The sequence below is a fragment of the Variovorax sp. UC74_104 genome (assembly GCF_044055375.1).
GTDB lineage: Bacteria > Pseudomonadota > Gammaproteobacteria > Burkholderiales > Burkholderiaceae_C > Variovorax.
The window spans coordinates 3535041-3980102 of the sequence record NZ_CP171978.1; the positions used below are offsets into that span (position 1 = coordinate 3535041).

The following is a 445062-nucleotide window of genomic DNA, read 5'->3' on the forward strand; positions in this document are numbered from 1 at the left end:
CGCGCATCGCGCACCTGCTGATCGACGAGTTCCAGGACACGAATCCGCTGCAGTGGCAGGCGCTCTACGGCTGGCTCAGCGCCTACACCGGTGCGCAGGGCCGGGCGCCGCGCGTGTTCATCGTGGGCGACCCGAAGCAGAGCATCTACCGGTTCCGCCGCGCCGAGCCGCAGGTGTTCATCGCCGCGAAGAAGTTCGTGCGCGAAGGGCTCGACGGCGAGTTGCTGAACTGCGACCACACGCATCGCAACGCACGCTCGGTGGTCGGGCTGGTCAACTCGGCCATGCTGGCCGCGCAGGAGGCCGGCGAGTTCGACGGCTATCGCGCGCACACCACCGAGCGCGGCGACGAGGGCGAGCTGCTCAGGCTGCCCGCCATCGACCGCGATGCGCTCGGCGACACGGCCGAAGCGGCGCCGGCCGACGACGGCATGCTGCACTGGCGCGACAGCCTCGTCACGCCGCGGGTGCTGCCCGAGGAACAGCTGCTGCAGAAGGAGTGCGAACAGGCCGCGCGATGGGTCGCGCAGCGCATCGCCGACGGCACGCAGCCCAGCCGCATCATGGTGCTGGCGCGCAGGCGCAGCCGGCTTTCGGCCATGCAGGACGCGCTGCGCCTGCGCCACATTCCCGTGCAGCAGCCGGAGAAGAACGACCTTTACGATGCGCCCGAGGTGCAGGACGTGGTCGCGCTGATCGACGCGCTGGTGTCCCCGGCGCACGACCTGTCGCTGGCGCGGGCGCTGAAGTCGCCGGTGTTCGGCGTCGACGACGAGGCGCTGGTGCAGCTCGCGCTGCGGCAGCGCGAGCGTGGCCCGGTGAGCTGGTTCTCGCTGATCCAGAAGGACGAGAGCCTGCCGCAGGTGCTGGTGGAGGCAGGTCCGCGGCTGAAGAAGTGGCAGCGCTGGCTTATGACGCTGCCGCCGCACGACGCGCTCGACGCGATCTTCCATGACGGCGACCTGCTCGCGAAATTCGGCGCTGCCGTGCCCGCCGCAATGCGCCAGGGCGCTCTGGCCAATCTGCGCGGCGTGCTTTCCGCTTCGCTGGACATCGACGGCGCGCGCTTCGCCACGCCGTACGCGCTGGTGCGTGCCCTGCGCGCGGGAGGCGTGCGTGCTCCGACAGTGGTCGCTCCCGACGCGGTGCAGTTGCTGACCGTGCACGGCGCCAAGGGGCTGGAAGCCGACACCGTGCTGATGCTCGACTGCGACGCCGCGCCGCCGCGAGCCCAGACCATGGGCGTGCTGGTCGAATGGAAGGGCAGCGACAGCGCGCCGACGCGCTTCATCTTTCTTGCGAGCGAGAAGACGCCCCCGGCCTGCGCGGCGGCCCTGCTCGAGGAAGAGCAGCGCGCGCGCCATCGCGAGGAACTCAACGGGCTCTACGTGGCGGTCACGCGGGCGCGCGAGCGGCTGGTGCTGTCCTCGGTGCGGCCCGCGCGTGCCAACGAGGGCAGTTGGTGGGCGCGCCTGGAAGCCCTGTGCGAGCCCATCGAGGCGGACGAGCCGCTGGTGGCGCTGTCGAGCCCGGGCGGCGCAGCCAGCTTCGCCATGCAGCGCATGCCGGAGGCACCCGAGCCCGTCGAGCAGCAGCCGGCCGTTGCAAAGAAGGCCGCCGGCACCACGCTCGACGCCCGCGCAGCCGCCTTCGGCCAGGCCATGCACCGGCTGCTCGAATGGGCGGTGCCGGGCGAGCCGCTGCCGGCCGCCCATGTGCGCGCCGCGGCCCGCGAATTCCTGCTCGATGCGCAACAGGCGCGCGGCGCCGCCGCGCTGGCCCAGCGCATCCGCTCGGGCGAGGGGGCCTGGGTGTGGGACGATCGCAGGGTCGACTGGCATGGCAACGAAGTCACGCTGGTGCACGAGGGCGAAACCCTGCGCATCGACCGGCTGGTGCGGGAACGCGACAGCGGCGCCTGGTGGATCCTCGACTACAAATCCGCGGCGCGCCCCGAACGGGACGCCGCGCTGATCGCACAGATGCAGCGCTATCGCGCCGCGGTGCAACATGCCTATCCCGGTGCCACGGTGCGCGTCGCGTTCCTCACCGGGCAGGGCGAACTGGTAAATCTCGAATGAATGTTTCTCCCACCGTTGCCGTCATCGGCGGCGGCCCTGCCGGCCTGATGGCGGCTGAAATCCCTGAGCGCCTCGGGCGCGCAAGTGCACGTCTACGACGCGATGCCCTCGGTGGGCCGCAAGTTCCTGCTGGCCGGGCGCGGCGGGCTGAATCTCACGCACTCCGAGCCATTCGATGCGTTCATGGGCCGCTTCGGCGAGCGCCGGCCGCAGCTGGAGCCGATGCTCGCGCAGTTCGGGCCGCAGCAGGTGCGCGACTGGGCGAGCGGGCTCGGCATAGAGACCTTCGTCGGCACCTCGGGGCGCGTGTTTCCGACCGACATGAAGGCCGCGCCGCTGCTGCGCGCGTGGCTGCATCGGCTGCGCGCGGCGGGCGTGCAGTTCCACATGCGGCATCGCTGGGTGGGCGAGGGGCCGTTCGACATGGCATCGCTGCGCTTTTCGACACCCACCGGCGAAGTCACCGCGAAGGCCGATGCCGTCGTGCTGGCGCTGGGCGGCGCAAGCTGGGCCCGCCTTGGCTCCGATGGCGCGTGGGCGCCGTGGCTGCAGGCACAAGGTGTGGACGTTGCACCGCTGCTGCCGGCCAACTGCGGTTTCGACGGTGCGGGCTGGAGCGAGCATTTCTCCAGCCGATTCGCGGGGCAGCCTTTCAAGTCAGTGGCGATCTCCTTCACGGACAGCCACGGGCGGCATTTCGCGCGCAAGGGCGAATTCGTCGCGACCGCGACCGGCATCGAGGGCAGCCTGATCTACGCGGCATCGGCCCTGCTGCGCGACGAGATCGCCGAGAAAGGAAGCGCGACGCTGCTGCTCGACCTGCTGCCCGATCGCAGCGCCGAGCAGGTGCTGGCCGCGGTGAAGCATCCGCGCGGGGCGCGTTCGCTCAGCAGCCATCTCAAGAGCCGGCTGGGCCTGGAAGGCATCAAGGCCGGCGTGCTGTACGAGGCCTTGAGTCGGGAGGCGATGCACGACCCGCAGCAGCTTGCCGCAACCATCAAGGCAGTGCCGCTGAAGCTCGTCGCTACGCGGCCGGTCGACGAGGCCATCAGCACCGCAGGCGGCGTGCGCTTCGACGCGCTGGACGCGCAGCTCATGTCGACGGCTCTTCCAGGCGTGTTCGCGGCTGGGGAGATGCTGGACTGGGAGGCGCCGACGGGCGGCTACCTGCTGACCGCATCGATGGCGAGCGGCGCCGCAGCGGCGCGCGGCGCGATCCGGCGGCTGGGTCTTTGAAGGACCCGAGCCGGAGATTTTTTCGCTGGAATCTGTTTTTTGCGGGCCCCGTTTCATTTCGCGTGGAATGAAACGAAACCGCTGAAGAGGTTGACGAGCCTTACCCCTGGCACTGACTACGCAGTTAGGGCTGCTTGGTTCCCCACCTGACCCGGTTGGCCACTTCACCATGCAGGGAGGCCCGTCAGCGCGTATTGTAACCCCCCAGGCTGCGCGCACTTCGTGTCGCTTCGCCAACCCCCCTGCTGGGGGCGACACCGGAGGACCGGCAAAGCCGGATCCTCGGTGTCCCACGAAAGCCCCGCCCCAGTATCGGGATGGGTGCTCTGCGCCTTTTAGAATGCCCGCAATGTCTTATCTCGTGCTCGCCCGCAAGTTCCGCCCGAAAACCTTCGGTGAGATGGTCGGCCAGGGGCATGTGGTGCAGGCGCTGGAGAACGCGCTCACCACGCAGCGCCTGCATCACGCCTATCTCTTCACCGGCACCCGGGGTGTCGGCAAGACCACGGTCTCGCGCATTCTTGCGAAGTCGCTCAACTGCCAGGGGCCGGACGGGCAGGGCGGCATCACCGCCACGCCCTGCGGCGTGTGCCAGGCCTGCCGCGACATCGATGCCGGCCGCTTCGTCGACTACACCGAGCTCGACGCAGCCTCCAACCGCGGCGTGGACGAGGTCCAGTCGCTGCTCGAGCAGGCGGTCTACAAGCCGGTGCAGGGGCGCTTCAAGGTCTTCATGATCGACGAAGTGCACATGCTCACGAACACCGCGTTCAACGCGATGCTCAAGACGCTGGAGGAACCGCCCGAGTACCTGAAGTTCGTGCTGGCCACGACCGATCCGCAGAAGGTGCCGGTGACCGTGCTGTCGCGCTGCCTGCAGTTCAACCTGCGGCCGATGGCGCCCGAGACGGTGCTCGAGCACCTCACCGCCGTGCTGCAGACCGAGAACGTGCCGGCCGAGCCTCAGGCGCTGCGCCTGCTGGCGCGCGCGGCGCGCGGCTCGATGCGTGACGCGCTCTCGCTCACCGACCAGGCGATCGCATTCGGCAACGGCGAGCTCGTCGAAGCCGGCGTGCGCCAGATGCTCGGCAGCGTCGATCGCGGCCATGTGTTCCGCCTGATCGAGGCGCTGGCGCAAGGCGACGGCAAGACGGTGGTCGAAACCTCCGAGGCGCTGCGCGTCGACGGCATGTCCGCCGCCTCCACGCTGGAGGAAATGACGGCCGTGCTGCAGGCCATGGCGGTGCTCCAGGCCGTGCCCTCGCGCGCGGAAGCGGCGGATGCCGCCACCGACCCCGACGCGGCCGATACCGCGCGCCTCGCGGCGCTGATGCCGGCCGACGAAACGCAGCTGCTCTACAGCCTGTGCCTGCACGGGCGCGGCGAACTGGGGCTGGCTCCCGACGAATACGCCGCGCTGACCATGGTGCTGCTGCGGCTGCTGGCCTTCAAGCCTTCGAGCGCGGCCGCTTCGACGGCCTCCCCGGAAAAAAAAACTCTGAATGAAGCCGCGGCCGCCGCGCCGCAAGCTCCGGTGCGTGCGGTTCCGCCTGCTCCGGCTCCCGCGCCGGTGGCTCGCCCGCCGGTCGAAGCGCCGGTGCGGGCTGCTGCTCCGGCGGCTGTTGCGCAAGCCGCCGCGCCGGTTCCAGCCGGCCATCGCCTCGCCGTGGTCGACGAACCTCGGCAGGCCGAGCCTCGTCCCGATGCCGCCGAGGCGCCTGCCAAGGTCGTCGGCGTGCCCATCCGCGTCCAGCCCCCGCCGAGTGCCCGCGACACACCGCGCCCGGACGAGCCGCGCAGCACCTTCACGCCCATCCCGACCAGCGAGGACGGCGACTTCTGGTACGCCACGGTCACGCAGCTGGTCGCGGCCGAGGCCATCAGCGCCCTGACGCGCGAGCTCGCGCTGCAGTCGCAGCTTGTGGGCCGCGACACCGACCAGTGGCTGCTGCGCATCGAGCGCGAGACGCTGAGCCAGCCGTCCAGCCGCGAAAAGCTCACCGCCGCGCTGCACGGCCTGGGCCACGACATCAAGCTCGCCATCGAGGTCGGCGCCGTGGTCGACAGCCCCGCGCGCCGCAACAAGCAGGCGGCCGACGAGCGCCAGCGCGTGGCCGAGGAGGCCATCATGAGCGACCCCGAAGTACAGGCGCTGATGCGCGACTTCGACGCGAAGATCGTCCCCGGCACGCTCAAGCCGGCCTGAGCTCGCGTCTCCCGTATCCTTCACCCACTTTTCAACCCGACAGATCAGGACCAACGATGTTCAACAAAGGACAACTGGCCGGCCTCATGAAGCAGGCTCAGGCAATGCAGGACAACCTCAAGAAGGCCCAGGAAGAGCTGGCCACGATCGAGGTCGAAGGCGAATCCGGCGCCGGCCTCGTCAAGGTCGTCATGACCTGCAAGCACGACGTCAAGCGCATCACCATCGACCCCAGCCTGCTGGCGGACGACAAGGACATGCTCGAAGACCTGGTGGCCGCCGCCTTCAACGCCGCCGTGCGCAAGGCCGAGGAAACCAGCGAGCAGAAGATGGGCAAGCTCACTGCCGGCATGCCCGGCCTGCCGCCCGGCATGAAGCTGCCGTTCTGAATGACTCTCCCCCAGGCTTGCCCACTTCGCGTGGCCGCCGCCCCCCTCGCCGGGGGCAACACCAGCGGCCCGGCAAAGCCGGTTCCGCGGTTTTCCCGCGAAGGAGCTGCTTGACATGGCAGACGCCGGTTCGTTGGACGCCCTGGTCGATGCGCTGCGCCGCCTGCCCGGTGTCGGTGTCAAGTCGGCCTCGCGCATGGCGTTCCACCTGCTGCAGCACGACCGCGAGGGCGCGCAGCTGCTTGCGCGCGCTCTGCAGCAGGCGGCCGGCCAGGTGCGGCATTGCGAGCGCTGCAACACCTTCACCGAAGCGCCGATCTGCCACGTCTGCCTCGACACGCGGCGCGACCCGACCAAGCTCTGCGTGGTCGAGACACCGGCCGACCAGGCCGCGCTCGAGCGCACCGGCGCATTCCGCGGCTACTACTTCGTGCTGATGGGCAAGCTCAGTCCGCTCGACGGCATCGGACCGAAGGACATCGGCCTGCAGAAGCTCTTCGACCGCGCGCGCGACGGCACGGTGAGCGAGGTGATCCTTGCGACCAACTTCACGGCCGAAGGCGAGGCCACGGCGCACGTGATCGGCGAAGCGCTGAAGCAGCACGGTCTCACGGTGACGCGGCTCGCGCGCGGCGTGCCGGCGGGCAGCGAACTCGAGTACGTCGATCTCGGCACCATCGCGCACGCCCTCGTGGACCGCAGATAGAACAGCGCATGACTCTCTCGCTGCTCACGGTCGCCTACTGGTGCGTGCTCGTCGCCTGCGTGCTGCCGTATTTGGCCGCATGGATCGCCAAGGCGGGCAGCTTCGGTCCGCGCGACAACCAGCATCCGCGCGAATGGGCGGCCAGGCAGAGCGGCTGGCGCGCACGCGCCAACAGTGCGCAGGCCAACAGCTTCGAGGGGCTGCCGTTCTTCATCGGCGCGGTGATCATCGCGCACCAGCTCGGCGCGGCGCAGGCGCGCCTCGACATGCTCGCAGTGGCCTACGTGGTGCTGCGCGCGATCTATCTCGGGCTCTACATCAGGGGTGTCGGCAGTGCTCGCAGCGCGGTCTGGGCACTCGCGTTCCTGGTCAATATCGCGATACTTTTCCTGGCTCGCTGAAGCCTTGGCGAAGGCTTCTCGGCGAGGCCTTCATGCTTACGTGAAAACCCGCACGGGAACACCCCGATGCAGTCGCGTGTTGCGGCCCCTAAGCTCGATTCAGTCTTACGAATCACAGAGCCAACGGGCAAGGTTTCATGCTTCATCGCCGCACATTCGTTTCAGCTTCAGCCGCCATTGCCGCAGCAACCATTGCGTTGCCGCGCGTCTTTGCGCAGCAGGCGAAGCTGGAGAAGACCAAGGTCTCCATCGCGGTCGGCGGCAAGGCGGCGTTCTACTACCTCCCGCTCACCATCTCGGAGCAGCTCGGCTACTTCAAGGCCGAAGGGCTCGACGTGGAGATTTCCGATTTCGCCGGTGGCGCGCGCGCGCTGCAGGCGGTGGTCGGTGGCTCGGCCGACGTGTGCTCGGGTGCCTACGAACACACCATCAACCTGCAGGCCAAGAACCAGTTCTTCCAGGCCTTCGTGCTGCAGGGCCGCGCGCCGCAGATCGCGGTGGGCGTGTCGACCAAGAACATGGCCGGCTACACCGGCATCCAGGATCTCAAGGGGAAGAAGATCGGCGTCTCGGCACCGGGCTCGTCGACCAACATGGTGGCCAACCTCGTGCTGTCGCGCGGCGGGCTCAAGGCCAGCGACGTGAGCTTCATCGGCGTGGGCGTGGCCGCGGGTGCGCTCACCGCGCTACGCTCGGGCCAGATCGACGCCATCAGCAACACCGACCCGGTGATGACGATGCTGGAGCAGAAGGGCGACGTGAAGATCATCAGCGACACGCGCACGCTCAAGGGCACGCAGCAGGTGTTCGGCGGCACGATGCCGGCGGCCTGCCTCTATGCGTCGTCCGACTTCGTCCAGAAGAATCCCAACACCTGCCAGGCGCTGGCGAACGCCATCGTGCACGGCCTCAAGTGGCTGCAGACGGCGGGGCCGGGCGACATCATCAAGACGGTGCCCGAGACCTACCTGCTCGGCGACCGCGCGCTGTACCTCGCTTCCTTCGACAAGGTGCGCGAGTCGATCGCCACCGACGGTCTCGTGCCCACCGACGGCCCCAAGACGGCGCTCACCGCCATCTCGAGCTTCGACACCTCCGTGAAGGCCGACAAGATCGACCTCGCGAAAACCTACACCAACGATTTTGCAAGGCGCGCGAAAGACAGGTTCAAAGCCTGACTCCGAACGTCCCGCGACCCGGCCAAGGCCGGGTTTTTTCTGCCATGTCCGAACACGCACTCGAACTCCTCTCCATCAGCTGCACCTTTCTCTCGAAGGACGACCCCGGCCAGCGCTACACGGCGGTGGCCGACACCACGCTGCGGGTGAGGGCGGGTGAATTCGTCTCGGTGGTCGGGCCCACCGGCTGCGGCAAGTCGACGCTGCTGAACGTGGGCGCGGGGCTGCTGCAGCCTTCCTCGGGCACGGTGAAGGTCTTCGGCCAGACGCTCTCGGGCATCAACTCGCGCGCGGGCTACATGTTCCAGACCGAGGCGCTGATGCCGTGGCGCAGCGCCATCGATAACGTGATGGTGGGCCTGCAGTACCGCGGCGTGCCCGAGGCGCAGGCGCGCGAGCAGGCCGAAGCGTGGCTCTCGCGCGTGGGCCTCTCTGGCTTCGGCGACCGCTATCCGCACCAGCTCTCCGGCGGCATGCGCAAGCGCGTGGCGCTGGCGCAGACGCTGGTGCTCGACCCCGACATCATCCTCATGGACGAGCCCTTCAGCGCGCTCGACATCCAGACGCGCCAGCTGATGGAGAACGAAGTGCTCGAGCTCTGGAGCGCGAAGAAGAAGGCGGTGCTCTTCATCACGCACGACCTCGACGAGGCGATCGCGATGAGCGACCGCGTGGTGGTGCTGTCGGCCGGGCCGGCCACGCATCCGATCGGCGAGTTCACCATCGACCTTCCGCGTCCGCGCGACGTGGCCGAGGTGCGCACGCAGCCGCGCTTCGTCGAGCTGCACACCCAGATCTGGGAGGTGCTGCGCGACGAGGTGCTCAAGGGCTATGCGCAGCAACTGAGAAAGGCCGCGTGATGGCACGGCTCGGCTTGAACGAACGCAACGCGCGCTTCTGGCAGCTGGCGCTGCTGGCGGTGATCCTGGTGGCGTGGCATGTCGCCTCGCGCAACCAGCAGATCGCCTTTTTCCTGGGAGAGCCGATCCAGGTGGCGGGGCGCATCTGGAGCTGGTTCCTTCCGTTCGAGATTCCGGCCAACGCGCTCTTCCCCGAAGGGCTGAAGGGCAACGCCGACATCTACCAGCACCTGGGCACCACGCTGCTGGAGACGGTGCTGGCCTTCGGCATCGGCACCGTGCTCGGGTTGGCCTGCGGGCTGTGGCTGGCGCTCGCGCCCACGGCGAGCCTGATCCTCGACCCGTACATCAAGGCGGCCAACTCTATGCCGCGCGTGATCCTCGCGCCCATCTTCGCGCTGTGGTTCGGCCTGGGCATCTGGAGCAAGGTGGCGCTGGCGGTCACGCTGGTGTTTTTCATCGTGTTCTTCAACGTCTACCAGGGCGTGCGCGAGGTGAGCCCGGTGGTGCTGGCCAACGCGAAGATGCTGGGCGCCAACCAGCGGCAACTGCTGCGCACGGTGTACCTGCCGAGCGCGACCAGCTGGGTGTTCTCCAGCCTGCACACCTCGGTAGGGCTGGCCTTCGTGGGTGCGGTGGTGGGCGAGTATTTGGGCTCGGCGCGCGGCGTGGGCTACCTGATCCTGCAGGCCGAGGGCACCTTCGACGTCAACACCGTGTTCGCCGGCATCGTGGTGCTCACGGCCTTCGCGCTGGCGCTGGACGGGATAGTCGGGGTGATCGAAAGGCGCCTGATGAAGTGGCAGCCCAAGAGCGGCGAGACCGAGAAGCTCTAGGAAAGGGCCAGTTCGTCCCCGTGCGATGATCGCGCGCGGCGCCGCAGGGCGCCGCAACGATTTCATGGGGGTCAACGAACAATGAGCCATGACAACAACCACAAGCGGGCCACGACCCTGCGCTCGCGCAGCGAGGCGGCACGGGTCTCCAACGAAGAACTCTTCTTCGACCTGGTCTACGCCTTCTCCGTCACGCAGCTTTCCCACTACCTGCTGGACCACCTCACGCTACTGGGTGCGCTGCAGACGCTGGTCATGTGGTTCGCCGTGTGGCTGGGCTGGCAGTACACCGCCTGGACCACCAACTGGTTCAACCCCGGCACGCTGCGCATCCGCGGCGTGCTGTTCGCGATCATGCTGCTGGCGATGGTGATGGCCTCGGCGCTGCCCGGCGCCTTCGCCGAGCGCGGGCTGGTGTTCGCGCTGTGCTTCGTGGGCATCCAGGCGGGGCGCACCTTCTGCATGCTGATCGCCATCGGCCCGAACGATCCGCTCACGCCCAACTTCCGCCGCCTGCTGGCGTGGAACTGCGTCGCTGGCGTGTTCTGGATCGCTGGCGGCCTCGCCGAAGGGCAGGCGCGCCTCGCGCTGTGGTTCGGCGGCGTGCTGTGCGAGTACATCGCGCCCATGATCGGCCTGCGCTTCCCGGGCCTGGGCCGCTCGCTGACCAGCGACTGGACCATCGACGGCGGCCACCTGGCCGAGCGCTGCCAGCTGTTCGTGATCGTCGCGCTGGGCGAGTCGGTGCTGGCCACCGGCATCGCCTTCGGCCATCACGTCGAATGGCACGGCGTCGACCTCTTCGCGCTGCTGGTGGGCTTCGCGGGCAGCCTGGCGATGTGGTGGATGTACTTCGACACCAGCGCCAGGGAGGCCACGCACGTCATCGAGCATGCGAAGGACCCGGGCGCCATCGGCGCGAAGTTCCACTACACGCACGTGATCCTGGTGGCGGGCATCATCGTCTGCGCCGTGGCGGACGAACTCACGATCGGCGAGGGCTCGCACCATGCCGAGCTCAAGTACCTGGGCGCGCTCATCGGCGGTCCGGCGATCTACCTGTTCGGCAATGCGCTCTTCAAGCGCGTGGTGCGCGGCTTCCTGCCGCAGTCGCATCTCTTCGGGCTGGGACTGCTGGCGTTGCTCGCGGTCTTCGCCGCGCACATGACGGTGCTGGTGGTGGGGACGCTCACCACCGTCGTCATGATCGGCGTCGCCGCGATGGAGGCGGTGGTGCGCAGAAGGGCGCAGCAGGCCTCGAAGGCTCATTGAGCCTTCGGTTCGCAGTTTCAGCGCTTCTTCTTGGACGGCGTGCCGCCGCGCTTCTCGCGCACCACCTGCTGCTTGCTGCTGGCAGGCACCTTGACGACGCTGCCGGCGCCGCGCGGAGCGGCAGCCTTCGAAGGCGCGCCGCCACGGCGATTGGAAGCCGGTGCCGCGGCATGCGAGGTGGCGCGGATGCCGGTGCCTGCGCGGGCAGCCACCGTCGCGCGCACGGGCAGGTACACCACCACGCTGTAGCCGCGCTTGAACGAATGGTTCGGCGCCACGTCGTTCCATTCGGCCACGTTGGCAGGCTTGAGGTTGTAGCGGCGCGCGATGCTCGCGACGCTGTCGGCGCGGCCGGCCTTCACGGTCGTGCGGCGCGTGACGATCTCGGGCTGGAAGCTCAGGTGGCCGCCATCGGCCACCACGGCGGCCACGTCTTCCTTCACGCGGGCGCCGCGCGGCACGATCAGCGTCGAGCCCGCCTTGATGAGCATGCGCGGCGGGATGTTGTTGATGGAGCGCAGGTCGTTCTCGCTCATGCCCGATCGCTGGGCGGCGTCGGCCACCGTCATGGTGTTGGGCACGACCCAGGCGGTCCAGCTGGCGTACTGGCCCTGCGAGTAGGCGTCGAAGTTGCGCTGGAACACGGCCGCGTTGTCCCACGGCAGCAGGATCTGCGGCGTGCCGGCGGCGATCAGCACCGGCTTGTGCGCGGCCGGGTTCAGCGCGCGGAAGTCCTCGAGGCGCACGTCGGCCAGCTTGGCTGCCAACTCCACGTCGAGGTCGCGCGTGAGCGTGACGGTCTGGAAGTAGGGGTGGTTGGCGATCAGCGGCAGCTCGGTGTTGAAGGCCTGCGGATTCGCCACGATGTTCTTCACCGCCTGCAGCTTGGGCACGTACATGCGCGTCTCGGCGGGCATGGTGAGGTCGCTGTAGGTGGTGGGCAGGCCCAGGCGCTGGTTCTTGGCGATGGCGCGGCTCACGCTGCCTTCACCCCAGTTGTAGGCGGCAAGGGCGAGCTGCCAGTCGCCGAACATGCCGTAGAGCTTCTGCAGGTAGTCGAGCGCGGCGCGGGTGGAGGCCACCACGTCGCGGCGGTCGTCGCGGAAGATGTTCTGCTTCAGGTCGAAGTCGTTGCCGGTGGCCGGCATGAACTGCCACATGCCCGCGGCGCGCGCGCTGGAGATGGCCTGCGGGTTGAACGCGCTCTCGATGTAGGGAAGCAGCGCCAGCTCGGTCGGCATGTTGCGCCGCTCGAGTTCCTCGACGATGTGGAAGATGTACTTGTTCGAGCGCTCCGTCATGCGCTGGATGTAGTCCGGCCTGCTGGCATACCACTGCTCGCGGTCGCGCACCAGGTCGTTGTCGAGGTCCGGCATCTTGAAGCCGCGGCGGATGCGATCCCACATGTCGACCGGCGGCGCGAGCGTGACGACGCTCTGCGAACGGGCCTGGCCGCTGGTGAGCGGGGAGAGTGCGTCGCGCGGATAGACGGGGGCCGCGCTGCCGGCGACCTTGGAGCCGGTGCCGCCGGCCTGCGACGACGAGGAGGGGGAAGAAGAGGAGGAGGGCGAGGAGCTGTTGTTCGTGCCCGCGCAGCCCGCGAGCACCAGTGAACCTGCAATGCAGGTGGCAGCGATCAGTTTCATCGGAAGTCGTTTTTCCATTGGCGCAATGCGGCGAACACGTCGGCCTCGGCTGCATCGGCAGCAAGCTCGGCGTGGGCACGCACCGCTCGAAGGACAGTGGCTTCGCGGCTGCGAAGAAAGGGGTTGACCTGGCGTTCGATCGCCAGTTGGGACGGCAGCGTGGGCTGCCCCTGCGCGCGCAGGCTTTCGCAGCGCGCGTTGTAGTGAGTCAGCTCGGCGTTGGCCGGTTCCACCGCCTGCGCGAAACGCAGGTTAGAAAGTGTGTACTCGTGCGCGCAGCACACGCGCGTGTCGCCGGGCAATGCGGCCAGCGTGTCGAGCGAGGCCAGCATCTGCGCGGGCGTGCCTTCGAAGAGGCGCCCGCAGCCGCCGGAGAAGAGCGTGTCGCCGCAGAAGAGCAGCGGTGCGTCGCCGGGCGCGGTTTGCGCGGCGGGCAGGTAGTACGCGATGTGCCCCGCCGTATGGCCCGGCACGTCGATGACCTCGAAGCGCAGGCCGAGCGCTTCGGCAACGTCGCCCTGGGCAAGCGGCGTGAAGGGCTCGGGAATTCGCTCGCGGGCAGGGCCCCACACCTGCGCGCCGGTGGCTGCATGCAGCACGGCCACGCCGCCCGTGTGATCGGGGTGATGGTGCGTGACTAGAATCGCGGCCAGTTGCAGCTTGTGGCGCGCCAGCGCGTCGAACACCGGTTGGGCATCGCCCGGATCCACCACGATGGCGTGGAGCCCGTCGTGCAGCATCCAGATGTAGTTGTCAGCGAAGGCAGGCAGCGGAACAAGGGTCATGAGCGGTCAAATTATAGGTTTGCAGGATTGGTTCGCGACCCCCCCGGGGCGGTACCTGCTGGCTTGGGAGCAGGCCCAGTTCGATCAGGCGGTGGCCGATGTATTCGGCTATCACGCGCTGCAGCTGGGGGCCGCGGAGGTCGACGCCCTGCGCGCCAACCGCATGCCGCACCGCTGGCTGGCGCTGGACGACCCGGCCCGCGGCGGCAAGGCGACGCTGCTGACCGACTTCGCGGCGCTGCCGTTCGCGGCCAACAGCCTCGACCTGGTGGTGCTGCCGCACGCGCTCGAACTGAGCCCCGACCCGCACGCCACCCTGCGCGAAGTCGAGCGCGTGCTGGTGCCCGAGGGCCGCGTGGTGATCTGCGGGCTCAACCCGGCGAGCCTCTGGGGCATGCGGCAGCGCCGCGCGCACATCTATCGCCGGCTCGGCATCGGCGATCTCTACCTGCCCGAGGGCGGGGAGTTCATCGGCTACTGGCGCATGCGCGACTGGCTGCGCCTGCTGAGCTTCGAGGTCGAGTCGGGCCGCTTCGGCATCTACCGGCCGGCGGTGCGCAGCGAGGCCTGGCTGGAGCGATCGCGCTGGATGGACGCCGCCGGCGAGCGCTGGTGGCCCATCTTCGGCGCGGCCTACTTCCTGGTCGCGGTGAAGCGGGTGCGCGGCATGCGCCTGCTGAGCGCCGACTGGCGCCGTGCGGGAGCACGAGCCACGGCGCCCGTGCCGATTGCCGGCAAGGTGCACCGCAGCGGCGAGCCCAACAAGAATTCACGTTGAAATCGATATCTACAGAGATGAAGAAGAAGGAAAAGCTGGTTTGAACGAAGTCGTGATCTACACCGATGGCGCCTGCAAGGGCAATCCCGGCCCCGGCGGCTGGGGCGCGTGGCTCAAGTCGGGTGCAAGCGAGAAGGAACTGTTCGGCGGTGAACTCAACACCACCAACAACCGCATGGAACTCACCGCGGTCATCGAGGGCCTCGCCGCCCTCAAGCGGCCCTGCAAGGTGCTGCTGTATCTCGACAGCCAGTACGTGCGCAAGGGCATCACCGAGTGGATCCGCGGCTGGAAGGCCAAGGGCTGGATCACCGCCAGCAAGGAGCCGGTGAAGAACGCCGAGCTCTGGAAGCGGCTCGACAAGCTGGTGAACGAGGGCGGCCACCAGATCGAATGGCGCTGGGTCAAGGGCCACTCGGGCGACCCGGGCAACGAGCGCGCCGACATGCTGGCCAACAAGGGCGTGGACAAGGCCCTCGGCCGAATCTGATCGAGCCGGGGCCCGATGCGCCCCATACCAGGGACACCGAGGAACCGGCTCAGCCGGTCCTCCGGTGTCGCCCCCGGCGAGGGGGTTGGCGAAGCGACACGAAGTGCGCGAAGCCTGGGGGAGTGCTAGATGTTCCCGTCGAACATCATTACGTCCACTTCTTCGCCCGCGGCCACGCTCCCCTGGTCATGGCGCAGCACCACGAGCCCGTTGGCCTCGAGCATCGAGCTCAGCACGCCCGAGCCCTGATTGGCCGCCACGCACACCTCCGGCAGCGCGCCGGGCACGGTCTTCACGAAACCGCGTTGATATTCGGTGCGGCCCGGCTTCTTTCGGATCGGGCCCTTGGTGCGTGCACGCAGCAACGGCGGCGGCGCGGCTGCCGCTTCATGGCAGCCCATCATGCGCAGCAGCGCCGGCCGCACGAAGGCGAGGAAGGCGACCATCACGGCCACCGGATTGCCCGGCAGGCCGAAGAGCACGGCAGGCTGCGGCGAGTTCTCGCGCGGGATCAGCCCGACCGCCAGCGGGCGTCCCGGCCGCATCGCCACGCGCCAGAAAGCCATGTCGCCCAGCTTCTGCATCACCTCGCGGGTGTGGTCGGCCGCGCCGGCGCTCACGCCGCCGCTGGTGATGATGGCGTCGGCCTCGCGCGCGGCGCGCTGAAGCGTGGCGGCCAGCGCGACGGGGTCGTCGCGCACCAGGCCTAGATCGACGACCTCGCAGCCCAGCCGGGCGAGAAGGCCGAACACGGTGTAGCGATTGCTGTCGTAGACCGCGCCTTCGCGCGGCGCTTCGCCCAGGCTCAGGATCTCGTCGCCGGTGGAGAAGCAGGCCACCCGCAGCCGCCGCAGCGCTGGCACGCCCGGCAGGCCCAGGCTCGCGACCATGCCGAGCGCGGCGGGCGAGAGGCGCTCGCCCTTGCGCAGCGCGGGTTGGCCCTTCGTGAGGTCTTCGCCGGCGAAACGGCGGTTGTCGCCGCGGCGCAGCACCCTGGCCGGGAAGCACACGCGGTCGCCGTCGACCTTGCAGAACTCCTGTGGAATGACGGTGTCGAGGCCCGCCGGCATCATCGCGCCGGTCATGATGCGCACCGCGTCGCCCGGCCCGAGCGCGCCGCGCCATGCCGAGCCCGCCAGCGCCGTGCCTGCCACACGCAGCGTGACGGAAGCGTCGATGGGAGCGTTGTCCGGCAGCACGGCGCCGTCGAAGGCGTAGCCGTCCATGGCGGAGTTGTCGTGCGGCGGCACGCTGACGGGCGAGACGATGTCCTCGGCCAGCACGCGGCCCAGGGCATCGAACAGCGAGATGCTCTCGCTCTGGCTGACGACGGCGGTGGCCGTCAACTGGGCGAGAAAGGCGTGGACCGCCTCGACGCTCAGGTCGGCGGCGGCATCGTGGCCCGCGAGGGCTGAAGAGGCGATGTCGGCAATGCGGCTCATCGGTTTTCGAGGGCGTGCAGTTCGGCCAGGGTATTGGCGTTGGAGAAGGCGTCGGGCGCGTCGCCGGGACGGTCGAAGGGCACGTGCACCGCGCGGTGCTGCGAGATCCATGCATGGACCTTGCGGCCGCCGGCGGCGGTGTAGCGAAGCAGGCTGTCGCGCAGTTCGGCGCGCAGCAGACAGAAGACGGGTTGGGGCCGCAGTGCGAAGCCATCTTCGGTGGCCTCCGGGGCGGCGGCCACGGCGATGTCGGCCTGGCCGGCTATGGCGGCTTCGGCGAGCCGGGCGGCGAGGTCGGGCGGGAACAGCGGGGTGTCGCAGGGTACGGTCAGCAGCCAGGGCGTGGTGCAGTGCTCCAGCCCGGCCAGGAAGCCCGCCAGCGGGCCCTGGTAATCCGCGAGGCTGTCGGGCCATACCGTCACGCCGAGGGCCTCGTATTCGGCGAGGTTGCGATTGGCATTGAGCATGAGCGCGCCGACCTGCGGCGCCAGCCGCCGCATCGCATGCAGCGCCAGCGGCTCCCCGTTGAAGGGCTGCAGCCCCTTGTCGATGCCGCCCATGCGCGAGCCGCGTCCGCCGGCCAGCAGCAGCCCCGTGATGTCGGCAGGCGCGATGACGGCGTGCGCGGGCATGGCGACCGCCCGCCTCATCCGCCGATGTAGCTCATCTCGACGCGGCGCGGTGCCTTGTCGTGGGCGCCGCCGTCGCTTTCCGGACCGTGCAGGGCGCGCAATTCGGAATAGCGGTCGGCGCGGCCCTGCCAGATGTGGCCGATGGCCGAGGCGATGTCCTCGTCGCTCGCGCTGCCGCGCAGCAGCGGGCGAAGGTCGTGGCCGGCGCTGGCGAAGAGGCACAGGTACAGCTTGCCCTCGGTCGAGAGCCGCGCGCGGCTGCAGTCGTGGCAGAAGGCCTGGGTGACGCTGCTGATGACGCCGATCTCGCCCTTGCCGTCGGCATAGGCCCAGCGCTTGGCGGTCTCGCCGGGCGTGGTGGCGCCCAGCGGCACGAGCGGGAATTCGGAATGGATGCGCGTGATGACGTCGGCCGAGGGCAGTACCTCGTCCATGCGCCAGCCGTTGGTGGCGCCCACGTCCATGTATTCGATGAAGCGCAGCACCACCTTGCCTGCATGGTGGGTGCGGAAGTAGCGCGCCATCGGCAGGATTTCCTGCTCGTTGGTGCCGCGCTTGACCACCATGTTGACCTTGACCGGTCCCAGGCCCGCGGCCAGCGCCGCGTCGATGCCCGCGAGCACGTCGGCCACCGGGAAATCGACGTCGTTCATCTGCCGGAACACGGCGTCGTCGAGGCTGTCCAGGCTCACCGTCACGCGCTGCAGGCCGGCGGCGCGCAGCTGGGCGGCCTTGCGTGCGAGCAGGGAGCCGTTGGTTGTGAGCGTCAGCGCCAGCGGCTCGCCGGATGGCGTGCGGATTTCGGCGAGCTGCTCGACCAGGCCTTCGATGTTCTTGCGCAGCAGCGGCTCGCCGCCGGTCAGCCGGATCTTGCGCGTGCCGTGCGCGGCAAAGAGGCGGGCCAGCCGGGTGATTTCCTCGAAGCTAAGCAGGGCGCTGTGCGGCAGGTACTTGTAGTCCTTGTCGAACACGTCCTTGGGCATGCAGTAGCTGCAGCGGAAGTTGCAGCGGTCGGTCACGCTGATGCGCAGGTCGGTCAGGGGCCGGCCCAGCCGGTCGAGCAGCATGCCGGTGGCGGGCACGGCGACTTCCGGCACGGCCACCGCGGGGCGTGCGCGGCCGATGCTGGAGATCGGAATGACGGTGCTGTTGCTGCTGTTCTTCATGGGTTCACGAGGCGGGGCCTGATTTTGCGCCAGGCTCCAAGGGCCTGCGCAGCACAGGCTACTTGATCATCGCCGCATAAATCATGTCCCGGGTCAATGTTCTGTAATGTGTCCTGAATTTCGGCGACTGCAGCATCAGCACCACGAACATCTCGTTCTTCGGGTCGACCCACATGTAGGTGCCGCCCGCGCCGCCCCAGTTGTATTCGCCGCCCGCCGAGGGGTAGGGCGCCTCGCCGTCGTTGCGGCGCACCGCAAAGCCCAGGCCGAAGCCGTAGCCGGGGCCCGGCAGGTACAGCGGGCCGGGCACGATGCCGGCGCCCGCGTTGGAGTGGTCGGCGGTCATCAGGGCGATGGTGCGCGGGCCGAGGTAGCGCTTGCCGTCGAGCGAGCCGCCGTTGATCAGCATCTGCAGGAAGCGGGCGTAGTCGTTGGCGGTCGACACCAGCCCGCCGCCGCCAGATTCGTACTTGCGCACGATGCGCGGGTCGTTGAAGTCGGCGCCGACGCCGAAGCTGCGGTCGCTGGGCAGCGGCTCGGCAATGCGCGCCTGGCGTGCCGGCTCGGGCACGTAGTAGGTGGTGTCCTTCATGCCCAGCGGGTCGAAGAGCCGGGCCTTCTCGAACTGGTAGAGCGGCTGGCCCGAGACCACCTCGATCACGCGCCCGAGCACGTCGGTCGACTGGCTGTAGTCCCAGGTCGTGCCGGGCTGGTAGGCCAGCGGCAGCTTCGCCAGGCGCTGTGAGAACTCGGCCAGCGTGGGGTCGCCCGCGCCCAGATTGGCGGTGTTGTAGGCCTGCTTGACGAGGCCGGGGCCGAAGAAGCCGTAGGTCAGGCCCGAGGTGTGGCGCATCAGGTCCTGCACGGTGATGGGGCGGCGCGCGGGCACGGTTTCGAGCACCGGCTTGCCGTCGGCGCCCGGCTTTTCGACGCCCACGGTCATGGTGGCGAATTCGGGCAGGTAGGCCGAGATGGGGTCGTCGAGCTTCAGGCGGCCGTCTTCCACCAGCATCATCGCGGCCACTGTGGTGATGGGCTTGCTCATCGAATAGATGCGGAAGATGCCGTCGCGCGGCATCGGCGTGCCGGCGGCGCTGTCGAGCTTGCCGACGGGCTCGAACCACGCCACCTTGCCCTGGCGCGCCACCAGCAGCACCGCGCCCGGGATCTTGCTGGCGGCCACGTCGGCCTTGAGGACGTTGCCGAGCATCTGCAGGCGCTCGCTCGAGAGGCCGACCTGCTCGGGTGTGGCCGTGGGCAATTGCTGCGCCGCCGCGAGCAGCGGAAGGGCCAGGCCCAGGCCGAGCACGGCCGCGCGCAGATTGCGCTTCAAGAGTCTCATGGTGTCGTCTCCGTCTTTTCGTGGTGGATGAAAAACCGAAACCGTCCGGCGGTCTTGCTTGCCGCCTTTGTCGAACTCCCGGGGATCTATCCGCGGCAGAGCTTGAGGTTCGTGCGCGTGGCGCGGACCACCGGCAGGAATATTTCGGCGTCGGCCGGCGGGTAGTTTTCCTTGATGCCGTCGTCGGTGCGGGCGGCATCCTCGGCCAGCGGCTGCAGCGTCCTGAGGCAGGCGGCGCGATCGTTCAGCTTGTACTGCGTGAGCGCGAGGTCGTTGCGCAGCCAGGCCTTGGTGATCCAGTCGAGGGTCCTGTCGCAGTCCGACAGCACGGGGGCGAGGGTGGTCTGGGCAGCGGCGTAGTCCTTGGCGTCGTACTGGCGCTTGAAAGCCTTGCGCGAGCCGGCCACGGCCTTCTCGGTGCACGAGGGAATCGGGCGGATGTAGGTGCCCTCGAAGGCGGCGCGCATGCCGCAGTAGCCGCGGCACTGGTCCGAGCCGTTGGTCGTGACCTCCACCTTGTCGGCGTTCACCGCGAAGCTCACCACGCATCCGGAGTCGTCGAGCTTGGACCTGCCGCGTGCAATGGTGCCGTCGAGCGCGCAGGTGTGGGCGTTGGCGCCGATGGTGGTGATGTCGAAGTGCCCGCTGGCCTGGACGCGCAGCGAGCCGCTGCCGCCTTCGTAGATGTAGTCGCCGGCCTGCGGCGTGGCGGTCTCCGCGGCGGCGAGGCCGGTGCAAAGAAGCAGTGCGAGGGAAAGGATGCGAGCGAGCTTCATCGTTTGAGATCTCCCGGAAACGTGCTGCAGGGCAGTGTATCGATCGTTGCAGGAAGCTTCCGAGGCTGTCTGGGATGGCTGATTCTCACGATCTGCTCTTCATATGTCTTGACATGGACAATGAGAATTCCTATCATTTGGACGCCTGAGTACGCAGCACGTCCACGACGCAAAGGGCTCTTCGATCAAGGAGCTTCCTGACCGTGCCGTACACCCTTCCAGCCTTGCCCTACGTCTTCGATGCGCTCGAACCCCACATCGACGCGCAGACCATGGAAATCCACCACGGCAAGCATCACCAGACCTACTACTACCTCAAGTACCAGAACCGCCGCCTCGAATACATCGCGGCCTTCTTCAACGTCGTGACCTGGGCTGAAGTGGCCCGGCGCCACGCTGCCGCGACCGGTGGCTGAGGAGCAATCCATGAACGAGCCCCAGCAGGTGACTGTGGCCGGCCGGCAGCCGAAACCGGCCCGCCCGACGCGCGAACGGATCGGCTTCGCCATCATCGCCGTCGGCGTGTTGGTGGGTGGCCTGCAGTTCTGGCAGTTCGTGCGATCCGATCTGTTGGTATGGAACGCCTTGCTCGGCGGCTCGGTCGCCGCGCTGGCGACGGCGCTCGGCACGCTGCCGGTGCTGTTCTCGCAGAAGCTGCCGCAGCGGCTGCAGGACACGCTGTTCGGCTTCGGCGCCGGCGTGATGCTCGCGGCCAGCGCCTTCTCGCTGATCATCCCGGGCCTCGAGGCCGCGAAGAACGCGGGCACCTTCGGCGGCGGAAGCTGGGCCGCGGGCGGGGTGATCGGCTCCGCCATCCTGCTCGGCGGCATCGCCCTGATGCTGCTGGACCGCGTGCTGCCGCACGAGCACTTCATCAAGGGCCGCGAGGGCAACGCCGCGAAGCAACTGCGCCGCACCTGGCTCTTCGTGTTCGCGATCGCGCTGCACAACGTGCCGGAGGGGCTGGCCATCGGCGTGGGCTACGCGGCCAACAACGGACTGCGCGCCGACGCGCTGGCCACCGGCATCGCGATCCAGGACGTGCCCGAGGGGCTGGTGGTCGCGGTGGCGCTATTGGCCGCCGGCTACAGCCGAGGTTTCGCCGTGCTGATCGGCATGCTCTCGGGGCTGGTCGAGCCGCTGGGCGCCGTGCTGGGCGCGGCCGTGGTCGGCCATTCGGCGATGCTGCTGCCCTGGGGGCTGGGCTTCGCGGCGGGCGCCATGCTGTTCGTGATCAGCCACGAGATCATTCCCGAATCGCACCGCAAGGGGCACGAAGCCTTTGCCACCAGCGGACTGATGATCGGCTTCGTGCTGATGATGCTGCTCGATACCGCCCTGGGTTGACGCGCCTGCCCAAGCGGCGCGCCAAGGCGCTCAACCGTGCTTGACGGCGACGGTTTTGAGCGTCGTAAAGCCGTACAGAGCCTCGAAGCCCTTCTCACGGCCATAGCCGGACGACTTCACGCCGCCGAAGGGCAACTCGACGCCGCCGCCGGCACCGTAGTTGTTGATGAACACCTGGCCGCTCTTCACGCGCTTGGCCATGCGGAACTGGCGCGAGCCGTCGGCCGTCCACACGCCGGCGACCAGGCCGAAGTGGGTGGCGTTGGCGAGCGCCACGGCCTCGTCTTCATCGGCGAACTGCATCGCGGCGAGCACGGGGCCGAAGACTTCTTCCTGGGCCAGGCGGTGGTCGACCGGCACGTCGCGCAGCAGGGTGGGGGCTTGATAGAAGCCGGTCTCGGGCGCTTCCTCGACCACGATGCCCTGCGCCACCATCGGGATGCCGGCATGCTGCGCGTCGCTCAGGAAGTCCCACACGCGCTGCTGCTGCGTCTGGCGGATCAGCGGGCCCACGTCGAGGTCCATGGCCGCCGGGCCCACGCGCAGCGCCTCGAAGGCGTGGCCCAGGCGTTCCAGCAGCGGCTCGTAGATGTCGCGCTGGATCAGAACGCGCGAGCCCGCCGAGCAGGTCTGGCCGGCGTTCTGCACGATGGCGTTGATCACCACCGGAATGGCCGCGTCCAGGTCGGCGTCCGCGAAGATGATCTGCGGGCTCTTGCCGCCCAGCTCCAGCGTGACCGGGCAGTGCCGCTCGGCCGCTACCTGCTGGATCAGCGTGCCGATCTTCGGGCTGCCGGTGAAGCTGATGTGGTCGATGCCGGCATGCCGTGCGAGCGCGTCGCCCACTTCATGGCCGTAGCCCGTCACGATGTTCAGCGCGCCGGCCGGAAAACCGACCTCGGCCGCCAGCTGCGCCACGCGGATCAGCGAGAGGCAGGCGTCTTCCGCCGGCTTGACCACGCACACGTTGCCCGCCGCCAGGGCGCCGCCCACGCTGCGCCCGAAGATCTGCATCGGGTAGTTCCAGGGAATGATGTGGCCGGTCACGCCGTGCGGCTCACGCCAGGTGAAGACGCTGTAGCCGTCCTGGTAGGGGATGGTCTCGCCGTGCAGCTTGTCGCAGGCGCCGGCATAGAACTCGAAGTAGCGAACCAGCGCCACCGCGTCGGCGCGGGCCTGCTTGACGGGCTTGCCGCAGTCGCGCTGCTCGATCAGCGCGAGCTCGTCGACGTGCTCGGCGATCTTCTGCGAGAGCTTGAAGAGCAGGCGACCGCGGTCGGCGGCGCTGACCTTGTGCCACACGCCCTCGAAGCAGTCGCGCGCGGCGCGCACGGCGGAATCGATGTCGGCGGCGTTGCTGCGCTGGATTTCGTCGAAGGGCTGGCCGTCGGAGGGATCGATGACCGGCAGGGTGCGGCCGGAGGAGGACGGAACGTCCGCGTTGGCGATGTAGTTGAGCTGCATGGGGCTGGATTTTGCGCGATGCAGACGGAGACCGCCGGTGCCCCGCGGCGCAACCCTTCGGCCCGCAGAAACTACTTGGCCGCGGTCCTTTTCGGCAGCGCCTTCACCGCATTCAGCATGCGCTCCACATGCTTGTCCGGATTGAGGTTCTGGTAGTAATAGGCCACCTTGCCATCCGGCGCGATCACGTATGACAGGCGGTTGGCGAAGTCGGGCCGGGTCTGCATCAGCGCGTCGAAGCCTTGAATTACGGTCTTGCCTTCGTCGGAGGCGACCGGGAAGCGGCTCTGGCACGACTTGACCGAGAACTTCGACAGGGTACCTATGTCGTCCGCCGAGACGCCGATCACGCTGGCGCCCAGCGCGGCGAACTGGTCGATGGCTTCGGCGAAGGCGTGGGCCTCGATGGAGCAGTCGCTGGAATCGGCCGCCGGGAAGAAATACACCACCACCGGGCCCTTGGCGAGCGCGTCGGCCAGCGAATAGCGGAAGGTCTTGCCGCCGAGCGCGGCGTTGGCGGTGAACTTGGGGGACCGGGTCGCCGATGTCTAGGGCGGCCCAGGCGGTAGTCGTAAGAGCCGCAAAAAAGGCAAGGCAGGCGATGCGGTGGGGGAGCGAACGAGCCATGATGTAACTCCGCAGCGGTGTGGATCGAATTCTAGGCCGGAGCCTTCCCGAAAAGGGACCTGAAAAGGGGCGGAAAGCGCCTTGAAACCGGCGCGGACCGGCAGGCGTACTGCATGAAGACAAGGGTAGAAAACCACAAGAAAACGACCTCATGGAAGCATCATCATGAACGCCTGGCTCCGATCATTTCTGCGCGCCGCGCTCGCAGGCGTGCTGATTGCCGTGCTCGGCGCCTGCGGCTCGCTGCCACCGGCGCGGGAGCGCCCCGGCGGAGTTCGCCGCCTCCGCCGACCCCTCGACCATGCTGGCGAAGATCGCCGCCGCATCGACGCCGCCCGAGGAGCATTCGGGCTTCCGGCTGATGCCGCTGGGCGTGTATTCGCTCGACGCGCGCATCCAGCTCGCCCAGCGGGCCCAGCGTTCGCTGGTGGTGCAGTACTACCAGCTCGAAGAACGACCCGGTCGGCCGCCTGCTGCTGCGCACGCTGCGCGAGGCGGCGATGCGCGGCGTGAAGGTGCGGGTGCTGGTGGACGACCTCTACACGGTGAAGAGCCAGCAGTTGCTGCTGGCGCTGTCGGAGACGCCCAATGTCGACGTGCGCCTGTTCAACCCGTTCTGCTGCGGGCGCAACGGCTTCCTGTCGCGCTTCGCAGCCTCTCCCTGGGAGATTTCGCGGCTCAACCACCGCATGCACAACAAACTCTTCATCGCCGACGGCGTGATGGCGGTGGTGGGCGGGCGCAACATTTCCGAGGAGTATTTCGTGCTCAACGAGGCGCAGAACTTCATCGACATGGACGCGCTGGTGGTCGGCAAGGTGGTGCCGCAGCTCGAGTCGATCTTCGATGCCTACTGGAACAGCGAGCAGGTCTGGCCCATCGCCGACATCGTGACGGGCGAGGGCGGCCGCAAGCCCACCGGTGCCGACTTCGACAGCTGGGTGGGCATGGCCGCGCCGCCGCCGAAGGTGGTGCTGCCGCCCTCCGACATCCTCGGCTACGGCCCCATTTCCGAGGAACTCGACGCCGGGCGCATGGGGCTGCTGTGGGGTGAGGCGCGCGCGGTCGCTGATCCGCCCACCAAGCCGAAGACGATGACCGCCGAGGAGGCCATCTCCACCAGCGTCACGATGCAGGTCTGGGGGCTGCTGATGGATGCCCGGACGGAGGTCGACCTGACCTCGCCCTACCTCGTGCCGGGCGAGCGCGGCATGGAGGCGTTCCAGGACCTGGCCCGGCGCAAGGTCAAGCTCACGCTGCTGACCAACTCGCTGGCCGCCAACGACGAGCCGCTGGTGCACACCGGCTACGCGCGCTACCGCGAGAAGCTGTTGAAAAGCGGCGCCGACCTGTACGAGCTGAGCCCGCAGCGCACCACGGCGGGCGAGCGCTTCGGCATGTTCGGCAAGTCGCTCGGGCGGCTGCATGCAAAGACCGCCGCCATCGACAAGAGACGCATCTTCATCGGCTCGATGAACCTCGATCCGCGCTCGGCCAGCCAGAACACCGAGATGGGGGTGGTAGTCGACAGCCCGCAGTTGGCGCGCGAGATGCTGCGTGTCATCAACATCAGCAAGCTGCAGAACTCCTACCGGCTGCGGCTGGCCAAGGACACCGGCACCCTGGAGTGGCTCACCAACGACGGCGAGAAGGAAATGATCCTGACCACGGAGCCGGAGTCCGGCTTCTTCAAGCGCTTCTACAACATGCTCATCGCGCCGATCGTTCCCGAGATGCTGTTGTAGCCTCGGGGGATGGCGCAGACCTTCACCTCGTTGTCCGCCCCGCAGGTCATGCTGTGGGGCCTGCTTTTCTTCGGCGGGATCTATCTCTGTTTCGGCGCGGCCACTTGGCTGCTCACCAAGCGCGTTCTGCCGGCGCTGGGCGTCGGGCGGGTGCTCGATCCGCGGCCGCTGCAGCCGGGGCAGCTGCGGCGAGAGCTGACGCAGTCGGGCGTGTCGGTGCTGATCTTCGGGCTGGGCATGGTGTTTCCGTGGGGGCTGCTGCAGCTGGGCTGGGCGAGGCTCGATCCCGACGCGGACTGGCGGCAGATCGTGGCGGAAATCTTCGTGCTCGCGATCTGGAACGACGTGCATTTCTGGATCAACCACCGGCTGCTGCACACGCGCTGGCTGCGGCGCTTCCATGGGCCGCACCACCGCTCGTTCGTGACCACGCCGTGGTCGACCTACAGCTTCCACCCGGTCGAGGCGCTGATGCTGGGCAACGTGATCCTGCTGCCGATGGTGGTGCACGACTTCAGCTTCTGGTCGCTGGCGGCGGTGCCGGTGTTCAGCCTGTTCTTCAACTGCGTCGGGCATTCGAACTACGACTTCTTCACGGGCGTCTCGTACAGCCACTGGTTCGCGGCGAGCCGCCGGCATCACCTGCATCACGCGGTGCACAACGGCAACTACGGCTTCCAGTTCACCTTCATGGACCGGCTGTTCGGCACGCGCGTGGCGGCCGACGCGGCCGAACCGGTTCTGCAGGCTTTCCGCAAGAAGCATGGCGCGACCACGGCCTGAAGCGGGGGCCGAGGTGAGCCGCCGCCTGCCGAGGTTGCGACACTGGCGCGACTGGCAGAGCCTTGCCTATCTCGCTGCCTTGCCCGCGCTGGCGGCGTGGCAGTGGTTCCACGGCTTCAGTGCGGTGCTGTACGGGCTGATGCTCTTCCTGACGCTGGGCGTCGGCGTGATCCACCACAACCACGTGCACCTGCGCATGTGGCGCAGCCGGCGCCTGAACAGGCTCACCGACTTCTGGATCACGCTGCTGCAGGGCCACCCGACCTTCGTGTTCTGGCCCGCGCACGTCGCGAACCATCACCGCCATCGCCATGGTCCGAAGGACGTGGCTCGCACCTACCGCTTCGGCGGCGATACCAATCACCTCTGGGGTTACCTGCTGCACCCGTTCCAGGCCGTGTGGGTGCTGATGCCGCTTTTCTTCGCATGGCTCGCCCGGCTGCGGCGGCACCGGCGCGGCGCCTGGCGCTACTGCATGGCGCAGTACGCGCTGTGGCTGGCGAGCTGGGCGGTGCTGCTGGCGATCGACTGGCGCAAGGCGCTGCTGTTCGTCATCGTGCCGCAGCTGCACGGCCTGCACTGGCTGCTGGCGACCAACTACCTGCAGCACGCGCACGCCGATGGCCGCAAACCCGTGCGGGATCAGGCGCCGGGGGCATCGCGCGATACCGCGGGTAGCCGGTTGAACTACGCGCGCAATTTCGAAGGGCTGGTGAACCCCTTGCTGTTCAACATCGGCCTGCACACCGCACACCACGAGAACCCGCATGCCCACTGGTCCGAGCTCACCCGCCTGCATCGCACGCGCTACCGCGCGCAGGTGGACCCCGTGCTCAACGAGGGCGGGCTGGTGCCCTACATGGTGCGCATCTTCGTGCTGGGGGCCGTGTGGCCGCGTTTCCGCAGCCGCCCGCTGATGCCCCGCGATCCATCAACTCTCTGAACCATGCCTGTTTCATTCCAACGCGTGTACCTCGAAGGCGCCGGCTACTTCATGCCGGGCGAGCCCATCCCCAACGACCGCATGGACGCGTACATCGCGCCGCTCAACCGCATGTCGGAGCGCATCAAGCGGCGCATCCTGGCGGAGAACGGCATCCTCACGCGGCACTACGCGATCGATGCCGAAGGCGTGACGCGGCACACCAATGCGCAACTGGCGGCCGGCGCGATCCGCGACTGCCTGCAGCGCGGCGGGGCCGAGCTCTCGCGGGTGTCGCTGCTGGCGAGCGGCTCCTCGGGCGGCGACACGCTGATGCCGGGCTTTGCCAACATGATCCAGGGCGAGCTGGCGGCGCAGCCCATGGAGACGCACTCGGTGCACGGCATCTGCGCCGCGGGCGTGTCGGCGATCCAGACCGCCGCGCAGGGCATCGAGCTGGGCGCGCACCGCTCGGCGATGGCGGTGGCCAGCGAGATGCCGTCGCGCCTCTTCAAGCGTTCGCGCTTCGCGGCGCGCGGCTACGAGACCGACTTCGACTCGCACTTCCTGCGCTGGATGCTGTCCGATGGGGCAGGGGCCCTGCTGCTGTCCGATGGCGCCTCGGCCCTGGCCGGCTCGCCGGGCCTGCGGCTGAAGCTGAAATGGGTGCACCAGCGCGCCTTCTCGGGCGATTACCCGGTCTGCATGCAGCTGGGCCTGACGGAAGACCGCGCGCGCGGCCATCTCGACTTCGGCTCCTGGGCCGAGGCCGAGGCGGCGGGTGCGCTGTCGCTGCGCCAGGACATCCGGTTGCTGCCGCACCTGTTCGACATCGGCATCCACGAATACGCGGGGCTGGTGCGCGACGGCTGGGTCGACCCGAAGCGGGTCGACCACTTCCTGTGCCATTACTCTTCGGAAAAATTCATCCCGGTGGTCGAGGACCTGATGGCCAAGGCCGACCTGTCGATCCCGCGCGAGCGCTGGTGGAGCAACCTCGCTTGGCGCGGCAACACGGGCGCGGCGTCGATCCTCGTGATGCTGGCGGAGTTCCTGCACACCAAGGCGCTGAAGCCGGGCGAGCAGATCTTCTGCTACGTGCCGGAGTCGGGGCGCTTCATGGCGGCGTACATGCTGTGGGAGGTGGAGGCCGTCGATGCGGCGCCCGTCGCGGTGGTGCCACGCGCCGCGGCCGTGCCGGACGACGACCTCGTGATCGCGCCTCCGCACGACCCTGCCGCCGCGCCGGAGGGGCTGGGCGCGCTGCTGACCGAGTTGGCCGCCATCTGGCACGACTACCGCTCGCGTGTCTGGCGCACGCCGCTCGTCCGCCAGATCCGCGAGCGCCGCTTCGCCGTGCCCGACTACCTGAACTGGATGGAGCAATGGGTGCCCCAGGTGCGCGAGGGCAGCAAGTGGATGCGCGAGGGCGCAGCCTCGCTGAGCGAGCCCTACCAGATGCTGGCCTCGCTGATCGGCGTGCACGCCGGCGAGGAGCAGAACGACTTCAACATCCTCTTCAGCGACTACCGCAAGGCCGGCGGCACGGTGGAGAACATCGAGGAGCTGCGCCGCAACCCTGGCGGCGAGGCGCTCAACGCTTATCTGCACGGCCTGGCCGCCACGCGCGACCCGATCGGCCTGCTGGGCGCGATCTACATCATCGAGGGCACGGGCCAGCGCATCGTGCCGGCGCTGTTGCCGCTGCTCAAGGCCAGCCTGAAGCTGCCGCCGGATGCCTTCCGCTTCCTGGAATACCACGGCCACAACGACGAAAACCACCTCAGCCGCTGGCTCACGGCGGTGGAGATGGTGATGGCGGTGGAAGGGCAGTCGCGCGCCGCCAGCCAGATCGTCGAGACGGCGCGCCACACGGCCGCGCTGTACCTCATGCAGTTCCAACACATCACGCAACGCATGCCCCATGGATCGAACGCCTGAATTCCTGAAGCAAGCCCACGACGAGCGCGACCCCAGCCCCTGGCTGGCGCTGTACCTCGACCAGAGCACGCCGCTGCCCGACGACGTCAAGTCCGCCTGGCTGGCCGATTCGAGCTCGGGCTCGAGGCAGTACCTGCTGCCGTTCCTGAGGCCGATCGCGCGGCTGACGATCATCCTGATCCAGATCGCGAAGGTGTTCGTGCCGCGCAACTGGTCGCATTCGATCCTGCTGCACCGGCTGCTGGCCTGGGGGCTGAAGCGCTTCGTGTCGCCGGAGGCCAACTGGCTGATCCTGCGGCACTTCCACCTGGGCTCGCAGATCCTGGCCTTCATCGGGCGCAATTCGCCGGCGCCGGTGGCCACCAATCCGCTGGAGCCGGCCGACATCGACGCGCTGAAGGACGAGATGTTCCTGAAGCACGACCTGAACCTCTTCAACTTCGTGATCAGGCTGAACACCGCGCTGCGCGACAAGGGGCTGGCGCTGTGCAAGGCGGAAAAGGTCGATTTCTCGATGATCAAGGAGCCGGGGCTGCGCCTGGAGGACATGCCCCAGGGCAGGCTGAACTTCCTGGACCTGCAAAGCGCCATCGAGCTGTTCACGCCGCTCTACCAGCTGATGCTCACGGACAACGATTTCTGGCGGGCCGCCAACTCCCTGCAGCTGGACGAGACCATCGGCATCTACGCGGCGACGATCCTGAACGCCCCGGAGCACCTGATCCTGGTCAACAACAAGCACCCGCTGGTGCCGCTGTCGACCCTGCGGGCGGGGCACCGGCTGGTGATCCACGGGCTGTCGACCGAAATGCTCCACAGCCTGCTGCAGCGGATGCGCTCGGCGCAGCAAAAGACCGGCCAGCCGGAGACAACCCTGTACGACCAGCCACTTGCATAGGCGTATGCTGCCCCCAGATGGTGACCATGAACACGACCGATAATCCGTCTTCCAGGACCGATCTGGCAGTGACCCATGTGTTGGCGCAACTGCTGGAAAAGCTTGAGCACAGCGCCGTACCCGTTGGGGCGGAGCAGTACCGTTCCGTGGTCGAACACCTCGTGCATGAGTTCGAGGACATCGAGCAGGGCGCCGAACTAGGTCGCCTGCTCGATGCGTATCCGGCCGCGGCCGAGGTGTACGAAAACCTCAATTACAAGCACGCCGGGCTTTGCCGCTCGGCGTTGGACGCTTCCCTGGCGGCCGAAATCGGCGCCCGGGAAGCCATTGCACGCGCAATGCGCCGTGCCGAACCGAACAGCAAGGACAAGATGCATGGCGAAGGGTGAAGTGAAGACGGCAGTGGTGGCGGACGGCCTGCGCTACAAGTCGAAGGCGCCGGGTTCGCCGTTCCGCGCCTCGGCGTCGTTCAGCGGGGCGACCATGTCGTGCTTCATGTGCGGCAAGCACCGCGTGCGCTCCCAGCTGCGCACCCGCCAGGTGCTGGGCAAGTCGCAGACCGTCTGCGCGCCCTCGTGCAAGGCGCTGGACGAAGCCCTCGAATAAGGGCTGCTCGCCGCTCGATGGGGTGCTCAGATACCACATCGCGGAGGCATTTTGGCGACATTTCCTCGTGCATAAGTCACGGAATGGCCTTCCCCATTCCTGGGATTCGCTATACAGTTGGACACAAATGATGCATGTAATTGCATGTAATCAAGAATCCTTCTAGTAGCCGATTTCCAATGAATTGCTGCCACGTCGTCCATACCCCCTGCGGGCTACGGAATTCAACCTTTGCCAAGGGGTCTTGCCATGGGTAAGTCGCGCCATGTGGTCATGCAGGTGGTCAGGCGCTCCTCCGGCAGCGCGACGCACCACGTCGAATTCCTGATGGACGACAACTTCGCCGAGCGCCTGCGCCAGCTGCGTTCGCTAGTGCCGCCGCTGAGCAGCCTCAACAAGCAGCGCGACCTGGTCATCGACAAGGTGCGCGTGCGCCTGCCGAACGCGATCTGGCGCTCCGGCAACGAGATCGACATGGACGGTGGCGTGGATGGCTCCTGCATCGTCATCGCTGCCGAAGGCTCGTTCAACTGCGGCGGCAAGGACCGCAAGACGCGCGAAAAGCTCGTGACCTACAACTTCTCGATCGCGCGCCTGATCGAGCTGCATGCCGAGCGCCCCGAGGGCGAAACCCTCTACATCCGCGACGGCGTGTTCGCCAACGACGAGCCGGCCGAATCGCCGGCCGGCCGCTGGGTTGCGTCGATGCACGAGCTGGAAGTGGTGATGCGGGTGCCGGATGCTCCTTCGGACTTCGACACCCTGCACGACCTGCAAATGCGCCCCGAGCACCAGCAGGCGGGCGGCAACACGACGACCCGCGCCACCTTCTTCTGAGCGATCGAGTGCGCCCCGGCGCCGTCAGCGCGCGGCCGCCGCCTCGGGTGCTCCGCCCACCGGCGTGTATTGCGCCCGGTTGTCCTCAAGCCAACGTTCCGACAGGCTGCTGTCCTGCTGCATCGGATGGAAGTCCGCGCGCAGGTAGCTGCGCCAGCCAGCGAGGTTGCCGCGCAGCAGGCCGTTGCGGCTCAGCAGGATGCGCGCGGCGCTCTTCCAGGTCGACCACTTCCACAGCTGCTTTTCGTGGCGCAGGTTGTCGATGGTCTGGCGCATCAGGTCGCCCAGGAACATCATCGTGACGCGCCGGAACCAGCGTGTGCGCCATTCGTCGGAGCCACCCGCGGCCTTGTAGATGTCGAAGGCCACGCTCTTGTGTTCGAGCTCTTCGGCGCTGTGCCACAGCCACATGGTGCGCAGCCGGGGCTCGGCCCCGTCGAGGACCTCGGGGTGGGCCAGCAGCCATTCCGCGAACATGGCCGTGAAGTGCTCGGTGGCTGCCGTCACCGCCAGCGCATGGCGTGGATCGGCGCCTTCCATCAGTTCCATGCGCTTGCTGGCGCGGGCCGTCCAGCGGTCGATCAGGCCCTGGTTCTCGAGATGGTTGTTGAAGAGCGAATGAATGCGCCGGTGCGTGGCTTCCTGCCCGATGAAGCCGCGTACATCGGCCTTGTGCTGCTCCTGGACCTCAGGCGGCAGCGTAGCTACGGCGTCGCGCACCGCGTCGATGAAGAACTGCTCGCCGAAGGGGAAGCTCATCGACAGCGCGTTGAAGAAAGCGGTCGAGAATGCGTCGCCGCCGCACCAGTCGCGGGCGAAGGGCGGTTGCAGGTCGATCAACAGGCGGCGGACAACGAGATCGGTCATGAGAACAAGCCTCGGAAAAAGCACTGAATGCGTGGAGCGGGATTGCTGGTACAACTTCGTACCGCTTGCTGCCATGTTGCAATTGTGAATTGGTACTGTCAAGTACCCGTGCGTAGGAAAATGTGTCGTCCATGAGCGAAACCATCGAAAAAGCAGCTCCGCCCAGGCCCGCCGAGGGCGCCGGGAGCGAGCACTACGCACGCCTGCTGCAGGGCATGGCGCATGCCGTGGCGGCCAAGGGCTATGCCGAGACCACCATTGCGGACATCGTGCGCGAGGCCGCCGTGTCGCGCCGTACCTTCTACGAGCACTTCAGCACCAAGACCGAGTGCCTGATCGCGCTCTACGAAACCGCCAGCCGCCTCGCGCTGCAGACGGTGAGCGAGGCCTTCGACCCGGCGCAGCCGTGGCACGCGCAGGTCGAGCAGGCGATGACGGCCTATTTCGACTACCTCGCACAAGACCCGGTGCTGCTGCGCACGCTGTTCGTGGAGATCCTCGGCCTCGGAATGCCGGGGCTCGTGGTGCGGCGACGGGTGAACGACGAGATCGCCAATTTCATCCAGGTCGCCATCAACACCAGCAGCAACGGCAGCGCGGAAGAGCCCGCCGCGCATCTCACGAGCGAGATGGCGATGACGGTGGTGGGCGGCATCAACGAACTGGTGCTGCAGGCCATCGAGCAGAACCGCGCGGGCGATCTGCGCGAACTGGTGGCGCCCGCCACGCGGCTGGTGCGCGCCGTGGCCGCCGAGAGCCGGCGCTAAGACTGCTTCGGCGTTGTTGCGGCGAGCCGCAGCGTCAAAAGGCCCGCCAGGGTCAGCGACAGCAGCACGCCCAGATGGGGCAGCACGTCATGCAGCGGCGCGCCCATCTGGTTGAGCCGCAGCGAGGCCTGGATGCCTGCAGTGCTCGGAAAGAGCCAGCGCAGCGCCTGCAGCGGCTCCGGCAGGGCCTCCACGGGCCATGAGAAACCCGACAGAAAAGCCATTGGCAGCGCGGTGAACAGCAGCACCTGCAAGGCCCGTTCGCGGTCGCGGAACCAGCAGCCCAGCAGCAGGCCCAGCGTGCAGATCGCCGGCACATAGAACGCGAGCAGCACCAGCGCTCCCCACGGATTGCCTCCGCGAGGGTAGTCCTGCAGGAAGAACACCCAGCCGAAGTAGAAGATGCCGCTCAGGAAGCCGAAGCCCGAGAGCGCTCCCAGCCGCCCCAGCCAGGCGCCCATGGAGGCCCGCAGCCGCCTGGCCTCGGCCCAGGTGCCGGCGAGCATCGCCACGCCCATCAGCAGCGTCTGCTGCAGGATCAACAGGGCCACCGCCGGCACCACGTAGCTGCCGTAGCCCTCGGTCGGGTTGAACAGCGCGACGAGCTGCGTGTTGAGCGGACTGCGGCTGCGCGCCGCCTGGATCGCGCTCTGGCCGCCGGCCTGCAGCTTGCGGATCTCGACGCCCGCCGACACCGTGCCGACGGCCTCCGAGAAGCCGTACAGCACCGCCTTGTTGAGCAGCGCATAGGCGCCGTTGCCCTCGATGGTGACGACGGCAGAGGTGCCGCGCAGCACGCTGCGCTTCAGGTCGGCCGGCAGCAGCGCGTAGCCCTCGATCTCGCCGCGCCACAGCGCCTGCTGCGCCTCGCCCACGTCGCCGGTCACCATGCGCACGTCCAGCCGCGGGTTGGCCATCGCGAAGCGCGCGATCTGCCTCGACAGGCCGGTGTGGTCCTGGTCGACCACCGCCACCGGCACGCGCGTCACGGCCTGCGTGCCGTAGGGCCAGGGATAGAAGAAGCCGTAGATGATGGGCGCGAGCAGCATGATCAGCAGGACGCCCTTGTCGCGCAGCACCGCCAGCGCGGTTTCGCGCCATGCAGAGCTGAAGCGAAGCCGTTCTTCAGCCATCAGCGTCCACCCCAGCTCTCGGGCGCCTTGGCGGCCTTTACCAGCGCCGCAGCGCACGCGGCAAGCAGCGCGCCCGTGGCCAGCACCATCCACAGCGGCGTCGCCACCGAGTACGACACCGGCGCGCCCATCTGCAGCTGCTCCATCTGCACGCGGATGTAGTGCGTGTAGGGCAGCAGGTTGGCCCAGACCTGCGCCAGCACGGGCATCGCGACCAGCGGAAAGCCCACGCCGCCGAACGCGAAAGCCGGCGCCGTGATGAAGCCCGTGGCCGACAGGGCCGTGCGCAGCGAACGCGTGAGCGCCGCCACGAAGGCCCCCAGCGCGATCGACAGCGCCAGGAAAACGACCAACGCGAAGAGCGTCCATCCGAGCGAGCCGACCGGATGCCAGCCCCGTCCCGCGGTGATCCACAGCATCGCCGCCAGCGCCACCACCGAGAGGCTCGCGAACGGCAGCGCCAGCTTGCCCGCCAGCGCGGCCAGCACCTCGTGCCAGCGCGGCGCGGCGCCAAGCCATTCGCCGATGCTGCGGTCGCGCAGCTCGCGGCCCACGGCCCAGGCACCGGCGGTCATCGCCAGGATGTGCAGCAGCGCCGGAATGAGCGCGGCACCCAGGAACTGCTCGTAGTCGGTCGACGTGTTGAATAGCGCCACCATGCTCGCCTTGATCGGGTCCATGCTCACGCGCGCGGCCTTCATCGACTCGCCGCGCTTGTTGCGCACCGTGAGCTCGACCCCGCCCGAGACGGTGCCCACAGCGGTGCGCACGTCGCGCTGGATCAGGCTCGAATGCGTGCCGAGTTGCGCGTTGTGCAGCAGCACGATCTGGCCGACGCGGCCCTGCTTCACGTCGCGGCTCAGTTCACGCGGCAGCTGCACCGCCGCGTCGACCGCGCCGCTGGTCAGCGCGCGCGCCATCTCGCCTTCGTCGCTGTAGCGCTGTGTCACGCGCAGGCCGGGCGTGGCGTCGAGGAAGCGCACCACCTGCCGCGAGAGCGAGGAGTGGTCCTGGTCGAGCACGCCGATCGGCAGGCGCTCGGGCAGTCCGGCCGAGAAGATCCACCAGATCAGGAACACCGCGAGCAGCGGCACCCAGGAGATCATGGCCAGGTCCCACGGGCGCGTGCGCAGCAGCGCGAATTCGCGCCGTGCGCTGGCGGTGGAGAAGCCGCGGAGGCTCATCGAAGGAATCCGTGCCGCCGCGATCAGTCCACGAGCACGCTCATGCCCGGCCGCGCGCCTTCGATGGGCTTGAGCGGCCGCGCGCGGACCTCGAAGGTGCGCACGTCGAAGCCGGTGCCGCCGCGGGTGGCGCGCCATGTCGCGAAGTCGGGCAGCACGGCGCTGTAGTAGACCTTGAAGCGTGCGGTGCGCCTGCCTTCGGGCAGCGCGGGAAGGTGGGCGTCGAACTCGTTGCCCAGCGCGAAGCGGGAGAGCCGGTCTTCGCGCACGTTCAGCACCACCCACTGGTCGTTCAGGTCGACCACCGTGACCACCGCCACGCCCTGCGGCGACAGTTCGCCGACCTTGGCCAGCACCTTGGCCACTTCGCCGGCCACGGGGCTGCGCAGCTCTGTCTCGGCCTTGGCGGCTTCGGCTTCTGCCACCACACCGGCGACCTGGCGGGCCTGCGCGCTCGCTGCGGCCTTGTCCTCGGGCCGGGCACCGGTGCGCGCCATGTCGTACTGCGCCTTCGCCGCGATGGCGGCGTCGCGCGAAGCCTTCCAGTTGGCCTCGGCTTCGTCGCGCTTCTGGTCGGCCACCAGCCCCTCGCGCGCGAGGCCGTCGACGCGGCGGAAAGAGGTCTGCGCAAGCTGCGCCGCGGTCTCGGCGCGCTGCCACTGCATGCGCGCCATTTCCACTTCCTGCGGACGGGCGCCGTTCTGTGCCTTCTCGGCGACGGCCTGCGCGGCCTGCTCGGCGGCGGTGGCCTGCGCGAGCTTGGCGCGCACCTCGGGGCTGTCCATGCGCACCAGCACCGTGCCGGCCTGGATGCGGTCGCCTTCCTTCACCGGCACTTCGGCGACGCGCGCGGTCACCTTGCCCGCGACGTCGGTCTCGCGCGCTTCCATCTGGCCCTGGAACACCTCGGGCGCCGGGCGCGAGGCGCGCCAGAAACCCCAGACGAGCAGCGCCAGCACGAGCAGGGCGGCGAATATCGCGATCAGTTTTCGGGTCTTGGCACTCATCATCAATTCACCTTCACGTCGGCACGTGCGATGTAGTCGGAAAACTTCTCGGAAAGCCCCGCGCTCTCCAGCAGCTGCGCGAGCGCCTGCACGTAGTCGTTGGCGGCCTGCGCGCGTTCGGTCAGCACCTTGGCCTGGTTGGTCTCTGCGTCGATCAGGTCGAGCGTGGTGCTCGTGCCTTCGCGCAGGCCGGCGGTGCGCAGCTTCACGACCTCCTGCGCGAGCTCGACCGAGGCCTTCATCTCCAGGTACTGGCGCCGCGCGTTCTCTAGCGCGCGCCAGTTGCGCTCGACCAGCAGCGAAATGTCGCTGCGCGCCTGCGCATCGGTGCGTTCGGCCTGCTCGACCTGCTTGAGCGAGGCGGCCGACAGCGCGTCGCGGTCGACCGAGTCGTACAGCGTCCAGCGCACGCCGACGCCCGCCACCCAGTCGGCGTTGCCGCTCTTGAGCTCGCGCGTGCCGAAGGCGATCACCTGCGGGCGGCGCAGCGCCTCTTCGCCCTCATGCAGCTGCTCGGCCTGCGACTTCTTGGCCGCGACCTTGTCCAGGCCCGGGTGCCGCGTGAGCGCCGAATCGATGAAGTAGTTCAGCGGTTCGATCGGCGTGCTGATGAGAAAGAGCGGCGTCTGCGGCGCCACGCTGCCATCGGCGCGCACGGTGCGGGCCAGCGCGACGGAAGCCAGCGCCGCGTCGTTCTCGGCCTTGCGCGCGTTGCGGCGGGCTTCTTCGTACGCGGCACTGGCCTGCAGCCGCTCGACGCGCGAGATCACGCCGGCGGCAAGCATCTTCTGCGCTGCCGAGTCGTGCTGCGCGATGGTGCGCTCGGCCTGCAGGCGCAGGGCAGCAGCGCGGCGGGCGAGCTGCGCGCCGAAGTAGCGCTGCACGAGCAGGGTGTCGACCTCGTGGCCGGCCTGCTCGGCATCGGCCTGCGCCTCGCGCGTCTGGGCCGAGACGAAGCCGCGCACCGCGTCGGTCGCGCCGCCCACGTAGAGCGGCCACACGGCAGAGATCGACGCGTTGGTGCCGGTGTCGTGGCGGTTGAGCGTGTAGCTGTTGGGCAGCTGCGGGATCGGCACGCGCGCGATCACGCTCTGGATGGAAGACGGCAGCGCCGAGCCGAGCTGGCCGAACTTCTGGTTGAGCGGATCGAGGTCGAGGTTCAGGTTCGCGTTGTAGGCATAGGCCAGCGCGGAGACGCTGACCGAGGGGCCGCCCAGCCGCTTGAGGCCCTGGCTCTGCAGCTCCTTCGCGTCGACGGCGGCGCGCGCGGCGGCCAGCTTGTCCGAGCGGTCGATCATGCGGGCGCGCGCCGCATCGAAGCTCAGGGAGAGGGTGTCGTCGTTCGCAGCCTGGGCTTGCGCGGCGGCCGCGCCGCTCAGGACGAGCAAGGCCGGCAGCAGGCGCAGCGAACAGGTGCGCAAGACGTGGTGGAGTGGTGTCATCGTTTCGGGTGGCGTGCAGTGTTGCATTCGTCGAGGGCTGCTGGTCGGCAATCAGACCTGGATCGTCGGCTTGTAGTCCGCCGGCAGCACTTCGTTCCATTTGCCGAAGAGCGCCATCAGCCCCACCGCCACCGCGCCCGACAGCAGCACCGCCCCGCAGGCATGCGCCCAGCCATTGTCGAAGGCGCCGAACATCACGGCGCGGAAAGCCTGCACCACCCAGCTGAAGGGCAGCCAGCCGTGCACGTCGCGGAAGAAGCCCGCCGAAAGCTCCACCGGCAGCACGCCGCCGCCGGCCGACAGCTGCAGCGTCAGCAGCAGCACGGTGAGGATGCGGCCGAAGTCGCCGAACACGTGCAGGATCGCGAACAGCACCACCAGGAACACCAGCGAGGCCAGCGCCATCGTGAGCGCCAGGGCTGGCACGTCCGGGGCCTGCACCTGCAGCACGCCCACCAGCGTGGCCAGCACCAGCGCCACCTGAAGCAGCACGATCAGCGCCGGCATGGTGATCTTGCCCAGCGTCTTCGCGAGCTTCGGGTAGTGGCTGTGGTCCGACAGCACGATGCGGATGTTGAACAGGTAGCCGGCCATCACCGCGCCGATCCACAGCGCCACCGACACCATGTTGGGCACGAAGGCGCTGCCGTTGTTGGCGACCGGCGCCACCACCTCCACCTTGGGCTCGACCGAGTCGGCCAGCCCCGAGGCGCTGCCCTGGATGCGGGTGATGGAAGCGGGCAGGGCGGCCTCGATGGTGCGCACCCCGGTCGAAAGCCGCTCCGCGCCCTGGGCGAGCTGCGCGCCGCCCTGCACGAACTCGTCGAGCTTGCGGTCGGGCGGCAGCTTGCCGGACATGGCGTGGATGCCGGCGGCGAGCGCCGTCATGCCGTCGGTGAGCTTGCCCACGCCGCCGTCGAGGGCCGTCGCGCCGGTCGCGAGCTTGTGGTTGCCGTCCTGTGCCTTCGCCATGGCGGCCTGCGCCTGGTCGATGCCGCCGCGCAGCTTGTCCGCACCGGCGGCGAGCTCTCCCGCGCCCTTGGAGATGCGGTCGCCCACGAAGGGGATGTCGGCCGTGTCCTTCTGCATCCTGCGGGCGCCGTCGCCGAGCTGGGCAGCGCCGCCTTCGAGTTGAACGAGCCCGTCGCCGATCTGCGCAAGCCCGCTGCCGAGTTCGCGCTGGCCCGCCGCGAACTGCTGCGAGCCGGCCTTGAGCGCGCGAAGGTCCGCGTCGGCAGGCAGTTTCGATTCGATGGTGCGGATGCCGCCGTTGACCTGCTTGAATCCGCTGCCCACCTGCTGGGCAGCCGCACTGTACTGGGCGGCGCCTGTGGCCAGCGTCTGGCTGCCGTCGCGCAGTTCCAGCAGGGCCTGCTTGAGCTTGTCGAGCCGCGCCTGCGAGCCCGAGGCCGCGTTCAGCACCAGGCCCCAGCGCTGCTCGTTGAGCATCTCGTTGACCTGGTGGCCCAGTTCGCCCGCGAAGCGCCGCGCCAGGCCGGCCGAGCTGTAGTTGTTGCCTTCGGAGGTGTAGACCACGATCTGCCCCGCACCACGCTGCGTGCCGGGCACCGCGTTGGCGCTGAAGTCGGGCGGGATCAGCAGGGCGAAGGCCAGCGCGCCGCGCCGGACCTCGGCGCGCGCGGCTTCGGCGTCGTCCATCGCGCGGAAGCCGAAGGCGCGCTTGTCGAGCAGCGTGCGCGTGAGTTCGTCGCCCACGTTGACCGTGCGCGACATGTAGGTCACGCCCCGGTCCTGGTTGACGATGGCGGCGGGCAGGTCGGCCGTGTGGCCCGCCGGGTCCCACACGCTGGAGAGGTAGATCAGCGCATAGATCGCAGGCACCACGCCCACCGCCACCACGGCCAGCAGGATGCGAGGAAAGCGCCGGACGATCGCCAGCTCGGCCCGGGCGATGGCCCAGGTGCCGGCGAACAGTGCATGGAGGTATCGCATGGGGCCAGGGGTCTTCAGAAGCGCCATGACGGTGGAAGCGCGCGCAGAGCCGTCGATCAGCCCGGTTTTCGCTGCGCGGGGTCGTAGAAGAACTGTTCTTCCGCGATGCGGTCGCCCTCCCAGCGCTGCCAGGCGATCTCCTCCATGCGCATCCTGCTGCCGCCCTTGAACGTGAACTCGAAGATCCAGTGGATCGCCACGTGGTTGCCGTTCACAAGTACCGGCCGCACGCAGGTGGAAACCACCGACTCGGTGCGCTCCAGCACGGCGGTTTCCTGCGCCACCAGCGTGCCACGGCCGCGCCGCGGCTCGGCCTGGTTCTCGCGCATGGTGGCATCTTCGGTGTAGTAGTCCTCGATGGCCTTGGCATGCGCGCCGCCTTCGACGGCGGCGATGAATGATTCGAGTCGTTCGGGTGTGGGCATTCTCAGGACTTTACTTTGACTTCGACGCGGCGCGCTTCGGCGGGCGGTCCGTCGGCCTGCGACTGCTCGGGCTTGGCCAGCTCGATCTTCTCTGCGGGCGCCCCGGCTGCCTTGAGCGCATCGCTCACCGCCATCGCGCGCTGCTTGGCGAGCTCGGCGTTCTTCGCCGGGTCGCCGCTGGCGTCGTGGTAGCCGCTCACGAGCACGGTGCTGCCGCTCTGCACGGCCTTGATGACGTCGGCCAGCGCTTCCTTGGCGTTGGGCGCCACTTCGGAGCTTGCGCTGGCGAAGTAGAACTTCACGACGCCGTTCTCCACCTTCACGGCGGCGGCTTCGGCGGCAGATACGGCGCCCGATGCGACCACCGCCGCCGGCGACGACGGCGTTGACGGCGCCATGGCCGCCGGAGCCGTGACCGCAGGCGGCGCAGGCACCTTCACCGGTGCGGCGGCCCCCGCATCGCCCGCATGGAACTTCACCACCAGCGGCACGATGAGCAGAGCCACGATGTTGATGATCTTGATCAGCGGGTTCACCGCCGGGCCGGCGGTGTCCTTGTAGGGGTCGCCCACGGTGTCGCCGGTGACGGCGGCCTTGTGCGTCTCGCTGCCCTTGCCGCCGAAGTGGCCGTCCTCGATGTACTTCTTGGCGTTGTCCCAGGCGCCGCCGCCCGTGCACATGCTGATGGCGACGAACAGGCCCGTAACGATGGTGCCCATCAGCAGCCCGCCCAGCGCCTTCGGCCCGAGCACCAGTCCGACGATGATCGGCACCAGCACCGGCAGCAGCGACGGGATCATCATTTCCTTGATGGCCGCGCCGGTCAGCATGCCCACGGCCTTGCCGTACTCGGGCTTGCCGGTGCCCTCCATGATGCCGGGGATGTCGCGGAACTGGCGGCGCACTTCTTCCACCACCGCACCCGCCGCGCGGCCCACGGCCTCCATGGCCATCGCGCCGAAGAGGTAGGGGATCAGGCCGCCGATGAAGAGGCCGACGATCACCATCGGGTCGCTCAGGTTGAAGCTGATCGCCTGGCCGAAGCTCTCCAGCTTGTGCGTGTAGTCGGCGAAGAGCACCAGCGAGGCCAGGCCGGCCGAGCCGATGGCGTACCCCTTGGTCACGGCCTTGGTGGTGTTGCCGACCGCGTCCAGCGGGTCGGTCACGGCGCGCACGCTGTCGGGCAGCTCGCTCATTTCGGCGATGCCGCCGGCGTTGTCGGTGATGGGGCCGTAGGCGTCGAGCGCCACCACGATGCCGGCCATGCTCAGCATCGACGTGGCGGCCACCGCGATGCCGTAGAGGCCCGCCAGCGAATAGGAAGCCAGGATGGCGATGCACACGAAGATCACCGGCCAGGCCGTCGAGCGCATCGACACGCCCAGGCCCGCGATGATGTTGGTGCCATGGCCGGTGGTCGATGCTTGCGCGATGTGCTGCACGGGCTTGTATTGCGTGCCTGTGTAGAACTCGGTGATCCACACCAGCGCGGCCGTCAGCGCCAGGCCGACGAAGCATGCACCGAACAGCTTGAGCTGGCTGCCGCTCGCGGCAATGGCGTTGTCGGGGATCAGCCAGCTGGTGACGAACCAAAACGCGATCAGCGACAGGATGCCCGACACCGCCAGCCCCTTGTAGAGCGCCGGCATCACGTTGACCATGCCCGGCGAGGCCTTCACGAAGAAGCAGCCGATGATCGACGCGATGATCGACACGCCGCCCAGCGCCAGCGGGTAGAGCACCGCGTTGGTGGGCGCGGCCGCGACCATCAGTGCGCCCAGCACCATGGTGGCGATGAGCGTCACGGCGTAGGTCTCGAACAGGTCGGCTGCCATGCCGGCGCAGTCGCCGACGTTGTCGCCCACGTTGTCGGCGATCACGGCCGGGTTGCGCGGGTCGTCCTCGGGGATGCCGGCTTCCACCTTGCCCACCAGGTCGGCGCCGACGTCAGCGCCCTTGGTGAAGATGCCGCCGCCCAGCCGCGCGAAGATGGAAATCAGCGAGGAGCCGAAGGCGAAGCCGATCAGCGGATTGAGCACCGCCGACAGGCTGTGCCCCGCGGCCGGCGTGCCGCTGCCGATCAGCACCCAGTAGAAGGCCGATACGCCCAGCAGGCCCAGGCCCACCACCAGCATGCCGGTGATGGCGCCGCCGCGGAAGGCAACGTCGAGCGCCGGGCCGATGCCGTGCGTGGCCGCCTGCGCGGTGCGCACGTTGGCCCGCACCGAGACGTTCATGCCGATGAAGCCGCAGGCGCCGGAGAGCACCGCGCCCACGATGAAGCCGACGGCGGTGGTGAGGTCGAGGAACACGGCGATCAGGATCGCGAGCACCACGCCGACGACGGCGATGGTGCTGTACTGCTTGGCGAGGTAGGCGGAGGCACCGGCCTGGATGGCGGCCGCGATCTCCTGCATGCGGGCGTTGCCGGCGTCCTTCGCGAGAATCCAACTTCGGGCCCAGAAACCGTAGGCCACGGCCACGAGACCGCAGACGATGGCCAGTATCAGGGGGGTGTTGCCGATCATGCTTTGCTTCTCCATTCGTTCGTTGTGACTAGTGGAGACGGACAGCACGGGCCCTTGCGTGCAACGCGTACGGGACCGTGATTTCCGCCGCGTTGCTTCCTCGAAGCTCACTGCACCGGGGGTGCGGAGCCGATTGGCCAACGGTTGCAATTTACAGGCAAAAACAGATGCGCGTGCGACCGGCCGGTGACACGGAAAGTAAACTCAGGGTTTGTCCCCGTCCCTCTCATACTTTTCAACTACTCGAAAAACGTCATGTCCTTCGACAAAGTTTCCCCCGGCAAGAACCTGCCCGATGCCTTCAACGTCGTGATCGAAATCCCGATGAACGCCGACCCGATCAAGTACGAGGTGGACAAGGAATCGGGCGCCATCTTCGTCGACCGCTTCATGACGACGGCCATGTACTACCCCGCCAACTACGGCTACGTGCCGCAGACCCTCTCGGGCGACGGCGACCCGGTCGACGTGCTGGTGATCGCTCCATACCCGCTGCTGCCGGGCGTGGTGGTGCCGTGCCGCCCCTTGGGCATCCTGATGATGGAAGACGAAGCCGGCGTCGACGGCAAGGTGCTGGCCGTGCCCACCGACAAGGTGCTGCCCATCTACAGCCACTGGAAGTCGGTGGACGACGTGAACCCGATGCGCCTGAAGGCCATCAGCCACTTCTTCGAGCACTACAAGGACCTGGAAGCAGGCAAGTGGGTCAAGGTGCTGGGCTGGGAAGGCTTGGAGTCGGCCAAGAAGGAAATCCTGGACGGCGTCGCCAATTACAAGAAGTAAGAAGCTGAAAGTAAAAAGCTCGCCTATTCGTTCAGGAAGGGCGAGCGCCGCGGGTCGCGCATGAAGCTGCCGGCCAGCGAAGGTGCGCAGCCCGGCCCGTCCGAGACGGCGACGCGGTCGGTGTCGAACTGCAGCGTGCGGGCGCAGCCCCCGGCCTCGCGCACCACTAGGCGCCGCTGCCCGTCGAGCACGTTCTTGCCCTGCAGCAGCATGTTCCCGCGCGAATCGGGGCAGACGTAGAGATCGATGCTCAGCGTGCCGCCCACCTCGGGCGTCACGTCGAGGAAGCGGCCGTCCTTCGGGCAGCGGCCCTCCACGTAGCGCCCCATCCACTGCAGAAGAGGGTGGCCGAGGTAGCTGATGCGCCGCTCGTAGTCCTGCTTCAGGCACTCGGTATTGCCCTTGCATTCGCGGTTGCGCACCACGATCCAGTCGCGCTGGTCGCGCTTCAGGAGGGTCGGCCATTGGCCCGTGCCGGGCATCTCGGCCTGCCGCTTGTAGAGCGCGGCCATCGCTTCGTCCTGCCGGGAGAGGCCGGTGTCGGCGCAGATCGCCTTCTCGGTGGCGTTTCCGGCTTTGGCGCAGTCGAAGCTGGCGGCCATGGCCCATGGGCCGGCAGCGACGAAACAGAGTGCCGTAACGGCCCGGCGTATGAATGTCTGCATGCTGGTTCTCTCCTCGAGGCCGATGCTAGGAGAGGGCCGGCACGCCGTCGATGTGCCAAACGGACAAGGGCGCTATGCCCTTGGGCAGAGGCGACTCAGCCGCGGACGGCGTCGCCGGCCAGCCGCATCCATTCGCGATTGACCGAGCGGGCGTGCGAGTTCCAGTGGCGAGCGGCCTGCTGGAGCTCGTCCCACTGGCGCTGCGCGCCGGCGGTGTCGCCTTGCTGGGCGAGCCACGCGACGTAGCGGGCGCGGGCCTCGACGGTGTTGTAGCGGCCCAGCGCGTCCTCGAAGGCCTGGCGCGCTTGCGCCTGCTGGCCGTCGGCGGCGAGGGCGCGCGCGGTGAGCACTGCCACTTCGTCCTTGCGGTAGTCGTCGCGGGTGGAACGCAGCGTCTGCAGGGCCTGCAGGGCGTCGCGCCCGGCCGTGGCGCCGCCTGCGGCGAGCAGGGCGCTGGCCAGGCCGAACTGCAGTTCGGGGTCGGATGCCAGCGGGCCCTTGAGTGCATCGCGGTAGTGGCCGACGGCGTCGGCGGCCTGGCCCCTGTCGAGCGCGGCCTTGGCGAGGCGCAGCTTGTTCTGCGCAGTGGGCGCAAGGTCGTAGGCCTCGGCGGCGGCGCGGTATTCGCGCTCGGGGTCGATGAAGTCGATGGCCGCGTTCGCCACCTTGCCGGCGGTGCGCTGCATGCGCGAGGCGGGCAGGTACTCGACCACGAAGTACACGATGCTGCCCAGCAGCGGAAAGCTGAAGAGGATCAGCAGCCAGTACATCTGCTTGCCGTGGCGCATGGCATGCACGGCAAAGAACAGCGCGATGAGGACGTGCAGGCCCAGTCCCAGGAATGGCATCGATTTCTCTCTGAGTTGTTGTGGATGGCGGGCGCTTTTATAGCAGCGCGCCATGGCACTCAGGCTGACTTGAAGGGACTGCGCTCGCCCAGGTGATCCAGGTAGTTCTCGATGCCCGCACCCTCGCGTTCGAGAAAGCGCTCGACCGCATCGGCGAACGACGGATGCGCCAGCCAGTGGGCGCTGGTGGTCTTCACCGGCATCAGCGCGCGCGCCATCTTGTGCTCGCCCTGCGCGCCGCCCTCGAAGCGCTGCGCGCCGTGCTCGATGCACCAGGCCAGCGGCTGGTAGTAGCAGGCCTCGAAGTGCAGGCAGTCGACGCGTTCCAGCGCGCCCCAGTAGCGGCCGTAGGCGACCAGAGGTCCCTCGGGCTCCGTGGAAAGCGCGATCAGGCTGCTCGCCATCGGCTTGCCGTCGCGCTCGGCGATGAAGAGCAGCCAGGCCTCGGGCATCGTGTCGGCCATGCGCCGGAAGAAATCGCGCGTGAGGTAGGGCGGGTTGCCGTGCTCGCGGTAGGTGCGTTCGTAGCAGCGGTAGAAGAAGTCCCAGTCGGCCTTGCCGATGTCCGCGCCGCGCGACCAGCGGAAGCTCACGCCGGCCTCGGCCACCTTGCGGCGCTCCTGGCGGATCTTCTTTCGCTTGTCGTGGGAGAGGCTGGCGAGGAAGGCGTCGAAGTCGGCGTATTGCGCGTTCGTCCAGTGGAACTGCACCGTGTTGCGCAGCATGAGGCCCGCTTCGGTGCAGGCGGCGACGTCCGCCTCAGCGCCGAACAGCAGGTGCAGCGACGACAGTTCGAGCTGCTTGCACAGCGCGATCAGCCCCTGCACCAGCAAAGTGCGGCTCTCGGCATCGCGCGCCAGCAGCCTTGCGCCCGGTACCGGCGTGAAAGGCACTGCCACCACCGCTTTCGGGTAGTAGGCCAGCCCGTGCTGCTCGTAAGCGTTGGCCCAGGCCCAGTCGAAGACGTATTCGCCGTAGGAATGGTCCTTGACGTAGAGCGGGCACGCGGCCTGCAACTGCTCGCCCTGCCAGAGCGTGACGAACTGCGGCAGCCAGCCGCTGTCCGGCGTCGCGCTTCGGCTGTCGTTCAAGGCCGTGAGGTATTCGTGGCGCATGAAAGGCGAAGGCTCGGCCTCGGCGGCCAGCAGCGCGTTCCATGCTTCCGGGCTCACGTCCGACGGAGACGGCAGAACCCGAATGACATAATCGTTCAAGCCTTTTTCTTCCTTCTGTATGACGCTCAAGCTCGCCATCGCGCAACTCAATTTTGTGGTGGGCGATCTCGCCGGCAACGCAAAGAAGATCGTCGATGCCGCGCGCGAAGCCCACGCCCAGGGTGCGCGCCTCCTGCTGACGCCCGAACTCTCGATTGCCGGCTATGCGGCGGAAGACCTGTTCCTCCGTCCCGCGTTCACCGAAGCCTGTGATGATGCCGTGAAAGGCATCGCCGCCGCTCTGGCCGACCTCAAAGACATGGTTGTGGTGGTGGGGCATCCGACTGGCGGCAGCCTGCGCAGCCGCTCGGTGGCCGTGCAGATGCGCCACAACGCGGCCAGCGTCATCAAGGAAGGCCGCATCCTCGAAACCTACGCCAAGCGCGAGCTCCCCAACTACCAGGTGTTCGACGAGCGCCGCTACTTCACGCCGGGGCAGGGCACCTGCGTGTTCGAAGTGGAGGGCGTCTCGGTCGGCCTGCTGATCTGCGAGGACGCCTGGTTCGACCAGCCGGCCGAACTGGCGCGCGATGGCGGCGCCGAGGTGCTGGCGGTGATCAACGCCTCGCCCTATCACGTCGGCAAGGAGGGCGAGCGCGTCGCGCGCATGGCCGACCGGGCCCGCGCGGTGGGGCTGCCGCTGGTCTACGCGCACTTGGTCGGTGGGCAGGACGAGGTGGTTTTCGATGGCGCCTCGTTCGCGCTGCAGGCAGATGGCACCACGGCCGTGCAGGCCGAGAGCTTCCGGGAGAAGCTGGTTTTCGCCGAACTGGAGCGCAAGCCGCAGGGCGGCGTGGGCTTCGTGGCGAAGCCGGGCGCCATCGCTCCCCCGCGCGATGCCGAGGCCCAGCTCTGGGACGCCCTGGTGCTCGGCGTGCGCGACTACATCGGCAAGAACGGTTTTCCGGGCGCCATCCTGGGGCTTTCGGGCGGCATCGACTCCGCCCTGGTGCTCGCGATCGCGGTCGATGCACTGGGCAAGGACAAGGTTCGCGCGGTGATGATGCCTTCGCCTTACACCGCCGACATCAGCTGGATCGACGCACGCGACATGGCGGCCCGCCTGGGCGTGCGCTACGACGAGATTTCCATCAAGCACACCTTCGAGTCCTTCAAGGGCGCGCTGGCGGAGGAATTCAAGGGCCGGCCCGAGGACACGGCCGAGGAGAACATCCAGGCCCGCATCCGCGGCACGCTGTTGATGGGTCTGTCGAACAAGTTCGGCTCCATCGTGCTGACCACCGGCAACAAGAGCGAGATGGCCACCGGCTACTGCACGCTGTACGGCGACATGGCAGGGGGCTTCGCGGTCATCAAGGACCTGCTCAAGACCACGGTTTTCGCCCTGGCGCGCTGGCGCAATGCCCACGACCCGTACGGCACCGGCGCCGAGCCAATCCCCGAGCGGATCATCACGCGCCCACCCAGCGCCGAGCTGCGGCCCGACCAGACCGACCAGGACAGCCTCCCGCCCTACGACATCCTCGACGGAATCCTGGCACGCTACATGCAGGACGACGAGGGCATCGACGAGATCATTTCGGCCGGCTACGAGCGCGCGGTGGTCGAGCGGGTCGCGCGGCTGATCAAGATCAACGAGTACAAGCGGCGCCAGGCGCCGGTAGGAATCCGGGTCACCCACCGAAGCTTCGGCAAGGATTGGCGTTACCCTATCACCAGCAAATTCAACGAAACCGCCGGAGCGCAAAAACCATGAAGCAGATCACCGCCATCGTCAAACCCTTCAAGCTCGAGGACGTGCGCGAGGCCTTGGCCGAAGTGGGCGTCACCGGCCTGACAGTGACCGAAGTCAAGGGCTTCGGCCGCCAGAAGGGGCACACCGAGCTGTACCGAGGCGCCGAGTACGTGGTCGACTTCCTGCCGAAGATGAAGGTCGAAGTGGTCGTGAACGAAGCCGACGTGGAGCGCTGCATCGAGGCCATCGTCAATTCGGCGCGCACCGGCAAGATCGGCGACGGGAAGATCTTCGTGACAGCCGTGGAGCGCATCGTGCGCATCCGGACGGGCGAAGAGAACGAGAACGCCGTGTGATTGGTTCACCCCCAGGCTGCGCGCACTTCGTGTCGCTGCGCCAACCCCCTTCCGGGGGCAACACCTGAGGACCGGCGGAGCCGGTTCCTCGGTGTTCTTGGAATGGCTTTCGGGGCTACCCGAAGGTCAGAGGTTTTCCGAAAGGCGGTCTTCCCGCGGATGTAGTGGCACCTCGGCGCGCAGCGCCGTGAGCAGTTCGGTCACGTCGGTGCCGGTGCGGATCAGCTCCATCTGCCAGTCGCCCATGAAGCCCTCGCGCACGCTGTGCGCCAGGAAGGCGAGCAGGCCGTCGTAGTAGCCGGCGGTGTTGAGGATGCCGGTGGGCTTGTCGTGATAGCCGAGCTGGCGCCAGGTCCAGATCTCGAACAGTTCCTCGAAGGTGCCGATGCCGCCCGGAAGGGCGACGAAGGCGTCGGCGCGCTCGCCCATCATGGCCTTGCGCTCGTGCATGGTGTCGACCACGTGCAGCTCGTCGCACAGGGGGTTGGCCAGTTCCTTGTCGACCAGCGCCTTGGGGATGATGCCGACGACGCGGCCGCCGGCTTCTCGGGTGGCCTCGGCCACGGTGCCCATCAGGCCGGTGCGGCCGCCGCCGTAGACCAGCTGGCCGCGATGCTGGCCGATCCATCGGCCGACCGCCTGCGCGGCTTGGGTGAATTCAGGGCGCTCGCCAGGGCGCGAGCCGCAGTACACACAGATCGAAAATTCAGGAGTCATCCCGCCATCATGCCGCAGCCGATGGGCGCGCTCATGACATGAAGCGCTGCCACAGCGCCGCCGCCCAGATGCCTGTGCACAGCGTGAGCGACAGCAGCACTGCGGCGCTGCCCATGTCCTTGGCGCGCTTGGAGAGGTCGTGCCACTCGGGCCCGATGCGGTCGATGGCGGCTTCCACCGCGGTGTTGAGCAGCTCGACGATCATCACGAGGACGGCGCTGCCCGCGAGAAGCGCCACCTCGACCCAGCTGCGACCGAGCCAGAAGGAGGCCGGGATCATCACGATCGACAGGATGGCCTCCTGCCGGAACGCGGGTTCGCTCCAGCCGGCGCGCAGGCCGTGCAGCGAGATCAGCGTGGCATGCCAGACGCGATCGAGCCCCTTGCGGGCCTTCTGCGGGTTGACGGCGGGATCAGGAAGCTTCGGCACGGCACTCATCGGCGGCTCATCGGTTTGGAGGTGATGAGCCGTGTACCGGCCCAGGCGTCGTGCCAGAACTGGCGGTCGGGGTGAAAGCGTGCCAGCAGGGCCCAGATGGCGACCCAGCCGAAGATCAGCACGGTCGATTCGCCACCTGAAAGCTTGAACGGCGCAATGGCGGCCAGCGGCGGCAGGAACCAGACCCAGCTCAGCAGGTAGCGCGCGAGCGCACGGCGCTGGCTCACGGGCTGGCCGTGCGCGTCGACGATGCGGATGTTCCAGGTTTTCATGGCGAGGGTCTGGCCCTTGGTCCAGAACCAGACGAAGTACACGCCGAAAACCACGAAAAGAAAAGCCTGCAGCAGATGGCGCCGCGAATCCATGGCATCGCGCATCTGGCCCAGCGTGCTGAAGAGCCAGCCCGAGACGAACACCACTGCGAACAGCAGCATGCCCTCGTACAGCCAGCAGGCCATGCGGCGCCAGAGGCCAGGCACTATCGAAACGGGAGCGCTGGTGACCGGATTGGCCGGCGAGCCAAGCTGATCGGGGCCCGAAGCCTCGGGTGAACTGGAAGCCATCGAAGCCCGGCGATCAGGGGGAGGGGGACGCGGACGTCGATTCGGCCGCCGGCGACGGCGCAGGCACCTGGGCTTCGGCGGGAACCGGCGGGGCCGCGACGCTGGCAGAGGCGGCGGGGGCTGACGGAACCACGGAGACAGCCGGCGTCGCAGCAGCGGCCGCAGGAGCGCGTTCCGGTGGCGAGGCCACCATGATCGTCGCAGCCGGCGTGGCGGCCGGAGCAGGAGGCGGAGCCAGCAGGATCCGGGGCGTGTGCTGACCGCCCGGCGTGACGGCGGGCACCGGCACCAGCTTCTGCGACGAAACTGGTCGAACGGGAATGGCGGCGCCACGCGGCTTGGGAGGAGCGCGTTCGGCGAGCTTGCGCTTTTCTTCCTCGCTCAGCGCCTGATATTGCTCCCACTTGACCTTGCGCTCGTCGGCGGGAATGCGCTTGACCTCGGCGAAATTCAGGCGCGCCTGCGCGCGTTGCTGGTTGCTCAGGGCGGCCCACTCGATCATGCGGCTGTGCAAGGTGGATTGCTCCTCCGCCGACATGCTCCCGAAATTGCGGGACAGCGCGAGCCATTTCTTCTTTTGCCCGATGTTCAGGGTGTTCCAGTGCGCGCCCAGGGGCTTCAGGGCCTGTTGCTGTTCGGCGGTGAGTTCGCTCCAGAGCGGCTTGGTCGTCGATATCGCCTTCGGACTCGTGGCCGGTGCGGAGCTCGTTGCGGCAGCTGGGCTTGCCGCTGCCTTGGATGTGGCCTCGCCGTGAGGTTGAGCGCAGGCGAGCGTCAGGCTGAAGGCCGCGACAGCAAACGCCCCGGCCCAAACGACAGCGCCCGCCGGAAGCGGGCGCAACGGGCGGGGGCTGTTCGCGCTGGAGGTGGAGCGGCGTCGCATTCGATCGGGGAAGGTTCAGTCGGAGGCGTTGTCGGCCTTGAGAAATTGGGCAAAACCGGGGTCGGTATAGGCGGCAGGCGGCAGATCGCCTGTCAGCAGCGCGGAATCCACCTCGGCCAGTTCGCTGGCGCGGTCGTCATCCTGCATCACGCTGATGGTGATCAGGCCGGCGACGAGCGCGATCAGCGGCACCACCGAGCCGATGCGGGTCCACCAGCTCCAGCCCCCGCCCATCGTGAGCGTATGGCCCGACTCCGCCGTCGCGGACGCAGTCCGCAACTGCGGCGGCTGCTTGCGCGCCGCCACGGCCTGCGCGCGCGCCACGCGCAGCCGCTCGCCGATGTCGTGCGGAAGCTCCCGGTTGCCGGCCGAAAGGCGGGCAGCCAGACGCTGGCCGAACTGATCTTCGGCAACTGAGTTGATCGAGGTTGGAACCTTAGTGTTCATAGCGATATTCCCTTGGCCTTGAGCGCCTTGCTCAGAGCGTGGACGGCTCGCGAGCAATGGGTTTTGACGCTGCCCTCGGAGCAGCCCATCGCGGCGGCCGTCTCTGCGACGTCCATTTCCTCCCAGTAACGCATCAGGAAAGCCTCGCGTTGACGGCCCGGCAATGCTGCGATCTGCTCTTCGATCTCCTGGAAGATCTGGGCGCGGCGGGTCGTGTCTTCGGCGCTCTCCGCCTCCCTAGAGTCGGTCGGCGAGACGAAGTTCTCCAGCAGGTCGAAATCTCCGTCCTCGTCGACGGATTCGAAATCGCTGAGGTTCGAGAACAGGGCGCGCCGGGTTTTCTGGCGGCGGAACCAGTCGAGCGTGCAATTCGACAGGATGCGCTGGAACAGCATCGGCAACTCGGCCGCGGGCTTGTCGCCATAGTGCTGGGCCAGCTTCATCATGCTGTCCTGCACGATATCGAGGGCCGCTTCTTCATCCCGCACGTGATAGACCGAGCGCTTGAAAGCGCGCCGTTCGACGCTTTTCAGGAAGTCGGAGAGTTCTTGTTCAGTGGCCAAGCGAGAGTGGGGCGCGCAGGGTGCGCCGCGTGGGAATGGGGTCTAGCGATCGCTACGTTTATCGCCGCGGATTATGCCTTTGTAGCTTTACAAGGCGGCTGAAGCGAATCTGAACGGCCGGAAATGTCATAATCCGCACTGCAAGTCAAAAGGCAAACGGGTCACGGTCCGGCGGAACATCAGTCCGCCCATGGCTTTGGCCTCAAGTCCTGGCGCGACCTCACAAGGGTTGGCAAGGGGCACCCAAGGTATTTCGTTCCCGAAATAAACAAAGGTTGATCATGGAAATCTCCAAGGCGGAAATCGTCTCCGCAGCCGCCGCGTCCGCTGGCGCAGGCAATTCGACTCAAGAACTCATGGGCGCCGAAGTGCTGGTGAAGGCACTGCAGGCAGAAGGCGTCCAATACGTCTGGGGCTACCCGGGCGGCGCGGTTCTCTACATATACGACGCGTTCTACAAGCAGGACACTATCCAGCACGTGCTGGTGCGCCACGAACAGGCCGCAGTGCACGCGGCCGACGGCTATGCCCGTGCCACCGGCGAAGTCGGCGTGGCGCTGGTCACTTCCGGTCCCGGCCTGACCAATGCGGTCACCGGCATCGCGACGGCGTACATGGACTCCATCCCGATGGTGATCATCTCGGGCCAGGTGCCGACTGCCGCCATCGGCCTCGACGCCTTCCAGGAATGCGACACGGTCGGCATCACCCGTCCCATCGTCAAGCACAACTTCCTCGTCAAGGATCCCAAAGATCTGGCCATGACGATGAAGAAGGCCTTCCACATCGCACGCAGCGGCCGTCCGGGCCCGGTGGTGGTGGACGTGCCCAAGGACGTCTCGTTCAAGAAGATTCCGTACGCGGGCTATCCCGACAAGGTCGAGATGCGCTCGTACAACCCGGTGCGCAAGGGCCACGGCGGGCAGATCCGCAAGGCGCTGCAGCTCCTGCTGGCCGCCAAGCGCCCCTATATCTACACCGGGGGCGGCGTGCTGCTGGGCAACGCCTGCAACGAACTGCGCACGCTGGTCGACATGCTGGGCTACCCGGTCACCAACACGCTGATGGGCCTGGGCGCCTATCCGGCGAGCGACCGCAAGTTCCTGGGCATGCTGGGCATGCACGGCACCATCGAAGCCAACAACGCAATGCAGAACTGCGACGTGCTGCTGGCCGTGGGCGCGCGCTTCGACGACCGCGTGATCGGCAATCCCAAGCACTTCGCGCAGAACGAACGCAAGATCATCCACGTCGACATCGACCCGTCGAGCATCTCCAAGCGCGTGAAGGTCGACATCCCGATCGTCGGCGACGTGAAGGACGTGCTCACCGAGCTGATCTCGATGATCCGCGAGAGCACCGCCAAGCCCGACGCCGGGGCGCTGGCCGACTGGTGGAAGACCATCGAGTCGTGGCGTTCGCGCGATTGCCTGAAGTACGACCGCGGCAACAAGGACGTGATCAAGCCGCAGTACGTGGTCGAGACCCTCTGGAACATGACCAAGGACGCCGACACGTACATCACGTCGGACGTCGGCCAGCACCAGATGTGGGCTGCCCAGTATTACCGCTTCGACGAGCCGCGCCGCTGGATCAACTCCGGCGGCCTGGGCACTATGGGCGTCGGCATTCCCTACGCCATGGGCATCAAGCTCGCCAAGCCCGATTCGGAAGTGTTCACCATCACCGGCGAAGGCTCGGTGCAGATGTGCATCCAGGAACTCTCCACCTGCCTGCAGTACAACACGCCGATCAAGATCTGCTCGCTCAACAACCGCTACCTGGGCATGGTGCGCCAGTGGCAGGAGATCGAATACTCCGGCCGCTACAGCCACAGCTACATGGATGCGCTGCCCAACTTCGTGAAGCTCGCCGAGGCCTACGGCCATGTGGGCATGCTGATCGAGCGTCCACAAGACGTGGAGCCGGCGCTGCGCGAGGCGCGCAAGCTCAAGGACCGCACGGTGTTCATGGACTTCCGCACCGACCCGACCGAAAACGTGTTCCCGATGGTGAAGGCCGGCATGGGCATCACCGAGATGCTGCTGGGTTCCGAAGATCTCTGACCGATCGACGGAACGGACATTCGCTCAACTCTTTACTACTGACGAATCTATTGCCCGCCGAGCCCGCGCATTACCGTGCACGGGGGAGGGCGGCGAAAAGAGGAGTCACGCAAACATGAAACACATCATTGCAGTGCTGCTGGAAAACGAGCCGGGTGCTCTTTCCCGCGTGGTGGGCCTGTTCTCGGCCCGCGGCTACAACATCGAATCGCTCACGGTGGCGCCCACGGAGGACGCGAGCCTCTCGCGCATGACCATCGTCACCACCGGTTCGGACGACGTGATCGAGCAGATCACCAAGCACCTGAACCGGCTGATCGAGGTGGTGAAGGTCGTCGACCTCACCGAAGGCGCCTACACCGAGCGCGAGCTCATGATGGTGAAGGTGCGCGCGGTCGGCAAGGAGCGCGAGGAGATGATGCGCATGGCGGAGATCTTCCGCGGCCGCATCATCGACGTGACCGACAAGAGCTACACCATCGAACTCACCGGCGACCACGGCAAGAACGACGCTTTCCTTGAAGCGATCGAGCGTAGCGCTATCCTCGAGACTGTCCGCACCGGTGCCAGCGGCATCGGCCGCGGCGAGCGCATCCTGCGCGTGTAGGAGGGTGAAGGCGCCCTCAGTTCATACGTTCATCCACACATGAGGCAAGAGTGATGCGAGGACTGCTCGGTTTCGACAGGATGGTGACCCCGGCGATCGTCCGGGTGCTCTACCTCCTGGGCCTGCTGGGCGTGATCGCCATGGCGGGAGCGGCCCTGTACCAGGGGCAGTACCTGCCAGCGTTCGTGGCCCTGGTCTTCGGCGCCGTCGCCGTTCGCATCTTCAGCGAACTGTTCATCGTGCTGTTCCGCATCCACGACAGCCTTGTGTCCATCAACCAGCAGATGAAGGACCGGAATTCCTCCGGCCTTTGAGTGAAATGCATCCGTACGGATGCTCGAGATTTTTTAGGAGAGATTCAAATGAAGGTTTACTACGACAAGGACGCTGACCTGAGCCTCATCAAGGGCAAGACGGTTGCAATCATCGGCTACGGCTCGCAGGGCCATGCGCACGCGCAGAACCTGAACGACAGCGGTGTGAAGGTCGTGGTCGGCCTGCGCAAGGGTGGCGCTTCGTGGCCCAAGGTCGAGAAGGCCGGCCTGAAGGTCGCCGAAGTCGCCGACGCCGTGAAGGCCGCCGACGTGGTCATGATCCTGCTGCCCGACGAGCAGATCGCCAACGTCTACAAGAACGACGTGGCTCCCAACATCAAGGAAGGCGCTTCGCTGGTCTTCGCGCACGGCTTCAACGTGCACTACGGCTTCGTTCAGCCGCGCGCCGACCTCGACGTGTGGATGGTCGCTCCCAAGGCTCCGGGCCACACCGTGCGCAGCACGTACACCCAGGGCGGCGGCGTGCCCCACCTCGTGGCCGTGCACCAGGACAAGACCGGCAAGGCGCGTGACCTCGCGCTGAGCTACGCCACCGCCAACGGCGGCGGCAAGGCCGGCATCATCGAGACCAACTTCCGCGAAGAAACCGAGACCGACCTGTTCGGCGAACAAGCGGTTCTGTGCGGCGGCACGGTCGAGCTGATCAAGGCCGGCTTCGAGACGCTGGTGGAAGCCGGCTACGCGCCCGAAATGGCGTACTTCGAGTGCCTGCACGAGCTGAAGCTGATCGTCGACCTGATCTACGAAGGCGGCATCGCCAACATGAACTACTCGATCTCGAACAACGCCGAGTACGGCGAGTACGTCACCGGCCCGCGCGTCGTGACCGAAGAGACCAAGAAGGTCATGAAGCAGGTGCTGAAGGACATCCAGACCGGCGAATACGCCAAGAGCTTCGTGCTCGAAAACGCCGCCGGCGCTCCCACGCTGATCAGCCGCCGCCGCCTGAATGCAGAGCACCAGATCGAAGTCGTCGGCGAAAAGCTGCGCGCGATGATGCCCTGGATCAAGAAGAACAAGCTGGTCGACCAGACCCGCAACTGATCTGCGAGCCAGGAGGGCGCTTCGGCGCCCGTTTCCCCGAGGGCCACCCGTTGCGGTGGCCCTTTTGTTTGAGAGAGGCCGACGCGGGCCCCTGAACTACACTGCGAACCATGCGATTCACAGATCAATATGCTATCGAATGGATAGCTACCCACGCAGCACGCACGAGGGATGGAGGCAAATTCGATGCATGACGACACGCTTCCCGACGATGTGCCGCCGCGCAAGCGCCGCAAGGGCATCTACATCCTGCCGAACCTGTTCACGCTGGCGGCGCTGTTCGGCGGCTTCTATTCGGTCGTGATGGCCATGAACGCGCGCTTCGACCTCGCGGCGCTCGGCGTCTTCGCCGCGATGATCCTCGACAGCCTCGACGGCCGCGTCGCGCGCATGACCAACACGCAGAGCGCGTTCGGCGAGCAGATGGATTCGCTGTCCGACATGGTGTCGTTCGGCGCGGCGCCGGCGCTCATCGCCTACGAATGGTCGCTCAAGGGGCTGGGCCGCTGGGGCTGGATCGCGGCTTTCGTTTATTGCGCCTGCGCGGCGCTGCGGCTCGCGCGCTTCAACGTCAACACCGGCGTGGTCGACAAGCGCTGGTTCCAGGGTTTGCCGTCGCCCGCGGCCGCGGCGCTCGTGGCGGGCTTCATCTGGCTCGTGAACGAATGGGGCAAGCGCGGCGGCGAGGTGCTGTATCTCTCGTGGACGCAGATCACCTGGGTCACCTTCGCATTCACGCTGTACGCGGGCCTCACCATGGTCACCAACGCGCCGTTCTACAGCTTCAAGGACATCCAGATGAAGAAGAGCGTGCCTTTCGCTGTGATCGTGCTGATCGCGCTGGGCATCGCCGTCATCAACATCCACCCGCCGACAGTGCTGTTCGGCCTGTTCGTCGTCTACGGCCTGAGCGGCTACGTGGTCTATGCGTGGCGCAAGGCCAAGGGCCAGCCGGTCAGCGTGATCAGCACCTCGACCGAGGAGCCCGACGAGCGGGGCTTGCATAACTGAGTGTGGCTTGTGCTACATTCGTCAGCCTCATGACCAAGATTTCGCTGCTGGCCCTACTAGCCCTCCCTCACGGGCGGAGACGGTAGCGCACGCGCAAATCCCTCACCACGGCCCGTTCGCACCAGCAACGGGCCGTTTGTCTTTTGGGGTTGCTGGTCGATTACCAACCATCACAGAGAAATCGACATGCTCAAGCAACCTCAAAGCAAATACCGCGCATTCGCCCCGATCGGCCTCAAGGACCGTACCTGGCCCGATGCCGTGCTGACCAAGGCGCCGATCTGGCTGTCGACCGACCTGCGCGATGGCAACCAGGCCCTGGTCGAGCCCATGGACATCGCACGCAAGATGCGCATGTTCGAAACCCTCGTGGCCATCGGCTTCAAGGAAATCGAAGTCGGCTTCCCTTCGGCCTCGCAGATCGAATTCGACTTCGTGCGCAAGCTCATCGAGGAAGACCGCATTCCCGACGACGTGACGATCCAGGTGCTGACGCAGGCGCGCGACCACCTCATCGCTCGCACCTTCGAATCGCTGCAGGGCGCCCCGCGCGCGATCGTGCATCTCTACAACGCCGTCGCGCCCATCATGCGCCGCGTGGTGCTCGGCATGGACGAGGACCAGATCGTCGAACTCGCCAGCAGCCATGCCCGCATGTTCAACGAGTTCGCTGCCAAGCAGCCGAACACGAAGTGGACCTTCCAGTACTCGCCCGAGATGTTCTCGGGCACCGACGTCCACTTCTCCAAGCGCGTGGTCGATGCGGTGACCGAAGTCTGGGCGCCGACGCCCGAGCGCAAGTGCATCGTCAACCTGCCCACCACGGTCGAGCACTCCACGCCGAACATCTTCGCCGACATGATCGAGTGGATGCACCGCAACCTCGCTCGCCGCGACTCCATCGTGCTGTGCGTGCATCCGCACAATGACCGCGGCACCGGCACGGCGGCCGGCGAACTGGCCTTGATGGCCGGCGCCGAGCGCATCGAAGGCTGCCTCTTCGGCAATGGCGAACGCACCGGCAACCTCGACCTGGTGAACGTCGCGCTCAACCTCTACACGCAGGGCGTCTCGCCGGAACTCGACTTCTCGAACATCGACGAGATCCGCGCCACGGTCGAGCACTGCAACCAGATCCCGGTGCACCCGCGCCATCCGTACGTGGGCGACCTGGTCTACACCTCGTTCTCGGGCTCGCACCAGGACGCGATCAAGAAGGCCTTCGCGGCGCGCAAGGACGGCGACATCTGGGAGATTCCGTACCTCCCCATCGATCCTAAGGACGTGGGCCGCAGCTACGAGGCCGTGATCCGCGTGAACAGCCAGTCCGGCAAGGGCGGCATGGCCTACCTGCTCGAGAGCGAATACGGCATCGAGATGCCGCGCCGCCTGCAGATGGAATTCATGCAGTCGGTGCAGCGCGTGATGGACGTGGCCGGCAAGGAGCTCACCGCCGCCGACCTCTGGCAGCTGTTCGTGCGCGAGTACGGCATCGAGACCGTGCAATCCCTGCAGCAGCGCGTGATCAAGGAGGAGGGCGAGGGCGCCGACGCCTCCGTGGTTCTGCGCGGAGACTTGGCCTGGGACGGTGAAGTCCGTGCCATCGAAGGCCGCGGCAATGGTCCCATCGACGCCTTCACCCAGGCGCTGAGCAAGGCCACCGGGCACACCGTGCGCGTGATGGACTACCACCAGCACGCCATCGGCGCCGGCGCCGACGCGAAGGCGGTGGCCTACCTGGAGCTGCGCGTGGACGAGAGCCAGACGCTTTTCGGCGTGGGCATGGACGCGAACGTGGTCACGGCTTCGCTGAAGGCGATCGTCTCGGGCGTGCAACGTGCGCGTACCCGGGGCGCGCACAGCGCACAATCGGTGGTTGAAGTCGCCTGACGCTGAAGCGCTGGTCCGGTCCGGACGCGCAGGAAGGGCGCGTACGAAGGAGAACCACGATGACCGACCAGCTGATCATTTTCGACACCACCTTGCGCGACGGCGAGCAATCGCCGGGCGCCTCGATGACGCGCGACGAGAAGATGCGCATTGCCAAGCTGCTGGAGCGGCTGAAGGTCGACGTCATCGAGGCGGGTTTTCCCGCCAGCTCGAACGGCGATTTCGAGGCGGTGAAGGCGATCGCCAACACTATCAAGGATTCGACGGTGTGCGGCCTCTCGCGCGCCAACGACCGCGACATCGGCCGCGCGGCCGAGGCCCTCAAGGGCGCGGCCCGCGGGCGGATCCACACCTTCATCGCAACTTCGCCGCTTCACATGGAAAAGAAGCTGCGCATGTCGCCCGACGAAGTCCATGAGCAGGCCAGGCTGGCCGTGCGCTTTGCGCGCAACCAGATCGGCGACGTCGAATTCAGCCCTGAGGACGGCTACCGCAGCGATCCAGACTTTCTGTGCCGCGTGCTCGAAACCGTGATCAACGAGGGCGCGACCACCATCAACGTGCCCGACACCGTGGGCTACGCCATTCCCGAGCTCTACGGCAACTTCATCAAGATGCTGCGCGAGCGCATTCCCAACAGCGACAAGGCGATCTGGTCGGTGCACTGCCACAACGACCTGGGCATGGCGGTGGCCAACTCGCTGGCCGGCGTGAAGATCGGCGGCGCACGCCAGGTGGAGTGCACCATCAACGGCCTGGGCGAGCGCGCGGGCAACTGCTCGCTCGAGGAGGTCGTCATGGCGGTGAAAACTCGCAAGGACTATTTCGGGCTCGACCTGCGCATCGACACCCAGCATATCGTGGCCGCCAGCCGCATGGTCAGCCAGACCACCGGCTTCGTGGTGCAGCCCAACAAGGCCGTGGTGGGCGCCAATGCCTTCGCGCACGCATCGGGCATCCACCAGGACGGCGTGCTCAAGGCGCGCGACACCTACGAGATCATGCGCGCGGAAGACGTGGGCTGGACCGCCAACAAGATCGTGCTGGGCAAGCTCAGCGGCAGCAACGCCTTCAAGCAGCGCCTGCAGGAACTGGGCGTGGCCATGGACAGCGAGGGCGAGATCAACGCCGCCTTCCTGCGCTTCAAGGAGCTGGCCGATCGGAAGTCGGAGATTTTCGACGAGGACATCCTCGCGCTCGTCAGCGCCGAAGAGGTGTCGAACGTTGGTGAGCAGTTTGCTTTCGTCTCTCTCTCCCAGCACAGTGAAACCGGCGAGCGCCCCCAGGCGAAAATCGTCTTCACCGTCCAGGGCAAGGAAGTCACCGGCGAATCCGACGGGAATGGCCCGGTTGATGCTTCCCTGAAGGCCATCGAGTCGCATGTCAAGAGCGGCGCCGAAATGGTTCTTTACTCTGTAAATGCCATCAGTGGCTCGACGGAAAGCCAGGGAGAAGTTACAGTCCGGTTACAAAACGCAGGGCGGGTAGTCAACGGTGTGGGAGCGGATCCCGACATCGTTGTCGCTTCGGCCAAGGCTTATTTGAGTGCGCTCAATAAGTTACAGAGCCAAGCTGAGAGAGTTGCGGCACAAGGTTAGGTTTTCGGGCGATCCTTGATATTCGAATGAAGAAGAGGATGCAAGTAACTGATATTGCGTGTCTTTTTTGATTTCGATACACTGCGGTCCTCGTTTGTCGCCGCTGGAGATTTTTTAATGCCTGAAGCCCGCCTAAGCCGAGTTTCCAGCCAGCGGTTCCTGCCCGCTTTCAAAGCCATCGCCGTCGCGCTCTGCGCCACGGCGTTTTTGCTGCCTGGCGCCCAGGCTGCCAAGAAGGAAAAGCCCGTCGCCGCCAAGGCCGCCGTCGCCAAGAAGGCGAAGGGCCCGGTGCCGGTCGAAGTCAAGCGCAACGCCGCTTCCTCGAAGACCGCCGCCGTCGCCAAGCGCGGCGGCCGTGCCGAAAAGGCCGAACGTGCCGAGAAGGTGGTTCGCGGCGGCCGCAACGTGGTCGCCACCATCCACAAGAAGAATGGCAAGACCGTGGTGGCCGTGCAGCGCCGCTCGGTGGTTCGCGTCGTCGAGGCACCCCCGCGCCAATCCTTCGGCCAGATGGCCGGCCTGCATGGAACCGAAGATGCGCTCGACCTGAAGTCGAGCGTCGCGCTGGTCATCGACCAGGACACCCACGAAGTGCTGTTCAGCAAGAACGACCACGCCGTGCTGCCGATCGCGTCGCTCACCAAGCTCATGACCGGCCTGCTGATCAGCGAGGCCCATCTGCCGAACGACGAACTCATCACCATCACCCAGGACGATGTCGATACCGAAAAGCGCAGCAGCTCGCGCCTGACCGTCGGCACCACGCTCTCGCGCGGCGAACTGCTGCACCTGGCGCTGATGTCGAGCGAGAACCGCGCCGCGCACGCGCTGGGCCGCACCTATCCGGGTGGCCTGACGACCTTCGTGAGCATCATGAACGCCAAGGCCAAGATGCTCGGCATGAAGGACACGCGCTACGTGGAGCCCACCGGCCTGTCGAGCCGCAACCAGTCGAGCGCGCAGGACCTGGCGCTGCTGGTCAATGCCGCCTACGCCGATGCCACGGTTCGTTCGCTGTCCACCTCGCCTGAATACCAGGTCGAGGTCGGCAACCGCGTGCTGCAGTTCAACACCACCAACCGCCTCGTGAAGAGCCCCGATTGGGAAATCGGCGTGCAGAAGACCGGCTACATCTCCGAAGCCGGCCAATGCCTTGTGATGCAGGCCCGGGTGGCCGGCCGCAAGCTGATCATGGTGTTCCTGGATTCGGCCGGCAAGTTCAGCCGTATCGCCGACGCAGAGCGCGTTCGCCGCTGGGTGGAAGCCACCCATTCGGTCGGCTCGCCGGCAGCTTCGTCGCGCAACGCTGCTTACCAGGTGGCAGGCTGATCGACGGATCCGGTCTCCAGCTTCCCAACGAAAACAGGCCCTCGCAGGGCCTGTTTTGTTTTCGGAGGCTGCTCCGGCTCAGATGCCAGCCGAAGGCGCTGAGCCGCCTGAAGGCGATGGCGGCATGGCCGACGTGCCTTCCTTGAACCCCAGCGCGCCCGAGATTTCATTGGCCGTGGCCTGCAGCTTGGGCAGCCAGCCCTCGTCCAGCCGGTCGGCCGGCGCGGAGATCGAAAGCCCCGCCACCAGCTTGCCCTGGTCGTCGTAGATGCCGGCGGCCATGCAGCGCACCCCCAGTTCCAGTTCTTCGTTGTCGCGGGCGATGCCGTACTGGCGCGCCTTCGACAGCTCCCGCTCGAGCGCGGGCAGCTGCGTGATGCTGTTGCGCGTGTGGCCCGCCAGGCCCGTGCGCGTGGCGTAGCTGCGCACGCGTTGCGGGTCGTCCGCCGCCAGGAACAGCTTGCCGGTCGAGGTGAGGTGAAGGGCGGCGCGGCCGCCGATGGCGCGCACAACCTGCATGCCGGAGCGTTCGCTGTAGGAGCGCTCGATGTACACGATCTCGTCGCCCTGGCGCATGCTGAGGTTGACGGGTTGCTGCGTCAGCTTGTGCAGCTCTCGCATGGGGCCCAGGGCCGCATCGCGCACGTTGAGTCGGCCCTTGACCAGGTTGCCCAGCTCCAGCAGGCGCATGCCCAGCCGGTAGCTGCCGGCCTCGGGACGGTCGACGAAGCGGCCGACGGCCAGGTCATTGAGGATGCGGTGCGTGGTCGACGGGTGGAGCCCTGTCTTTTCGCTGATCTCCTTCAGCGAAATGGCGTCCTCGCGCGATGCCAGGACGTCGATCAGCGCGAACATGCGCTCGATCACCTGGATCACGGGAACGGCGGGAATGTCGGATCGGTTTTTTCTCATGGCGCTTGGCGGTGATGACCGGGCGCCATTTTACCTTGTGAAATCGCCCGGTGCCTGCCAGCGGCCATCCAACAACACTTCATGAGGGGAAAAGCGCGCCTTGTAGTTCATCTTCGGACTGTGCTCGATCCAGTAGCCGAGATAGACGTGCGGCAGGCCGAGTTTGCGGGCCTGCTCGATCTGCCAGAGCACGCTGTAGGTGCCGTAGCCCGCGCTCGAATCGGGCTCGTAGAAGGTGTAGACGGCCGAGATGCCGTCGTTCAGCACGTCGAGGATCGACACCATCCGCAGCGCACCCGCGCTGCCGTCGGGCAGCGTTTCGCGAAACTCCACCAGGCGCGAATTGACCCGGCTCTGCAGCAGGAACTGGGTGTACTGGTCGATGCTGTCGTGGTCCATGCCGCCGCCGGCATGTCGGCCGTTCTGGTAGCGCAGGTAGAGCTGGTAGTGCTCCGGCATGAAGCACAGCTTGAGTACGCGCGCCTGGAGGTCGGCATGCTGCTTCAGCGCCCGGCGCTGGCTGCGGTTGGGCCGGAACTCGTTGGCCAGCACGCGCAGCGGAATGCACGCGCGGCAACCGTCGCAGTACGGCCGGTAGGTGAACATCCCGCTGCGCCGGAAGCCGCTGAGCACCAGGTCGGAGTACGCGTCGTTGTGGATCAGGTGGCTGGGCGTCGCCACTTGCGAGCGGGCCTGCCGGTCCGGCAGGTAGCTGCAGGGATAGGGCGCAGTCGCGTAGAACTGCAGTGTGTGAAGCGGGAGATCCTTGAGGTGCGTCACGTCGGGGAAGGAGATCGCGCGGAAAGGAGTTCGGACCAGTATACGGGGTCGAATCGCCACCGTGGGCCCTCTTGTCGGCGTGCCCCTGCGACGTGGGAGACGAATCGCTTGCGGGCCATTTCGCGCGCGCCCAGGCTGGCGAGGTGGGCCGTGTTCTGCTGGCAGTCGATCATCTGCACCCCGAAGTGGCGGCAGAGCGACACCAGCGCGGCCAGCGCGATCTTCGATGCGTCCGGCCGGCGGGTGAACATCGACTCGCCGAAGACCGCGCGGCCCAGCGCAACGCAGTAGAGGCCGCCGGCCAGTTCGCCGTCGATCCACGTTTCCACGCTGTGGGCGTGCCCGGCGCGGTGCAAATCCGTATAGGCGTTCACCATGTCCGGAACGATCCAGGTGCCCGACTGGCCCACCCGCGGCGAGCTCGAGCAGGCCTTGATGACCGCCGCGAAGTCATGGTCGATGCGCACCTCGCAACCGGGCGTTTCGATGAAGCGTACGAGGGTCTTGCGCAGGGAGCGGTGCAGCTTGAAATCGGCCGTCCGCAGCACCATGCGCGGATCGGGGCTCCACCAGAGGATGGGCTGGTCTTCGCTGAACCAGGGGAAGACGCAGTTGCCATAAGCCTGCATCAAAGTATCGACGTCGAGCGCGCCGCCCGCGGCCAGCAGGCCGGGCACCGGGTCGGCCACGCCCCAGGCGGAGGCGGGGTCGGGCAGGGCATCTCCGGGTTCGAGCCATGGCAGTTGTCGCATGGGCATAGGTATACACGGCTTCGCAAATTCCGATCCAGTCGGCGAAAATCGCGTGTTGCCGATATCGCCAAAAGCGTTCGGCCGTATTCCACGGCGCCACAAAACCAGCCGGAAACCCTATAGTGCACAGCTTGTTTTCGCGCACCACGACAGATCAGGCAGGCCCGCGCACACGCCGGGGATCAGCATAAGAGGACCAAGTTGACAACTGAACTCAATCCCACCCGCTTCGGCAGCGGCCAGGCGGTGCGCCGCCTCGAGGACGAAAGCCTCCTGTCCGGCACCGGACGCTACACCGACGACGTCACGCTCCCCGAACAGGCTCATCTCGTCTTCCTCCGGTCCTCGTATCCGCACGCGCGAATCCTCTCCATCGACACCAGCGCCGCCGCCGCCATGCCCGGCGTGCTGCGCGTGATCACCGGCGCGGAAATGGTCGAAGCCGGCGTCAAGCCCTTGCCCGGCGCGGCCGGCTTCAAGCGCGCGGATGGCAGCGACAGCGCCAGCCCGCCACGCTATGCCATCGCCCATGAGCGCACGCGTTTCGTCGGCGAGGTGGTGGCTGCGGTCGTGGCCGACACGGTTCAACAGGCGCGCGATGCCGCCGAAGCCATCATGGTCGACTACGAAGACCTGCCCATGGTGGTCGACCTCGCGAGCGCCACCGCCGACGGGGCGCCGCTGCTGTGCGAGGAAGCCACCGGCAACGTTGCCGCCGAGATGCGCCACGGCAGCAGCGAGGCCGCCACGGCCGCCTTCGCCAAGGCCAGCCACGTGGTCGCGCTCGACGTGAACAATCAGCGCGTGGTCGCCCTGACCATCGAGCCGCGTTCCGTGCTCGCGGCGCGCGACGCCCAGACCGGCCGCCTCACGATCCGCATGAGCACGCAGATGCCCTCCGGCGTGCGAGATGCCGTCTGCGCCGCCATCGGCCTGCCCAAGGAAAAGGTGCGCGTGGTGGTGGGCGACGTTGGCGGCGGCTTCGGCATGAAGACCGGCGCCTACCCCGAGGACATCGCCGTCGCCTTCGCGGCGCTGCAGGTGAACCGGCCCGTGAAGTGGGTGGCCGACCGCAGCGAAGAGTTTCTCTCCAGCGCGCACGGCCGCGACATCGAGGCGCGCGCCGAGATGGCGCTGGACGCAGACGGCAGGATCCTCGCGCTGCGTATCAAGACCCTGGCCAACGTCGGCGCCTACGCCACCGGCACCGGCGTCGCGATCCAGCTGCTGATCGGCCCCTGGGTGCAGACGAGCGTCTACGACATCCAGACCATCGACTTCCACTTCAAGGCGGTGCTCACCAATACGGCGCCCACTGGTGCCTACCGTGGCGCCGGCCGGCCCGAAGCCATCTTCACCATCGAGCGGCTCATGGACGAGGCCGCGCGGCAGACCGGCATCGACCGCATCGTGCTGCGCCGGCGCAACTTCATTCGCCCCGAGCAGATGCCGTACAAGAACCCGATGGCGCAGACCTACGACACCGGCAACTTCGAGTCGGTGATGGACCAGGCGCTCACGCTCGCCGACTGGCAGGGCTTCGAGACCCGCGCGGCGGAGTCGGCCGGCCGGGGCAAGCACCGGGGGCTGGGCATCGCCACCTTCCTGGAGTGGACGGGCGGCAACGTCTTCGAGGAGCGCGTCACCGTCTCGGTGCAGGCCGATGGCGTGATCGAGGTTTTCTCGGCCGTCAACGCCATGGGGCAGGGCATCGCCACCTCGCTGGCACAGCTTGCCGTGGATGCCTTCGGCGTGCCCATCGAGAAGGTACGCGTGGTGCTCGGCGACACCGACCGCGGCGACGGCTTCGGCAGCGCCGGATCGCGTTCTCTCTTCACCGGCGGCTCGGCCGTGCGAATCGGCGCCGAGCGCACCATCGACAAGGCGCGCGAACTGGCCGCGCAGGAGTTCGAGGCCTCGCTCGACGACATCGTCTACAGCCGCGGCGTCTTCAACGTGGCCGGCACCGACCTCGAGCTCGACCTCTTCACCCTGGCGGCCAAGCAGCCGGGGCGCGAGATCTTCGTCGACTCCACCAGCACCGTGGCGGGCCCCACCTGGCCCAACGGTTGCCACATCTGCGAGATCGAGATCGATCCGCCCACCGGCGAGATCAGCGTGGTGGCCTACAGCTCGGTCAACGACGTGGGCCGCGTCATCAACCCGATGATCGTGCGCGGCCAGCTCGAAGGCGGCGCGGTGCAGGGCATCGGGCAGGCGCTGTACGAGCAAGTGGTGTACGACCACGAGACCGGCCAGCCCGTCACCGGCAGCCTGATGGACTACGCCGCCCCGCGCGCGGACATCGTCGACACCATGTTCAACATGGAGATGGACGAGTCGACGCCCTGCAAGAACAACCCGCTGGGCGTGAAGGGCGTGGGCGAGCTGGGCACCATCGGCGCCACGCCGGCCATCGTGAATGCGGTGGCGGACGCCTTCGCGCGCAACGGCCTGGCCACGCGCGCACCGCGCCTGCACATGCCGCTGAGCCCTGCGCGTGTCTGGCAGGCGATGCAAACGGTCGATTGAGCAATCGTTTTCGTGGGGCAGAAAGGCGTCGGCCATGCTTGTCACCAACGAAGTACAGACCGACGCGATCCGCATCGCCAGCTACCGCTGCGACGCGGGTCCCGACGCACAGCCCTTCACCGAGCTGCACGAAGGCTATTCGGTCTCGTACGTGCGCAAGGGCAGCTTCGGCTATCGCACGCGCGGCAATGCCTATGAACTGGTCGCCGGCTCGGTGCTGGTCGGCTGCCCGGGCGACGAGTACGTCTGCACGCACGACCACCATGTCTGCGGCGACGAGTGCCTTGCCTTCCACCTCTCGCCCGGCTTCGTAGACCTGATCGGCGGCGACGCCAGGACCTGGCGCACCGGCGGCGTGCCGCCGCTCGCGGAGCTGGTAGTCATCGGCGAACTGGCGCAGGCCGCGGCCGATGGCCAGAGCGATGTCGGGCTGGACGAACTGGGCATGTGGTTCGCGAGCCGCTTCGTCGAAGTCGTTTCCGGCAAGGCGAAGCCCAAAGTGCCTTCGTCGGCCATCTCACGCGACCGCCGCCGCGCGGTCGATGCGGCGATGTGGATCGACGCCAATTCGCAGCACGACATCGGCCTCGACGGCGCCGCGGCCGAAGCCGGCCTGAGCTCCTTCCACTTCCTGCGGCTGTTCTCGCAGGTGCTGGGCGTTACGCCGCACCAGTACCTCGTGCGCTCGCGGTTGCGCCATGCCGCGCGCCTGCTGGCCGACGACGACAGCCGGCCAGTGACCGATGTGGCTATGGACGTGGGCTTTGCCGACCTCAGCAACTTCGTGCGCACCTTCCATCGCGCAGCGGGCGTGTCGCCGGGCGGCTTTCGCAAGGCGGCCAAGGGCGACCGCAAGATTCTCCAAGAGCGCATCGCGGCGCTCTTCGATGATGGACTCCTGATCAACACATCGAGCAGGAAGCCATCATGTACGACCACATCGGACTGAAAGTCAAAGACCTCGCCGCGAGCCGCCGCTTCTACGAGGCCGCGCTTGCGCCGCTCGGCCACGTGCCGGGCCCGTATGACGACAGCTACGCCGGCATCGGCCCGGCCAACGAGCCGGCGCTGTGGCTCTACGCCGCCAAGGGCGCGAAAGGGCCGGGCACGCACATCGCATTCCGCGCGCCGAACCACGAGGCCGTGGCTGCCTTCCACAAGGCCGGCCTGAAGGCGGGCGGCACCGACAACGGCGGCGCCGGCCCGAGGCCGGACTACAGCCCGACCTACTACGCGGCTTTCCTGATCGACCCCGACGGCAACAACGTCGAGGCGGTCTGTCCCTGAAGCGAGGTTCGACGCCATGGCCACGGTCTACAAGGAATTCATCGTCGAGGCGAGCGCGGCGCAAGTCTGGGACGCGCTGCGCGACTTCAACGCGGTGCACACGCGGCTCGCGCCGGGCTTTCTGACAGCCTGCACGATCGACGGGGAGGGCGCGCGCATCCTGACTTTCGCCAACGGCCTCGTCGCGCGCGAGGTGCTGGTGGGCGTCGACGATGCCCATCGCCGGCTGGCCTACACAGTCACCGGCGGGCAGGCGAAGCATCATCACGCGACGGCGCAGGTGTTCGAAGAGGGCGAAGGCTGCTCGCGCTTCGTCTGGATCACCGACGTGCTGCCCGATGCAATGGCGGCGTACATCGGGCCGATGATGGAGCAGGGCGGGGCGGCCATGAAGGCCGCGCTGGAAGGTCGCCCCGCCCCGGTTGCGGCAGCCTAGAAGTCCTCGAGCGGCAGCCCGACGTAGTTCTCCGCCAGCGCGGTGGAGGCTGCGTTCGAATGCACGAGATAGTCGAGCTCGGCTTCCTGGATCTTCTGCCCGAAGGCGCCTGTCTCCGGAAAGCGGTGCATCAGCGAGGTGAACCACCACGAGAAACGCTCGGCCTTCCAGACGCGGCGCAGGCACAGGTCGGAGTAGCGGTCGAGCGCCGAGGCCGACTTCTCGCCGTAGAAGATCTCGAAAGCGCGCGAGAGATACCCCACGTCGGCGGTCGCGAGGTTCAGGCCCTTGGCGCCCGTCGGCGGCACGATGTGCGCCGCGTCGCCCGCCAGGAAGAGCGAGCCGAAGCGCATCGGCTCGGCGACGAAGCTGCGAAGCGGCGCGATGCTCTTTTCCAGCGAAGGGCCGGTCACCAGGCGCTCGCGCGCCTCGGGGTCAAGACGCTCGCGCAGCTCGTTCCAGAAGGCCTCGTCGCTCCAGTTCTCCACGCGCTCCTCGGTGGGCACCTGCACGTAGTAGCGGCTGCGCGTGGCGCTGCGCATGCTGCACAGCGCGAAGCCGCGCTCGGTGTTGGCGTAGATGAGTTCGTGCGACACCGGCGGCACGTCGGCCAGCACGCCTAGCCAGCCGAAGGGGTATATCTTCTCGTAGGTCTGGATCGCATCGGCCGGCACGCTGGCGCGGCTCACGCCGTGGTAGCCGTCGCAGCCGGCGATGAAGTCGCATTCGATCTCGTGCGTCTGGCCGTCTTTCTCGTAGCGCACGCGCGGCTTGCCCGACTGGAAGTCGTGCAGGCTCACGTTGGCTGCGCTGTAGATGGTGGTGAGCCCTTCGGCCGCGCGCGCTTCCATCAGGTCGCGCGTCACTTCGGTCTGGCCGTACACCGTTACCTGTTTGCCGCCCGTGAGGCCGTGCATGTCGATGCGGTGGCGCGCGCCCTTGAAGAGCAGCTCGATGCCCTCGTGCGGCAGCCCTTCGGCCTTCGCACGGGCGTCGACGCCAGCACGCGCCAGCAGGTCCATCGTGACCTGCTCCAGCACGCCGGCGCGGATGCGGCCGAGCACGTAGTCGCCGCTCTGGCGTTCGACGATGACGTTGTCGATGCCTGCCTTGTACAGAAGCTGCCCGAGCAGCAGGCCGGCGGGACCGGCTCCGATGATGGCGACCTGGGTGCGCATGTTTCGTGTCTCCGAGAGGGTTTCGTGGAGCGTAGGCCGCCCCGGTCGTGCTGTGGAGGTCGCTTGCGCGGCTGTGTGCGATCATGCGAATGCGTGCGCGATCATCGCGCAACACTTCCACAGACGACGAACCACCTCTTCCATCCATCGAAGAATGAGCATCGCCAAGGCCGATTTCATCGAGGGCATCGCCAAGGGAATGGCGGTGCTCGAAAGCTTCGACACCGAGCGCCAGCGCCTGAACGCCACGCTGGCCGCCGAGCGCGCCGGCCTCACGCGCGCCGCCGCCCGCCGCCACCTGCTGACGCTGGCCCACCTGGGCTACCTGGAAACCGACGGCAGCTATTTCTGGATGGCGCCGAAGGTGCTGCGCTTCTCGGGCAGCTATCTCGCCTCGTCGCGCCTGCCGCGCGCGCTGCAGCCCACGTTGAACCGGCTCGCGGCGCAGACCGGCGAATCGTTCTCGGCCGTGGTGCTCGACGGGGAGGAGGTCGTCATCGTCGCGCGCAGCGGCACCTACGGCACGCCGACCCGCGTGCTCGCGTACGGCCTGCACCTGGGCGCTCGGTTGCCCGCGCATGCCACTTCCACCGGGCGCGTGCTGCTGGCGGCGATGGCGCCGACGCAATTCACGCAATGGCTCAAGGGCCGGCACCTGGCGCGGCTCACACCCCGCACCGTGACCCAGGCGCGAGGCCTGCGGCAGCTGATCGCCCGTGCGCGCAAGGACGACTACTGCTTCGCCAGCGAAGAACACGAACTGGGCGTGCAGGCGCTGGCCGTGCCGCTGCGCGACATGCAGGGCCGCACGGTGGCGGCGCTCAACGTGGTTCTCTCGGGCACGCGCTACCAGGAGGAGGCGCTGCAGCGCGAGATGCTGCCGTTGCTTTTCGAAGCCGCGCGCGAAGTGCGGTCTCTGCTGTGAGCTCCGAGCCGATCTGAACTTTGGCTGCGGCCCGCGCCTCGAATCCCCGAAACGGACACAACCATGCGACTCCTCCTCCTCGAAGACGACGTGATGATCGGCGAAGCGGTGCTCGACCTGCTGCGCGCCGAACAGTACGCGGTGGACTGGGTGAAAGACGGCGAGGCCGCCGAATCGGCCCTGCGCACCCAGCAATACGACCTCGTGATGCTCGACCTGGGCGTGCCCAGACGCGACGGGCTGGAGGTGCTGCGCAACCTGCGCGCGCGCAAGCAGCGCATGCCGGTGCTGATCGCCACCGCGCGCGACTCGGTGCAGCAGCGCATCGAAGGCCTCGATGCAGGCGCCGATGATTACGTTCTCAAGCCTTACGACCTCGACGAGCTGCTGGCCCGCATCCGCGCCTTGCTGCGCCGCGCGGCGGGGCGCGCCGAGCCGGTGTACGAGCACATGGGCGTGAGCATCAACCCGGCCACGCGCGAGGTCACGGTGGCCGGCCAGCCGGTGGTGCTGTCGGCGCGCGAATGGGCCGTGCTGGAGCCGCTGCTGGCGCGGCCCGGCATGGTGCTGTCGCGCGCTCAGCTCGAGGAGAAGCTCTACAGCTGGAAGGACGAGATCAGCAGCAACGCGGTCGAGGTGTACGTGCACGGGCTGCGCAAGAAGCTCGGCGCGGAGTTCATCCGCAACGTGCGAGGCGTCGGCTACATGGTGCCGAAGCTATGACTCGCCCCCAGGCTTCGCGCACTTCGTGTCGCTTCGCCAACCCCCTTCCGGGGGCGACGTCTACGGACCGGCGAAGCCGGTTCCGTGACGTCTCGCGAAGGGGGCTTGAATGAGGAGGTTGTTTGGTTCGCTGACCGGTTCCTTGCGCGCCCGGCTGCTGTGGTTCCTGCTCGCGGCGATCGTGCTGGCTGCGGGCGCGCAGGCGCTGGTGGCCTACCGCACGGTGCTCGCGGAAGCCGACGACATCTTCGACTACCACATGCAGCAGATGGCGCTGTCGCTGCGCGCGGGCCTGCCGCCGAGCGCCGCGGTGGGTGGGCTGGGCGCCGCCGAGCAGAACTTCGATTTCGTCGTGCAGGTATGGACGGCCGACGGCGTGCGCATCTTCGAATCCGCGGAGCAGGCCGCATTGCCGCAACTGGCGGTGCTGGGCTTCGCCGACGTGAACGCGCGCGGCACCACCTACCGCGTGTTCTCGATGCAGACGCGCGGGCTGGTGATCCAGGTGGCGCAGGACATGGCGGCGCGGCGCCACATGGCCGGCACGCTGGCGCTGCGCACCATCGCGCCGGTGGCGCTGATGGCGCCGCTGCTGATGCTGGTCGTGTGGTGGGTGGTGAGCCGGTCGCTCGCGCCGGTGGCGCGCGTGCGAAGGCAGGTGGCCTCGCGGCAGGCGGACGATCTTTCCCCGGTGAGCGAGGAGAACCTGCCCGACGAGGTGCGCCCGCTGGTGCAGGAGCTGAACCTGCTGTTCGACCGCGTGCGCCATGCCTTCGATGCGCAGAAGCACTTCGTCGCCGATGCAGCGCACGAGCTGCGTTCGCCCCTGGCCGCGCTCAAGCTGCAGGTGCAGGGCCTGCAGCGCGCGCCCGACGATGCCTCGCGCGAGCTCGCCGTGAGCCGGCTGGTGGCGGGCATCGACCGCGCGACGCGGCTTGTCGAGCAGATGCTCGCGCTGGCACGGCATGAGGCCAGCATGGCGGCCGGAGCCAAGCCCGAGCCGGTGGATCTGGCCGAGGTCGCGCGGCTCGCGGTGTCCGACGCGGTGGCGGCTGCGCAGGCGCGCGGCATCGACATCGGCATCGCGCATGCAGACGAGGCGGCGGTGGTGCACGGCCAGTCGGAAGCCCTGCGCATGCTGCTGCGCAACCTGCTGGAGAACGCCATCAAGTACACGCCGGTCGAGGGCCGGGTCGACATCGGCATCGCGCGCCAGGGCGACGCCGTCGAGCTCACCGTGGACGACAGCGGACCGGGCCTGCCGCCCGAGGAGCGCGAGCGGGTGCTCGACCGGTTCTACCGCTCGGGTGAATCGCAGGCGCCGGGCAGCGGCCTGGGGCTGTCCATCGTCAAGTCGATCGCCGATCTGCATGGGGCGACGGTGGCGCTCGACCAGTCGCCCAGCCTTGGCGGGCTGCGCGTGCTGGTGCGCTTTCCGGCGCGCGCCTGAGCCCCTTGCGGCGGCGCCGCGCCGTTTAAGCGGCGCTTAAGTCAGACCCGCGACATTCCTTTCATCGTTTTGCGTCCATACGCCTTGAAAGGAACCGACAAATGAACTCACGTCTGACTTCTCCCCGTGCCCTGGCCATCGCGCTGGCAAGCGCCGGCGTGATCGGTGCCGTCGGCGCCGGCGCCTACACCAGCGCCCGCGCCGTGGGCGCGCCGACCACGAATGCCGTCGCCACCGCGCCGGCCGCCATGGTCACGCTGCCCGACTTCTCGACGATCACTTCGCGCGACGGCCCGGCCGTGGTCAACATCAGCGTGACCGGCACCATGAAGGCCTCCGACGACGAGGCCGCCGCGGAGATCCAGGGCATCGATCCGGACGATCCGATGTTCCAGTTCTTCCGCCGCTTCCAAGGCCAGATGAACCCGCGCGGCCAGCAGCAGCAGCGCGAGGTGCCGGTGCGCGCGCAGGGCTCGGGCTTCATCGTCGACCCCAGCGGCATCATCATCACCAACGCCCACGTCGTGAAGGACGCGAAGGAAGTCACCGTCAAGCTCACCGACCGCCGCGAATACCGCGCGAAGGTGCTGGGCGCCGATGCCAAGACCGACATCGCGGTGCTCAAGATCGACGCGAAGAACCTGCCGGTGCTCGCGCTGGGCAAAACCAAGGACCTGAAGGTCGGCGAATGGGTGCTGGCGATCGGCTCGCCCTTCGGCTTCGAGAACACCGTGACGGCCGGCGTGGTGAGCGCCAAGGGCCGCTCGCTGCCCGACGACAGCTACGTGCCCTTCATCCAGACAGACGTGGCCGTGAACCCCGGCAACTCCGGCGGTCCGCTGCTCAACACGCGCGGCGAGGTGGTCGGCATCAACTCGCAGATCTACAGCCGCAGCGGCGGCTACCAGGGCGTGTCGTTCGCGATCCCGATCGACGTGGCGATCCAGGTGAAGGACCAGATCGTCGCCACCGGCAAGGCGCAGCATGCGCGTCTGGGCATCGCGGTGCAGGAGGTGAACCAGGCCTTCGCCGATTCGTTCAAGCTCGACAGGCCCGAAGGCGCGCTGGTCTCCAACATCGAGAAGGGCGGCCCCGGCGACAAGGCCGGCCTGAAGGCGGGCGACGTGATCCGCAAGGTCGACGGCCAGCCCATCGTGTCCTCGGGCGACCTGCCCGCGGTGATCGGCCAGCAGGCGCCGGGCAAGAAGGTCACGCTCGAAGTGTGGCGCCAGGGCGAACGCCAGGAGCTGCAGGCCAAGCTCGGCGATGCGAGCGACAAGCCCGCCAAGGTCGCGAAGGCCGATGCCGACGTGGGCCAGGGCAAGCTGGGCCTGGCGCTGCGCCCGCTGCAGCCGCAGGAAAAGCGAGAAGCCTCCGTCGACAACGGCCTGCTGATCGAGGATGCCGCCGGCCCCTCGGCTCAGGCCGGCGTACAGGCGGGCGACGTGCTGCTGGCCATCAACGGCACACCCGCGCAGAGCGTGGAGCAGGTGCGCGAGGTGGTGGCGAAGGCCAGCAACAAATCGGTGGCGCTGTTGATCCAGCGCGGTGAAGACAAGATCTTCGTGCCGGTCCGGATCGGCTGATCCCGCTTTCAGGTATGACGTCGCGAGCCCAGAGCCTCTCGGCGCACATCCTGCCCACGTCGGCCACCATGATCGGCGTGTGCATGACCGTGATGTCCATCGGGCACCTCGGGCCGCGCGACGACATGCGGCTGCTGATCGACCGCCTTCTCGCGGTGGACGCGCTGGTCTTCCTGGCCAGCGCGTTGCTGTCTTTCATCTCGATGCGCTCGCGCAGCTCCGGCGCGAAGCTGGAGGCGTGGGGCGAAATGGTCTTCATCGCCGGCCTCGGGCTGCTGGCGCTCGGCGCGGTGACGCTGGCCTTTGCCCTGCGCTGACCGCGCGGCGCCTCAGGCGGGCGAGCAGGGCCAGTCGAGCTGCATGCGCGTGCCGCCGGCGGCCGGGTCCGCCGTCTCGATCTGCAGCCGCGCGCCGATGGACTGCGCGCGCGCCCGCATGTTGGCGATGCCGTGGCCCGTTCTCCCGCTGTTGGCCTGCACCGAAGGCAGGCCGCGTCCGTTGTCGGTGAGCATGATGCGCACCAGCGAAGGCGTCTCTTCCCCGTGCCAGCTCGCGTGCATCACGATGCGCGTGGCGCCCGCGTGCTTGAGCACGTTGGTGAAGGCCTCCAGCAGGATGCGCTGCAGCTGCAGGGCCGCCTGCGCGGCGAAGGGCTCCAACTGCGGGATCACTTCCACGTCCCACACCAGCTCGATGGCGGCTGCATCGAGCCGCGGCTGCAGGCGGTAGCGCAGCGTCGCCAGCACGGTGGCCAGGTCGTCGTGCGTGGGCTGCAGCGAATCGACGGCCATGCGCATCTCGTCGAGCGCGAGCTTCACGTGTTCCTCGATCACCGTGCGGTCTGGCCGGGCCTGCGTCACCACGTTGAGCAGCCCGACCAGCTGCGAGCCGACGCCGTCGTGGATCTCCCGCATGATGCGCTGCCGCTCCAGCAGCACGGCCTGTTCCTGCTGCTGCTGGCGCATGGTGTCGAAGGCACTGCGCAACTGGTCCTCGCGCTCGGCCACGCGGGCCGCGAGGTTGGCGTTGAGCGCGCGGTAGTCGGCCACGGTGCGGCTGTAGCGCTCCACCACCAGGCCGGCCAGGATCATCACGAAGAAGAACATCGCGTGCGCCGTGAGCGTGTAGTAGGCGCCGCCGAAGAGGCCCATGCGCACCAGCAGCAGGTCGTGCGCGCCGGCCAGGATGGCCAGCGTGCCCGCGGCCATCAGCACGCCCGCGATGCGGCGCCGGTCTACCAGCGCGCCGTACACCACGTAGGGCAGGCAGATGATGCTGATGCATTGCAGGATGACGAGGCCGCCGGTCCACAGCAGCGGCTGCGCGAAGGCGAAGGAGGCACAGGCCAGCGTGACCGACAGCGCCAGCGCGGTGTAGATGGAGCGCACCAGCCACGGCGGGTTGCGCTCCAGCACCAGCAGCACGAAGCGCGCGATCAGCCCGATGTGGCAGGCATAGCAGACCGCCACGATGGCGCCCCACAGCGGCCAGGGAATGGCCATGTCGGGCCACACGCGGTCGAGATTGCGCGCCACGCCCGACAGCGCCGCCAGCGCGAAGCAGCCGTAGAGCGCGTCGCGCTGGCGCAGCCACAGCCCGCCGGCGATGCCGCCCATCAGCAGCAGGCTCACCGCGTAGACGATGGCCGAGGTGTTGCGCCAGTTCTGCCGCGCACGGTAGACCGCCGCCAGCGAGGCCTCCGGGCCGTAGTGGATGCTGGCCAGCCCCGCGCCGCGCTGACGCTGGATGGTGGTGCGCACCACCAGCGACTGCGGCTGGCCGTCCTGCTGCAGCACGGCCGGCACCGGCACCAGCAGGTTGCTCTTGGAGGCGTCGTAGTTCGGTATGCCCAGCGTGCCGTAGCTGGCCACCAGCGCGTCGTTGAACGAGATCGCCACCTGGTTGCCCGCGCCCGAGAGCAGCACGGCCGCGGACTTGCCGGCCGGCACGGCGGCGGCGGGCAGCTCGATGCGGTAGGTCGCCTTGCCGCCGCGGCCGGGGAACTCGTGGTCCCAGCGAAAAGGCAGCTGCACCCGGCGCTGCTGCACGGGCTGGCCATCGGGTTCGAGCTCGGCCTCGGCCCAGACGACGTCGAAGGCATCGGGCGCTTCCGCCGCGTCGGCTCGGGTCCCCGCCGACGCCAGCACGAGCCACAGGCACAGGGCGGCGAGCAGCAGGCGGCAGAGGCCGCCGGCGGTCACGCTAGGGAAGCCAGCCGAGGTTGCGGGCCTCGAACACAGCTTCCGATTTGTTGTGCACATCCAGCTTGCCGTAGATATTGCGGATATGGGTTTGGACAGTCGAGGCCGAGACTCCCATCTGCACCCCGACTTCGACATAGGTGAAACCACGAGAGACCAGGTCGAGCACCTCGAACTCGCGCGGCGACAGGCGCTCCGGGGCGACCGTCGCGGTGCCAGCAGTCTTGGCCGCCGCCTGCTCCCTGGGTGCGGCGCCCGAATGGGCCTGCCAGCGGCGCAGCAGCTTGCGCGCGATCACCGGCGACATCGGCGAGCCGCCGGCGCGCAGGTGGCGGATGTGGGTGGCGAGATCGGCCTCGGTGCCGTCCTTCAGCAGGTAGCCGCTGGCGCCGGCCTCGAATGCCTGGACCATGTTGGCCTCGTCGCCGAAGATCGAAAGCACCATCACCGCGCAGGCGGGCTGCATGTTGCGGCACTGGCTGATCACCTGCAGCCCGGGCCGGTCGGGCAGGCCGAGGTCCACCAAAAGCACGTCGATCGGGTTGTCGACCAGCCAGCGCAGGATGTCGCTGGCGTTGGAGGCGCTGTAGGCCAGGCTCAGGGACGGGTCCGCGTCCACCACGCGCGAGATGCGTTCGCGCATGCCGGTGTCGTCTTCGACGAGGGCGACCTGTGTTTCCGCGGTCATGCCTGGTACACCGGGTTGTGGAGGCTGGATGCGCTCATGCATGACGTGACGATGAGGCGCATGGGAAAGAAGGCCTTGGATTTCTGCTGGATGGCACAAAGGGTAGGGGGCGGCTTGCGGGCTGCCCATCCTATATACGGGGGAGGCGGCCTACGGTTTTCGGTGGCTGCTCGGTGGACTGCCCGCCGCCTTGCCCGCCGACCTTGCGAGCCGCGAAGCAACCAGGGCGAGGTGTTCGACCAGTTCACGAGGCGATTCGACCTCGAAATCGTACGGTAGGCAACCGAGCCAGACCGACAGCGCGTCGAGCGAATTGGCGCCGGTGGCGATGCGGGTGGCGCCTTCGCCGGTGTCCTGCGGCGTGCCGCTGACCCAGCCGAGGTAGGGCTCGAGCGCGCCGGCGGGCGCGTGCACCACCACCTGCGCGTGATGCAGGTAGGGGGAGACCTTCAGCGCATGCTCCATGTAGCTCGCGACGTCGCCATGGGGCAGCCGGCGCGGCGTGAAGCGCTCGCCGGTGGGCTCGGGATCGACGATGCGGTCGAGGCGGAAGGTGCGCCAGTCCTCGCGCGCGGTGTCCCATGCCAGCAGGTACCAGCGCCGTCCCGTCTGCACCACGCGATGCGGCTGCGCGGTTCGCTCGGTGAGGGCGTCGTGGTGGTCGCGGTAGCCGAAGCGCAGTTCGAGCCGCTCGGTGCACGCTTCGGCCAGGAAGGACACGGCCTTCAGGCGCACGGGCGACTTGTCGTGCATCACCGGCACCACCGATGCGCGCACGCTGTCGAGCCGGCGGCGCAGGCGCGGCGGCATCAGCTGCTCGAGCTTGGCCAGCGCGCGCATCGAGGCGTTCCCGATGTCGCCAGTGGCGCCGGCCGGGTTGCCCAGGCCGAGCGCGACTGCGATGGCTTCCTCGTCCTCCAGCAGCAGCGGCGGCATCGCTGTGCCCGCGCCCAGCCGGTAGCCGCCGGCCACGCCGGAGGTGGAATCGACTGTGTAGCCCAGGCTGCGCAGGCGCTCGACGTCGCGGCGCAGCGTGCGCTCGGTGATCTCGAGCCGGGCGGCGAGGTCGGCGCCCGTCCAGGAGCGCTGCGCCTGGAACAGCGAAAGAAGCCGGATCAGGCGTGCGGTGGCGGACAGCATGCGCGCATCATGCCTGTAATCGAGGACAGGATCTGTCCGCAATGGGTCGTAACCTTGCTTCCACTTTCAACCCCCGCACCGCGGAGCACAGGACACCGACCCATGAAGAAGACATACAACGGCAGCTGCCATTGCGGCAAGGTTCGCTTCCAGGCCCTGATCGATCTCGCAGAAGGCACCGGCAAGTGCAATTGCTCGATCTGCACCAAGACCCGCGCATGGGGCGCGATCGTGAAGCCGGATGCCTTCACGCTGCTGGCGGGGGAGGAGGAGCTGTCGCTGTACCAGTTCAACTCGCACAGCACAGAGTGGCTGTTCTGCAGGAACTGCGGCGTGCGCTCTTTCGGACGTGGCAACGTGCCCGAAATCGGCGGCGCCTACGTGAGCGTGGCGGTGAACTGCCTGGACGGCGTGACGCTGGAGGAACTGTCGACGGTGCCCGTCCGGTACATGGACGGGCGCAACAACAACTGGTTCGAGGCGCCGGCCGAGACGCGCTACCTCTGAGCGAGGCGGGTGCGGCCGGCGGGCTGCTGCCTTACTTGCGGCGGCGGGTTGCCGGCGCGGCGCCGGGCGCCGAGGTCTGCGAGGGAGCCGCTCCGCCGTCCACGCCCAGACGGCCGCCGCCGCCCAGGCCCTGGCCGCGCACCGTCTGCGCCTTGTAGTTGCGCAGCGAGCGGACCATCTGGTTGAAGGCGTCCATGAAGGCCGCCGCGATCACCTTGCCCTGCGGCGTGCGGGTGTAGCCGCCGATGCCACCGGCGGCGGAGAGGCCGCCCAGGCCGGCGAAGCCCGCGAAGTCGGTCTTGGAAGCACTGCCTTCGGCGGCAGCGACCTGCACGCCCGAGCGGTTGTCGATCAGCGTCAGCAGCGCGCTGGCTTCCTTGGTCTGCAGGCTCGCGCCGAGGCTGGCGATGGCGCGGCCGCGGCCGCCGCCCACCAGGCCGCCGAGCGCGCCGCCCAGGCCACCGGCATCGCTGTTGCTGAACACGATCTCGGGCGACAGGCCGTAGTCGGACGCCACCATCTGGCCGCGGCCGAAATTGCTGCCGCCGCGCATTTCGCCCGACTGCATCAGCGCGCGTTCGCGCGTCATCGCGTTCATGCCGGCTGCGCTGCGCTCGACCACCACGAAGCAGTTCGACTGCTGCACCAGCAGGCGCAGCAGGTTGGCCGTGGGAGGCAGCTTGTATTCGCCGGTGAGGATGGTGTACCAGCCCGCGTTCACGTTCTCGATCAGCGAGACCGTGCCCAGCGGCGAATCGCAGCGCTCGAGCTGGCTGCTTTCGCCGGAGGTTGCGGCGCCGGCGGCGCTGCCGGTGGCCACGGTCTTGGCCGACTGGCTGCCCATTTGCATGTCCATGGTCTGGCAGCCCGAAAGGGCCAGCAGGCCGGCGAGTGCGCTTGCGAGAGAGAGTTTAGAAAAAGCCATGTCCCGATCTGGTCAAGTGAAAAGAATGCGGCGCCCGTTGCGGACGTCACTTGTCAAGATCGAAGATGGATCTGCCTTGGCCTGTATGACCTCCCGATTCGACGCGCCGCCGGCGACCGCGCGACGATACGGTCCGAGAATCCGGCACACCAGTGCCGAAAGTCATGTGCATGTTCGCGCGGCCTGGTCGCTTGCCGTCCACCGCGTGGGTGGCGCCTCGACCAGAGTCCGAAACCGGGGACGCGTGGGCAACGGCAACCCATGTCCTCGATCGCTCCTGTCGCTGCCGTCGTGCAGGCGCGATGCGCCGGGGACGGGCGGGAGGAGCGGGGCGATTCTATTACTTTGGAAACGTTTGGAAGCGCGGTGAAACAACGGCCGTGCCTGCGCCGCCGGCCCGTCGAGGAGGAGCGCCGCGAAGCAGCGGCCCCGAAAGTTACAGTCGGACCCTCACTTCCAGGAGTTTTCAGATGGCGACCAAGAAGAACATCGTTGGAGAAGCAGCCTTGGAACTGACCCGCCAGCAGGTGCAGCAGGCGCTGGTCATCGCAGGATCCTCGAAATTCGGCGGCGCGGCCGATCCGGCTTTCGTCGGCTCCATCCTGGTGGCCCTGGCGGTCAACACGAGCTCCGTGAGCGCGACCATCGACAGCGCCAAGGACCGCACCAGCGCCGTGATCAAGCACTGAGCGAACGACCGGCCTCAGCGCGTGTAGTCGCCGCTGGCCTCCGGCTGGAAGAGCACCGCCGACACGCGCGCTGAGCGCTCCACGCCGTTGGGCATGCGCCAGCAGGCGAGCGCGCCGGCCTTCACGCCCAGCAAGCCGATGCCGACCGGCGACAGCACCGAGACGAAGCCCGCGCCGGGCTGCGAATCGCCCGGATAGCACAGCGTGATCTGCTGGCGCTGGCCAGTGGCCGGGTCTTCGATCTCCACCTGGGAATTCATCGTCACGAGGTCTGCCGGGACTTCGCGCGAGGGCAGCACGTCCGCTGCGTCGAGCAGTTCGGCGAGCGCCGGCGGAAGCTGGTGATCCGCCAGTTTGCCCAGGCGGACGAAGTCGAGTTCGGTGAGCGTGCGCTCTCCGTGAATGGTTGCAAGCATGAAGCACTCCAATCGAGTGCGGCGCCGTCAGTGAGTGATGAAATGAACGGCGTCGCGGCCGCGCGGCGGGTGCCCGGCGGTCAATGGTTCGCGCATCAGAAGGAAGGGTAGCGGACCGCCGGGCTCAGGAAAGTGCGCAAGTGCGTCGGTAGGCGGCCATGGTCGCCGCGGTCGCGACATCGCCGGCGCGCGCTGCATCGAGTGCAGCGTGCTTGCGGGAGTCGAACGAAAGACGGGCCATTCGCGCGAGTGTAGGGACGTGACCTGGGCCCATCAAGCAATGGCCTCACGTGACGCGGGATGTGCGGGGCATCGCGTTCCAGCCGCGCTGGCCTTACTCACGCCGCCCTCGTGCGGCGGATGGGAATGAGCAGATCGGTGCGCAGTTCCGCCTGCGAGACCTGTCGCGGCGAATTCAGGTAGTGCTCCAGCGTGGGCCGGTCGTCGGGCTCGTAGCCGCTGGCGGGCAGCCAGCGGATGTAGAGGGCGCGCACGGCGGCGTTGATCTGCGTGTACGGGCCGGCAAGGCGATGCACCGCGTAGCAGCCGCCGGGAATGTCGAGCATCTCTATCTCGGGGGCGTCCGGCCAGGGGTCGGGGGAGTCCAACGCGGCGTAGTAGCTGTAGCCGGCGCCGCTCTCGGAATCGCCGAAGGAGGCGCCCCAGCGATCCGAGATGCGCGCGGAGCCTGCATGCTGGCGCAGCCGCCGATGGGTGTGCGGAATCGTGGAGAACGGCCCCTGGTGCCGCAGCGCGTGAAGCCGCCGCGTCGGGTGCTCGACGATCCGTACGGCCGGTGCGGCGATTCGTTCATCGGGTTGCGGCAACACGTCGACGTCGAGGATCGCCCGCACCACCTTCTGCTGGAACGAGCGCGGCGACTGTCCCGTGAACTGGCCGAACGCGCGCGTGAAGGCCTGCGGGCTTTCGTAACCCACGGCCAGCGCGACCTGCGTGATGCTCTGGTCGCCGTTTTCCAGCAGCCGGGTGGCGAGCGCCAGTCGCACGCGGCGGACCGTGGCGGCCACGGTTTCACCGGCCACGCTCGCGTAGACGCGGTGGAAGTGGAAGGGCGAGAAGTGCGCGAGCCGCGCGAGGTCCTCGAGCCGATGCTCGGCCATTGGATCGGCAACGATGGTCGCGACGGCGCGCGCCACGCGGGCGCGGTAGTCCTGCTCGATGCGACGGCTGCCTTCCATGCGCGCGAGTGTGCGCCTTTCGCGAGAAGAGCACTTAGCCGACTTTGCTCATGCAGGCCATCTGGTCGCGGCAAAGAAAAAGCCCGCTGTCCGATAAAGACAGCGGGCTCTTCATAGGCCTTGCGGCTTGATGGTGGCTCCTCGACCTGGGCTCGAACCAGGGACCTACGGATTAACAGTCCGGCGCTCTACCGACTGAGCTATCGAGGAACAAGCCTTAAATTATATGCAATGGATTTGCCGTTCCCGGCCGCTCGACTGCATTTTTTGCATCGATGCGACGATTGATCGCAACAAACGCCGAACACCACCGCAAATGAAAAGCCCCGCTACCTTGTGAGTAGCAGGGCTTCCAGTGGCCTTGCGGCTTGATGGTGGCTCCTCGACCTGGGCTCGAACCAGGGACCTACGGATTAACAGTCCGGCGCTCTACCGACTGAGCTATCGAGGAACAAGCCTTAGATTATAGCGTTCTTTTTTGCGGCTTTTCAACTTCGCATTCAAAGAGCAACGCTCAGCCCCAGGCGCAGCGTGCGCGGCGCACCGGGGAACAGGTACACGTGGCTGAACTGGTAGGGCGATTCCTTCCAGTAGCGGCGATCGAAGAGGTTGTCGACCGACAAGGTCCAGCTCGCGTTCGCGCCGCGCAGCTTGGTGTCGTAGCGCAGCACCGCATCCACGCGCGTCCACGAAGGCAGCGTGACCGAGCCATCGGGCAGCACGTTGCGGCGGCCTTCGTACGAGAGCTGTCCCGCCACCTCGAGGCCCGGCACCGATGCGAAGCGGTAGGCGGTCTGCGCGCGCAGCACCTGCTTGGGCACGTTCGTGGGCGACTCGCCGTTGAGCGCTGGATTGGCCGTGCTGCCGCGCCGCTTGGCATCGATCAGCGTCAGGCTGCCGCCGATGCGCCACGGCCCCTGGTTCCACTGCGCGCCCGCTTCGAGGCCGCGATGCACCGCCTTGCCGTCGTTGCGCACTTCGCACAAGCCGCTGCACAGGTCGGTGTTGGTCAGCGGCCGCGAGATGTCGAACCATGCGAGCTGCCAGTTGAAGGCATCGCTGCCGCCCTTGATGCCCAGTTCCCACTGGCGCGAGCGCAGCGCGGGCAGGGCCTGCCCGGCGTTGCTGTACTGCGAGATCTTGTTCGGAACCACCTGCGACTCGACACCGCGCCCCCAGCTCGCATAGGCCATGAGTCCCGGCTGGATGGCGTAGCTTGCGGCGATCCACGGCGTGGTCACGTCCTGCTTGTAGCCGGTCGGGTTCGAGCCGTCGTTGCCGATGCTGCGGCGGTCGAGCCGCGTGTGGCGCGTGCCGAGCCAGGTGGTGAAGCGGTCGTTCCAGCGGATCGCGTCCTGCACCGAGAACTCGGTCGATCGTTCGTCGCGGTTGGTCTGCGGCGTGGTGGCGTCCGGCGCGGGCGGCACGATGGCCGTGCCCCAGATGTTGCCGGTGCCCGCGTAGTTGTAGGCCTGGTTGTCGAAGCGGTTGCGCACGCGGCTTTGCATCAGCCCGAAGCCGAGTTCGTGCCGCACGCTGCCCGTCGTCACGTTGCCCTTCAGGTTGATGCTGCCGGCTGTCAGCGTGCGGCGCTCGTTGTCGCTGCGGAAGTCGTAGAAGTCGAAGGTGCCGTCGGAGCAGTAGCGGTCGTAGTTGCCTTCGGCGCCGCAGCCGAAGGCATAGGCCAGGCGGTCGTCGCTCTTCAGGCGCTGCTGGCCGATCTGCGCGCTCCAGCGCCAGTCGGCGTTCAGCGCCTGGCTGAAGCGCACCGTGCCCGTCAGCGCCTTGAACACCGAGGGCTGCGACCACGGCTGGTTGTTGAGGTTGATGCGCGGATCGACCGGCGCCGGCAGCACGCTGCCCAGCAGGCTGTAGCCGTTCTGGCTGGGCTGCGTCTTGCGGCTTTGCTCGATCTCGAACTCCAGCACCGAGTCGCGCGTGATGCGCCAGTCGGCCGCGAGCGAGAACAGGTTGCGGTTGCCGTCCAGGTTGTGCGTCAGCGGCTTGAGGTTCTCGCTCGCCACGTTGATGCGGTAGCCGAACTGCCTGTTCTCGCCGAAGCGCCCGCCGAGGTCGATGGCGCCCAGCAGGCTGCCGCGGCTTGAGATCTCGATGCGCACTGTGCGCAGGTCCTGTTCGGTGGGCCGCTTCACGACGTAGTTGACCAGCCCGCCCGGCGCGCTGGTGCCGGCCTGTATGCCGCTGGTGCCGCGCAGGATCTCGACGCGCTCCTTGTTGTCGAGCGGGATCGATGTCTCGGCGCTGATCGGCAAGCCCTCGCGCCGGTAGTTGAAGCGGTTGTCGAGCACGAAGCCGCGTACCGTGAGGTAGTCCCAGTAGCCGGCGGCGTTGTAGGCGTCGGTGACCGAGGCGTCGAATTGCGTGAGGTCGGCGAGCCGGCGCGCGCCGCTGGCCTGCAGTTGTTTGCTGTCGATCACCGTGGCCGAGATCGGCAGCTCGCGCAGCGGCACGTCGCCGAAGCCGCTGACGTCGGCCTGCGGCGCGGTCGTGCCTTCGCTGACGGTGATCTCGGGCAGCGCGGATTGCTGCTGCGCATGCGCTGAGCACGCCGCGGCGAAGAGCATGGCTGCCAGCGCGCGCGAGACGGGAGACAGCCGGTGCCGGCTGGAAGAATCGAAGGGAAGCTCGGTCTTTTTCATTCTGTTCATTTGCCCGCGGCGGCATCGATGGCCGCCATCCATTGCGCGGCGGTGGCCTCGGGGTCTTCGGCCGCGACCAGCGCGCGCACCACCGCGACGGAGCCGACTCCGGTCGCCAGCACCTCCGGCAGCCGCACCGCATCGATGCCGCCGATGCCGACCTGCGGATAGCCGCGCAGCAGCCGTGCATAGGCGCCCAGCCGCGCCACGCCCTGCGGCGCAGTCGCCATCTTCTTTAGTGTGGTCGGGTACACCGCGCCCATGGCGATGTAGCTCGGACTCACCTTGTCGGCGCGCACCATGTCCGCATAGCCATGCGTGCTGACGCCCAGCCGCAGGCCCGATGCGCGCAGCCGGCCGAGGTCTTCGGGCGAGAGCGCGTCGAGATCCTCCTGGCCCAGATGGATGCCGTAGGCGCCGGCCGCGATGGCCGTCTGCCAGTGGTCGTTGATGAAGAGCAGAGCGCCCGTGCCTTGCACCGCCTCGACGGCCGCCTGCACCTCGCGCTCGATGGCGGCGCCGTCGTCCGACTTGAAGCGCAGCTGCACCGTCGGCACGCCCGCGCGCGCCATGCGGCCGACACATTGGGCATCGGGCAGCACGGCATAGAGGCCGAGCCGCTCAGGGCAGGGCGGAAACGCGTCGTCGCGAGCGGTGGGCGGAAAGGGGCGCATGCCGAAGTCTTCCGGCGCATCGGGCCACAGCGCGGCGTCGAAGCTGCTCAGGCGCTGCGTCTGCGCGCGCCAGGCGTGGGCCAGGCATTCGGCGTCGATCTCGATGAAGCCCAGCGCGGAGCACGCGCGCTTGGCGCCGCGATACACCGGATCGTCGGAAGAGAAGCTCGGCGCGCTCACCGGCGCCGACGTGATTGCGCCGAGGCGCAAGCCGTGCGCCGCGACGATGGCCTGCGCGATGGCGCCGGAGTCGAAGGTGGTGCTCATGATTCGTGGTGCCAGAAAGGGGTGCCGAGCACGGGCGTGCTGGGTTGCGCGGCCTCCTGCGCGGCCATGGCGTCGGCGCGATGCGCGCTGCGGCCGGCCTGCACCGCGTCGGCGAAGGCGCCGGCCATCGCGACCGGGTCCTGCGCCAGCGCGACGGCGGTGTTCAGCAGCACGCCGTCGTATCCCCACTCCATCACCTGGCAAGCGTGCGAAGGCAGACCCAGGCCCGCGTCCACCAGCATCGGCACCTTGAGGCGGTCGCGCAACACCTGCAGCGCGTAGGGATTGACCGGCCCGCGGCCGGTGCCGATGGGCGCGGCCCACGGCATCACCGCCTGGCAGCCGACGTCAACCAGCCGCTGGCACAGCACCAGGTCCTCGGTGCAGTAGGGCAGCACCTTGAAGCCCTCGCGGATCAGCTGCGAGGCTGCGTCGACCAGGTTCAGCGTATCGGGCTGCAGCGTGTAGTCGTCGCCGATCAGCTCCAGCTTGATCCATGGCGTGTCGAAGAGCTCGCGCGCCATCTGCGCGGTGGCGACCACCTCCTCCACGCTGTGGCAGCCGGCGGTGTTCGGCAGCACCGGCACCGCGAGCTTGCGCAGCAGCTCCCAGAAGCCGTTGCCCAGTTCGCTGTTGCCCGAGCCCTGGCTGGCCGTCTGCCGGCGCAGCGAGGCTGTCAGCATCGCGGGCTTCGCGCGCTTCACCGCGGCTTCGAGCAGGTCGGGCGAGGGATAGCGCGCGGTGCCCAGCAGCAGGCGGCTCTGGAAGGTCTCGCCATAGAGCACCAGGGGATCGTTCGTGGTCGTCATTTCTGTTGTCTCCATCAATCAGCCGCCCGTCACGGGGCGGATCACTTCGACGCGGTCTTCGGGCTGCAGCGTGCGCGTGGCGTAGGCCGAGCGCGGAACGAATTCGCGGTTCACAGCCACGGCGAAGGGCGGCGTGGCCTCCAGCGCGGCCAGCGCGTCGGTCAGCTTCGCTTCGTCGGGCAGGGTGAAGGGCTTGTCGTTGATCAGGATGTTCATCGTCATGTGTCTTGGGTCTCCATGCCGAAGCTCTTCGCGAGGGGCGAGTGGCCCTGCGTCAGCACCTCCATCGCGGCATCGAGCATCGCGGGCGCGATCATGAAACCGTGGCGGTACAGGCCGTTGATCTGCAGCACGCGCGGCTGTGGCAGGCGCAGGGCAGGGAGGTTGTCGGGCAGCGTGGGCCGGCACTGCGTGGCGATCTCGACGATGCGCGCCTCGGCGAAGCCGCTGTGCACCGCGTAGGCGGCGCTCAGGAGTTCGAGCGTGGAGCGCACGCTGGCGGGCGACATGTCGTCCGACTCGATCTCCGTCGCGCCGATCACGAACAGGTTGCCGGGCTTGGGCGCGATGTAGAGCGGGTAACGCGGGTGCACCAGGCGTGTGGGCCGCTGCAGGCTCACCTCGGGCGCATGCACGCGGATCACCTCGCCGCGCACGCCGCGCAGTGCGTTCCATTGCGGGCGGGCACCGAGGCCGCGGCAGTCGATCACCCAGCCGGGCTGGCCGGCAGCACCGGGTGCGAAGTCCGAAGGCGCACGTGGCGATTGCCAGTGCAGCGTGACACGAGGATCGCTCTCGAGCGTGGCAAGCAGCGACGCCAGCAGCGCGCGGTTGTCGAGCTGACCTTCGCCTGGAAGGAACAGGCCCTGCGCGAATCGCTGGCCCAGCGAGGGCTCCAGAGTGGCGATCGCGCGGGCATCGACGGATTGCATCGGCGCCAGCTCGGGCACCTGCGCACCGGTGTTCGCGAGCACGCGGGCGAGGCGCGTGGCCTCCGCGGCATCCTGCCGGTGCCAGAGCACCAAAGTACCTTCGCGCTGGAAGAACACAGGCTCCGCCAGCGGCGCGAGCAGCTCGGGCCAGCGCGACAAGGCGTGCTGCCCCATGCGTACCACCGACACCGGCGCCACGGCCGATTCGGCCAGCGGCGCGAGCATGGCGGCGGCCACACGCGCCGCAGCACCTTCGGCCTCGGGGCTGCCGGCCTCGAACACGTCGACCTTGCAGCCGGCCCGCGCGAGCGTCACCGCCATCAGCCGGCCCATGAGGCCCGCACCGAGGATGGCGACGGAGTCGAAAGGAAGGCTCATGCCGGGGCTCCTTCGCGTCGCCGATAATTTTCGGCATGACCCAAGGCACCACCCAAGAGCCCACACAGCGCTACGCACGCGTGCTTTCCATCGCCGGTTCCGACAGCGGCGGCGGCGCCGGCATCCAGGCCGATCTCAAGACCTTCGCCGCGCTGGGCTGCTATGGCATGACGGCCATCACCGCGCTCACCGCGCAGAACACGCTCGGCGTCTCGGGCATCCACGGCGTGCCGCCCGACTTCCTCAAGGCGCAGATCCAGGCCGTGGTGGAAGACATCGGCGTCGATGCCGTCAAGCTCGGCATGCTGCACGCGCCCGAGGTGGTCGAAGGGGTGGCCTGGGCCATCGACCGCTATCAGCTGAAGAACGTGGTGCTCGACCCGGTGATGGTCGCCACCAGCGGCGATCGCCTGATCGCAGCCGAGACAGTGCAGGTGCTGGTGCGCGAGCTGTTTCCGCGCGCGGTCGTCGTCACGCCCAATCTCGACGAAGCGGCCTTGCTGATCGGCCATGCCATCGACGGCGTGGATGCGCTCGACGATGCCGCCGACGAACTGCTCGCACTGGGTGCGAAGGCCGTGCTGCTCAAGGGTGGTCATCTGCCGGGCAACGAGGTGGTCGACGTACTGCTGCAGGCCGGCGGCGAGCGCACGCGGCTGGCCTCCGGCCGCATCGAAAGCCGAAACTTGCACGGCACCGGCTGCACGCTGTCGTCCGCCATTGCCGCGCACCTTGCACTGGGCGCGGCGCTGCCCGATGCGGTGGAACGGGCGCGCGCCTACATCCTCGGCGCGATGGCCGCGGGGGCGGGCGTGAAGATCGGCGCGGGTCATGGTCCCCTCAACCACGGCTTTGCGCCAGTGCCGACGCACCGCCTTGCGCTGAAGGTCGGCTGAGCCAGGCCAGCGCGAAGGTCGCCGCCAGCGTCGGCAACGCGGAGCCGAACTGCGGCGCCCACTTGGCGAGCGCGTGATATGCGGCGATGCCCGCGATCCAGATCAGCGCTGCGCCGAGATCAACCTTGCGCCGCGTGCCTTGTGGCGACACCGCCTCGCCGCTGCCGAGCCGGCCGATGATCACGCCATACAGCGGCACGAACACCGAACTCAGCATCAGCAGGAAGGGTTCCAGCGTGTGCATCGGCAGCACCAGCGCCAGCGCGATGCATAGCGCAGCCAGCAGCAGGCCCCAGCGCTTCACGCTCCAGCGCGGCAGCAGGCTGTGCGTGGAGACCGAGCCCGAGTAGACGTCGCCGTACGCGTTGTCGAGCTCGTCGATGAGGATGAGGCCCAGCGCCACGAGGCCACCCTGCGCCAGCAGCAGCGCGGTGACGAGGCCCGTGCCCGGCTCGGCCACGCTCACCACCATCACGCCCAGCGCGTAGCACCAGACGTTCGCGAGCGCGTAGCCGATCCAAGTGCCGCCGAACGCGCCGCCCAGGCCGCCTGAGCTGCGCTTGCCGTGCCGCGCGTAGTCGGCCACCAGCGGCAGCCACGACACCGGCATCGCGATCACCAGGTCGAGCGCGCCGAACATGCCCATCGTGCCGTCGCCGGGGCGCGCCCAGAAGGCATCCAGCCCCTTGGCCTGCAACTGCGTCGCGAACTGCCAGCTGAGCCACAACAGCGACAGCACCACCAGCGGCAGCCCGAAGCGGCTCACGAAGCGGCGCACCAGCTTCACCATCGAGCCCGCGAGCAGCGCCAGCAGCACCGCGCCCCACAGCAGCGTGGTCAGCACGCCGCCCCAGAGGCTGCCCAGTGCCGGTCCGACGATCGTCTGGCCGATGGCCTGCGTGCCTTCGCGCATCACGACCAGTTCGAAAGTGGTCCAGCCCACCAGTTGCACGATGTTGAGTAGCACCGGCAGCCGCGCGAAGGCGCTGCCGTAGGTCGCGTGCATCAGGCCCGCGCTCGCCAGGCCGCTCTGGCAGCCCAGCCGGGCGGTCCAGGCCAGCAGGCCCGCGCCGATGCAGGAGCCGAGCACGATCGCGACCGCCGCGTCGCGCGTGCCCACGGCCGGCACCAGGTAGGCACCGATCTGCATCACCAGCAGACCCACGCCGAGGCTGAACCACAGCGACGCATGGTCGTGCCAGCCGAACACGCGCTGCGAGGCGGGCAGGGGTGTCAGCGCTTCGTTGTTGTCTTGTGCCATCCGTTTGCTCCAGTGCAAAAGGTTTGGCAGGTGGGCGAGGTCCCAGTGGCGCGGCATTCACGCGAGAAGGCGTGAGAGGCCACCGGACCAGCTTCCCTGCGCGAGGATTACCTCAATCAGGTTCAAAGGGACTTTCTCAGCCGGTCGGCAAGCCGCCCAGCACCCCTAGCAAGTGCGCCCCGGGAACCCGCGGCGCGGGCCGAAGTTTATCCGCTGCCGGGAAGCCGGGACGACAGGCGTGCCTTTGAGGGCAGGGAAAACCCTTGGAATGCAGGCGGGACGCGCGAGAATCGCCGCCGGCAGAAAAAGCATCTGCGGAACAAAAGAAACGGGAACACGCGCCGATAAGCGTGAAGCAAGAGAAAAAAGGGAGAGGAACTTGCATGGCAGATGACGATTTCAGTGGCCCCCGCCTGCGGCGTTTCAGGGTCGACGTAGGCACCATCATCTGTGCCGTCGCGCTGGTGCAGTCGTTGCTGCTCGTGGCCTTCGGCTACTGGGCGGCTGAGAAGCTGGTGTCGAAGGTGGGCACCGCGGCGCACAAGATCAACCACGACAGGGTCGAGGACAACGTGCTCGCCTTCCTCGCCAAGACGGAAGGCGTCATCCGCTCCATCGCGGATTCGCCCAGTGTCCATGTCTGCGGCGAAGACGGCGAGCAGACCGCCGAGATGCTCTGGACCATGCTGGAGCAGACCCCCGAGATCGACAGCATCAACGTGGCTACCGACCATGGCCACGTGCTGATGGCGGTGCGCTACCCGGTGCCGGCCATCCGCCAGGTGCTGCGCGGCCCGGAGTTCAGCACCGAGACCTGGCAGTACAAGAGCTCGCCCGATCTCGACGGCGGCGACGCGAAGCAGCGTTTCGCGACGACGGCCATCTCCGCCTATCGCAGCGATTTCGATCCCGAGAAACGCACCTGGTACCTGGAAGCCATGAAGGCAAAGGGGCCGGTGTGGACCCAGCCCTTCCTGATGAGCGACGCGCAGGAGCTCGCCGTCGGCCATGCGCGGCCTTCCGCGCGCGTCGACGACGAGGGCCACAGACGCGGGCTCGTGGTCGACGGCAACGTGTCGCTCGGGCATCTGTCGAAGCTGGTGCGCGTCTCCGGTGCGACGGGCAGCGGGGAGAGCGCCTTGCTGAGTTCGGACCATCACGTGATCGCGCGCAGCGACCATCCCGACCCGGTGCGCGAGCTGGAGTCGCCCGACACCGGCGTGCTCGGCGCCATCCACTCGCACATGCTGGCCGCCGGCACCGCGGGCGGCGCCGATGACCTGGCCTTCTCCATCGAGCACGAGGGGCGCCGCTATCTCGTGCAGACCTCGCACCTTCCGCACACCCGCTGGCAACTCGTCAGCTGGGAGCCTGAAGAACAACTGCTCGGCGGCCTGCAGCGCTCGGTGCTGTGGTCGCTGCTGCTGACGGTGAGCTTTCTCGGGCTGGCGCTGTTCATTTCGCTGCGCTTGTCGAAGCTGGTGACCGGGCCCATCGAGAACCTCTCGCGCGTCGCGCGCCGCATCGGGCGGCTGGAGCTGGACAACCTGCCGATCGAGCCCAGCCGGGTGCTGGAGATCCAGCACCTCAACCAGGCGCTGGACGAGTCGGCGCGCAGCCTCAAGGCCTTCAGCAAGTTCGTGCCGGTGGACATCATCCGGCAGCTCGTTGCCGAAGGGCATGCGCTGGGGCCCAGCGGATCGCCGCGCCGCATCACCGCGATGTTCACCGACGTCGAGGGCTTCACCAGCATCTCGGAGTCGATGCCGGCCGACGTGCTCGTGAGGCAGCTGACCGAGTACTTCAGCCTCGCCGCGGGCATCTTCGCGCGGCATGGCGGAGTGATCGACAAGTTCATGGGCGACGGCATCATGGTGCTGTGGGGGGCGCCCACCGATCTGGAGGAACCGGAGTACCGGGCCTGCCAGGCGGCGCTCGAACTGCACGCGCAGATGAATGCGCTGAACGACAAATGGCGCGGCGAAGGCCTGCCCGAGTTCCGCACGCGCGTCGGTATCCACACCGGCCATGTGATCGCGGGCGTGCTCGGGTCGAGCGACCGTCTCTCCTACACGGCCATCGGCGACGCGATCAACGCCGCGAGCCGCATCGAAAGCGTCAACAAGGAACTGGGCACGCGCACGCTGATCTCGCAAGCCACCTTCGAGGGGCTGGGCGGACGGCTCGCCACGCGCCGCATCGAGGAACTTGCCGAGCTGCGCGGCCGGCAGACGCGCATGGTGCTGTACGAGCTGCTGGGGCCTACGCCGACCTGAGCCTGCGCGCGAAGGCCTCCAGCCCGTCGACGGTGATCTGGATGTGCCGCTCGAAACTGCTGTCCAGCGGCACCGTCGTGCCGTTGTCCCAGCGCAGGATGAAGGCCTTGTTGGCCAGTTGCGCGAGGTTGCGCGTGAGCACCGGGTGGTCGAGCGGTCGGATCGTGTGCACGCGCTCGCGCAGCTCCTCGGCCCAGGCCTGGGTGTTGTCGGCGGGCAGGGGCGAGAACTCCATCGTCAGGAAGCCCAGCATCGCGGCTACCACGCAGTTGTAGGCCTCCAGCAGCGGCTCGCCCTCGAATCCGGCCTCGGTCAGCGCGGCCAGGATGCCTTCGACCAGCTCCATCGGCAGGCTGCCGTTCGACACCAGCTGCGCGCCCAGCAGTTGCGCCACGTTGGGGTGCCGCCGCACGGCGGCCCGGCAGCGGCGGAACAGCTCGGCGATCCAGTCCTGCCATGCGAGCTTGCCGGGTGGCGGCAACACTTCGGCCATGACGAGGGCCGCAACTTCCGCCAGCAGTGCCTCGCGCGTGCTCACGTGCCAGTGCACCGTGGCCGGATACACGCCGAGCCGTGCCGCCACCTCGCGCATGCTGAACGCACCGAGGCCGAATTCATCGATCTGCGCCAGGGCTTCCTCGGCGATGCGCTGCTTTGTCAGGCCGCCGCCGCCGGCGGGGCGGCCGGCCGTGCGGGGTTTCTGGGCCTTGGGGGGCGATTTCTTCGTCATGGTCGGGGCCATTGTGCTGCAGTCGGGTTGACTGTATAAACAAATTAAATTGAGCATCGATCAATAAATCGCGCTGCGAGCGACGGGCGCGCAACCTTCGAAGGACATCGCCATGGCCCATGCCGACATCGACCAAGCCCTTGCAGCCGCGCACCGCCGCTTCACCGAAGCCAACCCCGCCAGCCTGCGCCAGTTCGAGGAACAGGCGCGCTACATGCCCGGCGCCAACAGCCGCTCCGTGCTGTTCTACGCACCGTTCCCGCTGACCATCGCCAGGGGCGAGGGCGCCGCGCTCTGGGACGCCGACGGCCATCGCTATGCCGACTTCATCGCCGAGTACACGGCCGGCGTCTATGGCCACTCGGCGCCCGAGATCCGCGAGGCCGTTGCCGAAGCGATGAAGGGCGGCATCAACCTCACCGGCCACAACCTGCTCGAAGGCCGGCTCGCCAGGCTCATCTGCGAGCGCTTTCCGCAGATCGAGCAGCTGCGCTTCACCAACTCGGGCACCGAGGCGAACCTGATGGCGATCACCGCGGCACTGCACTTCACGGGCCGCCGCAAGATCGTCGTGTTCTCCGGCGGTTACCACGGCGGCGTGCTGGGCTTCGGCGCCAAGCCGCTGCCGACGACCGTGCCCTTCGACTTCCTGGTGCTGCCTTACAACGACGAGCAGACCGCGCGCGAGCAGATCGACAGGCACGGCCCCGAGATCGCCGCCGTCCTGCTGGAGCCGATGCAGGGCGCGAGCGGCTGCATTCCGGGCCGCCTGGAGTTTCTGCAGGCGCTGCGCGAATCGGCCACGCGCGTGGGCGCGCTGCTGATCTTCGACGAGGTGATGACTTCGCGCCTGGCGCCGCACGGGCTGGCGAACAAGCTGGGCATCCGCTCGGACCTGACTACGCTGGGCAAGTACATCGGCGGCGGCATGTCCTTCGGCGCCTTCGGCGGCCGCGCCGACGTGATGGCGCTGTTCGATCCGCGCACCGGACCGCTGGCCCACTCGGGCACCTTCAACAACAACGTGCTGACGATGGCGGCCGGCCACGCGGGGCTCACGAAGCTGTTTACACCGGAAGCCGCAGGCGCGCTGGCAGCGCGTGGCGATGCGATGCGGCAGCGGCTGAATGCACTGTGCGCCGGAGAGAGTGTCGCGATGCAGTTCACCGGCATCGGCTCGCTGATGAACGCGCATTTCGTCGGTGGCGAGGTGCGCAGTACCGACGACCTTGCGCCCGTCGATGCCCGGCTGCGCCAACTGCTTTTCTTCCACCTGCTGAGCGAGGGCATCTACACCTCGCCGCGCGGCTTCGTCGTGCTGTCGCTGCCGTTGACCGATGCGGACGTCGACCGCTACGTGGCAGCCATCGGCAGCTTCATCGGCGAATACCGGGCGCTGCTGCCCGGTGCCGCGAACTAGCTAGCGGGAGCCGGCCACGCCCAGGAGCTCGTGCAGGCGGGTACTTGTGGTCGTGTACTGCAGCGGCACGGCCTTGCCCGGGAACACGATGGCCGTGGCGCCCCAGGCCGCCAGCGTAGCCTCGTGGAAGCCGCAGACGATGAGCTTCTTCTTGCCCGGATAGGTGTTGATGTCGCCCACCGCGAACACGCCGCGCTCGCGGGTTTCGTACTTCTCGGTGTCGACCGGCACCTGCTTGCGTTTCAGCTCCAGGCCCCAGTCGGCGATGGGGCCGAGGCGCGGCGAGATGCCGAGGCAGGCGACCAGTGCATCGAGCGGCAGGTCGACGGTGGTCGCGTCTGGCGTGGTGATCTGCAACTGCTTGCCGTCGAAGGCGCTGGGCTGGCCGACCTTGAAGGCCAGCTTGCCGGCGCCCACGAGGGCGCGCATGGCCGAGACGGTGGCTTCTTCGGCCTGGAAACCGTCGCGCCGGTGCACCAGCGTGACCTGCTTCGCAATCGCCGTGAGCGCGATGGCGGTCTCGAGCGCGATGTCGTCGCCGCCGTTGACCACCACCGTCTGCCCGGCGAAGCGATCCAGCGAATCGGGGTGATAGAAGAGCGAGGAGCCCTCGAACTGCGCAATGCCCTCGACGGCGATGCGCTTGGGCACGAAGGCGCCGACACCGGCCGCGATGAACACCGTCTTTGCAAGGAACGCCTTGCCCGCCGAGGTTGTCAGCAGCAGCCGCCCATCGGCCTCGCGCGCCAGGGTGGAAACCTGCTCGCCGAAATGGAATTGCGGCTTGAACGGCGCCACCTGCTGCAGCAGCGACTGCGCCAGGTCGCGCCCGCTGGTCACGGGCGTACCGGGAATGTCGTAGATGGGCTTGTCGCCATACAGCGCCACGCACTGGCCGCCGGCGGCGGGCAGTGCATCGACGATGTGGCAGGAGATTTCGAGCAGGCCCAGCTGGAAGGCCTGGAACAGCCCCACGGGGCCGGCGCCGACGATCAGAGCGTCGGTCTCGATGGGAAGAGCGGCAGGAACGGCGGGCTGGTTCAGCGCACCAGCTCCCCGACCTTGTCCGTCTTGTCCTTCCACTCATCGGCGTCGGGCAGGGCGGGCTTGCGCTTGGTGATGCTCTTCCAGCCGTCGGCCTGGGCCAGCTCGGCGTTGATCTTGATGAAGGCGATCTGGTTGGCCGGCAGGTCTTCCTCGGCGTAGATCGCGTTGACCGGGCACTCGGGGATGCAGACTGCGCAGTCGATGCATTCGTCCGGGTCGATCACCAGCATGTTGGGACCTTCGCGGAAGCAGTCGACGGGGCAGACGTCCACGCAGTCGGTGTATTTGCAACGGATGCAGGCTTCGGAGACGACGTGGGTCATTTGTTTTCTGGCGTCAGTGGTGAGGTCGGGGAAAACCCGGGATTTTAGGCCTTTGCGGCGGAGGGCTGCACGAGAACGGCAGCGGCGGTCCTGTGGGAGGCCGTATCGACCAGCACCAGCGAGCCCAGTGCACGCGATTGCGTGAAGGGCAGCACCGCCAGCGGCTGCTGCAGCGCCAGCACCACGTCGCCGATGGCGTTGGCCTCGATCTGCGTCGCGGCTTCCGATTCGAGCGTCGTGATGTTCACGCGATCGACGATGCGCGCCACCTTGGCCTTCACCCAGCGGTGGCCCTGCAGCGCCCAGTAGACGCGGCCCGCGACCAGCGGCTCGTCGTCGAGCCAGGCCACGGTGGCGGTGATCTCTCGCACCGGCTCGAAGGCGCCGGGCGCCAGCAGCCAGTCGCCGCGCGACACGTCGACCTCGCGGTCGAGCACGATGCCGGCGCTGTGGCCTGCATGCACCGCCTTCGGCTGGCGCGTGTGGCTCAGCACCTGGGCGACGGTGGCGGTCTGGTTGCTCGGCAGCACGGTCACGCGCTGGCCCGGCTCCACGTGGCCCGAGGCGACGCGGCCCCAGAACACGCGGCGGCCCTGCGAGGTGTCGGCCGACGACGAGAACTTCTCGACCCACTGCACCGGGAAGGCGAAGGGCACGGCCTCGTCCTGTGCCGTCACGGGCAGGTCTTCCAGCAGCTCGAGCAGGCTGGGGCCTTCGTAGCCGACCCAGTCGGCATGACGCGTGGCCACGTTCCAGCCCTTAAGCGCGGAGATCGGCACGATGGCCGCCACGTTCACGCCGGCCGCTTCGGCAAAGGCGTTCAGTGCGGTCGAGATGCGCTCGAAGGCCAGGCCCGCGTCGGCGATGGCATCGAGCTTGTTCACGGCGAACACGATCGACTGCACGCGCAGCAGGTGGCACAGCAGCGTGTGGCGGCGCGTCTGCGGCAGCAGCTCGCGTTTGACCACGGTGCCGTCCTCCACTTCGGCGGCCCAGGCCAGCTTGGTCGCGTCGACCAGCACCACGGCGGCGTCGGCGGCGGAGGCGGCGGTGACCATATTGCGCGTGTACTGCTCATGGCCCGGCGCGTCGCCGATGATGAACTTGCGCTTGGCCGTCGAGAAGTAGCGGTAGGCCACGTCGATGGTGATGCCCTGTTCGCGCTCGGCCGAGAGACCGTCGGTCAGCAGGGCCAGGTCGGTCTCGCCGCCGCGCTGTACGCCGGCGAGCTGGTCCTGCAGCACGGTCTTGCTGTCGACCAGCAGGCGGCCGATCAGCGTGCTCTTGCCGTCGTCGACCGAGCCGCAGGTGATGAAGCGCAGGGCGGTGCCGGTGTCGCCATGAGTCTCGGCGGGCGTGGCGTTGGAAATGACAGCAGCGTTCATTGAGTGGTTCTCCAATTCGTGGAACACCGCCGGAACCGGCTTTGCCGGGCCGCTGGTGTTGCCCCCTCAGAGGGGGTGGGCGTAGCGACACGAAGTGCGCGAAGCCTGGGGGTGGGTCAGAAATACCCGTCTTTCTTTCGCTTTTCCATGGATGCCTCGGACGTCATGTCGTCCATGCGCGTGGCACCGCGCTCGCTAACGTCGACCGACAGCGTCTCGAGCACCACGTCGCTCGCGTCGGCCGCCAGGCTTTCCACCGGGCAGGTGGTGGTGATGTCGCCCACGGTGCGGAAGCGCACGTCGCGCACCTGCACCGTCTCGCCGTCGCGCGCCGGGGTGAGTTCGGTCACGGGCACCAGCAGGCCGCGGCGCTCGACCACTTCGCGCTTGTGCGTGTAGTAGATCGCGGGCAGGCCGACTTCCTCGCGGGCGATGTACTGCCACACGTCGAGCTCGGTCCAGTTCGAGATGGGGAACACGCGGAAGTGCTCGCCCGGGGCGAGGCGGGTGTTGAACAGCGTCCACAGCTCGGGACGCTGGTCCTTGGGCTGCCACTGGCCGAAGCTGTCGCGGTGCGAAAAGATGCGCTCCTTGGCGCGCGCCTTCTCCTCGTCGCGGCGGGCGCCGCCGATCAGCGCGTCGAAGCGGAATTCTTCGATGGCTTCCAGCAGCGTCACCGACTGGTGCGCATTGCGCGACTCGCCAGGGTGCGCCAGGCGCACGGTGCCGCGCTTCATCGAGTCTTCGACGCTGCGCACGATCAGCTCTGCACCCAGTTCCTTCGCGCGACGGTCGCGGTACTCCGTGACCTCGGGGAAGTTGTGGCCGGTGTCGATCATCAAGAGCGGGTAGGGAATGCGGCCGACGCCGAAAGCCTTCTCCGCGCACTTCAGCAGCACCAGCGAATCCTTGCCGCCCGAAAACAGCAGGGTGGGGCGCTCGAAGGCGGCCGCCACTTCGCGCAGGATGAAGATGGTTTCTTCCTCCAGCGCATCGAGGTGCGTGTTGGACAGGTGTGCCGCCGGCAGCAGCAGCAGTTCGGTTTCGGTTCGGGCGTTCATCGGAGGATGGGGTGCTGGATGCGGTAGGTCGATGCGGTGCAGGCGCGCTCAGTTCAGTGCGCGAGGTGCAGCCCGCACTCGCGGTTGTCTTCGCCCTTGGTCGGGTCGACGTAGTCGAAGTTGTTGGGCAGGCCGTGCTTCACGCAGTACTCGTGCAGGTCCTTGGACGACCAGTGCAGCAGCGGCGCGACCTTGATCAGGCCGTCGGGGTTGATGCTGACCGGGTCCATCTGCGCACGCACGGCCGTGTCGGTGGCGCGCAGCGCGGTGAACCACACCTTCGGCGCCGTCTCGCGCAGCGCACGGGCGAAGGGCTCCAGCTTCACCTCTTCGGTGAAGGCGGCATGGCGCGGATCGTCGAGCGCCGGCGTCGGGCCTTCCACCGCCTCGCGGTGCGCGCGCGAACGGCGCGGCAGGTAGATGTGCAGGTCCAGGCCCAGCTGCTTCGTCACTTCGTCGGCGAAGCGGTAGGTGGCCTCGGTGTTGTAGCCGTTGTCCATCCACACCACCGGCACGTCGCGCTTCACGCGTGTGACCATGTGCAGGATCACCGCCTCGAAGGGCCGGAAGTTGGTGGTGACGATGGCCGGCTGGCCCAGGCCGAGGGCCCAGTCCACCAGGCCTTCCGAGTTGCGGCCCAGCTCGGCGTTGATGCGGTCGATGTCGATGCTCATGCCGGTGCCTTCACGCGCTCTCGGTCGCCGCCGCGAAGTGCGGAACGGTCTGCACCGCATCGCCCTGGTAGAAGGCGGCGAAGCGGTCGAACTGGCGCTGCGCGTCGGACGCGTCCACGCCTTCCTTGAGCACCGCGCTGGAAAAGCCGGTGCGCTCCATCTGCACGAGCTGGTCGATCAGCACGTCGCCCGTGGCGCGGATGTCGCCTGTGAAGCCCAGGCGGCGGCGCAGCAGGAAGGCCTGGCTGTAGGCGCGGCCGTCGGTGAACTTCGGAAAGTGCAGGTCGATGCGTTCGATGTCGGCCAGGCACACCTCGATGGCGAGCGGGTCGGCGTCGTTGGGCAGCTGCAGCACTTTCGGGTCGCCGTCGTCGACGTGTTCTTCCGCCGAAAGGATGTTCAGGGTCTTCTTCATGCTGCTTCCTCCACCTTGAAACGCGCACCGTTGGCGGCGGCCTTGAACGGGTCATGGCCGACGCGGCGCAGCGTGTCGATGAAGTTCTCGCCGTTCTCACGGGTGTCGCGGTAGGTGTTGAGCACGGCCTCGATCACGCCGGGCACTTCTGCCGCCGAGAACGAGGGGCCGACCACCTTGCCGGCCTGCGGCGTGCCGCTGAGCGCGGAGCCGTCGGAGCCGCCGAGGGTGACCTGGTACCACTCCTTGCCGTCCTTGTCGACACCCAGGATGCCGATGTGGCCGCTGTGATGGTGGCCGCACGAATTGATGCAGCCGCTGATGTGCAGGTCGATCTCGCCCAGATCGTCGAGCTCGTCGAGATCCTGGTAGCGCTCGGTGATGGCTTCTGCCACCGGAATGGAGCGTGCATTGGCCAGCGCGCAGAAGTCGCCGCCGGGGCAGGCGATCATGTCCGTCAGCAGGTGCACGTTGGCGCTGGCGAAGCCGGCAGCGCGGGCGGCGAGCCACAGCGCGTGCAGGTCTTCGGCATGCACCCAGGGCAGCACCACGTTCTGGTCGTGCGTCACGCGGGCTTCGCCGGCCGAGAAGCGGTCGGCCAGTTCGGCGATGGTGTCGAGCTGGTCGGCCGATGCGTCGCCGGGCGCCTGCTTCAGGCGCTTGAACGACAGCGTCACGGCGCGCAGGGCCGGGTTCTTGTGCGGCGCCACGTTGCGCGCCAGCCAGCGGGCGAACTGCACGTCGTCGGCGGCGTGATGGCGCAGCTCGGCGTCGGTCTTCTCGGCGCTCTGCAGCACGCGGGTGGCGAGCGCGGGCGGCACGAAGGATGCGGCCACGCGGTCGTACTCTTCCTGCGTGATGGTGTGCGGCGCGCCGTCGTGCTCGAGGATCTGCTTGTATTCGGCCTCGACGTCGTCGATGTAGCGCTGGCCCTCGGCCTTCACCAGGATCTTGATGCGCGCCTTGTAGATGTTGTCGCGCCGGCCGTAGCGGTTGTAGACGCGGATCACGGCCTCGAGGTAGTTCATGATCTGCTGCCACGGCAGGAACTCGCGCAGCACCGTGCCCACGATGGGCGTGCGGCCCATGCCGCCGCCCACCTGCACGCGGAAGCCGATCTCTCCGGCTTCGTTCTTCACCACGTGCAGGCCCACGTCGTGCCAGCCGGTGGCGGCGCGGTCTTCGGAGGCGCCGGTGATGGCGATCTTGAACTTGCGCGGCAGGAACGCGAACTCGGGGTGCAGCGTGCTCCACTGGCGCATGATTTCCGCGAAGGGGCGCGGATCGGCGACCTCGTCGACGGCGATGCCGGCGCGCTCGTCGCTCGTGATGTTGCGGATGCAGTTGCCGCTGGTCTGGATGCCGTGCATGTCGACCGAGGCCAGCAGGTCCATCACGTCGGCCGACTTGGCCAGCGGAATCCAGTTGTACTGGACGTTCTGGCGGGTCGTGAAGTGGGCGTAGTGGGTGGGCAGCTTCTGGCTGCCGAGCAGGCCCTGCGTCTCGATGGCCTTCTTGTAGACCTCCGCCTCGGGCTCGTCGTACTCGCGGGCGATGCGGGCCAGCACGCGCAGCTGGCGGCTCGACAGTTCGCCGTACGGCACGGCCACGCGCAGCATTGGCGCGTAGCGCTGCACATACCAGCCGTTTTGCAGGCGCAGGGGGCGGAACTCGTCTTCGGCGAGCTTGCCCTTCTGCCAGCGTTCGAGCTGGTCGCGGAACTGGGCAGCTCGCTGATGGACGAACTGGCGGTCGAATTCTGTGTATTGGTACATCGTGCGTTTGTCTTGAAGGAAGTGCGGTGCCGCGCGCGTAGCGGGGTACCCCAGCAAGAAGGCGAGATTGTCCGAGCGCTCCTTATGGAACCAAACTATTTTTTGGTTCGCGCTTTATGCGGATAAGCTTATTCGCCAGCATCCATGCGGGTTTCCGGGCGGTTTGATGCTTATTCCGGATAAGGCCGGGCAGGGTGCCGGCGCGGTGCCCCGGGGTACGCTGGCACAGGGGGCGGCGGGATTTCTGGAGAGGGAGCCGGCCAGCCGGCCGCGCCCCTCAGCGCAGCATCGAGGACATCGCCGAGCAGCAGTTCAGCATGCGCACAGCCGCTTCCACCGTCGGCGCGGTGAAGCGCAGGGTGACGCCGTCGACGCGCTCGAAGCTCGGCCACTGGCAGAACAGGTCGGCCAGCGCGGAGGTCTGGGCGCGCAGCGTCACGGTCTGCGGGCCTTCGAAGACGAGCGGCCTGGCGTTGGCGCGCGCCGCCAATGCTTCTTCCACGCCGGCGCGGATCGCCCGGCGCGACTGCTCGGGCGAGAGCGACACGCCGCTGGTGCAGCCGGTGGCCTTCTTGGTCTCGACGAAGGTCGCGTGCGGGAAGAGCGGGCGGTTCTCGGCGATGAAGACGTCGTCGCCGCTGGCCATCACCACCGGCACGCCGTATTCGCCGGCCAGCGCGCCATAGAGGCCGGCCTCGCCCAGTTCCTCGCCGCCGAGCGAGATGCCCGCGAACGCGAAGCTGTTGATGGTGTGCGCGAGGATGCCGCGCCCCTGCGCGCGCGAGTGGTAGCCGACCATGCAGACGGCGTCCACGCCTTCCTCCACGCCCGCCACCATGCTCAGGTAGCGCGGCTTGCCCTGGATCACGCGGGCGCGTGCGTCGAGCACGTCGGCGGGCATGTTGCGGAAGCCGCCGTGCGAGTCGTTCACCAGCACCTCGGTGGCGCCCGCGTCGAAGGCACCGGCGATGGCCGCGTTGGCCTCATGCGTCATCAGCAGCCGCGCGCGCTCGTACTCCGGGTTGCCCGCGCGCACCTGCTCGGATTGATAGACGCCGGCGACGCCTTCGATGTCGGTAGAGATCAGGACTTTCATTGGGCGGCTCGTGGTCAGGCGTGGGTTGAAAAGAGGGCGGAGGCGGGCAGCACGTCGGACAGCGCCGCGCGGTGGTTGCCGTCTCGCCCGGTCACGGGTGTTGCGCGCCACAGCGCATGGATGATCGCCTGCTCCGTGCTGTCGGCCGCGGCCTGGAAGAGGCCGTCGAGCAGCCCGTCGTGCAGCATCGCTACCGCGGGCATCGGCTGGTCGACGCTGCCGGGCACGGTGTAGGCGGTGGAAAAGGCCAGCACGATGTCGCCGCTGCCGTGCCCGAAGACCGAGCCCGTGCGGGCCAGCCCGGCACCGGCGCGCAGCGCGAAGCGGCGCAGCTGGCGTGCGTCGAGCGGCGCGTCGGTGGCCACCACGATGATGATCGAGCCCTTCTCGGCCTCGTTCACCGCCGGCAGGCTGCGCTCGGCCTGCTGCGCTACGAGCCGTTCGCCCACCGCGTGACCGGCCAGCAGCAGCTGCGGCTGGCGCCCGTAGTTCGCCAGCACCAGTGCGCCCACTGTGTGCAGGCCGCCGGTGCCGGCGTTCTTTTCGCCGCCCAGGCCGCCGCTGGTGCCGTCGTTGCGCGCCGACACCCGCCGCGAGGCGCTGCCGATGCCGCCCTTGAGCTGGAAGCTGGACATGCCGCGCCCCGCGCCGACCGAGCCCTGCTCGAAGTCGACGCCGGTGTCGGCCAGCGCATGCAGGTAGTCGGCCTCGCTCACCGCCATGCGCTGGATGTCGTTGAGAAAGCCGTCGTTGCACTCGAACACCAGCGGATTGACTGTGGGCAGCGTGCGTCCGCACTCGGGGTTGTCGGCTACGCAGCGCCGGATCTGTGCGGCGGCCACCGTGCCGACGGAGAAGGTGTTCGTCAGCGCGATGGGCGTCTCCAGCACGCCGAGCTCCTCTACCTGCAGCAGCCCGACGCTCTTGCCGAAGCCGTTGAGCACCGCCACGGCGGCGGGCACCTTGTCGCGGAAGAGGTCGCCCGCATGCGGACGGACGACGGTCACGCCCGTCTGCACGGGCCCGTCGGCCAGCGTGCGGTGGCCGACGGTGACGCCCGCGACGTCGGTGATGGCGTTGCGTTCGCCCTGGAGCAGATTGCCGATGAAGGGGAGGGAGGTCTGCTGCTTGCTGGAAGACATTGCGAAGAAAAAGAGACTTACTGGCGGTCGATCTTCGGATCGAGCGCGTCGCGCAGTGCATCGCCCAGCAGGTTGAAGGCGAGCACGGTGAAGAAGATGGCCAGGCTGGGGAACAGCGCCACGTGCGGCGAGGTCACCATGTCGGCGCGGGCCTCGCTGAGCATCGCGCCCCATTCGGGCGTCGGCGGCTGAGCGCCCATGCCCAGGAACGAAAGGCTGGCGGCCGTGATGATCGACGTGCCCACGCGCATCGAGAAATACACCACGATCGACGAGATGGTGCCCGGCAGGATGTGCCGCACGATGATGGTCCAGTCCGAAGCGCCGATGCTGCGCTCGGCCTCGATGTAGGTCTGCTGCTTGAGCACCAGCGTGTTGCCGCGCACCAGGCGCGCGAAGGCCGGCACGCTGAACACCGACACCGCCACCACCACGTTGGTCATGCTGCTGCCCAGGATGGCCACCACGCCCAGCGCCAGCAGGATGCCGGGGAAGGCGAAGAGCACGTCCGAGACGCGCATCACGATGCGGTCCCACCAGCCTTCGTAGTAGCCCGCCAGCAGGCCGAAGGCGGTGCCGATGATGCCGCCCAGCACCACCGACAGGAAGCCCGCCATCAGCGAGATGCGCGCACCCGCCAGAATGCGGCTGAAGATGTCGCGGCCCAGCGGATCGACGCCGAACCAGTGCGCGGCCGAGGGGCCGGTGTTTAGCATGTCGTAGTCGAAGAAGTTCTCCGGATCGAAAGGCACGATCCACGGCGCGAACACCGCGACGAACACCAGCAGCAGCACGAAGAGCGCGGCGACGATGCCGACCGGCTGCTTCTTGAAGCGGCGCCAGCATTCGCCCCAGGGCGTGCGGACCTTGCCGGCGGTTTGAACGGCCGCCATGGCCGGCGCCGGAGATGGAATGGTTTCGGCAGGCACGCCGGAAGCTTGTTGCGTCATGGCTGCTTGCTCACTTGTATCGGATGGTCGGGTTGATGTAGCCATAGAGCACATCCACCACCAGGTTGATCAGGATGAATTCGAGCGAGAACAGCAGCACCAGCGTCTGAATGACGGGGTAGTCGCGCATCTGCACGGCATCGACCAGCAGGCGGCCGAGGCCGGGCCAGTTGAACACCGCCTCCACAAGAATCGAGCCGCCCAGCAAAAAGCCGAACTGCAGGCCCATCATGGTGACCACCGGAATGAGCGCGTTGCGCAGCGTGTGCTTGAACACCACGCTCGACTCGCGCACGCCCTTGGCGCGCGCGGTGCGCACGAAGTCTTCCTGGATCACTTCAACGAAGGAGGCTCGCGTGAAGCGTGCCATCACGGCCGCCACGGCCGCGCCGAGGGTGATCGAGGGCAGGATGTAGTGCTTCCAGCTGCTGGCGCCCACCGTGGGCAGCCATCCGAGCTGGACCGAGAAGATCTGCATCAGCAGCATGCCGAGTGCAAATGCGGGAAACGAGATGCCCGACACCGCGAGCGTCATGCCCAGCCGGTCGGGCCATTTGTTCCGATACACGGCCGAGACGATGCCGATGGCCATGCCGAAGATCACCGCCCACACCATGCTGGTGATGGTCAGCATCACCGTCGGGAAGAAGCGCTCGCCGATCTCGGTCGCCACCGGCCGCCGCGTGCGGATGGAGGTGCCGAAGTCGCCCTGCAGCATGTGGGAGAAGAAGCTCACGAACTGCTGCGGCAGCGGCTTGTCCAGCCCGAGCTCCGCGCGGACCATGGCCACGGTCTGCTCGTCGGCGTCCTGGCCGGCGGCGAGACGCGCCGGATCGCCGGGCAGCATGTGGACGAACAGGAACACCAGCACCGCCACGATGAGCAGCGTGGGGATCAGGCCCAGCAGTCGTTTGAGAAAGTAATTCAGCATGGCATCAGAAAACAGTCACCCTCATCAGGGGGACACCGCGGGAACCGGCTTGGCCGGGCCGCTGGTGTCGCCCCCGGCGAGGGGGTGGCGTAGCGACACGAGGTGCGCGCAGCCTGGGGGTGTACTCAGTTCGACGTCGAGATCGCGTCGATGTTGATGTTGCCGTCAGGCATCACGAACACGCCCGACAGACGCTTGGCATGCGCCGACAGGTTCTGCTCGGTGATCATCGGCACGCGCGGCAGGTCCTTGCGGATCTCTTCCTGCGCGGTCTTGTACAGCGCTGCGCGTTCCTTCTCGTCCGTGGTCACCAGCGCCTTGGCCAGCGCGTTGTCGACGGTTTCGCTCTTGTAGAACGACATGTTGTTCAGCTTCGGAGCCCAGGCTTCCGAGGCGAACAGCGGGCGCAGGCCCCAGTCGGCTTCGCCGGTCGACGACGACCAGCCGGTGTAGTACATGCGGACCTTCGCCGTCTTCGGATCGGGCCATGCATCCACCTGCTCGGTGCGCTGGCCCACTTCGAGCGCCTGCACCTGCAGCTTGATGCCGATCTGCGCGAGCTGCTGCTGCACGAACTGGATCGTCTTCTGCGAGGTCGTGTTGTTGTAGGCGCTCCACAGCACCGACTCGAAGCCGTCGGGGTAGCCGGCTTCCTTCATCAGCTCCTTGGCCTTCTTCAGGTCGTAGGGAATGGGCGCCATTTTCTCGGCGTACTTCACGCCCTGGGGCAGCACGCCCTGCGCGGGGAAGGCGTAGCCGCCGAAGGCGACCTTGGCCAGTGCTTCCTTGTTGATGGCGTAGCCGATGGCCTCGCGCACCTTCGGGTTGTCGTAGGGCTTCTGCAGCATATTGAATGCCAGGAAGCGCGTGATGATCGACGGCGTCGCCACCACTTCGAGCTTGTCGCTCTTCTTCAGCAGCTCGGCCTGCTCGTAGGGAATGGGGTAGGCGAAATCGGCTTCTCCGGTCTGCAGCATCGCCGCGCGCGTGTTGTTCTCGAGCACCGGTTTCCACGAGACGTTGTCGACCTTCGGGTAGCCCTTCTTCCAGTAGCCGTCGAACTTCTTGGCCTTGACGGCTTCGGTCTGCTTCCACTCGACGAACTCGAACGGGCCCGTGCCCACGGGGTGGAAAGCGATGTCCTTGTTGCCCCACTTCTTCAGGGCGGTGGGCGAGATCATGGCGGCCGATGCGTGGGCCAGCGAGTTGATGAAGGGGCCGAACGGCTCCTTCAGCGTGATGCGCACGGTCGTCGGGTTCACTGCCTCGACCTTGCTCACGCGGTTGAACTGGTTGTAGCGCAGCAGCTTGTTGTCCTGGTTCAGCACGCGGTCGAGCGTGAACTTCACGGCGTCGGCGTTGAAGTCGGTGCCGTCGTGGAACTTCACGCCGGTGCGCAGCTTGATGGTGTAGACCAGGCCGTCCTTCGACACTTCGTAGCCCTCGGCCAGCACGTTCTGCACCTTCAGGTCCTTGTCGAACTGGAACAGGCCTTCATAGAAGGTCTTGGTCACGGCCGTGGTGATGGTCGTGTTGGTGTTGTACGGGTCCAGCGTTTCCGGCTGGTAGCCGATGGACAGCACCACGTCTTTCGCGGCCAGTGCAGTGCCCGAGGCGGCCAGCGCGGCCAGGCCCAGCAGTGCGGATGCCCATCGCAGGGAGGAAGAAGCTTGTTGCGTCATGGAAGAACTCCAGTCGGTTCGAGGAAAAAGCAGGAGGGCCTGCGGGTTGAGAAAAATGAATGAACGAAGAAACGGAAGCGGGGTCAGAACGCGCCGCCGATGGCGTGCCGCGCAACGAAATGCCCGGGCGCGACCTGCACCAGCGGCGGCACCTCGGGCTCGTCGCCCACGGCGCGGATCGGGCTGGGAATCTCGCCCTCCAGCAGCGCGCGCGGCTTGTGGCGGCGCGACGGATCCGCCACCGGCACCGCCGACATCAGCTTGCGCGTGTAGGGGTGCTGCGGCGCCTCGAACACCGCGCGGCGCGGGCCGATCTCGACGATCTGTCCCAGGTACATCACGGCCACGCGATGGCTGATGCGCTCCACCACCGCCATGTCGTGCGAGATGAAGAGAAAAGCCACGCCCAGCTCGCGCTGCAGGTCGAGCATCAGGTTGACGATCTGCGCCTGGATGGACACGTCCAGCGCCGACACCGATTCGTCGGCCACCACCACCTTGGGGTTGAGCGCGAGCGCCCGCGCAATGGCGATTCGCTGGCGCTGGCCGCCGGAGAACTCGTGCGGATAGCGCTGCGCCGCCTCGGGCGGCAGGCCGACCTTCTGCAGCAGCCAGTCGACGCGCTGCTGCGCCTCGGCACCCTTGGCGATGTTGTGGATGAGCAGCGGCTCCATGATCGAGAAGCCCACCGTCACGCGCGGATCGAGCGAGGCGAACGGGTCCTGGAAGATGAACTGGATGTTGCGGCGCAGCGCCTGCAGCTCGCGCGTGGGCAGTTCGCGGATGTTCTTGCCGCCGAACTCGATCGCGCCGCTCTGGCTCTCGACCAGGCGCAGCAGCGAGCGGCCGGTGGTCGACTTGCCGCAGCCCGATTCGCCGACCAGCGCCAGCGTCTCGCCCGGGTACAGGTCGAAGCTGATCTTCTCCACCGCATGCACGCGGCGCTTCACGCGGCCGAAGAGGCCGCTGCGCACGTCGAAGCGGGTCACGAGGTCGCGCACGCGCAGGATCGGGCCGGCGTCGGCGCGCACGGTGTCCTGTGGCGTGGGCTGGTCGGACGACGCGGTGTCGGCGCTGGCCTCGGTGCGCAGCAGCTCGAACTTGGCCGGCAGGTCGGTGCCCTGCATCGCGCCCAGCTTCGGCACGGCCGACAGCAGCGCGCGGGTGTAGGGGTGCTGCGGCGCCGCGAACACGTCGTCGGAGACGCCTTCTTCCACCTTGTCGCCGCGGAACATCACCAGCACCCGGTCGGCGATCTCGGCCACCACGCCCATGTCGTGCGTGATGAAGAGCACGCCCATGTGCATCTCCTTCTGCAGCTCGCGGATGAGCTGGAGGATCTGCGCCTGGATGGTCACGTCCAGTGCGGTGGTCGGTTCGTCGGCGATCAGCAGCTGCGGCTTGCACGACAGCGCCATCGCGATCATCACGCGCTGGCGCATGCCGCCCGAGAGCTGGTGCGGGAAGCGGTCGAGCACGTTGCGCGCCTCGGGAATGCGCACCAGCTCCAGCATGCGCAGGGCTTCGGCACGGGCGGCTGCGTCGCTCTTGCCCTGGTGGATGCGGATGGCCTCGGCGATCTGGTCGCCGGCGGTGAACACCGGGTTCAGCGACGTCATCGGCTCCTGGAAGATCATCGCGATGTCCGCGCCGCGGATGTTGCGCATGGCACTGTCGCGCGCCTGCGCGAGGTCGAGCACCTCGCCGTTGCGGCGGCGGAACATCATGCTGCCGTTCAGGATGCGGCCACCGCCGTGCTCCACCAAGCGCATCAGCGCCAGCGAAGTCACCGACTTGCCCGAACCCGATTCGCCCACCACCGCGAGCGTTTCGCCGTGGTCGACGTGGAATGACAGCTTCTTCACGGCATCGACCGTGCGCTCGGAAGTCGAGAAGCGAACGGTGAGGTCGTCGACGGCGAGAACGCGGCCGTCCGGCAGGGCGAGGGCAGGGGTGGACATGGGAATGCGAGGAAAAAAGGGGCTGCTGCGTCAGGCGAAGATGGCCGTGAGCGGCGCTTCGTTGCCGCGCGCGTGGCCGCGGTACATGCCTTCGCTGTTGAAGGCCAGGCTCAGGTTGCCGTGGCGGTCGACGGCGATCAGCCCGCCGGAGCCGCCGATGGCCGGCAGCGACTGCTGCACCACGGCGTGCGTGGCGGCTTCGAGCGTCGCGCCGCCGTAGGCCATGCGCGCGCAGACGTCATAGGCGGCGGCGACGCGAATGAACATCTCGCCGCTGCCGGTGCACGACACGGCGGCCGTGCGGTCGTCGGCATAGGTGCCGGCGCCGATGAGCGGCGAATCGCCGATGCGGCCGACGCGCTTGTTGGTCATGCCGCCGGTGGAGGTGGCCGCGGCCAGGTGACCGTGCATGTCGAGCGCGACCGCGCCGACGGTGCCGAACTTCTTGTCCTCGTCGAGCGGCGAGGCCGCGGCCATCGAGGCACCTTCGTGGTCCGTCACCACGCGGCCCGTGCCGCGCACGCGGTACAGCTGCTGGCGCCGCGCCTCGGTGGAGAAGAACGCGGGCTCGACCATCTCCAGCCCGCGTTCGCGCGCGAACGCCTCGGCGCCGGCACCGGCCAGCAGTACGTGGGCGCCGTCTTCCAGCACGGCGCGCGCGGCGCGCACCGGGCGGCGGATGTGGCACACGCCCGCGATCGCGCCGGCGGCGAGCGTTGCGCCGTCCATCACGGCGGCGTCGAGCTCATGGGTTTCGTCGTGCGTGAACACCGCGCCGTGGCCTGCGTTGAAGAGCGGGCACTCCTCGAGCAGCTCCACCGCGAGGCAGGTGGCGTCGAGCGCCGATGCGCCCTTGAGCAGCATCGCCTGCGCGGCGGCCACGATGCTCTTCAATGCGTCGTGATAGGCCTGCGCCTGTTCCGCGCTCGTCGTCGCGGCGCTGATGGTGCCGGCGCCGCCGTGGATGGCGATCACGGGCACGTGGGTCTGGGTCATCGGGAAGCTTTCTTCTTTCTCTTGCCGGCGCCGGTCGCGGCGGAGGCATCTGTCGTTGTCTTGTCGTGTCCGGCGGCGCTGGAGTCGAGGCCGTTGATGCGGGGCAGGCCGTTGGCGCCATGCAGCCACGGGCGCACCGCGTGCAGGATGCGGCCGGCCGACTGCACCGGATCGGGCGCGCGCAGCGACACCGCGCTGGTCAGCGCTTCGATCAGCGCGAGCACGCTGGTCTCGCAGTTGGGGCGGTAGCTGGTCTCGGTCTGGCAGAAGAGCGCCACGTCGGCCAGCGGCGCCAGCGGCGAGCTGGGCCGGTCGGTGAGGGCGAGCACGGCACAGCCCTGGCTGCGCGCGATCTGCGCGAGCGAAATGGTGTCCGTCAGGTAGCGCGGAAAGGTCAGGCCTATGAACACGTCCTGAGGCCCCGCGTGCATCAGCGTGCGCGCCGCATGCGTGACGCCGCTCACGCTGGAGAGCATGCGCACATCGCTGCAGCTGCCGTCCAGCCCGTGCTGCAGCAGCCCCGCGAGCCACGCGCTTGCGCCGAAGCCGCCGATGTACACCGAGCGCGCCTTGCCGATGCGCTCCACCGCCGCTTCGCAGGCGGCGTAGTCCAGCGTCTGGCGCGTCGCGTCGATGTTGCGGCGGCTCTCGTCGAGCGCGGTGGCGAACACCTCGGCCACCGTGGTCGGCCGCTCCAGGTTGCCGCGCAGCCGCTCCACCGGCGCCACCAGCGGCTCGAAGCCGCGCACGAGCTCGGCCCGGAAGGTGGCGTAGCCGTCGAAATCGAGCGCCCGCGCGAAGCGGTTGGCCGTGGCCACCGACACACCCACCACCGCAGCCAATTCGTCGATAGGCAGCGTGGCGACCTGCAGCGGGTGCTCCAGCACGTAGTCGGCCACCTGCCTATGCGATCGCGACAGCCGCGGCAGTGCCTGCGCGATGCGTTGGGCCACGGTGGTGCCTGGGGAGTCGAAAGTGGTGCTCATGGAGGGTGCAATGCGCCCGAAAGTGTGCGTTTTTTGAAAACCGGTTTACAAATATAAGTCAGAGAAGAAAATTTTCTGTCATTTTTGATCACGATCGCAAGTAGCGGGCCAGGGGCGAAGGGGATTGAGAGGGCTCTTGCGAGAGTTCTTTCCCTCTGAAGTCGGCTTGGGCAGGCGTTTGCGGCACCTGATTAGGGGTTTCCCTAGGGTCTGTATGTTTGAGCGCAGATGCGATCTGGGAGCCGTCTGCTGGAAGCCGGCGATAAGCTGCAAGCCATGATCGACTTCAGCTTTATCGATGTGACCAGCGTGGATTACTGGTACGACGAAGGCTACGTTCAGTCCCAGCGAGCGCTAAGGCGCCTTACAGGATCCGAATGGGAGGGGCTTGCGAGAGGGTGGAGGTCGCAGTCGCTCGAATGGCAGGACCGTCTCGCATACATCCTTGGAGACGGCCTGGAGCTCAGGGAGTCGGAACTGCTTGTCGATATGTATGCAGCGGGCCCTCCGGATGTGGCGATGACCGCTGCAGAGGGCTTGCGCAGCATGCCTCTTGAGCATCTTCGGACGGCTGTTGCCAGGCGGCTGTTGTCGGGCGGTGCCACATGCCGAGATTGGGAACACTGCGCATCTGCGAACGCGTTGCTCAAGCTTGTTGCACCGACTCGATAGCTTCATTTTCCAAGGCGCCACGCCGCGGTTGGCTCTCGGCTCAAGCGATACACTGCCCGCCGCACGTCAAAAAAAGACGTGCTTGGGATTGGCGTCCCAAAGCACCTCTGCGATGTAAGCCGCAGATTTCTGAACTGACCCCAAGAAGTTGGACAGTTAGAAGCTAATGGCACAAGGCCTGAGTTCGGTACTGTACTGGGCTCAGGCCTTTGAGTTTGAGCTTGATGCGGTGGTGGTTGTAGTAGTGAATGTAGCGGTGCAGGCCGCGCTGGAGCTCTTCGACACTGGCGAACTCGTTGAGGTAGAAGAACTCGGCTTTCAGCGTGGCGAAGAAGCTCTCCATCGCAGCGTTGTCCAGGCAGTTGCCCCTGCGTGACATGCTTTGGGTCAAGCCCCAGGTGCTGAGTTGGCGCCGATAGGCGGGCATCTGGTAATGCCAGCCCTGGTCGGAGTGCAGCAGCGGGGCTGCTGCCTGGCCTGCCAGCTTGGACAGCGCCTTCTTGAGCATGTTGCCAACCAGCGGGAAGACAGGGCGCCTTTGCATCTCGTAGGCCACGATCTCCCCGTTGTACAGGTCCATGACGGGCGACAGGTACAGCTTGCTGCCATCGACATTGAACTCAGTCACGTCAGTCACCCATTTCTCGTTCGGCCGCTCGGCCTGGAACTGGCGATCAAGAAGATTCGGCGCCGGCGCGTAAGCGACTGCTCCTCGATAGGCGCGGTACTTCTTGGGACGAACCAGCGATTTCAGGCCCAGGCCCTGCATCAGACGCTGCACCGTCTTGTGATTGACCGCCCGGCCTGCCCGGCAAAGCTCGGCGGTGATGCGTCGATAGCCGTAGCAGCCCTTGTGGCGCTCGTAGATGGCCCGGATGTGTGACTTCAGGCTGGCGTACTTGTCGCCTGCCTCCAAGACCTTCGCCTGGTAGTAGAACGTGCTGCGCGACAGCCCCGCCGTCTTCAGCAGCATTGGCAACGGGTAATGCGGCCTCAGCTCGATGACGGCTTGCGCTTTGTCCGCGCAGCTTGCCGCCTGGCCCGAACCAAGGCCTCCAATTTTTTTAGATACGCCACCTCCGCGCGCAGGTATTCGTTCTCCTTGCGCAGCGTCTCCAGGTCGTGCGCATCGTCGGCCTGCGGCGGCTGTAGCTGGGGTGGCTTGGGCTTGGGAGTCTTCATCTCTCGGGTTTTCGGCTTCAATGCATCGAGACCGCCTTCATGGTAGCGCCGCTGCCATGCGCTGATGACCCCTGTTCCGCCGCGGATGTCGAACAGCACAACCGCCTGGCGAGCTGACAACTCTTCGTGCCGCATGCGCTGCAACACCATCAGCTTGAACTGTGCGTTGTAGCGGACGCGCTTCTTGCACAGCAGCCCCTGCGATCCATGCTGCCGGTAGCTCTCCACCCACTTCCTGACCGTCCCGTGATCCAGGTCGTGGCGCTGCGCCACCGCCACGTAGCTTTGGTTGCCTGCCTCGTAGTCTTGCACTACCGCCAGCTTGAACTTCTCGTCGTACTTCGCCATGAAAAACACCCCAAGGATTGGATCGGTGTCCAACTTTTGGGGTGCAGTTCATTCTCCGCAGAGACTCTGCGGCTTTGTCGTTCGTGCCTCCTTTTTGGCGGCTCGGGCGGGGAGCCGCGAGGCTCGCCGGTTCTCGCAAGAGGTGCCCGGTACGCCAACCCGTTCGAGTCGCCGCCTCCAATTGGCGTTGGGTGCGGCGGTTTTTGCAAGCTGCACCTCTTGGAGGCCATACATGGCTACATCTGCTCACGCGCCCGCGCAATCTCCCGCTCGCTCCACGGCCAAAGGGCCGCCGATTGGCTCGGAACTCGACATCACCGACTCTCTATCGCTTCAAGCCTGCGACGACACCGACAGTCTTCGCGAAGTGCTCCGCGCCTATACATGCCTTGAAAAGCTCATCGCGCCGCTGGAGGTAGGCGATACAGAACAACTCGGTCCCACGCGCACCGAGCTCGGCTCTTTGGTGCGTCTGGTCAATGAGGAAATGAGCCGTCGCATCGAAGCTGCCGACAGCGCGACCCGCGCAATGCGTGCGGCGTTGGCAAGGCCGGAGGCAGGCTGAGCGCAAGGGCACTCCGGAGGGAGTCTCTGTAGACTCCGGCTCCCCTCAACCGTCAAGAGCACTCCATGGAGAAACGCGAACTGCATCGGGGCCGCCTGATCGACCACGTCGGGCTGGTCGTTCGTGATCTGGCTGCGAGCAAGGCCTTCTATTCGGCCGTCTTCGAGGCGCTGGAGATTCCCATGGGCGGCTCGGACGAGCGCAACTTCTGGGCGGACGAGCTGTTCGTCTCGACGCGCGACAGCGAGGAAGTGCAGGGCGAACTCACCGGACGCCATCACTTGGCGTTCCAGGCGAAGGACCGGGCCATGGTGGATGCCTTCCACAAGGCCGCGCTCGCGCATGGCGGGCGGGACAACGGCGCGCCGGGCGAGCGCTCATACCACCCTGGCTACTACGCGGCGTTCGTGCTGGACCCGGACGGCAACAACATCGAAGCCGTGTTTCACGGCGAGGCCGAGCGCAGCGCGGCTTCGGTGCGGATCAGGCGCTGACCGGATTCATCGGCGAGGAAGGCGGCAGCGGCCTCTCAGCCCGCGACTTCCTTTTGCATGAACACGCTCAGCGGATCGTCCGGGTACGTTCCGAACGGTCCGCGCCGCGCATAGCCCGCGCGCGCATAGAACGACAGCGCTTCCGGCTGGCTCACGCCCGTTTCAAGCCTGAACATCGCGCAGCCGCGCGCCTTCGCTTCGCCTTCGAGGAAACCCAGCACTCTCGCCGCGACGCCTTGCCCCCGGTTCTCGGGCCGCACGTACATGCGCTTGAGCTCGCCGAACTCCGGCTCCATCACGATCGCGCCGCAACCAACTGCCGCGCCTTCGCCGTCGCGTGCCACCGCGAACAGCACGTTCGGCGCCGACAGGGCCGCAATGTCGATGCCGTAGTGGCACTCGGGCGGATACAGCGGCTTCTGGTAGGCGTCGAGGTCGTCGATGAGCTGGATGACGTCGGGCTGGGCGGGGCTTTCGAGGGAGATTCGCATCGGGTGATGGTATCGAGCCGACAGGGCGGTGGATCGAGAGGCAGGTCGAAAGAAAACCCGCCGCAGCGGGTTGGGTGAACGCGGTCAGCGGCTGGCGCGCAGTGCTTTCAGCCGGTGCTCGGCTTCGCCGGGAGGAATCTTTCCCGCTGCCTCGAGCTTCCTGAGCCGTCGCTCGTCTGCTCGATCCAGTGCGTCTTTCAGAAGCGCCATCTTGCGGTCCTTGCAGGGCTGGCACTCATAGTAGGTTTCCGGGCCAGCAGCGGGCTTGAGCCTCGCGTCGAGTTCGAAGGTGTTGATGCGCCCCGTCGGCTCGATGCCGATGGCAATCACTTTGCCGTTCTTGAGGGTGACGCGCGCACCGCCAAGGCATCCTGTTCGCTCGGCTTGCTCGTTGAAATAGGATTTCTCCGAGACTTTGCGCATGTGCCGCAGCGCATGGCGAACGTCTTCCTCGGTCAGGACAACGTCGTCGCAGTCGAGGAAGTCCTTGTTTTCCCACGCGGACCGTATCGAGGGCTCGGTGATTTCGATCTTCACCACATCGGCAAGCGGATATCGCCTGTCGGCGGCATGAACCGGAAATGCCGTTGCTGCCGTCACAAATGCCGCGACGCCAAGAACAAGAATGCTGGCTTTGCTCATGGTGTTGGCGCCTTCAGATTCCAATTCGCACCTTGCGCCTCTGTCGGATTCTTCCAGCTGACGTCGGAATGTGGAAAGACTTCGCCCGGTGCAATCTGCATTGAACTCTCCAGCACGCTGACGAGCCACGCGAGCGATTGATTCTGCGCTGCGGACGGCGCGGGAAAGATGCCGAATTCTGCGCGCAGCTTTTCGGGAGACCGCTTGGCGCGGACATCAGGGTCCTTGAAGCCCGGTGGCAACCTTGCCCTGCCGACCATCTCGATTCCGATGGCTTCCATATTGCCTGGATAGCGCTCATGGGGCGCCTTGCGCATTTCAATGCGATGAATAGCCGTTGCTCCAGCTCTTGCGGGAAAGTCGCGCGGAGAGCACTTGCCTGTTATCAGACACCGCGCCTTCAAGGGCCCCACATGATTCGTCCTCCGATAAATCGCAGCCGTCTGATAGATCGTCCCATCCTTGTCGATAAGAAAGTGCGCTCCATTCGCCTTGGGGTTCCTGTAGCTGTTCAGTGATGAATCCAGCGTATCGGCGTCGGTCTGGTGCACGACGATGCCTGTGATGGCGCCGACGCGTTTGCCTCGTTCGATCTGCGGACTGCGCGCACGCCGGACGCGCGCGTGACTGACCATTCCGTGGTTGTCGATTTCGACAAGCATGGGTTTTCCTCCCTGAAGAATTTGTTGGTTATCGACTCTCTAGCGAGGCCGGGTCTCGCGCATCGAATGAGCACGCGGCCTCGACCTCGCGGCGCATGCTAAATGCTTAAAAAGTGAACTGGGTGATGGCTTTGTCAACCACTTGTGGCCAGCCGTCCGGAGCGGCCGAATCGCCCGTGCCGCCAGCGCGACTACGCGGGCCTATCCCTATTGGCACCAGCAGGGCTTTCTCGAGCGAAATCCCAATCCGGTCTAGCAGGGAAGGGGCAAGACGGACCGGCTGATTCGTTCCCTCGCCGGTCCTTCATCCGTTCAAGCCCGGCTTGAGGCCACGGGCTCGGGCGCGCTGGCCTTCGACGGGGCAGTCGCCGCAGGCATCGTGCCGTCGGCGGAGCCGGCTTCCAGCGAGCACCAGGCTGCCGCGGGCTTGCCTGCCTCCAGCGAGCACCATGCAGCCGCGGGCTTGGCCGCTTCCAGCGAGCACCATGCGGCGGAAGGCTTGCCTGCCTCCAGCGAACACCATGCCGCCGCAGGCTTGGCTGCTTCCAGCGAGCACCATGCGGCGGAAGGCTTGGCTGCTTCCAGGGAGCACCAAGCTGCCGTGGGTTTGACCGCTTCCGCCGAGCACCATGCGGCCGACGGCTTGCCGGCCTCGAGCGAGCACCAGGCGGCCGCAGGCTTGGCTGCCTCCAGCGAGCACCACGCGGCTGCATCGCCGGTCGCTTCGCGGCGGGGCGCGGATGCCGGCTCGCCGAATTCCTCTGCTGACAGGCGCTGCATTTCCTCGAACGCCGCCTGCAGCGCCTTGGCGTCGTCCTCGCCGCGCAGGCCGAGATACGGGAAGTGGTGCAGGAAGTAGCCGAAGGTGGCTTCGCAATCCGCCGCGTACTTGCGGGTGTCGAGGATGTGCATGTGCCAGAAGCGGTCTACGTCCTGTTCGGGGGCGAGCGTCAGCTCGGGGTGCCTGGCGTGCAGCATCAGGTAGCGCTTGTAGGCCACCTCCATCTGGTTCGCGTAGCCGGGCGACCAGCCGTAGCCGTCTTCCTTGCGGCAGGCCTTGAACTTGATCATCGTGAGGTCGAGCGCCTCGATGGCGGCGATCGTCTGTTCCAGTGTCTTGCGCTGGGTGGGGTGAGTCATGAAAGCTCCTGTGAGGTGGTGGGTAGGTCCGGGCGAGCGTGCCCGGTGACGATTGCGCCGACGGTCGGGCCGTCAGGCCACCACCGATGGAGCAAACTGGTTGCGCAGGTGACGCGCCATGAAATCGCGAGCCTCGTCCGCCGGCACGGGCTTGCACAGCCAGTAGCCCTGGGCCTCGTCGCATCCGTGGCTGCGCAGGTACTCGAGCTGGGCGGCGGTCTCGATGCCCTCGGCCACGACCTTCATCCGCAGGCCGTGGGAGAGGGTGATGATCCCGTCGATGAGCGCGCGTGCGTCTGCGTCCTGCGAAAGGTCGTTGATGAACGAGCGGTCGATCTTGACCGTGGAGAGCGGAAAGTGCTTTAGGTAGGAGAGCGAGGAATAGCCCGTGCCGAAATCGTCGATGGCAAGGCCCACGCCCATGTCGCGGATCGTGCGCAGCAGCTCCGCCGCATGCTCGGGGTTCGCCATCACCGCGCCTTCCGTGATCTCCAGCTCCAGCAGCGACGGGTCGAGGCCCGACGACTCCAGCACGGCCTTGATGTCGGCGATGAGCGTGCGGCTCTCGAACTGGCGCGGCGACAGGTTCACGCTGGTCACCACCGCCGGCAGGCCGAACTTCTGCCACGCGAGCGCATCGGCGCAGGCCTGTTCCAGCGCCCACTTGCCCATGGAAAGGATCAGGCCCAGCTCCTCGGCGATGGGGATGAACTGGACCGGCGGGATCATGCCCAGGCCCGGATGGTGCCAGCGCATCAGCGCCTCGACGCCGACGATGCGCTGGGTGTGCAGGTTCAGCTTCGGCTGGTAGTGCATTTCCAGCTCGCCGCGCTCCAGCGCATGGCGCAGCGCGCTCTCCAGCATCAGCTGCTCGGTGCTCTGCGCGTTCATCTTGGCCGCGTAGAAGCGGTATGTGTTGCGGCCCTTCTTCTTGGCCTGGTACATGGCGGTGTCGGCGTTCTTCAGCAGCGTCTCGGCATCGCCTCCGTTCTCCGGATAGATGCTCACGCCCACGCTGGCGCTGACGTGCAGTTCGCGCGTGTTGATGAGGAACGGCTCGGCGCAGGTGGCCAGCACCTTCTCGGCCAACTCCGCCGCGTCGTTGGCGCTGCACAGGTTCTCCAGCAGCAGCACGAACTCGTCGCCGCCGAAACGCGCCACGACTTCGGAATCGCGCAGCAGGGCCGCGAGGCGCTCGCCGCAGATCCTGATCATCTCGTCGCCGGCACCGTGGCCCAGCGTGTCGTTGATGTGCTTGAAGCGATCCAGGTCGACGAACAGCACCGCGAACTGCTTCTGGCTGCGGTTGCTGCGCTTGATGGCGCGGTCGAGCTCGCTTTGCAGCGCGGAGCGGTTGAGCAGCCCGGTCAGCTCGTCGTGGCTGGCCATGAAGCGAAGGCTGCGCTCGGCCTGCTTGCGCTGCCGGTACTGGGCGATCTGCAGCGCGATCACGCGCAGCGACTCCAGCGTCTCGGCGTCGGCGGCGTAGGGGCTGGAGCCGAAAAGCTCCAGCGCCGTGGTCGCGTCGGTGGCGACCATCGGCACGATCAGGCCCACGCCCAGGCCGGCTTCGCGGGCCATGGTGTCGCGGGCGAAATGGCTGGGCGCGGTCTGCGTGTCGATCCGCACGACGCTGCCGATTCCCCAGGCGCGGCCCAGCGAGCCTTCGCCGGGCCGGTAGGCGAGCGACTGGCTGGCTTCGACGAACTGCCGCACCGCCGGATCGTTGTCGGCATGCCAGGCGACGGTGCAGCGGGCCAGGCCGTCGTCGCCTACGCTCCACAGCGCGCCGCAGTCCCAGCGCAGGTCGGTGCATATCGCCTCCAGCGCCAGCCCCATCACCGTCTCGGCCCTGCCGTCGCCGGCCAGCAGCCGGGCGATTTTGTATTCGAGCTTCTGGCGCAGCGCGTCCTTGCGCGGCCGCGTGGCGTCGCGCACGGTGCCGCGCACCACCATCCTGCCGTCTTCCTCGACCGATTGCGCGATGACGTGAAGCCAGCGCTCCGTGCCGTCGTGCAGGCACAGGCGGTGCTCGAACTCGTTGCGCTCCGAGGACTGCGAGGCCAGCGTGATCTGCCGGTGCACCGTGGCGCGCTCGGGCGCCGGAACACGCGAGAGCAGGGCGGCCAGGTCCGGCTGGACGGGGTCGGTGTCGAAGCCCAGGATGCGCCGGGCTTCCTCCGAGCATTCGAGGGCGCCGGTCTCGGGGTCGAGGGTCCAGCTGCCCAGGCTGGCCATCTGCTGGGCGTCCTTCCACTGGCGTTCGCTGGCGCGCAGGTGGCTGGTCATTTCCAGTGCCAGCACCTGGGCCCGGCTGCGCGAGGTGGTCAGCGAGAAGACGATGCCGGCCAGCAGCATGCTGGCGGCGAATCCGCCGAAGACGATGAACCACGGGATGGCCTTGTCGAGCGGGCCGAAGACCTGGCTCTCGTCCTGGCTGACCTCCACGAGCCAGGAGTGGCCGCCCAGCTCGAAGCCCAGCATGCGCTGGAGGCTGTGCGCGGGCGCGGCCAGGGGCTTCGCGATGCCGGCGGTGTCGAACAACAGCTGCTGCTCGCTGTACGCGGTGGGCGCGACGAACCGGGTTTCGATGCGCGTGCCGATCGCCCCCTTGCCCGGCCCTGCATCGACCAGGCGGAGGCGCAGCGTCTTCGCGGCGTCGGGGCTGACCATGTCGCGCAGCATTCCCGCGATGCTGAAGCCCGCGCCGACCGAACCCATGTAGGCACTGCGCCGCTGCTCGAGCGTGTCGAGCGGCTGGCCCGGCTGGTAGACCGGCAGCCGCATCGCCAGCCCGATGTCGGACTCGCGGCCCGGAATGCGGACCTTGCGGCCGGAGGTGACCAGCCCGCCGGTGTCGCGTCCCTGCTCGAGCGCGTCGCCCCGGTCGGGCATCGCGCCCAGGTCATTGCCGAGCAGCCTCTCGTTGCCGGCCTGCGGCTCGATGTAGATGAGCGGGTAGTAGATGTCCCGCTTGCCGGGCGGCTTGATGGCGAAGCCCGAGGCCACGCCGGCATCGCCGCGCACCTTTTCCTCGAAGGCCGCCCTGTCCTTGGCCGCGATGCTGGGCGCGTAGTTGACGGCCTGGAAGCCGGGGTAGGCGGTTTCCAGGTTCAGGCCCGCGACGTAGTCCCTGAAGTCGTTGCGCGTCACGCCCCCGGGAGTGTTGAAGCGCGCGCGCAGGCCGGTCAGCACGGCGATGTAGTCGTCGAAGCGGGCTTCCACCTTGCGCGCCAAGTCGAAGGCGGTGGCGTCGAAGCGGGCCTGGGCGCTGCGCCCGATCTCCTGGTGGGCGGACACGGCAAGGGCGATCGACAGCCCCGCGCCGGCCATGAGAATGGCCAGCGGCAAGCGAATCCTGACCCAAACAGACAATGACATTGGATTTGATCCCGCCGCGGGCAAGGGCCGGTAGCTCCTGGTGCTGCGGTGCGGCACGGCAGAGAACGCAGCAGTTGCTTCGTTGGCGCAATATATATGGCTGGCGCGAGGCCGTCACGCAAATTGTTACAAGGATGACAGAGATTGACGGCGGGAATCGGCTTCTATTTCGAATAGTTAAGCATCAAGCCGCACGCGGGGTACCCTGCGTCCAGAGGACGAATGCCCCGGAAAGGGGCATCGCGTGGCCGGCCCTCCGACCCCGGGGCATGTCCGGTATAGACAGGTTCGGGGCGGGGCGCTACTCCGGCGTCAGCCCCAGCACCCAGCGCTTGAAATCCTCCAGCGCTCCCGAGGCCGGCCGGCCTTCGGGGTAGGCGAAGTAGTAGCCCTGGCGCACGTCCAGATGCCGGTCGACCGGGATCACCAGTTCGCCGGTGCGCAGTTCGTGCTCGATCAGGATGCGCGGGGCCAGCCCCACGCCCATGCCGGCGGCCGTGGCCGCCACCACCATCGTGAACAGTTCGTAACGCGGCCCGCGCGAGGCGTGCACCGTGTATTCCCAGCCCTGCTGGGCGTACCAGTCGCGCCACGCATGGGCGCGCGTGCTCAGGTGCACGTGGCGGCAGCGCTCGAAGCCCGCTTCGTCCCAGGGGCCGTGCGCGTCGCGGAAGGCCGGGCTGCAGATGGGCACCATCTCGCCCTCGGAAAAGATCAGTCCGCCGCGCGTGTTCGGCCAGAACTGGTCGCCGAAGTAGATGGCCGCGTCGTAGGCGTTCTCCTGGAATGAAAAAGGCTGCGAGCGCGCCGAAAGGTTCACGGTGATGTTCGGGTGCAGCCGGCTGAATTCCGGCAGCCGCGGTATGAGCCACTGCGTGGCGAAGGTCGGCACCACGGCAAGCTCCAGCACGAAGCCCATCTCATGGCCGGCACTGATCTCCAGCGTGTCGCGGCGGATCTGGTCGAGGTGGCGGCGGATTCGCGCCGCATATTCGCGGCCAACGTCGGTGAGCGTGAGCCGGCGCCGCACCCTTGAGAACAGCGGCACGCCCAGCCGCTGCTCGAGCATCGCCACCTGCCGGCCGACGGCGCTTTGCGTGAGCGCCAGTTCGCTCGCCGCACGGGTGAAACTGCCCAGCCGCGCCGAGGCCTCGAAGGCCTGCAGCGCGCCCAGGTTGGGAATGTCTTTTCTCATCGGCGCTATTCTGCGTGCGTGCGGTCGAGCAAAAAAGAAAGGCAAGTCATGCGCCGTGTGGTGATCGTCGGCGGCGGGGCCATCGGCTCCGCCATCGCCTACTTCCTGACCCGCGATCCGGAAGGCGAGCGCTTCGAGGTCACGGTGATCGAGCGCGACTTTTCGTACAGACAGGCCTCGTCGGCGCTGTCGGCGAGTTCGATCCGCCAGCAGTTCTCCACCGCCATCAACATCCGGATGTCGCTCTACGGCATCGACTTCTTCCGCAATCTCGGCCAGACCCTGCGCGTGGGCGACGAGGTGCCCGACATCGGCCTCGTCGAGCCGGGCTACCTGTACCTGGCCTCGCAGGCCGGCGTGGACGTGCTGCGCGAGAACCACGCGATGCAGAAAGCGCACGCGGTGGACGTGGCGCTGCTGGCGCCCGACGAGCTGACGGCGCGCTTTCCGTGGATATCGACGGAAGGCGTCGAGCTGGCTTCGCTGGGCCTTTCGGGCGAAGGCTGGTACGACGGTTACAGCCTGCTGCAGGCCTTCCGCAGGAAAGCGGTGTCCCAAGGCGTGCGCTACGTGCAGGCGCATGCGACGGGGCTGCGCCGCCACGGACGCACCGTGACCGGCGTGGAGCTCGACGGTGGCGAGACGCTGGAGGCCGACGTCGTCGTCAACGCCGCGGGCGCCTGGGCCGCGACGGTGGCGCGGTGGGCCGGCATCGAACTGCCGGTGCGTGGCCGGCGCCGCAGCGTGTTCAGCTTCTCATGCCCCGAGACGTTGCCCGGATGCCCGCTGGTGATCGACACCTCCGGCATCTGGCTGCGCCCGGAAGGCCGCCAGTTCATCTGCGGCTTCGCACCGCCCGAAGACCAGGATGCCGACGACGCGCCGCTCGAAGTCGAGTACGAAGCCTTCGACAGCTTCATCTGGCCCGCGCTGGCCGAGCGCGTGCCTGCCTTCGAAGCCATCCGCATGACGGGCGCCTGGGCCGGCTACTACGAGATGAACCTGTTCGACCACAACGCGATCCTCGGCCTGCATCCCGACTGCGACAACCTCTACTTCGCCAACGGCTTCTCGGGCCATGGCCTGCAGCAGTGCCCGGCGGCGGGGCGGGGCATCGCGGAGCTGATCCGCTTCGGCGAGTACCGCAGCCTCGACCTGTCGCCGGTGTCCTTCGCGCGGATTCTCGAGAACAGGCCGCTGCTCGAGAAGAACGTGATCTAGGTCGCGACTTTCTTCAGGGCGTTGCGAGCGCAGTGAACGGCCCTTGCTGTCCCAGCGCGGATTGGCCTTCATTGAGCACCGCGACAAGCCGGCCGTAGAAGAAGGGAAGCCCGAAGTCGATCGCAGTGCTGCCGGAGCTCGCGGCGGCGATGTTGTCGACCGCCACCACGCCAGGGTTGCCGGTGAAGAGCGATTGCGCGCTCGCGACCGCGAAGCTCTGGCTCAGCGCCGGGCCCGTTGCAGCGGTGAAGCTGGCGCTGAGAGCCAGCGTGCTCGCAGGGCAGTAGAAGCCCCTGAACGTGCCGTTGCTCGCGCACTGGGCGATCGTGGAATCGTTGAGGAAGAAGAAGTTCGACCCGCTGTCCAGGAAGCTGTCGGGAAAGCTGGCGTTTTTGTAATTGACGGAGAGGCTCAGCGTGCGCGGGTCGGTCTTCAGCACCGTCGCTCCGGTCATGGCATTGTTGCCTTGCGTCGCCACGCCGAAATAGAGCGTGCCGACGGTCACGCCCTGGCCCGCCGATGAAATCGCCGGCAGGCCGAGCACGACGCCGTTGTTGTCCTGCGAGAAATTGGCGACCACGTTCTGGGCCTGCATCGCGAGCGGGACCGTCGTGCCCTGGCAGGACGCGCCGGCGGCGCAGGTGTAGTAGGTGGCCGGGATGGCCTGCTGCGCGCATGCCGAGCCGCAGTCATGAAGAACCGCGGCGACGCCGATGATGCCGTTCGTTCCGAGTTTGTCTGGCGTGTTCTCGGGCTGCAGCGTGTTGTTGTCCGAGCATGCGGCGGGCACGTTGCCGGAGTTCGGATCTCCCACGATCTGCAGCGGCTGCGCGCCGGCAGACTTCGGCCCGAGCGTGACGTCCGCGACGCGCATCGTTCCCCACGTGTAGCCGTCGAGGAACTGGGCGCAGGCGTTCAGCGGCGCTCCGTTCACGGTTTCCTGGGGCAGGGCGGCTTTCATGGCCGAGCTGAGCGCATCGGCGGCGATGCGGATGCCGGTGGAGCCGGTGTCGACCAGCACGTTGTCGATGGTCTGGCAGGTGCCGGTTCCCGGTGCGCAAAGCTTGATGCTCACCTGCGGCAGGTTGACGCCGCTCGAATCGGTGCCGCTGGATACGGTGAGCGGCATCGAGTTCTGCGAGCTCGCCGTGGAGGACGCGGGCGTCGTGCTGGGTGCCGGCGCCGGGGCGGCGCTGCCTGCGGCCGGGGTCAAGGTGGGCAACAGCCCGATCGGCAGTGCGGCACCGCCACCTCCGCCGCCGCCACCACCGCATGCGGCGAGGCCAAGCAGGCTTGCGGCACAAGCCACGGCGCGAAGGAGGTTCATGGCACCGGCCGTGCGCCGGTTGCCTGCTTGTCGTGAGTCCATGGGCACGAAGGGCGAAGATGAGTTGAAACGGTCAGGAGCCTTGAGCAATGGCCAGCGAGTCGGGGTCGACTCCCGCAGGCAGCATCCGCGGCAGCCAGGCGACGCCTGCCGACAGCCGCTGGTGCGACGAGGCATGGACTGCGAAGTCCTCGTCCACTTGCGAAGTCGTGGCGTGGGAGCCTCTGCCCAGCTGGCGCTGCGCCCGGGCGTTGTCGGACATCTGCCTGGCGTAGCGCGTGCCCAACAGCACCGAGAGCTCCGGCCGGCGCGGGCCGCGCCATGCCACGGCGAACACCGTGCCGTCGGCCGTCAGGTACTCGCGCTGGACCAGGCCATCGTCGGACGTGGTTTCCCGCGTGCTCCAGCCCGCGGTGGGCTCCGTCTTGGCTGCGGCGCCGGTCGCCTCGGCAGCGGCCGCCTTGCGTGAAACGGCATCGATCCGCTGGCCCGGCGCCAGCGTGGGGGCGCCGCCCAGTTCGGCGAACGCGAAGGGCGTTGCGAACACGGACGCAGCCAGTGCCAGGGCCGCCCGTATCGATGGCCTTCCGGCGCCGCGCGCTTGGCGCTCTCGTAACCCACGTTCCATTCAGTTTCCTTTCCGTCCCGACCGCGAGGAGGTTACTGCCCGCATGCTGCAGCTCGATAAAGACCCAGCCGGCCGCACAGGCTGTGCCGCCAAGTCGGCCAGCGATCAGGTTCGCGGTGTTAACGAGTGAGCGGCACGGGCGTACCATGCCCGCCAGAGAGGTGCCCCGCATGACCGAACGAACACTGATCGACACCGCCCGCGCGCTCGTCGCGGACGACAAGGGCCTGCTCGCGATGGACGAGAGCAATGCCACCTGCAACAAGCGCTTCGCCGCGCTCGGCATACCGCAGACCGAAGCGGCGAGGCGCGACTGGCGCGAGCTGATCGTCACGGCGCCGGGGCTGGCCGACAGCATCTCGGGCGCGATCCTGTTCGACGAGACGATCCGGCAGAAGACCAACGCAGGCCAGCCCTTCGCGAAGGCGCTGGCCGATGCCGGCATCATTCCCGGCATCAAGGTCGACACGGGCGCCAAGCCGCTGGCCGGCCATCCCGGCGAGACCGTCACCGAAGGGCTCGACGGCCTGCGCGAGCGCCTTGCCGAATACGCCACGATGGGCGCGCGCTTCGCCAAGTGGCGCGGCGTGATCGCCATCGGCGACGGCCTGCCGAGCCGCGCCTGCATCCGCGTCAACGCACATGCGCTGGCGCGCTATGCCGCGCTGTGCCAGGAGGCCGGGCTGGTGCCCATCGTCGAACCCGAGGTGCTGATGGACGGCGATCATTCACTCGCCCGGTGTGCCGAGGTCACGGAGGAAGTGCTTCACCGCACCTTCGTCGAGCTGCGCGCGCAGGGCGTTCTGCTCGAAGGCATGCTGCTAAAGCCCAACATGGTGCTGCCGGGGCTGAAGGCCGCCGTGCAGGATTCCGTGGAGGCGGTGGCCGAGGCGACCGTGCAGTGCCTGCTGCGTACCGTGCCGGCCGTGGTGCCCGGCGTGGCCTTTCTCTCGGGCGGCCAGCCGGCGCAGCTGGCGTCGGCGCGGCTCAATGAAATGAACCGCCGCTACAGGTCGCGCCTGCCATGGGCGCTGACCTTCTCGTTCTCCCGCGCGGTGCAGCAGCCCGCGCTCGATGCGTGGAAGGGCGACGCGGCCAACGTGGCGGCTGCCCAGCAGGCGCTGGTGGAGCGCACCAGCGCCAACCGGGCCGCGCGACGCGGCGAATACAAGGAATAGCCCGGCGCCCGCTCAGCCCGACTTGGCCGCCTTCACCAGCGAAGGCGTGGCCTTGTAGCTTTCGGGGAAGAGCTTCTTCAGGTCGTCGATCTTCGGCATGTCGTTGATCGCGATGTAGGGCTGGCTCGGGTGCAGCGTCAGGTAGTCCTGGTGGTAGTCCTCGGCCGCGTAGAAGGGCTTCGACAGTTCGACCGTGGTGGCCAGCGGCTTGCCGAAGGTCTTCGCCTGGTTGAGCTGCGCGATGTAGGCAGTGGCGATTCGCGCCTGCTCGGCGTTCTCGGCGAACACGGTGGAGCGGTATTGCGTGCCCGTGTCAGGGCCCTGGCGGTTGAGCTCGGTGGGGTCGTGCGCCACCGAGAAGTAGATCTGCAGCAGCTTGCCGTAGCTGACCTGCTGCGGGTCGTAGGTGATGCGCACCGATTCGGCATGGCCGGTGCGGCCCGAGCCGACGTCGTCGTAGCGCGCCGTCTTCGCCTCGCCGCCGGCATAGCCCGAGACGGCGTTGCTCACGCCCTTGACGCGCTGGAACACGCCCTGCACGCCCCAGAAGCAGCCGCCGGCGAACACGGCGGTTTCGGTCTTCGCGCCCGGTTGCACCGCCAGGTCGGCGGTGGGGGCGGGCACGCGGCGTGCGGTTTCGGCGAATGACGGCACCGCGTGCCAGACCAGGGCGGCGGCAGCCAGCGTGCCTGCGGTGAGTGCGAGGGATTTCATTGGGAATTCCTTGGGGAGCGGGAGTTGCTGTGACCAGCGGATCGGCCGACGCGACATTGACGCCGAATCCTTCGGACGTCAATGGCGCCTGCGAGGTGCCTTGGGGGCTTACTTCTTCATCTCGTCCTTGCCCATGGCGTCCTTCTTCATCGCGTCCTTGGACATGGAGTCCTTCGCCATCGAATCCTTCTTCATGCCGTCCTTCGACATGGAATCCTTGGCCATCGAGTCCTTCTTCATTGCGTCCTTGGACATCGAGTCCTTGGCCATGCCGTCCTTCGCCATTTCGTCGGCGGCAAAGGCCGAGGCGCCGGCGAAGGCCATGCAGGTGGCGAGCAGGGTTGCGGTGAGCTTGTTCATCTGGAGTCTTCCTGAGTGAGTTGAGGTTTGGGTTTTCAATGTCGGCTCGGTCCCGTGGGAACTCCGCCTTTCGCTTTCTTCGGCAGTCGAGCGGCTGGCGGCCCCTCAGCTCCCTCCGAACCAGTTGTAGCCCTGGTCTTCCCAGTAGCCACCGGAATAGGTGTTGGTGACGAACATCGCCTTGATGTGCTTCGGGTTCTTGTAGCCAAGCTTGGTCGGCATGCGCAGCTTCATCGGAAAGCCGTACTTGGGCGGCAGCGGCTGGCCGTCGTAGCTCAGCGCCAGGAGCGTCTGCGGGTGCAGCGCGGTGGGCATGTCGATGCTGGTGTAGTAGTCGTCCGCGCACTTGAAGCCGACGTACTTCGCCGTCAGGTCGGCGCCGATGTGGCGCAGGAAGTCGGCAAAGCGCACGCCGCCCCACCTGCCGATGGCGCTCCAGCCCTCCACGCAGATGTGCCGCGTGATCTGCTCCTGCTGCGGCATCGCGCGCAGCTCGGCGAGCGTCCAGGCGTGCCTGTCGGCGACCATGCCGGTCACTTCCAGCTTGTAGCTGGCCTCATCGACCTCCCGCACCTCGTCTTCGCCGTAGTAGGCGTTGAAGGGGAAGGGGCGAGTGATCTCGGCCTCGGTGTACGTGGGGGCGAGCTGCGTGGGGCTGAAGATCAGGCCCTGCACCTTGTCGTTGAGGCGCGAGATCTTCGTGAGCGCGGCTTCCACTTGCGCGTTGTCGCTGATGCTGCAGCCGGTGAGCAGCGAGAGGCCGCCGAGGGTCAGCGAACGCCGCAGGAACGCGCGGCGCGAGGGCTCGTCGAGCTTCTTCGAGATCAGCGTGCGGGCTTCGCGCAGCACGGCGTCGCCGTCGATGCCGCTCAGGGTGGGGGCTTTGAAGATTTTCATCGGGCTTCCGGCTTGCCGCCGCGGATCATGGTGAGGAGCGTGCGGGGCACCAGGGCCACCATCACGAGGTGCACGACGACGAAGCCGACGATCGCGGCCATGCCGAAGAAGTGGACGCGCCGCGCCGACTCGTAGCCGCCCATCAGCTCCCGCAGCACCGGGAACTGCACCGACTTCCACAGCACCAGGCCCGAAAGCACGATCACGATCAGGTCGAGCATCACGAACAGGTAGGCCAGCTTCTGCACGCTGTTGTAGTGGCGCGGGTCGGCATGCGAGAGCTTGCCCTTGAGCGCGGCCAGCGCGTCCTGCAGCACGCCTCGCGGCGTGAGCGGAAAAAACTTCGTGGCCAGCCTGCCGGTGGCGATGTTCATGAACAGGTAGAACAGCCCGTTGGCCACCAGCAGCCACATCGCCGCGAAGTGCCACTGCAGCGCGCCGCCGAGCCAGCCTCCGAGCGTGACCACGGTCGGGATGGTGAAAGGGAAGAAGGGCGCCGCGTCGTAGATGCGCCAGCCGCTGGTCACCAGGAGCACCACGGCCAGCGCATTGAGCCAGTGCGAGATGCGCATCCACAGCGGATGCACCGGACCGGCCTTGGCCGGTGCGGCGGGAGGGGCGATGGCTGTCGTGCTGTTCATGGGACGGATTGTTCGGCGCACCCCATGGCCGATTCATCACGCAAAGTTCAATTAATCGTGATAACTCCGCCGCCCGGATGGCGGGACAATGGCGCCACCATGGACACTGCCAAGCGCGTGCTGATCGTCGAGGACGACGCCCACATTGCCGAACTTCTGCGCATGCACCTGCGCGACGAGGGCTACGCCATCGAGCATGCCGCCGACGGCCATGCCGGCCTGCGCGAGCTGGAGCGCGGCAACTGGGACGCGCTGGTGCTCGACCTGATGCTGCCCGGCATCGACGGCCTCGAAATCTGCCGCCGCGCCCGCGCGATGGCTCGCTACACGCCGATCATCATCATCAGCGCCCGTTCCAGCGAGGTGCACCGCATCCTCGGGCTGGAGCTGGGCGCCGACGACTACCTGGCCAAGCCCTTCTCGGTGCTGGAGCTCGTGGCGCGCGTGAAGGCACTGTTGCGGCGCACCGACGCGATGGCGCGCAACGCACGCATGGACTCGGGCAGCCTCACGCTGGGCAACCTCGACATCGAACCGCTGGCGCGCGAGGTGCGCGTGGACGGCAAGCCGGTCGAGCTCACGCCGCGCGAGTTCGATCTGCTGTACTTCTTCGCGCGCAACCCCGGCAAGGTGTTCTCCCGGCTCGACCTGCTCAACCAGGTCTGGGGCTACCAGCACGACGGCTACGAGCACACCGTCAACACGCACATCAACCGGCTGCGCACCAAGGTGGAGGCCGATCCGGCGGAGCCGAAGCGCATCCTCACGGTGTGGGGGCGCGGCTACAAGCTGTCGGCCGGCGGCAGCGGGGAGGACATGGCGTGATGGCCTGGGCCACGCTGTCGCGGCGGCTCTCCGCCGTGTTCGCGGTGCTGCTGCTGGTGTGCAGCGGCGCCTCGGTGTGGCTGCAGATGCGTTCCAGCGGCGTCCACGAGCAGGAGGTCATCCAGCGGCTGTCGCTCGGGCTCGCGGCGCACATCGCGGAGAACTCCGAGCTCATGAAGTCCGGCGGGCTCAACCAGGCGGGGGTGAAGGACCTGTTCGACAAGCTCATGGCCGTCAACCCGAGCGTGGAGGTCTACCTGCTGGGGCTGGACGGCAGCATCAAGGCGCAGGCCGCGCCACCCGGGCAGCTGAGGCGCAACCGGGTCGGGCTGGAGCCGGTGCGCAAGCTGCTCTCGGGCGCGCCGCTGCCCATTGCGGGCGACGATCCACGCAGCCTCACCGCGTCCAAGGTGTTCAGCGCCGCGCCGCTGCGCATGGACGGGCGAGAGGTTGGCTACGTCTACGTGGTGCTGCAGGGCCAGGACCATGACGCGCTGGTCGCCAGCGGGGCGACCGACACCGTGTTGCGCGCCACGCTGTGGTCGATGGGGCTGGTGGCGCTGCTCGGGCTGCTGGCGGGCCTTGCGGCGTTCCGCCTCATCACCCGGCCGCTGCGCGAACTGACCGCGGCGGTGAAAAGATTCGAGACCGAGGGCATCGATTCGCTCGAGGGCGAGGCGCCCACGCTGGAGCGGCTTTCGCGCGGCAACGACGAGATCGCCCAGCTGGGCCAAGCCTTCGCGCAGATGACGCGGCGCATCGCCGAGCAGTGGCGCGAACTCACGCTTCAGGACCAGCAGCGCCGCGAACTCTTCGCCAACATCTCGCACGACCTGCGCACGCCGCTCACCTCGCTGCACGGCTACCTGGAAACGCTGCTGCTGAAGGCCGGCACGCTCAGCGACGAGGAGCGGCGGCGCTACCTCGAGATCGCCCTGGGCCAGAGCCGCAAGGTGGGCCGGCTCGCGCAGGAGGTGTTCGAGCTGGCGCGGCTCGAATACGGCGTGGTCAAGCCCGAGAAAGAGAACTTCGCGCTCGCCGACCTCGTTCAGGACGTGTTCCAGAAGTTCGAGCTGGCCGCGGAGGCGAGGCGCCAGCGCCTGAAGCCCGACATCGCGCCGGGCCTGCCGGTGGTGTTGGCCGACCTCGGCATGATCGAGCGCGTGCTGACCAACCTGCTGGACAACGCGATCCGCCACACGCCGGAGGGCGGCGAGATCGTGGTGCAGCTGCGCGCCGAGAACGGCGGCGTGGCGGTGCAGGTGAGCGACACCGGACCCGGCATTCCCGGCGAACTGCAGAAGGCGCTGTTCATGCGCCCGGTGTTCATGAGCGGCTCGCGCACCGACAGCGCGAGCAGCGGCGGGCTGGGGCTCGTGATCGTCAAGCGCATCCTGCAGCTGCACGACAGCGACATCAGGCTGGTGCAGCAGGCGGACAGGGGCGCGGTGTTCCGCTTCCAGCTGGGCGGGGCGGCGGCGGGCTGAAGGCTCTTCCCGGGGCTGGGCGCCCAAGGCGGTCGATGCTAAAAAAGCGGCGCGACCGACCCTCAGTACAAGGAGACAGCCCGCCATGCCAGCCTTCGACACCGTGCTTATCGACAAGGACCCGCAGCACCCGCGCATCGCGCGCCTGGTGCTCAACCGGCCCGACAAGCTCAACGCCATCGGCGAGACCACGCCCGCCGAGATACGCCGCGCGGTCGAATGGGCCGAGGCCGACGACGAGGTGCACGTGATCGTTGTCGAAGGCGCGGGCCGTGCCTTCTGCGCCGGCTACGACCTCGGCGACTACGCCGAAGGCCATGGCCGCCAGGGCGACGAAGAGCAGGGCGACCATCCCTGCCGCCAGGAGAAGACCCCCTGGGACCCGATGCTCGACTACGCCGCCATGAAGCGCAACACCGACGACTTCATGGCCCTGTGGCGCAGCCGCAAGCCGACCATCGCCAAGGTGCACGGCTACGCGGTGGCCGGCGGCAGCGACATCGCGCTGTGCTGCGACCTGCTGACCATGGCCGACGATGCCCGCATCGGCTACATGCCCACGCGCGTGTGGGGCTGCCCGACCACCGCGATGTGGACTTACCGCCTCGGCGCCATGCGCGCCAAGCAGCTCATGTTCACCGGCGACACCATTCCCGGCACGCAGGCAGCCGAATGGGGCCTTGCGAATTTCTCGGTGCCGGCCGACCAGCTCGACGAGGCCACGACGAAGCTCGCGCTGCGCATCGCCGGCGTGCCGAGCTCGCATCTCATGATGCACAAGCTGGTCGTCAACCAGGTCTGGCATTCGATGGGGCTGGAGCAGAGCCAGATGTTCGCCACCGTGTTCGACGGCATCACGCGCCACAACCCTGAAGGCATGTGGTTCAGGCGGCAGGCCGAGGCCGAGGGTTTCAAGAGCGCGGTGCAGTGGCGCGACAGCGGCCGGCCGATTCCGGAGGGTGACGAGGCGAGGGCGCGCATCGCCGAGCTTGAAGCGAAGCTGGCTGCGCGCGGTTGAGCACCGCGGCTGCGGCGCTCAGCCCTCGCGGCGCGTGACGAGCACCGTGGCTTCCAGGCCCTCGTAGGCCTCGGGGTCGCCGAACCAGCTGCCCGAAATGGGCGCTGCCAGCGAAGGGTCGCGCGCCACGCCCACGCGGATCAGCTGGCCGCTGCCCATCAGGTTGTTGGTGGGGTCGAAGGCGAGCCAGCCCACGCCCGGCAGGTAGGCCTGCAGCCAGGCGTGCGTGGTGCCGGCGCCGGTCATCGAACCCGGCTCGCCCTGGGCCTGCGCGGCGGCGTCGAGCGCCGCGTCATAGAGATAGCCCGAGACGAAGCGCGTCGCGATGCCCAGGCGGCGCGTGGCTTCCATCATCAGCAGCGCGTAGTCGCGGCAGCTGCCGCTGCCCAGCGCAAGCGTTTCGAGCGGCGTCTGCGTGCCTTCCTCGTCGCGGGCCTTGTACTCGAAGCTCTGACCGATGTGCGCGTTCATGCGGGTGAGCACCTCGCGCGTGCTGTTGGGCTTGTCGGTCTGCAGGAACTGGTGGGCCCAGCGGATCAGCGTGCCCTGCTCGTCGTCGTTGTGGTGCGGGCGCAGGTAGTGTTCCAGGTCGAGGCGTTCCTGCACCGAGTAGGCGAAGGGCAGGAACTCGGCGGACGGGTCGAGCGTGAACAAATCACGCTGCGAGGGCGGCACGTGCTCGATGGTGAAGGAGCACACGATGCGCAGCTCGGTGGCTTCGCCCAGCGGCTGCACCAGCGCGACGGAGTTGGAATAAGGATCCTGGATCAGCCGCGTGTTCGCCTCCGGGCTCACCTGCAGGTCGGTGGCGAGCACGCGCAGGTCGTGGCTGTCGCGCGGGCGGAACATGACCCGGTGCAGCCCGAAGCTGACCGGCTGGTTGTAGCGGTAGACGGTGGTGTGCCTGATGTCGTACTGGATGGCCATGCGCCGCATTCTCGTGCCTTCGCGCGGCAAAAAGAAAGGCGGAGAAAAGGTAGGGCGGCGCGTGCGCATGCCGCAGAATCGGCGCCCGCCCGGACCCTTCGTCATCAGGAGATCCTCACCCGCCATGTACTCAGCGACCTTCATCTTCGCCCCCGGGCAGTTCGACGACGAGTTCCACCGCCTCGACCAGACCATCGCCGCCGCCGCGAAATCGCTGCCCGGCTACCTGGGCGAGGAAACATGGGAAAACCCCGGCAACGGCCTGGTGTCGAACGTCTACTACTGGGACTCGCTCGACAGCCTGCAGGCGCTGATCCGGCACCCCGTGCACCAGCAGGCCAAGGCAGCGCAGTCGAACTGGCTCGACGGCTACAGGGTGGTGATATCCGAAGTGCTGCGCACCTACGGCGACAGCCGCATCGACCACATGCTTGCGCCTTCCGGGCAGGACGCCGGCTAGGCAACCGATGCCCGAAGCCTTCAGCCTCGTCCAGGTGCTCGGCGGGCTGGCTATCGGCGTCTTCTCGGGCGCCGTGGGCGGCCTGCTCGGCGTGAGCCCCGGCGGCGCACTGGTGCCCGCGCTGGCGCTGATGCCCGGGCTGGGGCAGCATGAGGCGCAGGCCGTCTCGCTCGCGGCGCAACTGGTGCCGACCGGTTTCGCGGGCTTTCTGCGCTACCGGGTGTCGGGACATGGTGCGTCGTGGCGCACGGTGGCCTGGATCTCGTTCGGCTTCCTGGCCGGAGCCTGGCTCGGCGCCCGAGGCGCCAGCCACGTGGCCGACGCGATGCTGCGCTGGATGTTCGTCGGTTATCTGCTGTTGCTGGCGACGCTTGTCGTGCTGAAGTCGCCCGCGAGGGCCGATGACGGAGCAGAGCTGGCGCAGGAGCCCCGCGGTACGGCCGCGGCGCTGGCGTTTGTGGGTGTGGTGGCCGGGGCATCGTCGGGCCTGCTCGGTATCGGCGGCGGGCTGGCCATCACCGCGCTGCTGACGGTGGCGCTTCGCTACCCGCAGCATCGCGCGCAGGCCGCGAGTCTCGCGGTGAATGCCTTGCCGCTCGCGCTGCCGGCGGTGTTCGTCTATGCGAGCGTGATGAACGGGCTGCCCTGGGTGTTGCTGGGGTGCGTGGTGCTGGGGCTGTGGATCGGCACCGCCGCGGGCGCGCGGCTCGCGACGCGGCTGGACGAGCGGGCGCTGCGCAAATACTTCTTCGTGCTGGTGATCTGCATGGCGCTGCTGATGGCCTGCCGCGCCTTGGGCGCCGCAGGCTGATCAGAGCCGCTGCGTGCCGAGTGCCTTGGCCAGCGTGGCCGGCAGGGGCAGCGGCTCGGCGTGCCATTGCGCGGCCAGCAACTCGGCGCACAGGGCCGCGAAGCTCAGGCCGCGCGAGCCCAGCGCGGTGCAGGCCCAGAGGCCGGGCGCCTCGGCGCCGACAGGGCCGACCAGCGGGCGCCGGTCACCGGATGCGCATCGGATGCCGACCCAGGTGTGGCTATCTCCGTGCTCGAACACACCGGCCAGCGCCCTGGCGGCGTCTGGATGCAGGCGCGCGAGGCGCTCGCGGTTCTCGGCGCTGTCCGCCTCGGTGGGGGCCAGGTCGATGCTGTCGCGGTCGAAGGTGGCGCCGGCCAGCCACATCGGGGCTTCGCCGCGGTCGCCGGACACGTGGGCGACCAGATGGCCGTCGCCGTTGATGGGCGTGACGGGCAGGGGGGCGTTCTCGGGCATCGGGCCCCAGGCGACTTGTCCGCGCACGGGCTGCAAAGGGAGCGCGGGCGCGAAGTGGCCCGATTCGAAGCCGGCGCAGACGACGACGCGATCTGCCTCGACAAGCAGTTCGCCGGCCGAATCGCGCAACTGCCAACTGCCTTCGTCGCGCCGCTCCAGCCGCTCCAGTCGCGCCACCCGGCAACCGCCACGGAATTCGATACCCGGCCGGCGCAGCCATGCGGCGACCAGCCGCTGCGGCTTCACCCAGGCCGCGCGCGAATGCCAGATTGCGGGGGTGTCGGCTGGCAGGCCGGCTGCCGCCAGCTGATCGGCACCGGCGGGCCAAGATTCGTTGGGGCCTTGGTCGCTCCAGCCGGCGGGCACGCGGACATTGCCATCGGGCCGGCGCTCGAGGACGCCGGTGGCGCGCCAGTCGCGTCCTTCTTCCAGCAGCCGCGCGAGTTCGGCGCAGGTGGCACGGATGCCGGCGCGCGTGAGCCGGGAGAGCAGGGCGTCGTCGGGCGACACGTGCGGTGCCAGCATGCCCACCGGAAGCCCCGAGGCGCCGGAGGCGGGCCAGTCGGCCGCATCGAGCACCGTCACCTGCCAGCCGCGCCGGGCGAGGCTGGCGGCCACGGCGGCGCCCGCGAGGCCCGCGCCAACGATCGCGCAGCGGCCGGGTGTTTCGATGCGTTCGGGCGCTGGTTCGCGGCGGCGCACGGTCCAGGCGGGGGCAAAAGTGCCACGCAGGCAGTCGCGCTTCGGCGGCAGGCCCGGGCGCTTCTCGACGACGAAGCCCTGTTGGGCCAGCGCGTCGCGGATCGCCCGCGCGATGGTCCATGTGGCGATGCGCGTGCCCTGGCGCGCAAAGCGCGACGCGGCCTTGAGCGTGTCGGCCGACCACATGGCCGGGTTCTGCTGCGGGCTGAAGCCGTCGAGGAAGATGCTGTCGGCCTCGAAGCGCTGGGCGCGCAGCATGGGTTGCACGTCGCCCACGCACAGCGTGAGCAGCACCCGGCCCTCGTCGAAGGCCAGCCGGTGGAAGCCCGGAAGAAGGCCGTGCCACTGGGCGGCCAGTTCACGGGCAAGCGAAATCAGCTCGGGATAGGCCTCGGCGCCACGCAGCACGTCGCTGGCGGAGACAGGGTGCGCCTCGATCGAGACGAAATGCAGCATGCGCGGCCGCGCCGGGTCGGCGCGCCACGCCTGCCAGGTTGTCAGGAAATTGAGGCCAAGGCCGAATCCGGTTTCGAGAATCCGCCATTGCGGCTGTCCGGCCCAGCCTTCTGGCAGGCCACAGCCGCCCAGGAACACATGGCGAGATTGCGCCAGCGCTCCGGTTTCGGTGTGATAGATGTCGTCGAAGCGCTCGCTCCGGGGAACGCCGTCGGCGCGCCAAGTCACAGGCTCACCCCCAGGCTTCGCGCACTTCGTGTCGCTTCGCCCACCCCCTTCGAGGGGGCAACACCTGCAGCCCGGCAAAGCCGGTTCTGCGGTGTTCCCCGAAGAAGAGTCTGGAGGCAATCGCGCCAGCTAGGGTCAGGGAGCCGAAGGAGGAACGTAGCCCTGCGCCACGTCGGCGCCTTCGCCGAAGAAGTGCTTTTCCATCTGCCGCGCCAGGTACTGGCGGGCGCGCAGATCGGCCAGGTTCAGCCGGTTTTCGTTGACGAGCATGGTCTGCTGCTTGAGCCAGGCGGCCCAGGCTTCCTTGCTGACGTTTTCCCACAGGCGCTTGCCCAGATCGCCGGGATAGGGCGGGAAGTCGAGACCTTCGGCCTCTTTGCCGAGCTTGATGCACTGGACCATGCGTGCCATTTCGATTGCCTTTTTTGTACGGAAAAGTGGGGAGACGGGGAAAAGCGGGGGATGGCGCTTAGTTGATTTGGCTATTTAGAACTGAAAACTTGGTCGTTCCAGTTTCTATATGTCGTATTGAGAATACGCAGCTTCATCGATATGCCTTTTCAGAGCAAGACACCATGAGCCTTCGCCGCGACTTTATCAAGCTTTCCCTGGGTGCCGGCGTGGCCGGTGCCATGGCCCTTTCGGCATTGCCGGCGTTGGCCCAGGGTCCCGTGACGCTGCTGAACGTCTCCTACGACCCGACGCGCGAGCTCTACGTCGACTACAACCAGGCCTTCGCCAAGTACTGGAAGGCCAAGACCGGGCAGGACGTGACGATCAAGCAGTCGCACGGCGGCTCGGGCAAGCAGGCCCGCTCGATCATCGACGGCATCGACGCCGACGTGGCCACCCTGGCGCTGGGCGGCGACGTCGACGCGCTCGTCTCGCACGGCGGCCTGGTCAAGGCCGACTGGCAGAAGCGCCTGCCGCACAACTCCGCGCCCTACACCTCGACCATCGTGTTCCTGGTGAAGAAGGGCAACCCCAAGGGCCTGAAGGACTGGGACGACCTGGTCAAGCCCGGCGTGCAGGTGATCACGCCCAACCCCAAGACCTCGGGCGGCGCCCGCTGGAACTACCTGGCCGCGTGGGAATTCGCCAAGCGCAAGTACGGCGGCGACGCGAAGGTCAAGGAATACATCGGCAACCTGTTCAAGAACGTGCCTGTGCTCGACACCGGTGCGCGCGGCGCGACCATCACCTTCGTGCAGCGCGGCGTGGGCGACGTGCTGCTGGCCTGGGAGAACGAAGCCTTCCTGGCGCTGAAGGAATTCGGCCCCGAGAAGTTCGAGATCGTGGTGCCTTCCATCTCCATCCTGGCCGAGCCCAGCGTGGCGGTGGTCGACAAGGTCGTTGACAAGAAGGGCACGCGCGCCGTGGCCGAGGAGTACCTGAAGTACCTGTACTCCGACGAAGGCCAGGACATCGCCGGCCGCAACTTCTACCGCCCGACCTCCGAGAAGGCCAAGGCCAAGTACGACAAGCAGTTCCCCAAGCTCACGCTGGTGACCATCGACCAGGCCTTCGGCGGCTGGGCGAAGGCCGACAAGGAGCACTTTGCCGACGGCGGCTCCTTCGACCAGATCTACGCTCCTAAACAGAAGTAACCCCCCAGGCTGCGCGCACTTCGTGTCGCTTCGCCCGCCCCCCTGCTGGGGGCGGGCCGGCCGCTTCGGGCGGCCGTGCGCGGCGGTCCCTGCGAATTCGCGCTCTTTTTCATCGAACTGAGGTTTTCCGTGTCCGTTCTCCTGATTGCCGGCAGCCCCACGGCCCCGTCCCGCTCCACCGCCTTGCTCGACGCGGTGGGCGAGCGGCTGGCCCAGCGCCACGCGCGGATCGAGCGGCTCGCCGTTCGCGAACTGCCGGCGCAGGCGCTGCTTCTGGCCGAGTGGAACCACCCGGCCATCGAACGGGCGATCGCGCAGGTGGCGGCTGCCCGCGTGATCGTGGTGGCCACGCCGGTCTACAAGGCGGCCTACAGCGGCCTGCTCAAGGTCTTCCTCGATCTGCTCTCGCAGAACGCGCTCAAGGGCAAGACGGTGCTGCCGCTGGCCACCGGCGGCAGCCCGCACCACATGCTCGCGCTCGACTATGCGCTGCGGCCCGTGCTGCAGTCGCTGTCGGCGCGCCACATCCTGCCGGGCGTGTACGCCAGCGAATCGCAGATCGCGCTGACGCCCGAGAACGCCTACCAGGTGCACGCCGACCTGGCCGAGCGACTCAACGAGGCCGTCGAAGTGCTGGCCACCGAAGGCCTGAAGCTGCCTGCCACGCACGGCTTCGAGCCGGTGCCATTTTCCCGCGTGCGATGTAGCGTCTGACGAGCGGGCTCGCCTTCGAGCCCGGCTCCCCGCCAGACCCGTCACCGTCCCTTTTTCTGAAGCTGCATGTTTGCGGCGAGGGGACAGCTTTGCCTGAAGTTTTTGCAGACCAAGGAATCCACGCATGAACCCCGTCGCAACCGAAGACCCCGTGCTCGAAGTGCCGCCGCGCTCCTTCTGGCGCGGCCTGCGCGATCTGCTGATCAGCGCCATCGTGGTCAGCGCCATCGCGCTGATCGTCAGCTTCATCTCCGCCGCCTCGGCGCATGCACAGGGGAGCCCGGGTAAGGGCGAGCTGCGCATCGGCTATCAGAAGTCGGCCAGCCTGTTCGTGTTGCAGAAGGCGCAGGGCACGCTGGAGAAGAAGCTCGCGCCGCTGGGCTTCGGCGTGAAGTGGGTCGAGTTTCCGGCCGGTCCGCAGCTGCTCGAAGGGCTGAACGTGGGCGCGGTCGACGTCGGCTATGTCGGCGAGGCGCCGCCCATCTTCGCGCAGGCCGCGGGCGCCAAGTTCGTCTACTTCGGCTACGACCCGGCCGCGCCGCGCGCCGAGGCCATCCTGGTCGCGAAGGATTCGCCCATCAAGTCCGTCGCGGACCTGAAGGGCAAGAAGGTCGTGCTCAACAAGGGCAGCAACGTGCATTACCTGCTGGTGAAGCAGCTCGAGAAGAACGGCCTGAAGCTTTCCGACATCCAGCCCGTGTACCTCGCGCCCGCCGACGGCCGCGCCGCCTTCGAAAGCAGGAACGTCGATGCCTGGGTGATCTGGGACCCGTTCCAGGCCGCGGCAGAGAAAGCCACCGGCGCGCGCGTGCTGGCCGACGGCACGCCCGAGGTGGTCAACAACTACCAGTACTACCTGGGCGAGCGCGGCTTCGTGAAGAACAACCCGAAGGTCATCGACGCGCTGTTCGCCGACTCGGTGGAGCAGGGCATCTGGCTCAAGAAGAACCTGCGCCAGGCGGCCGAGCTGATCGCTCCGCTGCAGGGCCTGCCGGTCGACGTGGTCGAACTGGCGCTGCGCCGCTACGAGTTCAACGTGAAGCCGATCACCCCGGCCGTCGCGGCCGACCAGCAAAAGATCGCCGACACCTTCTACGCGCTGAAGCTCATTCCCAAGCCCATCAAGGTCAGCGACGCCGTGGTCACGGCGCAGCCCTGAGGCTTCCAACGAATCGGATCGTTCCGGACAACCATGACACGCATCTCCATTCCCCGCCGACGCCTGATCCAGGGCGCGGCCGCCGCCATCGCGCTGCCTTCGTTCGGCGCATTGGCGCAGGCGCCCGCGCGCCAGTTCCGCATCGGCAACCAGAAGGGCTACCTCACGCTGCTCAAGGGCCGCGGCACGCTGGAGAAACGCCTGGCGCCCCTGGGCGTGAGCGTGAAGTGGACCGAGTTCACCGCCGGCCCCGTGCAGCTCGAGGCGCTGAACGTCGGCTCCATCGACTTCGGCGACGTGGGCGAGGCGCCGCCCATCTTCGCGCAGGCTGCCGGCGCGCCGCTGGCCTACGTGGGCGCGACCGTGCCGCGTCCGCAGTCGGAGGCGGTGCTGGTGCCCAAGGGCTCCGCGATCAAGACCGTGGCCGATCTCAAGGGCAAGAAGATCGCGCTCAACAAGGGCTCGAACGTCCACTACTTCATCGTCAAGCTGTTCGAGAAGCACGGCCTCGCGTTCGCCGACCTGAACCTGGTCTACCTGCCGCCCGCCGATGCGCGCGCCGCCTTCGAGAAGGGCTCGGTCGATGCGTGGGTGATCTGGGACCCGTTCCTGGCCGCGGCCGAGAAGTCGCTCGATGCACGCGTGCTGGCCGACGCCACCGGCGTGGTCGGCAACCGCGCCTACTACTTCTCCTCGCTCGACTATGTGGCGAAGAACGCCGACGTGCTCGCCATCGCGATCGAGGAACTCAACAAGATCGACGTCTGGGGCGCCGCCAACAAGGGCGAACTGGGCGGCGAGCTGGCCACGCTCTGGGGCCTTCCGAAGCCGGTGGCGGAACTGGTGGTAAACCGCTGGGCCTACGGCACCGCGCCGATCACCAAGGCCATCCTGGGCGAGCAGCAGAAGATCGCCGACACCTTCTTCGAGCTGAAGCTGATCCCGAAGAAGATCAACGTGCTCGAAGCAGCCGGCGCGGGAGTCGCGTGATGCAGATCTTCTGGTTCCTCCCCACGCACGGCGACAGCCGCTATCTCGGCACGAGCGAGGGCGCGCGCCCCATCGACCTGGCCTACCTGCAGCAGATCGCTGGCGCGGCCGACAACCTCGGCTACGAGGGCGTTCTGATCCCGACGGGCCGCTCCTGCGAAGACCCGTGGGTCATCGCTTCCAGCCTGATCGGCGCGACCAAGAATCTCAAGTTCCTGGTGGCGGTGCGCCCCGGGCTGCACCAGCCTAGCCTGGCCGCGCGCATGGCCGCGACATTCGACCGGCTCTCGGGCGGGCGGCTGCTGGTGAACCTGGTGACGGGCGGCGACCAGGCCGAGCTCGAAGGCGACGGCGTGTATCTGGACCACGCATCGCGCTACGAGCAGTCGGCCGAGTTCATCCGCATCTGGCGCGAGATCATCGCGCGCAGCCATGACGGGCAGTCTTTCGACTACGACGGCAAGCACCTGAGCGTGAAGGGCGCGAAGCTGCTCTACCCGCCGGTGCAGAAGCCGTATCCGCCGGTGTGGTTCGGCGGCTCCTCGGCCGCTGCGCACGACCTCGCCGCCGAGCAGGTCGACGCGTACCTCACCTGGGGCGAGCCGCCCGCCGAAGTTGCAAAGAAGATCGCCGACGTCCGGGCGCGTGCCGAGCGCAATGGCCGCAAGGTCGAGTTCGGCATCCGCCTGCACGTGATCGTGCGCGAGACTGAAGACGCCGCCTGGAAGGCCGCCGAGGAACTCATCAGCCGCGTGGATGACGAGACCGTGATCCGCGCGCAGGCCGCCTTCGCGCGCATGGATTCGGAAGGGCAGCGCCGAATGGCCGCGCTGCATGCGGGCGGTGCCAAGCGCTCGCGCGCCGATCTGGAGATCGCGCCGAACCTCTGGGCCGGCGTGGGCCTGGTGCGTGGTGGTGCCGGCACGGCCTTGGTGGGCGATGCGAAGACGGTCGCGGCCCGCATCGAGGAGTACGCGGCGCTTGGCCTCGACAAGTTCATCCTGTCGGGCTACCCGCATCTCGAAGAGGCCTACCGCTTCGCCGAGTTGGTGTTCCCGCTGCTGTCGCGAAAGGCGAAGACGCAACTGGCCGGCGGCTCGCTGAGCGGGCCCTTCGGCGAGGTCGTCGCCAACCTCGACGCGCCTTCGCGCCTCGTTTCCCAAAGCTGAAGGATCGCCATGACTGAACAGGTCCAGGAACTGCCGGCGGTCGTGCCGGCCGAGGAGGTGGGCAGCAGCGCGTTCAAGGCCTTCGCGGTCAACGTCGCGAAACGGCTGGTGCCATGGCTGGTGCCGGTGGGGCTCATCGTCTTCTGGCAGATCGCCTCGTCGCTGGGCTGGCTCAGCACGCGCGTGCTGCCGGCGCCCATCGACGTGGTGAAGGCTGCGTGGAACCTCACGGTTTCCGGCGAGCTGTGGACGCACGTGAAGGTCAGCGCGGGCCGTGCGCTCGCGGGGCTGGCCATCGGCGGCGGGGCGGGGCTGGTGCTGGGGCTGCTGACGGGCTCGGTGAAGTTTGCCGAGACGCTGCTGGACTCCACCATCCAGATGGTGCGCAACATTCCGGCGCTGGCGCTGATTCCGCTGGTGATCCTGTGGTTCGGCATCGACGAGTCGGCCAAGCTGTTTTTGATCTCGGTGTCGGTGTTCTTCCCGATCTACCTGAACACCTTCCACGGCATCCGCAACGTCGATCCGCAGCTCATCGAGATGGGCCGCACCTATGGCCTCTCGCGCTGGCAGCTGTACCGCGAGGTGATCCTGCCGGGCGCGCTGTCGTCGATCCTGGTGGGGCTGCGTTTCTCGCTGGGCCTGATGTGGGTGATCCTGATCGTGGCCGAGACCATCTCGGCGCAGGCCGGCATCGGCTACCTCACGATGAACGCCCGCGAGTTCCTGCAGACCGACATCGTGCTGGTGGGCATCCTGCTGTACGCGCTGCTGGGAAAGCTGGCCGACCTGTTCGCGCGCGGCCTGGAGCAATGGTGGCTGCGCTGGCACCCCGGCTACCAGAAGAAGGCGAAGTGAGGGCAGGGCAATGACGCATTCATCGATCTCCCGCCGCGCAGCCATCGCGACGCTTGCAGCGCTCGGCTCCGGCGCAGTATTCGCGCAGGGCGTGGCCAGCCGGCCCGCCACGGTGCGTGTCGGCTATCAGAAGTCTTCGACGCTCATCGCCGTGCTGAAGGCGCAGGGCGTGTTAGAGAAGCAGCTCGCGCCGCTGAACGTCACGCTCAGCTGGCACGAGTTCACCAGCGGCCTGCCGCTGCTGGAGGCGCTGAACCTCGACAACCTCGACATCAGCGCCGACGTGGCCGACACCGTACCGGTGTTCGCCCAGGCTGCCGGCGCCGATCTGACCTTCCTGGCGCAGGAGGCGCCGTCGCCCTCGGCGCAGGCCATCGTGGTGCGCGAGGACTCGCCGATCAAGACCGTGGCCGACCTCAAGGGTAAGAAGGTCGGCTTCGCGAAGGCGGCCGGCGCGCACTACCTGCTGATCGCCGCGCTCGACAAGGCCGGCCTCTCGTTCAAGGACGTCGAGCCCGCCTACCTCACGCCCGCCGACGGCCGCGCCGCTTTCGAGAAGGGCGCGATCGACGCCTGGGTGGTGTGGGACCCGTTCCTCGCCGCGGCACAGCGCCAGTCGAAGGTGCGCGTGCTGGCCGACGGCGCGGGCATCGCGTCGTACCAGCGCTACTACCTCGCGAGCAGCAAGTTCGCGAAGGCGCGGCCCGACGTGCTGCGCGTGGTCTATGCAGAGCTGGAGAAGACCGGCAAGTGGGTCAAGCAGAACCCGAGGGAGGCGGCCACGCTGCTCGCGCCCGTGTGGGGCCTGGACGCCGCGACCATCGAGCAGGCCAACGCCCGCCGCAGCTACGCGGTGCGGCCGGTGGTGCCCGAGGCGCTGGGCGAGCAGCAGCGCATCGCCGATGCGTTCCTCGCCGAGAAGCTGCTTCCCCGAAAGATCGATGCGCTCAACGTGGCGCTGTTCAAGCCAGGAGCCTGAAGACATCATGAGTGCCGTCCTCAAAGACATCCAGACCCGGCCCCAGCCGCAAGCCATTGCCGGCGGCGTGCGCCTGGAGGCGCGCAACCTGCACAAGCGCTACGGCGCGCGCGAGGTGCTGCGCAACACCCGACTGACCATCGAGCCGGGCCAGTTCATCGCCATCGTCGGGCGCAGCGGCTGCGGCAAGAGCACGCTGCTGAGGCTCATCGCGGGCCTGGAGGAGCCGAGCTCCGGCGGCCTCTACACCGACGGCAAGGCCGTGCACGGCCTGCACGACGACACGCGCATCATGTTCCAGGAGGCGCGCCTTCTGCCGTGGCGGCGCGTGCTCGACAACGTGACGCTGGGCCTGCCCAACGACGCCAAGGCGCGCGGCAAGGAAGTGCTGGCGCAGGTCGGCCTGGCCGATCGCGAGAACGAATGGCCGGCGCGCCTCTCGGGCGGCCAGCGCCAGCGCGTGGCCCTGGCGCGCGCGCTGGTGCACCACCCGCGCCTGCTGCTGCTCGACGAGCCGCTGGGCGCGCTCGACGCGCTCACGCGCATCGAGATGCACCGCCTCATCGAGAACCTGTGGCAGCGCCATCGCTTCACCGCGCTGCTGGTCACGCACGACGTGCAGGAAGCCGTCGCGCTGGCCGACCGCGTGATCCTGATCGAAGACGGCCGCATCGCGCTCGACGAGAACATCGCGCTGGCACGGCCGCGCTCGCAGGGCGACCCGGCCTTCGCCGCGATCGAAAAACGAATCCTCGACAGGGTGCTGCAGAAGTCCGAAGAGACCGATGCCGAGAGCACCGACGCCAGCTGGCTCGCCACCCCTGCGCATGCATTGCGCTGGGCGATCTGACGAGCCTCTTCATCCATCAGCCCATTTGAAAGGCAGTCGCATGTCGCAGAACTGGAAATTCGAAACCCTGTCGGTCCACGCCGGCTACTCGCCCGACCCGACCACCCGCGCCGTGGCGCCGCCCATCTACCAGACGGTGGCCTACGCCTTCGACAGCGCCCAGCACGGCGCCGACCTGTTCGACCTGAAGGTGCCGGGCAACATCTACACCCGCATCAACAACCCGACGCAGGACGTGCTGGAGCAGCGCGTGGCGGCGCTCGAAGGCGGCATTGCCGCGCTCGCGCTGGCATCGGGGCAGGCGGCGGTGACCTACGCGATCCAGACCATCGCCGAGGCCGGGGACAACATCATCAGCAGCACGGCACTCTACGGCGGCACCTACAACCTGTTCGCCCACACGCTGCCGCAGTTCGGCATCACCACGCGCTTCGCGGACCATCGCGATCCTTCGAGCTTCGAGAAGCTCTTCGACGAGCGGACCAAGGCCGTCTTCGTCGAATCGCTGGGCAACCCGGCGGGCAACGTGACGGACATCGCGGCCATCGCCGAGATCGCGCACCGCAACGGCGTGCCGCTGATCGTCGACAACACCGTGCCTTCGCCGTACCTGAGCCGGCCCATCGAGCACGGTGCCGACATCGTGGTGCACTCGCTCACCAAGTACCTCGGCGGCCACGGCACCAGCATCGGCGGCGCGATTGTCGACTCGGGCAAGTTCCCGTGGGCCGAACACAAGCAGCGCTTCAAACGCCTGAACGAGCCCGACGTGAGCTACCACGGCGTGGTCTACACCGAGGCGCTGGGCCCGGCCGCCTACATCGGCCGTGCACGCGTGGTGCCGCTGCGCAACACGGGCGCGGCCATCTCGCCGTTCAACGCCTTCCAGATCCTGCAGGGCATCGAGACGCTCGCGCTGCGCGTCGACCGCATCAGCGACAACGCACTGCGCGTCGCGCAGCACCTGAAGACGCACAAGGCCGTGAAGTGGGTCAACTACGCAGCACTCGAAGACCACCCCGACCACGCGCTCGCGAAGAAGTACCTCGGCGGCAAGGCCAGCGGCGTGCTGACCTTCGGCATCGGCTCGGGGCGCGAGGGCGGCGCGAAGTTCCTCGACGCGCTGAAGCTCTTCACGCGCCTCGTGAACATCGGCGACGTGCGCTCGCTGGCCACGCATCCGGCATCGACCACGCACAGGCAGCTGTCGCCCGAGGAGCTGGCCCGCGCCGGCGTTACCGAAGACACGGTGCGCCTGTCGGTCGGCATCGAGCACATCGACGACCTGATCGCCGACCTCGACCAGGCGCTGGCGGCGGCATCGAACTGAATCAAAGCTCTCTCCTGAAGCCATGACCACACTGCAATCCATTCCCGAAGCCGCGCTGGACCAACTGTTCCGCAAGGCCCGCACCGTGCACGCGTTCAAGCCCGTGCCCGTGACCGACGAGCTCGTCCACAAGCTCTACGACCTCCTCAAGTGGGGCCCGACCGCCTTCAATGCCCAGCCGGCACGCTACGTGTTCGTGCGCAGCGAGGAGGCCAAGGCGAAGCTGAAGCCGGCCGTGTCGGCGGGCAACACCGCGCAGACGCTGGCGGCAGGCGTCACGGTGATCGTTGCGCACGACACGCGCTTCTACGAGCACCTGCCCAGCCAGTTCCCGGCCTACGACGCCAAGCCGCTCTTCGAGAAGAGCGCCGAGGCCGCGCAGGCCACGGCGTTTCGCAACAGCAGCCTGCAGGGCGCCTACCTGATCCTGGCCGCACGTGCGCTCGGGCTCGACGCGGGACCCCAGTCGGGCTTCAATGCCGACCTGGTCGATAAGGCTTTCTTCCCGGACGGCCGCTACCGCGCGAATTTCCTCGTCAACCTCGGCGTAGCCGACCACGCAGGCACCTTCGAGCGCGGGCCCCGGCTGGCGTTCGACGACGTGGCCGAGATCGTCTGAGCGCTGTTCGCCGTGCTTTTCCTCAACGAATTCCCCAATCAACCTGAAAGAGAACCCATCATGTCCATCCAAGCCATCAACGTCCGCAACCAGTTCAAGGGCAAGGTCCGCGAGATCATCCGCGGCGACGTCGTCTCCGAAGTCGACGTCGAAACCGCCTGGGGCATCGTCACCTCCGTCATCACCACGCGCTCGGTCGACGAACTGCAGCTGAAGGTGGGCTCCGACGTGGTCGCCCTCGTGAAGTCGACCGAGGTTTCGATCGCGAAGCTCTGACGGACCCTCGGGCATCTGCGACGACCCGGCGCTGTAATGGCGCCGGGTTTTTTCGTTTGCGGGGTGTGAGTTTTCAGCGGTTTACAGGCTGCGAGTTCATCGACTGTGCTGAATTCCGGAAATCGTTCGAATCTTTCAAAGACCTGAATGTTCCTTGAAGTCGTCGCCATAGCATGCGCCGCGAAGTCGTGATCCGCACATCGATGCAGAGATCACGACTTCGTCATTGCATTCAAACAGACACTTCAGGGAGGAACCGCATGCTCGTTGAGATTGACGAACATGGAATGATCAGCCACGCACGAGTGAGGCATGCCCGCAGTCCGCAGATCGAACGAGGGAGGAGGGCTGCAGCAATCACCGGCATCGTGGTGCACCAGACGGACGCGGATACTTCGGCGTCTTCTCTGAATAGCTACAAGCGGCCGAAGGCGAACGGGGCGCACTTTCTCATCGACAAGGACGGGACGATCTATCAGACGGCGGCGATTTATCAGAGGACGAATCATGTGGGGCCGTTGAAAGCGCGGTGCTTGGCAACGGGAAAATGCGAACCAGGCGATTTTGCGAAGGTGGGAGTAGAGGGAATGCACCAGATCGAGATGCGAAAACCGCCAGGTGAGCGTTATCCGGGCAATATGGAAGCAATCGGGATCGAGATTGTCGGCAGGGCCCGATTGCCTGTGGGCTTCAAAGCTGTCGGGAAAGAAGCAGAGCTGACGCTCGATGAGTTGCGCGGCAGGCGTGGAATCTATGACGAGCCAACTGCGGCGCAGAATCAGTCGCTCTCGTGGCTTGTCCGTGTGCTTCAGGAGTCGATCCGCATAGGCAATGAGGAGGTTCTTCGCCATCCTCAGGTCAGCCGCAAGAACCCGACAGAGGCCCAGGGGGCGAACTGGAAAATGCAGGTGCCAATGCCATGAAAAGAAGCATCGCTCTCTTGATTCCAGCAGGATTGCTGGTTGCAGCTGCGGTGCTTCCGGTACAAGCGTCGGACAGGCGGTACCCCGTCAGCTATGTACGGAAGGTGGAAATCACAGAGCCTTCGGGTAGAACGGTATGGGAGAACAAGGACTTTCTGGATTGCGACGACGTCGTCTTGACGCAGGAGGATGTTCTTTTTGCCCTGCGGCACATGCGCCGGGTTTCGCGTAGTGCCTATGACCCTGAAAAAACCGACACCACAGGGTGTGAGGGAAGTGCCACTGTTACGTTCAAGAACGGGAACAACCTCGCCATGGGGATTGAACCCAACGGACGGATTCTTGCTCTTGAGTACGACGCAAAGACGAAGGTCGCGGGAAGTCCGACGAGCTTCTACGAGTGCAGCCCCTGCCGAGCCCGCAAGATGGCCCTCCTGAAAGATGCGCTGTACCGCGCAGGCGAGCGAAGGCTGAAGAAGCTGGTCGCCGAAGGTCAGCTGTCTGCGAGCGAAGCGCAGACCCGGCTGAAGAGGGCGCGCGACTCGCGCGACAAGCCCTGAGTGAGGCATCGACCTGGTCCGAAAACCCGCCACGGCGGGTTTTCTTTTGCCAGCTTTCCGCCAGCGACCCTCTTAGATGCCCCATGCATTAGAAACTGCAAACACCTTCCTTCCACCGCCACCAGGCGCCTCGCAGAATCTTCCGGATCCCCCGAAAAAGGACCTCCGATGAGCGCCACTCTTTCTTCAGCGATCCCTGCACAAGCCTCACAGGGCCACGAGCTCGACATCGTCCGCCAGGCCGGCCACATCGGCGCCGAGGTGCGCGGCGTGCGCCTTTCGGGCTCGCTGCAGCCCGAAGTGTTCGGCGCCATCAAGGCAGCGCTGCTGAAGCACAAGGTGCTCTTCTTCCGCGGCCAGCAGCACCTCGACGACGCCCAGCAGGAGGCTTTCGGGCGGCTGTGGGGCGAGTTGGTGCCGCACCCCACCGTGCCTTCGAAGGACGGCACGCGGCTGCTGGAGCTCGACTCCCGCCATGGCGGCCGCGCCAATTCGTGGCATACCGACGTGACCTTCGAGGTTGCCTATCCGCAAGTGTCGATCCTGCGCGCGGTGGTGATCCCGGCGTATGGCGGTGACACGGTCTGGGCCAACACGGTGGCGGCCTACGAGAGCCTGCCCGACGACCTGAAGGCGCTGGCCGACCGGCTGCGAGCCATCCACGGCAACGACTACGACTATGCCGCCGCTCGCTTGCCGGCCGATCTGGACGAGGAGGGCACGAAGCGCTACCGCGACGTCTTCACCCGCCGCCTGCTCGAAGCCGAGCATCCGGTGGTGCGCGTGCACCCCGAAACGGGCGAACGCAGCCTCGTGCTGGGCCATTTCGTGAAGCGGCTGGCCGGCCATTCGTCGCAGGACTCCGGCCATCTGCTGAGCGTCCTGCAAAGCCACGTGCACCGGCTCGAGAACACGGTGCGCTGGCGCTGGGCCCAGGGCGACGTCGCCATCTGGGACAACCGTGCCACGCAGCACTACGCGATCAACGACTACGGCGACCAGCACCGCGTGGTGCGCCGCGTGACCATCGCCGGCGACGTGCCGTACGGTGTGGACGGCACCAGGAGCGTGGACCTCACGGCACCGGCGGTGCGCGCCGCGGAGGCTGCCTGAGCCGTTCTTCTATAGATCGGATGGTTGTTAGGAATCGACTTTTCAGTTGTTTGAGCTTCGGCGCCCGGCTCCTACAGTGATGGTTATCGCCATCAAAGGCGTATCCAACGCACAACAGGAGCCTCACAGCATGTCAGTGGAAGTTGAAGAAGAAGTCATCGCCTTGCCCGAAGCCCTGGAACAGGCGCGCGCCTCGGCCGCCGAGAACAATCTGCCCTATGCCGGTGGCGTCAGGCCGCCGGTGGCCTGGGAACTGGTACAGAAGGGCCAGGCCGTGCTGGTCGACGTACGTTCCGGCGAAGAGCGCAAGTTCGTCGGCCACGTGTCCGGCAGCCAGCACGTGGCCTGGGCAACGGGTACGGCGCTCACGCGCAATCCGCGCTTCGTGCGCGAACTCGAGGCAAAGCTGGCGAAGGACGGCGGCAAGGAAGCCGTCGTGCTGCTGCTGTGCCGCAGCGGCAAGCGCTCCGCGCTGGCGGCCGAGGCGGCTGCCAAGGCCGGCTTCACGAACGTCTTCAATGTCCTCGAAGGTTTCGAGGGCGAGATCGACGAGCACCAGCACCGCGGCGGCTCGGACGGCTGGCGCTTCCACAGGCTGCCCTGGGTGCAGGACTGACGCCACCCCAAAAGACGTTCCCGGGAGAAAACATACATGGCCCATTTCGAGGTAAGCGACATCGTGCGCGCGCTGCACGGCGTGCGCGACGAATGGCGGGACTCGCAGCGCCGCTCGAGAGAGCCCGGCGCGCGAGAGTTTCCGTCGCGCGACGCGCTCGCGCAGATCGTCGAGTCGCTCAAGGGCGCGCTCTTTCCGATGCGGCTCGGTCCGCCGGACCTGCGCCACGAGAGCGAGGACTTCTATGTCGGCCATACGCTCGACGCCGCCCTGCAGGCGCTGCTCGTGCAGGCTCGGCTGGAGCTGAACTTCAACGCGCGCCACGAGCCGCGCCCCGCGAGCGAGATCGACGACACCGCTGCCGATGCCGTGCGGCGCTTCGCCAATGCGCTGCCGGGCCTGCGCCGCCTGCTCGACAGCGACGTGCTCGCCGCCTACCAGGGCGACCCGGCAGCACGCAGCGTCGACGAGGTGCTGCTGTGCTACCCCGGCGTGCTCGCGATGATCCACCACCGCCTCGCGCACGAGCTCTACAAGCTCGGGCTGCCGCTGCTGGCGCGCATCGTGGCCGAGCTGGCGCATGCGCAGACCGGCATCGACATCCACCCGGGCGCGCAGATCGACGCGGGCTTCTTCATCGACCACGGCACGGGCGTCGTGATTGGGGAGACGGCGGTCATCGGCAAGCGGGTGCGGCTGTACCAGGCCGTCACGCTGGGCGCCAAGCGCTTCCCGACCGACACCGACGGCAACCTGCAGAAGGGCCTGCCGCGCCATCCGGTGGTGGAAGACGACGTGGTCATTTATGCCGGCGCGACCATCCTCGGGCGGGTGACGCTCGGCAAGGGCGCGGTCATCGGCGGCAACGTGTGGATCACCGACGACGTGCCTCCGGGCGCGAGCGTCACCCAGGCAAGTTTGCAGAACGCACCGAAGACGGGAGGATCGGCATGAAGGCGTTTGTGGAAGACTTCGGCGTCACCATCCGGCAGCTGCGAGAGGACAGGGGCTGGTCGCAGGAAGAACTGGCAGAGCGGTCCGACCTGAACCGCTCCTACGTGGGCGAGGTGGAGCGCGGCCGCGTCATTCCATCGATCGTCACCGCGCAGAAGCTCGCGACCGCGCTGGGCATCAACATGGTCGGGCTGCTCATGCGCTGCGAGCAGCTGGAGCAGTCGCGTCTCGCGCGAAGGATCAACTTGGCGGCTATAGCCTGTTGAGGGAAAACCCGTGGCCGCCAGACACTGGCGGCCACTTTTTTCTCAACCACGAAAGCCCCGATCCATGAGCGCAACAGTTGGTGGTACCACCGCCCTTGGCGACAACGCCGCAAGACAGCTGGCCAATGCCACCAAGACAGTCCCCCAACTCGAGACCATCAGCCCGCGCTGGCTGACGCACCTGCTGCAGTGGGTGCCCGTGGAAGCAGGCATCTACCGCGTCAACAAGGTCAAGAACCCGGAAGCGATCAAGGTCACCTGCACCTCGCGCGAAGAAGAAAACCAGCTGCCGCGTACCTTCGTCGACTACGAAGAGAACCCGCGCGAGCACTACCTGAACGCCGTGAGCACCGTGCTCGACGTGCACACCCGCATCTCCGACCTCTACAGCAGCCCGCACGACCAGATCAAGGAGCAGCTGCGCCTGACGATCGAGACGATCAAGGAGAACCAGGAGAGCGAGCTCATCAACAACCCCGACTACGGCCTGCTGGCCCAAGTGTCGGAAGAGCAGCGCATCTTCCCGCTGACCGGCGCGCCCACGCCCGACGACCTCGACGAACTGCTGACCAAGGTCTGGAAGGAGCCCGCCTTCTTCCTCACGCACCCGCTGGCCATTGCCGCCTTCGGCCGCGAGGCCACGCGCCGCGGCACGCCGCCGCCGACGGTGAGCCTCTTCGGTTCGCAGTTCATCACCTGGCGCGGCATCCCGTTGATCCCGTCGAACAAGGTGCCGGTGGCCGATGGCAAGAGCAAGATCCTGCTCCTGCGCGTGGGCGACAAGCGCCAGGGCGTGGTGGGGCTGTTCCAGCCGGGGCTTTCGGGCGAGCAGGGCCCGGGCCTGTCGGTGCGCTTCATGGGCATCAACAACCATGCGATCGCGTCCTACCTGATCTCGCTGTACTGCTCGCTCGCGGTGCTGACCACCGACGCGCTGGCGGTGCTCGACGATGTCGAGATCGGCAAGTACCACGACTACGCCGATACCTACAAGTAAGCCGCTGTGAGCAGCACTCCTTCGATCCCGGGCGAGGCGCCGTTCGACCCGGCCATCCTCGCGCGCATGGCCAGCGCCATGTTCTCCGCATTGCCGGGCACGCCGCCCGACTCGGTGCCCGGCGTGGCGAGCGGGCTGGTGCCGGGCGCGCAGTTCCCTGCCAACGTCGCACCCGCGGGCTCTCCGTTGGCGAGCCCTGCCGGCTTCGGGCCCAGCGTGCCGGGCACGCCTTTCCCGCAAGGGCAGGTTCCGGGTGCCAACCTAGTACCCGCATCGCCCACGCAGCTGCCCTCGCTTGCGAACCGCGCACCGGCCCTGGTGCCGCATGCGGTGGCAGGCAACGGCGTGCCCGACAGCGTGCTCTCGGTGGCGCCGGCCTTCGAGCCGCGCTCGGGCGGCGTGGTGCAGGGCGTGCCGCAGCAGGCGAATGCGCCTTCCGCACCGCAGGCGGCCGCCTCACCGTTCTACTTCCTGAGCAACAGCTTCGGGCACCCCTCGGCCGGCGCGGCCTCCGCCGTGTCTGCGCCCGCGCAGGTCTTGCCTGCTCTCCCGCTTGCGGGAGAGGGCCGGGGCGAGGGCCAGCGGACGACGCAAGGTGCGGGGGGGCCCCTCACCCCAACCCACTCACCAGAGGTGAGAGCGAGCGAGCCCCAGTTCTACTTCGTCGACGCGGTGCGCCTGCCCAGCGGCTTCGTCACGCCGTTGAAGCCCGATCCGCGAGGCCCCAATGCCGTGCCGCTGGCCGGCAGCGGCCAGCATCCGCCCTTCGACATCCACGCCGTGCGGCGCGACTTCCCGATCCTGCAGGAGCGCGTGAACGGCAAGCAGCTCGTGTGGTTCGACAACGCGGCCACCACGCACAAGCCGCAGTCGGTCATCGACCGCATCTCGTACTTCTACGAGCACGAGAACTCCAACATCCACCGCGCGGCGCACGAATTGGCTGCGCGCGCCACCGACGCCTACGAAGGCGCGCGGGAGCGCGTGCGCAAATTCATCAATGCGCCCGAGGTGGAGGAAGTGATCTTCGTGCGCGGCACCACCGAGGCCATCAACCTGGTTGCCAAGAGCTGGGGCGGGCAGCACGTGGGCGAGGGCGACGAGATCGTCGTGTCGAACCTGGAGCACCACGCCAACATCGTGCCGTGGCAGCAGCTCGCGGCCGCCAAGGGCGCGAAGCTGCGCGTGATTCCGGTGGACGACTCGGGGCAGGTGCTGCTCGACGAGTACCGCAAGCTGCTGAACGACCGCACGAAGATCGTCGCCGTCACGCAGGTCTCGAACGCGCTGGGCACGGTGGTGCCGGTGAAGGAGATCGTCGAGCTGGCGCACCGCGCGGGCGCCAAGGCGCTGGTGGACGGCGCGCAGTCGGTCTCGCACATGCGCGTGGACGTGCAGGACATCGGCGCCGACTTCTTCGTCTTCTCCGGCCACAAGGTGTTCGGCCCGACGGGCATCGGCGTGGTGTGGGGCAAGCGCGAGGTGCTCGAAGACATGCCCCCGTGGCAGGGCGGCGGCAACATGATTGCCGACGTGACCTTCGAGAAGACGGTGTTCCAGCCGATCCCGAACAAGTTCGAGGCCGGCACCGGCAACATCGCCGACGCCGTGGGGCTGGGCGCCGCCATCGACTACGTCAACAAGATCGGCATCGAGAACATCGCGCGCTACGAGCACGACCTGCTCGTGTACGGCATGGCGCAACTCGGTGCGATTCCGGGGGTGCGGCTGATCGGCACGGCGGCCGACAAGGCCAGCGTGATGTCCTTCGTGCTCGACGGCTACACCACCGAGGAGGTGGGGCAGGCGCTGAACGAGGAGGGCATCGCGGTGCGCACGGGCCACCATTGCGCGCAGCCCATCCTGCGCCGCTTCGGCGTGGAGACCACGGTGCGGCCTTCGCTGGCGTTCTACAACACCTTCGACGAGATCGACCGCCTGGTGGCGGTGGTGCGCCGGCTGGCGTCGCAGCGGCGCGCGGGCTGAAGCCGGGTCAGTGCCGCGCAGCGAGGTGGCGGTCGAAGAAGGCCGTCACCTCGGCGTTGAATGCCTTGTGGAAGGCCGTGCGGTCGAAGCCGGGTGCGTCGCGGCAGATCTCGGCCTTGGCTTCGATCTGCGCCTGCGAGCACGGCGCGAGAAAGCCGTAGTGCTCGGCGTTCTCCGCCACGTGCCATTCGGGCGCGGCCGGCAGGCTGCTGCGGACCGCGGCGACGCTCTCCGGCGTGACGCCGTCGCCGCCGTAGGTGGAGGCCCAGAGCTCGATCGGGATCTTCACGTTCTTCAGGCCCTGGGCGTCGAAGAGCATGCCGAGCGGATCGGCGATCACGGCCGCCTTGATGCGTGCGTCGCGCGTCAGCGGCGTGGCGAGCAGTTCCTGGAAGCCCTGCTTCATCCATTCGCACGCCTTGCCTTCGGGCGCCGTTGCGCACGGGGATGAAGGCAGCGGCGGCAGCCGTTCGAAGTCCGGACGTGCGCCCGCAAGCACGAGGCCCGTGTAGCCGCCCCTGGAAAAACCGTAGAAGCCGATCCGCTCGGCCGCGATCCTGCCGTGCGCGGGCCACTTCTGGAGCATGTGGTCGATCAGCCGCTTGATGTCGGTGGTTCGCGTCGCCAGCGCGACGATTTTGTCGTCCGGGCCGCCGCGGAGCTGGGAGTTGTCTTGCGAATGGCTGATGGCCGCAACGATGAAGCCTGCGTCTGCGAGCGCTTGTGCCGTGTCGTGATGGCCGAGGAAGGAGCCGCCGTAGCCGTGCGAGATCACGACGAGCGGGAGCCGTTCGACGCCCGGCGGGAGCGGGCAGTCCGGCACGGCCTGGATCGTGGTGCGGCCGAGCTTGATCTCGCCCGCGGGCGCGGCGCAGGGTGTCCATATGGCGCCCTGCATCGCCGGGCCTTCGCGGTCGGCAGGTATCTCGATGGTGCTGATGCCGGCGGCATGGGCGAGCGCCGCCGAGAGGCATGCGGCAGCGAGGCAGAAGTGGCGGAGGAGATGGAGGAGGCGCATTCCCCCAGTGTGCGGCGCCAGCCCGTGGGTCGCTTAGCAGACTTTGCGGTCTTCGCAGGCTGCCGCGCTATGCTTGCGATTGTTAACAATATTGCCTGCCTTCGCATGTCCCTGTCCCAAGCTTCTTCTTCCGCCCCTCAGGCCGCCGACGAATCCTGCGACGTGCTGGTCGTCGGCGGAGGCCCCGCCGGCTCGACCATCGCCACGCTGCTGGCACGGCAGGGCCGCAAGGTGGTCCTGCTGGAGAAGGCGCATCACCCGCGCTTTCACATCGGCGAATCGCTGCTGCCCGCGAACGTGGAGCTGTTCGACAAGCTCGGCGTGCGCGACCAGGTCGAGAAGATCGGCATGCCCAAGTTCGGCATCGAGTTCGTCTCGCCTGAGCACGAACACCGCAGCTACGTGGAGTTCGGCGAGGGGCTGGACAAGTCGCTCGACTCCGCCTGGCAGGTGCGCCGCTCCGAACTCGACGAGCTCCTGTTCCGCAACGCTGCCACCTGCGGCGCGCAGGCCATCGAAGGCTGCAAGGTGCGCGACGTGGCCTTCGATGCCGACGGCGCCACGGTCCAGGCCGAGATGGACGACGGCGCGCGCCGCAGCTGGCGCGCCCGCTTCGTGGTCGACGCCACCGGCCGCGACACGCTGCTGGCCAACAAATTCCGCTGCAAGGAAAAGAACCCCGACCACAACAGCACCGCGCTCTTCGGCCACTTCACCAACGCCGAGCGGCTGGAAGGCAAGAAGGAAGGCAACATCAGCATCTGCTGGTTTCCGCACGGCTGGTTCTGGTTCATTCCGCTGGCCGACGGCACCACCAGCGTGGGCGCGGTCTGCTGGCCGTACTACCTGAAGACGCGCGACAAGCCGCTGAAGGACTTCTTCTACGACACCATCGCCACCTGCCCGGTGCTGGTGGACCGGCTGAAGAACGCCACGCTGGTGGACGACGCGGTCCACGCCACCGGCAACTTCTCGTACTCCAGCACGCACGCCACGGGCGAGCGCTACCTGATGCTGGGCGACGCCTTCACCTTCATCGATCCGATGTTCTCCTCGGGCGTGTACCTCGCGATGCACAGCGCCTTCGACGGTGCGGAGCTGGTGGCCACCGCGCTCGACCAGCCGCAGCGCCTGGCCGCGGCGCGCAAGGGCTTCGAGGCGATGATGCGCAAGGGCCCGCGCGAGTACTCGTGGTTCATCTACCGCGTGACCAACCCGACCATCCGCGACATGTTCATGCACCCGGGTAACCCATTCAGGGTGAAGGAGGGCCTGATGACGCTGCTGGCCGGAGACATCTACCGCGGCACGCCGATGCGCGGGCCCGTCGGCATGTTCAAGGTGCTGTACTACCTCATCTCCATCGGCAACATGCGGCGCACCTGGGAAGGCTGGAAGCGCCACCGCTTCAACATCCGCGACATGGGGATGCTGAAGGGCGAGACGATCCTCAAGTCGGACTGAGCGCCAGGGCCAGTGTCACCGCGTGGGCGGTGCCGGGTACGGGGCTGCTGAGCACGTCGATGCCCAGGTCGGCAAGCGTATCGGCCACGGGAGCCATCGAGGCCTGGGCCAGCACGACGACGTCGGCCTCGATTGCCGCCGCACGGATCGCGCCGGCCAGCGTCTCGATGTAGCGCGCGTGGGCTCCGGCTTCGAAATGCGGCCATGCGTCCTCTACGAACAGCAGGGTCGGCTGGACGGCGATTCCAGCGTCCTGTGCGGCGGAAAGAATCAGGGCCTTCGTAGGCGCCAGCGTGCTTTCGAGCGCTGCGGCGATCAGCACGCGAGGCCCGGTGCGAACGGCCTTGTCGGCCATGGCCCGGTCGATGCGCAGGGCTGTGAATGCATCGCCGGAGGGCGTGCGTTCCGCAATGGCGCCGATGGTCGAGCAGGTGCACACCACGACTTTCGCGCCGCCCGAGGCGGCTTCGTGCATGGCCTCGTTCACGCGGGCGATGAGGCCGGCGTCGTCGACGCCGGTGACGCGCGCGTCGGCCAGCAACTCCTCGCGCACCAGGTGGCGCACGCGCAGGTCGGGCTCGATTCGTCGCACCAGCCGCTCGAAGGTCGGCACATGGACCTGCGCCGTGTGCAGGAAGGCCAGTGCGTCTTTCATCAGATCCTCAGGCTGCTGCGGCAGCCTCGCGGGCGCGCCGTGCCTCGTAGGCCTTGAGGTGCACGTAGGCAGTGCGCAGCACGGTGGGTACCGTGGCATTGCCGGGCGCCGCGCGGCCCAGGAGGTCGCCGACGATGTGATCGGCCTCCACCGCCGCACCGCGCGCCATGTCCTTGTACATCGAGGCCGTCATCGGCGAGCCGGCGGCCGTGATGATGGCGCGGCCGCGCTGCACGGCGGCGGGGCGGGGCGCGAAGCCGTTGTGGGCGGCGATGGCGCAGCACTCGTCGAAGATCGACAGGGCAACGTCCTGGCCGCCTGCGGCCACGATGTCGCCGATGGAGGCGTGCATCAGGCTGGTGAGGCCGGCCGCCGAGGCGATGAAGACCCACTTCTCCCACATGTCCTGCGCGATGTTCTCGCTGGCCGTGGCGTCGAACTTCGCGCCGGCGAACTGCGCTGCGATGGCATCGACGCGCGCCGAGCGCCCGCCCGCGCGTTCGCCGAAGCTCAGGCCGTGCATGTCGTTGAGGTGCAGCACGCGGCCTTCGTCATCGAGGGTCGCGGAGATCATGCAAAGGCCGCCCAGCACGCGCTCGCTGCCGAAGCGCTCGGCCAGCCTGTCGACGTGGCTCATGCCGTTGAGCAGGGGGAGGATCACGGTGTCGGGGCCGACGGCCGGCGCGAAGGAGTTCATCGTCGAGTCGAGGTCGTAGGCTTTGCTGCCGACCACGATCACGTCGTACGGGCCGTCGATGCCGTCGGCCAGCACGTGCCTCGGCGCGGGCAGGCTCAGGTTGCCGAAGGGGCTCTGCACCACCAGCCCGGTCTTCGCGAGCTGGGCCGCGCGCCGCGGACGCAGCAGGAAGGTGACGTCGCGTCCCGCCTCCAGCAGACGGCCGCCGAAATAACCACCGAGTGCGCCGGCACCCACCACCAGAAATCTCATCGCGCTTCGCTCCTGTATCCGACAGTGAAAAAAGATCGGCCGCGATGATGCCCGGGATCGCCCGTGCGTGCTTCAGGCCGCGGTCTTCTCCAGCAGACGGCCGCGGGCAAAGGGCGAGAGGTCGAGCGTGGTGGCGCGGCCCAGCACATGATCCGCGATGGCGTCGCCGAGCCCGGCCGAGTGCTTGAAGCCGTGGCCCGAGCAGGCAGAGACGACGAGCAGGTTGGGCATGCCGTCGAGCGCGTCGATCACGAAGCGGCGATCGGGCGTCACGGTGTACATGCAGGCGCGCGCCTTCACGGCCCGGCCGTCGATCTGCGGAAAGCGGCCAGCCACGCGCTCGCGGTACATGGCGGCGCTTTCTTCCGCGCTCACGCTGCGGTCGATGGTGTCGGGCGTGGTGGCGTCCACGTACTGCTCGGTCGCGACCTTGAGCGCGGGCTGCGCCGGGTCGGAGGCCGGAAAGCCGTACATGTAGTCTTCCGGCCCGTCGCCGAACATCCAGATGAAGATGGGAAAGCGCCCCGGCGCGAAGTCGGCGGCGGCGCTGCCGGTGTCGAACCAGTGCATGACCTGCCGGTGCACGGAGAAGTCGGCCTGCCAGTCGGCGCGTGCCTGGGTGCCGAGGAAGGCGGGCAGCCATGCGCCGGCCGCGACCACTACGCGGCCGGCCGTGAAGCTCGCGGTGGCGGTGCGTACGCGCAGGACGTCGCCGTGGCCCACCGGCTCGACGGCCTCCACGCGTTCGCCGGTGAGCGTCTGTGCGCCCGATGCGCGCGCCACGGCGAGTTGCGCACCGATGGCTTCCTCGGGCCGCACGAAGCCGGCCTCGTGCTCGAAGTAGCCGATCTCGTCGCCCTGCAGCTTGAATTGCGGGAAGCGGGCGCGGATGCCGGCGGCGTCGAGTACTTCATGCGCGATGCCGAATCGTTCGGCGCAGGCGATGGTGCGGCGCACGAAGTCTGGCTTGCCGTGGTGTTCGGCGACACGGCCGCGCGGCGCGAGGATCAGGCCGCCGGTCGTGGTCATGAGCGGCTTGCCGGTGCGCTCTTCGAGCTCGCGCCAGATGGCGTGCGAGCGCTGCACGAAGGGCACGTATTCGTCGCCTTCGCCGACGGCCAGCCGCGTGATGCGGGAGTCGCCGTGCGAGGAGCCCAGGTCGTGCGGCGGGGAGAACTGGTCGATGCCCAGCACGCGCGCGCCGCGCTGCGAGAGCTGGTAGAGGGTGGCGGCGCCGAGTGCGCCGAGGCCGACGACGATGACGTCGTAGTGGGTGGATGAATCCGGGATTGACTGGGTCACTGATGCGTCCTGCGCCTGGATGAGAGCTTTGGATGGAAACGGAGCGAAACGGAACGTGTCATCTTGACGTCGTTCGGCCGTAAGCGGATGAACTTTTCCAGAAAAGGTCATGGGCGCTTCGCATAATCGCGTTCGTCATTTCCGACCCTCTCATCAAAGGAGCTTCACCCATGGCCCAGACCCGGATCGCCGTCATCGTCGGCAGCCTGCGCAAGGATTCGTTCAACCACAAGCTGGCCCTTGCGCTGGCGCACCTCGCGCCCTCGGACTTCACTTTTGAAAGCCTGCGCATCGACGACCTGCCGCTGTACAACCAGGACGACGACGGCAACCAGGCTGCTTCGGTGAAGCGTCTGAAGACCGAGATCGCGGCGGCCGACGGCCTGCTGTTCGTCACGCCCGAATACAACCGTTCCATTCCCGGCGTGCTGAAGAACGCCATCGACCACGCCTCGCGCCCCTACGGCCAGAGCGCCTGGGCCGGCAAGCCCGCCGGCGTGGTCGGCATCTCGGTCGGTGCCATCGGCACCGCGCTGGCGCAGCAGCACCTGCGCAACATCCTGGCCTACCTCGACGTGCCGACGCTGGGCGCTCCCGAAGTGTTCCTGCAAGCCAAGGACGACCTGTTCGACGACAAGGGCCACATCGGCAACGAAGGCTCGAAGAAGTTCCTGCAGGGCTGGATGGACAAGTACGTGGCATGGATCAAGAGCCACTCGGCCTGAGCTGCGCGTCCCACAAAGCAAAAAGCCGCCCTCGCCGGGCGGCTTTCTTGTTTGCGTGCAAGGCGCTCAGGCAGCGATTGCGGCGTTGCGCTGGTTCGCGGCTTCGGCCGTCGCCACCAGGATGTCCGCGCGGGCCGATGCCAGGGCGCTGTTGCGGGCTTCGTCGCCCATCGCCACGCCTTCGGCGCGCACGATGCGAACGTCGGTGATGCCGAAGAAGCCGAAGACTGCCTTGAGGTAGCTCTCCTGGTGTTCCATGGCCTGGCCGCCTTCGCTGGTCGAGTAGACGCCGCCGCGGCTGGAGGCCACGATGATGGTCTTGCCGCCGGCCAGGCCCACGGGGCCCTTGTCGGTGTACTTGAAGGTGCGGCCGACCTGGCCGAGGCGGTCGATCCAGGCCTTGAGCTGCGTCGGGATCGAGAAGTTGTAGAAGGGCGTGCCGATGACGACCACGTCCGAGGCCAGGAACTGGCTCACGAGCTTTTCGGACAGGGCGTTTTCACGCGCCTGGGCTTCGGTGGGCTGGGCTTGCACGCCGACCTTGATGCCCAGCGCGTCGGCGCTGAAGTGCGAGGGGGCGTCCACGGCCAGGTCGAGGTACTCGACGGCGGTGTCGGGATGGGCGGCACGCCATGCGGTCACGATCTCGGCCGAGAGTAGGCGCGAGGTCGAGTTGGTGCCGAGGATGCTGGAGTCGATATGGAGCAGCTTCATTTCAATCAATCACTTTCTGTGTTGGCTGTCGGCACTGAAGATGGCCGGCGGATGGAAGAATTCTATTTTTCGACCGAGTGATCGATAAGTAACCAAAATTTGGCTACATCGTTCTATCTGCAGGACAATGACCCTATGCAAGACCTCAACGACATGGTTTTCTTCGCCGAGGTGGCCGAGCGCGGCGGCTTCGCGGCCGCCAGCCGGGCGATGGGCATTCCCAAGTCGCGCCTCTCGCGCCGCGTGGCGGAACTGGAAGAGCGCCTTGGCGTGCAACTGATGCAGCGCAGCACCCGGCGGCTGTCGCTCACGCCGGCCGGCGAGATCTACCTGCGGCACGCCTCCGCCATGCGCGACGCGGCTCAGGCGGCGGCCGAGGCGGTGGCGCAGGTGCAGACCGAGCCCAGCGGGCTGGTGCGGCTGAGCTGCCCGGTCACCATCGCGCACAGCGGGCTGGCCCAGCTCATGCCGGTGTTCATGGAGCGCTACCCGGCGGTGCGCATCGACATGAAGGTGATCAACCGTCCCGTCGACCTGATCGAGGAGGGCATCGACATTGCGCTGCGCGTGCGCCCGGTCATCGAAGACAGCACGGTGCTGGTCGCCAAGACCTTCGGCTACAGCCGCGGCGTGCTGGCGGCGAGCCCTGAACTGCTGAAGCGGTACGGGCCGGTGCAGACGGTGGCCGACCTGGGCAAGCTGCCCACGGCGTCCATGTCGGTCAACGGGGACGGGCGCAGCGACTGGCGGCTGGAGGGCCCGAACGGCGAGAGCCTCGTCCATTCGCACACGCCCCTGTACGTGGCGGACGATCTCGCCACGCTGCAGTTCGGGGCGATCGGGGGCGTTGGCGCCACGATGCTGCCCGACTACATGTGCCGCGCCGATATGGAAGCGGGCCGGCTGGTGCGCCTGCTGCCGGGCTGGGGGCCGCCGCCGGTGATCGCGCACATGGTGTTTCCGGCGCGGCGGGCGTTGGTGCCGGCGGTGCGAAAGCTGATCGATTTCCTGATGGAGCACCTGCAGAACGAGGACATGCGGATGTTCTAGCCAGGGGGCCGGATCGCTTCGTTATGCGGAAAACGTCATATCCAAACAAGCAGATATTCGTTTGGCATTGAAGCAAGGGTTCGCACAATCCACGACTCTCATCCAATCCAGGAGCGACCATGGCTACTCTGCGTCTAGGCGACACCGCCCCCAATTTCACCCAGGATTCGAGCGAAGGCCCCATCGACTTCTACCAGTGGGCCGGCGATTCGTGGGTCGTGTTCTTCTCGCACCCCGCCGACTTCACCCCCGTTTGCACCACCGAACTGGGCAAGACCGCGGCGCTGTCGGGCGAATTCGCCAAGCGCGGCGTGAAGCCCATCGCGCTGAGCGTGGACCCGGCCACCAAGCACAAGGAGTGGATCGGCGACATCAACGACACGCAGAACACCACGGTCAACTTCCCCATCATCGCGGACGCCGACCGCAAGGTGTCCGACTTGTACGACCTGATCCACCCGAACGCCTCGGCCACCGCCACCGTGCGCAGCGTGTTCATCATCGACCCGAAGAAGGTGATCCGCACCACCATCACCTACCCGGCGTCCACCGGCCGCAACTTCGACGAGATCCTGCGCGTCATCGACTCGCTGCAGCTCACCGACAGCCACAAGGTCGCCACCCCCGTGAACTGGAAGGACGGCGACGACGTGGTCATCATCCCGGCCATCCAGGACCCGGCCGAGCTCGCCGAGCGCTTCCCCAAGGGCTTCAAGGCCGTGCGCCCGTACCTGCGCATCACGCCGCAGCCGAACAAGTAAGCGGGCAAGGGAGGCAGCGCCGTCATGCAGACTCGCGTCGTCATAGTGCCCGGCTGGCGTGACTCCGGGCCCGGCCACTGGCAGAGCCTGTGGGAGGAGCGCATCCCGGGCGCCGCGCGCGTGGTTCAGGACGACTGGGCCTCGCCCAAGCGCGATGCCTGGGTTCCGGCGCTCGCCAAGCTGGTGCTAGAGCAGCCCGGCCCGGTGGTGATCGCCGCGCACAGCCTCGGCTGCATCGCCACGGCGCACCTGCCGGCCGAGGCTGCGGCCCGCATCCAGGGCGCGCTGCTGGTGGCGCCGGCCGACCCCGAGCGCCGCGCCGTGCTCTCCGATTTCGCCCCCGTGCCGTATGCCGCGCTGCCGTACCGCAGCATCGTGGTGGCCAGCAGCAACGATCCGTACTGTCCGATCCGCCTGGCGGGCGCGTATTCGCGCGCCTGGGGAAGCGAGTTCGTCCGGATGCAGAATGCGGGCCACATCAACATCGATTCGGGGCACGGGGACTGGCCGCTGGGCCTGGCTTTGCTCCAGTCGCTGACCGACGAGCCCGCCGCGTGGTCGGCGGGCCGTGAATTTTCAGAAAACCTGGCAACCACATGAATTCCAGAATCAAGACCTTCGCCGCCGTGCTCGCGCTGGCGTCCTCCGCACTCGCCGGCAGCACCGCCTTCGCACAGGGCACCGGGCTGCTGAACGCCTCCTACGACGTGGCGCGCGAGTTCTACAAGGACTACAACGCGGCCTTCGTGGCGCACTACAAGAAGGCGACCGGCAAGGACGTGAAGATCGACCAGTCGCACGGCGGCTCCAGCGCGCAGGCCCGCGCGGTGGCGGACGGCCTCGACGCCGACGTGGTCACGATGAACACATCCACCGACATCGACTTCCTGGCCAGTGCCGGCGTGGTCGCGAAGGACTGGAACAAGAAATTCCCGGAGAACGCAGCGCCGACCACGTCGACCATGCTGTTCCTGGTGCGCAACGGCAACCCCAAGGGCATCAAGGACTGGGACGACCTGGTCAAGCCCGGTGTGCAGGTCGTGATCGTCAACCCCAAGACCGGCGGCAACGGCCGCTACGCCTACCTGGCTGCCTGGGGCTACGTCAAGAAGAAGGGCGGCACCGACGCCCAGGCCGCCGAGTTCGTCGGCAAGCTGTTCAAGAACGTGCCGGTGCTGGCACGCGGCGGCCGCGACGCGACCACCGCCTTCCTGCAGCGCAACATCGGCGACGCGCTGATCACCTTCGAGTCGGAAGTGGTCTCCATCGACCGCGAATTCGGGACCGGCAAGGTCGATTCGGTCTACCCGTCGATCAGCATCGTGGCCGAGAACCCGGTGGCCGTGGTCGAGCGCACCGTCGCCAAGAAGGGCACCGGCGAACTCGCCAAGGCGTACCTCGACTGGCTGTATTCCGAAGAGGCGCAGGAAATCGCCGCCAAGCACGCGCTGCGCCCGCGCTCGCAGACGGTGCTCAAGAAGTACGCCTCGACCTTCAAGCCGCTGCAGCTCTTCACGGTGCAGGAACTCTTCGGCAGCCTCGGCGAAGCACAGAAGGTGCACTTCAATGACGGCGGCCAGTTCGACAAGCTGTATACGCCTGGCGGTAAGTAAATGAGCGGCGCTGTTTCTTCGGCGCTCCCGTCGGCGGGAGCGCCTTTTTCTCGTGCCAACCGGGCAGGCGGCGCCAAGCGCGTGCTGCCCGGTTTCCACATCACGCTCGGCTTCTCGATTCTTTATCTGAGCCTGATCGTGCTGATCCCGCTGTCGGCGCTGGTCTTCAAGACCTTCACGCTGAGCTGGGAGCAGTTCTGGGTGGCCGTGACCGCACCTCGCGTGATGGCTTCCTACCGGCTGACCTTCGGCGCATCGCTGATCGCGGCCATCGTCAATGCGGTGTTCGGCCTGCTGGTGGCCTGGGTGCTGGTGCGCTACAAGTTTCCGGGCAAGCGCATCGTCGACGCGCTGGTCGACCTGCCTTTCGCGCTGCCCACGGCCGTGGCAGGCATCTCGCTGACGGCGCTGCTCGCGGGCAACGGCTGGGTCGGGCAACTGCTGGAGCCGCATGGCATCAAGCTGGCGTTCACGCCGGCGGGCGTGGTCATTGCGCTGATCTTCATCGGGCTGCCCTTCGTGGTGCGCACGGTGCAGCCGGTGCTCGAAGACGCCGAGAAGGAACTGGAAGAAGCGGCTACATCGCTCGGCGCGACGCGGCTGCAGACCTTCACCAAGGTGATCTTCCCATCCATCGCGCCGGCGCTGCTGACGGGCTTTGCCATGGCCTTCGCGCGCGCCATCGGCGAGTACGGCTCGGTGATCTTCATCGCCGGCAACATGCCGATGATCTCGGAGATCACGCCGCTCATCATCATCGGCAAGCTGGAGCAGTACGACTACGCGGGTGCCACCGCCGTCGCACTGGTGATGCTGGTCATTTCCTTCCTGCTGCTGCTGGTCATCAACGGCCTGCAGGCCTGGCAGCGTCGCCGCTCGGGGAGCTGACATGAGTGCCCCTTCCAAAGTTGTTCGCCGCGCGCAGGCCGGCACCACCGAAGCCGCCTGGGTGCGCTGGCTGCTGATCGGCCTCGCGCTCGGCTTCATGTTCCTGTTCCTCGTGCTGCCGCTGGCGGCGGTGGCGACCGAGGCGCTGCGCAAGGGCGTCACCGCGTACGTCGATGCGCTGAAGGAACCCGATGCCTGGAGCGCCATCCGCCTCACGCTGATCACGGCCGCCATCGCGGTGCCGATGAACCTGGTGTTCGGCGTGGCCGGCGCCTGGGCCATCGCCAAGTTCGAGTTCCGCGGCAAGGCGCTGCTGACCACGCTGGTCGACCTGCCGTTCGCGGTGTCGCCGGTGGTGGCGGGCCTGATCTACGTGCTGGTGTTCGGTGCGCAGGGTTGGCTGGGCCCTTGGCTGGCCGAGCACGACATCAAGATCATCTTCGCCGTGCCCGGCATCGTGCTGGCGACCGTGTTCGTGACCTTCCCGTTCATTGCGCGCGAACTCGTGCCGCTGATGCAGGCGCAGGGTACCGACGAGGAGCAGGCCGCCATCGTGCTCGGCGCGACCGGCTGGCAGACCTTCTGGCGCGTGACGCTGCCCAACATCAAGTGGGGCCTGCTGTACGGCGTGATCCTGTGCAACGCGCGCGCCATGGGCGAGTTCGGCGCGGTGTCGGTGGTGTCGGGCCACATCCGCGGCCAGACCAACACCATGCCGCTGCACGTGGAAGTGCTCTACAACGAATACCAGTCGGTGGCCGCCTTCGCGGTGGCTTCGCTGCTGGCGATCCTGGCGCTGGTCACGCTGGTAATCAAGTCGGTGATCGAATGGCGCCATGAGCGCGAGATGAAGGCCATTGCCGAGCTGCCCCCGGAACGGCCCCCTGAAGCCACGGCGGCCTGAGCCCTGAGAGAGAAGAAATCATGAGCATCGAAATCCGCAACATCAGCAAGCAGTTCGGCGATTTCCGCGCGCTGCGCGACGTGAGCCTCGACGTCGATTCGGGCGAGCTGGTCGCTCTGCTCGGCCCCTCGGGCTGCGGCAAGACCACGCTGCTGCGCATCATCGCGGGGCTGGAGACGGCCGATACGGGCAGCATCCTGTTCTCGGGCGAGGACACCACCGACGTGCACGTGCGCGAGCGGCAGGTGGGCTTCGTGTTCCAGCACTATGCGCTGTTCCGCCACATGACCGTGTTCGAGAACGTGGCCTTCGGCCTGCGCGTGAAGCCGCGCAAGGAGCGCCCGAGCGACGCGCAGATCAGGGCCAAGGTGACCGACCTGCTCAAGCTGGTGCAGCTCGACTGGCTGGCCGACCGCTATCCCTCGCAGCTCTCCGGCGGCCAGCGCCAGCGCATTGCGCTGGCCCGCGCGCTGGCGGTGGAGCCCAAGGTGCTGCTGCTGGACGAGCCCTTCGGCGCGCTCGACGCCAAGGTGCGCAAGGAACTGCGCCGCTGGCTGCGCCGGCTGCACGACGAGCTGCACGTCACTTCCATCTTCGTCACGCACGATCAGGAAGAGGCGCTCGAGGTGGCCGATCGCGTGGTGGTCATCAACAAGGGACAGATCGAGCAGGTCGGCTCGCCGCAGGAAGTGTGGGACCAGCCCGCGAGCCCGTTCGTCTACGGCTTCCTGGGCGACGTGAACCTGTTCCACGGCCGCGCCGACAACGGCGCGGTGCAGCTCCAGGGCATGCGCCTCGAATCTCCCGAACACAGCGGCGCGCGCGATGCCAAGGCGCGTGCCTACGTGCGTCCGCATGACATCGACGTGACACCCTACGTGACCGGTGCCTCGGGCATCGTCGCCACGCTGTCGCGCGCAATCGTGGTCGGACCTATCGCGCGGCTGGAACTTGAGCCCACCGAGTCGAATCCAGATAATCCGGGCTCCGGAACCATCATCGAAGCGCAACTCCCTGCGCAACAGTTCCGCGATCTGGGCTTGAAGGAGGGCGACACGGTCGTCGCCAATCCGCGCAAGGCCAGAGTGTTCGTAGAAGAAGATTGGGTATCTCCTTGATCGATTGGTACTTCGGCGCGCCGCGCCGCGCGTTCGGGCTGATCTGCCTGGCCTGTGTCCTGATGCTGGCCTTCGGGCTCTACCTGCAGCACGTGGTCGGGCTCGAACCCTGTCCCATGTGCATCGTGCAGCGGTACGCACTGGTGCTGGTGGCGCTGTTCACCGGGCTCGCCGGGGTTTTCCGCAACGTGGGCCTGCGTGCGGTGAGCGGCGTGCTGGCGCTGCTGGCTGCGCTGGGCGGCGCCTACACGGCGGCCTCGCAGAGCTGGCTGCAGTGGTATCCGCCCGAAGTCGTGAGCTGCGGCCGCGACCTCTACGGGATGATCGAGACCTTCCCGCTGAAGCGCGCGCTGCCGATGATCTTCCGCGGCGGCGGCGACTGCTCGAAGGTCGACTGGTCGCTGTTCGGACTGACGCTGGCGAACTGGTCGTTCGTCGCGTTCGTGGTTCTGTCGCTGCTGCTGATCACGCTGCTGGTGCGTTCGCGTCGCGCACGCTGAGCGTCTTCACCAGTCGTTTGGAAGCCGCCCCCGTTCGAGGGCGGCTTTTTCACGTCACGAGATTCAGTTGAACCAGCCTTGGCCCGAGAAACCGCAGGCCATTTCTTCCAGCAGGCTGCGCCAGTACCAGCGGCTCGCGCAGCTATCGACCAGCGCGGTATTCACGGGCTGAGCCATTTCAGGCTTGGCTGCGGGCGCAGCGAAGCTCAGCAGGTCTTGCTGCGCGGAAGCCTCTTCCATCCTGATCTTCGAAGCGGGCGCGCCGACGCTGGCGATGACGCCGGCCGTCTGCAGCGCGTCGCCGTCCTGCGGCATGTGGGTTGCGCTCGCCGCGCCGCTGAAGGCCAGCAGCGTCGCAATTGCACCACCCAGGGCTGCATTGCGCAGCAGCGTTTTCGACTGTTTGAATTTCATGGTCGTTTCCCTCAATTGAATGCGTCGGAAAAGAGATGCCCCGCCGCGAAAAAGATATTCACGGCTCATTGACATCTGCTGTGGCGGGCGGCTTGCAATGCGCTGCCCAATTGCGAATGTAGGAGTGCAATTCGGGTGCACACAGTGCCTAAAGTCACGATCTGGCCGGGGCTCGAATCGCCGTGCGTTCGCTTGTAAGAGGATGGTGTCAATACACGGCGCGGGTCTTTAAAAGTCCTTCAGCAAACGCAGCTAGGATTGTGCGAAAACCCGCGTAGCTTCTTTTTTGGCGCCGAATTCCTCGAGCGAAACAACCCGCCCTGGCGCCCTCATTCCTTTTCCTTTGCATGCCCAATAAACCGCCCCGGCGATCGCGCAAATACCTGATCGGCATTGCCGTTTTCATCGTGCTGGCCGTCATTGCCTCCTCGTTGCTGAGGCCGGCGCAGAAGAGCGAATACCTCACCGCCACCGTGCAGCGCACCGACCTGGAAAACGCCGTGCTCGCCACTGGCGTGCTGCAGGCGCTCAAGCAGGTCGAGGTGGGCGCGCAGGTGAGCGGCCAGCTCAAGTCGCTGAAGGTGGTGCTGGGACAGACAGTGAAGAAGGGCGACTGGCTCGCCGAGATCGACCCCGTCATTTCCCAGAACACCCTGGCGCAGGAGCAGGCCAAGCTCGACAACCTGCAGGCGCAGAAGCTGGCCAAGGAAGTGCGCGTCAGGCAGGCCCAGCTGACCTGGACGCGCCAGCAGGAAATGCTCGCGCAGGATGCGGCCGCGAAGCAGGACATGGAAAGCGCCGACGCCGAACTGCGCGCGCTGCGTGCCGACGCGGTGTCGCTCGAGGCGCAGATCCGCCAGCAGAAGCTGGCCGTGGCCTCGGCGCAGCAGAACCTCTCGTACACGCGCATCGTCGCGCCCATCGACGGCGACGTCGTCTCCATCAACACGCTCGAAGGCCAGACCGTGGTCGCCGCCTTCCAGGTGCCCACGCTGATGAAGCTGGCCGACCTGTCGACCATGACCGTGAAGGCGCAGGTGTCGGAAGCCGACGTGGTGCGCGTGAAGCCGGGGCAGCCGGTGTACTTCACTATCCTCGGCGATCCCGACAAGCGCTACCACGGCACGCTGCGCGCGGTGCAGCCTTCGCCCGAGAAGATCAACAACGCGGTGTTCTTCAACGCGCTCTTCGACGTGCCCAACCCCCGACCGCACGCTGCGCGTGGACATGACGGCGCAGGTCGCCATCCTGCTGGGCGAGGCGAAGCAGGCGCTGACCGTGCCGTTGACAGCGCTCGGCGAGCGCGACAAGGACGGCCGCCAGGAAGTGCGCGTGCTCAAGGCCGACCAGACCGTGGAAAAGCGGAAGGTGCGCGTGGGCATCTCCAACAACTTCCAGGCGCAGGTGCTCGAAGGCCTGAAGGAGGGCGACAACGTCATCACCGGCGATGCCTCCGCAGTGCCCGAGCGCGGCGAAACCGGCGACGGCGGCGGCCGGGGCAAGCGCTGATGCTGCAGGAATCGAAGAAGCCACTGCTGAGCCTGCGCGGCATCGGCCGCAGCTTTCCCTCGGGCGAGCAGGAAGTGCAGGTGCTCAAGGACGTGAACCTCGACATCGGCGACGGCGAGATGCTGGCCATCGTCGGCGCATCGGGCTCGGGCAAGTCGACGCTGATGAACATCCTCGGCTGCCTCGACCGGCCGAGCACCGGCACCTACACCGTCTCGGGCCAGGACGTGGGCGCGCTCGACAGCGACGCGCTGGCCGAACTGCGCCGCGAGCACTTCGGTTTCATCTTCCAGCGCTACCACCTGATGCAGCACCTGACGGCCACCGGCAACGTCGAGGTGCCCGCCGTGTACGCCGGCACCGACGGCCAGGCGCGCGAATCGCGCGCGCGGCAGCTGCTCGCGCGCCTGGGGCTGGGCGACCGCACCGAGCACCGGCCCAGCCAGCTCTCCGGTGGCCAGCAGCAGCGCGTGAGCATCGCGCGCGCGCTCATGAACGGCGGGCAGGTGATCCTGGCCGACGAACCGACCGGCGCGCTCGACAGCCGCAGCGGGCAGGAGGTCATCGGCATCCTGCGCGAGCTGCACGCGCAGGGCCACACGATCATCATCGTGACGCACGACATGCAGGTGGCGAGCTGCACCGAACGCATCATCGAGATCGCCGACGGCGTGATCGTGGGCGACCGGCCCAACGTTCCGAGCGTTACCGCGCCCACGCAGCCGGCTGCGCAAGCCGACGCCGCGGCCCCCCACGGCGATGACGAAGCCCAGGCTCGGCATCGCCCGCTTCAGCACCGGCTGGGCCCGCTTCGCCGAAGCCTTCCGCATGGCCTGGCGCTCGATGATGGCGCACCGCATGCGTACGGCGCTCACGATGCTGGGCATCGTCATCGGCATCACCTCGGTGGTGTCGATCGTGGCGATCGGGGAGGGCGCCAAGCGCTACGTGCTGTCGGACATCCGCGCCATCGGCACCAACACGCTCGACGTGTATCCGGGCCGCGATTTCGGCGACGACAAGGCCACCAGCATCCGTACGCTCATACCGTCGGACCTCGACGCCATCGCGGCCCAGCCCTACGTGCACAGCGTGACGCCCACCACCTCGCGCAGCCTGCGTCTGCGCTACCGCAGCGTGGACATCAACGGCACCGTGAACGGCGTGAGCGACAGTTTCTTCCGCGTGCGCGACATGCAGATGGCCAGCGGCGCGGCCTTCACCGCCTTGGACGTGCGCCACCAGTCGCAAGTAGTGGTGATCGACCAGAACACGCGGCGCAAGCTGTTCCCCGACGGCACGGAGCCGGTGGGCAAGATCATCCTGGTGGGCAGCCTGCCGTGCACCGTGATCGGCGTGGCGCAGGAGAAGAAGACGGTGTTCGGCGACGGAAACAAGTCGCTCAACATCTGGCTGCCCTACAGCACAGGCGCAAGCCGGCTCTTCGGGCAGCAGCACTTCGACAACATCACGGTGCGCATCCGCGACGACCAGCCGACCAAGGCGGCGGAAGACAGCATCGTCAAACTGCTCGCGCTGCGCCACGGCACCAAGGATTTCTTCACCTTCAACATGGACAGCATCGTCAAGACGGCGGAGCGCACCAGCCAGTCGCTGACGCTGCTGCTGTCGCTCATCGCGGTGATCTCGCTGGTGGTGGGCGGCATCGGCGTGATGAACATCATGCTGGTGTCGGTGACCGAGCGCACGCGCGAGATCGGCATCCGCATGGCGGTGGGTGCACGCCAGAGCGACGTGCTGCAGCAGTTCCTGACCGAGGCGGTGCTGGTGTGCCTGGTGGGCGGCCTGATCGGTGTGACGCTTTCGTACGGCATCAGCTTTCTCTTTTCGCTTCTCGTCAAGCAATGGCAGATGATCTTTTCAATCGGCGCCGTGGTTTCGGCATTTCTCTGCGCGTCGCTGATCGGCGTGCTGTTCGGCTACCTGCCGGCGCGCAACGCGGCGCGGCTGGATCCCATCGAGGCGCTGGCTCGTGAATAAGGCGCCTCTTCTTTCGCCAGCGGTGGCCGCGGCCGTGCTGCTGCTTGGCGGTTGCACCCTCTTTCAGCCGGAGCAGAGGGCGCAGCGCCCGCTGGATATTCCGCAGGGCTGGCAGCAGTCGCCCGGCTCGGGCAGTGCGGCGGCGATGGTCTCGTCCGGCTGGTGGAAGGCCTTCAACGATCCGCAGCTCGACCAGTTGATCGACAACGCGCTGCGCACCAACAGCAACCTGGCCGTGGCGGGCATTCGCGTGCAGCGCGCACAGTTGCAAGCCGGGCTGGTGAACACGAACCTCACGCCCGGCGTGGTCGGTCAGGCCAGCACCAGCCGCAGCTACGACCTCAAGCGCGGCGGCGTGGCCGGATCCGCGTCGAGTTCGCTGGTGACGCTGAGCTATGAGCTCGACCTGTGGGGCCGGCTCTCTGCGGTGCGCAGTGCCGCCGACTGGGAGCTGAAGGCCACCGAATCCGACCGCCAGGCCGCAGCGCTCGCCCTGATCGGCACCACGGCGGGTGCCTACTGGCAGACGGGTTACCTGAACCAGCGCATCGCACTGAGCGAGGCAGGCATGGAGGACGGCCGGCGCATCCTCGCGCTGGCGCGGGTTAAGTACGCGGCGGGCGCGGTGTCGGGGCTGGACGTGGCGCAAGCCGGCCAGAACCTCGCCACGCAGGAGGCCGCGCACACGCAGCTGCTGCAGCAGCGCGTGGAGGCGCGCAACGCGCTGGCGATCATCTTCGACCAGCCGCCGCAGCAGATGGCCGCCGAGCCGACGCAGCTGCCGGACACCGCCTTGCCTGTCATCGATGCCGGCTTGCCCGCGAGCCTGCTGGGCCGCCGTCCGGACCTGCGCGCCGCCGAGCAGCGGCTGCGAGGCGCCCTGGCGAACGTCGACGCCACGCGCACCGGCTTCTATCCAGCGCTGAGCCTGACGGGCTCCCTGGGCACTTCGAGCACCGCATTGGGCGAGCTGCTGAAGAACCCCGTGGGCATGCTGGGCGCGGGGCTGATGCTGCCGTTCCTGCAGTGGAACACCGCGCGGCTCACCGTCGCGGTATCGCAGACGCAGTACGAAGAGGCGGTGGTGGGATTCCGGCAGTCGCTCTACACGGCGTTGTCGGAGGTCGAGAACGCGCTCTCGTCGCGCGCACAGCTTCGCGCGGAAAGCGAGAAGCTTGCGCTGGCGCTGCAGGAGGCGCAGCGCGCCGAGCGGCTGTCGGAGGTGCGCTACCGCGCCGGCGCGACCGCGCTGCAGCCGGTGCTCGACGCGAAGGACAGGCGCCGCACGGCAGAGGTGTCGCTGGCCCAGAACCGGCTGAACCAGCTCAACGCCACGATGACGCTCTACAAGGCGCTGGGCGGAGCGGCCGAGGCGTCGTAGCGCTTTGCTCCCTCTCCCAGGGGGAGAAGGAAGAAGACATCAATCCTGGAACGGCGGCTTCTTCGCCAGCTTGCGCAGCAGCAGCAGGGGCAGGCGCAGCACGAACTCGACCATCAGCCGTGTGTGCATCCACGTGAGCAGCACGTTGTCGCGGCCATAGCGGAAGTGAGAAACGCCGCCTTCCTCGGCCGTCAGGTACTTCACCGGCGCGTCGATGTTGACCGGCTTGACGCCGCGCCAGGCCAGCCGTACGACGGCCTCGGTGTCGAAGTCGAAACGCCGCATCCAGGGCTGGCGCGCCATCACCGCGATCAGGTCGGCCACGGGATACACGCGAAAGCCGTAGAGCGAGTCGCCGACGCCCGCGAACAGGGTCTCGAGCTGCGTCCAGCCGTTCGACACGCGTCGCCCGCGCACGCGCAGCAGCGGTGCGCTGGCGTCGAACACCGGGCGGCCGAGCACCATCGTTTCGGGGCGAGCCAGCGAGGACTGCATGAAGGCCGGGATCAGGTCGGCGGGATGCTGGCCGTCGGAGTCCATCGTCAGCGCGTGGGTGAAGCCGGCTTCCTTCGCGGCGCGCAGGCCGTGCAGCACCGCCGAGCCCTTGCCCTGGTTCTGCGGCAGCACCCACACGCGCAGGCCCGGGTCGCCCTCGGCCATCTGCTGCAGGCGCTCGCCGGTACCGTCGTCGCTGCCGTCGATCACCACCCACACCGGGCTCCACTGCGCGCGGGCGGCGGCAACCGTGGAGAACAGCCGCTCGCCGGTGTTGTAGCTGGGGATCAGGACAAGGTGTGTGCGCGAGGCGTCTGGCATTCGGGGGACGCGTCGGTGGCGCGCTGTTCCATGTTTTGTCGGAAATATTGTTCGAGCTCGGCCTGCAGCACGTCGCTGTCCTGCGTGGGCGCGAAGCGCTTGCCCAGCCGCAGCCTGAAGACGATGGGCAGCGGCGGCACGCGCCACAGCGGCCAGCCCTTGGCGAGATAGGGCGAGTCGGTGTCGATGAACACGGTTTGAATGGGCGCCTGCGCCAGCTTGGCGATCAGCGTGGTGCCGGGGCGGAAGGGGTTGAGCGGCGGCGTCACCGTGCGCGTGCCCTCGGGGAAGATCACCAGCTGGCCACCGTTGCGCAGGTCGTTCACCGCCAGGCGCACCATGGTGCGGGCCGACTTGTTGCTGATGTAGCGCGCCAGTCGGGCGCCCGCGCCCAGGAAGATGTTGCCCATCAGGTCGGCCTTCATGATGCAGGCGCTGCGCGGCAGCCGCGCCACCAGCAGCAGCGCGTCGAGCATGGTCGGATGGTTGGCCACGAAGATCACGCCGGGCTCCTTGCGCATCGGGTCGAGGCAGGTGGCGTCGATGCGCATCATGCCGGTCACCGAGGCCAGCCACCAGAACATGCGGTAGGCGAAGGCGATGGTCATGCGGCCCAGCGTGCGGGCGGGCGCCGCCGGCATCACCGGGTGGATGAGCATGGCGAAGACGTTCCAGACCAGGGAGATCAGGCCCAGGAACAGCAGCAGCGCGTAGAGCATCAACGCGAGCGGAATCGATGTGAGAAATCTCAGCACGCGGGTCATTGGATCGGTAGGTCGGGCGAGGCGCGGTCGGAGGACGACCGGTCAGGCCCGCAGTTCGCCGGCCGCGGCCGTGTGGGCCTCTATCTCGACCAGCAGGTCGCTGCGGCAGATGTCGGCTTCGAGGTACACGGCATGGCGCGCCATGGGCGCATCGGCGCCGAGCGCGCCTTCGAGGATGCCGCGCACCGTCTCGGTGTCGGACGGATGCCGCACGTAGACCACGCAGTCGAGCTCGGCCAGCGAGAACTTCGCGCTGCAGCGCTCGTTGGCGGCGGCTATCACCGCCTCCAGGTTGCGCAGCGTCTCGCGCGTCTGTTCCTGCACGTTGCCGTGGTGCACGGTCTCGTGGCCGACGATGCTCGCGGTGCCGGAGATGAAGAGGGCGATGTTGCCGTCGCCGATGTCCGCCAGCGCGGCGCGAGAGAAGGTCGGCGAGCGCGGCCCGTAGGTTTCGGGATAGCGGTAGGCCGAGACCTGCCGCGGGTTCTCGACCGGCAGCGGCGCGCGCTGCCCCGCCAGGAAGCGGACCGACAGCGCGCCCTGGTGGATGCCCAGGGCGCAGGCGGCCGGGGCGCCCTCGAAGGCGGCGCGGCCGGCTTCCAGGAAAGCTTCCTGCCGCCCGAGGTTGAACTGGCGGTAGCGCTCCAGGCCGCCGCCGTCGGCATTGATCTGGGGCAGGTAGTTCCAGATGCGCTGCAGGTGCGGCGTGCCGGCCTGGTCGAGTGTCTTGAAAAGGTCGCGATAGGCGCGGTGCGCGAGTTCAGCTAGGCCTTGCTTCTCGGCGGATTCGTCGAGGTCGATGGCGCCGAGCAGCCAGTGCCCGTCGGTGCGCCAGCGCGCGATGCCGGTGGTGCCGGACTTGATCCCGGGGCCGCTCGCATGCCACACGTCGGCCATGGCGCCGTTGGCGGAGAGCACGCGTGCGTTGACGGTCGGCATCCATGCCACGCCGTGCGGCGTACCGTAGCCCAGCGCGGCGAAGGGGGCCTTGCCGTCGGCCGCCAGTGCCAGGCTGGCCGGCAGCGACAGGCGCTCGACGCGCAGATGGGTCTCGTGGCGCTGCGGCAAGGGGGCGTGCGACGGGGTGTCGGGATTCCCGGGCCCGACGGAAGGCGATGGCGTCATCGAACAATTATCACCAAAAGCATTGACCCGAATTCCGGCCTCCAGGCCCGGCGTTGTGTGCGCCGGACAGTAAACTCGGGGCTGCTCGGATTGACACAGAAACACAGGACAGCGAGATAGAAAGCCATGGCCGGACATAGCAAATGGGCGAACATTCAGCACCGGAAGGGCCGCCAGGACGAGAAGCGGGGCAAGCTCTGGACCCGCGCCATCAGAGAAATCACGGTGGCCGCCCGTGCCGGCGGCGCCGACCTGGGGGCCAACCCCCGGCTGCGGCTGGCGGTTGAAAAGGCCAAGGCGGTCAACCTGCCCATCGACACCATCAAGCGCAACATCGACAAGGCCACGGGCAACCTCGAAGGCGTCAATTACGAAGAAATTCGTTACGAAGGGTACGGCATCGGCGGCGCGGCGATCATCGTCGACACCATGACCGACAACCGCGTGCGCACCGTGGCCGAAGTGCGCCACGCCTTCTCCAAGCACGGCGGCAACATGGGCACCGAAGGCTCGGTGGCCTTCCAGTTCAAGCACTGCGGCCAGATCATCTTCGCGCCCGGCACCAGCGAGGACAAGGTGATGGAAGTGGCGCTCGAAGCGGGCGCGGAAGACGTCGTCACCGACGACGACGGCGCCATCGAGGTGATCACCTCCGTGGCCGACTTCGAGGCCGTGAAGAACGCGCTCGAAGCCGCCGGCCTGAAGCCCGACGCCGCCGAAGTCACGATGCGTGCCGAAAACACCGTGGACGTGACCGGCGAGGACGCCGCAAGAATGCAGAAGCTGCTCGACGTGCTCGAGGACCTGGACGACGTGCAGGAGGTGTATCACAACGCCTCGCTGTCCGAGTGACCTGGCGACGCCGAATGAATGTTTGTTGAATCACAGCGAGAAATGAAGGCCCGCGAATGAAGGTACTGGTAATTGGGGGAGGGGGCCGCGAACACGCTCTCGCATGGCGACTGGCGCAGGCTGCCAGGGTGAGCCGCGTGTACGTGGCGCCGGGCAACGGCGGCACGGCGAGCGACGAGCGCTACGACTGCATCGACATCACCGAGCCCGCCGCGCTGCGCGAGTGGGCCATCAAGGAAAAGATCGCGCTGACCGTGGTCGGCCCCGAGGCGCCGCTGGCTGCCGGCGTGGTCGACGAGTTCCGCGCGCACGGCCTGCGCATCTTCGGCCCGACGCAGGCGGCCGCCCAGCTCGAGAGCTCGAAGGCCTTCTCCAAGGCCTTCATGAAGCGCCACAAGATTCCGACGGCCGAGTACGAGGCCTTCACCGACGCCGCTGCCGCGCACGCCTATATCGACGCCAAGGGCGCTCCCATCGTCGTCAAGGCCGACGGGCTGGCGGCCGGCAAGGGCGTGGTGGTTGCCATGACCGCGCAGGAAGCGCACGAGGCGGTCGACTTCATGCTGGTCGACAACAAGTTCGGCGTGTCGCACAACGAAGGCGGCGCGCGCGTCGTCATCGAGGAGTTCCTGCAGGGCGAGGAAGCCAGCTTCATCGTGCTGTGCGACGGCAAGAACGTGACCGCGCTGGCCACCAGCCAGGACCACAAGCGCCTGCTCGACAACGACGAAGGCCCCAACACCGGCGGCATGGGCGCGTATTCGCCCGCGCCGGTGGTCACGGCCGAGGTGCATGCGCGCGCCATGCGCGAGATCATCCTGCCGACCATCCGCGGCATGGAGAAGGACGGCATCCCGTACACCGGCTTCCTGTACGCCGGCCTCATGATCGACGCGGCCGGCCACCCCAAGACGCTCGAATTCAACTGCCGCATGGGCGACCCCGAGACGCAGCCGATCATGATGCGGCTCAAGTCCGACCTGTTCGAAGTCTTCTGGCACGCCACCGACGGCACGCTCGACCAGGTCGAGCTGCAGTGGGACCGCCGCGTGGCGCTGGGCGTGGTCATGGCCGCGCATGGCTATCCGCTCTCGCCGCGCAAGGGCGACCGCATCACCGGCATTCCGGCCGAAGCGCCCGACGCGGTGGTGTTCCATGCGGGCACCACGCTCGACAACGGCGAGCTCAAGACCAGCGGCGGCCGCGTGCTGTGCGTGACCGTGCTGGCCGACAGCGTGAAGCAGGCGCAGCAGCGGGCCTATGAGGTCGCGGCGCGCGTCCAGTTCGATGGCGCGCAGTACCGCAAGGACATCGGATTCCGCGCGATCCATGCGCGCAACCCCCACGGCTCCTGATGCAGCAGACCAATCCGGCGGCGGTCGGCGAGTACCTGCGCGGACTGCAGCAGTCGATCATCGCGGCGGTTGAGAAGGCCGACGGCGGAGCCTGCGTGCGCGACGCCTGGCAGAAGGCCCCGGGCGAGCCGCTGCAGGGCAACGGCCTCACCTGCATCCTCGAAGGCGGCGAACTCTTCGAGCGCGCGGGCTGCGGCTTCTCGCAGGTGCGCGGGCCGAAGCTGCCGCCCTCGGCCACGCAGAACCGTCCTGAGCTGGCGGGCGCTCCGTTCGAGGCGATGGGCGTGTCGCTGGTGTTCCATCCGCGCAATCCGTACGTGCCGATCGTGCACATGAACGTTCGCATGCTCGCCGCGCTCCCCGAAGGCGGCGAGCCGGTGTGCTGGTTCGGCGGCGGCATGGACCTCACCCCCTGCTACGGCTTCGAAGAGGACGCGGTGCACTTCCACACCGTGTGCCGCGATTCGCTCGCTGCTTTCGGCGAGGACAAGTACCCGCGCTTCAAGACCTGGTGCGACGAGTATTTCTTCCTCAAGCACCGCAACGAGCAGCGCGGCGTCGGCGGCATCTTCTTCGACGACTTCTCCGAAGGCGGCTTCGAGAACGGCTTCGCAATGATCCGCTCGGTGGGCGACGGCTTCCTGCCGGCCTACCTGCCGATCGTCGAGCGCCGCCGCAACACGCCCTACACCGAGCGCGAGCGCAACTTCCAGCTCTATCGGCGTGGCCGATACGTGGAGTTCAACCTCGTGTGGGACCGCGGCACGCACTTCGGCCTGCAATCGGGCGGGCGCACGGAGTCGATCCTGCTGTCGATGCCGCCGTTGGCGAGCTGGGCCTACCAGCAGCAGCCTGAGCCGGGCAGCCCCGAGGCCGCTCTGTATAGCAAGTTCATCGTCCGGCGCGACTGGTTGTGAACCCTTCTTCCGGCAAGGCACCGCGCCGCATCGGCATCTTTGGCGGCGCATTCGATCCGCCGCACAACGCCCATGTGGCGCTCGCCGAAGCCGCGCTGGCGCAACTCGATCTCGACGAACTGCACGTGATTCCTACCGGCCAGGCCTGGCACAAGAGCAGGGCGCTCACGCCGAAGGAAGATCGGCTCGCCATGACGCGGCTGGCTTTCGGCGGGCTGCAGGGCACTGTGGTCGTCGACAGCCGCGAAGTGCTGCGCGACGGCCCCACCTACACGCTCGATACCCTGCACGAACTGCAGCGCGAGCAGCCTGGCGCGCAGCTGGTGCTGATCATGGGCGCCGACCAGGCGAGTGCGCTGCCGACCTGGCACGGCTGGCAGGATATACTCGGCATTGCTATTGTTTCTGTAGCGTATCGCGCACTATCGACGGGCAGCACTGCCCGTTTTGATCCGAAATCACTGCCCGGCCTGCCAGCCGGCGCGCGTTTCGAGGCGCTCGAACTGCCTCCCATGGACATCAGCGCCACCGAGATCCGGCGGCGCGCAGCGCTCGGCGTGGACATTTCCTCGCTGGTTCCGCCCACGGTTGCACGCTATATTGACCAACACCACCTCTACCGCTCTGCCTGATGACCACTGAAGCCGCCGCAAAGAAAGACACCCAGAAACTCCAGCGAGCCATCATCGATGGCCTCGAAGACGTCAAGGCGCAGGACATCAAGGTATTCGACACCGAGCATCTCTCGCCGCTTTTCGAGCGCGTGATCGTCGCCTCGGGCACCTCCAACCGCCAGACGAAGGCGCTGGCCGCCAGCGTGCGCGACGCGGTGCGCGAAGCCGGCTTCGCCAAGCCGCGCGTGGAGGGTGAGGACAACGGCGAATGGATCATCGTGGACTGCGGCTCGGCCGTGGCGCACATCATGCAGCCCGCCATCCGCCAGTACTACCACCTCGAAGAGATCTGGGGCGACAAGCCGGTGCGTGCCAAGCTCGGCGGCACCAAGCCGGCGGTAGCCACGGCCTCCAAGGCTGGCGCCGAGGAAAAGAAGGCTGCCAAGGAGAAGGCCGCCAAGGAACCGACGCTGCGCCGCTCCAGCGCCGCCAAGACCGCGATCCGCGCAGCCGAGCAGGAAGCCAAGGCTGCGAAGGCACCGGCCAAGAAAACCGCCGCCAAGAAGGCGCCCGCCAAGAAAACCACCGCCGCGCGCGTGCCGGTCAAGGTCGTGGGCAAGCCCGCCGCCAAGAAGCCCGCGGCGAAGAAGACCACGGCCGCCAGGAAGGCGCCAGCCCGCCGCGCATGAAGCTGCTGGTGGTCGCCGTCGGGCAGCGCATGCCCGATTGGGCTCAGACTGCCTGGGACGACTACGCCAAGCGCTTTCCGCCCGAGCTCAAGCTCGAACTGCGCGCCGTCAAGACCGAGCCGCGCGGCTCCAAGACGCTGGAAACCCTCTACGCCGCGGAACGCGAGCGCATCGAAGGCGCCATCGCGCGCGGAATGCGCATCGTCGTGCTCGACGAGCGCGGCACGGCGCTGACCACCAAGGCGCTCGCCGCACGCCTGCAGGCCTGGCAGGGCGAGGGCGATGACGTCGCCCTGGTCATCGGCGGGCCGGACGGGCTCGACCCGGCCTTCAAGGCCGCGGCCCACGAACGCATCCGCCTGTCGGACCTGACGCTGCCGCACGCGATGGCGCGGGTGCTGCTGGTCGAGCAGCTGTACCGTGCGTGGTCGGTGAACGCGGGTCATCCTTACCACCGCGAATGACCAGCGCCGACGGGCAGGTCGCGTTGCTCGAGGAAAGAGGCCATGCATCGGTGCCGGCGCTGGTGCAGCCCGGGCTGCTCGATGCCGCGGCGCGGTCGCTCGATCAATGGCTGGGGCAGGCGGCGGGCAGCCGCAATCTGCTGGCTCATTCGCCGTGCAGCGAAATGGCCATCGAGCTGAAGGCGCGGCTTCTCGGCATGGGCGTGCTCGATGCATCGTCGGTCGCCGTGCAATGCACGTTCTTCGACAAGACACCCGGCAGGAACTGGCTGGTCGCCCTGCACCAGGACACGTCGATCCCGGCCTCGGGCGCCGGCATGCCCGCCGTCGTCAAGGAGGGGGAGCCGTATGTGCAGCCGCCGATCGACGTGCTGCAGTCGCTGCTCGCCGTGCGGGTGCATCTGGACGACTGCGGCGCCGACGCGGGGCCGCTGCGTGTCGTTCCGGGCAGCCACCGCGCGGGCCGGCTGGACGCCGACGAAGCACAGGCCCTGCGATTCGCCCATGGCGAAACCGTCTGCACGGCGGCGCGCGGCGATGCCCTGCTGATGCGCCCCTTGTTGCTGCACGCCTCGTCGCGTGCGAAGTCGCCGGCGCGCCGGCGTGTCCTTCACTTTCTGTTCGGACCCGCGAGCCTGCCGCAGGGGCTGGTCTGGAACCACATCGTGGCCGGCGGGCAGCCGACGTCACAGGAGACCTGAACCTTGCCGGATTTCATCTACCTCGCCTCGCAGAGCCCGCGCCGCGCCCAGTTGCTCGGCCAGCTCGGCGTTCGCCATGAACTGCTGCTGGCCGATGCCGACGAGGATGCCGAGTCGCTCGAGGCCGTGCTGCCCAACGAGGCCCCAGCCACCTACGTGCAACGCGTCACCGGCCTGAAGCTCGACGCCGCCGTGGCCCGGATGCGCAGGCGCGGCCTGCCCGAAGCACCGGTGCTCTGCGCCGACACCACGGTCGCGCTCCGCCGCACCATCCTCGGCAAGCCGGAAGACGAAAAGGACGCCGCTCGCATGCTGCGGATGCTCTCCGGCACCACGCATCGCGTGCTGACCGCCGTTGCGCTGCATCACGGCAAAAAGAGCCATGCGGCGCTCAGCGTGTCGCGCGTGCGCTTCGCCGACCTCTCCAGGGCGCAGATCGCCCGCTATGCCGCAAGCGGCGAGCCGCTGGGCAAGGCCGGCGCGTACGCCATCCAGGGCGCGGCGGCGGCGTTCGTCGAGCACATCAGCGGCTCCTATTCGGGCATCATGGGCCTCCCCATGTTCGAGACCGCACAACTCTTGCGGCAGGCGGGGATGCTCAAGTGAACACGCCATGACACTCAAGACCACATTCTTTTTCAGGGCCGCCGCGGAACCGGCTTCGCCGGGCCGCTGGCGGCGCCCCCCTGCAGGGGGGTGGGCGAAGCGACACGAAGTGCGCGCAGCCTGGGGGGTGAGCCTATGAGTCAAGACATCCTGATCAACTGGTCTCCACAGGAGACCCGCGTGGCGCTGATCGAGCACGGCGCGGTGCAGGAACTGCACGTCGAACGCACGCTGGAGCGCGGGCTGGTCGGCAACATCTATCTGGGCAAGGTGTCGCGCGTGCTGCCGGGCATGCAGTCGGCCTTCATCGACATCGGCCTGGAGCGCACGGCATTCCTGCACGTGGCCGACATCGTGGCGCCGTTCACGCCGGGTTCGCGCCCCAGCGCGCCGGCACCCGAGCGCGACCACCGCAACGGCGGGCCGATGGTGCCCATCGAGAAGCAGGTGTTCGAAGGCCAGTCGCTGCTGGTGCAGGTCATCAAGGACCCCATCGGTACCAAGGGCGCGCGGCTTTCCACCCAGATCAGCATTGCCGGCCGGCTGCTGGTGTTCCTGCCCCAGGACAATCACATCGGCGTGTCGCAGAAGATCCCGGCGGAGCAGCGCGAATCGTTGCGCAATCGGATGCTCGCGCTGATCGAGGCAGCCGCGGCGGCCGACAGCGGCGGCGTGGTGCCGGCCAACACGGGCGGCTTCATCCTGCGCACCAACGGCGAGGATTCCAGCGACTCCGAACTGGCCGAGGACATTGCCTACCTGCGAAAGACCTGGTCGCGCATTCGCGACGCCTCCATGCGCATGCCGCCGATGTCGCTGCTGCACCAGGACCTGAGCCTGCTGCAGCGCGTGCTGCGCGACATGACCGGCGAGGAAACGCAGACCATCCGCATCGATTCGCGCGAGCAGTTCGAGCTGCTGCTGAAGTTCGGCCTCGAATACATGCCCAAGGCAGCGGGCAAGCTGCAGCACTACAAGGGCGAGCGGCCGATCTTCGACCTTTATTCGGTCGACGAGGAAATCGCGAAGGCACTGGGCCGGCGGGTCGACCTGAAGTCGGGCGGCTACCTCGTGGTCGACCAGACCGAGGCGCTGACCACGGTGGATGTGAACACCGGCGGCTTCGTCGGCGCGCGCAACTTCGACGACACCATCTTCAAGACCAACCTCGAAGCGGCGCAGGCCATCGCGCGGCAGTTGCGGCTGCGCAACCTGGGCGGGATCATCATCGTCGACTTCATCGACATGGGCCGCGACGACCACCGCGAGCAGGTGCTGGCGGAGTTCCGCAAGCAGCTCGCGCGCGACCGCGTGAAGACCACGGCAGGCGGCTTCTCGCAGCTGGGGCTGGTGGAGATGACGCGCAAGCGCACGCGCGAATCGCTGGCGCACATGCTCTGCGAGCCCTGCATCGCCTGCGGCGGACAGGGCATCGTGAAGACGGCGCGCAGCGTAGCTTACGACGTGATGCGCGAGATCCTGCGCGAGGCGCGGCAGTTCACGCCGCGCGAGTTCCGCATCGTGTCGTCGCCGCAGGTGATCGAACTGTTCCTCGACGAGGAGAGCCAGCACCTCGCGGGCCTGAGCGATTTCATCGGCAAGCCGATCTCGTTGCGGGCCGAGCCGGCGATCGGGCAGGGGCAGTACGACATCGTGCTGCTCTGAGGCAGCACAACAGGTCGTTCAAAGCGTCGGATCCTGCCCTGGTGGGGCGCTGCGCACCGCCAGCGTCTGCAGGCGCGCGTAGAGCCCGTCGAGCGCCATGAGTTGCTCGTGGCTGCCTTGCTCGGCGATGCGGCCTCGCTCCATCACGATGATCCGGTCGGCGTGCTGGATGGTCGAGAGGCGGTGCGCCACGATCAGCGTGGTGCGGTTCTGCATCAGGCGCTGAAGGGCGTCCTGCACCAGCCGTTCGGATTCGGTGTCGAGGGCCGAAGTGGCCTCGTCGAGCAGCAGCACCGGCGCGTTCTTGTAGAGCGCGCGGGCAATGGCGAGGCGCTGGCGCTGGCCGCCGGAGAGCTGCGTTGCGTTGTGGCCCAGCACGGTGTCGATGCCCTGGGGCAGGTTCTCGACGTGCGAACTCAGGTTGGCAGCCGCTATGCATTGCTGCACGCGCTCGCGGTCGATCTCGGTGCCCAGGGCCACGTTGGCGGCCAGCGTGTCGTTGAGCATCACCACGTCCTGGCTCACCATCGCGAACTGGGCGCGCAGGCTCTTGAGCTGCCATTCGCTGGTGTCGTGGCCGTCGAGCAGCACCTGGCCACTGCTGGGCTGCACGAAGCGCGGCAGCAGATTGACCAGCGTGGTCTTGCCGGAACCCGAAGGGCCGACGAAGGCCACCACCTGCCCAGGCTCGATGGTCAGGCTCACGCCGTCGAGCGCGCGAGGCTCATCGTCGCCGCGGTAGCTGACCTTCACGTTGCGCAGCTCGATGCGGCCCTGGGCGTGTTCGAGGGTGAAGCTGCCTTGCGATTCGGGTGCCACTTCGTCGATGAGGATCAGCCCGCGCTCCAGCGCGGCGAGGCCGCGGGTGATCGGGCCGGCCACCTCGGCCAGCCGGCGGATGGGGGCGATCAGCATCAGCATGGCTGTGATGTAGGCAACGAAGCCACCCACGGTGAAGCCCTGCTTGCCGCTTTGCCAGAGCGCGATCATCACCACCACCGAGAGCGCCAGCGAGGCCATCATCTGCGTGAGCGGCGTGGTGGCCGCCTGCGCGATGGTCGACTTCACGGCCAGCCGGTTCAGGCGCTGGCTCAGTTGCTCGAAGCGGCGGCCTTGGGCGTCCTCGGCGCCGTGCAGGCGCACCACGCGGTGCGCGAGCACGTTTTCCTCGACCACGTAGGCCAGCTCGTCGGTGGCCTGCTGGCCCTGCTGGGTCAGGCGATAGAGCCGCTTGGAGAACACCTTCATGATCCACGAGATGCTGGGCACCAGGAAGGCGACGATGAGCGTGAGCTTCCAGTTCAGGTAGATCAGGTAGCCCAGCAGGGCAACCAGCGTGAAGCCGTCGCGCGTGAGGCCGAGCAGCGCCTGCACCAGCAGCATGGCGCCGGTCTGCACTTCATAGACGACCGTGTTCGACAGGGCACTGGCCGACTGCCGGGCGAACAGCGCGAGTTCGGCGCCGAGCAGCCGCTCGAACAGCACGCGCCGCAGCTTCTGCATGCCTTCGTTGGCGATGCGCGAGAGCGCGTACTGCGAAATGAACTGCGCAATGCCCCCGCACCGCGAACAGCAGCAGCACCGCGGCGGGCACGAACCACAGCGGCATCTCGCCGCGCGTGAAGCCCCGGTCGAGCAGGGGCTTGAGCAGGGCCGCCATCAGCGGCTCGGTGACTGCGGCGAGCAGCGCCCCGATCAGTCCAAGGGCCCACCACTGGCGAGAGCCGCCGAACCATGTCATCAGTCGCGCCAGGCGGCGCATCAGGGGAGGGCGCGCGTTCTCGCCGCCGGGGGATGCTTGCATGGCGGCGGATTCTACGGGGCAGGCCTTTGCAGGCCTGCGGCTGCCGCCTCTGTAGGACCGTGCCGACGGATAAACGTTTTGTGACGGCGCCCCTCGGCCAGTGTGTAACATGTCGCCCGTTGAAGCCGGGGAGAACTTTTCACCCCGAAACCTCTCCGAACCGAATGAACAAGCCGTTGCCAGCTCCAATTCCAACTCCTTCTTCATCGTTATTTGCCCGCCGCACCCTCATAGCGGCCCTCGCTGCCACCCCCATGATTCCTGCTCTGGCCCAGTTCCGGGTCGAGGTTTCCGGTGTTGGGCTCACGCAGCTGCCGATCGCGCTCGTCCCGTTCAAGGGGCAGGAGTCCTCCCCGCAGAAGATCTCCGACATCGTCCAGGCCGACCTGGAGCGCAGCGGCCAGTTCCGCGGCGTCGATGCATCGGGACAGGCTCTGGACGAGGCATCGCGCCCCGATCTTTCCCTGTGGCGCCAGCGCACGGCCGATTCGCTCGTGGTCGGCAGCGTCACCCGGCTGGCCGACGGCCGCTTCGACGTGCGTTTCCGCCTGTGGGACGTGGTGAAGGGCCAGGACCTGGGCGGCCAGAGCTACATCGTTCCCCAGGGCGACCTGCGCCTGGCTTCGCACCGCATCGCCGACTACGTGTATGAGAAGCTGACCGGCGAAAAGGGCATCTTCTCGACCCGCATTGCCTACGTCACGAAGGCCGGCAGCCGCTATTCGCTGTGGGTGGCCGACGCCGACGGCGAGAACGCCCAGGCCGCGCTCGCCAGCCCCGAACCGATCATCTCGCCGTGCTGGTCTTCCAACGGCCAGCAGCTGGCCTACGTGTCCTTCGAGTCGCGCAAGCCGGTCGTGTACGTGCACAACGTGGCCACGGGCCAGCGCCGCCTGCTCGCGAACTTCAAGGGCTCCAACAGCGCTCCGGCCTGGGCACCCGACGGCAATTCGCTGGCCGTCACGCTCAGCCGCGACGGCGGCTCGCAGCTTTTCTCGATTCCGGCAAGCGGCGGTGAGCCGCGCCGCCTGACGCAAAGCTCCAGCATCGACACCGAGCCCGTGTACTCGGCCGACGGCGGCACGATCTACTTCGTGAGCGATCGCGGCGGCGCTCCCCAGATCTACAAGATGAGTGCCAGCGGCGGCAGTCCGACCCGGGTGACCTTCAGCGGCACCTACAACATCTCTCCGTCCGTCAGCGGCGATGGCCGGTGGTTGGCCTACATCTCGCGAGTAGGCGGCGCCTTCAAACTCCATGTGATGGAGTTGGCTACCGGCAGCGTGAGCGCGATCACCGACACCTCCGCGGACGAAAGTCCGAGTTTTGCTCCGAACAGCAAGCTGATCGTCTACGCAACGCAGTTGCAAGGCCGCGAAGCCCTGATGACGACCACGCTCGATGGAAAAATAAAAGCACGACTGGCGGGACAGGCGGGAGACATCAGGGAACCGGACTGGGGTCCGTTTCAAAAGCAATGACTAAGGTTTATTTGAGGAGTTTTCAAAAATGTTGAAACGTACGATCTATTCGCTGGCCATCGTGGCTCTCATCGCCGGTTGCTCGTCGGGCACCAAGCTCAACGAAACGCCGGTGACCGACCGTTCCGGCACGGCCGGCGGCCAGCAAGGCGCCAGCACCGTGGCACCTGTCACCATCGACCCGACCGCGGGTACCGCGCAGGGCCCGGTTGGCGTCGAGCGCATCGTGTATTTCGACTACGACAGCTACACGGTCAAGCCCGAGTTCCAGTCGCTGATCGACGGCCATGCCCGTTTCCTCAAGGCCAACCCGCAGCGTCGTATCTCCATCGAAGGCCACACCGACGAACGCGGCGGCCGCGAGTACAACCTCGCGCTGGGCCAGAAGCGTTCCGAAGCCGTGCGCCGCGCACTCACCCTGCTGGGCGTGAACGACGGCCAGATCGAAGCCGTGAGCTTCGGCAAGGAAAAGCCGGCAGTCACCGGCTCCGGTGAAGAAGTCTGGGCGCAGAACCGTCGCGCCGAAATCCGCTACACCCGGTGATGCCACGCGTCATGCTGAGAGGCGCGGCGCTGGCCGCTGCCTTGCTTTGCGTCTCGGCGGCATCGCAGGCCGCGCTGTTCGAGGATGACGAGGCTCGCCGCGCCATCCTCGACCTGCGCCAGCGCGTCGAGGCCATGCGCCAGCAGACCGACCAGCGGCTGACCGACGAAAACGGCCAGCTGCGCCGCAGCCTGCTCGACCTGCAGAACCAGATCGAGCAGATGCGCGGCGACCTGGCCCGCATGACGGGGCAGAACGAGCAGCTCACGCGCACCCTGAGCGAAATGCAGTCGCGCCAGACTACCATCGATGACAAGCTCAAGCAGAGCGAGCCCTCGAAGGTGTCGGTGGACGGCCGCGAGTTCAATGCCGATCCCAAGGAAAAGGCCGACTTCGAGGCCGCCCTCGGCGTGTTCCGTTCGGGCCAGTTCGCGCAGGCGCAAACTGCGTTCGCCGAATTCGTCAAGCGCTACCCGCAAAGCGGCTACAACGCCTCGGCGCTGTTCTGGCTGGGCAATGCGCAGTACGCCACGCGCAATTACAACGAGGCCATCGCGAACTTCCGCTCCATGCTCTCGCTCGCACCCGACCACGCCAAGGCTCCCGAGGCCGTGCTGTCGATCGCGAACTGCCAGATCGAGCTAAAGGACACGCGCGCCGCTCGCCGCACGCTGGAAGATCTGACCAAGGCCTACCCGCAGTCCGAAGCCGCACAGGCCGGCCGCGAACGTCTCTCGCGCCTGCGCTGATGCGGGCGGAGCATTCCGCTTGAGCACCATCATCGCCAACGCGTCCATCACCACTCTTGCTCCGGCCGCCGCGGATGTCGTCACCGACACCGCGGCGCCTGACTTTGCGCGCCGCTTCGGCGGGCTCGAGCGGCTGTACGGCGTGGCCGGTGCCGCGCGCATCCGCGAAGCGCATGTGCTCGTGGTCGGCATCGGCGGCGTGGGCTCGTGGGCCGTCGAGGCGCTGGCGCGCAGCGGAGTGGGGCGCTTGACGATGATCGACCTCGACCACGTGTCGGAGTCGAACATCAACCGCCAGATCCATGCGCTCGACGCGACCGTGGGGCAGGCCAAGGTGGAGGCCATGCGCGATCGCATCGCGCAGATCAACCCCGAATGCAAGGTGCAGGCCATCGACGATTTCGTCGAGCCCGGCAACTGGCTCTCACTGCTCGAAGCGGCGCAGGCTGCGAACGGGCCGGCGACGGCCGTCATCGACGCCTGCGACCAGGTGAAGGCCAAGGTGGCGATGGCCGCATGGGCTCGCGCCTCACGCGCCACCTTCATCACGGTGGGCGCGGCGGGCGGCAAGCGGCAGGCGCACAAGGTCGACATCGAAGATCTGTCGCTCGTCACGCACGACCCGCTGCTGGCCCAATTGCGCCAGCGACTGCGCAAGGAACACGGCGCTGCGCGCGAAGGCCGCAAGATAGGCGTCGCCTGCGTGTTCAGCCGCGAAAGCGTGGCACCGCCCGACGCCTCCTGCGCCATCGAAAGCGGCGACGGCACGCTCAACTGCCATGGCTACGGATCAGTGGTCAGCGTGACCGCGACTTTCGGCCAATGTGCTTCCGGCTGGGTTCTGGACAAAATAGCGTCGAAGCTCGCGCTATAATCTTGGCTTTGCCGGATATCACTTCGGCAAAGAGCAGAAAAATGGTTCGGGACGTTAGCTCAGTTGGTAGAGCAGCGGACTTTTAATCCGTTGGTCACTGGTTCGAATCCAGTACGTCCTACCAGACCCTCTTCGAAATCCTCATGCACCAGCGGTGCCTGAGGATTTTTTCTTGGCCGACGCAAAGAGCCGGGTGTGGGCAACCTTTGCGGGCGCGAAGGCGGCTGGAGGAAGGGTGAGGTCGACATCCGCTTGGGGCGGCGAGGTCGTCCTCGGGCGAAGCAGCTAAAGTCGCCGCTTCCCATTTCCGGTTGTGCGTGCCGCAACTGCTTTTTCCGATGCGCCCCTTCATTGCTTTTTCAGTTCTCGTCCTGGCTGCGCTGGCCGCTGGATGTGTCACGCGGACGGCCCCTCGCTATACCTCGCTTGGCGACGGCGTCTACAAGTCGCCAACCGCGCAGGATGCCGAGAACTACTGCCGCAATTTCGGAGCGCCGATGCGCTACCTTGCCAACCAGGGTGCGGAAGATCCGGCGCGGGGTGTTCCTGCCGGAGAGGTCGTCTACCGCTGCGACTGAAAGACCGTAGAAGCGGGCCTGGGGAGCCTGAAAAAAGCCCGCAGTCGCAGAGACCGCGGGCTTCTTTCTGTCTGGGCGAACCGCTCAGGCTTCGGGGGCCACTGGACCTGAGCCTTGCCCCGGAAGCGCCGCAGGCACCGGCGCCTCTGCGGCCGGATGTTCTTCCTTCGCGTGCCGCGCCGCGATGAACAGATACATCGCCGGCACCACGAAGAGCGTGAACAGCGTGCCGATGGACAGCCCGCTGAAGATCACGATGCCCATCGCCTTGCGGCCCGCGGCGCCGGCGCCCGAGGCGATCACCAGCGGCAGCACGCCGAAGACCATGGCGGCGGTCGTCATCAGGATGGGGCGCAGGCGCGTGCCGGCGGCTTCCACGATGGCGTCGAGCTTGCTCAGGCCCTGCTTCTGCAGGCGGTTGGCCACCTCGACGATCAGGATGCCGTGCTTGCTGATGAGGCCCATCAGCGTCACCAGGCCCACCTGCGTGTAGATGTTCATCGAGGCGAAGCCCCAGAAGATGAAGATCATCGCGCCGAAGAGGGCGAGCGGCACCGACACCAGGATGACCACCGGATCGCGGAAGCTCTCGAACTGGGCCGCCAGCGCCAGGAACACGATGATCAGCGCGAACACGAAGGTGATGGCGAAGTTGCCCGACTCCTGCACGAACTGGCGCGACTGGCCCGAGTAGTCCACCGTGTAGCCGCTGGGCGCCATCTGCTGGACCAGGCCGCGCAAGTACTCCAGCGTTTCGCCCTGCGTGCCGCTGGGCACGCCCTGGATGGTCACGGAGTTGAGCTGCTGGAAGTGGTTCACCGTCTCGGGCTGCACGCTGTACTTCAGGCTTGCCACCGTGCTGGCGGGCACCACCCCGCTGGGCGTCTTGATGTAGAAGTTCAGCACGTCCGAGGGGTTCAGCCGGTCGACCTGTTGCACCTGCGGGATCACCTTGTACGAGCGGCCCGAGATCGAGAAGTAGTTGACGTAGGCGCCACCCAGCGCCGCGCCCATCGCGTTGCCCACGTCCTGCTGCGTGATGCCCAGCGTGGCGATCTTGTCGCGGTCGACCACCACGGAGGCCTGCGGCAGGTCGATCTTCAGGTCGGCGTCGATGTAGTAGAACTTTCCGTCGGCGCGCGCCTTGTCCATGATCTGCTGGGCGAGGGTGTTCAGGTTCTCGAAGGGCTCGGTCGTCTTGATGACGAACTGCACCGGCAGGCCCGAGGCGCCCGGCAGCGCCGGGAACTGGAAGGCCACCACCTTTGCGCCGGCAATGCCGTTCCAGCGCTTCTGCAGGTCGGTCTGGATGTCGTGCGCGCTGCGCGTGCGTTCGTCCCAGGGCTTGAGCAGCACGCCCGCGATGCCCGCGTTGGTGCTGGGCACGCCGGTGAGCTGGAAGAGTTGTGCGTACTCGGGCGTGTCGTGCGCGACCTTGAAGATCTGGTCCGCATAGGTCTGCATCTGGTTGATGGTGGCCGTGGGCGCACCCACCACCTGCGACAGCACGATGCCCTGGTCTTCCTCGGGCGCGAGCTCCGACTTCGACATCTTGAACATCACGAACAGCAGCGCCACCAGGATCGCGCCCATGACGATCATCACCGGCCAGGTCTTCAGCACGCCGCGCAATATCAGCTGGTAGCGGTGGTGCACGCGCTCGAAGACATGCTCGATCTTCATCGCGAACTTGCCGCTGTCCTGCTCGGGCTTGAAGAAGCGCGAGCACATCATCGGCGACAGCGTGAGCGCCACGATGCCCGACACCACCACCGAGCCCGCGAGCGTGAAGGCGAACTCGGTGAAGAGCGAGCCGGTCAGTCCGCCCTGGAAGCCGATGGGCACGTACACCGCCACCAGCACCACCGTCATCGCCAGAATGGGCCCGCCCAGCTCGCGCGCCGCGAGCAGCGAGGCCTGCAGCGGCGACTTGCCTTCGCGCATGTGCCTGTCGACGTTCTCCACCACGATGATCGCGTCGTCCACCACCAGGCCGATGGCGAGCACCAGCGCCAGCAGCGTGAGCAAATTGATGGAGTAGCCCAGCGCCAGCATGATGAAGAAGGTGCCGATCAGCGACAGCGGCATCGCGATCACCGGCACCACCACCGCGCGCAGGCTGCCCAGGAACAGGTAGATCACCACCGTCACGATGACCAGCGCCTCCACCAGCGTCTTGATCACTTCGCTGATCGAGGTGTTGATGAAGTCCGTCGAGTCGTAGACGATCTTGCCGGTCAGGCCCGTGGGCAACTGGCCCTGGATGTCGGGGAACACGGTGCGCACCTGCTTGGCCACCTCGAGGATGTTGGCCTCGGGCGCGACCTTGATGCCGATGAACACCGAGCGCACGCCGTTGAAGGCCACGTTGAAGTCGTAGTTCTCGGAGCCCAGCGTCACGTTGGCCACGTCCTGCAGCCGCACGATGGCTCCGTTGGCGCTCTTGACCGAAAGCTGCTTGAACTCGTCCACGCTGTGCAGCGAAGTGCCGGCCGTGAGCGGCACGCTCACCATCTGGCCCTTGCTCTGGCCCACGGCCGCGAGGTAGTTGTTGGCGGCCAGCGCCGCGCTCACGTCGGTGGCGGTCACGCCGTAGGCGGCCATCTTCTGCGCGTCGAGCCAGGCCCGCAGCGCGAAGGTGCGCGCGCCCAGGATCTCGGCGGTCTGCACGCCTGGAATCGCGTTGAGCTTGGGCTGCACCACTCGCACCAGGAAGTCGGTCACGTTGTTGTTGGGCAGCGTGTCGCTGTAGAAGCCGATGTACATCGCGTCGGTGGTCTGGCCCGTGGCAACGGTCAGCACCGGCTGCTGCGCCTGCGGCGGCAGCTGGTTGCGCACGGAGGCGACCTGCGTGTTGATCTCGGTCAGCGCGCGGTTGGAGTCGTAGTTCAGGCGCAGCGTGGCGGTGATGGTCGACACGCCCAGGCTGCTCGATGACGACAGGTAGTCGATGCCCTGTGCCTGCGACACGGCGGCCTCCAGCGGCTGCGTGATGAAGCCCGCGACCGTGGCCGCGTCGGCGCCGAAGTAGGCGGTGGTGATGGTGACCACGCCGTTCTCGGTCTTCGGGTACTGGTTGACCGGCAGGCCGGCCAGCGCGCGCAGCCCGAGCACCACGATCAGCAGGCTCACCACCATCGCCAGCACCGGCCGGCGGATGAAGATGTCTGTGAAGTTCATGCGTGCGGCCTCACTTTTCCTGCGGCTTCGGCGCCGGGTTGTTGGCGGGCTGGACGCTGTTGTCCACCACCACCGGCGTGCCGTTCTTCAGCTTGTTCTGGCCGCTGCTCACCACCACCTGGCCGGCCGCGAGGCCCTTGACGATGGCGATCTGGTCGCCACGCGTGGCGCCGGTCTCGATGAAGACCTGCTGCGCGACGAGCTGCTTCGCACCCGATGGATTGGCCGGCTGGGCGGGCGCACCCGCGGCGCCTTCCTTGGGCGGCTCGGCTTCCTTCACCACGTACACGGTCGAGCCGTACGGGTTGTAGGTGACGGCGGTGGAAGGCAGCGTGAGCTGCTCCTGCACGCCGCCCACGTCGATCTTCACGTTGGCGAACATGCCGGGCAGCAACTGCTGCTTCGGGTTGGAGACGGTGGCCTCGACCTGCACGTTGCGCGTGGCGGCGTCCACCTTCGGGCTGATCGCGTTGATCTTGCCGCTGAAGCTCTGGCCCGGGAAGGTGTCGACCGACAGGTTCACCACCTGGCCCACTTCCAGCCCCGCGAGCTGCTGCTGCGGCAGGGCGAAGTCGACGTAGATCGGGTCCAGCGTCTGCAGTGTCACCAGCTTGTCGCCGGCGTTCACGTACTGGCCGGGGTTGAGCGCGGTGATGCCCAGGCGGCCGGAGAAGGGCGCGCGGATCGACTTCTTCGCGACCACGGCGGCCTGCTGCTCGACCTGCGCGCGCTTGGCCTTCAGGTCGTTGGTGTCGGCGTCGATCTGCGCCTGGCTCACGGCCTGCACCGCAAGCTGGGCCTGGTCGCGCTTGAGCACGATGGCTGCCTGCGCTGCGGCGGCCTCGGCCGAGTGCAGCAGGGCGACGTCGGAATCGGCGTTGAGCTCGATCAGCAGCGTGCCTGCCTTCACGTCCTGCCCCGACTTGAAATGCACCGTGCGCACCAGCCCGGCCACTTCGGTGCTGAGGTCGGCGCCGCGCACCGGGTTCAGCGTGCCGACCGCGGTGAACTGCGACTGCCACTGCAGCTTCTGCACCTCGGCCGTCGACACCGTCTGCGGCGCCGGCTTGGGCGCGGCGGCGATCAGCGCGCGGATCTGCATGAATTTGCCGAACGCGAGCACGGCGACCACCAGCAGTACGCAGCCGATCATGATGATCATTCTTCGGGTCATAAGTTGGCTTTTCTTGGAGTTATGGAGTGTTGGTTGCCGCTCAGTTCTGCGGTGCCGATGCCTGTTGTGCAGGCTGTCCCGGCGCGATCGCGGCCTCGGCCAGAGCGCCTCGGTTCCACCAGCCGCCGCCCAGCGCCTGGAAGAGGGCGGCCGTGTCGGCATAGCGCGCGGCCTGCGCCTGCACCAGCGCGGTGTGGGTCTGCAGCCAGGCCTGCTGTGCGGTGAGCAGCGTCACGTAGCTCACTGCGCCGGCGCGGAACTGCGCGGTCGACAGGTCGAGCGACTGCTTCGCGAGCGACTCGGCTGTGGCCTGGGCCTGCAGCGTGGCAGCGTCGAGTTCGAGCGCGCGCAGCGCATCGGCCACGTTCTGGAATGCGCCCAGCACGGTATTGCGGTACTGCGCCGCCGCCGAGTCGTAGGCGGCGACGGCCGCGCGCTGCTGCGCACGCAAGGCACCGCCGTTGAAGATCGGCTGCGTGAGCCCGGCGCCGATGTTCCACAGCGTGGTCGGCCCGGTGAACAGGTCGCGAGCGCGCAGAGATGTGTTGCCGTAGCTGGCGCTCAACTGGATCTGCGGATAGAGATTCGCAGTGGCCACGCCGACCGCCGCGCTGGCCTGGTGCAGCTGGGCCTCACTGGCACGCACGTCGGGCCGCTGGCGCGCGAGCTCCGACGGCAGCGACAGCGGCAGTTCCTGCGGCAGCGAGAGGCTGGCGAGGTCGAACTCGGGCAGGCCCTGCTCCGAAGGCAGCCGGCCCGCGAAGACGGCGAGCTGGTGGCGCGTCTGCGCGAGCGATTTCTCCAGCGGCGGTATTGCCGCCTGCGTCTGCGCGACCTGCGTGCGCTGCTGCAGCACGATCGACTTGGGGATTGCACCGGTGTCGAATTGCTTTTCGATCACGTTCAGCTGCTCTCGCTGCGCCTGCAGCACCTCGCGCGTGGCCTGCAACTGGCCGCGCAGCGCGGCTTCGCGGATCGCGGTGGTGACGAGGTTCGAGGTCAGCGTGAGGTAGGTCGCCTCCACCTGGTAGCGCTGCGCTTCCACGGCGGCCTGAGCGCCTTCGACCTGCCGGCGCGAGGCGCCGAACACGTCGAGGTTGTAGCTGACGTTGACCGACGCGTTGTAGAGCGTGAGCAGCTGGCCGCCCGCCACCCGCGTGCTCACCTCCGATGCCCGTTCGCGCTGCACGCCCAGTTGCGCCGTGACCTGCGGCCACAGCAGGTTGCCCGACTTCACGTCGTAGGTGGCCTCGGCCTGCCGCAGCGCGGCCTGCGCGGAAGCCAGCGTCGGGCTCTGCGCGAGCGAGGCGCGGATCAGCCGATCGAGCGGTTCGGAGCGGAACACTTCCCACCACTGGGCCGGAATGTCGCGGCCCGGCAGCAGCTCCTGCGCCTGGCCGGCCGGCACGTCGGACTTCACGGTGCGCGCCGGCATCGGCGCGGGTGTGTAGTCGGCGCCGCCGGCGGCGGCCGGCAGGTCGGGTGTCCTGAAGTCCGGCCCGACCGCACAGCCGCTCATCAGCAGCAGGACGGCGCCGAGCACGGCGCCCTGAACGGGCCACCCCGGCCGCGAGCGCGCAGGCGCAGCGCGCAACGACGAACCGGGGTGATCCTCCAACGCATTGTTTTCTTGATATTGCATGGGGGCAGCGGTTGTACACCCGGAACGCCCGGGCTGCCTGTCATTCCGCGAGTCTCGTGCCCGCTGCCCCGCCCCGCGAGGCAGTTGCGACGAAACGGGACCTGCAAGGCGCGAAATGTACGGGCAAGGCGCCAAATGCACCACCCCAGGAGCGCGGCATCAACCTCACGAAGGCCTAAGGCCAGGAACACCGCGGAACCGGCTCTGCCGGGCCGCAGGTGTTGCCCCCGGCAGGGGGGTGGCGAAGCGGCACGAAGTGCCGCGCAGCCTGGGGGCGAGCAAATCCACAAAAAAAAGCCCGCACGAGGCGGGCTTGAAGGTGACCTGCTGGAGGAGGGAGGATCAGAGGATGCAGGCCACAGGGAGAGCCATGAATATCGCTTCCGAACCTGCACGCAACCTGACCTCGACGAAATCGTGTTCCAGCTAATTTCCGGCTAATTTTTTGCCGGAGGCGCCGCTCGCATGAGGGCTCAGTCCTCGTCCTCCCACTTGCCCACGACGGTGCCCAGCACGGTGAAGGGCGTGCGCACCGGCTCGTGCTTGGGGTTGAGCGGCAGCAGCCAGCGGCGACCGTCGTCCTGTTTGAACACCTTGAAGGTGACCTCGTCACTGTCCTCGAGCTTCGCGATGATGCGTTCGCCGTCGTCGGGCGTGCGCAGCGAGGTGTCGACGAACACGATCGAGCCGGGCGGATAGCTCTTGAGCTGGCCGCTGGGCGAAGTCATGCTGTCGCCGCGTACGCGCAGCGCATAGCTCTGGAGGCTGTGGTGGGCGATGCAGGGTATCCAGCGCTCGGCATGCGGCTGCTGCGAGATCTCGTGGCTGTCCCAGTTGGCGGCGTCCGCCCAGGAAATGAGCGGCACCGTGCCGGGCGTGCGCGGGTTGAAGCTCGGGATCGACGGCGGCGTGTGCGTCACCCGATAGGGCCCCGGCGGCTCGTTGGCCCGGTCGCGCGCCTGGCGGATCTGGTCCTCGTCCCATGGAGCGGGGCCGTCGCCTGTGTCCAGCCAGTTCGGATCGGCCCGGTAGGCACGCGCCAGCGCGAGCACGCTCATCGAGCGGCTGACGTCTCCGCGCTCGATCTTGGAAATGCTGGACTGTTTGACCCCCGAAACCACTTCGGCCTGCTTCTGGGTCATCTTGGCGAATTTGCGCGCGGCCAAGGCGCGTTTGGCAATGCTGTCCATCGGATGGGGATTTAAGCCCAAACGAATATTCCTCTCAAACTCTAGAATAGTTTGAAAAGGGAGTAATAGATGAAGCCACGGGAGTTGGTCATGGCGCTGAGGGCCATGGGCCTCACGCAGAAGCAGATCGAACATCGAACCGGCATTCCGCAGCCGACCATCAGCAAGATCGGCCTGGGGCGGGTGGCCGACGTGATGTCGCGGCACTACGTCGCGCTCGTGGCCGCCTACGAGCAGCGGATGAAGGAGGAAGCCCTGAAGCCCGCGCCGGAGGCCCGCCCCCGGCCCGCTAAGCGATGAGCGTGCGGTGCGCAGGCGATTGCCCTCGGGCCTGCGGCTCGACCGCGTTCTGTGCGTGCTGCTGGCGCTGGCGTCCCTTGCGGGGCTGGTCGCCGGACTGATCCTGGGGCACCCGGCCATCGCCGGTGCCGGCTGCTTCGGGCTGGTTTGCGCGGCCTGGGCGGCGCAGGTGCTGTTCGACCGCGAGGCGCTCAGGCGCGATCGTGCGGTTCGGGAGGCGCGAGAGCGAGAGTGGAGCTGACGCGCACGCAGTCCTTGATGTGCTGCTCGCCGAGCGCGCGCAGCGCCGCGTAGCCCAGCGCGGCCGACACCACCTGCCCGGCGATGGGCACGTACTTGGTCGCCTGCTTGGCCGTGAGGCGCACGCCGGCATGCTTGGCGAGGCGAAGCAGCAGGTCGCGCGTGACCAGCCGCCCGACCAGCAGTGCGCCCACGGTGGTCGCGGCCTTCTGGATGCGCTCGCGCTGGTGCGGCGCGAGCTTCTCGACCTGCGTGACCGAGAGGCCGAATTCCGCGCTGATCTGCGGCACCAGCCGCGAGAGCAGCGCGGCATCGGCCATCCAGTCGAGGCCGGGCAGGGGAACCGCGCTGGCCGCTGCCGCCATCAGCGCCTTGCGGCTGATGAGGCGGCGGCTGCGGTGGATGGCGGCGATGAGTTTCTCGTCACCACGGGCCAGTTCGACGGCTGACGGCATCCGGCGGCTCCCTTGCTTGTTGCTTATTGCTGGCTGTTGCTCAGGCCACCAGGGCTTCCAGCTGGTCCGAGAGGGCCAGCCAGCGCTCCTCGAGGCGGCCGATTTCGTCGTTGAGCGCCTTCAGCCGCTTGCCGGCCTCGGCGATTTCGGCGGCGGGCAGCGGCTGGGCCAGCCGCGCCTTCGAGCTCGGTGCGCTCGGTGCCGGCCTTGGCCAGGCGTTCGTCGATCTGGGCGATCTCTCGCTTGATCGGCTTGGCCTGGTCGTTGCGCTGCTGGCGATCCTGGGCGCCCTGCTTGCGGTGCTGCGGGGCAGGGGCGGGAGCGGCGAGAGCGGCTTTCGGCGCCGCGGCGGCCTCGGCTGCGCGCACCGCCACCTTGGCTTCCTCGCGCAGGCGCTTGGATTCGTCGAGCAGGTAGCGCTGGTAGTCGTCGAGGTCGCCGTCGAAGTCGCCGACAACGCCGCGGCCCACCAGCCAGAACTCGTCGCACACCGAGCGCAGCAGCGCACGGTCGTGGCTCACCAGCATCAGCGTGCCCTCGAACTCGTTGAGCGCCACGGCCAGCGCCTCGCGGGTGGCGAGGTCGAGGTGGTTGGTCGGCTCGTCGAGCAGCAGCAGGTTGGGGCGCTGCCAGACCATCATCGCGAGCACGAGGCGGGCCTTCTCGCCGCCGCTCATGGTGCCCACGGGCTGCTTGACCATGTCGCCGCTGAAGTTGAAGCTGCCCAGGTAGCCGCGCAGGGCCTGCTCGCCAGTCGGCTCCTTGGCGTTGCTGCCGAGTTCGCGCGCCAGGCGCACCATGTGCTCCAGCGGGTTGCTCTCGGGGTGCAGCACGTCGAGTTCCTGCTGGGCGAAGTAGCCGATGTTCAGGCCCTTGCCCTCGGTGACCTGGCCCGCCAGCGCGCCCATTTCGCGCGCGATGGTCTTCACCAGCGTCGACTTGCCCTGGCCGTTGGCGCCCAGGATGCCGATGCGCTGGCCCGCCAGCACCGAGCGGTTCACGCCGCGCAGGATGGTCTTGGGCTCGTCGTCCTCGACAACGTAGCCGAAGCTCGCGTTGCTGATCGACAGCATCGGGTTGGGGATGTTGCCCGGCTCCTTGAACTCGAAGCTGAAGTCGGCCTCGGCCAGGAGCGGCGCCACGCGTTCCATGCGCTCCAGCGCCTTGACCCGGCTTTGCGCCTGCTTGGCCTTGCTGGCCTTGGCCTTGAAGCGGTCGATGAACTTCTGCAGGTGGGCGATCTTGTCCTGCTGCTTGGCGAAGGCCTGCTGCTGCTGCTCCATCTGCAGCGCGCGCATGTCCTCGAACTTGCTGTAGTTGCCGCCGTAGCGCGTGAGCTGGGCGTTGGCGATGTGCAGGGTGACGTCGGTCACGGCGTCGAGGAACTCGCGGTCGTGGCTGATGACGATCATGGTGCCCGGGTACTTCTGCAGCCAGGCCTCGAGCCACACCAGCGCGTCAAGGTCCAGGTGGTTCGTGGGTTCGTCGAGCAGCAGCAGGTCGCTCGGGCACATCAGCGCGCGGGCCAGCTGCAGGCGCATGCGCCAGCCGCCGGAGAAGCTGTTAACCGGCGCGTCGAGCTCGTGCGTCTTGAAGCCCAGGCCCAGGATGAGCGCCTGCGCGCGCGGCACGGCGTCGTGCTCGCCGGCGTCGGCCAGGTCGGTGTAGGCGTGGGCCAGCTCCATGCCGATGTCGGCGTCGTCGGGGTTCTCGGCGTAGGCGGCCTCGATGGCGGCCAGCTGCTCGCGCAGCTCGGTCAGGCGGGTGTCGCCGCCCACCACGAAGTCGGTGGCCGAATCCTCGGTCTCGGGCATGTTCTGCGCCACCTGGGCCATGCGCCACTGCTTGGGAATGGAGAAATCGCCGCCGTCTTCGTGCAGCGAGCCGTTGAGCAGGGCGAACAGGGTGGACTTGCCGGCGCCGTTGCGGCCCACCAGCCCGACCTTCTCGCCGGGATTGAGGGTGACCGTGGCGCCGTCGAGCAGGACCTTGGCGCTGCGGCGAAGAATGACGTTCTTGAGAGTGATCATGAAAGAGGAACCGTAGGGGCGATTATCCCCGCCCGGCCCTTCGCGCCCCGGAAAAAAGGGGCAAAGGCGCGGGGAAATGGCCCGGTGAATGGGTTTTCGCAGCGGAAGGCTGCGAGAAAGCGGCTGAAAGGGCTGGGCGAGAGCAGCTAACGCACGCCGGCGCCGGCCACCAGGGCGTCGCGCGTCACCAGCAAGACCTGGTCTTCGCCTGCCGAGGTTTCGAGCCAGAAGACTTCGAGCTGCGGGAAGGCCGCCTCGAAGTACTCGCGCTCGTTGCCGATCTCCAGCACCAGCACCGCGCGCTCGCTCATGCGCGAAGGTGCGTCGGCCAAGAGCTGCCGCACGAAATCCATGCCGTCGGTGCCGCCGGCCAGCGCCAGTTCGGGCTCGGCGCGGTATTCGGCGGGCAGGGCGGCCATGCTGGCGCTGTTCACGTAGGGCGGGTTGCACAGTACCAGGTCATAGGGGCCGGGCAGGCTCTTCAGTCCGTCCGACTCGACCAGCCGCACGCGCGCGTCCAGCTCGTGGCGGGTGACGTTGATGGCGGCGACCTCCAGGGCCTCGACCGACAGGTCGGCCGCATCCACCGTCACTTCCGGGTACGTGAGCGCCGCCAGCACCGCGAGGCTGCCGTTGCCCGTGCACAGGTCGAGCACGCGCTGCGTGTGTTCGCCCAGCCAGTAGTCGATGGTTCCGTCGGCGATCAGCTCGGCGATGAAGCTGCGCGGCACGATGGCGCGCTCGTCCACGTAGAAGGGCACGCCCTGCAGCCATGCTTCCTTGGTGAGGTAGGCGGCGGGCTTGCGCGTGGCGATGCGCTCGTCGATGAGCGCCGCCACCTTGCCGGCATCGGCGGGCGACACGGGCGTGTCGGCCACGCCGTCGAGGTCGTCCAGCGGTAGCTTCAGGCGCCACAGCACCAGCCAGGCTGCTTCGTCGAAGGCGTTGGCCGTGCCATGGCCGAAGGCGACGCCGGCTTCTTCCAGCCGCTTCGCGCCCGACTCGATGAGTTCGATGACGGTGCTCATCCGGCGAGCGCGGCGTCCAGCCGCCTGATGGTGCGCAGATACAGGTTCTTCAGCGTCTCGATCTCGGCCACGTCGATGTGCTCGTCGATCTTGTGGATGCTGGCGTTCACCGGACCGAGTTCGACCACTTGCCTGCAGATCTTGGCGATGAAGCGCGCGTCGCTGGTGCCGCCGCTGGTCGACAGCTCAGTCTCGATGCCGGTCTCATCGCGGATCGCGTCCTGCACGGCAGTGACGAGTTCGCCCGGCGTGGTCAGGAAGGGCAGGCCGCCGATGGTCCAGGCGAGCGTGTAGTCGACCTTGTGCGCGTCGAGCACGGCGTGCACGCGCTGCTGCAGCGATTCGGGCGTGGATTCGGTCGAGAAGCGGAAGTTGAAGTCGATCACCGCGCTGCCCGGAATCACGTTGCTCGCGCCCGTGCCAGCGTGGAAGTTGCTGATCTGCCAGCTGGTCGGCTGGAAGTACGGGTTGCTCGCCGCGTCCCAGCCGCCGGCGGCGTTGATGGCCACCAGCTCGGCCAGTGCGGGCGCCACCGCATGCACCGGGTTCTTGGCCAGATGCGGATAGGCGATGTGGCCCTGCACGCCCTTGACCGTGAGCTTGCCGCTCATGGTGCCGCGGCGGCCGTTCTTGATCATGTCGCCGCAGCGCTCCACCGCGGTGGGTTCGCCCACGATGCAGTAGTCGATGACTTCGCCGCGCGCCGCCAGCGCATTGCAGACGACGACCGTGCCGTCGACGCCGGGGCCTTCCTCGTCGCTCGTGAGCAGCAGGGCCAGTGTGAGCTTCGGCTCGGGCTGCGCCTGCAGGAATTCCTCGATGGAGGTGACGAAGGCCGCGACCGAGGTCTTCATGTCGCAGGCGCCGCGGCCGTAGAGCTTGCCGTCGCGGTGCGTTGGCGTGAAAGGGTGGCTGGTCCACTGCTCGACGGGGCCGGTGGGCACCACGTCGGTGTGGCCGGCGAACACCAGCGTCTTGCTGCCGGCCTTCGCGTCCGCGGGACGGCGCACCGCCCAGAGGTTGGTTACCCGGAAGTCGGCCGGGCCGCTCTCGATGGTTTCCAGCGTGAAGCCCAGTCGCGCCAGCCGCTCGCCGAGGATCTGCTGGCAGCCCGCGTCGTCAGGCGTGACGGAAGGGCGCGAGATGAGTTGTTCGGCGAGCTGGAGCGTACGGGACATCGGGAAAAGGCGAGGTTCAGAACTTCACGTCCAGCGTGATGTCGGTAAAGGTGGGTTCGTCGACCTGGTCCGTCAGGTTGCGGTCGTCGACGTGCTGCTTGGGCGCCGCGCGGTTCTGCAGGCGCCACATGAGGTTGGTGGGCGAGTCGGCCTGCGACAGGCCTTCTTCGCGCGTCACGCGCTCTTCGGTGATGAGGCGGGCGATGTCTTCCTCGAAGGTCTGCGAGCCTTCGGCCATCGACTTTTCCATGGCTTCCTTCACGCCGGAGAAGTCGCCCTTCTCGATCAGCTCGGCCACCAGCGCGGTGTTGAGCATGACTTCGAGCGCCGGCACGCGCCCGCCCACCGGCGTGCGCAGCAGGCGCTGCGAGACGATGGCGCGCAGCGCGCCGCCCAGGTCGCCCAGCAGCGTGGGGCGCACTTCGACGGGGTAGAAGCTCAGGATGCGGTTCAGCGCGCGGTAGCTGTTGTTGGCGTGCAGCGTGGCCACGCACAGGTGGCCCGACTGCGCGTAGGCGATGGCGGCCGACATGGTGTCGCGGTCGCGGATTTCGCCGATCTGGATCACGTCGGGGGCCTGGCGCAGCGCGTTCTTCAGCGCCGTCTGCAGCGAGGTGGTGTCGCTGCCCACGTCGCGCTGGTTCACCACCGACTTCTTGTTGGTGTAGGTGAACTCGATCGGCTCTTCCACCGTGAGGATGTGGCCGCTGGCGTGTTCGTTGCGGTAGTCGAGCATGGAGGCCAGCGTGGTGGTCTTGCCCGCGCCGGTGGCGCCGACCATGAGGATCAACCCGCGACGCTCCATGATGAGCGTCTTCAGGATGTCGGGCAGGTTCAGCTCTTCGAAGCTGGGAATCGTGGAGGCGATGTGCCGCACCACCACCGCATAGGTGCCGCGCTGGCGCATGGCGCTCACGCGGTAATTGCCGGCATCCTCGAGGTGCACGGCCATGTTGAGTTCGCCCGTGCTTTCCAGCTCCTGGATGCGCGCGGCGGGCACCACCTCGGACAGCAGCGCCAGCGGTGCCGTGGGCGGCAGCACCTGCGCGTTGACGGGCAGGCAGATGCCGTTGATCCGGATCAGCACCGGCGAGTGGGCCGAGAGATAGATGTCGGATGCCTTGCGCTCGGCCATCAGACGAAGAAGCCGTTCCATCATGTTCATCGGTCTCTCTCCTCGGGGGCTGTTGTTTTCTCTGGAGCTCTGAAGAAAAACCGGCCCCGCAAGAGGGGCCGGTGGGGAGTTGTCAGTCGCGCAGGAGGTCGTTCAAGCTGGTCTTCGAGCGCGTCTGCGCATCGACCGTCTTCACGATGATCGCGGCGTAGGTGCTGTAGTCCTGGCCCGACTTGGTCTTCTTGGGCAGGTTGCCGCTGATGACCACGCTGCCGCTGGGCACGCGGCCGTACGAGATCTCGCCGGTGTCGCGGTTGAAGATCGGCGTGCTCTGGCCGATGTACACGCCCATGCCCAGAACCGAGTTCTCCTCGACGATCACGCCTTCGACCACTTCGGAGCGCGCACCGATGAAGCAGTTGTCCTCGATGATGGTCGGGTTGGCCTGCAGGGGTTCCAGCACGCCGCCGAGGCCCACGCCGCCGGAGAGGTGCACGTTGGCGCCGACCTGCGCGCACGAGCCCACGGTGGCCCAGGTGTCGACCATGGAGCCTTCGCCCACGTAGGCGCCGATGTTCACGTACGAGGGCATCAGGATCGCGCCCTTGGCGATGTAGCTGCCGCGGCGGGCCACGGCCGGCGGCACGATGCGCACGCCCGATTCCTTCAGTTCATTGGCCGACAGGTGCGAGAACTTGGTGGGCACCTTGTCGTAGAAGCCGAGCGAGCCGGCCTGGATCTGCTCGTTGTCCTTCAGGCGGAACGACAGCAGCACGGCCTTCTTGATCCACTGGTGCACGGTCCACTTGCCCACGCCTTCGCGGGTGGCCACGCGCAGCTTGCCGTTGTTGAGTTCGGTGATGACGTGCTCGACGGCGTCGCGCACTTCGGCCGTCGAGGCGGCGGCCGAGATGTTGGCGCGGTCTTCCCACGCGGCGTCGATGATTTGTTGCAGTTGCTGGGTCATGGAGAGTCTCGGGTGAAAAATGGGGGCAGGGGTCAAGCGGAGCAGGTCAGCGGCGGGCGTCCTTGCAGAAGCGGACGATGCGCTCGGCGGCCTCCACGCATTCGGCCGTCTCGGCCACAAGCGCCATGCGGATGCGGCCCCGGCCGGGGTTGACGCTGCGCTCGCCGTACGTCGTTTCGCGCGCCAGATAGCTCCCCGGCAAAACCGTCACATTGTATTGAGCGTAGAGCTCCCGGGCGAAGGCTTCGTCGTCGCCAGCCCACACTTCGGGCACGCCGGCCCAGAGGTAGAAGCTCGCGTCGGGCAGGCGCACGTCGAGCACCGGCTCCAGCAGCGGCGTGACGGCCGCGAACTTGGCGCGGTACTGGGCACGGTTGTCGACCACGTGCGACTCGTCGCCCCAGGCCGCGATGCTGGCTGCCGCCACGGCGCCGCTCATGGCGCTGCCGTGGTAGGTACGGTAGAGCAGGAATTTCTTGATGATGGCCGCGTCGCCGGCCACGAAGCCGCTGCGCAGGCCTGGCACGTTGCTGCGCTTGGACAGCGAGGTCAGCGCGATCAGGTTGCGGAAGTCGGGCCGGCCGAGCTTCACCGAGGCCTCGAGGCCGCTGAGCGGGGGCTCGTCGCGGAAGTAGATCTCGCTGTAGCACTCGTCGGCGGCGATCACGAAGCCGTGGCGGTCGGAAAGCGCGAAGAGCTTCTTCCACTCGTCCAGCGCCATCACGGCGCCCGTGGGGTTGCCCGGCGAGCACACGAAAACCAGCTGCGTGCGGGACCATACGTCGTCGGGCACGCTGTCCCAGTCGACCGCGAAGTTGCGTGCCGGCACGCTGGGCACGTAGTACGGCTCGGCGCCGGCGAGCAGGGCCGCGCCCTCGTAGATTTGATAGAACGGATTGGGCGACAGCACCACCGGTTGCGGCGAGGCGGTCGGGTCGACCACCGTCTGGGCCAGCGAGAACAGCGCCTCGCGCGAGCCGTTGACCGGCAGCACCTGCGTGGCCGGGTCGAGGGCGAGGCTGTAGCGGGTCTTGAGCCAGTCGGTGAAGGCGGTGCGCAGCTTCAGGTCGCCGGCGGTGGCGGGGTAGGCGGCCAGGGCGCCGAGGCTGGCGCTCAACGCGTCCTTGATGAACCCCGGCGTCGCGTGCTTGGGTTCGCCGATGCCCAGGCTGATGGCCGTGAGCTCGGGGTTGGGCGTGACGCCCGCGAACAGCTGCTTCAGCCGCTCGAAGGGGTAGGGTTGCAACCGGGAAAGCAGGGGATTCATGGCCGGGATTATCGGTGACAGGTGTTACCGCTCCCGGCGAAGCGGCTACTCGCGCGGGCCGGCGGCAGGGGCGGACGTGGCCGTTCTCAGGCGGCGCTGCGGCGATAGAAGGCCAGCGAGCCGGCCAGCGCCAGCAGCATGCCGCCGCAGGCGCGGTCGATCCAGCGGGTTGCCGACACCGTCAGCAGCCGGATCGCCCTGGCGCCGACGGAGGCGTAGGCCAGCATCACGGCCATGTCCAGGGCCGCGAAGATCAGCGCGATGACGATGTACTGCGGTGCCTGCGCGGCCGTCGGGTCGATGAACTGCGGCAGCAGCGCCGAGCAGAAGATGTAGCCCTTAGGGTTGGTCACCGCCACGAAGAAGGACTTGAGGAAGATGCGCCGGCTCTCCCCCGCCGAGGCCGAGGGCGCCGCATCGGCGGCCGGCAGTTGGAAACCCCCCCTGGAACGCAGCATCCGCAGGCCCAGCCAGGCGAGGTACACCGCGCCGACCCACTTCAACATCGAGAACCAGAATTCCGACGCCGCCAGCAGCGCGCCCAGGCCCAGCGCCACCGCGCCGACGAGCACGAAATCGGACAGCACCGCCCCGAGCATCCCCGGCAGCGCACGCCGCACGCCGTGCCGCGAGCCGTTGCTGAGCGCCAGCAGCACCGTCGGTCCGGGCGTGGCGATGGCGGCGAAGGCCACGATGGCGAAGAGCAGGGCGGTGGCGAGTGTCATCGGGGCTAGATCTTCTTGACCAGAACCTGGCTCTTGCGGTCCCAGTTGTACTTGCGCTTGCGCGCCTCGGGCAGCCAGTCGGGGTTGACCTGCTGGAAGCCGCGCTTGAGGAACCAGTGCATGGTGCGCGTGGTGAGCACGAAGATGCTTTCCAGGCCCATGGCCTTGGCGCGATGCTCGATGTGCTTGAGGATGCGCTCGCCGTCGCCCTGCGACTGCGATTGCGGCGACACCGTGAGCGCCGCCATCTCGGCCGTGCGCGCCTCGGGATAGGGGTAGAGCGCCGCGCAGCCGAAGATCACGCCGTCGTGCTCGACCACCGTGTACTGGTGGATGTCGCGCTCGATCTCGGTGCGGTCGCGCTTGACCAGCGTGCCGTCGCGCTCGAAGGGCTCGATCAACTGAAGGATGCCGCCGATGTCGTCCACCGAGGCCTCGCGCAGGCTCTCGAGCTTCTCGTCGATCACCATCGTGCCGACGCCGTCGTGCACGTACACCTCCAGCAGCAGCGAGCCGTCGAGCGCGAAGGGCAGGATGTGGTTGCGCTCCACGCCCGCCTTGCAGGCTTTCACGCAGTGCTGCAGGTAGAAGGCGGTGTCGGTGGGCTTCTGCGGCGGCGGCAGCGAGGCCAGCAGCTTTTCGGCGGCGTACAGCGGCAGCTCGGTGTCGATGGGGTTGTCCTCGCTCTCGGGCAGTTCGCTGTCGATGCGGATGCCGGGAATCTCGGTCAGGAAGATCAGCTTGTCGGCCTGCAGCGAGATGGCCACGCTGGTAGCGACTTCTTCCATCGTCAGGTTGAAGGCCTCGCCCGTGGGCGAGAAGCCGAAGGGCGACATCAGCACCATGGCGCCGAAATCCAGCGTGCGGCGAATGCCGGCCGCGTCCACCTTGCGCACCAGGCCCGAATGCTTGAAGTCCACCCCGTCGACCACGCCCACCGGCCGCGCGGTGATGAAGTTGCCCGAGATCACCCGCACCGTGGAGCCCGCCATCGGCGTGTTGGGAAGGCCCTGGCTGAAGGCCGCCTCGATCTCGTAGCGCAGCTGGCCGGCGGCCTCCTGCGCGGAGTCGAGCGCCACCTCGTCGGTGATGCGGATGCCGTGCGAATACTTCGCCTCGTGCCCCTTGGCCGCCAGTTGTTCGTTGACCTGCGGCCTGAAGCCGTGCACCAGCACGATCTTCACGCCCATGCTCTGGATCAGCGCCAGGTCCTGCGCAATGTTCTGCAGCTTGCCCGCCGCGATCGCCTCGCCCGCGAGCCCGACCACGAAAGTCTTACCGCGGTGCGTGTGGATGTAGGGCGCGACCGAGCGGAACCAGGGCACGAAGGTGAAATTGAAGACGGTGGACATGGGGCGTGATTGTGCATTCATGAAAAGCCATTTGCCTGACTCGGCCCGACCGGGCCGGATCAGGCGATCGCGCGCAGCACGCGGGCCGCGCTCGCCGGGACGGAACGGCCGCCGCCGGGCAACGACGGCGGCGGCAAGCCGAGCCGATCAGCGCGGAAGCTCGCCAGCAGCGCCGCGTAGGCGTCGGTGGCCGTACCGCCGGCACCGGCGGCCGGCTCCGGCAGCCCGAGCATCCCGGCCAGCTCCGACGGGGCGATGGAGCCGTCGCGCAGCAGCGCGTCGACCACCGCCATGAGCGCCGGCGTATGGGCGTCCAGCAGCGCGAGCGCGCGAGCGTGTTCCTGCGCCAGCAGCGCCTCGATCTCGGGGTTGGTCGCGCCGACGTCGGTGTTGACGTCGTCGTTCGGGTCGTTCGCGACGTCGGTGCGGCTCAGGCGCGTGCCAAAGGCGAAGTGGCGCACGTATTGCGCGGCCTGGGCGGTCGCCTGCATGAAGTCCTGCGTGGCGCCCGTCGTGCAGGCCTGCTCGCCGAACACAAGCTGCTCGGCGGCGCGGCCCGCGAGGCTCACGCAGATGCGATCGCGCAGGTTCTTCTTCGACCAGGCCTTGCGCTGCTCGTAGCTGTTGTAGCCGCCCTCGAACGAGGCCACGTTGATCTTGATCTCCTGCGGCGCACGGGCGAACAGCAGGCCGTACACCACGCCGTGGCCGGCCTCGTGCACGGCGAGCAGGGCGCGGAAGTCCTCGCTCGAACGTTGCTTGAGGCGGTTCAGCTCCAGCGCCACCGGAAACTGGCGGCGTGCCTTGCGGTACTTCGCCGTGATGGCCGACACGCCCGCGTCCAGCGTCAGCCACACGGGCTCGCTGCCGTTGGCGCCTTGCTCCAGCGCCCACAGCGCGGCATTGACCAGCGTGGCGCTCAGGATCGCGTGGATCGACGAGAACAGCGGTCGCGTGCCCTGCGCCGGGAACACGGCGTTGGCGTAGATCTGCTCGTACACGCTCGCGTCCAGCACGAAGCGCACGCCGGAGCTTTCCTGGATCTCGGCCACGTAGCGGTCGCAGATCGACAGGATCAGGCGCACGTAGGTCGCGCGGTTGAACGAGGGGTAGATCACGTGGTTGTTGCCCAGGCGCGCGATCTGCTCGGGGCGGAAGCGCTCGGCCAGCGCCTTCTTCACGTCGATGACGGAGAGCTTCTTCGTCAGCTCGTGGAAGATGTCGGCGTCGGTGTCGCAGTCCTCCACGCGCTGCGCCGTCTCGGCGTACATCTCGTCGAGGTTGCCCGAGACAAACACCAGCAGCTTGCTGTAGTCGGTCTCCCAGCTCTGCTGCGTGTCGCGGAAGGCGCGCAGGCGCGCGTGAACCTCGGCGGGCTTCCACGCCATGATCTGCAGCAGCGTCTCCGACAGCTTCAGGCAGCGCTTCACCTCGCGCGCCTCCCAGGGCGACAGGTGCAGCTTGCGCTTCTTGTCTTCCTTCTTCTTGTCGGAGCCGTCGCGGTCCTGCGTGTATTCGGCGTAGGCCAGCGACGACTCGATCTCGCCGAGCATCGAAAGCGCGGGCGGCAGGCGGCCGTCGGACAGCAGCGCCCACACGTCCTGGTAGCGCTCTACCTTGGCGTCGTGGCCGCCGTTGTCGACGGTGCGGAAGCGCTGGAACTCGTCCAGTACCAGGATGCCGGGCGAGCCCTCGGCGATGCCCGACTCGGCCAGCATGGCCGAGATGGAGCCGCGGCTGTGATGGCCCGAGCCGTGGCTGAAGCCGTCCATCTGCACTTCGATGAAGCGGTCGTAGAAGCCCAGGTGCTGCGCGAGCCTGCGCACCAGCTGCGTCTTGCCGGTGCCCGTCAGGCCCCAAAGGCAGACGATGACCGGGCGGCTGATGAGCTGCGGCAGCACGTACCAGGCGCGGATCGAGTCGATCACGCGATCGATGATGTCGTCGATGCCGAAGAGCTCGGTCTTCAGGGCTTCGGCGACGGTCTGCAGGTGGCGAGTGCGCTCGGCGAGCTCGGCATGCAGTTGGGAACGGATGTCTTTGGACATGGTCTGGTTTTTCTTTTTCTTCGGCTCCTGGAGCCGTTCATGCAGGTACACAGGTACGGAATGGCGGCCGCTCCTTCGGCATGAAGGAATCGGCTGCAGGGACGCTGTGGGTGTCGGTTGCGGCGCTTCTGTCTTCGAAGCGCGCGAACGTGCGCGGAGCTTCGGTCAGGCAGGACGAGGCAACTTGGCCCGCCCGTGCGCCCGGGGCGCACGGCTTGCGCAGCGACGGCGCAAGGAGATGGGGGCAAGGCGATAGGACATGGACGCGATCGTAGTGGCGGTTTGCAATTGAGTAAAGACTATTTACGAATCGTGTTGCAGCCGGACCGCGCGATGTGGATGCCGTGCAACAGCCGCGGTGCGCGCCGATAATCGATGGTTTGCCCGCCGCGCCGGCCCGACGACTGTTTTCCCTTGACGACCACCACACCCCTTCGCATCGAATTCCCCGAATCGCTTCCTGTATCGAGCAGGCGCGACGAGATCATGGACGCCATCGCGCAGCACCAGGTCGTGATCGTCTGCGGCGAGACGGGCTCGGGCAAGACCACGCAGCTGCCGAAGATCGCGCTCGCGCTGGGCCGCGGCAAGCTCAACGCCGAGCCCGGCAAAGGCCGGCTCATCGGCCACACGCAGCCGCGCCGCATTGCCGCGAGTTCGGTGGCCAAGCGCATCGCCGAAGAGCTGAAGACGCCGCTGGGCGACGTCGTCGGCTTCAAGGTGCGCTTCCAGGACCGTCTCTCGCGCGACGCCTCCGTCAAGCTGATGACCGACGGCATCCTGCTGGCCGAGACGCAGACCGATCCGCTGCTGAAGGCCTACGACACGCTCATCATCGACGAGGCCCACGAGCGCTCGCTGAACATCGACTTCCTGCTGGGCTACCTGCGCGAGATCTGCCTCGCCGGCCCGACCTGAAGGTGATCGTCACTTCGGCCACCATCGACGCCGACCGCTTCGCGCAGCACTTCGCCTCGGCGAAGGGGCCGGCGCCCACCATCATGGTGTCGGGCCGCACCTTCCCGGTGGAGCAGCGCTACCGTCCCTTCGAGGAATCGCGTGAGCACGACCTGAACGACGCCATCGCCGACGCGGTCGACGAGCTCTGGCGCGATCCGCACAACGCGGGCGACATCCTCGTCTTTCTGCCCGGCGAGCGCGAGATCCGCGAGGCGGCCGACCACCTGCGCCGCCACCTGAGCCACCAGCCGCTGCTGCGCAGCGCCGAGGTGCTGCCGCTGTTCGCGCGGCTCTCGGGGCCCGAGCAGGACCGCATCTTCGACGGCCACACGGGCCGGCGCATCGTGCTGGCCACCAACGTGGCCGAGACTTCGCTCACCGTGCCGGGCATCCGCTACGTCATCGACACCGGCACCGCGCGCGTCAAGCGCTACAGCTTCCGCAGCAAGGTCGAGCAGCTGCTGGTCGAGCCGATCAGCCAGGCGGCCGCCAACCAGCGCGCGGGCCGCTGCGGCCGGGTGGCGAACGGCATCTGCATTCGCCTGTACGACGAGAAGGACTTCGAAAGCCGCCCGCGCTTCACCGACCCCGAGATCCTGCGCTCCTCGCTGGCAGGCGTGATCCTGCGCATGAAGTCGCTGCGCCTGGGCGACGTGGCGCGCTTCCCGTTCCTGGAGGCGCCGTCGCCGCGCGCCATTGCAGACGGCTACCAGCTGCTCAACGAGCTGGGCGCGGTCGACGACGCCAACGAACTCACGCACACCGGTGCCGAGCTGTCGAAGCTGCCGCTTGACCCGCGCGTGGGCCGGATGATTCTCGAAGCCCGCTCGCGCAGCGCGCTCGAAGAAGTGCTCATCATCGCCTCGGCCCTCAGCGTGCAGGACGTGCGCGACCGCCCGATGGACGCGCAGCAGCAGGCCGACCAGGCGCACTCGAAGTTCGACGACGAGAAAAGCGAGTTCAGCGGCTACCTGCGGTTGTGGAAGTGGATTGCCGACGCGCGCGGCGGGCATGGAGACACCCACAAGCTCAGCAACCGGCAGTACGAGCAGCTGCTGCGTCAGAACTTCATCAACATCCGCCGCGTGCGCGAGTGGCGCGACATCCATTCGCAGTTGCTCACCGTGGTCACCGAGCACAAGTGGCGCATCAATGCCCAGCCCGCCGGCTACGAGGCGCTGCACATGTCGATGCTGTCGGGCCTCCTGGGCAACGTCGGCTGGAAGCTGGAGGACGACGAGGCCTACCTCGGCGCGCGGGGCATCAAGTTCCACAAGCACCCCGGCGCGCACCTGAAGAAGAAGCCGGGGCGCTGGATCGTCGCGGCCGAGCTGGTCGAGACCACGCGGCTCTTCGGGCGCGGCATCGCCAACATCGAGCCGCAGTGGCTCGAAGAGGTGGCGGGGCACCTGCTGAAGAAGCAGCTGCTCGATCCGCACTGGGAGAAGAAGGGCGCACAGGTGTCGGCACTGGAGCGCGCGACGCTTTATGGTCTGGTGGTCTACAGCGGCCGGCGCGTCGACTTCACGCGGGTCGATCCGGTCGCCGCGCGCGAGATCTTCATCCGCGAGGCGCTGGTCGGCGGGCAGTGGGAAAGCAAGTTCCCGTTCCTGCAGGCCAACCGCAAGCTTGTGCGCGAGGTCGAAGGGCTGGAGCACAAGTCGCGCCGGCAGGACGTGCTGGTCGACGACGAGCTGATCTTTGCCTTCTACGACGCGCAACTGCCCGCCGACGTGGCCAGCGGCATCAGCTTCGAGAACTGGTACCGCCAGGCCTCCAAGGACCAGCCGCGCCTGCTGTACCTGACGCGCGACGAGCTCATGCGCCACCAGGCAGCCGGCATCACGACCCAGTCCTTCCCCCCGACGCTGCGGCTGGGCGGTGTCGATTGCGCCGCGAGCTACCTGCACGAGCCCGGCGACGCGAAGGACGGCCTCACCGTCAGCGTGCCGCTCTTCGTGCTCAACCAGGTGAGCGAAGAGCGCTGCGAATGGCTGGTGACGGGCATGCTGAAGGACAAGATCCAGGCCCTGCTCAAGAGCCTGCCGCAGCGCCCGCGCTCGCGGCTGGTGCCGCTGCCCGAATCGGCCTCGAAGCTGGCGGAAGAACTGTCGGCTCCCGAAGTGTTCGGCACCGGCTCGCTGACCGACGTGCTGCTCAAGCGCGTGCGCGACATGACCAGCATCGACGTCAAGCGCGCCGATTTCAAGCTCGACATGCTCGCGCCGCACCTGTTCATGAACCTGCGCGTGGTCGACGAGCACGGCCGGCAGCTGGGCATGGGGCGCAACCTCGGCGCGTTGAAGGCCGAACTGGGCGCGCAGGCGCGCGGGGCCTTCCAGGCGCTGGCGGGGCTGAACATCAAGGCACCGCCCGAGAAGAAAGCTGCCGCAAGCCAGCCGGACCAGCGTTCGAAGCCGTCCGCCAAGGCTGCGGACGCGCCTCCCGCGCTGCCGGCCGGCCAGCGCTACACCGCCTGGACCTTCGGCGAGCTTCCCGAGCTGATGGAGGTGCGCCGCGGTTCGCAGTCGCTGATCGGCTTTCCGGCGCTGCGCGACGAAGGCGACGCCGTGACCATCGAGGTGTTCGACGAACCCGCCGTGGCCGCCGCGAAGCATCGCGCCGGGCTGCGACGCCTGTTCGCGCTGCAGCTCAAGGACGCGCTCAAGTACCTCGAGAAGAACATCCCCGACCTGCAGAAGATGTCGGTGGCCTACATGCCGCTGGGTACTTCGGAGGAGCTGCGCACGCAGATCATCGACGTGGCGATCGACCGCGCCTTCCTGCAGGAGCCGCTGCCGACGGACGAGTTCGCGTTCAAGCGCCGGCTGGAGGAAGGCCGTGGCCGCCTCACGCTGATCGCCAACGAGGTCGCGCGGCTCGCGTCGGCCATCCTCGTCGAATACGCCGCGGCCGCGCGCAAGATCAAGGACACCAAGATCCAGCCCGAGGCCGTGCAGGACGCCGCGCAGCAGCTGCAGCGCCTGGTCGGCAAGCGCTTCATCGCCGACGCGCCGTGGGCGCAGCTGCAGCATTTCGCGCGCTACCTCAAGGCGATCGTGCTGCGGCTCGACAAGCTGCGTGCCGACGCCGCGCGCGACGCGAGCAAGCTCGCCGAGCTGAAGCCGCAGGAGCAGCGCTACTGGCGCCTCGTGGCCGAGCGCAAGGGCGTGGTGGACGAACGCATGCTCGAATTCCGCTGGCTGCTGGAGGAACTGCGGGTGAGCTTCTTCGCGCAGGAACTGCGCACGCCGCAGCCCGTGAGCGTGAAGCGGCTGGACAAGGCCTGGGCGCAGTTGCAGGCCTGATGACGGATTGGCGAACGAAGAAAAGCCCGCTTGCGCGGGCTTTTCCCTTGGTTCCCTCAATATCGGGACGCGTTGGCCGCAAAGGCTATATGCGTCCCATGAGCACGAGGATCACCACGATCAGCACGACCAGGCCAAGGCCGCCGCTGGGTCCGTAGCCCCAGGAGCGGCTGTAGCCCCAGCTTGGCAGTGCGCCGATCAGCAGCAGGATCAGGATGATCAGCAGAATGAACGAGAGCGACATGTTTTCTCTCCAGGGCGTTGTTGCGATGAGCCTTCATGCTGGCCCTGTCGAATCGCGCGGAGGGCCGGAGGGTAGCGCCTCCGGTGGTCAGGCAACGTCCTACCGTGGGCGTCGGCGCTTTGCCGGTGCGCTCGCAGGCATGAACAGAAGCCCCGCCGTCACCAGCAGGAAAACAAGGCCCAGGCCGCCCGTGATGGCCGCGCCGCCCCACAGCGAAAAGAAGCCGTCGAGCATGGCGTCCTGCGGGTCGTTCGGGGCGAAGAAGACGTCGACCGTTTCGCCGACCTCGTAGGCCGGCGGGCTGCTGCTGCTCGACGGCGCGAACTCGACGATCTCGCCCGATGGCGCCTTGAAGCGCACCAGCGGCTTCCAGGTGCCCGATTCGTTGCGTTTCGAGCTTTCCACGTAGAGCAGCCGCATCACCTCGCCCTGCGTGCGGCTGGCCGACGCGATGAAGGACGCCGTGTTGTGGTGCAGCAGCCATGCGATGGCGCACAGCACCAGGCCGACCGCACCGAAAACGAGCCTCAGGATCGCAACCGGGTTGTTCTTCATGCGGGCAAGGCCGCAGTCGTCAGAGCCGTGCGAGGCGGTCCAGCGCCGCGAGCAGCGTTTCGTCCTTCTTGGCGAAGCAGAAGCGCACCACGCGCTGGTCGAAGCCGTTGCCGTAGAAGGCCGACAGCGGGATGGCGGCCACGCCGATCTCGCGCGTGAGCCACAGGCAGAACTCGGCTTCCGAGAGATCGCTCACCGCCGAGATGTCCACGCACTGGAAGTAGCTGCCCTCGCTGCGCAGCAGCCTGAAGCGGGTCTTCTCGGCCAGGCCCGCGGCGAACAGGTCGCGCTTGCGCTGGTAGAAGGCCGGCAGCTCCAGGTACGGCTTCGGCTCGGCCATGTACTGCGCGAGCGCGTGCTGCATCGGCGTGTTCACGGTGAACACGTTGAACTGGTGCACCTTGCGGAACTCGGCCATCAGCGGGGCCGGCGCTGCCACGTAGCCGACCTTCCAGCCGGTGACGTGGTAGGTCTTGCCGAAGCTGCTGACGATGAAGCTGCGCGCGGCCAGCCCCGGGAAGCGCGCCACGCTTTCATGCCGGGCGCCGTCGAACACCATGTGCTCGTAGACCTCGTCGCTGATCACGAAGACGTCGGTGGGCGCGAGCAGTTCCTTCGAGCTGGCGCATCTCGGCCTCGGTCCACACCGTGGCGCTCGGGTTGTGCGGCGTGTTGATGATGATGGCGCGCGTGCGCGGCGTGAGCGCGGCGGCGATCTTGTCGAAGTCGGGGCGGAACGTGCCCGGCACCAGCGGCACGCGCACCACGCTGCCGCCGGCCAGCTCGATGTTGGGCACGTAGCTGTCGTAGCAGGGCTCCAGCACGATCACCTCGTCGCCCGGTCGCACCACGGCGAGGATGGCCGTGATGATCGCCTGCGTGGCGCCGGCGGTGACGGTGATTTCCGTCGCCGCGCTGTAGCCGTGGCCGTACTGCGCCGAGATCTTGGCGGCGATGGCATCGCGCAGCGCCGGGATGCCGGGCATCGGCGGGTACTGGTTGTGGCCCGCGGCCATGGCGGCCGTCACGTCTTCCAGCAGCTTCGGGTCGCAGTTGAAGTCCGGGAAGCCCTGGCCCAGGTTGACGGCGTTCTTCTCGGCCGCCAGGGTCGACATGACCGTGAAGATGGTGGTGCCGACGGAAGGCAGCTTGGTGCCGACGTCGGGAGTGCGTGGAGATTGAGCCGTGCTCATAGTTCGTAGTCTTGTTGATGGCCGCTGAGGGCCTTGGCGATCAGGTTGCGGTCGAGGCGGTCGGACAGCAGCTCGGCGAACTTGAACACGAAGTTGCGCAGGTAGGCGCTGCGCTTGAAGGCGACCCGCGCGATATTCTGGCCGAACACATGGCCCATCGGGCGCACCACGAGGTCGGCGTTCGACTCGTCGCGCACGGCCATCTCGGCCACGATGCCCACGCCCAGGCCGAGGCGCACGTAGGTTTTGATCACGTCGGAGTCGATGGCCTCGAGCGCGATGCGCGGCGTGAGCTTCTTCTGCGCGAAGGCATGGTCGATGCGCGTGCGGCCGGTGAACGAGGGGTGGTAGGTGATGATCGGCTCGCTCGCCAGGTCCTCCAGCGTGATTCGCTCCTTGGAGGCCAGCGGATGGTCCTTGGGCAGCACCAGCACGTGCTGCCATTCGTAGCAGGGCAGGGTGACGAGTTCGGCGTAGCCGTCGAGCGACTCGGTGGCGATGCCGATCTCGGCGATCTCGTCGATCACCATGCGCGCCACCTGGTCGGGCGAGCCCTGGTGCAGGCTCACGTTGACCTTGGGGTACGCCTCGCGCAGGTTGGCCACGGGCACCGGCAGCACGTAGCGCGCCTGGGTGTGGGTGGTGGCAATGGAGAGGGTGCCGCTGTCCTGCGCGCTGAACTGCTCGCCGATGCGCTTGAGATTGCCCACCTCGCGCATGATCAGCTCGATGCTGGCGATGACGTGCTGCCCCGGCTCGGTGACGCGCTTCAGCCGCTTGCCGTGGCGCGCGAAGATCTCGACGCCCAGTTCTTCCTCGAGTTCGATGATGGCCTTGGATACCCCGGGCTGCGAGGTGTGCAGTGCCTTGGCCGCCTCGGTGAGGTTCAGGTTGCGCCGCACGGCTTCCTGAACAAACTTGAACTGATGCAGATTCATATCAAATTCCGTCTTATTGCGGAATTCATTATGCCTTCAGAATCTATTGAAATTGCCGGATGTTCATGATTTGACCGCAATCCGCGCCAGGAGATCGACCAGTTCCGGCTCTTCGCCCACGATACGGGTGAGCGTGAAGCCGATGGCGGGCCAGCGCTGGCGCAGCGAATCGAGCTGGTGCGGCAGGTCTTCGCGGGCGTGCTTGCCCATGCCGAGGAACAGGGGGACGACGCGGATGGCGGTGGCTCCACCCGCAACCAGCGTTGCCACGGCCGTGGGCAGGTCGGGCTCGGCGAGTTCCATGTAGGCGCAGGCCACGCGGGCATCGGGCTCGTCGGCGATCACCCGGGCGGCCACGGCCTCGATGGGCTGGCGCCAGCGCTCGTCGCGCGAGCCGTGCGCCAGCAGGACGATGCCTCGCGTCATCGCCGCAGCACGAGCCAGCTGAAGGCCGTGAGCGACATCACCGAATAGATCATCCCCGGCGCCGCAGCGGTGAGCCAGGGCGACCAGTTGCTGAGGTTGCCCAGGTAGCCGAACACGTTGTTCAGCAGGAAGAAGCTGATGCCGATCATCACGCCGCCGAACACGTAGGTCGTGATGCCCGACTGGCGGAAGTGCAGGTAGGCGAAGGGCAGGGCGAGCACCACCATCACCAGGCACGACAGCGGGTAGAACACCTTGCGCCAGAACTCGATCTCGTAGCGCTGAGCGGTCTGGCCGTTGGCGTCGAGGTGGCGGATGTAGTCGAACAGATCGATCGTGCTCATCCGGTCGGGGCGCAGCAGCGCGACCGACACCATCTCGCCGGTCAGCGAAGTCGGCCAGTTCAGCTGCGGGATCTTGGTGGTGACGATGTGCGCCTGCTCGGCCGAGCTGCGCGTGTCGTACTTCTGCTCGGCGACGTCGGTGAGCAGCCAGTGGCCGTCGCTGCCGATGGTGGCCGAGGCGGCGACGATCTGGGTCTTGATGTAGCCGTTGTCGTCGAACTCGAAGATGCGCGGGTTCTTCAGCGCGCCCTTGCGGTCGATGGCCAGCACGTTAACGGCGTAGGAGGCGTTGTCCCGCTTTTCCTTGAGCCAGGCGCCGGTGTTGCCGGCCAGCGAATAGGTGCCCTGGTACCTGGCCTTGAGCAGCTGGCCCGTGCGCTCGGAGGCCGGCGCCACATAGTCGCCGATGGCGAAGGTCAGCACCACGAAGCCGATGCCCAGCAGCAGCAGGGTGCGCAGCGCGCGCCAGGGGCCCAGTCCGCTGGTGCGCAGGATGGTGTATTCGGAGCTCTGCGCCAGCCGGGCCATGACGAAGATCGAGCCGATCAGCACGGTGATCGGCAGCAGCTCGTAGAGATGGCTCGGCACCAGCAGGGTCACGTAGATCAGCGCCTGCGCGGGCCCGTAGTTCAGGCTCTCGGGCTTGCCGATGGACTGCAGCTCGTCGACGAAGTCGAAGAAGAAGAAGAGGCTCAGGAAGCCGAGCGTCACGAACGCGACGGCCTTCAGCACCTCGACGTAGATCAGGCGTCTTATCGTTTTCACGTGGGTTCGATCCTGGGAGCGGTTGCCGGCGCGGCAACGGAGGCGGACGGGCTCTTCCGGATGCGTCGTCCCCAGTTGTTCTGGCGGGCGCCGAGCCATGCAAGGTTGATCAGCAGCACGCCGCCATGCAGCAGCAGCATGAAGCCGCCCATGCCGAACTTGCCCGAGCTGATCCAGCTCTGGCCGAGGTTGAGCATGTTGTAGTAGACGACGAAGGCGAACAGCGCGAGCAGCAGGTTGCCGCTGCGGCCCACGCGCGGGTTGCCGCTGGACACGTTCAGTGCCAGCAGCACGAAGTTGATGGCGGCCAGCAGCATGCCGACGCGCCAGGCCAGTTCGCCCCGACTCATGTCGCTCTGGTCGGTCAGCAGCGACAGGGTGGTGCGCGCACGCGCTGGAGTGGTGTCGTCGCCGAAGCCGGAGCTTCCGCCGGCGCGCGTGCCGTAGGTCTTGAATTCGCTGATCTTCAGGCCCGTGTTGGCCATCGGCTGCTCGAGCCGCTGGCCGTTGTTGAGCAGCAGGTAGCGCGAATCTCCGATGTTCTCGATGCTGCCGCTGCGCGCCGAGGTGGTGATCTGCAGGTTGCGCTCGATCGACCAGATGAAGACGTTGGTGGCCCTGGAGTTGTCCGGCGTCTCCTTGTCGATGAAGAACACCCGCACGCGGCCGGCCGATTCGCGGAACTCACCCGGCGCCACGCGCTCGATGTCGCTGCGCTGCTCGTACTGCTTGCGCATGCCGATGGTCTGCGAGTTGGCCCAGGGCCAGCCCACCAGCGCCATGACGGCGATCAGGATCAGCACCGGCCAGGCGAAGCGGAACAGCGGCTTGACGAAGTCGGCCATGCCTTGTCCGCTGGAGAACCAGATGACCATCTCGCTGTCGCGGTACATGCGCGACAGGGTGCCGACGATGGCGATGAACAGGCTCAGGCTCAGGATGGTCGGCATGTAGCCGAGCACCGTGTAGGCCATCACCAGGAACACCTCCTGCGGGTTCACACTGCCCTTGGACGCGAGCCCGAGGGTGCGGATGAGCATCATGGTCATCACGATGGTGACCAGTACCACGAGGGTCGCTCCGAAGCTGCGGGACAGCTCCTTGCGTAAGGAAGAATGGAATAACATCGTTCGAGGAAAAAAAGGATTATGGACTTTCAACTCAAGACCCTCACCGTCGCCCAGGCCGCAGCCGAGAAATCCGATGTCCTGATCGTGCTCGTCGGCAGCGCTCCCATCGCCTCCAAAGACCCGCTTTCCGTGCTTGCCGCCTCTGCCCGCAAGGCCGGCGACCTGCCCGACAAGGCCGGCAAGCTGCTCAGCCTGTACCGCCCGGAAGACGTCGTGGCCCCCCGCGTGGTGCTCGCCGCCATTGGCGACGGCAAGCCGGCCTCGGTGCGCACGGGCGTCGTCGCGGCGGTCAATGCGGCCAAGGCCCAGGCGCCCAAGCGCGTGACCCTGGTGTTCGCGCAGCCCGCCGACGGCGCGGCGGTGGCTTGCGCCGTCACGGCGGCGGCCGAAGCCAGCTATGTCTACACCACCACCAAGTCGAAGGCCGAACCCCGCAGCATCCGCCAGTTGACTGTCGGCGTGGCCGATGCCGCCGCGGTCGCCGGCGCCTTCGACGACGCCCGCGCCACCGTGCGGGGCATCGAGCTGGCCAAGGAGTGGGGCAACCGGCCCGCCAACCACGCCACCCCCCACGCTGCTGGGCGAGGCCGCCAAGGAGCTGGCGAAGCTGCCGAACATCAAGTGCGAGGTGCTGGGCCCCAAGGAGGTCGAGAGGCTCGGCATGGGCTCCTTCGCCGCCGTGGCCCAGGGCTCCGCCGAGCCGCTGCGCTTCATCGTGCTGCGCTACCAGGGGGCCTCCAAGGAGCAGGCGCCGGTGGTGCTGGTCGGCAAGGGAATCACCTTCGACACCGGCGGCGTCTCGCTCAAGCCCGCGGCCGAGATGGACGAGATGAAGTTCGACATGTGCGGCGCGGCCAGCGTGCTCGGCACCTTCCGCGCGCTGGGCGACATCCAGCCCGCCATCAACGTCGTCGGCCTCATTCCTTCGTGCGAGAACATGAACGACGGCCGCGCGGTGAAGCCGGGCGACGTGGTCACCAGCATGAGCGGCCAGACCATCGAGGTGCTCAACACCGACGCCGAAGGCCGGCTCATCCTTTGCGATGCGCTGACCTACGCCAGGCGCTTCGAGCCCGCCGCCGTGATCGACATCGCCACGCTGACCGGCGCATGCGTGATCGCCCTGGGCGGCGTGCGCAGCGGCCTCTTCGCCAGCGACGACACGCTGGCCGCCGCGCTCGAAGCCGCCGGGGAAGTTTCGCAGGACCGCTGCTGGCGCATGCCGCTGGACGACGACTACGCCGAGGGCCTGAAGAGCAACTTCGCCGACGTGGCCAACATTGCCGGCCGCGCGGGCGGCGCCATCACCGCGGCCAAGTTCCTGCAGCGCTTCACGAGCGACTTCCCGTGGGCGCACCTGGACATCGCCGGCACCGCCTGGAAGAGCGGGGCGGCCAAGGGCTCGACCGGCCGGCCGGTGGGCCTGCTGGTGTCCTACCTCACGAGCCTCGCGGGCAGCGGCGAGGCATCGGGCAAGGCGAAGCCCAGGAAAGCCAGGGCCACCGAGGCCACGGGCAAGAAGGCGCGGTCCGCGAAGTGACGGAAATCGGCTTTCACTACAACGCGCGCGACAAGCTGACCTACGCCTGCCGGCTGGTTCGCAAGGCCGTGAACACGCGCGGCCTGCGCGTGGTGGTGGTGGGCGATGCGCGCTCGCTCGACGCGGTGGATGCCGCGCTCTGGCAGCTGTCGCCGGTGGACTTCGTCGCGCACTGCCGCGACGATGCGCCGGCCCATGTCGTCGCGCGCTCGCCCGTGGTGCTGTCGTCGCAAGGCGCCGGCGCGGCCTCGCTGCCGCATCGCGAGATGCTGGTGAACCTGGGCATCGAGGTGCCCGCCGGCTTCGAGCGTTACGAACGCATGATCGACATCGTGAGCGACGAGGCGAACGACCGCCAGCTCGGCCGGGCCCGCTGGCGCCACTATGCCGATCGCGGCTACACCATCCAGCCGCACGACTTCGCAAAGAGTTCCTGACATGGCCAGCACGCTGCGCACGCCGCCCCGGTTCGTTCCCACGCTGACCACGGTGCTCGAGACTCCTGCGGAGCCCGCGAGTCCCGAGCCGCAGGCCGCGCAGCCGCCTGCGCCGGATCCGGCGAGCTCGATGGCATTGCCGCCGGCCGCGCAGCTCTCGCAGGCGGAAATCGTCAGCCTCGAAGAGCAGTTGCTGCATCGCGTGCTGCAGCGCGTCGACCTGTCGCTGGAAGAGCGTTTGAGCGACACCGTGTCAGCTGCCGTTCAGCATCAGCTCGACGCAATGGTGCCGCGTTTGCGCAATGAAATCGAGGCCGTTTTGCGCGCACTCGTGATCGAGGCAATGGCCGCCGAACTCAGCGAAAACACCGGGTCTACGCCAGCTTCCGGGGCCTGAATACTGGGCTAAACTGCGCCGCAGGTCGGAAGGGCGTGAGGGTGCCGCTGGTCTGCGGCGCGAAACTTGCGAGGTCAGCGCGCCCGGATCACACGACCGGTTTTTTATTCTTTTCATCCAAGTTCTGGAGGTTCTCATGCAATTGAAATGGACTGCGGTCGCACTGGCTGCAATCACGCTCGTGGCTTGCGGCAAGAAAGAAGAAGCTGCTGCTCCCGCTGCAGCGCCCGCGCCAACGGCCGCGGCCCCGGCTGCACCTGCACCCGCACCTGCCGGAGAAACCCTGGTCGTCAAGATCGGTCACGTGGGACCTACCAGCGGTGCCATTGCCCACCTCGGCAAGGACAACGAGTTCGGCGCCAAGATGGCCATCGAAGACCTGAATGCAAAGGGCCTCAAGATCGGCGACAAGGTCGCCAAGTTCGAACTGGTCGCCGAAGACGATGCAGGCGATCCGAAGCAGGGCACGGCTGTGGCCCAGAAGCTCGTGGACGAAAAGGTCAACGGCGTGGTCGGTCACCTGAACTCGGGGACCACCATCCCCGCCTCCAAGCTGTATAGCGACGCTGGCATTCCGCAGATCTCGCCTTCGGCCACCAACCCGAAGTACACGCGTCAAGGCTTCAAGACCACGTTCCGCGTGGTGGCTGACGACACGCAACTCGGCGGCACGCTGGGCAAGTACGCAGTCGAAACGCTCAAGGGCAAGAACATCGCCGTGATCGACGACCGTACCGCTTATGGCCAGGGCGTTGCCGAAGAGTTCGAGAAGTCGGCCAAGGCCGCTGGCGCCACCATCGTGGGCCACGAGTTCACCACCGACAAGTCGACCGACTTCAACGCCATCCTGACCAAGCTGAAGGCCGCCAAGCCCGACGTGCTGTTCTTCGGCGGCATGGACGCCGTCGGCGGCCCGATGCTCAAGCAGGTCAAGCAGCTCGGCCTGAACGTCAAGTTCATGGGCGGCGACGGCCTGTGCACCAGCGAACTGCCGAAGCTGGCTGGCGATGCCATCGGCGAAGACATGGTGGTGTGCGCTGAGGCCGGCGGCGTCGACGGCGACTTCAAGCAGCCCCTGGAAGACTTCAAGGCCAAGTTCAAGACCAAGAACGGCGTGGAAGTGCAGATCTATGCACCGTACGTGTACGACGCGGTCAACGTGCTGGCCGAAGCCATGGTGAAGGCCGGTTCGTCCGACCCCGCCAAGTACCTGCCCGAAGTGGGCAAGGTGCAATACAAGGGCGTGACCGGCCCGATCGCCTTCGACGAGAAGGGCGACATCAAGAACGGCGCGCTGACGCTGTACACCTACAAGGGCGGTGCGCGTACGCAGATCGCCGTGGTGCGCTGATTCGCTTCAGCCAGAAAAGAGAAAAGGGCCTTCGGGCCCTTTTTCATGCCTGGCTGTTTCTGTTTCAGCGGCAGGCGATCAGAGCGGCATCAGAGCGGCGCAAGGCCCGAGGGGCGGTTGGCGTTGCAGTATTCGATGAAGGCGTCGAGGTCGCGCGACTTGTCGAACACCGCATCCGCGCCGAGCGCCGTGCAGCGCGCCCGGATGTCCGCCGTCACGTAGTTGCTCAGCACCACCACCCGCTGGCTGGGCTTGCGGTCCCTGCAGCCGCCGAGAACGCCGAGGCCGGAGCCTTCCTTCAGGAAAAGATCGACGATCAGCAGTTGCCAGCCGTCGGGATGCTCTGCGAGCCACGCGAGGGCGTCCGTCTCGGTTTCGGCGAAGCCGACCACCCGGCCGTTGACCAGATCCTCGAGTGCCGGGACCAGGTTGTCCCTGATGGTCTTGTTGTCCTCGACGAGGAACGTGATGAGGGCCATGCCGTGGTTTCGCTTTGAGAACGAATAGCGTAGCGTGCCTGGCGGCAGCCCGGCGTAGGAGAAGGGATACGGACGAGGTCCGGTGCGAGGTCAGTCCGAGCCTTTGGCGCGGATCTTCGCCTTGAGCTTCTCGGCCAGCGCCTGGCTCTCGTCGCGCTCGGCCGTGACCTCGAGGCGCTTCTCGATTTCCTCGGTCAGCGCGGCATTCACCTCGGCGAGCTTCTCGGCCGACTTGGCCAGTTTTTCCTCGAGCTGGCTGGTGTGCTCGATGGCCTGCGCCACCTCGCCGACCTGCACTTCCTCGGGCAGTTCCTGCTCGAGCACCGTATTGACGACGGCGAGGTTGTCCGATGCCCGCTGCACGTCCGCCGCCACCTGCTCGCTCTTTTCCAGGGTTCGGTCCAGCGGCGTCGTGCCGCGAGACGGGTTTTGCGGTTTTCCGGCCATCGGGGGATCCTTTGCAGGCGTAAAAGTAGAACCTTCGAATCGTAGCTCCAGACGGGAGCGCCCGGGTGCTTATCCCGGTTGTTGCAAGGCAACGCCGTTTCTCGGGCGGGGGCGGGGGAAGAAGCAGGCGACAAAAAAAGCCCAGGCGCTTGTGGCGACTGGGCTTCCTGTGTCGTTCGAGTGTCCGTGAACGGTTACGAACAATCAATCTCTGGCGGAGCAGGCGGGATTCGAACCCGCGGAGGGCTATTAACCCTCACACGCTTTCCAGGCGTGCGACTTAAACCGCTCATCCACCGCTCCTGAGCCCACGATTGTAGCAGTCAGTCAGCCCTGATTTCCCGGACCTTGCACCGAAGACTTGCCGGCCTGCACCATCCGCATCGCCGAAGCGATCAGCGTGGCGGTCTCGGTCATGTTGCTGGGCACGATCAGCGTGGTCTTGGAGTCGGCCGCCACCTTGCCGTAGGCGTCGACGGCTCGCTCGGCCACCTTGAGCTGGACCGCCTGCTCGCCGCCCGGCTGGCGGATGGCGGCTGCCACCCGTTCGATGGCGTCGGCCGTTGCCGTGGCAACCGCGGTGATGGCGGCGGCTTCGCCCTGGGCGTTGTTGATCTGGGCCTGCTTCTCGCCCTCCGAGCGGGCGATGAAGGCCTCGCGCTCGCCGGTGGCGATGTTGATCTGCTCCTGGCGGCGACCTTCGGAGGCGGCGATCAGCGCGCGCTTTTCGCGCTCGGCGGTGATCTGGCGCTGCATCGCCTGCAGGATTTCCTTCGGCGGCGTCAGGTCCTTGATTTCGTAGCGCAGCACCTTCACGCCCCAGTTCAGCGCCGCCTCGTCGATAGCCGCCACCACCTGGGCGTTGATGACGTCGCGCTCCTCGAAGGTCTTGTCGAGCTCCAGCTTGCCGATCACGCTGCGCAGCGAGGTCTGGGCGAGCTGGGTCACGGCCACGATGTAGTTCGACGAGCCATAGCTGGCGCGCATCGGGTCGGTCACCTGGAAGTACAGGATGCCGTCCACCTGCAGCTGCGTGTTGTCGCGCGTGATGCAGATCTGGCTGGGCACGTCGAGCGGGATTTCCTTCAGGCTGTGCTTGTAGGCCACCCGGTCGATGAACGGGATCAGGAAGTTGGGGCCGGGCGTCATCGTGCCGTGGTACTTGCCCAGCCGCTCGCGGATCCAGGCGTTCTGCTGCGGCACGAACTTGACCGACTGGCTGATGAAGATGATCGCGATGACCAGGATGATGAGTGGTACCGAGAATTCCATGGTGCGCTTCCTTTTCTGAGTTCTGTCTACGACGGACTGACTGACTAAACCTTGTCGACCACCAGCCGGCTGCCGACCACCTCGACCACGCGGTGCTCGCCGGTGGAGGGCGCGCGGCCCGCGCGCTGGATCACGGTCCATTGCGCCCCGCGATAGCGCACCGTCGCCGTGCCGTCCGGGTTCCAGGCATCGACCTGCACGGTCTCGCCGATGTCGAGATTCACGTCGCGGTTGGCTTCGGTGGGCGGGGCAGGGGGGCGCCTGCGCTGGATCGTGTACCAGACCAGCACGGCCCCCACGCCGATGACGGCCGCCACGATGAGTTGCGTGACGGTGCCGAAGCCCAGGTGCGCCGAGATGGCCGCCGCCGCGAAACCGGCCGCCAGCAGCAGGAGATAGACGGTGCCCGAGAGCAGTTCGACCACGATGGCCACCCCCGCAATCAGCCACCAGACAGTGGAATTTGCCATGTCGACTCCTCTTGTTACTTGTTCGATGCGCGCCATTCTGATGCATTCGCTCCAAGCGCTTGCCCTGCGTAGGGATACTGCATCGGGGAGGGCGAAGGAAGCCTTGCCGGACCGCTCCGAATGGCTTGTGCGAAGCTGACCGGATCCGTCATCCGAATTCCGTACACTTCGCGCCTCGCCACATTGCTGTCTGTCTGCCTGTCCGGAGCCCCGCTCATGAAATTTCGCTTTCCCATCGTCATCATCGACGAGGACTTCCGCTCCGAAAACACTTCGGGCCTCGGCATCCGCGCGCTCGCGCAGGCCATCGAGACGGAAGGTTTCGAGGTGCTGGGCGTCACCAGCTACGGCGACCTGAGCCAGTTCGCCCAGCAGCAAAGCCGCGCCAGCGCCTTCATCCTGTCGATCGACGACGAGGAGTTCACCATCGGCCCCGACCTCGATCCGGCCGTGCTGAACCTGCGCACCTTCATCGGCGAAGTGCGGCGCAAGAACGCCGACGTGCCTATCTACATCTACGGCGAGACCAAGACCTCGCGCCACCTGCCCAACGACATCCTGCGCGAGCTGCACGGCTTCATCCACATGTTCGAGGACACCCCCGAATTCGTGGCGCGCCACATCATCCGCGAGGCCAAGAGCTATCTCGAGAGCGTGCAGCCGCCGTTCTTCAAGGCGCTGATCGACTACGCGGAAGACGGCTCCTACTCGTGGCACTGCCCCGGCCACTCGGGAGGCGTGGCCTTCCTGAAGAGCCCCGTGGGCCAGATGTTCCACCAGTTCTTCGGCGAGAACATGCTGCGCGCCGACGTCTGCAACGCGGTGGAAGAACTGGGCCAGCTGCTCGACCACACCGGCCCGGTGGCGGCCAGCGAGCGCAACGCGGCGCGCATCTTCAATGCCGACCACTGCTTCTTCGTGACCAACGGCACCAGCACCAGCAACAAGATGGTGTGGCACCACACGGTGGCGCCGGGCGACGTGGTGGTGGTCGACCGCAACTGCCACAAGTCGATCCTGCATGCGATCATCATGACCGGCGCGATTCCGGTGTTCATGAAGCCCACGCGCAACCACTTCGGCATCATCGGCCCCATTCCCAAGAGCGAGTTCGAGCAGAGCGCCATTAAGGCCAAGATCAAGGCCAACCCGCTGCTGGCCGACGTGGATGCCGACAAGGTCAAGCCGCGCGTGATGACGCTCACGCAGTCGACCTACGACGGCGTGATCTACAACACCGAGACCATCAAGAACATGCTCGACGGCTACGTCGACACGCTGCACTTCGACGAGGCGTGGCTGCCGCATGCGGCCTTCCACCCGTTCTACGGCGCCTACCACGCGATGGGCAAGCGCCGGGTGCGTCCGAAGGAATCGCTGGTGTTCGCCACGCAGTCCACGCACAAGCTGCTGGCCGGCATCAGCCAGGCCAGCCACGTGCTGGTGCAGGATTCGCAGAACCGCCAGCTCGACCGCGACCTCTTCAACGAGGCCTACCTGATGCACTCGTCGACCAGCCCGCAGTACGCGATCATCGCGAGCTGCGACGTGGCCGCCGCCATGATGGAGCCGCCCGGCGGCACCGCGCTGGTGGAGGAGAGCATCCTCGAGGCGCTGGACTTCCGCCGTGCCATGCGCAAGGTCGAGGAGGAGTTCGGCAAGGACGAGTGGTGGTTCAAGGTCTGGGGGCCCGAGAAGCTCGTCGACGAGGGCATCGGGCGCGCCGACGACTGGATCATGCACGGCGAGAAGAACGGCCAGCCCAAGGGCAAGAGCAAGGGCAAGAATTCGCCGCGCAACTGGCACGGCTTCGGCGAACTGGCCGACGGTTTCAACATGCTCGACCCGATCAAGTCGACCATCGTCACGCCGGGCCTGGACCTCGAGGGCAACTTCGCCGAGACCGGCATCCCGGCCAGCGTGGTGACCAAGTTCCTCGCCGAGCACGGCGTGATCGTGGAGAAGACCGGCCTCTACAGCTTCTTCATCATGTTCACCATCGGCATCACCAAGGGCCGCTGGAACACGCTGCTCACGGCGCTGCAGCAGTTCAAGGACGACTACGCGCGCAACCAGCCGATGTGGCGCATCATGCCGGAGTTCTGCCAGCAGCACCCCGGCTACGAGCGCCTGGGCCTGCGCGACCTGTGCCAGCACATCCACCAGCTGTATGCGCGCTACGACGTGGCCCGCCTCACGACCGAGATGTACCTGAGCGACCTCACGCCGGCCATGAAGCCCAGCGATGCCTTCGCCCACATCGCGCACCGCAAGACCGAGCGGGTGGAAATCGACGAGCTCGAAGGCCGCATCACCACCAGCCTGATCACCCCGTACCCGCCGGGCATTCCGCTCTTGATTCCGGGCGAGGTGTTCAACAAGAAGATCGTCGACTACCTCAAGTTCTCGCGCGAATTCAACACGCAGTGCCCGGGCTTCGAGACCGACATCCACGGCCTGGTGGCGCGCGTCGACGAGACGGGCAAGAAGCGCTACTACGCGGATTGCGTCAAGGAAGCGAAGTAACTGGCTGGCAGGGGTGAAGGGCCGATATCGGGGATATCGGCCCGGTCGATCAGGTCGATCGATCAGCCCTCGCGCACTCGCATGAAGCGCGCGAAGCGGGGCAGGCCCTTGGCGGTGAGACCGTTGTAGCGGTAGGTCACCCAGGTGCCGATGGCGGGCGGGTTTTCGCGCTCCGCGTCGGTCAGGCCGGTGCCGAGCCTGAAGCGCTTGCCTTCGGGCGTCTCGACCACCAGCGCGCCCAGCCGGGAACTGTGCCTGCCCTTGCCGGGCAGGTGCTCGATCACCCGGGCTTCGGCGTCTTCGTAGGGCTTGACCTTGAGCAGGTCGTTGCCGCGTTCGCCCTTGTAGAGCGAAGCCCCGCGGTGGAGCATCAGGCCTTCGCCGCCCATCTTCACCGTCTTGTCGAGCAGCCCCTGCAGTGCCTCGTGCGTGGTGGCGCGTTCCTGCGGCACCGGTACCACCCACGGCGCGTCGGTGATGGGCAGCAGCTTGCGCAGGGCCGCCAGCCGCGCCGTGAAATCACCTGGCTGCGTGGGCAGGTCGAACACCATGAAGCGCATCTCGTGCCACGCGACATCGTTGGGCGTCTGGTTGCGTGCCGTCGATACCGCGTGAGAGAAGCGGCCCCGGCCGGCCCAGAGTTCGCCGTCGAGCGGCTGTTTCGGCAGCGGGGCGGTGAACCACGCCGGAGCGACGATCCGCTCGCCGCCGCGCGTCCAGAGCTGCCGGCCGTCCCAGTAGGCGCGCACGCCGTCGTACTTCTCGCTGACCCAGTAATCCGCCAGCGACATGCCGGGGCGGTAAGTCTCGGCCAGCATCAGCGATGGCGCGGCCTCGCGCGAGAGCGCGGCAGGCGCGATGGTCAGGCCGAAAGCGGCAAGCAGCAGGGAGCGGCGGTTCAGCACGTTGCTATGAAATGAGTAGCAAAAAAGGCCGCTGGTGCGGCCCTGTCGCATTGGGCGTTGGCGGTGTTATTCGGCCATTCCGCCGACCACGTTGCTGAAGCCGCCGTCCACGTAGGTGATCTCGGCGGTCACGCCGCTGGCCAGGTCGCTCAGCAGGAAGGCGGCCACGTTGCCGACTTCCTCGATGGTCACGTTGCGCCGGATCGGCGATGCGTCGGCCACGGCCGCCAGCATCTTGCCGAAGCCCTTGATCCCGCTGGCCGCCAGCGTCTTGATCGGGCCCGCGCTGATGCCGTTCACGCGCATGCCCTTCGGGCCCAGCGAGGCGGCGGTGTAGCGCACCGATGCTTCGAGCGAGGCCTTGGCCAGGCCCATGGTGTTGTAGTTGGGCAGCGCGCGCTCGGCGCCCAGGTAGGTCAGCGTCAGCAGGGCCGACTTGTCGTTGAGGTGGGGCAGGGCCGCCTTGGCCATGGCCGGGAAGCTGTACGCGCTGATGTCATGCGCGACCTTGAAGCCCTCGCGCGAGAGCCCGTCGAGGAAGTCGCCAGCGATGGCCTCGCGCGGCGCGAAGCCGATGCTGTGCACGAAGCCGTCGAACTTGGGCCAGGCCAGGGAGAGGTCGGCGAAGAGCTTGTCGATCTGCGCATCGTCGCTCACGTCGCAGTCGAAAATCAGCTTCGAGCCGAAGTCTGCGGCATATTCGGTGATACGTTCCTTGAACCGCTCGCCGACGTAGCTGAAGGCGAGTTCCGCGCCCTGGTCATGACAGGCCTTGGCAATGCCATAAGCAATGGAGCGATTGCTCAATACACCGGTGATCAGCAGTTTCTTGCCCGAAAGAAAGCCCATGAGGTTGCCTTGTGAAAATCTTGGGCAGAATTCTCGCATGCGAGGTTGGCTGCTTCTGACGTTGGCTCTCTTGGCGCTCCCCTCGTGGGCGGCGCATGGCCTGGGCATGGGCTACGAGCCGAAATACCCCGCGTCGTTCAGGAATTTCGACTATGTGAACCCGGACGCCCCCAAGGGCGGGGAGCTCGTGCTGTCGGCCAGTGGCACCTTCGACAAGCTCAACCCGTTCACGCTCAGGGGCGTACCGCCGGTGGGCATGGGCTACAGCGCCAACGGTTTCGTATTCTCGGAGTACGGCCTGATCTTCGATTCGCTCATGACGCCCAGCGAGGACGAGCCGTTCTCCAACTACGGCCTCCTGGCCGAGGACGTGCAACTGGCCGCTGATCGCCTGAGCGTAACCTTCCGCCTGAACCCGAAGGCGAAGTTCTCCGACGGTTCCCCGGTGCTCGCGAAGGACGTGAAGTACTCCTACGACACCCTGATGAGCAAGCAGGCCGGGCCTACCTTCCGCTCCTACTGGGGGGACATCAAGGACGCAGTGGTGGTCGGGGAGCGCATGGTCCGCTTCGACTTCAAGCGCCAGAACTCGGAACTGCACATGATCATCGGCCAGCTTCCGGTGTTTTCCAGTGCGTGGGGCAAAGGCAAGCCATTCGATCAGATCGTGAGCGAGCCGCCCATTGCCAGCGGGCCGTACGTGGTGGACAAGGTCGATTTCGGCAAACACATCTCCTACCGTCGGCGGCCGGACTATTGGGCTGCCGACCTCCCGGTGCGCAAGGGAATGTTCAATTTCGGCTCGGTGTCCTACCAGTACTTCAAGGACGCGCTCGGCGAGGAAGAGTCGCTCAAGGCGGGATCGCTCGATGCGATGGAGGAGCGTTCGATCATTGCCTGGGTCCGCCGCTACAAGGGGCGCCGCTTCGATTCTGGCGAGTTGATCAAGGAAGAGATCGCGCACCGCCGCTTCACCGGGATGCAGGGCCTGGCACCCAATCTGCGGCAGCCGCGCTTCCAGGACATGCGCGTTCGCCAGGCACTGGCGCTGGCCTTCGATTTCGACTGGCTCAACCAGCACCTTTTCTACGGACGCAGGGCCCGTACGACAAGCTACTTCCAGAACAGCGACGACCTCATGGCCCAGGCCGAGATCACCCCCGAGGAGCAGGCGCTGGTCGATCGCCTGAAGAACAGGCAGCGCTACGTCGACAACACCAAGGGCGAGCTGCCGCGCCCTGCCACCACGGGGGACACGGCCGAGGGCTTGCGGCGCAACCTCGTTCGCGCGCAGGAACTGCTGCGGGATGCAGGCTGGAACTACAAGGACGGCGCGTTGCGGGACAAGGACGGCACGCCCTTCGTCATCAGCTTCGACATCCCGGACCGCAGTTCGGGCGTGGTGCTGGCACCCTATGCGCGCAACCTCGCCAAGCTGGGAATCAAGCTCGATTACCGCCTGCGCGACCCAAGCCTGATCAAGAAGAAGCAGGACGATCTCGACTTCGACATGGTCATCAACATTGCGGGTGGATCGTCGAGTCCGGGCAACGAGCTGTATGACGATTTCGGCTCGAAGTCGGCCAATGAAAAGGGGAGCCAGAACCTCAGCGGCATCAGCGATCCGGTGATCGACGAGATTCTCGAAATGATCGTCAATGCCCCCGACCGCAAGGCGCTCGCGGCGGGTGCGCGGTTGTTGGACCGCTACTTGCTCCACCAGCACTACGTGATCCCGATGTACTACGGCAAGCAGTATTTCATCGCCCACAAGCGCAAGCTGCACCGTCCGGACGCACCATTGCCGCAACGCCTTCTCGCCGGTTCGGCGATGCTGACGATGTGGTGGATCGATCCGGCGGCGAAGTAGCCGCCCGACAGACACAGACAGACCGCATGGCCGCCTACCTGCTCCGACGACTCCTGCTGATCATTCCCACGCTGTTCGGAGTGCTGCTGATCAATTTCGCCATCGTGCAATTCGTTCCGGGTGGTCCGGCCGAGCAGTTGCTCTCGCAACTGACCAACAAGGAGAACCGCCTCTCGGGTGGTCCGACGGGGCGCGCCCTCGATGCCAAGCAGATCGCGGAGATCAAGGCTCTCTACGGCTTCGACAAGCCGGCGCCGGAGCGCTTCTGGCAGATGATCAAGCAGTTCGCCAGCTTCGACCTTGGCAAGAGCTTCTTCCAGAGCAAGGGCGTGTGGCAGCTCATCAAGGAGAAGCTGCCGGTCTCGATCAGCCTGGGGCTCTGGACTTTCTTCATCAGCTACCTGATAGCGGTGCCGCTCGGCGTTGCAAAGGCGGTGCGTGCCGGCTCGCGCTTCGATTTCTTCACAACTCTGCTGGTGCTCGTCGGCTACGCGATACCGGGCTTCGTGCTGGGCGTGGCGCTGCTGGTGATCTTCGGCGGCCAGTTGCAGTGGTTCCCGCTGCGCGGACTGACGTCGCCGAACTGGGAGTCGCTGAGCTGGGGCGCACGCATCGTCGATTACCTGTGGCACATCACCTTGCCGGTGACGGCCATGGTGCTCGGCAGCTTCGCGATCACCACCATGCTCACCAAGAACTCGTTCCTCGAGGAAATCCGCAAGCAGTACGTGCTGACGGCGCGTGCCAAGGGGCTGGCGGAGCGGCAGGTGCTTTGGAAGCACGTGCTGCGCAATGCGCTGATCCCGATCATCACGGGCTTCCCGGCCGCATTCATCGGTGCGTTCTTCTCCGGCGCACTGCTGATCGAGACGCTCTTTTCGCTCGATGGAATGGGCCTGCTGAGCTACGAAAGCGTCCTGCGGCGCGACTACCCGGTGTTCCTGGGCACGCTCTATCTATTCACATTGATCGGGCTGGTGACCAAGCTCATTTCCGATCTCTGCTATGTCTGGGTCGATCCGAGGGTGAAGTTTGACTAACAAAGAAGCGCCAGTCGTGTCCGTGAGCCCGGGCCGGCGCGCCTGGCGGCGTTTTCGCCGCAATCCGCTGGGGTTCTGGAGCCTGCTGATCTTCTCGGCCCTGGTGGTGCTGAGCCTCTTCGCCGATGTCCTTTCCACCGACAAGCCACTCGTGGTGCGCTACGAAGGGAAGACCTATTTCCCGGTGCTGCGGGACTACTCCGAGAAAACCTTCGGCGGCGACTTCGAGACGCCGGCCGACTATCTGGATCCGTTCATCGAGCAGCGTCTCAATCAGGGCGACAACTGGGCGATCTACGCACCGAACCGCTACGGCCCGGCCACGCTCAACTATTTCTCGAAGCCACCGAACCCCGCGGCGCCCTCGCAGGAGAACCTGCTCGGCACCGATGAGCGGGGGCGCGATCTGCTGGCCCAGCTGATCTACGGCTTTCGCGTGAGCGTGCTGTTCGCGCTGGCGCTCACGGTCATCGGGGTTGTGCTGGGCATCGCGACCGGCGCGGTGCAGGGGTTTTTCGGCGGCAAGATCGACCTGACCGTCCAGCGGCTGATCGAGATCTGGGCGCAATGCCCGAGCTTTACCTGCTGATCATCTTCAGTGCGATCTTCACGCCCAGCGTGGCGCTGCTGCTGATCCTGCTGAGCCTGTTCGGCTGGATGGGGCTGTCCGACTATGTGCGCGCCGAGTTCCTGCGCAACCGGCAGATGGATTACGTGCGCGCGGCGAGGGCTTTGGGTGTGGGAAACCTGCAGATCATGTGGCGCCACATCCTGCCCAACAGCATGGTGCCGGTCGTCACCTTCCTGCCGTTTCGCATGAGTGCGGCCATCCTGGCGCTGACCTCGCTCGACTTCCTGGGACTTGGCGTACCCCCGGGCACTCCGTCGCTCGGCGAGCTGCTGAGCCAAGGCAAGGGAAACATCGATGCCTGGTGGATATCTCTGTCTACCTTCGTCGTGCTTGTGGTCACGCTGATGCTGCTGACCTTCATGGGCGACGCCCTGCGCGACGCGCTCGATCCGCGGAAGGCCGACAAGTGACGAGCACCGTACCCAGCCAATCCTTGCTCGACGTGAAGGGCCTGCGCGTCGCCTTCGGCGGCAAGGAGGTCGTGCATGGCATCGACTTCCAGATGGCCGCTGGCGAAAAGCTCGCGCTCGTCGGCGAATCCGGTTCGGGCAAGACGGTCACCGCGCTGTCGCTGTTGCGGCTGGTGCAGAACGCGGACCTGTCCGGCGCGGCACGGCTCTTCGGTGGCGAGCTCGGGAATGGCCGCCAAGGCCCGCGCGACCTGCTGGCGATCCCCGAGCGCGAGCTGCGTGGCATCCGCGGCAAGGAGATCGCCATGATCTTCCAGGAGCCGATGACCGCGTTGAACGCGCTCTACACCGTGGGCGACCAGATCGCCGAGGTGCTCGAACTGCACGAGGGCCTCTCGAAGCGAGAGGCGCAGGCGGCAGCGGTCCAGTTGCTGGCCGACACCGGCATTCCCGAACCGGCGCGGCGGGCGAGGGCGTTTCCGCACCAGCTCTCGGGCGGCCAGCGCCAGCGCGCGATGATCGCCATGGCGCTCGCCTGCAAGCCGCGCCTGCTGCTGGCCGACGAGCCGACCACCGCGCTCGACGTGACGGTGCGTGCGCAGATTCTCGACCTGCTCGCCGACCTGCAGCGCAAGCACGGCATGGCGGTGCTGCTCATCACGCACGACCTGAACCTGGTGCGGCGCTTCGCCGACCGCGTGGTGGTCATGGAAAGCGGCCACATCGTGGAGCACGGCGCGGTGGGATCCGTGTTCGACGCCCCGCAGCATCCCTACACGCGCAAGCTGATCGACAGCCATCCCGAGCGCAACGTGGCGCCCGTCGAGAGCGGCTCTGGTGCGGCGCCGCTGATCGAGGCCAAGGCCCTGCGGGTGGTCTACCCCGTGCCAAAGCCTGGCATCGGCGGCTGGTTCCGCAAGGGCGAGTTCGTCGCGGTGCAGGGGGCCGATTTCCGCATCGCTTCCGGCGAGACGCTGGGCGTGGTCGGCGAATCGGGCTCGGGAAAGTCGACGCTCGCGCTGGCGGCGCTCGGGCTGCTGAAGTACCAGGGCGCGCTGACCGTCGCGGGCAAGGGGTGGGCGGTCGACCGGGCCTCCGATCTCGCCTTGCGCCGCACGATGCAGGTGGTGTTCCAGGATCCGTTCTCGTCGCTCTCGCCCCGCATGACGGTGGAGCAGATCGTGGGCGAGGGGCTGCGCGTGCATGCGCCCGAGCTCGGCGTCGAGGCGCGCCGGACGCGTGCGCTTGCCGCGCTGGCCGACGTCGGGCTGACGGAGGCACAGTTTCCGGCGCTGCTGGAGCGCTATCCGCACGAGTTCTCGGGCGGGCAGCGGCAGCGGCTGGCGATCGCCCGGGCGCTGATCGTCGATCCGAAGCTGCTGGTGCTCGACGAGCCCACCAGCGCGCTCGACGTAACGATCCAGAAGCAGGTGCTGGGGCTGCTGCAGCGCCTGCAGCGCGAGCGGGGCCTGAGCTACCTGCTGATCACGCACGACGTGGAGGTGATCCGGGCGATGGCGCACAAGGTCATCGTGATGAAGGACGGGGCCATCCTAGAAACCGGGCAGGTCGAGCGCGTGCTCGATGCGCCCGAGCACCCCTACACGAAGAAGCTGGTGGCCGCCGCGCTGCTCGAGTAGAACAACAACGGAGACCGCGAGAAATGTCGGAAATCGGACGCGACCGGCGCGGAGCTTGGCGCGCGGCGCTGGCCTGCATGGTCACTCTGTCTGTGGCCATGGGCCTGGGGCGCTTCGCCTTCACGCCGATGCTGCCCATCATGCTGCACGAGGGAAAACTGGAGCTCGCAGCGGGCGGGGTGCTGGCCTCCCTCAACTACCTGGGCTACTTTCTTGGCGCGGTGAGCTGCGCGGCCATCGGCATCAAGGCGTCGAGCATGGTGCGCGGCGGACTCGTGGCCACGGCAGCGCTGCTGGTCGGCATGGGACTGCTGCACAGCTTCACGAGCTGGGGTGCGCTGCGCACGGCGGCGGGCGTGATGAGCGCCTGGGTCTTCGTCTTCGCCTCGGGCTGGGGGTTGCGCCGGCTGGCCGAGACGAACGCGCCGACGCTGGCGGGCGTGATCTACACCGGCCCGGGGATCGGCATCGCCATGACCGGGCTGCTCGGCGGCGCGCTCGGGCGCTGGGGTTCGGATGCGGGCTGGATCGGGCTGGGCATCCTGGCAGTGGTGCTGATCGCCGTGATCTGGCGGGTGTTCGACGATGGTGAGCACGCCCATGCCACTGGCGGCGCGGCTGCCCCGGCGCCTGTCGCCGCGCCTCGCGTGGCCGGGCCGGCGGACCGCAGCGACGCGATCTGGCTGGTCGCGCTCTACGGGCTGGCTGGCTTCGGCTACATCATCACCGCCACTTTCCTGCCCGTGATCGCCCGCCAGGCGCTGCCCGGATCGTCCTGGCCGGACTTCTTCTGGCCGCTCTTCGGGCTGGCCATCATTCCGGGCGCGCTGATCGGGGCCCGCGCGCCGACGCACTGGGACAACCGGCTGCTCCTGGCCTTTGCCTACGCACTGCAGGCGCTGGGCGTCGTGCTGTCGGTGGCCTGGCCGAGCATTGCCGGATTCGCGCTCGGCAGCCTTCTGCTGGGCATGCCGTTCACCGCCATCACCCTTTTTGCGATGCGGGATGCCCGCCGGCTGCGCGGCAATGCGGCGGCGGGGCTGATCGGCTACGCGACGGCTTCATACGGGGTGGGGCAGATCGTCGGTCCGCTGTTTGCCGCGCCGCTCGCCCAGCGGACGGGGTCTTTCCAGCTGCCGCTGCTGGTCGCGGCGGCGGCATTGGCGCTGGGGGCGGTTCTCTTCGCGCTGGTCTGGTTCAAATCGCGTGGCGCCGCCGGGCAATAGCCGGGCGGGTATTCAAGCGGGTTCGAAAGCCCTTCATTAATTGCACAAATAGCATATAATTCGAGGCTCACGACCAAACGGGCGGGTACCAACCGCCCGTTTTTTTTGGTCCATCCATTCCGGGCTTTCATTCATGGCTATCTGGCATCCGTGGCGGGCGGATGGCAGGGCCGGGCATTTAAAAAGGCACTTTCGAACACGTGGCATTGCAGCAAGTAGTGGAACAAACCGTGGCCGGCCTCGGCTACGACCTGGTCGAGATCGAACGTTCGGCCGGGGGATTGCTGCGCGTGACGATTGATTTGCCCTGGAAAGCCCCCACCTCCGAAGCTGTGGCCGCAGGGCTGCCGGAACCTTTCGTCACGGTCGAGGACTGCGAGAAGGTCACGCGCCAGCTGCAATTCGCGCTCGAGGTCGACGGCGTCGACTACAAGCGGCTCGAAGTGTCCTCGCCGGGTATTGACCGTCCGCTTCGCAATGAGCAGGATTTCGAGCGTTTCGTGGGCGAGGTGATCGACATCACGCTCAAGGCGCCCATGGGCGCCGCAGCGGCTGGCCAGGTGGCGGCCAACCGCAAGAAATTTCGCGGCACGCTGGAGCGGGCCGCACAGGTAGAGGGCGCCGGCGCCCCGGGCTGGCAAATCGTCTGGAGCGATGCGCCCGAGCCCAAGCCGGGTCAAAGAGTGAGCAAGAAGCGCGCGCCCGCAACGCTGCAGGCGCTGGGCTTCGTGCTGGACGAGTTGCGCGAGGCGCGGCTTGCGCCAATTGTGGATTTCAAGGGCCGCAAGGCCAAAACCCAACCGGGTTTTTCGGATATTGACGACGGAACGCAGGTTCCGGACTGACCAGAGGAGTGGTGGCATGAATCGCGAAATGTTGATGTTGGTGGATGCGATCTCGCGCGAGAAGAACGTCGAGCGTGACGTCGTCTTCGGCGCGGTCGAGTCCGCGCTGGCGCAGGCCACCAAGAAGCTCCATCAGGGCGATGTGGACATCCGCGTCTCGGTCGATCGCGACAGCGGCGACTACGAAACCTTCCGCCGCTGGCACGTCGTGCCCGACGAGGCCGGCCTGCAGCTGCCCGACCAGGAAATCCTGCTGTTCGAAGCCAAGGAAGAAATGCCGGACATCGAGGTCGGCGAATACATCGAGGAAGCCGTCGATTCCGTGCCCATCGGCCGCATCGGCGCCATGGCCGCCAAGCAGGTCATCCTGCAGAAGATCCGCGACGCTGAGCGCGAGATGCTGCTCAACGACTTCATGTCGCGCGGCGACAAGATCTTCGTGGGCACCGTCAAGCGCCTGGACAAGGGCGACATCATCGTCGAGGCCGGCCGCGTCGAAGGGCGCCTGCGCCGCAGCGAAATGATCGCCAAGGAAAACCTGCGCAACGGCGACCGCGTGCGCGCCATGATCATGGAAGTCGACCTGACGCTGCGCGGCGCGCCGATCATCCTGTCGCGCTCGGCTCCCGAATTCATGATCGAGCTGTTCCGTCAGGAAGTGCCCGAGATCGAGCAGGGCCTGCTCGAGATCAAGAGCTGCGCCCGCGACCCCGGTTCGCGCGCCAAGATCGCCGTGCTCTCGCACGACAAGCGCGTCGACCCGATCGGCACCTGCGTCGGCGTGCGCGGCACGCGCGTCAACGCCGTGACCAACGAACTCGCCGGCGAGCGCGTGGACATCGTCCTATGGAGCGAAGACCCCGCCCAGTTCGTGATCGGCGCGCTGGCTCCGGCCAATGTGTCGTCGATCGTGGTCGACGAAGAGAAGCACGCCATGGACGTTGTGGTCGACGAGGAAAACCTCGCCATCGCCATCGGCCGAGGCGGCCAGAACGTGCGCCTGGCTTCCGACCTGACCGGCTGGAAGATCAACATCATGGACGCCAACGAGTCGGCCCAGAAGCAGGCGAGCGAGACCGACGCCAGCCGCAAGCTGTTCATGGAGAAGCTCGACGTCGACGAGGAAATCGCCGACATCCTCATTTCGGAAGGCTTCAACAGCCTCGAGGAAGTGGCCTACGTGCCCATCTCCGAAATGCTGGAGATCGAGGCCTTCGACGAAGACACCATCAACGAGCTGCGTGCGCGCGCCAAAGATGCGCTGCTGACCATGGAGATCGCCAAGGAAGAGGGCGTCGAGGCCCAGTCGTCGGTGTCGCAGGACCTGCGCGACCTCGATGGCCTGAACCCCGAGCTGATTCCCAAGCTGCACGAAGCGGGCGTGAATACCCGTGACGACCTTGCCGACCTCGCGGTCGATGAACTCACCGAGATCACCGGCCAGAGCGCCGATGACGCCAAAGCCCTCATCTTGAAGGCCCGCGAACATTGGTTCGCCGGCCAAGAGTGATGGTCATGGAGGCACGAAACCAATATGTCCAGTACCACTGTCGCCGAGTTCGCGAACGAGCTCAAGAAGACTCCCGAAACCTTGCTTGACCAGCTCAAGAGCGCAGGCGTGCCCAAGGCGGCCGTCACCGATGCACTCACCGAGGCGGACAAGCAGCGCCTGCTCGGCCACCTGAAGGCCAGCCACGGCACTGTCGAGCCCGAGCGCAAGAAGATCACGCTGACCAAGAAGTCGACCAGCGAGATCAAGCAGGCCGACTCCACCGGTCGCGCCCGCACCATCCAGGTCGAGGTGCGCAAGAAGCGCACCTTCATCCAGCGCGACGACGGCCACCTGGCCGCGACCGAACCCGCGCAACAGGCGGCCGAGGCTCCGGCTGCCGCTCCCGCCGCGCCCCGCATCGACGAGGCCGAGCTGGCCCGCCGCGAGGAAGAGGCGCGCCGCCAGGCCGAGCTGATCCGTCGCCAGGAAGAAGAACTGGCCGAGAAGCGTCGCCAGCGCGAGGAAGCCGAAGCCCGCGAGCGCGAGCAGGCCGAGAAGGCTGAAAAGGCCGAGCAGGAAGCCGCCCGCGCCGCCGCCGAAGCCGCCGAGAAGAAGGCTGCCGCCGCGGCAGCCGCTGCTGCCGTCGCAAAGCCGGTAGCAGCCGCTCCGGCGCCCGCTGCTGCGGCCGCCGCCGTCGATCAGAAGGCCGCCGAGCAGAAGGCTGCAGAAGACAGCAAGCTCGCCGCCCAGGCCGCTGCTGCACAGGCCAAGGAAGACGCGAAAGCCAAGGCCGCCGCCGAATCGAAGGCTCGTGCCGAAGAAGAGGCTGCCCGTGCCCGCGATCTCGACGAGCGTCGCCGCAAGGCCCTCGCCGAGGCGGAGGCCATCCGCGCCATGATGAACGCACCGGCCCGCGTGCTGGTGCCGCACAAGGCGCCCGAGAAGCCGCAGGCCGAGAAGGCCGGCGTCAAGGGCACGCTGCACAAGCCGACCGCTCCGGCGGCACGTGCCGGTGCTCCCGCTGCGCCGGGCGCTGCGGCCGCGCCCGCTGCCCCGGGCAGCGGCAAGGAAGTCAAGTCCGCGAAGCTCTCGTCGAGCTGGGCTGGCGATCCTGCCAAGAAGAAGGAAATCAAGACCCGCGGCGATGCCAGCGGCGGCGTCGGTCGCGGCAACTGGCGTGGAGGCCCGCGCGGCCGCCGCGGCAACGACCGTGGCCATGAAGAGCAGCACGTGCCGGCCGCACCGGTCGAGGCACGCGTGCTCGAAGTGCACGTGCCCGAGACCATCACCGTGGCCGAGCTGGCGCACAAGATGTCCGTCAAGGCGCAGGAAGTCATCAAGCAGCTGATGAAGCTGGGCCAGATGGCGACCATCAACCAGTCGCTCGACCAGGACACCGCCATGATCCTGGTGGAGGAAATGGGCCACAACGCGGTGGTTGCCGCGCTGGACGACCCCGAAGCCTTCACCGACGAGGACGTGTCGGCGCAGATCGCCGAGGCGCTGCCGCGCGCTCCGGTCGTGACCGTCATGGGTCACGTCGACCACGGCAAGACCTCGCTGCTGGACTACATCCGCCGCGCCAAGGTCGCAGCGGGCGAAGCCGGCGGCATCACGCAGCACATCGGCGCCTACCACGTGGAAACCGAGCGCGGCATGGTGTCCTTCCTCGACACCCCGGGTCACGAGGCCTTCACGGCCATGCGTGCCCGCGGTGCGCAGGCCACCGACATCGTGATCCTGGTGGTGGCGGCCGACGACGGCGTCATGCCCCAGACCAAGGAAGCCATCAAGCACGCGAAGGCGGCTGGTGTGCCGATCGTGGTCGCGATCAACAAGATCGACAAACCCGATGCCAACCTGGACCGCGTGAAGCAGGAACTGGTGGCCGAGGAGGTCGTGCCCGAGGAGTACGGCGGCGACGTCCCGTTCGTCGGCGTGTCGGCCAAGACCGGCCAGGGCATCGACGACCTGCTCGAGCAGGTGCTGCTGCAGGCCGAAGTGCTGGAACTCAAGGCGCCGGTGGATGCCGCCGCCAAGGGCCTGGTCATCGAAGCCCAGCTCGACAAGGGCCGCGGCCCGGTCGCCACCGTGCTGGTTCAGTCCGGTACGCTCAAGACCGGCGACGTGGTGCTGGCCGGCTCGACCTACGGCCGCGTGCGCGCCATGCTGGACGAGGACGGCAAGCCGACCAAGTCCGCGGGTCCGTCGATCCCGGTCGAGATCCAGGGCCTGACCGAAGTGCCGCAGGCCGGCGACGAGTTCATGGTGATGGGCGACGAGCGCCGTGCGCGCGAAATCGCGACCTACCGTGCCGGCAAGTTCCGCAACACCAAGCTGGCGAAGGCCCAGGCCGCGAACCTGCAGAACATGTTCACCGACCTGTCGGCGGGCGAAGTGCAGACGCTGCGCATCATCATCAAGGCCGACGTGCAGGGCTCGCAGGAAGCACTGGCCCAGTCGCTGCTCAAGCTGGCGACCGACGAGGTCAAGGTGCAGATCGTGTATGCCGGCGTGGGTGGTATCAGCGAAAGCGACATCAACCTGGCCATCGCCTCGAAGGCGGTCGTGATCGGCTTCAACGTGCGTGCCGATGCCGGCGCGCGCAAGCTGGCCGAAGGCAACGGCGTTCAGCTGAACTACTACAGCATCATTTACGACGCCGTGGACGAGATCAAGGTTGCGATGTCGGGCATGCTGGCACCGGAGCGCCGCGAGGAAATCATCGGCTCGGCCGAGATCCGCACGGTGTTCGTGGCTTCGAAGATCGGTACGGTCGCGGGTTCGTACATCACCTCGGGTTCTGTCAACCGCAGTGCGCATTTCCGCCTGCTGCGCGACAACGTGGTGATCTACACCGGCGAGATCGACTCGCTCAAGCGTCTGAAGGACGACGTGCGCGAAGTCCGCGAAGGTTTCGAGTGCGGTATCAAGCTCAAGAACTTCAACGACATCAAGGAAGGCGACCAGCTCGAATTCTTCGAGATCAAGGAGATCGCGCGTACGCTGTAAGGCACATCGCGATATCGGGCTCGCTGCCATCTTGCGGCGGCTTGCACCAAGCCCGATCTCGCGACGCTAGTGATTGATCAAATGCCCAAGAAGAAAGCAGCCACTCCCAACCGCGCCTTCAAGGTCGCCGATCAGATCCAGCGTGATCTGACGGAGCTGATCGCGCGCGAGTTGAAGGACCCGCGCGTGGGCATGGTCACGCTCCAGGCCGTCGAGGTCACGCCCGACTATGCGCATGCGAAGGTCTTCTTCAGCCTGCTCACGGGTGACGTGGCCGAGACGACCGAAGCACTGAACCAGGCCGCGGGCTTCCTGCGCAACGGCCTGTTCAAGCGCCTTCACATCCACACCGTGCCGACGCTGCACTTCGTGTTCGACCGCACCACCGAGCGTGCGGCCGACATGAACGCGCTCATCGCACAAGCCGTCGCTTCGCGTTCGAAAGACGACTAGCCATGAACGCGCCACGCACAAGGGTGCAGCGGCGCCCTGTGCATGGGGTGTTGCTGCTCGACAAACCGCTGGGGTTCTCCAGCAACCAGGCCTTGCAGAAGGCCAAGTGGCTGCTGCGCGCCGAAAAGGCGGGCCATACCGGCACGCTCGATCCGCTGGCGACCGGCGTCCTGCCGTTGTGCTTTGGCGCCGCCACCAAGTTCAGCCAACTGCACCTGGACGCTGACAAGACCTACGTGGCCATCGCCCGCCTCGGCGTGAAGACGTCGACCGGCGATGCCGAGGGCGAGGTGATTTCCGAACGCCCGGTCCATGTCACGCCCGAAGACCTCGCACGCGTCGAGGCGCAGTTCACCGGTCCGATCCGCCAGGTGCCACCTATGCACAGCGCGCTCAAGAAGGACGGCAAGGCGCTGTACGAGTACGCCCGCGAAGGCGTGGAGGTCGAACGGGCGCCGCGCGACGTGGTGATCCACAAGCTCGAGATCCGGGCGATCGACGATGCCACCATCCGCATCTTTGCCTCCGTCAGCAAGGGCACCTACATTCGCACCCTGGGCGAGGACATCGGCGAGGCGCTCGGCTGCGGCGCACACCTGACCTCGCTGCGGCGCGTCGCCACCGGCGGCTTCGCCGAGGCCCAGTGCGTCACCATCGAGGCACTGGAGGCCATGGACGAGGAAGAGCGCCTCGCGCAGCTCCTGCCGGCCGAGACGCTCGTGGGCGGCCACAGCCGCGTCACGCTGGGCACGGAAGATGCGGCACGTTTTCTTTCCGGCCTGCGCCGCCGCGGGGCCTGGACCGATGCGGAGGAGGTTGCCGTCTTCGGCACCCAGCCGCCGGCCTTTCTCGGCACGGCCCACGTCAAGGCCGGCGAACTGATTCCGGGGCGCTTGCTGAACCCCATCGAAATCCAGCAAATTCTTTTGAACGCACAACAGACCGAAGCGACACCATGAGTACCAAGCAAATCCGCAATATCGCCATCATTGCCCACGTTGACCATGGCAAGACCACGATGGTCGACCAGTTGCTGCGCCAGTCGGGCACCTTCGCCGAGCACGAAAAAGTGGTCGACACCGTGATGGACAACAACGCGATCGAAAAGGAACGCGGCATCACCATCCTGGCCAAGAACTGCGCCGTGAGCTGGAAGGGCACGCACATCAACATCGTCGACACCCCCGGCCACGCGGACTTCGGCGGCGAGGTGGAGCGCGCTCTCTCGATGGTCGACGGCGTGCTGCTGCTCATCGACGCCCAGGAAGGCCCGATGCCGCAGACCCGCTTCGTGACCAAGAAGGCGCTGGCGCTGGGCCTGAAGCCCATCGTGGTGGTGAACAAGGTCGACAAGCCGGGCGCCAACCCCGACAAGGTGGTCAACGCTGCCTTCGACCTGTTCGACAAGCTCGGCGCGACCGACGAACAGCTCGACTTCCCGGTGGTGTACGCCTCGGGCATCAACGGCTGGTCCTCGCTGGAAGAGGGCGCGCAGGGCGAGCAGTGGGGCCCCGACATGTCGGCCCTGTTCGACACCATCCTGAAGCACGTTCCTTCGCAGAAGGGCGACCCGTCCGCGCCGCTGCAGCTGCAGATTTCCGCACTCGACTTCTCGACCTTCGTCGGCCGCATCGGCGTCGGCCGCATCAGCCAGGGCACGCTCAAGCCCATGATGGACGTGCTGGTCATGGAAGGCCCTGACGGCAAGACCCTCAAGGGCCGCGTGAACCAGGTGCTGACCTTCCAGGGCCTGGACCGCGTGCAGGCCACCGAAGCAGGCCCGGGCGAGATCGTGCTGATCAACGGCATTGCCGACATCGGCATCGGCGTGACCGTCACCGACCCGGCCAACCCGGCGCCGCTGCCGATGCTGAAGGTCGACGAGCCCACGCTGACGATGAATTTCTGCGTCAACACCAGCCCCCTGGCCGGCCGCGAAGGCAAGTTCGTCACCAGCCGCCAGATCTGGGACCGCCTGCAGAAGGAACTGCAGCACAACGTCGCGCTGCGCGTGAACGAGACCAGCGAGGAAGGCGTGTTCGAAGTGATGGGCCGCGGTGAACTGCACCTGACCATCCTGCTGGAGAACATGCGCCGCGAAGGCTACGAAATGGCCGTGTCGAAGCCGCGCGTGGTGTTCCGTGAAATCAACGGCGAGCGCCACGAGCCGATCGAGCTCGTGACGGCCGACATCGAGGAAGGCCACCAGGGTGGCGTGATGCAGGCGCTGGGCGAGCGCAAGGGCGAGCTGGTCAACATGGAGCCGGACGGTCGCGGCCGCGTGCGCCTCGAATACCGCATTCCGGCGCGCGGCCTGATCGGCTTCACGAACGAATTCCTGAACCTGACGCGCGGCTCGGGCCTCATCAGCAACATCTTCGACAGCTACGAGCCGCACAAGGGCGACATCGGCGGCCGCAAGAACGGCGTGCTGATCTCGATGGACGACGGTGAGATCTTCACCTACGCGCTGGGCAAGCTGGACGACCGCGGCCGCATGTTCGTGAAGGCGAACGATCCGGTGTACGAGGGCATGATCGTCGGCATCCACAGCCGCGACAACGACCTGGTGGTGAACGCCACGCGCACCAAGCAGCTGACGAACTTCCGCGTCTCGGGCAAGGAAGACGCGATCAAGATCACGCCCCCGATCGAACTCACGCTCGAATACGGCGTGGAATTCATCGAGGACGACGAGCTGGTCGAGATCACGCCCAAGAGCGTGCGCCTGCGCAAGCGCTTCCTGAAGGAACACGAGCGCAAGCGCGCCAGCCGCGACCTGATGCAGGGCTGATCGGGCGGCCGCCACCGAGGCACCGTTCTTTTCTTCTCCTTCAATGCGCCTGACGCACGGCGGCGCCGTCTGGCTGATGGTCGTCGTGACCCTGATGTGGGGCACGGCGGGCGTCGTCACGCGGCATCTGGCGCAGGCGCACAGCTTCGAGATCACCTTCTGGCGCAGCCTCTTCACGACGCTGGCGCTGCTGGTGATCCTGCCGCTGTGGCGCGGACGCGCCGTGTTCTCCCAATTGCGCCGCGGCGGGCGCGAAATCTGGATCTCCGGCGTGTGCTGGGCCGTGATGTTCACGGCCTTCATGGTCGCGCTCACGCTGGCTTCGACGGCCAGCGTGCTCGTCACCATGTCGCTCGGGCCGCTGTTCACCGCGCTGGCGGCGCGCTTCTTCATCGGGCACAGGCTGCCCGCGCGCACCTGGCTGGCCATCGTGGTCGCGGGGGCGGGCATCGGCTGGATGTACGGCACCCAGTTGGTGCAGGGCGGAGGCGGGTCGCTGGCGGGCACGCTGCTCGCGCTGTGCGTGCCGCTGGCCGGCGCTGCCAACTGGACCGTGGTGCAGCATGCGCAGGCCAGGGGCCACAGGATCGACCTCGTGCCGGCGGTGCTCATCGGCGCGGTGATCACCGTGCTCTTCACGTTGCCGCTTGCCTGGCCGTTCCAGGCTGGTGCGCACGATCTTGGGCTGCTGGCCTTCCTGGGCGTGTTCCAGCTGGCCATTCCCTGCGTGCTATCGGTGCTGTGCGCACAGGTGCTGAAGGCGCCCGAGGTTGCACTGCTGGCGCTGCTGGAGGTGATCTTCGGCATCGCGCTGGCCTGGATCGGCGCCGGCGAGCAGCCTGCGCCGAGCGTGCTGACCGGGGGCGCACTGGTCATCGGTGCGCTGGTGTCCAACGAATTGCTGGCGCTGCGCGGGCGGCGCACCTCGGCGGCCGACACTGCGGTGCCGGGCGCGCACTGACGTGCTGAAGTCTGGCGCGCCGAGCTACTGCTGGATGCTCGTGTCCGGTGCGCCCGTGCCAGCCATGCCGGCCATGCCAGCCATACGGGCCTCGAGCACCCTGCGCATGAAGGTCTGCGCGAAATCGTCGCCGACGCGCCAGTTGCCGTTGTCCTCCACGAACGTGAATTCGCCTCTCACCGGCAGCGAGCCGTCGCCGCCCGTGAACGCTCCCAGCAGGCTGTCGTTGTATTCGACGACCAGCGGGCAGGCATGGCCCGTGCCGTCCTCGAGCTTTCGGCAGGGGCCCGTGGGTTCGATCTCGGCGATCTCGCGCGAGCGGTTCGGGTCCTTGCGTACCAGGCCCGGCTCGGTGCGCGGGCGCATGCGTGCGGCCGAGGCGGCCCGGGCCGCTCCGAGCGGGGCAGCGCCTTCGCGGAATGCCTTCTCCATCGCCATGCGGCCGATGGGCTCGGCGTTGTAGAGCGGCCTGCCGTCGGCATCGAGGTTGCCGAAGCGGGCCTGGACGATGGCCACGTCCGCGCCGCGGACCACCATTTCGTCGCCCTTGGGGTCCGTTGGGCCGATGGTGTAGGCCATCGGCTCCTTGCTGTCGCCTTGCGTCATGACCGCCATGCAGCCGCGCACGCGTTCCGGCTTGAGATAGCCGACCTCGCGCAGGCTGCTCACGGATGGCGTCTCGATCACGGCGCCGCCGTTCGGGTCGAGGCGGCGCATGCGCACGTCCATGCTCACGCGGCGCATCAGGCTGTCGAGCGTCTTGCGCGTGGATGCAGCGTCGCAGGCCGGCACGCTCGTCGGGGCGAACGCATACCAGCCGATGCCGCCGCCGATCACCGCCACGGTCGCCAGGAATTTCCACGCGCCGATGCGCCGGCTGCGCTGCGCACGCGCCTGCCACGCCCTGGCGGCTTGCTCGTCGGCTTCGACCAGGGCTTGTGCCTCGGCCACGATGCGGGCGCGCTCGACGGCCGTGGCAAAGGCCGGCTCGGCCGCGACCTGGGCGCGCAGGGCCTCGAAGCCTTCCTTCTCGAGCGGGCCCTCGGTCGCAAGCCAGGCCAGCGTGGCCACGGGGGAGGCGGCAACGCTGCCCGCGACCGGTGTTTCGGCCAGCGCCATGTCGCGCGTCTCGGCATCGATCAGGGCGTCCTTGAAGAGCGCGTCGATGGCCTCGTGCGTGATGCCCTGTTCGGCCAGTTCGACGAGGTCGTCGGCATCGATGGCGGTGTCGGCCGCGTCGTCCGCATGAGGGGCGTCGTCGGCGATGCTGTCGAGCGCTGCGTTCTGCTCGTCCTCGGTAATCAGCCCGCGCACGCGCATCCATGCCAGCGCGTGGGCCGGGCTCGGCAGCGGCGCAAGGGAGGATGCCTCGGGGTGCGCACGTGCGGCGTCGTGCTGTGCGTCGGTGATGAGGCCCTGGGTCAGCAGGGCGAGGAACGCGTCCGGGTTGGCGTCTGGCGTCATGCGGGGGATTCTGCCGTGGGCGGCGCCGTTGCCGTACCGGGGAAACCGGCAGGAGCATCAGGGAAGGGCGGAACGGCAGCAAAGGGCCGAAAAGAAAAAACGCCGGCGGGTGCCGGCGTTTCGGAGTCTTCAGGTCCGCAGACGATCAGGGACGGGCGAGCTTCCAGGCGCCGTTGGCGAAGCCGTCGCCGGTCTTGTCGCCGGGCTTGGCGTCCTTGGCCCAGTAGTACAGCGGCCAGCCCTTGTAGGCCCATTGGCGCTTGCCGTCTTCGCGAATGATGATGGTGTAGCCGCCCATGGGCTTGGCTGCGTCCGCCACGCCGAGCGGGGGCCAGTTGGCGGCGCATTGGCCGTTGCAGGCCGAGGTGCCGGCACCGGCGGTGTCCTTGGCGAAGGTGTACAGCGTCATGCCGTTCGGTCCGACCAGCACGCCGTCGGCGGTGCGGGTGGGCGTGTCGGGTGCGCTTGCGGTCTTGTTGGACATGCTGCCGCAGCCGGCAAGCAGGGCCGCCGCGAGGATCGAGGCGCTGAGCAATTTCATGCAGTTTCTCCTTCGGTTGAAAAATCGCGAAAACCTTGCCGGCGGCTGGATGCCGGCCAGGGTGATTGCGCGAACAGGCAGTTTATGCGGTCGTTACGACAAATCGCGGTAGGCGAGCGTCGCGAGTTTGAGCAAAAGGTCGCGCGGCAGCTTGCCGGCGATGGCGTAGCCGAATCCCTGGTCTACCCAGTAGAAGCTCGGCACGGGGCCTTCGGAGGCGAAGCGGAAGGCGGTTTCGTTGGCCGAAGGCGCCGTCTTCGAGGCTCCGGCGGCGCGGGCGTCGAGGGTGCCGATGTAGAGCGTCACGCGCTCGCCGGCGGCGTCTTCGAACATGAACTGCGCGCGCGCGCCGGTTTCGCCGGGCAGCAGGCGTCCACCGACCAGCGTGTAGTCCAGGCTGGAGAGGTCGGGCACCTTCAGCGGACGGTCCAGGCGCCTGGAGAGCCACTGCACCAGGTGCTGCTGCTCGGACGCGGCCACTTCCACGGGATGCCTTTTCTCGGGCGCGTAGACGACGTGCGCGATCGACGCATCGTGAACGAACTCGCGCACGGCAGGCGCACGGGCAAGCTGGATGCCGGCGCTCGGCGCGGACCGCTGGGCCCATTGCGCATTCCCCAGCCAGCCGGCGGCGAAGGCGACCGGCAGGCCGGCCGCCAGGCCGCCCCAGCGCATCCACGAGCTGCGCTGCTGCGTCCGGCGTGGCTGGCGGCGGTCGAGAGCGCCCAGCAACGGCGTTGGGATGGGGGCGTCGAGCAGCTCGCCGTGCAGCCGGCGCAGCGAGTCGCGCTGCGTGTGCCAGGCCGCGACCCTGGCGGCGATTTCAGGATCGCGTGCGATCGCTTCCTCGACCGCGTCATGGCGATCCGGAGGCAGCTGGCCGTCGACCCAGGCGTGCAGTTCGTCGTCGGTAGGGGGTGGGGCAGGGCGGTTCATGATGCTGCGGCGGTTTTCACTTGAGGCGGCGCAGGCCGGGCCGAACGGCGGGCGATGCGCCGTCCATCAGTTCCTGCAGCCGCACGCGGGCACGCGACAGGCGCGACATCACCGTGCCGACCGGAACGCCGAGCACCCTGGCGACTTCGGCATACGACAGGTTTTCGAGCGTCACCAGCAGCAGCACGGCGCGCTGCTCCTCGGGCAACTGCATGAGGCAGCGCTGCAGGTCGATGCCGGCGCCCTGGTCGCGGCCCGAGTCGGCGATGCCCTGCACCTCCTGGGCTACCTCGTCGAGCGGAACCACGGCGTGGGGTGCAGGCGTGCGGCGCACCTGGCTCGCGAAGATGTTGTGCATGACGGTGAAGAGCCACGCCCGCAGGTCGCTGCCCACCACCCACAGGCGCCATTTGCTGCAGGCGCGCTCGAGCGTGTCCTGCACCAGGTCGTCCGCCGCCCACGCGTTGCCCGTGAGCGCCCGCGCATAGCGGCGCAGGCTCGGGATGTGTTCGACCAGCAGGCGGGCGTCCATGGGGCGAAGGGCGAAGGGGGAAAGGCCGGCGGATCAGGGCTTGGCGGTCTTCCAGGTGCCGTTGACGCCGTCGCCGGTCTTGTCGCCGGGCTTGGTGTCCTTGGCCCAGTAGTACAGCGGCCAGCCCTTGGCGGCCCATTGCTTCTTGCCGTCGTCGCGGGTGACGATGGTGAAGTCGCCGCCGGGCTTGTCGCCGTCGGCCGCCATGAAGGGCGGCCAGTTGGTGGCGCAGGCGCCGTTGCAAACCGACTTGCCGCTGCCGGCCGTGTCCTTGTCGAATGTGTAGAGCGTCATGCCGTTCGGCCCCACGAGGGCGCCGTCGGCGGGCTTGGGCTGGGCGAAGGCGGGGAGCGCGAGAACGGCGCTCAGCAGGACGGCGGAAGATGCGCGGAAAGGCGACATGGAAGAACTCCTTGTTGGTGGCGCCACCGGGGCTTCCGGTGACAACCGCACAAACGCCAGCGGCGCGGCTTTTATTCCATCGCCCGCAAAAAAGATTCTTCAGCGGTTGCGGCTCTTCATCGCACGCTCGACCTCGCGCTTGCCTTCGCGGTCCTTGATGGTGTCGCGCTTGTCGTGTTCGGCCTTGCCCTTGGCCAGCGCGATCTCGCACTTCACCTTGCCGGCCTTCCAGTGCAGGTTGAGCGGCACCAGCGTGTAGCCCTTCTGCTCGACCTTGCCAATCAGGCGGCGGATCTCGTCCTTCTTCAGCAGCAGCTTCTTGGTGCGGACCGAATCGGGGTTGACGTGCGTGGAAGCGCTCTTGAGCGGATTGATCTGGCAGCCCAGCACGAAGAGTTCGCCGTTGCGGATCACCACGTAGCCGTCGGTGAGCTGCACCTTGCCTTCGCGCAGCGACTTCACTTCCCAGCCTTCGAGGACCATGCCGGCCTCGAAGCGCTCTTCGAAGAAGTAGTTGTACGCGGCCTTCTTGTTGTCGGCGATGCGGGAGGAGGTATCTTGTTTCTTGGTGGCCATGACTCGGGAATATGGGGGCTGCATGGCTTCAATACAATCCGTCGCGCACGCTGTGCCGATTCTATGAAAACAGTCAACAAGTCCGTCCTCATCTGGTACAGCGCCGAAGAGATGTATGCGCTGGTCACCGACGTGGCCAAATATCCGCAGTTCCTTCCGTGGTGCGACAAGTCGCGCGTCATCGAGGAGGACGAGGCCGGCATGACGGCCGAAGTCGGCCTCGCTTTCGCCGGGCTGCACCAGAGCTTCACCACCCGCAACACCCATGTTCCGGGGCGCGAGGTGCAGCTGAAGCTGGTCGACGGGCCGTTCTCCAACCTCGACGGCAAGTGGAAATTCACGCCTGTGGGAGAGGAAGGCGAACGCGCCTGCCGCGTCGAGCTGCACCTGAGCTACGGCTTCAGCAACTTCGCCCTGCAGGCGCTCGTGGGCCCCGTGTTCGACACCATTGCTTCCAGCCTGGTCGAGGCCTTCGTCAAGCGCGCCGAGCACGTCTACGGCTCGCCCTGATCCCGATGGCCATCGAGGTCACGCTGAGCTGCTCCCCCGCGGCACGCGAGGTGTTCGAGCAGGTGCTGCATCTCCCGGCCGACGCGACGCTGGCCGACGCCGTCCGGGCCAGCGATCTTTCGCAACGTTTTCCGGCGCTGGATTGGCGCCATGCCATGACGCCGGGCATCTGGGGCAAGGCCGTCGAGTGGGATCAGGCGCTGAAGGACGGCGACCGTGTCGAGCTGTGCCGGCCGCTCAAGGTCGACCCGAAGGTGGCGCGCCGGGAGCGCTTCCAGCGGCAGGGCGCCAGGGGAACCGGGCTGTTCGCCAACCGCCGCAAGGGCGGCAAGGCCGGCTACTGAGAAACTGCGATGACTGCGGCTACTTGCAGTCGCTGCTGATGACGTCCTGAATGCGCTTCTGCTCGGCAGCGCGGGCAGCGTCGTCCATGATTTCGCGCTCGCCCTTGGCGTTAACCCGCGCGAGGCGGATGCCGCTGTCGACGGTGGCCTTGCTCTGGCGGGCGAGGGCGCAGTTGTCGGCCTTCGCCTTCGCGACCTTGGCTTGCTCCTCGGCCTGCTTGGCCTTCTGTTCGGCTTCGGCCTTCTTGGTCTTTTCCTCGAGCTCCTTGTCGACGCCGGTGGGCTTCGGGGCTGCGGCAGCCTTCGGCGCGGCAGCGGGGGCGTCGGCGGTGCCTTCCGCGGCGGGCGGAGCGTCGACGTTCGGATTGGCGGTGGAACGCGCCGCCGGCGGCGGGCCCACACGGCGCAGGATGTTCTTCTCGGGCACGTCGGGCGGCGGAGCCTGGTCGCTGTAGACCTTCTTGCCGTTCTTGTCGATCCATTGCCATTGAGCGCTCGCCGAAAGCGGCAGCGCAACGACACATCCCAGTACCAGCCAGTGCACGAATTTCATCCCCGAAGTTTAGCCGGGCCTTACTTTTTGCAACATCCGGGTTCGGTGCTTTTGCAACGCCCTGAAATTGCCCCGGGCCGGCAAACCGGGCGGAGGCCTCGTTACAATCCATCTTTTGGAGCCTCACCCATGCGCCTTCTCGGCAAAGCGCTGACCTTCGACGACGTGTTGTTGGTGCCAGCCTTCTCCCAGGTCCTGCCCAAGGACACCTCCCTCGCCACCAAGCTCTCCCGCAACATCACGCTGAACCTGCCGCTCGTCTCTGCGGCAATGGACACCGTGACCGAAGCCCGCCTCGCGATCGCCATCGCGCAGGAAGGCGGCATCGGGATCGTGCACAAGAACCTCACCGCCCAGCAGCAGGCCGCAGAAGTGGCCCGCGTGAAGCGCTACGAGTCGGGCGTGCTGCGCGATCCGGTCGTCATCACGCCAACGCACTCGGTGCGCCAGGTGATGGCCCTGTCCGACCAGCTCGGCATCTCGGGCTTTCCGGTGGTCGACGCCGGCAAGGTGGTCGGCATCGTCACCGGGCGCGACCTGCGCTTCGAGAACCGGTACGACGTGCCCGTCAGCGAGATCATGACGCGCCGCGAAAAGCTCATCACCGTGCCCGACGGCACCACGCTCGCCGAGGCCAAGGCGCTGCTGAACAAGCACAAGCTCGAGCGCCTGCTCGTCATCAACGGCGACTGGGAGCTCAAGGGCCTCATCACCGTCAAGGACATCACCAAGCAGACCAGCTTCCCCAATGCCGCGCGCGACCCCAACGGCCGCCTGCGCGTGGGCGCGGCGGTCGGCGTGGGCGATGGCACCGAGGAGCGCGTCGAGGCGCTGGTGAAGGCCGGCGTCGACGCCATCGTGGTCGACACCGCCCACGGCCACAGCGCCGGCGTGATCGAGCGCGTGCGCTGGGTCAAGAAGAACTATCCGCAGGTCGACGTGATCGGCGGCAACATCGCCACCGGCGACGCGGCCCGCGCGCTGGCCGACGCCGGCGCCGACGCGGTCAAGGTCGGTATCGGCCCCGGTTCCATCTGCACCACCCGCATCGTGGCCGGCGTGGGCGTGCCGCAGATCATGGCGGTCGACAGCGTCGCCACCGCGCTGCAGGGCACCGGCATTCCGCTGATCTCCGACGGCGGCGTGCGCTACTCGGGCGACATCGCCAAGGCCATCGCGGCCGGTGCCAGCACCGTCATGATGGGCAGCATGTTCGCCGGCACCGAAGAGGCGCCCGGCGAAATCGTGCTGTACCAGGGCCGCAGCTACAAGAGCTACCGCGGCATGGGCTCCATCGGCGCCATGCAGCAGGGCAGCGCCGACCGGTACTTCCAGGAGTCGACCACCGGCAATCCCAACACCGACAAGCTGGTGCCCGAAGGCATCGAAGGCCGCGTGCCCTACAAGGGCTCGATCGTCTCCATCGTCTATCAGATGGCCGGCGGCGTGCGCGCCAGCATGGGCTACTGCGGCTGCGCGACCATCGCCGACATGCAGAACAAGGCCGAGTTCGTCGAGATCACCACCGCCGGCATCCGTGAGAGCCACGTCCACGACGTGCAGATCACGAAGGAAGCGCCGAACTACCGCGCTGATTGAGTGGGTTCTGGCCAGACCTTGAAAGTCAGGCCAGATTGGATTTAGAATTTGGGCCAGATTCATATTTTCTGGCCCAAATGCAATCCATCGGCATCGCCGAAGCCAAGAACAACTTCTCCGCCCTGATCGACTCGGTCGAAAGGGGCGAGGAGGTTCGCATCACCCGCCACGGCAAGGAAGTCGTGCGCATGCTGCCGGTGCGCCGCAAGCCGGTCATCACCGACGAGCAGATCGAGCGCGAGCTGGGCCAGATCGACGCGCTGCACGCCACCATCCAGCCCGGCCCGCAGCTGCGCGCCCTGCTCGACGAGGGGCGCCAGCAGTGACCGCCTTCGTCATTGACGCCTCGGTCACCGCCGCCTGGCTGCTGCCCGACATGGCCAGCGAACACACCCGCAAGCTTTACGCCGCGATCCGCCGCGACGAAGTGGAGCCGCAGGCGCCCAACGCCTGGCAATGGGAGTGCGCCAACATCCTCGCCAACGGCGTGCGCAGCGGCCGCATTCCCTCGTATTCCGTCGAAGGGCTGTGGAGCGTGCTCGACGCCATCCGCCACCGCGTCGAACTGCACGAACTCGCGCCAGCCCAGCACAAGGCCGTGCTCGCCGTGGCCATCGATGCCGGCATCTCGCTCTACGACGCGGGCTATCTCTGGCTCGCCAAGTCGCTCAACCTCCCGCTCGCCACCTTCGACGAGCAACTCATCAAGGCTGCACCCCGGGCGGGTGTGAAGCTGCTCGACATTTCAACGCTCTGAGTCCTTCGCCATGCAACACGACAAGATCCTCATCCTCGATTTCGGCTCGCAGGTCACGCAGCTCATCGCACGCCGCGTGCGCGAAGCGCATGTGCTGAGCGAAGTGCATCCCTGCGACGTCACCGACGAATGGGTGCGCGAATACGCGGCCGACGGCCACCTCAAGGGCGTGATCCTCTCCGGCAGCCACGCCAGCGTGTATGAGGAAACCACCGACAAGGCCCCGCAGGCCGTGTTCGACCTGGGCGTGCCCGTGCTCGGCATCTGCTACGGCATGCAGACCATGGCGCACCAGCTCGGCGGCAAGGTCGAGGGCGGCCACAAGCGCGAGTTCGGCTTTGCGGCAGTGCGCGCCCACGGCCACACCGCACTGCTGAAGGACATCGCCGACTTCACCACCGCCGAAGGCCACGGCATGCTCAACGTGTGGATGAGCCACGGCGACAAGGTCACCGAACTGCCGCCGGGCTTCAAGCTCATGGCCAGCACCGAGAGCTGCCCCATCGCCGGCATGGCCGACGAGGCTCGCCGCTACTACGCGGTGCAGTTCCATCCCGAGGTCACGCACACCATCCAGGGCAAGGCGATCCTCGAACGCTTCGTGCTCGGCATCTGCGGCGCGAAGCCCGACTGGGTCATGCGCGACCACATCGCCGAAGCCGTGCAGAAGATCCGCGAGCAGGTGGGCGATGAAGAAGTCATCCTGGGCCTTTCGGGCGGCGTGGATTCGAGCGTGGCTGCCGCGCTGATCCACCGCGCCATCGGCGACCAGCTGACCTGCGTGTTCGTCGACCACGGCCTGCTGCGCCTGAACGAGGGTGACATGGTCATGGAGATGTTCGAGGGCAAGCTGCACGCGAAGGTGATCCGCGTCGACGCCAGCGACCTGTTCCTCGGCAAGCTCGCGGGCGTGAGCGACCCGGAAGCCAAGCGCAAGATCATCGGCGGCGAGTTCGTCACCGTGTTCAAGCAGGAGGCTGCGAAGCTCAAGGCGGGCGGCGGCGGTCACAAGGGCGCGACCTTCCTGGCGCAGGGCACGATCTACCCCGACGTCATCGAGTCGGGCGGCGCCAAGAGCAAGAAGGCCGTCACCATCAAGAGCCACCACAACGTGGGCGGCCTGCCCGAGCAGCTCGGCCTCAAGCTGCTGGAGCCGCTGCGCGACCTGTTCAAGGACGAAGTGCGCGAACTGGGCGTGGCCCTGGGTCTGCCGCCCGAGATGGTGTATCGCCACCCGTTCCCCGGCCCGGGCCTGGGCGTTCGCATCCTCGGCGAGGTGAAGAAGGAATACGCCGACCTGCTGCGCCGCGCCGACGCGATCTTCATCGAGGAGCTGCGCAACTTCACCGACGAAGCCACCGGCAAGACCTGGTACGACCTCACGAGCCAGGCCTTCACCGTGTTCCTGCCCGTGAAGAGCGTGGGCGTGATGGGCGACGGCCGCACCTACGACTACGTGGTGGCACTGCGCGCCGTGCAGACCAGCGACTTCATGACCGCTGACTGGGCCGAGCTGCCGTACGCGCTGCTCAAGAAGGTGTCGGGCCGCATCATCAACGAGGTGCGCGGCATCAACCGCGTGACCTACGACGTGTCGAGCAAGCCGCCGGCGACGATCGAGTGGGAGTGAAGGGGACCTTGGTTCTTCGCGGTGCTTCCTGAGCACCGTCGCTGGGTTCGATCAAGCGGCGCGTCGCCGACTCGGCCTCAGTTGAGCGTGATGTTGGCCTTCTTCGCCACCGCGTCGAATTTCGCGAGGCTCTTCACGACGAATTTCTGGGTCTCTGCCGGCGAAAGCTTGCCTGCCACCTGACCGCCTGCCTCCAGCGCAGCCACCACTTCGGGTGTGCGGCTGGTCTCCTCGAAGGCGGCGTTGAGCCGCGAGACGATGCGCGCATCGACACCTGAAGGGACAGCCGCGACGAAGTACTGCGTCGCCTCATAGCCCTTGAGGCCGGCCTCTTCCATGGTCGGCACATCGGGCAGGCTGGGAATGCGGAAGGTCGTCGTCACCGCGTAGGCCTTGAGCTGGCCCGACTTGATGTGCGCGAGCACGGGAGTCACGCCCAGCATGCCCAGACTGGTCTGGCCGCCGATGATGTCCGTCACCGCCTGGCCGCCGCCCTTGTAGGGGATGTGGACCATCTCGGTGCCTGCCATGCTGTTGAACAGTTCGCCCGCCAGGTGCTGGCCGGTGCCGGTCCCCGAGCTCGCGAAGTTCCATTGCGACGGCGTTTTCTTCATGGCTCGAATCAGCTCGGAGAGGTTGCTCGGCCCCCCGTCCTTCTTGCCGACCAGCACGATCGGACCCTGCGACATCAACGCGACAGCCGACAGCTCCTTGCCGATTTCCGGCTGCCGCTGGCCGTAGAGCACCGGACCGGGAATGGTCACGAGCGTGTAGCCGTCCTTGGGTGCGCGGGCCACCGCCTGCAGCGCCAACGCGCCCGATGCGCCGGGCCGGTTCTCGATGACGATGGACTGCCCGATCTTCTCGGACACGGCCTTGGCAATCACGCGCGTGATCACGTCGACCGACCCCCCGGGCACGAAGCCCACCATCCACGTGATGGGCTTCGCCGTGGGCCAGGGCTTTTCCTGTGCGAGGGCTGGTTGCAAGGACAGGCCGCTGGCGAGGCCCGCGACTAAGAGAAGACGGCGTGAAATGTGCGAAGGCATGAGCAACTCTCCAGTTGGATCGACGTGCGTGAAAAAAGAAGGGCGTGGCGCGCTCAGTCGGCGGCACCCGGCGGCGTGTTCGGAAACTGCAGGCAGCTGTCGTTGAAGACCTTCAGCATTCGCAGCATCGGCCCCATCACCCAGGTGTTGAAGACCAGCACATCGGTTTCTTCCTTGGGGTCGCGAATGATGTTGAACAGGTAGGGCGACTCGAGCTTGCCTTTGCCCTCGTTGACTTCGGGCTCCCAATAGAAATGCAGCTTCCAGTCGCGCCATTTCAGTGCGCGCAACTCGTTCTTGATGAAGAAGGGAAAGCCCTCGCGCGCCGATTTGGCCTGCTCTCCGCGCAGGAAGGGCAGTTGATCGACGCCATCGATCGGGCGGTCCGCAGGAATCTCGGCGCCCGTGACCTTCGCCAGCGTCGCGAATACATCCGTCACGTGCACGATCTCGTTGCTGACGCGGCCTGGCTCGATCCGCCCTGGCCAGCGCGCAATGAAGGGCACGCGCAGGCTGCCTTCCATGGCCGTGTGGTACGTGCCGCGCCATGGGCCGGCGGTTCCGCGGTAGGGCGCGCGGAACTCGGGGCCGTTGTCGCTGCAGAAGATGAAGAGCGTGTCGTCCGCCAGCCCCAGGCGCGAGACCTCGTCGATGACCTGGCCGACACGGTGATCCATCTCCGCCATGGAGTCGGCGAAGTCGCCGTTGCCCGTGCGACCGGCAAAGTCGCGGTGCGGCAGCGTGGGGAAGTGCAGGTGCACCATCGGCAGGTACAGAAAGAACGGCCGGCCGGCCTCGCTGTGCCGGCGCATGAAATCGCATGAGCGCGCGACGAGCTCTTCGTCGATGGCTCGGCGCGATTCGAGGTCGTAGACCTTGACCTGGCGCGAGGGCTCGCCGCACCGGCCTTCCATGATGTAGGGCAGGTCGACCACGCTGGGATCGAAGCCGGTGGTGGAAGTGAACTGGCTTTCGTCCGTGGTGCGCGGAATGCCGTACCACTCGTCGAAGCCGCGGTCCGAGGGGTAGCGGCCTTCGACGTCGCCGAGATGCCATTTGCCGTAGTGCGCGGTGGCATAGCCGCGCGACGACAGCAATTGCGCGAGCGTGATCTCGCGCCGCGTGAGCCCCTGCGGCATGCCCGGTGGCACGGACTGCAGGCACCCGGTGCGGATGGGGTGGCGCCCGGTCATCAGCGCCGAGCGCGTGGGCACGCAGTCGCTCTCGACGTTGAAGTTCTGCAGCACCAGGCCCTCACGGGCCAACTGGTCGATGCGTGGCGTGGGCGCGCCGCGCAAGGCGCCGCCGCCGTAGCAGCCGAGCTCGCCCCAACCCAGGTTGTCGGCGACGATCAGGACGATGTTTGGCAATGACATGGATGGCTTCTTTGCAATTGGAAGACTCCCATTGCACTGCCAGATTCACGCCAGAATCAGTCCGTCAGGCGCACAGTTTCATTCGTCTGGGGAATGGCCCTTCGGGCGGTGCGACGACACCAGCTCTCGAAAGTCCGTCATCAGCGGGGACCATCTTGCGCCCGGGCGCGACAGAAGCACCAGCGTCCGGTTCACCACGAGTTCGGGAATGTTCAGCGGCACGGCCTTGCCCAGCCAGCTGCGCAGCACGGAGTCGGGCACGATGCTCAAAAGGTCCGTCGAAGTGAGGATCCCCATTGCCGCCTCGGAGGTGTATTCGGTCTCGACGGCCACGCTCGGCAGGGGCACGCCGTTGCGTTCGAAGATGGCGAAGAAATGCTTCCGCGCCGCACTTTGCGGTGGCGCCATCACCCACGCGTAGGGCGTGAGGTCGTTCAGGCCGACGACCGGCTTCTTCGTCAGCGGATGCCCCAGCCGCACCACCACGCGAATATGGTCCTCGCCGAGCTGGAGCTGCGTGCTCTGCAAGGACTGGCCCTTGTAAGAGGGCACGACCGCCAGATCGATCTCGCCGTCTTCGACTGCTGCATCGAGTGCGTCGGACTTGCCGATGCGAAGGCACAGCCTCATGCCGGGGCGTTGGCGCACCATCTCGGCGGCGGCCATCACCGCGACACTGTCGGCTGCCGGGCTGGTGATGCCGAGGCGCAGCAGACCGGCATGTCGCGCGCGCAGTTCGGAGGCGGCGCGCGTGAGATCGAAGCGCTGCATCTCGAAACGCCGAGCGGCTTCCAGGAACATCTCGCCCTCGGCCGTCAAGCGTGCACCGTGCAGCCCCCGTTCGAGCAACTGCACGCCCACCTCGTCCTCCAGCCGGCGTATCGCCTTGGACACCGAGGGCTGGGTGACACCCAGATGCTGCGCAGCACGGCTGATGCTCCCACTGCGCACGATTTCTATGAACGCCGTGAGGTCTGCAACGGAGAGATTCATGCTGTGGAGGAGTGCGCTGGAAGTAGTGCCGGCATTATCGAGTTGTGTTGTGCACTGCCGTACCGTGACGCGGGTCAGAGCGCGCTCGGCGTGGGCTTCGCCTGCCAGCTTGACGACCATTGGCAGGCGGGAGGAGGGCTCTCCGTCGCTGCCGGCACCAGCGCGAATCCGGCGCAACGGCCGGGGGTGACCGTTGCGCCGATGCAAGAAGAAGCCGATGCTCAGAAGCTCGCTTTCAGGCCCACAGTCACCATGCCGCCCTTCGCCTGCTTCGACAGCTTGCCGAAGTAGTCGTAGTCCGCGGTGACCGACAGGTTCTGCGTCACGCGGTATTCCGCGCCGAAGCCGACCATCATGCCGGTCGAGCTGCCCGAGATGCGCTGGCTGGGCAGGGCCCAGTTGTTGTCGCCGGAGATGCGCCCGCGCGCCACGCCAAGGCGGCCGTTGAGCGCGAACGACTCGCCCAGCGGCAGGCGGGCGGTGGCGGCCGCGTAGAAGACCTGGCCGGTGCCAGCCTGCAGGCGGGAGTAGGCGCCGTTCGAGCTCCATTGGCTCACGCGGCCGAGGCGGGCATAGCCTGCTTCCACGCCGAAGGTTTCGCTGAAGCGATATCCGCCGTACAGCTTGTAGGCCGTGCCGGCCTTGCTGCTCTTTTCGCCGCCCCACGGCACGGGCACGCGGCTGGAATTAGACAGGCTGTAGCTCGAACGGCCGATCGCGCCGCCCACGTAGATTCCGGTGTCCTGGTTCGGGCCGGCGGCGCTCGCGGCCGTGGAGATGGTGCCGAGCAGAAGGGCTGCTGCAAGGGCGGTGCAGGCTTGCGTTTTCGTCAAGATGAGTTTCCTGGTTGGATGGTTGAGATCGATCCGACAGGTGGCCGCGCATTGCGGTGCCACCCTCGTGAAACGATTCTCGAAAGCCAGCCTGAAGGGCTGCTTGGCGCTTGCTGAAGAGCTGATGAAGGGCCCGATCGATGGGCGATGATCGAGACATGTCAGAACAGCTTCTTCTTCCAGGTATCGAGCCTCCGCCGAAACCTCTGCCACGTCCCCGGAGCAAGGCGCGTCATGTGGCGCCGGCGCTCGAGCACTCTCTCTTCTTCGCCATCGTTCCCGCCTCGCATGACGCTGCGTCGATCGCCGCGCTCGGCGAGCGCATGAATTCGCTGCACGCACTGAAAGGAACGCTGGTCGGCGCGCATCGCCTGCATGTCACGCTGTTCGACCTCGGCGATTATTCGAGCGTGCCTGCCGACAAGGTTGCGCTGGCCGTGAAGGCCGCGGCATCGGTGGTGCCGCCCGCATTCGACATCGTCTTCGAGAAGGCCATGAGCTACACCAAGGGCGCTCTCGTGCTGTGCGCCGACGACGACTCGGGCGTCTCGTCGCTCAAGGCCTTCAGGCAGCGCCTGGGCGAGGCGCTGGCCGACGCGGGCCTGAAGCCGCCGCGCTCGTTCACGCCGCACATGACGGTGGCCTATGCGCGGCGCAAGCTGGAGAAGCATGCGCTGGAAGAGTCCGTCCGGTGGACCGCGGGCTCGCTGGTGCTGATCGACAGCCATGTGGGCGAGGGCGTCCACGAAGTGCTGGGCCGGTGGCCCGAAGCCGCGCCGGACCTCCCCGCCGCCTGAACTGTTCCGTCTCGCATCGGGGCCTTCTGTATCTGTTTCGATGCGCAACGGCTGGCGACAATGAATCTCTCTTTCACGGAAGCGACATGACGACAGCAGCAGAAAAGACCCGGGACCAGATCGCCGACCAGATCGCGGCGGAGCTGGGCCACAGCTTCGACGGCGAGATCATCGCCGGCGGCCACTACGTGCCGCTGGTGCGCGACGGTCGCACCATCTACCTGAGCGGCCAGGTGCCGCGCGTGGGCACCACGGTGGTGGTCACCGGCCGCGTGGGCGACGCAGTGTCGCTCGACAAGGCGCGCGAGGGCGCGCAGATCTGCGCGCTGCGCAGCCTCGCGCTGCTGCGGCGTGCCCTCGGCTCGCTCGATGCGGTGGAGAAGGTCCTGCGGGTGGGCGTGTTCGTGCAGTGCACGGCCGATTTCACGCAGCAGAGCGAAGTGGCCGATGCCGCCTCGGACCTGCTGCACCGCGTGTTCGGCGACGCCGGCGTGCATGTGCGCACGGCGGTCGGTGTCTATGCGCTTCCGAAGAACGCGACCGTCGAGGTCGAGATGACGGTCGCGGCGAAGCAGAACATCGGCTAGCGCGGCGCCAGTTCGAGGATGTCCCGCGCCAACTGGGCGATGGTCAGCGGCGCGCAGCCCTCGGCGTTGTTGCTCACCGTGACGAAGGCGTTCTGCCCCGCGCGCGTGGTGCCTGCAATCACCTTGGCGAGCGCGGCGCGGGTTTCCGGGTCGGGGTCGACGATCTTGTCGAAGGGGCCGTAGAGCTTTTCCGCGTCTTCGTAGCCGAAGCGGCCGTGGCGCCGGTGCAGGTTCCAGCGGCACACCAGCGGTCCGGGCCACAGTGCCCGAAGCATCGGCAACTGGTCTTCGATGGGCGGCATCTTGGCGTGCAGGCCCATGCAGAAGGTGGCGCGCACGCTGCGCAGCATCTCTGCGAAGGCCGGGTTGAGCAGCTGTGGATCGCGCACCTCGACGGCGATCACCGCATCGGGCGCCGTCGACCGGATGTCGGGCAGCGATTCGAGCATCGCCGCAATGCGCGAGAGCAGGGCGGGCTGGTCGGCCAGGATGTGTCCCGGGATCGGGCTCAGCTGGAACACCAGCACGCCAATGCGATGGCCCAGCCCTTCCAGCGCGGGCAGCACGAATTCCTGCCGCGCGATCTCGCTGCTGAGGAACACCGGGTTGGCCTGCATGCCCCGACCGCTTTCGTCGCGCACGGTGGCGTCGGTCACGAGGCTCGGGGCCTTCACCATGAAACGGAAGTCGTCGGGCACCATGCCCGCGTAGCGCGCGTACTGGCTGGCGGTGAGGGCGCGGTAGAAGTTGCGGTCCACGCTCACGGTGCGCAGCAGCGGGTGCTTCGCGAGCGCGGAGAGGCCGTTCTTCGACAGCACGGTTTCGGCGTACTCGCCGTCCCAGACGAGATTGGCCCAGCCCGGGTAGCTCCACGACGAGGTGCCGAGCCGCAGGTTGGACGGCAAGGCGGCCGCCAGTTCGACGAGTTCCGGGTCGGCTGGCGCGGGCTCGACGGTGGCCGTGCGCGGCTTCTTCTTCGCGGACGGCTCGGCGGGCGCCGGTGCGGCTGCCGGTGCGCCCTCGGGGCGCGGGAGATCGGGGAAGAGAGAGTCCTGCGTATCGGCCATGTCTGGTGCCGCATTTTCGGCCAAGCGGGCGGTGCCGCGGCGCCGGGCACAATCCGCGCCATGAAACAGTGGTTGCGTTCGCAAGGCGGTTGGTGGCTGGCATGGCTGGCGCTCACCGCCGTGGGCGCGGTGTGGCTTGCACGCTCGGAGCTGGCGCGGATGCACCAGGACTTCGAGACCGACGTGCGCATCGCGCACCGCCTCATGAGCCAGCAGATGGTGCAGTACGACGCCGTGCTGGCCACGCTCGCGCTGCTGGAGCCCAGCACCGGCGCGGACCATCCCGAGCAGCGCCTGCCCTCGGTGTATGCGTCGATCCTGCGCGTGCAGCGCCGCGATCGCGACGAGCCCTGGCCGGACAGCTCGCAGGCCGCCGCACTGGCAGCGGCCGAGGCACGCTCGCGAAGCCTGCAGCGCGCCGAGCTGGCAGCGCTCGACCTGGCCCGTGGCCGCTACGTGCTAGTGACAGGCGCCACGCCGTTCAGCTACGCGCTGGACATCGACCTGGCCGGCTCCGTGCCGTGGCGCGACTGGCCGATGAATCCGCAGCGCAGCCCCGTGCGGTTGAGCCTGCAGCGCGACGGGCAGCAACTGGTGCTGCAGCCCGGCATGCTCTCCGCGGGCGCGAACGGATGGCGCTTCGAGCTGAGCAAGGCACTGGCATCGCCGAGCCAGCCCTTCGATCTGGTCGCGGTGCGGCAGGTCGGCTGGAGCGAACTGCCGTGGCGTGCCATTGCAGGCTGGGCCGCGGCCATGGCGGTGCTGCTCGTGGGCCTGCGGGCTGCGCAGCGCCAGCGCGTCGCGCGGCGCCGCGCAGAAGAGCTGCTGCGGCTCGGGCAGGTCGCGCGGCTCAACGCGCTGGGCGAGCTCTCCGCCGGCCTCGCGCACGAACTCAACCAGCCGCTCACAGCGGTGCTGGCCAACACCCAGGCTGCGCGCCGCCTGCTCGACGACGATCCGCCCGACTTGGACACCGCACGCGATGCGATGGGGCGTGCGGCAGAGCAGGCGCGCTGCGCGGCAGGCGTGGTGGGGCGGCTGCGCCGCGTGATCGAACGGCCGGGCGCCGGCAGCGAGACGAAGCCGCTGGTGCTGCAGGACGTGGTGCGCAGCGCCATGCACCTGCTGGCGCCCGAGTTCGCGAAGCGCGGCGTGGCAGCGCAGTTCGATGCCTCGGCGCATGCGCCGGTGCGCGTGCAGGCCGAGGACGTGGCGCTCGAGCAGATCGTGCACAACCTGCTGATGAACGCGCTGCAGGCGCTCGACCTGGTGCCGGCCGCCGAGCGGCGCCTGGTGGTGTCCGTCGATCGCAAGGGACAGGAGGGCGTCCTGACCGTGACCGACAACGGACGCGGCATCGCGCCCGAGGCGCTGCCGCGTCTCTTCGAACCCTTCTTCAGCACGCGCGAGGGCGGGCTGGGCCTCGGCCTGAGCCTCAGCGAGACGCTGGCAAGCGGCATGGGCGGCAGCCTGAGCGCCGCCAATGCCTCGCCGCGCGGCGCGTGCTTCACCTTGCTGCTGCCGCTGGCCAAGCCGTAGTCGTCGCTGTCATCGTCGTCGTGAACACTCCGAACATCCATCCGCCGCAGTCCCCGCTGATCCACCTGATCGACGACGACCAGGCGGTGCGCGACAGCCTCTCGCTGCTGATCGGCACGGTCGGGCTGCGCGTGCAGGCCTGGGCCGACCCGCAGGCCTTCATGGACGGCTTCGACCGCGCGAGCGTGGGCGCCATCGTGCTCGACGTGCGCATGCCCGGCATCAGCGGGCTCACGGTGCTCGACCGGCTGGTCGCGCAGGGCGTGGACCAGCCGGTGATCATGCTGACGGGCCACGGCACCGTCGAGATGTGCCGCCGCGCCTTCAAGGCGGGTGCGGCCGAGTTCCTCGAGAAGCCGGTGGACGACGAGCAGCTGCTCGAGGCGCTGCAGCAGGCCGTGCGCCAGCATGTGCGCTCGCGCGAACGCTCGCAGGCCGACAACGCCGCGCGCGAGCGGGTGGCGCAGCTGTCGGAGCGGGAGCGCGAGGTGCTGGCCTTCATCGTGCAGGGGCTCACCAACAAGGAGATCGCGCGCACGCTGGCGCTGTCGCCGCGCACGGTGGAGACGCACCGCGCCAACCTGTTCGCCAAGCTCGACTGCGATTCGCTGGCGCAGCTGATCCGGCGCTATGCGGTGCTGGTGGACGACGGCGCTCCGTAGAACTACGCAGCGGCGAGCGTAGCCGGTACGAATGGTTCGCGGGGCCGGGGTTTTCTACAGTGGCGCAGCCGTCGGCAACAGCCGGCGCAACCACCCGAATCCACTGGAGAAACCAAACAATGCAAACCATCGTTCGTCTCGGCAGCCTCGCCGTCCTGCTCGCCGCTTCCGTCGCCCAGGCCCAGACGCCCGCACCGGCAGTGCGCACCGAAAAGAACATGTCGCTCGCGCTCGCCAACCAGATCGCGGCCGAAGCCGTGGCGGCCTGCACGGCCAATGGCTACAACGTGTCCGCCACCGTGGTCGACCGCGCCGGCACCGTGCGTGCCGTGCTGCGCGCCGACAACGCTGGCCCGCACACGCTGGGTTCGAGCGAGCGCAAGGCCTGGACCTCGGCCTCCACCAAGAGCACGACGCAGGCCGTGATGGAAAACGCGCAAAAGAACCCGGCGGCCGCCAACCTGGTGTTCATGCCGGGCTTCCTGGCGCTGGGCGGCGGCGTGCCGATCAAGTCGGGCAATGAAGTGATCGGCGCGGTCGGCGTGGGCGGCGCGCCCGGTGGCCACCTCGACGAGCAGTGCGCCAACGCAGCGCTCGAGAAGGTCAAGGGCCTGCTCTGATATGAAGGCACGCGGTATCCGGACGGGTGTGCTGGCGGTCGCGCTCGGACTGGGCGTGCCGCTGGGCGCGCTCGCCCAGGTGCCGCCGCTGGCGGCCGAGGTGCTGGCTTTCGACGGGCTGCACCAGGCCGCTTGGCATGGCGACCTGCACAGGCTCAAGGCGCTGATCGCCTCGGGCGCGAATCTCGATGCGCGCGATGCGCGGGGCCGTACGCCGCTGCACGTCGCCACGTTCGCGAGGCAGCGCGATGCGATCAGGCTGCTGGCCAAGGCCGGCGCAGACCTCGACCTGCTGGAAGACGACCGCTACGACGCCGTCACCATCGCCTCGGTGGCGGACGATGCCGCGACGCTCTCGGTGCTGCTGTCGCTGGGCGCCAGGCCCGGGCAGACCACGAGCCGCTACGACGGCACGGCGCTCATCGCAGCAGCCCATCTGGGGCACGATGAAGTGGTGCGCAGGCTGATCGCCGCGGGAGCACCGCTCGACCACGTCAACAACCTGCACTGGACGGCGGTGATCGAGTCCATCGTGCTCGGCGACGGCGGCCCGCGCCACCAGCGCACGCTGGCTGCGCTGGTCGAGGCCGGCGCCAGCCTCAAGCTCACGGACCGCCAGGGCAACACGCCGCTGCAGCTGGCGAAGGCGCGCGGCTACACCGCGATGGTGAAACTGCTGGAGACGCCGCGGGCAACAACTAGGTAGGCAGCTCAGGGAGAATGGGGCCTCGCCACGAGGTTCCACGAGGAATACGCCCCATGTACATGCCCCCGCAGTTCAATGCCAAGGACCCGGCCATCGCGCTGGAACTGATGCGCTCGCACCCGTTCGCGAGCCTGATCTCGAACGACGACGACGGACTGCCGTACGTCACGCACCTGCCGCTGGTGGCCGAGCGGCGCGCGGGCGACGAACTGGTGCTGTGGGGGCACTGCGCCAAGCCCAATCCGCACTGGCGCTACCTGCAGGCGCGCCCCCGGGCCGCGGTCACCTTCCTCGGGCCGCACTCGTACCTGTCGCCCTCCGTCTATCCAGATCTGGCCCGCGTGCCGACATGGAACTACCTGGCGGTGCACTGCACCGTGGAGGCCCGGCTGATCGAGGAGCCGGCCGACAAGGACGTGCTGCTCAAGAAGCTCATCGAAGACCACGAACCCGCCTACGCGCAGCAGTGGCGCGACCTCGGCGAGGAGTTTCAGCTGAAGATGCTCACCGGCATCGTGGGCTTCGAACTGCGCGTGACGGCGCTGCAATGCAAGATCAAGCTCAACCAGCACCGGCGCGAGTCGCACGCCGCGATGCACGCGGTCTACAGCGCGGGCACGCCGGACGAACAGGCACTTGCCGTGTGGATGGACCGCCTGGGCATGACGGCCGAGGCCCCGTTGGCGGAGGGGCGCTGAGATGCGCGGGCTGGGCCTGATCGGCCTCGTGCTCGTGCTGGCGATCGTCGGGCTGGTCGCGAAGAAGCAGCTGACCAGCGCGGCTACGCCGACGCGACCGGCCGCGCCGGGCGTGCAGGCGCCGGCTTCCGGCGGTGCGCCCGTGAATCCGCAGCAGGTTCAGCAACAGGTCAAGGAAGCGCTGGACGCCGCCGTGAAGACGCGGCAGATGCCCGATGACAACTGAGCCCCTTCCGTCCCTTCCGTCGCCCGTGGCGCACGACGACGCGCACTGGATGGCGCTTGCGCTCGCCGAGGCGCGGCTTGCCGCCGAGGCGGGCGAGGTGCCGGTGGGAGCGGTGCTGGTGAAGGATGGCCGGTTGATCGCTTCGGGCCGGAACACACCGGTGGCGCAGCATGACCCGAGCGCGCATGCCGAGATCAACGCGCTGCGTGCCGGCGCGACGGCGCTCGGCAACTACCGGCTCGACGGCTGCGAGCTCTTCGTCACGCTCGAGCCGTGCGCGATGTGCTCCGGGGCGATGCTGCATTCGCGCCTGGCGCGCGTGGTGTACGGCGCGGCCGATCCGAAGACCGGCGCGGCGGGTTCGGTGCTCGACCTCTTCGCCGAGCCGCGGCTGAATCACCACACGCGGGTGCAGGGCGGGGTGCTGGCGCAGGAATGCGCCGGGGTGCTGCAGGCCTTCTTCCAGCAACGCCGCAGCGCCGCGCGCGCGCAGGCCGAGCCGCTGCGCGACGACGCGCTGCGCACGCCTAGCGAGCGCTTCGATGCGCTGCCGGGCTACGGCTTCGCACCGCACTACGTGCAGGACCTGCCGAGCCAGCATGGCTGGCGCATGCACTACGTGGATGAAGGCGCCGGTGACGATGCCGCCTGCTGCATCTGCCTGCACGGTCCAGGCGAATGGGGCTATTTCTTCAGGCACCTGGTGGGCGCGTCAGGCCTGCGCACGCTGGTGCCCGACCTCATCGGCTTCGGCAAGAGCGACAAGCCCAAGCGCGAGACGCCGCATCGCCTCGAGTGGCATCGCGACGTGCTCCTCGAATGGCTCCACCGCGTGCAACCCGGATCGACGCCGATGGCGCTCGTGCACAGCAACGCGGGCTCGGGACTCGCAACGCTGCTGACGGCAGCCGCGCCGGAACGTTTCGTCGCCGTGCTCGCAGCGCCGGAAGGGGGCGAGCGCATCGGGGACGCATGGCGCGCGCCTTTCCCTGATCGAGGCTACGAAGCAGCGCTGCGTGCGCTCGGGCCCATCGCGACATCCTCCGGGCCGTCGCCCGAGCAGGCCCGAACGGTCGTGCTGCAAGTGAGAAACGCAATGGGATACTCGAACGCGTGACCAAACACATCTACATCTACTCTCCCTCCAGCGCGGTCCGCGACAAGGCCGCTTTCCGGCGCGGCGTGAAGCGGCTCAAGGCGCTGGGCCATGAAGTCGAAGTCGACGATGCGGCACTCTCGGTGCACCAGCGCTTCGCGGGCGACGACGCCACGCGGCTCGCCGCGATCTCGCGCGCTGCGGCAAGCGGCGCCAACGTGGCGCTCATCGCGCGCGGCGGCTACGGGCTCACGCGCATTCTTGACGCCATTCCGTACAAGGCGCTGACCAAGGCGATCGAGAAGGGCACCGAATTCGTCGGCTGCAGCGACTTCACCGCGCTGCAGAACGCGCTGCTGACCAAGACCGGTGCCGTGACCTGGTCGGGCCCCGCGGTCGGAGAGGACTTCGGCGCCGAAGACGGCCCCGACGACATCATGGAAGCCTGCTTCGACGACCTCCTCACGGGGCAGGGCGAAGGCACCGGCTGGCGCATGCCGGCGCGCGACACGGACCTGAAGTTCAAGCCCGTGCAGGACGCGGTGCTGTGGGGCGGCAACCTCTGCGTGCTCACCAGCCTGCTGGGCACGCCGTATTTCCCGACGGTGGACAAGGGCGTGCTCTTCATCGAGGACGTCAACGAGCACCCCTACCGCATCGAACGCATGCTCGAGCAGTTGCGCATGGCCGGCGTGCTGGCGCGCCAGCGCGCGATCGTGTTCGGGCAGTTCACCGGCATCCGCAGCGTGCCGGGGTACGACCGCGGGTTCGGCCTCAATACGGTGATCGACCGGCTGCGCTCGACGCTCAAGATCCCGGTGCTCGCCGGCCTGCCGTTCGGCCATGTACAAACAAAGGTTCTATTGCCTGTGGGCGCGAAGGTGTCGATGGCAGCAGAAGGGCGTGATATTTTTCTCGTTTGGGGCCACCGACACGCGTCCGTGCATGACGATCACGATGGACATGACCATCATCACGACCATTGATCAGGACACAAAGAAAATAAAACGTTAAAAACGAAAACGGCCCCGAAAGGGCCGTCGTCGTTTCATTTGGTTTGGGTAAAGCGCTGGTGTGCCCGCGGCCCCATCGAACCGGGCAATCCGCCTTTGAACATGCTGTTGATGGCTTTCATTTGCCGACGTGCGGCGGTTTCACCGTCGATGGCGCTCAACGCCATCATCACGTCCTGCCGCAAGTACCAGAGCGCCTCGACGTCGGCGGCGAAACGCACGCGCTGACTGACGCGCTGGACCGAGTGGCCGCCATGACCCTGGAGCACAGACAGCATCGCGGTACGAATGCGCCCGAGTTGGCTCTCCGTCGCCTGGCGGGATCCGAAGCCGGGTACGTTCAACAGACGAAGAATGCGGCGCAAGAGCATGGGACGGGAAGTGTATTGCCGGAAGCGGGAACGGCCGCTACCTTAAGCCTCAGTTAACCATTCCACAAGATCCGAAACGATGTTTCTTGTTTGCAAACAACACGCTTTACTTATCGCTTTCACTAGTCATTGAATTTTGTTTTCTAAAGTACTACAAGTCGATAAATGAAATGAACCTATTGCATCTGTTCATTCACGGGCGGCGTATATATGCCCCTGATGCCCCGATGCGATAGTTCTACTTGTCGAAGGCGAAGAACCAGCAAGGCCGCCTCTTCAGCGAATGAACGTAAATGCCGTGCATGCGCCAGGAGAGCTGCCTGCCGGGAAATGCAGGGAGCCCACGGGCATCTATAACCAGCGATAGAAATCGAGAATCACAAGAGTATGGGTGTCAATTCCACAGTCGTATTCGCGGACTTGACGGGGAGCACGCGGGTCTTCGAGGCCATGGGGAATGCACGTGCCACCGAGACCGTGACCCGGCTGACGCAGTGGATCGGCGGCGTGTGCCAGGCGCACGGCGGCCGGGTGGTGAAGTCGCTCGGCGACGGCGTATTCGCCATCTTCACCAGCGGCGCGGCGGCCACGCATGCGGTCATCGAGTTGCAGCGCTACCACCAGAAGCGGCTGCTCGCGTGGCCGGCCCCCTTGCGCATGGCGCTGCAGATCGGCGTGGCCAGCGGCGAGGTGGTCGAGGTCGAGGGCGACTGCTACGGCGATGCCGTCAACCTGGCCTCGCGGCTGAGCGACCTGGCCGGCCCGGGGCAGATCTGGGTGACCGCCGCGGTCATCTCCCAGCTGCGCGAAGGCTCCGTGCAGCATCGCGACCTGGGCCTCATCAACATTCGCGGGCGCAGCGAGATGTCGGTGGTGCACCGCATCGACTGGCAGGAGGACGTGACCTCGTTCCTCACCGTGCCCGCCGCGCTGGCTCCCTTGCGCATGCCCGACTCCTCCTTCGGCCAGATCGAGCTGGCGTGGCTCGACGTGCGCTCGATGTTCCGTACGGAGCAGCTTCCGATTCACCTGGGCCGCGTCGACGACGCCCAGTTCGTGGTCAACGACCCCCGCGTGTCGCGGCTTCATGCGCGAATCGAACTGCGGCAGGGCAGTTGCGTGCTGATCGACGTCAGCACCTACGGCACCTGGGTGCGCTTCCACGGCAACGACGGGCCGAGCACCGAGATCGCCCTGCGGCGCGAAGAGTGCGTGCTGCACGGCCGCGGCGAAATCGGACTGGGCGCACCGCTGAGCGACATCAGCGCACCGACCATCGCCTTCAACACCACCAGCGGCGACGTGATGCTGTCGCGCCGCGAGATCGCACGCTGACTTCGGCGCTGAACACAGCGCTGCACCGCTCGCCGCGGTGACGTTTGGCTACCATGCTTGCCTGCAATCGGGTGCACCGCGAAGATGCATCCGGCGTTGCGTATCCACCCGGGCGTGTCCGCCCTTGGCCCTGGAGCCACCGTGAACCTCAAAACTCGACCTTCTGTTTTCAAGTGGGCGGCCGTCGGTGCCGTCGTTGCCGGCGCGCTGCTGGCCGCGGGAGCCGCGAATGCGCGCGGAAGCTGGTCGGTGCAGATCGGCACCCCCGGCTACGTGGCCGGCGGCTACCCGGCACCGTACTACGCGCCACCGCCGGTCTACACCTACCCGGCTCCGATCTATTACGAACCGCCGCCGCCGGTCTACTACCGGCCGCCGCCTCCGGTGTATTACCGTCCGGCCCCCATCTACACCCCGCCGCCCGGCCGCATCTACTACGGCCCCGGCTACCCCTATCGGCCGCCGAACGGGTGGGATGACGAGCGCGACTGACGCTGTCGTCTGAATGTTTGCTGAAGCATTGGCATGCCCTCTGGCATGCCAATTTTGTTTCAAGGAGTGACTAAAAAGTCACATTGGCACACATTTTTGTGGCGACCCCGCCAGTTTTGGACATCCGTCCGGTTGTTTTCCGCAGGGGCATGCCGCTTGCCTTGATTCCTCCGACAGGCGTCGATACGCCGCAGGAGCGAGGATCATGTTGGAACAATTGGAGGCCGAGCGCGCAAGACCGGCCGACGAGTTGGTGTACGTCGCGGAGACAGCGGCAGCAGGCGAGCAAAAGGCAACTCCGGACGGCTCGCGGCCTCTGAAGGTCGCGGCGGCGTTCTCCATGGCGGCAGCGCTGGCCGCATGCGGTGGAGGAGGGGGCGGCGGTGGTGGCTCCGCAGGCGTGGGCTTTCCGGTTGGAGGCCAGTCGCCCGGTTCCAACCCCGGACCGGCCACGATGCCCGATATCGGCCCTTATCGCTACACCCAGGCCAAGTCCGACGCCGAAGCCGCGCGCTTCCTGCTGCAGGCCCAGTTCTCTGCCTCGGACGCCGAGATCGCCGCCGTGCGCGCCAAGGGCTACCTGCCGTGGCTCGGCGAACAGTTCGGTGCGGCGCGGGAGCCTTCCGCCTGGGAGTGGGTCAACGGCAAGGAATACGGAACAGTCGAAACCGACGCCATGATCTGGCGCCAGCTCATGACGGCCGCCGACCCGGTGCGCAAGCGCATGGCCCTGGCACTCAGCGAGATCTTCGTGGTCTCGGGCACCGAGATCGGCTCGAGCTGGCCCACGGCCATGATGGCCCAGTACTGGGACATGCTGGCCAACGGCGTCACCGGCAACTTCCGCCAGCTGCTGGAAGACGTGACGCTGAACCCCGCGATGGGCTTCTACCTCAACACCCGCGGCAACCGAAAGGAAGACAACTCCGGTCGCCAGCCCGACGAGAACTACGCGCGCGAGGTCATGCAGCTCATGACCATCGGCCTCTACCAGCTCGAGGACGACGGCACGGTGAAGGCCGGCGCCGACGGCCAGCCGATCGAGACCTACGTGCAGAACGACGTGACGAACCTTGCGCGCGTCTTCACCGGCTACGACCTCGACATCCGCTCGGCGGAGCGCAACGCTTTCACCCCGCCCGGAGCCAGCTACACGATCGAGACCAACGAGTGGACCACGCGCCCCATGGCCTACAAGGCCTCCAACCACTCGATGCTGGAGGCACGTTTCCTGGGCGCCACGGTGCCCGGGGGCACCGACGGCCCGACGGCGCTGAAGATCGCGCTCGACACGCTCTTCAATCACCCGAACGTCGGCCCCTTCATCGCCCGGCAGCTGATCCAGCGGCTGGTTACCAGCAATCCCAGCCCGGCGTACGTCCAGCGCGTGGCAGATGTCTTCGCCAACAACGGCGCGAGCGTGCGCGGCGACATGAAGAGCGTGTTCGCGGCCGTGCTGCTCGACGACGAGGCACGCGGCCCCACGGGCCTTTCCGATCCGAACTTCGGCCACCTGCGCGAGCCTATGCTGCGGTTCGTGCAATGGGGGCGCACCTTCGGCATCGGCTCGGCATCGGACAACTGGAGGATCGGCAATACCTCCGATCCGAGCTCGAACCTGGGCCAGTGCCCGCTGCGGTCGCCCTCGGTCTTCAACTTCTTCCGGCCCGGCTACGTGCCGCCCTCGACCGCGATCGCCAGCAACAAGATGGTCGCGCCCGAGTTCCAGCTGGTCAACGAGACCAGCGTGGGCGGCTATCTCAACTTCCTGCAAGGCATGCTGAAGAACGGCTTCGACAGCCAGGACGTGATCGCCACCTACACGGCCGAGAAGGCGCTGGTGAACGACCCCGCCGCGCTGGTGCGCCGGCTGAACCTGCTGCTCACCGGCAACCAGCTCTCGGCCGGCACCGTCGCGCTGATCACCGATGCGCTGAGCAAGGCGCCGCTGGTGAACCCCACCACCGACGCCCGCAGGCTCGACCTCATCTGCGCCGGCGTGCTGCTGGTGATGGGCTCGCCCGAATACCTCGTGCAGAAATGAAGAAAGAAGCCGGAGCCAACCGAACATGCACCTGATCGATCCTGCCCGCCACACGCGCCGCGCCTTCCTGCGCCGCTCGGGCCAACTCGCGATGGCCGGCACCGCGCTGCCGTTCGCGCTCAACCTCGCCGCCATGGGCGAGGCCGCCGCGCAGGCCGCACCGAGCGACGACTACAAGGCGCTGGTCTGCGTATTCCTCTTCGGCGGCAACGACTACGCCAACACGCTCGTCAACTTCGACACCGACAGCTACAACAAGTACAGCACCATCCGAGGCGCCATCGCGCTGCCGTACGCGGGCCTCGCAGCCACCGAGCTCAAGCCCACCATGGCGCTCGCCAATGGCCGCAAGTACGCGTTGAACCCTGCCATGGGCGGCCTCGCCACGCTCTTCGACCAAGGCAAGTTGGCCGTGCAGCTCAACGTGGGCCCGCTCGTCAAGCCGCTCACCCGTGCGCAGTTCAACAGCCCGAACCGCCGGGATTTCCCGATCCCGCCCAAGCTGTTCTCGCACAACGACCAGCAGTCGATCTGGCAGTCGTCATCGCCCGAGGGCTCGACCATCGGCTGGGGCGGCAACCTCGGCGACCTGATGCTCAACGGGCAGCGCGACGCATCGCTGTTCACCTGCATCTCGGTGGCGGGCAACGCGGTGTTCCTTTCGGGCGACGAGGCGCTGCAGTACCAGGTCGGCACGGGCGGCGCGGTGCGCATCAACAGCGTGAGCCCGGCCACCGGCAGCGTCTACGGCTCATCGGCGGTCAAGGCGGCCATGCAGCAATTGGCGCAGCAGGGTCGCAGCCACACGCTGGAGAACGAATACAACAAGGTCACGCTGCGCGCGGTGGAGGCGGAAGGAAGGATCACCTCCGCCATCCAGTCCGATGTCATGGACGTCACCTTCCCCACCAACGGCAACAACCTGGCTGCCCAGCTCAAGATGGTCGCTCGTCTGATCCGCGGGCGCGCCTCGCTGGGCGTGAAGCGCCAGGTGTTCTTCGTCTCCATGGGCGGCTACGACCTGCACGACGACCTCGACACCAAGCAGGGCCCGCTGATGCAGCGCCTGTCCGACGCCATGGTCGCCTTCCAGCAGCAGATGGAAAAGCTCCAGATCGCCGACAAGGTCACGGCCTTCACCGCCTCCGACTTCGGCCGCACGCTGTCGAGCAACGGCAACGGTTCCGACCACGGCTGGGGCAGCCATCACTTCGTGATGGGCGGCGCGGTGAAGGGCAAGGCCTTCTACGGCACGCCGCCGCCGGTGAGCGTGGGCAACACCGCCGCCGACGACGACCAGTGGCACGTCGGCCAGGGCCGGCTACTGCCCACCACGTCGGTGGACCAGTACGCGGCCACGCTGGCCAAGTGGTTCGGCGTGCCCGACTCCGACCTCAACAGCATCCTGCCCAACCTGAAGAATTTCAACAACGTCACCGCGCCCAGTGGCATCGTCTACCCGCGCACCATGGGGTTCATGGCATGAACGCAATGACTGAAATGAGCGCGATGAGCGCAATGAGCTCGATCGGCGGCCTCAACGGCATGGAGGGCGGCGCCAGCGTGGACTTCGGTCCGGAGAGCACGCTCCCGGAGCGCTCCCACTCGCACGCCCGGCAGGTGACGCACGTGCGTCCGTTCTCCAGCGTCGAGGCAGCCATCGCGGCGATCGAGTCGCTGGACCGCGAACTCAAGAAGTTCGAACTCGCGGTGGCCGACAGCCTGCAGGATTACCTGGGCGTGCAGATGGCGCAGATCACCGACAGCGCGCTGGCCCGAGGCTGGGAGCCGCTCAGCTTCATCCAGAAGGACGGCTTCCGCGTCTACCGCTACGAGGCGATCCGCTCCGCGCCGCGCGGACTTTCCTCGGCCGAGCTGGCGGCGAAGCTGGAACGCCGCAGCCGCTCCGGCCGCTCCCGTTCCTCGCGCTGAACTCGCCTCGACCTCAGCCTCCCGCCAGGATGCGCTCGAGCTTGTCGATGTCGACCGGCTTCTGCAGGTGGTGGTCGAACAGCCCCTCGGCCGACTGGCCGGCCATGTCCTGCGCCGAAAAGCCGGTCACGGCAACCAGCAGCTTCGGCGTGCCTTCGGCCTTGCTCTCGCGCAACTGCCGCGCCACCTCGGTGCCCGGCATGTCGGGCAGGCCCAGGTCGATGAGCGCGGCGTCGAAGCTCTCGGCGGCGGCCGCGTCCAGTGCCTGCCGCGCGGTGTAGGCGCAACGCGCCGTGTGGTCGTGCAGGCCCAGCAGTTCCTGCAGCAGGTCGGCCGAAGCCTTGTTGTCGTCGACGATCAGCACGTTCACGGGAAGTCTTCTTTCAGGTCAGTCAATCGGCAAATGAATCGATCGGGCAGCGCTATGCGCCCGGGCCCGTGCCATCGGCGGGGTCGGCGGGGTCGGGCGCGCGCAGCGGCAGCTCGACCACGAAGCGCGAGCCTTCGCCCGGCGCGCTCTCCACGGCGATCCGCCCGCCGTGCAGGTCGACGATCTTGCGCGTGATGTAGAGCCCCAGGCCCAGCCCCGCCGCGTGCTTGCGGCTGACGTCGGTGCGCTCGAACTGCTCGAAGATCCGGGCCTGGTCTTCCTGTGCAATGCCGATGCCCTGGTCGCGCACCGCCACCTGGGCGGTGTTTCCCAGTTGCTGCACGACCATCTCGACCGGCTTGCCGCCGCCGTAGCGCAGCGCGTTGGTCAGCAGGTTGGTGAGCACCTGTTCGATGCGGAACTCGTCCCACGCGCCGCGCAGCTCCGCCGGCGCCGACAGCGTGATGACCGAGCCGGCGGACTCCGCCTGCTGGCGCAGGTTTTCCACCACCGCCTTCGCGAGCACCGCAAGGTCCACCGGCTGCGGCTTGATCGACAGCGCGTCGCGCCGCATGCGCGTGACGTCGAGCATGTCGTCGATCAGCCGCACCATGTTGCGGATCTGCCGCTGGTCGCGCTCGATCATGGCGGGCAGCCGCTCGGGCGAGAAGCTGTCGAGCTTGCCCTTGGACAGGTGCAGCTGGCGCAGCTGCGCCTCCAGGTAGAGCGTGTTGAGCGGCGTGCGCAGCTCGTGCGACACCATCGACATGAAGTCGTCGCGCATGCGCACCGCGTGCTCCAGCTCGAGCTGCGTCTGCTGCAGCTGCTGCACCAGCTCTTCCTGCTTCTTGTGCGCGGCGGCGAGCGAGTCCATCTCGTGCCGCAGCGCCTTGCGGTGCTGGTAGAGATCGACGAACACGTTCACCTTGCTCACCACCGCGTGCGGGTCCAGCGGCTTGTGCAGGAAGTCGACCGCGCCGCTCTCGTAGCCCTGGAAGGCGTAGTTGAGCTCGCGTCCGGCGGCGCTCACGAAGATGATAGGGATGTGCCGCGTGCGCTCGGTGCCGCGCATCAGTTCGGCCAGCTCGAAGCCGTTCATGCCGGGCATCTGCACGTCGACGATGGCGAGCGCGAATTCGTGCTCCAGCAGCAGCGCCAGCGCGGCGTCGGCCGAGCCGGCGCGGTACGCGGTGCGGCCCGGCGCGCGGATCAGCGCCTCCAGGGCCAGCAGGTTCTCAGGCAGGTCATCGACGAGCAGCAGCTTGCTTTCGATGTCAATGTTCACGGACGGCCTCCAGTTGGAGCAGCAGGTCGCGCAGTTCGCGCAAAGGCAGGACGTAGTCGGGCATGTGGCGCGCGATGGCGGCAAGGGGCATGGTGGGAATCTGGGCTTCCCTGGGTTCCTGCACGGCGGTGAGCCCGCCGGCCAGGTGGATCCGGCGCAGGCCTTCGGCCCCGTCGTCGTTCGCGCCGGTCAGGAGGAAGCCGGCGAGGGCGGGGCCGTAGGCATCGGCGGCGGAGGCCATTAGCACGTCGATGGAGGGCCGCGAGAACAGCACCGGCGGTTCGCAGCTCAGCGAGAACGAGCGCTCGCGTTCTATGGACAGGTGGTAGCCGGGAGGCGCGAAGTACAGGCTGCCGTCGGCCAGCGGCATCTTGTCGTTGGCCTCGTGAACCGGGATCGGCAGGCGCTGCGCGAAGATCTCGGCCAGGTGGCTCTCGTGCTCCTCGGGCAGGTGCAGGACCACCGCCATCGGTATGTGCCAGCCGGCCGGCAGGTCGTGCAGCAGCTCGGAGAGCGCGTCGATGCCGCCGGCCGAGGCGCCCAGCACCACGGCGTCCACGCGCTTGCGAACCGGCGGGCGCAAATTGCGCTTCGGCTGGCTTGTCATGCGGCCTTCTTGCGGTAGATGCGCTCGGCACGCGCGTGCGTGTCGAAGCGGTCGGAGTAGCCGGAGAAGTCGATGCTCTCCTTCGAGCCCAGCCCCAGGAAGCCGCGATGCGACAGCGATTCGTGGAACAGGCCCAGCGCCCGGTCCTGCAGCTCGCGGTTGAAGTAGATCAGCACGTTGCGGCAAGACACCAGCTGCGTCTCGGCGAAGACGCTGTCGGTCGCGAGGCTATGGTCGGCGAAGATCACGTCGGCGCACAGCGTGGGGTCGAAGCGCGCCGCCTCGTAGGCGGCTGTGTAGTAGTCGGAGAACTCGCCGCGGCCGCCCGCGCGCTGGTAGTTGGCGGTGTAGCCCCGGATGGCCTCCAGCGGGAAGATGCCCTGGCGCGCCTTCTCGAGCGAGGCCGGGTTGATGTCGGTGGCATAGATCTGCGTGCGGCTGAGCAGGCCTTCCTCGCGCAGCAGGATGGCGAGCGAGAACACTTCCTCCCCGGTGCTGCAGCCCGCCACCCACACCTTGACCGAAGGGTAGGTGTGCAGGATCGGCACCACGTGCTGGCGCAGCGCGAGGAAGTAGGCCGGGTCGCGGAACATCTCGCTCACCGGGATCGTCAGGAACTGCAGCAGCCGGCCGAAGAGCGAAGGGTCGCGCAGCACACGCTCCTGCAGCGCCGAGATGCTGGGCAGCCCGAGCTGGTCGAGCGCATGCAGCACGCGGCGCTTCTGCGAGGTCGCAGTGTAGTTGCGGAAGTCGTAGCTGTACTTGAGATAGATCGCCTCCATCAGCAGGCGCAGCTCGATCTCGGTGTCGCTCAGCGGCTGCAGCGGTTGCAGCGGAACGGGGGCCGGCCTGGACGAGGAGGGCGGAGGGGCGGGTTGGCTCACAGGCGCTCCATTTTCGGCATCCACACGCGCAGCAGCGAGAACAGCCGCTCCAGGTCCACCGGCTTGGCGAGGTAGTCGTTGGCGCCGGCGGCCAGGCACTGCTCGCGGTCGTCCTTGGTGGCCTTGGCGGTGATGGCGATCACGGGCATGTCCGCGAAGCGCGGGTCGCCGCGCAGGCGGCGCGTGGCTTCCAGGCCGTCCATCTCCGGCATCATGATGTCCATCAGCACGAGGTCGATGTCGCTCACCTGGTCGAGCTTCTGCAGCGCCTCGCGGCCGTTGCGGCCGATCTCCACGATGGCGCCGCGCTGCTCCAGCGCGCTGGTGAGCGCAAAGATGTTGCGCACGTCGTCGTCCACCAGCAGGATGGTGCGGCCTTCGAAGATGCGGTCGCGCCCGCGCGCGGTCTTCAGCATTCCCTGGCGCTCGCTCGAAAGCTCGGCCTCCACCTTGTGCAGGAACAGCGTCACCTCGTCGAGCAGGCGCTCCGGCGAGCGCGCGCCCTTGATGATGATCGAGCGCGAGTAGCGCTGCAGCTCGGTCTCCTCGTCGCGCGTGAGGTTGCGCCCGGTGTAGACGATGACCGGCGGGAACGACACGATCTCTTCCGCCGCCATGGCCTTCAGCAGCTCGCTGCCCTGCATGTCGGGCAGCTTCAGGTCGGTGATCATGCAGTCGAAGACGCGGGTGCGCAGCAGCTCCAGCGCCTCTTCGCCGGAGCCGACTGCGACGATCTCGATGTCGTCGTCGCCGATCAGCTGGATGACGCTCTCGCGCTGCAGCTCGTCGTCTTCCACCAGCAGCACCACCTTGACCTTCTGCGTGAGCTTTTCTTCCAGCCGGCCGAACACCTTCATCAGCTCGGCGCGGGTGGCGGGCTTCAGCGCGTAGCCGACGGCGCCCATCTGCAGCGCCGCGCCCTGCGCGCTCTCGGCGGCGGAGACCACGTGGATCGGAATGTGCCGCGTGTGCGGCGAATCCTTCAGCCGCTGCAGCAGGTCGAGGCCGGTGCTGTCGGGCAGGCGCATGTCCAGCAGGATGGCGTCTGGCAGGAACTGCGTGGCCAGCTCGAAGCCGTCGGCCGCGCCGTGCGCCACGAGGCAGCGGTAGCCGAGCTCGTGCGCCAGGTCGTAGAGGATGTGCGCGAACTGGGGCTCGTCCTCGATCACGAGCACGCGGCGTACCTGATCGCGGGGCAGTTCGCGGTCGTCGGCGAACTGCGGCGCGGGCACCGGGGCCGGAGGCTTGGGCGCCAGCGCTGGCTGGGCTGGCTGGACTGACTGGGCGGGAGAATGCGCGGATCTCGGCGTGTAGACCGCCGGCTGCTGCTGTGTCGGCGATGCCTGCGGCGCCACGGCCGGCAGCTGCAGCGTGAAGGTGCTGCCCTGGCCCGGCGTGCTTTCGACGGTGAGCGTGCCGCCCAGCAGGTGCGTGAGGTCGCGAGAGATCGACAGGCCCAGCCCGGTGCCGCCGTAGCGCCGGCTGGTGGTGCCGTCGGCCTGGCGGAAGGCCTCGAAGATCAGCTCGTGCTGCTGCGGATCGATGCCGATTCCCGAATCGGACACCGCGAACGCGGCCCCGCCGCCGGCCGCCGGCGAGACGACCAGCGCCACTTCGCCGCTGTCGGTGAACTTGATCGCGTTCGACAGCAGGTTCTTCAGGATCTGCTCCACCCGCTGCCGGTCGGTGAGCAGCGTCGCGGGCGCGTCGGGGCGCACTTCCAGCCTGAAGCGCAGGTTCTTCTGCATGGCGAGCGGGGCGAAGGTGCTTTGCAGGCCGTCGGCGAGCTTGGCCAGCGTCACGTCTTCAGGCACCACTTCCAGCTTGCCGGCCTCGACCTTCGCGATGTCGAGGATGTCGTTGATCAGCACCAGCAGGTCGTTGCCCGACGAATAGATCGACTCTGCGAACTTCACCTGCTCGCTCGTCAGGTTGCCCTGCGGGTTGTCGCCCAGCAGCTTGGCGAGGATGAGCGCGCTGTTGAGCGGCGTGCGCAGCTCGTGCGACATGTTGGCGAGGAACTCCGACTTGTAGCGGCTCGCGCGCTGCAGCTCGTCGGCGCGGTCTTCCAGGTCGCGCTGCACCCTGCGCAGCGCGGTGTTGCGCTGGTCGAGCGCCTCGGTGCGCTCGGAAAGCTGGCTGTTGGTCTGCTCCAGCTCGGCCTGCTGGTTCTCCAGCATGGCCTGCGAGGCGCGCAGCGCGCGCGACTGCTCTTCCAGCTCCTCGTTGGCGGTGCGCAGCTCTTCCTGCTGCACCTGCAGTTCCTCGTTGAGCTGCTGGGTCTCGGCCAGCACCTCCTGCAGCTGCTCGCGGTAGCGCGCTGCGGCCAGTGAAGTGCCGATGTCGTCGGCCACCATGTCGACGAGCTGGGTGCCGCGTTCGTCCAGCGCACCCGGCAGGCCGAGCTCGACCACGCCGTTGACCATGCCGCTGCTCGCCACCGGCAGCAGCAGCACCGCCTTGGGCGCCATCTCGCCCAGGCCGGAGTTGACCTTCAGGTAGTCGGCGTCGATCGGGTCTATCAGCATGCGCCGGCGCTCGGCCGCCGCCTGGCCGATGAGGCTCTCGGTGGGCGAGAAGACCTGCGGCGTTGCCTCGGCGGCGCTCGAGAAACCGTAGCTCGCCGCCCGCCGCAGCGGGCCGTGGCGCTCGCGCACATAGATGGCACCCACCGACGTGCCCAGGTGCCGGGAGAAGAAGGCGAGGATCTTGCGGCCCATGTCCGGCGCGCTGAGCTCGCCGACCAGCTCGCCCACCAGCTCGCCCTGCGCGCTGCGCAGCCAGGCTTCGTGGGCGAGGCGCTCGGTGTGGTCGGCCTGCTCCTGGAGCACCACGTCGTAGCTTTCGGAAAGCCGCACCAGCTGGCGCCGTCCGAAGTAAACCACCAGCCCGGTGAAGCCCAGCGAGAACAGCAGGAACAGCCCGACGACCCACCAGGCGGTGCGGTTGGCCTCGTTGTTCCGCTGGAAGCGCAGGGCCTGCTCGGTTTCCATGAAGGCGGTGAACTCGGCGCGCATGCTGTCGGTCAGGCGCTTGCCCCGGCCCAGGCGGACCTCCATCTGGGCGTTCTCCCCCTTGCGATGCGCAGCGATCAGCTCGGCGGCGTACTCGTTCCAGCTGTTCTGGATGGCGGCGATGCGGTCGACGCGCTCGACCTGCTGGCGGTTGTCCGACACCAGTTCGCGCAGCGCGGCCGTGTCGGCCTTGACGCGCGGCAGGGCGCTTTGGTACGGCTCCAGGAAGCTCTCGTCGTTGGTGATCAGGAAGCCGCGCATGCCGGTTTCCATGTCGATGCTCTGGCGCTGCAGTTCGCTGGCGGCGCGGCTGACGCGGTCGGTGTGCTCGACCCAGCCGATGGTCGACAGCAGGAACAGGATCAGCCCGACGAATACAACCGCCCCGAACAGACCGCCGATCAGAGGGAGCTTGATGTTGCGGCTCAGCAGACGCTCGAAATCGTCAGGATCGATCGCGGTGGGAGTTTTCATTGGCGCTGTTTGTAAGCAAAACTGTAAGCAAAACTCATGAAGTCTTGCCGATAAATGCGCGCGACCCTGTCGGAGAAGACCCCGTCAGGGCGTTCGGGCGGCCACGAGGGCAGGGCTCGCGCCGCTATACTGTAATTCCATACAGTTGATGCCAGATGGGCTCCGAACCCTCCCGTCCGCGAGACGCGGCCCCCCGTTGTTGCCGAGCACGTAGTTTCCGTCAAGGCGTTGTGCGCCTTCGGCGCGAAGGCGGGCGACCTCGATCTGCGCTTCGTGCCCGCGCCGAGCGCGCTCGAAGGCATGGCGGGGCATGCGCTCGTGCAGCACCGGCGCGATCCCGAGCACTACGCCTGCGAGGTCGGGCTCGAAGCCAGCTGCGGCGCGCTGCGCGTGCGCGGCCGGGCCGACGGCTACGAGGCACGCAGCGCCCGCGTCGAGGAAATCAAGACCTTCCGCGGCGATTTCGACGCCATCCGGGGCAACCACCGCGCGCTGCACTGGGCGCAGGCCCGCACCTATGGCTGGATGCTCTGCGAACTGCACGGCCACGACGCCATGACGGTCGCGCTGGTGTATCTAGACCTCGCCACCGGCGACGAGACCGTGCTCGAGGAGCACCACACCCGCGAAGCGCTGCGGGAACACTTCGAGCTGCTGTGCGGCCGCTACAGCGACTGGGCGAAGAGCGAAGCCGCCCATCGCAAGGCGCTGGACGCCACACTGGAGCGGCTCGAATTCCCGCACCGCGCCTTCCGGGCCGGCCAGCGCGAACTGGCCGAGGCCGTCTACCGCGCGGCCGTCGGCGGGCGCTGCCTGATGGCGCAGGCGCCTACGGGCATCGGCAAGACGCTGGCCACCATCTTCCCGATGCTCAAGGCCCGCGCGGCGCGCAGGATCGACAGGCTCTTCTTCCTCACGGCCAAGACCTCCGGCCGGCCGGTCGCGCTCGACGCGCTGCGCGTGCTCGACAAGGGCCGGGGGCAGGGCAGGCTGCGCGTGCTCGAACTCGCGGCCCGCGAGAAGGTCTGCGAATACCCCGACCGCGCCTGCAACGGCGACGCCTGCCCGCTCGCACGAGGCTTCTACGACCGCCTGCCGGCCGCGCGCGAGCAGGCTGCGCAGGTGGCATGGCTCGACCGCGAAGCGCTGCGCGAGATCGCGCTTGCCCACGAGGTGTGCCCCTATTTCCTCGCGCAGGAAATGGCGCACTGGGCCGACGCCATCGTCGGCGACTACAACTACTACTTCGACAGCAGCGCCTTCCTCTACGCCACCATGCGCGATGCCGACTGGCGCGCGGCCGTGCTGGTGGACGAGGCCCACAACCTGCTGGAGCGCTCGCGCGGCATGTACACCGCGCAGCTCGAAGGCGCTGCGCTCGAGGAAGCGCACCGCGCGGCGCCGGCCGCGCTGCGAGGTCCGCTGGCGCGCCTGTTCCGGGAATGGGACACGGTGCAGCAGTCGCAGGCGGCCGAATATGAAACCGCCGACGAGATTCCCGAGCGCTTCCTGCGCACCCTGCAGGCCGCCAACACCGCCATGGCCGAATATTTCGCGGCCACGCCGGACGCCTCGCAGGGGCCGCTGCAGCGCTTCTTCTTCGACGCGCTGCACTTCGCCCGGCTGGCCGAGGCCTTCGGCGACCATTCGGTGTTCGAGCGCACGCTGGGCGCCACGCAGCGGGACCGCGGCCTCGCCATCCGCAACCTGGTGCCCGCGCCGTTCCTGCAGGCCCGCTTCGGCGACGCGGTGTCGGTCACCTGCTTCTCGGGCACGCTGTCGCCCTTCGAGTTCTACCGCGACGCGCTGGGCCTGCCCGAAGACACCGCGCTGCTCGACGTCGCCTCGCCCTTCGACAGCGCCCAGCTTCGTGTCGAAGTGGCAACGCACGTGTCGACGCGCTTTCGCGACCGCGCGGGCTCGCTGCGGGACGTGGCCGACATCATCGGCGCCCAGTTCGAGCGCCTGCCGGGCAACTACCTGGCCTTCTTCAGCAGCTTCGACTACCTGGAGAAAGCCTGTGCCGCCTTCTCGCGGCGACACCCCGGCGTGCCGGTGTGGACGCAGACGCGCGGCATGCGCGAGGCCGACCGCCAGGATTTCGTGGCGCGCTTCGAGGAGGGCGGCCGGGGCGTCGGCTTCGCGGTGCTCGGCGGCGCCTTCGGCGAGGGCATCGACCTGCCGGGCAGCCGGCTCATCGGCGCCTTCGTGGCCAGCCTCGGGCTGCCCCAATACAACCAGCTCAACGAAATCACGCGCGAGCGCATGCAGGCGCGCTTCGGCAAGGGCTACGAGTACACCTATCTCTACCCGGGCCTGCAGAAAGTGGTGCAGGCCGCCGGCCGCGTGATCCGCACCGAGGAAGACCGGGGCGTGCTGCACCTGCTCGACGACCGGTTCGCCCGGGCGGAAATCCGCGAACTGCTGCCGCGCTGGTGGCATGTGAGGCTGGGCGCGGACCATGAATGAATGCGCGGCGACCGAGCTGCAAGGAAGGGCACTTGGCGAGTTGCCCGTGGTTTGACGTCAATCCGAAATGGTCAGCCAAAAATTGAAATTAATGACGGTTTTTGACCAATAAAGTCATAACTGTTGACAGGCTTTGATATTTTCATTTCACAAATTGACAACTTTGTACCGGCGAAGGAAATTTTCTTTGTCGGGGCCGTCTTGCAGCCTGCTTAGACTCGAAACGGAACCAAAACAAAGACGTTACCTTTACATGAAATCAGTTTGTTCAATCAAGGAATCGGAAGTCACGAAAAACCAGCGCAGGCAGTTCTTGCAGAAGAGTGCGTGCACCGCAACCGCGTTCTGGGGCGGGTTGGCGCTGGTCGGATGCGGAGGCGGAGGGTCGGACGGCAGCGGCGGATTCAATGGCGGGAGGCTGCTTCCGGCTTCGGGCAATGGCAATGGCGCTGGCGAAAATCCGGTTCCAGGTTCCGCAGAGGTTTCGGAGAGCGGAAATTCGTTGCCTGTTTCTGTAAACAACTCTACGGCGGAAAATCTGCCGCAGCCGGTCGGCCAGGGCGTGAAAAACGATATTCCCTCGCCCAGCGAAACAAGTCCGATCGTTCAGTCTTTCGTGCCGGCCGCCGAGGCTCCGGGCGGCTCAATTGTTATCACCGGCGCCAAATTCGATTCGACCGCCGTCGTCAGTTTCGGCGGCGTGAAGGCCACTCAAATCAGCGTGGACTCGGCGACGCAAATCTCGGTGATGGTGCCGGCGCTGGCCGTCACCGGGCCGATCACCGTGGAGACGGCCGGCGGAACCGGCCGGTCAGCCGCGCCGTTCGCCGTGCTGTCGGCGCCAGCACCGGCTGCCGGCTATCGGCTTGCCTGGCATGACGAGTTCGACGGAACGAGCCTGAATCCCCGCAATTGGAGGGCTCATACCGCCACGCGATACGACGCGGTGCGAACGGCTGATGCGGTCGATGTCTCCAACAGCATCCTGACCATCACGACCTATACCGACCCGTCGACAGGCAATCACCACACCGCTTTTCTGGACACGAATATCGGCTCGGGCTGCAAGTTCACCTTCGGATATATCGAGGCCCGCATGCGTTTCGTGAACCGATCCGGGCAGTGGTCTGCGTTCTGGTTGCAATCCAACAGGCACAGGGCGGCCACACCGCCCAATCCCGCTGCCGGTGTGGAGATCGACATCATCGAGCACCGGGCATTCGACGATAAGCAGTCGGACGCCCGCAATTACCACTCGAGTTCGGTGCACTGGAATGGCTATGGCGCGGACAGGCTGTTCCTCGAGAGCGGGGTGAGATCGCTGCCGGCAGGAGAGTCGTTTTCCGACTGGCACACGGCCGGCCTGCTTTGGACCCCGGGCAAATATCAGTTCTTTCTCGACGGAGTCCAGTTCTGGGAAGCCACGGACGGTATTTCCCAGAGCGAAGAATTCATTCGGCTCACCACCGAAGTCAAGGACAAGGGCCGGGCCGGCGAAATTCCTCCAGGCGGCTATGGCCCGCGCGGTGCGGACACGAATGCGGTCACCCAAGTCGATTGGGTCCGCGTTTGGCAAGTGCCGTCGGCGCCCTAGCCAAATCACCATGACGAACGGCATGTGCGGCTGGCAAACGGCGGAGACGATGCGCACCAGCAGGCCGCACCCAGTCCGGATCGGACGCAATTGCAAACTATTGAAGGCTTGCGCGCAGCCCGGCGGCATCCATTTCAGAGAGGAAATTGGTTCAGATGAAGAAATGAATTGTTATCTTTTTGGGCGATTCGAGGCGAATTTAAAATTCGAATGGAGATTCACAGAAGGAAGAAGAATTTCCATGAAATCAGATCGCCCGATGGGGCAAGAAGCGGACGCGGAGAAATCGCGCAGGCAATTTCTGCAGACCGGAGCACTGACTGCAACGGCGCTGTTCGGGACGTCGATCGTTGCCGGGTGTGGAGGCGGCGGCTCCGGCGGCAGTGCGAGCGGCGCGAGTTTCCTGCCTTCCGCAGCAAATCCCGTGGCGGAAAATTCGCCTGCCCTTGCCGCGGCCTCTTCGCCGGTCCCTGCGTCCAACGTTGCAGCGGCACCGCCTGAGGAGGCGTCGGTGCCGCCTCTGGAAAAAAATCCCGCTATTCATTCTTTTTCCCCGGCCCTGGCAATACGTGGAAACGTAATTGTGATCACGGGTGCCGAGTTCGATTGGGATGCCTCGGTCAGCTTCGGCGAAGTGGAGGCGACGGAGTTCAGCATCGACTCCGCGAGCCAGATCTCGGCGACCGTGCCCGAGTCGGCGAAAACCGGCGAGATTTCCGTCCGCACCGCCGCAGGCACAGCCCGATCCGCCGCGCCGCTGGTCGTGTCGCATGCACCCAGGTCGGCGAAGGGCTACAAGCTCGCCTGGCACGACGAGTTCGAAGGCAAGGCCGTGGACAAGTTGAAATGGAGCCTTGGCACAAGTACGCGCGACCAGGCTGTCCAGACGGCCGACGCGGTGACGGTCGAGAACAGCGTCCTGAAGATCTCGACCTACACGGATCCGTCGACCGGCAAGCACCACACGGGATGGCTGATCACGAGGGGGCTTTACGAGCTTCGCTTCGGATATGTCGAGGCCAGCGTCCGTTTCGCGTCGAGGCCGGGGCAGTGGGGTGCGGTCTGGCTGATGTCCCAGGCCAACAAGTCGGTCGACCCGCCCAATCCGGCTGCTGGTGTCGAGGTGGACATCATCGAGCATCGGGCGGTTTCGACCGGGAACAAGGATGACGTCAGCAACCAGTTCTCGAGCGCGGTGCATTGGAATGGCTACGAGAAGGGAAAGACGATCAGCCGCGGCAGCGGTCAGCAGCAACTGCCTGAAAAACAGGCGTTTTCCAGTTGGCACACGGTCGGTGTGCTCTGGACACCCGAGGGATACGAGTTCTACCTCGACGGCGCGGAAAAGCCTTACGCGACCATCAAGGAGGGCATCTCCCTGAGCCCCGAATACATCAAGCTCACCTGCGAGATCAAGGCCGACAGCTGGGCGGGCCTGATCCCGTCCGGCGGCTACGGGCCGCTGGGCGACAGCGCCAACGCGACCATGGAAGTCGACTGGGTTCGCGTATGGCAACCGTAGCGGCTTGACGGAAAGAAGACAGCTCAGATGACACGCGCCACCAGACGCCTCGAACATGCCGGCCAACCCGATCTGTTTGGCGAGGCGCCGGTGGCCGCCATCGAGGGGCTGCGCTACGAGAGCGGGTTACTGTCGCACGAGGAAGAGGCCGGGCTGCTGCGCATCGTGCAGGCGCTGCCGCTCAAGGAGATGCGCTACAAGGAATACACCGCGCGCCGCCGCGGCACCAGCTTCGGCGGCAGCTACGACTTCGACACCAACCGCCTGAAGCCCGGCACGCCGCTGCCCGAGGCGCTGCACCCGCTACGGGCGAAGGCTGCGGCCTGGGCCGGCATGGCGCCCGAGGAACTCACGCATGTGCTGATCGCCGAGTACCGTCCCGGCACGCCGCTGGGCTGGCACCGTGACGTGCCGGACTTCGAGGACATCATCGGCGTCTCGCTGCACAACGACGCGGTGATGCAGTTCCGGCCCTACGTGCGCGGCGCGCCGGCATCGGGGCCCGCCGCGCTCGAGTTCCTGATCGAGCCGCGCTCCGTGTACCTGCTGCGCGGCCCGGCGCGCTGGGAGTGGCAGCACGCCATTGCGCCGACGAAGGCCTTGCGATACTCGATCACCTTGCGTACCCGGAGGCCGTCCCGCACATGAACCGCACCACTTTCCTCAAGCTGCTGTCGCAGAAGCTGTATCCCGTGCTGAAGGCCGAAGGCTTCCAGGGCTCCGGCCAGACGCTGCGCCGCATCGAGGGGCCGTTGATCCATGTGTTCAACGTGCAGGGCGCGAGCGGCGGCAAGGCCTGCTACCTCAACCTCGGCGCGCACCTGGCCTTTTTGCCGAGCGAAGGCGGCGCTGCGGTGACGCCCGAGGAGATGGAGGAGGCCGGCTGCGTCTTCCGCGACCGCATGGAGCCGCCGCCCGGACCGGCCTTCGGCTGGGCCTACGGCACGTCCAAGGAGCAGGCCGAGGAAAACGTGGAATTCATCGTGAGCGAATGGGCCGGCCCGGGCCGCGCCTTCTTCGCCCGGCACGCCAGCTATCCGCAGAGCTACGAGCAGATGCTGCGCGAAACCGATCCGGGCCAGATCCATGCGCGAACGGCGCTGCATCTCGCGCGCATCGCCGTGCACCTGGGCGACCTCGAGCGGGCGCGGGCCCTGGTCGATGCCGGCCTGGCGCGAGCGCCGGAGCGGGCCACGGGCCTGAAGGCGGATCTGGCCAAGGTCTTGCCGGCCTGAGCGGCAGCGCGCCGCGGCGCATGAAGCCGGGCTTCTGACAGCAGTACGGCAGGAACGCCGGACAACGCTGACGCCCGTCGCGCGCGTCTTCTTACCCACGGCGCGCGTGGCGCGCCCAGCATGGAAGCTCCTCAACCAACTGCAGGAGCAACGCATGCCCAAAGGCGACAAATCCTCCTATACGGACAAGCAGAAGCGACAGGCCGAGCACATCGAGAAAGGCTACGAGCATCGCGGCGTGGGCAAGGGCGAGGCCGAGCGCCGCGCCTGGGCCACGGTGAATGCCGAGACCGGCGGCGGCAAGAAGAGCGGCTCCGGCCGCGGCAAGGCCGAGAACCACGGCCCCTCGCGCAAGGGCGGAAAGCTCGGCGGAGCGGCAGCGTCGCACCGGACGGCGGCGGAGCGATCGGCTTCGGCGAAGAAGGCCGCCGCCACGCGCAAGCGCAACGCCGAGAAGCGCGGCTGAACCGGCGGAACGCACCGATGCACATCGTTCTCGGAGCGACCGGCCATGTGGGCTCGGCACTCGCGCAGGCGCTGCTCGAACGCAGCGAGCCGGTGACGGTGGTCACGCGCGACGCGCACAAGGCCGAGGCCCTGCGTACCAAGGGCGCGCACGTGGTCCAGGCCGACGTGTTCGACACGCATGCGCTGCATCGCGTGTTCGCGGGCGGGCAACGCGCCTTCGTGCTGAACCCGCCGGCGGCGCCGTCCACCGACACGGTGGCCGAGGAGCACAGGAGCGTGCGCGCCATTCTCTCGGCGCTCGAAGGCTGCAGGCTCGAGAAGATCGTCGCCGAGTCCACCTACGGAGCGCAGCCCGGCGAGGGCCTTGGCGATCTCGGCGTGCTGTACGACATGGAGCAGGCGCTCGGCGCCGGGCCCGCGCCGTTCAGCGCACTTCGCGCCGCCTACTACATGAGCAACTGGGACGCCTCGCTGCAGACCGCGCGCAAGGAGGGCAAGGTCTACGGCATGTTCCCCGCCGACTTCAGGCTGCCGATGGTGGCGCCGCACGACATCGGCCAGTTCGCCGCGAAGCTGATGCTCGGTCCCGCGGAATCGTCAGGGCCGCACCACGTCGAGGGGCCCCAGCGCTATTCGCCCGGCGACGTGGCGCGGGCTTTCTCCGAGGCGCTGGGGAAGCCGGTGGAACTGGTCGAGACACCACGTGCGCAGCTGGAGCAGGCGTTCGAGTCGCTGGGTTTTTCCGGCACCGCCGCCAGGTCTTACGCGGCCATGACGCGCGCGACCCTCGACCAGCACTACGAGCCGCCCGGGAAGCCCGTGCGAGGCCAGATTTCGCTGCGCGACTACATCTTCGCGCTGGTGAACAAGAGTTCGGGCTGAGCCTGGGCCCGCGAGACTGCGGAAACCCGCCATCGCGCATGTCCGAAATCCGCTCGCTTCTCCTCGAAGCCCCTGAAACCGGACATTCGTGACCTGTTTCTGGCGCGAGCCGGACAACTTGCCATTTCCCGCCATGCAGCGGTGAGTGCAGGAAGGCGGCTTGTTCCGCGACGTTGCTCCGAAAGCGCGCGCTACGCCATCGAACGTCGCTGATCGGCCCGTCATTTCGCGCGCTGCGTCGCCGTTTGCCGCACCGCGAACGCGTCTATACGATCCCGCGCCTTGCCCTCAAGAAAGGACTGCGCGGGTGTCTCCGAAGACTGCTTTTTCCTCATCCTCCAACGCCGATCTGCAGCGTCGCAGCCGGCGCCACGTCTGGCATCCGTGCACGCAGAGCATCCGGCTCGAAGCGGTGCCGCCGCTGCCCATCGCGCGCGGCGAGGGCGTGTGGCTCTTCGACCAGGAGGGGCGGCGCTACATGGACGCCACCAGTTCGTGGTGGGTCAACCTGTTCGGGCACGCGCATCCCGCGATCAACGACGCGCTGAAGCAGCAGCTCGACACGCTGTCGCATGTGATGCTCGCCGGCTGCACGCACGCGCCCGCGGTGGAGTTGGCCGAACGGCTTTCCGCGCTCACGGGCCAGGCGCTTGGCCACTGCTTCTATGCGTCGGACGGCGCTTCGGCGGTGGAAATCGCGCTGAAGATGAGCTTCCACTACTGGCGCAATGCCGGCCGCGGAGGCAAGCGGCGCTTTGTTGCGCTGAAGCAGGGCTACCACGGCGAAACGCTGGGCGCGCTGCACGTGACCGACGTGCCGGTGTTCCGCGACGCCTATGCGCCCTTGCTCGCGAACGCGCACCTTGTCGCCTCGCCCGATGCGCGCAACGCACTTGCGGGCGAGGACGCGGCCGGCGTCGCACGCCGCGCCGCCGCCGAGCTCGAAGCCCTGCTGGCCGAACAGCACGACACCATCGCCGCCGTCATCGTCGAGCCGCTGGTGCAGTGCGCCACCGGCATGGCGATGCACGACCCCGAATACCTGCGGCTCGCCCGCGCCCTGTGCGACCGCCACGGCGTGCACCTCATCGCCGACGAGATCGCCGTGGGCTGCGGGCGCACCGGCAGCTTCTTCGCCTGCGAGCAGGCCGGCATCTGGCCCGACTTCCTGTGCCTGTCGAAGGGCATCAGCGGCGGCTACCTGCCGCTCGCGCTGGTGATGACGCGCGACGCCATCCACGACGCCTTCGTCGACGACGACGCGGCGCGCAGCTTCCTGCATTCGCATTCGTACACCGGCAACGCGCTGGCCTGCCGCGCGGCGCTGGCCTCGCTGGACCTGTTCGAGTCGGAAGACGCGCTGCGACGCAACCGCGACCGCGCGGCGCGGCTGCTGCAGCGGCTGCGCGACGGACTCGAAGGCCAGCCCGTCGACCACCTGCGGCAGCGCGGAATGATCACCGCCTTCGACGTGCGCGAACCGGGTGCGCGATTCGCCGAGCGATTCCATCTGGCCGCGCGCGCACAGGAGCTGCTGATGCGGCCGATCGGCAACACCGTGTACCTGATGCCGCCCTACGCGATAGGCGACGGCGAGATCGACACGCTCGTCGACGGCACGCTGGCCACGCTGAAGGCCACCATCGAGACGAGCCCGAAGGAAGGAGCCCGCGATGTCGTGCTTGCTTGACCGCCTGCAGGAAGAGATCGACACGCTCGATGCCCTGTCGCTGCGCCGCAGGAGGCAGGTCGCCGAGACCGCCTGCGCGCCGGTACAGACCCTCACGCTGGCCGGCGCCGCCGCGCCGCGCATCATGCTCGGCTTCAGCAGCAACGACTACCTAGGCCTCGCGGCGCACCCGGCGCTCGCGAAGGCGTGGGCCGAAGGCGCCGCGCTCTACGGCGCGGGCAGCGGCGGCTCGCACCTGATCCTCGGCCACTCGCGCGCCCACGAGCAGCTCGAGGAAAGGCTCGCGGACTGGATGTCGCCCTTCATCCCGCAGGCGCGCAGCCTGTTCTTCTGCACCGGCTACATGGCCAATCTCGCGGTGCTGTCGGCGCTGGGCGGGGCGGATGCGGTCATCTTCTCGGAGTCGCTCAACCACGCCTCGCTGATCGACGGCGCGCGGCTGGCCAAGGCGCGCGTCGAGCGCTACCCGCACTGCGACGTGGCCGCGCTCGACGCGCAGCTTTCCAGCTGCGACGCCCCGGTGAAGATCATCGTGAGCGACGCCGTGTTCAGCATGGACGGCAACATCGCGCCGGTGGCCGGGCTGCTGGCGCTCGCCGAGCGGCACGACGCATGGCTGGTGATCGACGACGCGCACGGCTTCGGCGTGCTCGGCGCCACTGGGCGCGGCGTGCCCGAAGCCTTGGGCTTGTGCTCCGAGCGGCTGGTGCTGGTCGGCACGCTGGGCAAGGCGGCGGGCGTGTCGGGTGCCTTCGTGGCGGCGCACCGCACCGTCATCGACTACCTGGTGCAGCGCGCGCGGCCCTACATCTTCACCACGGCCGCGCCGCCGGCGGTGGCGCATGCGCTGCTTGCGAGCCTGGCGCTGATCGGGGGCGAGGAGGGCGCGCAGCGCCGCGCCCAGCTGCTGGCGCGCATCGCGCAGCTGCGCCGTGGGCTGAAGGCGGTGCTGCCGGCGGACGGCAGCGCATGGCTGGCCGATTCGCCCACCGCGATCCAGCCACTGATCGTGGGCGACAACGCGCGCGCGATGCGCATCATGGCGCAGCTCGATGGCCACGGCCTGCGCGTCGGAGCGATCCGCCCGCCCACCGTGCCGGCCGGCACCGCGCGGCTGCGCATCGCGCTGTCGGCCAGCCACGGCGAGGGCGACGTGGCGCGGCTGGTCGATGCATTGGGCGAGGCCCTGTCCCGGCCAGCGAAGGAAGCCGCATGACGCAGCGTGCGTGGTTCGTGACGGGCACCGACACCGGCATCGGCAAGACGCTTGTCAGCAGCGCCATGCTGAGCCTGCTGGCCGGCTCGGGCCTGCGCGCGGTCGGCATGAAGCCGGTGGCGGCGGGGCTGGAAGAGACAGGCGGCGAATGGCGCAACGAGGACGTGGAACAGCTTCGCGCCGCCGGCAACGTCGATGCCCCGCTGGCGCTGCGCTGCCAGTACCTGCTGCGCGCGCCGATGTCGCCGCACCTTGCAGCGCGGCAGGAAGACGTTCGCATCGAGCTGCAGCCGATGCTCTCGGCTTTCGACGAGCTTTCGGCGCGTGCCGATGCCGTGGTGGTGGAAGGCGTGGGCGGCTTCTGCGTGCCTTTCTGCGACGACCTCGACAGCGCCGACCTGGCCGTGGCGCTGGGCCTGCCGGTGATCCTGGTGGTCGGCCTGCGGCTGGGCTGCCTCAACCATGCGCTGCTGAGCGCGGAGGCCATCCGCGCGCGAGGACTGGTGCTGGCGGGCTGGGTGGCGAGCATGGTCGATCCGTCGATGCTCGCGCCGCAGGCCAACCTGCAGACGCTGCGCGCGCGTCTCGGCGCGCCCCTGCTTGGCATCGTGCCGCACCTGGCGCAGCCCGATGCCGCCGGCGCCGCCCGCCATATCGACCTGCGCGCGCTGCGGGCGACGGCGGCACATGCCGCGCGCCGCAACGCATCGCTGCAGGCCGCTGCTTCAGCCGCGCCGGCCTGACTCTTCCAGCCGCTTGCCGCGCACGCCGCCCTGGCGCTCCAGCATCCAGCCCGGGTACTCGGCCGGCAGCGCGCTCACCTTGTCGAGCGTGGCGAGCTCGTCGGCCGTGAGCCTGATCGCGGTGGCCGCGATGTTGTCGTCCAGCTGCTCGGTGCGCTTGGCGCCGATGATCACGCTGGTCACCACCTGCTGGTGCAGCAGCCATGCCAGCGCGATCTGCGCCACCGAAACGCCGCGCGATTCGGCCAGTCCGCGCATCACGTCGATGCAGTCGTAGGCGCGCTCGACGTTCACCGGCGGAAAGTCGAAGGTGGTGCGGCGGCTGCCTTTCTCTGCCTCGGTGTTGCGGCCGTATTTGCCGCTCAGCAGGCCGCCGGCCAGCGGGCTCCACACCATCAGGCCGACGTTCTCGCTGCGCAGCAGCGGCACCAGTTCGCGCTCCAGGTCGCGCCCGGCGATGGTGTAGTAGGCCTGCAGCGACTCGAAGCGCGCCAGCCGGTCGCGTTCGGCGATGCCCAGCGCCTTGGCGATCTGCCAGGCGGCCCAGTTCGATACGCCCACGTAGCGCACGTGGCCTTGGCGCACCAGGTTGTCGAGTGCGTGTACCGTCTCCTCGATGGGCGTGACGGGGTCGAAGCCGTGGATCTGGTAGAGGTCGATGTGGTCGAGCTGCAGGCGCCGCAAGCTGGCCTTCACGCCATCCATGATGTGAAAACGCGAGGCGCCGGCGGAGTTGACGCCCTTGCTGTCGGTTTCGCCCAGCACCTTGGTGGCCAGCACGAAGCTGTCGCGCGGCAGCTTGAGGTTCTTCAGCGCCTGGCCGGTGATCACCTCCGACTGGCCTTCGGAGTACACGTCGGCCGTGTCGATGAAGTTGATGCCGGCGTCCAGCGCGCGGCCGATCAGCCCCTCGGCCTCCGACTGCTGCAGGTTGCCGATCTGGCCCCAGATGCCGGAGGAGCCGCCGAAGGTCATGGTGCCGAGGCACAGTTCGGAGACGAAAAGGCCGGTACGGCCGAATTTGCGGTATTGCATGGAGAGAGGTTCCTTTGCGATGGAGGCGTCCGCGCCCGGGCCCGGGAGATGCCGGTGGAACGCGGAGGGCCTGAAAAAGTATCCCGCCGGCGGCCGGCTCCCGACGCGCGCGTTCCTGCAAAGGTCTTGCCTATTTCTCCAGACCTCCCGTGCGGCGCGTGCGAAGTCACGGGAGCGGCGCTAAGCTCCAAACCGCTCATTCCTCCATGGTGGCCATGCCCTTGCCGGTCAGTGGCCGCCCTCGTGACAAGGCTTTCGAACATGTCCGACGAAACACCCGAAATCGCAACCGCCATCGCCCAGCCGATGCCGCTGGAACCCGAACTCGAAGAGGCCCGCAAGGAACTGGTGGCGCTCATCGAGCACATCACCGGCGGCCAGGAAGGCACGGTCGTCACCGCCGTGCCCGGCCTGCAGGTGTTCTGCATCCGCAAGCCCGAAGGGCCCAAGCATGGCTTCGCGTCCCCGGCGCTGGGGCTGATCGCGCAGGGCTCCAAGCGCATCATCGTGGGCGACGACATCTATGTGTACGACCCGATGCACTACCTCGTGACCTCCGTGGACCTGCCCGTGTGCGGCCAGGTGTGCGTGAAGAGCGAGGACGAGCCCTACCTGGGCGTGCGGCTCGAGCTGGCCCTCGACGAGATCGGCGACCTCATCGGCGACGAGAAGCTGCCCGCCAAGGCCAATGCGCCGGCCTCGCGCGGCATGTACGTCAACCGCATCGCCATGCCGGTGCTGGAGCCGGTGCTGCGCCTGCTGCGGCTGCTCGACACGCCGGAGGACGTGCCCATCGTGGCGCCGCTCATCAAGCGCGAGATCATGTACCGCCTGCTGGTCAACGGCGAGGGCGCGCGGCTGCGGCAGATCGCCCTGCAGGACAGCCACACGCAGCGCATCACCAAGGCCATCAGCGCGCTGCGCATGAACTACGCCCAGTCGCTGCGCGTGGAAGACATGGCGCGCGCGGTGCACATGAGCGTGTCGTCCTTCCACCACCACTTCAAGGCCGTGACCGCGATGAGCCCGCTGCAGTACCAGAAGCAGCTGCGCCTGCAGGAGGCGCGCCGGCAGATGCTCATAGCCGGCGCCGATGTGGCGACCGCTGCGCACAGCGTCGGCTACGAGAGCACCTCGCAGTTCGCCCGCGAGTACGGCCGCATGTTCGGCGCGCCGCCGCTGCGCGACAAGCGCCGCTGGCTGGGCGAGGCGGGCAACGACGCGATGGGGGCGGCATCGATGGAGGCCGCGTGAGCATGCCGGCACAGGAAGCCGAAGGAGCCGGCCCGCGTGGCTGAATCGAAGATCGCCATCTACGGCGCCATCGGCGCCAACGTGGCGATCGCGGCCACCAAGTTCGTCGTCGCGGGCATCACCGGCAGCTCGGCGATGCTGTCGGAGGGCGTGCACTCGGCCGTGGACACCTTCAACGGCGTGCTGCTGCTGGTGGGCCTGCACTTGAGCAAGCGGCCCGCGACGGCCGAGCATCCGTTCGGGCACGGCAAGGAGCTCTACTTCTGGAGCCTGATCGTCGCGGTGCTGATCTTCGGCCTGGGCGGCGGCGTGTCGTTCTACGAGGGCATCCAGCACATCCGCCAGCCGGAGCCGATGCGCGATCCGTTCTGGAACTACGTCGTGCTGGCCGCGGCGGCGCTCTTCGAGGGCACGAGCTTCCTGATCGCGCTCAGGCAGTTTCGCGCGCAGGCACGCGGATTGCCCTTCTGGCAGGCGCTCGACCGCAGCAAGGACCCGACCACCTATACCGTGCTCGCGGAAGATTCCGCCGCGCTGGTGGGTCTGGCGGTCGCCGCGCTAGGCATCTACTTCAGCCATGCGCTGGACATGCCCGAGCTCGACGGCGTGGCCTCCGTGATCATCGGCGTGCTGCTGGCGGGCGTGGCGGTGGTGCTGGTCGCGCAGGCGCGCGGGCTGCTGATCGGGGAGGGCATCCGCCCCGAGACCGCCCGCGCCATCCGCGCGATGGCCATGGAGCAGGAATGCGTGGAGGAGGTGGGGCACATCCTCTCGATGTACATCGGCCCCGACGAGGTGCTGGTGATCGTCGACGTCAACTTCAAGGACGACACGCCTACCGGCGAGGCGGCCGATGCCATCGCCGCCATCGAGAAGCAGGCGCGTGCGCGGTTCCCGATGATCCGGCGGATCTTCATCGAGGCGAGCGAGGCGCCCCTCCCGGCCAGGACGAGCGGCGCCTTGTAGCACTTGCCGCGATTTCTTGCGTCGTCGCGGCCATGCAGGCTTCGCCGAACTTCGCTATCGTTTTGCCCGCTGCAGCAACCCGCCCGCCCGCTTCGGGCGGGAGAACTCAACAACACGGAGAAATGCATGCTTTGGGAAAAGAAGCTGGCGCAGTGGAGCGCCGGCGTCCGCGAACGCGCCAACCTGCCGGCGCGGCTCACGCTGTGGGACGGCCAGTCCTTCGACTTCGGCACCTTCAGCGGGCCCGCCGTCACGCTGCACGTGAAGTCGCCGGCCGCGCTGTCGCTGATGCTGCAGCCCACGCTCGACAACCTGGGCGAGGCCTACGTCAAGAGCAAGATCGACATCGAAGGCAAGCTCAGCGACGTGATCGACATCGCCTACGGCCTGGCCAGGACGTCGATGGACAAGCCCGGCGGCGCGCTGCAGAACATGGCGCGCTACTTCACGCACACCAGGTCCTCGGACAAGAAGTCCATCCAGTACCACTACGACGTTTCCAACGAGTTCTACCAGCTGTGGCTCGACCCGAACATGGTGTACTCGTGCGCCTACTTCGAGAACGGCGATGAAGACCTCGCCACCGCGCAGCTCAAGAAGATCGATCACATCCTCACCAAGATCGAGCTGAAGCCGGGCCAGACGCTGCTGGACATCGGCTGCGGCTGGGGCGCGCTGGTGATCCGCGCGGCGCAGAAGTTCGGCGCGCGCTGCGTGGGCGTGACGCTCTCGCAGAACCAGTTCGACCTCGCGACCGAGCGTGTGAAGGCCGCGGGCCTGCAGGACCGCATCGAGATCCGCCTGCAGGACTACCGCGACGTGACCGGCCAGTTCGACCGCATCACCAGCGTCGGCATGTTCGAACACGTGGGCCGCAAGAACCTGCCCGACTACTTCAGGCGCGTGCAGCAGCTGCTGGCCGACGACGGCGTGGTGATGAACCACGGCATCACCTCGTCCGACCCCGAAGGTGGCGGCGTGTCGTACGGCGGCGGCGACTTCATCGACCGCTATGTGTTCCCCAACGGCGAGCTGCCGCACATCAGCCTCGCGCTGCAGGCCATGCAGCAGGGCGGGCTCGAAGCCTTCGACGTGGAGAACCTGCGCCGCCACTATGCGCAGACGCTGCGCTTCTGGAGTGACGCCTACGAGGCCAACAGCGAGAAGGCGCGCGCGCTGGTCGACGAAGAGAAGTTCCGCATCTGGCGCGTGTACCTCGCGGGCTGCGCCTATGCCTTCGAGAACGACGACGTGGCGATCTACCAGATCGTCGGGCGCAAGGCGGGGAGGCCGGCGAAGACGCTGCCCTGGTCGCGCCGCTACATCTACGACGGCACTTCGGCGCTGAACGCCGGGTGAGCGCGGACGGCTCGGGCACCCGAGAGCCCGAGCCAGCGACAGGGGCTCATGCCGTCTATAGCATGCACGGCTCATGACCTCCACGACCCCCAGAACAACAAGCCGCCCGCTGGTCATCGCCTCGATCATGGCCTCCATGGCGATGGTGGCCATAGAAGCCACCATCGTCTCCACCGTGATGCCGCAGATCGCCTCGGAGCTGGGCGGGCTGCATCTCTACAGCTGGGTGTTCGCCTCCTTCCTGCTGGCGCAGACCGCGATGACGGTCGTGTTCGGCAAGCTCTCCGACCTCTACGGCCGCAAGCCCATCATGTTCGTGGGCATCGCGGTCTTCGTCATCGGCTCGGTGCTGGCGGGCTTCTCGTGGTCTATGCCGGCCATGATCTGCTTCCGGCTCATCCAGGGCATCGGCGCGGGCGCGATCCAGCCCGTGGCGCTCACCATCGTGGGCGACCTCTACCCGGTGCGCGAGCGCGGAAAGGTGCAGGGCTGGCTCGCGAGCGTGTGGGCCGTGTCGGCGGTGGTGGGGCCGATGATCGGCGCGCTCATCGTGCAGAAGCTCTCGTGGGCGTGGATCTTCTGGGTCAACGTGCCGATCGGGCTGGCGGCTGCCGCCGGCTTCTGGCTCTTCCTGCACGAGGCGCCCGCGGTGTGGCGCTCTTCCATCGACATCGTGGGAGCGGTGCTCTTCACCATCGGCATCGCGGCGCTGATGATCGCGCTCACCGAATTCGGCGTGGGCAACTCGGGCGTGGCGCTCGCGTGGGCCGTGCTCTTCGCGGTCACGCTGGTGCTTTTCATCGCGCAGGAGCGCCGCGCGGCCGACCCGATGGTGTCGCTGCGCCTGTGGGGCGCGCGGATGATCGCCATCGTCAACGGCGCGGCCATGCTCGCCGGCATGGTGCTGATCGGCATCACCACCTTCCTGCCGATGTACGTGCAGGTGGTGCTGGAGCGCTCCTCGGTCACGGCCGGCCTCACGCTCACGATGGTGATGCTGGGCTGGCCCATCGGCGCGACGCTGACCTCGCGCACCTTCCACCGCATCGGCCTGTGGCGCATGGTGGTGACGGGCGCGGCGCTGATTCCCGTGGGCGCCTCGACATTCGTGCTGCTGGGTGCCGGCAGCTCGCCTGTGCTTCCTGCGGTCGGCTCCTTCATCATCGGACTGGGCATGGGCGTGATGAGCCTGAGCTCGCTCATTCTCATCCAGGAGGGCGTCGATCTTGCGCAGCGCGGCGTCGCCACCGCATCGAACGTGTTCTCGCGCAACCTCGGCAGTGCGCTGGGCGCCGCCTTCTTCGGGGCGGTCTTCAACTTCGGGCTGACCCATAGCGATGGCCGGCCGATGTTCTCCGACGAGCAGCTGCGCATGCTGCTGCAGGGCATGCACGGCTCCGTCGCGGGCGACTCGGCCATCCGCCTGGCACTGGGCGGATCGCTGCACCTCACCTTCGTGGCGATGTTGGTCGTGAGCCTCGGCGTGATCGCGCTGGCCCTGCTGCTGCCCAGGGAAGGGCTGGTGGAGAGCAGGGCGGTGGCAGCCGGGGAAGCCGCGCCGAAGTAGCCCGCCTCAGGGCGCCTGCAGCGCCTTCTTCATGTACGCGAGATAGAAGCCGGGCGCGTAGTCGTCGATGCGGGCGTATTCCTCGTAGCCCTGCTTCAGGTAGAAGCCGCGCGCCTGCCATTCGAAGGTGGACAGCTTCGCGTTCCTGGCACCGAGCGTGATAGCCTGCCGCTCGGCTTCGGCCAGCAGGCGGCTGCCGAGGCCTTCGGCCCGGGCGTCTTCTTCCACGAAGAGCACTTCGACATCGAGCCAGTACAGGAACACGAAGCCGCGCAGCCCGCCGAGCAGGCGGCCGCTGTCGTCGCGTGCGTCGATGCGGATGTATTCCTGCTTCGGGTATTCGCCGACGAAGCCGTAGTTGTAGCGGCGCAGCTTGAGGCCCAGTTCGCCGGAGCGCAGCTGTTCCTCGGTGGGGGTCGACAGGGTGATGTTCATGCTGGTGCTCGCTCGATCCTGGGGAGGCGGCATTCTGCCCGCACGCGCGAACCGCATATCGATCCGCGCTTTCCTTCTTTGTGCGCCTGCGCAGCCGTTGATACGGTCTCGCTCTTTGCACTGCGAGGCGATCGACCATGGGCGCGAGGGATTTCGAGCGGCATCTTTTTTCGGGAGCGGACGGTTCCGTGCGGCACAAGGCCGACGTGCTGGTGATCGGCGGCGGACCGGCCGGCGCATGGGCCGCGGTGAGCGCGGCCGCGCAGGGCGCACGCGTGCTGCTGGCCGACAAGGGCTTCTGCGGCACCTCGGGCGCGACCGCGCCTTCGGGCACGGGGCTCTGGCACGTGTCGCCCGAAGGCAAGGCGCGCGAGGAAGCCAAGGCCAGCCGGCTGGCGATGGGCGGCCACCTGGCCGAGCACGCCTGGATGGACCGCGTGCTGGAGCAGACCTGGGACAACGTCGAGCGGCTGAAGGACTGGGGCTACCCCTTTCCCGCCGACGACCAGGGCGCGCTGCGCTGCACCTCGCTGCAGGGCCCCGAATACATGCGGCTGATGCGCAAGCGGGTGAAGGAATCCGGCGCGCGCATCCTCGACCATAGCCCCGCGCTCGAACTGCTGGTCGATGAGCACGGCACCGTCTGTGGTGCCACCGGCGTCAACCGCCAGACGGGCGAGAGCTGGGTGGCGCGCACTGGCGCGGTGGTCATCGCCACCGGCGGCTGCGCCTTCCTGAGCCGCGCGCTCGGCTGCAACGTGCTCACGGGCGACGGCCAGTTGATGGCGGCGGAAGTGGGCGCGGCGCTCTCGGGCATGGAGTTCTCGAACGCCTACGGGCTCGGGCCCGCGTTCTCGTCGGTGACCAAGTCGCTGTTCTACAACTGGGCGACCTTCTACACGGCCGACGGCGTGGCCATCGAGGGCGCGGGCTCCTCGAAGGGACGCGGCGTGATCGCGCAGACGCTGCAGTCGCAGCCCGTCTTCGCATGCCTGGACCGCGCCGATGGGCAGATCCGCGCCTGGATGCGCACCGCGCAGCCCAACTTCTTCGTTTCCTTCGACCGGCAGGGCATCGACCCGTTCACGCAGCACTTCCCGGTGACGCTGCGGCTCGAAGGCACGGTGCGCGGCACGGGCGGCCTGCATCTGGTGGACGACAGCTGCGCCACCTTGGTGCCGGGCCTGTACGCCGCGGGCGACGCTGCGACGCGCGAGCTGATCTGCGGCGGCTTCACTGGCGGCGGCAGCCACAACGCGGCCTGGGCGCTGTCTTCCGGCTTCTGGGCCGGGGCAGGCGCGGCGGCCTTCGGGCGCGATGCGCGCGCCAGGTCGCAGCGCACCGCACTGCGCGCGGGCGGCGTAGCGCTTTCGACGCGTGGCGCGACAGCTTTCGACAGCCAGGAGGTCGTTCGTGCGGTGCAGGCCGAAGTCTTTCCGTACGAGCGCAACTGGTTCCGCGAAGGCGATGCGCTGCGCGAATCGCTCTTGCGGCTCGATGCCCTGTGGGAGCGCCTGCGCACCAGCGCGCCGGCCGCCACGGCCACCGAGGCTGTGCGCGCACGCGAAGCGGCGGCCATGCTCGCCACTTCGCGCTGGATGTACCGCAGCGCGCTGCAGCGCACCGAAACGCGCGGCATGCACCGCCGACGCGAGCACGGCACGCTCGATCCGTCGCAGCGGCACCGGCTGCTCAGCGGCGGCCTAGACGAGGTCTGGGTGCAGAAGCACGCAGTGAATGAAGGGGTGGACGCATGATCGAAGTCATCAGCGCTGAACGCTGCACCGCCTGCAACATCTGCGTGAACGCCTGCCCGACGAACGTGTTCGAGGCCGTGCCGGACGCACCGCCGCGCATCGCCCGGCAGGACGACTGCCAGACCTGCTTCATGTGCGAGCTGTACTGCCCGGAAGACGCGCTCTATGTCGCGCCGATCGCGGACCGCAGCGCCACCGCCGAGGAGCGCGATGCCGCGGCGGCGGCCCTCATGGGCAGCTACCGCAGCGCCATCGGCTGGGGCCGCGGCCGGCAATCGACCGCGTCGGCCGATGCGAGCTTCGAGCTGCTGCGGCGCGCGCACTGATTCTTTTCTTCTCCCGAGTTTCCCGATGTCCGATCTCCAAAGCCGCCGCCGCCTTTTGCGCGGAGCCGTTGCAGCCGCTGCCGCAAGCAGCTTGCCAGTCTTCTCATTTGCGCAGGGCAGCAGCCAGGTGCTGCGCCTGGGCTACATCGGCCCCGCCAAGAAGCCCGCCAACGCCACCGGCTGGGCGCTGCGGCAGGGGCATCTGCTGCGCGAGCTGGCGCCGCTGGGCTTCAAGGAAATCACGACGCGCAACTTCCCGAACGGGCCCGACCTCAACGAGGCGTTTCTCTCCGGCGTGCTCGACGTCGGCATCTACGGCGACACGCCCGCCGTGGTGGCGCGCTCGCGCGGTCTCGACGGCCAGCTCATCGGCTTCGACGCGGTCGGCATGAACGTGTGGCTGCTCACGCCGCGCAATGGCGTGCGCAGCGTGAAGGAGCTCGAGGGCCAGTCCATCGGCGTGGCGCGCGGCTCCTACATGCACCGCTACGTGCTGGGTCTGTTGAAGGAGAACGGGCTGCAGAAGTCCGTCAAGGTGATCCACATGTTCCCGCGCGACGGCGAGGCGGCGCTCGACCAGGGCTCCATCGCGGCCTTTGCGGCGCAGATCGACGTGGGGCCGCTGCTGGCCTCGCGCGGCTATCCGGTGATCGACGAGGCCGAGAAGCACCCCACGCTGCGCGGCACCTCGGTGATCGTCGCCTCGGGCAAGCTTCTGGCCGCTGCGCCGGGCCTGCCCGCCGCATGGACGCGCGCGCGGCGCACCGCGCTGCAGGAGATCCACCGCAACAGCGCCGACTACTACGCCTTCCATTCGGAGGTGAGCGGCTTTCCGCTGGAGATCGTGAAGCTCTCGCACCCGCTGTCGCACTTTCCCGAGGCGGCGTATCCGCCCGAGGGGCTGGCGCTGCTCGACGAGGTCAAGAAGTTCCTGCTGGCCGAGAACCTCGTGAACCGCGATTTCGCGCTCTCCGAGTGGCGCGCTGCGCAGCAGGCCTGAAGCGCGCCGCGCTGCTCAGGAATGGCAGACGAGGCCGTCCTTGAGCAGCGTGATCTCGAACTGCAGGTTGCCCGCGCGTGCGCCGCGCGCCTTTGCCAGCGTGCCGTCCGCACGCCATTGGCGCAGCGCGGCGGCCAGGTAGTCGCGAGACGCGTCGTCGCCCTGCGGCAGGCGGATGGCGGCGTCCGACGGCGGGCGCAGGCCGCTTGCCAGCGGCTTGTAGAAGCGCCATTCCTCGTTCTTCAGCAGCCGCTGAAGTACTTCCTCGTCTTCGGCCAGCGCCGTGCATTCGCCCGCCATGAAGGCCGACACCGCATGCACGGAGGAGGGATAGCTGCGCGGCTGCGCGCCATAGCGCAGCGACACCGCGCCGGCATAGCCCGAGCCTTCGCCCACGCAGACCGAAGCGCCGCGCAGCGCCTCGGCGTCCTGCACGCGGCCCTTGCGCAGCGCGACCACGAGGCCGCTGCCGGTGTCGTAGCTGCCGGGTGCCGCGTCGATGCCCTTCGGCGCGGCCGCGGCCGGCACGCCCGCCACCAGCAGGTCGACGCGGCCTTCGCGCAAGGCCGCCTCCTGCGTGGCGGTGTCCAGCCCGACCAGTTCGAGCTTCACGCCGAGCGAACGTGCGAGCTCGCGCGCCAGCGTGGCGTCGAAGCCGTCGGGCTCGGGCGGCGTGGGGGCTTCGGGAGGGGCAGGGCGGGGATAGCGTCGCACGCCCACGACGAGCGTGCCGCGCTCGATGGCCTTGGCGAGTACTGGGCCCTTGGGCAGTTCGTTCAGCCGGCTGCCCGAAGCCCAGGAAGCGCCCAGGCCCGCCAGCGCGACAGCCGCGGCGAGCGAAGCACCGGCCAACGCGAACCTGCGAGGGCGTGTGGAAGCGGCTTCACTCATCGAGGCTCAGCCCCCGCCGCCAGCGCAGCAGCCGCCGCTCCAGCAGCGCAAGAAGGTAGTTGAGCAGCAGCCCCAGCGTCGCCAGCAGCAGGATGCCCGCGTACATGGTCGGTATCTGGAAGGTCTCCTGCGAGTTCAGCGTGAGAAAGCCCAGCCCCGAATGCGCACCGATCATCTCGGCCGCCACCAGCGCCGTGATGCTGTAGGCACCCGCCAGCCGCACGCCGGTGAAGATCGAAGGCAGCGAGGCCGGCAGCACGACCTTGAAGAACACGAAGCGGCGCGAGGCCCCCATCGACAGCGCCGAGTTCACCAGCAGCCGGTCGACCTGCTTCACGCCGCCCACCGTGCTCAGCAGCACCGGCCAGAACGAGGCCCAGAAGATGATCGCCACCTTCGACAGTTCGCCGATGCCCAGGAACAGGATGAACACCGGGAACAGCGCGAAGGCCGATGTCTGGCGGAACAGCTGCAGCACCGGATCGACGATGGCCGCGAGCCTCCTGAACCCGCCCACGAGCAAGCCCAGCACCACGCCCGCGATGCTGGCGAGCACCAGTCCCCAGAGCGAGCGCTGCAGGCTGGCGGCGACGTGCTTCCAGAGCTGACCGTTCTCCAGCAGCTGCACGATGCTCGCGAGCACGGCCGATGGCGGGCTCAGGTAGGCGTCGCTCACGATGCCCAGGCGCGGCAGCGCTTCCCACAGCGCGAGGAACAGCACGATGCCGATGCCGCGCTCGGCCACCCGGCCGAGGCTGCGCGCCAGCTTGAGAAATCGGCTGGGCGACCGGACGGCCGGCGCGTCGAGCACCGCGCTCACGACACCACTCCTTCGAGCGACCGGGGGCGCAGCCCCAGCTGCACTTCGTCCTTCAGCACCACCCAGGCGCGCTGGCGCAGCGCAGCGAACTCGCCCGAGTGGCGCAGCTCCGCCGAGCGCGGGCGCGCGAGCGGGATGTCGATGATGTCCTTGATGCGGCCGGGCCGCTGTGTCATCACCGCCACGCGGTCGGAGAGGTACACGGCTTCCTCCAGGCTGTGCGTGATGAACACGATGGTCTTGCGGTGCTGCTCCCAGATGCGCAGCAGCTCGCCCTGCAGCACCTCGCGCGTCTGCGCATCGAGCGCGGCGAAGGGTTCGTCCATCAGCAGCACGTCGGGCTCGTAGGCCAGCGAGCGCGCGATGGCCACGCGCTGCTTCATGCCGCCGGAGATCTCGTGCGGGTACCGCTCGCCGAAGCCGTGCAGGCCGACGAGCTCCAGGTATTCCTGCGCCGTGCGGCGGCGCGCTGCCTTCGCCACGCCGCGGATGTCCAGGCCCATCGCGATGTTGTCGAGCACCGTGAGCCACGGAAAGAGCGCATAGCCCTGGAACACCACGCCCTGGTTGCGGTTGATGCCCGAAAGCGGCTGGCCATTGATGGCGATGCGCCCGCCAGTGCGCTCGGTGAGTCCGGCCAGGATGCCGAGGAAGGTCGACTTGCCGCAACCCGAGGGGCCGAGCACCGAGAGGAACTCGCCCTCGCGCACGTCGAGGTCGAAGCCTTCGAGCACGCGCACCCGTTCGCTGGCGCCGCGCGCGGCGTAGTCCATCCGCACGTCGCGGGCAGAGATCTTGATGCTCATCGGCCGGTTCTCAGGTCTTCGTGGCGAAGGGGTTGAACTCGTTCGTGTACACGTCCTTCACCGACACCTTGCCGGCGGCGAGCTTGCCCTCGGACTGCAGGATGTCGATGTAGTACTGGATCGGCGGCTCGGTCACGACCAGGTCGTCGACGTAGGCGTAGCGGTCGACGTTCTTCAGCTCCATGTTGATGCGCTTGGCCACCAGCTTGCGGGCTTCCTCGGTGTTGGCGTTGACCCAGTTGCCGGCCTTGGCCAGCGCCGCGACCACGTCGCGCACGGCTTCGGGGTGCTGGCGGATGAACTGGCCGTGCGCGCTGTAGGGCGCCATGCCGCCCAGGCCGCCGTCGAGGTCGAAGTCGCTCCACAGCCGCACCAGCGAGTCGGCGTTGTCGGCGCGGCCGGAGAAGGGCGCGTGGATGATCGCCAGGTCGGTGTTGCGCGTCACCAGCGTCTGCTCGGCCTGCTCGTCGGGGATGACGACGAAGTTGATCTTGTTCACGTCCACGCCGTGCTGGCGCAGGTACTTCTTGGTGACGAACTCGGCGCAGGCGCCGAAGCTGTTGAAGCCGATGGTCTTGCCTTCGAGGTCCTTCGGTTCGCGGATGCCCGAGTCCTTGCGAACGAAGTACTTCATGTGCGGCGCTTCCTGAAGCGTCTTGCCGCCGGCGGCCACCACCTTGAGGTCGGCACCCGAGGCGATGGCCGAGATCACCAGCGGCACCATGCGGCTGCCGAAGTCGATCTCGCCCGTGCCCACCAGCGGAATGATCTGCGGTGCGGCGATCTTGCCGACGTAGTCGGGGCGGGTGTTGGTGCCTTCGAAGTAGCCGAGCTCATCGGCCAGGTAGATCAGGTCGAAAGAAGGGTTGTTCGGGTACTTGAAGGCGACCTTGTCGCCGGTCTTCTTCACCACGGCCGGGGCGCCGCCGGCCGATGCGGTCTTGCCGCCTTCCTCGCGCGAGCAGCCCGCGAGCAGGGCGCCGCCGAGGCCTCCGGCGGCGGCGAGCGAGGCGAAGGTCTTGAGCGCGTGGCGGCGCGAAGGACGCGAAGGAAGGGCGGGGTTCTCGATGGGCATGGCGGCACGCTCCCGCGGAGGAGCGCTCCTTGTAGCAAGTTGGCGGAGCGACGATGCTAGAAAGCGCCCCGCGCCGGGCCAACGAAGAAAACCGCGTTTGCATATGCGGCGACGGATAAGTGCGACAGCCGCGTGGAAATGCTTGCCGCGCCGGGCACGCGGGGGCATCCTCTGCGGCTCCTTTCCATCCGATCCATCCTCATCCCTCGCCAGGACAAGACACGCCCATGACCTACCACGCCGACTCCAAGCGCTACGACGCCATTCCCTACCGCCGCGTCGGGCGCAGCGGGCTCGTGCTGCCCGCCATCTCGCTCGGGCTCTGGCACAACTTCGGAGACACCACCTCCATCGCCACCCAGCGCCAGCTGCTGCGCACCGCCTTCGACCTGGGCATCAACCACTTCGACCTGGCCAACAACTACGGCCCGCCCTACGGCAGCGCCGAGACCAACTTCGGCCGCCTGCTGCGCGAAGACTTCAAGCCGTACCGCGACGAACTCATCATCTCCAGCAAGGCCGGCTGGGACATGTGGCCCGGCCCCTATGGCCAGGGCGGCGGCTCGCGCAAATACGTGCTCGCGAGCCTCGACCAGAGCCTGAAGCGCTTGGGCGTGGACTACGTCGACATCTTCTATTCGCACCGCTTCGACCCGCACACGCCGCTGGAGGAAACCGCCTCCGCGCTGGCCCAGGCCGTGCAGCAGGGCAAGGCGCTGTACATCGGCATTTCTTCCTACTCGGCGGGCAAGACGCGCGAGATCGCGGCGCTGCTGCGCGAGTGGAAGGTGCCGCTGCTCATCCACCAGCCGGCCTACAACCTGTTCAACCGCTGGATCGAGAAAGACCTGCTGGACGCCACCGGCGAACTGGGCGCGGGCGTCATCGCCTTCACGCCGCTCGCACAGGGGCTGCTGACCGACAAGTACCTCAACGGCATCCCGGCCGATGCACGCATCAACCGGCCCGGCGGCGGCTCGCTCAAGCAGGAGCACCTGTCCGAAGCCAACGTCGAGCGTGCCCGCGCCCTCAACGAGATCGCAAGGCGCCGCGGCCAGACGCTGGCGCAGCTCGCGCTGACGTGGACGCTGCGCGACCCGCGCGTGAGCTCGGCGCTGATCGGCGCGAGCCGGCCCGAGCAGATCGTCGACAACGTGGCCGCGCTCTCGCACGCGCCGCTGAGCGCCGAGGAGCTTGCCGAGATCGACAAGTACGCGGTGGAAGGCGGCGTCAATCTCTGGGAGAAGCCTTCGACGGACTTCGCCTGAGGGGCGCCTGAGCGCACCTGAAGGCCGGCATCGCGATTCACGAACCGCATCAGGAAACTTGGAATCCGTCTTTGGCAGGAGCGATGGTGCCCAGCAGAATCGGCGCAAGAAAGCATTTCGCGATTCACTGCCATGCAACTGCGCACCCACCATGTTTCCCCGGCCGCCCAGGCTCGCCACGTGATCGACCTGACGGCGAAGTCATGGCGCATTCCCCCGAGCTCACCGCACGCGCTGGCGCGCCGCGCACCATACGGCCATGTGCCGCTGAGGGCGCTGCGCCGGCTTCGCGCGGCCGCGATGCTTACGCTGCTGCCGCATTCGTGGTGAACTCCATGTCGGGCCGCGGGGCCCGGATGGAGGCGACGCCATGCTGATCGTCCTGGGTGGCTTGCCGGGCGCGGGCAAGACCACCATTGCGCGGGAAATCGCCGCGCTCGTTCCCTGTGCCTACCTGCGCATCGACACCATCGAGCAGGCACTGCGCTCTTCGGGCGTGCCTGCAGGTGGGGTCGGGCCCGCGGGCTACGTCGCAGCCTATGCGCTGGCCCGCTCCAATCTCTCGCTCGGGCAGTCGGTATTGGCCGATTGCGTCAATCCGCTGCCGGTCACCCGCGAGGCGTGGCGCGCGGTCGCGGCGGATGCCGCTTCTCGCATCGTCGAGGTCGAGATCGTGTGTTCCGACACCGCCGAGCACCGCCGCCGCGTCGAGCAGCGCAGCATCGACGTGCCGGGCCTGGTGCCGCCGACCTGGGAGGCCGTGCAGCGGCACGACTACGCGCCGTGGAGCACGCCGCATCTCGTCGTCGACAGCGCAGTCCTCGGTGCGCGCGAGGCCGCGCAATTGATTCTTTCGCATGCACGCGACCGGGATTGAGCGCGCGAGCGAATGAGCGCATAAGCGACTGAGCATTCAGCAGATATCGATATAGGAATTCGGCGCAAGCGATGCGCGCGATGCCCAAGAGAATTCGACGCAATTCTTTCAAGGGCGTGTCCCGCCGCACATCGTGTCGTATTCGCTGTCCCTGCTCGACAAGAGCCTGATCCCCGAAGGCGCCGACGCCGCACAGGCGTTCCAGCACACCATCTCGCTCGCGCAGAGTGCCGAGCGACTGGGCTACCGGCGCTACTGGCTCGCCGAGCACCACGGCAACAGGAACTACGCAGGCTCGGCGCCCGAGGTGCTGGCCGCGCACGTGCTCGCGAAGACATCGCGCATCCGCGTGGGCACCGGCGGCGTCATGCTGCAGCACTACAGCCCGTTCAAGGTGGCTGAAGCCTTCCGCGTGCTGGCTTCGCTGGCGCCGGGGCGCGTGGACCTGGGCATCGGCAAGGCGCCGGGCGGCCTGCCGCTGGCGAGCAAGGCGCTGCAATGGCTGCACGATCCGGCCAAGACCAGGGGCGAGGACTTCGGCGTCCGGCTGTCCGAGCTCGATGCCTTCCTGCACGAGGGCATCGCCTCGGGGCACGCGCTGGCTGGAGCGGTCGCGACGCCCGATCCTCCGCAGTTGCCGCAGCGCGTGCTGCTCGGAGGCAGCCCCGAGAGCGCGGTGCTCGCCGCCCGGCTCGGCTGGCAGTTCGCCTATGCGGGGCATTTCAACGGCGACCCGGTGAACCTCGCGCGATCGATCGAGGCCTATCGCGCGGAGACCGGGCGCGCCCCCTTGCTCGCGCTCTTCGCCTTTGCCGCGCAAACGCACGAGAAGGCCGCCGAGCTCGTGGGCGCGTTGCGCAGCTTCCGCGTGCACCTGCCTACCGGCCAGAGCGTGAACCTGCCCAGCCTCGAGGCCGCGGCCGAGTTCGCGCGGCAGGCCGGCGTGAGCGACTACCGGACCGAGGAGCGCCGCCCCCACGTGATCGCCGGCACCGGCGAAGAAGTGCGCGATGCGCTCGACGCGCTGAGCGAGCAGTACGGCATCGAGGACTTCGTCATCGACATCCCGGTGGCCGGCTTCTCGGAGCGCCATGCATCCGTCGAACTGCTCGCCAGGGCGCGAGAACCGGCGGCCGCACCGGCCTGAGCCTTTCCATTCCACAAGCGACACAAGAGAGACATCGTCATGAGCAACATCAGGTTCGGCGTCATGCTGCAAGGGGCCGGCAGCCACATGAACTCCTGGAAGCATCCGGGCGGGCCGGCCGACGCCAGCGTCAACCTCGACTTCTTCATCCGCACGGCGCAGAAGGCCGAGGCCGCGGGCATCGCCTTCGCGTTCGTGGCGGACGGTCTCTACATCAACGAGAAGTCGATCCCGCACTTCCTCAACCGTTTCGAGCCGATCTCGATCCTGTCGGCGCTCGCCACGGTGACTTCGAAGATCGGCCTCGCCGGCACGGTCTCCAGCTCCTACAGCGACCCGTTCACGGTGGCGCGCCAGTTCGCCTCGCTCGATCTCATCAGCGGCGGGCGCGCGGGCTGGAACGTGGTGACCACGCCGCTGGAAGGCAGCGCCAAGAACTACAGCCGCGCCCATCCCGAGCACGCACTGCGCTACGAGATCGCCGACGAGTACCTGGCCGTGACGCAGGGGCTGTGGGACAGCTGGGACGACGACGCCTTCGTGCGCGACCGCGAGAGCGGCCGCTTCTTCGACCGCGACAAGCTGCACACGCTCGACCACAAGGGGCGCTTCTTCCAGGTGGCGGGGCCGCTGAACATCCAGCGCTCGCCGCAGGGCCAGCCGGTGATCTTCCAGGCTGGCTCGTCCGACGCGGGCATCGGGTTGGCGGGCAAGTACGCCGATGCGGTGTTCACGCATTCGCCTTCGCTGGAGGACACGCGCAGCTTCCTGCGGCAGGTGAAGGCCAGCGCGGTCGCGCAGGGCCGCCAGGCCGGCGACGTGAAGATCTTCCCGGGCATCGGCCCCGTGGTCGCGGCCACCGAGGAAGAGGCCGAAGCCAAGTACCGCGCCATCCGCGAACTGCTGACAGTGGAGGAGGCACTGGCCTATCTCGGCCGCTTCTTCGACCATCATGACTTCAGCCAGTACCCGCTGGACGCGCCGTTCCCCGAGCTGGGCGAACTGGGCCGCAACAGCTTCCGCTCGACCACCGACCGCATCAAGGCCAACGCGAAAGCCAAGGGCCAGACGCTGCGCGAGGTGGCGCTCGAAGTGGCCACGCCGCGCACGCAGTTCGTGGGCACCGGCGAGCGCATCGCCGACGAGATCATCCGCTGGGTGGACGAGGGCGCGGCCGACGGTTTCATCCTCGGCTTCCCGGTGCTGGGGCAGGGGCTGGACGACTTCATCGAGTTCGTGATCCCGGTGCTGGAGGCGCGCGGACGCTACCAGCGCGAGCTGCCGGGCCAGACGTTGCGCGACCACCTGGGCCTGCCGCGCAAGGCGAGCCGCTACGCGGCGCAGGAAGCCGCGCCCGCAGTGCAGAAGGCCGCGTGATGAGCGAACAGTTCCTCTACACCACGCCGCTCGATCCGCGCGCGAAGCCGCTGATCGAAGGACTGACCTTCGAGTACGACAGCCGCTACGGCGACGTGATGCGCGAGCCGGGCCAGCCGCGCGAGATGGAGCGCTACGCCGCCGAGGTGTTCACGCCCGCGCAGGGCGGCAACTTCGTGCTGCTGCTGCGCGACGGCGTGGCCATTGGCGGCGGCGCGTTCATGCGCCACGACGAGCGCACGGCCGAACTCAAGCGCGTGTGGACGCACACGGACCTGCGCCGGCAAGGGCTGGCCAGCAAGGTGCTCTTGGAGCTGGAGGCACAGGTGCTCCGCCAGGGCTACGAGCGCATCTACCTGACGACCGGCTTCCGCCAGCCCGAGGCCGTGGGCCTCTACCTTGGCCACGGCTACACGGCGCTGTTCGATCCGCCCATCGACCCGGAGACGCCGCGCAAGCTGCCTTTCGAGAAATACCTGGACACCGGGCGGCAGCGCGCCCGCGCTGCATCCGGACAACTGGTCGGAGCGGCGCAGCGATGAACACCACAGTCCTCGATGCCGGCGCCGAGCCGATCAACCCCGCACCGGTGCGCGCACCGCAGCCGCAGCGTCCGCCGGTTCCCGCCGCGGCACCGGCCAACGGCGACTACTCGCACTTCCGAATCGTGCCCGCCCGCTACCCGGCGCGCACGGCGGGCACCATCTTCGCGGTGCTGGTCATCGGCATCGTGCTGCACTCGACGCTCACCAACCCGCGCTGGGGCTGGGGTGTGTTCGCGCAATGGTTCTTCGCCGAGCCGGTGCTGCAGGGCCTGGGCCGTACGCTGCTGCTGACGGCGCTGGGCGCGCTGCTGGGCTTCTTCTTCGGCACCGCGCTGGCGCTGGCGCGGGTGTCGCGCTCGCCGCTGCTGGCGCGGCTCGCATGGGTGTTCACCTGGCTCTTCCGCTCGGTGCCGGTGATCGTGCTGCTGCTGATCATCAACAACCTGGGCTACCTCTACGAGACGGTGACGCTGGGCATTCCGGGCACCGACGTCACCTTCTTCTCGTACCCGACCACGCAGCTCATCAGCCCCTTCGTGGCGGCGCTGCTGGGCCTCACGCTGAACCAGGCGGCCTTCGCCTCGGAGATCGTGCGCGGCGGCATTCTCTCGGTCGAGCAGGGGCAGCTGGAGGCGGCCGCCGCGCTGGGCCTCTCTCGCGGGCGGCAGTCGTTCCGCATCGTGCTGCCGCAGGCGATGCGCACCATATTGCCGACGGCCTTCAACGACATCATCGGCCTGGCCAAGGGCACCTCGAACCTCTACATCCTGGCGCTGCCGGAGCTGTTCTACACGATCCAGATCATCTACCGGCGCAACCTTGAAGTGATTCCGCTGCTGATGGTGGCCACCGTGTGGTACCTCATCATCCTCACGGTGCTGTCGGTGGTGCAGCACTACGTTGAGCGGCATTTCTCGCGCGGCGCGCTGCGCAACCCGCCGAGTTCGCGGCTCGGCCGCGTGGCCAGCAGGCTGTGGCGCTCGAAGCCGGCGCCCGTGGTGGAGCCCGCCATCGTCGCACCCGCGCAGGTGCCGCGCTGGACCGACCCGCTCACGCAGGGCGGCGAGGTCAGGATCCACGGCGTGTCGAAGAGCTTCGGCGCGCTCAAGGTGCTCGACGACGTGACGCTGACGGTGGCGCGGGGCAGCGTGACGGTGATCCTCGGCCAGTCGGGCTCGGGCAAGTCGACGCTGCTGCGCGCCATCAACCACCTGGAGCGCGTGGACGACGGCTTCATCTCCATCGACGGCGAGCTCATCGGCTACCGGCGCGACGAAGACACGCTCTACGAACTGCGCGAGCGCGACATCCTGAAGCGCCGCGTCGACGTGGGCATGGTGTTCCAGAACTTCAACCTGTTCCCGCATCTCACGGTGCTGGAGAACATCGTCGAGGCGCCGATCTCCGTGCGCGGCCTCTCGCGGCCGGAAGCCGAGGCGCTCGCCTCCGAGCTGCTGGTGCGCGTGGGCCTGGGCGACAAGACGCACGCCTATCCGCGGCAGCTCTCGGGCGGCCAGCAGCAGCGCGTGGCCATCGCCCGCGCACTGGCGCTCAAGCCCAAGGTGCTGCTGTTCGACGAACCCACGTCGGCGCTCGACCCCGAACTGGTAGGCGAGGTGCTGGCCGTCATCAAGGAGCTGGCGCGCTCGGGCACCACGCTGCTCATCGTCACGCACGAGATCGGCTTCGCACGCGAGGTGGCCGACAACATCGTCTTCATGGAGCGCGGCCGCATCCTGGAGACGGGCTCGCCCGACAAGGTGTTCAACGCGCCGGAGCATCCGCGCACGGCCGAGTTCCTGGCCAAGGTTCTCTGAGTTTCCTTCTTCCCGACTTCATTTCATCGACCTTCATGATCCATCGACGAAACATCCTGTCCGCCTTCCTGGTCGCGTTGCTGATGCCGCTGGCCGCATCGGCCCAGCCCGCCCCGGACCTGAGCCCCGAGCAGCCCGGCCGCCCGCGCGCGCAGAAGATCGACGAGGCCGTCCGGCTCGCGAAGGACTTCAAGTTCCAGAAGGAGGGCGTGCTCGTCGTCGGCACCACCACCGGCCGGCTGCCGTTCGCGGCCTACGCCACCGACACCAAGACGCCCGTGGGCAACGCCCCCGACATCGCACAGCTGGTGGCCGACAGCCTCGGTCGCAAGCTGGAGCTGGTGTCCACCGCCTGGGCCGACTGGCCGCTGGGCCTGCAGTCGGGCAAGTTCGACCTGGTGGTCTCCAACGTGACCGTGACCGAGGAGCGCAAGGAGAAGTTCGACTTCTCGACCTACCGCAACGACCAGCTCGGCATCTACGTGAAGTCCGACAGCAAGCTCGGCGCCATCAAGGAGCCCAAGGACATCGCGGGGCTGAAGGTGATCGTGTCCGCGAGCACCAACCAGGAGCAGATTCTCCTGCGCTGGAACAAGCAGAACGTGGCCGCCGGCCTTAAGCCGGTCGAGATCCAGTACTACGACGACGATGTGGTGCAGCGCCTGGCGCTGCAGTCGGGCCGCGCCGACGCGTACCTGGGCCCGAACGCCATCGCCGCTTACGAGGCGCGCGACGGCAAGACGAAGCTCGCGGGCCTGTTCTCGGGCGGCTGGCCGCTCAACGCCGAGATCGCGGTCACCTCGCGCAAGGGCTCGGGCATTGCCGAAGCCGTGACGCTGGCGCTGAACACGCAGATCAAGAACGGCAACTACGCCAAGGCGCTGTCGCGCTGGAACCTGGATTCGGAGGCCATCGCGGCCTCGCGCACCAACCCGCCGGGCCTGCCGAAGAACTGAGGCGATGGCCATGAATCTCTTCAAGAACACCTGGATCGCCCGCGGCCTCGTCGCGCTCATGCTCTTGACCGGTGTGGCCGGTGCGGCCCACGCCGCCGACAAGTTCGACTTCGGCCCCGAGCAGAAAGGCCGCCTGCGCGGCCAGAAGGACGCCGAGGCGGTCAACGCGATTCCTCCGAGCTTCAAGTTCGTGAAGGAGGGCGTGCTGACGGTCGCCATCGCGCCGTTCGCACCTCCCATCTCGACCTACGCTTCCGACGCGAAGACGGTCGTCGGCTTCGACCCCGACTTCGCGCTGCTCATCGCCGATGCGCTGGGCCTCAAGCTCGACCTGCAGCCCATCGCCTGGGCCGATTGGCCGCTGGGCCTGAGCTCGGGCAAGTACGACGCGGTGATCTCCAACGTGGGCGTGACCGAGCAGCGCAAGGAGAAGTTCGACTTCTCCACCTATCGCCTGGGCCTGCACGGCTTCTACGTGCGCGCCGACAGCGCCATCAAGTCGATCAGGGAGCCGAAGGACGTCGCCGGCCTCAAGCTGACGACCGGCGCCGGCACCAACCAGGAGCGCATCCTGCTGGAGTGGAACCGGCAGAACGTGGCGGCGGGCCTGAAGCCGGTCGAGATCCAGTACTACGACGATGACGTGACGCGCACGCTGGCGGTGGTCACCAAGCGGGTGGATGCCAATTTCAACCCCAACGCGCCGCAGGCCTACGAGGCCGCGAAGAACGGGCAGATCAGGCTGGTGGGCACCGTCAACGCGGGCTGGCCGCTGAAGTCGGACGTGGCCATTGCCACGCGCAAGGGCAGCGGCCTCGCGGTGGCGCTGACCACCGCGGCCAACAACCTGATCCGCAACGGCACCTACTGCGAAGGCGCTCGCGCGCTGGAGCCTGACGGAGGAGGCGCTGCCGAAGTCGGAGGTCAATCCGCCGGGCCTGCCAAAGTTCGCCCCATGAGCAGCAGCAACATCGGCATCCGCCGTCTCGCGTTCCTGACGCCGGGCAACTACGCCGAGGACGACCCGCTGGCCGGCATCGAGGCCGCGCTGAAGCTCTTCGAGTTCGGCGAGAAGCTGGGCTTCGACGGTGCCTGGGTGCGCCAGCGCCACCTGGAGCGAGGCGTGTCTTCGGCCGCGACCTTCCTGGCCGCAGCGACGCAGCGCACGCGCCGCATCGAGTTGGGCGCGGCCGTGATCCAGATGGGCTATGAGAACCCGTTCCGCCTCGCCGAAGACCTGGCCACCGTCGACGTGCTCTCGCGCGGCAGGCTGCAGGTGGGCCTGAGCGCGGGCGCGCCGCTGCACGGCGCCTTGCTGGGCAACCGCTTCCACGACGCGGCACCCAACACCGTCGACTACAGCCACAAGCGCGTGGGGCGGCTCAAGGCCAATCTCGAAGACGTGCTGCTGGGCGACGAAGAGACCTTCGTCGAATCGGCCGGCGGACGCGTGCGCCCGCGCGTGCAGCCCCATGCGCCGGGCCTGGTCGACCGGCTCTGGTACGGCGGCGGCTCGCTGCGTTCGGTCGAATGGGCGGGGCGCAACGGCTTCAACCTGCTGCTGGGCAACGTGCTGTCGGGCGAAACCACCGACGACTTCCTGCGGGCACAGGTGGGCCTGGTCGAACGCTACAGGGCCAGCGAGACCGGTGAGAACGCTGAAGGCGGCGGGCGCAAGGGCAGGGTGGCGCTAGGCCGCGTGATCGTGCCGCTGGACAGTGCCGATGCCGCCACGCGCAAGCGCTACCGGGAGTTCGCGGCCGGCCGCATCGAGCGCACGCTGGCGCCGCAGGGCGAGCGGCGCACGCTGTTCGCGGGCGATCTCGTCGGAGCCTCCGGCGAGATCCTGGACCGGTTGCGCAGCGACCCCGTGCTGCGGCACGAGAGCGAGCTGAGGGTGGAGCTGCCCTACAACTTCAGCAGCGAGGAATACGAGCAGATATTGACCGACCTGTCCCGCCGCATCGCGCCGGAGCTCGGTTGGCGCGCGTCCTGATCGAACCGGGAAATGAATTGGAGAAGGAAGTGAGAGGAAGCAGGAGCAAGGAGTTGAGTTCGAGGTGAGTCGGAGTCGGGTTGCGTGCTTCTCGCGACCCGATGGACGGCTTTTGGCGGGCCCTCGGGCCCGCTTTTTTTTCTTCAGCCCTGCGCGGTGGAGACGCCCAGCAGGTAGTCCGTCACCTCGTCCGAGAACACGTACCGCCGTCCGCCGACGAGCACCCAGTCGGGACTCGTGGGGTCGGGCCTTGCGCCGGGCATGCCATGGGCGACCAGAGCCTGGGCGCAGCCGAGCCAGTCGCCTTTGCCGTCCGGCGGCTCGTTGCACGAAGCCCACGAGAGCCCGCCGCAGGCGTTGTCGCCGAAGCCGTGCTGCTCCTGCCAGCTGGCGCCATGCTCCAGCAGGAACCGGACGAGTCCGGCGTCTCCTCGGAACACGGCCTTGTTGAGCGCCGAGGCATCCCAGTCGCCGCCACGGGTGGCGATGGGCCAGCCGAGCTCGACCATCAGCTTCACGGCGTCGGCGCAGCCTTGCGCGGCGAGTTCGGGCAGCAGGCGCAGCTGTGCTTGCGAGAGCGAGCCGACGATGTCCGGGTGCGCAGCCTGGATGGCGCGGGCCGCGGCCTCGTCGCCCCTTGCGCAGGCGGCGATGAAGGCTTCGTCCACCGGGAGCGCGGCGCCGCCTCCGGCTTCCCGCAGGAGGCTGGCGACTTCGGGGAGACCGAAGCGCAGCGCGGCGACGTATGCGCTCGTTCCGTCGCGCGTGGTCGCCTTGGGATCGGCTCCTGCCGCAAGCAGTGCCTCGATGTGCGCGGGCGACCTGCGCCGGCGGATGGCCCACAGCAGCAGGGAGCCCCAGTCGCTGATGGGCGGGCCCATGGGCGGCTCGTTCGCGTTGCCGCCGTGCGCGAGCAGCAGGCGCAATGTGTCGACGTCGTCCAGGTCGAGCACGCGACCGAGCGCGTTCGTCCCTGCGATGCGGGCTCCGGCCTCGAGCAGCAGGCGCGTGCAGGCCGGAGTTTCGAGCGAGTGGTAGAGCGATTCGCCGTCGTTGGGATCGGCGCCCGCATCCAGCAGCAGCTTCGTCAGCGCGGCATCGCGGTTCTGGCCGGCTGCGCCGTAGAGAGCGGACAGCCGCTCGGTCTCGTCGGGCTGGGCGAGCGATGCGGGCGGCCAGCGGTTGCCCACCGATTGATTCGGGTCAGCACCTGCATCGAGCAGCAGCTTCGCGCAGTGGCGCAGGCGTTCCTTGTGGTCCGGCATCTGCAACAGGCCGGAATGGGTGAGCGCCACGAGCGGCGGAAGCGCGAGCGGGCCGCCTGCGCGGTTCACCCAGCCGGGGTCGCGCTCGACGGCCCGCCGGATCCGGGCTTCGTTGCCGACTGCGCAGGCGAGGATCGGGTCGTCGCCCAGCAAACCCGGGCTTTCTTCGAGCAGGCGCAGGGCCAGCGCAGGCCGCGCGCGGTTGGTGCCTCCGGCGATGTCGCCGGCGTAGACGAGCCGCAGCCACTGCAGCACGGCCTTCGCCGGGTCGTCCGCATGTGCGCGCCGCGCGAGAACGAAGCCCTGCAGATCGGCCCAGGATGCGAAGCCGTACTCACGCGCAACGCACGACTGCGCGTCGTGCAGGCGCAGTCCGAGCGCCGCGATCTCCGCATCGCTTTTGCCCGCGGCGGCCGGAAGGGCCTCGCGAAAGCGTGCGGTGGCGGCGGGGTCGTTGCTTCGATGGAGAGCAAGCAGCTCCTTGGCTTGCTTCTTCAGATGGCCCTGGTCGGGCCGGGCGGGCATGCGCTTCATGTGAACCTCCGTGCATCAGACGCCGATGACCCGCAAATCCGGCTGCACAAAAGGCGTGTGGATCGTCAAATGAAGGCAAGTGGGTTCAACCCTTCCCGCGGGTCCGGGCGCGGCTTGCAACCGCGGCCGGATCTTAGCGCAGCACAGCCCTCAGGCCCGAAGGCCGATGGGGCCCGCTTCCGCGTCGTTCATCGCCATCGCCGACGTTGCGCCGCCATCCGGGCGCCAGTTCAGCAAGCCGTGCTTCGTCGCCTCGCGGATCGCCTGGGTGCGCGACCTCACGCCCAGCTTGCGATACAGGCTCTTGATCTGCGCCTCGATGGTGTTGATGGAGCGGTGCGTGGCCTCGGCGATCTCGCGGTTGCTCCAGCCCCGCGAGATGAGCCACAGCACCTTGAGCTCGCGCGCGGACAGCAGCGCCCTGGCTTGCGCCGGCGCGAAGTGCCGCATCGCCTCGACATCGGCCTCCACCGTAGTGGGTGTTATCGACGTCGCCTGCGCGGGAAATGCGATGGGCCTGAGGATCTCGTGCGCCAGCCGCGCCGCTGCCGATGCGTTGCCCTGTTCGATGGAGTGCAGCAGGGACGCAAGCTCCGGCTCGCTGGCCTTCGTGAACAAGTGGCATAACGCGCTCGCGACCGCAGCGGCGCTGGAGGCGCGCGCATCGGGTTCGTCACGCTCCGCCACCAGATGGAGTTCGGGTGGCAGTGGCCTGTGCGCGGCAGGGTTTTCGACGTAGAGGGAAGAGGGCATCTTGAAGCGGGTTGCTTCGATGCAGGTGGCATTCGGGGAGCCGGTGCACGCACCGATCAAAGCGAAGTCGATCGTATTAATTGCGATCGCCGCGCGCAGCCTGTTTCGTGGCGCGGATGTGTTCTGCTTCACATCCGCGCGCAATCAGCCTGCGGTCAGCGCGCGGGGTCGGGACCGGTGCGCAACTGTTCCCTCAGGATGCGCCGTATCTCCAGGATGGCCAGCGGGTTCTCCTGCACGCTGTGCGCCGACGGAACCACCAGCTCCGACGCCGCGCCGTCGAGGTGTGCGCTGGTGTAGGGCACGATGCCGTCGCTCGACAGCGCCTGCGCCACGCCGGGCGTGTCGTTGCCGATGATCGAATGGAAGCGCACGCGCGGATTCATCGGCAGGCCCGACGACAGCCGCACGAACGGGTCGCGGTCGCTCAGGTTGTCGATGCTGTTGGGAATGCGCAGCGTGCCCTGGTCCTGCCGCGCGGGCGCGATGCGGATCAGCTCGCGCGAGATGTCGCCCAGCTGCCCGAGCATCGCCACCGGCAGCGTGATGAGGTTGGCCACCCAGCGCGAGATGCGGTTGTTGGCGAAGTCGGTGCCGCGGTGCGGCGAGGCGATGAAGATCGCGACGCTCACCTGCGGCAGCGGCTCGAAGCGCAGGTAGGGCGCGAGCTTCTCCTCCATGCGCCGCTGCTGCGCGCCCTGCATCGGGTAGCTGGCGAGCAGCGCGTCCCAGAGCTTGTCTTCCGAGGACGACACCATCAGCCGCGACAGCACGCCGCCCATGCTGTGGCCGATCAGCGTGATGTCGTTCGAGGCCGGCGCCTTGCCCGTGGGATCGAAATGCGCGAGCGTCTGCGTGACGGCTTCGCGGATCGCGAAGTTGTTGATCGGCAGCGGCGCGTTGGTCGGGTAGTAGACCTGCCAGATCTGGTAGCGGCGGCGCAGCGTCTCGTCGCCCAGCACCTCGTTGGCCACGTTGATCCACGCCTCGGGGCTGCTCGCAAGGCCGTGCAGCATGATGACCGTGCGGCGGTTCGGGTCGTAGGGCTGCATCAGGTAGATGCGCGGCTCGGTGAGCCCGTCGCGGCCGCCGAAGAGGCTGCGCAGCGCCTGCAGCGCGAAGTCGGAGCGCGCGAGCCACAGGCCGTAGCCGGAGGTGAAGTTGGCGGCCAGCGGCACTTCCTGCCCGGCGAGCTGCACGTTGGCCGTGCGGTACGGGTCGTAGGCGGCGATGCGCAGCGTGCGCGTGCCCAGTATCTCGGCGAGGCTGGTGCCGTCGAACAGCAGCAGCGCGGTGACCGCGGGAAAGGGCATCTCGCGATAGGGCGGCCGGGGCGGAGTCCTGTCGGTCGGGTCGGCCGGATCGGCCTGGCGTGCCTCGTCGTCCGTGCGCTTGTTGTCGGCCGCCACCAGCTCCGCGCCGAAGCCGTCCCGCCGGTAGGTGTTGCGCAGGCCCGAGAAGGTGAGCGAGGCGGCCGGGATGAGCTCGTCGGGCAGGGGCGTGTCGGCCGGCAGGCGCAGGCCCGAGACGTCGGTCTCGATGCGCCAGTCGCCGATCTTCGGCAACTCGGGCTGCGCGGCGTTGCGCGAGCCGTTGCGCCGGATGCCGTGGTACAGCCCGGTGATGGCCTGCTGCACCGCGTAGTTGTAGTAGTCGCGCACCTGCGTCTGCCGGTCTTCGAAGGCGCGGTCGCGCGGCTTGCGGGCGGTGAAGAACAGGTAGGCGTAGGCGTGTCGGGCCGTCTCGAACCAGGCCTCGATGGCGGTCGCATCCGTGGCCGTGCCGCCTTTCTCCGCCGCCAGCGCCACCTGCAGCCAGACCTCCGACAGCGCGGAGAGCCGCTGCTCGTCGCTCAGGCCCGAGGAGTCGGCCAGCGCGTTGCGGCAGGCCTGGCCGTCCTTGCGGCACAGGTCGGCGTCGGAGCCGATCACGCGCAGCACTTCTTCGGCCGAGGTGCTGAGCCGGCCGGTGGTGAGCACGTCGCCGCGGCGCTGCGCGAGGTATTCGGCCGGCGAGATCGAGCCGACCTTCACCCCCGCGCAGCCGGCCACGCCCACAAGCGCGGCCGCGCACAGCAGCGAGGAGATGGAAGAGAGAAGGCGTGCGTGCATCACTTTGCCGCCGCGGGCGCCTGGCTTGCATCGGCGCCCGGCAGGCCCTGCCGGATCGCCTTCGGGAAGTTCGTGCCGGCTGCCGCCTTGTCGGTGGCAATGGCCCTGTCGGTGATGCGGCCCGCCGCGCGCAGCGCCTCCATGCTGTAGCCGGGCGTGAGGCCGCCCACGTCGAAGAGATAGTCGGGCAGGTAGCCCGAGGCCAGCAGCCGCCAGTCCATCGGCAGGCCGGGCACGATGCGCCTGGCCAGCGCGTACACGATGGTGGTGCAGTTGGCGGTGAGCGTGTTGTAGAAGCTCGGCTCGCGCACCAGGGCCGCGGCTTCGCCGAGGTAGGCGAGGAAGAGCGAGCGCATCTGAGGCTGTGGCAGGCGCACGCGGTACATGTAGACGTCTTCCCCGCGCACGTTGGTGCGCACGCGCAGGATGTCGTGCTCGTCGGCCGCGATCAGGCTGGTCTCGAACTGCTTGAAGAAGCCGCCCACCGACGAGAAGCTCTCGCCGCGCTCCTTGCGGATCTCGATGGAGAAGGTGACGAACTGGCCGTCGTCGAAACCGAAGGACACCAGCGTGTGCGCGATGGCGGGACCGGTCCAGTACGAGAGCGACACGTCGACGGAGCGCAGGCGCTCGAGGTCGTACTGCCGCGTTTCCCAGCGCTGGGTGTAGTCGGTGTCGCTGCGCCACTCGAAGTTGCGCACGTTGTCCAGCGTGACGACGCTGCCGTCGATATGCGCATGCAGCTGGCGCGACACGTCATCGGCCCACACGCGGTTCTGCGACGGCAGGATGGTGCTCCACCAGCCCAGCAGCAGCGCAAAGCCGACGGCGTAGGAGAGCAGGGCTCGCCCAAGCCGCCCGCGCCACAGCAGCACGATGGCCGCAAGGCCGAAGGCGGCCCAGAGCACGCCCGCGCCGACCTTCACCGCGGCAGGCCCCGGGAGCTGGTACCAGAGCGCGAGGCAGGCCCACAGGGAAGTCGAAAGCACGACGAGCGACAGCAGGATGCGGCCGATGTGACGCAAAAGCGTTCGGATCATGAAAACAAAGCCTGGAACTCGGATCCGCCGAGCTTACGACGGGCGGCGCCGGCTACAGCATGTAGGTCACGAGCTTGAAGTCCGGATCCTCCGGGAAGGACTTCACCGTGAACCCGAGCCGGCGCACCAGCTTCAGCATGTCGGGGTTGTTGGCCAGCACCAGCCCGTCCATCTCGGCCAGGCCCTTGTCGCGGGCCACGTCGATGATGCTTTCCATCAGCCGCGAGCCGATGCCCTTGCCGCTGAACTCGTCGGCCACCACCAGCGAGAACTCGCAGCTGGTCTGGTCGGGGTTGGTCACGTAGCGCGACACGCCCACGATGCGCTCGCTCTCCAGCACGGTGCCGTCGGGCGAGACGCTGCGCTCCATCACCACCGCCACCAGCGCCATCTCGCGGTCGTAGTCGATCAGCGTGAAGCGCGAGAGCATCGACGGCGGCAGCTCGTGGAAGCGCGAGACGAAGCGGAACCAGCGGCTTTCGGGCGACAGGCCCTGCACCAGCGCCTGCAGCATCTGCGCATCGTTGGGATGGACCGGCCGCACGATGTAGGTGCCGCCGCCCGTGCCCGCCAGCGGCCACTCGCGCCGGTAGCGCGCGGGGTACGGCATGATCGCCAGGTGCTGGTAGCCGTTGACCGCGTTGCCCACGTGCGCCGCCACCGCCTGCGAGCTGCTGCCCACCACGATGCGCGCATCGACCGAGATGGCGCCGTTCTCGTCCACGATGATCGGGTTGATGTCCATCTCGCGCAGCTCGGGCAGCTCGCACACCATCTCCGACACGCGCAGCAGCAGGTCTTCGAGCGCCTCCATGTCCACCGCATGGGCGCCGCGCCATTCGCCCAGCGTCTCGGCCACGCGCGAGCGCTCGATGAGCCGGCGCGCAAGAAACTGGTTGAGCGGCGGCAGCTCCATCGCGCGGTCGTTCAGCAGCTCGATCATGGTGCCGCCCGCGCCGAACACGATGACCGGGCCGAAGGGCTCGTCGGTGACCATGCCCACGTAGATCTCGCGGCCGCGCCGCGCGCGCACCATCTTCTGCACCGTCACGCCGTTGATGCGCGCCTCGGGCGCGAGGCGGGCCACGCGCTCCATCATCTCGACGTAGGTGTCGCGCGCGGCTGTGCCGTTGAGCACGTTGAGCGCCACGCCTTCCACGTCGGACTTGTGCGGGATGTCGGGCGAATCGATCTTCAGCGCCACCGGAAAGCCCAGCTGCGTCGCGATCATCATCGCCTCGCTGGGGCTGCGCGCGAGCAGCGTGCGCGTGATCGGGATGTGGAAGGACGAAAGCAGCGACTTCGACTCCATCTCCGTCAGCACATTGCGCCGCTCGGCCAGCACGCTCTCGATGAGCAGGCGCGCGCCCTCGATGTCGGGCTTGGCCAGCGCCGACAGCGGCGGCGGCGTCTGCTGCAGCAGCTGCTGGTTCTGGTAGAAGGCCGCGATGTTGCCGAAGGCGCCCACGGCGGCTTCGGGCGTGCGAAAGCTCGGGATGGTCGCGTCGGCCAGCACCGTGCGCGCCTTGCCCACCGACGAATCGCCCATCCAGCAGGCCAGCAGCGGCTTGTTCATCGGCCTTGGAATGTCCGCGAGCGCCTTGGCCGTGGCCGTGGCCGCGGCATCGGCGCCGGCCTTGGGCGAGAAGATGGCGAGCACGCCGTCGACCTGACTGTCGGCCGAGGCGGCGTCGATGGCCGCGCGGTAGTGCGCCGGCTGCGCCTCTTCCGACAGGTCGATCAGGTCGGCCAGCGAAGCGAGCGGGGGCAGAGCGGGCTGCAGCACCTTCTGCGCGGGCGCCGAGAGCTTGCCCAGGTGCAGCCCGATCTCGTTGATCCAGTCCGCTGCCAGCACGCCGGGCCCGCCGCCGTTGGTGACCACCGCCAGGCGCTTGCCCACGGGCCTGTAGCGCGAGGCCAGGCACTTGGCGGCCGAGAACAGTTCGACGAAGGAGCGCACGCGCACCGCGCCCGCGCGGCGCAGCGCGGCGTCGAACACGTCGTCGCTGCCCACGATGGCCGCGCTGTGCGTCTGCGCGGCCTCGTTGCCGGCAGGCTTGCGCCCGGCCTTGAGCATCACCACCGGCTTGGCATGCGAGGCGGAGCGCAGCGCGCTCATGAAGCGGCGCGCGTCGGCAATTCCTTCGAGGTACACGATGATGCTGTGCGTGGCCTGGTCGTTGGCCAGGAAGTCCAGCACCTGCGGAATGTCGACCGACGTATGCGGGCCCAGCGACACCACGCTGGAGAAGCCCACGCCGTTCTGGCGCGCCCAGTCGAGCATCGAGGCCGTGAGCGCGCCGGACTGCGCCACCAGCGCGAGCGGCCCGCTCCTGGCCAGCGGGCCGGCCACGCCGGCATTGAGGTGCAGCAGCGGACGCTGGAAGCCCAGCGAATTCGGCCCCAGCAGATGCACGCCCTCGCGGCGCGCGATCTTTCTCCACTGCGCGGCCTCGTCGGCGCCGATACCGCTTGAAAGAACCACCGCCGCCTTGCAACCGATGCGTCCGGCGATTTCAAGCGCGGCCGCCACGTCGCGCGGCGCCAGCGCGATCAGGGCGAGGTCGGCATGGGTCTGCGCCAGCTCCTCGAGCGTGCCCTTGGTGCGCACGTCCAGGAAGCGCAGGGTGCCGTCGAAGCGATCGGCGCGGAAGGCCTCGCGCAGCGTGCGGCCGGCGGGCGTCTGCCCGCCCGGGTCGTCGGCATTGCCTACGAATGCCACGATGGAGGCGGGCGCGAAGAGCGGGGTCAGGAAATGCTTGTCCATGACCCCGGAGTCTGCACCGTTCCGCGCCTTTAGTGGATGGCCGGGCGGGGTGTTGGCGAGTGTCGAGGAAGTGTTGACCTAAGTCATGACGTGGTCAGCGCGCGTGGCTATATTCAAGATTCCATGCAAAAACGTATCGGCGTGATCTTCGTCTCGCGACGAAATTCATTGCGCAGCATCCTGGCCGAAGCGTGCCTCGCGCACCTGGACCCGAAGAGGTTCTCGGCGTCTTCCTGCGGCCAGCCCGGACAGATTGCCCGCGAATTCCATCCCGCCGCCGTCGCCGCGCTGAAGAGCGCGGGCATTCCCATTCCCAACCGCCTGCCGCGCAGCTGGGACGAGCTGGCGCGAGCCAATGCCCCGGAGGCCGATTTCGTCATCACGCTGGACGCCGGCACTGAACTGCGCCAGCCGCGCTGGCCGGGCCAGCCCGATGCGGCGCTGTGGGAATACCCCGACGCGGCCGGCGGTGCCGATCCCGACAAGGTCATGCATGACGCGGTACAGACGCTGTTCTCGCTGCGCCGCAGGCTCGAACTGCTGGTGAACCTGCCGATGCAGGGCGCGGACCGGTCGGCCCTGCGCTCCGACGTGCGGGACCTGGGATATCTGCGCTGACGGCATCGGGCCCGCGCCCGCCGGCTCACTCCAGCGTGAAGCCGATCTTCAACGTCACCTGCCAGTGCGCCACCTTGCCGTCGACCACGTGCCCGCGCGTCTCGGTGACGTTGAACCACTGGATGTTGCGCACCGTCTCGTGCGCCTTGGCGATGGCGGTCTTGACCGCGTCCTCGATGCCGGTGGGCGAGGAGCCGGTGAGTTCTAGCGTTTTGTAGACGTGGCTGGACATGGGTCGGTCTCCTTCGGGTTGATTGAAAAGATTGGGCGGGAGGCCCTGAAAAAACATCGTAGTCCTGTTGCACCGGGCCGTGTCAGTGGACGTACCCGCCCTTGACGAAGCGAACCGGCTCGGCGTCCATGCGGGCGATGAGGGCGCCGAGGCCATCCGCCGCCAGCGGCCGGACGCCGGACGACGGAGCCTGCTCGGTGCGACACAGCAGATCGTCGTCGCTCCACGCGCCTTTGCCGGGCTCGCCGCGTGCGCGCAGCCAGCCGTTGCGGTCCACGATGAACTGCGTGCCCGCGAGCTGCGTGGTCGCGGCCACGAGCGAGAAGGCCGCCCAAGCGGCGGGCGAGGCCGAGATGCAGTCGCCGGCGTGCCGTGAGGCTGCGCCGGCATCCGGCGCGAGGAACACGGTGACCAGGCGCGGGTCGTCGAGCGGCGGCGTGCCTTCGCCGGCAGCCACGATGCGTACGCGCTGCCCGCGCCAGCTGGCCAGCCTGCGCGGCGGCTTGCTGCCGCATTGCACGCTCACGTCGGGCGGCGCGATCGGCTGCGTCCACAGCCCGGCCGCGCGCAGGCTCTCGCCCGCCCCCTGGGCCTTCATGAAGTCGATGAGCGCCCAGGCGTCGGCGTCGCCCAGCGTGCCGCCGAAGCCGGGCATGGTCGTGCCGCCGCGCCGGTCGCGCATGCCGTTCAGCACGTGCCAGAGCAGGTCGCCATCGGCGCGGCGCCACAGCAGCGGGCCCGAGAGGTTGGGCGGCCACACGGGCTGCGATGAAGCCAGCGGGCCTTGTCCGCGCCCGTCGGCGCCGTGGCAGGCCGCGCACTGCGCCGCGAAGAGCACGCGCCCGCGCTCGATGCTCTCGGCCGTGAAGCCCGTGCGCGATGCCTGGAAGCTCGTCGGATACGCCGGCACCAGCACCACGTTGGCTTCGGGCCAGGGCGTTGTCACCACCAGCAGCGCAGCCAGCACCACCAGCCACGCACGACGGCGGCGCCAGGCCAGGGCCAGCAGCAGCACCAGCAGAGCCGCCGCAAGCAGGACCACGGTGAGCCCGAGCCTTCGCGCCTGCCCGAGATCGATCAGCAGGTTCTCGCCCGAAAGCCGCCGCGCCCAAGGCCACGCCGGCTGGCCGTGCGCGTGCCCGGCCAGCCCCAGCGCGTCGAGCAGGCGCAGCAGCTGCAGTTGGGCGCCCTGCAGCAGGCCGATCAGCAGGTTGAGCCAACCGGCCTCGGGCAGATCGCTCATCTACCTCTTCACCACGTGGCGTCGAGGCCCAGGTGCTTGAGCGCCTCGTGCCGCAGCTCGGCCAGCTTCGGATCGCCGCGATGGCGCGGGTAGGGCAGGTCGACCACCAGCTCCGCCGCGATGCGCGCCGGCCGGTCGCTCAGCACGATCACGCGGTTGGCGAGGAAGAGCGCCTCTTCCACGTCGTGCGTCACCAGCAGCGCCGAGAAGCCGGCGCGCTGCCAGAGGTTGACCAGCTCGCTCTGCATTGCGATGCGCGTGAGCGAGTCGAGCTTGCCCAGCGGCTCGTCGAGCACCAGCAGCTGCGGGTCGTTGACCAGTGCACGGGCCAGCGCCACGCGCTGCGCCATGCCGCCGGAAAGATGGTGCGGAAAGGCCTTCGCGAACTCGGTGAGACCCACGAGCCTGAGCGCCTCGTCGACGCGGGCTCGCTGCTCCTTCAGCACGCCGCGCGCCTGCAGGCCCAGCGCCACGTTGTCCCACACGCTGCGCCAGGGGTAGAGCGTCGGGTCCTGGAAGACGACGATGCGCGACGGGTCGGGCCGGGTGATGGCCTCGCCGTTCTGCGTGATGGTGCCCGTGGTCGCGGGCTCGAGCCCGGCCACCAGCCGCAGCAGGGTCGACTTGCCGCAGCCGCTGGGCCCCAGCAGCGCGACGAACTCGCCGGGGCGCACCTGCAGGTCGACACCGTCGAGCACCTGCAGCACGCCGCCGGACACCTCGAACCAGTGGCTGACGCCGCGTATGTCGATGTGCGCGCCGGCGGCATCTGCCTTGGCGGCAGGCGCGGGCGCGGGAGGAAGCACGGCGTTCGTCACCATTTCACGGTTCCTTTCTGCCAGGACAGCACGCGGTCGCGCACCTTGAAAAGCAGGGTGATGAGCCCGGAGCACAGCGCCGCCATCACGAGCAGCGCCGCATACATGTTGGCGTAGGCCGCCCAGCCCTGGGCCCACTGCAGGTACCAGCCCAGCCCGGCCTTCACGCCCATCATCTCGGCGGTGATCAGCACCGAGAACGAGGCGCCCAGGCCCATGAAAAGGCCCACGAACACCTGCGGCAGCGCGGCCGGAATCGCCACGCGGAACACCAGGAAGCGCTCCGACGCGCCCAGCGTGCGCGCCACGTCGTAGTAGCTCTTGTGCACGGAGGCCACGCCCGACCAAGTGAGCACCGCCACCGGGAAGAAGGTGGCCAGCCCCACGAGGAACACGGCCGCCGAATAGCTCGAAGGCGCGAAGAAGAAGGCCAGCGGCAGCAGTGCCGACGCGGGCACCGGCCCCAGGAAGCGCAGCAGCGGATGCACCCAGTACCCCGCGATGCGCGACCAGCCGATGGCAACGCCGGTGATGAAGCCGACCAGCGCGCCCAGCACGAAGCCGTTGGCCAGCAGGCGCAGCGAATGCACGGTGGAGAGGCCCAGGCGCTGCCAGTCTTCGTGCACCACGTCGATCAGGCTCTGCGGCGGCGCGAAGAAGGGCGAGGGCAGCACGCCGAGCTTGGCGGTGGAAATCTCCCACAGCGCAAGGCCCGCGGCCAGTGCCACCAGCCATTGGCCAGCCGGGCGCAGCGTGCGCACCAGCCTGCCGGTACGGCTGCCCAGCAGCGCCACCGTGAAGAGGAGGGCGGCAACCACCAGCGTGGCAATGCCGAATTCGCGCGTGAAGGCCCAGTCGCTGAAGCCGACTTCCTTGTTCGGCCACAGCAGCGTGAGCAGGCCCAGCGCGACCCATGCGGCCGAGGCGAGCAGGCCCGTGGGCCAGATGCCTGCAGGGGCGGCGGGGCGCAGCGTCGCTGCCTGCGTCGGGGCCGGCGCCTTGGCTGCACGGGGCGCGGCGGAGGCCGGCGCGTGCGTGCCGCCCTGCAATCCGAGCGGCGCGTCGAGGATCTGTTCTGCCGTGCTCATGCCAGGACGTCCAGCGACACGTGATTGGCGAAGCGGACCACGTCGGTGCTCTTCTTCAGGATGCCCGCGTTGCGGAAGTCGGTGGCGAAGGCCTCGACCTCGTTGCGCAGCGCCTTGCCGGCAGGGTGGTGCTTGTAGGTGAGCTCGGCCAGCAGCCTCTGCAGATCTTCGAGCGGCACCTTGGGCGCGTATTTGGAGTAGATGCGCGCGGCCTCGTTGGGGTTTTCGGAAACGTAGTCGGAGGCTTGCGCCAGCGCGCGGACCACGGCCGCGGCGCGCGGCTTGTCGTTGCGCGCCAGCTCGCCGCGCGCGCCGACGATGCAGCACAGCCGCTCGGCGTATTCGCCCTTGGCGCTGTTGGCGATCTCGGTAAATACGCCCGGGTTGCGCTTCTCGATCAGGAACACGTTCGGGTCGCCATCGGCGATCGCGTGGATCTCGCCTTTCTTCACCGCCACGTCGAGCAGGTCTGCCGGGTAGACGCGCCAGTCGACGTCCTTCTCGATGTCGATGCCCTTCTTGGCGAGGTGAATCGCGTAGAACTGCCGCGCCGGGCTGTTCTGGTCCGACACGCCGATGGTCTTGCCCTTCAGGCTGGCCAGGTCGGTGGTCACGCCCGAGGCCTTGGCGCCCACCAGCCGCAGGCAGCCGCCGTGCACGCTGCCCACCACCTTCACGTCGAAGCCCGCTTCCAGCGGCTTCACCCAGCGATGGATCAGGCCCACGCCCAGGTCGGCCTTGCCGGTGGCCAGCGCCTCCAGCATCTGGTCGGACGAACCGGCCCAGTTGAGCAGCTCGACGTCGAGCCCGTTCTTCTCGAAGAAGCCTCGCTCCAGCGCCACCGGCACCGGCGCGAGGCAGAAGCCCGCCTGGCTCCACGCGAAGGTCAGCTTGCGCGGCTGGGACCAGGCCGAGGAGCCGAGCACGCCCGCGGAGCCGACCAGGGCGGCTGCCGCTCCGGCCTGCAGCACGCTGCGGCGCGAGGGCGGTAAGTGATCGAGGGGAACGGTCATCGCAGGCTTCTCCACCGGAAATTTGGAAGCTGCGAGTGTTGGCGCGCGACGCGCGCGCGGCCAACGAATGAATGTGGCTATGGATATGCGCCGAGCTACTTTCCCCCGGTTCCCTTTATTCCCTTTACCCCCTTTACTCCCTTGGGGCCTTTCACGCCCATGGTGCCGAACCCCTCGACGAGGAACTCGACCACGGCCTGCACGCGCGCCGTGCGGCCCTTGCGGCTGGGCACCAGCAGCGTGACCGGGGCGCCGTCGAACTGCCAGTCGGCCAGCACGCGCACCAGCGTGCCGCGCGCCACGGCGTCGGCCGCGTCCCATTCGGAGCGCAGCACCAGGCCCAGGCCCTGCTCGGCCCACTGGCGGGCCACGCCGCCGTCGTTGGTCACGTAGGCGGGCGATATGCGCAAGGTTTCCCGGCGGGCCTTGGCGGAGGCTGCGCGGCCGGCCGGGCGCAGGTGCCACAGCGTCACGTCCTCGTCGTTCTCGCGGATGCAGATGCAGTCGTGCTGCATCACGTCGCGCGGCACGCGGGGGGCGCCGCGCTGGCGCAGGTAGTCGGGGCTGGCGCACAGCCAGCGCTCGTTGGCGCTCAGCGTGCGCGCCACCCAGGAAGAGTCGCGCACCGTGCCGATGTGGATCACCGCGTCGGCGTCGTGCCGGTCGGGCCATGGGGTCTCGCGCAGGTCGAGCTGCACGCCCAGCCCCGGGTGCAGCCTTGCGAAGCGCGCCAGCATCGGCGCGATGTACTGCCGGCCGAAGCCGAAAGGCGCGGCGATGCGCAGCGTGCCGGTGAGGCGCCGGTCGTCGCGCTGCATCGACTCGCGCAGCCCCTCGATCTGCGCGAGCAGCGCGGCCGCCTCGCGCGCGAAGCGTTCGCCCTCGGGCGTGAGGCTCAGCTTGCGCGCGGTGCGGGTGGCGAGCGACAGGCCCAGCGCGGCTTCGAGCTTGCGCAGCCGCATCGAGAGCGCGGGCGGCGTCACGTCGAGCGCCCGCGCCGCCGCGCTCAGCGAGGGCTCGCGCAGCAGGGCGGCGGCCAGTTGCATGTCTTCGATCTGGATCGTCGTCATTAACTTGTGCTTAACGATTGATGACGCCGCATTGAAGCACAAGCATGGCTTCGGAACGTACAGTCGCAGTCCATGCAACCCCACCCGAACGCCTATCCGCGCGCCGTGCTGTTCGACCTGCTCACCGCGCTGCTCGACTCCTGGACCGTCTGGAACTCCGCCGCCGGCTCCGAGCAGAAAGGCCGCGCCTGGCGCGCCGAATACCTGCGCCTCACCTACGGCTGCGGCGCCTACGTGCCCTACGAAGAGCTGGTGAAAGAAGCTGCGCGCAACACCGGCATGGACGATTCCGCCCCCCGATGCGCTCGAGGCGCAATGGGACACGCTGCCCGCGTGGAGCGGCGCCCGCGAACTGCTGCTCGCGCTGAAGCCGCACTGCAGGCTGGCCGTGGTCACCAACTGCTCCAGCCGCCTCGGCCATCGCGCCGCGGCCCGGCTGGGCATCGACTGGGACGTGGTCGTCACCTCCGAGGAGGCCGGCTTCTACAAGCCCGACCCGCGCTCCTACCGCCTGGCGCTCGACCGGCTGGGCGTGCAGGCGCAAGACGCCGCCTTCGTCGCCGGCTCGGGCTACGACATGTTCGGCACCTCGGCGGTCGGGCTGCGAACCTTCTGGCACAACCGCGTCGGCCTGGGGTTGCCGCAGGGCGCGCCATCGCCCGAACTGCAGGCGCCGGCGCTCGAACCCGCGCTGCCATGGCTGCAATCCTTCGGCAAATGAAAGCCCGCCCATGAACCACACCCTCGCCACCATCGACACCCCCGCGGCCCTGATCGAACGCACCCGCATGCAGCGCAACATCGGGCGCATGCAGCGGCACATGAACGAACTCGGCGTGCGCTTCCGCCCGCACGTGAAGACCAGCAAGTGCATCGAAGTTGCCAAGGCGCAGCGCGAGGCGGGCGCCCGGGGCATCACCGTCTCGACGCTGAAGGAAGCCGAGCAGTTCTTCGCCGAAGGCTTCACCGACATCCTCTACGCCGTCGGCATGGCGCCGCACCGGCTGCCGCACGCGCTGGAGCTGCGCCGGCGCGGCTGTGCGCTGGGCATCCTCACGGACAGCGTCGAATCGGCGCGCGCCATCGCCGCGTTCGGCCGGGCGAACGGGGAGGCGTTCGACGTGCTGATCGAGGTCGACACCGACGGCCACCGCAGCGGCATCCGGCCCGAGGAAGACAGCCTGCTCGAAGTGGCCCGCACGCTGCACGAAGGCGGCATGCGCCTGGGCGGCGTGATGACGCATGCCGGCTCCAGCTACGAGCTAGACACCCCCGAAACCCTGCGCGCCATGGCCGAGCAGGAGCGCGCGGGCTGCGTGCGCGCCGCGCAGCGGCTGCGCGAGGCGGGCCTGCCGTGCCCCGTGGTCAGCGTGGGCTCCACGCCCACGGCGCTGATGGCCGGGGCGCTGGAGGGCGTCACCGAAGTGCGCGCCGGCGTGTACGTGTTCTTCGACCTCGTGATGCGCAACATCGGCGTGTGCACGGAAGACGACATCGCCCTGAGCGTGCTCACCACGGTCATCGGCCACCAGGCAGAGAAGGGCTGGGCCATCGTCGACGCGGGCTGGATGGCGATGAGCCGCGACAGGGGCACGCACAAGCAGAAGCGCGACTTCGGCTACGGACAGGTCTGCGACCTCGACGGCCGGGTGCTCGGCGGCTATGTGCTCGGCGGAGCGAACCAGGAGCACGGCATCGTCTCGCGCGAAGGCGAGCCCGACACGGGCATCGTGGCGCGCTTTCCCATTGGCACGCGGCTGCGAATCCTGCCGAACCACGCCTGTGCGACGGGCGCGCAGTTTCCCGAATACCAGGCGTTGTCGGAGGAGGGCGAGCTGCAGACCTGGAGCCGTTTCCACGGCTGGTAAAGCGCCATCGCGCAGGCACTTCGCGGTCAGGTTCGGTTCAGAACTCCGTCCTAGATTTACCCTCTTAGTAGTACTTTTGTTCGCGGGACTAGTCCCGACCCTCGCGCCGGAGCTGGTCCGAAAAGCGATCAGGAGGGTGCCATGCGAGCCGCAACCAGCTTGAGTTCCGTCGGGCCTTCGCAGACGACGTACCGGGTTTGGACAGACGATCCCGGCGGCTTCTCGACGCTGCGGATCGCGCCGATGCACCACAACTTCCATGAGCATCCGCTGTTCCAGGTGCCCGAGCTCGTGAAGCTCGGGCTGGAACTCTCCGAGCTCGACCAGTGCAGGTTCATGGACCCGAAACGGACCGTCGCCTCCGCGCTCTCGCACGTCGGGCGGCCGCCCGGCGGGCGCAGCATCGAGGAGTTCTTCGAGCGCATGGAGGAGCCGGGTTCGTCGGTCGCCTTCTACAACATCGAAGTCATCCCGCGCTACGGCGCCTTGCTGATGTCGGTGGTCGACTCGATGCGCTCCCTGGTCGAGCGCGAGCAGCCCGACATCTTCCTGGTGAACGGATTCGTCTTCTTCTCCGCGCCGCCCTCGGTCACGCCCTTTCACATCGATCGCGAGAACAACTTCTGGCTGCAGCTGCGCGGGCGCAAGACGCTCAACGTCTGGGACCACCGCGACCGCAGCATCGTGTCGGCGGAAGCCGTCGAAGATTTCATCGTCACGCAGTCGCTCAAGAAAGTGCGTTTCGACGAAGCCTTCCTGCCCCGTGGACTGGAGTTCGATGCGCGGCCGGGAGACGCCGTCTACTTTCCGAGCACGTCGCCGCACATGACGAGATCCAGGGTCGACGCGAATGCCACGCCGGAAAGCCGCCTGTCGATCTCCATCGGCGTGACCTTCTACACCGCCGCCACGCGCGAGGTGGCCCGCATCCATCAGGTCAACCGGGTGATGCGCAAGTGCGGACTTTCACCCAGGTACCCGAGGGAGTCGCGCTCGGCCGACGCAATCAAGTCTACGGTGGGTGGACTGGTCGGCGCCGGGCGTGCCCGGCTGGGTGCCGCGCGCGCGAAGTTCAGAAGCATGACCTCGTCGGGGCACTTCAGGCACACGCCGCCGCCGGGTTCCTACTGAAGCGCCGATGGCGCCCGCCGCCCGCCGCCTGCCGGGTGCGTTTCAGCTATCCCTTGCGGCGCCACGCAAGTGCCGAATGCTGTATTTGTTTGCACGAATCAAGACTTCCTCGCGCGTCGCGCTCCGCGCAGCACCGCTCCTCTCTACAGTGGATGCCCCTGTCACTCAACGCCCCACCAAGCGGGCAAGGAAGGCGTCACCAGCAAGCACCACCCGAAGCGACCAGACCGCCACGCCTCGCGGCGGGCCATCGACGCAAGCGCATCGATGCGAACGCGAGGCACAAAAGGCGACGGCCGGGGTGCGCAAACACCCCAGCCGTCTAACCAAGTGAAGTGCCCGACCTAGTAAAGGACGCACAACAAAATGGCTGAACGAATTATGGCCCGGCCCACCAAGCCGGCATCTCCCCAAGCCGCGGCTGTCACTGCACCCGCCGCCCCGGACCTCCTCGAAAACAAGCTGGAGCAACTGAAGTCGCTGCTATGGGCCTGCCACGGCGACGGTGCCCGATGGAGCGAAGACGAGGGCCTGCAGAACCTCGACAACGTCTTCTGGCTCGCATGGGAAATGGCGCGGGACGCGACTGTGCTGCTTCAGGAGTGCGCGGGGGCGCTGGGTGAGCAGTGGGTGGCGCCTGATCGGTAGGCGGTGAGGGAAGGGCTGGCGCATCGCGGTGCGGTGTGCCGGCGCCTTTGGCATCTGGATTGGCGGTGGCTTGGGGGCTATGGCTGACCTGTGCTTTCAAGCCAGCATCGACTGCTGGGCGAAGATGCCCGCCATTGCGCCCTGCGACGATGCCTGGGTGACCGAGGGCAAGAAGGGCGTCGCGAGGTCGCCCGCGGCGTAGATGCCGGGCATGCTGGTCTGGCGGCGCTCGTCGACCTTGAGGACGATGCCAGTGGGCGTATCGACCGTGGCGAGGCCCAGAGATTCATGCAGGCTTGCGGACGGCTTGTTGCGCGGATGGGCGAACAGGACGTCGACCGCGACATTGCGGCCGGTATCGAGATTGACGGTGGAGATATGGCCCTTGTGATGGGCGATCTCGATGATCCGGCCGTCGACGACCGCGATGTTGCGATTCGCCAGATCGGCCCGGATATCGGGCGCAATGTCGCGCCCGTCGGCGAAGACGGTCAACTTGTCGGTCCAATCCTGAAACAGCCTGGCGGACTGGTGCGACTGCGGGCTGGACCAGACGAGGCCCCAATGCTGGCCGGCGACTTCAAAGCCATCGCAATAGGGGCAGGGCACGATGGACGTGCCCCAGCTTTCGGTAAAGCCCGGAACATCAGGCATCTGGTCGACGATGCCATAGCTCAGGATCACGCGGCGCGCCCTCAGGCTTTCCTTGTCGTCAGTGACGACGCGGAAGTCGTCGATGGCGCCGGACACGCTCTCGGCCCGGGCATTGACCAGCCTGATCGCTGGATAGCGCGCCAGCTGTTGCCGCGCCTCGGCCAGGATGTCCAGCGGTGGCTTGTGATCGTGGCCGAGCAGGCCATGCGAGTGGCCGGCAAAGCGGTTGCGTGGCCGGCCGGTGTCGAGAACGATGACCTTGCGGCCGGCACGGCCGAGCTGCAGGGCCGCCGCGAGGCCGGCAAAGCTGCCGCCGATGATGATGACGTCATTCATGGTGATGGTTTCCGGGCGAGTCGGTTTATTAATGGACTTTCAAGTACAGTAATGTGGTGCATATATAGTAGACTGTCAAGTCCACTAAATATGCCCATGACCCGATCCTCAGTTCCCGCTCAGAAGCCTCAGCGTGGGCGGCCGCGCGATCCCGAGCGCAGCCGGCGCATCCTGGAAGCGGCGCAGACGCACTTCGACCAGCATGGTCTGGAGCGAGCCAGCGTGGATGCCATCGCCGCCGACGCGGGCGTCTCCAAGATGACCGTGTACAGCAACTTCGGCTCCAAGGAAGGGCTGTTCCAGGCGGTCGTGCGCGACAGGACGACAGCAGTTTTGGCTGGCTTCCCGGGCGCCGGGACGCTCGACCCGGATCAGCCGGAGAAGGTGCTGCTGGCGATCGGCGCCCGGTTTCTCGCACTGGCGCGCGGGGACGCCCTGGGCGCGTTGCGCGCTGTTTATGGCGTCGCTGGGGTGCAGCCGGAAGTCTGCCGTGCGTTGTACAAGGAGGGCCCGGAGCGTGTGAACGACGAGCTGGCTGCATACCTGCGCCTTGCCAACTCGGCGGGCACGCTGAAGGTGCGGAACCCGCTCCAGGCGGCGGACCTGTTCCTGTCGATGTTCCTCGGCTCCGGGCACATCCGCGGAATGCTGAAGCTCGAGATGCCGGATCCCCGGGAAGACAGGGCTCTTCTTCGCGAGGCCGTGAGGGTCTTCATGGCGGCATACGGCGCGTAGGCTCCGCGGTGCAGCCTGAGGGGGCGAACACTCGGTGGGAGGCAGAGATCCGGGCGCCGATCCCGCATCTCACGCTTCGGTGGCGGCGCCTTCCTGTCCTTCAGCGCCATCGGCCTGCTCGGTTTCTAGCGTGATCTGGCTGACTCGAATGCGGTGAACAATGAGCTCATCGATCTCCAGCCTGCGGATTCGAGCCCGTCCCACAACAAGCCGCCCGATGGACAAGGCCCCGATGGCCAGCGCACCGAGCGCTGCGGCGCCGATCACGATGGAGCCCATTGCGGTCGTGCCGACAGCGTGCGCGCCCGTCGCGGTTGCCGGCGACGCGCGTACGGACTTTGATGGCTTCAGGTTCATCGAAACTCCTTGGAACGGTGGCTCTGCTGCTTGGCCCGATTGTCGTCGCGCCCGCAGGCGCTTTCAGAACGCCTGCTCCCCAACCACCCGCCGTACCGTCCGCAGCGCACCGCGCAACCCATCCAGCCCCACGGACCCCAGCGCCAGCCGCAGCGCGTGCGGCACATGTTTCGAAGTGGCGAAGGGCTCGGCGGTGGATACCGAGACGCCTTCGCGCATGAGCGCAGTCGCGACGCGGTCGGCGCGCGTCTCCTCCGGCAGGGGCAGCCACGCGAAGTACGACGACGGGTGCCGCACGCACTTCAGCCCCGCGAGCTCTTCGCCGGCGATGAGCTGCCGCGCCATCGCGTCCTGCCGCTTCTGCGATTCGAGGCGCTCGACCGTGCCGTCTTCCAGCCACGCGCAGGCGATGGCAGTGGTCACGCCCGGCGTGCACCAGGTGGTAGCGCGTATCGCGCGTTCGAGCTTGGGCACGCAGGCCTCGGGCGCGGCGACGAAGCCCACGCGCAGACCGGTCGCAACGCTCTTGGAAAGGCCGGAGACATACACCGTGGTTTCGGGCGCCAGCGTTGCCAGCGGCGGCGGCGGGTCTTCGGCCAGGAAAGCGTAGGCCGCGTCCTCGATGACGAGCAGGCCGTGCCTTCTTGCGATGGCCGCGAGGCGGCGGCGACGGCTCGCGCTCATCACCCAGCCCAGCGGGTTGTGCATGGTCGGCATGGCGTAGACGGCACGCACGCGGCGCCGCGCGCACAGGCGCTCCAGCGCGTCGAGGTCGGGGCCCTGGCCTGACGCGGGTATGGGTGCCATTTCGAGCCGGAGCGCCTCGGCGAGCACCTTGAAGCCGGGGTAGGTGAGGGCGTCGATCGCGACCACGTCGCCCGGCTGCAGCAGCGCCATCACCGTCACCGCGAGTCCGTGCTGCGCGCCGTCGACCAGCAGCACCCTCGAAGGCTCGACGGCCAGCCCGCGCGATTCGATGAGGTGCCGGGCGAAGCAGGCGCGTTCGTGCATTCGCCCACCGTGCGGCGCGTAGCGCAGCATCGCCTCCAGCTCGCCGCCGGTGGCGAGCTGCCGCAGCGCGCCGCGCAGCAGTTCAGCCTGCCCGGGGAGGGCCGGGTAGTTGAAGTTCAGGTCGAGCATGTCGGCGGGCAGCGCCCGCTGGTCGGCCTCGGTGCCGCCGGGCATGGCGGTCTCGCGCACGAAGGTGCCCCGGCCGACCTCGCCGCTGACCAGGCCCATGGCCTCCAGCTCCGCGTAGACGCGCGAGGCCGTGACCAGGGCCAGCCCGTGGCGCTCGGCCAGCCGCCGGTGCGTGGGAAGGCGGGTGCCGGGCTTCAGCTGGCCGGCGCGGATCTGGACGGCGAGCTCGTCCACCAGTTGCTTGTATCGGGCTTCGGCCATCGTGCTGCGGATGTATCCATGACAATTTTTTGATTGTATTGATCACCGTCACTACGATGGTGGATCCACCTCGCACCCCACGGACCGACACCATGCACATCGCCATCCTCACCTTCGACGGCTTCAACGAACTCGACTCGCTCATCGCGCTGGGCGTGCTCAACCGCATCAGGAAACCGGGCTGGCGCGTGAGCATCTGCTGCCCGACGCCTGAAGTCACGTCGATGAACGGCGTGACCATTCGCGCGCAGACGCTGCTGGAAGAAGCGCGTTCCGCCGACGCGGTGGTCGTGGGCAGCGGCGTGAAGACGCGGGAGGTGGTCGCCAGCCCGGAGCTGATGGGGCGCCTCGCGCTCGACCCGGCACGGCAGCTGATCGCGGCGCAGTGCTCCGGCACGCTGGTGCTGGCCAGGCTCGGACTCGTCGAGGGGGTTCCGGCCTGCACCGACCTGACCACCAAGCCCTGGGTGCAGGAGGCCGGCGTGGAGGTGCTGAACCAGCCGTTCTTCGCGCGCGGCAACGTCGCCACCGCGGGCGGCTGTTTCGCCTCGCCGTACCTGGCCGGCTGGATCATCGCCCGCACACAGGGCGTGGAGGCCGCGGCGGACGCGCTGCACTACGTCGCGCCGGTGGGCGAGAAGGAGGCCTACGTGGCCAACGCGCTGAAGAACATCAGGCCGTATCTGCCGCAATGACCTGCTGGTCGGCCGGCGCGCACCGGCCGTAGGTGTCGTCGAAGCGCACGATGTCGTCCTCGCCCAGGTAGCCGCCGGTCTGCACCTCGATCACCTCGAGCACCGTGCGGCCCGGGTTCTCCAGCCGGTGGATGGCGCCGGAGGGCAGGTAGATCGATTCGTTCTCGTGTACCAGCGTGACCTCGCCGTTGCAGGTGGCGCGCGCCGTGCCTTTCACCACCACCCAGTGCTCGGCGCGGTGGTGGTGCATCTGCAGCGAGAGCTTGGCGCCGGGCTTCACGGTCAGCCGCTTCACCTGGAAGCGCTCGCCCAGGTCGATGCTGTCGTAGGCGCCCCACGGCCGCACCACGCGGCGGTGCTCGGTGGCCTCGGCGCAGCCCTCCTGCGAGAGCTTGCGCACCACGTCCGCCACCTGTTCGGCGCAGCCCACGCCGGCCACCAGCACCGCGTCGGGCGTGTCCACGATGATGAGGTTCTCGGTGCCCAGCGCCACCACCGGCCGGTGGGGCGCGTGCACGAAGGTGTTGCGCGAATTCAGCGCGCTGGCCTTGCCGCTGAGCCGGTTGCCGGCGTCGTCCGCCGGGTGCAGGCTGGCCACCGCGTTCCAGCTGCCGACGTCGCTCCACAGGCCCTCGAACTTCACGACCGCGATCTGCCGGTGCTTCTCGAGCACGGCGTAGTCGATGCTCTCGGTGCGGCATGCCGCGAAGGCCGCGGGCTCCAGCCGCATGAAGCTGCCGTCGTGGGTCGCGCCGGCGGTGGCCCGCTCGCAGGCCTGCAGGATGTCGGGCGCGTGCTCGCGCAGCGCGGCAATCAGCGTGCGCGCCTGCACGAGGAAGATGCCGGCGTTCCAGCTGTAGCCGCCCTGCAGGATCAGCATCTCGGCCACGGCGGCCGTCGGCTTTTCCACGAAGCGCACCACGGCCTGGCTATGCCCGTCGGAAAGCGGTGCTCCGGCCTCGATGTAGCCGTAGGCCGTGCTCGGAAAGCTCGGCACCACGCCGAAGGTGACGATCTTTCCGGCAAGCGCAGCCTCGATGCCGCTGCGCACCGTGCGTGCGAACAGCGGGGCATCGGGAATGTGATGGTCGGAGGGCGCGAACAGCAGCAGGTCGTCGGCGTCGGCCATCAGCGCGGCCGAGGCCATGGCGGCCGCCGTGCTGCGCGCCACCGGCTCCAGGATCTGCCGGCCCTTGGCGCAGGCGTTGTCCATGGTCTCCTTCACCAGGAAGCGATGGTCCTCCGAGGTGACGCAGGTGATGGCGGAGTTCAGCAGCGCCAGCCGTTCGAGCGTGAGGTGCAGCAGGCTCTTGCCGCCGACCAGCGGCGCGAACTGCTTGGGCAGGGCCTTGCGCGACAGCGGCCACAGCCGCGTGCCGCTGCCGCCGCAAAGAACCACGGGATGGATGGGAAGAAGGGTGTTCATGATCGCCAGCGTCGGGTGTTGGTAAGCCAGGTGAAACCGGGAAGGACCGGGGCGCTCAGATCAGCCCCGTGTATGCCGCGTAGCTCACGGCCTGCGCGCGCGAATGCACGTGCAGCTTCTTGTAGATGTTCTTGATGTGCGCGTTGACGGTCTGCCCCGAGATGCCCAGCTTGTTGCCGATTTCCTCGGTGACGTGGCCGCGCGCCACGAAGCGCAGGATCTCGCACTCGCGCGCGGTGAGCGTCGCTTCGCGCTGCACCGGCTCCGCGGGCGGCAGCGCGCCGGGCGGCCGGTAGCTCAGCCTCGAGAGCAGCCTGCGCGCCAGCCGCGGCGTGATGGCCGCGCCGCCGTTCACCACCTGCAGCACGGCCTGGGCGAAGCTCTGCAGCCATGCGTCCTTCAGCAGGTAGCCGGTGGCTCCCATCTCGAAGGCGCGCAGCACGTGCGATTCGTCTTCCAGCGCGGAGATCACGATGATCTCGCCGGTGCGGTGCTGCTCGCGCGCTTCCTGGATCAGGTCGAAGCCGGTGCCGTCGCCCAGCCGCAGGTCGACCATCAGCACGTCGAAATCGTGCGTGGCCAGCAGCCGCCGGCCGTCGCGCAGGCTGCCGGCCTGGCCTTCGAGCTGTATGCGCAGGTCCGACAGCAGTTCCTGGGCGATCACGCGGCGCATGAACTCGTCGTCCTCGACGAGCAGCACGCGCACGGGCGAGTCTTCCTGGCCGGTCAGGAAGCCGGGCCACAGCGGCGCGGCGGGCGCGCAGATGCCCGATGAATACCCGGCCGGCCGGTGCCCTGCTCGCCGGGCGGGGAGAAGCGTTGTCAGGCATGGCTATGTCCCACGTTGGAGTTGATGTTGGCATCGCTGTTGTCCTGGTAGCGCGGAAGATTCGTGGCGAAGGCCGGTGCCGGGTCGTCGAAGCCGTGCGGGTTGGCGGCTTGCCAGCGCCAGCTGTCGGCGCACATCTGGTCGAGGTCGCGGCGCGCGCGCCAGCCGAGGGCGAGGAACGCCCCGCGGGCGTCGGCCCAGTAGGCGGGCGCGTCGCCAGGCCGGCGCGGCCCGATGCGCAGCGCGATGCGGCGGCCGCTCGCGCGCTCGAAGGCCGACACCACTTCCAGCACCGAGGCGCCGTGGCCGGTGCCGAGGTTCGTCATCAGCACGCCCGGCTGGCGCGCCGCGTGGCGCAGCGCCGCCACGTGGCCCTCGGCCACGTCCATCACGTGCACGTAGTCGCGCACGCCGGTGCCGTCGGCAGTGTCGTAATCGGCGCCGTGCACCACCAGGCAATCGCGCTCGCCGGCCGCGACCTGCGCGACGTAGGGCATGAGGTTGTTGGGCGCCCCGTGCGGCAGTTCGCCGAGCAGGCCGCTCTCGTGCGCGCCCACCGGGTTGAAGTAGCGCAGGCAGGCGATGCCCCAGCGCCCGTCGGAGCGCGAGAGATCGGCCAGCAGGCTCTCCACCATCGCCTTGGTGCGGCCGTAGGGGTTGACGGCGTTGCAAGGAGCGGACTCCGGAATGGGCGAGGGATGCGAGTCGCCGTACACCGTGGCCGACGAGGAGAACACCAGCGTGCGCACCCCCGCACGGCCCATGGCCTGCACCAGCGAGAGCGTGCCGGCCAGGTTGACGTCGTAGTAGCCCAGCGGATCGGCCACCGACTCGCCCACCGCCTTCAGCCCCGCCAGATGCACCACCGCCCGCACCGGGTGCGCCGCGAAAGCGCGGTCGAGCGCCGCCGCGTCGCGCACGTCGGCGCGCACGAGCACGGGCTCGATGCCGGTGATGCACGCCACCCGCTTCAGCGAGCGCGCGTCGCTGTTGACCAGCGTGTCGAGCACCACGGGCCGGTAGCCCGCCGCGATCAGCGCCACGCAGGTGTGGCTGCCGATGAAGCCGGCGCCGCCTGTGACGAGGATTGCGGGGGCTGGCATGGTGGCTTGTCCTGGCGACGGGGCCGCGTCATGCGGCGATGCTGTGCTGCAGTTCCTCTTCGAGGCGCTGCAGGATCACGTTGCGGTCCAGTTCGGCTTCGGCGAAGCGCCGGCCGATCGCTCCCATCAGCTCGCGCGTGGCGGGCGACATCGAGAGCTGCTCGATGGCATCGGCCAGCGCGGCGGCGTCGCCGGGCTCGACCACCACGCCGCGGCCCCACACGGCCTCGCTGAGCGCGGTGCCGGCATGCGCGGTCACGATCACCGCACGGCCGCTGGCGAGCATGCCGCCCAGCTTCGAGGGCATGACCAGGTCGGCCGCGTCGGCGCGCTGCGGCAGCACGTGGATGTCGGCCATGCCCAGCAGCTCGTTGAGCCGCTCGGCCGGCTGCAGGTCGAGGAAATGCGCGTTGCCCAGCCGCACGCAGGCATCCATCAGCGAGGCGCGGCTCGGGCCGTTGCCGCAGAACACGAAATGGATGTCGTGGGAGCACACCAGCAGCCGCGCCGCGTCGGCCAGCAGCTCGATGCCCTGCTTGCTGCCGAGGCTGCCGGCGTAGAGCACCACCACCGCCTCGGCCGGAATGCCCAATTCGGCCCGGTAGCCCTGCGCCGATGCGCCCGTGGCCAGCGCGGGGCGCTCGACGGGGCGGATGGCCTCCACGTCGACCCAGTTCGGGAACAGCACCAGCCTGGACTCGTCCACGCCTTTTTCCCTGGCCTTGGCGAGCATCGTGGAGGAAATGGTCGAGACGCGGTCGAACTTGCGCATCAGCCAGCGCTCGGCCGCCAGCGCGAAGCGGCGCACCCGTTCGCCGCGCACCCAGCCCAGGCCGAAGGCGGCGTCGACCTCGTAGTCCTGGATGTGCAGCCACGCACTGGCGCGCAGCAGCTTCGCCAGGCACAGCGCGGCCGGCGCGCAGGACACGGGCGGCTCCACCACGAACACCACGTCAGGCCTCCAGCGCAGCTGCGCCAGCAGCAGCGGAATGCTCGACAGCGTGAAGGACAGCAGGTGCCCGATCCGCCCCAGCGCGCGCGGCTTCTGCGGCACCCAGGTGGGCGCGCGCCAGACCTTGACGCCGTTCCAGTCGTCCTTGCGATAGGCCCATGCCGAGTAGCCCTCGGACACGGCCCATTGCGGAAAGAAGGGCGGCGACGCGATCACCCGCACCTCGTGCCCGCGCGCCTGCAGCCACTCGGCCATCTCGCCCGAGTACTTGCCGATGCCGGCCAGCTCGGGCGCGAAGTTCATCGAGTAGACGAGGATCTTCATGACGCCCGTCCCCGCGCCAGCAGGCGCACGATGGGGAAGAAGCCGAAGTGCAGGCGCATGCGCGTCTCGCACAGCACGAAGTCGGTCACGCAGGCAACGAAGAAGACGTAGTGCGGCTTGCCCGGAAAGAGCACCGCCACCGCGCCGTAGGACGCCAGCCGCAGCGCCACTTCGAGCAGCGCCCACCGGCCGAGCGAGCCCATGGTGGTCTTCAGCGACAGCACCATCTCGTGGTGGATCGTGTAGGTGCGCAGCAGGAAGTAAGGCGCAATGCACAGGAAGATGGAGCGCGCCTCGTTGCCCAGCTTGAGCAGCGGCGCGGCGGCCGCGACGAGGGCCGCCAGCCCGACGAACAGCGCGCAGCCCAGCAGGAACGAGTGCTTTGCCAGGCGCAGCTTCGCCGCGGTGAAGTTGCCGGCCTCGGTCTCCAGCATGGCCGGCGTCTTCGTGAAGAGGAAGGACTGCACGAACTGCGACGGCGCCTCCGCCAGCAGGAAGGCGATCTTGAAGGCGCCCACGTAGCCCAGCGGCATGAAGTACGCCACGATGAGCAGGTCCGACTTGCGCAGCAGGAACATGAGCAGCGAATACACCGTCGCGCCGGCCTGCGAGCCCAGCTGCAGCGCGGCACGGCCGACCGGCGGCGCCGCGCCGTTGGCCGGCAGGCCCACCGCCAGGCACACCACCACCACGGCGATCAGGTTGATGAGCAGCAGGTGCGCCACGCCGAGATCGAAGCGCACCGCCACGCACAGGCTCACGCCCGCCACCAGCACGGTCGCACGGATGCCGGCTTCCAGGTTGAGCAGCCCCGCATGGCCCAGGCCCCGGCTGAAGGACAGGCGCAGGCTGTTGAAGGAGAACACCGCCAGCGTCGCCACCAGGATGGCGAAGGGCGCGTCGCCCACGGGAAAGCGCTGCACCGTGAGGATCACCGTCACCAGCACCGTGGCCAGCGGCAGCCCGATGGCCAGCGTGCGCACCACGTCGCCACGCGTCACGCCCGGCGGCACCGTGGCCGCATGGCGCGAGAAGAGCAGCGAGCTGCCCAGCGTGCCGACCACCAGCGCCACCTCCATGACCGACTGGTAGATCGAGTACTCGCCGAAGCGCGCCGGCGGAATGCTCGCCGCCATCAGGAAGATCGCCAGGAAACCCGACAGGTACACATACAGCCGCGACGCGAGCGCGCCCAGCCCCGACAGCCAGGCCATGCGCGCGCCGGGCGGCGTGAGTGGCAGGCTGAAGTGCTTCATGGCGCGGGCTCGCTTCTGGTTCGGCTATTTGCCGGCCGGCACGCGGTTCACGCGGCGCGTGTCGAACACCCGGCGTGCGAATGCACCGGCGCGGAATGCGTTGTTCTTCGCGCGGCGCGCCATCTGCAGCGCGTAGGTGACGGCCGCCACGGTGAGCATGTGGCCGCGCAGCGCATAGGGCATCGCCATCTTGGCGCTGCCCTGGAAGTGCAGCGCCACCACCTGCGTCATGTCGCCCGTGGCGCTCGTCAGCCAGGCCTTGCCCTCGCGCCAGGCGATGCGCTTGGCGCCGCCCAGCACCTTGAATTCACCGCGGTGCAGGTTGTGCATGCCGTTGATGTTGTGGTCGACGACCGTGCCGTCGAGCACCCGGTTGATCGGGTCGTCGTTGCCCGTGGCGTGCGCCCAGAGGTAGAGCAGCGTCATGTCGGACACGCCGCCGCGAACGCCCCGCGCGGCGAAGCGCGCCGCGATCTCGCGCAGCTTCCTGCGGCCCGAGGGCGTGGCGTAGCTGTCGAGCACGTAGGCCACGAAGCGGCGCAGGCCGTTCGAGGTCCAGTAGCTCACGTGCGGGGAGATCTGGCAGGGGTTCCAGTCGTCGGCCGACTGCATGCGCGAGCCGGAGAAATCGGCCTTGCCCGCCAGGCGCCTGATGTGGAGCCCGGCACCCTGGAAAAGCAGCACGTCGCTGTCGACCAGCACGAAATCGTGCACTTCCGGATGGGATTCCAGAAACCGCGCTAGCAGAAAGTAGCGGCGAAAACAGATCTTCTCGAACTCCGGAGGGTTGCTCGACAGGTGCACGTACGAGCGGCAGAAGCGCTCGTAGGCCGGGCCGGCGTCGGTGTCCGACAACACGAAAAGCGGCTCGCCGGCCAGCGCCGCCGATTCGCGGCACAGCGCGAGGGTCCTGTTCTGGCGGTCTTCGACGACGATGAAGGGCAGCGAAGGGTTCATGGCACTCGGTGAAGGGTTGATGGACGTGACAGCGATTCGTTGTTGGGCGACTTCATGGCTTGCTGCGCGCGGTGACGCTCTTCATGAGCGCCACGTGCGCGGGAAGAAAGCGGCCGGTGGCGTCGATGGGCATGTCCAGCGTGAAGAGCCCGTTCGCGGCGGCGGCTTCGGAGATCCAGTCGCGCAGTTGCGCCGCGGTGAAGCGCGCCGGAGACTCGCGCCCCCACGAGGCGCCCAGCGGCGTCAGCACGTGGAAGGTCAGCTCCGACGGCGGCCTGCTCAGGTGCGCGGGCGGCTGCATGTATTCGCCGGCCATCAGGTTCTGGCAGGGCGCCGACTTGGCGCTGAAGCGCTCCGCGCCTTCGCCCGCGTTGAACGCCAGCAGCCGGCTGGCCGCCCCGGCGCGTGTCGCGCCGCAGAGCATTTCCCAGCCGGCGGGCGTGATGCCCCTGGTGTTGTAGGTGCCGTCGAACCACCACCCGCTGGCGAGCACGCCGTAGCGTTCCGACCAGTCGCGGATCACGCTCGACCAGGCTGCGATGAAGCGCGCGGGCGGCGGCTCCTGCTCCGACACGTCGCCCAGGCAGTCCATCAGCGCGCGGTCGCCCTGCGGCGCGCGGAACGGCAGGTACAGGATCAGCGTGATGCCCCGGCTGCGCAGCGCCCGGCCGATCTCCAGCGGGAGGTCGCGCGGCGATCGGTTGGCGGCGCTGGATGGGCACAGCACTTCGAGCGCGGCATTCGGTGCGATGTATTGGCCGTTGTTCTGCCCGAGCGTCAGGATCAGGTGCGAGGCGCGCATTTCCGCGAGCGAGGACGCGAAGGCCTCCACGTCGAAGCGCCTGATCTCGCCGATCGACTGCTTGTCGGGCAGGTAGTGCACCATCACGCCGAAGCCCGGCACCGGAGGGGCCGAGGGCTGCGCGTGGCCTGCCGTCGGCAGCGCCGCCAGCAACGCAAGCGCCGCGAGAAGGCGCATGGCGAAGGGCATGAAGCTCGTCATGACATGGCCCCCGCGAGCGACAGCGCGCCGCGCTTGAGCACGAGATAGCGCCCCGCGACGTTGGCGGGCGCGCAGGTGGCGGCATGCGCCCACGCCGGGCGCGTGTGCGCGTGGTGTGCGAGGTATTGGGCGAGGTGGTGGGTGAGCGATTGCGGATCGGCGTCGTCGGCACCCACGAAGAAGGCGTAGTCGGCGAAGAGTTCGCGATGCACCGGGATGTCCGACAGCAGCAGCGGCACGCCCAGCGTCGCCGCCTCGGCCGCCGAGAGATTGAAGCCCTCGAAGGTGGACAGCGAAATGAAGGCGGTCGCGCCCTGGTACAGCCGCAGCAGCTCATCGCGCGACACCAGCCCCCGGTGCCGCACGCAGCTGCGCACCTCCGGCGCCAGCATGGACACCATGCGCCCGACAGCGTCCGCGCCGTTGCCGGTGATGTCGAGGTAGTCGACCAGGCCGGCCCTCTTCATCCGCTCGAAGAGGGCGAGGATGCCGTCGAAGTTCTTGTGCGGGTAGTAGTGGTAGGCGGCGATCAGGTAGCGCTCGCCGGCAGCAGTGGCGGCAATGTCGGCCGGGGCTGCCGAGGGCCGGGGCGCATCCACCGGATTGAAGATCACCGTCGAATGCGAGCAGCGGCCGAAGTGGCGCTCGAAGTCCCGCTGGCTGCTGCGGCTGATGAAGACCACGTCCGCCGCGCTGCGCGCCGCGCGCCACAGGTTCCAGTCCAGGAACAGGCGCTTGCCGCGTCCGAAGTACTGCGGGTAGGCCTTGTACTGCAGGTCGTGCACGACCACGATCGAGTCGCGGTGCCGCCCCAGCGGCGTGATCGGCAGGTAGTAGTTGGGGAACACCGAGAACAGCTGCTCGCCGGTGAGCAGCGTGCGCAGCCGATGGAAGTTGTAGAGCAGCGTGTCGAGCACGAAGCGGCTGATCTTCAGGCGCTGCGCCAGCGCGAAGAGGCGCGGATGCCGCTCGCTCACCGGCTCGACCCGGTCTTCCGGCGACAGGCGCATGTGGCGCAGCAGCACCTCCGACACGTTGAGCACGCCGCCGGCCGCCTTGTTGAAGCGGATGGTGTCGTAGTAGAGGAAAGTGGCCATGGCTTCTTTTCTTTCTTTCCGGGCTCTTCAGGCGCCCGGCAGGCCATGCCGCAGGGTGCGCGCGGGCATGCGGCGCGCACGGGAGCTGAGCGCGCCGGCGATGGCGGCGGCGATCAGGCCGGAGACCATGAAAGGCCCCCAGCCCAGGATCGGCCCGCGCATGAACGGCACGTAGGCGGCCAGCAGCACCAGCGCGGCCAGGTAGGTGCTGGACACCGGCCGGTTCGGATCCACGGCGCGGTCGACCGCCCGGAAGCCGGCCGAGATCGCGAAGCCGAAGAGCGCCGGCCCCGCCAGCCCGAAGTCGAAGTACGCGGTGGTGAAGGGCGGCAGCGACAGGTTGCTCTGCGAGAAGTTGCCGAGGATGGCCGACCAGCCCAGCGGGTCGAAGTCGGGAAACATCTTCAGGTCGCGCGGCAGGAAGAACGAGAACGCCGACAGCAGGTAGCGGCCCCAGCCCAGGTCCGGAATGGGCGCGCGCTCCAGGATGCCCGCGACCACGTACATGGCGTCGAAGTCCTGGCTGAAGGGGAAGGTGCGAAGCTCCTCGCCCCACATGCTGCCGCGCGAGATCAGGTTCAGCATCGGCCCCAGGCCTGCGATGGCGCCGAAGATCGCGCCCGCGAGCAGCCAGCGCCGGCCGCGCCCCAGCGCATGGATGAGCAGCGGCAGCAGCCCGATCAGCAGCACCTGCCGCGCCGTGTTCACCGGGTTGGCCGCCGCCAGCGCCAGCGCGAAAGCCAGGCCGGCCGCGCACCAGGACCATGGCGTCCTGCGGCGCACCGCATGGACGGCCAGCGCCACGAAGCACAGCAGGACCACCAGCTTGGGCAGCGTGGAATAGAAGATGAAGTCGATCGGCACGTTGTCTTCGCCGCCCACGCCCACGATGCCCCGCGCCACGAAGTTGAGCTCGGGCTTGATGAACAGCGAGGCGAAGGCCGCGAGCGAGCAGCTCAGCAGCAGGAGCAGCGGGTGGGCCACGCCCACCAGTTGCTTGTCGTGGCGCCCCGGATGGTGCACGGGCCCGTCGGGAACGCCCAGCCGCGCCGCTTCCACGCCCGCCATGTACAGCACCAGCAGCGTCAGCGCCAGCGTGTGCGACTCCGTGCGCATGACGCCCGCGTCCCAGAACTCCAGGTCGTTCGCGATCTGCATCGCCGGCGCGATCGAGAAGTAGGTGAGGATCGCCGTGTAGTGGATCAGCAGGAACACGCTGCCGCCGGAACCGCCAAGCATCGCGAGCTGCACCAGCGACAGCACCGCCACCGCCGCATAGCCCCATACCGGATCGACCAGGCCGCAGAGCATGGCGCAGACGATGCCGGACCAGAAGGAGAGGGGGCGCATGGGAGGCCTGCAGTGGTGGGTATGGGAGAGTTACGCTTGCTCTCAGGCCTCGATGCTTTGCGGAGTGTGATAGCCGTGGCGCTGCAGCAGCGAGCAGCGCTTGGCCTGCTCAAGGTCGCTGGCAACCATCTCGGCGATCATCTGGTCGAGGGAGATCTCGGGCACCCAGCCGAGGTCGTCGGCTGCTTTCGATGGGTTGCCGCAAAGCGTCTCGACTTCCGAAGGGCGGAAATAGCGCGGGTCCACGCGAACCAGTACGTCACCAGGGCAGACGGCGGGTGCATCGTCGCCGGTGACCTCGGCGGCGATCGCAACTTCGTCGATGCCTTCGCCCTCGAAGACCAGCGAGATGCCCAGCTGCCGGGCTGCGCGAGTGACGAACTCCCTGATGCTGTACTGCCGTCCCGTCGCAATCACGTAGTCCACGGCCTCGGGCTGCTGGAGCATCAGCCATTGCATGCGCACATAGTCCTTGGCATGGCCCCAGTCACGCAGCGCGTTCATGTTCCCAAGGAAGAGGCATTGCTCCAGCCCCTGTGCCACGTTGGCCAGCCCCCGTGTCACCTTGCGGGTCACGAAGGTTTCGCCGCGGCGTGGACTCTCGTGGTTGAACAGGATCCCGTTGCACGCGTAGAAGCCATAGGCCTCGCGGTAGTTTCTCGTGATCCAGTATGCGAAGAGCTTCGCCGCGCCGTATGGACTGCGCGGATAGAAGGGTGTCGCTTCGCTCTGGCGGGGCTCCTGTACCAGCCCGTAGAGTTCGCTGGTGCTGGCCTGGTAGAAGCGCGTCTTCGTTTGCAAGCCCAGCAGGCGGATGGCCTCCAGCAGCCGCAGCGTACCCAGGGCATTGATGTCCGCCGTGTACTCCGGGCTTTCGAAGCTGACGGCAACGTGGCTTTGCGCCCCCAGGTTGTAGACCTCGTCGGGCTGGACCTCATGCATGATCCGTGTGAGATTGCTGCCGTCGGACAGATCGCCGTGATGCAGGTACAGATGACGCTGCGATTTCGAATGGACATCCGAATAGAGATGATCGATGCGCCCGGTATTGAACTGCGAGGTCCGGCGCTTGATGCCGTGCACCTCGTAGCCTTTGCCGATCAGCAGCTCGGCAAGATAGGAGCCGTCCTGGCCTGTGATGCCGGTGATCAGCGCTCGCTTAGACATGTTCGATCTCCTCGATATGGCGGGTGGATGCCTGATAGGCGGCATAGGTACGGCGAAGCCCTTCGGCAAGCGGCACGCGGGGTTTCCAGCCGATGGACGTGGCACGGGACACGTCCAGCAGCTTGCGGGGCGTGCCGTCGGGCCTGGTGCGGTCGTAGCGGATGTCGCCCGTGTAGCCGACGACGTCGCGGATGAGTTCGGCGAGTTCGGCAATCGATATGTCGTCGCCGGCACCCAGGTTGATGTGGCCGCGCATGGGCGCCGTCTGTTGTTCGTAGACGGCGCGCGGCAGGCTCATCACCCCGATGCACCCCTCGGCCATGTCGTCGACGTAGAGGAAGTCGCGCCGTGCTTCGCCGCTGCCCCAGATCAGGACGCTCGGCGCGTTCTCCAGCTTCGCCTGGTGGAAGCGGCGGATCAGCGCCGGAACGACATGGCTGTTCTCGGGGTGGTAGTTGTCGCCGGGGCCGTACAGGTTGGTCGGCATCACGCTGCGATAGTCGATGCCGTGGCTCGCCCCATATTGCCGGTTGTAGCTTTCGCAGAGCTTGAGCCCGGCGATCTTGGCTATCGCGTAGGGCTCGTTGGTCGATTCCAGCTTGCCATCGAGCAGGTATTCCTCGCGGATCGGCTGGCCGGCCAGTCGCGGATAGATGCAGCTCGATCCGAGAAAGAGCATCCGCTTCACGCCGGCGAGAAAGGCCTGGTGCGTCACGTTCGCCGCGATCATCAGGTTCTCGTAGATGAACTGCGCGGGGTATGTCATGTTGGCGTGGATGCCTCCGACCCTGGCAGCAGCCAGATAGACCTCGTTGACCGATTCGCTCGCGAAGAAATGCCTGACCGCCGCCTGGTCCAGGAGGTCGAGCTCCGCGTGATTCCGGACAAGGACGTCGTGACCCTGCCTGCCGAGATGGCTCGCCAGGGCCTGGCCCACCATTCCTCGATGCCCCGCAACAAAGATCCGCATATGTGTTCTTTCGATAAGGGTTGAAAGCAGTCGGCTAGCGCGACCCGCGCGCCCCCGTCACCACCCCGAAGGTCTTCAGCAGGATCACGAAGTCCCGCCACAGCGACAGGTGGGCCACGTACTCCGCGTCCATCGCGGCGCGGCGGCGGTAGCTGATCTCGTTGCGTCCGCTGATCTGCCACAGGCCGGTGATGCCCGGGCGAACGGCGCAGTAGTGGTCCCAGTAGTCGCCGTACAGCTCCTTCTGCGCGAACATGCAGGGGCGCGGGCCGACCATGCTCATGTCGCCCTTGAGCACGTTCCAGAACTGTGGGAACTCGTCGATGCTGTACTTGCGCAGGAAGGCGCCGAAGCGGGTGATGCGCGGGTCGTGCTCCAGCTTCTGGTAGACGGCCCACTCGCGGCGCGCGGCTTCGTTCTGGCGCAGGTGGCGCGCCAGCACCGCGTCGGCGTCGGCCACCATCGAGCGGAACTTGTAGAACTTGAAGACGCGCCCGCCCTTGCCGTAGCGCGGCTGCATGTAGATGGCCGGCCCGCCCGAGGTGTAGAGCACGCCCAGCCAGATCAGCAGGTAGGCCCAGCCGAAGAAGAGGAAGAACGAGCCGGCCATCAGGATGTCGGCCGCGCGCTTGGCGCGGCGCAGCCAGGGGGCGCCGCCCAGCGGCATGTACGGGGCCGTGTTGGCGGCCGCGCCGATGCCCGCGTTGCCGGGGCCCCGCCCCGTTCCGGTGGAAGAGGGAGATCTGAGCGTGCTCATGATTCGGCGTGCTCCGGCAGGATGCGCTTGGGCATGACGGTGTCGGCCGTGTCCAGCGCGAATGGCGGGTCGCGGCGCGCCACGGGGGCGTAGCCGTAGTAGCCGTAGCCATAGCTGCGGTTGTGGCGGCGGGAGGTGTCGACCGCGTTGAACACCACGCCGTGGAAGGCCGCGCCCACGTGGGCCAGGCGCTTGCTGGCTTCCAGCAGCTCGCCCATCTCGCTGTTGTCGGCCCGGGCCACCAGCAGCAGGGTGCCCATGCTCGGCGCCATCGCGGCGGTCTCGGAGGCCAGCAGCGTGGGAGGCGCGTCGACCACCACCACGTCGTAGCGCGTCGAGAGCGTCGACAGCGCGTGCGCGAAGGCGTCGCTGGTCATCAGGCCGGCCGGGTCCGGGTGCAGCGTGCCCGCGGACATCACGTCCAGGTAGGGCAGCACGTGGTGGTGGATGGCCTGCTCCAGCGGCACGCCGCCGGCGATGGCGTCGGACAGCCCGTCCTTGCGCTGCAGGCCGAACTCCTCGCTCAGGCTGCCGCGGCGCAGGTCGGCGTCGATCAGCAGCACGCGCTTGCCCGAGGCGGCCAGCAGCGTGGCGAAGTTCGACGACACGAAGGTCTTGCCCGCGCCGGCCGTGGCGCTGGAGATCAGCACGCGGTTGTTGGGCGCGCCCATCATCACGAACTTCAGCGCGGTGCGCAGCCGCCGCAGGCCTTCGAGGGCCGGGTCTTCCACGTGCAGCGCCGCCAGCACCTTGATGCCGGGCTTGCCGTCGCGCATGGCGCGGTCGAGCACGCGCTGCTGCGTGCTCAGCGGGATGGTGGTGTACACGTTCAGCCCGGTGACGGCCTCGATCGATTCGGGGCTGCCGATGGAGCGCTTCAGGTTCTTGCGTGCCAGTGCCGCGGCGCCACCGGCGAACAGGCCGCCGGCCAGCGCCAGCGCGACCACGATCAGCGACTTCGGCCGCACCGGCTTCTCGGCCACCAGGGCCTGGTCGAGCACGCGCACGTTGGCCACCTTGCCTTCCTTGGCCAGCCGCATCTGCAGCGAGCTGTTCAGCAGCGTCGCGTAGAGCTCGGTGTTGACCTTGATGTCGCGCTGCATGCGCAGGGCGTTCTGCTGCAGCATCGGCATGCGGCGGATGCGGCCGTCGACCGTGCCCAGCTCCCTCTTGAGCGAGGCGATCTGCGCGTCCAGCGTCTTAACCATCGGGTGCTCGGAGGTGAAGCGGCCCACCAGGTCCAGGCGCTTCTGCTTCGCGTCGAACAGCTTGGCCTGCAGGTCCACGTTCTGCGACAGCGCATTGCGCGCCTCGTCGTCCAGGTTGACGGTGCCGTTCTGGTTTCGGTACTGGTTGTAGGCGTCTTCCGACTGCTCCAGCTGCTGCTTGAACTTCGGCAGCTCGGTGCCCAGGAAGGCCAGCGCGCGCTCGGCCTGCACCGTCTTCTGGTCGATGTTCTGCCGCACGTAGAGGCCCGCGATCTCGTTGAGCACGGCCGCGAGCTGGTTGCGGTTGCCCGACTGGAGGCTCACGTCCATCACGCCCGACTGCTTGCCTCTCTCGACCACGCGCAGGTCCTTCTGCAGGCCCAGCAGCGTGAGCTGCTTCGAATGGCGCACCAGCTCGAAGGCGCCGCCGGGGCGGGCGTCGATCGAGCCCACCAGCAGGTGCAGCGCGCCGCCGGGCACGGTCGCCTCCAGCGGCACGCCGACCTTGCCGTGCAGCGGGGTTTCGATGGCCGGGTTGGTCAGCGTGTAGCTGCCGTCGGCTCCAGCGACCAGCGTGAACTTCTTGCCCTCGAGCGCCGGCGGCACGTCCATCCGCGCCACGGCAATGCTCTCGGTGCCCGAGACGTAGTTGCCGTAGCCCAAGATGCCGGGAGAGGAAAGCTGGCTCGAATGCCGCGAGATGAACTCGCCCACCACCGGGATGTAGCGCGGCTTCGCGTCGATGTAGAGCAGGGTGTTCTCCATCGCCTGGCCCAGCACCATGCGCGAACGCAGGATCTCGGTCTCCCCGGCGGTCGGCGTCTTCACGTTGATGCCGCCGCCCCCGTTGGCGTCGCCGGGGAAGTTGCCGCCCGAGCGGTCCGGGTCTTCCACCTGGATCAGGATGTTGGCCTCGTACACCCGCGTGCCGAACAGCGCATAGCCCACGCCGGCCAGCAGCGCCAGCGCGGCGATGCCGGCAATCAGCCAGCGGCTGTCGATCAGGACGTCGAGGTACTCGTGGAACCGGGATTCCCGGGCCCAGGCGGTGGTTTCGATCACCGTCACGGGAGCCGCCGAGGGGGCGGGGAGCGTAGCTTGCCAGCGCGCGTTCATGGGTGTCACCTCTTGCTGTTGCTTTCCTGGAGCGGATGCAGGGCGCCTAGCGGCGGGCGGTGTCGCGGGCCAGGTTGACGACCTGGGCGGCCGGCAGGATCAGGCTGAACACGCGGCTCCAGCTCACCAGCGGCACGCGGTCCACGTACACCACGTCGCGCGGCTGCAGCTCGAAGCGGTCGGCCAGCGCGAGCGCCACCGGGTTCTTCGCGTTGAGGGCGAAGACCTGCTGCACGTCGAGGTTGTCGGGCGCGTTGCGCACCACGTAGATCTGGCCGGGGTCGGAGGTCGCCAGGTCGGGGCCGCCGGCGTCGCCCAGCGCTTCGTTCAGGCTCAGCCGGCCGTTGTTGCGCATCTGCAGCGCGGACGGCGCCCGCACTTCGCCCATCACGTAGACCCGGCTGTCTTCCCGGGTGCCGACGTTCACCACGTCGCCGTTGCGCAGCGGGATGCCGTTGCCGTCCACGCCCAGCGACTGCAGCATCGGCAGGTTGATCTCGGTGGAGACGCCGCCGCGCGTGAGCGTGATGCGAGCGCGGTCGCCGGCCTGGGTGAAGCTGCCGGCGCGGCTGATGGCCTCCGAAAGCGTCATCGGCACGTCGGTGAAGATCTGCAGGCCCGGCGTGCGCACCTCGCCCTGCACGTAGGCGCGCTGGCTGCGGAACGACTGGATGCGCACCGTCACCTGCGGGTCCTTGATGAAGGCCTTGATGCGCCGCGCGATCAGCTCCGAGGCGCCGCTCTCGGTCAGGCCCTGCACCTTGGTGCGCCCGATGTAGGGAAAGAAGATCTCGCCCTTGGCGTCGACGATGAAGCCGGGCGCCACGGTCACGCCGGTCGGGTCGGACTGCTGCGCGATCACCGCGCCGGCGTTCGGCAGCAGCTCCGGATGGTCGTATACGATGATGCCCACCACGTCCCCCGGCCCGATGGTGTAGACCGGCGCCGCAGCGAAGAGGCGCTTGATGTTCTCCGGCGGGCCCTTGGGCTTCTGCGCGAGCTGCGTGCGGATCAGGTCGGGCGTGATCGGAATGATCTTTCCGCTGTCGGCCGAAGCCGTGCTGTCGCCCGTGGTCTTGCCGTAGCCGAGCGGCCCCACCGAGCCGAAGCCCGGCGCGCAGCCCGACAGCGCCACCAGCCCGAGCGACAACAGCAGGGCCAGGCCCAGCCATCGCAGCCGCGACTCGGCCTGCGCACGGGCCAGGACTGCTGCGAGAGGGCGCGTTCCGCATGACTGCGTCGCTGGATCATGACGTTGCATGGTGGTCTCCTTGACGGCTGGTTAAGGGCTGGTTGAAGGCTGGTTTGGTGTTGGCTATGAATGGGGCGCGACCGGGATGCCTCGATCAGGGCGCGGCCCAGGTGGTGGGCATGGCCGGTTCCACGCCGGCCGGCGCGCGGCTTTCCTGGCTGCGGCGTTCGGTGGCGGCGCCGAAGCAGCGCTCGGTGACCCAGTCGCCCACCGAGCGCAGGAACAGCTGCTGTCCTCGCTCGGTGCAGACCGTGTGGTCGACCTCGCCCATGAACTCGTACTGCACTCCCTGCGTGAAGGGCTTGCGGGCGAGCGCGCCGAGCTGGTCGCGGCCGCGGTCGCAGACATGCAGCGAGCCCGAATACAGCAGCTGCACCGCCACCTTGCGTTCGACCAGCCGCTCCAGCGCCGCGCCGAACCAGATCGCGTTTGCCTCGGGCGCGCGCCTTTCGGCGAAGAAGCCCGGCAGCGGCACGGTCGAGTGGCTGCGCAGGAAGCGGCGCTGCAGCCAGCGCCGGGCCTTGCCGGGGAACGAGGGATGCGCGGGAGCGGCCAGCGCGCGGCGCAGGTTGCGCTCCAGGCGGGCGCGCAGTTCCGGAAAGGCGAAGCCGTCGAACAGCGACACCGCCACCACGCGCTTGTCGGCCAGCGCGGCCGACATCGCGTGCTGCACGCCCGAGCACATGCCGACGATCACGAACTGGCGCGCGCCCAGCGCGCGCTCGGCCGCGTCCATGGCCGCCTTCAGGCTGTGCACGGCGCGCACCTGCAGGTCGGAAGACGTGTCGAGCGCGTCGCTGTCGCCGATGCCGCCGAGGTCGAAGCGCAGGCTGCCCACGCCGCGCTCGGCCAGCAGGTGCGCCAGCTTCACGTTGATGCGGCGCGGCCCCACGCGGTGGTTGGCGCCCATGTTGAACATCAGGCAGGCAACGCCGCCCGGCGCCGGCCGCGCGGGCGCCGTGAGCATGCCCATCAGCGCATTGCCGGGGCCGAACAGCAGCGGCGTCTGCTTCGCGGCCGCTTTCAGGTCGTACTTCGCGTCATTCATGAAGAGCCCCCTGGAGGCGGTTGAGCGCATCGGCCGGGACCATGGCGCTGTTGGGGTAGGGGTCGGAGGTCCAGTCGAGCTGGTGGCTGAAATACGCGAGCCGCACCGGCATGTGGCGCGACTGCTGGTCGGCGGCCCACTGGGCGGTGCGCTCGTCGTCGGGGCCGGCCAGCACCAGCGTGTCGTGCAGCGCGGTGAGCGGCAGCGACTCGGGCACCAGCGCCGCCAGCTGCGCGCGCAGCGCGGGCGACAGCAGGGTGCCGAGGGCTTCCTGCGGGATGGCCTCCGGCTCCTGCACGAGGTCGCGGCGCCAGGCCAGGTCGGGGATGCAGAAGGTGGTGTCGATCGCCGCCACGTGCTGCTCGCGCAGCAGCCGGGCATAGCGGCGCCCGTCGATCACCGGCTCCCACAGCACCAGCCGCACCGGATCGCAGCGGCCGCCGCGCGCGGCCAGCACGGCCACGGTGGCGCCGAGCCGCGCGCCGACCCACACGATGGAGGCGGCTGGCACGCGCCGGCGCAGCTCCTCGTGCGCAGAGCACAGGTCGCGGCGCCAGCCATCGAGCTCGCCCTCTATTTCCTCGCCCGGCGAATCGCCGGAGCCGTAGAAGTCGAAGCGCAGGGTGGCGATGCCCGAGCGCGAGAGCCGTTCCGCCAGCACCTTGAAGAAGCGGTGCGTGCGCAGCCCCTCCTGGCCGAAGGGCGGGCACAGCAGCACGGCTGTGTCGTTCCCGCCGCGGTCTGCCTCGGCCGGGTGGAACACGCCGAAGACCTGCCGCGAGGCCGGCCCGAACATGATCGGCTCGAAGCGCGTCATGGAGCGGTCTCCATGCTGCGCGCCGGGGCGCCCGCTTTCCGACGAAGGGACTGGCCGTTGGCATACCCGCCGTTGTCGGCGGGGCCTGCCGTGCCGAGCCGGTTCGCGCGTGCCTCCGTCTGGCGCCATTCGGCGAGCGCGCCTACGCAGTCCAGCCGCGCGGGCGCGGGCCCGAGCACCAGCCACAGGATGCGGCCGGCCACCGAGAGCTCCACGCTGCGGCAATCGGGCTCCAGCCCGACTTCGAAGCTCTGGGACGACACCAGCAGGCCCACGCCGATGGCCTTCAGGCAGGCCTCCTTGCGGGTCCAGCAGGTGAGGAAGGCGCGGTCGCGCTCGTGTGAGGGCAGGGCGGCCAGCGCCTCCTGCTCGCTGCGCGTGAAATGCTCGGCCGCCAGGATCGCCGCGTCCGGCACCGGGCGCAGCAGCTCGATGTCGGCGCCCAGCGGGCCGCGCCCGCCGATGGCGATCAGCGCCAGGCCCTGGCTGTGGCTCAGCGAGAACTGGGTGCGCGCATGGCCGGTGAGCGACGGCTTGCCGAAGGAGCCTACCGACAGGCGAAGTTCGGCGTGATGCAGGCCGGTGTACTCGCTCAGCGCCTGCCGCAGCGCGACGTGCGAGGCCACGTAGCGTTGCCGGTCCAGCGCGAAGCGGAAGCCGTCGGCGCGCGCGCGTTCCTCCTCCGAGAAGAAGTTCCTCGGACGGGAGGTCGGTGAAGCTGTCCAGGTCGACGTACCGGCACACCGGTGCGTCGATGGAAAGCGCGTAGAGGGAGCTGCCGGTCATGTCGATCACCCCTTGCGCAGCCAGCCGCCGAGGGCGCCGAGCAGCCCGCCGCGATGCGCCTGCGCGGCCGTGCCGGCGGCCAGCTCCGCGAGATCCGAAGGCACGCCTTCGCTTGCGCCGCGCGCCGACGAGGCGATCTGCCCGAGGTTCTCGAACAGGTAGCGGCGCGGCTCCACGCGGTGCCCCAGCGTCTGCGCGGCCTGCTGCACCGCGCGCAGCACCAGCAGCGAATCGCCGCCGAGGTCGAAGAAGTTGTCGCTGGCGCGGATGTCGTTGACGTCGATGCCGATCACGCCGGCCCAGATGAGGGCGAGCTGCGCCTGCTCGGGCTCGAGCTGGCTCTGCTTCGCCTTGGGCGCGTCGCCGTTGGCGGCACCGGCCGCGGCGCTCCTGCCGTCGTCGCTCGCGGCCAGCTTGCGCAGGTAGGCCGCGCTGGTCGAGCCTTCGGTGTCGGCGATCCGCTCGAGCGTGGCGCCGGGCTCCTCGGCCACGCGGTGCAGCACCTCCAGGTACCGCTCGCGCAGCTGGGCGCCGGTCTCGCGCAGGTACACGTCGGCGTTGTAGATGAGCGCGCCTTCCAGTCCGTGCGGCTTGTCCATCAGCCACACGCCGATGTCGTCGGTGGCGCCGTGCTGCATCACGTGCATCTGGCGGGTCTGCAGGCTGCCGATGGAACGCGTGCGCTCGCGGGCGTCCTGGAACGAGAACATCGACTGGTAGGGCCCCGAGGTCTTGATCTGCCCCGCGTAGCCCGGCTCGGCCATCAGGCGCTCGAACGGCACCTGCTGGTTGTTCATCATCGACAGCAGCTCCTGCTTCACGTAGCGCATGAAGGCGGGCAGCGCCAGCGAGCGGTCGACCGTGAGCGAGACCGGCAGCACGTTGTTGAAGAAGCCCATCACGTCCTCGGTCTCGGCCTGCTGGCGTCCGCGCACCGGGTTGGCGATGACGATGGCCTCGTTGCCGGTCACCTGGGCCATGGTCAGCGCGTACACGCCGAAGGTGAGCATGCTCAGCGTCACGTCCATGTCGCGGGCGATCTCGCGCAGCCGCTGTGTGCTCTGCAGGTCGATGTGGATCCAGTGCGCGCCGCCCTGGCCGCTCTTGCCGGCGCGCCGGGGCATGTCGGTCACCGGCGGGCGCACGGCCCTGGCGCCTTCGAGGCGGCCGCGCCAGAAGGCGAGCTGCTCCTCGCAGGCGGGCTCGGTCAGCCACTTCTCAAGCCACTGGGCGTAGTCGCCCTGGGTGGTCATGAGCGGCGGCAGGTTGTGCGGGCGCCCGCGTTCGGCGGCGTCGTAGAACGCGGCCAGCTCGCGCTGCATCAGGTCGAAGGACCAGCCGTCCCAGATCAGGTGGTGCGGCACGAACTGGAACACGTGCTCGTTGTCGTCCAGCCTGAACAGCGTCGCGTGCATCATCGGCGCGGCGTGGATGTCGATGGGGCGGTCCGCCAGCTCCTGCATGCGCTCGGCCAGCTCGGCCTCGCGCTGGTCGGCAGGCAGGTCGCGCAGGTCGACCAGCGGCAGAGTGAATTCCGCAGACTCCGCTATCGCCTGCACCGGCTTTCCGCTTTCCGCGTCGATGTCGATGCGGGTGCGCAGCGAGGGCTGGCGGTGGATGATCTGGCGCAGCGCCTCCTCGAAGCGCGCGGCGTCGAGCTGCCCCGTGAGCCGCTGCGCCGAGGGTGCGTTGTAGACCGAGCGGCCCGGATGCAGCTGCTCCATGAAGCGGATGCGCTCCTGCGCCATGGTCAGCGGCGCGGTGGTGCGCCCGGCGCTGCGCCCGATCGGCGCCTGCAGCCCCACGCCCGCGCCCTGCAGCGCCTGGATGGACGCCGCCAGCTTCTCGGCCGTGGGCGACTCGAAGAGGGTGCGCAGCGGCACCGTCACCTGGAACTCGCGGCTCAGCAGCGTGGTGAGCCGCGCCGCCAGCAGCGAATGGCCGCCCATGGTGAAGAAGTCGTCGTGCATGTCGAGGCCCGGCAGGCTCAGCACCTTCTCCATGAGCGCGAGCACCTTGCGCTCGTGCTCGTTGCGCGGGCCGGCGCCGCGGCGCACCTCGTCGCGCGCCACCGCCTGCGGAGGCGGGAGCGACACGCGGTCGATCTTGCCGTTGGCCAGCTTGGGCAGCACGTCCATCGTCACCACGTGCTGCGGGAGCATGAAAGCCGGAAGGTGCTTGCGCAGGTGCACCATCAGCGTCTCGAGGTCGAAGCCGGCGCCCTGCTTGAGCGCGAGGTAGGCCACCAGGCGCACGTCGCCGGGGTTGTCCTCGCGGGCCACGACCACGGCGCGCGAGACGCCCGCCACTTCGCAGCAGCGCACCTCGATCTCGCCGGGCTCGATGCGGTAGCCGCGCACCTTCACCTGGAAGTCGAGCCGCCCGAGGTGGTCGAGCAGGCCGTCGTTGCGCCAGCGTCCGCGGTCGCCGGAGCGGTACATCTTCATCGGGGTGCCGAAGATGCGCACCGTGACGAAGCGCTCGGCGGTCAGCTCGGGCCGATCGAGATAGCCCAATGAAACGCCTTCGCCCGCGATGCAGATCTCGCCCGGCACGCCGATGGGGCAGGGCTGCAGGTCGGCGTCGAGGATCCAGATCTCGGTGTTGTCCACCGGCCTGCCGATGGAGACGCCGCGCGAGGAGATTTCCTCGGGGCGCACGTGCCAGGCGGTGGAGTACACGGTGGTCTCGGTCGGCCCGTAGCCGTTCCACAGGCCTTCCATGCGTTCGCACAGCGCCAGCGCCATGCTCGGGCGCAGCGCCTCGCCGCCGGTCCAGCCGCGAAAGCCCGGCGCGCCGCCGGCCCACTGGGCGTCGAGCAGCAGCTGCCACATGCCGGGCGTGGCCTGCAGCAGGGTGATCTGTTCCTCGTCGAGCGCGCGCGACAGGCGGTTGCCGTCCATCGCCACTTCGCGCTTCACCATCACCAGCTCGGCGCCGGCGGCCAGCGGCAGCAGCAGGTCGGGCACTGCCATGTCGAAGGACAGCGTCGTCACGGCGGCGATGCGGTCGGCCGGGCCGATGCCCGACTCGCGCTGCATCCACTGCAGCAGGTGCGCCACGCCGCGGTGATGGGCGATCACGCCCTTGGGCAGGCCGGTCGAGCCCGAGGTGTAGATCACGTAGGCGGCGTCTTCCGACTGCGGGTCGTCGGCGCTCGGCGGCAGCGGATCGCCGGAGAGCTGCCGCCATTCGGTGTCGCGGTCGATCTCGAAGATGCGCTGGCCCGCGTCGCCACGCCAGTCGCGCGGCGCGACCGCGATGTCCGACGATGTCAGCATCAGCGCGAGCTTTGCGTCGCTGGCGTAGTGGTCCAGCCGGGCCTGCGGGAAGGCGGTGTCCAGCGGAACGTAGGACGCGCCGGCCTTCAGCACGCCCAGCATCGCGACGACCATCTCGAGGCTGCGCTCCAGGCACAGGCCCACGCGCTGGCCGCGGCCCACGCCACGCGCGCGCAGCGCACGGGCAAGGCGGTTGGAGAGCGACTCGAGCTCGCCGTAGCTGCAGCTGCGGGCGCCGTCGCGCACCGCGGGGCGGTCGGGCTGCAGCGGAGTGCGCGCGACGAAGCCGGCATGCGCCAGCGGCGCGCCGACCAGCGGCACCCGCGCCGGCTGCAAGGCGAGCAGGGCGCGCGCGGCCTCGGCCGACAGCACTTCGAGCCTGCCGACCGTTTCGTCGGGCCTGTGCGAGGCCGACTGCAGCACGCACTCGAACATGTCGAGCCAGCGCTGCACGCTGACCTCGTCGAAGAGGTCGGTGTTGTACTGCGCCTCCACCATCAGGCCGCCGTCGAGCGGGCGCAGGTTCACGAAGAGCTCGAAGTTCTCGTAGCGGCGGGCGATGGTGTCCTGCACCACGTCCAGCGTGGTGAAGGCCTGCGCGCTGCTGGCCACATCGGGGTCGACGTTGAAGGCCACGCTCACCAGCGGCAGCCGGCTCGGGTCGCGCTCCAGCGAGAGCTGGCTCAGCAGCGCGCCGTAGGTGAGTGCCTGGTGGTCGAAGGCGTCGAGCACGGCGGTGCTGCATTCGTCCATCAGTGCGTCGAAGCGCATGTCGGCGCGCGCGGCCAGGCGAAGCGGCAGCAGGTTCACGCAATGGCCGACCAGGCCGGGCATGTCGTGCGCGAGCTGGCCCGAGGCGGGAATGCCGACCACGATGTCTTCCTGGCCCGTGAGCCGGTGCAGCGTGGCGACGAAGCCGCTGAGCAGGCCGGTGAAGAGGCTGATGCCGGCCTTGGTGCTGGTGGTGCGCACCGAGGCGACCAGGCGCTTGTCGAGCAGGCGCTCGGCGCGGCGCGAATTGAAGGTGCGCGCGGCCGGGCGCGGGCGGTCCAGCGGCAGGTCGAGCACCGGCAGCGGGCTGCCGGGGAAGCGGCCCAGCCAGTAGTCGACGTGCGCCTGCATGTCCGGATGCGCCGCCGCGGCGGCTTCCTCGGCGGCGAAGTCGGCGAAGAGGGGCGCGGCCTTGAGCTTCAGCCCGGTGCCGGTTTCCTCGGCATACAGGTGGCCCAGCTGCTCGGTGATGACCGCCCACGACCAGCCGTCGCATACCACGTGGTGCGCCGACATCACCAATTCGTGCTCGGCCCTGCCGAGCCGGTAGAGAACCGCCCTGAACAGCGGGCCGTGCTCCAGCGGGAACGGCGTGCAGACCGCGTCGTCGTGCGCGTCGCGCAGCGCCTGGGCACGGGCTTCGGGCTCGAGCGCGGACAGGTCGTGCCCGGCCATGACGTTCGCGCGGGGCTGGCTCACCAGCATGCAGGCGCCGTCGGGCGAGATGGTGGAGCGCAGTGCCTGGTGGCGCGCGAGCAGGCGGTCCATGGCGCGCGAGAGGGCAGGCTGGTCGAGCTCCCCGCGCAGGCGCAGCACCACCGATTCGTTGTAGGCCATCGAGGCTTCCGTGCCCAGCGTGGCGCCGAGCCAGACTTCGCGCTGCGACGGCGTGGTCGCGATGATGGATTCGACGATCCCACCGCTCGCGGTGGGCTTGAGAACGGCGTTCATGCTGCGGCCTTTCCATTGACGAGGGCGTGACTGGCGGGTGCCGTGTCGGGCACGTACCAGAAGGGCTGGCCGTCGATGTCGCGGGCAAGCACGCTGCCTTCTTCGGCCGGCTTGTGGATGTCGAAGCCGGTGACGGGAATCGCGCGGCGCGGCAGGAAGCCCGACTCCTGCATCTCCGCGACCGATTCCTTGAAGGCGCGCTGGATGAAGGCGATGTCCTCGGCGCTGTGCGCGCTGGTGAGGAAGCACGGGAAGTTGTCCAGGATGTGGACCCCGCGGCTGCGCATCATGGCGAACAGCAGGTCCTGCAGGGGATGGTCTTCGAGCCAGCTCACGCGCCACAGCGACGCGAAGTGGCGGACCTCGATGGGCGCGCCCACCTCCCTGCACCAGCCGGTGAGTTCCGCGGCCATGGCGGTGGTGCTCGCGTTGAGCCCCGACTGCAGCGACGGCCCGGCTTCCTTCAGGTGCGCGAGCGAGGCCTTCGCCGCCGCGAGCGCGAGCGGGTGGCGCACGAAGGTGCCCGCGAAGTAGGTCACGCCCACGCCGGGAATGGAGTCGTCGCCGTACTGCCAGGCGCCGCCGTCGAGCGCGTCCATGAACTCGCGCTTGCCCGCGATCACGCCCACCGGGAAGCCGCCGCCGATCACCTTGCCGTAGGTGGCGAGGTCGGCGCGCACGCCGAAGAACTCCTGCGCGCCGCCCAGCGCGGTGCGAAAGCCGGTGATGACCTCGTCGAAGATCAGGCAGCAGCCGTTCTGCGCGGTGATCTCGCGCAGCTCGTGCAGGAACTCGCGCGGCTGGAAGTCGGGCCGGCGGCTCTGCACGGGCTCGGCCAGCACGGCGGCCAGGTCGTCGGCGTTCTCGCGGATGAACGCCAGCGCCTCGGGCGTGCCGTAGTCGAGCACGCGGATGTCGCCGAACATGCCGCTCATCACGCCGGGCGCGGCCGACAGGCCCTTGCCGCCCTTGCCGGCGCGCACCAGCACCTCGTCGAAGGTGCCGTGGTAGGAGCCGGTGAACACCACCACCGTGCTGCGGCCGGTGACGGTGCGCGCGATGCGCAGCGCCGCCATCACGGCCTCGGAGCCGGTGTTGCACAGGCCCGCGCGGTCGTTGCCGGTGAGCTCGCACACCAGCGCCGTGACCTCGGCGGCCAACGGATGCTGCGGGCCGATCTCGTAGCCGGCGTCGAGCTGCCGGCGCACGGCCTCCTGCACGAACTCGGGCTGCCAGCCGAACATGTTCATGCCGAAGCCGTTGAGCGCGTCGACGTACTCGTTGCCGTCGAGGTCCCACATCCTCGAGCCCTTGGAGCGCTCGATGACGATCTGGTAGGTGATCTCCTTCGTGATCGGCCGGAAGCCGTTGACCACGCGCGGATCGGCCATGTGCGCCCGGTTGGCCTCGGTGAATTCCTTGCTCTTGCGCGTGCGCTCCACGTAGCGGCGCACGAAGGCCGCCAGCCGCGCCTTCTGCCGGCCGCTGGGCTCGGTGGTGCGCTGGGTGTGGATGCGGGCGATGGCGCCGAAGGCCTTGCTCACGTCGTAGCGCACGGGCTGGGCGGGCTCCTCGGCGGATGCGGGGGAGGCCTGCGTTGCCGGAGCCGCCGCCACGGGCGCGGCCTGGGCCGGCATCACCGGCTGCAGAGTTACCAGCGGCGCAGCGGGAACGGCGCCCGACAGCAGCGCGAGCTGCTGCCGCATCAATTCCATCTGTTGCGAAATCAGCTGGGGCAGCTGGGCCTCACCCATGACGGCACTGCCTTGCATCGGCATGTAGACCGGCATGGCCACCGGCACCGGCTGTTGCGGCGCCACCCGTGATACGGAGACCGCGGTTTCGGCTGGCGCGGCTGCCGCAGCAGCCACCGGCGCGGGCGCAGCCTCGGGCGGCAGGCTCTCGCGCAGGAAGGCCGAAAGCGCGTCGAAGCCGCGGTAGTTCTCCATCAGCTGGCGGAAGCTGACGTTCACCTTGAAGTGTTTCTTGATCTGCGTGGCCGCCTGGGTCAGCGTGAGCGAGTCCAGGCCCAGTTCGCCGAAGGGCGCCTGGCCCTCGGCCTGTGCCATGTCTAGGCCGGAGATGTCCTCGAACAGCGCACGCAGGCGCGTGTCGACGGACGGGCCGCCGGAAGGAGGAGGAAGAGGCGAGGGCGTTGCAGCAGTCACGATCGGCTCCAGGGAAACGGGTGGTACGAAGGGCGTGGTCGTGGCCGTGGCGGCGGGCGCGGCCGCGGCGACGGAAACGTCGAAGGAAGAAGCGATGTCGACCCAGCAGCGCTTGCGCTCGAAGGGCGTGGTGGGCAGGCGCACGCGCTGGGCGCCGGCGCGGGCCGTCAGGCGGGAGAGTTCGATGTCGGCGCCGCAGGTCCAGAGGCGGCCCAGCGCCAGGCGCAGGGTGCGGGCCTCGTCGGCCAGGCCGCCGGGCTCCACGTGCAGCAGCGCGAAGGCGTTGCTCGCGCCGTGCTGGCGCACCAGCGTCGAAAGCGTATTGCGCGGGCCGGCCTCGACGAACAGCGGATTCGCCGTCTGCGCCATCGCGCCGCGCACGGCCGGCGAGAAGCGCACCGTGCCGCGCAGGTGCCTGGCCCAGTAGGACGGACTCGTGGCCTCGGCGTCGTCGAGCGGCTTGCCGGTGAGCGTGGAATGGATCCGGATCTGCGGCGCACTCAGCGCGACCTTGGCCACCAGGGCCTCGAAGGGCGCGACGGCCGCGTCCATCATGGCCGAGTGGAAGGCGTGCGAAGTCTGCAGCGGGCGGCTCGGAATGCCCTCTGCTTCCAGCGCGGACTGCAGTGCCGCGATGGCATCGAAGGGGCCGGCCGCGACGCAGGCTGTGGGGCTGTTCTCCGAGGCCAGCGAAAGCTGCGGGCCCAGCCTTTCGGCGAGCTGGGCCGCGCCAAGGCGCACCGACAGCATCGCTCCGGCCGGCTGCGCCTGCATGAGCGCGCCGCGGCGGGCCACGAGCCGGGCGGCGTCTTCGAGGCGCATCACGCCCGCGATCACCGCCGCGACGAATTCGCCGACGCTGTGGCCGATCAGCGCATGCGGCCTCGCGCCCAGCGCCAGCAGCCGCCGGGCGAGCGCGTATTCGAGCGCGAAGATCGCGGGCTGCGTGACGGCGGTGGGCGACAGCGCCTGCGGGTCGTCCGAGAACATGCGCTCGCGCAGGTCGAAATCCGTCACGCCTTCCAGGGCGGCCATGCAGTCGTCGAAGGCGGCGGCGAACACCGGGTCCTTCGCGTGCAGGTTGCGGCCCATGCCGGCGTACTGCGCGCCCTGTCCGGGGAACATCAGCACGAGCTGGGGTTCGCTCGAGGCGGCGCGGCCGCTGACGGTGCCGGTCGAGCCGGTGTCTCGCAGGGAGGCCGCGGCATCGGCCGTGCTGCCGGCCACCACCGCGCGGCGGAAGGCGTGGGCCTTGCGGCCGACCGCGAGGGTGTGGGCCACGTCGGCCAGTGCGAGTTCCGGATGGGCTTCGAGGTGCGACGCGAGCTGCCCGGCGGCCACGGCGAGCGCTGCCTCGGAGCGCGCGGAAAGCAGCAGCACCTGCTCGCCCGCGGCGGGCGGCGAAGCCGGCCGGGGTGGCGCCTCCTCGACGATGACGTGCGCATTGGTGCCGCCGACGCCGAAGGAACTGACGCCCGCGCGGCGCGGCTGGGCGGCGCGCGGCCACGGCTGCAGGCTCGCGGTCACGTGGAAGGGCGTGCGCGCGAAGTCGATCGACGGGTTCGGCGCGCTGAAATGAACCGTCGGCGGGATCTGCTCGTGGTGCAGCGCCAGCGCCGTCTTGATGAGCCCGGCCGCGCCCGCCGCCGTGACCATGTGGCCCACGTTGCTCTTGAGCGAGCCCAGCGTGCAGAAGCCCAGCGCATCGGTGTGCTCGGCATAGGCGACGGCCAGCGCCTCGACCTCGATCGGGTCGCCCATCGGCGTGGCGGTGCCGTGTGCCTCGACGTAGGAGATGCTGCGCGCGTCCACGTCGGCCGCCGCCAGCGCCGCGCGGATCACCGCGGCCTGCCCGTCGACGCTGGGCGCGGTGAAGCTGGCCTTGGCGCCGCCGTCGTTGTTCACGCAGGCGCTGCGCAGCACGGCGTAGATGGTGTCGCCGTCGGCCTGCGCGTCGGCCAGGCGCTTGAGCAGCACCACGGCCGCGCCGTCGCTGAAGACGGTGCCCTGGGCCTGCGCGTCGAAGCTGCGCGTGTGGCCGTCGGGCGAGAGCATCGAGCCCTCGTTGTAGAGATAGCCGCTGCGCGGCGGGCAGGTGACCGAGGCGCCGCCCGCCAGCGCCATGTAGCACTGGCCCGTGCGCAGCGCGTGGAAGGCGTGCGCCACCGCCACCAGCGAGGTCGAGCAGGCGGTGTGCACGCTGACGGCCGGGCCCGTGAGGTTGAGCCGGTTCGCCACCCGCGTGGTGATGTAGTCCTTCTCGTTGGCCAGCATCACCTGGAACTCGCCCACCGGCTCCACCAGGTCGGGCCGGGTGCTCACGTGGCGCTGGAAGTAGGTGGCGTTGTACATGCCGGCGTACACGCCCACCGGGCCCGGTGCCGCGTCGGGCACGTAGCCGGCGCGCTCCAGGGCTTCCCAGCAGATCTCAAGGAACACGCGCTGCTGTGGGTCCATGAGCTGCGCTTCCTTCGGGCCGATGCCGAAGAAGGCGGCGTCGAAGTTCTCGATGCCGTCGATCACGCCGCGTGCGCGCACGTAGGCGGGGTCGTTGCGCAGGGCCTCGGAGATGCCCGCGTCGAGCGTGGCGTCGTCGAAGAAGCTGATCGTGTCGCGGCCGGCGACGAGGTTGTCCCAGAACTGCTCCACGTCGGCAGCGCCGGGAAAGCGCCCGGCGGTGGCGATCAGCGCGACGGCGTCTTCAGGATGGGTGGCCGCTGCGGTCGGTCGATCCTTGGAACCGGCCGCAGCGGCCGTGGCGGACTGTTCGTCCGCCGGCTGCATCCGCGCACCCATCGCTTTTGGCGTGGGATTGCGGAAGAAAAGATTGGTGGACAGCGGCGCGCCCGTGCCACGGCGGAGATCGGCCAGCACCTGCAGCACCAGAAGCGAATCGCCGCCCAGGTCGAAGAAGTTGTCGTTGCGGCCGACCTTCGAGATGCGCAGCGCGCGGGCGAAGGCGTCGCACACCTGCCGTTCGATGGCGCCGCGCGCTTCCTCGAAAGGCTGCGCGAGATCGGGGCGCTCGCCCGCCGGCTCGGGCAGCGCCTTGCGGTCGAGCTTGCCGTTGGGGGTGACGGGAAGCCTTTCCAGCCATACCTGGGCCGCCGGCACCATGGCCGCGGGCAGGCGCTCGCCGAGGTGGGCGCGCAGGGCGTCCCACGACGGCCGTGCTTCTACAGACTGCGAAAGCAGATAGGCCACGAGGCGCAGCTGCCCGCTGCCGTCGGGCCGGGCGACCACCGCGCACGACTGCACGCCGGGATGCGAGAGGATCGCCGCCTCCACCTCGCCGGTCTCGATGCGGTGGCCGTGGATCTTCACCTGGCCGTCGCGCCGGCCGATGAATTCGATGGTGCCGTCCGGCAGCCAGCGCGCGAGATCGCCGGTGCGGTAGAGCCGGTCGCCGGGGGCGCCGAAGGGGTCCGGCACGAAGCGCGCGGCGCTGAGTTCAGGCTGCCGCAGATAGCCGCGTGCCAGCCCGTGGCCGCCGATGCACAGCTCGCCGACGAAGCCGGTCGGCAGCAGCGCCATCGAGGGACTGAGCACGCGCAGCACGGTGTCCTTGATGGGCCGGCCGAGCGGAACCGAGCGAAGGTCTTCCGGCAGCGGCGACGCGATGCGGTGCGTGGCCGCGAAGGTGGTGCATTCGGTGGGGCCGTAGCCGTTGCTCAGCGCGAGGCCGGGCAGCGCTGCCAGCGCGCGGCGCACGTGCGGCACGGAGAGCGCCTCGCCGCCGGTGAAGAGATGCCGCAGGCCCGAAAGATGGGCCGGGTCGTCGTCGACGACGGCATTGAAGAGCGCGGCCGTGAGCCAGGCGGCGTGCACGTCGTGGCGCGCGATGGTGCGGGCCAGCCCGGCGCCGGTGGGCACGCGTTCGTCATGGATCACGCAGCAGCCGCCGTTGAGCAGCGGGCCCCAGATTTCCAGCGTGGCCGCATCGAAGCCCAGCGGGGCCGCGTGCAGCATGGCGAGGCCGGGCGCGAGCGAAACGTAGTCCACGCCCACGACGAGCCGCAGGATCGAGCGATGGCAGATCTCGATGCCCTTAGGCGTGCCCGTCGAGCCCGAGGTGTACATGACGTAGGCCACCGATTCCGCGTCGATGGCCGGCGGATTCCATGAACTGCGGTTTTCGTTGTCTTGCTGCTCGTCGACCAGAAAAACGCCGTGATGGGGGGGGACGAGGTGGCGGTGCTCCTGCGTGGCCAGCACGTGGTGCGCGCCTGCCTCGTCGAGCATGTAGGCGATGCGTTCGGGCGGGTAATCGGTCGGCACCGGTACGTAGGCGGCGCCGGCCTTGAGGATGCCGAGCTGGGCGACGATGGCCGCCATCGAGCGGTCGAGCAGCATGCCGACGCTGTCGCCGCCGCGAACGCCCAGGGCCTGGAGGCGCCGGGCGAGGTCGTCGGACTGCCGGTCGAGCTCGCCGTAGCTCATCCGGGCCTCGCCCTGCGCGAGGGCGATGGCGTCAGGCGCCGCCGCGGCCTGCCGGACGAACATGGCGGGCACCGTGAGGGCTGGGTCGATGGGCGAGAGGGGGATGTTCCAGGCGCCGAGCTGATCCGAACGGTGGGCGCCGGGCAGCGTGCGGATGTCGCCCAGGGCCGCATCGGGATGGTCGAGCAGGTCTTCGGCGGTGTCGGCGAGTGCCGCGAGCAACTGCTCGAGCGTGGCGGAGTCGATCAGGCCGGCGGCCGCGTCGGCGTGCAGCGATGCGGAGGCGGCGTCGAAGCGCAGCCGCAGCGGAGCATCGGTGCCCCGTGTGTCCATTTCTTCGCGCAGCCAGAGCGTCGTGGGCGCGGCGGCGTGCCGGGGCTTCGGTGCGTTGCGGCGGCCGAGGTCCAGCTCTGCCAGCCAGCGGCCTGCGGGCATGGTGGTGTCGAACGCGACGGTGGTGGAGAAGCACGCGGGCGCGTCCTGCCCCGCGCCTGCTTCATTCAGTACGGGCCAGAGGCTTCCAAGCCAGCGAGCCTCCAGCAGCAGCCAGGCGCCTGCGAAGAGGGTGTCCGGCAACCGGCCCCCGATGGCCGGCGAACCGGCCAGGTTCCGCGCGAAATGGGGCGAGAGCGTGGCGGAGGCGGCGTGGCGGCTGGCCGATCCTTTCGAATTGGATCGCGACACGAACAGGTCTTCCAGAGCGAGCTCCGGATCGCCTTGGCCTGCCTGCGAAACAGTTTGAATTTCCACGTAAGTATCCCAAAAGAAATACGACAAAAGTAATTGAGCGAATGGAAAATCCATTCGCGCAATTAAGAATGAGAAGCTGGAACCTGTTTTTTCGTGTGTTCATCCTAGGGTGTTTCCCGCAGCCGATGTGTGTACTTTAGGCCCTGGTTACAACTGGATAATGTTATTTCTGAAACGTACTACCCGAATCGTCCAGTACGAGGTAACTGATGCGCCATCGATGGTGAAAAAGCGGTCCGGCGGCCCATCTCGGGTGCCGCAAGAGCGCGGTCGAGGAGGGGTACTCCTGGGGAGACTTCAGGCGAAGCAAGGGGGCGGCACGAGGGAAACGAGGGCGAGGGGCGCCTCGGCGGGCCGCCGCGCCGCCGTCTCGGGCGCGGGCCTCGCTTCACTTGCGAGCGAGGCGGAAAGTGCACCGGAAGTGTGTCGAAAAATGAAACATCCTCCCGGAGCCGACTGTTATGAATTGCCGATGCCTGTAACCGTATAAGAAATATCTGTACAAAATCAGGAAATTGAAAAAACTGGTGAGGATGCGCTGTTCGCGCCAAATCCAATTCACCAGGTCCTGACAATGCTCGGCGACATCCTATTACCCGATGTAGTTCCGGAGCGCCGCGGCCATTATCTGGAATCAATTCTTCCCGGTAATTCGGATGCATTGACAGCCAACGCGATCTACTTCGGCAATGAGGCGTGGGCGCGGGAATATCTCGGCTCCTGCCACCGGGACGAACACTTCCGCCGCCGCTGGCTGGCCGCCTGTGGCGACTGGACGGACAAGGTCGTCATCGACCTGGGCTGCGGGCCGGGCAATGTCTTCGCAACGCTGGGCGGCATGCCGAAATTGCTCATTGGCGTCGACGTGGCAGCGGGCTCGCTGGAGCTTGCCGCGATCGAGGGCTACATCGCGGTGCTGGCGGATGCCGCGCACACGCCGTTCCGCTCGCAGGTGGCGGACATCGTCGCCATCAATGCCACGCTGCATCACTGCGACGACATGAAGGCGGTGCTGGAGGAAGGCGCCCGCCTGGTGAAGCCCGGCGGCCTGCTGATCACCGACCACGATCCCCAACTGACGGCCTGGGACTACCGCGGACTGGCCCGCCTGTTGTGGAACATGCGCCTGTGGGTCTACCGGGCGATGGGGCGCGGCGTCCACAAGACCGGCAGCCGGCAGTCGTGGTGGCTGCGCACGGCAATACACCACCGGCCCGGCGATGGCGTGACGAGGGAGTTCTTCGAGGCCACGCTTGCGCCGCTTGGCTTCGAGGTGCGCGTGCATCCGCACAACCACCAGGCGGGAGCCCGGGTCCTGGACGGAGAGGCCGGACCGATGCAGTGGAAATACCGCCTGGGCAGCCTGCTGTCGGGCCGCGACCCCGGCGCGCCCTCCAGCGCGCTGTCGCTGATGTGCATCGCCAGGCGCACGCGCGCGAAAAACCCCGCGGCCGGCCGATCGCCCGGCCACTGCTGGTAGCCTTCCGGATTCTTCGAGCGCGGCCACGGGACACCGGGGCGCGCGAGATCCAGGTCATCCAGGAAGGAATCCGCTAGTGGTTGTTGTGACAGGAAGGAACTGGCGCGCCGGCGTGGTGCTGGCCGCGGCATTGATGGTGGCGGCGTGCTCCACGTCGCCCAAGGCACCGGTGGCAGGGCCGGGCGAATACGTCGTCCAGCCGGGCGACACGCTCTACCGCATCGCGTCGAAGTCTGGCCGTTCGCCGGGCGACATCGCGCGCTGGAACAACCTGCAGGACCCGGACAAGCTGGAAGCAGGACAGGTGCTGCGCGTGGTGCCGCCGGGCGGCGGCGCTTCTTCCGGGGCATCGCCCGAGCCGTCCGCGGGCAGGAGCCCGGGCGCGGAACGTCCCGAACGTGCCGAGCGCCCCAAGCCTCCCAGGGCCGTGGCGCCGGAGCCGGCCGCGCCGCCCGCATCGAGGCGCAGCGACTGGGCCTGGCCCGCGCCGGGCCAGGTGATCACCGGCTTCAACGGCAGCAGCAGCAAGGGCATCGACATCGGCGGCAACACCGGCGACCCGGTGGCGTCCATCGGCGCGGGCAAGGTGGCGGTGACGGAAACGATGCGCGGCTATGGCAGCGTGGTCATGGTCGACCACGGCGGCTCGTACATGTCGGTCTACACCAACCTGCGCTCGGTTCAGGTCAAGCAGGGCCAGCAGGTGAAGCAGGGCCAGAAGCTCGCCGAGATCGGCAGCCCGGACGCCGGACGCGCCAGGCTGCACTTCGAGATCCGCTACCGCGGCAATGCCGTCGATCCGCGCCAGTACCTGCCGGCACGGTAGGAAGGGCCGGGCCGGACGCGTTCGCGCGCGTCCTTGCCCGTGGCGTCCTGCTCTGGCGAACGGCATCCCCCGAATTGGCGATACCGCGACGCCCGCGAAGTACGCAGACTTCCGCTCCTGATTCTGTATACATGGGGGCGTAGATGGAAGTCGTGCACTGGGTGTTCCTCGTTCTTGGCAGCGCGCTGGCCCTGACCACGCAGTGGTTCCTGATCGCGCCGTTCAGCCTGGACTGGCAGCCGCTGCGCGCGCAGATCGTCGCGCAGGCCACCCAGGCGGCCGCGCTGCTGGAAGAGTGCGCAGCGACGGCCGACTCCACTGCCTAGCCCGTCGGGCCCCGCACGGGGCGGCGGTCGACGTCGGACCCGGAGCGCGCCATCTAAGATGCGCACTCTTCTCGAACGACGTATGCAGACGCGGTAGGCAAAGGGGGCCACGACGCATGATTTCTTTGCTCCACACCGCGGACTGGCAGATCGGCCGCGTTTTCTCCCAATTCGAACCCGACGACGCCGCCGCGCTGTTCGAGGCGCGCTTCAAGGCGGTGGAACGGCTGGCCGCCATCGCGGCCGAGCGCAAGGTCGATGCCGTGCTGGTCGCGGGCGACGTGTTCGACCTGCAGACGGTGTCGGACAAGACCATCCGGCGCATGTTCAACGCCATGCAGGGCTTCGCGGGGCCCTGGCTGCTGATCCCCGGCAATCACGATTCGGCACTGAGCGAATCCGTCTGGAGCCGCGCGCAGCGGCTGGGGGGCCATCGCGCCGAACATCGCCTGCTGCCTGGAGCCCAGGCCCCACGTGGTGGCGGGCAAGTTCACGCTGCTGCCCGCGCCGCTCACGCAACGCCACACCTACGGCGACCTCACCGAGTGGTTCGCCACCGCGGAGCTGGAAGACGAAAGCCTGCCCCGCATCGGCCTCGCGCACGGCAGCGTGCAGGGCATCCTGCCGGAGGACATCGACTCGGCCAATCCCATCGCCGCCGGGCGCGCGGCCCAGGCCCGGCTCGACTACCTCGCGCTCGGCGACTGGCACGGCACGCGGCGGATCGACGATCGCACCTGGTACGCGGGCACGCCCGAGACCGACCGCTTCCGGGCCAACGATTCGGGCCAGGCGCTGCTCGTGGGCATCGAGGGCGCTGGCGCGGTACCGGTGGTCGAGCCGGTGCGCGTGGGCCAGTTCGACTGGCAGCAGTGGGAGCCGCGGCTCGCGGTGCCTTCCGACATCGACGAGCTGGTGCGCAAGCTTCGAGCAGATCGGAAACGGCGACGTGCTGCAGCTGCGCGCCCAGGGCACTTGCGACCTTGCCGGCCACGACCGGCTGGGCGCCGCGCTCGATGCAGCCCGCGCCAGGGCCCGCGCGCTGGTGTGGGACGGCGAGGCGCTGCGGCTGGAGCCGACCGAGGACGACATCCAGGCGCTGCACGCCGACGGCTTCGTCGGCGAGGCGCTGCAGGCATTGCGCGAGCAGCAGGGCGACGCCGATGCGGAACTGGCACGCGACGCGCTGCTCACGCTCGCACGCATCCTCGGCGCGCAACAGGGTTCTTCGCACGCGGGAGCCAGCGCATGAGCATGAAGCTGCAGCGGCTTCGCATCGAGAACTTCAAGCTGTTTCGCGCGCCGTTCGAAATCGACGGCTTCACGGACGGGCTGAACCTCTTCGCGGCTCCCAACGAATCGGGCAAGTCCACCGTCGCCGAGGCGATACGCGCCGCCTTCTTCGAGCGGCACCGCTCCAGCGCCGTCGAGCACCTGCGGCCATGGGGCGAGAGTTCGGCCACGCCCATGGTGGAAGTCGATTTCGAACTCGACGGCAAGCCATGCCGGCTCACCAAGGCCTTCCTGGGCAAGAAGCGCTGCGAGCTGGTGATCGACGGCAGGACCATGGACGGCGCGGTGGCCGAAGACCACCTGGCGGCGCTGCTGGGCTTCCGGTTTCCGGGCAAGGGCGCCAGCACGCCCGAGCACATGGGCATTCCGGGCCTGCTGTGGATCAGGCAGGGCACTTCGCACGACATCGCCAGCGCGGTGGGTTTTGCCAGCGACCACCTGCGCAACGCGCTCGGCGAATCGCTGGGCGAACTGGCTGCCAGCAACGGCGACGCGGTCCTGAAGGCGGTGGAGGCCGAGCGCAACGAGCTGCTCACGCAAAGCACGGGGGTTCCGCGCGGCGCCTTCGCCGAGGCCAACAAGCTGCGCGGGGAACTCGAAAAGAAGCTGGAAGAACTGCTTGCCGACGTCGAGTCCTACCGCTCGGGCGTGGATCGCCTTTCCGGCCTGCGCCGCGACCACCAGCGCGACGAGGCAGCGAAACCATGGACGGCATTGCGCGAACAGCTCGTCGTCGCGCAGCAGCGGCTGGAAGAGGCCAGGGGGCTGGACCAGAAGAAGACCGCGCAGGAGGCCGCGCTGAAGCAGATCGGCGCCCAGGTGAGCTCGTGGCGCACCCAGCTCCAGGCGATGGAGCGCGAGGAAGCGACGCTCGCCCAGCGCGAGAAGAACCTGCAGGCGACGCAGGAAGGCCTTGCCCGGGCCCTCGGCGAACTCCAGGCCTGGGAACCCCGTCAGGCCGCAGCGGTGAAAACCGATGCCGCCGCGCGCGAGAACCTCCGCCTGGCGCGGCAGGCGGCATCGCGCATCGCGCAGGAAAAGGCCGTCGAAAGCCTCTCCGAGCAGCTCGACGCACTCCGGCAAAGCCACGAGAAGGCACGAAGCGAGCAGGAGAAAGTCACCCGACTGCAGGCCGAGGCGCAAGCGCTCGCGGTTCCCGAAGCAGAACTCAGGCGCCTGCGCCATTGCGCGGAGACGCTTCGCACCGCGCAGGCCCGGCTCGACGCCGTGGCCACCGCGCTGGAGTTCGACCTGCAGCCCACGGCGAAGGTCCGCGTGGCCGGCGTGGAGCTGGGCGGTGCTCGGCGCCAGACCGTCATCTCCCGGACCGACATCGAGATCGAAGGTGTCGGCCGGATCAGCGTGCTGCCCGGCGGCGCGGATCTCGATGGCTTGGCCAATGAGCACGGCCGCGCCCGCGACGAACTCGCGGCGCTGCTTCAGGGCCTGCGCGCCGAAAGCCTCGCCGCCGTCGAGGAACGCGTGCGGCAGCAGGCGCTGCGCAAGAGCGAAGCCGCAGCGGCCGAGGCCGTGCTCGCTGCCCTGGCGCCCAAGGGGCTGGGCGCGCTCGCCGCGGACATGGCCACGCGCGAGGCCCGTCTCGCGGAAGCCAGGAAGGCGCTGCAGGACATGCCGCCCGCGCCAATGAACGATGCCGAGTCGCTCTCGAGCGCGCAGGCCGAGTCGCAGGAACTCGCTGCGCGCGCCGCGCTGGAAGCGGCATCCGCCGCGCTCAACGACGCGAAGGTGGCGGCCGGGAATGCACGCGAGCAGGTCAAGGCTGCCGAGGACGAGCTCGCGGCGGTCAAGGCCACGCTGGAAGATCCGGCCAGGGCCGGCAGGAAGGCGGAAGCCGGCGGCGCGCTGACCGATGCTCTCGCGCAGCAGTCGGCCGTCCAGGACAAGGTGGCCGAACTCACCCGGCAGCTGCAGACCATCAACCTGCCGGTGCTCGCGCAGGACGTGGAGCGGCTGGAGCGCAGCGTGCGGCAGGCGGAAACCACGCACAACCAGCGGGCCACCGAGATCACCCGGCTGGAAGCCGAGCTCGAGGCGAGGGGCGCCCTGGGCCAGGAAGAAGCAGCCTCGGAAACGCGGCGCGAATTCGAACACGCCACGCGGCGCTGCGCGGAACTCGAACGGCGGGCGAGGACGCTCGACCATCTACTGAAGCTGCTGCGCGAGAAGCGCTCGGCGCTGGCGCAGCGCCTGCGCGCGCCGCTGCAGAAGCATCTGGACCACTACCTGCAGATCCTCTTCCCCGGCGCGCAGGTGGAGGTCGGCGACGACCTCTCGCCGGGCCGCATCACGCGGCAAGGGCTGCGCGGCGTCCAGGGCGGCGCCTTCGAGGAACTCAGCGTGGGCGCACGCGAGCAGATGGGCGTGGTCGCCCGGCTGGCCTACGCGGACCTGCTGCAGGAAGCGCGCAAGCCGACCCTGCTCATCCTCGACGACGCTCTGGTGAACACGGACGAAGAGCGCCTGGGCCAGATGAAGCGGGTGCTGTACGACGCGGCGGCCCGCCACCAGATACTGATCTTCAGCTGCCACCCCGAGGCCTGGCGCGATCTCGGCGTGGTCGCGCGCAGCATTCCCTGAGCTCCCTTCCTGCGGCACGGCGGCGGCCATAGGCCGTTCGGCCATCGGCCGCTTGTCACGCCGCGTCCCGGGTGCTTTGTCATGCCCGGGAGCCCGCGCGCACGGGGGATTTGACTCCCTCACAAAAGGGCGCCTTGCTCATGTGCGGAAACGGCGCGATTCCTACAGTCATCCCCAAGGCCCAACACCTCTGCCCATGCCGGGCAACAGGTGGTCCGGGCCGGCAACGACAACCGGGGAATCTGCATGGAACCGCTCGCACTGCTGCCGACGACCTTCATGAACCTTCTGCGCGAAGACGCGGGAATGTCGTTCATGGAGTTCGCGCTGATCGGCGCGCTGGTGATGGTGGTTTTCATGCTGCTGATGCTCGCCATCCGGCGCAGCGCCTGAACCCGTGGAGCCCATCATGCAAGAACTCGACGCCGTTCTCGAACTGCTGGCGATGCTGGCCACCGACGTGCGCACAGTCGCGCTTTTCGCGCTGCTCGCCGTGGCCGCGGTCAGCGACTGGCGCTTCTACCGCATTCCTAACTGGCTGACCTTCGGCGGCGCGCTCTTCGCGCTGGTCTACGGAACGATGGCCGCGCGCACGCCCATGGCCGGGGCGGCGAGCGCCTTCGGCGGACTGGGCGTCGGCTTCGCGGCGATGGTGCCGTTCTACGTCATCGGGGTCATGGGCGCCGGCGACGTCAAGCTGATGGCGATGGCGGGCGCCTTCATCGGGCCAGAGCAGACGCTGATGGCCGTGCTCTTCACCTTCATCGCGGGCGGCCTGGCGGCCATGGCCTTCGCCATCCACCGCCGCCGCGTCGGACACATGCTGGCCAACGTCAAGGACGCCGCACAGGGCGTGATGTTCTCCAGCATCGCCGGAATCCGCCCCTCGGGGCGAATCGATGCCAGCCAGTCCGTGGGGAAGCTGCCCTACGGCATCTGCATCGCAGCGGGCACGGCAATCGAAGTGCTCGCGCACCAGCTGGGCTACGTCTAGCCCTCTCATCCCTTACCTGCGACGGAGGTTCACATGAAGAACATCAAGGCGATCGGGCTGATCCTGCTGGCCCTGCTGACGGGCCTGGCGGCAGCCGTCTACGCGGCCGGCTGGATCTCCAGACAAGGCGGCATCGCGTCCAACAAGGTCGTGGTGGCCGCGGTCGACATCGAACTGGGCAGCCGCGTCAACGCTCAGATGCTCACCACCGTCGACTGGCCCAGCGGCTCGGTGCCCAGCGGCTCGTTCAGCGACATCAAGGCGCTGCAGGACCGCGTGGTGAAGGTCGGCGTGCTGCGCGGCGAGGCGCTCATGGAGGGCAAGCTGGCCCCGGTGGGCACGCAGGGCGGACTCTCTGCGGTGATCGCCAGCGGCAAGCGGGCCATGACGGTGCGCGTCAACGACGTGGTGGGCGTGGCGGGCTTCGCGCTGCCGGGCAACTACGTCGACGTGATGGTCAACGCCCAGCAGGACAAGGGCCGCGGCGAAGAAGCGCTGCAGATCAGCAAGACCGTGCTCGAGAAGGTGCTGGTGCTGGCGGTGGCGCAGGAAGCCAACCGCGACGACACCAAGCCCAAGGTCGTGAGCGCCGTCACCCTCGAGCTCTCGCTCGAGGACTCCGAAAAGCTCGACCTGGCCCGCAGCGTGGGAACCCTGTCGCTGGTGCTTCGCAACCAGATGGACAAGACCACGGTTGCCACCGACGGAATCACCAAGGGCCAGCTCTTCGGCGCGAAGGAGATCGTGCAGGTCTCCACCGCCGCGGCGCCGGCTCCCGCCCGCCCGCGTGCCCGTCACGCAGGCCCCGCCGCACAGCCGGCTTCCCAGTGCGTGGAGGTGATCCAGCACTCGGGCAGCTCGCTCACCTGCTTCTGAACCCAAACGACAGGAGGAACACCAAGTGCGCCATATCTCCACAAAACTCGCCAGCCTGCTGGCGACCCTCGCGACCGCGGCGACTCCCGCCATGGCCGCGGAGGTCGCGGCAACCGCCTCGGCCACGGGCGCCATGCCCGCGGCAGCAGTCTCCTCGACGTCAGCCGCCGCCGCGGCTGCGACGGGCAACGCCGGCCCGGGCGGCAGCCGCCGCTGCACGGCCATCATTCCCGACGACCAGCCGACCCAGGCCGTGCTGGGCAAGTCGGTGGTCATTCCGCTGAAGGCGCGCGTGGTGCGCATCGTGGTCAGCGGCCAGCCGCCCGCCCGGGCCCCTGTGCCTGCCGCCGCGGCGGCAGCCGTGCCGGCTGGCATGCAGCCCGCCCAGGCCCAGGCTGCGAACGCGAACAGCGGTGACGGCGTCGCGGATGTCGACGTGACATTGCTGAGCCCGACCGACCTGTTCTTCCGCGGCCGCCAGGCGGGCTCGATGAACGTGGTGCTGCAAAGCGCCGACGGCACCTGCTACATCAAGGACGTGATCGTCACCATCGATCCGCTGGCTCTGCAGGCCAAGCTGGCCGAGCTGATGCCCGACGAGCGCCGCATCCGCGTTCGCAGCGCCGAGAAGTCCATCGTGCTCACCGGCGAGATCAGCGACGCGCTCAAGCTCGACGACGTGATCAGCCTGGCCTCGGCCTACGGCGCCGACGGCAAGAAGGTGGTGAACCTGCTGCGCGTCGCTACGCCGCAGCAGGTGATGCTCGAGGTGAAGATCGCCGAGGTCAGCAAGACGCTGCTCGACCGGCTGGGTTCGCGCGTGGGCATTGCGCGCACCGGCAACGGCGGCCTGAACAACTACTCGCTGATCTCCAATTTCCTGAGCACCGGCGCCGGCCTGGCGCAGGCGCTGCGCATCGGGCGGACCTCGCTGACCATCGACGGCCAGAAGGACGACGGGCTCGTGCGCATCCTCGCAGAGCCGAACATCATGGCCATCAGTGGACAGCAGGCCAGCTTCCTGTCGGGCGGCAAGATCTTCATCCCTGTGGCACAGAGCGCCGCGGGCGGCGGCGGGACGAACATCACGCTGGAGGAGAAGGAATTCGGCATCGGGGTCAAGTTCACCCCGACCGTGCTCAATGGAGACCGGGTCAACCTCAAGATGGTGTCGGAGGTGTCCGACCTGTCTCAGACCGGTTCACCGTTCACCACTGTCGGAGGTGTCACGGCCGTGCTGCCTTCGCTGACCGTGCGGCGCGCGGACACCACCGTGCAGCTCAACGACGGACAAAGTTTCGTCATCGCCGGGCTCATCAAGGCCAACGTGACGGAGTCGGTCAAACGCTATCCAGGACTGGGCGAGGTGCCAGTGATGGGCGCGCTCTTCCGCAGCACCGAATTCCAGAACGAGCAGACCGAGCTGATGTTCGTCATCACGCCGCGCCTGGTGCGTCCGCTGGCCGAGTCGCCGCGGGTGCCGACGGACAACCACGTCGTTCCGAGCCGTGCCGAGGTCTATCTCAACGGCGCGCTCGAGAGCTCGACCCCGGCCCCGGCCGCCCCCGCCAGCGAAACCCCGTGAGGAGCACCGTCATGTTCATCATCAGATCGATCACCGTCGGGCTCGTCTGCCTTCTCGGCGCCAGCTGCTCGACCGTCACGCCCAACTACGACGCGCGCTTCGGCGACGCGGTGCGGGACGCAAAGAAGAAGATGACCATCAACCCGAACGCCGGCAAGAACGGCGACCCCGTCACCGGCATGGACGGGCGCGCATCGCGCGAGGCGATGCACCAGTACCAGGAGTCGTACAAGACGCCGCCGCCTGCGGTCAACGTCATCAACATCGGTGGCGGCATCGGCAGCGGATCGGGGAAGTGACAGGCCGCGTTTCGCGGATTCGTTCCACATCAGTCTTCTCATGGAAAGGAGAGCGCCACGAATCGAAACGAACTTTCTTCCCCACCCGCTTTTTCAACCTGATTTCCAACCGTTCAAACCTTGAAAGGAAAGAACCATGAAAAACTTTCTGAAGGCCATCGGCCAATCGACACGCGGCTTCATGCTCGAGGAAGAAGGCGCACAGGTCGTCGAGTACGCACTGATCATCGCGGTCGTTTCCATCGCGCTCGTCATTGCATTGAGGGCTCTCACCACGGGCGCAACCTTCACGAACTTCATCAGTCGCGTCAACGTGTGCCTGAACGGGCCGGGGCCGTGCGTGTAAGCAGCGTTCGGGGAGGGGAGCGAGCCGGGCCTTCCGGTCCGTTTCGTTCCACCCTCTCGTTCGCTTTCACGTGGCTCTTTCTCCACAACGAACCGAGGTCATGACCATGTTCAAGAAATTCCTGACAGACGAAAGCGGTGCTCAAGTCGTGGAGTACGCGCTGATCATCGCCGTCGTCTCCATTGCGCTGGTTATTGCACTGCAGTTGCTTGCCAGCGGGGCACCCTTCACGAACTTCATCAGTCGCCTGAACGTGTGCCTGAACGGGCCGGGTCCCTGCGTCTAAGTGGCGTTCGGGGAGGGGAGCGGAGCGGGCCTTCCAGCTCGCTTCGCCCCACGCTTTCCCGGTTCCACATGACTGTTTCTCCACAAGCGCCGAGGTCATCACCATGTTCAAGAAACTCCTGAAGGACGAAAGCGGTGCCCGTGTCGTGGAGTGCGCGCTGATCATCGTCATCGTCTCCATTGCACTGGTGCTCGCGCTGCAGCCGATGTTGATTGCGGCAGGTTTCGACTCCGCCGTCGCCCGGGTTGCCGTCTGCCTGAGCGGCTCCGGTTGCATGTAAAGCAGACGACGTCTTCTCCATCGTCCAACAGGAAGACCGATCATGAAAGCCAATCGTCCCCATCACCGCCAGCGTGGCGCGATGATCGTCACCGCCGCGCTGCTCCTGTTGTTTCTCCTGGGTTTCATGGGCATCGCGCTCGATTTCGGCCACTTGTTCGTCGTGAGAACCGAACTGCAGACGGCGGTCGACAGCTGCGCCCTTGCAGCGGCACGCGAGCTCGATGGGCAAAGCACGGCCCTCACGCGAGCCGTGAGCGCGGGACAGACGGCAGGCAATGCCAACCGCGTGAACATGCAATCGAGCACCTGGGGCGGGCAGGGCCAGATCGTTGCGGCAGACATCACGTTCCGTGACGCGTCCTACGCCGTTACCACGGTGCCCGCCGCGGCACGCTACGCCCAGTGCGCGCATACGCAGGCGAACATCAACATCTGGCTCATGAAGGCGATGGGTCCGTTCTCGGGCAACACCGCAGGAAATCCCGCGACGCGCAGCGTTGCCGCGAGCGCGGTCGCCACCCGTGCCAGCGCACAGAGCGCATGCCCCATTCCAGTCGCAGCGAAGCCCAAGGCCGGTGGCACGGCACCGAACTATGGGTTCGTCGTGGGCGAGTGGGTGACGCTCATCATGGCGCAGAACGCCGCCGCCGGCGGGCAAATCGGCTGGGCCAATCTCGACGGCAGCAACAGCGCGTCGGAGACCGAAGCCGAGCTCAACGGCCGATGCGGCGCCAAGGTCGGCGACACGGTGGGCACGCCAGGCGTACAGACCTCCGTGGCCGACGTGTGGAACCAGCGCTTCGGCATCTACAAGAACAGCAGCGACCCGAGTACGGCACGGCCCGACTACACCGGCTACGCCTACACATCGCTCAACTGGCCCGCGCAGTTCAACGCCTACAACGGCCCCGCCCCGGGCTCCGGGACTGGCCAGAACTACGTGACCAAGCGCGCGGCCTTCGCGTCGTGCGCGGACACCGGTACGAAGGTGAAGGGCGCGAACAGCTGCGAATCGATCACCGGGCTCTCGCTCAACAGCTTCCAGAACCTGGCCGCGCCGGGCAACGTCAGCGGAGGACACATGCAATACGGCCTGGATCGCCGCTTCGTCACCGTGCCGGTCATCGACGGCGGCAACCATGTGATCGACTATCTCTGCATGCTGATGCTGCAGCCGCTGAGCATCCCGATGACCGACGTGCAGCTGGAATTCCTCGGCAACGCCGGTGCGACCGGCAGCCCCTGCACCACCAGCGGGCTGGCGGGCGGGACGGCGGGGCCGCTGGTTCCTGTTCTCGTGAGATGAGAGGAAAGGAGCACGCCATGAAAAAGTTCCGTCGCATGCAGCGTGGCGCAGCGCTGGTCGAACTCGCACTGATCATTCCGCTGCTGTTGCTGCTGACTTTCATCACCACCGAGTTCGGCCGCGCGATGTACGAGTACAACGCAGTGGTCAAGTCGACGCGCGACGCCGTGCGCTACCTGTCGGTGCAGACGCCGGGAACGAAAATCACCGAGGCGCGCAACCTGATCGTGTACGGCAACACGGCCGGCACCGGTTCGCCGCTGGCGCGCGGACTGAGCCTGTCGAACGTGCCGGCCGCCAGCTGCTGCACCTGGCAGTCGGCCGGTGCGAACCCGATCATCACCACGGTCACGGTGCGCGTCACCGGCTACTCCTTCCATTCGCTGTTCCGTTCGGTGATGGGCGTCGCCTTCGCGGATGCGAACGGCAACATCGCTTTCAGCGACATCACCGCCAGCATGAGGGCGCCATCATGAGAAGAAGCAACCGCTCCGCTCGCCGTGGTCGCGGCGCGACTACGGTCGAGTTCGCGCTGGGCCTGATCATCTTCCTGATGTTCACGCTGGGCATCGTCGACTTTGCACGCATGCTTTTCACCTGGAACGCAGCCCAGGAAGCAACCCGCGCCGGGGCCAGGTACGCGGTGGTGTGCGACGACACGGCCCAGCAGGCCCTTGTGCTCGCGCGCATGAAGGCGCTGCTGCCTCAGATCAGTTCGGTGTCGGTGGTGTGGTCGCCATCGGGCTGCACTGCCTCGACCTGCCAGGGCGTCACCGTGAGTATTACCGGGCTCAACTACCAATGGATCTCGCCGATCGCGGGCGCGGCCGGGCCATTGATCGCGATGCCGAGCTTTCCCACCTACCTGCCGCGCGAGGTCATGCGCAAGGACCCGAACAGCCCGGCTATCTGTTCATAGCCATCCAGTCACCAACGCAACGGGCAAGACCATGAAGATCTCCATCATTTCCCCCAATGCCAGCCATCTGCAGGACATGCGCAAGGTGCTGGAGGCACGCTCGCACACCGTGTCGCTGTTCGAGGGCGGCAAGAGCCGGATGCAGTGGGTCGTCGACAAGGCGGCGCCGGATCTGCTCCTGGTCGACGGCATGTGCTGCGACCCGCAGGAACTCAACCTGGTGGAAAAGCTCACGCTGCAACATCCGTCGATCGCGGTGGTGCTGCTGTGCGCGATGCAGACACCGGAGTTCCTGCTCCACGCGATGCGCGCGGGCGTGCGCGAGGTGCTGCCGTCGCCCGCCGACACAGCTGCACTAGAAGCCGCCGTGGAGCGCATCGCGCACAAGATGGCTGGCGCCCAAGCGCGCGCGCCGGGGCAGGTGGTGGCGTTCATGCCCTGCAAGGGCGGCAGCGGGGCGACCTTCCTTGCGACGAACATCGCGCACCAGCTCTCGAAGGAGCGCTCGGTGCTGCTCGTGGACCTGAACCTGCAGTTCGGCGATGCGCTGTCTTACGTGAGCGACCTGCGGCCCTCCTCGACGATGGCGGACGTGGCCCGCGACATCGGCCGGCTCGACGCTTCGCTGCTTTCCGCAAGCGTGGCGAAGGTGTCGCCGAGCTTCAGCATCCTCCCGGCACCCGAGGACATTTCGCGTGCGATGGACGTGAAGGCGGAGCACATCGACGCGATCCTGCATGTTGCGCAGGGCATGTACGACTTCGTGCTGTTCGACCTGGGCCCGCGCATCGACACGCTCTCGATCCGCGTGCTGGACCGTGCCGACCGCATCTTTCCGGTGCTGCAGCCCAGCCTGCCGCACATCCGCAACGTGACGCGGCTGATGCATGTCTTCAAGTCGCTGGGCTACCCGCCCGGCAAGGTCGAGCTGCTGGTGAACCGCAGCGTAGGTGGCGGGGAGATCGGACTTTCGGACATGCGCCGCTCGCTGGTGGGGGCGACGCTCACGATCGTGCCCGACGGTGGCAAGGACGTGGATGCGTGCATCAACCGCGGCGTGCCGCTGGCGGAAATGTCGCGCAACGGCGCGCTCGCGAAAAAGCTGGCGGACATCGCGCACGCGCTCAGCCCGCGGCAGGAGGCGGAGCCCGGCTTCATCGGACGGCTTTTCCGCCGCGCGTAAGCGGGCACCGCCAACGGACAAGCATTCATTTCATTCAACAGCAAGGCAGGTCCCCATGTCATTCAGAGAACAGCTCAATGCCGTCGAAACCGACGCCGGTGCCGCCGCGCGGCCTGTGGGGCAGGCCGCCGAGCAGGCCGTGTCGCCCTTCGCCTCGGACGCCTACAAGTTGCTCAAGGAGCGCATGCACCTGAGGCTACTCGAGCGCTTCGACCTAGCGGCGCTCGAAACCCTGAAGCCCGACGTGCTGCGCCAGGAAATCTCGACCATGACCACGCGGCTGCTGCAGGAGGAACCGGAGGCGCTCAACGACATCGAGCGGCGAACGCTGATCCGCGACATCCAGCACGAGATGCTCGGCTTCGGCCCCATCGAGCTGCTGATGGCGGACCCGTCGGTCTCGGACATCCTGGTCAACTCACACGAGAAGATCTACGTGGAGCGCCGGGGCCGGCTGGAGCTGACCAACGTCAGCTTCACCGACGAGAAGCACCTGCTGCGCATCATCGACAAGATCGTCTCGCTGGTGGGGCGGCGCATCGACGAGTCGAGCCCTATGGTCGACGCGCGGCTACCCGACGGTTCGCGCGTGAACGCGGTCATTGCGCCGGTGGCGCTCGACGGGCCGATGATGTCGATTCGCCGCTTCGCCAAGATCCCGCTGCGCATGGAGAACCTGGTGAACGATCTCAAGACGCTGACGCCGCAGATGGCGCAGATGCTCGAGGGCCTGGCCCAGGCGAAGGTCAACATGCTCATTTCCGGCGGCACGGGCGCCGGCAAAACCACGCTGCTGAACATTCTCTCGGGCTTCATTCCGCCGAGCGAACGCATCATCACCATCGAGGATGCGGCAGAACTCCAGCTGCAGCAGCCGCACGTGGCGCGCATGGAGACGCGGCCGATGAACATCGAGGGCAAGGGCGAGATCACGCAGCGCGCGCTGGTGCGCAACGCGCTGCGCATGCGGCCCGACCGCATCGTGATCGGCGAAGTGCGTGGCGCCGAGGCGGTCGACATGCTGCAGGCCATGAACACCGGCCACGAAGGCTCGCTCACCACCATCCACGCCAACACGCCGCGCGACGCGCTGGCACGGCTGGAGAACATGATCGGCATGGCCAACCTGAACCTGCCGCACCGCACGGTGCGCCAGCAGATCGCATCGGCCATCACCGTGATCGTGCAGGTGCTGCGGCTGGTGGACGGGCGGCGCAAGGTCACGAGCATCCAGGAGATCACCGGCATGGAAGGCGAAGTGGTCACCATGCAGGAGATCTTCAACTTCCACCAGACCGGCATGGGTCCCGACGGCCAGGTGCGCGGGCATTTCCGCGCGACGGGCGTGCGGCCGAAGTTCGCGGAGCGGCTGCATGCCTACGGCGTGGAACTGCCGGACACGATGTTCGACCCCGACAAGCACTACGAATGACCTGACCAGCCAAGGAACAGGAGACCATCATGCTCAACAACCTGGGGGGACACCCTCATCACCATCACCGTGCTGGTGTTCGTGACCGTGCTGCTCATGCTCGAGGGGCTCTACATGCTGTGGCGCTCCTACAAGGGGCCCGAGGCGCGCAAGATCGAGAAGCGGCTGCAGGCGTTCTCGGCGGCGATCGACCGCACGCCGCAGGCCCACCTGGTCAAGGAGCGCATGCTCAGCGAGGTTCCCTGGATGCAGCGCGTGCTGCTGGCGCTGCCGCGCGCGCACCGGCTGGACCGCTTCATCCTGCAGGCGGGGCTGGACTGGACGGTTTCCAGCTTCTTGCTGGTTTCCTGCGTGCTGGGCGTGCTCGGGTTCTTCGCCATGATGACGATGGTGCACCAGTCGCTTCTTGTGGCGCTGGTGGTGGGGGGCTGCCTGGCGATACTGCCGGCGCTCTACCTACAGCGCCAGCGCAGCCGACGGCTGACCCGCATGGAAAAGCAGCTTCCCGAGGCGCTTGACCTGGTGACGCGCGCGCTGCGTGCGGGGCACTCGTTCGCCAGCGGCGTGCAGATGATCGGCGAGGAGATGGCCGAGCCCATCGCGGGGGAGTTCCGCATGGTCGCCGACGAGGTGAACTTTGGCGTCTCGCTGCAGCAGGCCCTGACCAACCTCAGCGAGCGCGTGCCGCTCACCGACCTGCGCTACTTCGTGGTGTCGGTGCTGATCCAGCGCGATTCGGGCGGCAACCTGACGGAGGTGCTGGGCAACCTCAGCCGGCTGATCCGCGACCGGCTCAAGCTGCTCGCACGGGTGCGGGTGCTGTCTTCCGAGGGGCGGCTGTCGGCCTGGATCCTCGGGCTGATGCCGTTCGCGCTGGCGGCACTCATGAACGTCTTCAATCCCGAATTCATGGCTCCGCTGTGGACCGACCCGATCGGCCAGACGGTGCTCAAGTACATGCTGGTGGTGATGCTCGTGGGCGTCGTGCTGCTGCGCATGATCGTGAAGATTCGCGTCTGAAGGAGAAGGGCCATGACCATGCTGTTTCCCATCCTCGTCTTCCTGGCCGTGTCGCTTGCGATCATCGGACTGGCCGTCTGGCTGTCTCCCACGCGCACCGAGCAGCGCCTGCAGGCGGTGGCGATGCCGGCGGGCAAGTCGGCCTGGACCGAGACCGCCGTCAAGCTCGTCGGGCCCTTCGCGCAGCTCTCGTCGCCCACCAACGACGCAGAGCTGTCGCCGCTGCGCGTGCGCTTCCTGAACGCGGGCATTCGATATCCGGATGCTTACCTCGTGTACTTCGGCATGAAGACGCTGCTGCCGCTGGGCCTTGCCGCGCTGGCATACGTTGGACTGAGGGCGACGGGAGCTGCGGAAGACAGCACGGTGATGCTGCTGTGGCTCGCCGTGGCGGCACTGGGTGGGTGCTACCTGCCCAACCTGGTGTTGCGCCTGATGATCCGTTCGCGCCGCCGCGAGATCTTCGAGAATTTTCCGGATGCAGCCGACCTGATGCTCGTGTGCGTGGAAGCCGGGCTAGGGCTGGATGCCGGGCTGACCAAGGTCACGGACGAAATCCAGGTCAAGAGCCAGGCACTGGCGCAGGAACTGCACTGGACCAACCTGGAGATGCGCGCTGGTGCCACGCGCGAGAAGTCGCTGCGCAACCTGGCACTGCGCACTGGCGTAGAGGAGATCGGCACCTTCGCGACGATGCTGGCGCAGGCGGACCGCTTCGGCACCAGCATCGGTGAGTCGCTGCGCGTGTTCTCGGAGGATTTGCGCCACAAGCGCCATGTGCGCGCCGAGGAACAGGCGGCCAAGGTGCCCACCAAGATGCTGCTGCCGCTGGTGCTGTGCATCTTTCCGTGCATCTCGCTGGTGATCCTGACGCCGGCCGTGATCCGCATCATCCGGATGGTCATGCCGATGCTTTCTGGGACCTGAGCGTTTTCTGTCTGTCAAAAGCTGAAAGCCCTGCGCGCCGGCCTCCGGCGCGCAGGGCTTTCAGCATTTCTCTTTTTTTCTTCAATGCGGGGCGGCGTCGAGCTGGTGCTTGACCGCATAGATGTACAACTCGAGCCGGTTGCCCACGCCGAGCTTCTGGTAAATCGAGGTGAGGTGGTTGCGCAGCGTGTGCTCGGTGACGAAGAGCTTCGCGGCCAGTGCCTTGTTGGAGGCGCCGCTGCCGGCGACGACGGTGTGGATGATCTCGCGCTCCTTCTGCGTCAGGCTGGCCCGCTTGGCGGCCTCGGGGTCGGCCTTCTGCGGCTTCTTCACTGCAGTGAGCTCGTAGAAGACGCGGCCGATGGATTGGGCGTCGACGCAGAGTTCGCCGTTGTAGACGCGTTCGATGGCGTCGATCACCTCCTGGGCCGGGGCGTCCTTGCGCATCACGCCGCGCGCGCCGTGCAGCACCGCGAGGTCGAGCGTGCGCTGTTCGCGCTCCGCCGTGAGCACCATGACGCGGGACCCCGCGTTCGACACGAGCTTGGGCAGGATGTCGAGGGCGCAGTGGCCGTCCAGGTCCAGGTCGAGCACGATGACGTCGGGCGCGAGGCTTTCCGATGTCGCCACCGCGTCCTCGCAGCAACGGGCCGTGCCCACCACCTTCATGCGCGGATGCTCGCCATCGATCAGCCTGGACAGGCCCCACAGCATGGTCTGGTGATCGTCCACGAGCAGGACGCCGATGGGGTGGGCAACTGGTTGCATGGTGGGCTCCTTGACTTGTCTTCTCGTCGATGCAGTGCTTGCTGCACGGGGGGTGTTGTTCTCTCTCAGATCGGAATCTCTACCAGCACCGCGGTGCCGCCGCTTTCGCACTGGCGGACCTGCGCCCGCCCGCCGAGGGCCGTGGCGCGTTCGGTGATGGAATGGGGACGGAACTGCGTGAAGCTCTCCTCGCAGGCCTCGTTCTCGATGCTCAGCTGAAGCCGCCCGTTCCTGCAGGCGATGTGGACGCTGCCGTGGCGGGCCTGGGTGTGCTTGCAGATGTTGTTGAGGCCTTCGCCGACCATCTGGAGGACTTCCGCGCTCACACGGTCGTCCAGGTGGAGCGGGCCGTCGACGTCCACGGCGATGTCGATGCCGTAGAGCCCCTTGATGCGCGCGGCCTGGCGGTGCAGTTGGGGCAGCACGAGGCCGCGGGAGCTGTTGGCGCCTTGCCGCACCTCGCCGGCATAGCGGCGCAGGTCGGCGATGACGCCTTCGGCCACGCTCGCGAGCTTGTCGAGGTCTTCGCTCAGCGGGTTGTCGGCGGCGGCCTTCCTGCGCAGCGCGCACAGGCCCATGCGCAGGCCGATGTACGGCTGCACGGCCGTGTCGTGCAGGTCGAGTGCGAACTTCAGCCGCTCCGCCGAAGCGGCCTCGGACGCCATGCGGTCGAGCACCTCGATGGTCTCGATGGTCGGGAAGATCTGTTCCATGAGGTGCGAGAGGAAGAGGGCGTCGGACTTGTTGAAGAGCCCGTCGCGCGACGACACGAAGACCCGTCCCTCGCCCAGCCGCATCGGCAGCGGGGCGCTGATGAAGGCGCGTGCTTCGAGCATGGCGGCGATGGCCTCGCAGCGTTCGGCGCCTTCCTCGTCATCCGTGCGCCAGCCGTCCGTACCGGCTTGGAAGAGATGGCTCTGGGCGTAGAGCTGGCTCAGGGGCCAGGGCAGGTGGTTGCTGAGCACGGTGCAGTCCGGCGCCAGTGCCATCAGCGGAGACTCGGCGATGCGGCCGATCGTCTCCACGCTGACGTGCTCGCAGGTGTCGTCCTTGCGCAGCGTGCGCAGGGTCCAGTTGCCGGTGGAGGTGTCCCGCGTGAGCAGGATGCAGTGGCTCGCCCTGAAGAAGGCCAGCGTCTTCTCCATGGTGCGGGCGATGGTGCGGCCGGCGCCGAAGCGGGGGTTCGACAGCTGGCTGACGTCGCCGAGCAGGGCCAGGCGCCGTTGCAGTCCCAGCTTGGAGCCGCCCCAGTGCACGATCATGTGGCCCAGCGCCAGCAGGAAGGTGCTGCGCATCAGGAGTTGGGGGGCGTCGTTGCCGGTGCTGGTGGCCAGGCCGCAGGCGGCGAACGAAGCGACCGAGGCGATCGTCACCCGGGCGCCTTCCTCGAAGCCCCAGCGAAACGAGGAGGTGAGGATCGCGAAGAAGTAGAAGAGGAAGAAGAGGCTCTGTACGCCGTCGGTCACGAAGATGATCAGCGTGAACCACAGCACGTCGGACCAGTGGATGACCTTGCCCCGGAAATAGGGGCGGCCCATGCGCGTGCAGGCATAGACCAGCAGGCTGTGCAGTACGTATCCCGAAAAGGCCAGCCAGACGGCGCTCTGGATCTGCTGGCGGGAATCCCCGGCATCAACGACGACGGCCAGCAGCGCCGAAACCGACAGCACCAGCCGCATGCGAGCCACCATGAGCGCATCCGCGCCGACGCTGGCGTCGACGTCGGGAGCAGAGGGGCGGGCCAGCATGGGAAAGATTCCTTGGCATGAAGCGCGTCACGCCAGGCGGGCCGTGGGGACGTGGGAGGGTCGGCTCGACCGTGTCATTTTGGAAATCATTCGTCCCACCTGAAAGTGACGTATGTGAAGGTTTCACATTACTACTTTGGTAGTCGAAAACAATGGGGGCGACCGCATCTGCCCAGCTTGTGACGTTTGTTGCATCCAGTAACAACACGAGGTTTGCCTTGGTCACGCGAGCGTTTGTCGAGGAGCGGCCATTCTTGGGATGGGGAGGCGCGCGATATTTGCGGGTACCCGGTCAGTGCGTGGCAGCGAGGCTGTTGCCGAGGCGGGGGATCGGTTACACCCGCCGCCCGACCAGCGCCGTGCGGCCCAAAGGCGTGACCCGCAGGACGACCGCCTGCCTGAATTTCTGCTGGGTCTGCCGGGCGCGGCAGGTGGGGGGAAGCGTGGCTTCGACCATGCCAGCCGCATTCAGCACGGCCACCGAGTTGATGCCGGCTGGGTCGTCCACGCGCAGGGGGAAGACCGAGTTGCCGATCTTGCGCAGGTAGTCGAGCGGCATCACGGGCCAGTCCTGCTCGTCTGCAGAGGCGGCCGAGCGGTCGCCCTTGAGGCTGGCGATCTCCGCGTGTCCTTCTTCGGTGATGGCGAACACCACGGCGCTCTCGTACTGCTGGTAGCCGAAGTGGTCGAGATGGAATTCGGCTTCCACGAGCCCGGTCGCCAGCAGGACGGATGCATTCCTGATGTCCGGGTCGGAGGTGAGCGTGACCGGAAACTTCTCATGCAGGAGCTGGAGGAGGAGGTTGAGCGGCATACATGCTCCTATCTGCACCTTGCGTGCAATTCGAGCCGTGGAGGAGTGGAGACCAGCTGAAAAGCCCACCAGAACCCCCGGTTCGCATCACCTCCTGGGCGCCGCTTCAGGGCGTGTGACGACACCGCGCACTGAAAGCCGCGGCGGCACGAATCCTGTACGTCACGAGGTTCGGGAGCCATTTGCGGTTGAAATGGGATTTTTTCACTTTAGGAATTTCGTTGTACATCAACCCCATGCCTCTGTCGAGAGGGCATGCTCGTCGAACGGAATTTCGGGGGTGATTGGCGAGCGGAGCAGGGCGCCCGGGCAATGCCGGCGCCCTCGTGACGCGTCAGGTCAGGGCGTGAACGTCACCCGCTGCGCGATCAGCACACCGTCGACCACGCGGTCTCCCACGACGGTCACGCGCCGGCCGTTGGCCAGGTCCGAGACGGTGCCATTGACGAAATCGACGGTGCCGCTGGCGTCGACCGGCTGGCCGCGCACCCTGAAGCTGACAGAGACTGGGTCGTATCCCCCGATCGCCCCGATCAGCGTGAACGACGCCGGCCCGCCGGTGCCCGGCACATTGCGGATGCGCAGCTTCTTCACCACCAGCACGCCGCCCGACATGAAGCCGTCCACCTCGACCTTCACACCGTTGCCGAGCGAGTTCGCGGGGCCGCCGGTGATCTGCCCGTTGGTCGCGTCGACCGGCGTGCCCAGCACCTTGAACGAGCCGCGCGAAACGAAGTCGGTGATGACGCCCGCGAGCTGAACGGCGATGCCGTCGCTCACCGGGATCGCGTACCAGCCCTGGATGGTCGTGGCGATGAGCACGCCCGCGGCCGGCGCGGCGGTCCCCCGAACGCGCACGATGGCACCGTTGGAGAGCGACGATGCGTTCATCCCCTGGAAGGCTGCCGTTGCGTAGTCGATCGTCAGCTGGCCGAGCGTGAAGGTCTTGTGCAGCGTGTCGAGGTTCTGCACGGTGCCCGTGACCAGGGGCGCGGTCAGCGTCGGCGCGACCTGGATGCGCGTGGCGCGCAGCGCGCCCGGCGCGCTGGGCAGGCCCCACACCTGGACGATGCCGCCCGCGCGCACGTCGGCCAGGCCGTCCGCGTCGCCCCAGACGGTGGCCGAATCGATGCTGACGACGGTGCCCATCACGACGAAGCTGCCAGCCGAGGTGTCGATGCCCGAGGCCTCGCCCCGCAGCTCGGCAGCCGACTGCACCTGCGTGGCGATGCCGCTCGTGAAGTTGCCGTCGACCTTGCCGGCGACGCGCGCGCTCATGCCGATCTGCAGTTCGCTGGCGTCCTCGATGCTGAAGGTGGCGCTGTCGGTGTCGTAGCGCAGCCCGTTGAGGATGATGCTGCCCAGCCCGTCCGCAGAGCCGATGCCGGCGGCGTCGGCGGTCACGCCCGTGCCGCCCGAACCCACGCCGGAGCCGTCGGTGTTGCTGTTGCCGGCGGTGCTCGTGCCGCCGCCGGTGCTGCCGGTGCCGCTGCCGCCTCCCGTCCCGTCGGAGCCGGTCCCCGTTCCTGCGGCGGCGTCCCCTCCGGTGCCCGTCACCGCCGCGCCACCTGTTCCGGCGCTACCGGCACCAAGCCCACCGGCCGCCAGGCCGCCGCTACTGCCGCTGCCTCCGCCACCGCCGCACGACAGCAGCAGCGCGATGAAGCCTGCGGACAGGAGGCCGAGCATGAATCGCCGCCAGGGGGTCTTGATGTTGTTCATGGCGTGGCTCGCTTTCAGTCAGGTGGTCTCGGTGGTGGCACCGGCACGTTCTCGGCGTTCTCGTCTTCGTAATAGGTGTAGATGCCGACCCGGATGCGCCCCGTCGAGCCGGGCGGGGCGCGGTCGACCGCCTGTGTCATTTCCTGGGCCAGCTCATGGTGCAGGGCGGCCCACCGCTCCCTGACCAGCCGCTGGATCTGCTCGCATTCCCTCAGCGTGAGCCCGCGCGCGTACACCGCGCGCTCGAGCATCCGGGGCTCCTCGCCGAGGGTGTTGGACACGGCCGCCAGCAGGTGGTCGCGGCCGTTGTCGCCCAGGAAGGCGAGCATCGACTGGAGGTCTTCCACCGGCACGAAGCCGTCGGTCGTGAGCTCGACCACGCCTTCCTCCTCGCTCACCATGTTCAGGCGCACCAGTTCGTCGAGGATGGTGCGGTGATGCACGTCGCCGCGGCTGCTCATCCGCGCCACGGCCTCGAAGGAGGGCGCGGCGTTGCCCGCCGTGATGGGCAGGCGCCGGAAGGAGTCGTCCTGGGTCAGCATCTGCAACCACAACGTGAAGGTCTTGGCCGCTGCCGACAGCTCGGTGTGGGGCAGGGGGGTCGACGGTGGCCCGCACCTTGGCGGTCACCGCCTTGCGGTTCAGGCCGGTCGTGATGGACAGCTGGCTCAGGTTGGGCCTGGGCACGCCCTGGAAACGCCAGCTGCGCTGCGCTTCCTCGATCAGCAGGTCGCGCAGCAATTCCTCCAGGTGGGGATGCTTGACCCCCATCGCGAGGGCAAGCCTTACCACCGGGCGAAGAATGCGGGCACAAGCAGCGAGGGCCCAATCCAGCCGGCGTTCCATGAAAGCGAAGGCTATTCCAGAAAGTGCGTTTCAAAAGGCGGCCGCGGCAACTGCCGCCACCGGACGGTTTGCACACTATTGTCCTGCGCAACAGTGTTCATGTGAAAGCTTTGGACTACTGTTTAAGCCCTACGCAGTGCGGCATCGGCGCCTGGTCCACCGGCCGAACGCCTTATGCCGACCCGGCAGGCGAGGGTGCTCGCCGTGGCCTGCTTGCAACAGCCCGTTCAATCCCGTACGCTGGCCCGGCGTCCACGCCCAGCAGCCGGGACCGCCGGGCCGGCCTTGCGGACGCCAAGGAGTCCAGCCATGCCAAGCCGATCGAACGGCCCCGCGGCCGAAATGGAAGCAGTGCGAACGCTGGCGCTCGTCGGCGCCGCAGCCTCCGGCAAGACCTCCCTGGCCGAGGCCCTGCTGCACAAGGCGGGCGCCATCGGGGCCTGCGGCAGCGTCGAGCGCGGCAGCACCGTCAGCGACCACGACCCGCTCGAGCGCCGCATGCAGCACTCGCTCAATGCCTCGGTGATGCACCTCACCCATGCCGGCACCCGCATCCACTTCATCGACACGCCCGGGGGCGCCGACTTCCTCGGCCAGAGCCTGCCGGCGCTGGAGGCGGTGGAGACGGCGGCGGTGGTCATCAATGCCGCCACCGGCATCGAGCCGATGACGGTGCGCATGATGGAGTACGCGGCCTCGCGCCACCTCGCCCGCATGATCATCGTCAACAAGATCGACTCGCAGGGCGTCTCGCTGGCGGGGCTTCTGGCCGACATCCAGGCCGCATTCGGCCGCGAATGCCTGCCGCTGAACCTGCCCGACGGCGTGGGCAGGCAGGTGGTGGACTGCTTCTTCAACCGCTTCGGCCAGTCCGACTTCGGCCCCGTCGAGGCGGCGCACCGCGCGCTGGTGGAGCAGGTGGTCGAGGTCGACGCGGCCTTCGTCGACCGCTACCTGGAAGAGGGCGACGTGAGCCCGTCGGAGCTGCACGCTCCGCTCGAGCAGGCACTGCGCGAAGGCCACCTGATTCCGGTGTGCTTCGTCTCCTCGCGCAGCGGCGCGGGAGTGGCCGAGCTGCTGGACGTGATCGTCAAGCTGCTGCCCGACCCGACCGAGGCCAACCCGCCCGACTTCCTCGTCGGCGAGGGCGCGGAGGCGAAGCCCATGCAGGCCAGGCCCGACCCGGCGCTGCACGTGCTGGCGCACGTGTTCAAGGTCACGATCGACCCTTACGTCGGCAAGATGGGCATCTTCCGCGTGCACCAGGGCACGGTCACGCGCGACAGCCAGCTCTACATCGGCGACGGCCGCAAGCCCTTCAAGGTGGGGCACCTGTTCATGCTCCAGGGCAAGGACCACGTGGAGGTGTCGCGCGCGGTGCCCGGCGACATCGTCGCGGTCGCCAAGGTCGAGGAGATCCATTTCGACGCCGTGCTGCACGACGCTGCGGAAGACAGCCACGTCCATCTGGCGCCGCTGGCGTTCCCGGTGCCGGTGCACGGCCTGGCCGTGGAGCCCAAGCGCCGCGGCGACGAGCAGCGCGCCTGGGAGATCCTCGGCAAGCTCGCCGCCGAAGACCCGTGCCTGCGCATCGAGCACGTGGTCGCGACCAACGAGACGGTGCTCTACGGGCTGGGCGAGCTTCACCTGCGCATCGTGCTCGACCGCCTGCGCGAGGTGTACCGCTTCGAGGTGCAGACGCGCCCGCCGCGCATCGCCTACCGCGAGACCGTGACCGCGCCCGCGCAGGGCCATCACCGCCACAAGAAGCAGACCGGCGGCGCGGGCCAGTTCGGCGAGGTGTTCCTGCGCATCGAGCCGCTGGCGCGCGGCGCGGGCTTCCAGTTCGACGACGAAGTCAGGGGCGGCGCCATACCCAACCAGTTCATCCCGGCGGTCGAGAAGGGCGTGCGCGAGGTGCTGCTGTGCGGCGCGATCGCCGGCTACCCCGTGGTCGACGTCCGCGTGGTGGTGCACGACGGCAAACACCACAGCGTGGACAGCAAGGACATCGCCTTCGCCACCGCCGGCCGCAAGGCCTTCATGGCTGCGATCCGCGAGGCCCGGCCGGTGGTGCTGGAGCCCATCGTGCAGATCGAGATCGACGTGCCCGAGCATGCGGTGGGCGACGTCACCAGCGACCTGTCGTCCCGGCGCGGGCTGGTGACCGGAACATCGACCCTGGGAGCCGGCACCGTGGCCGTCGGCGGGCAGGTGCCGATGGCCGAGCTGGCCAACTACCAGTCGCGGCTCAATGCCATGACCAGCGGCCAGGGGCGCTACACCATCGCGCTGTCGCACTACGAGGCCGTGCCGCCGAACGTGCAGCAGACGCTCACGGACCAGTACCGGGTGCGTGAAGAGGATTAGGGCTGCCGCCATCCTGCTCACGCGCTCGCCTTCCGCTTGGGCTACTGCCCTGAAATGGTGGTCCCGTGCTGCAGCCGCGGCGGCAGCCGGTCGTCGAGCCAGTCCATGCGCCAGGCCAGCACCACGCCCATGCCGACGATGCAGACCGCGGCCAGCACGCCCGCAAGGCCGTGCCGTTCGCGGTAAGGGTCGGCGGCGATGCGCTTCGCGCCGGGCGGCACGCGAGCGGTCTGCGACAGCAGTCCGCCGAGCCGCACGTTCACCTTCATGCGCCCGTTGATGGCCCAGCCGCTGGCGTCGAGGATCGGCCCCAGGCTGCGCTGGCGCAGCTTCAGCCACGCGATCAGCATGCTCGGCCCCGAGATCGCGATCACGATGCCGGCAAGCGCCACCGGTATCCATTGCCCCAGGTCGATGAACTTGCCGAAGATCCCGACCAGCACTGCGCTGATGCTTCCCAGCGCCACGCCGATGGCGGCCACGGTGCCGACGTCGACGCGGCCGGCCGTTGGTGTCGCGCCCGGACGCCCCGGCGGTTTCGCGGCGTCCGTGGCCGCGGGTTGGTCGGCCGTCGCGACCCGGCCCGCCAGCGACTGCAACGCGCTCTGCGAGCCGGCCTCGCTCGCCGCCGCACGCTTGGCCACCTGCTCCTCGACCAGGCGAACGAACTTCTTGTACGGCGCGAAGAAGGCCTGCGCGACGCTGGTGGGGTTCTCGATGAGCCTGGTGATGGTGGCATCCCAGTCGCGCCCCTGGCGGTCGTAGAACACGCCATTGCGCCCGACGAATAGAAAGTCGACGTCGCCGGCCGTGAACGCGGCGACGATGCTCATCTTCTGGCCCTGGCGCGTGCAGTCGCAGTACGCGAGGCAGGTCTTGGCCAGACCTGCCAGCGCCGCGTGCCGGGCCGTGTCCTGCACGTGCACCGTGAGCTCGCAGCTGCGCCCGTCCAGGTAGAGCGTGCCCGCCTGGAAGATGGCGCCTTCGCGCTGGTAGAACGCCTTGAAGGACACGAAGTTGTGGAGCAGCACCCGCAGGTCGCGCTGCAGGCGCAGGAGCTTCTCCAGGTCGACCAGCAGCCGGTTGTGGTGCTCGGCCGCTTCGTCTTCGGCGATGAGCGCGAACAAGGCGTCGCGGGTCGCGAGCAGTGCGTCGACGCGGTCGCGAGAAAGGCCGCTGAGTGCATTGGCCGGACGCGCCTCCATCCAGGCTTCGCAGGGCGCGAGCCGGCGGCGCAGCGCCTGCCATTGCTCTTCCTCCAGCGCATCGAGCTCGCCGAGCAGCGGTGCCACCGCATCGCGCGCGAACGCGGCCATCGCATCGGCCCAGGCCGGATTCAGGCTGGTGCCGCGCAGCGGCAGCGAACGGCTGGGCGTGACGGGCGCCAGCGGCAGCTCGGCGATTGGCGGTGCGCCCACGTCGAGCGTGTGGCCCGAGAGCGCGTCGTAGGCCTCGGCCGACGGGTTGAGCGCCGCCACCGCCTGCACGTCGTAGGCGGCCACACGGCAGCGCGCGAAGAAGTCGTCGACCTTGGCCGCGACCGCGCGCATGGCCTCGGTGGCGGCCAGGGTGCGCTCACCCAGCGGCAGCAGCGCTTCCGCATCGCCTTGGGCATACCACTCGTGGACCGCCTTCGCCTCGGCCATGAAGGCTTCGGCGCGCGCGCGGTCGAGGCCCGGCCGGTTCTCGTGGCGGTCGGGCGTGCTGCCGTGGGTACGCATCGCTTCCTCGATGGCCGCGCGCAGCGCGTCGTCGTCGCCGGCGGTTTGGGGTGTGACCACTCCGTCGCCGTTGAAGCGCATCGACGCCAGCCACTCGCCGCGATCGGAAATGTCGGCAAGCGTCAGCGTGTTCGCATCCTTCTTGCCGAGCAGGTCGAGGATGCGGCGGCCCTCCCTGGCAAGGTCCGCCCCGGGCGAGCGCGTGTCGTCGAGGTCGTCCAGCGACAGCGTGCCGCCGCCCGCGAGCAGCACGTCGGCGCTGCGCAGCCGCTCGCAGGCCCACTGGCAGGCCGCGATGACTTCCGGCGGGCGTACCCGGCCGTCGCCATCGGAGTCGATCAGGTCGAGCGTGCGCGGGTCGAAATCGATGCCGCGGGTAGGGCAGGCGAGCGCAACCCACAGCTTCTGGTCGAGTTCGGCGATGAGCGCGATGTCCTCTCCGCTGCGAAACACCACCTGGTCCACGCCGCCCGCGCGGATGAACTGCCAGCGGTGCGGCTGCCGGGGCGCCGAATGTGTGCCATGGGTGCCGGGAACGCCAGCGGGGATTGGGTTGTTTGCAGGGCTGGAGGAGGTTGTCGTCACTGGATCGGCTTCCTGCGGCGCGGTTTGTTCGTAGGTTTGTTCGTATACGAACGCAGCCTAGACCGCAAGAAACCGAATCACTGAGGACAGACGGCGCGCAGCCCTGTCGGCCTATGCCGACACCGCACGGCGACCAGCGGACGCACTCAGGCGTCGATGTCGATGAGGGCCAGGCCCGTCTCGCGATCGCAGGTCTTGCGCAGGTAGCCCGGCGACTCGATGAGCAACACCTCCAGCGTCGGCTGCACCATGGCCTGCAGCACGTGGCCGCCGACGGTGCTGCCATCGCGCCGCCCCAGCACGGCGTGCGCGTGCACCTTGGGCTGGTCGCCGTCCAGCGCGATGTCTCCGCTGAAGGAAAGCACCTCGACCTGCTCGTCGACGGGAATCCGGTCGTAGTCCTTCCTGTCCCAATCGAAATAGCCCAGCACCGCCGAGCGCAACGCGCCGATGGCGCTGAAGCGGCTGGCCGACAGCGCGTGCTCCTTCGCGAACCGTTCGAGGATGGGCATGACGTCGTCACCCTTGTCGAACACCAGCGCAATGGTGCGCTCCGGAGCCGTGTTGAGAATCTTGGACTTCATTCGGGGTATCTCCATCTGTCTCCATCGCTCAGCGCGGGGAGCTTTGTTTGCAATCGCCGGCGGTTCCCTTGCAGTCGCCCTGGCGCGATTTCGGGGATTTCGGCGGAGGGGCGTTGCGGTGGCTGCGGCCATCACCAGGGCCTGGATTCGCCTCGGCCGGGGGCTTTTCGACCATGCCGGTGTCCTTGCTGGGCGGCGCCGGCTTCGCCAGGCGGGAGTCGCCGCTGGCGGGCGGCTTCACGACGATTTCCGCATCCGTACCCGGCTGCGCTCCGGAACCGGGTGGCACCAGGCGCTGGCCGGAGGGTTGCGCTACGGCCGATCCCAGCGAGAGCGATGCGGCGACCAAGGCCACCAGGGCGGCTTTCTTGGTTGCTGCATCAGCGCGCATGACGTTCACTCCTTCGAGCCTGGACTTGCCGGTAGTCATGGATCGACCATTCCACGCGCTCGCCCACTCTCGTGTAGGCGTCCTTCTCGGATGCAGGCAAGTCCCGGGGGGCAAGAGGTGAGCTCATCCGCATGTCGGAACCACGGCTATGGCAAATGTCCTGCACCCACCATCGCCGACGGATGGCGATGCGGCAGCGCCGGACACTGAAGACTCCCTGCATCACAGACAGAGTCCGAGGAGGCGCCCCGCCATGTCCAAGCCCAAGCCGACCCCCGCCCGTCATCCGACGCACGAAGAACCCGAAATCACCCAGGAGGAATCCGTTCCCACCGACGGCCGCGACATCGAGGGAGAGCGGCTGATGAAGGAAGTCGGCAACAGGAAGCTCCACGAAAAGGGTGAAGCCGAGCACAAGACACCCGCCAAGGCCCGCACCCAACCGGGCACGCACGGCGAAGAGAACAACGACGAGCAGGGCTCGTGATCGAGGCCGGCCCGATGAGTTCCACGCTCGCCTCTGCGCCGGCAGCGGGCGCCACTGGCGCGCCTGCCTCGGCCTCGGTATGGCGCCGTTGCCGCCGATGGGTGCTGCCCCTGACAGGCGTCGCCGTGCTGGGGCTTCTGCTTTCGCACGCGCACAAGGTCGACTGGGCCGGGGCGTGGCAGGCGTTGCAGCGGTATTCGCCCTGGCTGCTGCTCGCGGTGCTCGGCATCGCGACCGCCAGCCACGCGCTGTACGGCTGCTTCGACCTGATCGGCAAGCGCCATCTGCGCCACGGCGTGCCCTGGTGGCGCACGTGGGCCATTGCCATCACCAGCTACGCGTTCAACCTCAACCTCGGCTCGCTGGTCGGCGGCATCGCGATGCGCGCGCGCGTCTCTACGCGCGCGCGGGGCTGGACGAGGCCTCCGTCGCCCAGATCGTCGGGATCAGCCTCGCCACCAACTGGCTCGGCTACGGCCTGCTGGCCGGCGGGCTGTTCGCGGCCGGCGTCATCGAGCCGCCGCGGCAGGCGCACATCGGGCAGGGGGCACTGCGCGCGCTCGGCGCGGTGATGATCCTGCTGGCATTGGCCTATGTGGTGGCATGCGCGACCTCGCGCAAGCGCGAATGGGCGCTCATGGGCAAGAGGCTTCAGCTGCCGAGTGCGCGCATCGCGGCGATGCAACTGGCGATCTCCGCGGGCAACTGGGCGCTGATGGGGGCGGCCATGTACCTGCTGCTGGGTCGGCAGGTGCCGTATGCGACCACGCTGGGCGTGCTGCTCGCGGCCTCCATCGTCGGCGTTCTCACGCCGATTCCCGCCGGCCTGGGCGTGCTGGAAGCCGTGTACCTCGCATTGCTTTCGGGCACGGTGAAGCAGGGCGCGCTGATGGGCGCGGTGCTCGCGTACCGGGCGCTGTACTACCTCCTGCCGCTCGGCGGCGGGCTCGTGCTGTATCTCTTCCTCGAACGGTATGCGGCGAGCCACTCGGCGCCGGAAGGCGCCGCGCCGTCGCTCGATGCGCCGGTTGCGTCCGCGTAGCGGGCAATCTCGCCCGGCAGCACGCCCGTGCCCGGCTTCGAGGAGGGCACGTTCCACGAATCGCCCCGCGCTGCTATGCGGACAAGGTTCATTCCTACGCCGGCTGCGGGAGCGCGGATTGATCGTGCGATCTCCCTGCAACCACGAACCTATTGGAGTCCACGATGCCCACCTCCCGCCGCGCCGAGCCCGATGCCTGCAGTCTCCTGGACGCCGATCACCGCAGCGTCAAGAAGATGTTCAAGGAATACGAGGAGCTCGCCCATTCGCGCGCTGCTTCCGCGGAGCAGAAGAAGCGCGACCTCGCCAACGAGATCTGCATGGCACTCACCGTCCATGCGCAGATCGAGGAAGAGATCTTCTATCCGGCCCTGCGCGAAGCCATCAAGGAAACCGACCTGCTCGACGAAGCCGAGGTGGAGCACGCGAGCGCGAAGGACCTGATCGCGCAGATTCAGGAAGCCACCGAGTTCGACGACAAGTTCGACGCCAAGGTCATCGTGCTGGGCGAGTACATCGACCACCACGTGAAGGAAGAGCGCAACGAGATCTTCGTGAAGGCGCGCGCCGCCCGCGGTCTCGACCTGGTCGCCATGCGCGAGCAGTTGGCCACCCGCAAGGAAGAACTGATGGAAGAGCTCGGCGCCACGGCCTGAGCCTCGGCCGAGCGTTCGTTGCGTTGCCCTGGAAGCCGGAGGCGCGAGCTTGGCGAAGCAGGCAGGAGCAGAACCCGGGAAGACGGTGCGGCGCTCCGCGGCGCCGCGTGGCGACATCCGCATCGGGATTTCCGGATGGCGCTACGCGCCGTGGCGCGGGCGCTTCTATCCAGCCGGGCTGGTGCAGCGCAAGGAGCTCGCGTTCGCGTCGCGGATGCTGCCGAGCATCGAGCTCAACGGGTCGTTCTACTCGCTGCAGCGGCCCGAGTCGTACCAGGCCTGGCATGACGAAACGCCGGATGATTTCGTCTTTGCCGTCAAGGGCTCGCGCTACATCACGCACATGCTGCAGCTCGAAGATGCGGGCACAGCGCTGGCCAACTTCTTCGCGTCCGGCGTGCTGGCACTGGGAAAGAAGCTGGGCCCCGTGCTCTGGCAGTTTCCGCCGCGCATGCGCTACGACCCCGGCCGGATGGAGCGCTTCCTGTCGCTCCTGCCGCGCGACGCGAAATCGGTGACGGCGCTCGTCCGCAAGCATGACGACAGGGTGAACGGCCGCAGCGTGCTCAAGGCCGCGCGCGGGCTGAAGATTCGCCACGCCGTCGAAGTGCGCAACCGCAGCTTCGCCGACCCGGGCTTCATCGCCATGCTGCGGCGCCATGGCGTGGCGCTGGTCGTGGCGGACACCGCTGGCCGATGGCCCGTGCTCGAGGACATCACCGCCGACTTCGTCTACATCCGGCTGCATGGCGACAAGGAGCTCTACGCCAGCGGCTACAGCGACGAGGCGCTCGACCGCTGGGCGGCGCGCATCGACGCCTGGAGCCGGGGCCGCCAGCTGCCCGGCGCGAAACTGGCCTCGTCCACCTCCGCACGGCGCGGCAGGCGCGATGTGTATTGCTATTTCGACAACGACATCAAGGTGCACGCGCCCTACGACGCCGTGCACCTGGCGATGCGGCTCGGCCTCGCCACAGGAATGGATGCCGACGGCAGGTTCGCCGCGGCGGAATTCGACAGCGGCTGAGTTCGCATCCTCCATCTCGAAGCAGCCTCCGGAGCGAAAACCATGACCCGACAACCCGATGCGACTGCACAGACATCCGCCTTGCTGGTGGACGGGCCGGGCGGCATGCCGCCGCCCCATGCAACGCAGGAGGCGAAGAAGACGCCAACCCAGGCAGATCACGAGCGCGAGCAGGGCTTCTGGAGCAGGCTCGGCCCCGGCCTCATCACAGGCGCGGCCGACGACGACCCCAGCGGCATCGCCACGTACACCCAGGCGGGCGCGAAGTTCGGCTACGGCCTCGGGTGGACCTTGCTGCTGACCTATCCGCTGATGGTCGGCATCCAGCTCGCGAGCGCGCGCATCGGCCGGACCACCGGACGCGGGCTGACATCGGCCTTTGCCTCGCTGTGGCCGCGGCCGGTGGTGGCGGTCGCGGTGATGCTTCTGCTGATCGCCAATGTCATCAACCTCGCGGCCGACCTGGGCGCCATGGCCGAGGTCACCCGGCTCGCGATAGGCGGGCCCGAGGCCCTCTATGCGCTGGCCTTCGGCGTCGTTTCCCTCGGCCTGCAGGCGTGGCTGCCGTATCACCGCTACGTTCGCGTGCTGAAGTGGCTCACGCTGTCGCTGCTGGCATACGTGGGCGTGGCCATGGTCGCGCATGTGGACTGGAAGGCGGCGCTCGCGGGCGCCTTGCTGCCGCGCATCGAATGGAATGCCGACACGGTGAAGATGATCGTGGCGATCCTGGGAACGACGATCAGCCCGTACCTCTTCTTCTGGCAGGCGGCGCAGGAGGTCGAGGAGATCGAACGGGTCGCGAAAGACCAGCCGCTGCGCAAAGCGCCTCGCCAGGCACCGGCTCAGTTGCGGCGGCTGCACTTCGACACCTGGCTGGGCATGGGTTTCTCGAACGCGATCGCCTTCTTCATGATCCTGGCCGCGGCGGCCACGCTCCATGCCGACGGCAAGCTCGACATCGAATCGACCGCGCAGGCCGCCGAGGCGCTGCGGCCCGTCGCGGGCGACGCGGCCTTCGTGCTGTTCGCGCTGGGCATCCTCGGCACGGGGCTGCTGGCCCTGCCGGTGCTCGCGGGCTCCGCCGCATATGCCTGCGCCGAATTCCTGAAGGTGCGCCGGGGCCTCGAAAAGCCGGTGGGCGCCGCTCCGGCGTTCTACGCGATCCTCGCGGCCGCCATGGTCTGCGGCATGGGCATCAGCTTGGTCGGCATCGATCCCATGAAGGCGCTGGTGTGGGCGGCCGTGATCAACTCGCTGATGGCGGTGCCCATCATGGTCGGCGTGATGCTCGCGGCTGGCAGCCGAAGGCTCATGGGCGACCTTGCGCTGCCGCTGGGCTGGCGCGTGCTGGGCTGGGCGGCAACCGCCGCGATGGCGGCCGCGTCGGTCGCTTTCGTCTTCACGAGCCTTGCGTCGTAGGTGTCCTTCGCGTCCTCGTTTTGCCGGCTGTGGCTGGATCGAAGTGCGGGACGGTAGGAGCTTTCCGCCCTGCGCGCCCGGCGGAACGGGCCGCCGGCTTCCTGAACGCGCCCGAGGCGAGCGACAGGTCGTCCAGCCATGCCCGCCACGCCTGCTGCTTCTGTTCCGGGTCGCCACGCAGCAGGGCGGACGGATGCAGCGTGACCAGCACGCGTCGCCCGGCCGCATCTTCGAGCCATTGGCCGCGCTCCTTCATGACGGCCACGTGCCTGCCCAGGAGGGAGCGCGCCGCAACGGCGCCGAGGGCGATGAACGCGGCGGGCTGCACCACCTCGATCTCGCTTTCCAGCCAGTGGGCGCAGGCGTCCGCTTCACGCTGCGCCGGCGTCTTGTGGATGCGCCGCTTGCCGCGCAGTTCGTACTTGAAGTGCTTGACCGCGTTGGTCACGTAGAGCTTGTCGCGGGACCAGCCGAGCTCCGCCACGGCGCGATCGAAGAGTCGCCCGGCCGGGCCCACGAAAGGGCGGCCTTCGAGGTCTTCCTTGTCGCCCGGCTGTTCGCCGACCACCATGAGGCGGGCCCGCACGGGCCCTTCGCCGAACACCGACTGCGTCGCATGCTCGCCGATGGGACATTCGCGACAGGCGTTCGTCCGCTCGCCGAGCTCGCGAAGGGCGATGACGGCCGAGCTCAGGCCGCGGCCATGCGCCGGCATTGCGTTCGGCCCCGGCCGGTCATCTCGTTGCGCCTCCGCGCCGGGCCTGGGTCTGGTTGCCGCTGCCGACGTGGCTTTCGCGATCGTGGCGACTCTCGGGCGTGCGGTTCGGCTCGTTGCGCGGCGTGAGGGGCTGGTTGCCGGCCTTGTTGTGCTTCTTCGACGAGGTGTCGGACGAGGTGTCGTCGCGCTCTGCGTTTTCGTTTGCGGGGGTGTTCTGATCGGCCATGGCTGCTGCTCCGGAGGAAGGGTAGGAAAGGGAAGGGGAGACAGTTCTTGTCATCCTTCGCAAGCCGCGTGCGTGTGGGAGCAGGCCGACCTCCAACGTCGTCCAAGCCTTGAGAGGGAAGGGGCGGGAACGGGAGCCTATGCCGCCGCCGGAGCCTGTTCCTCGACCGGCGCGCGAGGCAGCTCGTACAGGAAGAAGGGCGGTGTGTCGGGCCGGGTGCGCTGCAGCAGCGGGCGGGCGACGTTGTAAACCGGCACGTCGTTGATGGTGCGCGCCTCGAAGGTGCCGCGGTGCGCATGGCCATGGAAGACCGCATCCATCGGATAGCGCAGCAAAGGCTCTTCCAGCCGGCTGCTGCCCAGGAACGGGAAGATCTCCGCCGGCTCGCCCTGCACGGTGCCCACGACGGGCGCGTAGTGCAGCAGCGCGATCCGCCGGCGCGTGCGCAGCTTGGCAAGTGCCGATTCCAGCTTCATCGCCTCGTTCAGCGCCTCCTGCACGAACAGCTTGATCGCCGGCTCGCCCCAGGCACCGAGCGACCCGCGCCCGAAACCGCCGCCGAAACCCTTGACGCCGGCGATGCCGACACCCTCGATCTCGCAGATGGAGCCATCGAGCACGCGCACACCGGCATGGGCGAGCGCCGCCGTCACCAGTTCGGGCGTGCCGGCCTCGAAGTCGTGATTGCCCAGCACGGCCACGACGGGAATCGACACGGCACTCAGCTCCCTGGCCAGGATGCCGGCCTCCTCCGCGGTCCCGTAGTCGGTGAGGTCGCCGCAAAGCAGCAGGGCGTCGGCCTTGTCGGCGGCGTGCGCGAAAAGCTCACGCAGCTCGCCGGCGGAGCCGCTCTGGACATGGAGGTCTCCAACGGCGGCAAACCGGATGTGGGAAGAGGATTTCGGCTGGGGCATGGTGGTCCGGCGGTATGAAGAAAAGAAGGAGCCAAGCCAGACTGCGCCCTCGCGCGACTCGCCGTCATCGGCTGCATCCCGCTGCGGCTGTAGGTATCAGCCGACGCAGGATGAGGCCGTTTGCGCCGGCCGGGGGGTCGCCGGTCGAACCTACGCTGCCCGCATGAGGCCTCCTACCGTCACCGCCACTGGTCCTGCCGGCCTTGCCGCCCTGGCGCCCTCGCTGGAAGAGGAGGTCGAGCCTCATGTCGCCGCCTTCTACAGGAAGAGCCTGCGCGCCCTGAACGCTGCAGGCATCCCGTTTCTCGTGGGCGGCGCCTTCGCCCAGGCCTGCTACACCGGCATCCGCCGCGCGACCAAGGACCTGGATCTGTTCATCCGCCGCGAAGACTACGAGCGCATCGCGCGGCTGATGCGCCGGCACGGCTGGCAAGTGGAGATGAAGCATCCGCACTGGCTGGCCAAGGTGCATGAGGGGCAGGAGTTCATCGACCTGATCTTCAATTCGGGCAACGGCCTTTCGCCGGTGGACGAGCGCTGGTTCCGCGGCAACTGCGGCGCGGAGATCCTGGGCGAGCCGGTGCTCGTCGCCAACGCCGAGGACTGCGTGCTTTCCAAGGCCTTCATCATGGAGCGCGAGCGCTACGACGGCGGCGACATCGCACACCTGCTGCTGGCCCGCGCCGAGCTGATGGACTGGGCAGGCCTGCTGGAGCGCTTCGGCCCGCATTGGCGGGTGCTACTGGCCCATGTGACGCTGTTCGGCTATGTCTATCCCGGCGAGCGCCATCGCATTCCCGGCTGGCTGGTCACTCGCCTGATCGACCGCCTTGCCGAGGAAACGCGCGAGGCGCCGCGTCCGGACGAGCACGTGTGCGCGGGAACCCTGCTGTCGCGGGAGCAGTACCTCCACGACGTCGAGAAGATGGGCTACGTGGACGGGCGCCTTACGCCTGTGAGCGGCATGACGAAGCAGGACGTGCAGGCGTGGACCGAGGACATCCAGGCCGGCAAGTCCGGGGACCGGGGAAGGTGAGGGCGGGCGCTCAGGGAGTGCTCCTCGACGGTGTTTGCCCCTCGGGCGTGGAGCGGGCAGCGGCGCCGATGTCCGCCATGCCCCTGGCTCGTTCTGCTTCGGCGCGAGACGTGCAGGCGGCCTTGTCGGCATTCTTCAGGCTCTCGCACTTCTTCATGGCGATGCCGTAGTCGGACTCCACTTTCTCTTCGGCGGCCTTGCGTGCGCTGCCGTTGCTGCCCGCAGGCTCCCCTCTGACGATGCCGTGCCCGGAGCCGGTTGCATCGATCTCGGCCGGCAACGGGAGCGCCACCTGCGCACCTGCCTGGATGGCGAGCAGCCAACCCGCGGCAAAGGCAGCGAATTTCAGAAGAAGAGGGCATGTCATGGTGCTGTCCGCGGTACGCGGCACCTCAGGGCGTTCAGCCGTGGCGCTTGAAGTACTGGACTTCGCGCTCGTGCTGCTGCGCCTGTTCCCGTGAACCGAATGTGCCCAGGTTGCGCCGCTTGCCGGTCTTCGGATCGGTCTTGCGCGAATAGAGGCGGTATTCCCCCGAGGCGAGTTTCCGGATCATCCGAGACTCCTTTGGGTGTTGAAAGAAACCCAATCTGGTCCTCGGCCGGGAGGCTCCCTGTCGGACGATTCCACCTCGCGCTGACAGTCCGGGGAGGGACGCGGGTCAGGACGTCGTTTCCAGCCGGCCCGCGGTGAGGCTGGCCCAGTATTCCCGGATCACCGCCTTCAACGTGCGCATGCCTTCCGGATCGCCCTGCCACAGCGCCGAGAAGTACGCCTTGGCCTGCGCCAGCGAAACATCGGGCGGCAGGGGTGGCACGGCGGCATCGGTCACCATCTCGAGCAGCATCGGCCTGTCGGCCGCAAAGGCCGCGTCCCAGGCGGCGCCTACGGCATCGGGCGAGTCCACCCGCATGCCTTCCAGCCCCAGCATCTGCGCGAAGCGTGCGTACGGGAAATCAGGCAACTCCTGCGACGCCTCGAACTTGGGGTCGCCGCCCAGCACGCGCTGTTCCCAGCTCACGAGGTTGAGGTCGCGGTTGTTCAGCACCATCACGACCAGCCGCGGATCGCTCCACTCGCGCCACAGCCGTGCGATGGTGATGAGGCCGTTGAGGCCGTTCATCTGCATCGCGCCATCGCCCAGCAGCGCGATCACGGGCCGATCGGGGTGGACATGCTTGGCCGAGATCGCATAGGGCACTGCCGGCCCCATGGTCGCCAGCCCGCCCGACAGGCTCGCCTTCATGCCCCGGCGCAGCTTGACGTCCCGCGCGTACCAGTTGGCGGCCGAGCCGCTGTCGCAGGTGAGTACGGCATCGTCGGGCAGGCGCGGCGACAGCTCCCAGAACACCCGCTGCGGGTTGATGGGCGATGCACGCACATGCGCGCGCGCTTCGAGCACACGCCACCAGCGTGCGACTTCGCTTTCGATGGACTCGCGCCACGACGAATCGCTCCTGGGCGTAAGAAGCGGCAGCAGGGCGGCGAGCGTGGCGCGGCTGTCGCCGGTCAGGCCCAGCTCCGTCGGGTAGCGCAGGCCCAGTGCGCGCGCGTCGGTGTCAATCTGCACGCACAGCGCCTGTCCCTCTTCGGGCAGGAACTCGGCGTAGGGAAACGACGAGCCCACGATCAGCAGCGTGTCGCACTCTTCCATCATCCACGAACTCGGCCGCGTGCCGAGCACGCCGATGGCGCCGGTCACGTAGGGGAGGTCGTCGGGCACCGCGGCCTTGCCCAGGAGCGCCTTGGCGATGCCCGCGCCCAGGCGCTCGGCCACGGCGACGAGTTCATCGGTCGCATGGAGCGCGCCCGCGCCGGCGAGGATCGCCACCTTGCGGCCGGCGTTCAGGATGTCCGCCGCGTACTGCAATGCGTCCGGCGGTGGCACCACCGACTGCGCGGTGATCCCGATGCCGCTGTGCACCGTGCCGTGCTCGCGCGGCGGCACCGGCACGGCGGGGAGCTCCTGCAGGTCGTTGGGAAAGATCACGCAGGTCACGGCGCGGCGGTCGCGCGAGATGCGCATGGCGCGGTCGATCAGGTGCCGCACCTGCTCCGGGCTGGTTGCCATCTGCACGAACTCGTGGGCCACGTCCTTGAACAGCGAAAGGAGATCGACTTCCTGCTGGTAGTCGCCGCCCAGCGCGCTGCGCTTCTGCTGGCCAACCAGGGCCACCACGGGCTGGTGATCGAGCTTGGCGTCGTACAGGCCGTTCAGAAGATGGATCGCGCCGGGCCCGGAGGTCGCCAGGCACACGCCCACCTCGCCAGAGAACTTGGCATGGGCGCAGGCCATGAAGGCCGCAAGCTCCTCGTGGCGGGCCTGGACGAACTCCATGCCGTCGTCGACGCGGTCGAGCGCGCCCACGATGCCGTTGATGCCGTCGCCCGGATAGCCGTAGATGCGGCGCACGCCCCATTGGCGCAGCCGCTCGATGACGAAGTCGCTGACAGTCTGTGTCATGGTGCTTCTCGATTCGGGACACTGGCGCTACTTCGGCGGCGCGCTCGGCGCCTGAACCGGCGGCGTCTGCGCGCCGCCCTGCACTTGTGCCGCCGGCGGCGAGGCGTCGTGCGAGGGGCCTTCGCCGCGCTTGTCGACCGCGTAGAAATAAAGCAGCGCGCCGGCCATGACGATGATGGCCACGGCAATGCTGAACACGAAGACGCGCTGGTTGTCGATACGGTCGTTTCTGGCTTGCTGTCTTCTCGATGGCTCGCTCATGGCGTCTTCCTTTCCGGGCTGGGTGGTTTGGCTTGGTTGGCCTGGTTCAAACGCTAGGCCTCCATGCCAGGCGGCGTGTCGGACATCGGCTGAGGCAGTTGTGGCGAAAAGCCTCCCCGGATTCGGCCGTTCCCGTGAGAGGAAGCGAGGGCGGCCTCCTGGTGACGCCGTGCCAGCGGGCGAATAAGGAAGCGCGGATTTCTTATTTGGCGCGGCCCCCGAGCCGCTCTAACGTGGCGTGCTTTGCGGCACGCCTGATGCCGTTCCGTTCATTTCCAGCACGGCATCTCATCTCATGAGTCAACGCAAGCTGCGCCTCGGCGCCTTCATCATGGCCACCGGCCATCACGTGGCCGCATGGCGCCATCCGGGTTCTCAGGTCGATTCAGGCGTCAACATCGACCACTACATCGAGGTCGCCAGGACCGCCGAGCGCGGCCTGTTCGACCAGGTGTTCGTGGCCGACACACCCGGTGTCGGCTTCCATGGCGACAAGGAAGCCTTCAGCCGCCAGGGGCGGGTGTCCTACTTCGAGCCCGTGACGCTGTGGGCGGCGCTTTCGGCGGTGACACGGCACATCGGCTTCGTCGCGACCGCCTCGACCACCTACGAGGACCCCTTTCTCCTGGCGCGCAAGTTCGCCTCGCTGGACCATCTCAGCAAGGGGCGCGCGGCCTGGAACGTGGTGACCACCAGCGCGGACAACGTGCACGGCAACTTCGGCCTCGACAGGCACCCCGACCCCGCCTCCCGCTACGAGCAGGCGCACGAGTTCATCGACGTGGCCAAGGGCCTGTGGGACAGCTTCGAGGACGACGCGTTCCAGCGCGATCCGGTCTCGGGCAAATACTTCGACCCGGCCAAGCTGCATGCCATCAACCATTCGGGGAAGTACTTCAAGGTTGCGGGCCCGCTCAACCTGGAGCGGCCGCCGCAGGGCTATCCGGTGATCGTGCAGGCGGGGTCGTCGGAGCCGGGGCGCGAGCTCGCTGCCGCGTCGGCCGAAGCCATCTTCACCGCCTGGACCAGCCTGGCCGAGGCGCAGGCGTTCTACCGCGACGTGAAGGGCAGGCTGGCCAGGTATGGCCGGCGGCCCGAGCAGCTGCTGGTGCTGCCCGGCATCTCGCCGGTGATCGGCCGCACGCAGGAAGAGGCCGAGGCCAAGTGGGCGAAGCTCCAGGGGCTGATCCATCCGTCGGTGGGGCTGAACACGCTGCACACCTTCTGGCCCGGCGAGGACCTGTCGACCTGGGACCTGGATGCGCCACCGCCCTACATCCCGGAACCGCCGGCGGGGCGCAACAGCCGCGCCCACGTGGTTCTGGAGCTGGCGCGGCGCGACAGGCTCACCGTGCGGCAGCTCTACGAATACCTCGCCGGCGCGCGCGGCCACTGGGTGGTGGTGGGCACGCCGCAGACCATCGCTGACAGGATGCAGGAGTGGTTCGAGAACGGCGCGGCCGACGGTTTCAACGTGATGCCGCCGGTGCTGCCCGAATCGCTCGAGGAGTTCGTGGACCTGGTGATTCCCGAACTCCAGCGCCGCGGGCTGTTCCGCACGGCATACGAAGGGCGAACCCTGCGCGAGAACCTCGGGCTGGAGCGGCCCGTCAACCAGTTCTCCGTCAAGGGACGAAAGGTCGCTTGAAGGCGACTACGCCCCGTCGCGGGCGGAGGCCGCACGAGGCTGGCTGAACCGCAGCCGGCGCAGTACACGATTCGAGCGCGTCACCAGGCGAGCTGCAACTGCGGCAGGGTGACGCTGCCCGCGGCGATGCCGCCCCTGGTCGGCGACTCGGCGCGCGGCGCCGGCCCGGTGTCCAGGAAGTCGCCGAGCACGTCGTCGCGCAGCCGGATGAACTCCGGATCGCTGCGGTTGCGCGGATGGGGCAGGTCGACGTCGACGATGCGCCGGATGCGCCCCGGCGAAGGCTGCATCACCACCACGCGGTCGCCGAGGAAGACGGCTTCCTCCACGTCGTGCGTGACCAGCAGCATCGTGATGCGCTCCTTCTGCCAGATGCGCTGCAGCTCGTTCTGCAGGCGTGAACGCGTGAGCGCGTCGAGCGCGCCGAAGGGCTCGTCGAGCAGCAGCACGCGCGGACGGTTCACGAGCCCGCGCGCGATCGCCACGCGCTGCGCCATGCCGCCGGAGATCTGGTGCGGCCACGAGCGCTCGAAGCCGTTCAGGCCCACCAGCGCGACGTGCTCGGCCACGAGCTCGGCCTTCTCCTTCGCGGTGAAGGGCGCGTTGCGCAGGCCGACGGCGATGTTCTGCGCCACCGTCAGCCACGGAAAGAGCCGGTGGTCCTGGAACACGATGCCGCGCTCGCGCCCGGTGCCCGAGATGGGCTGGCCGCCGAGCAGGATCTGGCCTTCGTACTGCGCGTCGAGCCCGAGGATGAGGCGCAGCAGCGTCGACTTGCCGCAGCCGCTCGTGCCGACGATGCTCACGAAGCGCCCGGCGGGCACGTGCAGGTCGATGCCTTCGAGCACCTGCAGCTCGCCGCCATCGGCCTGCGTGCTCGCGTAGCGCTTGCCCAGCGCGCGGATGTCGAGTGCGTTCGACGAAGCGTTCGGGATCGTTGCGTTGCTCATTGCTTGTTCTTTGCCTGCGTTGTGCGGTTTCAGTTGCTGCGGCCGGTCCAGCGCGCCAGCTTGCGCTCCAGGGCGCGTGCCGATGCGTTCATGAGCCAGCCGACCAGGCCGATCACGAACATGCCGAAGATCACCAGGTCCATCTGGAAATGCTCGCTGCCCTCGATCAGCGTGTTGCCGATGCCGCGGCCGGCCACCAGCAGGTATTCGGCGCCGATGGTCGCGAGCCAGGAATAGATCAGCGCCAGGTACACGCCCGTGAAGATCGAGGGCAGGGCGGCCGGCAGCACCACCTGCGTGACGGTCTGCCAGCGCGTGAAGCCGTAGACGCGCGCCACTTCGAGCAAGGGTGCCGGCGTGGTGCGGATGCCGTCGCAGGTGTTGACGACCACCGGCACCAGCGCGGCCAGCGAGAGGAACACGACCTTGGCCACGTCGCCCAGGCCGAACCACACCGAGATCAGCGGGATCCAGGCGAACAGCGAGATCTGCTTGAAGGTGTTGAAGCTCGGGCCGACGATGCGGTTGAAAAGCGGCGACAGTCCCAGCAGCGCGCCGAGCACCAGGCCCGAGGCGGTGCCGATCAGGAAGCCCGTGGCCTCGCGTGCGAGGCTGGCGCTCAGTGCGCGCCAGAGGCGCCCGCTCGCGACCTGGTCGACCGCAGTGTCGAACACCTTGGCCGGGGAGACCAGCAGCGCCGAGTTGACGACGTCGAGAGACGACAGCAGCCACCACAACGCGACGGCCGCCACCGGCAGCACGAAGCCGCGCCAGCGGCCGCGTTGCTCGGGCCTCAGTGGCTGTACCACGGCCAGCTCGGCCGCGTCCTGCGTGGAGGTGCTCATCGCGAGGCTCCGCCCGGTTGGCGCCTGCGCACGGCGGCTTCGAGCCGGTCGAGCAGGCGGTCGATGGCATAGCCAATGGCGCCCACCACGATCACGGCAGCCATCACCAGGTCGAGCTGGAACAGCTGGCGTCCATAGACGATGAGATAGCCCAGCCCTTCGCTGGAAGCCACGAGCTCCACGACCACCAGCGAGAGCCAGGCCTTGGTGAAGCCCAGCCGCACGCCGGTGAAGAGCGTGGGCACGGCGTGCGGCAGCACGATCTCGAGCACCTGCTGGCGCCTGCTGTAGCCGTAGACCTCGCCCACCTCGCGCAGCGCCACGGGCGTCTGGCGGAAGCCCTGCAGCGTGTTCAGCGCCACTGGCACCAGCGCCGCCTTGGCGATCAGGATGTACTTCAGCGGCTCGCCGATGCCCACGATCAGCAGCACGAAGGGCAGCCAGGCCAGCACCGGGATCTGCACCAGCGCATTGAAGCTGGGCAGCACATAGGCCTCCACGCTGCGCGACAGGCCCATGGCGGTGCCCAGCACGAAGCCGAGCAGCGTGCCGACGATGAAGCCGATGCCCACGCGCGCGAAGCTCGTGCTGACGTGCAGCCAGAGGTCACCGCTGGTGGCCAGGTCGCGCAGGGTTTCCCAGACGAACTGCGGCGGCGGCAGCACCTGCGGCGAGATCCAGCCCTGCTCGGCGCCTGCATACCAGAGCGCGAGCAGCGCGACGGGCAGGAGCCAGGGCAGGGCGCTTTCTCCGATGCGGGCGATGCGCCGCCAGGGCAGCGTCGGCACAGGAATCCGCGCCCCGCCGGACGCGGGTGCGCCGTCGCGGGGCTGCAGGACGGCCGTCAGCTCGGCTTCGGCACTCATCGAGCCGCGACCGATGCGGCAGCCCCGGCCTTGGGATTGCCCTTGGCGTCATAGGCCGTCCAGTAGTTCTCCAGCCCTTGTTTCTTCAGCGCGTTCTTGAGGTAGCGCGTATCGAACCAGTCGTCGATCGACACCTCGCGGCGGATCAGCTTGAGCTTGAGCGCATCGGCGACCACGGCCTTGTAGCGCCCGATGATGAAGTCGTCGACCAGCGGCGAGTTGCGCGGGGCGAGCTGCTGCTGGTCGAACTCGGCGGCCCAGGACGCGACCGGCGTGCCGCTGCGCGCCCAGATGCGGAACAGCTCGTCGCGGTTCTTCTCGTCGGACGACCAGCGCGCCGCGCGCACGAACACGTCGACCACGCGCTGCACCTCGGCGGGGTTGGCCTGCTCGAACTCGGAGCGCACCAGCAGCGAGGCCTGGCGCGTGAAGGCCGGGTCTTGCCCCTGGGTGGAATACACCACCTTGGCCAGGCCCTCGTCGCGCACCTTGAACCATTCGTAGCCGCCGAAAGCCGCGTCGACGCCGTTCGACACCAGCGCGGCCTGCGCGCTGCCCACGTCGAGGTTGACGCCCTTGACGTCCCGCTCCGTCAATCCGCTGGCCGCGAGCACGTTGATGGCGACGAGGTGGCCGTTGGTGCCGCGGAAGATCGAGACAGTGCGGTCCTTCAGGTCCTTGATCGACTTGATGTCCGATTTCGGCGGCGCCACCAGGTAGAGGTTGTTGCGTGCGCCGCTCACCAGCAGCAGCTTGGTCTTCAGGCCGTTGGAGCGGCCGACGATCTGCGGCAGGTCGCCCTGGTAGGCGAAGTCGATCTGCTTGTTGGAGAGGGCTTCGTTCACTGCCGGGCCCGCGCCCTTGAAGAACAGCCACTCGACCTTGATGCCCGATGCCTTGAACTCTTCTTCCAGCCAGTTGTTGACGCGCGCGACGCCGCCCGGCGATCCGCCCCAGGTGACCGGGTCGCCGCCGCCGGCCGTGGCCACGCCGATGCGGATGGTGTCGGGCGCCGCCTGCGCCGGCGAGACGGCAGCCGCCGTGAGCGCCAGGGCGAGGGGCAGGGAGGCCCAGCGACGCAGACTGGCGAGGAATGGATGCAGCCGGCTCATTTGCTGCCTTTCAGGCCGAGCTTGCGGCCGACCTCGGTGCCTTCGAAGAAGCGCGGATTGGCTTCCGTATAGAAGCGATGCGGGTTCTCGAAGACGAAGGCCTTGAAGTCGGCGGCGGAGATCACGCCTTGCTGCACGAGATCCCAGGTCTCGGCCAGCGGCTCGGTGAACTCGGGCACGTCCCAGTGGCCGACGTCGGACGACCAGATCGCGTTGATCTTGGTGCCCAGCGGGTTCACGCGGTCGTTGAAGGCCGCTGCCACGGTGCGGTCGTCCGCCTCGGAGCCGAAGTAGAAGTTGTTGACCCAGCGGTCGCGGATGTCCTCGACCTTCTCGATGCCGGCGAGCGCGAAGTCGTCGATCTCCGATTCGTTCGGCTCGCGGCTGTGCGGCAGCGCGGAGATGCCGAGGCTGTCGCGCAGCAGCTTCGACTTGTCGAGCGTGCGGCCCTTGAGGAAGTCGGCGCCGTAGCGCTCGAACAGCGAGGCGAGCAGTTCCACGTCGGCCTCCGCCGGGTCGTAGTTGCGTACCGCGTGCCTGTTGCGCTTCTCCCATCGGTCCACGAGGTGCGTGTAGACGTGCGCGCCCCAGTCGGCACCGCCTTCGAGCAGGCCCACGCGCAGGCCGGGGAAGCGCCGCGTCACGCCGCCGAAGAACAGCGCCTTGGCGAAGGCCTGCGAGCCATCGGCGAAATGGCCGATGTGGTTGTTCATGTAGTTGCTGATCGATTGCCGCCCCGTCCACCCCTGGCTGCCGTAGTGCGTGGTGACGGGCACGCCGAGCTCGACCACCTTGGCCCAGAAGGGGTCGTAGTCGTGCTCGCTGTCGATGCCGTAGAAGTCGATGTAGCCCACCTGCTTGGCGATCTCAGGGTGCTCGGCGGGCGGGTATTTCTCGGCGATGGCGCGGATCGGACGACGCACGCCGCCGGCGATGTTGATCACCTTCAGCCCGAGCGTCTTGACCGCGAACTCCAGTTCCTCGATGCCTTCCTGCGGCGTGTGCAGCGGAATGCCCGCCACCGGGGTGAGGCGGTCGGCGTAGGGCCGGTACTGGTCGGCGTGGAAGTGGTTGATGGCGCGGTGCAGCGGCTGGCGGTATTCGCTGCCGGCAGCGGCGGGGGAGAGCACGTCGTTGGGGGAACAGGATCGAATAGTCCGAGCCCTGTTCGCCCAGGCGCTCGTAGAGCAGCGCGGGCAGGGTGTAGGTGGCGAGGTCGTAGGTGTTGCGCGTGACGCGGGCCCACCACGGCGCGCGCAGCGTGCGATGGAACTGGCGCTCCTCGGGCGTCTGCTGGTACCAGTCCTTGCCGCCCCCGTTGCGCGTGACGAAGCGCCCGCCCAGCGCCTTGCGCAGCGCATCGACGAGCTTGTTGCCGCCGTACTGCGCCACGTAGTCCTCGAGCACGGGCGCGTAGTCGTTGACGTGGACATCCGTGTCGATCACGGGATGGTCGAGGCCGGCCTTCACGGCGGCGGAGCGCGATGCGTGCACGCGGTTCAAACGATCGTTCATCTGCGGAGTCCTCGGTGGGAAAGGAAGGAACGGCGCAGGCTACGCGTGGCAGGCAGGCTCGCCAAAGAAGGCTTTTGGGATTGCTTAGCCGGTGCATGCATAAGAAGCGTCGGGCCGGCCTTGGAACACCGCGCATGCAAAAAACAGATATGGAAGCGCCGATCCGTTGTTTGGGCCGAAGGGCCGCGCGGCTAACCTGCGGCGCCCCGGCCTTCTCGTTCGAAGAAGGCCACCAACAAAACCCATTCATATTTCCCGAGGGAACCAGAACCATGTTGTTTTCATTCCGACGCGCTTTCTCCGTGATGACGCTTGCCGCCGTCGCAGGCCTGGGTGCCGCCGCGCATGCACAGGAGGTGCTTCGCGTGGCAGCCTCGCCGGTGCCGCACGCCGAGATCCTCGAATTCATCCGGCCGCAGCTCAAGGCGCAGGGCGTCGACCTGCAGGTCCGCGTGTTCAACGACTACGTGCAGCCGAACCTGGCGGTGAGCGACAAGCAGCTGGACGCCAATTTCTTCCAGAACCGGCCGTACCTCGAGTCCTTCAACAAGGACCGCAAGACCGACATCGTGGAGGTGCCCAACAGCGACGTGCACATCGAACCGTTCGGTGCGTACTCGCAGAAGATCCGCAAGGCATCGGAGCTGCGCGAGGGCGCCGTGGTGGCGATCCCGAGCGACCCGTCCAACTCGGGCCGGGCGCTGTCGCTGCTGGCGCGGGAAGGGCTGATCAAGCTGAGGGACCCGTCCAACATCAAGTCGACCGCGCGCGACATCGTCTCCAACCCGAAGAAGCTGGTGATCCGCGAGCTCGAATCCGCCCAGCTGCCGCGCGCGCTGCCCGACGTGGACCTGGCGCTGATCAACACCAACTACGCCCTGGAGGCGAAGCTCGATCCGGGCAAGGACGCGCTCTTCATCGAAAGCGGCCAGAAGTCGCCCTATGCCAACTTCATCGCCTCGCGAAAGGACAACGCGAGCTCGCCGGCCGTCGCGAAACTCGTGGCCGCGCTGCACACGGCGGAGGTCCGCAAGTTCATCCAGGACAAGTACAAGGGTGCGGTGATCCCGGCTTTCTGAGCGGAACGCGGGACGTTCCAGACTTCGGATTTATATGCCAGCCCTGATGCTGGCAGCCGGCAGCGGGGGCTGCCGGTACACAGCCGGTGATTCGAGCCCTTCTTCTATTTTACATAATGCACATTGTGTGGATGATGAATGTCTACGAGCAAGAGCTCATCCACCGAGCATTAGCATCGAATCACCACAAGAAGCCCCCGCACCATGTCGAACGCCAGACTGCCTTCCTTCAGATTCCTGATCGGCTTCGAAGCTGCCGCCCGCCTGGGAAGCTACTCGCGTGCCGCGGAGGAACTCTGCATCTCCCAGTCCGCCGTGAGCCATCAGATCGCGCAGCTCGAGGAGCAAGTCGGCCAGCCGCTGTTCCGGCGCAAAGGTCGCGGCGTCGAGCTGACCGTGTCCGGGCGCCTGCTGCTCGACAGCGTGAGCAAGTCGCTCGACCAGATCCGCAGCGGCCTGAGCCGCATCGAAACCTACATGGACGACAGCCTCGTCACGCTGGTCTGTCCGGCGCCTGTCGTCAAGGGCTGGCTGCAGCCGCGCGTCGACAGGCTTCTGCAGGAGCACCCGGGGCTCTGTCCGATCATCTCCATCTACGTCTGCAACGGCGCGGTGATCGCGCCGCAGTTCGGCGATGCGCGCGCGGACGGGAATGCCCGTTCGCTGCTGCGCGAGCTGTTCCCGCGCCGCGAGGTGGTTCAGCTCGACATCGACGCCATCGCCGCGGGCGGCGGCGGCATCCACTGCACGACGCAGCAGCAGCCGCGCTGAGGGACTGGCTCCTCAGCGTCCTACCACTTGCCGTCCTTCGGAACCGCCTTGGCCGCGCTGGCCTTCGCGTTGGCGGCCGCGGCGATCATCGAAGCGGCTTCGGAACGGTTCGCCTTGTTGGCGAAATCGACGGCAGTCATTCCCAGCTGGTTCTTCATGGTCGTGTCGGCACCCTCGTCCAGCAGCAGTTTCACTGCATCGTTGGAGCCGTACATGGCCGCCATCATCAGCGGCGTGGTGCCGTTGGGCGACTGCGCGTCGATGAAAGCGAAATTCTCGAGCAGCGTCTTCATGATCGCGATCTGCCCGCTGGTGGCCGCGTAGTGCAGCGGCGTCCAGCCGGTCTTGTTGACGGCAGCGTCGCGCTTGAGCAGCTGGTCGACCACGTCCTGCTGGCCCTTGATGGCGGCCAGCATCAGCGGGGTCTCGTCCTTCGGGCTGGCGATGTCCACGTCGGTCTGCGGCGCCTCGATCAGGACCTTGATCACCTTGGGCGACGGCTCCCGCAGCGCGATCAGCAGGCCCGTCTGGCCGTGTTCGTCACGCGTGTTGGGGTCGAAACCGCGCTGGATCAGGTTGCGCACGCCGCTGGCGTTGTCGCCGCGCACGGCCCGGAAGAAATCTTCGAACGAACCGGCATGCGCTGCAAAAGATGCAGCAATGACAATGAGATAAATCGATTTCTTGAAGTAGTTTTTCATGATTTGACGTCCCTGAACAATGCCTCGAAGTTGTCGCTCGTGACCTTGGCGATGGCCTCCACGGGCATCTTCCTGAGCTCGGCGATCTGCTGCGCCACGTAGGGCACGTACGACGGATTGTTGGTCTTGCCGCGGTATGGCACCGGCGCGAGGTACGGGCTGTCGGTCTCGATCAGCATGCGGTCCAGCGGCACGAAGGCGGCCACGTCGCGCAGGTCTTGCGCCTTCTTGAAGGTCAGGATGCCGGAGAACGAGATGTAGAAACCCAGGTCGAGCGCCGCGCGCGCCACCTCGGCGGTCTCGGTGAAGCAGTGGAAAACACCGCCGGCCGCGCCGGGCGAGGCGTCTTCGCCCTCCTCCTTCAGGATCGCCAGCGTGTCCGCCGAGGCCTCGCGGGTGTGGATGATCAGCGGCTTGCCGGTGTGGCGGGCGGCGCGGATGTGCACGCGGAATCGGTCGCGCTGCCATTCCAGGTCGGAGATGCTGCGGCCGCCCTTGCGCTCTTCCATCTGGTAGTAATCGAGGCCGGTCTCGCCGATGGCGACCACGCGCGGCCGCTGCGAGAGGCTCACCAGGTCTTCGACCGAAGGCTCGGCGATGTCCTCGTTGTCGGGGTGCACGCCCACGCTGGCCCAGAAGTTGTCGTAGCTGGCGGCAAGGGCCTGCACTTCGTCGAATTCCTCGAGCTTGGTGCAGATGCACAGCGCCCGGTCGACCTGCGCCGCGGCCATGGCGGCGCGGATCTGCGGCATCTGGCCCGCGAATTCGGGAAAAGTGAGGTGGCAGTGGGAGTCTGTGAACATCGGAAATGAGGGTGAACGCGGCGCCCGCCCTGGTCTGGCCCTCGCCCGGTTGTCGGGGCCCTGTATGGGAGGTCGGCGCCGTCGAACGAGTTCCGCGTCACCGGGACGGCGGGAGACTCAGATGGTTTGCGTGGGGCGGTCGGAGGCCATCGAGCCGCCGAGCGCCGCCTCGATGCGCGCCTTCAGCTGGCGCGACTTCTCGTCGGAAGGAAAACGGATGCCCACGCCCGGAGCCCGGTTGCCGGCGGCGCGCGGCGGCGTGATCCAGGCCACCTTGCCGGCCACGGGGTAGCGCTGCGGGTCTTCGGGCAGCGTCAGCAGCACGTAGACGTCGTCGCCAAGGCGGTATTCGCGGGAGGTGGGAATGAAGATGCCGCCCTCGGCGAACAGCGGGATGTAGGCCGCGTACAGCGCGCCCTTTTCCTTGATCGCGAGCTGGATGACGCTCGGCCGGGCGGGTGTGGAGGCTGCTGCGGGCGCAGCTGGGGCGGCAGGTTGGTTCATGGGCGACGAGCGGCAGAGTTTAGGGTGGTTCGCGCTTCGCTCACAAGCGCTTCGAGCATGAGGCCCGCATTGAACGGGTGTTCCGCGGTTCTTGCGGCACTTGCGAGCGACTTCGACCAGCGCGCGAGCGCCAGCCGGGACGGCGCCGCCGGCAGGTCGACGGCATCGAAGAAACGGGGCGCGGCGCCGTTGCCGACGGCCATCAGGTCGTGGCAGAGCTTCTGCAGCGCACCGACGGCCTGCGCGGGCGCGTGATCGGCCAGCGCCCCGACCTCGCCGCGGGCCATGGCCTTGGGCAGGAGCGCCCAGGCCTTGGGCGACTGCCCCGAGCGCGCAAGCTTCAGGGCATCGGTAGGCCGGCCGCCGGCGGCACGCAACAGCGCGCCGGCATCGGCGGCAGGAATGTCCTGCGCGGCAAGCCAGGCCTCGGCCTCTGCAGGCTCCGGCCAGGGCAGCGTGAAGCCCAGGCAGCGGCTGCGGATGGTCGGCAGCAGCTGCCAGGCGGCCTCGCTGGCGAGCACGAAGCGCACGTCGCCGACCGGCTCTTCCAGCGTCTTCAGCAGCGCGTTGGCGGTGATCGTGTTCATGCGCTCGGCCGGATACACCAGCACCACCTTGCCGCGCCCGCGCGCGCTGGTGCGCTGCGCGAAGCCGACCGCGTCGCGCATCGCCTCCACGCGGATCTCGCGGCTGGGCTTGCGCTTCTTGTCGTCGATCTCGGCCTGGGCCTTCTCGTCGAGCGGCCAGTTCAGCTCGTGCATGGCGATCTCGGGCATCAGCACGCAAAGGTCCGCATGCGTGCGCACCTCGATGGCGTGGCAGCTCGGGCAATGGCCGCAGGCGACGCCTTCCTGCGTCGGCTGTTCGCACAGCCAGGCGGAGGCCAGGGCCAGCGCCAATTCGTACTGGCCGATGCCGGAGGGGCCCTGCAAGAGCCAGGCATGGCCGCGCTGGCGAAGCAGCTCGGTCAGCGGCTTGCGCAGCCAGGGGGACAGCGCCTCGGCACTCATCGGTCGCCTCCGCCGGCCAGCACGCCGCGCGCCGTCAGCTCGGATTCGATCTGCTGCCAGACCTGCTCGCGCGTCTGGCTGGCATCGATGCGCACGAAGCGCCAGGCATCGGCGCTCGCGCGGTCCGCATAACCCTGTGCCACGCGGCGGAAGAACTCGACCGGCTGGGCCTCGAACTTGTCGGGCACCCGGGCGCCGGCCAGCCGCTGGGCAGCGATCTCGGGGGCCAGGTCGAACCATAGCGTGACCTGCGGCTGCAGCAGCTTCGCGCTGCCGGCCTGCGCCTGGACCCATTGCTCCAGCGTGGACAGGACGGTGTTGTCGAAACCTCGCCCCGCGCCCTGGTAGGCGAAGGTTGCATCGGTGAACCGGTCGCAAAGCACCACGTCGCCGCGCGCCAGCGCCGGCTCGATGACCTGCACGATGTGATCGCGCCGCGCCGCGAACACCAGCAACGATTCGGTCAGCGGGTCCATCGGCTTTTCGAGGATCAGCCCGCGCAGCGTTTCGGCCAGCGGCGTGCCGCCGGGCTCGCGCGTGCGCACCACCGTGCGGCCCTTGGCCTTGAACAGCGCCTCCAGCGCGTCGAGGTGGCTGGACTTGCCGGCCCCGTCGATGCCTTCGAGCGTCAGGAACAGGCCGTTGTCACTCATTGGGTCGTCGCCTTCTGTTTACTGGAGTCGCCGCCACCGCGCTGATATCGGTTGACCGCGCGGTTGTGGTCGTCGAGCGAGCTGCTGAACTGGCTCGTGCCGTCGCCGCGCGACACGAAATACAGCGATTTGCTTTGCGCCGGCTGCACCGCGGCCAGCAGCGCTGCCTTGCCGGGCATGGAAATCGGCGTGGGCGGCAGGCCGCCGCGCGTGTAGGTGTTCCAGGGCGTGTCGGCCTGCAAGTCTTTCTTGCGCAGGTTGCCGTCGAAGGCCGTGCCCATGCCGTAGATGACGGTCGGGTCGGTCTGCAGCGGCATGCCGATGCGCAGGCGATTGGTGAACACGGCCGCGATTTCTGAGCGGTCGTTGGCCTTGCCTGTCTCCTTTTCGACAATACTGGCCAGAATAAGCGCCTCATCGGCCGATTTCAGCGGCAAGTCGGATGCTCGGGCGGCCCAGGCGGCTTCGAGCTTCTTGTCCATGGCCCGCATCGCGCGCTGCAGCAGGGCGATGTCGGTCGAGCCCTTCGAATAGGTGTACGTGTCCGGGAAGAAGCGCCCTTCCGGGTGCACGCCCGGCTTGCCCAGCTTGGCCATGAGCGCGTCGTCGGTCATGCCCACGCTCTCGGGCTTGAGCTGGTCGGCCTTGGCGAGCGCGGCGCGCACCTGGCGGATGTTCCAGCCTTCCACCAGCACCACGCTGCGCGTGGCTTCCTCGCCGCGCACCAGGATGTTGAGCAGCAGCTTGGGCGTGACGCCGCGTTCCAGCTCGTAGCTGCCGGCGCGCATCTGGCGGTCTTGTCCGGAGATGCGGAACCACAGGTAGAGCAGTTGCGGCTGCACGTCGACGCCCGTGTCGGCCACCGCCTGGGCGATGCCGCGCGGCGTGGTGCCGGGCTCGACAGACAGGTCGACGCTGGGCGCGGGCAGCTTGAGCGGCTGGTGCACCCACCAGAGGCCGGCGCCGCCGAGCGCGAGCACGGCCAGGGCGGCGAGCAGGAAGAGCGTGAGGAAGAAACTGCGCACGAGTCCGATGTGGGGATGACGGGGAAAAAGCCGGAGGCAATCAAAAAACGGTGCCCTTGCGAACCGAAGGGCTGGAGCCCCTGCCGCCTCGAAGGAACAGGCACGGCCATGATAATTCAGCGATGACCACTGTCGTTCTCAATGGGGTGACCGCCCTCTCCCATCTCGGCGTGATCCGGGCCGAAGGTCCCGATGCCGCCAGCTTCCTCCACGGCCAGCTCACACAGGATTTCTCCCTGCTCGGCACCTCCGACGCCCGGCTGGCCGCGCTGTGCACCGCCAAGGGCCGTGTGATCGCAAGTTTCATCGGCATCAAGCCGCAACCCGAGTTGATCCTGCTGGTGTGCAGCCGCGACATCCTGGCCGCCACGCTCAAGCGCCTGTCGATGTATGTGCTTCGCGCCAAGGCCAAGCTGAGCGATGCCACGGGGCAGTACGCGCTCTACGGCCTCGCCGGCACCGCCCTGACCGCCAACGGCCTCGACGCCGCCGCCCCGCCCGGCAAGCGCACCGCCGTCGGCGACGATGTCAGCGCCGTGTCGCTCTACCCCGCGGACGGCGTGCCGCGCGCGCTGTGGATTGCGCCGGCCGGCCATGCCGCCCCCGCCGGCCCCGCGCTGGACGACAACCTCTGGCAGTGGAGCGAGGTCCGCAGCGGCATCGTGACCCTGACCACGCCCGTCATCGAGGCCTTCGTGCCGCAGATGATCAACTACGAATCCGTGGGCGGCGTGAACTTCAAGAAGGGCTGCTACCCGGGCCAAGAAGTGGTCGCGCGCAGCCAGTTCCGCGGCACGCTGAAGCGCCGTACCTACCTCGTGCAGGCCGACGCGCCGGTTTCCGTCGGCCAGGAAGTCTTTGCCGCCGGCGATGCCGAGCAGCCCGTGGGCACCGTGGCTCAGGCCGCGCCGGCGCCCGGCGGCGGCTGGTCCGCCCTGATCTCGATGCAGATCGCCGCGCTCGAGGCCGGCGGCCTGCGCGCGGGCGCGGCCGATGGGCCGGCGCTCACGGTCGAGCCGCTGCCCTACCCTTTGCTCGAAGACATCTGAGCCACGATACCCCCAACGCCCCTGGAGAAAAGGAGCGTTTGGCGCTATCCAGGAGATAGCGCCATTTTTTTTGCGCGTCGTTTAACCCTGCCGGCGGTGCTGCTCCGTAGAAGCCTGCACCGATCAACTCCGGCAAGGAAGACCACCATGAAGCGCAGATTCTTTTCCACCGCCCTGGCCGCGACAGCCATGACCGCCATGGCCTCGCTCCCGGCCTGCGCGCAGACCTCGGAACGGCCTTATGTTCCCTCCACGCCGTCCAGCCGCATCGGCTCGCTCATGCAGATCAGCGTGGTCGACCGCGGCACCGGCGCCGAGCTGCCGATCTACCGCCATCGCGGCGAATACTGGGTGGCCGGCCGCCCCGGCGCGCGCTATGCGATCCGGGCGCGCAACGCGATGGGCGAGCGCATCATGGCGGTGATGTCCGTGGACGGCGTCAACGTGGTCACCGGCGAAACCGCGGGCGTGCTGCAGAACGGCTACGTGTTCAGCGCCCGCGAGCGCAGCGACATCACCGGCTGGCGCAAGAGCGACTCGCAGATCGCGGCCTTCGAGTTCGCCGCGGCCGGCAACTCCTACGCCAGCCGCACCGGCCGGCCCGACGACGTGGGCGTGATCGGCGTCGCGATGTTCCGTGAGCGCATGCCCGAGCCGCTGCCTCCGCCCGTCACTCCTTTCCCGCGCCGTGACGACAGCGGCGGATACGGTGGATATGGCTCCGAACGCGAGCGCCGCAGCGAATCGTCGTCGTACCAGGGTGACGCGCGGGCGAAGGCCGGTGCAGCCGACAGCGCAGCACCTGCAGCGGCCGCCGAGTCTTCAGGCAGCCTGGCCCGGCAATCCGCACCCAGCCCGAGCCTGGGCACGGCGCACGGCCGCCGCGAGACCTCGTACGTCGGCAAGACCACTTTCGAGCGCGCACAGTCGTCGCCCGACGAAGTCATCCGCATCCGCTACGACAGCCGCGAGAACCTCGTCGCCGCCGGCGTGATCCAGGTGCCGCCCGCTCCACGTTGGCCGCGCCCGGCGGGGCCGTCGCCGTTCCCGGGCTCGGACCCGGGCTACGTCCCCGATCCGCCGAGCCGCTACTGAGCGGAAGAAGAAAGAAGAGACCTGCGCATCTCGATGTGTGGGATGCCGGCCTCCTCGAAGCCTTCGCCATGCGGCACGTAGCCCAGCCGCGTGTAGAAGCGCTCGGCACTGCGTTGCGCGTTCAGCGCGACCACGCTGTCGCCGCGCTCCCGGGCGGCGTCTTCCAGCACCTGCATCACCGCGGCGCCATGGCCGCCGCTGCGCAGGTTGCGGTGCACCGCCACGCGGCCGATGTGCGAGATGCCGTTCTCGGCCGGCAGCAGCCGGGCCGTGGCGATGACCTGGCCGAGCCGGTTGCGCGCCACCGCGTGCAGCACCACGGCGTCCTGCTCGTCCCACTCCAGAGATTCGGGAATGTTCTGTTCCTCGATGAACACGGCCCGCCGCAGCGCACCGGCGCCTTCGCCCAGCGTGGCCCAGTCGCCCGTCTCGATGGTGCGCATCGACTCACCGGCCTCGTAACCCAGCAGCACCTCGCGCAGCGCCGGCGGCACCGGCTTCGAGGTCTGCGTCGCCGGATCGGCGAACACGTAGACCAGCTCGCAGCCGACCAGGAACTGGTCCTGGCGGAACAGTCCGCCCTCGAACACCATCGACGAATTGCCGATGCGCGCGCAGCGCATGCCCACGTCGAGCACGTCGTCGATGCGCGCCGATGCGCGGAAATCGACCGTCGCCTTGCGCACGTAAAGGTCGCCGCCCATCGCGTGCATCGACTCTTCGTACGGCAGCGCCAGCGCACGCCAGTAGTCGGCGATGGCAGTGTCGAAGTACATCAGGTAGTGCGCGTTGAAGACGATCTTCTGCATGTCGACTTCGGCCCAGCGGACGCGCAGGCGGTGGAAGAAGCGGAAGTCCTTGCGTTGGGTTGATGCTGTTTCGCTCATGGGTTCAGTGCCTCCTTTAGTGCCCGGGCCGCATCGTCCTGCGCCTGCAGCGCCTCCGGAATCGCCCGGCCCATCTTGATGAATTCGTGGATCACGCCGCGGTAGATCTCCAGGTCGACCGGCACGCCGGCCGCGCGCAGCTTGTCGGCGTAGGCGATGCCTTCGTCGACCACTGGGTCGCATTCGGCCAGCCCGATCCACGCCGGAGCCACGCCGTCGACGTCGTCGGCCAGCAGCGGCGCGAAGCGCCAGTCGTCGCGGTCGGCCGGGGTGTTGACGTACTGCGCGAAGAAGAAGTCGATCATGGCCTTGGTCAGCAACGGGCCGTCGACGTGGCGCAGGTGGGAGGCCGTGTCCTGCTGTGCGGTGGTCCCGGGGTAGATCAGCAGCTGCAGCGAGAGCGGCAGGCCCGCATCTCGCGCGAGGATGGCGCAGACTGCCGCGAGCGTGCCGCCCGCGCTGTCGCCGCCCACCGCCAGTCTCGACGGGTCGAGGCCCAGGCTCGCGCCCTCCTTCGCGATGAACTGGAAGGCGTCCCATGCGTCGTTCGATGCGGTCGGGAACTTGTGCGCTGGGGCCAGCCGGTAGTCCACGGAGATCACCGCGCAGCCGCTCTTCTTGCTCAGCACGCGGCACAGCGTGTCGTGCGTGCGGATGTTGCCGACGGTGAAGCCGCCACCGTGGAAATAGATCAGCACCGGCAGCACCGCCGACGAAGGCGCGTAGAGGCGCGCGGGAATCGGGTATCCGTCGCGCGCCGCGATGGTGAAGTCTTCGACGCGCGCCAGTTCGGGTTTCGGCACTTCGAGCACGCCGGCGCCCTTTTCGTAGGAGGCCTTGGCCTCGTCGGGCGTCTGCTTGTCCAGCGGCGGGTGGCCTGCGCGGGCCATGCGTTCGACGACGCTGGCCATCTTCGGCGTGAGCCGCGTGGCGGCCGGTGTGCCCGGCGCGACAGCGGCAAGGGTTTCTTTCATGTGCAAGGCGGTTCGCTCTTGTTAGATTTGGCTGGTCGGCAATCGTACCTGCCCCGGGCTCCCCGAGGCCTTCATCCCCATGGCACTCATCCAATACCTCACCCAGATCCAGTTCGAGTTCGGCGCGATCAAGCTGCTTTCCAGCGAATGTGCGCGCATCGGCATCAATCGTCCACTCATCGTGACCGACGCCGGCGTGCGCGCGGCGGGCGTGCTGCAGAAGGCGCTCGACGCCATCGCCGACCTAGAGGTCTCGGTGTTCGACCAGACGCCCTCCAATCCCACAGAAGCCGCGGTGCGCGCGGCCGTGGAGCTCTACCGCAGCGGCCGCTGCGACGGCCTCATCGCCGTGGGCGGCGGCTCCGCCATCGACTGCGCCAAGGGCGTGGCCATCGCGGCCACGCACGAGGGCCCGCTCAAGACCTACGCGACCATCGAGGGCGGCTCGCCGCGCATCACCGATCGCGTGGTGCCGCTGATCGCGGTGCCCACCACCAGCGGCACCGGCAGCGAGGTGGCGCGCGGCGCCATCGTCATCGTCGACGACCATCGCAAGCTGGGCTTCCACAGCTGGTTCCTGATGCCCAAGGCCGCCATCTGCGACCCCGAGCTCACGCTGGGCCTGCCACCCAAGCTCACGGCCGCCACCGGCATGGACGCCATCGCGCACTGCATGGAGACCTTCATGTCGGCCGCGTTCAATCCACCGGCCGACGGCATCGGCCTCGACGGACTGGAGCGCGCCTGGGGCCACATCGAACGCGCGACGAAGGACGGCAGCGACCGCGAGGCGCGCCTGAACCTCATGAGCGCGTCGATGCAGGGCGCGATGGCGTTCCAGAAGGGCCTGGGCTGCGTGCACTCGCTGAGCCACAGCCTGGGCGGCGTCGATCCGCGCCTGCATCACGGCACGCTCAACGCCCTCTTTCTGCCGGCGGTGATCCACTTCAACTCGGGCGCCGAGTCGGTGCAGAAGGAACAGCGCCTGCAGCGCATGGCGCAGGCCATGCACCTCGATTCGGCCGGCGACCTGGGCGATGCCATCCGCGACATGAACGCGCGCCTGGGCCTGCCCAAGGGCCTGGCCGAAGTGGGCGTGACGCCTGCGATGTTCGAGCAGATCATCGACGGCGCCATGGCCGACCACTGCCACAAGACCAACCCGCGCCTGGCCACGCGCGACGATTACAAGGCGATGCTCGAAGCCTCGATGTAAGGCTCGCGCAAGAAGCCTGTAATGGCTTCTTCTACACATTGCTTCAGTGAGCGTTCCGAGGGGTGTTTCAGAGGGAAAAACGGCCCTCTCGCACCCCTCGCGTCATTTATGTGACATAAGGGATTTCTAGACTGTCACCGAAGGTTTCCCAACCGCGGAAACCCAAGGGTCAGGGAAGTTCCGAATGCAGCGCACAGTCCAAGTCCACACCGTCATGAGCCCGGAGCAGCTCAAGTTCCGCTCGATGCGGGGACGGGAGGGGCTCTCCGAGCTTTTCGAGTTCGAGGTGGACATGGTCAGCACCAGCTTCAGCCTCGACCTGAAGCAGTTGCTCGGCACTTCGCTCACGCTGGAGCTGGCCGACGAAGGCGGCCCGCGATTCCTCAACGGCACCGTGGTGCGCTTCGAGCTCGTGGGCCGCGCCAACGAGACCGGCCGCCACTACATCTACCGCGCGCTGGTGCAGCCGTGGCTCTGGTACCTCACGCGCACCACCGACTGCCGCATCTTCCAGAACAAGAGCGTGCCCGAGGTGCTCGACGAAGTGCTGGGCAAGTACGGCTTCCAGTTCGAGAAGCGCCTCACGGGCAGCTATTCCGCCCAGGAGTACTGCGTGCAGTACCAGGAGAGCGACTTCGCCTTCGTCAGCCGCCTGATGGAACACGAAGGCATCGCCTACCACTTCGAGCACGGCAACGGCTCGCACCTGCTGGTGCTGGCCGACGACTCGGGCAGCTACAAGCCGCTGCCGGGCCACGCGAGCATCCCTTACCGCCCGCGCGACCGCGTGGTCAATGCGCTGGAGCCCTGCATCGACCAGTGGCGCGTGGCCGAGCAGATCACCTCCGGCCGCGTGATGCTCGACGACTTCGACTTCCGCAAGTCGCGCGCCTCGCTCCAGAGCGTGCAGCAAGACCCCAAGCCGCACGAGCACTCGACCTACGAGGTCTACGAATGGCTCGGCGGCTACACCGAGCACCAACAGGGCGACGCCTACGCCAAGATCCGCCTGCAGGAGCTGCAGTGCGCGCACGAGCTGGCCGCGGGCCACACCAACGTGGTGGGCATGGCGCCGGGCTACCTGTTCCAGATGACGCATTGCCCGCGCGAGTCGGACAACCGCGAGTACCTTGTCACCGAGACCCGCTACGACCTGCGCGAGCCCGAGTACTCCTCGGGCGGCAGCAGTGAATCAGTGTGCGAGTTCGACTTCACCGTGCTGCCCTCCTCCGTGCCCTACCGCCCCGCGCGCAAGACGCCGCGCCCGCGCACCAACGGCCCGCAGACCGCCACCGTGGTCGGCCCCGAAGAGATCTGGACCGATCGCTTCGGCCGCGTGAAGCTGCAGTTCCGCTGGGACCGCTACGGCCAGTCGAACGAAAACAGCTCCTGCTGGGTGCGCGTGTCCAGCAGCTGGGCCGGCGCCAACTACGGCACCATGCACATGCCGCGCGTGGGCCAGGAGGTGATCGTCGATTTCATCGGCGGCGAGCCCGACCGCCCCATCGTCACCGGCCGCGTCTACAACAGCGACCAGATGCCGCCGTGGGAGCTACCCGCCAACGCCACGGCCAGCGGCATCCTCACGCGCTCCAGCTCGGGCGGCGCGGCCAACCAGGCCAACATGCTGCGCTTCGAGGACCGCACGGGCGCAGAGCAGATCCTGCTGCACGCCGAGCGCAACCTCGACGTTGAAGTGGAAGCCGACGAGACCCACACCACCGACGGCACCCGCACCACGCTCGTCAAGGGCCACGAGTCGGCCACCTACAAGGACGGCGAGACGCGCGACATCACCGCCGGCGCCAAGGAAACCATCACCGGCGGGGACACCCGCAGCGTGACCGGCGGCTTCACCGAGACCGTGACCGGCGGCGTGAACCAGACCATCTCGGGCGGCAAGACGCGCGTGCTCAGCGGCGGTCTGAACGACACCATCACCGGCGGCGTGCAGCTTGCCATCACCGGCGGATTCAACGGCACCATCGACGGCAAGGAAATCCGCTTCGTCAGCGACGGGCGCGACGACACCATCAACACGTCGAACAACGTGCTGGTCAACGGGCCCTCGACCACCACGGTCACCGGCCCGACGGTGCACACCTCGCCCGATGTGACCTTCAACACGACGAACCACATCCACAACACGACGCAGCACGTCATCAATACGACGATCTACAACACGACGTCGAACACGTACAACAACCTGACCAACAACTACACGAACAACTCGGTCAGCTACACCAACAACTACGCCAAGAGCAGCGACTGGCGCCTCGCACGCTCGGGCGGCGCGGGCTTCCGCTTCGGCGCGGTGGGCATGTCGCTCGACTTCTGGGGCGTGCGCCAGCAGTTCTACGGCATCAACTCGCAGTACGCGGTGCTCAAGGTCGACTTCATCACCTGGAAGATCGCCAACAAGGGCATCGACATCACCCAGAAGGCCGCCCAGGTGGCCAGGGCCGCGCTGCGCCTTTACATGGATGGCATGGCCGCCTATGCGCAGGGCATGCACATCGTGATGTGATGACGGAATCGATGCCTCTCTGGGAAATCCTTATCTGGGTCTTCTTCGCCATCGTCATGACGGCCGTCGTCGTGCTGGGCATCGGCGCGGTCGGCTACATGCGCCGCGAGAACCGGCTCTACTCGGCCGAGCAGGAGCTGTGGGCCTCGCTGGCGCAGACCGGACAGCCGGCCGACGGCGTGATCCGCAACTTCCGCCTTCACCCCGACAACATGACGCGCGCCGGCTCCCACGGGCAGACCGTGTGCGCAGTGGTGCTGGACGTGGACTACGCCGACACCGCCGGCACCCAGCGCGTGGCCTCGATCCGCACCTTCGTCGAAGACGCACTGGTGCCGCGCTTCCAGGAGCCGATGAAGGTCGTCCACCTGCGCTACGACCCGCGCAATGCCACCTCGGTCGCCATCGACCGGGAGCGCACGCCGCTGGAGATCCCGCGAGCAGCTCGGCATCCATGAAGACAGTCAAACCGCTGCGGCTGAGCGTCATCACTCGGCCGTTCATCCGCGCGGGCGAGCAGCGCCTGGCCGTAACCACGTTGTGCATGGTGTCGATGGGCGAGCAGCCCGTGCTCACGCCGGAAGCCGAGTTCTGGAAGATGCTGGCCGACGAGCTCGGTCCGGCCACCGCCATCGACATGGGCATTCCGAAGAGCCGTGCGGAAGTGCTGGCCACCGGCTTCGCCTACACCGCGCACCAGGAAGAGAAGGCGCAATGCGCCGTGCGCCTGCAGCTGGGTGGCATCTCCAAGGACCTGGCCGTCTTCGGCGACCGCTACTGGGTCGGCGGTCGGCCTACGCGGCCGCAGCCCTTCGAGTCCATGCGCATCGATTGGACGCGCGCCTACGGCGGCCCCGCCTTCGCCGACAACCCGCTGGGCCGGGGCCACGGCTTCGAGCAGGTCAACGGCCACGAAGTGCAACGCCTGCCCAACATCGAAGACCCGTCTCGCCGCGTGCACCGCAGCGACGACCAGCCGGAGCCCGCGGGCTTTGGCCCGATCGACATCGCCTGGCCGAGGCGCATGCGCCTCATCGGCAGGCAGTACGACGAGCACTGGCGCAACAACCTCTTCCCGGGGTTCGCGCAGGACATGGACTGGCAGCTCTTCAACGCCGCGCCTGCCGACCAGCGCCTGCCCGGCAACGCCATCGAGATCGAGCCCGGCACGCCCTACGCGGTGTGGAACATGCACCCCGGGACGCCTATCCAGCGCGGGCGCCTTCCGGACTGGCGCGGCCTCGCATTCATCGCGCGCAGGCAGTCTCCCGGGCAGGTCGAGGAAGTCGCCCAGCGTCTGAGCACGGTCTGGTTCTTCCCGCACCTGGAACGTGTCGCGCTCGTCTTCCACGGCGAGGCGCCCAACGAGGAAGACGACGCCAGCGACATCACCCACGTGATGCCCGCGCTGGAAAAGGTGGGCGCGCCGCGCGGCCTCGCGCACTACGCGAGCGTGCTGGGCCAGCGCTGCGATCCGGAAAAGGCCGCTCTCTACATGTTCCGCGACGACGAGTTGATTCCGGAGGAAGCCATCGGCCCCTGGATGGACAAGCTGGAGCAGCCCGAATCCGCCCTCACCCGCAACATGCGCGAACGCGGTGCGCAGGCCCGCGAAGAGCTCAAGCAGATGGCGCTGGAAGCCGGCCACAAGGCACGCCATTTCCGGGAGCGCCCTCCGCCGCCGCCCTTTCGCCGCATGCCCACGCTGCGCGAGCTGCCGCAGTTCGTGGAGCAGGCAGACGCCTATGCGCTCACCCAGCGCGAGCAGGGCGCCATCGAGCGCGAGCGCCTGCAGCGCGAGGCCGATGCCAATGCGAAGGAATCGATGAAGGTCGGCTTCGACACCGGCAAGCTGGTGCGCGAGCACGACCGCACCGAAGTGAAAGGCCCGCCTCGCGTGGACGGCGCCTCCGTGCTCAGCGGATTCACCGGCATTTCGGCGGCGACGGGCACGCCGCCCATTCCCGAGGCGCAGGTGGAGTCGATGCGCAGGATGACGGAGGACGGCGAGCGCGGCCTGCTCGCGCTGTATCGCGGCACGGCGCAGCACCAGGCAGCCGTCGATCCCTTGCCGCCGGAGCGCCTTGCCGAGCTGCGTGCGAAGGTGGACACCGTGCTCGAAGGCAGCCGCGACTTCACCGGCATCGACCTCACGGGCGCCGATCTCGGCGGCCTGGACCTGCGCGGCGCGTGCTTTCGCCGCGCCCTGCTGGAAAGCGCCGACCTGCGCAGCGCGCAGTGCGACGGCGCCGACTTCAGCCAGGCCGTGCTGGTGCGCGCCCAGCTCTCGGGCGCCCGTATGCGCGGCGCATTGATGCGCGAGACCAACCTGGGCGGCGTCGTCTGCGAGCGTGCCGACTTCTCGCAGGCCGACCTCGAAGGCGCGAGGCTGGAGAAGGTGACGCTCGCGGATTGCAGTTTCGAAGGCGCCCGCCTGCACCACTTGCATGTGATCGAGTCGCGCATATCGCGGTGCGACTTCGGGCGGGCGGACATTTCGTACGCCGGCTTCATGTCCGATGCGGCCGTCGAAGACTGCAGCTTCCGCGGCGCCCGCCTCTTCAAGGCCGCGTTCCTTTCGTGCCGCGTCGCGCGGCTGGACTTCACCGGCGCCACGCTCGAAGCCTGCGCCTGGACGCACATGGTCTGCGACGACGGCATGGTGTTCGCATCCGCACTGCTGCGCACCACCTGCTTCACCGGGAAGAGCAGCCTGCGTGGCGCGAGCTTCGAGGCCGCGACGCTGGTGCAGTGCAGCCTGCGCGAGATATCTCTCGAAGGAGCGCGCATGGCGCGCTCCACCCTGGATACCTGCGACTTCTCTGCCTGCAACCTCACGGCAGCCGACCTCACCGACACCCTGGCGCCGGAAAGCCTCTTCATCCGCGCCGACCTGAGCCGGGCATCCCTGCGCGGCGCTAACCTGATGACCGCCAATTTCAACAAGGCCCTGCTGCCTTCCGCCGACCTGCGCGAAGCCAACCTGTTCCGCGCCGACATGTCGCAGATCCGCATCGACACCATCACCGCCACCCAGGGCGCCTACATCGAGCAGACCAAGACCGTGCCAGCCCTGCGCGCGATGCCTGGCCGATGAGCCCGCAGGAACTGGCGACCCGCATCCGCAACGGCGTGCGCATGGAACGCGAAGACTTCACCGGAATGCAGCTCGGCGGGCTGGACCTGTCGGGGGGCATGTTCAGCGAATGCCGCTTCGCGCAGGCCTCGATGGCCGGCAGCCGCCTCGACGATTCGGTGTTCGAGCGCTGCAACTTCGACGGCGCGGTGCTGTCCGCGGCGCGGCTGGATGGCGTTTCCTTCCTGCGCTGCAGCCTTGCGCAGGTGGAGGCGGACGCGAGCCACTGGCCGCGCGCGGTCGTCGCCGAATCCGACCTGAAGAACGCCCGCTGCGCCGATGCCGAGCTGGCGGAAACGGTCTTCCACGACTGCGAGCTGCATGGCGCCAGCCTGGAACGCGCCAGGCTCGTCAAGGCCATCTTCAACGGCAGCCGCCTGGGCAACGCCAGCCTGCGCGATGCAACGGTCGCGAGCGCCGTGTTCTTCCGCGTCGACCTGCGCGAGGCGGGCTTGCAGGGCGCGCGCTTCCACAACGCCGTCTTCTCCGAGGCCGACCTGAGCGGCCAGTCCTTCGCGGGACAGTCGCTGGAGTTGTGCCAGTTCGCGGACGCACGCATGTCCGGCTGCGTCTTCGAAGACGCCCGACTCCCGCAGTGCAACTTCAAGGGCGCGATGCTGGACGGCGCCCGCATGGCCCGCGTGCATGCGCCGCAATCGCTCTTTCCCGAAGCGGACCTGCGAGGCGCCGACTTCCGCGAGGCCACGCTCGACCATTCGCTCTGGATCGATGCGCTGCTGGGCGGCGCCGATTTCTCCGGCGCGAGCCTGACGCAAAGCGTCTTCCACCGTGCCCGCTGCGAGAACGCGCGCTTTGCCCGCAGCCGGCTCGACTACGCCGATTTCTCCTATGCGGATCTGCGCGGCGCGAGCTTCGAGAAAGCCACCTTCCTGCGCACGCAGATGCATCGCGCCGACCTGGCCGGCTCGCACTGGAGCGACCGCATCGGCGTACTGGACAACGATCCCGCCCTCCATGAGGCCGAGCGCGCCGCATGGCAGCGCCCCACCCGCGCCGCCCGCTTGGACCGCGATGCCCATGGCCGCATGCTCACAGACGAAAAGAACACCCGATGACGATGACCGCCGGAACGTCCATTTCCACCAGCGTGCACGCGCCCGCCCTTGCCGAAAGCGAGCTCGCGCCGCTGCTGCAGAAAGCCGCGCCGGCCAGGCCGCTGCAACAGTCGGCGGTACTCCAGGGCATCACGATGGCGAAGGTCGTGGCCAGCCATTCGGACGACAGCCACGATGTAATGGTGAGCGGAAGCCCCCACGCCATCGCTTGCCGGCGCGCCGCGAGCTGCCTGCTGGTGCCGGCGCCCGGCGACACCGTGATGGTCGCCGGCCCGGGTGGCGACGAGCTCTATCTGATCGCCATCGTCGCGCAGGCCGATGCGCGGCAAGCCACGCTGGCCGTCGAAGGCGAACTGACGCTGGCCTCGCGCAGCGGCGGCATCGCCGTGCGCGGCGCGGGCGCGCTCGACATGCAGTCGGACACCGCCATCCACACGCGCGCTCCGGAATGGAACCTCAGTGCCGCGCGCAGCCAGTGCAAGGTCTCGGAGCTCGAATACCAGGGTGCCGAGGTGCGCTTCAGCGTGCTGGTCTCTCGCTTCGTGGGCCGCGCCTGCGAGGTGGTGCTCGACCGCCTGCACCTGCTCACGCGCTCGAGCTTTCGCCTCACCGAGGAGATCGAACAGGTGCGCGCGGGACAGATCGACATGCAGTCGTCCAGCACGATGCGCCTGCACGCGAAGAACACGCTGGTGACCAGCAAGGAGCTGGTCAAGGTCGATGCCGAGCAAATCCACATGGGCTGACTCGCCATACGAGCCGCAGCCGAGAAGAGAACCGAACAACCGCCGAAGGAGCCTTCGCCATGTTTGCCAATGCACAGATGATGGGCGTCGACCTCGCCTTCCCCGACGTCTGCAAAACGCCGCCGGCGCTGCCCATCCCCTACCCCAACTTCGCCCTCGGCCCCACCGCCATCCCCAACGCCTGGAACATCCTCTACGGCGGCACGCCTGCACACAACATGGCCACGGTCACGCCCATCACCAACGGCGACAACGCCGGGTGCTGATGGGCGTGGTCTCGCAGACGGTGATGGGCCCTTCGCGCCACATCACCGGCGCGTTCACCGTGCTGCTCAAGGGCACGCCGTGCACGCGCATGACGAGCCTGTCGGTGCAGAACCGCTGCAACATCGTCGGCATGCGCATCGTGCCGAGCCAGTTCAAGGTGCTGGTGCTCGCGCCCTGAATGCACATTCGGTTGCTTTTGTAAGCGGAAATAGTTCACTTTTGGCATGTGTATTGCTGCAATGCAGCAAAGCAGATGGCATGCCCCAATGATGTGCCACGGCAGTGGAGACGCAGGTCCTGAAAAGCCACCACGTCGTCGATTGCGAGGCGCCAATGAATGCAAGCACCGTCCAGGAGTCGCACCAGATCGCGAAGGCGGAAGCCTCCGCATGGCATGAGCGCTGGCGACGATGGCGAGGTGGCACCGCCGAGTCGCTGGTGCCGCGCATCGCGGGATACGCGCTGCTCGCCTTCGTGCTCTGGCTCGTCGTCACCACGCTGATACAGCCGCTGGTGACCAGGCAGGCCACGCGCGCGGTGCTGCAGGCACCGGTGACGCTGATCACCTCGCCCATCAGCGGCGTGGTCACCCAAATGACGGTGCGCGCGCTCGACAAGGTCGATGTCGGCGCTGTGGTGGCCACGGTGCAGAACCCGACCATCAACCGCGACATCCTCACCACGCTCAGCACGCAGCGGCTCGCACTGCAGAGCCAGTTGGCGCAGTTGACGAACCAGGCCAATGCATCGGGCGATGAACTCCAGTTCGTGGAGCAGCAGGTCAAGCTGTATCGCGCCGCATCGATGGCGCAGACGCGCGATGCGTGGCAGATCGCGCAACGCCAGCGCGAGGTGGCGCAGTCCAGCGTGGCGGAGCAGGAGCAGAAGGTGCGCCGCACTTCCGCCATGCTCGACGAAGGCGCCGTGAGCCCGCAGACCATGGACGCGGCACAGGCGCAATTGAGCACCTCGCGAGCCAGCGCGGCCGTGGCCGAACAGGCCTATGCAGGCCTCGGCCAGAGCATGGCGAGCGCGAGCCGCGGCGTGTTCGTGGGCGGCGGCGGTGCCAGCGTCTACCAGACGCTCACCAGCCGGCGCGAAACACTGAGCGGCTTCATCGGCCGCGCGCAGCACGACAGCGAAGCCCTGCACCAGCAGCTGCGCGAAGTGACCGCGCTGGAGGCCGAAGAGCGCAGCCGCATCGACCGCATGGCCGCCTTTCAGGTGCGTGCGATGCAACCGGGCCAGGTGAACTCGGTGCTGATGCCGCAGGGCAGCTTCGTGCCGCAAGGAGCCACCCTGGTGCGCATGACGGACTGCAGCCGCATCGAAGTGGTCGCGGTCTTTCCGCCGCGATTGGCCAGGAAGCTCAACATGGGCTCGACCATCGCCGTGAAAACCGAGGACGGCGGCACGGAAGTGTCGGCCCGCGTGACCCAGCTGCTGCCGGTGGCCCCGGAAGATTTCCAGAGCCGCTATGCCGTCCCCTTCCCCTTCGCGGAACAAGGCTCGCTGTATGCGGTGGCGCGCGTCGAGTCCGACAATCCGGCCTGGATCGCGCAACGCAACCTGTGTGCGCCCGGCAAGGTGGTGTCGGCCAGGCTGGCCTCCTAGCGCGAAGCATGCATCCACGACGCCGATGAAGGCATACGATGGATCACGCAACACCCGGGCGACGATGCGCGCCGGCGCTGGCGATGGTGCTCACGGCAATGCTGTGCCTCCATGCGCCGCGGGCACCGGCGGCCGAGGGCATCGTGCAACAGCTGCTCGCGCGGCAGAGCTGCGACGGCCTGCGCCGCGCCGTGACATTCAGCAGCCGGGCTGAGTCTTCGGCGCCGCTGCTGCTGCCGAGTTATCGCACCGAGGCGCAGATCGACGGCGTGCCGGAACTCCCGCCGAGCCTTTCGAACGTGGCCTTCGTGTACGACAACGCGTTGGCCGGCATCGCGCTGCTTGCCTGCGGCGACACCGCGTCGGCAAGGCGCATCGCCGACGCGCTGGTGCTCGCCGTCGAGCACGACCCGCGCTACCCCGACGGCCGCATCCGCAACGCCTACCGCTCCGGCCCGCTGGCCGATGCGAAACCCGTGCTGCCCGGCTATTGGGACGCCAGCAAGAACCAGTGGATCGCCGATGCCTACCAGGTCAGCACCGCGACCGGCAATGTGGCGTGGGCCGCGCTGCTGTTGCTGAACGTGAACCAGTCGGCGCCCTCGCCGCGCTATGCCGATGCCACCGCCAGGCTGCTGGCATGGATCGAGCAACGCACGCGCTCCAGCGTTGCGCCGGATGGCTACAGCGGCGGCTGGTACGGCTGGGACGAAAAGCAGGCCGCGCAGACCTGGAAATCGACCGAGCACAACATCGACATCGCCATGGCCGCCGCATGGGCCGCACGCTCCGGCACGCGCCCCGACCAGAAGCAGCAGGCCACAACCGCGCTGGCCTTCGTCGAGCGCATGTGGAACAAGGGCGAGCAGCGCTTCTACATCGGCACGCAGGACGATGGCGCGAGCGTCTCCGGCACGGCCTCGGGCCTCGATGCGCAGCTGTGGCCGCTGCTCGCCGCGCCACCAGGCCACTGCGCATGGCAAGCCGGGCTTGCATGGATCGATGCCAACCATCGCTACGGTGCCGGCTACGGTTTCTCGCGTCAGCCCGACGGAATCTGGACCGAGGGCAGCGCCCAGGCCGCAGCCACGCTGGTGGCCGTCAAGGGCGCGGCGCCGGAGGCCTTGTGGCAGTTGCTGGCCGCGCAGCGCGCACCCAACGGCCTGTACTACGCCACCCCCAGCCCACGCATCTCGACCGGGCTGGCCATCGGCCCCGATTCCAAGGGCCCGGACTTCTTCTACTACCGCTGGCCCCACCTGGGCGCCACCGCCTGGATCGCACTTGCCGCCAAGGGCTGGAACCCGTTCACCGGAATCACCACCGTCGCAGGAGCAAAGCCATGTTCGAACTGATCGATACGCCTGAATTCAGGGTCAATCTGATGGTCGTGGGCCTGGCCCTGATCATGATCTTCCATGCCCGCGCCGACCGTGCGTCGCACCGCGTGCTGTTCGGCTTTCTCACCGCGCTGGTGCTGGTGCGCTATGTGGCGTGGCGGCTGGCCGAAACCCTGCCACCGGCGGACCTGGGCTTCGGCACGCTGATGGGCTGGGTGTTCCTGGTGTTCGAGATGGTGTCGATCGTCTACACCCTCCTGTCGATACAGATGCTCTCGCGCCGCCGCGACAACCACGCGCATGCGGATGCCGGCGAAGCGTTGCTGCGCCAGCGCGGCGCCGACGTGCCGGCGGTCGACGTCTTCATCTGCACCTACAACGAAGAGATCGGCGTGCTCGAGAAGACCATCCTCGCCGCGCAAGCCATCGACTATCCGCACGTGAATGTCTGGGTGCTCGACGACACGCGGCGCGACTGGCTGCGCGACTACTGCGAGCGCAAAGGCGTGCATTACGCGCGCCGGCCAGACAATGCGCATGCCAAGGCGGGCAACCTCAACAATGGGCTGCGGCAATCGGCCGCGCTGACCAACGCGCCCTACATCCTGGTGCTCGACGCCGACTTCGCGCCGCATCGCAACATCGTCTACCGCGTGCTCGGCCTGTTCGACGACCAGAAGTCGAAGGTGGGCCTGGTGCAGACGCCGCAGTTCTATTACAACGCCGACCCCATCCAGCACAACCTGCGCGCCACCGACAGCTGGGTCGACGAGCAGCGCGTGTTCTTCGACGTGCTGCAGCCTGCCAAGGACGCGGCCGACGTGGCGTTCTGCGTCGGCACCTCGTTCATCGTGCGGCGCGACGCCATCACTGCCGCCGGCGGTTTCCCCACGGGCAGCGTGTGCGAGGACATCTACACCACCTACACGCTGATGCGCTTCGGCTGGGTCACGCGCTGGCTCAACGAGCGGCTGTCGAACGGGCTGTCGGCGGACAGCGTCATCGACTACATCAACCAGCGCAGCCGCTGGTGCCTCGGCACCATCCAGGTGGCGCTGCTGCGCGACGGCCCGCTGCGTGGCAAGGGCTACAGCTTCACGGCGCGGCTGCACTACGTGCACGGGCTGATGCACTGGCTCACCAAGCCTTTCATCCTGCTGATCCTGGCGGCGCCGGCGCTCTACTGGTACACGGGCGTGTCGGCCTTCCATGCCACGCCCCAGGCCTTTGCCATGTACGGCCTGCCGCCGCTCGTCATGTTCTGGGGCTACACCTACTGGATCAGCCAGCGCCGCTGCCTGCCGGTGTTCACCGAGGTGACGCAGATCGTGGCCGCGATGGCGGTCACGCGCACCATCGTCTCGGCGCTGATCCGCCCTTTCGGGCGGCCGTTCAAGGTCACCGCCAAGGGGCAGGACCGCAGCAGGATGGTGGTGCACTGGAACCTGGTCGCGGTGTTCGGCGCTCTGATCGCGGCGATGTTGATGGGCGCGCTGGGCGCCATCGGGGGCTCGATGACCGCCGGCGACGTGCTCAACGTGGTGTGGACCTTCATCGCCACCGTGTACTGCCTGGCCGCGCTGATCGCCTGCATCGACCGCCCGCGCCCCGAGCACGACGAGCGCTTTCCGTACGACGCCGCCACCACCGTGCGCAGCGCCGCAGGCGTGGGTGCGGCCCGCTTCGCCGAGATCGCGGGCGACGGCGCGCGGCTGCTCAACAGCGCCGCGCTGGGCCGCATTGCGGTCGGACAGCCACTGGATGTACATGTCGACCACGTCGGCTGGGTTGCGGCCACTGTCACGAGCCGCTCTGGCGCAGGCACCGAACTGGCCTTCGTGCACGACGAGGCGGTGCACGACCGGCTGGTGCGCCACGTCTTCAGCCTGCCGCCCAGCCATGTCGCCACGCAGGTGAAGCCGGGGCGCGCCGCGCTGGCCTTCATGGATAGCGCGGGCTGGCGTTGGCCGAGAACGCCGCGCATGCCTCGCATGCCGGCGGTGCCGCGCATGTTCGCCAGCAGCGCGCCGATGCTGACGGTGCTGCTGGTCGCCGTGCTGGTGCTGTCGGGCTGCAACCTCACTCCGCCGCTGAAACCGGCCGACGTCGAAGTGCCCGCCCAGTGGGCCGAGGGAGCGGGCGGCGCCGACGCAGCGCCCATGGCATGGCAGGCCTTCGTGCGCGACGACGAGCTGCGCGGGCTGATCGCCACCGCGCTGGCCCGCAACCGCGACCTGCGCGTGTACGCCGCCAAGGCAAGGGAAGCCCGCGCCGTGTACGCGGGCACGCGTTCCAGCCTGTTTCCGGAGATCGGCCTCGCGGGCTCGGCCGGGCGCGGCAACCAGGTCACGTCGCTCGGCCCGAACGGCGTGATCACCAACAGCCAGGCGGTCGGCAGCGTAGGCAACACCTATGCCGTGCAGGCCGGCATCATGGCCTATGAGCTCGACTTCTTCGGCCGCGTCGATGCTGGCGTGAAGCAGGCAGGCTCGCAGGCCACCGCCAGCGACCGGGACTTTGCCGCGGCGCGCATGAGCCTCGTGGGCGAGGTGTCGAACGCCTACCTCACGCTGCGCGCCGACCGCGCACTGCTGGCGCTGGCCGAGTCCGACCTCGCTACCCAGACCGACAGCTCCAGCCTGATGCAGCGTGCGCGCAAGGCGGGCGGCACGTCGGACCTCGACCTGCTGCGTTCGCAGTCGCTGGTGCAGCGTGCCGCCGTTCAGCGCGAGGAATTCCGCATGCGCGTAGCGCAGGACCTGCAAGGGCTCACCGTGCTGGTCGGTCAGCCGGTGGCGGCCAACACAGGCGCGCAGCGCCCGTGGCCGGAGCGTTCGGTGGCCGACGTACCGGTGGGCCTGCCCGCGAGCCTGCTGCAGCGCCGGCCCGACCTGCTGGCCTCGTATGCGCGCGTCGAGGCCGCGAACTCGGGCATAGGCGCGGCCAAGGCGGCGTTCTATCCGAGCTTTTCATTGACTGCCGTGGGCGGCGGCCTGAGCAGCGAGTTCTTCGAGCCTGCTGAGCTCCGGCAACCGCAGCTGGGCCACGGTGCTCGGCGTGTCGCTGCCCATCTTCGACTGGGGCCGGCGCTCCGCCAACCTGAGCGCGAACGAAGAGCGCCTGGCGGCCGCAATGGCGAGTTATGAATACGCCGTGCAGCAGGCATTGCGCGAAACCGCCAACGCGCTGATCGCCGACAGCCACCTGCGCCCGCAGCTCGAAGCCCAGCAGGCGCGCGTGCAGTCGCTGCAGCGGGTGGCGGCGATCTCGCACACCCGCTTTCGCAACGGGCTCGAAGACTACTTCGCCGGGGCCGATGCGCGGCGCGAACTGTACATCGAGCAGCGGCAATGGATAGAGCTGCAGCTCAAGCAGGCGGTGAACACGGTGAGCCTGTACAAGGCGCTGGGCGGTGGCTGGGAAGACGCCCCAGCGCCCGTGGCAAGCGCAGCGACCGCGCCGCGATAGTCGTCAAGCCGCCGGGGGTTCGGCGAACCACGCCTCGGCCCAGGCCTGCCGCTTCACCGGGTTGAACTCGCTGAACTTGAAGCTCGCGAGCTTTTCGGTATGGAACGGGTCCTGCGCGAAGAACGCCTGCAGCGCGGCGAGCGATTCGGCGCGGGCCAGCATGAACCCGCCGGTCGCCGGCACCTTCGGCCCGGAGCAAAGCAGCAAGCCGGCGTCGTAGCCCAGTTGCAGGTAGGCGCGATGCGGCGGCACGGATTCCTGGATTCTTTCGAGCGGAACGAGGTAGTTGATTTCGACGATGAAGTGCTTCATGAGGGTTGTCTTGATGGGATCCGGAAGCCATAGCAGCGACCGTGCCCGATCGGGGCCGCACCGCTACTCCGCCTTTACCCCCGCCGTTCGAATCACCTTGCCCCACTTGGTGGTCTCCGAGGCGATGAACGCATCGAACTCCTCGGGCGTGCCGCCTGCTGCAATAGTGCCCATCGCGTCGAGCCTGGCCCGCGTTTCGTCGCTGCGGATGATGCGCGCCACTTCGTCCGACATGCGTTTGACGATGTCTCGCGGCGTGGCTGCCGGCGCCAGCATGCCGGCCCAGGTGCTGCCGGTGAATCCCGCGAAGCCCTGCTCGATGAAGGTCGGCACCTCGGGCACGGCGGCCAGCCGCTTGTCGCCCGCCACGCCGATCAGCCGCACCTTGCCTGCCTTGGCCTGATTGATGAGCCCGGTGGGCGCATCGAAGAAAAGCTGTATCTGCCCGCCCATGAGGTCGGTCAGCGCCGGCATCGCGCCGCGGTAGGGGATGTGGATCATGTACGTCTGCGTGAGCGACTTCCACAGCTCCGTGGTGAGATGCGCTGCCGAACCGTTGCCCGACGAGCCGAAGCTCACCTTGCCCGGGTTGGCGCGGGCGTAGTCGATGAGTTCGCGCGCCGTCTTGAAAGGCGCCTCGATGTTGACCGCCGCCAGCAGCGGCGACACGCCCATCAGCGACACCCCGG

402 protein-coding genes, 4 tRNA genes, 1 other RNA gene, 20 pseudogenes and 1 riboswitch (2 of these 428 running past the window's edge) are annotated in these 445062 nt (G+C 67.8%); of the genes and pseudogenes, 225 read left to right on the plus strand and 202 right to left on the minus strand.

What is annotated here, in order from left to right; translation table 11 throughout:
- Both ACHMXA_RS16570 and ACHMXA_RS16575 read left to right on the plus strand, forming a co-directional pair.
- On the plus strand, positions 1–2081 hold the 3' portion of the coding sequence (locus ACHMXA_RS16570) for a UvrD-helicase domain-containing protein (protein WP_395315843.1). 1186 nt of this gene lie to the left of the window's left edge; only the last 2081 of its 3267 coding nucleotides appear in the window; its start codon lies beyond the left edge, outside the window; its stop codon occupies positions 2079–2081.
- A pseudogene (locus ACHMXA_RS16575) lies at positions 2078–3317 on the plus strand (TIGR03862 family flavoprotein). Before ACHMXA_RS16570 ends, ACHMXA_RS16575 begins: the two are co-directional and overlap by 4 nt.
- Before the next feature lie 89 nt (positions 3318–3406).
- Here ACHMXA_RS16575 and ffs read toward each other — a convergent pair.
- Positions 3407–3503: signal recognition particle sRNA small type (gene ffs / locus ACHMXA_RS16580), an RNA gene on the minus strand.
- Between the two features lie 163 nt (positions 3504–3666).
- Between ffs and dnaX the strand changes: the two genes are divergently transcribed.
- From dnaX to ACHMXA_RS16620, 8 genes are all read left to right on the plus strand, one after another.
- Complete coding sequence (gene dnaX / locus ACHMXA_RS16585) at positions 3667–5523, plus strand: DNA polymerase III subunit gamma/tau (protein WP_395315844.1); 1857 nt, start codon at positions 3667–3669, stop codon at positions 5521–5523.
- A gap of 56 nt (positions 5524–5579) precedes the next feature.
- Positions 5580–5912, plus strand: coding sequence for a YbaB/EbfC family nucleoid-associated protein (locus ACHMXA_RS16590; RefSeq protein ID WP_012747441.1), 333 nt, complete (start codon positions 5580–5582; stop codon positions 5910–5912).
- Between the two features lie 115 nt (positions 5913–6027).
- Positions 6028–6618, plus strand: a complete 591-nt coding sequence (recR, locus tag ACHMXA_RS16595) for a recombination mediator RecR (RefSeq protein ID WP_176663679.1) — start codon at positions 6028–6030, stop codon at positions 6616–6618.
- 8 nt (positions 6619–6626) lie between these two features.
- Positions 6627–7019 carry an MAPEG family protein gene (locus ACHMXA_RS16600; RefSeq protein WP_176663680.1) on the plus strand — a complete coding sequence of 131 codons (393 nt, stop codon included), beginning with the start codon at positions 6627–6629 and terminating at the stop codon, positions 7017–7019.
- Positions 7020–7156: 137 nt separating this feature from the next.
- Positions 7157–8197, plus strand: a complete 1041-nt coding sequence (locus ACHMXA_RS16605; protein WP_176663681.1) for an ABC transporter substrate-binding protein — start codon at positions 7157–7159, stop codon at positions 8195–8197.
- Between the two features lie 44 nt (positions 8198–8241).
- Complete coding sequence (locus tag ACHMXA_RS16610; RefSeq protein ID WP_395315845.1) at positions 8242–9057, plus strand: ABC transporter ATP-binding protein; 816 nt, start codon at positions 8242–8244, stop codon at positions 9055–9057.
- The gene (locus ACHMXA_RS16615; protein ID WP_395315846.1) at positions 9057–9893 is read left to right on the plus strand and encodes an ABC transporter permease; all 837 of its coding nucleotides are present in this window, start codon (positions 9057–9059) and stop codon (positions 9891–9893) included. Before ACHMXA_RS16610 ends, ACHMXA_RS16615 begins: the two co-directional genes overlap by 1 nt.
- A gap of 81 nt (positions 9894–9974) precedes the next feature.
- The gene (locus ACHMXA_RS16620; RefSeq protein ID WP_395315847.1) at positions 9975–11165 is read left to right on the plus strand and encodes a low temperature requirement protein A; all 1191 of its coding nucleotides are present in this window, start codon (positions 9975–9977) and stop codon (positions 11163–11165) included.
- Between the two features lie 17 nt (positions 11166–11182).
- Here the strand turns inward: ACHMXA_RS16620 and ACHMXA_RS16625 are convergent, their stop codons facing one another.
- Together ACHMXA_RS16625 and gloB are read right to left on the minus strand one after the other, a co-directional pair.
- Positions 11183–12811: a transglycosylase SLT domain-containing protein gene (locus tag ACHMXA_RS16625; protein WP_395315848.1), complete on the minus strand. Its 1629-nt coding sequence runs from the start codon at positions 12809–12811 to the stop codon at positions 11183–11185.
- Entirely contained in the window at positions 12808–13596 is a 789-nt protein-coding gene (gloB, locus tag ACHMXA_RS16630; protein WP_395315849.1) for a hydroxyacylglutathione hydrolase, read from the minus strand. The genes ACHMXA_RS16625 and gloB overlap by 4 nt, the downstream gene beginning before the upstream one ends.
- On the opposite strand from gloB, the gene ACHMXA_RS16635 reads away from it, so the two are divergent.
- Together ACHMXA_RS16635 and rnhA are read left to right on the plus strand one after the other, a co-directional pair.
- The gene (locus ACHMXA_RS16635) at positions 13595–14374 is read left to right on the plus strand and encodes a class I SAM-dependent methyltransferase (RefSeq protein WP_256098897.1); all 780 of its coding nucleotides are present in this window, start codon (positions 13595–13597) and stop codon (positions 14372–14374) included. The two genes, gloB and ACHMXA_RS16635, sit on opposite strands and share 2 nt — an antisense overlap.
- Positions 14375–14414: 40 nt before the next feature.
- Positions 14415–14864: a ribonuclease HI gene (rnhA, locus tag ACHMXA_RS16640; RefSeq protein WP_176663687.1), complete on the plus strand. Its 450-nt coding sequence runs from the start codon at positions 14415–14417 to the stop codon at positions 14862–14864.
- Between the two features lie 125 nt (positions 14865–14989).
- On the opposite strand, the gene glp is transcribed toward rnhA, so the two are convergent.
- From glp to ACHMXA_RS16665, 5 genes are all read right to left on the minus strand, one after another.
- Entirely contained in the window at positions 14990–16306 is a 1317-nt protein-coding gene (gene glp / locus ACHMXA_RS16645) for a gephyrin-like molybdotransferase Glp (RefSeq protein WP_395315850.1), read from the minus strand.
- Entirely contained in the window at positions 16303–16938 is a 636-nt protein-coding gene (gene mobA, locus ACHMXA_RS16650) for a molybdenum cofactor guanylyltransferase MobA (RefSeq protein WP_395315851.1), read from the minus strand. Before mobA ends, glp begins: the two co-directional genes overlap by 4 nt.
- A 14-nt stretch (positions 16939–16952) precedes the next feature.
- The gene (gene moaA / locus ACHMXA_RS16655; protein WP_395315852.1) at positions 16953–18104 is read right to left on the minus strand and encodes a GTP 3',8-cyclase MoaA; all 1152 of its coding nucleotides are present in this window, start codon (positions 18102–18104) and stop codon (positions 16953–16955) included.
- A gap of 58 nt (positions 18105–18162) precedes the next feature.
- The gene (locus tag ACHMXA_RS16660; protein ID WP_395315853.1) at positions 18163–19446 is read right to left on the minus strand and encodes a serine hydrolase domain-containing protein; all 1284 of its coding nucleotides are present in this window, start codon (positions 19444–19446) and stop codon (positions 18163–18165) included.
- A gap of 86 nt (positions 19447–19532) precedes the next feature.
- Positions 19533–20222: a hypothetical protein gene (locus ACHMXA_RS16665; RefSeq protein ID WP_395315854.1), complete on the minus strand. Its 690-nt coding sequence runs from the start codon at positions 20220–20222 to the stop codon at positions 19533–19535.
- A 203-nt stretch (positions 20223–20425) separates the two neighbouring features.
- Between ACHMXA_RS16665 and ACHMXA_RS16670 the strand changes: the two are divergent.
- The 3 genes and pseudogenes from ACHMXA_RS16670 to ACHMXA_RS16680 form a co-directional block, all read left to right on the plus strand.
- Positions 20426–20530: pseudogene (locus ACHMXA_RS16670) on the plus strand (superoxide dismutase [Mn]); the annotation flags it as partial.
- A 12-nt stretch (positions 20531–20542) separates the two neighbouring features.
- Positions 20543–20638 (plus strand): annotated as a pseudogene (locus tag ACHMXA_RS16675) (Fe-Mn family superoxide dismutase); the annotation flags it as partial.
- Between the two features lie 10 nt (positions 20639–20648).
- Positions 20649–21569, plus strand: coding sequence for a ZIP family metal transporter (locus ACHMXA_RS16680; RefSeq protein ID WP_395315855.1), 921 nt, complete (start codon positions 20649–20651; stop codon positions 21567–21569).
- A 30-nt stretch (positions 21570–21599) separates the two neighbouring features.
- Here the strand turns inward: ACHMXA_RS16680 and ACHMXA_RS16685 are convergent, their stop codons facing one another.
- Both ACHMXA_RS16685 and ACHMXA_RS16690 read right to left on the minus strand, forming a co-directional pair.
- A complete protein-coding gene (locus tag ACHMXA_RS16685; protein ID WP_176663695.1) occupies positions 21600–23033 on the minus strand; it encodes an aldehyde dehydrogenase family protein in 1434 nt (477 codons plus the stop codon).
- Positions 23034–23104: 71 nt separating this feature from the next.
- Positions 23105–23660, minus strand: a pseudogene (locus tag ACHMXA_RS16690) (peroxiredoxin).
- A 165-nt stretch (positions 23661–23825) separates the two neighbouring features.
- On the opposite strand from ACHMXA_RS16690, the pseudogene ACHMXA_RS16695 reads away from it, so the two are divergent.
- The 8 genes and pseudogenes from ACHMXA_RS16695 (at position 23826) to ACHMXA_RS16730 (ending at position 31392) form a co-directional block, all read left to right on the plus strand.
- Positions 23826–25405, plus strand: a pseudogene (locus ACHMXA_RS16695) (phospholipase D family protein).
- A 9-nt stretch (positions 25406–25414) separates the two neighbouring features.
- Entirely contained in the window at positions 25415–26188 is a 774-nt protein-coding gene (locus ACHMXA_RS16700; protein WP_395315856.1) for a sterol desaturase family protein, read from the plus strand.
- The gene (locus ACHMXA_RS16705; RefSeq protein WP_395315857.1) at positions 26169–27131 is read left to right on the plus strand and encodes a fatty acid desaturase family protein; all 963 of its coding nucleotides are present in this window, start codon (positions 26169–26171) and stop codon (positions 27129–27131) included. The genes ACHMXA_RS16700 and ACHMXA_RS16705 overlap by 20 nt, the downstream gene beginning before the upstream one ends.
- 3 nt (positions 27132–27134) lie before the next feature.
- Positions 27135–29051, plus strand: coding sequence for an iron-containing redox enzyme family protein (locus ACHMXA_RS16710; RefSeq protein WP_395315858.1), 1917 nt, complete (start codon positions 27135–27137; stop codon positions 29049–29051).
- Positions 29035–29949 carry a DUF6999 family protein gene (locus tag ACHMXA_RS16715; RefSeq protein WP_395315859.1) on the plus strand — a complete coding sequence of 305 codons (915 nt, stop codon included), beginning with the start codon at positions 29035–29037 and terminating at the stop codon, positions 29947–29949. Before ACHMXA_RS16710 ends, ACHMXA_RS16715 begins: the two co-directional genes overlap by 17 nt.
- Positions 29950–29966: 17 nt before the next feature.
- Positions 29967–30338: a hypothetical protein gene (locus ACHMXA_RS16720; RefSeq protein ID WP_176663704.1), complete on the plus strand. Its 372-nt coding sequence runs from the start codon at positions 29967–29969 to the stop codon at positions 30336–30338.
- Positions 30325–30555: a hypothetical protein gene (locus ACHMXA_RS16725; RefSeq protein WP_019653008.1), complete on the plus strand. Its 231-nt coding sequence runs from the start codon at positions 30325–30327 to the stop codon at positions 30553–30555. The genes ACHMXA_RS16720 and ACHMXA_RS16725 overlap by 14 nt, the downstream gene beginning before the upstream one ends.
- Before the next feature lie 249 nt (positions 30556–30804).
- Positions 30805–31392 carry a hypothetical protein gene (locus tag ACHMXA_RS16730; protein ID WP_176663705.1) on the plus strand — a complete coding sequence of 196 codons (588 nt, stop codon included), beginning with the start codon at positions 30805–30807 and terminating at the stop codon, positions 31390–31392.
- A gap of 24 nt (positions 31393–31416) precedes the next feature.
- Here the strand turns inward: ACHMXA_RS16730 and ACHMXA_RS16735 are convergent, their stop codons facing one another.
- Positions 31417–32259 carry a metal-dependent hydrolase gene (locus tag ACHMXA_RS16735; protein WP_395315860.1) on the minus strand — a complete coding sequence of 281 codons (843 nt, stop codon included), beginning with the start codon at positions 32257–32259 and terminating at the stop codon, positions 31417–31419.
- A gap of 131 nt (positions 32260–32390) precedes the next feature.
- On the opposite strand from ACHMXA_RS16735, the gene ACHMXA_RS16740 reads away from it, so the two are divergent.
- Positions 32391–33026 (plus strand): TetR/AcrR family transcriptional regulator, encoded by a 636-nt coding sequence (locus ACHMXA_RS16740; RefSeq protein ID WP_395315861.1) that lies wholly within the window; start codon positions 32391–32393, stop codon positions 33024–33026.
- Here the strand turns inward: ACHMXA_RS16740 and ACHMXA_RS16745 are convergent.
- Genes ACHMXA_RS16745 through ACHMXA_RS16775 form a run of 7 tightly spaced genes read right to left on the minus strand, consistent with a single transcriptional unit; the run spans position 33023 to position 42698 of the window.
- Positions 33023–34159, minus strand: a complete 1137-nt coding sequence (locus ACHMXA_RS16745; RefSeq protein ID WP_395315862.1) for an ABC transporter permease — start codon at positions 34157–34159, stop codon at positions 33023–33025. The two genes, ACHMXA_RS16740 and ACHMXA_RS16745, sit on opposite strands and share 4 nt — an antisense overlap.
- Complete coding sequence (locus tag ACHMXA_RS16750) at positions 34159–35343, minus strand: ABC transporter permease (RefSeq protein WP_395315863.1); 1185 nt, start codon at positions 35341–35343, stop codon at positions 34159–34161. The genes ACHMXA_RS16745 and ACHMXA_RS16750 overlap by 1 nt, the downstream gene beginning before the upstream one ends.
- Positions 35344–35366: 23 nt before the next feature.
- On the minus strand, positions 35367–36353 hold the full coding sequence (locus ACHMXA_RS16755; protein ID WP_395315864.1) for an HlyD family secretion protein: 987 nt from the start codon (positions 36351–36353) through the stop codon (positions 35367–35369).
- On the minus strand, positions 36353–37792 hold the full coding sequence (locus ACHMXA_RS16760) for a TolC family protein (RefSeq protein WP_395315865.1): 1440 nt from the start codon (positions 37790–37792) through the stop codon (positions 36353–36355). The genes ACHMXA_RS16755 and ACHMXA_RS16760 overlap by 1 nt, the downstream gene beginning before the upstream one ends.
- A gap of 51 nt (positions 37793–37843) precedes the next feature.
- Positions 37844–39745, minus strand: coding sequence for a YhgE/Pip domain-containing protein (locus ACHMXA_RS16765; protein ID WP_395315866.1), 1902 nt, complete (start codon positions 39743–39745; stop codon positions 37844–37846).
- A gap of 56 nt (positions 39746–39801) precedes the next feature.
- The gene (locus ACHMXA_RS16770) at positions 39802–40170 is read right to left on the minus strand and encodes a nuclear transport factor 2 family protein (RefSeq protein ID WP_395315867.1); all 369 of its coding nucleotides are present in this window, start codon (positions 40168–40170) and stop codon (positions 39802–39804) included.
- A gap of 2 nt (positions 40171–40172) precedes the next feature.
- The gene (locus ACHMXA_RS16775) at positions 40173–42698 is read right to left on the minus strand and encodes a sodium-translocating pyrophosphatase (RefSeq protein ID WP_395315868.1); all 2526 of its coding nucleotides are present in this window, start codon (positions 42696–42698) and stop codon (positions 40173–40175) included.
- Positions 42699–42953: 255 nt separating this feature from the next.
- Here ACHMXA_RS16775 and ppa point away from each other — a divergent pair, with 255 nt between their 5' ends.
- On the plus strand, positions 42954–43481 hold the full coding sequence (gene ppa, locus ACHMXA_RS16780; RefSeq protein WP_176663715.1) for an inorganic diphosphatase: 528 nt from the start codon (positions 42954–42956) through the stop codon (positions 43479–43481).
- Between the two features lie 23 nt (positions 43482–43504).
- Here the strand turns inward: ppa and ACHMXA_RS16785 are convergent, their stop codons facing one another.
- The 3 genes from ACHMXA_RS16785 to ACHMXA_RS16795 form a co-directional block, all read right to left on the minus strand.
- Entirely contained in the window at positions 43505–44146 is a 642-nt protein-coding gene (locus ACHMXA_RS16785; RefSeq protein ID WP_395315869.1) for a lysozyme inhibitor LprI family protein, read from the minus strand.
- Positions 44147–44241: 95 nt separating this feature from the next.
- Positions 44242–44994 (minus strand): hypothetical protein, encoded by a 753-nt coding sequence (locus ACHMXA_RS16790; RefSeq protein WP_395315870.1) that lies wholly within the window; start codon positions 44992–44994, stop codon positions 44242–44244.
- A gap of 59 nt (positions 44995–45053) precedes the next feature.
- Positions 45054–46208, minus strand: a complete 1155-nt coding sequence (locus tag ACHMXA_RS16795) for a GNAT family N-acetyltransferase (protein WP_395315871.1) — start codon at positions 46206–46208, stop codon at positions 45054–45056.
- A gap of 19 nt (positions 46209–46227) precedes the next feature.
- On the opposite strand from ACHMXA_RS16795, the gene ACHMXA_RS16800 reads away from it, so the two are divergent.
- Positions 46228–47925, plus strand: a complete 1698-nt coding sequence (locus ACHMXA_RS16800) for an NAD+ synthase (protein WP_395315872.1) — start codon at positions 46228–46230, stop codon at positions 47923–47925.
- Positions 47922–48260: a P-II family nitrogen regulator gene (locus ACHMXA_RS16805; protein ID WP_019652991.1), complete on the plus strand. Its 339-nt coding sequence runs from the start codon at positions 47922–47924 to the stop codon at positions 48258–48260. The genes ACHMXA_RS16800 and ACHMXA_RS16805 overlap by 4 nt, the downstream gene beginning before the upstream one ends.
- 126 nt (positions 48261–48386) lie before the next feature.
- On the opposite strand, the gene ACHMXA_RS16810 is transcribed toward ACHMXA_RS16805, so the two are convergent.
- From ACHMXA_RS16810 to ACHMXA_RS16835, 6 genes are read right to left on the minus strand one after another with little or no spacing between them, the layout of a single operon-like run.
- Positions 48387–48977 carry a TIGR00730 family Rossman fold protein gene (locus ACHMXA_RS16810; RefSeq protein WP_176663720.1) on the minus strand — a complete coding sequence of 197 codons (591 nt, stop codon included), beginning with the start codon at positions 48975–48977 and terminating at the stop codon, positions 48387–48389.
- 31 nt (positions 48978–49008) lie between these two features.
- Entirely contained in the window at positions 49009–49416 is a 408-nt protein-coding gene (locus ACHMXA_RS16815) for a diacylglycerol kinase (RefSeq protein WP_176663721.1), read from the minus strand.
- Positions 49413–49979 (minus strand): RDD family protein, encoded by a 567-nt coding sequence (locus ACHMXA_RS16820; RefSeq protein ID WP_395315873.1) that lies wholly within the window; start codon positions 49977–49979, stop codon positions 49413–49415. The genes ACHMXA_RS16815 and ACHMXA_RS16820 overlap by 4 nt, the downstream gene beginning before the upstream one ends.
- A gap of 13 nt (positions 49980–49992) precedes the next feature.
- Positions 49993–50862, minus strand: a complete 870-nt coding sequence (locus tag ACHMXA_RS16825) for a DUF3106 domain-containing protein (protein WP_395315874.1) — start codon at positions 50860–50862, stop codon at positions 49993–49995.
- 15 nt (positions 50863–50877) lie between these two features.
- On the minus strand, positions 50878–51309 hold the full coding sequence (locus tag ACHMXA_RS16830; protein WP_176663724.1) for a DUF3619 family protein: 432 nt from the start codon (positions 51307–51309) through the stop codon (positions 50878–50880).
- Positions 51306–51872 (minus strand): RNA polymerase sigma factor, encoded by a 567-nt coding sequence (locus ACHMXA_RS16835; protein ID WP_176663725.1) that lies wholly within the window; start codon positions 51870–51872, stop codon positions 51306–51308. The genes ACHMXA_RS16830 and ACHMXA_RS16835 overlap by 4 nt, the downstream gene beginning before the upstream one ends.
- Positions 51873–52153: 281 nt before the next feature.
- On the opposite strand from ACHMXA_RS16835, the gene ACHMXA_RS16840 reads away from it, so the two are divergent.
- The 8 genes from ACHMXA_RS16840 to ACHMXA_RS16875 all read left to right on the plus strand — a co-directional run bounded on the left by ACHMXA_RS16840 (position 52154) and on the right by ACHMXA_RS16875 (position 61752).
- Complete coding sequence (locus ACHMXA_RS16840; protein WP_093195497.1) at positions 52154–53938, plus strand: acetolactate synthase 3 catalytic subunit; 1785 nt, start codon at positions 52154–52156, stop codon at positions 53936–53938.
- Between the two features lie 115 nt (positions 53939–54053).
- Positions 54054–54545 (plus strand): acetolactate synthase small subunit, encoded by a 492-nt coding sequence (ilvN, locus tag ACHMXA_RS16845; RefSeq protein ID WP_007834236.1) that lies wholly within the window; start codon positions 54054–54056, stop codon positions 54543–54545.
- A gap of 53 nt (positions 54546–54598) precedes the next feature.
- A complete protein-coding gene (locus tag ACHMXA_RS16850) occupies positions 54599–54859 on the plus strand; it encodes a DUF4282 domain-containing protein (RefSeq protein ID WP_395315875.1) in 261 nt (86 codons plus the stop codon).
- Between the two features lie 48 nt (positions 54860–54907).
- On the plus strand, positions 54908–55924 hold the full coding sequence (ilvC, locus tag ACHMXA_RS16855) for a ketol-acid reductoisomerase (protein WP_081266312.1): 1017 nt from the start codon (positions 54908–54910) through the stop codon (positions 55922–55924).
- Positions 55925–56110: 186 nt separating this feature from the next.
- Positions 56111–56935, plus strand: coding sequence for a CDP-diacylglycerol--serine O-phosphatidyltransferase (gene pssA / locus ACHMXA_RS16860; protein ID WP_176663727.1), 825 nt, complete (start codon positions 56111–56113; stop codon positions 56933–56935).
- 186 nt (positions 56936–57121) lie between these two features.
- Positions 57122–58825, plus strand: coding sequence for a 2-isopropylmalate synthase (gene leuA / locus ACHMXA_RS16865; protein ID WP_395315876.1), 1704 nt, complete (start codon positions 57122–57124; stop codon positions 58823–58825).
- A gap of 59 nt (positions 58826–58884) precedes the next feature.
- Complete coding sequence (locus tag ACHMXA_RS16870) at positions 58885–60423, plus strand: 2-isopropylmalate synthase (RefSeq protein ID WP_395315877.1); 1539 nt, start codon at positions 58885–58887, stop codon at positions 60421–60423.
- 117 nt (positions 60424–60540) lie between these two features.
- Complete coding sequence (locus ACHMXA_RS16875) at positions 60541–61752, plus strand: serine hydrolase (RefSeq protein ID WP_395315878.1); 1212 nt, start codon at positions 60541–60543, stop codon at positions 61750–61752.
- A gap of 78 nt (positions 61753–61830) precedes the next feature.
- On the opposite strand, the gene ACHMXA_RS16880 is transcribed toward ACHMXA_RS16875, so the two are convergent.
- The 3 genes from ACHMXA_RS16880 to aat are packed head-to-tail and all read right to left on the minus strand — an operon-like array spanning position 61831 to position 64196.
- Entirely contained in the window at positions 61831–62664 is an 834-nt protein-coding gene (locus ACHMXA_RS16880) for an IclR family transcriptional regulator (RefSeq protein ID WP_395315879.1), read from the minus strand.
- 30 nt (positions 62665–62694) lie between these two features.
- Positions 62695–63444 (minus strand): arginyltransferase, encoded by a 750-nt coding sequence (locus ACHMXA_RS16885; RefSeq protein ID WP_176663732.1) that lies wholly within the window; start codon positions 63442–63444, stop codon positions 62695–62697.
- Positions 63441–64196: a leucyl/phenylalanyl-tRNA--protein transferase gene (gene aat / locus ACHMXA_RS16890; protein WP_395315880.1), complete on the minus strand. Its 756-nt coding sequence runs from the start codon at positions 64194–64196 to the stop codon at positions 63441–63443. The genes ACHMXA_RS16885 and aat overlap by 4 nt, the downstream gene beginning before the upstream one ends.
- A 201-nt stretch (positions 64197–64397) precedes the next feature.
- Between aat and ACHMXA_RS16895 the strand changes: the two genes are divergently transcribed.
- The 4 genes from ACHMXA_RS16895 to ACHMXA_RS16910 are packed head-to-tail and all read left to right on the plus strand — an operon-like array spanning position 64398 to position 68451.
- Entirely contained in the window at positions 64398–66728 is a 2331-nt protein-coding gene (locus tag ACHMXA_RS16895) for a xanthine dehydrogenase family protein molybdopterin-binding subunit (RefSeq protein WP_395315881.1), read from the plus strand.
- A gap of 34 nt (positions 66729–66762) precedes the next feature.
- Positions 66763–67677 (plus strand): helix-turn-helix domain-containing protein, encoded by a 915-nt coding sequence (locus ACHMXA_RS16900; RefSeq protein ID WP_395315882.1) that lies wholly within the window; start codon positions 66763–66765, stop codon positions 67675–67677.
- Entirely contained in the window at positions 67656–68015 is a 360-nt protein-coding gene (locus ACHMXA_RS16905; protein WP_176663736.1) for a VOC family protein, read from the plus strand. The genes ACHMXA_RS16900 and ACHMXA_RS16905 overlap by 22 nt, the downstream gene beginning before the upstream one ends.
- A 16-nt stretch (positions 68016–68031) precedes the next feature.
- Positions 68032–68451: an SRPBCC family protein gene (locus tag ACHMXA_RS16910; RefSeq protein ID WP_395315883.1), complete on the plus strand. Its 420-nt coding sequence runs from the start codon at positions 68032–68034 to the stop codon at positions 68449–68451.
- Here ACHMXA_RS16910 and pobA read toward each other — a convergent pair.
- Positions 68448–69629 carry a 4-hydroxybenzoate 3-monooxygenase gene (gene pobA, locus ACHMXA_RS16915; protein WP_395315884.1) on the minus strand — a complete coding sequence of 394 codons (1182 nt, stop codon included), beginning with the start codon at positions 69627–69629 and terminating at the stop codon, positions 68448–68450. The genes ACHMXA_RS16910 and pobA overlap by 4 nt on opposite strands.
- A gap of 154 nt (positions 69630–69783) precedes the next feature.
- Here pobA and ACHMXA_RS16920 point away from each other — a divergent pair, with 154 nt between their 5' ends.
- From ACHMXA_RS16920 to ACHMXA_RS16940, 5 genes are all read left to right on the plus strand, one after another.
- The gene (locus tag ACHMXA_RS16920; RefSeq protein ID WP_176663739.1) at positions 69784–70554 is read left to right on the plus strand and encodes an IclR family transcriptional regulator C-terminal domain-containing protein; all 771 of its coding nucleotides are present in this window, start codon (positions 69784–69786) and stop codon (positions 70552–70554) included.
- 63 nt (positions 70555–70617) lie between these two features.
- Positions 70618–71277 carry a response regulator gene (locus ACHMXA_RS16925; protein ID WP_395315885.1) on the plus strand — a complete coding sequence of 220 codons (660 nt, stop codon included), beginning with the start codon at positions 70618–70620 and terminating at the stop codon, positions 71275–71277.
- Positions 71278–71386: 109 nt separating this feature from the next.
- Positions 71387–72727: an ATP-binding protein gene (locus tag ACHMXA_RS16930; protein WP_395315886.1), complete on the plus strand. Its 1341-nt coding sequence runs from the start codon at positions 71387–71389 to the stop codon at positions 72725–72727.
- A 101-nt stretch (positions 72728–72828) separates the two neighbouring features.
- Entirely contained in the window at positions 72829–74313 is a 1485-nt protein-coding gene (locus ACHMXA_RS16935) for a DegQ family serine endoprotease (RefSeq protein ID WP_395315887.1), read from the plus strand.
- 14 nt (positions 74314–74327) lie between these two features.
- Positions 74328–74630 carry a hypothetical protein gene (locus ACHMXA_RS16940; protein WP_395315888.1) on the plus strand — a complete coding sequence of 101 codons (303 nt, stop codon included), beginning with the start codon at positions 74328–74330 and terminating at the stop codon, positions 74628–74630.
- A gap of 12 nt (positions 74631–74642) precedes the next feature.
- Here ACHMXA_RS16940 and ACHMXA_RS16945 read toward each other — a convergent pair whose 3' ends face one another.
- The 3 genes from ACHMXA_RS16945 to ACHMXA_RS16955 all read right to left on the minus strand — a co-directional run bounded on the left by ACHMXA_RS16945 (position 74643) and on the right by ACHMXA_RS16955 (position 78342).
- A complete protein-coding gene (locus tag ACHMXA_RS16945; RefSeq protein WP_395315889.1) occupies positions 74643–76514 on the minus strand; it encodes a sensor histidine kinase in 1872 nt (623 codons plus the stop codon).
- 1 nt (position 76515) lies between these two features.
- Positions 76516–77202, minus strand: a complete 687-nt coding sequence (locus ACHMXA_RS16950; protein ID WP_395315890.1) for a response regulator — start codon at positions 77200–77202, stop codon at positions 76516–76518.
- Positions 77203–77352: 150 nt separating this feature from the next.
- Entirely contained in the window at positions 77353–78342 is a 990-nt protein-coding gene (locus tag ACHMXA_RS16955) for a helix-turn-helix transcriptional regulator (protein ID WP_395315891.1), read from the minus strand.
- A 102-nt stretch (positions 78343–78444) separates the two neighbouring features.
- Between ACHMXA_RS16955 and ACHMXA_RS16960 the strand changes: the two genes are divergently transcribed.
- Complete coding sequence (locus ACHMXA_RS16960; protein ID WP_395315892.1) at positions 78445–78849, plus strand: GFA family protein; 405 nt, start codon at positions 78445–78447, stop codon at positions 78847–78849.
- 31 nt (positions 78850–78880) lie between these two features.
- On the opposite strand, the gene ACHMXA_RS16965 is transcribed toward ACHMXA_RS16960, so the two are convergent.
- Positions 78881–79774 (minus strand): CsgG/HfaB family protein, encoded by an 894-nt coding sequence (locus tag ACHMXA_RS16965; protein WP_126019203.1) that lies wholly within the window; start codon positions 79772–79774, stop codon positions 78881–78883.
- A 470-nt stretch (positions 79775–80244) separates the two neighbouring features.
- Here ACHMXA_RS16965 and ACHMXA_RS16970 point away from each other — a divergent pair, with 470 nt between their 5' ends.
- Positions 80245–80463: a hypothetical protein gene (locus tag ACHMXA_RS16970; RefSeq protein ID WP_395315893.1), complete on the plus strand. Its 219-nt coding sequence runs from the start codon at positions 80245–80247 to the stop codon at positions 80461–80463.
- A 14-nt stretch (positions 80464–80477) separates the two neighbouring features.
- On the opposite strand, the gene ACHMXA_RS16975 is transcribed toward ACHMXA_RS16970, so the two are convergent.
- The 9 genes from ACHMXA_RS16975 to ACHMXA_RS17015 form a co-directional block, all read right to left on the minus strand.
- A complete protein-coding gene (locus tag ACHMXA_RS16975) occupies positions 80478–80879 on the minus strand; it encodes a GreA/GreB family elongation factor (protein WP_395315894.1) in 402 nt (133 codons plus the stop codon).
- Positions 80880–81217: 338 nt separating this feature from the next.
- Positions 81218–82078: a GyrI-like domain-containing protein gene (locus ACHMXA_RS16980; RefSeq protein ID WP_395315895.1), complete on the minus strand. Its 861-nt coding sequence runs from the start codon at positions 82076–82078 to the stop codon at positions 81218–81220.
- A gap of 134 nt (positions 82079–82212) precedes the next feature.
- Positions 82213–82288 (minus strand) — tRNA-Asn (locus ACHMXA_RS16985).
- A gap of 165 nt (positions 82289–82453) precedes the next feature.
- Positions 82454–82529 (minus strand) — tRNA-Asn (locus ACHMXA_RS16990).
- 49 nt (positions 82530–82578) lie between these two features.
- Positions 82579–84738 (minus strand): TonB-dependent siderophore receptor, encoded by a 2160-nt coding sequence (locus ACHMXA_RS16995; protein ID WP_395315896.1) that lies wholly within the window; start codon positions 84736–84738, stop codon positions 82579–82581.
- A 5-nt stretch (positions 84739–84743) separates the two neighbouring features.
- The gene (locus ACHMXA_RS17000) at positions 84744–85679 is read right to left on the minus strand and encodes a thiamine phosphate synthase (RefSeq protein ID WP_395315897.1); all 936 of its coding nucleotides are present in this window, start codon (positions 85677–85679) and stop codon (positions 84744–84746) included.
- Entirely contained in the window at positions 85676–86488 is an 813-nt protein-coding gene (locus ACHMXA_RS17005; RefSeq protein ID WP_395315898.1) for a thiazole synthase, read from the minus strand. Before ACHMXA_RS17005 ends, ACHMXA_RS17000 begins: the two co-directional genes overlap by 4 nt.
- 18 nt (positions 86489–86506) lie before the next feature.
- Entirely contained in the window at positions 86507–86710 is a 204-nt protein-coding gene (gene thiS, locus ACHMXA_RS17010) for a sulfur carrier protein ThiS (protein ID WP_395315899.1), read from the minus strand.
- Entirely contained in the window at positions 86707–87798 is a 1092-nt protein-coding gene (locus ACHMXA_RS17015) for an FAD-dependent oxidoreductase (protein WP_395315900.1), read from the minus strand. Before ACHMXA_RS17015 ends, thiS begins: the two co-directional genes overlap by 4 nt.
- A gap of 35 nt (positions 87799–87833) precedes the next feature.
- Here ACHMXA_RS17015 and thiD point away from each other — a divergent pair, with 35 nt between their 5' ends.
- Positions 87834–88694 (plus strand): bifunctional hydroxymethylpyrimidine kinase/phosphomethylpyrimidine kinase, encoded by an 861-nt coding sequence (thiD, locus tag ACHMXA_RS17020; protein ID WP_395315901.1) that lies wholly within the window; start codon positions 87834–87836, stop codon positions 88692–88694.
- Here the strand turns inward: thiD and ACHMXA_RS17025 are convergent.
- Positions 88639–89955, minus strand: coding sequence for a purine-cytosine permease family protein (locus ACHMXA_RS17025; protein WP_395315902.1), 1317 nt, complete (start codon positions 89953–89955; stop codon positions 88639–88641). The genes thiD and ACHMXA_RS17025 overlap by 56 nt on opposite strands.
- Positions 89956–90031: 76 nt before the next feature.
- Positions 90032–90132: riboswitch (TPP riboswitch) on the minus strand.
- A gap of 206 nt (positions 90133–90338) precedes the next feature.
- Between ACHMXA_RS17025 and ACHMXA_RS17030 the strand changes: the two genes are divergently transcribed.
- Positions 90339–92231, plus strand: a complete 1893-nt coding sequence (locus ACHMXA_RS17030; RefSeq protein WP_395315903.1) for an adenylate/guanylate cyclase domain-containing protein — start codon at positions 90339–90341, stop codon at positions 92229–92231.
- Here ACHMXA_RS17030 and ACHMXA_RS17035 read toward each other — a convergent pair.
- Complete coding sequence (locus ACHMXA_RS17035; protein ID WP_256098900.1) at positions 92218–92961, minus strand: TetR/AcrR family transcriptional regulator; 744 nt, start codon at positions 92959–92961, stop codon at positions 92218–92220. The two genes, ACHMXA_RS17030 and ACHMXA_RS17035, sit on opposite strands and share 14 nt — an antisense overlap.
- Positions 92962–93073: 112 nt before the next feature.
- On the opposite strand from ACHMXA_RS17035, the gene ACHMXA_RS17040 reads away from it, so the two are divergent.
- Positions 93074–94381, plus strand: a complete 1308-nt coding sequence (locus tag ACHMXA_RS17040; RefSeq protein ID WP_395315904.1) for an aspartate aminotransferase family protein — start codon at positions 93074–93076, stop codon at positions 94379–94381.
- On the opposite strand, the gene ACHMXA_RS17045 is transcribed toward ACHMXA_RS17040, so the two are convergent.
- The 16 genes from ACHMXA_RS17045 to ACHMXA_RS17120 all read right to left on the minus strand — a co-directional run bounded on the left by ACHMXA_RS17045 (position 94382) and on the right by ACHMXA_RS17120 (position 113007).
- A complete protein-coding gene (locus ACHMXA_RS17045) occupies positions 94382–95464 on the minus strand; it encodes an NAD(P)/FAD-dependent oxidoreductase (protein ID WP_395315905.1) in 1083 nt (360 codons plus the stop codon).
- Entirely contained in the window at positions 95422–95751 is a 330-nt protein-coding gene (gene fdxA, locus ACHMXA_RS17050; RefSeq protein WP_176663821.1) for a ferredoxin FdxA, read from the minus strand. Before fdxA ends, ACHMXA_RS17045 begins: the two co-directional genes overlap by 43 nt.
- A gap of 44 nt (positions 95752–95795) precedes the next feature.
- Entirely contained in the window at positions 95796–97136 is a 1341-nt protein-coding gene (locus tag ACHMXA_RS17055) for a sulfate adenylyltransferase subunit 1 (RefSeq protein WP_395315906.1), read from the minus strand.
- 116 nt (positions 97137–97252) lie between these two features.
- Entirely contained in the window at positions 97253–98197 is a 945-nt protein-coding gene (gene cysD / locus ACHMXA_RS17060; protein ID WP_395315907.1) for a sulfate adenylyltransferase subunit CysD, read from the minus strand.
- Positions 98198–98250: 53 nt separating this feature from the next.
- Entirely contained in the window at positions 98251–98871 is a 621-nt protein-coding gene (locus ACHMXA_RS17065) for a phosphoadenosine phosphosulfate reductase family protein (RefSeq protein ID WP_176663824.1), read from the minus strand.
- 10 nt (positions 98872–98881) lie between these two features.
- A complete protein-coding gene (locus ACHMXA_RS17070; protein WP_019652940.1) occupies positions 98882–99286 on the minus strand; it encodes a DUF934 domain-containing protein in 405 nt (134 codons plus the stop codon).
- Complete coding sequence (locus ACHMXA_RS17075) at positions 99283–101061, minus strand: nitrite/sulfite reductase (protein ID WP_176663825.1); 1779 nt, start codon at positions 101059–101061, stop codon at positions 99283–99285. The genes ACHMXA_RS17070 and ACHMXA_RS17075 overlap by 4 nt, the downstream gene beginning before the upstream one ends.
- 277 nt (positions 101062–101338) lie before the next feature.
- Positions 101339–102157, minus strand: a complete 819-nt coding sequence (locus tag ACHMXA_RS17080) for a M55 family metallopeptidase (protein WP_395315908.1) — start codon at positions 102155–102157, stop codon at positions 101339–101341.
- 14 nt (positions 102158–102171) lie between these two features.
- Positions 102172–103299 carry a P1 family peptidase gene (locus ACHMXA_RS17085; protein WP_395315909.1) on the minus strand — a complete coding sequence of 376 codons (1128 nt, stop codon included), beginning with the start codon at positions 103297–103299 and terminating at the stop codon, positions 102172–102174.
- Positions 103300–103316: 17 nt separating this feature from the next.
- Positions 103317–104192 (minus strand): glutathione ABC transporter permease GsiD, encoded by an 876-nt coding sequence (gene gsiD, locus ACHMXA_RS17090; RefSeq protein ID WP_371132154.1) that lies wholly within the window; start codon positions 104190–104192, stop codon positions 103317–103319.
- 67 nt (positions 104193–104259) lie between these two features.
- Complete coding sequence (gene gsiC / locus ACHMXA_RS17095; protein ID WP_395315910.1) at positions 104260–105180, minus strand: glutathione ABC transporter permease GsiC; 921 nt, start codon at positions 105178–105180, stop codon at positions 104260–104262.
- A 125-nt stretch (positions 105181–105305) separates the two neighbouring features.
- A complete protein-coding gene (gene gsiB, locus ACHMXA_RS17100; protein ID WP_395315911.1) occupies positions 105306–106862 on the minus strand; it encodes a glutathione ABC transporter substrate-binding protein GsiB in 1557 nt (518 codons plus the stop codon).
- Between the two features lie 83 nt (positions 106863–106945).
- On the minus strand, positions 106946–108823 hold the full coding sequence (locus ACHMXA_RS17105; protein WP_395315912.1) for a dipeptide ABC transporter ATP-binding protein: 1878 nt from the start codon (positions 108821–108823) through the stop codon (positions 106946–106948).
- A 30-nt stretch (positions 108824–108853) separates the two neighbouring features.
- On the minus strand, positions 108854–109819 hold the full coding sequence (locus tag ACHMXA_RS17110; RefSeq protein WP_395315913.1) for an isoaspartyl peptidase/L-asparaginase family protein: 966 nt from the start codon (positions 109817–109819) through the stop codon (positions 108854–108856).
- Positions 109816–110805, minus strand: a complete 990-nt coding sequence (locus ACHMXA_RS17115) for a MurR/RpiR family transcriptional regulator (RefSeq protein WP_395315914.1) — start codon at positions 110803–110805, stop codon at positions 109816–109818. Before ACHMXA_RS17115 ends, ACHMXA_RS17110 begins: the two co-directional genes overlap by 4 nt.
- Before the next feature lie 835 nt (positions 110806–111640).
- Positions 111641–113007, minus strand: a protein-coding gene (locus ACHMXA_RS17120) for an IS3 family transposase (protein WP_371132323.1) whose coding sequence is annotated in 2 segments (ribosomal slippage) — positions 111641–112527 and positions 112527–113007 — 1368 coding nt in all. Because the reading frame shifts where the segments join, the coding sequence is not laid out codon by codon here.
- 232 nt (positions 113008–113239) lie between these two features.
- Here ACHMXA_RS17120 and ACHMXA_RS17125 point away from each other — a divergent pair.
- Together ACHMXA_RS17125 and ACHMXA_RS17130 are read left to right on the plus strand one after the other, a co-directional pair.
- Complete coding sequence (locus ACHMXA_RS17125; protein WP_395315915.1) at positions 113240–113572, plus strand: hypothetical protein; 333 nt, start codon at positions 113240–113242, stop codon at positions 113570–113572.
- Positions 113573–113637: 65 nt separating this feature from the next.
- Positions 113638–114066: a VOC family protein gene (locus ACHMXA_RS17130; RefSeq protein WP_176663836.1), complete on the plus strand. Its 429-nt coding sequence runs from the start codon at positions 113638–113640 to the stop codon at positions 114064–114066.
- Between the two features lie 35 nt (positions 114067–114101).
- Here the strand turns inward: ACHMXA_RS17130 and ACHMXA_RS17135 are convergent, their stop codons facing one another.
- The 6 genes from ACHMXA_RS17135 to ACHMXA_RS17160 all read right to left on the minus strand — a co-directional run bounded on the left by ACHMXA_RS17135 (position 114102) and on the right by ACHMXA_RS17160 (position 121577).
- A complete protein-coding gene (locus ACHMXA_RS17135) occupies positions 114102–114557 on the minus strand; it encodes a GNAT family N-acetyltransferase (protein ID WP_395315916.1) in 456 nt (151 codons plus the stop codon).
- 84 nt (positions 114558–114641) lie between these two features.
- Positions 114642–115199 (minus strand): hypothetical protein, encoded by a 558-nt coding sequence (locus ACHMXA_RS17140; protein WP_395315917.1) that lies wholly within the window; start codon positions 115197–115199, stop codon positions 114642–114644.
- Positions 115196–115861, minus strand: a complete 666-nt coding sequence (locus ACHMXA_RS17145; RefSeq protein ID WP_395315918.1) for an N-acetylmuramoyl-L-alanine amidase — start codon at positions 115859–115861, stop codon at positions 115196–115198. The genes ACHMXA_RS17140 and ACHMXA_RS17145 overlap by 4 nt, the downstream gene beginning before the upstream one ends.
- Before the next feature lie 312 nt (positions 115862–116173).
- Positions 116174–117001 (minus strand): hypothetical protein, encoded by an 828-nt coding sequence (locus tag ACHMXA_RS17150; protein ID WP_395315919.1) that lies wholly within the window; start codon positions 116999–117001, stop codon positions 116174–116176.
- Positions 117002–117073: 72 nt separating this feature from the next.
- Positions 117074–120352 carry an EAL domain-containing protein gene (locus ACHMXA_RS17155; protein WP_395315920.1) on the minus strand — a complete coding sequence of 1093 codons (3279 nt, stop codon included), beginning with the start codon at positions 120350–120352 and terminating at the stop codon, positions 117074–117076.
- Between the two features lie 331 nt (positions 120353–120683).
- Positions 120684–121577, minus strand: a complete 894-nt coding sequence (locus ACHMXA_RS17160; RefSeq protein WP_395315921.1) for a LysR substrate-binding domain-containing protein — start codon at positions 121575–121577, stop codon at positions 120684–120686.
- Positions 121578–121625: 48 nt separating this feature from the next.
- Here ACHMXA_RS17160 and ACHMXA_RS17165 point away from each other — a divergent pair, with 48 nt between their 5' ends.
- Positions 121626–122798, plus strand: a complete 1173-nt coding sequence (locus tag ACHMXA_RS17165; protein WP_395315922.1) for an NAD(P)/FAD-dependent oxidoreductase — start codon at positions 121626–121628, stop codon at positions 122796–122798.
- A gap of 13 nt (positions 122799–122811) precedes the next feature.
- Here ACHMXA_RS17165 and ACHMXA_RS17170 read toward each other — a convergent pair whose 3' ends face one another.
- Positions 122812–124125 (minus strand): DUF3443 family protein, encoded by a 1314-nt coding sequence (locus tag ACHMXA_RS17170; RefSeq protein WP_395315923.1) that lies wholly within the window; start codon positions 124123–124125, stop codon positions 122812–122814.
- A gap of 73 nt (positions 124126–124198) precedes the next feature.
- On the minus strand, positions 124199–124672 hold the full coding sequence (locus ACHMXA_RS17175) for a DUF2844 domain-containing protein (protein ID WP_395315924.1): 474 nt from the start codon (positions 124670–124672) through the stop codon (positions 124199–124201).
- Between the two features lie 251 nt (positions 124673–124923).
- On the opposite strand from ACHMXA_RS17175, the gene ACHMXA_RS17180 reads away from it, so the two are divergent.
- Positions 124924–125931: a class I fructose-bisphosphate aldolase gene (locus ACHMXA_RS17180; RefSeq protein ID WP_395315925.1), complete on the plus strand. Its 1008-nt coding sequence runs from the start codon at positions 124924–124926 to the stop codon at positions 125929–125931.
- 12 nt (positions 125932–125943) lie between these two features.
- Here ACHMXA_RS17180 and msrA read toward each other — a convergent pair whose 3' ends face one another.
- The 4 genes from msrA to ACHMXA_RS17200 all read right to left on the minus strand — a co-directional run bounded on the left by msrA (position 125944) and on the right by ACHMXA_RS17200 (position 128543).
- Positions 125944–126645, minus strand: coding sequence for a peptide-methionine (S)-S-oxide reductase MsrA (gene msrA / locus ACHMXA_RS17185; protein WP_395315926.1), 702 nt, complete (start codon positions 126643–126645; stop codon positions 125944–125946).
- A 108-nt stretch (positions 126646–126753) separates the two neighbouring features.
- On the minus strand, positions 126754–127005 hold the full coding sequence (locus ACHMXA_RS17190; protein ID WP_019652918.1) for a pentapeptide MXKDX repeat protein: 252 nt from the start codon (positions 127003–127005) through the stop codon (positions 126754–126756).
- A gap of 105 nt (positions 127006–127110) precedes the next feature.
- Positions 127111–127902, minus strand: coding sequence for a molybdopterin-dependent oxidoreductase (locus ACHMXA_RS17195; protein WP_395315927.1), 792 nt, complete (start codon positions 127900–127902; stop codon positions 127111–127113).
- The gene (locus ACHMXA_RS17200) at positions 127899–128543 is read right to left on the minus strand and encodes a cytochrome b/b6 domain-containing protein (RefSeq protein ID WP_395315928.1); all 645 of its coding nucleotides are present in this window, start codon (positions 128541–128543) and stop codon (positions 127899–127901) included. Before ACHMXA_RS17200 ends, ACHMXA_RS17195 begins: the two co-directional genes overlap by 4 nt.
- 99 nt (positions 128544–128642) lie before the next feature.
- Between ACHMXA_RS17200 and ACHMXA_RS17205 the strand changes: the two genes are divergently transcribed.
- The 3 genes from ACHMXA_RS17205 to ACHMXA_RS17215 all read left to right on the plus strand — a co-directional run bounded on the left by ACHMXA_RS17205 (position 128643) and on the right by ACHMXA_RS17215 (position 131873).
- The gene (locus ACHMXA_RS17205) at positions 128643–129368 is read left to right on the plus strand and encodes a response regulator transcription factor (protein ID WP_176663848.1); all 726 of its coding nucleotides are present in this window, start codon (positions 128643–128645) and stop codon (positions 129366–129368) included.
- Positions 129368–130855: an ATP-binding protein gene (locus tag ACHMXA_RS17210; RefSeq protein WP_395315929.1), complete on the plus strand. Its 1488-nt coding sequence runs from the start codon at positions 129368–129370 to the stop codon at positions 130853–130855. The genes ACHMXA_RS17205 and ACHMXA_RS17210 overlap by 1 nt, the downstream gene beginning before the upstream one ends.
- 85 nt (positions 130856–130940) lie before the next feature.
- Complete coding sequence (locus tag ACHMXA_RS17215) at positions 130941–131873, plus strand: crotonase/enoyl-CoA hydratase family protein (RefSeq protein ID WP_176663850.1); 933 nt, start codon at positions 130941–130943, stop codon at positions 131871–131873.
- A gap of 18 nt (positions 131874–131891) precedes the next feature.
- Here ACHMXA_RS17215 and ACHMXA_RS17220 read toward each other — a convergent pair whose 3' ends face one another.
- Positions 131892–132800, minus strand: coding sequence for a transglutaminase N-terminal domain-containing protein (locus ACHMXA_RS17220; protein WP_395315930.1), 909 nt, complete (start codon positions 132798–132800; stop codon positions 131892–131894).
- 124 nt (positions 132801–132924) lie between these two features.
- On the opposite strand from ACHMXA_RS17220, the gene ACHMXA_RS17225 reads away from it, so the two are divergent.
- Positions 132925–133260 (plus strand): antibiotic biosynthesis monooxygenase, encoded by a 336-nt coding sequence (locus ACHMXA_RS17225; protein ID WP_395315931.1) that lies wholly within the window; start codon positions 132925–132927, stop codon positions 133258–133260.
- A gap of 7 nt (positions 133261–133267) precedes the next feature.
- A complete protein-coding gene (locus tag ACHMXA_RS17230; protein WP_395315932.1) occupies positions 133268–134071 on the plus strand; it encodes a sulfite exporter TauE/SafE family protein in 804 nt (267 codons plus the stop codon).
- On the opposite strand, the gene mnmC is transcribed toward ACHMXA_RS17230, so the two are convergent.
- Positions 134072–135913 (minus strand): FAD-dependent 5-carboxymethylaminomethyl-2-thiouridine(34) oxidoreductase MnmC, encoded by a 1842-nt coding sequence (gene mnmC, locus ACHMXA_RS17235; protein ID WP_395315933.1) that lies wholly within the window; start codon positions 135911–135913, stop codon positions 134072–134074.
- A 135-nt stretch (positions 135914–136048) separates the two neighbouring features.
- Positions 136049–136324, minus strand: coding sequence for an oxidative damage protection protein (locus ACHMXA_RS17240; RefSeq protein WP_176663855.1), 276 nt, complete (start codon positions 136322–136324; stop codon positions 136049–136051).
- 164 nt (positions 136325–136488) lie between these two features.
- Between ACHMXA_RS17240 and ACHMXA_RS17245 the strand changes: the two genes are divergently transcribed.
- The 19 genes from ACHMXA_RS17245 (at position 136489) to ACHMXA_RS17335 (ending at position 153879) form a co-directional block, all read left to right on the plus strand.
- Positions 136489–137520 carry a sulfate ABC transporter substrate-binding protein gene (locus ACHMXA_RS17245; protein WP_395315934.1) on the plus strand — a complete coding sequence of 344 codons (1032 nt, stop codon included), beginning with the start codon at positions 136489–136491 and terminating at the stop codon, positions 137518–137520.
- Between the two features lie 129 nt (positions 137521–137649).
- Positions 137650–138234, plus strand: a complete 585-nt coding sequence (gene ssuE / locus ACHMXA_RS17250) for an NADPH-dependent FMN reductase (protein ID WP_176663857.1) — start codon at positions 137650–137652, stop codon at positions 138232–138234.
- A gap of 124 nt (positions 138235–138358) precedes the next feature.
- Entirely contained in the window at positions 138359–139393 is a 1035-nt protein-coding gene (locus tag ACHMXA_RS17255; RefSeq protein ID WP_395315935.1) for a sulfonate ABC transporter substrate-binding protein, read from the plus strand.
- Between the two features lie 33 nt (positions 139394–139426).
- Positions 139427–140383 (plus strand): sulfonate ABC transporter substrate-binding protein, encoded by a 957-nt coding sequence (locus tag ACHMXA_RS17260; RefSeq protein ID WP_395315936.1) that lies wholly within the window; start codon positions 139427–139429, stop codon positions 140381–140383.
- Positions 140383–141552 (plus strand): FMNH2-dependent alkanesulfonate monooxygenase, encoded by a 1170-nt coding sequence (gene ssuD, locus ACHMXA_RS17265; protein WP_395315937.1) that lies wholly within the window; start codon positions 140383–140385, stop codon positions 141550–141552. The genes ACHMXA_RS17260 and ssuD overlap by 1 nt, the downstream gene beginning before the upstream one ends.
- A 9-nt stretch (positions 141553–141561) precedes the next feature.
- Positions 141562–142410 (plus strand): aliphatic sulfonate ABC transporter permease SsuC, encoded by an 849-nt coding sequence (gene ssuC, locus ACHMXA_RS17270; protein ID WP_395315938.1) that lies wholly within the window; start codon positions 141562–141564, stop codon positions 142408–142410.
- Between the two features lie 10 nt (positions 142411–142420).
- Positions 142421–143389 carry an aliphatic sulfonate ABC transporter substrate-binding protein gene (locus tag ACHMXA_RS17275; protein WP_395315939.1) on the plus strand — a complete coding sequence of 323 codons (969 nt, stop codon included), beginning with the start codon at positions 142421–142423 and terminating at the stop codon, positions 143387–143389.
- A 7-nt stretch (positions 143390–143396) separates the two neighbouring features.
- Positions 143397–144239: an ATP-binding cassette domain-containing protein gene (locus ACHMXA_RS17280; protein WP_395315940.1), complete on the plus strand. Its 843-nt coding sequence runs from the start codon at positions 143397–143399 to the stop codon at positions 144237–144239.
- A 40-nt stretch (positions 144240–144279) separates the two neighbouring features.
- Complete coding sequence (locus ACHMXA_RS17285; RefSeq protein WP_395315941.1) at positions 144280–145569, plus strand: O-acetylhomoserine aminocarboxypropyltransferase/cysteine synthase family protein; 1290 nt, start codon at positions 144280–144282, stop codon at positions 145567–145569.
- 22 nt (positions 145570–145591) lie between these two features.
- Positions 145592–146188, plus strand: a complete 597-nt coding sequence (locus ACHMXA_RS17290; protein ID WP_395315942.1) for a malonic semialdehyde reductase — start codon at positions 145592–145594, stop codon at positions 146186–146188.
- A 60-nt stretch (positions 146189–146248) separates the two neighbouring features.
- Positions 146249–146464: a molybdopterin-binding protein gene (locus tag ACHMXA_RS17295; protein ID WP_007829250.1), complete on the plus strand. Its 216-nt coding sequence runs from the start codon at positions 146249–146251 to the stop codon at positions 146462–146464.
- Positions 146465–146724: 260 nt separating this feature from the next.
- Complete coding sequence (locus tag ACHMXA_RS17300; RefSeq protein WP_395315943.1) at positions 146725–147387, plus strand: N-acetylmuramoyl-L-alanine amidase; 663 nt, start codon at positions 146725–146727, stop codon at positions 147385–147387.
- Positions 147384–147947 carry a hypothetical protein gene (locus tag ACHMXA_RS17305; protein WP_395315944.1) on the plus strand — a complete coding sequence of 188 codons (564 nt, stop codon included), beginning with the start codon at positions 147384–147386 and terminating at the stop codon, positions 147945–147947. Before ACHMXA_RS17300 ends, ACHMXA_RS17305 begins: the two co-directional genes overlap by 4 nt.
- Positions 147948–148115: 168 nt before the next feature.
- Positions 148116–149060, plus strand: coding sequence for a TauD/TfdA dioxygenase family protein (locus ACHMXA_RS17310; protein WP_395315945.1), 945 nt, complete (start codon positions 148116–148118; stop codon positions 149058–149060).
- Positions 149061–149190: 130 nt separating this feature from the next.
- Positions 149191–149676 (plus strand): rhodanese-like domain-containing protein, encoded by a 486-nt coding sequence (locus ACHMXA_RS17315; protein ID WP_395315946.1) that lies wholly within the window; start codon positions 149191–149193, stop codon positions 149674–149676.
- A gap of 36 nt (positions 149677–149712) precedes the next feature.
- On the plus strand, positions 149713–150630 hold the full coding sequence (gene epsC / locus ACHMXA_RS17320) for a serine O-acetyltransferase EpsC (RefSeq protein ID WP_176663870.1): 918 nt from the start codon (positions 149713–149715) through the stop codon (positions 150628–150630).
- Complete coding sequence (locus ACHMXA_RS17325) at positions 150627–150896, plus strand: helix-turn-helix transcriptional regulator (protein WP_093195396.1); 270 nt, start codon at positions 150627–150629, stop codon at positions 150894–150896. The genes epsC and ACHMXA_RS17325 overlap by 4 nt, the downstream gene beginning before the upstream one ends.
- A gap of 64 nt (positions 150897–150960) precedes the next feature.
- On the plus strand, positions 150961–151893 hold the full coding sequence (locus tag ACHMXA_RS17330; protein WP_176663871.1) for a family 2A encapsulin nanocompartment shell protein: 933 nt from the start codon (positions 150961–150963) through the stop codon (positions 151891–151893).
- Positions 151894–151959: 66 nt separating this feature from the next.
- Complete coding sequence (locus ACHMXA_RS17335; RefSeq protein ID WP_395321310.1) at positions 151960–153879, plus strand: family 2A encapsulin nanocompartment cargo protein cysteine desulfurase; 1920 nt, start codon at positions 151960–151962, stop codon at positions 153877–153879.
- 7 nt (positions 153880–153886) lie between these two features.
- Here the strand turns inward: ACHMXA_RS17335 and ACHMXA_RS17340 are convergent, their stop codons facing one another.
- Positions 153887–154897, minus strand: a complete 1011-nt coding sequence (locus ACHMXA_RS17340) for an alpha/beta hydrolase family protein (protein WP_395315947.1) — start codon at positions 154895–154897, stop codon at positions 153887–153889.
- A 105-nt stretch (positions 154898–155002) separates the two neighbouring features.
- Between ACHMXA_RS17340 and ACHMXA_RS17345 the strand changes: the two genes are divergently transcribed.
- A complete protein-coding gene (locus ACHMXA_RS17345) occupies positions 155003–156361 on the plus strand; it encodes an FAD-dependent oxidoreductase (RefSeq protein WP_395315948.1) in 1359 nt (452 codons plus the stop codon).
- Here the strand turns inward: ACHMXA_RS17345 and ACHMXA_RS17350 are convergent.
- The 3 genes from ACHMXA_RS17350 to solA all read right to left on the minus strand — a co-directional run bounded on the left by ACHMXA_RS17350 (position 156348) and on the right by solA (position 159267).
- Entirely contained in the window at positions 156348–157016 is a 669-nt protein-coding gene (locus tag ACHMXA_RS17350) for an Asp/Glu/hydantoin racemase (protein ID WP_395315949.1), read from the minus strand. The genes ACHMXA_RS17345 and ACHMXA_RS17350 overlap by 14 nt on opposite strands.
- Positions 157017–157023: 7 nt before the next feature.
- Entirely contained in the window at positions 157024–157965 is a 942-nt protein-coding gene (panE, locus tag ACHMXA_RS17355; RefSeq protein WP_395315950.1) for a 2-dehydropantoate 2-reductase, read from the minus strand.
- Between the two features lie 72 nt (positions 157966–158037).
- Positions 158038–159267 (minus strand): N-methyl-L-tryptophan oxidase, encoded by a 1230-nt coding sequence (gene solA, locus ACHMXA_RS17360; protein ID WP_395315951.1) that lies wholly within the window; start codon positions 159265–159267, stop codon positions 158038–158040.
- 170 nt (positions 159268–159437) lie between these two features.
- Here solA and ACHMXA_RS17365 point away from each other — a divergent pair, with 170 nt between their 5' ends.
- A complete protein-coding gene (locus ACHMXA_RS17365; protein ID WP_176663877.1) occupies positions 159438–159992 on the plus strand; it encodes an NADPH-dependent FMN reductase in 555 nt (184 codons plus the stop codon).
- 66 nt (positions 159993–160058) lie between these two features.
- Here ACHMXA_RS17365 and ACHMXA_RS17370 read toward each other — a convergent pair whose 3' ends face one another.
- Positions 160059–160706, minus strand: a complete 648-nt coding sequence (locus ACHMXA_RS17370; protein ID WP_176663878.1) for an FMN-dependent NADH-azoreductase — start codon at positions 160704–160706, stop codon at positions 160059–160061.
- A gap of 135 nt (positions 160707–160841) precedes the next feature.
- Between ACHMXA_RS17370 and ACHMXA_RS17375 the strand changes: the two genes are divergently transcribed.
- The 8 genes from ACHMXA_RS17375 (at position 160842) to ACHMXA_RS17410 (ending at position 167540) form a co-directional block, all read left to right on the plus strand.
- On the plus strand, positions 160842–161756 hold the full coding sequence (locus ACHMXA_RS17375) for a LysR family transcriptional regulator (protein WP_395315952.1): 915 nt from the start codon (positions 160842–160844) through the stop codon (positions 161754–161756).
- Between the two features lie 119 nt (positions 161757–161875).
- Positions 161876–162517: a peroxiredoxin gene (locus ACHMXA_RS17380; RefSeq protein ID WP_125950766.1), complete on the plus strand. Its 642-nt coding sequence runs from the start codon at positions 161876–161878 to the stop codon at positions 162515–162517.
- Between the two features lie 24 nt (positions 162518–162541).
- On the plus strand, positions 162542–163117 hold the full coding sequence (locus ACHMXA_RS17385; protein WP_176663880.1) for an alpha/beta hydrolase: 576 nt from the start codon (positions 162542–162544) through the stop codon (positions 163115–163117).
- On the plus strand, positions 163114–164130 hold the full coding sequence (locus ACHMXA_RS17390; protein WP_176663881.1) for a sulfate ABC transporter substrate-binding protein: 1017 nt from the start codon (positions 163114–163116) through the stop codon (positions 164128–164130). The genes ACHMXA_RS17385 and ACHMXA_RS17390 overlap by 4 nt, the downstream gene beginning before the upstream one ends.
- Entirely contained in the window at positions 164131–165018 is an 888-nt protein-coding gene (gene cysT, locus ACHMXA_RS17395) for a sulfate ABC transporter permease subunit CysT (RefSeq protein WP_395315953.1), read from the plus strand.
- A 1-nt stretch (position 165019) separates the two neighbouring features.
- Positions 165020–165922 (plus strand): sulfate ABC transporter permease subunit CysW, encoded by a 903-nt coding sequence (cysW, locus tag ACHMXA_RS17400; protein WP_176663883.1) that lies wholly within the window; start codon positions 165020–165022, stop codon positions 165920–165922.
- A gap of 20 nt (positions 165923–165942) precedes the next feature.
- Positions 165943–167040, plus strand: a complete 1098-nt coding sequence (locus ACHMXA_RS17405; protein ID WP_395315954.1) for a sulfate/molybdate ABC transporter ATP-binding protein — start codon at positions 165943–165945, stop codon at positions 167038–167040.
- Entirely contained in the window at positions 167037–167540 is a 504-nt protein-coding gene (locus ACHMXA_RS17410) for a disulfide bond formation protein B (RefSeq protein ID WP_395315955.1), read from the plus strand. Before ACHMXA_RS17405 ends, ACHMXA_RS17410 begins: the two co-directional genes overlap by 4 nt.
- A 63-nt stretch (positions 167541–167603) precedes the next feature.
- On the opposite strand, the gene ACHMXA_RS17415 is transcribed toward ACHMXA_RS17410, so the two are convergent.
- The gene (locus ACHMXA_RS17415; RefSeq protein ID WP_395315956.1) at positions 167604–168023 is read right to left on the minus strand and encodes a hypothetical protein; all 420 of its coding nucleotides are present in this window, start codon (positions 168021–168023) and stop codon (positions 167604–167606) included.
- A gap of 278 nt (positions 168024–168301) precedes the next feature.
- Between ACHMXA_RS17415 and macA the strand changes: the two are divergent.
- From macA to ACHMXA_RS17430, 3 genes and pseudogenes are all read left to right on the plus strand, one after another.
- Positions 168302–169463 (plus strand): annotated as a pseudogene (gene macA, locus ACHMXA_RS17420) (macrolide transporter subunit MacA).
- Positions 169463–171464: pseudogene (gene macB / locus ACHMXA_RS17425) on the plus strand (macrolide ABC transporter ATP-binding protein/permease MacB). Before macA ends, macB begins: the two co-directional pseudogenes overlap by 1 nt.
- Positions 171457–172845 carry an efflux transporter outer membrane subunit gene (locus ACHMXA_RS17430; protein ID WP_395315957.1) on the plus strand — a complete coding sequence of 463 codons (1389 nt, stop codon included), beginning with the start codon at positions 171457–171459 and terminating at the stop codon, positions 172843–172845. Before macB ends, ACHMXA_RS17430 begins: the two are co-directional and overlap by 8 nt.
- Positions 172846–172884: 39 nt before the next feature.
- On the opposite strand, the gene ACHMXA_RS17435 is transcribed toward ACHMXA_RS17430, so the two are convergent.
- The 3 genes from ACHMXA_RS17435 to ACHMXA_RS17445 are packed head-to-tail and all read right to left on the minus strand — an operon-like array spanning position 172885 to position 175550.
- Positions 172885–173661 carry a glycosyltransferase family 2 protein gene (locus tag ACHMXA_RS17435; protein ID WP_176663890.1) on the minus strand — a complete coding sequence of 259 codons (777 nt, stop codon included), beginning with the start codon at positions 173659–173661 and terminating at the stop codon, positions 172885–172887.
- Entirely contained in the window at positions 173628–174425 is a 798-nt protein-coding gene (locus ACHMXA_RS17440; RefSeq protein ID WP_176663891.1) for a 1-acyl-sn-glycerol-3-phosphate acyltransferase, read from the minus strand. The genes ACHMXA_RS17435 and ACHMXA_RS17440 overlap by 34 nt, the downstream gene beginning before the upstream one ends.
- Before the next feature lie 42 nt (positions 174426–174467).
- Positions 174468–175550: a Rid family hydrolase gene (locus tag ACHMXA_RS17445; protein ID WP_395315958.1), complete on the minus strand. Its 1083-nt coding sequence runs from the start codon at positions 175548–175550 to the stop codon at positions 174468–174470.
- Positions 175551–175676: 126 nt separating this feature from the next.
- On the opposite strand from ACHMXA_RS17445, the gene ACHMXA_RS17450 reads away from it, so the two are divergent.
- The 9 genes from ACHMXA_RS17450 to rng all read left to right on the plus strand — a co-directional run bounded on the left by ACHMXA_RS17450 (position 175677) and on the right by rng (position 183413).
- Positions 175677–176402 carry a YebC/PmpR family DNA-binding transcriptional regulator gene (locus ACHMXA_RS17450; protein ID WP_395315959.1) on the plus strand — a complete coding sequence of 242 codons (726 nt, stop codon included), beginning with the start codon at positions 175677–175679 and terminating at the stop codon, positions 176400–176402.
- Between the two features lie 56 nt (positions 176403–176458).
- The gene (purD, locus tag ACHMXA_RS17455; protein ID WP_176663894.1) at positions 176459–177757 is read left to right on the plus strand and encodes a phosphoribosylamine--glycine ligase; all 1299 of its coding nucleotides are present in this window, start codon (positions 176459–176461) and stop codon (positions 177755–177757) included.
- Entirely contained in the window at positions 177757–178674 is a 918-nt protein-coding gene (gene hemF, locus ACHMXA_RS17460; RefSeq protein ID WP_395315960.1) for an oxygen-dependent coproporphyrinogen oxidase, read from the plus strand. Before purD ends, hemF begins: the two co-directional genes overlap by 1 nt.
- Positions 178671–179306, plus strand: a complete 636-nt coding sequence (gene nadD, locus ACHMXA_RS17465) for a nicotinate-nucleotide adenylyltransferase (protein ID WP_395315961.1) — start codon at positions 178671–178673, stop codon at positions 179304–179306. The genes hemF and nadD overlap by 4 nt, the downstream gene beginning before the upstream one ends.
- Positions 179306–179977, plus strand: coding sequence for a ribosome silencing factor (rsfS, locus tag ACHMXA_RS17470; RefSeq protein ID WP_395315962.1), 672 nt, complete (start codon positions 179306–179308; stop codon positions 179975–179977). The genes nadD and rsfS overlap by 1 nt, the downstream gene beginning before the upstream one ends.
- On the plus strand, positions 179974–180441 hold the full coding sequence (gene rlmH, locus ACHMXA_RS17475) for a 23S rRNA (pseudouridine(1915)-N(3))-methyltransferase RlmH (RefSeq protein ID WP_126181685.1): 468 nt from the start codon (positions 179974–179976) through the stop codon (positions 180439–180441). Before rsfS ends, rlmH begins: the two co-directional genes overlap by 4 nt.
- A complete protein-coding gene (locus ACHMXA_RS17480; protein WP_395315963.1) occupies positions 180438–181142 on the plus strand; it encodes a phytanoyl-CoA dioxygenase family protein in 705 nt (234 codons plus the stop codon). The genes rlmH and ACHMXA_RS17480 overlap by 4 nt, the downstream gene beginning before the upstream one ends.
- 3 nt (positions 181143–181145) lie before the next feature.
- Positions 181146–181748 (plus strand): Maf family protein, encoded by a 603-nt coding sequence (locus tag ACHMXA_RS17485; protein ID WP_395315964.1) that lies wholly within the window; start codon positions 181146–181148, stop codon positions 181746–181748.
- Positions 181749–181883: 135 nt separating this feature from the next.
- A complete protein-coding gene (gene rng, locus ACHMXA_RS17490; protein WP_176663900.1) occupies positions 181884–183413 on the plus strand; it encodes a ribonuclease G in 1530 nt (509 codons plus the stop codon).
- Positions 183414–183431: 18 nt separating this feature from the next.
- On the opposite strand, the pseudogene msbA reads toward rng, so the two are convergent.
- Positions 183432–185217, minus strand: a pseudogene (gene msbA, locus ACHMXA_RS17495) (lipid A export permease/ATP-binding protein MsbA).
- 254 nt (positions 185218–185471) lie between these two features.
- Here msbA and tolB point away from each other — a divergent pair.
- The 6 genes from tolB to ACHMXA_RS17525 all read left to right on the plus strand — a co-directional run bounded on the left by tolB (position 185472) and on the right by ACHMXA_RS17525 (position 189443).
- Positions 185472–186698 carry a Tol-Pal system beta propeller repeat protein TolB gene (gene tolB / locus ACHMXA_RS17500; RefSeq protein WP_218088120.1) on the plus strand — a complete coding sequence of 409 codons (1227 nt, stop codon included), beginning with the start codon at positions 185472–185474 and terminating at the stop codon, positions 186696–186698.
- A gap of 28 nt (positions 186699–186726) precedes the next feature.
- Positions 186727–187242 (plus strand): peptidoglycan-associated lipoprotein Pal, encoded by a 516-nt coding sequence (pal, locus tag ACHMXA_RS17505; protein WP_395315965.1) that lies wholly within the window; start codon positions 186727–186729, stop codon positions 187240–187242.
- Positions 187242–187991 (plus strand): tol-pal system protein YbgF, encoded by a 750-nt coding sequence (gene ybgF / locus ACHMXA_RS17510; protein ID WP_093195363.1) that lies wholly within the window; start codon positions 187242–187244, stop codon positions 187989–187991. The genes pal and ybgF overlap by 1 nt, the downstream gene beginning before the upstream one ends.
- Positions 187992–188037: 46 nt before the next feature.
- The gene (locus ACHMXA_RS17515; RefSeq protein WP_395321312.1) at positions 188038–188865 is read left to right on the plus strand and encodes a ThiF family adenylyltransferase; all 828 of its coding nucleotides are present in this window, start codon (positions 188038–188040) and stop codon (positions 188863–188865) included.
- Between the two features lie 48 nt (positions 188866–188913).
- A tRNA-Lys gene (locus ACHMXA_RS17520) sits at positions 188914–188989 on the plus strand.
- A 193-nt stretch (positions 188990–189182) separates the two neighbouring features.
- Positions 189183–189443: a hypothetical protein gene (locus ACHMXA_RS17525; protein ID WP_395315966.1), complete on the plus strand. Its 261-nt coding sequence runs from the start codon at positions 189183–189185 to the stop codon at positions 189441–189443.
- Positions 189444–189527: 84 nt separating this feature from the next.
- Here ACHMXA_RS17525 and ACHMXA_RS17530 read toward each other — a convergent pair whose 3' ends face one another.
- From ACHMXA_RS17530 to ACHMXA_RS17545, 4 genes are all read right to left on the minus strand, one after another.
- A complete protein-coding gene (locus ACHMXA_RS17530; RefSeq protein ID WP_395315967.1) occupies positions 189528–192623 on the minus strand; it encodes an efflux RND transporter permease subunit in 3096 nt (1031 codons plus the stop codon).
- A gap of 10 nt (positions 192624–192633) precedes the next feature.
- The gene (locus ACHMXA_RS17535; RefSeq protein ID WP_395315968.1) at positions 192634–193785 is read right to left on the minus strand and encodes an efflux RND transporter periplasmic adaptor subunit; all 1152 of its coding nucleotides are present in this window, start codon (positions 193783–193785) and stop codon (positions 192634–192636) included.
- A 52-nt stretch (positions 193786–193837) separates the two neighbouring features.
- On the minus strand, positions 193838–195439 hold the full coding sequence (locus tag ACHMXA_RS17540) for an efflux transporter outer membrane subunit (protein WP_395315969.1): 1602 nt from the start codon (positions 195437–195439) through the stop codon (positions 193838–193840).
- A 473-nt stretch (positions 195440–195912) separates the two neighbouring features.
- Positions 195913–196629 carry a helix-turn-helix domain-containing protein gene (locus ACHMXA_RS17545; RefSeq protein ID WP_395315970.1) on the minus strand — a complete coding sequence of 239 codons (717 nt, stop codon included), beginning with the start codon at positions 196627–196629 and terminating at the stop codon, positions 195913–195915.
- Positions 196630–196698: 69 nt separating this feature from the next.
- Between ACHMXA_RS17545 and ACHMXA_RS17550 the strand changes: the two genes are divergently transcribed.
- Both ACHMXA_RS17550 and ACHMXA_RS17555 read left to right on the plus strand, forming a co-directional pair.
- On the plus strand, positions 196699–196929 hold the full coding sequence (locus tag ACHMXA_RS17550; protein WP_176663908.1) for a transcriptional regulator: 231 nt from the start codon (positions 196699–196701) through the stop codon (positions 196927–196929).
- A gap of 7 nt (positions 196930–196936) precedes the next feature.
- Complete coding sequence (locus ACHMXA_RS17555; RefSeq protein WP_395315971.1) at positions 196937–197170, plus strand: hypothetical protein; 234 nt, start codon at positions 196937–196939, stop codon at positions 197168–197170.
- On the opposite strand, the gene ACHMXA_RS17560 is transcribed toward ACHMXA_RS17555, so the two are convergent.
- From ACHMXA_RS17560 to ACHMXA_RS17605, 10 genes and pseudogenes are all read right to left on the minus strand, one after another.
- On the minus strand, positions 197121–197624 hold the full coding sequence (locus tag ACHMXA_RS17560) for a hypothetical protein (protein ID WP_176663910.1): 504 nt from the start codon (positions 197622–197624) through the stop codon (positions 197121–197123). The genes ACHMXA_RS17555 and ACHMXA_RS17560 overlap by 50 nt on opposite strands.
- A 40-nt stretch (positions 197625–197664) precedes the next feature.
- Positions 197665–199654, minus strand: a pseudogene (locus tag ACHMXA_RS17565) (ABC-F family ATP-binding cassette domain-containing protein).
- A 146-nt stretch (positions 199655–199800) separates the two neighbouring features.
- Positions 199801–200682, minus strand: coding sequence for a 50S ribosomal protein L3 N(5)-glutamine methyltransferase (prmB, locus tag ACHMXA_RS17570; protein WP_395315972.1), 882 nt, complete (start codon positions 200680–200682; stop codon positions 199801–199803).
- A complete protein-coding gene (dapE, locus tag ACHMXA_RS17575) occupies positions 200679–201860 on the minus strand; it encodes a succinyl-diaminopimelate desuccinylase (protein WP_395315973.1) in 1182 nt (393 codons plus the stop codon). The genes prmB and dapE overlap by 4 nt, the downstream gene beginning before the upstream one ends.
- A gap of 16 nt (positions 201861–201876) precedes the next feature.
- The gene (locus tag ACHMXA_RS17580) at positions 201877–203025 is read right to left on the minus strand and encodes a PilT/PilU family type 4a pilus ATPase (RefSeq protein ID WP_176663914.1); all 1149 of its coding nucleotides are present in this window, start codon (positions 203023–203025) and stop codon (positions 201877–201879) included.
- 82 nt (positions 203026–203107) lie between these two features.
- The gene (gene dapD, locus ACHMXA_RS17585; protein WP_176663915.1) at positions 203108–203941 is read right to left on the minus strand and encodes a 2,3,4,5-tetrahydropyridine-2,6-dicarboxylate N-succinyltransferase; all 834 of its coding nucleotides are present in this window, start codon (positions 203939–203941) and stop codon (positions 203108–203110) included.
- A 46-nt stretch (positions 203942–203987) separates the two neighbouring features.
- Positions 203988–205208, minus strand: coding sequence for a succinyldiaminopimelate transaminase (gene dapC, locus ACHMXA_RS17590; protein ID WP_395315974.1), 1221 nt, complete (start codon positions 205206–205208; stop codon positions 203988–203990).
- Positions 205209–205294: 86 nt separating this feature from the next.
- Entirely contained in the window at positions 205295–205933 is a 639-nt protein-coding gene (locus tag ACHMXA_RS17595) for a LysE family translocator (RefSeq protein WP_395315975.1), read from the minus strand.
- 5 nt (positions 205934–205938) lie between these two features.
- A complete protein-coding gene (gene argA, locus ACHMXA_RS17600; protein ID WP_176663918.1) occupies positions 205939–207285 on the minus strand; it encodes an amino-acid N-acetyltransferase in 1347 nt (448 codons plus the stop codon).
- A 59-nt stretch (positions 207286–207344) separates the two neighbouring features.
- Positions 207345–209333 (minus strand): AAA family ATPase, encoded by a 1989-nt coding sequence (locus ACHMXA_RS17605; protein ID WP_395315976.1) that lies wholly within the window; start codon positions 209331–209333, stop codon positions 207345–207347.
- A gap of 414 nt (positions 209334–209747) precedes the next feature.
- Between ACHMXA_RS17605 and ACHMXA_RS17610 the strand changes: the two genes are divergently transcribed.
- Both ACHMXA_RS17610 and hrpA read left to right on the plus strand, forming a co-directional pair.
- Positions 209748–210251, plus strand: a complete 504-nt coding sequence (locus ACHMXA_RS17610; RefSeq protein ID WP_395315977.1) for a DEAD/DEAH box helicase — start codon at positions 209748–209750, stop codon at positions 210249–210251.
- A 2-nt stretch (positions 210252–210253) separates the two neighbouring features.
- On the plus strand, positions 210254–213601 hold the full coding sequence (gene hrpA / locus ACHMXA_RS17615) for an ATP-dependent RNA helicase HrpA (protein ID WP_395315978.1): 3348 nt from the start codon (positions 210254–210256) through the stop codon (positions 213599–213601).
- Positions 213602–213686: 85 nt separating this feature from the next.
- Here the strand turns inward: hrpA and ACHMXA_RS17620 are convergent, their stop codons facing one another.
- From ACHMXA_RS17620 to lptF, 7 genes and pseudogenes are all read right to left on the minus strand, one after another.
- Positions 213687–213845, minus strand: coding sequence for a DUF3309 family protein (locus ACHMXA_RS17620; RefSeq protein ID WP_126019481.1), 159 nt, complete (start codon positions 213843–213845; stop codon positions 213687–213689).
- A 99-nt stretch (positions 213846–213944) separates the two neighbouring features.
- Positions 213945–214400, minus strand: a complete 456-nt coding sequence (locus ACHMXA_RS17625) for a DUF3592 domain-containing protein (RefSeq protein ID WP_395315979.1) — start codon at positions 214398–214400, stop codon at positions 213945–213947.
- 19 nt (positions 214401–214419) lie between these two features.
- Positions 214420–215593 (minus strand): annotated as a pseudogene (locus ACHMXA_RS17630) (pyridoxal phosphate-dependent aminotransferase).
- Positions 215590–216531 carry a CysB family HTH-type transcriptional regulator gene (locus ACHMXA_RS17635; protein ID WP_019652831.1) on the minus strand — a complete coding sequence of 314 codons (942 nt, stop codon included), beginning with the start codon at positions 216529–216531 and terminating at the stop codon, positions 215590–215592. Before ACHMXA_RS17635 ends, ACHMXA_RS17630 begins: the two are co-directional and overlap by 4 nt.
- A gap of 63 nt (positions 216532–216594) precedes the next feature.
- Complete coding sequence (locus tag ACHMXA_RS17640) at positions 216595–216957, minus strand: sirohydrochlorin chelatase (protein ID WP_395315980.1); 363 nt, start codon at positions 216955–216957, stop codon at positions 216595–216597.
- Positions 216954–218066: an LPS export ABC transporter permease LptG gene (gene lptG / locus ACHMXA_RS17645; protein WP_395315981.1), complete on the minus strand. Its 1113-nt coding sequence runs from the start codon at positions 218064–218066 to the stop codon at positions 216954–216956. The genes ACHMXA_RS17640 and lptG overlap by 4 nt, the downstream gene beginning before the upstream one ends.
- Positions 218063–219193, minus strand: coding sequence for an LPS export ABC transporter permease LptF (gene lptF / locus ACHMXA_RS17650; protein ID WP_395315982.1), 1131 nt, complete (start codon positions 219191–219193; stop codon positions 218063–218065). The genes lptG and lptF overlap by 4 nt, the downstream gene beginning before the upstream one ends.
- Before the next feature lie 21 nt (positions 219194–219214).
- Between lptF and ACHMXA_RS17655 the strand changes: the two are divergent.
- From ACHMXA_RS17655 to ACHMXA_RS17670, 4 genes and pseudogenes are all read left to right on the plus strand, one after another.
- Positions 219215–220736, plus strand: a pseudogene (locus tag ACHMXA_RS17655) (leucyl aminopeptidase).
- Positions 220733–221173 (plus strand): DNA polymerase III subunit chi, encoded by a 441-nt coding sequence (locus tag ACHMXA_RS17660; RefSeq protein WP_395315983.1) that lies wholly within the window; start codon positions 220733–220735, stop codon positions 221171–221173. Before ACHMXA_RS17655 ends, ACHMXA_RS17660 begins: the two are co-directional and overlap by 4 nt.
- Position 221174: 1 nt before the next feature.
- A complete protein-coding gene (locus ACHMXA_RS17665) occupies positions 221175–221570 on the plus strand; it encodes a hypothetical protein (RefSeq protein WP_176663928.1) in 396 nt (131 codons plus the stop codon).
- A 136-nt stretch (positions 221571–221706) separates the two neighbouring features.
- A complete protein-coding gene (locus tag ACHMXA_RS17670; RefSeq protein ID WP_176663929.1) occupies positions 221707–222921 on the plus strand; it encodes a branched-chain amino acid ABC transporter substrate-binding protein in 1215 nt (404 codons plus the stop codon).
- Between the two features lie 89 nt (positions 222922–223010).
- Here ACHMXA_RS17670 and ACHMXA_RS17675 read toward each other — a convergent pair whose 3' ends face one another.
- The 5 genes from ACHMXA_RS17675 to ACHMXA_RS17695 all read right to left on the minus strand — a co-directional run bounded on the left by ACHMXA_RS17675 (position 223011) and on the right by ACHMXA_RS17695 (position 225589).
- Positions 223011–223400, minus strand: coding sequence for a response regulator (locus ACHMXA_RS17675; RefSeq protein ID WP_176663930.1), 390 nt, complete (start codon positions 223398–223400; stop codon positions 223011–223013).
- A 90-nt stretch (positions 223401–223490) separates the two neighbouring features.
- Positions 223491–223847: a hypothetical protein gene (locus ACHMXA_RS17680; RefSeq protein WP_176663931.1), complete on the minus strand. Its 357-nt coding sequence runs from the start codon at positions 223845–223847 to the stop codon at positions 223491–223493.
- A 212-nt stretch (positions 223848–224059) separates the two neighbouring features.
- A tRNA-Ser gene (locus tag ACHMXA_RS17685) sits at positions 224060–224150 on the minus strand.
- Positions 224151–224174: 24 nt separating this feature from the next.
- Complete coding sequence (locus tag ACHMXA_RS17690; protein WP_176663932.1) at positions 224175–225119, minus strand: SPFH domain-containing protein; 945 nt, start codon at positions 225117–225119, stop codon at positions 224175–224177.
- Between the two features lie 44 nt (positions 225120–225163).
- Positions 225164–225589 carry an NfeD family protein gene (locus ACHMXA_RS17695; RefSeq protein WP_176663933.1) on the minus strand — a complete coding sequence of 142 codons (426 nt, stop codon included), beginning with the start codon at positions 225587–225589 and terminating at the stop codon, positions 225164–225166.
- Positions 225590–225805: 216 nt separating this feature from the next.
- On the opposite strand from ACHMXA_RS17695, the gene ACHMXA_RS17700 reads away from it, so the two are divergent.
- Complete coding sequence (locus ACHMXA_RS17700; RefSeq protein WP_176663934.1) at positions 225806–228115, plus strand: arginine/lysine/ornithine decarboxylase; 2310 nt, start codon at positions 225806–225808, stop codon at positions 228113–228115.
- Between the two features lie 62 nt (positions 228116–228177).
- Here the strand turns inward: ACHMXA_RS17700 and ACHMXA_RS17705 are convergent, their stop codons facing one another.
- Positions 228178–229020 carry a DNA ligase gene (locus ACHMXA_RS17705; RefSeq protein WP_395315984.1) on the minus strand — a complete coding sequence of 281 codons (843 nt, stop codon included), beginning with the start codon at positions 229018–229020 and terminating at the stop codon, positions 228178–228180.
- A gap of 66 nt (positions 229021–229086) precedes the next feature.
- Complete coding sequence (gene fabI, locus ACHMXA_RS17710; protein WP_395315985.1) at positions 229087–229869, minus strand: enoyl-ACP reductase FabI; 783 nt, start codon at positions 229867–229869, stop codon at positions 229087–229089.
- Positions 229870–229906: 37 nt separating this feature from the next.
- Between fabI and ACHMXA_RS17715 the strand changes: the two genes are divergently transcribed.
- From ACHMXA_RS17715 to ACHMXA_RS17770, 12 genes and pseudogenes are all read left to right on the plus strand, one after another.
- Positions 229907–231739 carry an extracellular solute-binding protein gene (locus ACHMXA_RS17715; RefSeq protein WP_395315986.1) on the plus strand — a complete coding sequence of 611 codons (1833 nt, stop codon included), beginning with the start codon at positions 229907–229909 and terminating at the stop codon, positions 231737–231739.
- A gap of 26 nt (positions 231740–231765) precedes the next feature.
- Positions 231766–232779 (plus strand): microcin C ABC transporter permease YejB, encoded by a 1014-nt coding sequence (locus ACHMXA_RS17720; protein WP_395315987.1) that lies wholly within the window; start codon positions 231766–231768, stop codon positions 232777–232779.
- Positions 232772–233820 (plus strand): annotated as a pseudogene (locus tag ACHMXA_RS17725) (ABC transporter permease). The gene ACHMXA_RS17720 and the pseudogene ACHMXA_RS17725 overlap by 8 nt, the downstream one beginning before the upstream one ends.
- Positions 233817–235460 (plus strand): ABC transporter ATP-binding protein, encoded by a 1644-nt coding sequence (locus ACHMXA_RS17730; protein WP_395315988.1) that lies wholly within the window; start codon positions 233817–233819, stop codon positions 235458–235460. Before ACHMXA_RS17725 ends, ACHMXA_RS17730 begins: the two are co-directional and overlap by 4 nt.
- A gap of 23 nt (positions 235461–235483) precedes the next feature.
- Positions 235484–236686 (plus strand): YbfB/YjiJ family MFS transporter, encoded by a 1203-nt coding sequence (locus ACHMXA_RS17735; protein WP_395315989.1) that lies wholly within the window; start codon positions 235484–235486, stop codon positions 236684–236686.
- 200 nt (positions 236687–236886) lie between these two features.
- Positions 236887–237531, plus strand: a complete 645-nt coding sequence (gene rimP, locus ACHMXA_RS17740) for a ribosome maturation factor RimP (protein WP_176663941.1) — start codon at positions 236887–236889, stop codon at positions 237529–237531.
- Positions 237532–237547: 16 nt separating this feature from the next.
- Positions 237548–239041 (plus strand): transcription termination factor NusA, encoded by a 1494-nt coding sequence (gene nusA, locus ACHMXA_RS17745; RefSeq protein WP_176663942.1) that lies wholly within the window; start codon positions 237548–237550, stop codon positions 239039–239041.
- Positions 239042–239065: 24 nt separating this feature from the next.
- On the plus strand, positions 239066–242035 hold the full coding sequence (infB, locus tag ACHMXA_RS17750) for a translation initiation factor IF-2 (RefSeq protein ID WP_176663943.1): 2970 nt from the start codon (positions 239066–239068) through the stop codon (positions 242033–242035).
- An 81-nt stretch (positions 242036–242116) separates the two neighbouring features.
- The gene (gene rbfA, locus ACHMXA_RS17755) at positions 242117–242488 is read left to right on the plus strand and encodes a 30S ribosome-binding factor RbfA (protein WP_395315990.1); all 372 of its coding nucleotides are present in this window, start codon (positions 242117–242119) and stop codon (positions 242486–242488) included.
- A 2-nt stretch (positions 242489–242490) separates the two neighbouring features.
- Positions 242491–243447 carry a tRNA pseudouridine(55) synthase TruB gene (truB, locus tag ACHMXA_RS17760; protein WP_395315991.1) on the plus strand — a complete coding sequence of 319 codons (957 nt, stop codon included), beginning with the start codon at positions 242491–242493 and terminating at the stop codon, positions 243445–243447.
- Complete coding sequence (gene typA, locus ACHMXA_RS17765; protein ID WP_176663946.1) at positions 243444–245282, plus strand: translational GTPase TypA; 1839 nt, start codon at positions 243444–243446, stop codon at positions 245280–245282. Before truB ends, typA begins: the two co-directional genes overlap by 4 nt.
- A gap of 43 nt (positions 245283–245325) precedes the next feature.
- Positions 245326–246243: a DMT family transporter gene (locus ACHMXA_RS17770; protein ID WP_395315992.1), complete on the plus strand. Its 918-nt coding sequence runs from the start codon at positions 245326–245328 to the stop codon at positions 246241–246243.
- Between the two features lie 24 nt (positions 246244–246267).
- Here the strand turns inward: ACHMXA_RS17770 and ACHMXA_RS17775 are convergent, their stop codons facing one another.
- From ACHMXA_RS17775 to smpB, 6 genes are all read right to left on the minus strand, one after another.
- Entirely contained in the window at positions 246268–247707 is a 1440-nt protein-coding gene (locus ACHMXA_RS17775) for a hypothetical protein (RefSeq protein WP_395315993.1), read from the minus strand.
- Between the two features lie 145 nt (positions 247708–247852).
- Positions 247853–248248 carry an ATP-binding protein gene (locus tag ACHMXA_RS17780; RefSeq protein ID WP_176663949.1) on the minus strand — a complete coding sequence of 132 codons (396 nt, stop codon included), beginning with the start codon at positions 248246–248248 and terminating at the stop codon, positions 247853–247855.
- Between the two features lie 93 nt (positions 248249–248341).
- On the minus strand, positions 248342–249184 hold the full coding sequence (locus tag ACHMXA_RS17785; RefSeq protein ID WP_395315994.1) for an anti-sigma factor family protein: 843 nt from the start codon (positions 249182–249184) through the stop codon (positions 248342–248344).
- A gap of 16 nt (positions 249185–249200) precedes the next feature.
- Positions 249201–249716: an RNA polymerase sigma factor gene (locus tag ACHMXA_RS17790; protein ID WP_395315995.1), complete on the minus strand. Its 516-nt coding sequence runs from the start codon at positions 249714–249716 to the stop codon at positions 249201–249203.
- 33 nt (positions 249717–249749) lie between these two features.
- A complete protein-coding gene (locus ACHMXA_RS17795) occupies positions 249750–250118 on the minus strand; it encodes a hypothetical protein (protein ID WP_395315996.1) in 369 nt (122 codons plus the stop codon).
- A 99-nt stretch (positions 250119–250217) separates the two neighbouring features.
- Positions 250218–250694, minus strand: coding sequence for an SsrA-binding protein SmpB (smpB, locus tag ACHMXA_RS17800; RefSeq protein WP_176663953.1), 477 nt, complete (start codon positions 250692–250694; stop codon positions 250218–250220).
- A 63-nt stretch (positions 250695–250757) separates the two neighbouring features.
- Here smpB and ACHMXA_RS17805 point away from each other — a divergent pair, with 63 nt between their 5' ends.
- Both ACHMXA_RS17805 and ACHMXA_RS17810 read left to right on the plus strand, forming a co-directional pair.
- Entirely contained in the window at positions 250758–251204 is a 447-nt protein-coding gene (locus ACHMXA_RS17805) for a type II toxin-antitoxin system RatA family toxin (protein WP_176663954.1), read from the plus strand.
- A 5-nt stretch (positions 251205–251209) separates the two neighbouring features.
- A complete protein-coding gene (locus ACHMXA_RS17810; protein WP_395315997.1) occupies positions 251210–251548 on the plus strand; it encodes an RnfH family protein in 339 nt (112 codons plus the stop codon).
- A 19-nt stretch (positions 251549–251567) separates the two neighbouring features.
- On the opposite strand, the gene ACHMXA_RS17815 is transcribed toward ACHMXA_RS17810, so the two are convergent.
- On the minus strand, positions 251568–252101 hold the full coding sequence (locus ACHMXA_RS17815) for a DUF4124 domain-containing protein (protein WP_395315998.1): 534 nt from the start codon (positions 252099–252101) through the stop codon (positions 251568–251570).
- A gap of 129 nt (positions 252102–252230) precedes the next feature.
- On the opposite strand from ACHMXA_RS17815, the gene guaB reads away from it, so the two are divergent.
- The 4 genes from guaB (at position 252231) to guaA (ending at position 256087) form a co-directional block, all read left to right on the plus strand.
- Complete coding sequence (gene guaB, locus ACHMXA_RS17820) at positions 252231–253700, plus strand: IMP dehydrogenase (protein WP_176663957.1); 1470 nt, start codon at positions 252231–252233, stop codon at positions 253698–253700.
- A 77-nt stretch (positions 253701–253777) separates the two neighbouring features.
- Positions 253778–254026 carry a type II toxin-antitoxin system Phd/YefM family antitoxin gene (locus tag ACHMXA_RS17825; protein ID WP_395315999.1) on the plus strand — a complete coding sequence of 83 codons (249 nt, stop codon included), beginning with the start codon at positions 253778–253780 and terminating at the stop codon, positions 254024–254026.
- Positions 254023–254457, plus strand: coding sequence for a type II toxin-antitoxin system VapC family toxin (locus ACHMXA_RS17830; RefSeq protein WP_176663959.1), 435 nt, complete (start codon positions 254023–254025; stop codon positions 254455–254457). The genes ACHMXA_RS17825 and ACHMXA_RS17830 overlap by 4 nt, the downstream gene beginning before the upstream one ends.
- Positions 254458–254467: 10 nt before the next feature.
- Positions 254468–256087, plus strand: coding sequence for a glutamine-hydrolyzing GMP synthase (guaA, locus tag ACHMXA_RS17835; RefSeq protein WP_395316000.1), 1620 nt, complete (start codon positions 254468–254470; stop codon positions 256085–256087).
- A 77-nt stretch (positions 256088–256164) separates the two neighbouring features.
- On the opposite strand, the gene ACHMXA_RS17840 is transcribed toward guaA, so the two are convergent.
- The 4 genes from ACHMXA_RS17840 to ACHMXA_RS17855 all read right to left on the minus strand — a co-directional run bounded on the left by ACHMXA_RS17840 (position 256165) and on the right by ACHMXA_RS17855 (position 260338).
- Complete coding sequence (locus tag ACHMXA_RS17840; RefSeq protein ID WP_395316001.1) at positions 256165–257136, minus strand: Bug family tripartite tricarboxylate transporter substrate binding protein; 972 nt, start codon at positions 257134–257136, stop codon at positions 256165–256167.
- Positions 257137–257189: 53 nt separating this feature from the next.
- Positions 257190–258512: an arylsulfatase gene (locus ACHMXA_RS17845; protein ID WP_395316002.1), complete on the minus strand. Its 1323-nt coding sequence runs from the start codon at positions 258510–258512 to the stop codon at positions 257190–257192.
- A gap of 78 nt (positions 258513–258590) precedes the next feature.
- The gene (locus ACHMXA_RS17850) at positions 258591–259625 is read right to left on the minus strand and encodes a LysR family transcriptional regulator (RefSeq protein WP_395316003.1); all 1035 of its coding nucleotides are present in this window, start codon (positions 259623–259625) and stop codon (positions 258591–258593) included.
- A 101-nt stretch (positions 259626–259726) separates the two neighbouring features.
- Positions 259727–260338, minus strand: coding sequence for an outer membrane beta-barrel protein (locus ACHMXA_RS17855; protein WP_395316004.1), 612 nt, complete (start codon positions 260336–260338; stop codon positions 259727–259729).
- 236 nt (positions 260339–260574) lie between these two features.
- Here ACHMXA_RS17855 and ACHMXA_RS17860 point away from each other — a divergent pair, with 236 nt between their 5' ends.
- A complete protein-coding gene (locus ACHMXA_RS17860) occupies positions 260575–261135 on the plus strand; it encodes a 2'-5' RNA ligase family protein (RefSeq protein ID WP_395316005.1) in 561 nt (186 codons plus the stop codon).
- 86 nt (positions 261136–261221) lie between these two features.
- Positions 261222–261722: a RidA family protein gene (locus tag ACHMXA_RS17865; RefSeq protein WP_176663965.1), complete on the plus strand. Its 501-nt coding sequence runs from the start codon at positions 261222–261224 to the stop codon at positions 261720–261722.
- Here the strand turns inward: ACHMXA_RS17865 and ACHMXA_RS17870 are convergent.
- The gene (locus ACHMXA_RS17870; protein WP_395316006.1) at positions 261719–262789 is read right to left on the minus strand and encodes a DUF72 domain-containing protein; all 1071 of its coding nucleotides are present in this window, start codon (positions 262787–262789) and stop codon (positions 261719–261721) included. The genes ACHMXA_RS17865 and ACHMXA_RS17870 overlap by 4 nt on opposite strands.
- 60 nt (positions 262790–262849) lie before the next feature.
- Between ACHMXA_RS17870 and ACHMXA_RS17875 the strand changes: the two genes are divergently transcribed.
- The 8 genes from ACHMXA_RS17875 (at position 262850) to ACHMXA_RS17910 (ending at position 269322) form a co-directional block, all read left to right on the plus strand.
- Complete coding sequence (locus ACHMXA_RS17875) at positions 262850–264328, plus strand: sensor histidine kinase (RefSeq protein WP_395316007.1); 1479 nt, start codon at positions 262850–262852, stop codon at positions 264326–264328.
- Positions 264329–264348: 20 nt separating this feature from the next.
- On the plus strand, positions 264349–264990 hold the full coding sequence (locus tag ACHMXA_RS17880) for a response regulator transcription factor (protein ID WP_395316008.1): 642 nt from the start codon (positions 264349–264351) through the stop codon (positions 264988–264990).
- Between the two features lie 119 nt (positions 264991–265109).
- Entirely contained in the window at positions 265110–265610 is a 501-nt protein-coding gene (locus tag ACHMXA_RS17885; RefSeq protein ID WP_176663969.1) for a heme-binding protein, read from the plus strand.
- Position 265611: 1 nt separating this feature from the next.
- Positions 265612–266316 (plus strand): ankyrin repeat domain-containing protein, encoded by a 705-nt coding sequence (locus tag ACHMXA_RS17890; RefSeq protein WP_395316009.1) that lies wholly within the window; start codon positions 265612–265614, stop codon positions 266314–266316.
- Positions 266317–266369: 53 nt separating this feature from the next.
- Complete coding sequence (locus tag ACHMXA_RS17895) at positions 266370–267014, plus strand: FMN-binding negative transcriptional regulator (RefSeq protein ID WP_395316010.1); 645 nt, start codon at positions 266370–266372, stop codon at positions 267012–267014.
- A 1-nt stretch (position 267015) separates the two neighbouring features.
- Positions 267016–267240, plus strand: coding sequence for a hypothetical protein (locus tag ACHMXA_RS17900; protein ID WP_176663972.1), 225 nt, complete (start codon positions 267016–267018; stop codon positions 267238–267240).
- Positions 267230–268357 carry a tRNA adenosine(34) deaminase TadA gene (gene tadA / locus ACHMXA_RS17905; protein WP_395316011.1) on the plus strand — a complete coding sequence of 376 codons (1128 nt, stop codon included), beginning with the start codon at positions 267230–267232 and terminating at the stop codon, positions 268355–268357. The genes ACHMXA_RS17900 and tadA overlap by 11 nt, the downstream gene beginning before the upstream one ends.
- Positions 268354–269322, plus strand: coding sequence for an LD-carboxypeptidase (locus ACHMXA_RS17910; protein ID WP_395316012.1), 969 nt, complete (start codon positions 268354–268356; stop codon positions 269320–269322). Before tadA ends, ACHMXA_RS17910 begins: the two co-directional genes overlap by 4 nt.
- A gap of 62 nt (positions 269323–269384) precedes the next feature.
- Here the strand turns inward: ACHMXA_RS17910 and ACHMXA_RS17915 are convergent, their stop codons facing one another.
- Positions 269385–269720 carry a hypothetical protein gene (locus tag ACHMXA_RS17915; RefSeq protein WP_176663975.1) on the minus strand — a complete coding sequence of 112 codons (336 nt, stop codon included), beginning with the start codon at positions 269718–269720 and terminating at the stop codon, positions 269385–269387.
- A 387-nt stretch (positions 269721–270107) separates the two neighbouring features.
- Here ACHMXA_RS17915 and ACHMXA_RS17920 point away from each other — a divergent pair, with 387 nt between their 5' ends.
- The 5 genes from ACHMXA_RS17920 (at position 270108) to ACHMXA_RS17940 (ending at position 275523) form a co-directional block, all read left to right on the plus strand.
- Positions 270108–271055 carry an adenylate/guanylate cyclase domain-containing protein gene (locus ACHMXA_RS17920; protein ID WP_176663976.1) on the plus strand — a complete coding sequence of 316 codons (948 nt, stop codon included), beginning with the start codon at positions 270108–270110 and terminating at the stop codon, positions 271053–271055.
- Positions 271056–271196: 141 nt separating this feature from the next.
- On the plus strand, positions 271197–271547 hold the full coding sequence (locus ACHMXA_RS17925; RefSeq protein ID WP_395316013.1) for a hypothetical protein: 351 nt from the start codon (positions 271197–271199) through the stop codon (positions 271545–271547).
- A 205-nt stretch (positions 271548–271752) separates the two neighbouring features.
- Positions 271753–273591 (plus strand): DUF1800 family protein, encoded by a 1839-nt coding sequence (locus ACHMXA_RS17930; RefSeq protein ID WP_395316014.1) that lies wholly within the window; start codon positions 271753–271755, stop codon positions 273589–273591.
- Between the two features lie 25 nt (positions 273592–273616).
- Entirely contained in the window at positions 273617–275077 is a 1461-nt protein-coding gene (locus ACHMXA_RS17935; protein ID WP_395316015.1) for a DUF1501 domain-containing protein, read from the plus strand.
- A gap of 23 nt (positions 275078–275100) precedes the next feature.
- A complete protein-coding gene (locus ACHMXA_RS17940; RefSeq protein WP_395316016.1) occupies positions 275101–275523 on the plus strand; it encodes a hypothetical protein in 423 nt (140 codons plus the stop codon).
- A 13-nt stretch (positions 275524–275536) separates the two neighbouring features.
- Here ACHMXA_RS17940 and ACHMXA_RS17945 read toward each other — a convergent pair whose 3' ends face one another.
- The 5 genes from ACHMXA_RS17945 to ACHMXA_RS17965 all read right to left on the minus strand — a co-directional run bounded on the left by ACHMXA_RS17945 (position 275537) and on the right by ACHMXA_RS17965 (position 282157).
- Positions 275537–275893: a response regulator gene (locus ACHMXA_RS17945; protein ID WP_395316017.1), complete on the minus strand. Its 357-nt coding sequence runs from the start codon at positions 275891–275893 to the stop codon at positions 275537–275539.
- A gap of 52 nt (positions 275894–275945) precedes the next feature.
- The gene (locus ACHMXA_RS17950; RefSeq protein WP_395316018.1) at positions 275946–277178 is read right to left on the minus strand and encodes an ATP-binding protein; all 1233 of its coding nucleotides are present in this window, start codon (positions 277176–277178) and stop codon (positions 275946–275948) included.
- Entirely contained in the window at positions 277168–277785 is a 618-nt protein-coding gene (locus ACHMXA_RS17955; protein WP_176663982.1) for a chemotaxis protein CheB, read from the minus strand. The genes ACHMXA_RS17950 and ACHMXA_RS17955 overlap by 11 nt, the downstream gene beginning before the upstream one ends.
- Entirely contained in the window at positions 277782–278567 is a 786-nt protein-coding gene (locus tag ACHMXA_RS17960) for a CheR family methyltransferase (RefSeq protein ID WP_395321314.1), read from the minus strand. The genes ACHMXA_RS17955 and ACHMXA_RS17960 overlap by 4 nt, the downstream gene beginning before the upstream one ends.
- A 98-nt stretch (positions 278568–278665) precedes the next feature.
- Entirely contained in the window at positions 278666–282157 is a 3492-nt protein-coding gene (locus ACHMXA_RS17965; RefSeq protein ID WP_395316019.1) for a response regulator, read from the minus strand.
- A 228-nt stretch (positions 282158–282385) separates the two neighbouring features.
- Between ACHMXA_RS17965 and ACHMXA_RS17970 the strand changes: the two genes are divergently transcribed.
- From ACHMXA_RS17970 to bioD, 10 genes are all read left to right on the plus strand, one after another.
- Positions 282386–284626: a helicase C-terminal domain-containing protein gene (locus tag ACHMXA_RS17970; RefSeq protein ID WP_395316020.1), complete on the plus strand. Its 2241-nt coding sequence runs from the start codon at positions 282386–282388 to the stop codon at positions 284624–284626.
- Positions 284627–284879: 253 nt separating this feature from the next.
- Positions 284880–286220 carry a family 16 glycosylhydrolase gene (locus ACHMXA_RS17975; RefSeq protein ID WP_395316021.1) on the plus strand — a complete coding sequence of 447 codons (1341 nt, stop codon included), beginning with the start codon at positions 284880–284882 and terminating at the stop codon, positions 286218–286220.
- Between the two features lie 10 nt (positions 286221–286230).
- Entirely contained in the window at positions 286231–287742 is a 1512-nt protein-coding gene (locus tag ACHMXA_RS17980) for a family 16 glycosylhydrolase (RefSeq protein ID WP_395316022.1), read from the plus strand.
- A 27-nt stretch (positions 287743–287769) separates the two neighbouring features.
- Positions 287770–288390, plus strand: a complete 621-nt coding sequence (locus ACHMXA_RS17985) for an alpha-ketoglutarate-dependent dioxygenase AlkB (protein WP_395316023.1) — start codon at positions 287770–287772, stop codon at positions 288388–288390.
- Positions 288387–288977 carry a DUF4304 domain-containing protein gene (locus tag ACHMXA_RS17990; RefSeq protein ID WP_395316024.1) on the plus strand — a complete coding sequence of 197 codons (591 nt, stop codon included), beginning with the start codon at positions 288387–288389 and terminating at the stop codon, positions 288975–288977. Before ACHMXA_RS17985 ends, ACHMXA_RS17990 begins: the two co-directional genes overlap by 4 nt.
- Before the next feature lie 154 nt (positions 288978–289131).
- Positions 289132–289443 (plus strand): plasmid stabilization protein, encoded by a 312-nt coding sequence (locus ACHMXA_RS17995; protein WP_395316025.1) that lies wholly within the window; start codon positions 289132–289134, stop codon positions 289441–289443.
- 17 nt (positions 289444–289460) lie between these two features.
- Entirely contained in the window at positions 289461–290327 is an 867-nt protein-coding gene (locus tag ACHMXA_RS18000; protein ID WP_395316026.1) for an NmrA family NAD(P)-binding protein, read from the plus strand.
- Between the two features lie 307 nt (positions 290328–290634).
- On the plus strand, positions 290635–292017 hold the full coding sequence (bioA, locus tag ACHMXA_RS18005) for an adenosylmethionine--8-amino-7-oxononanoate transaminase (RefSeq protein WP_395316027.1): 1383 nt from the start codon (positions 290635–290637) through the stop codon (positions 292015–292017).
- Complete coding sequence (bioF, locus tag ACHMXA_RS18010) at positions 292001–293233, plus strand: 8-amino-7-oxononanoate synthase (protein WP_395316028.1); 1233 nt, start codon at positions 292001–292003, stop codon at positions 293231–293233. The genes bioA and bioF overlap by 17 nt, the downstream gene beginning before the upstream one ends.
- On the plus strand, positions 293230–293976 hold the full coding sequence (bioD, locus tag ACHMXA_RS18015; RefSeq protein ID WP_395316029.1) for a dethiobiotin synthase: 747 nt from the start codon (positions 293230–293232) through the stop codon (positions 293974–293976). Before bioF ends, bioD begins: the two co-directional genes overlap by 4 nt.
- On the opposite strand, the gene ACHMXA_RS18020 is transcribed toward bioD, so the two are convergent.
- Positions 293959–295011 (minus strand): aldo/keto reductase, encoded by a 1053-nt coding sequence (locus ACHMXA_RS18020; RefSeq protein WP_395316030.1) that lies wholly within the window; start codon positions 295009–295011, stop codon positions 293959–293961. The two genes, bioD and ACHMXA_RS18020, sit on opposite strands and share 18 nt — an antisense overlap.
- A gap of 261 nt (positions 295012–295272) precedes the next feature.
- Between ACHMXA_RS18020 and ACHMXA_RS18025 the strand changes: the two genes are divergently transcribed.
- The 4 genes from ACHMXA_RS18025 to ACHMXA_RS18040 all read left to right on the plus strand — a co-directional run bounded on the left by ACHMXA_RS18025 (position 295273) and on the right by ACHMXA_RS18040 (position 300157).
- A complete protein-coding gene (locus tag ACHMXA_RS18025; RefSeq protein ID WP_176663995.1) occupies positions 295273–296265 on the plus strand; it encodes an AraC family transcriptional regulator in 993 nt (330 codons plus the stop codon).
- 36 nt (positions 296266–296301) lie between these two features.
- Positions 296302–297231, plus strand: coding sequence for a cation diffusion facilitator family transporter (locus ACHMXA_RS18030; RefSeq protein ID WP_395316031.1), 930 nt, complete (start codon positions 296302–296304; stop codon positions 297229–297231).
- A 126-nt stretch (positions 297232–297357) separates the two neighbouring features.
- A complete protein-coding gene (locus ACHMXA_RS18035; protein ID WP_395316032.1) occupies positions 297358–298590 on the plus strand; it encodes a class I SAM-dependent methyltransferase in 1233 nt (410 codons plus the stop codon).
- A gap of 73 nt (positions 298591–298663) precedes the next feature.
- Positions 298664–300157, plus strand: coding sequence for an MFS transporter (locus ACHMXA_RS18040; protein ID WP_395316033.1), 1494 nt, complete (start codon positions 298664–298666; stop codon positions 300155–300157).
- 6 nt (positions 300158–300163) lie between these two features.
- On the opposite strand, the gene ACHMXA_RS18045 is transcribed toward ACHMXA_RS18040, so the two are convergent.
- Positions 300164–300592, minus strand: a complete 429-nt coding sequence (locus ACHMXA_RS18045) for a GNAT family N-acetyltransferase (RefSeq protein ID WP_395316034.1) — start codon at positions 300590–300592, stop codon at positions 300164–300166.
- A gap of 137 nt (positions 300593–300729) precedes the next feature.
- Here ACHMXA_RS18045 and ACHMXA_RS18050 point away from each other — a divergent pair, with 137 nt between their 5' ends.
- The 3 genes from ACHMXA_RS18050 (at position 300730) to ACHMXA_RS18060 (ending at position 303675) form a co-directional block, all read left to right on the plus strand.
- Positions 300730–302349: an FAD-dependent oxidoreductase gene (locus ACHMXA_RS18050; protein ID WP_395316035.1), complete on the plus strand. Its 1620-nt coding sequence runs from the start codon at positions 300730–300732 to the stop codon at positions 302347–302349.
- Positions 302346–302675: a 4Fe-4S binding protein gene (locus ACHMXA_RS18055; RefSeq protein WP_395316036.1), complete on the plus strand. Its 330-nt coding sequence runs from the start codon at positions 302346–302348 to the stop codon at positions 302673–302675. The genes ACHMXA_RS18050 and ACHMXA_RS18055 overlap by 4 nt, the downstream gene beginning before the upstream one ends.
- Before the next feature lie 91 nt (positions 302676–302766).
- Positions 302767–303675, plus strand: a complete 909-nt coding sequence (locus ACHMXA_RS18060) for an ABC transporter substrate-binding protein (protein ID WP_395316037.1) — start codon at positions 302767–302769, stop codon at positions 303673–303675.
- Positions 303676–303690: 15 nt separating this feature from the next.
- On the opposite strand, the gene ACHMXA_RS18065 is transcribed toward ACHMXA_RS18060, so the two are convergent.
- From ACHMXA_RS18065 to ACHMXA_RS18080, 4 genes are read right to left on the minus strand one after another with little or no spacing between them, the layout of a single operon-like run.
- Entirely contained in the window at positions 303691–304566 is an 876-nt protein-coding gene (locus ACHMXA_RS18065) for a substrate-binding periplasmic protein (RefSeq protein WP_395316038.1), read from the minus strand.
- On the minus strand, positions 304559–305386 hold the full coding sequence (locus ACHMXA_RS18070; RefSeq protein WP_395316039.1) for an ABC transporter permease: 828 nt from the start codon (positions 305384–305386) through the stop codon (positions 304559–304561). Before ACHMXA_RS18070 ends, ACHMXA_RS18065 begins: the two co-directional genes overlap by 8 nt.
- Positions 305383–306192, minus strand: a complete 810-nt coding sequence (locus ACHMXA_RS18075; protein WP_395316040.1) for an ABC transporter ATP-binding protein — start codon at positions 306190–306192, stop codon at positions 305383–305385. The genes ACHMXA_RS18070 and ACHMXA_RS18075 overlap by 4 nt, the downstream gene beginning before the upstream one ends.
- 10 nt (positions 306193–306202) lie before the next feature.
- A complete protein-coding gene (locus ACHMXA_RS18080) occupies positions 306203–307267 on the minus strand; it encodes an ABC transporter substrate-binding protein (RefSeq protein ID WP_395316041.1) in 1065 nt (354 codons plus the stop codon).
- A gap of 227 nt (positions 307268–307494) precedes the next feature.
- On the opposite strand from ACHMXA_RS18080, the gene mgrA reads away from it, so the two are divergent.
- The 10 genes and pseudogenes from mgrA to ACHMXA_RS18130 all read left to right on the plus strand — a co-directional run bounded on the left by mgrA (position 307495) and on the right by ACHMXA_RS18130 (position 317250).
- On the plus strand, positions 307495–308535 hold the full coding sequence (gene mgrA / locus ACHMXA_RS18085; RefSeq protein ID WP_395316042.1) for an L-glyceraldehyde 3-phosphate reductase: 1041 nt from the start codon (positions 307495–307497) through the stop codon (positions 308533–308535).
- Between the two features lie 132 nt (positions 308536–308667).
- Complete coding sequence (locus tag ACHMXA_RS18090) at positions 308668–308865, plus strand: hypothetical protein (protein WP_176664006.1); 198 nt, start codon at positions 308668–308670, stop codon at positions 308863–308865.
- A gap of 40 nt (positions 308866–308905) precedes the next feature.
- Positions 308906–309412 (plus strand): AAA family ATPase, encoded by a 507-nt coding sequence (locus ACHMXA_RS18095; protein WP_395316043.1) that lies wholly within the window; start codon positions 308906–308908, stop codon positions 309410–309412.
- A gap of 133 nt (positions 309413–309545) precedes the next feature.
- On the plus strand, positions 309546–310559 hold the full coding sequence (locus ACHMXA_RS18100; protein ID WP_395316044.1) for an LLM class flavin-dependent oxidoreductase: 1014 nt from the start codon (positions 309546–309548) through the stop codon (positions 310557–310559).
- A gap of 39 nt (positions 310560–310598) precedes the next feature.
- On the plus strand, positions 310599–311936 hold the full coding sequence (locus tag ACHMXA_RS18105; protein WP_395316045.1) for an LLM class flavin-dependent oxidoreductase: 1338 nt from the start codon (positions 310599–310601) through the stop codon (positions 311934–311936).
- Entirely contained in the window at positions 311936–312478 is a 543-nt protein-coding gene (locus tag ACHMXA_RS18110) for a GNAT family N-acetyltransferase (RefSeq protein ID WP_395316046.1), read from the plus strand. Before ACHMXA_RS18105 ends, ACHMXA_RS18110 begins: the two co-directional genes overlap by 1 nt.
- A complete protein-coding gene (locus ACHMXA_RS18115) occupies positions 312475–314298 on the plus strand; it encodes an amino acid ABC transporter permease/ATP-binding protein (RefSeq protein ID WP_395316047.1) in 1824 nt (607 codons plus the stop codon). Before ACHMXA_RS18110 ends, ACHMXA_RS18115 begins: the two co-directional genes overlap by 4 nt.
- Positions 314299–314333: 35 nt before the next feature.
- Entirely contained in the window at positions 314334–315254 is a 921-nt protein-coding gene (locus tag ACHMXA_RS18120; protein WP_395316048.1) for an ABC transporter substrate-binding protein, read from the plus strand.
- A 4-nt stretch (positions 315255–315258) separates the two neighbouring features.
- Positions 315259–316213, plus strand: a pseudogene (locus tag ACHMXA_RS18125) (ABC transporter substrate-binding protein).
- The gene (locus ACHMXA_RS18130) at positions 316210–317250 is read left to right on the plus strand and encodes an LLM class flavin-dependent oxidoreductase (protein WP_395316049.1); all 1041 of its coding nucleotides are present in this window, start codon (positions 316210–316212) and stop codon (positions 317248–317250) included. The pseudogene ACHMXA_RS18125 and the gene ACHMXA_RS18130 overlap by 4 nt, the downstream one beginning before the upstream one ends.
- Positions 317251–317393: 143 nt before the next feature.
- Here the strand turns inward: ACHMXA_RS18130 and ACHMXA_RS18135 are convergent, their stop codons facing one another.
- The 5 genes from ACHMXA_RS18135 to ACHMXA_RS18155 all read right to left on the minus strand — a co-directional run bounded on the left by ACHMXA_RS18135 (position 317394) and on the right by ACHMXA_RS18155 (position 325720).
- Positions 317394–319049: an ankyrin repeat domain-containing protein gene (locus ACHMXA_RS18135; protein WP_395316050.1), complete on the minus strand. Its 1656-nt coding sequence runs from the start codon at positions 319047–319049 to the stop codon at positions 317394–317396.
- 150 nt (positions 319050–319199) lie between these two features.
- On the minus strand, positions 319200–319946 hold the full coding sequence (locus ACHMXA_RS18140; protein ID WP_395316051.1) for a response regulator transcription factor: 747 nt from the start codon (positions 319944–319946) through the stop codon (positions 319200–319202).
- A gap of 11 nt (positions 319947–319957) precedes the next feature.
- The gene (locus ACHMXA_RS18145) at positions 319958–321913 is read right to left on the minus strand and encodes an esterase/lipase family protein (RefSeq protein ID WP_395316052.1); all 1956 of its coding nucleotides are present in this window, start codon (positions 321911–321913) and stop codon (positions 319958–319960) included.
- Positions 321913–322953: a DUF4105 domain-containing protein gene (locus ACHMXA_RS18150; RefSeq protein ID WP_395316053.1), complete on the minus strand. Its 1041-nt coding sequence runs from the start codon at positions 322951–322953 to the stop codon at positions 321913–321915. Before ACHMXA_RS18150 ends, ACHMXA_RS18145 begins: the two co-directional genes overlap by 1 nt.
- A gap of 52 nt (positions 322954–323005) precedes the next feature.
- Positions 323006–325720: a GNAT family N-acetyltransferase gene (locus tag ACHMXA_RS18155; RefSeq protein WP_395316054.1), complete on the minus strand. Its 2715-nt coding sequence runs from the start codon at positions 325718–325720 to the stop codon at positions 323006–323008.
- A 123-nt stretch (positions 325721–325843) separates the two neighbouring features.
- Here ACHMXA_RS18155 and ACHMXA_RS18160 point away from each other — a divergent pair, with 123 nt between their 5' ends.
- Entirely contained in the window at positions 325844–326338 is a 495-nt protein-coding gene (locus ACHMXA_RS18160) for a protein tyrosine phosphatase (protein WP_395316055.1), read from the plus strand.
- A 25-nt stretch (positions 326339–326363) separates the two neighbouring features.
- Here the strand turns inward: ACHMXA_RS18160 and ACHMXA_RS18165 are convergent, their stop codons facing one another.
- The 6 genes from ACHMXA_RS18165 to ACHMXA_RS18190 form a co-directional block, all read right to left on the minus strand.
- A complete protein-coding gene (locus tag ACHMXA_RS18165) occupies positions 326364–326570 on the minus strand; it encodes a dodecin (protein WP_176664021.1) in 207 nt (68 codons plus the stop codon).
- A gap of 82 nt (positions 326571–326652) precedes the next feature.
- Positions 326653–327813, minus strand: coding sequence for a c-type cytochrome (locus ACHMXA_RS18170; protein ID WP_395316056.1), 1161 nt, complete (start codon positions 327811–327813; stop codon positions 326653–326655).
- An 8-nt stretch (positions 327814–327821) separates the two neighbouring features.
- Positions 327822–328634, minus strand: a complete 813-nt coding sequence (locus tag ACHMXA_RS18175; protein ID WP_395316057.1) for an ABC transporter ATP-binding protein — start codon at positions 328632–328634, stop codon at positions 327822–327824.
- Positions 328628–329719 (minus strand): ABC transporter permease, encoded by a 1092-nt coding sequence (locus tag ACHMXA_RS18180; protein ID WP_395316058.1) that lies wholly within the window; start codon positions 329717–329719, stop codon positions 328628–328630. The genes ACHMXA_RS18175 and ACHMXA_RS18180 overlap by 7 nt, the downstream gene beginning before the upstream one ends.
- A complete protein-coding gene (locus ACHMXA_RS18185) occupies positions 329716–330732 on the minus strand; it encodes an ABC transporter substrate-binding protein (RefSeq protein ID WP_395316059.1) in 1017 nt (338 codons plus the stop codon). Before ACHMXA_RS18185 ends, ACHMXA_RS18180 begins: the two co-directional genes overlap by 4 nt.
- A 95-nt stretch (positions 330733–330827) precedes the next feature.
- Entirely contained in the window at positions 330828–331802 is a 975-nt protein-coding gene (locus ACHMXA_RS18190) for a LysR family transcriptional regulator (protein WP_395316060.1), read from the minus strand.
- 72 nt (positions 331803–331874) lie between these two features.
- Here ACHMXA_RS18190 and ACHMXA_RS18195 point away from each other — a divergent pair.
- The 4 genes and pseudogenes from ACHMXA_RS18195 (at position 331875) to ACHMXA_RS18210 (ending at position 335449) form a co-directional block, all read left to right on the plus strand.
- A pseudogene (locus ACHMXA_RS18195) lies at positions 331875–332523 on the plus strand (HAD family hydrolase).
- Between the two features lie 10 nt (positions 332524–332533).
- A complete protein-coding gene (locus ACHMXA_RS18200; RefSeq protein ID WP_395316061.1) occupies positions 332534–333670 on the plus strand; it encodes a DSD1 family PLP-dependent enzyme in 1137 nt (378 codons plus the stop codon).
- Positions 333671–333811: 141 nt separating this feature from the next.
- Positions 333812–334801, plus strand: a complete 990-nt coding sequence (locus tag ACHMXA_RS18205) for a JmjC domain-containing protein (RefSeq protein WP_395316062.1) — start codon at positions 333812–333814, stop codon at positions 334799–334801.
- 366 nt (positions 334802–335167) lie between these two features.
- Positions 335168–335449, plus strand: coding sequence for a hypothetical protein (locus ACHMXA_RS18210; RefSeq protein WP_176664028.1), 282 nt, complete (start codon positions 335168–335170; stop codon positions 335447–335449).
- A 96-nt stretch (positions 335450–335545) separates the two neighbouring features.
- Here ACHMXA_RS18210 and ACHMXA_RS18215 read toward each other — a convergent pair whose 3' ends face one another.
- The gene (locus ACHMXA_RS18215) at positions 335546–336439 is read right to left on the minus strand and encodes an NAD(P)/FAD-dependent oxidoreductase (protein ID WP_395316063.1); all 894 of its coding nucleotides are present in this window, start codon (positions 336437–336439) and stop codon (positions 335546–335548) included.
- Positions 336440–336535: 96 nt separating this feature from the next.
- Here ACHMXA_RS18215 and ACHMXA_RS18220 point away from each other — a divergent pair, with 96 nt between their 5' ends.
- Positions 336536–337174, plus strand: a complete 639-nt coding sequence (locus ACHMXA_RS18220) for a TetR/AcrR family transcriptional regulator (protein WP_395316064.1) — start codon at positions 336536–336538, stop codon at positions 337172–337174.
- Positions 337175–337243: 69 nt separating this feature from the next.
- Here ACHMXA_RS18220 and ACHMXA_RS18225 read toward each other — a convergent pair whose 3' ends face one another.
- Complete coding sequence (locus tag ACHMXA_RS18225; RefSeq protein ID WP_395316065.1) at positions 337244–337531, minus strand: hypothetical protein; 288 nt, start codon at positions 337529–337531, stop codon at positions 337244–337246.
- A gap of 63 nt (positions 337532–337594) precedes the next feature.
- Positions 337595–338932 carry a PLP-dependent aminotransferase family protein gene (locus tag ACHMXA_RS18230; RefSeq protein ID WP_395316066.1) on the minus strand — a complete coding sequence of 446 codons (1338 nt, stop codon included), beginning with the start codon at positions 338930–338932 and terminating at the stop codon, positions 337595–337597.
- Between the two features lie 92 nt (positions 338933–339024).
- Here ACHMXA_RS18230 and ACHMXA_RS18235 point away from each other — a divergent pair, with 92 nt between their 5' ends.
- Positions 339025–339627 (plus strand): DJ-1/PfpI family protein, encoded by a 603-nt coding sequence (locus tag ACHMXA_RS18235; protein ID WP_395316067.1) that lies wholly within the window; start codon positions 339025–339027, stop codon positions 339625–339627.
- Here the strand turns inward: ACHMXA_RS18235 and ACHMXA_RS18240 are convergent.
- The 19 genes from ACHMXA_RS18240 to ACHMXA_RS18330 form a co-directional block, all read right to left on the minus strand.
- On the minus strand, positions 339605–341053 hold the full coding sequence (locus ACHMXA_RS18240; protein ID WP_395316068.1) for a mannose-1-phosphate guanylyltransferase/mannose-6-phosphate isomerase: 1449 nt from the start codon (positions 341051–341053) through the stop codon (positions 339605–339607). The two genes, ACHMXA_RS18235 and ACHMXA_RS18240, sit on opposite strands and share 23 nt — an antisense overlap.
- 55 nt (positions 341054–341108) lie before the next feature.
- Positions 341109–341879 (minus strand): LuxR C-terminal-related transcriptional regulator, encoded by a 771-nt coding sequence (locus ACHMXA_RS18245; RefSeq protein ID WP_395321315.1) that lies wholly within the window; start codon positions 341877–341879, stop codon positions 341109–341111.
- Complete coding sequence (gene galE, locus ACHMXA_RS18250; protein ID WP_395316069.1) at positions 341876–342985, minus strand: UDP-glucose 4-epimerase GalE; 1110 nt, start codon at positions 342983–342985, stop codon at positions 341876–341878. Before galE ends, ACHMXA_RS18245 begins: the two co-directional genes overlap by 4 nt.
- Before the next feature lie 28 nt (positions 342986–343013).
- A complete protein-coding gene (locus ACHMXA_RS18255) occupies positions 343014–344261 on the minus strand; it encodes a glycosyltransferase WbuB (protein ID WP_176664041.1) in 1248 nt (415 codons plus the stop codon).
- Positions 344258–345517, minus strand: coding sequence for a polysaccharide biosynthesis protein (locus ACHMXA_RS18260; protein ID WP_395316070.1), 1260 nt, complete (start codon positions 345515–345517; stop codon positions 344258–344260). Before ACHMXA_RS18260 ends, ACHMXA_RS18255 begins: the two co-directional genes overlap by 4 nt.
- A gap of 24 nt (positions 345518–345541) precedes the next feature.
- Positions 345542–346474, minus strand: coding sequence for a hypothetical protein (locus tag ACHMXA_RS18265; RefSeq protein WP_395316071.1), 933 nt, complete (start codon positions 346472–346474; stop codon positions 345542–345544).
- 52 nt (positions 346475–346526) lie between these two features.
- Positions 346527–347477, minus strand: a complete 951-nt coding sequence (locus ACHMXA_RS18270; RefSeq protein ID WP_395316072.1) for a hypothetical protein — start codon at positions 347475–347477, stop codon at positions 346527–346529.
- Complete coding sequence (locus ACHMXA_RS18275; RefSeq protein ID WP_395316073.1) at positions 347474–348574, minus strand: glycosyltransferase; 1101 nt, start codon at positions 348572–348574, stop codon at positions 347474–347476. Before ACHMXA_RS18275 ends, ACHMXA_RS18270 begins: the two co-directional genes overlap by 4 nt.
- A 27-nt stretch (positions 348575–348601) precedes the next feature.
- On the minus strand, positions 348602–349924 hold the full coding sequence (locus ACHMXA_RS18280) for a hypothetical protein (RefSeq protein WP_395316074.1): 1323 nt from the start codon (positions 349922–349924) through the stop codon (positions 348602–348604).
- A 42-nt stretch (positions 349925–349966) separates the two neighbouring features.
- Entirely contained in the window at positions 349967–351091 is a 1125-nt protein-coding gene (gmd, locus tag ACHMXA_RS18285) for a GDP-mannose 4,6-dehydratase (RefSeq protein ID WP_395316075.1), read from the minus strand.
- Positions 351084–352061, minus strand: coding sequence for a GDP-L-fucose synthase family protein (locus ACHMXA_RS18290; RefSeq protein WP_395316076.1), 978 nt, complete (start codon positions 352059–352061; stop codon positions 351084–351086). The genes gmd and ACHMXA_RS18290 overlap by 8 nt, the downstream gene beginning before the upstream one ends.
- 34 nt (positions 352062–352095) lie before the next feature.
- On the minus strand, positions 352096–352818 hold the full coding sequence (locus tag ACHMXA_RS18295; RefSeq protein WP_395316077.1) for a sugar transferase: 723 nt from the start codon (positions 352816–352818) through the stop codon (positions 352096–352098).
- Complete coding sequence (locus tag ACHMXA_RS18300) at positions 352815–355142, minus strand: polysaccharide biosynthesis tyrosine autokinase (RefSeq protein WP_395316078.1); 2328 nt, start codon at positions 355140–355142, stop codon at positions 352815–352817. Before ACHMXA_RS18300 ends, ACHMXA_RS18295 begins: the two co-directional genes overlap by 4 nt.
- Before the next feature lie 46 nt (positions 355143–355188).
- Positions 355189–356403: a polysaccharide biosynthesis/export family protein gene (locus tag ACHMXA_RS18305; RefSeq protein WP_176664050.1), complete on the minus strand. Its 1215-nt coding sequence runs from the start codon at positions 356401–356403 to the stop codon at positions 355189–355191.
- An 85-nt stretch (positions 356404–356488) separates the two neighbouring features.
- Complete coding sequence (locus tag ACHMXA_RS18310) at positions 356489–357442, minus strand: hypothetical protein (protein WP_256098915.1); 954 nt, start codon at positions 357440–357442, stop codon at positions 356489–356491.
- A complete protein-coding gene (locus tag ACHMXA_RS18315; RefSeq protein ID WP_395316079.1) occupies positions 357435–358259 on the minus strand; it encodes a serine aminopeptidase domain-containing protein in 825 nt (274 codons plus the stop codon). The genes ACHMXA_RS18310 and ACHMXA_RS18315 overlap by 8 nt, the downstream gene beginning before the upstream one ends.
- Positions 358256–358903, minus strand: a complete 648-nt coding sequence (locus ACHMXA_RS18320) for a 4'-phosphopantetheinyl transferase family protein (protein WP_395321316.1) — start codon at positions 358901–358903, stop codon at positions 358256–358258. Before ACHMXA_RS18320 ends, ACHMXA_RS18315 begins: the two co-directional genes overlap by 4 nt.
- A 147-nt stretch (positions 358904–359050) precedes the next feature.
- Positions 359051–364048 carry an amino acid adenylation domain-containing protein gene (locus tag ACHMXA_RS18325; RefSeq protein ID WP_395316080.1) on the minus strand — a complete coding sequence of 1666 codons (4998 nt, stop codon included), beginning with the start codon at positions 364046–364048 and terminating at the stop codon, positions 359051–359053.
- Entirely contained in the window at positions 364045–371460 is a 7416-nt protein-coding gene (locus ACHMXA_RS18330; protein ID WP_395316081.1) for an amino acid adenylation domain-containing protein, read from the minus strand. Before ACHMXA_RS18330 ends, ACHMXA_RS18325 begins: the two co-directional genes overlap by 4 nt.
- 520 nt (positions 371461–371980) lie before the next feature.
- Here ACHMXA_RS18330 and ACHMXA_RS18335 point away from each other — a divergent pair.
- The 20 genes and pseudogenes from ACHMXA_RS18335 to ACHMXA_RS18430 all read left to right on the plus strand — a co-directional run bounded on the left by ACHMXA_RS18335 (position 371981) and on the right by ACHMXA_RS18430 (position 389384).
- Positions 371981–372886, plus strand: coding sequence for a class I SAM-dependent methyltransferase (locus ACHMXA_RS18335; protein WP_395316082.1), 906 nt, complete (start codon positions 371981–371983; stop codon positions 372884–372886).
- A gap of 76 nt (positions 372887–372962) precedes the next feature.
- Positions 372963–373712: a peptidoglycan DD-metalloendopeptidase family protein gene (locus tag ACHMXA_RS18340; RefSeq protein WP_395316083.1), complete on the plus strand. Its 750-nt coding sequence runs from the start codon at positions 372963–372965 to the stop codon at positions 373710–373712.
- Between the two features lie 143 nt (positions 373713–373855).
- Entirely contained in the window at positions 373856–374038 is a 183-nt protein-coding gene (locus tag ACHMXA_RS18345; protein WP_176664056.1) for a hypothetical protein, read from the plus strand.
- A gap of 116 nt (positions 374039–374154) precedes the next feature.
- Positions 374155–375290, plus strand: a pseudogene (locus ACHMXA_RS18350) (exonuclease SbcCD subunit D).
- Positions 375287–377929, plus strand: a complete 2643-nt coding sequence (locus ACHMXA_RS18355; protein WP_395316084.1) for an AAA family ATPase — start codon at positions 375287–375289, stop codon at positions 377927–377929. The pseudogene ACHMXA_RS18350 and the gene ACHMXA_RS18355 overlap by 4 nt, the downstream one beginning before the upstream one ends.
- A 246-nt stretch (positions 377930–378175) precedes the next feature.
- Positions 378176–378322 carry a hypothetical protein gene (locus ACHMXA_RS18360; RefSeq protein WP_176664058.1) on the plus strand — a complete coding sequence of 49 codons (147 nt, stop codon included), beginning with the start codon at positions 378176–378178 and terminating at the stop codon, positions 378320–378322.
- A 16-nt stretch (positions 378323–378338) separates the two neighbouring features.
- Positions 378339–378923 carry a prepilin peptidase gene (locus tag ACHMXA_RS18365; RefSeq protein WP_176664059.1) on the plus strand — a complete coding sequence of 195 codons (585 nt, stop codon included), beginning with the start codon at positions 378339–378341 and terminating at the stop codon, positions 378921–378923.
- A 33-nt stretch (positions 378924–378956) separates the two neighbouring features.
- Positions 378957–379799 carry a Flp pilus assembly protein CpaB gene (cpaB, locus tag ACHMXA_RS18370; RefSeq protein WP_395316085.1) on the plus strand — a complete coding sequence of 281 codons (843 nt, stop codon included), beginning with the start codon at positions 378957–378959 and terminating at the stop codon, positions 379797–379799.
- 91 nt (positions 379800–379890) lie between these two features.
- Positions 379891–381384 (plus strand): type II and III secretion system protein family protein, encoded by a 1494-nt coding sequence (locus tag ACHMXA_RS18375; RefSeq protein WP_395321317.1) that lies wholly within the window; start codon positions 379891–379893, stop codon positions 381382–381384.
- Positions 381385–381395: 11 nt separating this feature from the next.
- A complete protein-coding gene (locus ACHMXA_RS18380) occupies positions 381396–381683 on the plus strand; it encodes a hypothetical protein (RefSeq protein WP_395316086.1) in 288 nt (95 codons plus the stop codon).
- A gap of 136 nt (positions 381684–381819) precedes the next feature.
- The gene (locus ACHMXA_RS18385; RefSeq protein WP_056518492.1) at positions 381820–382029 is read left to right on the plus strand and encodes a Flp family type IVb pilin; all 210 of its coding nucleotides are present in this window, start codon (positions 381820–381822) and stop codon (positions 382027–382029) included.
- Positions 382030–382135: 106 nt separating this feature from the next.
- Positions 382136–382315: a Flp family type IVb pilin gene (locus ACHMXA_RS18390; protein ID WP_395321319.1), complete on the plus strand. Its 180-nt coding sequence runs from the start codon at positions 382136–382138 to the stop codon at positions 382313–382315.
- Between the two features lie 103 nt (positions 382316–382418).
- Positions 382419–382595 (plus strand): Flp family type IVb pilin, encoded by a 177-nt coding sequence (locus tag ACHMXA_RS18395; protein WP_395316087.1) that lies wholly within the window; start codon positions 382419–382421, stop codon positions 382593–382595.
- A 42-nt stretch (positions 382596–382637) separates the two neighbouring features.
- Positions 382638–383903, plus strand: a complete 1266-nt coding sequence (locus ACHMXA_RS18400) for a pilus assembly protein TadG-related protein (RefSeq protein ID WP_395316088.1) — start codon at positions 382638–382640, stop codon at positions 383901–383903.
- Positions 383904–383920: 17 nt separating this feature from the next.
- Positions 383921–384379: a TadE/TadG family type IV pilus assembly protein gene (locus ACHMXA_RS18405; RefSeq protein ID WP_395316089.1), complete on the plus strand. Its 459-nt coding sequence runs from the start codon at positions 383921–383923 to the stop codon at positions 384377–384379.
- Positions 384376–384822, plus strand: coding sequence for a TadE/TadG family type IV pilus assembly protein (locus ACHMXA_RS18410; RefSeq protein ID WP_395316090.1), 447 nt, complete (start codon positions 384376–384378; stop codon positions 384820–384822). Before ACHMXA_RS18405 ends, ACHMXA_RS18410 begins: the two co-directional genes overlap by 4 nt.
- A 31-nt stretch (positions 384823–384853) precedes the next feature.
- Positions 384854–386005 (plus strand): AAA family ATPase, encoded by a 1152-nt coding sequence (locus ACHMXA_RS18415; RefSeq protein WP_395316091.1) that lies wholly within the window; start codon positions 384854–384856, stop codon positions 386003–386005.
- Positions 386006–386060: 55 nt separating this feature from the next.
- Positions 386061–387437, plus strand: a complete 1377-nt coding sequence (locus ACHMXA_RS18420; RefSeq protein ID WP_395316092.1) for a CpaF family protein — start codon at positions 386061–386063, stop codon at positions 387435–387437.
- 69 nt (positions 387438–387506) lie between these two features.
- A complete protein-coding gene (locus ACHMXA_RS18425) occupies positions 387507–388457 on the plus strand; it encodes a type II secretion system F family protein (RefSeq protein WP_395316093.1) in 951 nt (316 codons plus the stop codon).
- Positions 388458–388469: 12 nt separating this feature from the next.
- Positions 388470–389384 (plus strand): type II secretion system F family protein, encoded by a 915-nt coding sequence (locus tag ACHMXA_RS18430; protein ID WP_395316094.1) that lies wholly within the window; start codon positions 388470–388472, stop codon positions 389382–389384.
- A gap of 81 nt (positions 389385–389465) precedes the next feature.
- Here ACHMXA_RS18430 and ACHMXA_RS18435 read toward each other — a convergent pair whose 3' ends face one another.
- From ACHMXA_RS18435 to ACHMXA_RS18455, 5 genes and pseudogenes are all read right to left on the minus strand, one after another.
- Positions 389466–390152 carry a response regulator gene (locus ACHMXA_RS18435; RefSeq protein ID WP_395316095.1) on the minus strand — a complete coding sequence of 229 codons (687 nt, stop codon included), beginning with the start codon at positions 390150–390152 and terminating at the stop codon, positions 389466–389468.
- A 65-nt stretch (positions 390153–390217) separates the two neighbouring features.
- Positions 390218–391900 (minus strand): sensor histidine kinase, encoded by a 1683-nt coding sequence (locus ACHMXA_RS18440; protein ID WP_395316096.1) that lies wholly within the window; start codon positions 391898–391900, stop codon positions 390218–390220.
- Between the two features lie 334 nt (positions 391901–392234).
- Entirely contained in the window at positions 392235–392714 is a 480-nt protein-coding gene (locus ACHMXA_RS18445) for a hypothetical protein (RefSeq protein WP_395316097.1), read from the minus strand.
- Positions 392715–393053: 339 nt separating this feature from the next.
- The gene (locus tag ACHMXA_RS18450; RefSeq protein ID WP_395316098.1) at positions 393054–394436 is read right to left on the minus strand and encodes a DUF5666 domain-containing protein; all 1383 of its coding nucleotides are present in this window, start codon (positions 394434–394436) and stop codon (positions 393054–393056) included.
- 14 nt (positions 394437–394450) lie between these two features.
- Positions 394451–395282, minus strand: a pseudogene (locus ACHMXA_RS18455) (DUF6502 family protein).
- Positions 395283–395591: 309 nt separating this feature from the next.
- Here ACHMXA_RS18455 and fusA point away from each other — a divergent pair.
- Complete coding sequence (gene fusA / locus ACHMXA_RS18460; protein ID WP_395316099.1) at positions 395592–397652, plus strand: elongation factor G; 2061 nt, start codon at positions 395592–395594, stop codon at positions 397650–397652.
- 41 nt (positions 397653–397693) lie between these two features.
- Here the strand turns inward: fusA and ACHMXA_RS18465 are convergent, their stop codons facing one another.
- The 3 genes from ACHMXA_RS18465 to ACHMXA_RS18475 form a co-directional block, all read right to left on the minus strand.
- Positions 397694–399958: a hypothetical protein gene (locus tag ACHMXA_RS18465; RefSeq protein ID WP_395316100.1), complete on the minus strand. Its 2265-nt coding sequence runs from the start codon at positions 399956–399958 to the stop codon at positions 397694–397696.
- Positions 399959–400104: 146 nt separating this feature from the next.
- Positions 400105–400542, minus strand: coding sequence for a PPC domain-containing DNA-binding protein (locus ACHMXA_RS18470; protein WP_395316101.1), 438 nt, complete (start codon positions 400540–400542; stop codon positions 400105–400107).
- A gap of 28 nt (positions 400543–400570) precedes the next feature.
- Positions 400571–400972 carry a hypothetical protein gene (locus ACHMXA_RS18475; RefSeq protein WP_395316102.1) on the minus strand — a complete coding sequence of 134 codons (402 nt, stop codon included), beginning with the start codon at positions 400970–400972 and terminating at the stop codon, positions 400571–400573.
- 214 nt (positions 400973–401186) lie between these two features.
- On the opposite strand from ACHMXA_RS18475, the gene ACHMXA_RS18480 reads away from it, so the two are divergent.
- The 5 genes from ACHMXA_RS18480 to ACHMXA_RS18500 all read left to right on the plus strand — a co-directional run bounded on the left by ACHMXA_RS18480 (position 401187) and on the right by ACHMXA_RS18500 (position 405567).
- Positions 401187–401420: a hypothetical protein gene (locus ACHMXA_RS18480; protein ID WP_395316103.1), complete on the plus strand. Its 234-nt coding sequence runs from the start codon at positions 401187–401189 to the stop codon at positions 401418–401420.
- A gap of 304 nt (positions 401421–401724) precedes the next feature.
- Positions 401725–402462 carry a lysylphosphatidylglycerol synthase domain-containing protein gene (locus ACHMXA_RS18485; RefSeq protein ID WP_395316104.1) on the plus strand — a complete coding sequence of 246 codons (738 nt, stop codon included), beginning with the start codon at positions 401725–401727 and terminating at the stop codon, positions 402460–402462.
- 164 nt (positions 402463–402626) lie between these two features.
- Positions 402627–403118: a hemerythrin domain-containing protein gene (locus ACHMXA_RS18490; protein WP_395316105.1), complete on the plus strand. Its 492-nt coding sequence runs from the start codon at positions 402627–402629 to the stop codon at positions 403116–403118.
- A gap of 85 nt (positions 403119–403203) precedes the next feature.
- On the plus strand, positions 403204–404145 hold the full coding sequence (locus tag ACHMXA_RS18495) for a DUF72 domain-containing protein (protein WP_395316106.1): 942 nt from the start codon (positions 403204–403206) through the stop codon (positions 404143–404145).
- Between the two features lie 42 nt (positions 404146–404187).
- Positions 404188–405567 carry an NRAMP family divalent metal transporter gene (locus ACHMXA_RS18500; protein ID WP_395316107.1) on the plus strand — a complete coding sequence of 460 codons (1380 nt, stop codon included), beginning with the start codon at positions 404188–404190 and terminating at the stop codon, positions 405565–405567.
- Here the strand turns inward: ACHMXA_RS18500 and ACHMXA_RS18505 are convergent.
- The 3 genes from ACHMXA_RS18505 to ACHMXA_RS18515 all read right to left on the minus strand — a co-directional run bounded on the left by ACHMXA_RS18505 (position 405548) and on the right by ACHMXA_RS18515 (position 407425).
- A complete protein-coding gene (locus ACHMXA_RS18505; protein ID WP_395316108.1) occupies positions 405548–406282 on the minus strand; it encodes a UdgX family uracil-DNA binding protein in 735 nt (244 codons plus the stop codon). The genes ACHMXA_RS18500 and ACHMXA_RS18505 overlap by 20 nt on opposite strands.
- A 19-nt stretch (positions 406283–406301) precedes the next feature.
- On the minus strand, positions 406302–406511 hold the full coding sequence (locus ACHMXA_RS18510) for a hypothetical protein (RefSeq protein WP_395316109.1): 210 nt from the start codon (positions 406509–406511) through the stop codon (positions 406302–406304).
- A gap of 137 nt (positions 406512–406648) precedes the next feature.
- Positions 406649–407425, minus strand: a complete 777-nt coding sequence (locus ACHMXA_RS18515; RefSeq protein ID WP_395316110.1) for a metallophosphoesterase — start codon at positions 407423–407425, stop codon at positions 406649–406651.
- A 163-nt stretch (positions 407426–407588) separates the two neighbouring features.
- Between ACHMXA_RS18515 and ACHMXA_RS18520 the strand changes: the two genes are divergently transcribed.
- Entirely contained in the window at positions 407589–408461 is an 873-nt protein-coding gene (locus ACHMXA_RS18520) for a nucleotidyltransferase (protein WP_395316111.1), read from the plus strand.
- Between the two features lie 10 nt (positions 408462–408471).
- On the opposite strand, the gene ACHMXA_RS18525 is transcribed toward ACHMXA_RS18520, so the two are convergent.
- The 4 genes from ACHMXA_RS18525 to ACHMXA_RS18540 form a co-directional block, all read right to left on the minus strand.
- Positions 408472–408852, minus strand: coding sequence for a hypothetical protein (locus ACHMXA_RS18525; RefSeq protein WP_395316112.1), 381 nt, complete (start codon positions 408850–408852; stop codon positions 408472–408474).
- Between the two features lie 10 nt (positions 408853–408862).
- Complete coding sequence (locus ACHMXA_RS18530) at positions 408863–409015, minus strand: hypothetical protein (RefSeq protein WP_395316113.1); 153 nt, start codon at positions 409013–409015, stop codon at positions 408863–408865.
- 105 nt (positions 409016–409120) lie between these two features.
- Entirely contained in the window at positions 409121–410923 is a 1803-nt protein-coding gene (locus ACHMXA_RS18535; RefSeq protein ID WP_395316114.1) for a thiamine pyrophosphate-requiring protein, read from the minus strand.
- A 27-nt stretch (positions 410924–410950) separates the two neighbouring features.
- On the minus strand, positions 410951–411184 hold the full coding sequence (locus ACHMXA_RS18540) for a hypothetical protein (RefSeq protein WP_395316115.1): 234 nt from the start codon (positions 411182–411184) through the stop codon (positions 410951–410953).
- Between the two features lie 295 nt (positions 411185–411479).
- Between ACHMXA_RS18540 and ACHMXA_RS18545 the strand changes: the two genes are divergently transcribed.
- Complete coding sequence (locus tag ACHMXA_RS18545) at positions 411480–412832, plus strand: LLM class flavin-dependent oxidoreductase (RefSeq protein WP_176664091.1); 1353 nt, start codon at positions 411480–411482, stop codon at positions 412830–412832.
- Between the two features lie 80 nt (positions 412833–412912).
- Here ACHMXA_RS18545 and ACHMXA_RS18550 read toward each other — a convergent pair whose 3' ends face one another.
- The 5 genes and pseudogenes from ACHMXA_RS18550 to ACHMXA_RS18570 form a co-directional block, all read right to left on the minus strand.
- The gene (locus ACHMXA_RS18550) at positions 412913–413782 is read right to left on the minus strand and encodes an ABC transporter ATP-binding protein (protein ID WP_395316116.1); all 870 of its coding nucleotides are present in this window, start codon (positions 413780–413782) and stop codon (positions 412913–412915) included.
- 29 nt (positions 413783–413811) lie between these two features.
- A complete protein-coding gene (locus tag ACHMXA_RS18555; RefSeq protein WP_395316117.1) occupies positions 413812–414627 on the minus strand; it encodes an ABC transporter permease in 816 nt (271 codons plus the stop codon).
- Positions 414624–415493 carry an ABC transporter permease gene (locus ACHMXA_RS18560; RefSeq protein ID WP_395316118.1) on the minus strand — a complete coding sequence of 290 codons (870 nt, stop codon included), beginning with the start codon at positions 415491–415493 and terminating at the stop codon, positions 414624–414626. The genes ACHMXA_RS18555 and ACHMXA_RS18560 overlap by 4 nt, the downstream gene beginning before the upstream one ends.
- Positions 415490–416605, minus strand: coding sequence for an ABC transporter substrate-binding protein (locus tag ACHMXA_RS18565; protein WP_395316119.1), 1116 nt, complete (start codon positions 416603–416605; stop codon positions 415490–415492). The genes ACHMXA_RS18560 and ACHMXA_RS18565 overlap by 4 nt, the downstream gene beginning before the upstream one ends.
- Positions 416602–418120: pseudogene (locus tag ACHMXA_RS18570) on the minus strand (amidohydrolase family protein). The gene ACHMXA_RS18565 and the pseudogene ACHMXA_RS18570 overlap by 4 nt, the downstream one beginning before the upstream one ends.
- 272 nt (positions 418121–418392) lie before the next feature.
- Between ACHMXA_RS18570 and ACHMXA_RS18575 the strand changes: the two are divergent.
- From ACHMXA_RS18575 to ACHMXA_RS18585, 3 genes and pseudogenes are all read left to right on the plus strand, one after another.
- Positions 418393–419199, plus strand: coding sequence for a MetQ/NlpA family ABC transporter substrate-binding protein (locus ACHMXA_RS18575; protein WP_395316120.1), 807 nt, complete (start codon positions 418393–418395; stop codon positions 419197–419199).
- 204 nt (positions 419200–419403) lie between these two features.
- Positions 419404–419547: pseudogene (locus ACHMXA_RS18580) on the plus strand (LysR family transcriptional regulator); the annotation flags it as partial.
- A gap of 237 nt (positions 419548–419784) precedes the next feature.
- Positions 419785–419970: pseudogene (locus tag ACHMXA_RS18585) on the plus strand (agmatine deiminase family protein); the annotation flags it as partial.
- 20 nt (positions 419971–419990) lie between these two features.
- Here ACHMXA_RS18585 and ACHMXA_RS18590 read toward each other — a convergent pair.
- The 6 genes from ACHMXA_RS18590 to mltG form a co-directional block, all read right to left on the minus strand.
- The gene (locus tag ACHMXA_RS18590) at positions 419991–420671 is read right to left on the minus strand and encodes an ankyrin repeat domain-containing protein (RefSeq protein ID WP_395316121.1); all 681 of its coding nucleotides are present in this window, start codon (positions 420669–420671) and stop codon (positions 419991–419993) included.
- Positions 420668–421474 carry a TatD family hydrolase gene (locus tag ACHMXA_RS18595; RefSeq protein ID WP_395316122.1) on the minus strand — a complete coding sequence of 269 codons (807 nt, stop codon included), beginning with the start codon at positions 421472–421474 and terminating at the stop codon, positions 420668–420670. Before ACHMXA_RS18595 ends, ACHMXA_RS18590 begins: the two co-directional genes overlap by 4 nt.
- A 117-nt stretch (positions 421475–421591) precedes the next feature.
- Entirely contained in the window at positions 421592–421978 is a 387-nt protein-coding gene (locus ACHMXA_RS18600; RefSeq protein ID WP_176664101.1) for a PilZ domain-containing protein, read from the minus strand.
- Positions 421975–422988, minus strand: a complete 1014-nt coding sequence (locus ACHMXA_RS18605; RefSeq protein ID WP_395316123.1) for a DNA polymerase III subunit delta' — start codon at positions 422986–422988, stop codon at positions 421975–421977. The genes ACHMXA_RS18600 and ACHMXA_RS18605 overlap by 4 nt, the downstream gene beginning before the upstream one ends.
- A complete protein-coding gene (tmk, locus tag ACHMXA_RS18610) occupies positions 422985–423641 on the minus strand; it encodes a dTMP kinase (protein WP_395316124.1) in 657 nt (218 codons plus the stop codon). The genes ACHMXA_RS18605 and tmk overlap by 4 nt, the downstream gene beginning before the upstream one ends.
- On the minus strand, positions 423638–424666 hold the full coding sequence (gene mltG, locus ACHMXA_RS18615; RefSeq protein ID WP_395316125.1) for an endolytic transglycosylase MltG: 1029 nt from the start codon (positions 424664–424666) through the stop codon (positions 423638–423640). The genes tmk and mltG overlap by 4 nt, the downstream gene beginning before the upstream one ends.
- A 122-nt stretch (positions 424667–424788) precedes the next feature.
- Between mltG and ACHMXA_RS18620 the strand changes: the two genes are divergently transcribed.
- Together ACHMXA_RS18620 and ACHMXA_RS18625 are read left to right on the plus strand one after the other, a co-directional pair.
- Positions 424789–425715: a YgfZ/GcvT domain-containing protein gene (locus ACHMXA_RS18620; RefSeq protein WP_395316126.1), complete on the plus strand. Its 927-nt coding sequence runs from the start codon at positions 424789–424791 to the stop codon at positions 425713–425715.
- Positions 425716–425862: 147 nt separating this feature from the next.
- Positions 425863–426810: a hypothetical protein gene (locus ACHMXA_RS18625; RefSeq protein WP_395316127.1), complete on the plus strand. Its 948-nt coding sequence runs from the start codon at positions 425863–425865 to the stop codon at positions 426808–426810.
- On the opposite strand, the gene ACHMXA_RS18630 is transcribed toward ACHMXA_RS18625, so the two are convergent.
- A complete protein-coding gene (locus ACHMXA_RS18630) occupies positions 426804–427697 on the minus strand; it encodes a YbgC/FadM family acyl-CoA thioesterase (protein ID WP_395316128.1) in 894 nt (297 codons plus the stop codon). The two genes, ACHMXA_RS18625 and ACHMXA_RS18630, sit on opposite strands and share 7 nt — an antisense overlap.
- Positions 427694–428671, minus strand: coding sequence for an alpha/beta hydrolase (locus ACHMXA_RS18635; RefSeq protein WP_395316129.1), 978 nt, complete (start codon positions 428669–428671; stop codon positions 427694–427696). Before ACHMXA_RS18635 ends, ACHMXA_RS18630 begins: the two co-directional genes overlap by 4 nt.
- A gap of 79 nt (positions 428672–428750) precedes the next feature.
- Between ACHMXA_RS18635 and ACHMXA_RS18640 the strand changes: the two genes are divergently transcribed.
- The 11 genes and pseudogenes from ACHMXA_RS18640 to ACHMXA_RS18690 all read left to right on the plus strand — a co-directional run bounded on the left by ACHMXA_RS18640 (position 428751) and on the right by ACHMXA_RS18690 (position 444061).
- A complete protein-coding gene (locus ACHMXA_RS18640; protein WP_126181836.1) occupies positions 428751–429887 on the plus strand; it encodes an iron-containing alcohol dehydrogenase in 1137 nt (378 codons plus the stop codon).
- Positions 429888–430071: 184 nt separating this feature from the next.
- Positions 430072–432414: a type VI secretion system Vgr family protein gene (locus ACHMXA_RS18645; protein ID WP_395316130.1), complete on the plus strand. Its 2343-nt coding sequence runs from the start codon at positions 430072–430074 to the stop codon at positions 432412–432414.
- 11 nt (positions 432415–432425) lie between these two features.
- Positions 432426–432872 carry a hypothetical protein gene (locus ACHMXA_RS18650; protein WP_395316131.1) on the plus strand — a complete coding sequence of 149 codons (447 nt, stop codon included), beginning with the start codon at positions 432426–432428 and terminating at the stop codon, positions 432870–432872.
- Entirely contained in the window at positions 432869–435511 is a 2643-nt protein-coding gene (locus ACHMXA_RS18655) for a DUF2169 domain-containing protein (protein ID WP_395316132.1), read from the plus strand. The genes ACHMXA_RS18650 and ACHMXA_RS18655 overlap by 4 nt, the downstream gene beginning before the upstream one ends.
- Positions 435508–436626, plus strand: coding sequence for a pentapeptide repeat-containing protein (locus ACHMXA_RS18660; protein WP_395316133.1), 1119 nt, complete (start codon positions 435508–435510; stop codon positions 436624–436626). Before ACHMXA_RS18655 ends, ACHMXA_RS18660 begins: the two co-directional genes overlap by 4 nt.
- The gene (locus tag ACHMXA_RS18665) at positions 436623–437372 is read left to right on the plus strand and encodes a DUF3540 domain-containing protein (protein ID WP_395316134.1); all 750 of its coding nucleotides are present in this window, start codon (positions 436623–436625) and stop codon (positions 437370–437372) included. The genes ACHMXA_RS18660 and ACHMXA_RS18665 overlap by 4 nt, the downstream gene beginning before the upstream one ends.
- A gap of 59 nt (positions 437373–437431) precedes the next feature.
- Positions 437432–437817, plus strand: a pseudogene (locus tag ACHMXA_RS18670) (DUF4150 domain-containing protein).
- A gap of 155 nt (positions 437818–437972) precedes the next feature.
- Entirely contained in the window at positions 437973–439253 is a 1281-nt protein-coding gene (locus tag ACHMXA_RS18675) for an HlyD family secretion protein (RefSeq protein ID WP_395316135.1), read from the plus strand.
- Between the two features lie 38 nt (positions 439254–439291).
- Positions 439292–440608 (plus strand): hypothetical protein, encoded by a 1317-nt coding sequence (locus tag ACHMXA_RS18680; protein WP_395316136.1) that lies wholly within the window; start codon positions 439292–439294, stop codon positions 440606–440608.
- Entirely contained in the window at positions 440596–443739 is a 3144-nt protein-coding gene (locus ACHMXA_RS18685) for a TolC family protein (protein ID WP_395316137.1), read from the plus strand. The genes ACHMXA_RS18680 and ACHMXA_RS18685 overlap by 13 nt, the downstream gene beginning before the upstream one ends.
- On the plus strand, positions 443651–444061 hold the full coding sequence (locus ACHMXA_RS18690) for a TolC family protein (RefSeq protein WP_395316138.1): 411 nt from the start codon (positions 443651–443653) through the stop codon (positions 444059–444061). Before ACHMXA_RS18685 ends, ACHMXA_RS18690 begins: the two co-directional genes overlap by 89 nt.
- Positions 444062–444064: 3 nt before the next feature.
- Here ACHMXA_RS18690 and ACHMXA_RS18695 read toward each other — a convergent pair whose 3' ends face one another.
- Positions 444065–444373, minus strand: coding sequence for a YciI family protein (locus ACHMXA_RS18695; RefSeq protein WP_395316139.1), 309 nt, complete (start codon positions 444371–444373; stop codon positions 444065–444067).
- Between the two features lie 63 nt (positions 444374–444436).
- A protein-coding gene (locus tag ACHMXA_RS18700; protein ID WP_176664121.1) for a tripartite tricarboxylate transporter substrate binding protein crosses the window boundary here: on the minus strand, positions 444437–445062 show its 3' portion. The gene runs 364 nt beyond the window's last position; the window shows 626 of its 990 coding nt (coding positions 365–990); its start codon lies beyond the right edge, outside the window — the gene reads right to left on this strand; the stop codon is at positions 444437–444439.

Excerpts from the sequence above, each read along its gene's own strand:
- ACHMXA_RS18550 (WP_395316116.1), bottom strand. The coding sequence starts at position 413,782 with ATGAGCAACGCAACGATCCCGAACGCTTCGTCGAACGCACTCGACATC.
- ACHMXA_RS17365 (WP_176663877.1), top strand. The coding sequence starts at position 159,438 with ATGGCCCAGACCCGGATCGCCGTCATCGTCGGCAGCCTGCGCAAGGAT.
- ACHMXA_RS16785 (WP_395315869.1), bottom strand. The coding sequence starts at position 44,146 with ATGCAGACATTCATACGCCGGGCCGTTACGGCACTCTGTTTCGTCGCT.
- ACHMXA_RS18685 (WP_395316137.1), top strand. The coding sequence starts at position 440,596 with ATGTTCGAACTGATCGATACGCCTGAATTCAGGGTCAATCTGATGGTC.
- smpB (WP_176663953.1), bottom strand. The coding sequence starts at position 250,694 with ATGGCCACCAAGAAACAAGATACCTCCTCCCGCATCGCCGACAACAAG.
- ACHMXA_RS16900 (WP_395315882.1), top strand. The coding sequence starts at position 66,763 with ATGCTTGTCACCAACGAAGTACAGACCGACGCGATCCGCATCGCCAGC.
- ACHMXA_RS18075 (WP_395316040.1), bottom strand. The coding sequence starts at position 306,192 with ATGAGCATCAAGATCTCTGCCCGCGACGTGCGGATGGACTACGCCGCG.
- ACHMXA_RS17220 (WP_395315930.1), bottom strand. The coding sequence starts at position 132,800 with ATGGCCATCCAGTACGACATCAGGCACACCACCGTCTACCGCTACAAC.
- ACHMXA_RS17640 (WP_395315980.1), bottom strand. The coding sequence starts at position 216,957 with ATGACGCGAGGCATCGTCCTGCTGGCGCACGGCTCGCGCGACGAGCGC.
- ACHMXA_RS16850 (WP_395315875.1), top strand. The coding sequence starts at position 54,599 with ATGCGAGGACTGCTCGGTTTCGACAGGATGGTGACCCCGGCGATCGTC.
- ACHMXA_RS18315 (WP_395316079.1), bottom strand. The coding sequence starts at position 358,259 with ATGACGCGCTTCGAGCCGATCATGTTCGGGCCGGCCTCGCGGCAGGTC.
- ACHMXA_RS18040 (WP_395316033.1), top strand. The coding sequence starts at position 298,664 with ATGACCTCCACGACCCCCAGAACAACAAGCCGCCCGCTGGTCATCGCC.
- ACHMXA_RS18595 (WP_395316122.1), bottom strand. The coding sequence starts at position 421,474 with ATGTTCACAGACTCCCACTGCCACCTCACTTTTCCCGAATTCGCGGGC.
- ACHMXA_RS17680 (WP_176663931.1), bottom strand. The coding sequence starts at position 223,847 with ATGGCCGGAAAACCGCAAAACCCGTCTCGCGGCACGACGCCGCTGGAC.
- pobA (WP_395315884.1), bottom strand. The coding sequence starts at position 69,629 with ATGCGCACCCAGGTCGCCATCATCGGAGCCGGTCCCGCCGGCCTGCTG.
- ACHMXA_RS16805 (WP_019652991.1), top strand. The coding sequence starts at position 47,922 with ATGAAGCAGATCACCGCCATCGTCAAACCCTTCAAGCTCGAGGACGTG.
- fusA (WP_395316099.1), top strand. The coding sequence starts at position 395,592 with ATGCCAAGCCGATCGAACGGCCCCGCGGCCGAAATGGAAGCAGTGCGA.
- ACHMXA_RS17335 (WP_395321310.1), top strand. The coding sequence starts at position 151,960 with ATGGCCAGCGCCATGTTCTCCGCATTGCCGGGCACGCCGCCCGACTCG.
- ACHMXA_RS17915 (WP_176663975.1), bottom strand. The coding sequence starts at position 269,720 with ATGCTCTTGCGCCGCATTCTTCGTCTGTTGAACGTACCCGGCTTCGGA.
- ACHMXA_RS18365 (WP_176664059.1), top strand. The coding sequence starts at position 378,339 with ATGCAAGAACTCGACGCCGTTCTCGAACTGCTGGCGATGCTGGCCACC.
- ACHMXA_RS18605 (WP_395316123.1), bottom strand. The coding sequence starts at position 422,988 with ATGAGTGCCGAGGCGCTGTCCCCCTGGCTGCGCAAGCCGCTGACCGAG.
- ACHMXA_RS16995 (WP_395315896.1), bottom strand. The coding sequence starts at position 84,738 with ATGAAAAAGACCGAGCTTCCCTTCGATTCTTCCAGCCGGCACCGGCTG.
- ACHMXA_RS18405 (WP_395316089.1), top strand. The coding sequence starts at position 383,921 with ATGAAAAAGTTCCGTCGCATGCAGCGTGGCGCAGCGCTGGTCGAACTC.
- ACHMXA_RS16980 (WP_395315895.1), bottom strand. The coding sequence starts at position 82,078 with ATGGAAGGCAGCCGTCGCATCGAGCAGGACTACCGCGCCCGCGTGGCG.
- ACHMXA_RS17785 (WP_395315994.1), bottom strand. The coding sequence starts at position 249,184 with ATGAACCGCCCTGCCCCACCCCCTACCGACGACGAACTGCACGCCTGG.
- ACHMXA_RS17540 (WP_395315969.1), bottom strand. The coding sequence starts at position 195,439 with ATGCAATATCAAGAAAACAATGCGTTGGAGGATCACCCCGGTTCGTCG.
- ACHMXA_RS17385 (WP_176663880.1), top strand. The coding sequence starts at position 162,542 with ATGCAGACTCGCGTCGTCATAGTGCCCGGCTGGCGTGACTCCGGGCCC.
- ACHMXA_RS17405 (WP_395315954.1), top strand. The coding sequence starts at position 165,943 with ATGAGCATCGAAATCCGCAACATCAGCAAGCAGTTCGGCGATTTCCGC.
- ACHMXA_RS17665 (WP_176663928.1), top strand. The coding sequence starts at position 221,175 with ATGGCCAGCACGCTGCGCACGCCGCCCCGGTTCGTTCCCACGCTGACC.
- ACHMXA_RS17370 (WP_176663878.1), bottom strand. The coding sequence starts at position 160,706 with ATGAAGCTGCTCCATATCGACTCCAGCATCCTCGGCACCAACTCGACC.
- ACHMXA_RS16760 (WP_395315865.1), bottom strand. The coding sequence starts at position 37,792 with ATGACACCACTCCACCACGTCTTGCGCACCTGTTCGCTGCGCCTGCTG.
- ACHMXA_RS18280 (WP_395316074.1), bottom strand. The coding sequence starts at position 349,924 with ATGCGCCCCCTCTCCTTCTGGTCCGGCATCGTCTGCGCCATGCTCTGC.
- ACHMXA_RS18475 (WP_395316102.1), bottom strand. The coding sequence starts at position 400,972 with ATGACTACCGGCAAGTCCAGGCTCGAAGGAGTGAACGTCATGCGCGCT.
- ACHMXA_RS18190 (WP_395316060.1), bottom strand. The coding sequence starts at position 331,802 with ATGACGACGATCCAGATCGAAGACATGCAACTGGCCGCCGCCCTGCTG.
- hemF (WP_395315960.1), top strand. The coding sequence starts at position 177,757 with ATGCAGCAGACCAATCCGGCGGCGGTCGGCGAGTACCTGCGCGGACTG.
- ACHMXA_RS18650 (WP_395316131.1), top strand. The coding sequence starts at position 432,426 with ATGCCTCTCTGGGAAATCCTTATCTGGGTCTTCTTCGCCATCGTCATG.
- ACHMXA_RS18155 (WP_395316054.1), bottom strand. The coding sequence starts at position 325,720 with ATGGACAAGCATTTCCTGACCCCGCTCTTCGCGCCCGCCTCCATCGTG.
- ACHMXA_RS18560 (WP_395316118.1), bottom strand. The coding sequence starts at position 415,493 with ATGAGTGCCGAAGCCGAGCTGACGGCCGTCCTGCAGCCCCGCGACGGC.
- ACHMXA_RS18450 (WP_395316098.1), bottom strand. The coding sequence starts at position 394,436 with ATGAACAACATCAAGACCCCCTGGCGGCGATTCATGCTCGGCCTCCTG.
- ACHMXA_RS16600 (WP_176663680.1), top strand. The coding sequence starts at position 6,627 with ATGACTCTCTCGCTGCTCACGGTCGCCTACTGGTGCGTGCTCGTCGCC.
- ACHMXA_RS16610 (WP_395315845.1), top strand. The coding sequence starts at position 8,242 with ATGTCCGAACACGCACTCGAACTCCTCTCCATCAGCTGCACCTTTCTC.
- ACHMXA_RS17415 (WP_395315956.1), bottom strand. The coding sequence starts at position 168,023 with ATGAGCCGTGAATATCTTTTTCGCGGCGGGGCATCTCTTTTCCGACGC.
- ACHMXA_RS18435 (WP_395316095.1), bottom strand. The coding sequence starts at position 390,152 with ATGCAACCAGTTGCCCACCCCATCGGCGTCCTGCTCGTGGACGATCAC.
- ACHMXA_RS18675 (WP_395316135.1), top strand. The coding sequence starts at position 437,973 with ATGAATGCAAGCACCGTCCAGGAGTCGCACCAGATCGCGAAGGCGGAA.
- gmd (WP_395316075.1), bottom strand. The coding sequence starts at position 351,091 with ATGTCTAAGCGAGCGCTGATCACCGGCATCACAGGCCAGGACGGCTCC.
- mobA (WP_395315851.1), bottom strand. The coding sequence starts at position 16,938 with ATGCCCGCGCACGCCGTCATCGCGCCTGCCGACATCACGGGGCTGCTG.
- ACHMXA_RS16830 (WP_176663724.1), bottom strand. The coding sequence starts at position 51,309 with ATGAACACTAAGGTTCCAACCTCGATCAACTCAGTTGCCGAAGATCAG.
- galE (WP_395316069.1), bottom strand. The coding sequence starts at position 342,985 with ATGCCAGCCCCCGCAATCCTCGTCACAGGCGGCGCCGGCTTCATCGGC.
- ACHMXA_RS17840 (WP_395316001.1), bottom strand. The coding sequence starts at position 257,136 with ATGCCTTCGCACATTTCACGCCGTCTTCTCTTAGTCGCGGGCCTCGCC.
- ACHMXA_RS16800 (WP_395315872.1), top strand. The coding sequence starts at position 46,228 with ATGACGCTCAAGCTCGCCATCGCGCAACTCAATTTTGTGGTGGGCGAT.
- ACHMXA_RS17955 (WP_176663982.1), bottom strand. The coding sequence starts at position 277,785 with ATGACAAGCCAGCCGAAGCGCAATTTGCGCCCGCCGGTTCGCAAGCGC.
- ACHMXA_RS17295 (WP_007829250.1), top strand. The coding sequence starts at position 146,249 with ATGTCCATCCAAGCCATCAACGTCCGCAACCAGTTCAAGGGCAAGGTC.
- prmB (WP_395315972.1), bottom strand. The coding sequence starts at position 200,682 with ATGAGCACCGTCATCGAACTCATCGAGTCGGGCGCGAAGCGGCTGGAA.
- ACHMXA_RS17675 (WP_176663930.1), bottom strand. The coding sequence starts at position 223,400 with ATGGCCCTCATCACGTTCCTCGTCGAGGACAACAAGACCATCAGGGAC.
- ACHMXA_RS17130 (WP_176663836.1), top strand. The coding sequence starts at position 113,638 with ATGGAGAAACGCGAACTGCATCGGGGCCGCCTGATCGACCACGTCGGG.
- ACHMXA_RS17075 (WP_176663825.1), bottom strand. The coding sequence starts at position 101,061 with ATGTACCAATACACAGAATTCGACCGCCAGTTCGTCCATCAGCGAGCT.
- ACHMXA_RS18415 (WP_395316091.1), top strand. The coding sequence starts at position 384,854 with ATGAAGATCTCCATCATTTCCCCCAATGCCAGCCATCTGCAGGACATG.
- ACHMXA_RS17870 (WP_395316006.1), bottom strand. The coding sequence starts at position 262,789 with ATGGCCGATACGCAGGACTCTCTCTTCCCCGATCTCCCGCGCCCCGAG.
- moaA (WP_395315852.1), bottom strand. The coding sequence starts at position 18,104 with ATGAAGAACAGCAGCAACAGCACCGTCATTCCGATCTCCAGCATCGGC.
- ACHMXA_RS17165 (WP_395315922.1), top strand. The coding sequence starts at position 121,626 with ATGCGCCGTGTGGTGATCGTCGGCGGCGGGGCCATCGGCTCCGCCATC.
- ACHMXA_RS17805 (WP_176663954.1), top strand. The coding sequence starts at position 250,758 with ATGAAAACAGTCAACAAGTCCGTCCTCATCTGGTACAGCGCCGAAGAG.
- ACHMXA_RS18360 (WP_176664058.1), top strand. The coding sequence starts at position 378,176 with ATGGAACCGCTCGCACTGCTGCCGACGACCTTCATGAACCTTCTGCGC.
- rng (WP_176663900.1), top strand. The coding sequence starts at position 181,884 with ATGAGTCAAGACATCCTGATCAACTGGTCTCCACAGGAGACCCGCGTG.
- ACHMXA_RS18635 (WP_395316129.1), bottom strand. The coding sequence starts at position 428,671 with ATGAAAGAAACCCTTGCCGCTGTCGCGCCGGGCACACCGGCCGCCACG.
- ACHMXA_RS18620 (WP_395316126.1), top strand. The coding sequence starts at position 424,789 with ATGACCACTGTCGTTCTCAATGGGGTGACCGCCCTCTCCCATCTCGGC.
- ACHMXA_RS18055 (WP_395316036.1), top strand. The coding sequence starts at position 302,346 with ATGATCGAAGTCATCAGCGCTGAACGCTGCACCGCCTGCAACATCTGC.
- rlmH (WP_126181685.1), top strand. The coding sequence starts at position 179,974 with ATGAAGCTGCTGGTGGTCGCCGTCGGGCAGCGCATGCCCGATTGGGCT.
- ybgF (WP_093195363.1), top strand. The coding sequence starts at position 187,242 with ATGCCACGCGTCATGCTGAGAGGCGCGGCGCTGGCCGCTGCCTTGCTT.
- ACHMXA_RS16660 (WP_395315853.1), bottom strand. The coding sequence starts at position 19,446 with ATGAGACTCTTGAAGCGCAATCTGCGCGCGGCCGTGCTCGGCCTGGGC.
- ACHMXA_RS18275 (WP_395316073.1), bottom strand. The coding sequence starts at position 348,574 with ATGGCCACTTTCCTCTACTACGACACCATCCGCTTCAACAAGGCGGCC.
- ACHMXA_RS18255 (WP_176664041.1), bottom strand. The coding sequence starts at position 344,261 with ATGAAGATCCTCGTCTACTCGATGAACTTCGCGCCCGAGCTGGCCGGC.
- ACHMXA_RS16605 (WP_176663681.1), top strand. The coding sequence starts at position 7,157 with ATGCTTCATCGCCGCACATTCGTTTCAGCTTCAGCCGCCATTGCCGCA.
- ACHMXA_RS16940 (WP_395315888.1), top strand. The coding sequence starts at position 74,328 with ATGACGTCGCGAGCCCAGAGCCTCTCGGCGCACATCCTGCCCACGTCG.
- ACHMXA_RS17480 (WP_395315963.1), top strand. The coding sequence starts at position 180,438 with ATGACCAGCGCCGACGGGCAGGTCGCGTTGCTCGAGGAAAGAGGCCAT.
- ACHMXA_RS17700 (WP_176663934.1), top strand. The coding sequence starts at position 225,806 with ATGAAATTTCGCTTTCCCATCGTCATCATCGACGAGGACTTCCGCTCC.
- truB (WP_395315991.1), top strand. The coding sequence starts at position 242,491 with ATGAACGCGCCACGCACAAGGGTGCAGCGGCGCCCTGTGCATGGGGTG.
- ACHMXA_RS18335 (WP_395316082.1), top strand. The coding sequence starts at position 371,981 with ATGCTCGGCGACATCCTATTACCCGATGTAGTTCCGGAGCGCCGCGGC.
- ACHMXA_RS17845 (WP_395316002.1), bottom strand. The coding sequence starts at position 258,512 with ATGTCATTGCCAAACATCGTCCTGATCGTCGCCGACAACCTGGGTTGG.
- thiD (WP_395315901.1), top strand. The coding sequence starts at position 87,834 with ATGACCCAAGGCACCACCCAAGAGCCCACACAGCGCTACGCACGCGTG.
- ACHMXA_RS18500 (WP_395316107.1), top strand. The coding sequence starts at position 404,188 with ATGACCCGACAACCCGATGCGACTGCACAGACATCCGCCTTGCTGGTG.
- ACHMXA_RS18510 (WP_395316109.1), bottom strand. The coding sequence starts at position 406,511 with ATGGCCGATCAGAACACCCCCGCAAACGAAAACGCAGAGCGCGACGAC.
- lptF (WP_395315982.1), bottom strand. The coding sequence starts at position 219,193 with ATGTTATTCCATTCTTCCTTACGCAAGGAGCTGTCCCGCAGCTTCGGA.
- dapE (WP_395315973.1), bottom strand. The coding sequence starts at position 201,860 with ATGTCCCGTACGCTCCAGCTCGCCGAACAACTCATCTCGCGCCCTTCC.
- ACHMXA_RS17975 (WP_395316021.1), top strand. The coding sequence starts at position 284,880 with ATGAAATCAGTTTGTTCAATCAAGGAATCGGAAGTCACGAAAAACCAG.
- recR (WP_176663679.1), top strand. The coding sequence starts at position 6,028 with ATGGCAGACGCCGGTTCGTTGGACGCCCTGGTCGATGCGCTGCGCCGC.
- ACHMXA_RS17080 (WP_395315908.1), bottom strand. The coding sequence starts at position 102,157 with ATGAAAGTCCTGATCTCTACCGACATCGAAGGCGTCGCCGGCGTCTAT.
- ACHMXA_RS17085 (WP_395315909.1), bottom strand. The coding sequence starts at position 103,299 with ATGTCTTCCAGCAAGCAGCAGACCTCCCTCCCCTTCATCGGCAATCTG.
- ACHMXA_RS17545 (WP_395315970.1), bottom strand. The coding sequence starts at position 196,629 with ATGGACAGCATTGCCAAACGCGCCTTGGCCGCGCGCAAATTCGCCAAG.
- ACHMXA_RS17170 (WP_395315923.1), bottom strand. The coding sequence starts at position 124,125 with ATGAACCTCCTTCGCGCCGTGGCTTGTGCCGCAAGCCTGCTTGGCCTC.
- ACHMXA_RS16880 (WP_395315879.1), bottom strand. The coding sequence starts at position 62,664 with ATGAGAAAAAACCGATCCGACATTCCCGCCGTTCCCGTGATCCAGGTG.
- ACHMXA_RS16775 (WP_395315868.1), bottom strand. The coding sequence starts at position 42,698 with ATGATCGGCAACACCCCCCTGATACTGGCCATCGTCTGCGGTCTCGTG.
- ACHMXA_RS17695 (WP_176663933.1), bottom strand. The coding sequence starts at position 225,589 with ATGGCAAATTCCACTGTCTGGTGGCTGATTGCGGGGGTGGCCATCGTG.
- ACHMXA_RS16960 (WP_395315892.1), top strand. The coding sequence starts at position 78,445 with ATGAAGAAGACATACAACGGCAGCTGCCATTGCGGCAAGGTTCGCTTC.
- ACHMXA_RS18385 (WP_056518492.1), top strand. The coding sequence starts at position 381,820 with ATGAAAAACTTTCTGAAGGCCATCGGCCAATCGACACGCGGCTTCATG.
- ACHMXA_RS17605 (WP_395315976.1), bottom strand. The coding sequence starts at position 209,333 with ATGTCCAAAGACATCCGTTCCCAACTGCATGCCGAGCTCGCCGAGCGC.
- ACHMXA_RS16680 (WP_395315855.1), top strand. The coding sequence starts at position 20,649 with ATGAACGAGCCCCAGCAGGTGACTGTGGCCGGCCGGCAGCCGAAACCG.
- ACHMXA_RS17995 (WP_395316025.1), top strand. The coding sequence starts at position 289,132 with ATGCCCAAAGGCGACAAATCCTCCTATACGGACAAGCAGAAGCGACAG.
- ACHMXA_RS18265 (WP_395316071.1), bottom strand. The coding sequence starts at position 346,474 with ATGAACCCTTCGCTGCCCTTCATCGTCGTCGAAGACCGCCAGAACAGG.
- ACHMXA_RS17965 (WP_395316019.1), bottom strand. The coding sequence starts at position 282,157 with ATGAAAACTCCCACCGCGATCGATCCTGACGATTTCGAGCGTCTGCTG.
- ACHMXA_RS18505 (WP_395316108.1), bottom strand. The coding sequence starts at position 406,282 with ATGCCGGCGCATGGCCGCGGCCTGAGCTCGGCCGTCATCGCCCTTCGC.
- purD (WP_176663894.1), top strand. The coding sequence starts at position 176,459 with ATGAAGGTACTGGTAATTGGGGGAGGGGGCCGCGAACACGCTCTCGCA.
- tolB (WP_218088120.1), top strand. The coding sequence starts at position 185,472 with ATGATTCCTGCTCTGGCCCAGTTCCGGGTCGAGGTTTCCGGTGTTGGG.
- ACHMXA_RS17285 (WP_395315941.1), top strand. The coding sequence starts at position 144,280 with ATGTCGCAGAACTGGAAATTCGAAACCCTGTCGGTCCACGCCGGCTAC.
- ACHMXA_RS16970 (WP_395315893.1), top strand. The coding sequence starts at position 80,245 with ATGGCGACCAAGAAGAACATCGTTGGAGAAGCAGCCTTGGAACTGACC.
- dnaX (WP_395315844.1), top strand. The coding sequence starts at position 3,667 with ATGTCTTATCTCGTGCTCGCCCGCAAGTTCCGCCCGAAAACCTTCGGT.
- ppa (WP_176663715.1), top strand. The coding sequence starts at position 42,954 with ATGTCCTTCGACAAAGTTTCCCCCGGCAAGAACCTGCCCGATGCCTTC.
- ACHMXA_RS17055 (WP_395315906.1), bottom strand. The coding sequence starts at position 97,136 with ATGAACGCTGCTGTCATTTCCAACGCCACGCCCGCCGAGACTCATGGC.
- ACHMXA_RS18395 (WP_395316087.1), top strand. The coding sequence starts at position 382,419 with ATGTTCAAGAAACTCCTGAAGGACGAAAGCGGTGCCCGTGTCGTGGAG.
- ACHMXA_RS16735 (WP_395315860.1), bottom strand. The coding sequence starts at position 32,259 with ATGACCGATCTCGTTGTCCGCCGCCTGTTGATCGACCTGCAACCGCCC.
- ACHMXA_RS17550 (WP_176663908.1), top strand. The coding sequence starts at position 196,699 with ATGAAGCCACGGGAGTTGGTCATGGCGCTGAGGGCCATGGGCCTCACG.
- ACHMXA_RS17310 (WP_395315945.1), top strand. The coding sequence starts at position 148,116 with ATGAGCGCCACTCTTTCTTCAGCGATCCCTGCACAAGCCTCACAGGGC.
- guaB (WP_176663957.1), top strand. The coding sequence starts at position 252,231 with ATGCGCCTTCTCGGCAAAGCGCTGACCTTCGACGACGTGTTGTTGGTG.
- ACHMXA_RS16935 (WP_395315887.1), top strand. The coding sequence starts at position 72,829 with ATGAACTCACGTCTGACTTCTCCCCGTGCCCTGGCCATCGCGCTGGCA.
- ACHMXA_RS18220 (WP_395316064.1), top strand. The coding sequence starts at position 336,536 with ATGACCCGATCCTCAGTTCCCGCTCAGAAGCCTCAGCGTGGGCGGCCG.
- ACHMXA_RS17000 (WP_395315897.1), bottom strand. The coding sequence starts at position 85,679 with ATGAGCACCACCTTCGACTCCGGCGCCATCGCGCAGGCCATCGTCGCG.
- ACHMXA_RS18170 (WP_395316056.1), bottom strand. The coding sequence starts at position 327,813 with ATGAGCGATCTGCCCGAGGCCGGTTGGCTCAACCTGCTGATCGGCCTG.
- ACHMXA_RS17810 (WP_395315997.1), top strand. The coding sequence starts at position 251,210 with ATGGCCATCGAGGTCACGCTGAGCTGCTCCCCCGCGGCACGCGAGGTG.
- ilvN (WP_007834236.1), top strand. The coding sequence starts at position 54,054 with ATGAAACACATCATTGCAGTGCTGCTGGAAAACGAGCCGGGTGCTCTT.
- ACHMXA_RS18440 (WP_395316096.1), bottom strand. The coding sequence starts at position 391,900 with ATGCTGGCCCGCCCCTCTGCTCCCGACGTCGACGCCAGCGTCGGCGCG.
- ACHMXA_RS17440 (WP_176663891.1), bottom strand. The coding sequence starts at position 174,425 with ATGACCCGCGTGCTGAGATTTCTCACATCGATTCCGCTCGCGTTGATG.
- ACHMXA_RS18325 (WP_395316080.1), bottom strand. The coding sequence starts at position 364,048 with ATGAACGCCGTTCTCAAGCCCACCGCGAGCGGTGGGATCGTCGAATCC.
- ACHMXA_RS16765 (WP_395315866.1), bottom strand. The coding sequence starts at position 39,745 with ATGCGATACCTCCATGCACTGTTCGCCGGCACCTGGGCCATCGCCCGG.
- ACHMXA_RS16965 (WP_126019203.1), bottom strand. The coding sequence starts at position 79,774 with ATGGCTTTTTCTAAACTCTCTCTCGCAAGCGCACTCGCCGGCCTGCTG.
- ACHMXA_RS18590 (WP_395316121.1), bottom strand. The coding sequence starts at position 420,671 with ATGAAAAACTACTTCAAGAAATCGATTTATCTCATTGTCATTGCTGCA.
- ACHMXA_RS18530 (WP_395316113.1), bottom strand. The coding sequence starts at position 409,015 with ATGATCCGGAAACTCGCCTCGGGGGAATACCGCCTCTATTCGCGCAAG.
- ACHMXA_RS18160 (WP_395316055.1), top strand. The coding sequence starts at position 325,844 with ATGCAAAAACGTATCGGCGTGATCTTCGTCTCGCGACGAAATTCATTG.
- ACHMXA_RS17780 (WP_176663949.1), bottom strand. The coding sequence starts at position 248,248 with ATGAAATTGCTCAGCGCCTCGATCCTCGCGGCGGCCCTGCTTGCCGGC.
- ACHMXA_RS17530 (WP_395315967.1), bottom strand. The coding sequence starts at position 192,623 with ATGAACTTCACAGACATCTTCATCCGCCGGCCGGTGCTGGCGATGGTG.
- infB (WP_176663943.1), top strand. The coding sequence starts at position 239,066 with ATGTCCAGTACCACTGTCGCCGAGTTCGCGAACGAGCTCAAGAAGACT.
- ACHMXA_RS18480 (WP_395316103.1), top strand. The coding sequence starts at position 401,187 with ATGTCCAAGCCCAAGCCGACCCCCGCCCGTCATCCGACGCACGAAGAA.
- ACHMXA_RS17595 (WP_395315975.1), bottom strand. The coding sequence starts at position 205,933 with ATGACACTCGCCACCGCCCTGCTCTTCGCCATCGTGGCCTTCGCCGCC.
- ACHMXA_RS18430 (WP_395316094.1), top strand. The coding sequence starts at position 388,470 with ATGACCATGCTGTTTCCCATCCTCGTCTTCCTGGCCGTGTCGCTTGCG.
- typA (WP_176663946.1), top strand. The coding sequence starts at position 243,444 with ATGAGTACCAAGCAAATCCGCAATATCGCCATCATTGCCCACGTTGAC.
- ACHMXA_RS17345 (WP_395315948.1), top strand. The coding sequence starts at position 155,003 with ATGTCCCTGTCCCAAGCTTCTTCTTCCGCCCCTCAGGCCGCCGACGAA.
- ACHMXA_RS17110 (WP_395315913.1), bottom strand. The coding sequence starts at position 109,819 with ATGACCCAGACCCACGTGCCCGTGATCGCCATCCACGGCGGCGCCGGC.
- ACHMXA_RS18135 (WP_395316050.1), bottom strand. The coding sequence starts at position 319,049 with ATGAAGCGCATGCCCGCCCGGCCCGACCAGGGCCATCTGAAGAAGCAA.
- ACHMXA_RS16710 (WP_395315858.1), top strand. The coding sequence starts at position 27,135 with ATGCCTGTTTCATTCCAACGCGTGTACCTCGAAGGCGCCGGCTACTTC.
- ACHMXA_RS18515 (WP_395316110.1), bottom strand. The coding sequence starts at position 407,425 with ATGCCCCAGCCGAAATCCTCTTCCCACATCCGGTTTGCCGCCGTTGGA.
- thiS (WP_395315899.1), bottom strand. The coding sequence starts at position 86,710 with ATGACGATGAACATCCTGATCAACGACAAGCCCTTCACCCTGCCCGAC.
- tmk (WP_395316124.1), bottom strand. The coding sequence starts at position 423,641 with ATGAGTGACAACGGCCTGTTCCTGACGCTCGAAGGCATCGACGGGGCC.
- ACHMXA_RS17340 (WP_395315947.1), bottom strand. The coding sequence starts at position 154,897 with ATGCGCCTCCTCCATCTCCTCCGCCACTTCTGCCTCGCTGCCGCATGC.
- ACHMXA_RS17230 (WP_395315932.1), top strand. The coding sequence starts at position 133,268 with ATGCCCGAAGCCTTCAGCCTCGTCCAGGTGCTCGGCGGGCTGGCTATC.
- ACHMXA_RS18520 (WP_395316111.1), top strand. The coding sequence starts at position 407,589 with ATGAGGCCTCCTACCGTCACCGCCACTGGTCCTGCCGGCCTTGCCGCC.
- ACHMXA_RS18270 (WP_395316072.1), bottom strand. The coding sequence starts at position 347,477 with ATGACGAGCTTCATGCCCTTCGCCATGCGCCTTCTCGCGGCGCTTGCG.
- ACHMXA_RS17315 (WP_395315946.1), top strand. The coding sequence starts at position 149,191 with ATGTCAGTGGAAGTTGAAGAAGAAGTCATCGCCTTGCCCGAAGCCCTG.
- ACHMXA_RS18110 (WP_395316046.1), top strand. The coding sequence starts at position 311,936 with ATGAGCGAACAGTTCCTCTACACCACGCCGCTCGATCCGCGCGCGAAG.
- fabI (WP_395315985.1), bottom strand. The coding sequence starts at position 229,869 with ATGGGCTTTCTTTCGGGCAAGAAACTGCTGATCACCGGTGTATTGAGC.
- ACHMXA_RS16870 (WP_395315877.1), top strand. The coding sequence starts at position 58,885 with ATGACCGACCAGCTGATCATTTTCGACACCACCTTGCGCGACGGCGAG.
- ACHMXA_RS18020 (WP_395316030.1), bottom strand. The coding sequence starts at position 295,011 with ATGCAATACCGCAAATTCGGCCGTACCGGCCTTTTCGTCTCCGAACTG.
- leuA (WP_395315876.1), top strand. The coding sequence starts at position 57,122 with ATGCTCAAGCAACCTCAAAGCAAATACCGCGCATTCGCCCCGATCGGC.
- ACHMXA_RS18175 (WP_395316057.1), bottom strand. The coding sequence starts at position 328,634 with ATGGTGACGAACGCCGTGCTTCCTCCCGCGCCCGCGCCTGCCGCCAAG.
- ACHMXA_RS18260 (WP_395316070.1), bottom strand. The coding sequence starts at position 345,517 with ATGAAGCACTTCAGCCTGCCACTCACGCCGCCCGGCGCGCGCATGGCC.
- ACHMXA_RS17350 (WP_395315949.1), bottom strand. The coding sequence starts at position 157,016 with ATGAAAGACGCACTGGCCTTCCTGCACACGGCGCAGGTCCATGTGCCG.
- ssuC (WP_395315938.1), top strand. The coding sequence starts at position 141,562 with ATGACTGAACAGGTCCAGGAACTGCCGGCGGTCGTGCCGGCCGAGGAG.
- cysD (WP_395315907.1), bottom strand. The coding sequence starts at position 98,197 with ATGAACGCCCGAACCGAAACCGAACTGCTGCTGCTGCCGGCGGCACAC.
- ACHMXA_RS18665 (WP_395316134.1), top strand. The coding sequence starts at position 436,623 with ATGACGATGACCGCCGGAACGTCCATTTCCACCAGCGTGCACGCGCCC.
- ACHMXA_RS18120 (WP_395316048.1), top strand. The coding sequence starts at position 314,334 with ATGATCCATCGACGAAACATCCTGTCCGCCTTCCTGGTCGCGTTGCTG.
- msrA (WP_395315926.1), bottom strand. The coding sequence starts at position 126,645 with ATGAAATCCCTCGCACTCACCGCAGGCACGCTGGCTGCCGCCGCCCTG.
- ACHMXA_RS18600 (WP_176664101.1), bottom strand. The coding sequence starts at position 421,978 with ATGAACCAACCTGCCGCCCCAGCTGCGCCCGCAGCAGCCTCCACACCC.
- ACHMXA_RS17150 (WP_395315919.1), bottom strand. The coding sequence starts at position 117,001 with ATGACTCACCCCACCCAGCGCAAGACACTGGAACAGACGATCGCCGCC.
- ACHMXA_RS17225 (WP_395315931.1), top strand. The coding sequence starts at position 132,925 with ATGTACTCAGCGACCTTCATCTTCGCCCCCGGGCAGTTCGACGACGAG.
- ACHMXA_RS18025 (WP_176663995.1), top strand. The coding sequence starts at position 295,273 with ATGTCCGACGAAACACCCGAAATCGCAACCGCCATCGCCCAGCCGATG.
- ACHMXA_RS17035 (WP_256098900.1), bottom strand. The coding sequence starts at position 92,961 with ATGACGAAGAAATCGCCCCCCAAGGCCCAGAAACCCCGCACGGCCGGC.
- ACHMXA_RS18535 (WP_395316114.1), bottom strand. The coding sequence starts at position 410,923 with ATGACACAGACTGTCAGCGACTTCGTCATCGAGCGGCTGCGCCAATGG.
- ACHMXA_RS16755 (WP_395315864.1), bottom strand. The coding sequence starts at position 36,353 with ATGATGAGTGCCAAGACCCGAAAACTGATCGCGATATTCGCCGCCCTG.
- ACHMXA_RS18555 (WP_395316117.1), bottom strand. The coding sequence starts at position 414,627 with ATGAGCACCTCCACGCAGGACGCGGCCGAGCTGGCCGTGGTACAGCCA.
- ACHMXA_RS17795 (WP_395315996.1), bottom strand. The coding sequence starts at position 250,118 with ATGTCGCCTTTCCGCGCATCTTCCGCCGTCCTGCTGAGCGCCGTTCTC.
- pal (WP_395315965.1), top strand. The coding sequence starts at position 186,727 with ATGTTGAAACGTACGATCTATTCGCTGGCCATCGTGGCTCTCATCGCC.
- ACHMXA_RS18290 (WP_395316076.1), bottom strand. The coding sequence starts at position 352,061 with ATGCGGATCTTTGTTGCGGGGCATCGAGGAATGGTGGGCCAGGCCCTG.
- epsC (WP_176663870.1), top strand. The coding sequence starts at position 149,713 with ATGGCCCATTTCGAGGTAAGCGACATCGTGCGCGCGCTGCACGGCGTG.
- ACHMXA_RS17450 (WP_395315959.1), top strand. The coding sequence starts at position 175,677 with ATGGCCGGACATAGCAAATGGGCGAACATTCAGCACCGGAAGGGCCGC.
- ACHMXA_RS16615 (WP_395315846.1), top strand. The coding sequence starts at position 9,057 with ATGGCACGGCTCGGCTTGAACGAACGCAACGCGCGCTTCTGGCAGCTG.
- gsiD (WP_371132154.1), bottom strand. The coding sequence starts at position 104,192 with ATGGCGGCCGTTCAAACCGCCGGCAAGGTCCGCACGCCCTGGGGCGAA.
- ACHMXA_RS17735 (WP_395315989.1), top strand. The coding sequence starts at position 235,484 with ATGTCGGAAATCGGACGCGACCGGCGCGGAGCTTGGCGCGCGGCGCTG.
- ACHMXA_RS17375 (WP_395315952.1), top strand. The coding sequence starts at position 160,842 with ATGCAAGACCTCAACGACATGGTTTTCTTCGCCGAGGTGGCCGAGCGC.
- ACHMXA_RS17195 (WP_395315927.1), bottom strand. The coding sequence starts at position 127,902 with ATGAAAATCTTCAAAGCCCCCACCCTGAGCGGCATCGACGGCGACGCC.
- ACHMXA_RS17940 (WP_395316016.1), top strand. The coding sequence starts at position 275,101 with ATGAGCGCAATGAGCTCGATCGGCGGCCTCAACGGCATGGAGGGCGGC.
- ACHMXA_RS17135 (WP_395315916.1), bottom strand. The coding sequence starts at position 114,557 with ATGCGAATCTCCCTCGAAAGCCCCGCCCAGCCCGACGTCATCCAGCTC.
- ACHMXA_RS17930 (WP_395316014.1), top strand. The coding sequence starts at position 271,753 with ATGTTGGAACAATTGGAGGCCGAGCGCGCAAGACCGGCCGACGAGTTG.
- ACHMXA_RS17715 (WP_395315986.1), top strand. The coding sequence starts at position 229,907 with ATGCGAGGTTGGCTGCTTCTGACGTTGGCTCTCTTGGCGCTCCCCTCG.
- ACHMXA_RS17770 (WP_395315992.1), top strand. The coding sequence starts at position 245,326 with ATGCGCCTGACGCACGGCGGCGCCGTCTGGCTGATGGTCGTCGTGACC.
- ACHMXA_RS17895 (WP_395316010.1), top strand. The coding sequence starts at position 266,370 with ATGTACATGCCCCCGCAGTTCAATGCCAAGGACCCGGCCATCGCGCTG.
- ACHMXA_RS18225 (WP_395316065.1), bottom strand. The coding sequence starts at position 337,531 with ATGAACCTGAAGCCATCAAAGTCCGTACGCGCGTCGCCGGCAACCGCG.
- ACHMXA_RS16820 (WP_395315873.1), bottom strand. The coding sequence starts at position 49,979 with ATGGCTTCCAGTTCACCCGAGGCTTCGGGCCCCGATCAGCTTGGCTCG.
- ACHMXA_RS18680 (WP_395316136.1), top strand. The coding sequence starts at position 439,292 with ATGGATCACGCAACACCCGGGCGACGATGCGCGCCGGCGCTGGCGATG.
- bioF (WP_395316028.1), top strand. The coding sequence starts at position 292,001 with ATGTCGTGCTTGCTTGACCGCCTGCAGGAAGAGATCGACACGCTCGAT.
- ACHMXA_RS17670 (WP_176663929.1), top strand. The coding sequence starts at position 221,707 with ATGCAATTGAAATGGACTGCGGTCGCACTGGCTGCAATCACGCTCGTG.
- ACHMXA_RS16910 (WP_395315883.1), top strand. The coding sequence starts at position 68,032 with ATGGCCACGGTCTACAAGGAATTCATCGTCGAGGCGAGCGCGGCGCAA.
- ACHMXA_RS17245 (WP_395315934.1), top strand. The coding sequence starts at position 136,489 with ATGAGCCTTCGCCGCGACTTTATCAAGCTTTCCCTGGGTGCCGGCGTG.
- ACHMXA_RS18400 (WP_395316088.1), top strand. The coding sequence starts at position 382,638 with ATGAAAGCCAATCGTCCCCATCACCGCCAGCGTGGCGCGATGATCGTC.
- ACHMXA_RS17190 (WP_019652918.1), bottom strand. The coding sequence starts at position 127,005 with ATGAACAAGCTCACCGCAACCCTGCTCGCCACCTGCATGGCCTTCGCC.
- rbfA (WP_395315990.1), top strand. The coding sequence starts at position 242,117 with ATGCCCAAGAAGAAAGCAGCCACTCCCAACCGCGCCTTCAAGGTCGCC.
- dapD (WP_176663915.1), bottom strand. The coding sequence starts at position 203,941 with ATGACCCAGCAACTGCAACAAATCATCGACGCCGCGTGGGAAGACCGC.
- ACHMXA_RS17850 (WP_395316003.1), bottom strand. The coding sequence starts at position 259,625 with ATGGTCGTCAAGCTGGCAGGCGAAGCCCACGCCGAGCGCGCTCTGACC.
- ACHMXA_RS16975 (WP_395315894.1), bottom strand. The coding sequence starts at position 80,879 with ATGCTTGCAACCATTCACGGAGAGCGCACGCTCACCGAACTCGACTTC.
- ilvC (WP_081266312.1), top strand. The coding sequence starts at position 54,908 with ATGAAGGTTTACTACGACAAGGACGCTGACCTGAGCCTCATCAAGGGC.
- bioD (WP_395316029.1), top strand. The coding sequence starts at position 293,230 with ATGACGCAGCGTGCGTGGTTCGTGACGGGCACCGACACCGGCATCGGC.
- ACHMXA_RS17825 (WP_395315999.1), top strand. The coding sequence starts at position 253,778 with ATGCAATCCATCGGCATCGCCGAAGCCAAGAACAACTTCTCCGCCCTG.
- ACHMXA_RS16790 (WP_395315870.1), bottom strand. The coding sequence starts at position 44,994 with ATGCCATTCCTGGGACTGGGCCTGCACGTCCTCATCGCGCTGTTCTTT.
- ACHMXA_RS16770 (WP_395315867.1), bottom strand. The coding sequence starts at position 40,170 with ATGCCCACACCCGAACGACTCGAATCATTCATCGCCGCCGTCGAAGGC.
- ACHMXA_RS17330 (WP_176663871.1), top strand. The coding sequence starts at position 150,961 with ATGAGCGCAACAGTTGGTGGTACCACCGCCCTTGGCGACAACGCCGCA.
- ACHMXA_RS17205 (WP_176663848.1), top strand. The coding sequence starts at position 128,643 with ATGGACACTGCCAAGCGCGTGCTGATCGTCGAGGACGACGCCCACATT.
- ACHMXA_RS18240 (WP_395316068.1), bottom strand. The coding sequence starts at position 341,053 with ATGAACACCCTTCTTCCCATCCATCCCGTGGTTCTTTGCGGCGGCAGC.
- ACHMXA_RS17625 (WP_395315979.1), bottom strand. The coding sequence starts at position 214,400 with ATGAAGAACAACCCGGTTGCGATCCTGAGGCTCGTTTTCGGTGCGGTC.
- ACHMXA_RS17325 (WP_093195396.1), top strand. The coding sequence starts at position 150,627 with ATGAAGGCGTTTGTGGAAGACTTCGGCGTCACCATCCGGCAGCTGCGA.
- guaA (WP_395316000.1), top strand. The coding sequence starts at position 254,468 with ATGCAACACGACAAGATCCTCATCCTCGATTTCGGCTCGCAGGTCACG.
- ACHMXA_RS16715 (WP_395315859.1), top strand. The coding sequence starts at position 29,035 with ATGGATCGAACGCCTGAATTCCTGAAGCAAGCCCACGACGAGCGCGAC.
- aat (WP_395315880.1), bottom strand. The coding sequence starts at position 64,196 with ATGCGACAACTGCCATGGCTCGAACCCGGAGATGCCCTGCCCGACCCC.
- ACHMXA_RS18045 (WP_395316034.1), bottom strand. The coding sequence starts at position 300,592 with ATGAACATCACCCTGTCGACCCCCACCGAGGAACAGCTGCGCTCCGGC.
- ACHMXA_RS18300 (WP_395316078.1), bottom strand. The coding sequence starts at position 355,142 with ATGAACGCGCGCTGGCAAGCTACGCTCCCCGCCCCCTCGGCGGCTCCC.
- ACHMXA_RS17875 (WP_395316007.1), top strand. The coding sequence starts at position 262,850 with ATGAAACAGTGGTTGCGTTCGCAAGGCGGTTGGTGGCTGGCATGGCTG.
- ACHMXA_RS17215 (WP_176663850.1), top strand. The coding sequence starts at position 130,941 with ATGCCAGCCTTCGACACCGTGCTTATCGACAAGGACCCGCAGCACCCG.
- ACHMXA_RS17690 (WP_176663932.1), bottom strand. The coding sequence starts at position 225,119 with ATGGAATTCTCGGTACCACTCATCATCCTGGTCATCGCGATCATCTTC.
- ACHMXA_RS17980 (WP_395316022.1), top strand. The coding sequence starts at position 286,231 with ATGACGAACGGCATGTGCGGCTGGCAAACGGCGGAGACGATGCGCACC.
- ACHMXA_RS17920 (WP_176663976.1), top strand. The coding sequence starts at position 270,108 with ATGGGTGTCAATTCCACAGTCGTATTCGCGGACTTGACGGGGAGCACG.
- ACHMXA_RS17900 (WP_176663972.1), top strand. The coding sequence starts at position 267,016 with ATGCGCGGGCTGGGCCTGATCGGCCTCGTGCTCGTGCTGGCGATCGTC.
- ACHMXA_RS18035 (WP_395316032.1), top strand. The coding sequence starts at position 297,358 with ATGCTTTGGGAAAAGAAGCTGGCGCAGTGGAGCGCCGGCGTCCGCGAA.
- ACHMXA_RS16620 (WP_395315847.1), top strand. The coding sequence starts at position 9,975 with ATGAGCCATGACAACAACCACAAGCGGGCCACGACCCTGCGCTCGCGC.
- ACHMXA_RS17210 (WP_395315929.1), top strand. The coding sequence starts at position 129,368 with ATGGCCTGGGCCACGCTGTCGCGGCGGCTCTCCGCCGTGTTCGCGGTG.
- rsfS (WP_395315962.1), top strand. The coding sequence starts at position 179,306 with ATGACCACTGAAGCCGCCGCAAAGAAAGACACCCAGAAACTCCAGCGA.
- ACHMXA_RS18655 (WP_395316132.1), top strand. The coding sequence starts at position 432,869 with ATGAAGACAGTCAAACCGCTGCGGCTGAGCGTCATCACTCGGCCGTTC.
- ACHMXA_RS17935 (WP_395316015.1), top strand. The coding sequence starts at position 273,617 with ATGCACCTGATCGATCCTGCCCGCCACACGCGCCGCGCCTTCCTGCGC.
- ACHMXA_RS17620 (WP_126019481.1), bottom strand. The coding sequence starts at position 213,845 with ATGTCGCTCTCGTTCATTCTGCTGATCATCCTGATCCTGCTGCTGATC.
- ACHMXA_RS17025 (WP_395315902.1), bottom strand. The coding sequence starts at position 89,955 with ATGGCACAAGACAACAACGAAGCGCTGACACCCCTGCCCGCCTCGCAG.
- ACHMXA_RS18205 (WP_395316062.1), top strand. The coding sequence starts at position 333,812 with ATGCGAGCCGCAACCAGCTTGAGTTCCGTCGGGCCTTCGCAGACGACG.
- ACHMXA_RS17200 (WP_395315928.1), bottom strand. The coding sequence starts at position 128,543 with ATGAACAGCACGACAGCCATCGCCCCTCCCGCCGCACCGGCCAAGGCC.
- ACHMXA_RS17290 (WP_395315942.1), top strand. The coding sequence starts at position 145,592 with ATGACCACACTGCAATCCATTCCCGAAGCCGCGCTGGACCAACTGTTC.
- ACHMXA_RS17070 (WP_019652940.1), bottom strand. The coding sequence starts at position 99,286 with ATGAAGAAGACCCTGAACATCCTTTCGGCGGAAGAACACGTCGACGAC.
- ACHMXA_RS17305 (WP_395315944.1), top strand. The coding sequence starts at position 147,384 with ATGAAAAGAAGCATCGCTCTCTTGATTCCAGCAGGATTGCTGGTTGCA.
- ACHMXA_RS16740 (WP_395315861.1), top strand. The coding sequence starts at position 32,391 with ATGAGCGAAACCATCGAAAAAGCAGCTCCGCCCAGGCCCGCCGAGGGC.
- cysW (WP_176663883.1), top strand. The coding sequence starts at position 165,020 with ATGAGTGCCCCTTCCAAAGTTGTTCGCCGCGCGCAGGCCGGCACCACC.
- ACHMXA_RS17005 (WP_395315898.1), bottom strand. The coding sequence starts at position 86,488 with ATGACGACCACGAACGATCCCCTGGTGCTCTATGGCGAGACCTTCCAG.
- ACHMXA_RS18130 (WP_395316049.1), top strand. The coding sequence starts at position 316,210 with ATGAGCAGCAGCAACATCGGCATCCGCCGTCTCGCGTTCCTGACGCCG.
- ACHMXA_RS17125 (WP_395315915.1), top strand. The coding sequence starts at position 113,240 with ATGGCTACATCTGCTCACGCGCCCGCGCAATCTCCCGCTCGCTCCACG.
- ACHMXA_RS18565 (WP_395316119.1), bottom strand. The coding sequence starts at position 416,605 with ATGAGCCGGCTGCATCCATTCCTCGCCAGTCTGCGTCGCTGGGCCTCC.
- ACHMXA_RS18000 (WP_395316026.1), top strand. The coding sequence starts at position 289,461 with ATGCACATCGTTCTCGGAGCGACCGGCCATGTGGGCTCGGCACTCGCG.
- ACHMXA_RS16825 (WP_395315874.1), bottom strand. The coding sequence starts at position 50,862 with ATGCGACGCCGCTCCACCTCCAGCGCGAACAGCCCCCGCCCGTTGCGC.
- ACHMXA_RS18215 (WP_395316063.1), bottom strand. The coding sequence starts at position 336,439 with ATGAATGACGTCATCATCATCGGCGGCAGCTTTGCCGGCCTCGCGGCG.
- ACHMXA_RS17280 (WP_395315940.1), top strand. The coding sequence starts at position 143,397 with ATGAGTGCCGTCCTCAAAGACATCCAGACCCGGCCCCAGCCGCAAGCC.
- ACHMXA_RS16700 (WP_395315856.1), top strand. The coding sequence starts at position 25,415 with ATGGCGCAGACCTTCACCTCGTTGTCCGCCCCGCAGGTCATGCTGTGG.
- ACHMXA_RS16730 (WP_176663705.1), top strand. The coding sequence starts at position 30,805 with ATGGGTAAGTCGCGCCATGTGGTCATGCAGGTGGTCAGGCGCTCCTCC.
- ACHMXA_RS17015 (WP_395315900.1), bottom strand. The coding sequence starts at position 87,798 with ATGAGCCTTCCTTTCGACTCCGTCGCCATCCTCGGTGCGGGCCTCATG.
- ACHMXA_RS18695 (WP_395316139.1), bottom strand. The coding sequence starts at position 444,373 with ATGAAGCACTTCATCGTCGAAATCAACTACCTCGTTCCGCTCGAAAGA.
- ACHMXA_RS18105 (WP_395316045.1), top strand. The coding sequence starts at position 310,599 with ATGAGCAACATCAGGTTCGGCGTCATGCTGCAAGGGGCCGGCAGCCAC.
- ACHMXA_RS16925 (WP_395315885.1), top strand. The coding sequence starts at position 70,618 with ATGCGACTCCTCCTCCTCGAAGACGACGTGATGATCGGCGAAGCGGTG.
- ACHMXA_RS17115 (WP_395315914.1), bottom strand. The coding sequence starts at position 110,805 with ATGAGCACCACTTTCGACTCCCCAGGCACCACCGTGGCCCAACGCATC.
- ACHMXA_RS18545 (WP_176664091.1), top strand. The coding sequence starts at position 411,480 with ATGAGTCAACGCAAGCTGCGCCTCGGCGCCTTCATCATGGCCACCGGC.
- ACHMXA_RS17985 (WP_395316023.1), top strand. The coding sequence starts at position 287,770 with ATGACACGCGCCACCAGACGCCTCGAACATGCCGGCCAACCCGATCTG.
- ACHMXA_RS18630 (WP_395316128.1), bottom strand. The coding sequence starts at position 427,697 with ATGAGCGAAACAGCATCAACCCAACGCAAGGACTTCCGCTTCTTCCAC.
- ACHMXA_RS18080 (WP_395316041.1), bottom strand. The coding sequence starts at position 307,267 with ATGCCCATCGAGAACCCCGCCCTTCCTTCGCGTCCTTCGCGCCGCCAC.
- ACHMXA_RS18305 (WP_176664050.1), bottom strand. The coding sequence starts at position 356,403 with ATGCAACGTCATGATCCAGCGACGCAGTCATGCGGAACGCGCCCTCTC.
- ACHMXA_RS16750 (WP_395315863.1), bottom strand. The coding sequence starts at position 35,343 with ATGAGCCTCCGCGGCTTCTCCACCGCCAGCGCACGGCGCGAATTCGCG.
- ACHMXA_RS18355 (WP_395316084.1), top strand. The coding sequence starts at position 375,287 with ATGAGCATGAAGCTGCAGCGGCTTCGCATCGAGAACTTCAAGCTGTTT.
- gsiB (WP_395315911.1), bottom strand. The coding sequence starts at position 106,862 with ATGACGCAACAAGCTTCTTCCTCCCTGCGATGGGCATCCGCACTGCTG.
- mgrA (WP_395316042.1), top strand. The coding sequence starts at position 307,495 with ATGACCTACCACGCCGACTCCAAGCGCTACGACGCCATTCCCTACCGC.
- nusA (WP_176663942.1), top strand. The coding sequence starts at position 237,548 with ATGAATCGCGAAATGTTGATGTTGGTGGATGCGATCTCGCGCGAGAAG.
- ACHMXA_RS17435 (WP_176663890.1), bottom strand. The coding sequence starts at position 173,661 with ATGCCAGACGCCTCGCGCACACACCTTGTCCTGATCCCCAGCTACAAC.
- ACHMXA_RS16950 (WP_395315890.1), bottom strand. The coding sequence starts at position 77,202 with ATGACCGCGGAAACACAGGTCGCCCTCGTCGAAGACGACACCGGCATG.
- ACHMXA_RS18145 (WP_395316052.1), bottom strand. The coding sequence starts at position 321,913 with ATGCACGCACGCCTTCTCTCTTCCATCTCCTCGCTGCTGTGCGCGGCC.
- ACHMXA_RS17300 (WP_395315943.1), top strand. The coding sequence starts at position 146,725 with ATGCTCGTTGAGATTGACGAACATGGAATGATCAGCCACGCACGAGTG.
- fdxA (WP_176663821.1), bottom strand. The coding sequence starts at position 95,751 with ATGACCCACGTCGTCTCCGAAGCCTGCATCCGTTGCAAATACACCGAC.
- ACHMXA_RS16815 (WP_176663721.1), bottom strand. The coding sequence starts at position 49,416 with ATGAGTGCCGTGCCGAAGCTTCCTGATCCCGCCGTCAACCCGCAGAAG.
- ACHMXA_RS16955 (WP_395315891.1), bottom strand. The coding sequence starts at position 78,342 with ATGCTGTCCGCCACCGCACGCCTGATCCGGCTTCTTTCGCTGTTCCAG.
- ACHMXA_RS17865 (WP_176663965.1), top strand. The coding sequence starts at position 261,222 with ATGACGACAGCAGCAGAAAAGACCCGGGACCAGATCGCCGACCAGATC.
- ACHMXA_RS18445 (WP_395316097.1), bottom strand. The coding sequence starts at position 392,714 with ATGCCGCTCAACCTCCTCCTCCAGCTCCTGCATGAGAAGTTTCCGGTC.
- ACHMXA_RS18375 (WP_395321317.1), top strand. The coding sequence starts at position 379,891 with ATGGCCGCGGAGGTCGCGGCAACCGCCTCGGCCACGGGCGCCATGCCC.
- ACHMXA_RS16665 (WP_395315854.1), bottom strand. The coding sequence starts at position 20,222 with ATGAAGCTCGCTCGCATCCTTTCCCTCGCACTGCTTCTTTGCACCGGC.
- ACHMXA_RS18380 (WP_395316086.1), top strand. The coding sequence starts at position 381,396 with ATGTTCATCATCAGATCGATCACCGTCGGGCTCGTCTGCCTTCTCGGC.
- ACHMXA_RS17040 (WP_395315904.1), top strand. The coding sequence starts at position 93,074 with ATGGCCCATGCCGACATCGACCAAGCCCTTGCAGCCGCGCACCGCCGC.
- dapC (WP_395315974.1), bottom strand. The coding sequence starts at position 205,208 with ATGAATCCCCTGCTTTCCCGGTTGCAACCCTACCCCTTCGAGCGGCTG.
- ACHMXA_RS17030 (WP_395315903.1), top strand. The coding sequence starts at position 90,339 with ATGGCAGATGACGATTTCAGTGGCCCCCGCCTGCGGCGTTTCAGGGTC.
- ACHMXA_RS18185 (WP_395316059.1), bottom strand. The coding sequence starts at position 330,732 with ATGACCGTTCCCCTCGATCACTTACCGCCCTCGCGCCGCAGCGTGCTG.
- ACHMXA_RS17535 (WP_395315968.1), bottom strand. The coding sequence starts at position 193,785 with ATGATCATCATGATCGGCTGCGTACTGCTGGTGGTCGCCGTGCTCGCG.
- ACHMXA_RS17990 (WP_395316024.1), top strand. The coding sequence starts at position 288,387 with ATGAACCGCACCACTTTCCTCAAGCTGCTGTCGCAGAAGCTGTATCCC.
- ACHMXA_RS18420 (WP_395316092.1), top strand. The coding sequence starts at position 386,061 with ATGTCATTCAGAGAACAGCTCAATGCCGTCGAAACCGACGCCGGTGCC.
- ACHMXA_RS18295 (WP_395316077.1), bottom strand. The coding sequence starts at position 352,818 with ATGAGCACGCTCAGATCTCCCTCTTCCACCGGAACGGGGCGGGGCCCC.
- ACHMXA_RS16840 (WP_093195497.1), top strand. The coding sequence starts at position 52,154 with ATGGAAATCTCCAAGGCGGAAATCGTCTCCGCAGCCGCCGCGTCCGCT.
- ACHMXA_RS16705 (WP_395315857.1), top strand. The coding sequence starts at position 26,169 with ATGGCGCGACCACGGCCTGAAGCGGGGGCCGAGGTGAGCCGCCGCCTG.
- ACHMXA_RS16720 (WP_176663704.1), top strand. The coding sequence starts at position 29,967 with ATGGTGACCATGAACACGACCGATAATCCGTCTTCCAGGACCGATCTG.
- glp (WP_395315850.1), bottom strand. The coding sequence starts at position 16,306 with ATGAGCCGCATTGCCGACATCGCCTCTTCAGCCCTCGCGGGCCACGAT.
- ACHMXA_RS18660 (WP_395316133.1), top strand. The coding sequence starts at position 435,508 with ATGAGCCCGCAGGAACTGGCGACCCGCATCCGCAACGGCGTGCGCATG.
- ACHMXA_RS18200 (WP_395316061.1), top strand. The coding sequence starts at position 332,534 with ATGAACCACACCCTCGCCACCATCGACACCCCCGCGGCCCTGATCGAA.
- ACHMXA_RS17445 (WP_395315958.1), bottom strand. The coding sequence starts at position 175,550 with ATGACGCCATCGCCTTCCGTCGGGCCCGGGAATCCCGACACCCCGTCG.
- ACHMXA_RS17140 (WP_395315917.1), bottom strand. The coding sequence starts at position 115,199 with ATGAGCAAAGCCAGCATTCTTGTTCTTGGCGTCGCGGCATTTGTGACG.
- ACHMXA_RS17275 (WP_395315939.1), top strand. The coding sequence starts at position 142,421 with ATGACGCATTCATCGATCTCCCGCCGCGCAGCCATCGCGACGCTTGCA.
- ACHMXA_RS18645 (WP_395316130.1), top strand. The coding sequence starts at position 430,072 with ATGCAGCGCACAGTCCAAGTCCACACCGTCATGAGCCCGGAGCAGCTC.
- ACHMXA_RS16905 (WP_176663736.1), top strand. The coding sequence starts at position 67,656 with ATGTACGACCACATCGGACTGAAAGTCAAAGACCTCGCCGCGAGCCGC.
- ACHMXA_RS17105 (WP_395315912.1), bottom strand. The coding sequence starts at position 108,823 with ATGTCCACCCCTGCCCTCGCCCTGCCGGACGGCCGCGTTCTCGCCGTC.
- ACHMXA_RS17890 (WP_395316009.1), top strand. The coding sequence starts at position 265,612 with ATGAAGGCACGCGGTATCCGGACGGGTGTGCTGGCGGTCGCGCTCGGA.
- ACHMXA_RS18625 (WP_395316127.1), top strand. The coding sequence starts at position 425,863 with ATGAAGCGCAGATTCTTTTCCACCGCCCTGGCCGCGACAGCCATGACC.
- ACHMXA_RS17720 (WP_395315987.1), top strand. The coding sequence starts at position 231,766 with ATGGCCGCCTACCTGCTCCGACGACTCCTGCTGATCATTCCCACGCTG.
- ACHMXA_RS18050 (WP_395316035.1), top strand. The coding sequence starts at position 300,730 with ATGGGCGCGAGGGATTTCGAGCGGCATCTTTTTTCGGGAGCGGACGGT.
- ACHMXA_RS16725 (WP_019653008.1), top strand. The coding sequence starts at position 30,325 with ATGGCGAAGGGTGAAGTGAAGACGGCAGTGGTGGCGGACGGCCTGCGC.
- ACHMXA_RS17560 (WP_176663910.1), bottom strand. The coding sequence starts at position 197,624 with ATGCCGTCAGCCGTCGAACTGGCCCGTGGTGACGAGAAACTCATCGCC.
- ACHMXA_RS17775 (WP_395315993.1), bottom strand. The coding sequence starts at position 247,707 with ATGACGCCAGACGCCAACCCGGACGCGTTCCTCGCCCTGCTGACCCAG.
- ACHMXA_RS18490 (WP_395316105.1), top strand. The coding sequence starts at position 402,627 with ATGCCCACCTCCCGCCGCGCCGAGCCCGATGCCTGCAGTCTCCTGGAC.
- ACHMXA_RS17885 (WP_176663969.1), top strand. The coding sequence starts at position 265,110 with ATGCAAACCATCGTTCGTCTCGGCAGCCTCGCCGTCCTGCTCGCCGCT.
- ACHMXA_RS18230 (WP_395316066.1), bottom strand. The coding sequence starts at position 338,932 with ATGGCCGAAGCCCGATACAAGCAACTGGTGGACGAGCTCGCCGTCCAG.
- ACHMXA_RS16685 (WP_176663695.1), bottom strand. The coding sequence starts at position 23,033 with ATGCAGCTCAACTACATCGCCAACGCGGACGTTCCGTCCTCCTCCGGC.
- ACHMXA_RS16875 (WP_395315878.1), top strand. The coding sequence starts at position 60,541 with ATGCCTGAAGCCCGCCTAAGCCGAGTTTCCAGCCAGCGGTTCCTGCCC.
- panE (WP_395315950.1), bottom strand. The coding sequence starts at position 157,965 with ATGAGATTTCTGGTGGTGGGTGCCGGCGCACTCGGTGGTTATTTCGGC.
- ACHMXA_RS17815 (WP_395315998.1), bottom strand. The coding sequence starts at position 252,101 with ATGAAATTCGTGCACTGGCTGGTACTGGGATGTGTCGTTGCGCTGCCG.
- ACHMXA_RS18180 (WP_395316058.1), bottom strand. The coding sequence starts at position 329,719 with ATGAGCACGGCAGAACAGATCCTCGACGCGCCGCTCGGATTGCAGGGC.
- ACHMXA_RS18150 (WP_395316053.1), bottom strand. The coding sequence starts at position 322,953 with ATGATCCGAACGCTTTTGCGTCACATCGGCCGCATCCTGCTGTCGCTC.
- ACHMXA_RS18095 (WP_395316043.1), top strand. The coding sequence starts at position 308,906 with ATGCTGATCGTCCTGGGTGGCTTGCCGGGCGCGGGCAAGACCACCATT.
- pssA (WP_176663727.1), top strand. The coding sequence starts at position 56,111 with ATGCATGACGACACGCTTCCCGACGATGTGCCGCCGCGCAAGCGCCGC.
- ACHMXA_RS17065 (WP_176663824.1), bottom strand. The coding sequence starts at position 98,871 with ATGAGCATCGACATCGACCGCATCAACGCCGAGCTGGGCCGCAACTCG.
- ACHMXA_RS17580 (WP_176663914.1), bottom strand. The coding sequence starts at position 203,025 with ATGAACATGATGGAACGGCTTCTTCGTCTGATGGCCGAGCGCAAGGCA.
- ACHMXA_RS17790 (WP_395315995.1), bottom strand. The coding sequence starts at position 249,716 with ATGGACGCCCGCCTGCTGGTCGAACACATCCCGAGCCTGCGCCGCTAT.
- ACHMXA_RS18345 (WP_176664056.1), top strand. The coding sequence starts at position 373,856 with ATGGAAGTCGTGCACTGGGTGTTCCTCGTTCTTGGCAGCGCGCTGGCC.
- ACHMXA_RS18235 (WP_395316067.1), top strand. The coding sequence starts at position 339,025 with ATGCACATCGCCATCCTCACCTTCGACGGCTTCAACGAACTCGACTCG.
- ACHMXA_RS16590 (WP_012747441.1), top strand. The coding sequence starts at position 5,580 with ATGTTCAACAAAGGACAACTGGCCGGCCTCATGAAGCAGGCTCAGGCA.
- ACHMXA_RS17180 (WP_395315925.1), top strand. The coding sequence starts at position 124,924 with ATGACCGAACGAACACTGATCGACACCGCCCGCGCGCTCGTCGCGGAC.
- ACHMXA_RS17260 (WP_395315936.1), top strand. The coding sequence starts at position 139,427 with ATGACACGCATCTCCATTCCCCGCCGACGCCTGATCCAGGGCGCGGCC.
- ACHMXA_RS18330 (WP_395316081.1), bottom strand. The coding sequence starts at position 371,460 with ATGGATTTTCCATTCGCTCAATTACTTTTGTCGTATTTCTTTTGGGAT.
- tadA (WP_395316011.1), top strand. The coding sequence starts at position 267,230 with ATGACAACTGAGCCCCTTCCGTCCCTTCCGTCGCCCGTGGCGCACGAC.
- cysT (WP_395315953.1), top strand. The coding sequence starts at position 164,131 with ATGAGCGGCGCTGTTTCTTCGGCGCTCCCGTCGGCGGGAGCGCCTTTT.
- ACHMXA_RS17160 (WP_395315921.1), bottom strand. The coding sequence starts at position 121,577 with ATGAGAAAAGACATTCCCAACCTGGGCGCGCTGCAGGCCTTCGAGGCC.
- ACHMXA_RS17960 (WP_395321314.1), bottom strand. The coding sequence starts at position 278,567 with ATGGAGGCGATCTATCTCAAGTACAGCTACGACTTCCGCAACTACACT.
- ACHMXA_RS18065 (WP_395316038.1), bottom strand. The coding sequence starts at position 304,566 with ATGAGTGAAGCCGCTTCCACACGCCCTCGCAGGTTCGCGTTGGCCGGT.
- ACHMXA_RS18090 (WP_176664006.1), top strand. The coding sequence starts at position 308,668 with ATGCAACTGCGCACCCACCATGTTTCCCCGGCCGCCCAGGCTCGCCAC.
- ACHMXA_RS17240 (WP_176663855.1), bottom strand. The coding sequence starts at position 136,324 with ATGGCACGCATGGTCCAGTGCATCAAGCTCGGCAAAGAGGCCGAAGGT.
- ACHMXA_RS18410 (WP_395316090.1), top strand. The coding sequence starts at position 384,376 with ATGAGAAGAAGCAACCGCTCCGCTCGCCGTGGTCGCGGCGCGACTACG.
- ACHMXA_RS18640 (WP_126181836.1), top strand. The coding sequence starts at position 428,751 with ATGGCACTCATCCAATACCTCACCCAGATCCAGTTCGAGTTCGGCGCG.
- ACHMXA_RS17390 (WP_176663881.1), top strand. The coding sequence starts at position 163,114 with ATGAATTCCAGAATCAAGACCTTCGCCGCCGTGCTCGCGCTGGCGTCC.
- ACHMXA_RS18310 (WP_256098915.1), bottom strand. The coding sequence starts at position 357,442 with ATGAATGACGCGAAGTACGACCTGAAAGCGGCCGCGAAGCAGACGCCG.
- ACHMXA_RS16930 (WP_395315886.1), top strand. The coding sequence starts at position 71,387 with ATGAGGAGGTTGTTTGGTTCGCTGACCGGTTCCTTGCGCGCCCGGCTG.
- ACHMXA_RS17380 (WP_125950766.1), top strand. The coding sequence starts at position 161,876 with ATGGCTACTCTGCGTCTAGGCGACACCGCCCCCAATTTCACCCAGGAT.
- ACHMXA_RS18210 (WP_176664028.1), top strand. The coding sequence starts at position 335,168 with ATGGCTGAACGAATTATGGCCCGGCCCACCAAGCCGGCATCTCCCCAA.
- ACHMXA_RS16745 (WP_395315862.1), bottom strand. The coding sequence starts at position 34,159 with ATGGCTGAAGAACGGCTTCGCTTCAGCTCTGCATGGCGCGAAACCGCG.
- ACHMXA_RS16625 (WP_395315848.1), bottom strand. The coding sequence starts at position 12,811 with ATGAAACTGATCGCTGCCACCTGCATTGCAGGTTCACTGGTGCTCGCG.
- ACHMXA_RS18390 (WP_395321319.1), top strand. The coding sequence starts at position 382,136 with ATGTTCAAGAAATTCCTGACAGACGAAAGCGGTGCTCAAGTCGTGGAG.
- cpaB (WP_395316085.1), top strand. The coding sequence starts at position 378,957 with ATGAAGAACATCAAGGCGATCGGGCTGATCCTGCTGGCCCTGCTGACG.
- ACHMXA_RS16810 (WP_176663720.1), bottom strand. The coding sequence starts at position 48,977 with ATGACTCCTGAATTTTCGATCTGTGTGTACTGCGGCTCGCGCCCTGGC.
- ACHMXA_RS16920 (WP_176663739.1), top strand. The coding sequence starts at position 69,784 with ATGAGCATCGCCAAGGCCGATTTCATCGAGGGCATCGCCAAGGGAATG.
- ACHMXA_RS17255 (WP_395315935.1), top strand. The coding sequence starts at position 138,359 with ATGAACCCCGTCGCAACCGAAGACCCCGTGCTCGAAGTGCCGCCGCGC.
- ACHMXA_RS16635 (WP_256098897.1), top strand. The coding sequence starts at position 13,595 with ATGAGCGGTCAAATTATAGGTTTGCAGGATTGGTTCGCGACCCCCCCG.
- ACHMXA_RS18575 (WP_395316120.1), top strand. The coding sequence starts at position 418,393 with ATGTTGTTTTCATTCCGACGCGCTTTCTCCGTGATGACGCTTGCCGCC.
- gloB (WP_395315849.1), bottom strand. The coding sequence starts at position 13,596 with ATGACCCTTGTTCCGCTGCCTGCCTTCGCTGACAACTACATCTGGATG.
- ACHMXA_RS18165 (WP_176664021.1), bottom strand. The coding sequence starts at position 326,570 with ATGTCCAGCCACGTCTACAAAACGCTAGAACTCACCGGCTCCTCGCCC.
- ACHMXA_RS18470 (WP_395316101.1), bottom strand. The coding sequence starts at position 400,542 with ATGAAGTCCAAGATTCTCAACACGGCTCCGGAGCGCACCATTGCGCTG.
- ACHMXA_RS17145 (WP_395315918.1), bottom strand. The coding sequence starts at position 115,861 with ATGCTTGTCGAAATCGACAACCACGGAATGGTCAGTCACGCGCGCGTC.
- argA (WP_176663918.1), bottom strand. The coding sequence starts at position 207,285 with ATGTCCACCGTCTTCAATTTCACCTTCGTGCCCTGGTTCCGCTCGGTC.
- ssuD (WP_395315937.1), top strand. The coding sequence starts at position 140,383 with ATGCAGATCTTCTGGTTCCTCCCCACGCACGGCGACAGCCGCTATCTC.
- gsiC (WP_395315910.1), bottom strand. The coding sequence starts at position 105,180 with ATGCTGAATTACTTTCTCAAACGACTGCTGGGCCTGATCCCCACGCTG.
- ACHMXA_RS18540 (WP_395316115.1), bottom strand. The coding sequence starts at position 411,184 with ATGAGCGAGCCATCGAGAAGACAGCAAGCCAGAAACGACCGTATCGAC.
- ACHMXA_RS18115 (WP_395316047.1), top strand. The coding sequence starts at position 312,475 with ATGAACACCACAGTCCTCGATGCCGGCGCCGAGCCGATCAACCCCGCA.
- ACHMXA_RS17635 (WP_019652831.1), bottom strand. The coding sequence starts at position 216,531 with ATGAATCTGCATCAGTTCAAGTTTGTTCAGGAAGCCGTGCGGCGCAAC.